The sequence below is a fragment of the Edaphobacter modestus genome, from assembly GCF_004217555.1.
Lineage (GTDB): Bacteria > Acidobacteriota > Terriglobia > Terriglobales > Acidobacteriaceae > Edaphobacter > Edaphobacter modestus.
This window is the reverse complement of sequence record NZ_SHKW01000001.1, coordinates 4,087,816-4,549,188: the sequence shown is the minus strand read 5'-3', so window position 1 is coordinate 4,549,188 and position 461,373 is coordinate 4,087,816. Positions and strand designations below refer to the sequence as shown.

Annotated in this window: 367 protein-coding genes, 4 tRNA genes, 1 other RNA gene and 13 pseudogenes (2 of these 385 cut by a window edge); 166 read left to right on the top strand and 219 right to left on the bottom strand. The window is 55.9% G+C overall.

Annotated elements, in window-relative coordinates; translation table 11 throughout:
- Both BDD14_RS19210 and BDD14_RS19205 read right to left on the bottom strand, forming a co-directional pair.
- Positions 1 to 921: the 5' portion of a glycosyltransferase gene (locus tag BDD14_RS19210; protein ID WP_242618063.1), read on the bottom strand. 366 nt of this gene lie to the left of the window's left edge; 921 of the gene's 1,287 nt are visible here — the first part of the coding sequence; it begins with the start codon at positions 919 to 921; the stop codon falls past the left edge of the window.
- Between the two features lie 53 nt (positions 922 to 974).
- On the bottom strand, positions 975 to 2,081 hold the full coding sequence (locus BDD14_RS19205) for a hypothetical protein (RefSeq protein ID WP_207231779.1): 1,107 nt from the start codon (positions 2,079 to 2,081) through the stop codon (positions 975 to 977).
- A 208-nt stretch (positions 2,082 to 2,289) separates the two neighbouring features.
- Between BDD14_RS19205 and BDD14_RS19200 the strand changes: the two genes are divergently transcribed.
- Positions 2,290 to 3,681 (top strand): O-antigen ligase family protein, encoded by a 1,392-nt coding sequence (locus tag BDD14_RS19200; RefSeq protein WP_165420162.1) that lies wholly within the window; start codon positions 2,290 to 2,292, stop codon positions 3,679 to 3,681.
- Positions 3,682 to 3,684: 3 nt separating this feature from the next.
- Here the strand turns inward: BDD14_RS19200 and BDD14_RS19195 are convergent, their stop codons facing one another.
- Genes BDD14_RS19195 through BDD14_RS19180 form a run of 5 tightly spaced genes read right to left on the bottom strand, consistent with a single transcriptional unit; the run spans position 3,685 to position 8,339 of the window.
- A complete protein-coding gene (locus BDD14_RS19195) occupies positions 3,685 to 4,971 on the bottom strand; it encodes an MBOAT family O-acyltransferase (protein WP_130420295.1) in 1,287 nt (428 codons plus the stop codon).
- An 18-nt stretch (positions 4,972 to 4,989) separates the two neighbouring features.
- Positions 4,990 to 5,127 (bottom strand): hypothetical protein, encoded by a 138-nt coding sequence (locus BDD14_RS31950; RefSeq protein WP_165420161.1) that lies wholly within the window; start codon positions 5,125 to 5,127, stop codon positions 4,990 to 4,992.
- Positions 5,108 to 6,184 carry a hypothetical protein gene (locus BDD14_RS19190; RefSeq protein WP_130420293.1) on the bottom strand — a complete coding sequence of 359 codons (1,077 nt, stop codon included), beginning with the start codon at positions 6,182 to 6,184 and terminating at the stop codon, positions 5,108 to 5,110. The genes BDD14_RS31950 and BDD14_RS19190 overlap by 20 nt, the downstream gene beginning before the upstream one ends.
- Positions 6,185 to 6,439, bottom strand: a complete 255-nt coding sequence (locus BDD14_RS19185) for an acyl carrier protein (protein WP_130420291.1) — start codon at positions 6,437 to 6,439, stop codon at positions 6,185 to 6,187.
- Positions 6,426 to 8,339 carry an HAD-IIIC family phosphatase gene (locus BDD14_RS19180; RefSeq protein ID WP_130420289.1) on the bottom strand — a complete coding sequence of 638 codons (1,914 nt, stop codon included), beginning with the start codon at positions 8,337 to 8,339 and terminating at the stop codon, positions 6,426 to 6,428. Before BDD14_RS19180 ends, BDD14_RS19185 begins: the two co-directional genes overlap by 14 nt.
- Before the next feature lie 219 nt (positions 8,340 to 8,558).
- On the opposite strand from BDD14_RS19180, the gene BDD14_RS19175 reads away from it, so the two are divergent.
- Positions 8,559 to 9,629: a glycosyltransferase gene (locus BDD14_RS19175; protein WP_130420287.1), complete on the top strand. Its 1,071-nt coding sequence runs from the start codon at positions 8,559 to 8,561 to the stop codon at positions 9,627 to 9,629.
- Between the two features lie 155 nt (positions 9,630 to 9,784).
- Here BDD14_RS19175 and BDD14_RS19170 read toward each other — a convergent pair whose 3' ends face one another.
- The 7 genes from BDD14_RS19170 to BDD14_RS19140 are packed head-to-tail and all read right to left on the bottom strand — an operon-like array spanning position 9,785 to position 17,786.
- Complete coding sequence (locus tag BDD14_RS19170) at positions 9,785 to 10,969, bottom strand: glycosyltransferase family 2 protein (protein ID WP_130420285.1); 1,185 nt, start codon at positions 10,967 to 10,969, stop codon at positions 9,785 to 9,787.
- Positions 10,966 to 12,342: a TIGR03013 family XrtA/PEP-CTERM system glycosyltransferase gene (locus BDD14_RS19165; protein WP_130420283.1), complete on the bottom strand. Its 1,377-nt coding sequence runs from the start codon at positions 12,340 to 12,342 to the stop codon at positions 10,966 to 10,968. Before BDD14_RS19165 ends, BDD14_RS19170 begins: the two co-directional genes overlap by 4 nt.
- A gap of 18 nt (positions 12,343 to 12,360) precedes the next feature.
- Positions 12,361 to 13,293, bottom strand: coding sequence for a CpsD/CapB family tyrosine-protein kinase (locus BDD14_RS19160; RefSeq protein ID WP_130420281.1), 933 nt, complete (start codon positions 13,291 to 13,293; stop codon positions 12,361 to 12,363).
- Positions 13,290 to 14,210 (bottom strand): ExeA family protein, encoded by a 921-nt coding sequence (locus BDD14_RS19155; protein ID WP_130420279.1) that lies wholly within the window; start codon positions 14,208 to 14,210, stop codon positions 13,290 to 13,292. Before BDD14_RS19155 ends, BDD14_RS19160 begins: the two co-directional genes overlap by 4 nt.
- Positions 14,211 to 14,213: 3 nt before the next feature.
- Positions 14,214 to 15,761: a GumC family protein gene (locus tag BDD14_RS19150; protein ID WP_130420277.1), complete on the bottom strand. Its 1,548-nt coding sequence runs from the start codon at positions 15,759 to 15,761 to the stop codon at positions 14,214 to 14,216.
- Positions 15,762 to 15,771: 10 nt separating this feature from the next.
- Positions 15,772 to 17,109, bottom strand: a complete 1,338-nt coding sequence (locus BDD14_RS19145) for a hypothetical protein (RefSeq protein WP_130420275.1) — start codon at positions 17,107 to 17,109, stop codon at positions 15,772 to 15,774.
- Positions 17,110 to 17,117: 8 nt separating this feature from the next.
- Positions 17,118 to 17,786 (bottom strand): polysaccharide biosynthesis/export family protein, encoded by a 669-nt coding sequence (locus tag BDD14_RS19140; protein WP_242618062.1) that lies wholly within the window; start codon positions 17,784 to 17,786, stop codon positions 17,118 to 17,120.
- Between the two features lie 595 nt (positions 17,787 to 18,381).
- On the opposite strand from BDD14_RS19140, the gene BDD14_RS19135 reads away from it, so the two are divergent.
- The 4 genes from BDD14_RS19135 to BDD14_RS19120 all read left to right on the top strand — a co-directional run bounded on the left by BDD14_RS19135 (position 18,382) and on the right by BDD14_RS19120 (position 23,976).
- Complete coding sequence (locus BDD14_RS19135) at positions 18,382 to 19,299, top strand: exosortase/archaeosortase family protein (RefSeq protein WP_242618061.1); 918 nt, start codon at positions 18,382 to 18,384, stop codon at positions 19,297 to 19,299.
- On the top strand, positions 19,296 to 19,964 hold the full coding sequence (locus tag BDD14_RS19130; RefSeq protein WP_130420273.1) for an exosortase C-terminal domain/associated protein EpsI: 669 nt from the start codon (positions 19,296 to 19,298) through the stop codon (positions 19,962 to 19,964). The genes BDD14_RS19135 and BDD14_RS19130 overlap by 4 nt, the downstream gene beginning before the upstream one ends.
- Before the next feature lie 94 nt (positions 19,965 to 20,058).
- Positions 20,059 to 22,359, top strand: coding sequence for a tetratricopeptide repeat protein (locus BDD14_RS19125; protein WP_130420271.1), 2,301 nt, complete (start codon positions 20,059 to 20,061; stop codon positions 22,357 to 22,359).
- A 72-nt stretch (positions 22,360 to 22,431) separates the two neighbouring features.
- Positions 22,432 to 23,976 carry an oligosaccharide flippase family protein gene (locus BDD14_RS19120; RefSeq protein ID WP_165420160.1) on the top strand — a complete coding sequence of 515 codons (1,545 nt, stop codon included), beginning with the start codon at positions 22,432 to 22,434 and terminating at the stop codon, positions 23,974 to 23,976.
- Between the two features lie 161 nt (positions 23,977 to 24,137).
- On the opposite strand, the gene BDD14_RS19115 is transcribed toward BDD14_RS19120, so the two are convergent.
- Positions 24,138 to 24,815, bottom strand: a complete 678-nt coding sequence (locus BDD14_RS19115) for a PEP-CTERM sorting domain-containing protein (RefSeq protein WP_165420159.1) — start codon at positions 24,813 to 24,815, stop codon at positions 24,138 to 24,140.
- 465 nt (positions 24,816 to 25,280) lie between these two features.
- Between BDD14_RS19115 and BDD14_RS19110 the strand changes: the two genes are divergently transcribed.
- The gene (locus BDD14_RS19110) at positions 25,281 to 26,153 is read left to right on the top strand and encodes a hypothetical protein (RefSeq protein ID WP_130420265.1); all 873 of its coding nucleotides are present in this window, start codon (positions 25,281 to 25,283) and stop codon (positions 26,151 to 26,153) included.
- Between the two features lie 128 nt (positions 26,154 to 26,281).
- Positions 26,282 to 27,343, top strand: coding sequence for a type III polyketide synthase (locus tag BDD14_RS19105; RefSeq protein WP_130420263.1), 1,062 nt, complete (start codon positions 26,282 to 26,284; stop codon positions 27,341 to 27,343).
- 115 nt (positions 27,344 to 27,458) lie between these two features.
- Here the strand turns inward: BDD14_RS19105 and BDD14_RS19100 are convergent, their stop codons facing one another.
- Both BDD14_RS19100 and BDD14_RS19095 read right to left on the bottom strand, forming a co-directional pair.
- Positions 27,459 to 31,094, bottom strand: a complete 3,636-nt coding sequence (locus BDD14_RS19100; RefSeq protein WP_130420261.1) for a TonB-dependent receptor — start codon at positions 31,092 to 31,094, stop codon at positions 27,459 to 27,461.
- Between the two features lie 141 nt (positions 31,095 to 31,235).
- On the bottom strand, positions 31,236 to 33,167 hold the full coding sequence (locus BDD14_RS19095; protein WP_165420158.1) for an FG-GAP-like repeat-containing protein: 1,932 nt from the start codon (positions 33,165 to 33,167) through the stop codon (positions 31,236 to 31,238).
- A 214-nt stretch (positions 33,168 to 33,381) separates the two neighbouring features.
- On the opposite strand from BDD14_RS19095, the gene BDD14_RS19090 reads away from it, so the two are divergent.
- Positions 33,382 to 34,410, top strand: coding sequence for an SMP-30/gluconolactonase/LRE family protein (locus tag BDD14_RS19090; protein ID WP_242618060.1), 1,029 nt, complete (start codon positions 33,382 to 33,384; stop codon positions 34,408 to 34,410).
- A 10-nt stretch (positions 34,411 to 34,420) separates the two neighbouring features.
- On the opposite strand, the gene manD is transcribed toward BDD14_RS19090, so the two are convergent.
- The 6 genes from manD to BDD14_RS19060 all read right to left on the bottom strand — a co-directional run bounded on the left by manD (position 34,421) and on the right by BDD14_RS19060 (position 43,162).
- Positions 34,421 to 35,629, bottom strand: coding sequence for a D-mannonate dehydratase ManD (gene manD, locus BDD14_RS19085; RefSeq protein ID WP_130420257.1), 1,209 nt, complete (start codon positions 35,627 to 35,629; stop codon positions 34,421 to 34,423).
- A gap of 31 nt (positions 35,630 to 35,660) precedes the next feature.
- Positions 35,661 to 38,354: a glycoside hydrolase family 3 C-terminal domain-containing protein gene (locus BDD14_RS19080; RefSeq protein WP_242618059.1), complete on the bottom strand. Its 2,694-nt coding sequence runs from the start codon at positions 38,352 to 38,354 to the stop codon at positions 35,661 to 35,663.
- 44 nt (positions 38,355 to 38,398) lie between these two features.
- On the bottom strand, positions 38,399 to 39,193 hold the full coding sequence (locus tag BDD14_RS19075) for an SDR family NAD(P)-dependent oxidoreductase (RefSeq protein ID WP_130420255.1): 795 nt from the start codon (positions 39,191 to 39,193) through the stop codon (positions 38,399 to 38,401).
- Positions 39,184 to 40,497 carry an enolase C-terminal domain-like protein gene (locus tag BDD14_RS19070; RefSeq protein WP_242618058.1) on the bottom strand — a complete coding sequence of 438 codons (1,314 nt, stop codon included), beginning with the start codon at positions 40,495 to 40,497 and terminating at the stop codon, positions 39,184 to 39,186. Before BDD14_RS19070 ends, BDD14_RS19075 begins: the two co-directional genes overlap by 10 nt.
- A 116-nt stretch (positions 40,498 to 40,613) precedes the next feature.
- A complete protein-coding gene (locus BDD14_RS19065) occupies positions 40,614 to 41,003 on the bottom strand; it encodes a cupin domain-containing protein (RefSeq protein ID WP_130420253.1) in 390 nt (129 codons plus the stop codon).
- A 14-nt stretch (positions 41,004 to 41,017) separates the two neighbouring features.
- Positions 41,018 to 43,162, bottom strand: a complete 2,145-nt coding sequence (locus BDD14_RS19060; RefSeq protein ID WP_130420251.1) for a transketolase C-terminal domain-containing protein — start codon at positions 43,160 to 43,162, stop codon at positions 41,018 to 41,020.
- A 158-nt stretch (positions 43,163 to 43,320) separates the two neighbouring features.
- Here BDD14_RS19060 and BDD14_RS19055 point away from each other — a divergent pair, with 158 nt between their 5' ends.
- Positions 43,321 to 44,277: an NAD-dependent epimerase/dehydratase family protein gene (locus tag BDD14_RS19055; protein WP_130420249.1), complete on the top strand. Its 957-nt coding sequence runs from the start codon at positions 43,321 to 43,323 to the stop codon at positions 44,275 to 44,277.
- A 20-nt stretch (positions 44,278 to 44,297) separates the two neighbouring features.
- Here the strand turns inward: BDD14_RS19055 and BDD14_RS19050 are convergent, their stop codons facing one another.
- The 3 genes from BDD14_RS19050 to BDD14_RS19040 all read right to left on the bottom strand — a co-directional run bounded on the left by BDD14_RS19050 (position 44,298) and on the right by BDD14_RS19040 (position 47,216).
- Positions 44,298 to 45,326 (bottom strand): SMP-30/gluconolactonase/LRE family protein, encoded by a 1,029-nt coding sequence (locus tag BDD14_RS19050; protein ID WP_130420247.1) that lies wholly within the window; start codon positions 45,324 to 45,326, stop codon positions 44,298 to 44,300.
- Between the two features lie 165 nt (positions 45,327 to 45,491).
- Positions 45,492 to 46,292 (bottom strand): IclR family transcriptional regulator, encoded by an 801-nt coding sequence (locus BDD14_RS19045; protein ID WP_130420245.1) that lies wholly within the window; start codon positions 46,290 to 46,292, stop codon positions 45,492 to 45,494.
- Between the two features lie 12 nt (positions 46,293 to 46,304).
- Positions 46,305 to 47,216 (bottom strand): sugar phosphate isomerase/epimerase family protein, encoded by a 912-nt coding sequence (locus tag BDD14_RS19040; RefSeq protein ID WP_207231778.1) that lies wholly within the window; start codon positions 47,214 to 47,216, stop codon positions 46,305 to 46,307.
- A 313-nt stretch (positions 47,217 to 47,529) separates the two neighbouring features.
- Between BDD14_RS19040 and BDD14_RS19035 the strand changes: the two genes are divergently transcribed.
- A complete protein-coding gene (locus BDD14_RS19035) occupies positions 47,530 to 48,309 on the top strand; it encodes an SDR family NAD(P)-dependent oxidoreductase (RefSeq protein ID WP_165420157.1) in 780 nt (259 codons plus the stop codon).
- Between the two features lie 76 nt (positions 48,310 to 48,385).
- Entirely contained in the window at positions 48,386 to 49,141 is a 756-nt protein-coding gene (locus tag BDD14_RS19030) for an SDR family NAD(P)-dependent oxidoreductase (RefSeq protein WP_130420241.1), read from the top strand.
- A 69-nt stretch (positions 49,142 to 49,210) separates the two neighbouring features.
- Here BDD14_RS19030 and BDD14_RS19025 read toward each other — a convergent pair whose 3' ends face one another.
- The 3 genes from BDD14_RS19025 to BDD14_RS19015 form a co-directional block, all read right to left on the bottom strand.
- The gene (locus tag BDD14_RS19025; RefSeq protein ID WP_165420156.1) at positions 49,211 to 51,472 is read right to left on the bottom strand and encodes an outer membrane protein assembly factor BamB family protein; all 2,262 of its coding nucleotides are present in this window, start codon (positions 51,470 to 51,472) and stop codon (positions 49,211 to 49,213) included.
- Between the two features lie 59 nt (positions 51,473 to 51,531).
- The gene (locus BDD14_RS19020; protein ID WP_130420237.1) at positions 51,532 to 52,947 is read right to left on the bottom strand and encodes a Gfo/Idh/MocA family protein; all 1,416 of its coding nucleotides are present in this window, start codon (positions 52,945 to 52,947) and stop codon (positions 51,532 to 51,534) included.
- Between the two features lie 144 nt (positions 52,948 to 53,091).
- Positions 53,092 to 55,401: a tetratricopeptide repeat protein gene (locus tag BDD14_RS19015; protein ID WP_130420235.1), complete on the bottom strand. Its 2,310-nt coding sequence runs from the start codon at positions 55,399 to 55,401 to the stop codon at positions 53,092 to 53,094.
- Positions 55,402 to 55,597: 196 nt separating this feature from the next.
- On the opposite strand from BDD14_RS19015, the gene BDD14_RS19010 reads away from it, so the two are divergent.
- The 4 genes from BDD14_RS19010 (at position 55,598) to BDD14_RS18995 (ending at position 60,556) form a co-directional block, all read left to right on the top strand.
- Positions 55,598 to 56,341 (top strand): 3-oxoacyl-ACP reductase family protein, encoded by a 744-nt coding sequence (locus BDD14_RS19010; protein WP_130420233.1) that lies wholly within the window; start codon positions 55,598 to 55,600, stop codon positions 56,339 to 56,341.
- A gap of 129 nt (positions 56,342 to 56,470) precedes the next feature.
- Positions 56,471 to 57,721 carry an MFS transporter gene (locus tag BDD14_RS19005; protein ID WP_242618057.1) on the top strand — a complete coding sequence of 417 codons (1,251 nt, stop codon included), beginning with the start codon at positions 56,471 to 56,473 and terminating at the stop codon, positions 57,719 to 57,721.
- Between the two features lies 1 nt (position 57,722).
- Positions 57,723 to 59,735 (top strand): YjhG/YagF family D-xylonate dehydratase, encoded by a 2,013-nt coding sequence (locus BDD14_RS19000; protein ID WP_130420231.1) that lies wholly within the window; start codon positions 57,723 to 57,725, stop codon positions 59,733 to 59,735.
- Positions 59,732 to 60,556: a fumarylacetoacetate hydrolase family protein gene (locus BDD14_RS18995; protein ID WP_130420229.1), complete on the top strand. Its 825-nt coding sequence runs from the start codon at positions 59,732 to 59,734 to the stop codon at positions 60,554 to 60,556. Before BDD14_RS19000 ends, BDD14_RS18995 begins: the two co-directional genes overlap by 4 nt.
- 43 nt (positions 60,557 to 60,599) lie before the next feature.
- Here BDD14_RS18995 and BDD14_RS18990 read toward each other — a convergent pair whose 3' ends face one another.
- Positions 60,600 to 62,198, bottom strand: coding sequence for an aldehyde dehydrogenase (NADP(+)) (locus BDD14_RS18990; protein WP_242618056.1), 1,599 nt, complete (start codon positions 62,196 to 62,198; stop codon positions 60,600 to 60,602).
- Positions 62,199 to 63,043: 845 nt separating this feature from the next.
- Here BDD14_RS18990 and BDD14_RS18980 point away from each other — a divergent pair.
- From BDD14_RS18980 to BDD14_RS18970, 3 genes are all read left to right on the top strand, one after another.
- Positions 63,044 to 63,133: transfer RNA gene (locus tag BDD14_RS18980), tRNA-Ser, on the top strand.
- Positions 63,134 to 63,638: 505 nt separating this feature from the next.
- Positions 63,639 to 64,463, top strand: coding sequence for an FRG domain-containing protein (locus BDD14_RS18975; protein ID WP_278045492.1), 825 nt, complete (start codon positions 63,639 to 63,641; stop codon positions 64,461 to 64,463).
- Positions 64,456 to 65,547: a beta family protein gene (locus BDD14_RS18970; RefSeq protein WP_130420225.1), complete on the top strand. Its 1,092-nt coding sequence runs from the start codon at positions 64,456 to 64,458 to the stop codon at positions 65,545 to 65,547. Before BDD14_RS18975 ends, BDD14_RS18970 begins: the two co-directional genes overlap by 8 nt.
- On the opposite strand, the gene BDD14_RS34575 is transcribed toward BDD14_RS18970, so the two are convergent.
- From BDD14_RS34575 to BDD14_RS18955, 3 genes are all read right to left on the bottom strand, one after another.
- Complete coding sequence (locus tag BDD14_RS34575; protein ID WP_423201806.1) at positions 65,501 to 66,043, bottom strand: sce7726 family protein; 543 nt, start codon at positions 66,041 to 66,043, stop codon at positions 65,501 to 65,503. The two genes, BDD14_RS18970 and BDD14_RS34575, sit on opposite strands and share 47 nt — an antisense overlap.
- A 228-nt stretch (positions 66,044 to 66,271) precedes the next feature.
- Positions 66,272 to 66,988, bottom strand: a complete 717-nt coding sequence (locus BDD14_RS18960; protein ID WP_130420221.1) for a PHD finger domain-containing protein — start codon at positions 66,986 to 66,988, stop codon at positions 66,272 to 66,274.
- Complete coding sequence (locus tag BDD14_RS18955) at positions 66,988 to 71,823, bottom strand: RHS repeat domain-containing protein (protein ID WP_130420219.1); 4,836 nt, start codon at positions 71,821 to 71,823, stop codon at positions 66,988 to 66,990. The genes BDD14_RS18960 and BDD14_RS18955 overlap by 1 nt, the downstream gene beginning before the upstream one ends.
- A 482-nt stretch (positions 71,824 to 72,305) precedes the next feature.
- On the opposite strand from BDD14_RS18955, the gene BDD14_RS18950 reads away from it, so the two are divergent.
- On the top strand, positions 72,306 to 72,548 hold the full coding sequence (locus BDD14_RS18950; protein ID WP_165420154.1) for an SRPBCC family protein: 243 nt from the start codon (positions 72,306 to 72,308) through the stop codon (positions 72,546 to 72,548).
- 54 nt (positions 72,549 to 72,602) lie between these two features.
- Here the strand turns inward: BDD14_RS18950 and BDD14_RS31945 are convergent, their stop codons facing one another.
- The 4 genes from BDD14_RS31945 to BDD14_RS18930 form a co-directional block, all read right to left on the bottom strand.
- The gene (locus BDD14_RS31945; RefSeq protein ID WP_165420153.1) at positions 72,603 to 72,860 is read right to left on the bottom strand and encodes a hypothetical protein; all 258 of its coding nucleotides are present in this window, start codon (positions 72,858 to 72,860) and stop codon (positions 72,603 to 72,605) included.
- Between the two features lie 432 nt (positions 72,861 to 73,292).
- Complete coding sequence (locus BDD14_RS18940; RefSeq protein ID WP_130420215.1) at positions 73,293 to 73,541, bottom strand: hypothetical protein; 249 nt, start codon at positions 73,539 to 73,541, stop codon at positions 73,293 to 73,295.
- 62 nt (positions 73,542 to 73,603) lie between these two features.
- Positions 73,604 to 74,335, bottom strand: coding sequence for a hypothetical protein (locus BDD14_RS18935; RefSeq protein WP_130420212.1), 732 nt, complete (start codon positions 74,333 to 74,335; stop codon positions 73,604 to 73,606).
- A gap of 84 nt (positions 74,336 to 74,419) precedes the next feature.
- Complete coding sequence (locus tag BDD14_RS18930; protein ID WP_165420152.1) at positions 74,420 to 75,643, bottom strand: hypothetical protein; 1,224 nt, start codon at positions 75,641 to 75,643, stop codon at positions 74,420 to 74,422.
- A 575-nt stretch (positions 75,644 to 76,218) separates the two neighbouring features.
- Between BDD14_RS18930 and BDD14_RS18925 the strand changes: the two genes are divergently transcribed.
- The 3 genes from BDD14_RS18925 to BDD14_RS18915 all read left to right on the top strand — a co-directional run bounded on the left by BDD14_RS18925 (position 76,219) and on the right by BDD14_RS18915 (position 77,681).
- Positions 76,219 to 76,656, top strand: a complete 438-nt coding sequence (locus BDD14_RS18925) for a hypothetical protein (RefSeq protein ID WP_130420208.1) — start codon at positions 76,219 to 76,221, stop codon at positions 76,654 to 76,656.
- Positions 76,656 to 76,964: a hypothetical protein gene (locus tag BDD14_RS18920; RefSeq protein ID WP_130420206.1), complete on the top strand. Its 309-nt coding sequence runs from the start codon at positions 76,656 to 76,658 to the stop codon at positions 76,962 to 76,964. The genes BDD14_RS18925 and BDD14_RS18920 overlap by 1 nt, the downstream gene beginning before the upstream one ends.
- Before the next feature lie 198 nt (positions 76,965 to 77,162).
- A complete protein-coding gene (locus tag BDD14_RS18915; protein ID WP_130420204.1) occupies positions 77,163 to 77,681 on the top strand; it encodes a hypothetical protein in 519 nt (172 codons plus the stop codon).
- Between the two features lie 562 nt (positions 77,682 to 78,243).
- On the opposite strand, the gene BDD14_RS18905 is transcribed toward BDD14_RS18915, so the two are convergent.
- The 10 genes from BDD14_RS18905 to BDD14_RS31940 all read right to left on the bottom strand — a co-directional run bounded on the left by BDD14_RS18905 (position 78,244) and on the right by BDD14_RS31940 (position 88,259).
- A complete protein-coding gene (locus tag BDD14_RS18905; protein WP_130420202.1) occupies positions 78,244 to 79,287 on the bottom strand; it encodes an ATPase domain-containing protein in 1,044 nt (347 codons plus the stop codon).
- 139 nt (positions 79,288 to 79,426) lie between these two features.
- Positions 79,427 to 79,606: a hypothetical protein gene (locus BDD14_RS32485; protein WP_207231777.1), complete on the bottom strand. Its 180-nt coding sequence runs from the start codon at positions 79,604 to 79,606 to the stop codon at positions 79,427 to 79,429.
- Positions 79,540 to 79,815, bottom strand: a complete 276-nt coding sequence (locus BDD14_RS34010; protein ID WP_341273314.1) for a uracil-DNA glycosylase family protein — start codon at positions 79,813 to 79,815, stop codon at positions 79,540 to 79,542. Before BDD14_RS34010 ends, BDD14_RS32485 begins: the two co-directional genes overlap by 67 nt.
- Complete coding sequence (locus tag BDD14_RS18895) at positions 79,793 to 80,230, bottom strand: DUF5681 domain-containing protein (RefSeq protein ID WP_130420200.1); 438 nt, start codon at positions 80,228 to 80,230, stop codon at positions 79,793 to 79,795. The genes BDD14_RS34010 and BDD14_RS18895 overlap by 23 nt, the downstream gene beginning before the upstream one ends.
- Before the next feature lie 3 nt (positions 80,231 to 80,233).
- Positions 80,234 to 81,553: a site-specific DNA-methyltransferase gene (locus BDD14_RS18890; protein WP_130420198.1), complete on the bottom strand. Its 1,320-nt coding sequence runs from the start codon at positions 81,551 to 81,553 to the stop codon at positions 80,234 to 80,236.
- A 559-nt stretch (positions 81,554 to 82,112) separates the two neighbouring features.
- The gene (locus BDD14_RS18885; RefSeq protein WP_130420196.1) at positions 82,113 to 83,468 is read right to left on the bottom strand and encodes a recombinase family protein; all 1,356 of its coding nucleotides are present in this window, start codon (positions 83,466 to 83,468) and stop codon (positions 82,113 to 82,115) included.
- Positions 83,468 to 83,899 (bottom strand): DUF2924 domain-containing protein, encoded by a 432-nt coding sequence (locus BDD14_RS18880; RefSeq protein ID WP_130420194.1) that lies wholly within the window; start codon positions 83,897 to 83,899, stop codon positions 83,468 to 83,470. Before BDD14_RS18880 ends, BDD14_RS18885 begins: the two co-directional genes overlap by 1 nt.
- A gap of 844 nt (positions 83,900 to 84,743) precedes the next feature.
- Positions 84,744 to 85,583 (bottom strand): S8 family peptidase, encoded by an 840-nt coding sequence (locus BDD14_RS18875; RefSeq protein ID WP_207231776.1) that lies wholly within the window; start codon positions 85,581 to 85,583, stop codon positions 84,744 to 84,746.
- Positions 85,584 to 86,543: 960 nt separating this feature from the next.
- On the bottom strand, positions 86,544 to 87,491 hold the full coding sequence (locus BDD14_RS18870; protein WP_130420190.1) for a cyanobactin maturation protease PatG family protein: 948 nt from the start codon (positions 87,489 to 87,491) through the stop codon (positions 86,544 to 86,546).
- Between the two features lie 357 nt (positions 87,492 to 87,848).
- On the bottom strand, positions 87,849 to 88,259 hold the full coding sequence (locus BDD14_RS31940) for a hypothetical protein (protein ID WP_165419824.1): 411 nt from the start codon (positions 88,257 to 88,259) through the stop codon (positions 87,849 to 87,851).
- Here BDD14_RS31940 and BDD14_RS18865 point away from each other — a divergent pair.
- Both BDD14_RS18865 and BDD14_RS18860 read left to right on the top strand, forming a co-directional pair.
- Positions 88,210 to 90,075, top strand: coding sequence for an alpha-amylase family glycosyl hydrolase (locus BDD14_RS18865; RefSeq protein WP_130420188.1), 1,866 nt, complete (start codon positions 88,210 to 88,212; stop codon positions 90,073 to 90,075). The two genes, BDD14_RS31940 and BDD14_RS18865, sit on opposite strands and share 50 nt — an antisense overlap.
- Before the next feature lie 266 nt (positions 90,076 to 90,341).
- Positions 90,342 to 90,602, top strand: a complete 261-nt coding sequence (locus tag BDD14_RS18860) for a hypothetical protein (protein WP_130420186.1) — start codon at positions 90,342 to 90,344, stop codon at positions 90,600 to 90,602.
- A gap of 353 nt (positions 90,603 to 90,955) precedes the next feature.
- On the opposite strand, the gene BDD14_RS32480 is transcribed toward BDD14_RS18860, so the two are convergent.
- The 5 genes from BDD14_RS32480 to BDD14_RS31935 form a co-directional block, all read right to left on the bottom strand.
- Positions 90,956 to 91,147 carry a hypothetical protein gene (locus BDD14_RS32480; protein WP_207231774.1) on the bottom strand — a complete coding sequence of 64 codons (192 nt, stop codon included), beginning with the start codon at positions 91,145 to 91,147 and terminating at the stop codon, positions 90,956 to 90,958.
- Positions 91,144 to 91,593 carry a zinc-binding dehydrogenase gene (locus BDD14_RS34570; protein WP_423201805.1) on the bottom strand — a complete coding sequence of 150 codons (450 nt, stop codon included), beginning with the start codon at positions 91,591 to 91,593 and terminating at the stop codon, positions 91,144 to 91,146. The genes BDD14_RS32480 and BDD14_RS34570 overlap by 4 nt, the downstream gene beginning before the upstream one ends.
- A gap of 42 nt (positions 91,594 to 91,635) precedes the next feature.
- A complete protein-coding gene (locus tag BDD14_RS32470; RefSeq protein WP_207231772.1) occupies positions 91,636 to 91,986 on the bottom strand; it encodes an alcohol dehydrogenase catalytic domain-containing protein in 351 nt (116 codons plus the stop codon).
- Between the two features lie 525 nt (positions 91,987 to 92,511).
- Positions 92,512 to 92,910: a hypothetical protein gene (locus BDD14_RS18850; protein ID WP_130420184.1), complete on the bottom strand. Its 399-nt coding sequence runs from the start codon at positions 92,908 to 92,910 to the stop codon at positions 92,512 to 92,514.
- Between the two features lie 195 nt (positions 92,911 to 93,105).
- Positions 93,106 to 93,276, bottom strand: coding sequence for a hypothetical protein (locus BDD14_RS31935; RefSeq protein ID WP_165420151.1), 171 nt, complete (start codon positions 93,274 to 93,276; stop codon positions 93,106 to 93,108).
- A gap of 246 nt (positions 93,277 to 93,522) precedes the next feature.
- On the opposite strand from BDD14_RS31935, the gene BDD14_RS18845 reads away from it, so the two are divergent.
- The 10 genes and pseudogenes from BDD14_RS18845 (at position 93,523) to BDD14_RS18805 (ending at position 111,186) form a co-directional block, all read left to right on the top strand.
- Positions 93,523 to 95,433 carry an FG-GAP-like repeat-containing protein gene (locus BDD14_RS18845; RefSeq protein WP_130420182.1) on the top strand — a complete coding sequence of 637 codons (1,911 nt, stop codon included), beginning with the start codon at positions 93,523 to 93,525 and terminating at the stop codon, positions 95,431 to 95,433.
- Positions 95,434 to 95,469: 36 nt separating this feature from the next.
- Complete coding sequence (locus BDD14_RS18840) at positions 95,470 to 97,176, top strand: carboxylesterase/lipase family protein (RefSeq protein WP_130420180.1); 1,707 nt, start codon at positions 95,470 to 95,472, stop codon at positions 97,174 to 97,176.
- A gap of 32 nt (positions 97,177 to 97,208) precedes the next feature.
- On the top strand, positions 97,209 to 98,282 hold the full coding sequence (locus BDD14_RS18835; protein ID WP_130420178.1) for an alpha/beta hydrolase fold domain-containing protein: 1,074 nt from the start codon (positions 97,209 to 97,211) through the stop codon (positions 98,280 to 98,282).
- Between the two features lie 216 nt (positions 98,283 to 98,498).
- A complete protein-coding gene (locus BDD14_RS18830; protein ID WP_130420176.1) occupies positions 98,499 to 102,260 on the top strand; it encodes a TonB-dependent receptor in 3,762 nt (1,253 codons plus the stop codon).
- 99 nt (positions 102,261 to 102,359) lie between these two features.
- Positions 102,360 to 104,585, top strand: a complete 2,226-nt coding sequence (locus BDD14_RS18825) for an outer membrane protein assembly factor BamB family protein (RefSeq protein WP_130420174.1) — start codon at positions 102,360 to 102,362, stop codon at positions 104,583 to 104,585.
- 915 nt (positions 104,586 to 105,500) lie between these two features.
- Positions 105,501 to 106,238 (top strand): carboxypeptidase-like regulatory domain-containing protein, encoded by a 738-nt coding sequence (locus tag BDD14_RS18820; RefSeq protein WP_130420172.1) that lies wholly within the window; start codon positions 105,501 to 105,503, stop codon positions 106,236 to 106,238.
- Positions 106,204 to 107,865 (top strand): outer membrane beta-barrel protein, encoded by a 1,662-nt coding sequence (locus tag BDD14_RS18815; protein WP_130420170.1) that lies wholly within the window; start codon positions 106,204 to 106,206, stop codon positions 107,863 to 107,865. The genes BDD14_RS18820 and BDD14_RS18815 overlap by 35 nt, the downstream gene beginning before the upstream one ends.
- Positions 107,762 to 108,034 (top strand): outer membrane beta-barrel protein, encoded by a 273-nt coding sequence (locus BDD14_RS35050; protein WP_479724013.1) that lies wholly within the window; start codon positions 107,762 to 107,764, stop codon positions 108,032 to 108,034. The genes BDD14_RS18815 and BDD14_RS35050 overlap by 104 nt, the downstream gene beginning before the upstream one ends.
- A pseudogene (locus BDD14_RS35045) lies at positions 107,982 to 109,014 on the top strand (outer membrane beta-barrel protein). Before BDD14_RS35050 ends, BDD14_RS35045 begins: the two are co-directional and overlap by 53 nt.
- A gap of 96 nt (positions 109,015 to 109,110) precedes the next feature.
- Positions 109,111 to 111,186, top strand: coding sequence for a CehA/McbA family metallohydrolase domain-containing protein (locus BDD14_RS18805; protein ID WP_130420166.1), 2,076 nt, complete (start codon positions 109,111 to 109,113; stop codon positions 111,184 to 111,186).
- Between the two features lie 362 nt (positions 111,187 to 111,548).
- Here BDD14_RS18805 and BDD14_RS18800 read toward each other — a convergent pair whose 3' ends face one another.
- Positions 111,549 to 112,673 carry a TonB-dependent receptor gene (locus BDD14_RS18800; RefSeq protein WP_130420164.1) on the bottom strand — a complete coding sequence of 375 codons (1,125 nt, stop codon included), beginning with the start codon at positions 112,671 to 112,673 and terminating at the stop codon, positions 111,549 to 111,551.
- 914 nt (positions 112,674 to 113,587) lie between these two features.
- On the opposite strand from BDD14_RS18800, the gene BDD14_RS18795 reads away from it, so the two are divergent.
- Together BDD14_RS18795 and pdxA are read left to right on the top strand one after the other, a co-directional pair.
- Positions 113,588 to 113,767, top strand: a complete 180-nt coding sequence (locus BDD14_RS18795; protein WP_130420162.1) for a hypothetical protein — start codon at positions 113,588 to 113,590, stop codon at positions 113,765 to 113,767.
- A 78-nt stretch (positions 113,768 to 113,845) separates the two neighbouring features.
- Entirely contained in the window at positions 113,846 to 114,754 is a 909-nt protein-coding gene (gene pdxA / locus BDD14_RS18790) for a 4-hydroxythreonine-4-phosphate dehydrogenase PdxA (RefSeq protein WP_207231771.1), read from the top strand.
- 36 nt (positions 114,755 to 114,790) lie between these two features.
- Here the strand turns inward: pdxA and BDD14_RS18785 are convergent, their stop codons facing one another.
- The 6 genes from BDD14_RS18785 to BDD14_RS18760 form a co-directional block, all read right to left on the bottom strand.
- Positions 114,791 to 116,140 (bottom strand): (Fe-S)-binding protein, encoded by a 1,350-nt coding sequence (locus tag BDD14_RS18785; RefSeq protein WP_130420159.1) that lies wholly within the window; start codon positions 116,138 to 116,140, stop codon positions 114,791 to 114,793.
- 8 nt (positions 116,141 to 116,148) lie between these two features.
- A complete protein-coding gene (locus BDD14_RS18780) occupies positions 116,149 to 117,369 on the bottom strand; it encodes an FAD-binding oxidoreductase (RefSeq protein ID WP_130420157.1) in 1,221 nt (406 codons plus the stop codon).
- Positions 117,369 to 118,832 (bottom strand): FAD-linked oxidase C-terminal domain-containing protein, encoded by a 1,464-nt coding sequence (locus BDD14_RS18775; RefSeq protein WP_130420155.1) that lies wholly within the window; start codon positions 118,830 to 118,832, stop codon positions 117,369 to 117,371. Before BDD14_RS18775 ends, BDD14_RS18780 begins: the two co-directional genes overlap by 1 nt.
- Positions 118,833 to 118,855: 23 nt before the next feature.
- Positions 118,856 to 120,460, bottom strand: coding sequence for a malate synthase A (aceB, locus tag BDD14_RS18770; RefSeq protein WP_130420153.1), 1,605 nt, complete (start codon positions 120,458 to 120,460; stop codon positions 118,856 to 118,858).
- 183 nt (positions 120,461 to 120,643) lie between these two features.
- Positions 120,644 to 122,023, bottom strand: coding sequence for a CehA/McbA family metallohydrolase domain-containing protein (locus tag BDD14_RS18765; RefSeq protein WP_130420151.1), 1,380 nt, complete (start codon positions 122,021 to 122,023; stop codon positions 120,644 to 120,646).
- Positions 122,024 to 122,129: 106 nt separating this feature from the next.
- Complete coding sequence (locus tag BDD14_RS18760; RefSeq protein ID WP_130420149.1) at positions 122,130 to 125,372, bottom strand: TonB-dependent receptor; 3,243 nt, start codon at positions 125,370 to 125,372, stop codon at positions 122,130 to 122,132.
- 344 nt (positions 125,373 to 125,716) lie between these two features.
- Between BDD14_RS18760 and BDD14_RS18755 the strand changes: the two genes are divergently transcribed.
- Complete coding sequence (locus BDD14_RS18755; protein ID WP_130420147.1) at positions 125,717 to 127,918, top strand: winged helix-turn-helix domain-containing protein; 2,202 nt, start codon at positions 125,717 to 125,719, stop codon at positions 127,916 to 127,918.
- A 78-nt stretch (positions 127,919 to 127,996) separates the two neighbouring features.
- On the opposite strand, the gene BDD14_RS18750 is transcribed toward BDD14_RS18755, so the two are convergent.
- Both BDD14_RS18750 and BDD14_RS34565 read right to left on the bottom strand, forming a co-directional pair.
- Positions 127,997 to 129,457, bottom strand: coding sequence for a metallophosphoesterase family protein (locus BDD14_RS18750; protein WP_130420145.1), 1,461 nt, complete (start codon positions 129,455 to 129,457; stop codon positions 127,997 to 127,999).
- Positions 129,458 to 130,624: 1,167 nt separating this feature from the next.
- Entirely contained in the window at positions 130,625 to 130,702 is a 78-nt protein-coding gene (locus BDD14_RS34565; protein WP_423201804.1) for a VOC family protein, read from the bottom strand.
- Positions 130,703 to 130,874: 172 nt separating this feature from the next.
- On the opposite strand from BDD14_RS34565, the gene BDD14_RS18740 reads away from it, so the two are divergent.
- The 9 genes from BDD14_RS18740 to BDD14_RS18705 all read left to right on the top strand — a co-directional run bounded on the left by BDD14_RS18740 (position 130,875) and on the right by BDD14_RS18705 (position 140,791).
- Positions 130,875 to 131,012 (top strand): FmdB family zinc ribbon protein, encoded by a 138-nt coding sequence (locus tag BDD14_RS18740; RefSeq protein ID WP_130420143.1) that lies wholly within the window; start codon positions 130,875 to 130,877, stop codon positions 131,010 to 131,012.
- A gap of 160 nt (positions 131,013 to 131,172) precedes the next feature.
- Complete coding sequence (locus tag BDD14_RS18735) at positions 131,173 to 131,682, top strand: DinB family protein (RefSeq protein WP_130420141.1); 510 nt, start codon at positions 131,173 to 131,175, stop codon at positions 131,680 to 131,682.
- A gap of 1,268 nt (positions 131,683 to 132,950) precedes the next feature.
- Entirely contained in the window at positions 132,951 to 135,374 is a 2,424-nt protein-coding gene (locus tag BDD14_RS18730) for a TonB-dependent receptor (RefSeq protein ID WP_165420149.1), read from the top strand.
- Between the two features lie 72 nt (positions 135,375 to 135,446).
- Complete coding sequence (locus BDD14_RS18725; protein ID WP_130420137.1) at positions 135,447 to 136,844, top strand: PepSY-associated TM helix domain-containing protein; 1,398 nt, start codon at positions 135,447 to 135,449, stop codon at positions 136,842 to 136,844.
- Positions 136,845 to 136,886: 42 nt separating this feature from the next.
- Entirely contained in the window at positions 136,887 to 137,021 is a 135-nt protein-coding gene (locus tag BDD14_RS33775; protein WP_278045491.1) for a hypothetical protein, read from the top strand.
- 418 nt (positions 137,022 to 137,439) lie between these two features.
- On the top strand, positions 137,440 to 138,351 hold the full coding sequence (locus tag BDD14_RS18720; RefSeq protein WP_207231770.1) for a ferritin-like domain-containing protein: 912 nt from the start codon (positions 137,440 to 137,442) through the stop codon (positions 138,349 to 138,351).
- 9 nt (positions 138,352 to 138,360) lie between these two features.
- Complete coding sequence (locus tag BDD14_RS18715; RefSeq protein ID WP_165420148.1) at positions 138,361 to 139,266, top strand: ferritin-like domain-containing protein; 906 nt, start codon at positions 138,361 to 138,363, stop codon at positions 139,264 to 139,266.
- A 98-nt stretch (positions 139,267 to 139,364) separates the two neighbouring features.
- Positions 139,365 to 139,985 carry a sigma-70 family RNA polymerase sigma factor gene (locus tag BDD14_RS18710; protein ID WP_130420133.1) on the top strand — a complete coding sequence of 207 codons (621 nt, stop codon included), beginning with the start codon at positions 139,365 to 139,367 and terminating at the stop codon, positions 139,983 to 139,985.
- Positions 139,982 to 140,791, top strand: coding sequence for an anti-sigma factor (locus BDD14_RS18705; RefSeq protein ID WP_130420131.1), 810 nt, complete (start codon positions 139,982 to 139,984; stop codon positions 140,789 to 140,791). The genes BDD14_RS18710 and BDD14_RS18705 overlap by 4 nt, the downstream gene beginning before the upstream one ends.
- A 777-nt stretch (positions 140,792 to 141,568) precedes the next feature.
- Here the strand turns inward: BDD14_RS18705 and BDD14_RS18700 are convergent.
- Both BDD14_RS18700 and BDD14_RS18695 read right to left on the bottom strand, forming a co-directional pair.
- Entirely contained in the window at positions 141,569 to 142,891 is a 1,323-nt protein-coding gene (locus BDD14_RS18700) for a histidine-type phosphatase (RefSeq protein ID WP_165420147.1), read from the bottom strand.
- A 76-nt stretch (positions 142,892 to 142,967) separates the two neighbouring features.
- Positions 142,968 to 145,952, bottom strand: coding sequence for a TonB-dependent receptor (locus BDD14_RS18695; protein ID WP_130420127.1), 2,985 nt, complete (start codon positions 145,950 to 145,952; stop codon positions 142,968 to 142,970).
- Between the two features lie 144 nt (positions 145,953 to 146,096).
- On the opposite strand from BDD14_RS18695, the gene BDD14_RS18690 reads away from it, so the two are divergent.
- Together BDD14_RS18690 and BDD14_RS18685 are read left to right on the top strand one after the other, a co-directional pair.
- Positions 146,097 to 146,774: a response regulator transcription factor gene (locus BDD14_RS18690; protein ID WP_130420126.1), complete on the top strand. Its 678-nt coding sequence runs from the start codon at positions 146,097 to 146,099 to the stop codon at positions 146,772 to 146,774.
- Positions 146,768 to 148,171: a sensor histidine kinase gene (locus tag BDD14_RS18685; RefSeq protein WP_130420125.1), complete on the top strand. Its 1,404-nt coding sequence runs from the start codon at positions 146,768 to 146,770 to the stop codon at positions 148,169 to 148,171. The genes BDD14_RS18690 and BDD14_RS18685 overlap by 7 nt, the downstream gene beginning before the upstream one ends.
- Positions 148,172 to 148,379: 208 nt before the next feature.
- Here BDD14_RS18685 and BDD14_RS31930 read toward each other — a convergent pair whose 3' ends face one another.
- Positions 148,380 to 148,559, bottom strand: coding sequence for an outer membrane beta-barrel protein (locus tag BDD14_RS31930; RefSeq protein ID WP_479724022.1), 180 nt, complete (start codon positions 148,557 to 148,559; stop codon positions 148,380 to 148,382).
- Between the two features lie 60 nt (positions 148,560 to 148,619).
- Positions 148,620 to 148,952 carry an outer membrane beta-barrel protein gene (locus BDD14_RS18680; RefSeq protein WP_479724021.1) on the bottom strand — a complete coding sequence of 111 codons (333 nt, stop codon included), beginning with the start codon at positions 148,950 to 148,952 and terminating at the stop codon, positions 148,620 to 148,622.
- Between the two features lie 648 nt (positions 148,953 to 149,600).
- Here BDD14_RS18680 and ampH point away from each other — a divergent pair.
- Entirely contained in the window at positions 149,601 to 150,800 is a 1,200-nt protein-coding gene (gene ampH, locus BDD14_RS18675; protein ID WP_130420123.1) for a D-alanyl-D-alanine-carboxypeptidase/endopeptidase AmpH, read from the top strand.
- A gap of 84 nt (positions 150,801 to 150,884) precedes the next feature.
- Complete coding sequence (locus tag BDD14_RS18670; RefSeq protein ID WP_242618054.1) at positions 150,885 to 151,871, top strand: 2-hydroxyacid dehydrogenase; 987 nt, start codon at positions 150,885 to 150,887, stop codon at positions 151,869 to 151,871.
- Positions 151,872 to 152,118: 247 nt separating this feature from the next.
- On the opposite strand, the gene BDD14_RS32465 is transcribed toward BDD14_RS18670, so the two are convergent.
- Entirely contained in the window at positions 152,119 to 152,484 is a 366-nt protein-coding gene (locus BDD14_RS32465; protein WP_207231769.1) for a hypothetical protein, read from the bottom strand.
- Positions 152,485 to 152,837: 353 nt separating this feature from the next.
- Here BDD14_RS32465 and BDD14_RS18660 point away from each other — a divergent pair, with 353 nt between their 5' ends.
- The 4 genes from BDD14_RS18660 to BDD14_RS18645 all read left to right on the top strand — a co-directional run bounded on the left by BDD14_RS18660 (position 152,838) and on the right by BDD14_RS18645 (position 156,129).
- Complete coding sequence (locus BDD14_RS18660) at positions 152,838 to 153,203, top strand: hypothetical protein (protein ID WP_130420122.1); 366 nt, start codon at positions 152,838 to 152,840, stop codon at positions 153,201 to 153,203.
- Positions 153,203 to 153,463: a hypothetical protein gene (locus tag BDD14_RS18655; RefSeq protein WP_130420121.1), complete on the top strand. Its 261-nt coding sequence runs from the start codon at positions 153,203 to 153,205 to the stop codon at positions 153,461 to 153,463. Before BDD14_RS18660 ends, BDD14_RS18655 begins: the two co-directional genes overlap by 1 nt.
- 226 nt (positions 153,464 to 153,689) lie before the next feature.
- Positions 153,690 to 154,634: a hypothetical protein gene (locus BDD14_RS18650; RefSeq protein WP_130420120.1), complete on the top strand. Its 945-nt coding sequence runs from the start codon at positions 153,690 to 153,692 to the stop codon at positions 154,632 to 154,634.
- A 103-nt stretch (positions 154,635 to 154,737) separates the two neighbouring features.
- Positions 154,738 to 156,129: an NAD(P)/FAD-dependent oxidoreductase gene (locus BDD14_RS18645; protein WP_130420119.1), complete on the top strand. Its 1,392-nt coding sequence runs from the start codon at positions 154,738 to 154,740 to the stop codon at positions 156,127 to 156,129.
- Positions 156,130 to 157,218: 1,089 nt separating this feature from the next.
- On the opposite strand, the gene BDD14_RS18640 is transcribed toward BDD14_RS18645, so the two are convergent.
- The 5 genes from BDD14_RS18640 to BDD14_RS18620 form a co-directional block, all read right to left on the bottom strand.
- Positions 157,219 to 157,716, bottom strand: a complete 498-nt coding sequence (locus BDD14_RS18640; RefSeq protein WP_130420118.1) for a HesB/IscA family protein — start codon at positions 157,714 to 157,716, stop codon at positions 157,219 to 157,221.
- Positions 157,717 to 157,875: 159 nt separating this feature from the next.
- A complete protein-coding gene (iscU, locus tag BDD14_RS18635; protein ID WP_130420117.1) occupies positions 157,876 to 158,298 on the bottom strand; it encodes a Fe-S cluster assembly scaffold IscU in 423 nt (140 codons plus the stop codon).
- Between the two features lie 160 nt (positions 158,299 to 158,458).
- Positions 158,459 to 159,910, bottom strand: a complete 1,452-nt coding sequence (locus BDD14_RS18630) for a zinc dependent phospholipase C family protein (RefSeq protein WP_130420116.1) — start codon at positions 159,908 to 159,910, stop codon at positions 158,459 to 158,461.
- A gap of 137 nt (positions 159,911 to 160,047) precedes the next feature.
- A complete protein-coding gene (locus BDD14_RS18625; RefSeq protein ID WP_130420115.1) occupies positions 160,048 to 161,322 on the bottom strand; it encodes an IscS subfamily cysteine desulfurase in 1,275 nt (424 codons plus the stop codon).
- A 58-nt stretch (positions 161,323 to 161,380) separates the two neighbouring features.
- Entirely contained in the window at positions 161,381 to 161,845 is a 465-nt protein-coding gene (locus BDD14_RS18620; protein WP_130420114.1) for an RrF2 family transcriptional regulator, read from the bottom strand.
- 289 nt (positions 161,846 to 162,134) lie between these two features.
- Between BDD14_RS18620 and BDD14_RS31925 the strand changes: the two genes are divergently transcribed.
- Positions 162,135 to 162,299 (top strand): hypothetical protein, encoded by a 165-nt coding sequence (locus tag BDD14_RS31925; RefSeq protein ID WP_165420145.1) that lies wholly within the window; start codon positions 162,135 to 162,137, stop codon positions 162,297 to 162,299.
- Here BDD14_RS31925 and BDD14_RS18610 read toward each other — a convergent pair.
- The gene (locus BDD14_RS18610) at positions 162,296 to 162,865 is read right to left on the bottom strand and encodes a CDP-alcohol phosphatidyltransferase family protein (RefSeq protein WP_130420112.1); all 570 of its coding nucleotides are present in this window, start codon (positions 162,863 to 162,865) and stop codon (positions 162,296 to 162,298) included. The two genes, BDD14_RS31925 and BDD14_RS18610, sit on opposite strands and share 4 nt — an antisense overlap.
- A gap of 110 nt (positions 162,866 to 162,975) precedes the next feature.
- Here BDD14_RS18610 and BDD14_RS18605 point away from each other — a divergent pair.
- The 8 genes from BDD14_RS18605 (at position 162,976) to BDD14_RS18570 (ending at position 172,465) form a co-directional block, all read left to right on the top strand.
- A tRNA-Val gene (locus BDD14_RS18605) sits at positions 162,976 to 163,052 on the top strand.
- A gap of 303 nt (positions 163,053 to 163,355) precedes the next feature.
- Complete coding sequence (locus BDD14_RS18600; protein WP_242618053.1) at positions 163,356 to 164,906, top strand: GMC family oxidoreductase; 1,551 nt, start codon at positions 163,356 to 163,358, stop codon at positions 164,904 to 164,906.
- 42 nt (positions 164,907 to 164,948) lie between these two features.
- A complete protein-coding gene (locus BDD14_RS18595) occupies positions 164,949 to 165,911 on the top strand; it encodes an aldo/keto reductase (protein ID WP_130420111.1) in 963 nt (320 codons plus the stop codon).
- 372 nt (positions 165,912 to 166,283) lie between these two features.
- Positions 166,284 to 166,967, top strand: a complete 684-nt coding sequence (locus BDD14_RS18590) for a response regulator transcription factor (RefSeq protein WP_423201803.1) — start codon at positions 166,284 to 166,286, stop codon at positions 166,965 to 166,967.
- A gap of 10 nt (positions 166,968 to 166,977) precedes the next feature.
- Positions 166,978 to 168,759: an ATP-binding protein gene (locus BDD14_RS18585; protein ID WP_242618052.1), complete on the top strand. Its 1,782-nt coding sequence runs from the start codon at positions 166,978 to 166,980 to the stop codon at positions 168,757 to 168,759.
- A 95-nt stretch (positions 168,760 to 168,854) separates the two neighbouring features.
- Positions 168,855 to 170,333: a hypothetical protein gene (locus BDD14_RS18580; RefSeq protein ID WP_242618051.1), complete on the top strand. Its 1,479-nt coding sequence runs from the start codon at positions 168,855 to 168,857 to the stop codon at positions 170,331 to 170,333.
- The gene (locus BDD14_RS18575; RefSeq protein WP_130420108.1) at positions 170,333 to 171,028 is read left to right on the top strand and encodes a hypothetical protein; all 696 of its coding nucleotides are present in this window, start codon (positions 170,333 to 170,335) and stop codon (positions 171,026 to 171,028) included. Before BDD14_RS18580 ends, BDD14_RS18575 begins: the two co-directional genes overlap by 1 nt.
- 144 nt (positions 171,029 to 171,172) lie before the next feature.
- Complete coding sequence (locus tag BDD14_RS18570; protein ID WP_130420107.1) at positions 171,173 to 172,465, top strand: DUF2029 domain-containing protein; 1,293 nt, start codon at positions 171,173 to 171,175, stop codon at positions 172,463 to 172,465.
- 7 nt (positions 172,466 to 172,472) lie between these two features.
- On the opposite strand, the gene BDD14_RS18565 is transcribed toward BDD14_RS18570, so the two are convergent.
- Together BDD14_RS18565 and BDD14_RS18560 are read right to left on the bottom strand one after the other, a co-directional pair.
- Positions 172,473 to 172,799 (bottom strand): DUF2934 domain-containing protein, encoded by a 327-nt coding sequence (locus BDD14_RS18565; protein ID WP_130420106.1) that lies wholly within the window; start codon positions 172,797 to 172,799, stop codon positions 172,473 to 172,475.
- A gap of 99 nt (positions 172,800 to 172,898) precedes the next feature.
- Positions 172,899 to 173,189, bottom strand: a complete 291-nt coding sequence (locus BDD14_RS18560; protein ID WP_242618050.1) for a hypothetical protein — start codon at positions 173,187 to 173,189, stop codon at positions 172,899 to 172,901.
- A 113-nt stretch (positions 173,190 to 173,302) separates the two neighbouring features.
- On the opposite strand from BDD14_RS18560, the gene BDD14_RS18555 reads away from it, so the two are divergent.
- The 4 genes from BDD14_RS18555 (at position 173,303) to BDD14_RS18540 (ending at position 176,164) form a co-directional block, all read left to right on the top strand.
- Entirely contained in the window at positions 173,303 to 174,217 is a 915-nt protein-coding gene (locus BDD14_RS18555; protein WP_130420105.1) for a hypothetical protein, read from the top strand.
- Positions 174,218 to 174,228: 11 nt separating this feature from the next.
- Positions 174,229 to 174,669: a hypothetical protein gene (locus BDD14_RS18550; protein ID WP_130420104.1), complete on the top strand. Its 441-nt coding sequence runs from the start codon at positions 174,229 to 174,231 to the stop codon at positions 174,667 to 174,669.
- A 109-nt stretch (positions 174,670 to 174,778) separates the two neighbouring features.
- Entirely contained in the window at positions 174,779 to 175,420 is a 642-nt protein-coding gene (locus BDD14_RS18545) for an O-methyltransferase (RefSeq protein WP_242618049.1), read from the top strand.
- A 75-nt stretch (positions 175,421 to 175,495) separates the two neighbouring features.
- Positions 175,496 to 176,164, top strand: coding sequence for a BON domain-containing protein (locus BDD14_RS18540; RefSeq protein ID WP_130420103.1), 669 nt, complete (start codon positions 175,496 to 175,498; stop codon positions 176,162 to 176,164).
- A 6-nt stretch (positions 176,165 to 176,170) separates the two neighbouring features.
- On the opposite strand, the gene BDD14_RS18535 is transcribed toward BDD14_RS18540, so the two are convergent.
- From BDD14_RS18535 to BDD14_RS18510, 6 genes are all read right to left on the bottom strand, one after another.
- Positions 176,171 to 178,834, bottom strand: a complete 2,664-nt coding sequence (locus tag BDD14_RS18535) for an ABC transporter permease (protein ID WP_130420102.1) — start codon at positions 178,832 to 178,834, stop codon at positions 176,171 to 176,173.
- An 18-nt stretch (positions 178,835 to 178,852) separates the two neighbouring features.
- Positions 178,853 to 179,179 carry a PadR family transcriptional regulator gene (locus BDD14_RS18530; RefSeq protein WP_130420101.1) on the bottom strand — a complete coding sequence of 109 codons (327 nt, stop codon included), beginning with the start codon at positions 179,177 to 179,179 and terminating at the stop codon, positions 178,853 to 178,855.
- An 89-nt stretch (positions 179,180 to 179,268) separates the two neighbouring features.
- Positions 179,269 to 180,081 carry a LytR/AlgR family response regulator transcription factor gene (locus BDD14_RS18525; protein WP_130420100.1) on the bottom strand — a complete coding sequence of 271 codons (813 nt, stop codon included), beginning with the start codon at positions 180,079 to 180,081 and terminating at the stop codon, positions 179,269 to 179,271.
- Positions 180,082 to 180,121: 40 nt separating this feature from the next.
- Positions 180,122 to 180,670, bottom strand: coding sequence for a zinc ribbon domain-containing protein (locus tag BDD14_RS18520; protein WP_130420099.1), 549 nt, complete (start codon positions 180,668 to 180,670; stop codon positions 180,122 to 180,124).
- The gene (locus BDD14_RS18515; protein ID WP_130420098.1) at positions 180,670 to 181,056 is read right to left on the bottom strand and encodes a hypothetical protein; all 387 of its coding nucleotides are present in this window, start codon (positions 181,054 to 181,056) and stop codon (positions 180,670 to 180,672) included. Before BDD14_RS18515 ends, BDD14_RS18520 begins: the two co-directional genes overlap by 1 nt.
- A complete protein-coding gene (locus tag BDD14_RS18510; protein WP_130420097.1) occupies positions 181,053 to 181,778 on the bottom strand; it encodes an RNA polymerase sigma factor in 726 nt (241 codons plus the stop codon). Before BDD14_RS18510 ends, BDD14_RS18515 begins: the two co-directional genes overlap by 4 nt.
- A gap of 142 nt (positions 181,779 to 181,920) precedes the next feature.
- On the opposite strand from BDD14_RS18510, the gene rlmB reads away from it, so the two are divergent.
- The 7 genes from rlmB (at position 181,921) to BDD14_RS18475 (ending at position 191,444) form a co-directional block, all read left to right on the top strand.
- Positions 181,921 to 182,733, top strand: coding sequence for a 23S rRNA (guanosine(2251)-2'-O)-methyltransferase RlmB (gene rlmB / locus BDD14_RS18505; protein ID WP_130420096.1), 813 nt, complete (start codon positions 181,921 to 181,923; stop codon positions 182,731 to 182,733).
- Entirely contained in the window at positions 182,733 to 184,745 is a 2,013-nt protein-coding gene (locus tag BDD14_RS18500) for a gluzincin family metallopeptidase (RefSeq protein WP_130420095.1), read from the top strand. Before rlmB ends, BDD14_RS18500 begins: the two co-directional genes overlap by 1 nt.
- A gap of 361 nt (positions 184,746 to 185,106) precedes the next feature.
- A complete protein-coding gene (locus BDD14_RS18495) occupies positions 185,107 to 186,903 on the top strand; it encodes a tetratricopeptide repeat protein (protein ID WP_130420094.1) in 1,797 nt (598 codons plus the stop codon).
- A 59-nt stretch (positions 186,904 to 186,962) separates the two neighbouring features.
- Positions 186,963 to 187,811 carry a ribonuclease III gene (gene rnc, locus BDD14_RS18490; RefSeq protein ID WP_130420093.1) on the top strand — a complete coding sequence of 283 codons (849 nt, stop codon included), beginning with the start codon at positions 186,963 to 186,965 and terminating at the stop codon, positions 187,809 to 187,811.
- Positions 187,808 to 188,662 (top strand): signal peptidase I, encoded by an 855-nt coding sequence (gene lepB, locus BDD14_RS18485; RefSeq protein ID WP_130420092.1) that lies wholly within the window; start codon positions 187,808 to 187,810, stop codon positions 188,660 to 188,662. The genes rnc and lepB (BDD14_RS18485) overlap by 4 nt, the downstream gene beginning before the upstream one ends.
- Before the next feature lie 68 nt (positions 188,663 to 188,730).
- The gene (lepB, locus tag BDD14_RS18480; RefSeq protein ID WP_423201760.1) at positions 188,731 to 189,531 is read left to right on the top strand and encodes a signal peptidase I; all 801 of its coding nucleotides are present in this window, start codon (positions 188,731 to 188,733) and stop codon (positions 189,529 to 189,531) included.
- 29 nt (positions 189,532 to 189,560) lie between these two features.
- Complete coding sequence (locus BDD14_RS18475; RefSeq protein ID WP_130420091.1) at positions 189,561 to 191,444, top strand: AsmA family protein; 1,884 nt, start codon at positions 189,561 to 189,563, stop codon at positions 191,442 to 191,444.
- 501 nt (positions 191,445 to 191,945) lie between these two features.
- Here BDD14_RS18475 and BDD14_RS18470 read toward each other — a convergent pair.
- Together BDD14_RS18470 and BDD14_RS18465 are read right to left on the bottom strand one after the other, a co-directional pair.
- Positions 191,946 to 192,629 carry an anti-sigma factor family protein gene (locus tag BDD14_RS18470; RefSeq protein ID WP_130420090.1) on the bottom strand — a complete coding sequence of 228 codons (684 nt, stop codon included), beginning with the start codon at positions 192,627 to 192,629 and terminating at the stop codon, positions 191,946 to 191,948.
- On the bottom strand, positions 192,626 to 193,342 hold the full coding sequence (locus tag BDD14_RS18465) for an RNA polymerase sigma factor (protein WP_130420089.1): 717 nt from the start codon (positions 193,340 to 193,342) through the stop codon (positions 192,626 to 192,628). Before BDD14_RS18465 ends, BDD14_RS18470 begins: the two co-directional genes overlap by 4 nt.
- A gap of 205 nt (positions 193,343 to 193,547) precedes the next feature.
- On the opposite strand from BDD14_RS18465, the gene BDD14_RS18460 reads away from it, so the two are divergent.
- Positions 193,548 to 193,623, top strand: a tRNA-Ala gene (locus tag BDD14_RS18460).
- 151 nt (positions 193,624 to 193,774) lie between these two features.
- Here BDD14_RS18460 and BDD14_RS31920 read toward each other — a convergent pair.
- From BDD14_RS31920 to BDD14_RS18450, 3 genes are read right to left on the bottom strand one after another with little or no spacing between them, the layout of a single operon-like run.
- Positions 193,775 to 194,086: a tyrosine-type recombinase/integrase gene (locus tag BDD14_RS31920; RefSeq protein WP_165420144.1), complete on the bottom strand. Its 312-nt coding sequence runs from the start codon at positions 194,084 to 194,086 to the stop codon at positions 193,775 to 193,777.
- Positions 194,083 to 194,304, bottom strand: coding sequence for a site-specific integrase (locus tag BDD14_RS31915; protein WP_165420143.1), 222 nt, complete (start codon positions 194,302 to 194,304; stop codon positions 194,083 to 194,085). Before BDD14_RS31915 ends, BDD14_RS31920 begins: the two co-directional genes overlap by 4 nt.
- A complete protein-coding gene (locus BDD14_RS18450) occupies positions 194,301 to 194,615 on the bottom strand; it encodes a hypothetical protein (RefSeq protein WP_130420087.1) in 315 nt (104 codons plus the stop codon). The genes BDD14_RS31915 and BDD14_RS18450 overlap by 4 nt, the downstream gene beginning before the upstream one ends.
- A 370-nt stretch (positions 194,616 to 194,985) precedes the next feature.
- Here BDD14_RS18450 and BDD14_RS34560 point away from each other — a divergent pair.
- From BDD14_RS34560 to BDD14_RS18440, 3 genes and pseudogenes are all read left to right on the top strand, one after another.
- Positions 194,986 to 195,108: pseudogene (locus tag BDD14_RS34560) on the top strand (DNA cytosine methyltransferase); the annotation flags it as partial.
- A gap of 35 nt (positions 195,109 to 195,143) precedes the next feature.
- Positions 195,144 to 195,386: pseudogene (locus BDD14_RS34555) on the top strand (DNA cytosine methyltransferase); the annotation flags it as partial.
- Between the two features lie 31 nt (positions 195,387 to 195,417).
- Positions 195,418 to 201,309, top strand: coding sequence for an ATP-binding sensor histidine kinase (locus BDD14_RS18440; RefSeq protein WP_130420086.1), 5,892 nt, complete (start codon positions 195,418 to 195,420; stop codon positions 201,307 to 201,309).
- Between the two features lie 602 nt (positions 201,310 to 201,911).
- Here BDD14_RS18440 and kdpC read toward each other — a convergent pair.
- The 6 genes from kdpC to BDD14_RS18410 all read right to left on the bottom strand — a co-directional run bounded on the left by kdpC (position 201,912) and on the right by BDD14_RS18410 (position 208,728).
- Positions 201,912 to 202,463, bottom strand: coding sequence for a potassium-transporting ATPase subunit KdpC (kdpC, locus tag BDD14_RS18435; protein WP_130420085.1), 552 nt, complete (start codon positions 202,461 to 202,463; stop codon positions 201,912 to 201,914).
- A gap of 9 nt (positions 202,464 to 202,472) precedes the next feature.
- Positions 202,473 to 204,512 carry a potassium-transporting ATPase subunit KdpB gene (gene kdpB / locus BDD14_RS18430; RefSeq protein ID WP_130420084.1) on the bottom strand — a complete coding sequence of 680 codons (2,040 nt, stop codon included), beginning with the start codon at positions 204,510 to 204,512 and terminating at the stop codon, positions 202,473 to 202,475.
- An 18-nt stretch (positions 204,513 to 204,530) separates the two neighbouring features.
- The gene (gene kdpA, locus BDD14_RS18425; protein ID WP_130420083.1) at positions 204,531 to 206,294 is read right to left on the bottom strand and encodes a potassium-transporting ATPase subunit KdpA; all 1,764 of its coding nucleotides are present in this window, start codon (positions 206,292 to 206,294) and stop codon (positions 204,531 to 204,533) included.
- Entirely contained in the window at positions 206,295 to 206,381 is an 87-nt protein-coding gene (kdpF, locus tag BDD14_RS34550) for a K(+)-transporting ATPase subunit F (protein ID WP_130423337.1), read from the bottom strand. It abuts the gene before it with no gap.
- Between the two features lie 506 nt (positions 206,382 to 206,887).
- Positions 206,888 to 207,601, bottom strand: a complete 714-nt coding sequence (locus BDD14_RS18415) for a response regulator transcription factor (RefSeq protein WP_130420082.1) — start codon at positions 207,599 to 207,601, stop codon at positions 206,888 to 206,890.
- Positions 207,598 to 208,728 (bottom strand): histidine kinase, encoded by a 1,131-nt coding sequence (locus BDD14_RS18410; protein ID WP_130420081.1) that lies wholly within the window; start codon positions 208,726 to 208,728, stop codon positions 207,598 to 207,600. The genes BDD14_RS18415 and BDD14_RS18410 overlap by 4 nt, the downstream gene beginning before the upstream one ends.
- An 8-nt stretch (positions 208,729 to 208,736) precedes the next feature.
- Between BDD14_RS18410 and BDD14_RS33125 the strand changes: the two are divergent.
- The 6 genes and pseudogenes from BDD14_RS33125 to BDD14_RS18390 all read left to right on the top strand — a co-directional run.
- Positions 208,737 to 209,084, top strand: a pseudogene (locus tag BDD14_RS33125) (DUF4118 domain-containing protein); the annotation flags it as partial.
- 21 nt (positions 209,085 to 209,105) lie between these two features.
- On the top strand, positions 209,106 to 210,191 hold the full coding sequence (locus BDD14_RS18405) for a sensor histidine kinase (protein WP_242618261.1): 1,086 nt from the start codon (positions 209,106 to 209,108) through the stop codon (positions 210,189 to 210,191).
- Between the two features lie 116 nt (positions 210,192 to 210,307).
- Complete coding sequence (locus tag BDD14_RS18400; protein ID WP_242618048.1) at positions 210,308 to 211,738, top strand: hypothetical protein; 1,431 nt, start codon at positions 210,308 to 210,310, stop codon at positions 211,736 to 211,738.
- Positions 211,666 to 212,109: pseudogene (locus tag BDD14_RS33770) on the top strand (glycosyltransferase); the annotation flags it as partial. The gene BDD14_RS18400 and the pseudogene BDD14_RS33770, both read left to right, overlap by 73 nt.
- 84 nt (positions 212,110 to 212,193) lie before the next feature.
- Positions 212,194 to 212,787 carry a glycosyltransferase gene (locus BDD14_RS33115; RefSeq protein ID WP_242618260.1) on the top strand — a complete coding sequence of 198 codons (594 nt, stop codon included), beginning with the start codon at positions 212,194 to 212,196 and terminating at the stop codon, positions 212,785 to 212,787.
- The gene (locus BDD14_RS18390; RefSeq protein WP_130420078.1) at positions 212,753 to 214,978 is read left to right on the top strand and encodes a glycogen debranching N-terminal domain-containing protein; all 2,226 of its coding nucleotides are present in this window, start codon (positions 212,753 to 212,755) and stop codon (positions 214,976 to 214,978) included. Before BDD14_RS33115 ends, BDD14_RS18390 begins: the two co-directional genes overlap by 35 nt.
- Before the next feature lie 10 nt (positions 214,979 to 214,988).
- On the opposite strand, the gene BDD14_RS34545 is transcribed toward BDD14_RS18390, so the two are convergent.
- The 8 genes and pseudogenes from BDD14_RS34545 to BDD14_RS33090 form a co-directional block, all read right to left on the bottom strand.
- The gene (locus BDD14_RS34545; RefSeq protein WP_165420141.1) at positions 214,989 to 215,525 is read right to left on the bottom strand and encodes an SOS response-associated peptidase family protein; all 537 of its coding nucleotides are present in this window, start codon (positions 215,523 to 215,525) and stop codon (positions 214,989 to 214,991) included.
- 603 nt (positions 215,526 to 216,128) lie between these two features.
- Positions 216,129 to 216,395, bottom strand: a pseudogene (locus BDD14_RS33110) (outer membrane beta-barrel protein); the annotation flags it as partial.
- A gap of 5 nt (positions 216,396 to 216,400) precedes the next feature.
- Positions 216,401 to 216,826 carry an outer membrane beta-barrel protein gene (locus tag BDD14_RS35040; RefSeq protein WP_479724012.1) on the bottom strand — a complete coding sequence of 142 codons (426 nt, stop codon included), beginning with the start codon at positions 216,824 to 216,826 and terminating at the stop codon, positions 216,401 to 216,403.
- Positions 216,796 to 217,308 carry an outer membrane beta-barrel protein gene (locus BDD14_RS33105; RefSeq protein ID WP_479724020.1) on the bottom strand — a complete coding sequence of 171 codons (513 nt, stop codon included), beginning with the start codon at positions 217,306 to 217,308 and terminating at the stop codon, positions 216,796 to 216,798. The genes BDD14_RS35040 and BDD14_RS33105 overlap by 31 nt, the downstream gene beginning before the upstream one ends.
- 21 nt (positions 217,309 to 217,329) lie before the next feature.
- Positions 217,330 to 217,962 carry an outer membrane beta-barrel protein gene (locus BDD14_RS35035; RefSeq protein WP_479724011.1) on the bottom strand — a complete coding sequence of 211 codons (633 nt, stop codon included), beginning with the start codon at positions 217,960 to 217,962 and terminating at the stop codon, positions 217,330 to 217,332.
- Positions 217,859 to 218,149, bottom strand: a complete 291-nt coding sequence (locus BDD14_RS35030; RefSeq protein WP_479724019.1) for an outer membrane beta-barrel protein — start codon at positions 218,147 to 218,149, stop codon at positions 217,859 to 217,861. The genes BDD14_RS35035 and BDD14_RS35030 overlap by 104 nt, the downstream gene beginning before the upstream one ends.
- A gap of 111 nt (positions 218,150 to 218,260) precedes the next feature.
- The gene (locus BDD14_RS33095; protein ID WP_242618287.1) at positions 218,261 to 218,497 is read right to left on the bottom strand and encodes a hypothetical protein; all 237 of its coding nucleotides are present in this window, start codon (positions 218,495 to 218,497) and stop codon (positions 218,261 to 218,263) included.
- Positions 218,469 to 218,777, bottom strand: coding sequence for a carboxypeptidase-like regulatory domain-containing protein (locus BDD14_RS33090; protein WP_242618044.1), 309 nt, complete (start codon positions 218,775 to 218,777; stop codon positions 218,469 to 218,471). Before BDD14_RS33090 ends, BDD14_RS33095 begins: the two co-directional genes overlap by 29 nt.
- A gap of 211 nt (positions 218,778 to 218,988) precedes the next feature.
- On the opposite strand from BDD14_RS33090, the gene BDD14_RS18375 reads away from it, so the two are divergent.
- The 3 genes from BDD14_RS18375 to BDD14_RS18365 all read left to right on the top strand — a co-directional run bounded on the left by BDD14_RS18375 (position 218,989) and on the right by BDD14_RS18365 (position 222,946).
- Complete coding sequence (locus BDD14_RS18375; protein ID WP_130420076.1) at positions 218,989 to 220,428, top strand: sensor histidine kinase; 1,440 nt, start codon at positions 218,989 to 218,991, stop codon at positions 220,426 to 220,428.
- Complete coding sequence (locus tag BDD14_RS18370; protein WP_130420075.1) at positions 220,425 to 221,123, top strand: response regulator transcription factor; 699 nt, start codon at positions 220,425 to 220,427, stop codon at positions 221,121 to 221,123. Before BDD14_RS18375 ends, BDD14_RS18370 begins: the two co-directional genes overlap by 4 nt.
- 365 nt (positions 221,124 to 221,488) lie before the next feature.
- A complete protein-coding gene (locus BDD14_RS18365) occupies positions 221,489 to 222,946 on the top strand; it encodes an outer membrane beta-barrel protein (RefSeq protein WP_242618043.1) in 1,458 nt (485 codons plus the stop codon).
- Positions 222,947 to 222,984: 38 nt separating this feature from the next.
- Here BDD14_RS18365 and BDD14_RS18360 read toward each other — a convergent pair whose 3' ends face one another.
- Positions 222,985 to 225,276, bottom strand: coding sequence for a TonB-dependent receptor plug domain-containing protein (locus BDD14_RS18360; protein WP_130420074.1), 2,292 nt, complete (start codon positions 225,274 to 225,276; stop codon positions 222,985 to 222,987).
- Positions 225,277 to 225,555: 279 nt separating this feature from the next.
- Between BDD14_RS18360 and BDD14_RS31910 the strand changes: the two genes are divergently transcribed.
- Positions 225,556 to 225,783 (top strand): hypothetical protein, encoded by a 228-nt coding sequence (locus BDD14_RS31910; protein ID WP_165420140.1) that lies wholly within the window; start codon positions 225,556 to 225,558, stop codon positions 225,781 to 225,783.
- Positions 225,784 to 225,968: 185 nt separating this feature from the next.
- Here BDD14_RS31910 and BDD14_RS18355 read toward each other — a convergent pair whose 3' ends face one another.
- Positions 225,969 to 226,844 carry a universal stress protein gene (locus BDD14_RS18355; RefSeq protein WP_165420139.1) on the bottom strand — a complete coding sequence of 292 codons (876 nt, stop codon included), beginning with the start codon at positions 226,842 to 226,844 and terminating at the stop codon, positions 225,969 to 225,971.
- Positions 226,845 to 226,878: 34 nt separating this feature from the next.
- Entirely contained in the window at positions 226,879 to 227,832 is a 954-nt protein-coding gene (locus BDD14_RS18350; protein WP_130420072.1) for a bestrophin family protein, read from the bottom strand.
- A 152-nt stretch (positions 227,833 to 227,984) separates the two neighbouring features.
- Here BDD14_RS18350 and BDD14_RS18345 point away from each other — a divergent pair, with 152 nt between their 5' ends.
- On the top strand, positions 227,985 to 229,436 hold the full coding sequence (locus BDD14_RS18345) for a sensor histidine kinase (protein WP_130420071.1): 1,452 nt from the start codon (positions 227,985 to 227,987) through the stop codon (positions 229,434 to 229,436).
- Complete coding sequence (locus tag BDD14_RS18340; protein ID WP_130420070.1) at positions 229,433 to 230,077, top strand: response regulator; 645 nt, start codon at positions 229,433 to 229,435, stop codon at positions 230,075 to 230,077. The genes BDD14_RS18345 and BDD14_RS18340 overlap by 4 nt, the downstream gene beginning before the upstream one ends.
- 6 nt (positions 230,078 to 230,083) lie before the next feature.
- On the opposite strand, the gene BDD14_RS18335 is transcribed toward BDD14_RS18340, so the two are convergent.
- The 9 genes and pseudogenes from BDD14_RS18335 to pheT form a co-directional block, all read right to left on the bottom strand.
- Positions 230,084 to 231,178 carry a VWA domain-containing protein gene (locus tag BDD14_RS18335; protein WP_242618042.1) on the bottom strand — a complete coding sequence of 365 codons (1,095 nt, stop codon included), beginning with the start codon at positions 231,176 to 231,178 and terminating at the stop codon, positions 230,084 to 230,086.
- A gap of 46 nt (positions 231,179 to 231,224) precedes the next feature.
- Complete coding sequence (locus tag BDD14_RS18330; RefSeq protein WP_130420069.1) at positions 231,225 to 232,349, bottom strand: RluA family pseudouridine synthase; 1,125 nt, start codon at positions 232,347 to 232,349, stop codon at positions 231,225 to 231,227.
- Positions 232,339 to 233,085 carry a prolipoprotein diacylglyceryl transferase gene (locus BDD14_RS18325; RefSeq protein ID WP_130420068.1) on the bottom strand — a complete coding sequence of 249 codons (747 nt, stop codon included), beginning with the start codon at positions 233,083 to 233,085 and terminating at the stop codon, positions 232,339 to 232,341. The genes BDD14_RS18330 and BDD14_RS18325 overlap by 11 nt, the downstream gene beginning before the upstream one ends.
- Positions 233,086 to 233,126: 41 nt before the next feature.
- Positions 233,127 to 233,314, bottom strand: a non-coding RNA gene (gene ssrS / locus BDD14_RS34540) — 6S RNA.
- Between the two features lie 80 nt (positions 233,315 to 233,394).
- Positions 233,395 to 233,975: pseudogene (locus BDD14_RS18320) on the bottom strand (FMN-binding negative transcriptional regulator).
- A gap of 629 nt (positions 233,976 to 234,604) precedes the next feature.
- The gene (locus tag BDD14_RS18315; RefSeq protein ID WP_130420067.1) at positions 234,605 to 234,973 is read right to left on the bottom strand and encodes a cell division protein ZapA; all 369 of its coding nucleotides are present in this window, start codon (positions 234,971 to 234,973) and stop codon (positions 234,605 to 234,607) included.
- A 14-nt stretch (positions 234,974 to 234,987) separates the two neighbouring features.
- Positions 234,988 to 235,245 carry a hypothetical protein gene (locus BDD14_RS18310; RefSeq protein WP_130420066.1) on the bottom strand — a complete coding sequence of 86 codons (258 nt, stop codon included), beginning with the start codon at positions 235,243 to 235,245 and terminating at the stop codon, positions 234,988 to 234,990.
- 405 nt (positions 235,246 to 235,650) lie between these two features.
- Positions 235,651 to 236,244 carry a DUF502 domain-containing protein gene (locus BDD14_RS18305; protein WP_242618041.1) on the bottom strand — a complete coding sequence of 198 codons (594 nt, stop codon included), beginning with the start codon at positions 236,242 to 236,244 and terminating at the stop codon, positions 235,651 to 235,653.
- Between the two features lie 470 nt (positions 236,245 to 236,714).
- Positions 236,715 to 238,886, bottom strand: coding sequence for a phenylalanine--tRNA ligase subunit beta (gene pheT, locus BDD14_RS18300; RefSeq protein WP_130420065.1), 2,172 nt, complete (start codon positions 238,884 to 238,886; stop codon positions 236,715 to 236,717).
- A gap of 108 nt (positions 238,887 to 238,994) precedes the next feature.
- On the opposite strand from pheT, the gene BDD14_RS18295 reads away from it, so the two are divergent.
- Together BDD14_RS18295 and BDD14_RS18290 are read left to right on the top strand one after the other, a co-directional pair.
- Complete coding sequence (locus BDD14_RS18295; protein ID WP_242618040.1) at positions 238,995 to 240,647, top strand: amidase; 1,653 nt, start codon at positions 238,995 to 238,997, stop codon at positions 240,645 to 240,647.
- 88 nt (positions 240,648 to 240,735) lie between these two features.
- On the top strand, positions 240,736 to 241,230 hold the full coding sequence (locus tag BDD14_RS18290; RefSeq protein WP_130420064.1) for a nuclear transport factor 2 family protein: 495 nt from the start codon (positions 240,736 to 240,738) through the stop codon (positions 241,228 to 241,230).
- Positions 241,231 to 241,236: 6 nt separating this feature from the next.
- Here BDD14_RS18290 and BDD14_RS18285 read toward each other — a convergent pair whose 3' ends face one another.
- A complete protein-coding gene (locus BDD14_RS18285; RefSeq protein ID WP_130420063.1) occupies positions 241,237 to 241,785 on the bottom strand; it encodes a pyridoxamine 5'-phosphate oxidase family protein in 549 nt (182 codons plus the stop codon).
- A gap of 120 nt (positions 241,786 to 241,905) precedes the next feature.
- Between BDD14_RS18285 and BDD14_RS18280 the strand changes: the two genes are divergently transcribed.
- The gene (locus BDD14_RS18280; protein WP_130420062.1) at positions 241,906 to 242,256 is read left to right on the top strand and encodes a phage holin family protein; all 351 of its coding nucleotides are present in this window, start codon (positions 241,906 to 241,908) and stop codon (positions 242,254 to 242,256) included.
- A 61-nt stretch (positions 242,257 to 242,317) separates the two neighbouring features.
- The gene (locus tag BDD14_RS18275; RefSeq protein WP_130420061.1) at positions 242,318 to 243,070 is read left to right on the top strand and encodes a bestrophin-like domain; all 753 of its coding nucleotides are present in this window, start codon (positions 242,318 to 242,320) and stop codon (positions 243,068 to 243,070) included.
- Positions 243,071 to 243,360: 290 nt separating this feature from the next.
- Here the strand turns inward: BDD14_RS18275 and pheS are convergent, their stop codons facing one another.
- Positions 243,361 to 244,476, bottom strand: a complete 1,116-nt coding sequence (pheS, locus tag BDD14_RS18270) for a phenylalanine--tRNA ligase subunit alpha (RefSeq protein ID WP_130420060.1) — start codon at positions 244,474 to 244,476, stop codon at positions 243,361 to 243,363.
- A 169-nt stretch (positions 244,477 to 244,645) separates the two neighbouring features.
- Complete coding sequence (locus tag BDD14_RS18265) at positions 244,646 to 246,130, bottom strand: UbiA family prenyltransferase (protein WP_130420059.1); 1,485 nt, start codon at positions 246,128 to 246,130, stop codon at positions 244,646 to 244,648.
- Positions 246,131 to 246,363: 233 nt separating this feature from the next.
- On the opposite strand from BDD14_RS18265, the gene BDD14_RS18260 reads away from it, so the two are divergent.
- The 3 genes from BDD14_RS18260 to BDD14_RS18250 are packed head-to-tail and all read left to right on the top strand — an operon-like array spanning position 246,364 to position 254,350.
- Positions 246,364 to 247,815: an efflux RND transporter periplasmic adaptor subunit gene (locus BDD14_RS18260; RefSeq protein ID WP_130420058.1), complete on the top strand. Its 1,452-nt coding sequence runs from the start codon at positions 246,364 to 246,366 to the stop codon at positions 247,813 to 247,815.
- Positions 247,812 to 250,997 carry a multidrug efflux RND transporter permease subunit gene (locus tag BDD14_RS18255; RefSeq protein ID WP_130420057.1) on the top strand — a complete coding sequence of 1,062 codons (3,186 nt, stop codon included), beginning with the start codon at positions 247,812 to 247,814 and terminating at the stop codon, positions 250,995 to 250,997. The genes BDD14_RS18260 and BDD14_RS18255 overlap by 4 nt, the downstream gene beginning before the upstream one ends.
- A 56-nt stretch (positions 250,998 to 251,053) precedes the next feature.
- Complete coding sequence (locus BDD14_RS18250) at positions 251,054 to 254,350, top strand: efflux RND transporter permease subunit (protein ID WP_130423324.1); 3,297 nt, start codon at positions 251,054 to 251,056, stop codon at positions 254,348 to 254,350.
- An 82-nt stretch (positions 254,351 to 254,432) separates the two neighbouring features.
- On the opposite strand, the gene glgP is transcribed toward BDD14_RS18250, so the two are convergent.
- The 6 genes from glgP to BDD14_RS18220 all read right to left on the bottom strand — a co-directional run bounded on the left by glgP (position 254,433) and on the right by BDD14_RS18220 (position 261,860).
- On the bottom strand, positions 254,433 to 256,232 hold the full coding sequence (gene glgP, locus BDD14_RS18245) for an alpha-glucan family phosphorylase (protein WP_130420056.1): 1,800 nt from the start codon (positions 256,230 to 256,232) through the stop codon (positions 254,433 to 254,435).
- Between the two features lie 323 nt (positions 256,233 to 256,555).
- Positions 256,556 to 257,932 carry a pyridoxal phosphate-dependent decarboxylase family protein gene (locus BDD14_RS18240; RefSeq protein ID WP_130420055.1) on the bottom strand — a complete coding sequence of 459 codons (1,377 nt, stop codon included), beginning with the start codon at positions 257,930 to 257,932 and terminating at the stop codon, positions 256,556 to 256,558.
- Positions 257,933 to 257,948: 16 nt separating this feature from the next.
- Positions 257,949 to 258,245 carry a hypothetical protein gene (locus BDD14_RS18235; protein ID WP_130420054.1) on the bottom strand — a complete coding sequence of 99 codons (297 nt, stop codon included), beginning with the start codon at positions 258,243 to 258,245 and terminating at the stop codon, positions 257,949 to 257,951.
- On the bottom strand, positions 258,242 to 259,198 hold the full coding sequence (locus tag BDD14_RS18230) for an alpha/beta hydrolase (RefSeq protein ID WP_242618039.1): 957 nt from the start codon (positions 259,196 to 259,198) through the stop codon (positions 258,242 to 258,244). Before BDD14_RS18230 ends, BDD14_RS18235 begins: the two co-directional genes overlap by 4 nt.
- Before the next feature lie 180 nt (positions 259,199 to 259,378).
- Entirely contained in the window at positions 259,379 to 259,690 is a 312-nt protein-coding gene (locus tag BDD14_RS18225) for a hypothetical protein (protein WP_130420053.1), read from the bottom strand.
- 502 nt (positions 259,691 to 260,192) lie between these two features.
- The gene (locus BDD14_RS18220) at positions 260,193 to 261,860 is read right to left on the bottom strand and encodes an adenosine deaminase family protein (RefSeq protein ID WP_130420052.1); all 1,668 of its coding nucleotides are present in this window, start codon (positions 261,858 to 261,860) and stop codon (positions 260,193 to 260,195) included.
- Between the two features lie 220 nt (positions 261,861 to 262,080).
- Between BDD14_RS18220 and BDD14_RS18215 the strand changes: the two genes are divergently transcribed.
- Together BDD14_RS18215 and BDD14_RS18210 are read left to right on the top strand one after the other, a co-directional pair.
- A tRNA-Phe gene (locus BDD14_RS18215) sits at positions 262,081 to 262,155 on the top strand.
- A 325-nt stretch (positions 262,156 to 262,480) separates the two neighbouring features.
- Complete coding sequence (locus tag BDD14_RS18210; RefSeq protein WP_130420051.1) at positions 262,481 to 263,245, top strand: site-specific integrase; 765 nt, start codon at positions 262,481 to 262,483, stop codon at positions 263,243 to 263,245.
- Between the two features lie 781 nt (positions 263,246 to 264,026).
- Here BDD14_RS18210 and BDD14_RS18205 read toward each other — a convergent pair.
- The 3 genes from BDD14_RS18205 to BDD14_RS18195 all read right to left on the bottom strand — a co-directional run bounded on the left by BDD14_RS18205 (position 264,027) and on the right by BDD14_RS18195 (position 266,660).
- Positions 264,027 to 264,830 carry a class I SAM-dependent methyltransferase gene (locus BDD14_RS18205; protein WP_130420050.1) on the bottom strand — a complete coding sequence of 268 codons (804 nt, stop codon included), beginning with the start codon at positions 264,828 to 264,830 and terminating at the stop codon, positions 264,027 to 264,029.
- 127 nt (positions 264,831 to 264,957) lie between these two features.
- Positions 264,958 to 265,584: a DUF2306 domain-containing protein gene (locus BDD14_RS18200; RefSeq protein ID WP_165420138.1), complete on the bottom strand. Its 627-nt coding sequence runs from the start codon at positions 265,582 to 265,584 to the stop codon at positions 264,958 to 264,960.
- A gap of 122 nt (positions 265,585 to 265,706) precedes the next feature.
- Positions 265,707 to 266,660 carry a phytanoyl-CoA dioxygenase family protein gene (locus tag BDD14_RS18195; RefSeq protein ID WP_130420048.1) on the bottom strand — a complete coding sequence of 318 codons (954 nt, stop codon included), beginning with the start codon at positions 266,658 to 266,660 and terminating at the stop codon, positions 265,707 to 265,709.
- Between the two features lie 435 nt (positions 266,661 to 267,095).
- On the opposite strand from BDD14_RS18195, the gene BDD14_RS18190 reads away from it, so the two are divergent.
- Together BDD14_RS18190 and BDD14_RS18185 are read left to right on the top strand one after the other, a co-directional pair.
- On the top strand, positions 267,096 to 268,151 hold the full coding sequence (locus BDD14_RS18190; RefSeq protein ID WP_130420047.1) for a cytochrome P450: 1,056 nt from the start codon (positions 267,096 to 267,098) through the stop codon (positions 268,149 to 268,151).
- A gap of 189 nt (positions 268,152 to 268,340) precedes the next feature.
- Positions 268,341 to 269,373 (top strand): annotated as a pseudogene (locus tag BDD14_RS18185) (IS110 family RNA-guided transposase).
- 469 nt (positions 269,374 to 269,842) lie between these two features.
- Here the strand turns inward: BDD14_RS18185 and BDD14_RS18180 are convergent.
- Positions 269,843 to 270,058 carry a hypothetical protein gene (locus BDD14_RS18180; RefSeq protein WP_130420046.1) on the bottom strand — a complete coding sequence of 72 codons (216 nt, stop codon included), beginning with the start codon at positions 270,056 to 270,058 and terminating at the stop codon, positions 269,843 to 269,845.
- Positions 270,059 to 270,670: 612 nt separating this feature from the next.
- Positions 270,671 to 271,834 (bottom strand): hypothetical protein, encoded by a 1,164-nt coding sequence (locus tag BDD14_RS18175; RefSeq protein ID WP_130420045.1) that lies wholly within the window; start codon positions 271,832 to 271,834, stop codon positions 270,671 to 270,673.
- A gap of 367 nt (positions 271,835 to 272,201) precedes the next feature.
- On the opposite strand from BDD14_RS18175, the gene BDD14_RS18170 reads away from it, so the two are divergent.
- Positions 272,202 to 273,313, top strand: a protein-coding gene (locus BDD14_RS18170; RefSeq protein WP_423201759.1) for an IS3 family transposase whose coding sequence is annotated in 2 segments (ribosomal slippage) — positions 272,202 to 272,463 and positions 272,463 to 273,313 — 1,113 coding nt in all. Because the reading frame shifts where the segments join, the coding sequence is not laid out codon by codon here.
- A 319-nt stretch (positions 273,314 to 273,632) separates the two neighbouring features.
- Here BDD14_RS18170 and BDD14_RS18165 read toward each other — a convergent pair.
- From BDD14_RS18165 to BDD14_RS18140, 7 genes are all read right to left on the bottom strand, one after another.
- Positions 273,633 to 275,288, bottom strand: a complete 1,656-nt coding sequence (locus BDD14_RS18165) for a TIGR03118 family protein (RefSeq protein ID WP_130420043.1) — start codon at positions 275,286 to 275,288, stop codon at positions 273,633 to 273,635.
- Positions 275,289 to 275,482: 194 nt separating this feature from the next.
- Positions 275,483 to 275,647, bottom strand: coding sequence for a hypothetical protein (locus tag BDD14_RS31905; RefSeq protein ID WP_165420137.1), 165 nt, complete (start codon positions 275,645 to 275,647; stop codon positions 275,483 to 275,485).
- Between the two features lie 972 nt (positions 275,648 to 276,619).
- Positions 276,620 to 276,883, bottom strand: coding sequence for a hypothetical protein (locus BDD14_RS18160; RefSeq protein ID WP_130420042.1), 264 nt, complete (start codon positions 276,881 to 276,883; stop codon positions 276,620 to 276,622).
- Between the two features lie 405 nt (positions 276,884 to 277,288).
- Positions 277,289 to 277,900, bottom strand: coding sequence for a DUF3455 domain-containing protein (locus BDD14_RS18155; protein ID WP_130420041.1), 612 nt, complete (start codon positions 277,898 to 277,900; stop codon positions 277,289 to 277,291).
- Positions 277,901 to 278,443: 543 nt separating this feature from the next.
- Positions 278,444 to 279,247 carry a PP2C family protein-serine/threonine phosphatase gene (locus BDD14_RS18150; RefSeq protein WP_130420040.1) on the bottom strand — a complete coding sequence of 268 codons (804 nt, stop codon included), beginning with the start codon at positions 279,245 to 279,247 and terminating at the stop codon, positions 278,444 to 278,446.
- The gene (locus tag BDD14_RS18145) at positions 279,244 to 280,512 is read right to left on the bottom strand and encodes a hypothetical protein (RefSeq protein ID WP_130420039.1); all 1,269 of its coding nucleotides are present in this window, start codon (positions 280,510 to 280,512) and stop codon (positions 279,244 to 279,246) included. The genes BDD14_RS18150 and BDD14_RS18145 overlap by 4 nt, the downstream gene beginning before the upstream one ends.
- Positions 280,509 to 283,280, bottom strand: a complete 2,772-nt coding sequence (locus tag BDD14_RS18140) for a serine/threonine protein kinase (RefSeq protein WP_130420038.1) — start codon at positions 283,278 to 283,280, stop codon at positions 280,509 to 280,511. Before BDD14_RS18140 ends, BDD14_RS18145 begins: the two co-directional genes overlap by 4 nt.
- 221 nt (positions 283,281 to 283,501) lie before the next feature.
- Between BDD14_RS18140 and BDD14_RS18135 the strand changes: the two genes are divergently transcribed.
- Complete coding sequence (locus BDD14_RS18135; RefSeq protein WP_423201802.1) at positions 283,502 to 284,260, top strand: IS5 family transposase; 759 nt, start codon at positions 283,502 to 283,504, stop codon at positions 284,258 to 284,260.
- 799 nt (positions 284,261 to 285,059) lie between these two features.
- On the opposite strand, the gene BDD14_RS18130 is transcribed toward BDD14_RS18135, so the two are convergent.
- Both BDD14_RS18130 and BDD14_RS18125 read right to left on the bottom strand, forming a co-directional pair.
- Positions 285,060 to 286,022 carry a zf-HC2 domain-containing protein gene (locus BDD14_RS18130; RefSeq protein ID WP_130420037.1) on the bottom strand — a complete coding sequence of 321 codons (963 nt, stop codon included), beginning with the start codon at positions 286,020 to 286,022 and terminating at the stop codon, positions 285,060 to 285,062.
- Complete coding sequence (locus BDD14_RS18125) at positions 286,019 to 286,507, bottom strand: sigma-70 family RNA polymerase sigma factor (RefSeq protein WP_242618038.1); 489 nt, start codon at positions 286,505 to 286,507, stop codon at positions 286,019 to 286,021. The genes BDD14_RS18130 and BDD14_RS18125 overlap by 4 nt, the downstream gene beginning before the upstream one ends.
- 132 nt (positions 286,508 to 286,639) lie before the next feature.
- On the opposite strand from BDD14_RS18125, the gene BDD14_RS18120 reads away from it, so the two are divergent.
- Complete coding sequence (locus BDD14_RS18120; RefSeq protein WP_130420036.1) at positions 286,640 to 286,861, top strand: hypothetical protein; 222 nt, start codon at positions 286,640 to 286,642, stop codon at positions 286,859 to 286,861.
- Between the two features lie 138 nt (positions 286,862 to 286,999).
- Here BDD14_RS18120 and BDD14_RS18115 read toward each other — a convergent pair whose 3' ends face one another.
- From BDD14_RS18115 to BDD14_RS17965, 31 genes and pseudogenes are all read right to left on the bottom strand, one after another.
- Positions 287,000 to 287,455, bottom strand: a complete 456-nt coding sequence (locus BDD14_RS18115) for an FHA domain-containing protein (RefSeq protein WP_130420035.1) — start codon at positions 287,453 to 287,455, stop codon at positions 287,000 to 287,002.
- Between the two features lie 47 nt (positions 287,456 to 287,502).
- Complete coding sequence (locus tag BDD14_RS18110; protein ID WP_130420034.1) at positions 287,503 to 287,922, bottom strand: tetratricopeptide repeat protein; 420 nt, start codon at positions 287,920 to 287,922, stop codon at positions 287,503 to 287,505.
- 23 nt (positions 287,923 to 287,945) lie between these two features.
- On the bottom strand, positions 287,946 to 288,545 hold the full coding sequence (locus tag BDD14_RS18105) for a hypothetical protein (RefSeq protein ID WP_130420033.1): 600 nt from the start codon (positions 288,543 to 288,545) through the stop codon (positions 287,946 to 287,948).
- 11 nt (positions 288,546 to 288,556) lie between these two features.
- A complete protein-coding gene (locus BDD14_RS18100) occupies positions 288,557 to 288,862 on the bottom strand; it encodes a hypothetical protein (RefSeq protein WP_130420032.1) in 306 nt (101 codons plus the stop codon).
- An 11-nt stretch (positions 288,863 to 288,873) separates the two neighbouring features.
- Positions 288,874 to 291,051, bottom strand: coding sequence for a type III secretion system export apparatus subunit SctV (sctV, locus tag BDD14_RS18095; RefSeq protein WP_130420031.1), 2,178 nt, complete (start codon positions 291,049 to 291,051; stop codon positions 288,874 to 288,876).
- 105 nt (positions 291,052 to 291,156) lie between these two features.
- Positions 291,157 to 291,456: a hypothetical protein gene (locus BDD14_RS18090; RefSeq protein ID WP_130420030.1), complete on the bottom strand. Its 300-nt coding sequence runs from the start codon at positions 291,454 to 291,456 to the stop codon at positions 291,157 to 291,159.
- 32 nt (positions 291,457 to 291,488) lie between these two features.
- A complete protein-coding gene (locus BDD14_RS18085; RefSeq protein WP_130420029.1) occupies positions 291,489 to 291,890 on the bottom strand; it encodes a tetratricopeptide repeat protein in 402 nt (133 codons plus the stop codon).
- A complete protein-coding gene (locus tag BDD14_RS18080; protein ID WP_130420028.1) occupies positions 291,887 to 292,285 on the bottom strand; it encodes a hypothetical protein in 399 nt (132 codons plus the stop codon). Before BDD14_RS18080 ends, BDD14_RS18085 begins: the two co-directional genes overlap by 4 nt.
- Entirely contained in the window at positions 292,272 to 293,336 is a 1,065-nt protein-coding gene (locus tag BDD14_RS18075) for an EscU/YscU/HrcU family type III secretion system export apparatus switch protein (RefSeq protein WP_130420027.1), read from the bottom strand. Before BDD14_RS18075 ends, BDD14_RS18080 begins: the two co-directional genes overlap by 14 nt.
- A gap of 41 nt (positions 293,337 to 293,377) precedes the next feature.
- Positions 293,378 to 294,202: a flagellar biosynthetic protein FliR gene (locus tag BDD14_RS18070; RefSeq protein ID WP_165420135.1), complete on the bottom strand. Its 825-nt coding sequence runs from the start codon at positions 294,200 to 294,202 to the stop codon at positions 293,378 to 293,380.
- A gap of 5 nt (positions 294,203 to 294,207) precedes the next feature.
- On the bottom strand, positions 294,208 to 294,474 hold the full coding sequence (fliQ, locus tag BDD14_RS18065) for a flagellar biosynthesis protein FliQ (protein WP_130420025.1): 267 nt from the start codon (positions 294,472 to 294,474) through the stop codon (positions 294,208 to 294,210).
- A 22-nt stretch (positions 294,475 to 294,496) separates the two neighbouring features.
- Positions 294,497 to 295,387 carry a flagellar type III secretion system pore protein FliP gene (locus BDD14_RS33765; protein WP_130420024.1) on the bottom strand — a complete coding sequence of 297 codons (891 nt, stop codon included), beginning with the start codon at positions 295,385 to 295,387 and terminating at the stop codon, positions 294,497 to 294,499.
- 11 nt (positions 295,388 to 295,398) lie between these two features.
- Entirely contained in the window at positions 295,399 to 295,713 is a 315-nt protein-coding gene (locus BDD14_RS18055) for a flagellar biosynthetic protein FliO (RefSeq protein WP_242618259.1), read from the bottom strand.
- Between the two features lie 69 nt (positions 295,714 to 295,782).
- Complete coding sequence (locus tag BDD14_RS18050; RefSeq protein WP_165420133.1) at positions 295,783 to 297,105, bottom strand: FHA domain-containing protein; 1,323 nt, start codon at positions 297,103 to 297,105, stop codon at positions 295,783 to 295,785.
- Positions 297,106 to 297,223: 118 nt separating this feature from the next.
- Positions 297,224 to 297,844 carry a flagellar hook-length control protein FliK gene (locus BDD14_RS18045; protein ID WP_130420021.1) on the bottom strand — a complete coding sequence of 207 codons (621 nt, stop codon included), beginning with the start codon at positions 297,842 to 297,844 and terminating at the stop codon, positions 297,224 to 297,226.
- Positions 297,841 to 298,326, bottom strand: coding sequence for a hypothetical protein (locus tag BDD14_RS18040; protein WP_130420020.1), 486 nt, complete (start codon positions 298,324 to 298,326; stop codon positions 297,841 to 297,843). Before BDD14_RS18040 ends, BDD14_RS18045 begins: the two co-directional genes overlap by 4 nt.
- 2 nt (positions 298,327 to 298,328) lie before the next feature.
- Positions 298,329 to 299,660, bottom strand: a complete 1,332-nt coding sequence (sctN, locus tag BDD14_RS18035) for a type III secretion system ATPase SctN (RefSeq protein ID WP_130420019.1) — start codon at positions 299,658 to 299,660, stop codon at positions 298,329 to 298,331.
- Entirely contained in the window at positions 299,638 to 300,273 is a 636-nt protein-coding gene (locus tag BDD14_RS18030; protein WP_165420131.1) for a FliH/SctL family protein, read from the bottom strand. The genes sctN and BDD14_RS18030 overlap by 23 nt, the downstream gene beginning before the upstream one ends.
- Positions 300,274 to 300,565: 292 nt before the next feature.
- Positions 300,566 to 301,387 carry a hypothetical protein gene (locus BDD14_RS18025; protein ID WP_130420017.1) on the bottom strand — a complete coding sequence of 274 codons (822 nt, stop codon included), beginning with the start codon at positions 301,385 to 301,387 and terminating at the stop codon, positions 300,566 to 300,568.
- Between the two features lie 12 nt (positions 301,388 to 301,399).
- A complete protein-coding gene (locus BDD14_RS18020; RefSeq protein WP_130420016.1) occupies positions 301,400 to 302,002 on the bottom strand; it encodes a hypothetical protein in 603 nt (200 codons plus the stop codon).
- A gap of 67 nt (positions 302,003 to 302,069) precedes the next feature.
- The gene (locus BDD14_RS18015) at positions 302,070 to 302,969 is read right to left on the bottom strand and encodes a serine/threonine-protein kinase (RefSeq protein WP_130420015.1); all 900 of its coding nucleotides are present in this window, start codon (positions 302,967 to 302,969) and stop codon (positions 302,070 to 302,072) included.
- 181 nt (positions 302,970 to 303,150) lie between these two features.
- Positions 303,151 to 303,341: pseudogene (locus tag BDD14_RS18010) on the bottom strand (transposase); the annotation flags it as partial.
- A gap of 302 nt (positions 303,342 to 303,643) precedes the next feature.
- The gene (locus BDD14_RS18005) at positions 303,644 to 304,372 is read right to left on the bottom strand and encodes a hypothetical protein (protein WP_130420014.1); all 729 of its coding nucleotides are present in this window, start codon (positions 304,370 to 304,372) and stop codon (positions 303,644 to 303,646) included.
- A gap of 712 nt (positions 304,373 to 305,084) precedes the next feature.
- Complete coding sequence (locus BDD14_RS18000; protein WP_130420013.1) at positions 305,085 to 306,107, bottom strand: hypothetical protein; 1,023 nt, start codon at positions 306,105 to 306,107, stop codon at positions 305,085 to 305,087.
- A 382-nt stretch (positions 306,108 to 306,489) separates the two neighbouring features.
- Entirely contained in the window at positions 306,490 to 307,491 is a 1,002-nt protein-coding gene (locus tag BDD14_RS17995; protein ID WP_341273312.1) for a glycosyltransferase, read from the bottom strand.
- Positions 307,492 to 307,918: 427 nt separating this feature from the next.
- Positions 307,919 to 309,118 carry a condensation domain-containing protein gene (locus tag BDD14_RS17990; protein WP_165420130.1) on the bottom strand — a complete coding sequence of 400 codons (1,200 nt, stop codon included), beginning with the start codon at positions 309,116 to 309,118 and terminating at the stop codon, positions 307,919 to 307,921.
- A 517-nt stretch (positions 309,119 to 309,635) separates the two neighbouring features.
- On the bottom strand, positions 309,636 to 310,532 hold the full coding sequence (locus BDD14_RS17985) for an AraC family transcriptional regulator (protein WP_165420129.1): 897 nt from the start codon (positions 310,530 to 310,532) through the stop codon (positions 309,636 to 309,638).
- Between the two features lie 287 nt (positions 310,533 to 310,819).
- Positions 310,820 to 311,464 (bottom strand): hypothetical protein, encoded by a 645-nt coding sequence (locus BDD14_RS17980; RefSeq protein WP_130420009.1) that lies wholly within the window; start codon positions 311,462 to 311,464, stop codon positions 310,820 to 310,822.
- A gap of 1,444 nt (positions 311,465 to 312,908) precedes the next feature.
- The gene (locus BDD14_RS17975; RefSeq protein WP_130420008.1) at positions 312,909 to 313,793 is read right to left on the bottom strand and encodes an NmrA family NAD(P)-binding protein; all 885 of its coding nucleotides are present in this window, start codon (positions 313,791 to 313,793) and stop codon (positions 312,909 to 312,911) included.
- A gap of 89 nt (positions 313,794 to 313,882) precedes the next feature.
- The gene (locus tag BDD14_RS17970) at positions 313,883 to 314,656 is read right to left on the bottom strand and encodes an SDR family NAD(P)-dependent oxidoreductase (protein ID WP_130420007.1); all 774 of its coding nucleotides are present in this window, start codon (positions 314,654 to 314,656) and stop codon (positions 313,883 to 313,885) included.
- A gap of 41 nt (positions 314,657 to 314,697) precedes the next feature.
- On the bottom strand, positions 314,698 to 315,285 hold the full coding sequence (locus BDD14_RS17965) for an SRPBCC family protein (RefSeq protein ID WP_130420006.1): 588 nt from the start codon (positions 315,283 to 315,285) through the stop codon (positions 314,698 to 314,700).
- Between the two features lie 104 nt (positions 315,286 to 315,389).
- Between BDD14_RS17965 and BDD14_RS17960 the strand changes: the two genes are divergently transcribed.
- Positions 315,390 to 316,325: a LysR family transcriptional regulator gene (locus BDD14_RS17960; RefSeq protein ID WP_130420005.1), complete on the top strand. Its 936-nt coding sequence runs from the start codon at positions 315,390 to 315,392 to the stop codon at positions 316,323 to 316,325.
- 189 nt (positions 316,326 to 316,514) lie between these two features.
- Positions 316,515 to 316,946 (top strand): annotated as a pseudogene (locus BDD14_RS17955) (transposase); the annotation flags it as partial.
- 370 nt (positions 316,947 to 317,316) lie between these two features.
- Here the strand turns inward: BDD14_RS17955 and BDD14_RS17950 are convergent.
- From BDD14_RS17950 to BDD14_RS17935, 4 genes are all read right to left on the bottom strand, one after another.
- Positions 317,317 to 317,955 carry an FMN-dependent NADH-azoreductase gene (locus BDD14_RS17950; RefSeq protein ID WP_130420004.1) on the bottom strand — a complete coding sequence of 213 codons (639 nt, stop codon included), beginning with the start codon at positions 317,953 to 317,955 and terminating at the stop codon, positions 317,317 to 317,319.
- A gap of 40 nt (positions 317,956 to 317,995) precedes the next feature.
- Entirely contained in the window at positions 317,996 to 318,772 is a 777-nt protein-coding gene (locus BDD14_RS17945; RefSeq protein WP_130420003.1) for an alpha/beta hydrolase, read from the bottom strand.
- A gap of 281 nt (positions 318,773 to 319,053) precedes the next feature.
- Positions 319,054 to 319,440: a tautomerase family protein gene (locus tag BDD14_RS17940; protein WP_165420128.1), complete on the bottom strand. Its 387-nt coding sequence runs from the start codon at positions 319,438 to 319,440 to the stop codon at positions 319,054 to 319,056.
- Between the two features lie 427 nt (positions 319,441 to 319,867).
- Positions 319,868 to 320,755 (bottom strand): LysR family transcriptional regulator, encoded by an 888-nt coding sequence (locus BDD14_RS17935; protein ID WP_130420001.1) that lies wholly within the window; start codon positions 320,753 to 320,755, stop codon positions 319,868 to 319,870.
- A 109-nt stretch (positions 320,756 to 320,864) separates the two neighbouring features.
- On the opposite strand from BDD14_RS17935, the gene mdcA reads away from it, so the two are divergent.
- From mdcA to mdcH, 8 genes are read left to right on the top strand one after another with little or no spacing between them, the layout of a single operon-like run.
- Positions 320,865 to 322,520, top strand: coding sequence for a malonate decarboxylase subunit alpha (gene mdcA, locus BDD14_RS17930; RefSeq protein ID WP_130420000.1), 1,656 nt, complete (start codon positions 320,865 to 320,867; stop codon positions 322,518 to 322,520).
- The gene (locus BDD14_RS17925; protein ID WP_130419999.1) at positions 322,520 to 323,434 is read left to right on the top strand and encodes a triphosphoribosyl-dephospho-CoA synthase; all 915 of its coding nucleotides are present in this window, start codon (positions 322,520 to 322,522) and stop codon (positions 323,432 to 323,434) included. Before mdcA ends, BDD14_RS17925 begins: the two co-directional genes overlap by 1 nt.
- A complete protein-coding gene (locus tag BDD14_RS17920) occupies positions 323,421 to 323,717 on the top strand; it encodes a malonate decarboxylase subunit delta (protein WP_130419998.1) in 297 nt (98 codons plus the stop codon). The genes BDD14_RS17925 and BDD14_RS17920 overlap by 14 nt, the downstream gene beginning before the upstream one ends.
- The gene (locus tag BDD14_RS17915; RefSeq protein ID WP_130419997.1) at positions 323,714 to 324,589 is read left to right on the top strand and encodes a biotin-independent malonate decarboxylase subunit beta; all 876 of its coding nucleotides are present in this window, start codon (positions 323,714 to 323,716) and stop codon (positions 324,587 to 324,589) included. The genes BDD14_RS17920 and BDD14_RS17915 overlap by 4 nt, the downstream gene beginning before the upstream one ends.
- Positions 324,586 to 325,419 (top strand): biotin-independent malonate decarboxylase subunit gamma, encoded by an 834-nt coding sequence (gene mdcE, locus BDD14_RS17910; RefSeq protein ID WP_130419996.1) that lies wholly within the window; start codon positions 324,586 to 324,588, stop codon positions 325,417 to 325,419. Before BDD14_RS17915 ends, mdcE begins: the two co-directional genes overlap by 4 nt.
- 9 nt (positions 325,420 to 325,428) lie before the next feature.
- Positions 325,429 to 326,373: an AEC family transporter gene (locus BDD14_RS17905; protein WP_130419995.1), complete on the top strand. Its 945-nt coding sequence runs from the start codon at positions 325,429 to 325,431 to the stop codon at positions 326,371 to 326,373.
- 6 nt (positions 326,374 to 326,379) lie between these two features.
- A complete protein-coding gene (locus BDD14_RS17900; RefSeq protein ID WP_130419994.1) occupies positions 326,380 to 327,036 on the top strand; it encodes a malonate decarboxylase holo-ACP synthase in 657 nt (218 codons plus the stop codon).
- Complete coding sequence (mdcH, locus tag BDD14_RS17895) at positions 327,000 to 327,944, top strand: malonate decarboxylase subunit epsilon (RefSeq protein WP_130419993.1); 945 nt, start codon at positions 327,000 to 327,002, stop codon at positions 327,942 to 327,944. The genes BDD14_RS17900 and mdcH overlap by 37 nt, the downstream gene beginning before the upstream one ends.
- 929 nt (positions 327,945 to 328,873) lie before the next feature.
- On the opposite strand, the gene BDD14_RS17890 is transcribed toward mdcH, so the two are convergent.
- Together BDD14_RS17890 and BDD14_RS17885 are read right to left on the bottom strand one after the other, a co-directional pair.
- A complete protein-coding gene (locus tag BDD14_RS17890) occupies positions 328,874 to 330,046 on the bottom strand; it encodes a phosphatidylinositol-specific phospholipase C1-like protein (RefSeq protein WP_130419992.1) in 1,173 nt (390 codons plus the stop codon).
- 75 nt (positions 330,047 to 330,121) lie between these two features.
- Positions 330,122 to 333,541 carry a TonB-dependent receptor gene (locus tag BDD14_RS17885; protein WP_130419991.1) on the bottom strand — a complete coding sequence of 1,140 codons (3,420 nt, stop codon included), beginning with the start codon at positions 333,539 to 333,541 and terminating at the stop codon, positions 330,122 to 330,124.
- A 186-nt stretch (positions 333,542 to 333,727) separates the two neighbouring features.
- On the opposite strand from BDD14_RS17885, the gene BDD14_RS17880 reads away from it, so the two are divergent.
- The gene (locus BDD14_RS17880; protein ID WP_130419990.1) at positions 333,728 to 335,050 is read left to right on the top strand and encodes a hypothetical protein; all 1,323 of its coding nucleotides are present in this window, start codon (positions 333,728 to 333,730) and stop codon (positions 335,048 to 335,050) included.
- Positions 335,051 to 335,336: 286 nt separating this feature from the next.
- A pseudogene (locus BDD14_RS17875) lies at positions 335,337 to 336,436 on the top strand (IS3 family transposase); the annotation flags it as partial.
- Between the two features lie 131 nt (positions 336,437 to 336,567).
- Here the strand turns inward: BDD14_RS17875 and BDD14_RS17870 are convergent.
- The 4 genes and pseudogenes from BDD14_RS17870 to BDD14_RS17850 all read right to left on the bottom strand — a co-directional run bounded on the left by BDD14_RS17870 (position 336,568) and on the right by BDD14_RS17850 (position 341,200).
- The gene (locus tag BDD14_RS17870; RefSeq protein ID WP_207231765.1) at positions 336,568 to 337,482 is read right to left on the bottom strand and encodes a metallophosphoesterase; all 915 of its coding nucleotides are present in this window, start codon (positions 337,480 to 337,482) and stop codon (positions 336,568 to 336,570) included.
- A 117-nt stretch (positions 337,483 to 337,599) separates the two neighbouring features.
- Positions 337,600 to 339,605, bottom strand: a pseudogene (locus BDD14_RS17865) (TonB-dependent receptor domain-containing protein).
- A complete protein-coding gene (locus BDD14_RS17855) occupies positions 339,602 to 340,009 on the bottom strand; it encodes a carboxypeptidase-like regulatory domain-containing protein (protein WP_130419987.1) in 408 nt (135 codons plus the stop codon). The pseudogene BDD14_RS17865 and the gene BDD14_RS17855 overlap by 4 nt, the downstream one beginning before the upstream one ends.
- A gap of 84 nt (positions 340,010 to 340,093) precedes the next feature.
- Positions 340,094 to 341,200 (bottom strand): glycoside hydrolase family 99 protein, encoded by a 1,107-nt coding sequence (locus tag BDD14_RS17850; RefSeq protein WP_130419986.1) that lies wholly within the window; start codon positions 341,198 to 341,200, stop codon positions 340,094 to 340,096.
- A 650-nt stretch (positions 341,201 to 341,850) separates the two neighbouring features.
- On the opposite strand from BDD14_RS17850, the gene BDD14_RS17845 reads away from it, so the two are divergent.
- On the top strand, positions 341,851 to 342,591 hold the full coding sequence (locus tag BDD14_RS17845) for a hypothetical protein (RefSeq protein ID WP_130419985.1): 741 nt from the start codon (positions 341,851 to 341,853) through the stop codon (positions 342,589 to 342,591).
- On the top strand, positions 342,588 to 343,112 hold the full coding sequence (locus BDD14_RS17840; protein WP_130419984.1) for a hypothetical protein: 525 nt from the start codon (positions 342,588 to 342,590) through the stop codon (positions 343,110 to 343,112). Before BDD14_RS17845 ends, BDD14_RS17840 begins: the two co-directional genes overlap by 4 nt.
- A gap of 396 nt (positions 343,113 to 343,508) precedes the next feature.
- On the opposite strand, the gene BDD14_RS17835 is transcribed toward BDD14_RS17840, so the two are convergent.
- On the bottom strand, positions 343,509 to 344,174 hold the full coding sequence (locus tag BDD14_RS17835) for an HD domain-containing protein (RefSeq protein WP_130419983.1): 666 nt from the start codon (positions 344,172 to 344,174) through the stop codon (positions 343,509 to 343,511).
- Between the two features lie 332 nt (positions 344,175 to 344,506).
- Here BDD14_RS17835 and BDD14_RS17830 point away from each other — a divergent pair, with 332 nt between their 5' ends.
- The 3 genes and pseudogenes from BDD14_RS17830 to BDD14_RS17820 form a co-directional block, all read left to right on the top strand.
- Positions 344,507 to 345,454, top strand: a complete 948-nt coding sequence (locus BDD14_RS17830) for a GlxA family transcriptional regulator (RefSeq protein ID WP_130419982.1) — start codon at positions 344,507 to 344,509, stop codon at positions 345,452 to 345,454.
- A 104-nt stretch (positions 345,455 to 345,558) separates the two neighbouring features.
- Positions 345,559 to 346,353 carry a twin-arginine translocation signal domain-containing protein gene (locus tag BDD14_RS17825; RefSeq protein WP_130419981.1) on the top strand — a complete coding sequence of 265 codons (795 nt, stop codon included), beginning with the start codon at positions 345,559 to 345,561 and terminating at the stop codon, positions 346,351 to 346,353.
- 126 nt (positions 346,354 to 346,479) lie between these two features.
- A pseudogene (locus tag BDD14_RS17820) lies at positions 346,480 to 346,691 on the top strand (uroporphyrinogen decarboxylase family protein); the annotation flags it as partial.
- Positions 346,692 to 346,901: 210 nt separating this feature from the next.
- On the opposite strand, the gene hemH reads toward BDD14_RS17820, so the two are convergent.
- From hemH to BDD14_RS31900, 7 genes are all read right to left on the bottom strand, one after another.
- Complete coding sequence (gene hemH / locus BDD14_RS17815; RefSeq protein ID WP_130419980.1) at positions 346,902 to 347,921, bottom strand: ferrochelatase; 1,020 nt, start codon at positions 347,919 to 347,921, stop codon at positions 346,902 to 346,904.
- Between the two features lie 53 nt (positions 347,922 to 347,974).
- On the bottom strand, positions 347,975 to 348,517 hold the full coding sequence (locus BDD14_RS17810) for an ankyrin repeat domain-containing protein (protein ID WP_130419979.1): 543 nt from the start codon (positions 348,515 to 348,517) through the stop codon (positions 347,975 to 347,977).
- Positions 348,518 to 348,543: 26 nt separating this feature from the next.
- Positions 348,544 to 349,017, bottom strand: coding sequence for an ankyrin repeat domain-containing protein (locus BDD14_RS17805; protein ID WP_130419978.1), 474 nt, complete (start codon positions 349,015 to 349,017; stop codon positions 348,544 to 348,546).
- Positions 349,018 to 349,085: 68 nt separating this feature from the next.
- Entirely contained in the window at positions 349,086 to 350,615 is a 1,530-nt protein-coding gene (locus BDD14_RS17800) for a catalase (protein ID WP_130419977.1), read from the bottom strand.
- A gap of 161 nt (positions 350,616 to 350,776) precedes the next feature.
- The gene (locus BDD14_RS17795) at positions 350,777 to 351,667 is read right to left on the bottom strand and encodes a LysR family transcriptional regulator (RefSeq protein ID WP_130419976.1); all 891 of its coding nucleotides are present in this window, start codon (positions 351,665 to 351,667) and stop codon (positions 350,777 to 350,779) included.
- A gap of 182 nt (positions 351,668 to 351,849) precedes the next feature.
- Positions 351,850 to 353,298 (bottom strand): catalase, encoded by a 1,449-nt coding sequence (locus BDD14_RS17790; protein ID WP_130419975.1) that lies wholly within the window; start codon positions 353,296 to 353,298, stop codon positions 351,850 to 351,852.
- 164 nt (positions 353,299 to 353,462) lie between these two features.
- Positions 353,463 to 353,648, bottom strand: a complete 186-nt coding sequence (locus BDD14_RS31900) for a hypothetical protein (protein ID WP_165420126.1) — start codon at positions 353,646 to 353,648, stop codon at positions 353,463 to 353,465.
- Positions 353,649 to 353,975: 327 nt separating this feature from the next.
- Here BDD14_RS31900 and BDD14_RS17785 point away from each other — a divergent pair, with 327 nt between their 5' ends.
- Positions 353,976 to 354,305 carry a hypothetical protein gene (locus BDD14_RS17785; protein WP_130419974.1) on the top strand — a complete coding sequence of 110 codons (330 nt, stop codon included), beginning with the start codon at positions 353,976 to 353,978 and terminating at the stop codon, positions 354,303 to 354,305.
- Between the two features lie 125 nt (positions 354,306 to 354,430).
- Positions 354,431 to 355,267: a hydrogen peroxide-dependent heme synthase gene (gene hemQ / locus BDD14_RS17780; RefSeq protein ID WP_242618035.1), complete on the top strand. Its 837-nt coding sequence runs from the start codon at positions 354,431 to 354,433 to the stop codon at positions 355,265 to 355,267.
- A 533-nt stretch (positions 355,268 to 355,800) separates the two neighbouring features.
- On the opposite strand, the gene BDD14_RS17775 is transcribed toward hemQ, so the two are convergent.
- From BDD14_RS17775 to BDD14_RS17765, 3 genes are all read right to left on the bottom strand, one after another.
- Positions 355,801 to 359,292, bottom strand: coding sequence for a TonB-dependent receptor (locus tag BDD14_RS17775; protein ID WP_130419973.1), 3,492 nt, complete (start codon positions 359,290 to 359,292; stop codon positions 355,801 to 355,803).
- Between the two features lie 837 nt (positions 359,293 to 360,129).
- A complete protein-coding gene (locus BDD14_RS17770; RefSeq protein ID WP_130419972.1) occupies positions 360,130 to 361,794 on the bottom strand; it encodes an arylsulfatase in 1,665 nt (554 codons plus the stop codon).
- Positions 361,795 to 361,805: 11 nt separating this feature from the next.
- On the bottom strand, positions 361,806 to 365,474 hold the full coding sequence (locus tag BDD14_RS17765; protein ID WP_242618034.1) for a TonB-dependent receptor: 3,669 nt from the start codon (positions 365,472 to 365,474) through the stop codon (positions 361,806 to 361,808).
- A 313-nt stretch (positions 365,475 to 365,787) separates the two neighbouring features.
- Between BDD14_RS17765 and BDD14_RS17760 the strand changes: the two genes are divergently transcribed.
- Together BDD14_RS17760 and BDD14_RS17755 are read left to right on the top strand one after the other, a co-directional pair.
- The gene (locus BDD14_RS17760) at positions 365,788 to 367,218 is read left to right on the top strand and encodes a sulfatase family protein (RefSeq protein WP_130419970.1); all 1,431 of its coding nucleotides are present in this window, start codon (positions 365,788 to 365,790) and stop codon (positions 367,216 to 367,218) included.
- Between the two features lie 549 nt (positions 367,219 to 367,767).
- A complete protein-coding gene (locus BDD14_RS17755) occupies positions 367,768 to 368,187 on the top strand; it encodes a hypothetical protein (RefSeq protein WP_130419969.1) in 420 nt (139 codons plus the stop codon).
- A 247-nt stretch (positions 368,188 to 368,434) separates the two neighbouring features.
- Here BDD14_RS17755 and BDD14_RS33760 read toward each other — a convergent pair whose 3' ends face one another.
- Positions 368,435 to 368,569, bottom strand: coding sequence for a hypothetical protein (locus tag BDD14_RS33760; RefSeq protein ID WP_278045490.1), 135 nt, complete (start codon positions 368,567 to 368,569; stop codon positions 368,435 to 368,437).
- A 1,430-nt stretch (positions 368,570 to 369,999) separates the two neighbouring features.
- Between BDD14_RS33760 and BDD14_RS17745 the strand changes: the two genes are divergently transcribed.
- The 7 genes from BDD14_RS17745 to BDD14_RS17715 all read left to right on the top strand — a co-directional run bounded on the left by BDD14_RS17745 (position 370,000) and on the right by BDD14_RS17715 (position 379,575).
- A complete protein-coding gene (locus tag BDD14_RS17745) occupies positions 370,000 to 370,560 on the top strand; it encodes a hypothetical protein (protein WP_130419967.1) in 561 nt (186 codons plus the stop codon).
- Positions 370,561 to 370,884: 324 nt separating this feature from the next.
- Complete coding sequence (locus BDD14_RS17740; RefSeq protein ID WP_130419966.1) at positions 370,885 to 374,289, top strand: PAS domain S-box protein; 3,405 nt, start codon at positions 370,885 to 370,887, stop codon at positions 374,287 to 374,289.
- The gene (locus tag BDD14_RS17735; protein ID WP_130419965.1) at positions 374,286 to 374,921 is read left to right on the top strand and encodes a response regulator transcription factor; all 636 of its coding nucleotides are present in this window, start codon (positions 374,286 to 374,288) and stop codon (positions 374,919 to 374,921) included. Before BDD14_RS17740 ends, BDD14_RS17735 begins: the two co-directional genes overlap by 4 nt.
- 309 nt (positions 374,922 to 375,230) lie before the next feature.
- Positions 375,231 to 375,623, top strand: coding sequence for a response regulator transcription factor (locus BDD14_RS17730; protein ID WP_130419964.1), 393 nt, complete (start codon positions 375,231 to 375,233; stop codon positions 375,621 to 375,623).
- 28 nt (positions 375,624 to 375,651) lie between these two features.
- A complete protein-coding gene (locus BDD14_RS17725) occupies positions 375,652 to 376,734 on the top strand; it encodes a sigma-54 interaction domain-containing protein (protein ID WP_242618033.1) in 1,083 nt (360 codons plus the stop codon).
- A 1,693-nt stretch (positions 376,735 to 378,427) separates the two neighbouring features.
- Positions 378,428 to 378,763: a PEGA domain-containing protein gene (locus BDD14_RS17720; protein ID WP_165420125.1), complete on the top strand. Its 336-nt coding sequence runs from the start codon at positions 378,428 to 378,430 to the stop codon at positions 378,761 to 378,763.
- Between the two features lie 248 nt (positions 378,764 to 379,011).
- On the top strand, positions 379,012 to 379,575 hold the full coding sequence (locus BDD14_RS17715; RefSeq protein WP_130419961.1) for a hypothetical protein: 564 nt from the start codon (positions 379,012 to 379,014) through the stop codon (positions 379,573 to 379,575).
- A gap of 145 nt (positions 379,576 to 379,720) precedes the next feature.
- Here the strand turns inward: BDD14_RS17715 and BDD14_RS17710 are convergent, their stop codons facing one another.
- Together BDD14_RS17710 and BDD14_RS17705 are read right to left on the bottom strand one after the other, a co-directional pair.
- Positions 379,721 to 380,365 carry a response regulator gene (locus BDD14_RS17710; protein ID WP_130419960.1) on the bottom strand — a complete coding sequence of 215 codons (645 nt, stop codon included), beginning with the start codon at positions 380,363 to 380,365 and terminating at the stop codon, positions 379,721 to 379,723.
- A complete protein-coding gene (locus BDD14_RS17705) occupies positions 380,362 to 381,795 on the bottom strand; it encodes a sensor histidine kinase (protein WP_130419959.1) in 1,434 nt (477 codons plus the stop codon). Before BDD14_RS17705 ends, BDD14_RS17710 begins: the two co-directional genes overlap by 4 nt.
- 218 nt (positions 381,796 to 382,013) lie before the next feature.
- Here BDD14_RS17705 and BDD14_RS17700 point away from each other — a divergent pair, with 218 nt between their 5' ends.
- The 3 genes from BDD14_RS17700 to BDD14_RS17690 all read left to right on the top strand — a co-directional run bounded on the left by BDD14_RS17700 (position 382,014) and on the right by BDD14_RS17690 (position 385,132).
- Positions 382,014 to 382,469, top strand: coding sequence for a hypothetical protein (locus tag BDD14_RS17700; protein WP_130419958.1), 456 nt, complete (start codon positions 382,014 to 382,016; stop codon positions 382,467 to 382,469).
- A gap of 285 nt (positions 382,470 to 382,754) precedes the next feature.
- Positions 382,755 to 384,257 carry an AlkA N-terminal domain-containing protein gene (locus BDD14_RS17695; protein WP_130419957.1) on the top strand — a complete coding sequence of 501 codons (1,503 nt, stop codon included), beginning with the start codon at positions 382,755 to 382,757 and terminating at the stop codon, positions 384,255 to 384,257.
- A gap of 314 nt (positions 384,258 to 384,571) precedes the next feature.
- Positions 384,572 to 385,132: a methylated-DNA--[protein]-cysteine S-methyltransferase gene (locus BDD14_RS17690; RefSeq protein ID WP_207231764.1), complete on the top strand. Its 561-nt coding sequence runs from the start codon at positions 384,572 to 384,574 to the stop codon at positions 385,130 to 385,132.
- 558 nt (positions 385,133 to 385,690) lie between these two features.
- Here the strand turns inward: BDD14_RS17690 and fdhA are convergent.
- The 3 genes from fdhA to BDD14_RS17675 all read right to left on the bottom strand — a co-directional run bounded on the left by fdhA (position 385,691) and on the right by BDD14_RS17675 (position 393,155).
- Positions 385,691 to 386,890 carry a formaldehyde dehydrogenase, glutathione-independent gene (gene fdhA, locus BDD14_RS17685; RefSeq protein ID WP_130419956.1) on the bottom strand — a complete coding sequence of 400 codons (1,200 nt, stop codon included), beginning with the start codon at positions 386,888 to 386,890 and terminating at the stop codon, positions 385,691 to 385,693.
- Positions 386,891 to 387,027: 137 nt separating this feature from the next.
- Positions 387,028 to 389,544 carry an amylo-alpha-1,6-glucosidase gene (locus BDD14_RS17680; protein WP_130419955.1) on the bottom strand — a complete coding sequence of 839 codons (2,517 nt, stop codon included), beginning with the start codon at positions 389,542 to 389,544 and terminating at the stop codon, positions 387,028 to 387,030.
- A 101-nt stretch (positions 389,545 to 389,645) separates the two neighbouring features.
- Positions 389,646 to 393,155: a TonB-dependent receptor gene (locus BDD14_RS17675; protein ID WP_130419954.1), complete on the bottom strand. Its 3,510-nt coding sequence runs from the start codon at positions 393,153 to 393,155 to the stop codon at positions 389,646 to 389,648.
- A gap of 218 nt (positions 393,156 to 393,373) precedes the next feature.
- Here BDD14_RS17675 and BDD14_RS17670 point away from each other — a divergent pair, with 218 nt between their 5' ends.
- The 3 genes from BDD14_RS17670 (at position 393,374) to BDD14_RS17660 (ending at position 396,271) form a co-directional block, all read left to right on the top strand.
- The gene (locus BDD14_RS17670) at positions 393,374 to 394,624 is read left to right on the top strand and encodes a hypothetical protein (protein WP_130419953.1); all 1,251 of its coding nucleotides are present in this window, start codon (positions 393,374 to 393,376) and stop codon (positions 394,622 to 394,624) included.
- 122 nt (positions 394,625 to 394,746) lie between these two features.
- A complete protein-coding gene (locus BDD14_RS17665) occupies positions 394,747 to 395,028 on the top strand; it encodes an acyl carrier protein (protein ID WP_130419952.1) in 282 nt (93 codons plus the stop codon).
- Between the two features lie 22 nt (positions 395,029 to 395,050).
- Positions 395,051 to 396,271: a beta-ketoacyl-[acyl-carrier-protein] synthase family protein gene (locus BDD14_RS17660; RefSeq protein WP_130419951.1), complete on the top strand. Its 1,221-nt coding sequence runs from the start codon at positions 395,051 to 395,053 to the stop codon at positions 396,269 to 396,271.
- Between the two features lie 20 nt (positions 396,272 to 396,291).
- Here BDD14_RS17660 and BDD14_RS17655 read toward each other — a convergent pair whose 3' ends face one another.
- From BDD14_RS17655 to BDD14_RS17645, 3 genes are all read right to left on the bottom strand, one after another.
- Positions 396,292 to 396,711: a hypothetical protein gene (locus BDD14_RS17655; protein ID WP_130419950.1), complete on the bottom strand. Its 420-nt coding sequence runs from the start codon at positions 396,709 to 396,711 to the stop codon at positions 396,292 to 396,294.
- A gap of 71 nt (positions 396,712 to 396,782) precedes the next feature.
- Positions 396,783 to 397,277: an SRPBCC family protein gene (locus BDD14_RS17650; protein ID WP_130419949.1), complete on the bottom strand. Its 495-nt coding sequence runs from the start codon at positions 397,275 to 397,277 to the stop codon at positions 396,783 to 396,785.
- Positions 397,278 to 397,303: 26 nt separating this feature from the next.
- Positions 397,304 to 397,861, bottom strand: coding sequence for an ArsR/SmtB family transcription factor (locus BDD14_RS17645; protein WP_242618032.1), 558 nt, complete (start codon positions 397,859 to 397,861; stop codon positions 397,304 to 397,306).
- Here BDD14_RS17645 and BDD14_RS17640 point away from each other — a divergent pair.
- The 3 genes from BDD14_RS17640 to BDD14_RS17630 all read left to right on the top strand — a co-directional run bounded on the left by BDD14_RS17640 (position 397,836) and on the right by BDD14_RS17630 (position 403,338).
- Positions 397,836 to 399,629: a mechanosensitive ion channel family protein gene (locus BDD14_RS17640; RefSeq protein WP_130419947.1), complete on the top strand. Its 1,794-nt coding sequence runs from the start codon at positions 397,836 to 397,838 to the stop codon at positions 399,627 to 399,629. The genes BDD14_RS17645 and BDD14_RS17640 overlap by 26 nt on opposite strands.
- Before the next feature lie 23 nt (positions 399,630 to 399,652).
- Positions 399,653 to 400,861, top strand: coding sequence for an acetate/propionate family kinase (locus tag BDD14_RS17635; RefSeq protein ID WP_130419946.1), 1,209 nt, complete (start codon positions 399,653 to 399,655; stop codon positions 400,859 to 400,861).
- Between the two features lie 68 nt (positions 400,862 to 400,929).
- A complete protein-coding gene (locus BDD14_RS17630) occupies positions 400,930 to 403,338 on the top strand; it encodes a phosphoketolase family protein (RefSeq protein ID WP_130419945.1) in 2,409 nt (802 codons plus the stop codon).
- A gap of 140 nt (positions 403,339 to 403,478) precedes the next feature.
- On the opposite strand, the gene BDD14_RS17625 is transcribed toward BDD14_RS17630, so the two are convergent.
- Together BDD14_RS17625 and BDD14_RS17620 are read right to left on the bottom strand one after the other, a co-directional pair.
- The gene (locus BDD14_RS17625) at positions 403,479 to 405,992 is read right to left on the bottom strand and encodes an arylsulfatase (protein ID WP_207231763.1); all 2,514 of its coding nucleotides are present in this window, start codon (positions 405,990 to 405,992) and stop codon (positions 403,479 to 403,481) included.
- A gap of 348 nt (positions 405,993 to 406,340) precedes the next feature.
- Positions 406,341 to 407,168: a glycosyltransferase family 2 protein gene (locus BDD14_RS17620; RefSeq protein ID WP_242618031.1), complete on the bottom strand. Its 828-nt coding sequence runs from the start codon at positions 407,166 to 407,168 to the stop codon at positions 406,341 to 406,343.
- A 99-nt stretch (positions 407,169 to 407,267) separates the two neighbouring features.
- On the opposite strand from BDD14_RS17620, the gene glmS reads away from it, so the two are divergent.
- Positions 407,268 to 409,310: a glutamine--fructose-6-phosphate transaminase (isomerizing) gene (gene glmS / locus BDD14_RS17615; protein ID WP_242618257.1), complete on the top strand. Its 2,043-nt coding sequence runs from the start codon at positions 407,268 to 407,270 to the stop codon at positions 409,308 to 409,310.
- 13 nt (positions 409,311 to 409,323) lie between these two features.
- On the opposite strand, the gene BDD14_RS17605 is transcribed toward glmS, so the two are convergent.
- Complete coding sequence (locus BDD14_RS17605) at positions 409,324 to 411,132, bottom strand: YecA family protein (RefSeq protein ID WP_165420124.1); 1,809 nt, start codon at positions 411,130 to 411,132, stop codon at positions 409,324 to 409,326.
- A 461-nt stretch (positions 411,133 to 411,593) separates the two neighbouring features.
- Here BDD14_RS17605 and BDD14_RS17600 point away from each other — a divergent pair, with 461 nt between their 5' ends.
- On the top strand, positions 411,594 to 412,460 hold the full coding sequence (locus tag BDD14_RS17600; protein WP_130419943.1) for a CPBP family intramembrane glutamic endopeptidase: 867 nt from the start codon (positions 411,594 to 411,596) through the stop codon (positions 412,458 to 412,460).
- A gap of 23 nt (positions 412,461 to 412,483) precedes the next feature.
- Here BDD14_RS17600 and BDD14_RS17595 read toward each other — a convergent pair whose 3' ends face one another.
- Complete coding sequence (locus tag BDD14_RS17595) at positions 412,484 to 413,041, bottom strand: sugar O-acetyltransferase (RefSeq protein WP_130419942.1); 558 nt, start codon at positions 413,039 to 413,041, stop codon at positions 412,484 to 412,486.
- Positions 413,042 to 413,487: 446 nt separating this feature from the next.
- Positions 413,488 to 414,735 carry a hypothetical protein gene (locus BDD14_RS17590; protein WP_130419941.1) on the bottom strand — a complete coding sequence of 416 codons (1,248 nt, stop codon included), beginning with the start codon at positions 414,733 to 414,735 and terminating at the stop codon, positions 413,488 to 413,490.
- 461 nt (positions 414,736 to 415,196) lie between these two features.
- On the opposite strand from BDD14_RS17590, the gene BDD14_RS17585 reads away from it, so the two are divergent.
- The 4 genes from BDD14_RS17585 (at position 415,197) to BDD14_RS17570 (ending at position 421,765) form a co-directional block, all read left to right on the top strand.
- Complete coding sequence (locus tag BDD14_RS17585; RefSeq protein WP_130419940.1) at positions 415,197 to 418,424, top strand: TonB-dependent receptor; 3,228 nt, start codon at positions 415,197 to 415,199, stop codon at positions 418,422 to 418,424.
- Positions 418,425 to 418,511: 87 nt separating this feature from the next.
- On the top strand, positions 418,512 to 419,582 hold the full coding sequence (locus BDD14_RS17580; RefSeq protein WP_130419939.1) for a hypothetical protein: 1,071 nt from the start codon (positions 418,512 to 418,514) through the stop codon (positions 419,580 to 419,582).
- Positions 419,583 to 419,650: 68 nt separating this feature from the next.
- Positions 419,651 to 421,003 carry a histidine-type phosphatase gene (locus BDD14_RS17575; RefSeq protein WP_130419938.1) on the top strand — a complete coding sequence of 451 codons (1,353 nt, stop codon included), beginning with the start codon at positions 419,651 to 419,653 and terminating at the stop codon, positions 421,001 to 421,003.
- Positions 421,004 to 421,297: 294 nt separating this feature from the next.
- Positions 421,298 to 421,765 carry a hypothetical protein gene (locus BDD14_RS17570; protein WP_130419937.1) on the top strand — a complete coding sequence of 156 codons (468 nt, stop codon included), beginning with the start codon at positions 421,298 to 421,300 and terminating at the stop codon, positions 421,763 to 421,765.
- A 40-nt stretch (positions 421,766 to 421,805) separates the two neighbouring features.
- On the opposite strand, the gene BDD14_RS17565 is transcribed toward BDD14_RS17570, so the two are convergent.
- The 3 genes from BDD14_RS17565 to BDD14_RS17555 form a co-directional block, all read right to left on the bottom strand.
- The gene (locus tag BDD14_RS17565) at positions 421,806 to 422,036 is read right to left on the bottom strand and encodes a hypothetical protein (protein WP_130419936.1); all 231 of its coding nucleotides are present in this window, start codon (positions 422,034 to 422,036) and stop codon (positions 421,806 to 421,808) included.
- A gap of 40 nt (positions 422,037 to 422,076) precedes the next feature.
- A complete protein-coding gene (locus tag BDD14_RS17560) occupies positions 422,077 to 422,382 on the bottom strand; it encodes a DUF3303 family protein (protein WP_130419935.1) in 306 nt (101 codons plus the stop codon).
- A gap of 200 nt (positions 422,383 to 422,582) precedes the next feature.
- A complete protein-coding gene (locus BDD14_RS17555; protein WP_130419934.1) occupies positions 422,583 to 423,011 on the bottom strand; it encodes a hypothetical protein in 429 nt (142 codons plus the stop codon).
- A 222-nt stretch (positions 423,012 to 423,233) separates the two neighbouring features.
- Here BDD14_RS17555 and BDD14_RS17550 point away from each other — a divergent pair, with 222 nt between their 5' ends.
- The 3 genes from BDD14_RS17550 (at position 423,234) to BDD14_RS17540 (ending at position 425,553) form a co-directional block, all read left to right on the top strand.
- Positions 423,234 to 423,566 (top strand): hypothetical protein, encoded by a 333-nt coding sequence (locus BDD14_RS17550; protein ID WP_130419933.1) that lies wholly within the window; start codon positions 423,234 to 423,236, stop codon positions 423,564 to 423,566.
- A 102-nt stretch (positions 423,567 to 423,668) separates the two neighbouring features.
- On the top strand, positions 423,669 to 424,073 hold the full coding sequence (locus tag BDD14_RS17545; protein ID WP_242618030.1) for a CRISPR-associated protein Cas5: 405 nt from the start codon (positions 423,669 to 423,671) through the stop codon (positions 424,071 to 424,073).
- Positions 424,074 to 424,398: 325 nt separating this feature from the next.
- Complete coding sequence (locus tag BDD14_RS17540) at positions 424,399 to 425,553, top strand: lactonase family protein (RefSeq protein ID WP_242618029.1); 1,155 nt, start codon at positions 424,399 to 424,401, stop codon at positions 425,551 to 425,553.
- Between the two features lie 151 nt (positions 425,554 to 425,704).
- On the opposite strand, the gene BDD14_RS17535 is transcribed toward BDD14_RS17540, so the two are convergent.
- Positions 425,705 to 426,142 carry a DMT family transporter gene (locus BDD14_RS17535; RefSeq protein WP_165420123.1) on the bottom strand — a complete coding sequence of 146 codons (438 nt, stop codon included), beginning with the start codon at positions 426,140 to 426,142 and terminating at the stop codon, positions 425,705 to 425,707.
- 252 nt (positions 426,143 to 426,394) lie between these two features.
- On the opposite strand from BDD14_RS17535, the gene BDD14_RS17530 reads away from it, so the two are divergent.
- From BDD14_RS17530 to BDD14_RS17510, 5 genes are all read left to right on the top strand, one after another.
- A complete protein-coding gene (locus BDD14_RS17530) occupies positions 426,395 to 427,714 on the top strand; it encodes a glycosyltransferase (protein ID WP_130419931.1) in 1,320 nt (439 codons plus the stop codon).
- A 190-nt stretch (positions 427,715 to 427,904) separates the two neighbouring features.
- Complete coding sequence (locus tag BDD14_RS17525) at positions 427,905 to 428,540, top strand: hypothetical protein (protein WP_130419930.1); 636 nt, start codon at positions 427,905 to 427,907, stop codon at positions 428,538 to 428,540.
- 257 nt (positions 428,541 to 428,797) lie between these two features.
- A complete protein-coding gene (locus BDD14_RS17520; RefSeq protein WP_130419929.1) occupies positions 428,798 to 429,523 on the top strand; it encodes a hypothetical protein in 726 nt (241 codons plus the stop codon).
- Positions 429,524 to 429,850: 327 nt separating this feature from the next.
- Complete coding sequence (locus BDD14_RS17515) at positions 429,851 to 430,030, top strand: hypothetical protein (RefSeq protein ID WP_130419928.1); 180 nt, start codon at positions 429,851 to 429,853, stop codon at positions 430,028 to 430,030.
- A 218-nt stretch (positions 430,031 to 430,248) separates the two neighbouring features.
- The gene (locus BDD14_RS17510) at positions 430,249 to 430,785 is read left to right on the top strand and encodes a hypothetical protein (protein ID WP_130419927.1); all 537 of its coding nucleotides are present in this window, start codon (positions 430,249 to 430,251) and stop codon (positions 430,783 to 430,785) included.
- A 137-nt stretch (positions 430,786 to 430,922) separates the two neighbouring features.
- Here BDD14_RS17510 and BDD14_RS17505 read toward each other — a convergent pair whose 3' ends face one another.
- On the bottom strand, positions 430,923 to 431,309 hold the full coding sequence (locus BDD14_RS17505; RefSeq protein WP_165420122.1) for an MliC family protein: 387 nt from the start codon (positions 431,307 to 431,309) through the stop codon (positions 430,923 to 430,925).
- A 222-nt stretch (positions 431,310 to 431,531) separates the two neighbouring features.
- Here BDD14_RS17505 and BDD14_RS17500 point away from each other — a divergent pair, with 222 nt between their 5' ends.
- Complete coding sequence (locus tag BDD14_RS17500; RefSeq protein WP_130419925.1) at positions 431,532 to 432,086, top strand: DinB family protein; 555 nt, start codon at positions 431,532 to 431,534, stop codon at positions 432,084 to 432,086.
- Between the two features lie 80 nt (positions 432,087 to 432,166).
- On the opposite strand, the gene BDD14_RS17495 is transcribed toward BDD14_RS17500, so the two are convergent.
- The gene (locus tag BDD14_RS17495) at positions 432,167 to 432,811 is read right to left on the bottom strand and encodes a hypothetical protein (protein ID WP_130419924.1); all 645 of its coding nucleotides are present in this window, start codon (positions 432,809 to 432,811) and stop codon (positions 432,167 to 432,169) included.
- A 367-nt stretch (positions 432,812 to 433,178) separates the two neighbouring features.
- Here BDD14_RS17495 and BDD14_RS17490 point away from each other — a divergent pair, with 367 nt between their 5' ends.
- Positions 433,179 to 434,012 carry a CHAD domain-containing protein gene (locus tag BDD14_RS17490; protein WP_130419923.1) on the top strand — a complete coding sequence of 278 codons (834 nt, stop codon included), beginning with the start codon at positions 433,179 to 433,181 and terminating at the stop codon, positions 434,010 to 434,012.
- On the opposite strand, the gene BDD14_RS34535 is transcribed toward BDD14_RS17490, so the two are convergent.
- Both BDD14_RS34535 and BDD14_RS17480 read right to left on the bottom strand, forming a co-directional pair.
- Positions 434,009 to 434,290 (bottom strand): PGPGW domain-containing protein, encoded by a 282-nt coding sequence (locus BDD14_RS34535; protein ID WP_423201801.1) that lies wholly within the window; start codon positions 434,288 to 434,290, stop codon positions 434,009 to 434,011. The genes BDD14_RS17490 and BDD14_RS34535 overlap by 4 nt on opposite strands.
- Positions 434,291 to 434,346: 56 nt before the next feature.
- Positions 434,347 to 434,766, bottom strand: a complete 420-nt coding sequence (locus BDD14_RS17480; RefSeq protein WP_130419921.1) for a c-type cytochrome domain-containing protein — start codon at positions 434,764 to 434,766, stop codon at positions 434,347 to 434,349.
- A 116-nt stretch (positions 434,767 to 434,882) separates the two neighbouring features.
- Here BDD14_RS17480 and BDD14_RS17475 point away from each other — a divergent pair, with 116 nt between their 5' ends.
- Entirely contained in the window at positions 434,883 to 436,037 is a 1,155-nt protein-coding gene (locus BDD14_RS17475) for a DUF5715 family protein (protein WP_130419920.1), read from the top strand.
- 13 nt (positions 436,038 to 436,050) lie between these two features.
- Here the strand turns inward: BDD14_RS17475 and BDD14_RS17470 are convergent, their stop codons facing one another.
- From BDD14_RS17470 to BDD14_RS17455, 4 genes are all read right to left on the bottom strand, one after another.
- The gene (locus BDD14_RS17470) at positions 436,051 to 437,052 is read right to left on the bottom strand and encodes a Gfo/Idh/MocA family protein (protein WP_130419919.1); all 1,002 of its coding nucleotides are present in this window, start codon (positions 437,050 to 437,052) and stop codon (positions 436,051 to 436,053) included.
- Positions 437,053 to 437,130: 78 nt separating this feature from the next.
- A complete protein-coding gene (locus BDD14_RS17465) occupies positions 437,131 to 438,222 on the bottom strand; it encodes a SurA N-terminal domain-containing protein (RefSeq protein WP_242618028.1) in 1,092 nt (363 codons plus the stop codon).
- Between the two features lie 32 nt (positions 438,223 to 438,254).
- Positions 438,255 to 439,259, bottom strand: coding sequence for a DsbA family protein (locus BDD14_RS17460; protein WP_242618027.1), 1,005 nt, complete (start codon positions 439,257 to 439,259; stop codon positions 438,255 to 438,257).
- Between the two features lie 53 nt (positions 439,260 to 439,312).
- The gene (locus BDD14_RS17455; RefSeq protein ID WP_130419918.1) at positions 439,313 to 441,811 is read right to left on the bottom strand and encodes an LPS-assembly protein LptD; all 2,499 of its coding nucleotides are present in this window, start codon (positions 441,809 to 441,811) and stop codon (positions 439,313 to 439,315) included.
- Positions 441,812 to 442,024: 213 nt separating this feature from the next.
- Here BDD14_RS17455 and BDD14_RS17450 point away from each other — a divergent pair, with 213 nt between their 5' ends.
- Complete coding sequence (locus tag BDD14_RS17450) at positions 442,025 to 443,527, top strand: RDD family protein (RefSeq protein ID WP_130419917.1); 1,503 nt, start codon at positions 442,025 to 442,027, stop codon at positions 443,525 to 443,527.
- 314 nt (positions 443,528 to 443,841) lie between these two features.
- Positions 443,842 to 445,098, top strand: coding sequence for a nucleotide disphospho-sugar-binding domain-containing protein (locus tag BDD14_RS17445; protein ID WP_242618026.1), 1,257 nt, complete (start codon positions 443,842 to 443,844; stop codon positions 445,096 to 445,098).
- Between the two features lie 126 nt (positions 445,099 to 445,224).
- Here the strand turns inward: BDD14_RS17445 and bamA are convergent, their stop codons facing one another.
- The 3 genes from bamA to BDD14_RS17430 all read right to left on the bottom strand — a co-directional run bounded on the left by bamA (position 445,225) and on the right by BDD14_RS17430 (position 451,518).
- Positions 445,225 to 448,104, bottom strand: coding sequence for an outer membrane protein assembly factor BamA (gene bamA, locus BDD14_RS17440; RefSeq protein ID WP_130419915.1), 2,880 nt, complete (start codon positions 448,102 to 448,104; stop codon positions 445,225 to 445,227).
- Positions 448,105 to 448,291: 187 nt separating this feature from the next.
- Positions 448,292 to 449,299 carry a threonine dehydratase gene (locus tag BDD14_RS17435; RefSeq protein ID WP_130419914.1) on the bottom strand — a complete coding sequence of 336 codons (1,008 nt, stop codon included), beginning with the start codon at positions 449,297 to 449,299 and terminating at the stop codon, positions 448,292 to 448,294.
- Positions 449,300 to 449,373: 74 nt separating this feature from the next.
- A complete protein-coding gene (locus BDD14_RS17430; RefSeq protein WP_130419913.1) occupies positions 449,374 to 451,518 on the bottom strand; it encodes a molybdopterin-containing oxidoreductase family protein in 2,145 nt (714 codons plus the stop codon).
- A gap of 54 nt (positions 451,519 to 451,572) precedes the next feature.
- On the opposite strand from BDD14_RS17430, the gene BDD14_RS17425 reads away from it, so the two are divergent.
- Complete coding sequence (locus BDD14_RS17425; RefSeq protein WP_130419912.1) at positions 451,573 to 452,190, top strand: TMEM175 family protein; 618 nt, start codon at positions 451,573 to 451,575, stop codon at positions 452,188 to 452,190.
- A 44-nt stretch (positions 452,191 to 452,234) separates the two neighbouring features.
- The gene (locus BDD14_RS17420) at positions 452,235 to 452,699 is read left to right on the top strand and encodes a YybH family protein (RefSeq protein WP_130419911.1); all 465 of its coding nucleotides are present in this window, start codon (positions 452,235 to 452,237) and stop codon (positions 452,697 to 452,699) included.
- A 65-nt stretch (positions 452,700 to 452,764) separates the two neighbouring features.
- On the opposite strand, the gene frr is transcribed toward BDD14_RS17420, so the two are convergent.
- Positions 452,765 to 453,349, bottom strand: a complete 585-nt coding sequence (gene frr / locus BDD14_RS17415; protein ID WP_130419910.1) for a ribosome recycling factor — start codon at positions 453,347 to 453,349, stop codon at positions 452,765 to 452,767.
- Between the two features lie 150 nt (positions 453,350 to 453,499).
- On the opposite strand from frr, the gene BDD14_RS17410 reads away from it, so the two are divergent.
- Genes BDD14_RS17410 through amaB form a run of 3 tightly spaced genes read left to right on the top strand, consistent with a single transcriptional unit; the run spans position 453,500 to position 456,377 of the window.
- Complete coding sequence (locus tag BDD14_RS17410) at positions 453,500 to 454,066, top strand: TetR/AcrR family transcriptional regulator (RefSeq protein WP_165420121.1); 567 nt, start codon at positions 453,500 to 453,502, stop codon at positions 454,064 to 454,066.
- Between the two features lie 59 nt (positions 454,067 to 454,125).
- Positions 454,126 to 454,854, top strand: a complete 729-nt coding sequence (locus tag BDD14_RS17405) for an NAD-dependent epimerase/dehydratase family protein (protein ID WP_130419908.1) — start codon at positions 454,126 to 454,128, stop codon at positions 454,852 to 454,854.
- A 14-nt stretch (positions 454,855 to 454,868) separates the two neighbouring features.
- Entirely contained in the window at positions 454,869 to 456,377 is a 1,509-nt protein-coding gene (amaB, locus tag BDD14_RS17400) for an L-piperidine-6-carboxylate dehydrogenase (RefSeq protein ID WP_130419907.1), read from the top strand.
- 7 nt (positions 456,378 to 456,384) lie between these two features.
- Here amaB and BDD14_RS17395 read toward each other — a convergent pair whose 3' ends face one another.
- The 3 genes from BDD14_RS17395 to BDD14_RS17385 form a co-directional block, all read right to left on the bottom strand.
- Complete coding sequence (locus tag BDD14_RS17395) at positions 456,385 to 457,419, bottom strand: hypothetical protein (RefSeq protein WP_130419906.1); 1,035 nt, start codon at positions 457,417 to 457,419, stop codon at positions 456,385 to 456,387.
- 147 nt (positions 457,420 to 457,566) lie between these two features.
- Positions 457,567 to 459,108 (bottom strand): M20/M25/M40 family metallo-hydrolase, encoded by a 1,542-nt coding sequence (locus tag BDD14_RS17390; RefSeq protein WP_130419905.1) that lies wholly within the window; start codon positions 459,106 to 459,108, stop codon positions 457,567 to 457,569.
- A gap of 110 nt (positions 459,109 to 459,218) precedes the next feature.
- Positions 459,219 to 461,373: the 3' portion of a TonB-dependent receptor gene (locus tag BDD14_RS17385; RefSeq protein ID WP_130419904.1), read on the bottom strand. It continues 1,127 nt past the right edge of the window; 2,155 of the gene's 3,282 nt are visible here — the last part of the coding sequence; the start codon falls outside the window, past its right edge; the stop codon is at positions 459,219 to 459,221.

Genomic DNA, 461,373 nt, shown 5'->3' with positions numbered 1-461,373 from the left:
CTCGGCCTGGGGGACGAATCCCTTCAATTCGATCGTATCCCCGAGAGAGAGCAATTGTTCCCGGTATTCCGGAGCTTCGATGTGGCCGATAAAGCGGACATGCAGCCGCGACCGGACTGCCTCGGGCAGCGCACGAACTGCCTCGATGAAGCTGCCGGGGTCGGTCGATCCATAGACGCTACCGATGTACGTGAGCACAACTTTCTGGCGTGAAGAGGACAAACCGGGGAACCGTGCCTGCGCTTGCGGTGGAGTGGCGTCATAGCCGTTATGGATACAGACGAAGCTCTCTGGAGGTAGATCGGGATAACGGGACTGAAGCTCGCAGCGTGCGGCCTCTGTTACCAGGACAACCGTGGTTGCGGCATGAACCGCCTCGCGCTCAGTACTCTGAGCGACCAATCGAGCGCGGTCGTTGTTGTTAAAGCTGACCAGGTCGAGGGTCGTAGTGAGCCATTCGTCACGAAAGTCCAGGACGATGGGTAGATCCGGAAAGAGCCTTCTTAACCGCATGACAACCTTTACGCTCGAATACGGTGGAACCGTAATCAGTACAGCGTCGATGGAGCGCTCGCGGATGATGCGAACGGCGGCGGGAAGAGCGAACGGCAGCCAGCCAACCTGGGGATCGGGAAGGAGCAGATTACCGATCCACCGTCTCAGGGGATTTCCGCCGCTTCGACCCGCTTGTGGGGCAGGAGAGGCAGCCTTTGCTCTGCCTCCAGTTAGAGCCTTCTTCACGGATTTGCGAAGCCAGAACGGAAGATCCAGCGTCCAGGTGCGATGTATCGTGACCTCGGATGGGACCTGTTGGAGCAGAGTTAGATCCTTGCCAACTGCCGGTGCGTTACGAGCCGTCAGAACATCGACCCGCACGCCATTTCCGGGCAGATACTTCGCGAGCGAAAGAGCACGCAACACCCCCACGCCTCCTGCCGGCGGAAAAGAAAATGTGATGAGCAGAAGGTTCAAGTTCAGCGTTCTCCGGCAGGCATTCCCGCCAACTCTGACGTGAGGCGGGAGCCAGGATAGAGAGGACCGGTGAGCGCCTCAACAGCGCAGAACATATCGTAGGCGCTGGCCCATCGCAGTTCTATCCCGCGTCTCTGCGTCTCCTCGTTGAGCCAACGAAACATCTGCTCCAGGCCTCCTGGACGTCCGCCCGTGCCCAGCAGGGCATCGGCATTATCTTCACGGGCTCCATGCGTATGGAGCTTCAGAAACATCTCGTCTCCGACCTGCGGGGATAGATCGAGCCAGCGACGGACCCGGTGTTCGGTTGGAGGATCGTTGTGAGCGATCTCTCCCATCTCGACACGGGGCATCAGTCGACCTTCAAACCGAAGACCCGCAGGTCCGGTAATCATGAGGAGATCTCCCTGGGTTCCTCCCCCGACAGACGCCTCTATGCCGCGATCAAATGCCTTTGGCCGCCCGGGTATACCGGTACACCAATAGATCTGATTCACAATCCGCCCCTGGGTAGGAGATGGAATGGAGGGCATGGTGAAGTCCGCATAGCAACCCAGGTCTCGCAGAAGCTCGATCTCTCCGGTCAATCCGCAGTCGAGCCCGTCGGGGCGGGAGTTATCCAGCGCCCAGTTTCCATGAATAAAGCCGAAGACCATGCGCCCCCTGTGATCGTGCAAAAGGCCGTGATCGTTCCGAAGCCTTCGACAGAAGTCACTGATCTTTCGAATAAAGCCTTCTGCCGTCTCCTTGTGGTGGTGGATATGAACTTCGACGTCACCGATTCCCTGCCGCGTCATCTCCGCGAGTGGATCGAGCAGCTCTGCCCTGTAGTCCTCCTGCGGATAGAAGAAGCTGTAACAGGGCATGCGATCCGCGGCATCTCTGGGGGCAGCGTCGGCAATCCGCGGCCACATCTCCTGCCAGCGGGCGACACGCTGCAACGCCGTTTCGATCGTTGCCTTCTGACACAGCGGCTCATAATGATCGGTGATGCTAACCCACAACCGTTTTGGTGCAGGTCTTCCCAGCAGATGCCGGGTACGATCACGGAAATAGCCAGGAAACCATAACTCAGCGTGACGCGGAAGCTTCATGACGGTGTGACCCAAGTGGAATCGTACGATACCGGGAAAAGTGCGGGCACTCCACAGGTTGGAACTCCACCAGTTCTCGTTCTCATTTGGAATGACAGATACATTAGTATTGCACTTGGAACTTCGGCAATCCAATTTTATGGGACTTTTTCTAACGCTACTCTACATTCTGACGGCGTATCTCGGTCCCCAGACATTGTGGGGCCCGCTTTATGAGTTCCACATGGAAATCATTCTAGCCGCTCTTGCCTTTGTGGCGTCCCTCCCCAGAATCCAACGGTCGAATATCCTGACAATGCCCCAGAGTTTTGCCCTGGTTGGCATGTGCATCGCGGTCTTCTGCTCCATGGTGATGACAGGATGGCTGGGGTCCATTATGCCGGCGGTGCTTGGCTTTATTCCTAACGCCTTTACCTTTTTTCTCGTCGTTGTGAATTTCAGAACGAAGAGACACCTGCAGCTCCTGGCCTTGACTCTGTTTGTCGTGAGCGCCTACACAATTTTCAGGGGCTATAGCGCCCTAAGAGCCGAAGACTTTGCGAATCCTTATCTCATGCCCCAGGGAGGTGAAGAGGGTGGTGTCTCCTTCTATCGCCTGCGGGGCATGGCTTTCATCAATGATCCGAATGACTTTGCCCAGGTAATGGTCAGCCTGATTCCGTGCATGTTCTTTTTCTGGAAGAAAGGGAGCCTGCCCCGCAATATTCTGCTGGTCCTGATCCCGATTGCATGGCTGATCTTTGGAATGTATCTGACGCACTCCCGCGGCGGAATTATCGCCCTGCTCGCAGTCATTCTGTTTGGAGCGCGGCGCAAGATCGGCACGATCCCGGCGACAATTATTGCCGGGGGCGTTTTTGCGATCACCACCGTCGTTGGCTGGTCAGGAGGCCGCGACGTATCTGTCGAGGCTGGCTCAGGCCGCATGGAGGCCTGGGCTGTAGGGCTCGATCTCATCAAGAGTCACCCCTTCTTCGGTGTTGGATTCGGCCGATTTGGAGAGTATTTTTTCATCACAGCACACAACACGGTCATTGTCTGCGCAGCGGAGCTTGGAATGTTCGGCCTCTTCTGGTGGGTGATGTTCGTTCTTCCCACCATTCGGGATGCCGCAGCCTGCTCCATCTCGAGAACGCCAAAGCCGGAGGAAGACAGCTTTTCTTATGACCGCTCTCTCGGCGTGCGCCTTGAGCCGTCTGCACAGTTGGACTGGCAAGGAAGTGGAGCGTCGCCCGCTCGGAACGCAAATTCGACCACGCTGGTTGAAGACATAACCCCTCAAGAGGAAGAGATAAAGACCCCGCTGCACCTTGCGGTCGAAGCGGAAGAGGAACAACTTCCCGAGCCGGAAGAGATTGAACGAATCTCACGGCTCATGCTGACTTCAATTGTCGGCTACTTCGTGGCGGGGTGGTTTCTATCGCGAGCGTACATCATGACGCTCTTCATCTATGGCGGTATGGTTCAGGTGATCTACTCGATGGCGCTTGCCGGAAAGATCGCACCACCGAGAATGAAGCCATTCAAGGTGGTTCAATACTCCGCGATCGGATCGGTCGGACTTATCTTTGTGGTGTACATCATGCTGCGGCTGCAGCATTTGACGTCTCACTAGCAGCTACATCGGCTGGAAGGCAGCGAAGATCATCTTCAATCCGCGCATGGAATTGGCGACAAGGATGAGCCCAAGCGCGAAGTAGGCTAGGGTTACAGCATTCGCGATGTGATAAATAATCCTGTTCTCTCGATATTTCGCATAGCGAACCTTACCGAGCCGTTTCTTTAAAAACAAGGTGTAGTAATGAACCACGACCACGCCGACGGCGTGCCACAGACCATAGATCACAAAGTTCCAGCCAGCTCCGTGCCAGATCCCCATCAGCACAAAGACAATGACAATGGCGGCCGCAATGCAGTGCGGGGCGGAAGCCGGCCCGAAGCGGCGAACAAGAGACTTCGAAAGTGGCACAAAGACCATATCGCGCATGTAATTGGTCAGGGTCATATGCCAGTGAGCCCAGAACTCCTGCAAATTACGCTTGCTGAAGGGGCGATCGAAGTTCTCGTGTACGTGAATCCCTAGAAGGCCCGAGACACCGATGGCGATATCGCAGAAGCCCGAAAAGTTGAGATAGAGGTAAGCACAGTAGCCCGCCACCGCGATAGGGAAATCGATCCAATGGTGCGGCAGACCGTCGGCAAGCAGCCCATCGTAGGTTAGCTGATTGGCAAGATTTCCAAGAAAAACGTACTTCGTCAGACCAATCAGAATGCGCCCCCAGCTACGCCCGATGGGCGTAATTGTGCGATCGGGAGCGACCAGGGAATTGTGAAAGGCACTGTAGGGATTAATGGGACCGATGGAAAGCGTTGGGACGAAAAAAGCGAAGGACAGATACTCCGCAAAGCTGGGAAGCGGAACGATGCCGTTTCGGATCTCATGAACCATGTAGGTCAGCCGAAAGGCCATGTAAGAAAGTCCGAGAAAAAAATCTGCAAATACCTTATTTGAGAAAGGAGCCGGAACGAAGCCCTGCGTCCAGCTGCCAGGGACATACTTGATCAGGGCAAGTATCAAGAGAGGGAAAACGAGCGGGAACCATGAGCCCAGTTTCTTTTCCAGCAGAACGTATTGCACCGAGACCAGCAGAATGTAAACGACAAACATTATGCTCGAGAAAAGGAAGTACTGTTTCACATCGTGAAGACGGACTCCATACGTCCCTCTCGACAGACACACCGCGAGCGCAAAGACGAGGTTGACGGCGGCAAAAGCCGGCATGCGTAACCGGGCCGGCGACCAGCGCAGGACAACCCAGGCGGCGAGCGGGAAAAAGAGAAACGGCACCGTAAGGGTTACTAACAGAAGCGAGTTCGACAGAAAATGAGTCAGGCCGGCCGGCATCGTAAGACAGTTCTCCAGTTAAAAAGCCTGATAGACAAGATTGACGGACAGTGACTCCGGAGTAATGAACAGGGTCAGGGTAATTGCGGCAATACAGAGCGCGAAGAGGACGCCGACGAGAAGGGGATTTGCCTTGCTACTGGATGGTGCGGCCATGGGTCTCCTTCATATAAAGATCGAGCACCGCCGGCGTGATCGCGCGCGTGAAGAACTCCTTGCCGTTATCGTTGAAATGCTGATCGTAGTAGTAGTTGTTGATCTCCGAGGCCGGTGTCGCCTGGAAAAGCGTCGCCGATGGAATCCCCAGCACGGGAGCGGCAGGGAGACCGACGATCTCCGGCCAGTACATCCGCTCCGGAATTTGACTCATTCCCCGTTCCGTATCTTCGGGAACGTGGATCATGGCGAAAGGAACGTTATATTGTTTTGCCAGGTTGCCGATCTCACGTGCCCAATGCCTGTGATAAGGGCCAAGAGCGAGACCCTGGAAGTCGAAGTTGTTGTCCGCCACGCCGTGGGAAGACATGCTGTCGACAGGAATCTGCGGGGGTGTCCGGGGTTCGGTCACAAAAGGGCCACCGAAGTATCCAACGGAGCCGTATTCCGACTGCGATCCCAACTTGGCGACCAGCCGCGGACTTTGGACGAGGCGATTGGGGCGCAGGTAGTTGACCATCTGCCTGGGAGCTCCGAGAACCTGCGCACCATAGATCGCCATCCTTTGGCGAAAGGAGAGGCCGGAGGTCGACTCCGGGAATTCTCCCCATCGCATCCACCGGTAAGCCTGGATATGTGGAGCGTCGCCGATCAACGCCAGGGTGGGCATGTCCATAATGACGAGGTTGGCTTTGCGATGCTCGAGGAAGTCACGCATCAGCATGTACTGCATATCGAGCCCTTGCCATTTCAACGAAAGGCGAGCAACCTTCGCTGGCCTGCCGAGGCTGGCGCTCAGCTGCTGCTGAACGTAATTCATGTCGACGCCACGCACGATGAGCGAGCTGCCGACAAAGAGAATGTCAACGGGTCCCTTCTCTTCAAAGATATTCTGCTCATCGAGCGGGCCCGTGCCGGTCTCGACTCGAATACCGCTATAAACGCGGTCGCGCGGAGGCAGGCCCGCAACCGACATCAGCATCGGCAGCGTAAGCAGAATGCCAATCACGAGAATCAGGGCTACCGCATGACGGTTCGACCAGATCGCGGGAAACATTTAAGCCTTCGCACCTTCATTCATACGTCGCTGAATAAGGTCGGCAAACTCGCCAAGATTCTTCGTCGCTTCTACCTCACCGACCCGGAAGCGAACGTTAAAGGCCTTCTCGACTCCCAGAACAAGCGAGATCTGCAGCAACGAGTCCCACTCCTCCACGTCGTTGGCACTTAGTTCGGGGGCGACCTTTACGTCGTCCAAAAACACGTCGTCGAAGACAGTCTGCATCTTGCCAAGGATTTCAGTTTGCGTCATAAGCTCTCCGGTCTATCTGAATATGAGTTTTTCCAGGTTCAAAGTTTTCAGTGATCAACTGATAGGTGGCGCGCTCCGGCGTCTCTTCTACCAGCGAGAACCCCATGCGGGGAAAGAGATCACGCACCATGCCGTTTTTCTCCGTAGGCAGGTAGTGTCCCACGACCGATGTGCAACCACGCTGCAGCGCCACACGAACGATCTCGTTGACGACCTCGTCCTCCATCTGGCGCTTGAGGACACGACAGCTCATTAACCATGTATCGACTATGGCTGTCGCACCTTCTACCCTGACAACGACTACCGAGATGAGACCGTTGTCTCCAAACTTATCGGCGAGCCGCACGCTGAATCCGTAGTGCTCCTGATCAGCCAGCAGGGCTTCGACCTCGGCTTCGCTGCGTCGGCGGGTGGTTACGTTGAATTGATTGCTCTTGTTGATCAGCTGCGAGATACGAGGGACATCGACCTGCGTGAACTCGCTGATGACGCTGTGCATCTCAAGCGAGGCCAGATAGGCATCCATATCCGTTCCCGCGTTCATCGCCTGGGATCGCGCGGCCTGCTGTTGATATTGTTCGCCACGCTTCAGGTCATCGCCTGTGATCGAACGAGACTCGAAGAATCTTGAGTTAAGAAGCTGGGATGCGTATTCAGCCGGATCAGGGCCAAGCCAGATCGTCTCGATCTCGGGAACAAACTGTTTCACGATCTCGATCTCCGCCGGATTGTCATCGACAAAGACGATCGAATCGAGGCCCAGGTTCAGCTCCTGCGCAATCCGGCGCAGATTCTCGGATTTTGGCTCCCAATTCGCCTGGAAGCAGGCGATATCCTTCAAGCGCAGAACCATCTCGGGATGCTTCTCAAAGGGCTCGGCGGCATTCTTGTAATCGTTCTTGCTACAAACCGCGAGCACAACGCCACGCTTTGCCAGCGATGCGATGGCGAGCTGAAATTGCTTGAACGCCTCTCCGCGAGGATGCGTCCCGCCGATCTCGATGCCGGTCATGCCATCGTCGCCGATTACGCCTCCCCAGAGCGTGTTGTCGAGGTCAAGGGCAAGAACTTTCTTCGAGGATCGATGCAGAGAGGCGACGATGGCGGCAACCTCCTTTGCAATATCCACGGCGAAGTCAGAAGAATAGAGCTGTTTGGTCTCGAACCAGGCCCGTGGATCATGGGCGTCTGCGGCCCCGCGCCGCGTGGCAAGAAACTCCGCATCGCAGATGTGAACATAGGACGGCGCACCAAGGCCGAGCTCAAGATTGACTAGCTTGCGAAAGCTCCAGTTCGACCCGAGTGTCCTTACCCGGAACGGGCCAGGGTCGAATTCGGCTGCAGGCAGAAAATTCGCAAGGATCACCTCGGCTCCAGATCGCTCATGTGCCATCCGGCAAAGACTCAGCAGATCCTCTGCAATCTTCGTCGCCTCGGCCCGTTGGAGGGGATGAGGATCGGTCATCGCCCCGTGATACGTGCAGCGCTGATTTGATGGAACCAGGAAAATTACATCCGGCTGAGATGCGTAAAGCTCACTTTCAGGATCGAGAATCTCCGAGATGTAATTATCGTAATCGCCCTTCCAGAGCTCCGTTTCCCACCATCCTGTCGCCGCTGCAGCTCCAATCATCTGCTGCACCAGTTCATGCAAGGGATAGAGGCTTGAGCCTCCGACCATGGCCACGCGGATCGTCTTCTCAGGCGCATGTACGATGCCTGCTTTCAGCGCCTTCTTGCGCAGCGTAGCAAGTGAGAGTACCTCGGAAAAATCCGTTGCGTCTCGAGTGGCCGCTCGAAGCGCCGGCCAGAACTCTGCAGACCTTTGCCCCAGCAGCTCACGCGCATCCTCGACTCCAACCTTCAATTTTTGCGGCAGAACTACTGCTTCGCTACCCATACCACAACTCCTCTACTAAATCGCCCCTCAATCGCACTCGAGGCACTTGCACTTCATCGCATCCTTCCTTTTGCAGGAAGATGAGCTTTTCTACGTGGGGGACCTGGTAAGAATAACGCTGCAGTGCATCTGGAAGTTCGCGCTGCAGCTAGTATTATGTAAATTCGACTTCAGTTCTTTGTCTTTCCTTCGCACAATGGGACCGGCGCAGCGCCTCGCATGAAGATTATTCACGTTGTCTATAGCCTTGAGATGGGTGGGGCGGAGATTCTCGTAGCTCAGCTTTGCCGACTGCAGCGGGAGCATGGGCATGACGTCTCGGTGATCGCATACAGCAATCTTGGCACTCTGGGAGAGCAGCTTCTTGCTGAAGGCATCCCTGTACTCGTCCTTGGGGAGGCTTCCCTGCCCAGAACCTTTATTCGCTTCATCGGCGAGTTTCGGCGCCTCCGTCCCGACGTCGTGCATTGTCACAATCCGGCGCCCACGCTCCAGGCTGCGATTCCTGCAAGACTCGCCGGCGCGCGGTCTGTTCTGGCGACGCGTCACAGCCTCGTCGCGCCACCCTACGAAAAAGGCGCGGAGATAAGCTTCAATCTCGTGGCCCGCTTCTGCGACTGGGTGGTTGGCATCTGCGACGCCACCTGCGAGAATCTGCGACACACGTCCGGAGCTCCCCGCAATCGGATTGTGCGTGTTTATAACGGCGTGGATCCGGTGATACCTGTTGCTGCAGCCGAACAGCCTGCCAAAACCGGTCTGACGCTGCTGTTCGTTGGCCGACTCGCGCCCGTCAAGAGTCTTCCTACTCTGATTCGAGCCGTGGCGATTGCAGTCTCTCGAGTTCCCGATCTTCACCTCTGGCTGGTAGGTCATGGCGCCGAGCGGCCGCAACTTGATGAGCTGGTGAGCGAACTTGAAATCGAAGATCACATAACTTTCTGGGGAGAGCGCCTCAATGTAGCCGGCTTTTTCTCCGCCGCTGACATCTATTGCATGTCTTCCACCTCCGAGGGGGTCCCGATGTCGCTTCTGCAGGCAATGTCGGTTGGCCTGCCGTCGGTTGTCACGGATGTCGGTGGCATGGCAGAGGTGGTTAAGAACTCCAACGCCGGGCTGACGACTCCCGTCGGGGACGCCGCGGCCATGGCGGAAGCGATTGTTCAGCTCGCGTCCGATCCAGAGAGAAGAGCCTTCCATGCCGAAAACGCCAGAGCGGCTTATTGGAAGCACTTCACGCTCGAATGCGTGGATGCGTCCTACATGGAGCTCTACCAGCGCCGGCGTTGAAGTCGACAAAGTCATAATCCTCATACTTGAGCAATCGATAAGAAATACGGATCGTCAAACACACGAGAGAGCCGCATAGAACGCCCTTCGCAGAAGGAAGACGGGTTGAGGCTCGTTGATCGATCTAGCCTCCGAGTTCCGTTGACGTGTGAATCTCATACGCTCTCCCGTCCCCTCTCTAAGGGAATGGCAGTTGTGGGTACCTGTCCGCCCGGTGACCATATCTTCCATAGCGGACCGGAAGTAAAAATAAACTTGTAAAAACCGGCGACGGCCGCGATGTTCAGAACCAGCAACGCGCTCGCGGCCGAGGCCAGCCTGTGGATCAGAGGAAGCTTTGTCTTAAGACTGACCGCAGCCGCCAGCCAGAATGCCCACTGCGCAACCGCAACGACTCGCCATTCAAGCGAATGGATTCCAAGGACTGTGGCAGTCAGCAACATACACAGGAAAAGATACGGAACCACCAGCCTCATCAACTTATGCGAGATCAGTTGAAAGAGCACTCGATTGTGCGAACTCAGTGTCCAGGGAGCGAGAGAGAATAGCTGGTAGTTTCCCGCCAGGGTTCTCACCTTACGTTGAAATTCGCCGGAGACTTTGCCAGGCCAGGTGTCGATAACGATTGCGGAGCGGTCAAGGACGCTGCGATAGCCCTTACGCAGGATCGACAGGGGTTGAAACATGTCGTCCAGAATGATGCCCTCCGGAAATGGCTGCACCAGGCTACGGCGTGCAGCGTAGAAACCGCCATAGACACCCACTGGGGAATCCCACGCGGCCTCGCAGTTGCGTATCCACTGCTCATACTTCCAGTAGACGCCGCTGACTGCAGATGCTGCCGCGTCGTGGCCGTCGGTATTCAAAATCAATTCGCCTGCGACGCAGCCTACCGACGGGTCCGCGAAATTGCTCAACAACTTTTGGAGAGCCCCCGGAACGACCTTCGGGCGAATGTCGATAAACAGCAAAATCTCGCCCGTCGCGTGTGCAATGGCATGGTTAAGTGCCGCGGCCTTCCCTACCTGTTCGGGCAGAATGATCGTCTGCAGGCGAGACCGCTGCAGATCATTTAGCATCTCCGCCGTGCCATCGTTCGACCCATCCGAGACAATGATGACCTCGCGAACCAGCTCTGGCTCCAACCAGAGAAGATGTTCGACCTGAGCCTGAATCCTCTGGGCGCCGTTATGCACCGCCATAACGATGCTGACGGAGGCAGCAGTATCCGCTCTCTTCCACGGCCGCGAAAAAAATCGCGCCAGCAGAAACATTACCAACGGATATCCAACGTAGGTATAGACGATCCCCGCCAACGAGATCCAGAAGAGCGCCTTCATTGCGCACCTCGTCTGCGCAAAATGGTCTTGATGGTCTCGAACATGATCAGCAGATCGAGCCCAAGCGTCATGTGCTTGATGTAGTAGAGGTCGTACTCCAGCTTTTCTCGTGCCTCTTCGAGCGTCGAGCCGTAGCCGTACCGCACCTGCGCCCATCCCGTAAGACCAGGGCGGATCATGTGGCGTAGATCGAAGTAGGGGATATTCTCCGAGAGCCACGGCACGAACTCCGGTCGCTCCGGCCGCGGTCCGACGAATCCCATGTCGCCACGAAGCACATTCCACAGCTGAGGAACTTCATCGAGACGAGTCTTGCGCATGAACCCGCCGACCTTGGTTGCACGCGGATCATCCTTGCTGGCCCACTTTGCTCCCGCGATCTCGGCGTCCGTTCGCATCGTACGAAACTTGTAGACGGTAAAGTTTCGACCGCCCATCCCAACCCTGACCTGCCTGAAAAAGATTGGTCCAGATGAAGAGAGCCGTACTGCCAACACCACGAAAGGCAAGAGGGGCAGAAACAGGAGAAGACCCGCCGCAGCGGTCAGGGTCGAGACGATGCGGCGTGCAAACTGCTGGGAAGGCTTCACACGAAAACCTTCACTGTAGATAAAATTGCTGGGCCGTAGACCATCAAGATAGAGCTTGCCGGTCAGACGCTCCAACAGAGCTCCCGCCTCTTCGATGACCACTCCATCGAAGCGTAGCTTAAGCAGCTCGCGCAGAGGGAGTTCTCCACGGCGGTCTTCAAGCGCAATGACGACACGATCGATTCCTGGATTCCTTCCCCGAAAGGATTCAAGCGCCATACTGAAGGCCTCTCGGCGCTCACCTTTGTCGACCGGCATCGGCTCAAAGCCCACCACTTCCATGCCTGCATCTTTACGCAAGCGCAGGGTGTCGGCAATCATGCGTGCGCGATCGCCACCGCCTAAAACATAGACACGCTCACGAAATACCTCTCTACCGATGATCCATTCATAGGCACCGCGCCATAAGACGAGGCCCAGCGTGAGGAACATAAGGCCAAGCAGAAGTACGTAATGCGCGATATCAACCTGCGGAAAGAAATAGATCACCGCAGAGAGCAGGAACGAGAGAAAGCCAAGGACAAGCAAGAGCCGGAAATAGATCTCCCACCGCTCGGAGATGCGCTGAGGCTCATAGAGGTCAAAGTAATAGGAGAGTAACAACGTCAGAATCGTGAGAGCTGCGATCTTGATCACGCCGTACTCGTAGTTCAGACAGATGTATGTATCTGGCCCGAGGATCAGCACCGTCGACAGCAAAAACGATCCGCTGACGATCAGAGCCTCGCACATCAGAAGAATGATAGTGCGGGTCGAATAATACACATTGAAGAGTCGAATCATGTACGACGATGCTCCCGCTTACTCCTTATTTGAGTTATATCCGTAATAGCTGCCGGTTTGAGGATTCTCGTGCACTGCATTCAGAACAAACCCGAGGACATTGGCGGCACGCAACTCGGCTACAGCCCGCTGGGCCACGGTGTACCGTGTGATCCCGGCACGCGCAACCAGAAGAACGCCATCGCAGGAGCGCGCAAGATTCACTCCATCCGAGACCGGTACGACCGGCGACGAGTCCACGATAATCCAGTCAAAGTGAGGAGCAGCCATTCGCAGAAGCTCGCCAAACCTGGCATTTCCAGAGAGATCGGCAGCCTTGTCGCCACCGTTGCCGCCGGGGATGAACGTAAGGTTTGAAAGAGCATTATGCACCGCAGCTTGCGCACCCCCTGTCTCTTCCTGGCGCTGCATGATCTGTTCGGCGGATGCCTTTCCCGCCAGGTACTCAGCAAGCCCCGGATGTGATTCGGTGCCTAACAGTTCATGAAGCGTGTACCGCCGCATGTCGCCATCGATTAACAAAACCTTGCTGTTTTTATGCCGTGCCAGGCTGACCGCAAGGTTCGCCGAGATAAAGCTTTTGCCTTCCTGAGGCAGGCCGCTACTCACCATGATGGATTTGATGGGCCGAATATCACGTGCTTCATAGACTCGCGAACGCAGACTGCGAAACTGCTCGATCGCCGGACCTCTCTCGAGGAGAGATGGCAGACGAACGATGGAAGGATTCCACTGACGCCGCGGAATTGCTTCGAGGTTCAGGCCGCCGCTTCCTCGCGATACCTCAACCTCCATCGATGCCTCTGCGAAAGGTGAAGGAATGTCATACTCCGCTGTCGCCGCGGCCGATCTGCTATTCAGGCTTCCCAAGGGAGCGGGTGGCTCGGCCTCCGGGCGTTCCTGCCTTCTTTCCAACTCTGCTTTTTGAAGTGCTTCGTATATGCGACTCATCGATCTCGCCTTCCCTTCGGTTCGTCATCCAGTGACGTCATCAGTCCAGCACCTTCACCGCTATTGCTGCCGTGCCCGCCGAATGCGACTGGCGAGACTAGAAACGGTTGTGTCTCCAGCTCCAGCTCCGATGCGACTCCATCCACGATCGCGGGGGAGACCTCTTGCACCTGCTCGACGTAGGCCACGATCAAGCAGTGTTCGCATAAAAGGTTGATGATGCGCGGAATTCCGTGGCTATACCGAAAGATCCGGTTGAGAGCGTCCGCAGTAAAGATCGGACGAACAGCCCCGGCAAGTCGCAGGCGTTCCGCAACGTAGGAGTGGGTCTGGTTCTCCGTCAGCGATTGGGTGCGGCACCACAAAGCAATTCGCTGACGCAGCTGGCGCACGCTGGGGTGTCGAAGCTTCTCCTCGAGCTCAGGCTGACCGGAGAGGATGATCTGAAGAAGCTTCTCGGAGGAGGTCTCGAGATTCGTCAGCAGGCGGATCTCTTCCAGCAGCTCCCAGGAAAGATTCTGCGCTTCATCGATAACGACCACGCACGTCTCTTCCAAGCGAAAACGTTCAATCAACCAGCGATTCAACTGCAGCAGCATGCCGGACTTGGTTCTGTTGGCCGGGATAATCCCAAAATCCGCCAGAACGAATTCCAGGAAATCCAGCACCTCCAGGCGAGGATTGAAGACAAACGCCGTCGAGATGCGCCGGTTGCTGAAGGAGGCGAGAGCTCGCTTGAGCAGGGTTGTCTTGCCGGTCCCGACCTCTCCGGTAAGAACCGTAAATCCCTTGCGTGCAGAGATGCCATATTCCAGACATGCCAGCGCCTCGCGTGTATGCGGCATCATGTACATAAACCGCGGATCAGGACTGGTGCCAAAGGGATTGCTATGGAGTTTGAAGAAGCTGTTATACATTCGTCATCCGCCCGCGTTCATCAGAGGCTTGCCAGCCTGGAGTTCTGTCTTCTTATTACGGCGTGCCCTTGGCCAGCGGCTGGCACTGGCAGCCGGTCCTTCAGGATTGTTGACGGAGAACGAGATAACACCAAGAGTCGGAAGTTTCGTAAAGGCCCAGACATCCCGCTCCGATCGGACCGCCGTATCGCGATACTCTCTCCAGGCAACCAGCATCGTTCCCAGAATCAAGCCGGCCATGAACCCGGCGCCTACGAAGACACCGCGCTTGGGAAACATCGGGCTGTCAGGCAGGTTTGGCTGATCCATGACACTGAACTGTTCTCCCTGCTGCCGGTGTTCAAGATCGGTTGCCATCTTCGACTGATTCATCTTCTTCAACAGGTCGTCATAGAAGCCCTGTGCAGTTTCATAGTCCCGGGTGATGTTCTTATACTCTTCAAGCACTCCCGGGCTGGCGGAGATCCGATCCTGATACGTCCGAACCTGGCTCGAAATAAGCGCCTGGTCATGCCGTTTGGCCTGAATTCCTTGCTCCAACGAGCGAAGCTGAGCGCGCAACTGTTGCACAGCAGGAGAATCGTTGCGATTTGGTGTTGTGCTGGTCGGTGCAGGCGTGGAAGAGGCTGCAGGCGCCTCGGCGATCTGCGCACGCACCTCCTTGATCCTTCTTCGCACAGCGACAACGTCCGGATAGTCGTCCGTATAGCGCCGCGTCAACTCCGATTCCTCGTTCAGCAGGGTCTGTAACTGTGCCTGCTGGGCTCCCGGAGCCGCTGCTCCATGCTCTCCCGATGGCGCAAAGCTCTGTTGCTGCACGATCATGGATTCGGTGTAACTCTTGTCCTGCTCCATTCGGTTGAGAGCCTGCGTCGTCGCATCCAGCTGCGTATTGAGGCTGGTCAGCATGTTCATATTGGGAGTCTCCTCGCCGGGGAGCCGTCCCATGTACTTCGATTGGAAGACGGCCAGCTTTGCGTCCTGCTCATCCAGGTTTCGCTTCGCATCTGCCAGTTGGCCTTTCAGGAACTCCGTCGTGCCCTCTACCGATTGCGCGCGCGCATTCAGATTGGCTGTCACGAACAGCGATGCGATCTCTCCGCAAACCTGCTGGGCGTTATGCGGGTCGGAGTCTTTGAACGAGATGAAGAACCCCGGCAACCCTCCCGTTCGCGCCATCTCGGAGTGAATGGGCTTGATATCGATGTTTTTTCTCGTCTGATCGATCCGGTCATCCATCGACATCTTCTTGGTGCCGTAAAGATTGAATCGCTCGATGATCGGCTCCAGGCGGGAGCGACTGAGGATCTGCTCCTTCATCGAAGCCAGGCGCGCAGTGATGTCTTCGACGACAACCGGCCGGACATAGTCGTCCGGTACCTTCTGCTGTTCGACGAGGATGAGAGTCTGAGAGAGATACTGCGGCGAAACCACAAACGTCAGCGCAAACCCCACGAGCGCCAGAAGCACCGCGGGCACCGCGATCATCCAGCCTCTACGTTTCAGAATTCCAATGTAATCGTCCACATTGAGCGTACGATGTCCCAGCATAATTAACTCCTTAGAAGTCTCCGAGACGGGTCGACTGCGGTGTCCAGGAGATCCCGAGTCCGAAGATGTGCGATAAGCCATTCACGGCATTCGGCGTTAGAAAGCCCTGACTGATCGATTGATTCTGTGCTGTATAGCTGGCGAAACCGGAGATGGTGCGCGTAAACCCATGAGTGACCTGCAAGGTTCCATACTCCGTGTTCGTTGCACCGTTGACAGATCCAGCATTCTGCGAAAACACAAGCAATCCTGTCGTCCGCGTGTACACCAGGGAAGCGGAAGCAGCCCACCGCTGGCTAAGCGTTCGCCCTGCGGTTCCGGTTACGGTATCCGACAAAGCTCCAGGCTGAACTCCCGAGCCGCCGTTGACCCCATGCATGTAGCGCAGACCATAGTTGGCCAGCCTGCGGTTATATCCCAGACCGGCATTCAGATAATAGTTGAGTCTATTGGGGATCAGAGGTGCCGCCGAGGTCTGAATCCACATTGGACCGGCGGAGACATCGGTTGAGAGCGACCGCGTCCAGAGGCGGGAATATGACAGATTGATTCCCTTGGTTTCATAAGTAACGCTATTGGCCGGAAATCCAGGCGGATAGATTGCGAGAAGATTGTTGGTATTGAAGGTCGAATATACCGCACTCAGACTAACGGAGTTTCGCAGGTCGATGCGGTGATTGAGCGCAACCTGGCCGCTCACCATCGAGGTATCGAGACCGGCGTTTTTGTCCAGAAAGTGCAACACCGACCAGGAACCGCTGCCGCTTATCGAGGTTCTCCCCGTCAGCCTCCGCTCGATCGTTCCACTCATCATGTTGCTCAGGCGATTTCCTGAGTAGGTTAGAATTCCGCCGGCGGGTCCCTGCGAGGGACCATCGATTGGGATGGTTCCCGGATTGTTGATGCCCGGAACTCCGGCGACGCCCGTCACTGGCGACTGGGGAAGAAAGCTGAACGAGTCGCTGATATTAAGAATCCATCGACCTTTAATGAGCGATTGACTGAGAGCCACGTTCTGGTACGTTGAAGTCCCCTGCCCTCCCTGACCAATCACCACTCCACCCGCGAACAGAACCGAGGTGGGATGAACCATGCTGAGAGAGGAATATCCGACAACGCCGGAAAACGCCGTCGAGCTGGTTGCGTTCCCCGCTCCGTAGTAACCATATTGAACAATCTCTGATGCGCTGAGGGAATAGTGAACGGTGCCGTCGACCCATGACAAGCGAGGTGCAGTGGTGCCGGCGGGCGTCTGCGTTTGTACCGGAACCGCCGTAGGCACAGCCTGACCCGACAATCGTCCCGCGAGGACGAACAAAAATACGGAAATTGGAATCCAGATCTTCATTGGTTGGCTCATGGAACGACGATCGTGTCTCCCGGCTTCAGGGTTATATCCTGCGACCCTTCCCCTTTGAGGGCCTGCTTATAGTTGAAGGGGATCTTCAGCTGTTTTCCGCCTTCGTTCCGCAGAATGTAGATTTTCTTGGAGTTAGCGAAGGCCGAAAGCCCCCCTCCCGCCGCAATCGCCTGCAAGGGAGTCATTCCGGGCGTAATCGGGATCGGTCCTACATGTCCGACCTCTCCAATGAGGAAAATTCGCTGACTGGTGTCCGCCATCACCACCACGGAGACATTGGGATCCTGGATATATTTCTTCAGCTTTACGGTAATGTCATCAGCCAGTTGCATCGGCGTGCGCCCAGCCGCGCGCAGGTCGCCGACCAGAGCGATCGAGATCATGCCATCGGGTCGAACCGGAATCGTTCCTGAAAGCGATGGTTCCTTCCAAACCGTGATGGCGAGGGAATCGTCTGGACCGATAACGTACCGGGCATTATCGACGGCCGGGGCTCCCGTTAGGGTCGCAGGTCCAGTCGGTGCCGTAGCCTGTGGAGAAGCGGAACTCTGGGCCGTGCCACTTCCTTGCCCCCCAGCAGGGGTTTCCGGTTTTTTTACAGAATCCTGACCTCGGCCAGAGGCCGACAGCATAGCAACGAGAACTCCGACGTAGAACCATTTCATGGGCCCACTCCCGATCCGCCGGGAAAACTCCATCCGACTCTTTCGATTCTCACTCATCCGGTTCAGCTCCGCTCCTTCATTTATCAACTATTCAATTGATTCCAATCGACTTCCCTCCAGAAGGGGAAAGACGGGCTACTGGGGGAGGCCCCTTTCTTTTTGAACCGTCCCTTCTCTGAAATCCTGGTTCTCTTCAGAGCGGCTTGCGTGAGTGCAAGATTACATGCGCCCGTCAAACATAAGCCGAAGAAGTCGATATACTCCCAGCAAGCACAAGGAATGCCAAATCGCGCTGTGAACGAGTTTTTTTTGCAAGGCCACGTTCTGGTCCATATATAGACCCGTCACCGGTGTCTACAGCGACCGATCTCAAGAAAAAGTGGCCGATGACTTCACAAAAGCACCCTTATGGTATGCAGAATGGCAGCCAGAGTGGGAAAACTTTTTCCCTTTTCCCTACAACTATGGTCGAGTATCTTCCTACGCAGTTCAGTTTCAGGTCAGAATTGCGCTTATCTTCGGATCTATTCGCGGCAAGGAAATTGCTTACAGATGATTTGTGAAGTATAACGCCCTAGAAACGGTGACCGGCAGCTTGCAAAACGAACAGCTCTCTCCAGAGATTCTTCCCGGCCTCGATCAGGTTCCCTTGAGCACTGTCGGGATTCGGATTCCATCGCGGATCTGGGTACCGGCGACAATCATCGGTGCGCTTCTACTCGCACTCTACTACCGCATAGGGGTCAAGCTTGTAGTCGACTGGTATAACATCGCCGACTACTCTCATGGCTTCCTGGTTCCGCTGTTTTCTATCTTTCTTCTCTGGGATCGCCGGAAACAGATTGCCGGGACACCCGTCCGCCCAAGCTGGGCTGGTCTTCCCCTGGTCTGCCTGGGACTTCTCATCCTGATCTTCGGCGTCTACGGCGTTGACCTGTTTACGTCGAGAATCTCCTTTGTCATGCTCCTGGCGGGTCTCATCTGGACCTTTCTGGGAAGCGCAATGCTCCGTCAGCTTCGGTTTCCGGTCCTGATCCTGCTCCTGGCGATTCCGTTCCCCGCAATCATCTTCAACCAGATCACCTTCCCCCTTCAGCTGCTGGCCTCGAAGTTAGCGAGCATGTCGCTCCCCCTGCTCGGTGTTCCAGTACTGCAGGAAGGGAACGTCATCCAACTGCCCGTGATGAAGCTTGAAGTCGCAGAGGCATGCAGCGGGATCCGTTCCTTAATGAGCCTGTTCACCCTGGCTGTGTTTTATGGATATTTTCTTGAGCGCACAACAGCACGTCGCGTTCTTCTCGCCGTTGCCAGCATCCCGATTGCGGTAGCCGCCAATGCCATTCGTATCGTCGGCACCGGGCTTTGTGTGCAGTACTGGGATCCGGTCAAGGCACTTGGATTCTTTCACGAGTTTTCCGGTTGGGTTATGTTCGTCATCTCCTTGGGTTGCCTTTATCTGATCCATCGCCTCATGCGGCTGATTCTCAAGCCCAGAGAGGAGGTAGGCGCATGAAATCTTCGCGTTTCTGGACCGTCACCCTGTTTATGGCCGTCACTCTCGCGCTGCTGATGCATCGTGGAGATGCGGATAACGTCCCCGCCAGTGAGCCACTCAGCCTGATGCCCAACGTCATCGACGGTATGGTCGCTCAGGATATGCCTCTCGAGGATGAGGTGCTCGCCGTACTTGGAAAGGGTGACTTCCTCAATCGGATCTACAGCATGCCCACGGCTCGTGCGGTCTCGATGAAGCCCTCTGCAGCTTATCCTGTAAGCCTGTTTATCGGCTACTTCGCGACGCAGCGCACCGGCCAGTCTATTCATTCCCCGCAGCACTGCCTGCCGGGTGCGGGCTGGATCTTTGAGAACTCCAGCTACACCAGCCTTGACGATACTCGTGGCAAGCGCTTCAACGTTGGGGAGTATGTCATCAACAACGGAGAATCCAGGCAGTTCGTAATCTACTGGTACCAGGCGCACGGTCGCAGCATCGCAAATGAGTACAAGGCAAAAGCCTATATGCTGGCCGATGCCATCCGTTTCAACCGGACGGACGGAGCCCTCGTTCGAGTGATCACTCCTATCTCCAGCTCCGAACAGGTCGCGGATGCGCGCGAGCGTGCGATCCGGTTCACAACGCACATGACTCCATATCTGTCTCAGTTTATTCCCAACTGAGACGGCACTTTAACACGCTGCGGGACGAAATCCGAGCGTAAAGATCCATCTCAGCAGATATGCCTGAATGGACGATTGATGAAGGAAAGGTACCATGAGAATTTCGCGGGCTCTCGCTCCAGTTCGTCTCTCTGCCGCCATTTTGACAGCTTCACTCGCTCTGGGTTTCGCCACCGGATGCTCGCGCGATCCCAACAAACAAAAACATAAATATCTTGAGAGCGGAAAACGCTACGCCCGTGATGGCAAGCTCAAGGAAGCGACCATTCAATTTTCGAATGCGCTCAAGGTCGACCGCAACTTTGCCGACGCTCACTATGAGCTGGCAAAGGTCTACATTAAGCAGGGATCTCCGATGACGGCCTATGCGGAGCTCGCCCGTACCGTGGACCTAACTCCTAACAACCAGGAGGCACGCATTGAGCTGGGAAACCTGCTCCTGGCCGGAAATGCCTTGGACAAGGCCACCGAGCAGGCGAACGCGGTTTTAGCCCTGAACAGCAACAACGCGGATGCCTATGCTCTTCTGTCAGGTATAGCAACCCGCAAGAGGGACCTCAACACAGCACTGACTCAGATCCAGAAGGCGTTATCGATCGATCCAAATCGTGCTGCCTTCCACACTACCCTCGGTATGCTCCAAGCCGCCAATCCGGCCACATCAGGACAAGCAGAAGAACAACTGCGTAAAGCGGTTGCACTCGACAACAAGAACGTCGCCTCACATATTGTTCTGGGCAGCATGCTTCAGAAGAAAGGAGATGTGTCCGGCGCTCTCGCAGAGATGAATGCGGCCGTCGCGGCCGATCCGCACAACATCATCGCCCGGTCCAGTCTGGCTGATCTCTATATGCGTCAGAACGATCTGCCCAAGGCTGAAGAGATTCTTCGCAAGGCAGCCGACGATCTTCCCGATGACGGCAGTGCATCCGACATGCTGGCAACTTTCTACATTCGGACCAAGCAGCTGGATCGAGGAACTCAGACGTACGCCGATCTGGTTCAGAAACATTCGAAGAGTCCTTCGCTCAAGCTCTCCTATGCACGCCTTCTGATCGCCAAGAAAGATCTGGCTAAGGCCCGCACCCTCGGACAGGAACTGGCCAAAACGGACAGCGAACTTCCCCAGGTGGCCCTGCTGAATGGAATGCTGATGCTGAATGACGGTAAGGCAGCCGGGGCCTTCGATATTCTTCAGAAGGCCGCGAAGGCTAACCCGGAAAACCTGCAGGTAAAGATCTGGCTGGGTCGAGCCGCTGTGGCCAAGGGCGACGTTCCTGCTGCCCAGCAGGCATTCCGCGACGCCGTCCGCATCAATCCTCGAAACAATGACGCACAGCAAGGGCTGGCCCAGATTTCCATCGACCGGCGCGACTTCACGACTCTCGCGCAACTGGGTGATGCGACGATCGCCTCCACTCCGCAGTCTGCCAACGGCTATATATGGCGCGGCATGGCAGAAGGCAGCCAGTCTCTTAACGACAAGGCCGAGGCCGACTTCAAAGAGGCCATCAAACTGGACCCAGATAACGCGACAGGCTATCTTGAGTTGGCACAACTGCGCCTCGCCCAGAAGAATATGAGTGAAGCGCGCAAACTACTCGAGCAGTCGCTCTCTCACAATCCCAGCTCTTCGCGCGCGCTGCGACTGCTCGCCGCTACGTATGTGGTGGAAAAGCAGGGCGCCAAGGCTATCAGCAGGGTCCAGGAGCAGATTGCGAAAGCACCGCAAAATGGAGACATGTACAGTCTGCTCGCACAGCTGCAGGGCGGTACCGGAGATACGGCAGGCGCCCTCGCCTCGGCCGAAAAGGCCATGCAGATGAATCCTAACGATCCGGTTGCGGCAGTCGTCTACACCCGCGCCGTCATTACCAGCGGCGATCCCGGAAAAGCAGTCGCGAAGTGGCAGCAATGGACAACCGACCATCCCAGCGATGCTCAGGGCTTTACCGTTCTCGGCACCCTTCAGGAAGCGCAGGGCAGCCGTGATCAGGCTGTCGCTTCGTACAAGAAGGCACTTCAGATTCAGCCGGACCAGCCGGTCGCAGCCAACAACCTGTCTTATCTGATGATCGAGACAGGCCAGAATATCGACGTGGCGCTGTCCCTCGCGCAGGTCGCCCGCCGCGCCATGCCAAACTCACCCAGCACGGCTGATACTCTCGCCTGGGCTTATTACCATAAGGGAAATTACACCTCGGCGCGGGATCTTCTGGAAGATGCCGTGAAGTCCAGTCCGAACGATGCCGCCTTCCACTATCACCTCGGATTGACTTACAGCAAACTCGCAAAGACATCCGACGCCACGCAGCATCTGAAGAAGGCCGTCAGTCTCGCTCCGAACAGCCAAACTGCGAAGGACGCCGAGAAGGCGCTGGGCCAGCTCAGCTGATCCTCGTTTCCGTTCGCTGCCGGACCTGTGGCCATCGCTCAGGTCCGGCTCAATCTACTTTTAGGGAAACGTGTGAATAGCAAAACCATTGCTCGCAACACAGCCTGGTATGGGCTGGAAAATCTTATCGGCTTTGCGACGTCGCTGATTACCTCGATCGCCATCGCCCGGACTCTCGGGCCGACGAAGATGGGATACATCATCTACGTCACGTGGTTGACTGGCATTGTCAGCCAGCTCGGCTCGGTCGGGATCCCCATTACAACCCGTAAATACATGGCCGAATATCTCGGCGGCGGCGACTATACGACCGCGCGTTTTATCTACTTCCGTACTCTGCTGATTCAGACCCTTCTCGCTGCCGTCGCTACATTCGGAGCCGTCATCTGGGTCTTCTACAACGCTCCCGCCGAATATCGTATCGCCGCGCTTCTACTGGTCCTTGGCATGCTTCCGGCGATGAGCAACTTTATCTCTGCGCAAGCCAATGTCGCCTCCGAAACCCTCTCAGCCAATCTGCCTGGCTCACTCGCATCGACCGCCACATACTTTATCCTCACCTTGCTGGCAGTCGTACTGGATTGGGGAGTCAACGGGATCGCCTTCGCAATGTTTGCGATGAAATGGGTCGATTGCCTTGTGCGGCTCGTGCCCACCATGCGGCGCATCCTCACCTGGAAAAGTGGGCATGCTCATCCCCCCGCAGATCTGCGAGCCCGCATGATGAGTTTTGCTTCCCAGAGCGTAATGGGAATGCTGCTTACGTTGGTCGTATGGGATCGCTCTGAGCTCTTCCTCCTGAAGCACCTCACTCCTGATATTCGCCAACTCTCCTTCTACTCCGTCGCCTTCAGTCTTGCAGAGCGTCTTCTCATCTTCCCTTCCATCTTCGCCGCCGCCAGCGGTGCAAGCATGTATGCGCAGTATGGCCGGGACCGTTCCAGGCTTCCCTCGATGACAGCCGCCTCAGCTCGCTACATCGCATTGATCTCACTTCCCATCCATATCATCGCGGTTCCGCTAGCAGCGCCGGTTGTCCTCGTACTCTATGGCAAACAATATGTAGGAGCACTGGTCGTCGCAACTGTTGCGCCGCTGCTCTGCCTTCCCAAGGCATTTTCCGGTCCTATTCAGAGCCTGTTTGAGAGCGTAGATGAGCAGAAGTACTTCATTGTCACGACCGTCATCGCCTCGTTCATCGATATCGCCGTTGCGTGGCTTCTGATTCCTTCTTACGGCGCACTTGGAGCCTGCCTTGGAAGCGGTGCCGCACAATTTACTGCCGTGGTTCTCATGTGGGCAATCGGGATTCGACGCTACGACATCCGGCTTCCCTGGGGATTCATATTCAAGATCAGTGCAATTAGTGCCTTTGCAGCCTGTTCTGCTTACCTCGTAACTTCTAAACTGGCGGCTCTTCCTGCCCTCCTGGCTGGTTGCGCCATCGCAACCGGCGTCTTCATCCTGCTGGGTTATATCTTCAAAATTCTCGAGCCGGAAGATCGTGATCGGTTCAAAGTAATTTCGGACGCGTGTCCGCCGCCGGTCGCCGCCCCAATCAACTATCTCCTCGATCGCTTTACCCGCGGTCTGGCTCCGAATTCAACCGCCATTTAGCCGTCTCGACTCCTATCGCGTCTTCCAAGCGGCAACGGGCTGCTTCACCCCACAAAAAAATGAGTGAGGAGATTTCTCCTCACTCGCAATTGGATCTGCTCTAACTGTTCCTTCACGGCAGGGCTCCCGGCACCTGCCGCAAAGGAACAGTTTCGACAGACTTACTTCAAAGCGGATACCTTCATCCGACGCAGAAGAGCGCCGGCCGAACCGATCAGCCCCGTGCCGAACAGCAGGAGCGATCCAGGCTCAGGAACCGGGCTGCCATTGGTAAGGCTGCCGGAGAAGTCAAGCCCTTGATGAACCAGAGCCGTCTGCTGCACGTTGAAAGTCAGGATGTTCGTTCCCGCCAGAAGCGTGATCGACGTCAGGTCGAAGCTGAACATCGAGGTGCAGTTCGGGGCAATGTCCGCGCAATGCGAATTGGTTCCGAGCGCGCCGGCAGAGATGATTTCGACACCATTCAAAAGAACGTTTGCGGTGTCATCGGCCATGATGATCATGGAACCGGAGTAAACGCCACCCTCAGCGTCGAAGCTCGTCGTATAGGTATACGTTGCGTTTGGGTCAACATTACCGCCTGTTGGACCCGAGTTGGGATCGTAGGATACCCAGCTTGAGTTCCCTGCAGGACCGGACCACGCGCCACCCGGAGAAATGTTATATGTCTGCTGCGCACCAAACATCACCGCAGTGTTGTCGAATGGACCGGCCGGTGTAGAACCACCATTTCCATTGGAAGCGCCATAGCTACCAACAGAGATCGTTTCTGCTGCTGCAAACGCGGTCGAGAGAACCAGAACCGCCGCCAGAGCAGAGAATTTCGAGAAGAGCTTCATTGAACCTTCCTCCTGGAAAAATGCCGTCGAAATTGACGGCTGGAATTGAATTGAACCTTCGAGCAAATTCGGGAATCCCATGACACTGCTGCGGAAACAATTGAAACTAAGGGCCGAAAATCGATTTAGGTTTCTTGAATCTCTTACGTGCAGATCACCGGCCAAAATAGATCCCATATAAATCAATAACTTGCAAGTAGAATCTTAATCGGAAGCTGCAAATATCTGCCTATCGAAATAGGAAATTTGGCCCTATCTCCCCTAAAGAAAGCTGTTTACAATCACTGTCGCTCCGCAGTCTCAAGATTAGAATCCTCCCTCGAACTCGGAGAGGATGCCACGGAGAGGGCCAAGAACGGGCGCGCAGATTTATCTCGTACATCTGCAAGTGCCACGGATCACAAAGATTTAGGCTCGTTCCTTTCGTCAAACCGAATGAGGGCATAAGCTTCAGACAGGACCCTGATGACCGTAAACACGTTGTTCCGCATCGCCAAAGTCCGGCCTGCTGGCCGCCAGTATGTAGCTGGGATCTTTCTTCTGTTGTTCGGGATCGCATCGTGGACGTTCGCCAGTCAACCTTTGACTGGAACGCCCCTCGATGAGGGCTATCGCGACATGTATAATTTGCGCTTCTCCGACGCCCATCTTAAGTTCCAGCAGTGGATGTCCGCACATCCTCAAGATCCTATGGGCCCTGTCTCGGATGCGGCGGCTTCGTTGTTCAGCGAATTCGAGCGGCTCAAGATAATCGACGTTCAGTTATTTGCGAATCAGAGCCGATTTGACAGCCGAAGTCGCCTCGCTCCGGATGAGAACATCCGCAAATCCTTCGAAGAACGGCTCAACCAGGCGTCAAACCTCGCCGACACGGCACTTAAGCAGAATCCACAGGATGCTCGCGCTCTTTACGTCAAAACGCTGGTAAGCGGGATGCGTTCAGACTATGCTCTTATGATCGATAAGAAAGATCTTGCCGCTCTCAATTACAGCAAGGAGGCCAGTGCATATTCGAAGCAGGCATTGGCAGCTAATCCGCACATGTACGATGCTTATCTGGCTTCCGGTGTCGAAAACTACATGCTCAGCCTGAAATTCGCCCCTGTCCGCTGGCTTCTCAATCTCACCGGGGCCTCGACCAGCCGTGAAGAAGGAATTCGATTACTGAAGCTAACGGCCACTCAGGGGCATTATCTCGCCCCCTTCGCCCGCATGATGCTTGCCGTGGCGGCTCTTCGCGAAAACCGTCCTCAAGAAGCGCGCTCCATCCTGATCGATCTGAAGCGCGAGTTTCCTTTGAATTCTCTCTACGACCGACAACTCGCCCTCATTCACTAAACCTAATCGGCTCAATCATAAGACAAAACTATTGCATAGGATTCCAGCCAAAGCATGTACGCTGAAGGGGACTCTATAACCCAAATGATTTACATCACTTCAACCGGATCACAAAGGCCTTTATAAGCATGCGCATCTCTTCTGTCGGAACAGCCTATCCTCCCAATCGCTATCATCAGAGTGTCATCGCCGAAGCACTTCGCGACCGATGGCAGCACAAGATGGAGGAGCCGCGCCTTCTCACCCGTCTCCACGCCAACTGCGGCGTCGAGTATCGTCATACTGTCTTTCCGCTCGAGCAATATCCCGCTCTCGACACATTTCGCAAGACCAATGATGCCTGGATCAAGGCCGCTGTCGATCTGGGGCAGCAGGCCATCTGCCGTTCACTCGATCATGCCGGAATATCCCCCGAGGATATCTCCGCAATCTTCTTCGCGTCTGTGACAGGAATCTCCAGTCCCACCGTCGATGCCCGCCTCATAAACCGCCTTCCCTTCCCAGTCAATATCAAGCGGACGCCAATCTTCGGTCTGGGCTGTGTCGCCGGAGCTGCCGGTATCGCTCGCGCCTCCGATTACGTCCGTGCGTTTCCTACCCACTATGCTCTTCTTCTCTCTGTCGAGCTCTGCTCCCTCACCTGGCAGGATGATGATCAATCGATCGCGAACCTCATCTCCTCCGGTCTCTTCGGAGACGGCGCCGCAGCTGTCGTCATCGCTGGGGCCGAGACGGAGTTGGGACGCCAGAATCGTGGTCCCCGCGTGCTTTCCACTCGGTCAACCTTCTATCGGAACACGGAACGGGTTATGGGTTGGGACATCGTTGAATCCGGCTTCAAGATCGTTCTCTCCCCCGACGTTCCCCGCGTCGTGGAAGAGAACCTTCTTCAGAATGTTGAGGGCTTCCTCGCCGATAACAACCTCACCCGCGACGACATCTCAACCTACATCTTCCACTCCGGCGGCCCCAAGGTTCTTGAGGCAATGCAGACTTCGCTCGGTCTCCCGCCCGATGCTCTCGCCCCATCCTGGAAGAGCCTTCGTGAAGTCGGAAATCTCTCGGCTGCTTCCGTGCTGGCCGTCATGGAAGATTACCTCAAAGTCCACCCAGGCAAACCTGGCTCTTATAGCATCCTCGCGGCTATGGGCCCGGCCTTCTGTTCCGAACTCGTCCTTCTTCAGTGGTGACGCGAGCGAACTTTTATCTTTAACCACCCAGACGAGGAAAGATAGAGCTGCTAAAAAGGTCCGCCGACCAATCATCTGGTCGGCGGACCTTCTTTTTTACATATTCACTCGCTTACTAGAAGTTGATACGTCCTGCCAACTGCAGTAATCGAGGATCGTTGACCTGAGTGGTTATCTGTCCCATCTGGGCCGATCCGATCGAAGTATTTGGAGCGCCGAATTGGACCCTGTTGAACAGGTTGAACGATTCGACACGGAGTTGTAATACCAGTCGTTCTGTGAGGTGAGTGTCCTTGAACAACGCCAGGTCGTAGTTTGCAATTCCTGGCGCCCGAAGCTGATTATCCGTTCTCGATTCGTTGCCGAATCGGAAGTTCCCGGGAGCCTGGAAACAAGCAGGATCATACATTCTCTTGAAGTTGGAGGAGCTATCTCCAAGTCGTGACTGTATTGATCCTGACGTCGCCTTCGCGCAACCCTGAACGATGTTTGGACGAGTCGTACCCGCCAGAGCATACGTGCTTACCGTATTCTGCGCCATCGAGAAGCCCAGCGGGAAGCCCTTCTGGAAGGTAGTGACCCCGTTGACGCCGTAGCCGGAGATCAGGCCGCCGAGGAAGCCTGAAACTCCTGAACCCCAATGTTGATTCTTACCAAAGGGAAGGAAGTAGACATAGCTGACCGTCAGGCGCTGACGTGAGTCATAACCCGACAGTGAGTATTCCTGGCTAAGATCGTTCATGTTCTGGTATCCCGGAGCACCGGTCGCCTCCAGCCAGGAGGTCAACGATTCCACGTTCGCCATCAATTTGGAGAACGTATAGGAACCGAGTAGAACGCCTCCTGAAGAGAAGCGCTTTTCGACCTTCATCTGGAGAGAGCTGTAGTTGCTTACGCCAACGTAGTTTCCAGTATTTGAGATGGCGCCATACTGTGGATAGGGACGATAGAGCTGAGTTGCCTGTACGGTCGCATATTGCTGGTTACCCTGGGAAAACAAGGAGCGGTTGAAAGGATTCGCTACTCGTCTCGTCAGGAAGCAATTGCTATTGAGATTCGCCGTCGGCCCCACGCAGTTGGAATCCGTAAGAGCTTGGTTCAGATACTGCTGAGAGACCTGATTGATAGAACGGCTGAGAGGAAGATGGGATCCATGCAGTCCGGAGTATGCTGCCTCGAGAGCGATGCCCAGAGGAAGCTGCCGCTGAATCGCGAAATTCCATTGATATGTGGCGCCATTATCTTCGCTCGCTTGCAGAGCGTTGGCAGAGCCTCCCAGAAGAAGCTGTTGATACTTCGGATCGCGGCCAGGGGCTGGCGTAATTCCGCTGGGAAGCGGGTTATCCAGAGTAGCGTTAGGGGTTAAACCAGAATCCAGAGTCGATACAGGATTGTTGGTTATATAGGAAAGAGGCGACTGCACCGGCGATTCCGGGAACTGCAAATAAGCTGGAATTACAAATTTACCCCACCCCGCACGAATGACCGTTTTATCGTCCGGTCGGAATGCAAGGCCAAGACGCGGCGAGAAGTTGGAAAAATTCTCACCACGCAAACCTTTATCAGGGTGCTGCGGGGAGTTGACCAAGTCATAAGCGCCGGTGATAGCGCGACCATTAATGGAAACATTTCCAAGAACAGGATTAACCTCCGTTGGGTTGAAGGTCGCCATCAGTTGATTACGTTCTCTCCACACACCCGGAATCTCGTACCGAAGGCCGATGTTCAGAGTAAGTTTTGAATTAACCATCCAGTTATCCTGTACGAAGTAGCCCTGGTAATACATGGTGCTGTATGTAGGTGGAGCAATCTGAACGACGCTGGCAGTCGATGCCTGATCGACCATGTAGCCCATCAGGAACGATGCGAACGGGTGACCGCCCGCTGCGTTATTGCCAAACGAAGACATAAACGGATTGAACTGGAATGAGCCACCAGGACTGTTGTTTTGGAAATAACTCATCTCCAGGCGCCGAAGATCAGCGCCAGCCTTGATGGTGTGTCCTTTGAAGGTCTTGGTGACATTCGGCGCAATCACGTAGTTGTTATTAATTGAGAAGATATAGCCGGTACCAATTCCGTTGACCGTAGGATTCGACAAGGCGATGCCTGGAACCGTTGTTGAGTTCGGAACGCGATTCAGGTCAGAGATTGTCCCCATGTAGGAGGGAAATCCGAGCTGAGTTTCGTCGTAGCCCAGAGTTCCTGGAGTACGCACGTAGTTCCATCGGGTGAAGGAGAGACGAAGGTCGCCGATCAAAGTAGGGTTGAAGAGATAGGTATCTCCAATGACAGTCTGATAGGTTTTGAACGCCTCTGGAGAGATCGGATCACCCGAAATCAGACCATTGTTATATGGCATGGACCCTTGATTCTTTGAGTTCCACTGTGTGTATCTTCCAAAGATGCGCTGTTTGTCGCTAAGGGTGAAGTCGACGCGACCGTTATATTGATCGTTCTTACCTCCAGAACCCGCATACCGAACAAAGTTGTTTGTTACGCCGGGACCAGTCGGAGCGGCCCAGTAAGGAAAGTTGAGAAGATTTCTGGCAACAGCGCTCCATCGCGCGGCCGGAATAACATTTCCGGCATAAGGTGTGCGTTGCCCCGTGTATCCCGGGCATCCCTGACCACCCGCCACGCTGCCTCCGCAGGGATCATAGATCTGACCAGCGGTCGCAGTGGAAGCGGGATTCCCGGTGCAAAGATTTGTCGCCGGATTGAGAGTGCAGAGCTCAGAAAAATCGCCCTGCCTCATCTTGAGGGTAGGCACCGTGTAGTTATACAGACGCTGCTGAGACTGACGGTATCCCTGATAGTCAAAAAAGCCAAAGAGGCGGTCTTTGATGATCGGGAAGCCGACGTTCGCTCCAAACTGGTTCTGGTGATAAGGATTCTTACCTAGAACCTGGTTCGGATTATGTTTGGCGAAGTATGGAGTGGTATTGAAGATCGTGTTACGAACAAACTCATATACGGTGCCATGAATTGCATTGGAACCAGACTTACTCGCGATGTTAATGACGCCACCAGTATAGTTTCCAAATTCGGCCGTATTGTTGTTGGTCTGCACACGAAATTCCTGCACTGTGTCCTGCGATGGAACGAGTGCCGTAATGTTTCCATACGAGATGTTGACCGGGGCTCCGTCGTAGAGTGTAGCGCTCTGGTTCGCGCTACCACCGCCAATCTGATAGTTGCCCGCGGCAAATACATTTTGGCCGGTTAGATTCCCTGATGAGCTTCCCTGCGGAACAACGCCTGGAACCAGTCCCACAAGAGCGAGGACGTTGCGGCCATTCAGTGGTATATCGGTGACCGCCTTGCCCGACACTACCTGTCCAAGGGCAGCGTTTTCTGTCTGAATAATGGGCGCCTGGGACGTTACAGTGATCTGTTCGGTCGCGCTACCTACCGTCATCTCCACATTCTCGCGTGTGGCGAGGTCGACCTGGACTTCGACCGGGTCATGAGAATAGCGGCGGAATCCTTGAGCTTCAACCGTGAGGGTGTATCTCCCTGGCAGAATCGAAAGAAGCTGGTAGTCGCCTGAATCGGTGGTGATGACCGTTCGTTTTTCACCTGTAGCATTATTGGTCAAGGTGATCGTTGCGTTTGGGATGACAGATCCAGTGGAATCAGAGATTGAGCCCACGACAGAACCGGTTGTACTCTGAGCCCATAGACACCGGCCAAGGGCCGCAAAGCACAGAGCAAGTGAGCATAGGATTACGAGCCTGAGAACTCGCATGTTCTTACCTCCTAAAAAGGACAGGCATACCTGTCACGGTTGATGTTTGGAAGCTATATTTTGACGACGGTGGAAATTGGCGCGGTTTCGCGAAGAACAACGATACGTCCTGATGCTGGCTCCAAGATCTTGAGTAAAACGTCATTTTGAGCCGCCTTTTCTGGTCTTTCCTGTCCCCCAGAAGATGTAAGTTCCACTGCGGGTCGAGGTCACAAGATCCATAACCCCGTCTCCGTTCAGATCACGGGCCAGAACATCTGACCCTCCGCCGGAGTAGTTATGGACCAATTCCGGTACAAATCGAGCTCCTCCTGGAGCCGTCTTGTCACGTACGGTCCGGTACACATACAAAACGGGAGCACCGTATGGATCCGGGTCGTAGAAGTCGTCGAGATGCGACCAATAACGCTTCGCGACGATGAAGTCCGGAATCCCATCTCCGTCCACATCAGCAATCGTCGACGCGTGTGGCTCCGTGAAGACCACTCCGCCTGCGCTGTCCTTTGCGGTGCGGTCCATCACGACATGAGGGACAAAACTGATCTCCCCATCGGAAGATCTCTTCTGTTCAAACCAGCTGATTCCCCACCCGTGCGCCTGCATGGAAGTCACGACATCCGGCAGACCATCGCCATTGATGTCATAGACGCCAATCTTTGCTCCCCCCGCCGAGGTTCGCCCCCACCGCCCGAAAGGTGCAGCATGATATTTCCACTTGGCCTCAGCAACTCCCTGGGCAGGCTGCTCCCACCATCCGTAAGCGCCAACAATATCCATACGGCCATCGCCGTTTACATCGCCGGCACCGATACCGTGCGCCGGCCACGGTCCATGCTCGCTGACCTTGTGAACAACCCAGCGATCCGTGGGGTGTGCGGGATCGGGCTTGGCATAGCACATGTACCCGCCTCCCATATACACCAGCTCTTGCTTTCCATCTCCATCGATGTCGGCAAGCACGGTCTCTTCGCTGTCGATGGGGGCGACGACGGTAAATTTCGCCCAGCGACGCGATTCACCTTTCGGATTCACGTAGAGGACGGCGCCGTCCTTGCCTCCACCCGCGTGACTCGTCGTCAGAACATCGGCCCACCCATCGCCGGTAAAGTCCGAGGCGTGCTCCACCCAGTCTTCCATCGAATAATTCGTCGATGCATTCACGATCTGGGCCGGGTAGATCTCGCGGGACTCCGTATAGTCCGGACCAAAATAGACGAATGGTCCCGAGACGATATCCAATTTGCCATCGTGATTGAAATCGGCCGCGGCAGCAGACCACCCGTAATAAAACTCATTCACCCGCTGCATCTTGAAGCCGGAGCCCACTTCCTCCTTACCCCAGGTTTTTCTGCCAAGGTCTTTGTAGGCGACAGCACGAAAATGAACGGTCGATCCCCCGGAATACAAGGCAAACGGTCCGAAGCCGTCCATCCCTTCGGTTGCGACACTGACGGCGTCTCCGCCGTCATTGAAGAAAGCCCGAAGGATATCTGCATCCAGCAACACCTCAACATCGTTCCAGCCTTCCTTGTGCAGGCCCTTCGCAGGACGATCGAGCGGCGCGGCCATCCCGTCAGGCATCGGAGGCAGCTCGGGCCGGCTGAACGGTCTTGCCGCCGGCGAGCCAGGTGGCGGAGCAGGAGGAGCAAACCGAATCTGCCCCCCCGCATTGCGCAGCTTGGTCCGCTCTGTCTCTTTCCCCGTAGCGTCCAGCGTCACGCGATACGCCGCCAGCTCCTCTTGTTGCATCGAGAGGAGCACACCGCACATTCCGTCGCCTTTTTTTTCGAGACGTAGAAAAATTCCGGCATTGCAGTCGCTCTCGCAACGAAACTGAAGATAGACACCGGTATCCTGCGTCGGCTTATCGAAGATAAGCAGGCCGTCGCCGGTACCCGTAATTTCGCCGTTAGAGGCTGTCCATTTTGCATTGCCGAAATGCTTCCACCCTGCAAGAGAGGATCCTTGGAAGATGCCATCCGGCGTAAAACTTGGTGTCTGAGCCCGCATTGTCGTCATAAAGGGCATCAACATAAGAATTCCGGCACCGGCTAATCGCAGAGACATCAACATCGAAGGGTCCTCAACTCTGTTCGCCCAAGGCGTTCTTCGCAATCTATTTTGCATACTATGCAATGACTGATTTTGAAACGGAGCCATAATAGCACCGGGTACAGCACGATTGTCGAGTGCCTTTTTCACAAAAATTGATAAAACTACACATGAATCCCTGGAGGCTGGCGAGATGCTGCGAATGATAAGTACCCCGATTGGATTTTTTTTGTTATTGGCAACCTTGAGGACCGGCAACCCCTCCCCGACGGACAAATCGAAAGATAGTCCTTCCGACTATCCTGCCCGGATTGAGAGGCTCGATCCCGCTGCGGAGGCTATCCTTCCGCAGCATCCAACCTGGCACCGGGTTGCGGCCGGGTTTACCTGGGTCGAGGGACCGGTCTGGATCCACTCGGGTTACCTCATGTTCGCGGACATCCCAAGCAACAGCATTCGAAAGATCGACCACGACGAGAAAGTTTCCATATGGTTGCAGCCCAGTGGCTATCGCGGACAGGAGCCCTATGGAGGGAAAGAACCGGGGAGCAATGGAATGACTCTCGATCGGCTGGGGAGGTTGACTGTAGCCGGACACGCGGCACGAAATATCATGCGCTTCGAATCGATGAACCCTGACGAGAAAGTAACAATTCTTGCCGATAGCTATCAAGGCAAGAAACTCAACAGCCCAAATGATTTAGTCTACGGCCCCGATGGGTCCCTTTACTTCACAGACCCTCCCTACGGCCTGAGAACGCAAAGCGATGAGGATCCCCAGAAAGAGCTCGGCTTCAACGGGGTCTATCGAGTTCCAAATGCAGTGCAGCAAAAGGCTGGAGCCGAACCGAAACGGGAGAGCCTGCAGCTTCTTATACGCGATCTTCCCCGTCCCAATGGCATCGCCCTGTCTCCCGATAGCAATTGGCTCTACGTCAGTAACTCCGAACCGAAGAAGTGGATGCGGTATCCGGTAAACCCAGATGGCAGTCTCGGCTCCGGCAAAGTCTTTGTGGATGCAACGGACGATCAGCGACGCGGCTCGCCGGACGGAATGAAGGTCGACACCCAGGGAAACCTCTATGCGAGTGGCCCCGGAGGAATCTGGATCATCTCATCCGAGGGCAAGCACTTGGCCACAATCCTCACAGAGAAGTCCACGTCCAATGTTGCCTGGGGAGGCAAAGACGGATCGGTGCTCTACGCCACCACAACCGATTCCGTTCTTAGCATCCAGCTGAACGTAAAGGGAGTTCGACCATAGACCTTCAGCCTCACCAGTCGGTCACCGTCCCGTCAAGCTTGCGTGCGATAGGAAGGTACGCCCGCGCATAGGGAAACTGAGCCGCAAGCTTCTCGTCAATCTCCACGCCCAGGCCGGGAGCCTCTCCCGGATGCATATAACCGGCCTCGAAGGTATAGGAATGCGGAAAAACCTGATCCGTAAGCGGAGTATGCGGCATATGTTCCTGGATGCCGAAGTTATGGATGGCAAGTCCAAAATGCAGGGCCGCAGCCATCGTAACCGGCGACAGATCCGTAGCGCCATGAAAGCCGGTCCTGACCTGGTAGATCGCGGCAAAATCGGCTGTCTTTTTTAGCGCTGTGATTCCGCCGCCGTGCACGATTGTCATGCGGATATAGTCGATCCACTGATTGCGGATGAGATCATGCGCATCCCAGAATGAGTTGAACACCTCGCCGGTAGCAATAGGAGTAACGGTGTGCTCTCGAATCAGGCGAAAAGCATCCTGGTTCTCGGCAGGCGTAGGATCCTCCATCCAGAAGAGGTGATACGGTTCAAGCGAACGCCCCAGACGGGCGGCTTCAATAGGAGTAAGCCGATGATGAACATCGTGAAGCAGATGAATATCTTCGCCAACTTCTTTTCGCACTGCCTCAAATAAATGCGGAACGAAGTTCAGATATTTTTCGGTAGACCACAAAGATTCGGCGGGTAGGCCTCTCTCCGCCGGTTCGTATGGCTTATCTCCCTTCGGTACGCCATAACTCGAAAGCGTTCCTGGGACCCCGCATTGAACTCGAATGGCCAGGTAGCCCTCATCGATATGCTTCTTCACGCTTTCGATCGCACTGGGGAGATCTGCACCGTTTGCATGGGCATAAACAAGCGCTCCTTGCCTGCTCTTGCCCCCCAGGAGGTTGTACACAGGCGTCCCCAACGCTTTGCCCTTGATATCCCATAGGGCCACATCCACGGCAGAAATGGCTGTCATGGTGACAGGGCCACGCCTCCAATAGGCGCCACGATAGAGATACTGCCAGATATCTTCAATGGCAAATGGATCGCGTCCTATAAGGCATGGAAGGACGTGTTCCTCAAGATAGGCGGCAACAGCAAGCTCCCTGCCGTTGAGCGTGGCATCTCCAAGACCATAGATACCCTCGTCCGTTTCGACCCTGAGCGTGACAAAGTTACGATCCGGCGAACAGAGGATCAGTCTGGCGGCTGTAATCTTCATATCTCCACCTGGTACGCCATAAACAAATTCATTAGTGTGGTAACTCTTTCTCTCCCGTAATCGCGAAAGAACCTGTCGCGCCCTCCCCCTCACCCGGTTGCGAACCGCCAAGAGAGATCGAATAGTTCCCTGAGCGGACGGCGCGTACTCCCTGCTTGTCAACATAGGAAAGTTGCCGAGGATCCAAGGTGAATTGGATGTGACGCGTCTCGCCCGGAGAAAGATGAACTCGCTGAAACCCCTCAAGAGAATACTTAGGCAGTAGACCATTCTGCGGTGGAACAAGATAAAGCTGCGCCACCTCATCCCCAGGTACTTTGCCGGTATTCTTCACCTCTGCATCGACCTTAAGCATCTCTCCAGCGGTCAAACTGCTCGTGCTCAATCTCAGGTTGGAGTACGCAAAACTCGCATAACTCAAGCCGTACCCAAACCCATACAGAGGCTTGCCCTTGTAATAACGGTAGGTGCGGTTGGACATGGAATAATCCGTAAACGAAGGAAGATCATCCACGCTTTGATAGAAGGTCACCGGAAGGCGGCCCGCTGGATTGTTCTTTCCGCTCAGGGTCTCTGCAATGGCTTGTGCTCCAGCCTGCCCCGGGTACCAGGCTTCCAGAATGGCGTCGGCATTTTGCTGGGCCCATGTAACGGCAAGCGCGGACCCATTAAGCAACACGACGATCAGCGGTTTTCCAGTTTCTTTTATGCTTTCCAGAAGCTTCTGTTGAGCAGCGGGAAGCGTGATGTCTGTGCGATCTCCTCCTGCAAAGCCCGGAATCTGCACCTTCATCTCCTCGCCTTCAAGATCAGGAGAAAGGCCGACAAACGCCACGACCACATCTGCATCTCTTACCACTTCCATGGCCTGCTTCAAGAGAGGCTCAACCGGAGCGACCCACTTCAACGTGAGACCCGCTCCAAATAACCGTGCCCGATGCGAATAGGCAACCTCAAACGAATGCGGCTTCGTGTCATCGAAGTGCAGTTTCACCGAAGGAGTGGCGGATTCATGGTGATCCCGTTCCTCTCCGACATGAAACGTCGTCAATTCCTTCTTGTCGAAATGGATCGTAAAGCTTTCCGCGTCGTTGCAGGGATAGCAATGCGCCAGGTCCGCAGTAATCTCATAATCTCCGGGCGCGGGCGCCTGCAGGGTGCCGGTCCAGCGAACCGAGAATGCCTTTGGATCAAGGGCCGGGGCAGGGGAGGCAGAGTTCCAGTCGAAGTTGATTTGTTTATCGACTCGAACCAGCGCAGGCTTCCCTTCAAACTTATCGTTGGCGAAATACTCTGCCTTCAGACCTTCGACCCTCGATCCCGATGCCGTTCGGTATTGCGTTCTGGGGATAACGATCGGGGCGTTTTCGGCGTAAGGGGAGCCCTGGGCATAAAGAACCTTTGCCGTACGAAACTCGCTCGCAATACCATCCACCGGCAAAAACGGATTCTTAGGAACCGCGTTGTAATTGCCCTCGATAGCGGAGAGTTCCGCGGCATTCGGACCAACCACCGCGATGGTACGCGCTTTGCCGGTTAGGGGCAGCACATGATCGTTGTTCTTCAGCAGCACCATCGCCTCGCGCGACGCCCGCAGGGCAAGAGCCGTGTGAGCCGGAGACATATTCTCGCTAAACGGCAACGAGGCATACTTCACCCGCGCTGGAGGATCAAAAAGTCCCAACCTGAACCGTGCAAGGAAGAGACGTCGGAGCGAAACATCCAACTCTTCCTCACGAATCAATCCGTGACGAACAGCACTCGCGAGATCTTTATAGGTTGCTCCGCAATTTGTGTCAGTTCCCATGCGGATACCCGCGACAGATGCGTGTTCGCCATCTTTTGAAAATTGATGTCCATTCTGATGAAAAAAATCATCGATCGCACCGCAATCGGAGGTAACAAAACCCTGGAAATGCCAGTCTCCTCTCAAGATTTTTTGTAGCAGCAGATCGCTCGCGCATGCCGGCTTCCCATCAACCGCGTTGTAGGCGCACATAATGCTGTAGGCCTGACCATCGACGATCGTTGAACGAAAGGCGGGAAGATAGGTGTCCCACAGGTCGTATGCACTCGGTTCAACATTGAAACGGTGACGATCGCTCTCCGGACCGCTATGCACTGCAAAATGCTTTGGAGTAGCGATGGCTCTGAAGTAATCAGGATCCGATCCCTGCAATCCCTTCACGAATGCAGTGCCCAACTGGGCCGTAAGAAACGGATCCTCACCATAGGTTTCCTGCCCACGGCCCCATCGGGGATCGCGAAAGATGTTGATATTCGGCGACCAGATCGTCAATCCGTAATAAATAGAGTGGATATCGTGCCGCACAGCTTCGTTGTACTTGGCACGCGCCTCAACGGATACCGTCTCGCCGATCTTCCCCATCAATGGCTCGTCAAAGGTAGCCGCCATCCCGATCGCTTGCGGAAACAGCGTTGCATATCCCGAACGAGCTACCCCGTGCAACCCCTCGCTCCAGAAATCGTAAGCAGGAATCCCGAGACGCGGAATCGCCGGGGCTGTATTCACAAGCTGTTGCGCCTTTTCGTCCAGCGTCATCCGGCCGACCAGGTCTTCAACGCGCCGCTCCATCGGTAGAGATGAATCCTGATAAGGCTGCTTCGGAGCCGCCTTTTGCGCGTAGCCGGGAACACATGCTGTGAGCTCGAGGAAGAGAACGAAGGCTGCAAATCTCATCAGACGTGCGGAAACTGTAGACATGATCGTACCCCGATCTTTCGTTTCAACTCATTGACTCTCGGCAATCACTGGTTAACACCACTCGCCAGAATGCCGCCATCGACAACAACAACTTGCCCAGTCGTAAAGCTGCTATCTGGCCCGACCAGATAAATCAGCGCCGGGACCAGTTCCTCCGGCGCGCCGAATCGATGCATCGGCGTCCGTTGAATAAGCTCCTGTCCTCTCGGGCTGTCGATAATCTTACGATTCAGCTCCGTGGGAAACACCCCGGGAGCGATTGCATTCACGGTAACGCCGAAGGGAGCCCATTCGACCGCAAGAGATCGAGTAAGCGCCCCCACCGCCGCCTTGCTGGCCCCATACGCCGCGACCTCATGGAACGCCACAAACGTTGCCAGAGAGGCGATATTAACGATCCTTCCAAATCGCCTCTCGAGCATCACCTCTCCGAAGACCTGGCATCCACGCAGCGTACCGGTAAGATTCACATCCAGAATGCGTCGCCACGTGCCTTCGTCCATCTCGAGGGTCGGAATACGCTTCGTCATGCCCGCGCTGTTGACGAGAATCTGAACGCCGCCAAATTCGGAGAGGACCGCATCGCGAAGACGTATCAGGGAGCTACGGTCTGCGACATCGCTACACATTCGCAACGTGCGCACTCCAAGCGCCTCAATCTCGGCGCTTACCTCCGCTACAGATTCTTCGTTCCGCGAGGATGCAACGACGGAGACTCCCTGACGCGCCAGGCCCAGGGCCAGCGAGCGGCCAATTCCCGATGTTCCCCCAAGCACCACGGCGCACTGTCCCCGAAGCTGCGAAGGAACTGCGCCTGAGGCTTTTTCGTCTAAGACCAACTCAACACCTTTTGTGAATCAATCTTTGCTGCGTCCAGCTCAATCCCGAATCCGGCCTCAGTCGGCAACGCCAGGTGAGCGCGCTGAGGCATCGGCGGTTTCTTCTCAAAATGATAGTAATGGCGCATCTTGTTGATCAGGTACTCCCCAAGAGGAAATGTCATCGGCGATTGGCTGGCGATCACGTGCATCGCGGCATGAATGCTATGACCATGCGGAATAACCGGAACATCATAAAGCGATGCCACGGTGCCAATCTTCAGCAATTCTGAGATCCCGCCACACCATTCAGGGTCCGCCTGTACGACGGAGAGCGCATTCGCCTCGAGATATCGCTGCACCTCCCACCGGCCATAGAAGTGCTCACCTGACGCGATAGGTATTGTCGTGCCGCGATGAAGGTTGACGAACGACTCTATCTTCTCCGGATGTGCGATCTCCTCCATCCAGCGCGGATGATATCGCTCGACCTGGTGTGCCCACTCCAGCGCATAAGTCTGATCCCATCCGCTAAAGGCGTCGAACATTAACTCCGTATCGTCGCCCAGCGTCTCGCGGAGAATCCGAACGAGCGTCACATTCTTCTCCATGCCCTCAGCGCCGGAGCCTGGGCCATAGCCGATAAACCACTTCTGGTATCGATATCCTTCCTGTTTCAGGGCGAGACATCGCTTGCGCACCGCTTCAGGCTCCAGAGAAAACCCAAGACAACTCGCATAGACCTCTACGGATTCCCGCGTGGGGCCGCCCAGTAAACGATACACAGGGACACCAAAGAAGCGTCCCTTCAGATCCCAGAGAGTATTATCAACGGCGCTGATGGCCATCAAAAAAAAGCCGTCCCGTGAATGCCGATTGGACCTATACATCTGATCCCATAACAGCTCCGTTGCGAGCGCATCTTTTCCAATCAGGAACGGCCGGAGATCTTCATAAACGACCATGGCCGGATCCCGTTCGATCGGACCGTACAGCCCTTCCAATCCGCCTGCGGTTTTTATCCGCAGATAGATTGCGGTCGTCTTGACGTTCTTCGTTCCCGCGGGACTGTCTTTGTAGGGCGCAGGCCTTTGTTCCTCATAAATATCCAGAGGACTTACCTGCCGCTGGCTGTTCACACCTGCCTCGGACTCATAATGTCCATGCAGTTCCATCAGTTCTACCGATGCGATCTTTTGCGGTGCAAGACCGGCCAGATCAGCGCTGACGACATGTGGCGTTTGTGCGCACCATGCTTTCCTCGATGGAGCCATGCTTGTAACAGCTCCAGCCATCGCTCTCAACAGCACGTTTCGTCGATTCATCCGCCGATGATCCTTCTCTCCCACGATGCCAACCACGGCTTTCCATCGGCGGAATCCCCTTGTCGTTCCAGCGGGAAACTCCATCGCGAAGCTGCGGCTACGGCAACGCGATTCTATTAGTTTTCGGGAAGATCAATGTCTTCAAAAAATTGATAGTTCTCAAGACTTGCCGGTGGCGCGAAGAAACAAGCCACCTTCATCTCCACATCCGAAAGATTCTGCAGCATGTGAACCTTTCCTTTGGGAAACAAGACTGCGCATCCGGACCGCACAGGCTCAACCTCGCCATCGACGAGCACCCTTCCGTGACCGCTCAGGATGTAAATCACCTCTTCCCCGTTCGGGTGAGAATGAGCCGGCCGGACCCTCTGGCCTGGGGCAACACGAATGATGGCCATCGTGCAGTATTGGGAACCGGTGTTCTCATTCGTGACAACCCAGCGCAGCTTTCGTCCGGGCAGATCCAGCTCTTCAACGGCGTTCTCATCTATGATCGGGATCGACATGAGTCTCTCGCTTTCTATGCTTCCACCACTCGCTGAATTGCGTCCGAGATGGCCGCTGGGGTAAGACCGAAGACTTCTACCAGCTCCTCATAGGTCGCGGAGTGAATAAATTGCTTATTCCCATCGGCGTCCAGAGTATTGATCGTCGATATGTGACTCAGCCCTTTCGAGTCCGCATCGGCACGATGACGATACAACACCTTCAGGAAGTTCTGCCACAGATAGCCATTGTTCTGTTCCGCAAAGATCATCGGCCGGCCGGTTCGATATAGCTTCATCAGTAACTCTTCATCCACCGAAGGCATGTCCACCACCGTCACCCCGATACCCTTTCCTGCGCAGATCTCCGCGGCTCCAATCGCCTCGTGAACGCCACGGCCGCTGCTGATAAGAATCGCACGATCGGAATCCCCACTGCGGAGCCTATAGCCTCTGCCATAGTCAAATTCGTAGTCGGCGCCGTAAAGAACCGCAGAGCCAGTCCGCATCACCCTCAGATAAACCAGACCGCGATTCCCTTCCATCGTCCACTTCATGATTGAGAGCATCTGTTGCGGGCACGAGACATCGATGATCTTCAGGTGCGCTACGCCGTCGAACGTCGTGGCGTCGTCGTTCCCCATGTGAGTAGCGCCATTGGTCCGTGTTTCAAAGTTGGCCGCGGTTGCCAGGTAAGTAATGTCCAGGCCGTGACCTTCGCTGAGCCATCCATTCTTGTCCGCAATCGCCTCCAGGCGCTCCTGATGTCCAACCGCTGTACGCCTCAGGACCTGCCAGTTGAAAAAGGGACAAAACGTACTGCACCACGTGTTGTATCCCAGTGCAGCGAAGGCTTCGGAGATCAGCATCATGTTTGCCTCCGCCACGCCTACGTTCAGAGCGCGAGACTGGTCGGCTCCCCCCACCCCCGACTCCAATCCGCTCGTCGACGCCAGATCCGAATCGATAGAGACGACTCGTTTGTCGCGCGCGAAGATCTTCATCGCCGCCGTCACCATCTCGGCCGCGCTATAGCTCTTACCTTTGTCCAGCTTAGGCAACGCCGAAGCGTCATAATGGATCTTCTTATCGCGTTTTGGCACCCGCTTCGTCGCGACTGGACCAATCACGGCGTCCAGCAGATTTCCGTCTGACGATCTTCCCGCAGTCAGGTGCATCCTCTCGGCCTCACTCAGCAACCACTCGCGCATGGACTCGCTCTCGGCGCCACCCGGAAGGTCATCGAGGAAAGCAAGGAACTCCTCCACGCGAGTGGCCCTGCGCTGCTGCTGCAGCAGCAGCTCCTGCGCAAGCACCGCTTCCGGTACCGTCACCTTATGCTTATTGAAGAAATCCGAAAAGGCTCCAAAGCCCTTCTTCGTGTTGCATAGAATTACCGTTGGCTTGCCATTTCTCGTTCCGTAGCGGAAATTCCGAAGCGCCGAAACGACACCATCGTACTGAGTCGCGTCAACGTTATAAGCGTTCCATCCATAAGAGCGAAACACTTCTTCCAGAGGCGGCATCGGAAAGAGCATCCGATCGTGAATATCCAGCTGACCGTTGTTCCGGTCGACCAGCACACAGAAATTATCCAGTCCATGCTGGGCCGCATACATAATGGCCTCCCAGCAGGAGCCTTCCTGAAGCTCGCCGTCCCCCACCATGCAGTAAGAATCGAATCGCGGATTGCGTTTTCCGACAATCGCGAAGCCCTGTGCAACTCCGATGCCCTGTCCCATCGGCCCCGTCGCAATCTGAATGCCGGGCAATACAGGACCTGGATGACCATTGAGGATACTGTGGTGCGAGCGCGAGCCCCGCAAAACCACCTCGTCGAAATAACCAAGTTCCGCATAGATCGAGGCGAGCGCAGCGACCGCATGTCCCTTGCTCAACGTAAACAGATCCTGCCCAGTCCGGGTCGGATCCGTAAGATCAAGCCGAAGGAAGCCACCGTAAAAAAGGGCCACCAGCGGAATAGTCGCCGAAAGGGCTCCGCCCGCGTGAAGCCCCTTGTCGATCGCATCGCGGCTCTGTCCGAGCGTGAGAATGCGAATGTCTGAATCCTTAATAGCAAGAAGCTTCAGGAGCCCGCTCTGGAAGATCTCATCCCGATGCATCATCAACTCACGATTGGAAACTTTGGGTTCACCGACAGCGAAGCCTGAGGGGCTCATCTCTCATCCTTCTATTCTAAATTTTGCGTAATACGCAATATTGCTTGCATAATTTGAGCGAAAGTATATGAGGCCAGGAAAGCGGTAGTCAAGAGAGAAGCCCCCCACACACAGGCGGGACGCATCCACAATAAACTGAAAGCCTGAGGAGATTGAGCATGCGGGTTGCCGTAATCGGTGGAACAGGCCACATTGGAAGCTATCTGACTCCAGCGCTCGTGGAGGCTGGCCATACCGTCCTCTGTATCAGTCGCGGGCTAAAGACTCCCTACCGGCCGCATGCTGCCTTCAATTCCATTCGCAATATCACGCTGGATCGCGACGTGGAAGAAGCCGCTGGCAACTTTGGCGAGAAGATAGCCTCCCTCGACCCTCAGGTCGTCATTGACCTGACATGCTATCGGGTCGAGAGCGCGGAGCAGCTGGTCCTCTCCCTGCAAGGCCGAATCGAACATCTGCTGCATTGCGGAACCATCTGGGTCCATGGCCCTAGCTGCGAAGTCCCTACGACCGAAGAGGCAACACGGTCTCCCTTTGGCGACTACGGCCTGCATAAGCTCGCCATCGAGCAGTTTCTCCTATCCAAAGCGCGGCGGGAGGCTTTCCCTGCAACCGTCCTCCATCCAGGGCATCTGGTCGGAATCGGATGGAACCCCCTCAATCCCCAGGGCAACTTCAATCCTTCTGTCTTCTCCGACCTGGCCCACGGAAAGAATTTGGCATTGCCCAATCTAGGCATGGAGACGGTTCACCATGTTCACGCTGACGATGTCGCGCAGGCATTCATGCGTGCCATGGCCCGCAGAAGCGTGGCATTGGGAGAGAGCTTTCACGTCGTGTCGCCGGCAGCAATGACCCTCCGCGGCTTTGCGGAACGCATGGCCGCCTGGTTCGACCGTCCCGCAAACCTTACCTTCGTAGCGTGGGAACAGTGGAAGATCTCCGTCAGCGAAAAAGATGCCCGCTCCACCTGGGATCACATCGCGCATTCCCCAAACTGCAGCATCGCAAAAGCACGTACGTTGCTCGGCTATGCTCCGCGATACACCTCTCTCGAGGCTGTCCAGGAGGCTGTTACCGCTATGCAGGAACGTGGGGTTGTCACCACTGCATAGCGGTCCGCCGACCGATGTCCTTAGTGAGCCTCGTTCCAATGCACCATAGGCAGACCCGGTGCAGGAGCCCGAAAGTAGGGAATGTTGGACGCTCGAAGCGACCCTATATATGCCGTCTGCAGATCCGGGCCTCCAAAGGTAACGCTGGCCATCCAGGGCGCGACACCACGACCGGTTGCGAACAACACATCCTGCGTCACTGCGCCCGCGAAGAACTGCTTCTCAAGCGCGTCTACCTTCAGAGGATCGCCCTCGTCCAGAAGAACTCGAAGATCGCCTTCGGGAGTAAGTACGAACAATTTGTCCGAATAGACACAGGTTCCCCAAAGGTTCCCAAGACTATCGAATGCAATGCCGTCCGGCCAGGCGCCTTTACCCAGGCTGGTCGGGCCAAAGATCTCCTTCTCCCCGAGCGATCCGTCCTCATGGACGCGCAACCGGCTTATGCACCCGCCGGTCGTCTCAACCACGTACATATACTCTTCCTTCGCATCCATTCGAATCTCGTTCGTAAAATGGAAGCCGTCGGCGACGATATGAAATTTGCCGTCGATGTAGCGTGCAATGTAGCCATCGGCGAGATCGGGCTTCAAGGCGTGCATCCAGTTCTTGATCCTGGTTGACACCGTGATCCAGATACGTCCCTTCGAATCCCGCAATACGAAATTCACCTTACCGATGGCTTCCCCATCGATGCTGTCCGCAAGTACCTTTGATTCTCCAGAGCGCGTCATCACTTCAAGACGGTCAGTTCCGAAGTTCGAGATCAGGATGTCACCGTTCGAAGAAAAGGCGAGACCGTTTGGAAGCGTCCCCGTCAAATAGCGAGTCGCTTCACTGTCGGCAGCGGAAAAGTGCGACGAGATCCTTTGCGTAACGATCTCCTGCGTTCCATCGTGACGCAGTCGAACTACCCCGCCTCTTGAATCCGCCGACCACAACGTGCCATCTCGTTCCGCAAGGATGCATTCGGGGCGTTGCAATCCCTGGCCGATGTACTGCAGCTTCGCCTTGTCGATCTCAAAATCCAAAATGGGATTCCGCATCATCTATTCGCTCTCCACTTTGCCTTATTGAATTGCATAATATGCAAGTTAGCTTGCAAGATTAGCACAAAATAGAGAGGCCCAAAGAAAGATGACGGTCAATCAGACGCCATCTCTGAGCGAAGAATGGATCGAACCGTCCCATTCTTTGGAACTGATCACGAAGATCTACGCGCTTTGTGCCGCCACTTCATCCGCTACACTCAGAAGCTCGCCAATCTTCCTGGCGCACTGAATCACGGATTTCGAATGCGAGGGGTAATGCTCCTTGAGGAACCGGGAAGCAGGAGCCGATACGCCGATCGACCCTACAATCATGCCGTTGTTCAGACGTATAGGCGCCGCGACACAACGCGTACCTTCCATGTACTCGGCTTCGTCAAGAGCGTAGCCGCGTTCACGAATCCCCACACATTCCTTCGCCAGGGCCGGAACAGTCTTGATCGTCGTCTTTGTGAATCGCTGCAGCGGATCGGAGCCGAAGATCGTTCGCAGATCCTTCTCGTCCAAATCGGCAAGGAGGGCCTTTCCGTGCGCGGTCGAGTAGAGCGGAACAAGCTCCCCAGTCTGCCCCGCAACAACGATCACGTGGCGAGCATGGACAGAGTCGATAAACAGCGCACTCCTGCCTTCTCGAATCGCAAGGTGGGCCGTTTCGTTCAAATTGAGAGCGAGTGCCTTCAGTTCCTGGTGAGCCACCCGGACCAGCATATTGCTCCAGTCATACTGACGCGAAAGCGTCCACATAGACGATCCGAGAATATAGTCCTTGCGTCCGGCAGGCGTTGAGAGAAATCCGCGCCGCCGAAGCGTCTGGGCAAGGCGAAACGCACTGCTTCGATCGACTCCGAGTAGCTCCGATAACTCGCCGAGAGTAACTGGCTGCTTCGAGGTCGCGACGGCCTGAAGAATGGTAAGGCCGCGGTCAAGGCTCTGAATGAAAGGCACCTGGGCTACTTTCTTTGGCATCGGTCCTGCTGCTCACGATCGAAATCGCACCCCAATCGACCGCAGATAATCCCGGCTCTCTTTTGCCAGGGTCGCTGAGGGAACTGGAGACGGATCTTTGAAATCATTGTCTAGCTCGACCATTACCATACCACTAATCTTTCTTCCCTCCATCAGGTCCAGGATTCCCGGAACATCTACCTTTCCCTGGCCCAGAGGGCAATATCCAAGAAGATGGTCGTCTTTACCATTGAAATCCTTCAGATGCATATGCTGCACCAGCGGCAGAAAATCCTTCACCACCTTAAGAGCATCCTGGCCACCCTTGGTCAACTGCCCCACATCCGGCCCGAACTTCAAATACTTCGTATCCACGGCATTCATCACCGCGTAGGTCTCGTCGCGCGACTCAATGCAGGTGCCTGTATGTTGATGCAGTACGGGTGTCAGTCCCTGGTCCGTCACCGTCTTGGCCAGATCGTTCAGCGTACTGATGATATTGGCTTTGTTCGACGAAAAATCGTACGATTGCCGCGGCACCTGGTTGGGACCAACCACAAAAATGCGCCCCTTCGACTTCTTGATCAATCCACACCAGGTCACTGCCTTGGCAAGCTCCTCCTTCTTCCGCGAAGAATCCGTCAGGTTGATCGAGCAGTACGCGGAGATCAGCGGAATGTGATTCTGCTCAAGAACCGCTTCGAGACCACCGCGGTCCTCAGCCTTCGCAAGCACATCCCCAAAGGTCTCAAAGCCATAAAACCCCAAAGACGCAACCGACTGGATCGCCTGATCGACCTCCGTGTTTCTCCACGTAATGCCTGTGTATCCGATGTGAAGGTTCCTCTTTTTTACCGGATCAGACAGGACAGATTTGCTTGCCAGGGCGACGGAGGCCAGTGCGGCCTGGGATAGAAACTTTCGGCGGCTCAGAGCGAAGTTCAAGGATTCCCTCCAACAGATACCAGGCCTCTCGGATCGAAAGCTCTGGTGCATAAATCGCAACATGCTTTGCACACCACGCAATAAATCTGCAACGGCGCTGTCACGGTTGTCAAGGATCTCGTGAATTCCCTGTCGCTATTTTCCGCCAGGCCACAACCGCTTCGGCAAAATCTTGACGCATACCGGGATGGGAGATAAGATTTCCGCGTGCTTGCATTATGCGCAATACAGCTCTCGCTTTGTGCAACAATGAATCTCGCGGAAGCGGAGCGTTTTACTCCCCGGACCCAGACTTCATGCAGAGGAGAATCTCTTGGCGGACTATTCCAGCTTTGGCCTCAAAGACAAAATCGCAGTGGTTACCGGTGCCTCTCAGGGCATCGGACGAGCCATCGCTGTAGGACTCGCGCAGGCGGGCGCTCATCTGGTCCTGGCGAAATACCCTGGCCCCCGTATGGAGGAGATTCGCGAGCTGCAGCATGAGATCGAAGCATTGGGCAGGCAGGCCCTGATCGTTCCCACCGACGTAAACAAAGTCGAAGACTGTCGCTCCCTGATGGAGCAGACAGTCGCGAAGTTCGGCCGTATCGATATCCTCGTCAACAACGCGAGCTGGACCGGAACTGGAGATGCCCTTGATGTAACCGAAGAGGAATACGACAAGACCTTCGATGCATCGGTAAAAAGTGTCTTCTTCGCATCGCAGGCTGCCGCCCGCGCAATGTTGCCTCAGGGCGGAGGCCGGATCATCCATATCGGATCAAACTTCGGAGAGGTCGCCTTCAAAAAGCGAGCCGTCTATGCCGCCGCGAAGGCAGCTGTTCATCATCTCGCGAAGGCCCTCTCTTTGGAATGGGCTCATCAAGGAGTTCTCGTAAACACCGTCGCACCCTGCATCACCGAGACCGAATCGCGCAAAAACATTCTCGAGCGTCCTGGCTATAAGGAATGGGCCACCCAGGAGATGATTCCGCGCGGGAGATGGAACCAGCCTGAAGATCTGGTTGGAGCAGTCCTGTTTTTGTCCAGCAACTTCGCAGATATGATCGTCGGTCACACTCTCATGGTCGACGGCGGCTGGACGATCCACTAAGCGTCAGGTTCATCCCTAGAAACATTGCTTTATACAACGAACATCTCGCTGACGCGGTAAAGCTAAAGGAAAAAAGATGAAGTTAAAGGGCAAAATCGCCGTTGTAACCGGAGCAGGCCAGGGCATCGGACGAGGCATCGCCGAAGCCTTCGCGCACGAAGGAGCGGATGTCGTAATCAACGACCTTACAGCGGATGATCGAACGGAGCTGGTCCGGAAAAACATAGAGAGCAAGGGACGCCGGGCTCTGGTCGTCGCGGGGGATGTCTCTTTGCGCGCTGATGTCGAGCGAATCTTCGACACCGCCTGGAAAGAACTCGGGCCGGTCGACATATTGGTCAACAATGCGGGAATCGAGACCATTGTTCCCTTCACAGAGCTCACCGATGAGCAGTGGGACGATGTCACCCGCACAAACCTTAAGAGCGAATGGATGTGTTCCCAGGCGCTCTGCAAACGTCTCATCGCCGAAGGCCGAAAGGGCGCCATCATCAATATCGGGTCCATTCAGGCCGCCCGCGTGCTGCCCGGCCGTACCCACTATGCTCCCAGCAAGCTGGCGATCGAGGCCCTTACTCGCAACATCTCTGCCGAAGTTGGAGCTCACGGGATTCGCGTCAACTGCATCCATCCCGGCCTCATCGACACTCCCATGATCCGATGGGTCCTTGAGAGCCCCGATATCCTGCCCCACGTCGTCGCACAGATCTCCCTTGGCCGACCCGGCCTTCCCTGTGAAGTCGGCGCCGTAGCAGCCTTTCTCGCCTCCGACGAAGCCGCATACGTAACGGGTCAGTCCCTCTACGTAGATGGTGGATGGGTCGGCAAGTAGCAGGCATCAAAAAGGGCAAGCGAGAAGATTTCAGCATCTCTCGCTTGCCTTTTTTATTGGGTCCAGAACTTACTTCTTGGCCCGAGAGGATTCAGGAAGCGCGTAGGCATAGTAGCCCTGAGTCTGCTCCGTCGGCTCAGTCGTACTTTGACTCGGTTTAGGCTGATCCCCAACGACCTTATCGGAGTTCAGTCGCGCACTGAGGGCGATATATTCCCTTCCATTTACCTCATAGATCGTTGGGATACCTTCAGGACCTCCCGGCATCTGTATCTCCGAGATCTGCTTGCCCGTGTCCTTATCGTAGATATGCAGCTTCGCATCAGACCTAGTTCCAATAACGATGAGGCCTCCGGCCGTGACGACTGCACCGCCGCGCGGCCAATAGCTCCCAGTATTCCGGATACCTTTTTCCACCAGTTCCGTAACCTCGCCCAGGGGAATCTGCCATTTCATGTCGCCCTTGTTCATGTCATAGGCGGTGAGGGTCGACCATGGAGGACCGATAGCGGCAAGACCCTCGCTCGAATTCATATACCCGTAGCCGGTCCAGTACCGTCTCCCGCCCGGTCCCAGCTTCGCGGTCGTAGCCGGAGGAGCCATAATCCGCGCAAGCATATCGGGCGCCAGATTCGCTTTCTCCGGCGACTTCAAATATGCAATCAGATGATCGATGTCTGCAGTGTCCAGATCAGGAAACGCCGGCATCGGAGTCAAACCACTGTGCACGGCCTCACGAACGCGACCCTCTCCTGCCCGCTCCACAACACCCTCGAGCGAAGGAATCGCCGGCGGCTGTCCCTTCCGATTGGCCACGTGGCAGGACTGGCAGTTCTGCATATAAACCACCTGCCCCTGCGTCTCTGGAGATCCTGGGATCTGACGTTTCGGTGGCTTCGCCTCCAGATGAAGCAGCGAGGGAGCGTCCTTTGAAACGACGTAGAAGGTATTGGTCGCCGGGTCGATTGCGCCGGAGCCCCAGTTCCCTCCGCCATTATTTCCCGGCGTCTCCATCGTCGTTCCAAGGGTTGGAGGCGTAAAGATGCCCTCCTGTCTGGCGCCTTCAACCTGCTTCTTGATCGCCTCTCGTTCCTTCGGATCGGCGATGTACGGATTCACCATATCCGCCGTGAACTTCTGCCGGGCAAATGGAGGAATGTGCGTCGGGAATGGTTGCGTCGGCCAGCTCTCCTCGCCAGGCACATCGGACTTGGGAACAGGTCGCTCCTCGATCGGCCAGATCGGCTTTCCATTCGTCCGATCGAAGACATACACGAAGCCGTTCTTGCCGGCTTGCACAACCACATCGACCATCTTTCCGTCATGATCGATGGTCATCAACTTGGGACCGGTCTCGAGATCGTAATCCCAAAGATCATGGTGCGTCGTCTGAAAATGCCAGATGTACTTGCCCGTCCTGGCATCGAGCGCCAACAGGCAGTCGGAGAAGAGGTTGGCGCCAGGACGGTCAGCCCCATAAAAGTCATAGGTCGGCGAACCGAGCGGGAAATAAACGATCCCTCTCTTTTCATCGATCGAGAACTCGCCCCAGTTGTTGGTTCCGCCAACGTACTTGTAGGCATCCTTCGGCCACGTGTCGTATCCCATCTCCCCGGGATGCGGAACCGTGTGAAACTGCCAGACCAGTTTTCCGGTGACCACATCAAACGCCCGAACATCTCCCGGAGGCGACTCATACTCCTCGCCGGTCGCTGAACCGGTAATGTACAAATTCTCAAAAACTCTTCCCGGAGTGTTGGACTGAACCTGGCGAATCGTCGAAGGAACGCGCCCAAGCCCTTCCCTCAGATCCACCGCTCCATTCTTGCCAAAGGAAGCAACATCCTTGCCCGTACGAGCATCGACCGCATGAAGTTCGTTATTCATCGAAAACAGCAGACGGCGATCGGAACGATCCTTGCTCTCCCAATACGTCATGCCGCGATGCGAGATCAAACGGGGATGATGCGTGTCATAGACCCATATCTCTTTTCCGGTCGTGGCATCCAGGGCAACAACCGTATTGTCTTTGCCGTAGACAAACATCACCCCGTCAACCACCAACGGGTTCGATCCATAGCGGAAACCATTATTTCCGGAGGCATAAAACCACACCTGCTGCAGTTGTCCTGCGTTCGAGCGATCAATCTGCTTCAACGCGGAGTACTGCGCATCGCTATTGGAACCTCCATAGCTGGTCCACGAAACGTAAGACGTCTTTTGTGTGGCAGTCGCCGCGTCAACCGTCCCAGACCGAAGAGACAGTGCGGTAACAGCTCCTGTAGCGAGAATCCCCATTCCCGCATATGCCTTCCATGAAACTCGTAGCATCGTTCTGCCTCTTGCCCAGTCAATTGATACTGAAAACATTCATTCGGCGTAGATCGCTCTCACGCCGGCAGTTCCCATCCCTTGCGATACTTGCGCCCAAACATCGCGTTCGCGCTCTCGGAGTTCAGAAATCTCTGCTTCTTGCCATCGAAGCGCAGCGTCGTGCCCCCGTGAGCGATCGCAATATTCCCCAGCAGGCACAGCTCGGTAATATGTCCGCCATACTCCCAGTTGCAGGATGGTTGCTTGCCCTGCTTCGCCGCGTCGATCCACTCCACCCAATGACTCGACGGTCTGGGAATGGTTCGCGATGGCCTCTGAAACTGACGATCCACCTCTTCAGGCAGAAGCCACACCTGTTTTTTCTCCCCGACAACACTGCTGTAGACAGGTCCGTATACCAGCACCCCCTTGGTGCCATACACAATCCCGCCGCCCGTTGGAAGCGGTTCCTCTTTTTTCCATCCTGGCGGAACCGGAGGAGTGTCGTATCCCCACCACTTCACGGCCACCGCAGGGCGGTTCCCGCGCGCAGGGAATCGGAAGTTCACATGCGAGACCCGAGCGAACATCTCTTTCGCAGCCTTCCCTGAATAGTCCGCGTCCGCGTCTCCTTCAATCGTCTCCGGGTAATCAAGCTCCAGCGCCCACACGACAGGATCGAAGAAGTGCGGTCCATGATCGCCAAGGATGCCGGTGCCAAAGTCCTGCCAGTTGCGCCACCGCAAAGGCAAATACATGGGGTTATAGTTCCGCGAAGGTGCGGGACCCACAAACAGATCCCACTTCACCTCTTCCGGAACAGGAACGCTATCCCCGATATGCTCGCAATCCTGGTAAGCATTGATATAGCGCTTCCCCGAGCTCCAGTCCGACTGGAACACGTCGATCCGCTCGACCGCTCCGATCGCTCCGGCACGAATCCATTCCACGATCAATCGAACATCTTCCGAGGCATGCCCGACAATGCCGGTCTGCGTAGCCTGTTTCGGATAGCGGCGAGCCGCGGCCACCATCGCACGAACCTCATCCACCGTCGAGGCCAGAGGCTTCTCGCAGTACACATGCTTGCCCATCTTCATCGCGGTCAGCGCCGCGTGCGCATGCACGTGATCCGCCGTGCAAACCACGACGGCGTCGATATTCTTGTCCATCTGCTCCAGCATCACGCGCCAATCGTCAAAGCGTTTCGCACCCGGATGCTTCGCCGCTACCTCGATAGCCGGAGTAAACTTGCCCGAAAGCTGCGATCGGTCGCGCCAATCCACATCGCAAACCGCAACGATGTTTTCGCCCGCAAGCTCCCTCAGGTTGGCCGCGCCATAATTGCCAATGCCGATAAACGCAATATTCGCCTTGTCGGAAGCAGAGAGCACCCGGGGAACCCCCAGGGCACGCATGGCGCCAAGTCCGCCAAGCGCCGCAGCGCCTGCCAGCACTCGACGGCGAGAAAGCGTGCGAGTTCCATTCAACAAAGGGCCCTCCTCCGAGAGCAACGCTCTCGCATTTTTACTTGTTGCACAATTCGCAATATCACTTGCACATTGCGGAGCAAAATACTAGCAATCGAGAAAGAGAATCGTCAACGCCATTCTTTCTCAACGTGCTCTGCAGCGATCTCAGCGCAAAACCTGTCCCAGAATCCCTTGTGCGTGCTGGCTGACCTCTGCATCCGAGCTGTGTGCCGCGATCTGAATGTATCGAAACGCCTCCTCGCGCTGCCCCTGCCGCAGCAGCGCGAGGCCAAGTCCCAGATTCGCGTCCGGCCGGCCGCTCTGCAGCGCCAGGGCACGGCGGTACTCCGCTGCCGCGTCGGCAAACCTGCCCTGCGCGCTCAGCAGGTCGGCCAGGTCTGTATGAACCTCCGGATCAGTCGGCGCCGTGCGAGCTGCCTCCTGCAGTTCATGCGTAGCTTCTGCATTGTTTCGTTCCAGAATCATAAGCAGTCCCAGGCCATGGTGCGCGTCCCCATAATCGGGCTTCAGCTCGAGCGCTCTCCTGAAATAGGCTTCGGCCTCCGGGTACCGGTGTTCCCCTACCAATAAATTGGCCAGATTGTTCTGTGGCGCCGCGAGGTTCGGCTTCAGCTGGATCGCTTCGCGAAAACTCTGCTCGGCAGCAGCCCCGTCCTGCCTCTTGATAGCGACCAATCCCGCGAGATCGTGCACCTCGGCGCGATCGGGGTTGATCGCAAGCGTGCGCGAGATCGCGTCCTGAGCCTCTGAAAGCTTTCCCTGACGCAGATACGCGTTGGCGAGATTCGCAAGCATTCCGTCATCTTCAGGATAAATTCCGGTCGCCCGCTCAAGTATCTCGACCGCACGCTCCACCTGTCCTCCGCTTAGCAGAGCTGCGGACAACTCACGCAGTGCCGCTCTGTCATCGGGATGGAACTTCAATGCCTGGTTGAAACTTCGAACCGCGTCCTCTGTCTTGCCGGCCCGAGCATACCCCGTGCCTAACGCAACGTAAGGCTCAGGCCATTGCGGATGCTGACGATCGAGTTGCGCCCGTAACTGGCCAATTCCATCGATTCCCGCATCATTCACCTTCGCTACCGCCAGAAGAAGCTGTTCCCTCGCCGTTGGCTGCGTGGACCTCGGATAGTAGATCTGCACCGGCGTCAGATCCTCAGGAAGCAGCGACTCCGGAAAGGGAGCCGTCAGGTCGCGCGCCGGACACACGCGTTGAATATAGTGATCCGTAAGGACAATGTGAACAGACCCTTCTGTCCGCCGCTTTGGCATATGACAGCTCAGGCAGTCGTTCCCCGCCGTCATTGCCACACCCTTATGGGAAACCTGCTTATGACAGGTCTCACAGACCGCAATGTATTGCTTCTTCGCTGCTTCGCCGCGAGGAATATCGTGAGGATTGTGACACGTCAGACACGTCATCTGCGTGTTCCGAAAGCAGGCTGATCTCACTAGCTGGTAACCGGCGTGCGCCACCTCGTAGTCATCGCTCTTGGGATCCTTGGGGCGCTCGAAGTAGGTCCTGTAATCCCCGAGTGGCTCTCCCGGCCGAAAAGAATAGAGTTCTCGCCCGTAAGCGCGAATCGCGCTCGGAACATGACGTGCGCTCGTCTCCATGTGGCATTCCATGCACACTTCCATCTGCCGATCTCGAGGCAGCTTCGCCGGGTTCACGATCTTGCTGCGAATCTCCGGAAGAGTCGCCTTTCCTCCGCTTGCTGCCGCAACATGCGCCGCGCCAGGTCCATGACATCTCTGGCAATCAATTCCCTCCGGAAGCTTTTCCGGGAAGATGGATTCTTCAAGCGCAGCCTGCGACGAATCGGTCAGCTGTGGATAGCCATTATGACAAAACATGCACTCCGGGCCGATGGCTCCATGCATGTCCGGGTGGTCGGCCCGGTCGAATCCAGGACTCATATTCCAGTACCCGGATCTTTCCGTATACCAGCTGACAGGCAGTTCCACCAGCTTCCCCTGGCTCGTCCTGTGCATATACGTTCGGGCCTGGTTCCCCGAACCCATCACATAATCGATTCGCTCCTCGAGAACATTCTCTTCCTTTCCGTCCTTACCCAGAGTGAAACGGCGCTCGTAAAACTTCCCGTCGCGCTCGATCATCCTGTATCGCAGACCCGAAGCTTTGTGAACAAAGGTATTCGCCTTCTCGTAGTCCTCGATCACATTCTCAGTCGTCGGCCTGTAAAACGACCGCCCCATCCCGGTCTTCTTAAAGGTCTTCGCGATCGTTCCATGACAGGTCGCGCACGCCTGCGCGTCGACATAACCAGTATTAAGCTGAGTTACAGTTGAGCCCTTGGTCTCTACGGTGTGCGGCTTTTCTCCAACCAGATGCCAGGCGAGAACCGCGGCCGCAACAACAGCACACAACATCGCCAACAATCCCCACGCCCGGCGCGGGTTCAGCTTTATCCTTCGAATCAAGCTCGGCATGGAGACAACGCTTTGACCCTCTCACTCAACGACTGGTCACCAAAAATAACACGGAATGCATTGCTCTATATGCAATTCCTATTGCGTAATGGTGCATCATCATAGCACTATGTTCCAGACGCTTGTCGAGCAGTTTTAACCGCGTTAGCCTTGATACGCTGAGGCAAAGACCAGACCGTTGCCTCCGGATCTGGAGATGGAATCTTCGTTGAAATCGCTCACCGGAAAGACGGCCCTCATTACAGGCGGATCGCGCGGTATAGGCCGTGCGGCAGCACTCTCTCTCGCGGCCCAGGGCTGTGACGTCGCCGTCAACTACCTGAACTCGGAGGAGGATGCCACTTCCATCGTTCGCGCCATCGAAGAACTCGGAAGACGCGCCTATGCCTTCCGCGCCGACGTATCCCGTCAGCAGGAAGTCGAGTCCATGGTGAAGAAGGTCCAGGCCGAGCTGGGCACCATCGACATCCTCGTCAACAATGCCGGGATCAATCCCTCCCGGCCCTTCCTTGAACTCGATGCAAGCGACTGGAGTCGAACCATCGAAACCAACCTCACCTCGGCCTTCCTTCTCTCGCAGGCCGTAATTCCAGCCATGCGGCAACAACAATGGGGACGCCTCGTCTTCATCTCCTCGGTGGCCGCCCAGACCGGGGGAGTCGTCGGACCGCATTACGCCGCCAGCAAAGCCGGAATGCTTGGACTCATGCACAGTTACGCTAACCTGCTCGCAAAGGAAGGCATCACCTCCAACGCCATCGCGCCGGCGCTCATCGAAACCGAGATGATTCGCAAAAACAAAAATATCCGTCCCGACCTCATTCCGGTTGGGCGCTTCGGCCACGCTGAAGAAGTGGCGGATGCGATAGCCTTCATCGCATCGAACGGCTATATCACCGGCCAGACCCTCAACCTGAACGGCGGCTGGTACATGAGCTGATCCAGTTTCCGCGCTTCATTTGAACCTCAAGGCATCTCCCAGGAAAAAGTGACTCCATCTTCTCCCAAGCCGAAATCGATCTCAGACAAAGCATCACCACTCGCCGCTGACATGAAGATTCAGGCAGCGTTGAGAAAGCGATGGACCTTCGTCCTTCCTGCGGCTTTTATTACCTACAGCCTGGCCTATCTCGATCGCGCCAACTATGGATTCGGAGCCGCCGCTGGACTCGCCGAAACGCTCCACATCACCGGCTCGCAAAGCTCCCTGCTCGGTGCCCTCTTCTTTCTCGGCTACTTCATCTTTCAAATCCCGGGAGCCCAATTCGCGAGAACCCACAGCTCGCGCTGGCTCATCTTCACGGCTCTGATCACATGGGGCTCCCTCGCCGCCCTCACCGGAGTCATCCGGACCTTCTGGCTGCTCGCGCTCGATCGCTTTCTTCTCGGAATCGCGGAAAGCGTCATCCTCCCCGCAATGCTGCTCCTGCTTACCCGCTGGTTTACCCGTGAGGAGCGTTCTCGCGCCAACTCCATTCTCATCCTCGGAAATCCCATCACCGTCCTCTGGATGTCAGCCATCACCGGATACCTGATCCAGTCCTTCGGCTGGCAGAAGACCTTCATCTTCGAAGGTATCCCCTCCGTAGCCTGGGCTCTTGCATGGATCCTCCTCGTCCGCGACCGCCCCGCCGACGCAGGCTGGCTCGATGCCGACGCCGCCCTGGCACTGGAAGAGCGACTGGCAGAGGAACAAAGATCGCTAGAGCCCGTGAAGTCCCTCAAACAGGCGCTCCTTCGCCGCGATGTTCTCCTGCTCTCTGTCCAATACTTCTGCTGGAGCCTCGGTGTCTACGGCTTCGTCCTCTGGCTTCCCACCATCGTGCGCCAGGGCAGTTCCATGTCGATGGGCGAGACTGGTCTGCTCTCCGCCATTCCCTATCTCGCGTCCATCATTCTCATGATCGTCGTCTCCTATCTCTCCGACAAGACTCTCCGCCGCGAAGCTCTTGTCTGGCCCTTTCTGCTCCTGTCCGGAATTGCACTCCTCGGTTCCTTCCTCCTTGCCAACCGAAGCTTTCCAGCAGCATTCGCCTGCCTTGTCCTCGCGGGGGGCTGCATGTATGCCCCCTATGGCCCCTTCTTCGCCATCGTTCCCGAGCGACTGCCAAAGAACGTAGCCGCCGAGGTCTTAGCCTTAATCAATAGCAGCGGAGCCCTCGGGGCATTTGCCGGAAGCTATCTCGTGGGCCTCCTGCAGGCCCTCACCGGAAGCTCGCGCCCCGGCTTCCTTCTCATGGCCCTTGCGCTGATATGCTCTTCTTTCCTCATCCTCGCTCTGCCAAAGACACCGCAACGCAACCGCGCACCACAAAACTGACATGAAGCATCCTCAAAGCACCATCTCAATCTCCAGCGTTCTCGAAAACGACTCTTCCCTCTTTGAGAGCATCAAGACCCACGCACGAGGTCCCGAGGGTGCGCTTCCCATCACGCCCGAGATGCTTCTCACCCAGCCCTCCGGAAACCTCTTCGGCCTTACCCAGGACGCCGGCATGGGATGGGAGCCCTCCCGTCTCCTCGACCCCGAGTTCCTCATCCTCAGCACCCACGGCGGTCTCCGCGCCCAGGACGGCACTCCCATCGCGCTAGGCTTCCACACCGGCCATTGGGAGGTCGGCCTGCTCGTCGCCGAGGCCGCACGCGAGTTCCGTAACCTGCACGCCATTCCCTTCGCAGGAGCCTGCACCGATCCCTGCGACGGGCGCACCCAGGGCACCGCAGGCATGATGGACTCTCTCCCCTACCGCAACGACGCCGCGATCGTCCTCTCCCGCCTCATCCGTTCCCTTCCCACGCGCAAAGGCGTCGTCGGAATCGCCACCTGCGACAAGGGACTTCCCGCCATGATGATGGCTCTCGCGTCCTGTGGTCCCTACCCCAGCATCCTCGTTCCCGGCGGAGTCACCCTGCTCGCGGACGAAGGCGAGGACGCCGGAAAAGTTCAAACCATCGGCGCCCGCTATGCCACCAATCAGATCACTCTCGAATATGCCGCCGAAGTAGGCTGTCGCGCATGTGCCACTCCCGGCGGAGGTTGCCAGTTCCTCGGAACCGCCGCCACCTCGCAGGTCGTAGGAGAAGCACTCGGTCTGGCTCTCCCTCACTCCGCGCTCGCACCCTCCGGCCAGCCCATCTGGCTCGACCACGGCGCGCGCTCCGCACGTGCCATGCTTCGCATGAAACACCTCGGCATCGGAACAAGCGATGTCCTCTCCGACGCCGCCATCCGCAACGCCATGGTCGTCCACGCAGCGTTCGGTGGCTCGACGAATCTCCTTCTACACATTCCCGCGATTGCACATGCCGCAGGACTCCACCGCCCAACCGTAGACGACTGGGTCAACGTCAATCGCCATATCCCCCGTCTCGTCGATGCTCTCCCCAACGGCCCCAACAACTTCGCCACCGTCCAGGTCTTTCTCGCGGGAGCCGTACCCGAGGTCATGCTTCACCTCCGCCGCGCCGGCTTGCTCGACACCTCCGTCCGCACCGTCACCGGCGAAACCCTCGACGAGAATCTCAACTGGTGGCAGCAGAGCGAGAGACGCAAAGCTCTCAAAGAGAGGCTGCGTGCACTCGATGGCGTCGATCCCGAAGACGTCATTCTCTCCCCCGACGAGGCCCGCAGTCGTGGACTCACCCCGACTGTCTGCTTCCCCATCGGCAACCTCGCCCCCGAAGGCTCCGTCATCAAGAGCACCTCCATCGATCCCTCTCTCATCGATGAAAGACATCGCTATCAGCACATCGGCCCCGCGCGGGTCTTCATCACCGAAGAAGCCGCCATCGCCGCCATCAAGCAGGGCTCCATCGGCAAAGGGGACGTCATCGTCCTCATCTGCGGAGGACCGGCAGGCGCGGGCATGCAGGAGATCTATCAGATCACCTCGGCGCTCAAGAATCTGCCCGATTGCAAACACGTAGCCGTACTCACGGACGCACGTTTCAGCGGCGTCTCCACCGGGGCCTGCATCGGACACATCTCTCCCGAAGCACTCGCCGGAGGTCCCATCGGGCGCGTGCTCGACGGCGACATCATCGAGATCGTCGTCGATCGCGACGTCCTTCACGGAAGCGTCAACCTCGTCGGCGAAGGCAGCGAGCGGTTCTCCGCAGAAGAAGGTCGTCGTCGCCTCCAAGCGCGAAGCCCTCGCGAAGATCTCGCTCCCCATCCCATGCTGCCATCCCAAACCAGGCTCTGGGCCGCGCTCGTCCAGGCCAGCGGAGGCATCTGGGGCGGCTGTGTCTACGACACCGACGCAATCGTCGCCCGGCTGCAAGCGCCCCAAACCAACTCACCCAATCCAATCCTCGGGAAGGAAACAAGATGAAGCTCTATCGCACGACGACAGGTTTCTACGCAGAGCAAAACGGCAGCTTTTATTCCGTCGAAGCCTCCGACTGGGATCAATTGATTGCAAGCCCCGACGTGTACGAGCGAGTCAAGACCGCACTGTCCGGCAAACCGCTCTCATCTCTCGACGAAAGCCAGATCCTCGCTCCGGTAGGCAACCAGGAGGTCTGGGCAGCCGGCGTCACCTACTTCCGCAGTCGCGATGCGCGCATCGAAGAGTCCAAAGACGCCGGCGGTGGAACCTTCTACGATCGCGTCTATAACGCCGAACGCCCCGAGCTCTTCTTCAAGGCAACCGGCCGCCGCGTCGTAGGACCCTATCATCCAGTTCGCATCCGCACCGACGCCACCTGGTCCGTGCCCGAACCCGAGCTCACTCTTCTCATCAGCTCCACCGGAGTCATCACCGGCTACACCATCGGCAACGACATGAGCTCCCGCGATATCGAAGGAGAAAACCCTCTCTACCTTCCCCAGGCCAAGGTCTATGACGGAAGCTGCGCTCTCGGCCCCGCGCTCCTGCTCACTCCCGATCCCCTGCCGCGCATCACATCCATCCAGCTTCATGTCGATCGCAACGGCTCCACGATCTTCTCCGGTGCAACCACTCTCGCTGAGCTCAAGCGCGACCCCAAGCTGCTCGCCGCCTATCTCTTCCGAGACAACACCTTCCCCCACGGCGCTTTTCTTATGACCGGCACAGGAATCGTCCCCGGCGACGACTTCACTCTCTCCAGCGGAGACGTCGTCCGCATCACCATCGACACCATCGGAACTTTAGAAAATCCCGTCGCCTAGCAAACCGAAGCTCTCACGCGTCTACGAACACACTAGAGCACATCTACGAGCGCGTGAGAGTTCCATTCATCAGCCGCATAATTCCCAGCGTATTTGCCCGCCGCAGCTCCACCGGCAGCGATCCGTCCGGACAATCCTGGTAGCACACCGGCCTCACAAACCGCGCAATCGCCTTCGTTCCCACGGAGGTCGTTCTGCTGTCCGAAGTAGCCGGATACGGTCCACCGTGCACCATCGCATGGCAAACCTCCACACCCGTCGGATATCCGTTGAACAGAACCCGCCCGACCTTCGTCTCCAGCACGCGAATCAGCTCCCCGGCATTCGCAATATCTTCTTCCGTGCCATGGATCGTCGCCGTAAGGTGGCCATGCAACTTCTCCGCCGCTGCCACCAGCTCATCCTTCTCGCCATATTGAATCAGCAAGGTCGTCGGCCCGAAGATCTCTTCCTCAAGCGAAGAATGTCCCAGAAACTCCTTCAGCGAAACACGAAACAACGTAGCCGCACCTGCCGCGACTCCATCGCTCACTACCGTATCGGCACCTGCGATCAGTTCAGCGTCGCCTTCCTTCGCGCGCTCCTTTACCGCCTCGGTGTACTTTGTCGCGATCCCCGGCGTCAGCATTCCCTGCTGCCCCAATGCGGCCACCCCTGTTCGCAACTGATCCGCGAACGACTCCATCGCCTCCGCTGGCCCAAACACCAACCCCGGCTTGGTGCAGAACTGCCCCGAGCCCAGCGTGAACGAAGCCTGCAACCCCTGCGCCAGAGTCTCTCTGCGCTCCTTCATCGCTCCCGGCAAAATAAACAGCGGATTCGTGCTTCCCATCTCCGCATAGCACGGAATCGGTTCCGCGCGCTCCGCAGCCAGGCGCATCAAGGCTTTTCCGCCATTTTGCGAACCGGTAAACGCAACCGCCTTGATCCCCGGATGCTTCACCAGCGACACACCCACTTCGACACCAGCATCGAACAGCAGCGAAAAAACACCCGCCGGCAAACCGCTCTCTTTCACTGCCTTCTGGATCACCCGGCCGACAAGCTCACTCGTTCCCGGATGCGCTGGATGCGCCTTCACCACCACGGGACATCCCGCCGCCAGGGCCGAAGCGGTATCGCCTCCCGCAACCGAAAATGCCAACGGAAAGTTGCTCGCCCCAAACACCGCCACCGGCCCCAGCGCTCTCGACATCGAGCGTACATCCGGTTTGGGCAGCGGCTTCCGCGCCGCATCCGCCTCATCGATCCTCGCGTCCACCCACGAGCCCTCTTCCACCACCTCCGCAAACAGCGCCAGTTGATTCGTCGTTCGAGCAAGCTCTCCCTGCAGGCGAGGCAGAGGCAGTCCCGTCTCCAGGTTCGCTCGCTCCACAATCGCAGCGCCCTGCTCTGTCAGCCCCGCCGCAATCCTCCGCAGAAACGCGCCACGCTCTCTGCCCGTGGTCCCGGAGAATGCGAAGAACGAAGCGCGTGCCAGCTCGACAGCTTCATCGATCTGCTCTTCCGTAGCCGAATAAAACACCGGCTCCATCTTCTGTCCCGTTGCAGGATTCACACCATGAAACGTCGCCTTGCCCGCCGACGCCACTCTGTCCCCAACCAGGGAAACTCCCGACAGGGAGATCTCAACTGCTGACATACATAGGCTCCTTCGCTCTCAGCTCCGACGGAACTTGCAATCTCCATTGCACGCTAAGAAATCCAGCGCACCCTCTGGCCAAAAGCCAGATCAGTGTAAATCACTTGGAAAACAGCGCGTGTAAAGCGAAGAAAACCGACTCGCTCTGGTCTGTGTTGAATGAGTAATTTGAGTTGGACTGGTTGCCTGATATTCGGAAGAAATCAGGCAGTTGGCGTTAACTGTGCAACCAAAGCCGCCGCTCGGCTCATGTCGTCATTCGGATCTGAATGGGTATGCCAATCTGAACCATCCGGTTCAAGCAACGACTACCCAGGTCAGGTAGTTTCTTTGCAAAGCAAGGGTAGGTGCTCAGAAGTGGCGCTGTATCACTTTGTCATATAAAGACCCTCACTCCCAAGGGTGGTCTGCAAGGCATTTTCCGTTCCCCAAGACACGAGGAAGAACCTATTCCAACTATTTCTGTTCATAATCTAAAGTCCCATCGATCTCTCGGAGCCCGCCTACGGGAAGGCCAGCAGTTCAAATATTTGAAATCTGAAAGAGAAATATCATGACATCAAGAATTCTTCGCCTGCAATCCGTAATCGATTTCACAGGGCTATCGCGCAGTCGATCTATCTGAGAATGTCAAAGGCGCCTTACCAAGACGAGTTCGCTCGGTGTCAGGGCTATCGGATGGCGTGAGACCGACATCCAGACTTGGCTCGACAATTTACGAGTGAAGAAGGCGACAACGCGGCTGCGCCATGTGTTATCGGGGGGAAGCATCCAACTCCGGCAACGGAATAAAAGATTAACGACTATTTTTGCGATACTGTCTGCTGCGTACTAAACTTTAGGTAGGAAGAGTGGCCGAGTGGTTGATGGCTCCAGTCTTGAAAACTGGCGTACCCGGAAGGGTATCGGGGGTTCGAATCCCTCCTCTTCCGCCATCCCATTTATTATCAATAACATAGAAGAGAATGTAACAACGGAAGTGGCGTTTCCGCGGCAATTTCGCGAAGTCGAACCTGGAAAGGCTCCTAGAGAAAATGCGTGAGGTCAGTGAGAGCTTGTCACTCTCCTTCCTTCTCCGACATCGATCTTTTTCTCCAAAAGGGTAACTTCGGTTCGAAAGACTGTTCGACCGCCAGAAATATTCTCAAGTAGCTGATTCTAAATCTAATTCCTTTACAATTCAATTGGTTAGGTGAGACCGTAGATTTCTCTACAGTCTCCACAATACCCTGTTTTCCCCCCATTTCCGTCCGCAAATCGTACCACCAGCGAAGAATCGTACCACGCACTTTCCAGAGTAGTTGCGGTTCGGTGCGGACCCTTCGGCAATCCCCTCTCATGAATTCGGCAATCCCCTCTCATGAATTAAGATGTCAACGCTTTGCCTTCCATCTACACTCAAAGTGCTGATTGGAATCCACATAAGGGGCAGAATTGGGCGTGAGTGGATGGCAACACGTTGGAGAATCGGATGGCACGAGCACATTCCAACTTGAATCTTGGTCTCGATTCTTCGATTTCCTCGAAGCGGAAATATTCAGCTACAGCGGTCCCCAAAGGAGATCATTCATTTGGCGCGGGCAGCGCAGAGCAAACTGGAGTTTGAGTACGACTCTTGATCGGTTATTAGAAGTTGTTGGTATTTCCGATGGACCTCAGGACGCACTGGAGGATGTCTCAAAGCAGCATCTCGAGAGATTCAAGTACGCTTCTCGCGGTCGACGAGGCTTATCGCCTGCGGCTCTCTCCGAGAATGAATGGTGGTCTCTGGGCCAGCATTTCGGCCTCGCTACACCTCTTCTGGACTGGACCCGAGCTCCTTTTGCCGCCCTTTACTTTGCGTTCGAGGACGCTTCTGTAGGGAATGTACCCAGGGCGATCTATGCGCTTAATGAAAATGCCGTGTTCGCAAAAGAACTGGAAATCCAGAATGGTCCGAGCATTGAGAAGGGAAGAGTGCCAATAGTTGAAATCGTCGATCCAATGTCCGATGAGAATCAACGTCTGGTAAGTCAGGGCGGCTGCTTCACTAGAGCACCCATCGGAACCCCGATTGAGCAGTGGGTTCAACGAGCATTTGAGGGATCGAGCGATCCAATACTTATTCGCATTGAGATCCCGGACACTGATCGTCTCGGTTGTCTTCAGGCATTAAACCGCATGAACATCAACCATCTTTCTTTATTCCCAGATTTGAGCGGTGCTTCGCGCTCGACGAACCTGAGGTTGGAATTTGAACACTGTACTGTGAGGAAGAATGCCTGAACCTATCTACGTACCAATCTTGAAGGGAAAGGAGGGCGAGTATGCCGCATTGGAGGCCCTTGCCACAGAGATAAAGGATCAGATCCTTCCACTAATCGAGATCCCGTCGATCCCGTGGGATTTCGCCAGTGAATGCCCAGCAAAGAGCCTTGACGATCACATCTCTGGCATTCCGGATAAATTGAAGCGTGCCTGCGGTACTACGCCTTTTTATCTCGATCTTCCATGGTTCGATGGAGATGAAACGCTTGCCAATGGCATGACGGCTTTAGAAGCCATCCTAACTAAAGGGCGCGAACTCGGTCTCGAGGCCATACCAGTTATCTATAGGGCCAGCTCCGAGGCTTATCTATCAGCCGCTAAAGCCCACTCGTCTGAAACCGGAAGTGGCATCTGTGTCCGACTGCTCGTTGAAGACTTCGATGAAGACGTTCCTATCGAAAAGGAAGTCGACCGACTGTTAACCGCAGCGTCTCCCGAGGGAGACGACGTCGATTTGATCGTCGACCTCGAAGATCTTGGCGTCAACACGGGAACTAAGGCTCTTGTAGCCAGATCAATATTTACGATGATCCCTCGCGAAGTGTCCTGGCGCAGAATGACTTTGGCTGCCGCGTCATTTCCAGAAGATCTGAGCGATGTGAGTGCGGCAACCATCGTTAAGCTCCCTCGCCACGAGTGGGATCTTTGGAAAACTCTTCAAAAACGACCAGGAGCGCTGCCTCGACCAGACCTAATTTTCGGTGACTATGCAATGGCACACCCTGTGGCCAAGACAAATATAGATCCTCGCACCATGAGGATGAGCGCAAATATACGCTACACCGCGGTTGACGACTGGCTCGTGATCAAAGGACGCAACGTCAGAAAGTATGGGTTCGATCAGTACTTTGAGCTCTGCCGTCTTCTCGTGAGCCGTCCAGAGTATAGCGGTCGCAACTTCAGTTGGGGAGACAGTTACATCGCCGCCTGTGCGGAGGCGACCCTAGGCCCCGGGAATGCGACGACCTGGAGGAAAGTGGGTGTAAACCATCACATCACGCTTGTGACGACTGGCCTCGCCAGCTTGAGGGCCTCTGTTTAAGACTGGTCCGGACAAGATCGCCGAGCTCTTCAACGCTAAAACTGGCGCATAAGCGATCCCAGATGTGTTGACGACTCTTACTCGCCACTCCGCGGGCCAATTTGTGTTCAAGAAGAATCTGGAGCGCTTCTTCTCTCCATAGCAGTTGAACAAGAGCTTCGGGAGCGAGGCTGGGATTGCGCTTCGCCTTTCGCGATTCTTTCAAACGGACCTCTTGTCCGATTTGGATAGCGCTCCAGATACCCCACCAAGGTGGCACTGTATTTTCTATTCCGGGAATATGAGAGGACGCCGCAACGATTGTGACGAATTCCAGAGTTTTGCTATAGATCTCCGCTTGAGATTTGAGTCGAACAAGCGTGTCGAGTTCACTCTTAATTTCGTACCCATGAATGGTTCCGTTTACGACAGCTAGATCGACTCGTGCTATCCCCTGACACAGCCCTAACTCTTCGACTACGAGAGTGTCGGTCTTATCGGGATGAAGCCTATCCATCTCGGTAAGAAGGGCTTGACGAACATCAATGTCTCTCATCTTCCCTCCTTCTCGACAGCGTGCCTCCACTTGCTGAACCACACACTACTATTCTAATCTCGCAGTTCAATTTACACCCCTTCAAGGCAATTCGATGAAAGCAGCGTACTTTTCCTCCGGGCGGCATACGGGCCAGAGGCCACAGACGCAGCAAGGCCGTCCCCGAAGAGACGGCCTTGATTGATCATTTCAACGAATCACAATTCTTGCATTCATAAGCTTGTTGGGTGACAGAGTCTCACCGGCCCCAGGTTGCAGCTTGCACTCTATGCTTTGCTGCTCGACATGGCAGTTTTGCACTGAGTAGTGTTTCTTACAGGCATCGCATTCGGTGCTATCGGCATTTGCCGACCATAGTTCAACCTCATTAGGCGCAGCCCTCTTGATAACAATTCGTCCCTGATTGGCCATGGGGAAGGCTTGAACATCGACCGTTGTTGTGGAGTATCGGACCACGACGAAGCCTTCAGACGCACCACTTGATCCTGCTTCGAAGGCTAAAAAAAACAGCCCTTGGTCGGATGATGTACACAGTGAAGCAACCTCGACTAGCCGGAGAACCGATCCATATTTGATCAACCTCTCGACCGGGTAACTCTTCTGTTCCTGACCGCGCTGGACGATGATAGTGGAGTTGTAGCTGTCCAGGTCTTTTCCAGAGCGAGGATACTCGACGATCTTTACGGTCGCGCCCTCACTGAGGGTAAGACTTTCTTGGACGATTGCCTGTCCAGGGATGATGCTCCCATCTGCGGCCATGCGCGGGTTTTTGGGTGCAAGAGTTCTATGGATTTCCTTGCACGCAAAAGCAGGAGAAGATATTGGAGTTTGAGCAAATGCAAGCTGCTGGGTCGCTAACAGCATTGGCGCAAAAGCAAGCAGTCCTTTGATCCCAAGTATTCTCATTATTGAAGTCCCGCAGGGATAGGGGCCGACGGCATCGACGGGGACCAAATTCCCGATGTTTGCCTCATCCCATTGTAAATGTTCATGAAGTTTCTAACGTTCGTAGCCCGCTGACCTGGATCAGGAACACCGTTATATCTGCTGTAGGTGCTCGCCGGATCGTAGTCGGAACGTTTCCCTAAGTTTTGCAATACGCTCAAAGCCCCTTGTATGTTGTGATCCCTGTCTCCGTTCGAACAGGTACCTGAGCTACAGGAGAGTTGCAATGGGTTGACCGGCGCTGCGATCCCCAAAGTGCTCTCTTTCGCGGTAATTGCTGTTAGTAGCTGAGTTGGATTTGCTCCTAAGGCCATTGAAGCGCCCGCTTGCTGTACACCGGCAATGGTTGAACCGATCGTGGATAGCTGGGAGTTGCTGAAGGCCTGACCACGGACATTCGTTGCGGTTCCCGATGCAGTGGTAGAAACGACTGCTCCTGAGACAGAATTGGAGACAGTCGTTAGATTGGTGGTGACATTTACAGTCGAAGTGAGATTCCCCTTGCCATCATAAAAGCTCACATTCTGACTGATCGTTGTCACCGTGACATTGCAGGTAGAGTTGTCGTTGCCTCCACAGGTCGCCGCGTGCCCATCCGAATCCGCATAACGAAGCGGATTGTTCAGCGCGTAGGAGTACAGATTTAGACTTTGAGGATTGTCGAGCTTTGCGTAGGGAACAGGCTCCGCCTGCGCTGCCCAGTCTGGGCTCATGAATCGTTCCATATTGGAGCTGTAGTATCTGGCTCCAAAGTAGTCATTCCCTGATTCGGTATCCCGTTCTTTGCCGGTAAATTTATAGTGGTTTGAATTTGTTTCGGAGCTTTGTTCTTGTCCAAAGGGTAGAAACCGCCCTGATTCCACGAGAGCGCCACTACCGTTCGTCAAAGCAACAGTTGAACCAAGCCGGTCGACGTGATAGTAAGTCGTGCTAGCTTGACCATTCAAAGGGGCCGTTGAGGTGTCAGATCGTGCGATTCTCTCTCCATTAGCGAAGATGTAATCACTCCAACTACCGCCGCTGTTCCGCTCTGCAATCGGCTGACCGTTAAAGTTGATGTACTCCGTTGAGCTTCCGTCCGCACCAGTCTTGCTGATTCGGTTGTCATTGGCATCGTAAAAATAGTTTTCAAAAGGAGTAGTGGTTCCGAACATCGTGACCTGAGTGATCCGATTAGCGGCATCAAAACCATACTTCCGGAAGGCTCCATTTTGATCGGTATCACAGAGCTGATTGCCTCCTGCGTCATACGGCGCGAATGCGCTCGCGCAAGGCAGGTTACTGATACGGTTGGTAGTCGGATCGAACGAGTATATGGCCGAGCCATTCGCCATCATGCTCATATTGCCGAAGGAATCGATCGCATATTGCTGAGAGTACGTTGAGGATGAGGCACTTATAATCCGGTTCAGTGCATCGTAGCTGAATGACTGGTTATTGGCCGGATTTAGTACGTCCTTGATTTGCAGGGTATTTCCATTGTTGCCATTTGTGAGTTGGTCACAGGACGGGAAGCCTGACGCGAGAGGTTGGGTGGCGACACCAAAACAATAGACTAGCGAGGAATATACGGTATTTGAAGGAAGATATACGAGATCAAACGTGTCAATCTGTTGGCGATTGTTCATGTGATATCCAGTCGCCGTATTGTTCCCATAGAATATGGCCTGGGCTGCATCATTCGGCCAATAGCTTGCCGAAGAAATATATGGATATCCTACATGTTGACCATTCCAATTATCATAGGTGACCGTTTGCAGATGACCTGCGCTGTCCCAGCTCTGTGTATCGTTACGTCCATCTGGATAGGTCAGCGATGTCATATTGCCAGCCAAATTATAAGAAGCACTCACCACGTCAGCTGCTCCCGTCTGATTGCTAGGCCGGAGATACCACTGCTGAGCAATTCTTCCCATCGGATCATAGCTGTATGAAGTCATGCTTTGGCAAGAGTTAGGTAATAGAGTGCAACTCCAACTAAGGCGACCCACTCCATTTGTTGGAGTGGTGTGAGTCGATCCAATAAGGATGCTTTTCGCGTCATAGCCATAAAGAATAGGTAAAGTTACACCATCGTTATAGCTCCTTTGCGTCAAACGGTTTAGAGCATCGTAGGTATAGCTAGTCGTTATGCCACGCGCGTCCGTCTTGCTGATCAAATTACCGTCGGCATCGTAGCTGTTGTAGTTGATTGTTCCAGTCTCAGGATTCGTGGCGGACCGAAGGCGTGACAGCGAGTCATAACTAAACCTATGAGAACGCCCTGTGTCACCGGATGCACCGATCTGTGTCGCGCTAGTAAGGTTCCCCGCAGCGTCATAAACGTAACTGGTGGAGGCACCGTTAGGTTCAGTGACATTACCGAGACGCCCCAGTGCGTCGTAATTGCGCGACCAAGTATGGCCTGCCTCATCGGTTAAATTTGTCTGGCTGCCGCTATAAGCCCATCTTTGAACTGAACCGTCTGGCTGTGTCTGAATAGTGATTCGATTAAGCGCATCGTAAGCATATGTTGTAGTCCCATCGGTCGATGAAGAGGCAATATGCGGATTAGATAGCGTCTGAAGATTGCCAAGACCATCATAGGTTTTATCGATCACAGCGCCGTTTGGGTTAGTCTGCTGAATCACTCGACGAAGACCATCAAATGTTGTGCTACTTTTCAGCAGGCCATCGCCCTTTGTATTTTCATCCTGTGCCACATTGATTTGCCTCAGACTAGGATACTGATATGTTATCCAGTTTTCCGAAGACGCGCCCACCGCATTTCTTACTTGAGAGATGCGTCCTAAAGGATCATTGTAAAAATAGTTGGATACCACTCCGTTTTCGTCCGTTGTTGAAATAACGGCTCCAGTATTACGATCGAATCCATAACCTACGGTATGGTTAACTCCATTTGTCGTTGGATGTTGTATCCCGCTGAGGAATAGACCGGTACTATCATAGCTATATGTTGTAGGATTTCCATTTGGATCTACAGATTGAGTAGGCATACCAAAACCGTTGTAGACCGTCGAAATTTTGGTCTGCTCTGAGCCGCTTCCTCGCAAAATGGAGGTCTGGTTTCCGAATATACCTTGCGGGCTTCCATTGTTGTCGTCATAGCTAAATGTTGAAGTGGCTACGGTTTTTCCTGTCGCCGCATCGATGGTTTGACTATTTTGCATTAGATCAATCAAATTACTCGACAAATAGTCACGATTTCCTGAGATCTCCCAGTAATATTGGTTATTTGTAGTTGCCAAGAGATTTCCGGGAGCGCAATGTCCATAATCTGTAACTTGCTGCGATTTCTTAACTCCGTAGCTGAACGAGTGCATTAGTGGTGAAGGGGATACTGACGCAACTACCGCACTTTGGTCATACCAAGTCCCGCTCATATCATAACTGTTGGTGATGGTGCTCATTTCGCCGTTAGGCCACATTGTAGTGATCGTTTTTGGGAGCTCTCCGCCACTGCCGCCTACAAAGAGCGGAGAACCACTGCTATCGCTGGCGCCCACGTAGGTTGTAAATTTTGCGCTGATTAGATTCGGGGCGCTAGGAAGCTGACTACAGCTTCCAGAATATGAGGGAACTGAATAAGAGCCCGTAAAAACATCGGTCTCATATTCATTGTTGCCACACGACCCAAAAGAACTTCCAAGGGGAGCGAATATATGCAACGTATCATTCAATTGGGGGTCAGTTACTAACGTGGCGTGGCGAGATATACCTTGAGGGCTGTAGTTATATTTCCATACTTTACTTGACTGTCCATCATTAATGGTTCTCTGAGAAACAGCTCTATTCATAGGTGTGCTATTAGCGCAACCATCCGGTATGGTAATCCATTCGTAGGCTATACTGCCGCCGGTCGGCAAACCAACTCCACTAAGATCTCCCCAGCTGTTATAGCTGAATGTCCATTTATCGCCTGAGGGTAAAGTAATTGTGTCTAATAACGAGAAAGTAATATTTTCTTCTTTAATACCAGAAATATTGAAGGCGGAGATGATCTGGTGGGGGGAATAGCAAAAAACTACAGGGGAAATTCCACCTTGCGGTCCAGGAAAGTTAACGGTGGTACATCCGGGAGATGGTGGCTGTGAGGGAAGGGCCGCATAGGGCGGGGCTGGAATTGACCGACCTATCGAATCTATCCATCCAGATACTCTAGTGTTATTTTGAATTATGGGAGTTATCTTATTTCCCAGGGGATCATTTTGAGCCACCCCGAATTGATTGAAATCTTCATCAGCTACCAAATCAGTGTTGACTATCCCATCCCGATCGATAACTTGCGAAAATTTGAACTGTAATGCCGTTCCGTCGATGGTCTCACCATCAAAAACGTTTGTTGGGGTGCTCCAACCGACTGAATGGGTAGCGCCGCTAGAATCATAGATAAGATTCGTGTTTTGCGCATTACCGTCGGGTGCAGTGAGAGTTGCGAGGCCTACAGAATATGCTCCTCCTCGAGCAATTTCAATGCCTTCACCACTAAATACCCATTCCTGCCCCAGAAGCCCGCCGCTATTAGTGAATGTGGTGTCCCAGCTTTTTCCGTTATAGCGAATGTTGAGTGTAAAGTCTGGAAGGCTACCTCTTTGCTTGTAAGATATAAGCGGAATATTGAGAATTAGATTCCCATTTGCAAGCCCTACGGAGTCTATCGACGTCACGTCGAAGGAGGCACCGGGAATGAAACCCTGCTCCAATTGTTGCGGCGTTTGAGAGTGGATGTTGGCTAGAGAGCCAAAACAAAGGAGGGCAATGCAGGTAACCTTAAGCAGAAATACAATAGTTTTCATTAAAATCTAACCCGTGTTAAAAAACGATTATTGTCAATAAATGTAGTAGGTGTTTTCGGTTATGTATCGCCCTATGTTCTTTCATGCTGCAAGGGGATGTTGTCGTAATCTTATCTTCCTTCTATTAATTTTGAACTAATCGACTGCGCTCACATGTAGGTGAGTCTCAACTGAAAAGTTAGACGCGCGGTGCCTCGGGCACCCAGTCTCACAGCCGACCTAGGTCCTCTCGGATAACCTGAAAAAGCAATGGGCCACAAGTCCCAGATAGAACCATGGTTGGCACATGACCAACGGTCTGCTTGCCGGTTTCACAAGTCACTGGCTTCGTCGTGTATCGAGTCATGAAAACCGCAGCGAGAAGACCCACAAACGCTACACGGTTGTCCGCAGCGTCCCGAGCCTTTGGAGCGGAAAGCGAGAACAAATCCTGCTTGATTACAAGGGGGGCTGGAAATCCACAACAATCCGGCCGAAGGGGAATGTTTTTTGTTGACTTCCCTTCTTATAGAACGTTTCAGACCCTGCCCGGCGGAACCGAGATGAAGGATACCGTCGATTACGCTCTGCCCTTCGGCCTCTTCGGCGCAATCGCTCACTGGCTCTTCGTCCGCCGCACCCTCGAGCGGATCTTCGACTATCGCGCTGCTGCGATCCAACGCACTTCGCAGGGGGCGATACTGGGTCTGTCGTCTCAACGAGTTCTGCGAGCTGAAGACGTGTGAAAGAAGAGAAGAGGTCACCGCGTCGAGGCTAAGGTCGCATTGGCCTGTCCTTCTTCATTTTTCTGAAGCCACGCGGCGTCGCGCCGCCTCAAAAGAAGAGTTGTCCTGCTCCCAATGAATCATCGCCTGAAGCCATCTCAATACGCCATTCTTCTCACTGTCATGTTGAGCGCATCTGTAGGCGATACACTGCTCTCGGACGGTACGGTTTCGGCTGCCGAGATATTCGAAGCGTGCGCCGTAGTACATCATGCCGTCGCCGTGGCGTACACGGTACACGGTCACCTTCACAGAGCATTCAGGGTTCGTCATATCAAGTCCTCACAGTACGTCTACGGTGCTTACTCATTATCAGCTCACCGATGGCGTGGAGTTTCGCGTGAGCTAGCCTCTGCAATTCCTTCGTCGATGCTTCATCTACCCGCACACAGCCATCTTTTGTGCAGAGCACCATCTCGAAACCGCCAACGATGGCGCTGTTCCGCTTCCCTCCGGCTATCACCATGCAAGCCGCTAAGCGTTTCAGTTGTTCAACGGGGAGTTGCTTGTAGTGACTCATTCCCCAAAAGACTGCCGGATTCTGAGTATCGCCTGACGGTACACAGCCGATGATTCGCTGGCAGTCATTGTGCTGTGAATCGCCCACCCTGGCATATGTGTAGAGAAAAATGCACGGCAATGGGTCTGCAAAAACCACAATGCACTGAACGTTCCTGCCTTGTGCGGTCGCAGCGCCAAGCTCTTCTATTTCGCGCTCGCATCCTGGATAGTCACCGGCGTCATCTTGGCAAAGATAGCTTCGGAAACGTGACTTCCGCTTTGAAGGTCATGAGCGCAACTGACCGCGATGCGACCACTCTTGCTTATGTGTATCTTCTGCCCTTCATAGCTCATCCACGGGGCATCCGCGTCCGGAATCGGCTTCGCGTTGATTCTCGCGTCACCAGCTAGGATTATTCCATCCTGTCCCAGCATTCCAATCTGTAAGGTCATCGGCGGTTCTCCGCTTTCAAGGCTAGCCGATCCCGTTAGTAACAAACACCGAATACTTCAACTCAGCCACCGGACAGGTTCTTAAGTTCAATCCGCGTACCAGATTTAAGGAAGCGCTGTGCCAGCTCTTCCATAACCAAATCTTGTTGCCAAGGGAACCGCAATCCGATCGCCACATCTATCGCCTTCGCACTGTCTCGATGCCAGCCCAGTCCAAACCACTCGTCGTATCTTTCCGAATATTTCTTCAGCATGGCAAAGCTCGCAGCCTGCTCATAGATTGCTTCCACGGCATTTTCCCCGATAGCGGTGATGAAGGAAAACCCTCTGGACTGCTCTGGAGAGCCCATTGAGACAGAGTGACCCTTCCCGTCGTTACGTGTAGCCGTTTTGGATTTTTCGACCATTTCGACAACCTTCGCGCGGCTTGAACCACTCATGTCCAACAGCGCAATGGCGCAATCGGTTCGGTACATGTTGGTAAGGGATTCGATGGCGGAAAGCATGTCGTTGAATCCAACGGGGGTCGGTGAGGTCGGGGGCTCTACCGCTTCCCTCAGGTCGTATGTACGGTGCACGTATTCGTCGATTTCGTCGGAGTACCCATTCAAATAGACTTCAGTCATCTTTTCGAAATCGGCAACCTGAAAATACATCCCCTGGGAGAGATAAAACCCCAACAGGTCCAATTCATCGGCATGAATGCCGAATGACGTCTTCTCCAGTGCGAGGCGTCGATTGATGTAGTGGAGGAATGTGGCGGGCGTGCGCAACAGTTGAGTCAGAATGTCCAAATCACCAAGAGCGACGGAGAAGGGGTATTCCTTCTCCGGAAACAGTCCCAGCGCCTCTTCAATGTTTTCAAACCGTGAAGAAAATTACAGCAGGGGCATCATTGTGACATTTATCAGATAAATGTCGGTAATCATTTCGCCATCGATCTTCAATGTTAGGCCGCCTACGCTCAACGCAGGTCTATCTGTGCTGCGGATATAGGTTCTGGCGCGCACGGCCTGGTCAAACGCGTTTCTAATAGCGGCTTGCATATCGGACCTTAGCTTGCTGAAGTCTGCGCCTACTCGGGCGTCCCGCGTCAGCCCTTTGGCCTTGCACTGAAAGATCAAAATCTTCCCGTCATGCAGGACAGCGACATCTGAGAACTCTTCTCCGTTTGGATAATTTGGATTCCCAAGAACCATTTGGTTCGGAAAGATTCTCATCATGTACTGCCGAACTTTGCGCTCTACGAAATCTCCCCTCGACTTCTCGAATGTAGGACGGTACGTCTTATCCGCCATCAGATCGAAGTAGAACGTATGAAACAAGACGGATGCGATCATCGGATTGGTAAAGAACCAATAGAAGCCTCCGTCTTCGAGGAAAGGCCTCTCGTCAATGGTGTTGTAATCCCACGGTGCCTTTGCCGAATCGGTAAACGTATCGGGGAAGGCAGGATTGTGATAACCGAATGGTTGGCTCATGCGCCGCAAAAACGCTTCGCAAACATTTTTCTCGCGTCCGGATATATCGATAAGCTCGTCTAAGGAAAATCGGAGGAGAGCTTCCGCCGCCCCATAATGAAGATGAATGGCGACTCTGGTTTCCAGTTCCTTGCGGCTGATTTGCCGAGCCTCCGCTTCTTCCAGGTATTCCTCCGCCTTGATGGGAGCGGTTTTTCGCGCATCGTCCGCAGATGCATTTACTCGTCTGTTCAACTCTTCATCGACCGAGTGAATTATGCCGATGGCGTCCGCAATCGTGAACCCGAGATGAGTGGTGAACCATGTGTCATGTTGACCGTATAGTTCTTGCGCATATGTAAAGAATTGATGCGGGTAGGCATCGCCACGGACCCACAGAGAGTAGATTTGGGCCGATCGTAAGAGATCGTCAGAGGACTTTCGTTCCTGGGTTTCCGGTTGAGCGGACAAGAAATGCCCCATGAAGGAGTCGAAGTAGCGCTTCACCAACGATTCAAACTCTTCTATGCGCGAACCGTCGAACGTCTGCAGAGGTTTTTGCGGTCTTTGGAGACTAACGAGATAGCCCGCGGTAAACTCAATGAACCGAGCCCATCGCCGCTCGTCGCTGGCTTCACCCAAAAAATCTTTCTGGGCGAAGAGACACGTTAGTGTCAACTGACTTAGCAGCTCTATTAGATCAAATTGAGAAACGAAGCTTCTGAACGCGGAATACGCTTCTTCGGGAGTCGGAAGCCCAATGTCTGGAAGATCGGTAGAAGCAGCCATTCCTGAATCTCCACGTTTAAGCTGCTATTCGCATGCGCCTAGCCTCTCGCATCATGATTCTACGGCCAAATCTATTTGGCTCTCCGAATTCCATTATATGGAAGTTTGGCAGCGCTCGTCTTTCTCATCTTTCGAGATACACCACTCGGGGTACCACCTCCGTTTGGATTGCATCTGGAGATGGTGACCTACTCGCGCAGCGCTCTTTCCTGGATCCCCTAGAGAACCGCCTGCAAGCTGTTGAGACTGTCGTGCGGGAGATGCTGGTATCGGGGACTTCTCCTTTACAGTCCGCCGTCGTTGAAAGATTCGGCGGGATCGAACACCTGTAGTACACCGATGCTGAGAAGAAGCTGGTCGAATCGACCTTTGAGAACCCGCATTGGTACCACGACACAAACGCGCACTATCCCTTGATCATTACGGCGATGAACAAGATCGAGAGCGGTCAGCTCGACGGTCCATACAACCAGCCCGACGAGAACTATGTAGCCACTCAGAGGGTGTCAAAACGATCGACTTGTCCGCTGTATTTGGCGATCAAGACCGAGGTTCTGGCAATCGGCGCAGGGATTGATGAGGGCGTAGAGAAAGACTTCTATATCTCCGATCTGTGGCAGATTCTCATGAAGATCTATAGCCACTCGAAATACGATTCATCCTTCGCAAGGGGTGCGGGCGGAGTATTCGCGCCTCATACGCCGTACACATACTTGTTGAATGAGATTGCCTCGGACTTCGAAGACCTGACGGAAAAGGCGGTTCGAATGTCGGTTGGGAGAAATCAGGGGACACTTGAGGACTCGAGTCCAAGCCTGACGGCACAACCTTGGTCAGGATGTGGTGCTTTTCGATCTGGGAGTTGATGAGCGAGCTTGGACGAATTGAGGACGCGCATCTAGATCAGATTGTCGAGCGCTACTTCAGGTTCATGTTCGCACTAGGCTGGCAGACGACGGAGATTCTGTATGCGGTGGGACAGTCCGTGCCGACTCTGAATGCCTGGAGAGACCTGATGTTCAAGGAGTTCGAAGACTGCACAAAGAGCCCTAAACAAGAGCACTTCACGGTACTTCATCGGGTCTTTGGAAGTCTGGATTGGGGAAAGCCATTCATCTCCGAAGGCTACGACTGGTTGGAGACCAAGTTGCACTCTAACTTCTTCCCAAAATGAGGCGTCTGGGCCAACTCTGGATGGAATAAGTGCGCCTTCAAAGTCAATTTGTGAACGCATTTATTGGGCGGGCCGAATCGTCTACCTGGCGACGTTATAGGCATCGAACCAATTTGCCGGGGAGGAACTCTCTCAACTTGAGACAAGCCCTATTAGGACGTGAGATGCTTATTCCCATACTCTTACAAGGCAAACGAAATGAGCGGATTGTGGTGTTGGCTTGGCAATAACTCCTCCCAGCTACAGGCACTCGGCAGCATAGGCGCAGTTTTCGTGGCGGTAGCGCTCGGTTTCGTCGCGATTCGGCAGGCTCGTGCGGCAGATGCACAGGCTAATGCTGCACGAGCACAAGTAGACGCAGCAAATCGCCAAACGGAATCAAGTATTATCGTCGCCGACAAACAAACGTCGCCACACATTTCGATTACAGCTGCTAGTAACCGCGAGGGTGTCCTCCTAAAGGACACATTTACAATCCTCAACAATGGACAAGGAAGGGCAAGAAGTCTCCAATTACGCTATCGTGATCAATCGGTTGGGTTCGAGCTTCCCCTAGGCAATAGCGTGCTTGTCGTGCGGGACAGTCTGTCTGTTCGCTTTGACGGCGGTCGGGGTGCACTGTCAGGATTCAGGCTCACCTACTCCACGGATTTTGGTGCCGAGTACGCACTCGAATTTCAGTGGAACGGCATCATCTCGCGAATTGTTAATGAGTAACTAATCGTTGTTTCCGGACCACTTCTTGGCAACGCGAACAATCGGAGAGACGACAGGAACTCTCCGTAGCAACATTGAGCGCCGTTCCGCACTCCTGGAAGAGACAACTTTGTCGTTGACGCTTCCTCAGTCAGGCGCCGAAATTATGCTCATACCACGTTCGAGATACTAATGAACGGCGGATGTGGCTTCAATGCAATATCTCAAACTAATCTGATTTTGGCCAAGCGCCATTATGGCTATCGGTGAAGTTACGAAGAAACTCTCAATGGAAGTCATGTGAGGTAACTTCTAACGCGAAATTGGAGAGGGCAACAATGCGCGTCGCCTTTATGTGAATTACCTTGTCCTGATTCTGGAGCAGCCCCTCAACCAGGAGGAACTTGCTGCGTGTGACCACCAAGCGGTCTCGGTCATAAAGATCAGGTGTGACGATCACGTTGGCAAGGTGCGCCCTCCATGACTACGCATGGCTTGTCTCGCAGTTCTAATCTCAACCGCAGCAATGCCTGCGCAGGAAATTCCTTCGCATAGAGACAGGCGTACAGTTCGGCAATTTTGCTCATCTCGGACCCGCCCATGTGGTTCGACTCTTCCAGGTCGTTGTGGTCGCACGTTGCGGCGGTTTCCGTATCGGGATGACGTTTGTAGGAGCCTGCGCGAAGCGACGGCGTACAACTTCAATCTCATGCTCGATGCCGGTGAATACTGTGGCTTCATCACGGCGTGCATTCCCAGGCTGTAACCGCAACAACAGCTCGACACTGCTTTTCGCGCAAGAGTGTTGCGTGAGAAGCAGAATACTGGCCTGTGTCTGCTCGGCCGCAGCTCGATATCGGGACCATGTCGCCAAGGGCACCCGCGATGCGTGCTCAGGTGCGATGCTGCCTATGTCAAAAATGATCGCGCTGAATCCGCCTCCCTGGAGAAGCAGATCGGTTGTACGGAGTGCCTGCTCAATCCGTGCCCAAGGCTTGTTGGGAAAAGCTGTTGTTCTGCGGCGCTCCACTGCGATCTTTTGTGTGCTCGGCTCGAAGCTCTCTTTTTCCGGTCGCTCTTTTCGCTTCGGCTCGGCACAGCGCGGAGCAAATACTTCCGGTTTCAACAGGCCGCTCACAGCATCAGAAAGTCCTTTGACCTCGTTGCGCGGATGCGACCCGAACCCTCCCCCATGCAGTCCCTTCTTGGTTGGTGGTGGAACCATGTATTTCGCTGGAAGAGAGAACGTTCGTTGCGCTGGTGGTCTTGCCTGGGGCATAGTTTGTAGTCCGCAGCGCACCCAGAGAAGCCGGGACAAATCCACGCCCACTGCTGCCGCCGACTCTGGATCGAGAGTGTCAGATACATCGATCCAGGCGCACACCTTTTCTGCTCGCGTCATTTGAGCGAGAAAGGAGAGCGCAAAAGAAGTTTTCCCGGAGCATTCAGGACCGACGATCTCGGTAATGGCTCCCAGCGGGAGGCCTCCTTCCAGCAGGTCATCGATAGTCTGAATTCCAGTGGCTGCAACCGGTCGTATGGTTCGCGGCGCAGGCGTGAGCGCCGAAGGTATCCGGTTTGCGAGGTCGGCATCGATCTGGCGGCGAAGTATGGCAGCGGAGGACATATAACTATATTCGCCTTATGTTCGCCATGCAGGTGAAGGCTGTCAATCAGGCTCTGCCTCAATCGCAGTGCAACAATCGACTTTTTCATTGAAAATAGGAGGCTTATTTATTCAAAAAAAATCTATGCACTGTCGGAGGTTATCCAGGAAAATTTTGCTGTCCGGCTCCCGTCTTCGTCTGCCCTGACGCGAAGAATGGCAGACGGATGCAGGGGGCGATGATCAGAGGAAAGCCGTTAGCCTGTTGGACCTTTACATGCAACTGCGTGATCTGAAGCCCGCGCCAAGCAACGATTGAGCTGCCGTCGCTCCGAGGCATACAATCAGTTCCGGTTGGACGGCTTCCAGTTCTGCTTCCAGCCATGGCGTCTCCGTTCTCAAAGAAAGGAAACGCACATCAAACTTAAATTGCTGAGGCCGACGCCGCAATCGAGTGAAACCCTGCTTGCATCGGCAGCCCAGGAGCGAGCCGTTGCAGAACAGCAGCCCGATATCATTCCCTACTTTATTGCGTGTCTCTTTTAGCATTCCGCTTCTGTCTCTCTATTTCCTCCCATAGAAACCTCTCCAATTCTTCCTCGGGAATCTTCCTGACGTCGTCGTACTCTTCCAGGCTTTTGAATTGCTGTGTTGCCGACAGAGCAGCCCTCTCGAGTGCTGGTTGCCAAATAGTAAGAAACATCCGTAAGGCAGAGATGTTTCCGGTCAATGCCTTATTTGTCAGTTGTTTCGCTATGCCTTGGAGCTTCGAGATACGTATTCGTTGTCCATTGTCGTTGATAGTGATGAGTGCTTTGGACTCTCTCAGCAATTCAGTATCGAAGTCCGGAACCTTCTTGGGGCGGCCTTTGGGGTTCCCAGAGATACCCCTTTGGAACTGAGTGGCCTTAGGAGGTTTCCCGTAACCGACTTCGTAGTGACCTGGCGTATCCTCGTTGCTCATAATTTATTGGCTCCCTCGCGCTTCTCTGCTGTCGAATAATTCCCCGGTCTCCACATGCACGGCGTCAAGTTTTGTCTGCCGTTGCCACCGACGAATGATGATATCTACGTACAGTGGATCAAGCTCTAGGCCATAGCATCGGCGCCCTGCACGCTCGGCCGCGATAACTGCAGTGCCCGAGCCTAGAAATGGATCGAGGACAACATCTCCTCTTGCCGTGCAGTCCTTGATAGCATCTTCGATCAATGCAACAGGTTTTGGCGTGGGGTGAAGAGCAAGGAGGTTCCCTTCAGAATCTGAGCGAGAGAAGGCATTCGCTCCTGGGTAATTCCAGACGTTAGTTCGATATCGCCCGAACTTGCCCAGCTGAATGTTATTCCGATGCGATCCGGTTCCGTTCTTGAAAAGAAAGACCAACTCGTGAGCGCTCCGATAGAAGCTGCCCATGCCGCCGTTACTCTTTGCCCAGACGCATAGGTTCAGAAGCTCCGTATAAACTTGCCTTCCAGCAGACAGAATCTCCGTCATGTGCCGCCAGTCCATGAAGTAGTAAGCAAGAGAACCGGCAACGCTATGATCTCGGGCTGCGAGCATTGCCTTGCGAAGGAACTCGGTAAACTCGGTCGAACTCATCTCTCCTGATGCCATCGCAAACTCGCGATGATGGACCGAGCCGTTGCCGGTGGCGTGGCCGTCGATGACGACGTTGTATGGAGGATCGGCGATCACAAGATCAGCTTTTGCCCCCTCCATAAGTCGCTCGTAGCTGGCAGTGCTCAGTGAGTCGCCACAAAATACACGGTGCTTGCCTAGCTGCCATAGATCGCCGGAGACGGTGACCGCCGTTTCCGAGACCTCTGGCAAACGATCATCGGGATCGGCCTCGGGCACCGTGTTGAGGCCATCGATGAGGAGGTCGATCTCAGGAACCTCGAAGCCAATCGTCTCCAGATCGAAGTCAAGTTCTAGTTCGGAGAGGATTTTGAGTTGCTCGCCGAGCATCCGCTCATCCCACGAGGAGTTCTCGGTCAAGCGGTTGTCGGCGATCAGGAAGGCCATGCGTTGTGACTCGGTAAGATGACTCAGCCGAATAGCCGGCACAGTGGCCCACCCTAGCTTGCGCGCAGCCAGGAGACGCCCGTGGCCCGCGATGACCCTCTGCTCGTCATCGATCAGGAGCGGAACGTTGAACCCAAACGACTCGATGCTCTGAGCGATCTGGCGAACCTGTTTGTCGCTATGGACTCGAGGGTTTCGTGGATCGGGTTTCAGGGATGTCGTATGGAGGTAAGTAATCTCCAACTGTGTTGTCGACGATTGCATTCTTCGCTCTCCTTGCTAAGAAGCAACGTAGCATAGCGCACTTTCTGAACCCTCCTTTTCGGCGCCCACTTACCTTTTGCTTTTGGCGCCCAGCTACTGAATGCGGATAACTCGATTCCGAGGATTGACGCTAAAACACCGATGAATATTGGACAAATCTCAGATGCAAGTAAATGTAAGGTCTTATTCATTTCAAACAAATCCTGGCGCCGAGTCCGGGAGCCTCGCTTAAAAGAAGGAGGTGAGAATCTGATTGAAGAAGTTGCTGTAAGGACCTCTACGAGCCTCTAAGCGCCTAAAAGTGAAGTCGGCTATCCGGCAAAATTCTGCTTCTCCCAGGACAGCGGTAGATTGCGGGTCAACTTGTCGAAGGTGAGATCGACTGGTTGACGGCCCTCCAGGATCTGTTCAGTCCGTGCTGGTGACAAAGCAGCGCACCGAAGCATCCGCCGCGCATGGATTTTGCTTACTCCGGCTGATTTCGCAAGATCTTCCATCGTGACGAGCTTTCCGCTAACGATCTGATCAGCCCAATGGCGTGACCAAGCCACAGCTTTCGTCAGAGACGGAATAACTTGCGCTTGATTGTAAGCGGTACCGAGAGACGAATACCCTCAGGGACCGCGCCTGTATCAGACTTTTGTCCCAACAAATCGCATTGGACCAAATCACCTCTGATCTCGACATGAACTTCCGTCTCGCGGACAGTCACGCGAGATACGATCTTACGAATCAGTTTGGCGGTTTCCTCACCGGTAATTTCGGACAATAGCTCCGCCCGATGCTGTCCCGCAGCTACGAGTAATCTCGTCTCTTTGACCGACAGTGACTTGAATTGCGCCGCTAGATCAACTTGATTTGAGAGTAAGTCCCGAATGCGTCCGACAACTAGTTGCTCGAATCCAATAGCGGGCAAGCGTTGAACCGTTGCACTGGACTTGTTCGCCGCCTTCAAAGTGTAGTAAGCATAACGACGGCTGCGTTTCGATGAGTGCGTGGGAGTAAACCGATTCCCTTGCTCATCGAATAGGATGCCGAGTAGAAGGCGTCCAGACGCAATATTGTGAGAGGTCCTTCGTCTTACGCGGTTGGAAGCAAGAAGTTCGGCCGCCTGCTCCCACGTCTTTGAATCAATAACGGCCTCATGCCGACCTTCATAGAGCGTATCCCCATGCCGGGTTTTGCCGATATAAGCCGGGTTGCTGAGCAGATGATAGAGAGTGCCTCTCGATAGCACCGCGCCGCCTATATTACGACCGGCGGTGGTCGTTCTACGCTTACTGCGGTATCCATTGTCTTTCAGATAGTCGTGAAGATCGAATACGGATCCTAGTCGGATGTATTGCTTGAAGATGTGACGTACCTGTTCTGCTTCTACCTCGTTTACGTGAAGTTGACGGTCTTTATGGTCGTAGCCCAGCGGCACGATGCCACCCATCCACATTCCCTTCTTCTTTGAGGCAGCCACCTTGTCACGTATGCGCTCTCCTGTCACTTCCCTTTCAAACTGGGCAAACGAAAGAAGGACATTAAGTGTAAGCCGTCCCATGGAGGTCGTTGTATTGAACTGCTGGGTGACGGAGACGAAGCTGACGCCTTTGCCGTCGAACGTCTCTACGATCTTGGCGAAGTCTGCTAGGGAGCGGGTCAGGCGATCTACTTTATAGACCACAACGGTATCGATTTTGCCTGTTGCTATATCTTCCAGTAGCTTCTTGAGCCCGGGTCGCTCCATGTTCCCGCCCGAGAATCCGCCGTCATCGTACTTGGCAGACAGAGCATGCCAGCCTTCGTGTTTTTGGCTCAAGATGTAGGCTTCGCACGCCTCCCTCTGAGCGTGCAGTGAATTGAAAGACTGATCGAGACCCTCTTCGGAGGACTTCCGAGTATAGATGGCGCAGCGACTAGCCTTCATCAAGACTTCTTCCCTTTGGTTCCAAAGAAGGCGGGCCCAGACCAATGCGTTCCAGTGATTCGACAAGCTATCGGAGACAGGCTCTTGAATGCCTGGCCCTCATACTCGAATCCCTCATCCGTGATCATGACTTCGTGGACCTTACCTTTCCACTCCCGCACGATGCGGGTGCCTGCTCTTAGCTTTCGTGGGGCGGCGTGTCCCTTAAGCGGAAGCGAACTGATGGCTTGTTTGAGGCTCGTCTGGGCTTCTTCCTTTAGACCGCCATGCGAAATCTCCTGAAGCCGGAACGCCAGGATCGGCAACATTAGTTCGCGGCGAAGACGTGGCGATGGTGGGCGACTGAAGCTCTTTTGCCATAGCTCTTTCAACTGAGCCTTACCAAGTGAGGGCAATTTTTCGAGTAACTGATCTGGCGACTCAGTGAACATACAGATACAGTGACGCTCCGCTCGGGCAAGGAGTCAAGTCAAAATGTCCCGATGTCCCAAGCGAACGAACTGCCTTTATTCCCGCTCGCAGCACGGAAGGAGATATGAGTCCGGGCAAATACTTATGGGGTTAACAATTTCACTTTATGCGGTCACAATTTCAACTTATTGTGCAAACCACAACCATGTGAGTAGCACCATAAGCTGAGTTCCGCGTTACAGCATTTTCAGGGGCTTGTCAGCTCAGACACACCATAAGTTGACACTTCGAGCATCCAAAAGGCGATCTCGTCCTCCAGCAAGCACCCATAAAGTGACTTTTCCTTCGGAGACGCCCAATGTAAGCAAAAGTGTCAGTCGATGTGAATAGGTCCGATTTGGCATCAACTGACTTGACGAGAGGGGGTGTACTGTCACACCAACCCGGCGTTCTTACCGCAAACCCCGTTTGAACTAAGCCGCTGGCGTGGCGGATGCTATGCGTGCGATACTCTGGACATTATGGGCTGCCGGAAGGGTGTCAATCGACTTTCGCCTCTTTTTACTAACTCGCTATCCATCAATCTGTTGCAGGCGAAAGTCAATTGAATTCCCATAGCCCGATCGCATCCGCCGCAAACGCCAGCGGCTCCCTTCAAACGGCTCTATCCTAACTGCCCGACTAGCTATTCGTGCGACCGCGCGGATCTGTGTCTGGGCAGTCACGATAGAGTCCTAACGTTTCGCAGTCCTTTCGATAACACTGGCGACTAGGCAGGAACCAGCTTGTGAGAACACTGTTCACGGCGGTCGGACAGACCAGCGAATCTTTCGTGGGATTTTGGCCCGGATTTACCGGGCTCATTTACCCCTTTCCAATTGCTGTCAACAGAATTTGGTACGCTGCTTCCGCATTAAGCAACGGCGGAACTACCGAGGCGCGCCGCCGTGTGGATCCCTGTGTAATGGCGAGCTTGATTTGGGCGGCGGTCGCAGAGGGAAATTCCGACCACAGCAGCGCAACCGTACCTGTCACAAATGGCACGGAAACGCTGGTACCCCCGAGCGTGAGAGTTTGTCCTTCAGCCCCGAGGCTGGTAATACCATCGCCGGGTGCGCTTAAGCCCCACCTGCCGATCGAACTTCCCAGATTTGACTCGTTCATCGGTCTACCTGCAAGGTTACAAGCCATGACGGAGATGACCCACTGATGGCGTGTGATGGCGGAGCTGCCGAGGGTGCCCTGATTGCCCGCCGCTGCGACCACGATCGCACCTCGCTTAAGGGCATGGTTGAGTGCCTCTTGCAGTGCCTGGTCCCCCTTGACAGAAGGTTTTGCCAAGGCAAGGCTCAGGTTGATCACCCGTGCGCCTGCGTCAACACATTCGATGATCGCCGCTGCAAGCTCTTGGGGTGTAGCGCTCGGCATCTGTTCGCGCCCGGAGGTTGCTTCCGCGAAAATAGGGCGGATCAGGAGCGTACAGGCTGGGCAAATCGAGGGCGCAGGGGAACTCCGCTTTGCAGATAAGATTCCGGCAACGAAGGTTCCGTGCAAACATGCCGCACTGTTGGCCTGAGTACAGGTACCGCTGTTGTTTCCTGTAATCTCGCGGAGATGTTCACTCGCCAGATCGGGATGTCCACTAACGACAGGCCCATCAATGAGCCCAATCTTAACGTCAAGCCTACCGCTTGTACGTTCCATCAACGGTGTGAGCTTGACTAACTCCAAAGGAACCATAAGGTTTTGTCATGATTGCTCTGCCCATCCTAAATACCTGGGCGAGTTTCTCTGAAGCGCAAACGCCGCCCAGTGGGTAGTGCCAATGAAGATGCCGCGATTCCCGGGGACGCATGAAGACGCTAGCAATGTGTATAGCCCGTGTCGCGCTTAGCAAAACGGAAAATTCTATTTTGCGATTCAGCAGCGTTGCATATTATTTGCGCAGCTTCTGATCCTTAACTCGGATAACAATCAATCACGCGGGCCACTTTTCGGCAAGGTCATATTCATTCACAACGATGGGTGACAGAGTTCCAAAAACCTAATGTTCGGAAGCAGTATGGACCCTGGTTCGGAAAATCGATACACTGCCACCTCAAGCAAGGGATCGGGCGAGGCGTATACACGGGGCCGAAGAAAGGAAATGACGTATCCAAGTTAGCGTAATCAGAGAAGGGGCCAGCCGGTTGGACAAGCCCACAGTGGACAGTCGCTTCAGGAGTGGCTTGGTAGCGAGTGCTAACGTTGTAAAGCGACGCCTCAGCAGCAAAGCCTGGGGGGGTGTTCATTCCAGGTCTCCTTTCAGCTTTTTTGGCTTAGTGGTCGTAGTATGGTGACATCTCGGTAACGGCAACACCATCCAGTTAGGATCCTTCAACACTCTGCAAGGCAGGCTGCCAACTCCGGCCCACTAAATCTGCGGCGGCATTCAAAACGGCATTTATGTTCAGGCCCAGGCTTAGGAACAGGAAATCTAGGCAGATCACACCAAAACTGTCCATCTATCAAATAGCAACCCTGCGGGACTATTTCTACAGCAGATGCATACAGAGCATCAGATGCACGCGCGTAAGCCTGCCCGTTGCTTCCATACAGTGACTGTTCTGCCGTAAATCCTGGCATGCTAATAGCTTTCATTCAAGATCTCCCTTCACTTAGGTCTTAACGGTCGTAGTACGGTGACAACTTGGTCACCAGAAACGGAAACTCCTCGGTCATGTCGCAACGTACAGAGAACTTCTCCGTGAAATCAGTATTGCGATTGGTGTAGGAGAAGATGACGTCGACGATGTTGCGCGTGCCGCTCAGAGGCGAGAGACGCACTTCCACTCCGGTCAGCGAAGACGCCTGCCCAAACTCTTCGGCGGCCTTGGCATAAATGGCCGGATAACGCATCGCAAGATAATTCAAGGCGCGATGCTCATCGGTCGCGCCGGCATTGTCCGTCATTTGAATGATCCTGTTGAACAGTTCCTCGGCCGCGGGGGCGAACTGCGCGGCCGTCGTCTTCTCCGGCCTGGGGATGGCCTTGACGAGCGCGTCGCGATCGAAGGAATAGATTTGGTCGAATGCGACAATGGGAACCATGAGCCCATTGCACATTTCCGGCGAGGCGATCGGTCCCCGCAGGCCGATGACGACATCGATGTCATTGGGGGTGGGGGCAGGGCGGATGGCTTCCACCAGCAGATCGACGTCCGCGGGATCGCGCGCCGTCAACAGGTAGGTGTCCATCCCCTGGATGGTCAGTACCCAGCAGAGTTGGCGCACCAGGTAGCGGTTCTCGCGCTTGGACAATACGGCGTGGAAGGTTTGTTGGTCGGTTTTCCCGGCGGTCTCTGTCCGTCCCGTTGCCTGGGCAAACTCCTTTTCCGCGGAGAGGTTCGGGAAGCGAGCTTCGACCCGGCCGATGGCATAGACATAAGAAACCGTGCTTGTACCATTGGAAGGCGAACTGGCAGCGCATCCACAACCACATGTTCCGCCTCCCGACTGTGGAGCGATTGACGCAGTCGTTCGGGCCTCGGGCAAGGGCGCAGTGGACCTCAGGTCATTTGCCTTAGTCGATTGCTCCATCGGCCGTTCTATCGTTTCATTTTGTTCGTTCATATCCTCCCCTTCGCTAGTACGCGAGATTGTACGATTTAAGCACCGTAGGAAACGAAGGTCGACTGAGCAGTTGCGCAGCAGCGGAGAGCATCTTCATCGGACATAAAACTCCATTTTTGTGTTCCTGCAACTAACAATTGATTCGCCGGTATCTCGGCGAACAATAACCATGGAGGGGGCCGGACAAGCCTGGCCGATTCGGAAAACCAAACCGGAACGAACGTTAGACCGAATGAGTCGCCTAGTCAATGGAATTCTGCATCTGCCCAGATTTTCGCGCCAGCCAAAGAGAGTTCTAAGCGCGATGGCGTGGAATCGGCAGCCAAGGCAGGAGTCGTCGCAAGGCGTCTGAAATCTCTACTCGTCCAGCGTCGCCATCTGTGATGGTTCGACAATAGTTCCCGGGTTACGGTCTATTCGGAAGTTGTCCGTCACGAATGGATCACTTCCTGTTTGCCGACCAACCGCCCGGAGTCGGCACATTCGTTGCGGACCAAAACTTTGCAGAACCGCGTTTCTGGAGACAGATCCTGCCGTTCCGAAGTTACCGGAAGGTAATGCACCCTTTAGTTGCTTGTGGACAGCAGCACCGGGTTTTTCATGAAATGGGGTTTCGCGCCAAACGGAGCCGATCAGCACGGAATGCAATGCAGTGAGCGCGCAAAAATCAGGATGCTCGTGCACGGATGGAAGTTTTTGAAGTATCTTTATAGCCACTATGGCCGAGAAATCTCTCAGCAACTTGAATCTCGGTGGGATGGTGGCCAATCAGGATTTCTTTCCTTCACCAACCCATTGGGAAGACGAAGTAGTCTACTTTCTTATGTTGGACCGCTTCTCCAACGCGAAGGAGAGCGGCTTCCGCGATAACAATGGTAACCCGGTCAGCGCGGGCACAACACCTCCCTTTGTTCCCGGCGATAACGGGAATGCGATCCGGACGCCCTCCGACGCTGCAGCCTGGCGGGACGCTGGAACTAACTTCGTCGGAGGAAACCTCGCCGGGGTGGAATCCAAGTTAGGCTATTTGAAACGCCTCGGAGTGACAGTGCTGTGGATCAGCCCTGTGTTTAAGCAGGTCAATGCAGACAACAGCTACCATGGGTATGGTATTCAGCACTTCCTCGATGTGGATCCCCACTTCGGCACTCGAGATGACCTTCGACGGTTGGTGAACACCGCGCATTCGATGGGGATGCGCATCATTCTCGATATCATCTTGAATCATTCCGGCGATGTGTTCCGTTACGAACAGGACAATCCTTCCTGGAACGGGCAGCAGTTCCGCGTTCGTGGATTTCGCGATTCCGCAGGCAATCCTACGCTTCCATTTGCGCCGATCGACCTCGGCATCCATCCCGAGGCCTTCCCCGACGCTGGCATTTGGCCGTCGGAGCTCCAGACGGCGGACACGTTTACCCGCGAGGGACATATTAAGAATTTTGATTTCTTTCCCGAATTTGCGGACGGGGACTTCTTCGGGCTGAAGGACTTGCATCATGGCGAACGAAAACTCTTGAACGGCGTGGACCAGATTGACGACTATTCGGTATCACCAACATTAGGCCACTTATGCGAGGTCTATAAGTTTTGGATTGCCTTTGCTGACCTGGATGGCTTTCGTCTCGATACGGTAAAGCACATGGATCCAGGGGCGGCGCGCTTTTTCTCATCGGCAATCCACGAATTTGCGGAGGCCATTGGCAAAGAGAACTTTTATGTCATCGGGGAAATCACTGGCGGCCGTGAATTCGCATTCGATCGGTTGGAGGTTACAGGTCTGGATGCCGCGCTCGGCATCTCCGACGAGCGCGCGAAAATGATCGGTTTGGTGAAAGGCGAGACTAATCCAACCGAATATTTTGATCTTTTTAGAAATTCGCTGCTGCTACGAAAGGATTCCCACGTCTGGTTTCGTGACAAAGTTGTTACTTCCGTAGACGACCACGACCACGTGGATCAGGGTGAGCAAAAGCATCGTTTTTGCGCCGGCGGCTTCGGGAAGCTTGTCTTGGCAGTAATGGCACTGAATGCCACTACCCTTGGTATCCCATGCATCTACTATGGAACCGAGCAGCTGTTCGATGGTGAAGGCGGTGGAAACGCGTCGGACCGCTATATCCGTGAGTCGATGTTCGGCGGCAGGTTCGGCGCTTTCCGTTCCCACGACCGCCACTTCTTTATAGATGACCAACCTGTGTATCAGGAACTAAGCAAGATCCACAAGCTGCGTCGAGAGCGCTTACCATTGCGACGCGGACGGCAATTCCTGCGACAGATTTCGGGAGACGGTCAGCACTTCGGATTTCCCGAACGAATCGGCGCGGGCAGGATGCGCTCCATCGTATCGTGGTCGCGCATTTTTGATGAGAACGAGTTGCTCTGTGCAATCAACACAGACCCCGACAACGAAACAAGTGCGTTCGTAACGATCGACAACGATCTTCACGCGCCTGGCAGTGTTTTGACTTGCGTTTATTCAACCAAGGCGCCAGAAATCGGCCAGAAGTTAACCGTAGAATCGATGAACGGGAAGGCCATATTTCTAACCGTCCCTCCTGCGGGGTTCGTTGTGTACGGCTGAACTTCGCGCCGGGCGAATATGATCGAGTAACGAATTGATTGATGATGATAACCGCCTTCCCGTCCAACAATCCGGATCGGTCTGGGAAATGCCGGTCATTTAAGGGTTCTGGTGCAAACTTCGCTAGAGTGTGTGAACCGGGAGCCATTGGAGAATTTCTTGATGGGGTCAAGTAGCGAGAACAGCTGCCCAAACATCAGGATCAGCTACGGGTTTCCCAGCAAGTTTCGAGTCTTGAACTCTTGTTTCTGGACTGACTCGTACAATTGGTCGAGATCGCTAAGGTTCGCAACATCGCCCTGTACTGCTGTGACATTTTTGCCAATTTCAGCAACGGCGGCATCGAACGCGTCTTTACGGCGGCCCGTAATAAGGTGATCTATACCTTCTTGGACAAAGCGTTTTTAATTTCCTCTTCACAGAATATCGACCGGATCGTTTCCACTTTCCGGGCATGCAAGCGCACGGGAAAGGTGCTGGTGATCGACATCTATACGGCGTGGGTGCTCGAGTTGATGCGGCCGTGACCATATCGCCATCGCCGTAAATCGCTCGAACTTTAGGGATGAACCTCTGCTGCATTCGGGCGTTGAATGGCTTGATCACAGCGTCAAGAAACTCCTGACGACTCTTATAGGTCCTGGAAACCGGCGCATTTCCGACGATGGTCCATTTTGCCTCAGGAGCCAGTAGATCGAAAGGGCTAGCGGTTCCCTCACTCCACATTTCGAATGCATGCCGGACGTGCTCTTTGTTCCTCGCCTCGAGGTTCGTGTCTGTGGCCATTGTGTTCCCTCCCATACAACTGTGAAGGAGGCAGATGACGACCGTAAGCATGAGGCTAGAAATCGCGCGCATCATCTGTCTCCTTCGACCATTTTTATCGGGCGGCTGCCATTGCAACCTGTTCTTGATTGGATTGCCTGGTACCTTCCCCATAGACAACCACCGCTCGCCCGACGATATCTCCGTCGCCCATCAACTCAAGATTCTCGTTGATGTCTTGAAGCCGTATGCGTTTGATGGCATGCTTGATTCTTCCCTCTTGAGCAAGAGCGATCACTTCGCTCAAGTCTGTGTAGTTTCCCCAGAACGATCCGTGATATGAGTACTCACGCGCAACGAATGGGAATAAAGGTATGTCGATTCGGTTACCCACAAGACCCACGAGACGAACGCCCCGGCCGTCGCTAGCAATCCAAGGCCCGTCTGAATCGTCTCTTCAGCGCCAACGCAGTCGATGGCTCCATAGATCTCGCTTTGGCCTGTCATTCGTGTGAGATCGCTACGAATATCGGCGAGAGACTTACCCCTGGTGTTTATCACGAAGTCTGCGCCGTGCTCCTTAGCGATCAATAGCTTTTCGTCGCTCCGAGCGAAAACTACGACCGATGCCCCCGAACTGAGCAGCTTTGCATATTGCACCGCGTAGGTCCCGAGTCCGCCCGCGCCAAAAAAGCGACCAGCCGATCCGGGCCGACTACACCTGCGGCACGTAACTTCTTCAGACCGGGGTATGGCGTGAGGCCTGCGTCCGTTAGCGGCGCCAATTTTCCGATTTCAACCCGAGGTTCTTGTCAATACGGATGAGGTATTTGTAGGGGATGGGGACAAATTCACCGTATCCTCCGTATCGGCCAAAGCCTGGCCATGCTCCATGCCCGCAGATCTGCTCGTTGCCCGAGCGACACTGCCGACAGGTGCATCTCCCCATCCCCCCACGACGACGACTTGATCACCTATAGCAAGATTCGCAGTGGCAGGCACAGCTCCGCCGATCTCGGCTATTGAACCGGCGATCTCATGGCCAGGGATTGCAGGGAAAGACAAATTAAGTGCTTCCTTGAAGTAGCCGTTGATGAGTTGGAAGTCGGTCCGGCACATGCCGGCCGCTTCAACCCTGACGAGCACCTCAGGCGCCTAACGCTTTCGAAATATCGTTGATGACGAAAAGCGTATGGCGCGCGTTTTTCAGTCCTTTATCTATAACTTTCTGAAGGCTGAAAGATCAGATCTAGTGATCGGGAGGGAGAGATTTCATTGGAGAGCAGAGAGCGATTCGAAAGCGACTCTCGAGAGCTCTTGCCTGTAATGGAGACTGATGTGTCGATCTACAAAGGAGATCGACACATTATTTTGGACACAAAGTTCTATCACGAGACTGCTTCGGAGTTAAGAAACTCCACGTGGAGCATATGTATCAGTTGTTCTCCTACCTATCGAACAGCAATCCTCAAAAAGGAAGGTGCGAGGGAATTCTGCTATATCCAAGGGTCGAGACAGATCTCAACGCGTAGTTTTCCATTCTTGGCTTTCCGATCACAGTGCGAACTCTCAATCTTGCGCAGCCATGACACGGCATACATTCGGATCTCCTCAGTCTGATTCCAACCTGATTCAGGTCTCCCTAGACCTTATTCAACATCAAGCGAACGATCATCCTCCTATATCCTCCTCATCCTGCGCTGCGACCAAGAATGTCCCACCTATGGCCGGATCGATCCGATCAGCCTGCGCCAAAGCCCCTTGGCTCCATCGTTCGAATTCCTCGGCTGAATCGGCTTTGTCGCGCGACTGCAGTGCTCGAATGGCTTCCACGTATTTCCTTATCTCGTTAGCCTGCTGAAATGCTGCCGAGTCCTTAAGCAGACGATCGATTCGAGCTTGCTCGATCCGCTTCTGCCGCTTTCTCGGCTCGCTCGGCTGCGAGCTTTCGCTGACGTTCCTCCTCTTCGAGTTCAGCCTTCCGTTCAACACGCCACTGATATTGACGGAGGCCCTTTCGCGATATCTGATCTCAGCAGTCAGAACAGTATCTACTGCAACTTCTGTCATTTGCGTTTCAAGCTAGTCGCCATCGCTACACTCACGCACCAGAAAAGGAGTACGGCAAGGAGAGCTCGCGTCTTCATCTAAACGATCTTAGCCTCGCGCAGTGCGTCGCCTACGGCCGCCAGGTTGGACAGCCATGCCTTGATACCCGGAGGAACCGCATGGCTGTACTCGTCGGGCTTGTTTGAGATATCGACATCAAGGGCCGGGCCATATCTGAGTCTTCGTGCCTTCGACGCCCGCGACACAACTCTTGGTTTCTTCCAGCACATAGGTGGAGTCAAGACCGACAAATGGCAGCTCTTCATAGCTACGACCGCGATAGCCCATGATGCGGTATTCGAACTCGAGTGCTTCCTTGATCGCCATATCTCCGTACATCGTACGGTGCGCGCGTTTGAAAGGCGGAGTTCCCCTAGAAGGTGACAGATTTGAATTCGCACCATCAAGGCCAAACAGTTGACGAAGCTCTAATCTCGTCTTGTATAGTGGTGTTCGCTTAATAAGCAATACTGTTTGCGTATGTTGCAACAAACATTGCTTCTCCATCGTTGCTTGGGCTTGCCCGTATGGGAACAAGGTTGAAGGTCGCACATTTACAAAGTAGGAGAAGCGATGAAGAAGATTCTTTGCTCCGTGTTGCTCGCAGGGTCGCTCGTCAGCGGCGTAGCCGCATCAGGTCCATCCTTCCGTCCAGACGTCCTATTTACAGGATCCTCGACGAAGGGTTGGCACAGCTTTGGTGGCGCGACGTGGGCGGCGTCCGAAGGCACAATCACCGGCACACCAGGCTCCGAGGCCGGTGGGTGGCTCGTCGTCGACGACTCCTATCAGGACCTCAGCTTCTTCACCGAGTTTCGCTGCGACGAAGGTTGCGAGACCGGCATTCTGCTGCGTGCGGAGAAGACACACGATGGAGGCATGAAAGGAGTCTACGTCTCGCTCAACGACTCCACTCTAGACACCTCTTTCGTCACCGTCGATGCCAAGGGAGCGATCGTCAAGCGCGACAAGCTACCGCGAGGAGGCCTGTTGGCGCGCGTTACACCACCACCCTCACCTCAGTCGCAGAACGGGAACGGAGCGCGTCCGCAGCGGCCAAGCATCGATCTTCCGCTTAAGGCGCCGGACACCTCATTGCGGCCTCATGACTGGAACTCGATCGAGATCTTCTTCGACGCCAACACCGTCCGCTCCTTTCTCAACAATGGACATCAGCAAGGATCCGTGACCGAAGACGGCGGCTACGGTCCCATCGCTCTTTACGTGGGAGGGAAAGGCGCAGCGCACTTTCGTGGGACCGCTTACCTGGATATGTCCCTGAAGGTCCGCGATGAGGAGAGAGTTGGCGCCGGCTTCCGCAAGCAGCGTCTGAGTAACTTCTACTACTCCTGGGGGACTGCGGCGGCGGACTTTAACCACGACGGAGTGCTTGACGTCCTCTCCGGACCTTACATCTACTATGGTCCCGACTATCGCAAGTCCCGCGAGATCTACTATGCCATCAGCTCCAACCCAACCACCGAGTTCGCGACCGACGCGACGATGGAATTCGCCACCGACGTCAACGGAGATGGCTGGCCGGACGTCATCACCGTCATGTTCGGTGGTGGACCCGGGGTACAGCTCTACATCAATCCCAAAGGAGAGAAGCGCCGCTGGGAGAAGTTCGCGGTGGGGAGCGGAGTGCAAAGCGAGATCGCCATACTCAACGATATCGATCATGACGGGAAGCCCGAACTCGTCTACTCCGGTGACGGCCATGTGCGTTATGCGAAGCCCGATGCCTCTGACCCAACCAGCAAGTGGAAGGTCCATGACGTCTCCGAGGCAGGGTATGGCGCAAGCCACGGAATTGGCGCTGGCGATATCAATGGAGATGGGCTCATCGACATTGTGAATCCCTACGGATGGTGGGAGCAGCCCGCAGCCGGCGCCGACTCCGGAAAGTGGAAATACCATCCATCCGGTTTCGGACAATTCGGACGCGGAATGATGGGTGGCAGCGTCATGGCCGTTTACGACGTGAATGGCGACGGTCTCAACGATATCGTGACCTCACTCAATGCGCATGGCTGGGGACTCGCATGGTACGAACAGAAACGCAGCCCTTCCGGAGAGATCACCTTCACCGAGCACATGGTGATGAACGACCGGTCGACGAAGAACGCAGGCGATGTCACCTTCTCGGAGCTTCACGGCACCGGTGTCGCCGATATGGACGGAGATGGGATTCCCGACTTCGTCGTGGGCAAGCGCTATTTCTCGCACCTCGACACCAACCTCGACCCCGACCCCCGTGGAGCCCCCGTCCTGTATTGGTATAAGACCGTGCGGAATCGAAAGGCGCCCGGAGGTGCGGAGCTCGTGCCTCACCTTATCGACACGCACAGCGGAGTGGGATCGGATGTGCTGGCCATCGATCTCAACCACGATGGAGCCATGGACGTCGTGACCTCAACACGCTTTGGAACCTTCATCTACTGGAATAGTGCGGGCCATCCCGCGGCCTCTTCAAAGAAATAACAGCTACTCACCCTATGAATTCTTTGGGAGCGGCTTATGAACTCGGACAAACTCAACCGGCGAGAGTTTCTGGGAGGCCTCGCCGGAGTAGCGGCGATCCCCGGAACTCGCGTCCAGCAAGGCTCAACCGCGACGACCGTCACAGAGTCCAACGCCTCAACGATCGCCGAGACCAGCTCTGGCAAGATCCGCGGCTACCGTCACGATGGCGTCTTCATCTTCAAGGGCATCCCTTACGGAGCTTCGACCTCCGGAAGGAATCGCTTTATGGCACCCCAGGCGCCCGAGCCGTGGAGTGGAGTACGCAACGCGTTACAGTACGGTCCGGTCTGCTACATGCAGGACCTTCTCTTCCTCGAGTCCGATCATAAGAACCTTGCCAGGACGGATGAAGATGCGTTTCTTCTCCATCGAGGGTCGGCCGTGGTCGTACCGGGAGAAGATTGTCTGCGATTGAACGTCTGGACGCCTGAGATCAATGGGTCCCACAAGCGACCCGTAATGGTCTACATGCATGGCGGCGGCTTTCAGAACGGCTGTGGGCATGACCTTCTCTCGTATGAAGGGGAGAGTCTCGCCCGAAATCACGACGCCGTCGTCGTCAATCACAACCATCGGCTCAATGCCTTCGGCTATCTCAATCTTGCGGGGTTCGGCAGGAATGAGTTTGCAGACTCCGCCAACTGCGGCCTGTTGGATCTCGTTGCCGTGCTCCACTGGGTAAGGGACAACATCCTCACCTTCGGTGGCGACCCTGAAAATGTAACCATCTTCGGTCAATCTGGAGGCGGCGGCAAAGTCATCGCTCTGATGGCGATGCCTGCCGCGAAGGGACTCTTTCATCGCGCCATTGTGCAGAGCGGTCCCTACCTGAGCATGCTGTCGCCGAACTACTCTCATGAGATTGCCGAGAAGGTCCTTCAAGAGCTGGCCATCTCCAGCGAAAACCTGCGTGAGCTTCAGGATGTCGAGCCCAGGCGCCTCTCTGTGGCGGCGGCAGAGGTGATGCGGAGGATGCCTAAATCTCCGGCCTCTCTGCACGACAACTTCGGCGGCACCGGATGGGCTCCAACGGTCGGCGGCCGCATCCTGCCCACACATCCCTTCGATCCTTCTGCGCCATCCGTCTCCGCCGATGTTCCTCTCATGACCGGGACCAACCTGAATGAGTTCATCAGTGGCCTCGATCATTCTGACGCCTACGCAATGACCTCTGACCAGGTGGAGGCCGAACTCCGCACCAGCTTCGGGCATGACAGCGCGGCCATCCTCGCCGCCTATCGCAAGGAATATCCCTCGGCGAAACCCTTCGCTCTCTACGCCACCATCGCCGCCTCGCGATTCCGTATTCCCTCGGTCGAGCAGGCGCGACGAAAGGCGGCTCTTCGAAGCGCTCCGGCCTACTCTTATCTCTACAGCTGGCGAACTCCTGTCCTCGAAGACCGCGTAGGAACCTTCCACGCCGCCGAGATATCCTTCGTCTTCGATAACGCCCAGATCTGTAATCACTACAGCGCAGACCGGCAGGATGCGCTCACGCTCTCTCGCCAGATGGGCGCCGCCTGGGTCGCCTTCGCGCGTACCGGAGATCCCAACCATAAGGATCTGCCCCACTGGCCTGCGTACGACGACGCTAAGCGAGCGACCATGATCTTCGACTCTCCGTGCCGCATAAAGAACGATCCGGAGGGCGAGGGACTTCGGTTGATCGCAGCCTCCAGGCCCTCTCCAGCAAAATCCTGAGACCACTCGGCCTCCCTCGCAAAGGAGCTTCCATGTTTCGCCCTCTCTCCCTCTGCCTCGTCAGTCTTCTCTCCCTCGGTGGCCTGCGCGCCGAAGCGCAATCGTCGGACGCCAACGTGGTTGAAGATCGGAGCGTCATGGATCCCGATGGCACTGCGCACCTCACGCGAGTGGTCCCTGTGCCGTACACCATCAGCCCCGAGGCACGAAGATCGCTCGCGAAGCACGTGACCGATCCTCCCCCTGGAGAGACACTTGAAGCCAAACGCCACAGGACCGACGCCTATCACCGTTCCGACTCAGACGTGTATCGTGCACTCTATCCCTCGAATATCACACAGGCGACAATAGCTGGTGTGCCGGTGCGTGTAATTACTCCCACGTCCGGCGTCCCTGTGGATCGTGCCGATCGCATCCTCATTAATCTCCATGGAGGAGGTTTTACCACCGACTCCGGCTCCCTCACCGAGTCGATCCCAATTGCTGGGCTCACGCGTATAAAAGTCATCGCCGTGCTCTATCGCCTCGCTCCTGAGCATCCTTTCCCAGACGCAGTTAACGATGCCGTCGCCGTCTATCGTGAGGTGCTGAAGTCTTATCGTCCTGAACACATTGCCATCTACGGCGCCTCGGCAGGGGCCATCCTTACTGGAGAGTTAGCGATCAAGCTCAAGACACTCGGACTTCCTCTCCCCGCGGGCCTCGGCCTTTTCTCGACGACAGGAGATCTCTCTTCCTATGGCGACACTCAGGCCGTTTACACCGTGACGGGGGTTGCGGGACGCCTGACTGTTCCCGACCGCCAGAGACAGTTTCTTTCCGAATACGTTGGAAGCGCCAACCCTCGTGATCCCATCCTGTCGCCGCTCTATGCCGATCTCAAAGGCTTGCCTCCGACCCTGTTTCTAAGCAGCACCCGCGACATGATGTTGAGCTCGACCACCGTGCTGCATCGCGCCTTCCTGCGTTCAGGTGTGGATGCACAGCTCATCGTCTTCGAAGCACTCAATCACGGCTTCTGGTACGAAGCAAGTCTTCCTGAAACAAAAGAGGCCAACCAAAGCATCGCGAGCTTTTTCCTCAAATGTCTCGGCCTGCATTCATGAGAATTGGTCGAAACGTCCGCAGTCACTCCGGATGACAGGTCGAACCACGCAAGCCGCTCAAGGCCTCCTAAAAAAATCGTCAACATTTTGTTGACGACAATCTAAATCGATTGCTAGGATGCGTTTGCTAATCTCGCACAACATATTGCACATTACGCAATAAACCTTTGGAACAGCGATGGTGGCAGGGCTTCTTGGTGTTGAGGAGGAATAAAAATGAAATTCAACCGGCAAAATTTGCTCGCGATCCTACTTCTCCTGCTGGCTTCGTCTGTCCCCCTGCTGCGGGCGCAGGTACGATCAGCGACCATCACCGGCACTGTCACCGACTCTACCGGAGCCGTCGTCGTTGACGCCGATGTCGTGGCTCGGGACGAGTCGACCAACGTACAGTCCAACTCAAAGACGACCCAAACCGGCCAGTTCACCATCCCCTACCTCGCGGCCGGTACTTACACCGTCACTATCGTCAAGGACGGATTTCAGAAGTATTCGGCCTCAAGCGTACGCGTGAATGCGTCAGAGATCGCGAAGGTCGACAGCATCCTCTCGGTTGGCACCGCCACCCAGCAGGTGGATGTCCAGTCTTCCGCGCAGCAGCTGCAGACCGAGAGCAGCACCATTACAGCGGCCGTCAGCGCCCAGGTGATCGACGCCATTCCCAACATCACACAAAACCCCCTTTACTACACGACACTCCAGAACGGCGTTCAGCCACGCAACCAGACCTCGAGCTCTCAATCATTGAACTCCTTCGGTATTGGAGTTGCGGGCCGTGCACAGTACTCTTCCATCGGCGTCAATGGAGGTCGCGCCTTTGAGAATGACATCCAGCTCGACGGTCTTCCCATTACCGGCAACGGCTTCAACGAGGCTGCCATCATCCCCAACCAGGAGGGCATCCAGGAGGTCCGCGTCATCAGCAATAACTTCACAGCGGACTACGGACGCGGCATGTCTGTCATGGCCATCAACACCAAGTCGGGTGGAAACCAATTTCACGGCCAGGCCTCCTACATGATCCGCAATGAAGCGTTTAATGCGAACTCCCCAGGTAACAAGGCTCAAGGCATTCGGCGTCCGGCCTTCAAGGTCAACGACTATGGCGGGGCTCTCTCGGGTCCCATCGTTCGCGATAAGCTTTTCTTCTCCACCAGCTATCACTACCTCAGCTTCAACCAGGGTCAGACCTACCTGCAGACTGTTCCCACCGCACTCGAGCGCGTCGGAAACTTCAGCCAGACTTACATCCAGGGGGCCAATGGGCAGCCCGTGGCGGCGCAGATCTTTGATCCTTACAACGTCACACAGGTTGGACCGAACCTGTATCAGCGCGCTCTGATTCCGAACGCTATCATTCCCAACCCAAACCCGGCGGCATTGTTGATGTACAGCTTCTATCCGCTTCCCAACCGCACCCCTGACGACGTCTACAACACCAACAACTACACCTCCAACGTCAGCAACACCGTTCGCCGTCAGACCCTCAGTTCGCGCATCGACTACAAGCTGGGTTCGCACTCTTTCTACAGCAGCGGAGGATACGACTTCGGCAAGATCACTCAGCCTCGTCCCTTCGGTACGGCGCCGTTCAACAACGCGGCCACCGCCACGCAGGACAACAACTACTACGCGCAGATCGGCGATACCATCACCGTGCGGCCGACACTCTTCGTCGACGTGCGTTACGGCGTCACCCGCATCAGCACCTACAACCTGGCCGGCAACCAGTCCGGCTTCACCCAGTACAACGAGTTCGGCATTGCCCCGGCTACGCAGGCTCTCTTCGCAGTCCCGGGCTCAGCGCCCGTCGTCAATCCCAACGGTTTCTCCGGAGGAACAGGCGGAGGAAGCAACTGGTCGGCGCTTTCAAGCGGACAGTTCGCCAACAAGCGCGAGAGCCAGATCGCGCACGCGATTAATGGCAGCATCACTAAGGTTTCCGGAAACTGGACCTACAAAGCAGGCTCTGAGTATCGCGTTATGCTCGCCAACTACACCGACTTCGAAGAAGGCTCGGCCAACATCGGCGGATGCTGCGCAGCCGATCCCGGCGGCAACTACTCCTTCCAATTCGTCACAGCGTCTGGAGGCTCGGCCCCCAACAACACCTCGCCCACGCAGAGCGGCGTCAACGCCGCTACCCTGCTGCTCGGACAAGGCGTCTGGTTCGTCCGTCCCGGCGCCAACCTGAAACCCGCGTACGCGGCGAAGTACTTCGCGGTCTACACCCAGAACGACTGGAAGGCACGGCAGAACCTCACCATCAACCTCGGCCTCCGCTGGGACGTGCAGCCCGGACTCACCGAGCGCTACAACCGCATGACCGCGATCGATCTGACCAAGAACAACCCCTTCGGATCAAAGGGCGTATTCGCCTTCCCCGGCGTAAACGGATACAGCCGCGGCCTCTGGGACACCGAGTGGCACGACTTTCAGCCTCGTGTCGGTTTCGCCTTCCAGCCCTACCAGGGAACTGTCGTGCGCGGAGGCTTCGGCATCACCTATCTCCCGAGCAACAGCGGATATTTCTCCAGCTCGAACGATTACGGTGGAGCACCTTTTGCGGCCGGCAACCAGGCGCTCCCCTACGGGTCAAATCCTAGCGGCGTGCCCGTAACTCGGTTCACCGATCCGGCACCTCTGGTCGCCGCCGTCGGGGCCAACCAGGCCGCGCCGCAGATATACGGGACCGCAACTACTTATTTTGACCGCAATCTGAAAAACCAGGTCGCCAAGCAGGCCAATCTGTTCGTTGAGCAGTCCTTCGGCAAGAACTCGCAGTGGATCATGTCGATCGGGTGGAGTGCCTCCTTCTCGAACAACCTGACCACCCGCAGCCAGCCTTTCCAGAACCTGCAGACCATCGATCAGGGCCTACTGGCAAACTGGCACGCGCAATACGTCGCGAGCAACGGTAAGAACGACCCATCCACGCTTCAGGTCCCCAATCCCTACCAGACGGGAGCTCAGCTGGTTCCTTTTCAGGGAGCCCTCTCCGCACGCACGATCCAGCAGCAAATTCCCAAGATGCCCTATCCTCTGCTTTGGGGAGCGAGTATCGACGGCTCCAAGGGTTACGCCGATTATCACTCGCTTCAGGCACGTCTCTCACACGCCTTCGCCTCCGGCTTCAACATTCAGGCCAACTACACCTGGAGCAAAGAACTGGACTACGTTACGACCCCCATCGAGGACGGTCAGGGAGTCAACTCCGGGGGTACCGTTGGAACCCCGGACCTCATCCACAATGGCCTGAACCGGAACTACGGTCTGGCGGACACACCGAATCGTTTCGTCGCGACCATCGTCTATAACTCGCAATTCGGTAAGAACGGCAAGTACGCCCTCAACAACCTGGTGGCCCGTGTCCTTCTTGGCGGCTGGAGCGTAGGCTCGGTCATCAGCTTACAGAGCGGCATGCCGATCGTGGTGCTGTTGAACAACAACGGTGGTGCGCTTACCTCGCGCCTCGACCGCGTTCCCGATCAGAATATCCAGGTGCCGAGTGCTCTTCAGAAGCGTTACGACGGTAAGACGACCGTCACCTTGCCCTGCGGAAAGACCGTCACCCCTGGCAAGTATCAACTATTGAAATACAATGCCTGCGCCTTCGCCGGGCGCACCATTACCAATCCAGATGGTAGCTTCGCTCCGGATATCTACTGGATCGGCAATCACGCCCAGACCAGCGGAGACCTGCGCGGACCGGGTCGCGCAAATATGGATCTGAGCCTTCGCCGTGCCTTCCCGGTCCGTGAGCGTTATCGGATTGAGATCTCAGGTGAGGCGACTAACCTTCTAAACAACGCTCAATTCAACGGAGCTTATGTTGGCAACCTGGGATCAACCAATCTTACGAATAACCCCTCCGGCGGCCTGATCCCCGGTCTTGGAACCAGTAGCACTTTTGGAACCCTAAACCTGAACAGTTTCGATCCGCGTCAGATCCAGCTGCATGGTCGCTTCATCTTCTAATGGGCCTTGCTCTTGGCGTAGCATTGGCCTCGCTTTTACGGCCAATGCTACGCGGGGACGGACGCGAACCAAAACCTTCTTCTCGATTCAGGTGGATGAATGATGAACGTACGCATCGTAAGCAAGCAAGGTCTTCGTGTCAGGCTGCCTCTGGCAGCTCTGGCCCTGTTTGCGGCAGCCGGTCTCTTCTTGGTCCGAGCCGCTGTCAGCAAAGAGTCCGACAAGACCTCTACCAACGTTGACTGGGCCACTTACGAAGCGACCCAAGGCGCGACCCATTACACTCCGCTCACGCAGATCAATAAGAACAACGTTAAAGAGCTCAAGGTCGCCTGGACCTACGACATTGGCGACTCGGTCTCGATCGACAACCCTCTCATCCTTAGTGGCGTGATGTACCTGAGCGGAAGGAACGGCTCTATCGTCGCTCTCGATGCTGCGACCGGGCGAGAGATCTGGGTCTCCGAGCCCAAAATGGTTACCGCACGTCAACGCGGTCTGACCTTTTGGGAGAGTACCGATCACACAAAGCGCCGCATCGTCTTCTATCGCGCCAACCATATTCGCCAGATCGATGTAGCGACTGGCAAGCTCGATCCCGAGTACGACGTCGATCTTAAGGTCGGCCTCGAACGCGACCCTGAGGTCGTCTTCAACGTGCAGACTGTCTCTCCTCCGCGGGTCTGGCACGATATTCTTCTGGTTGGCTCGGCACCGGGAGAAGAGTATGGATCGGCCGTTGGCGATCTGCGCGCCTTCGACCTGAACACCGGAAAGCTGGTCTGGCAGTTCCACACCATTCCAACGCCCGATGAGTCGGCGGCCAAGACCTGGGGTCCTAATCCGCGTACCTTCCATGGAGGCGCCAACTCCTGGACCGGGACCTCGGTCGATGAGAGCCGAGGCATCTTCTACGCCGGAACGGGAGCCTCCACCTATGATTTTTGGGGTGTCGATCGACCCGGCGATAACCTCTATGGTGACTGCCTCCTCGCCATCGACATCCGCACCGGCAAGATGCTCTGGCACTTCCAGGATGTTCATCATGATGTTTGGGACTACGACCTGGCTTCGACGCCGGTTCTGTTCACAGCGAAAAGCAAAGGCAAGAGCGTCGATGCCGTGGCCATCGCCGGTAAGACCGGATTCCTCTTTGCATTCGATCGCGTCACGGGCAAGCCCCTGTTCCCTATCGAAGAACGAACGGTCCCTCAGGGCGAGCACATGGAGGGGGAGCAGCTCTCGCCCACACAACCCTTTCCCACTGTACTGAAGCCGTTCGTGCGCCAAACCTTTACGCTCGAAGACATCGACCCGGCCATCCCCGAGCCCGAGCGCTCCGAGATCCAGGCGCGCTTCCGCACGCTGCGCTGGGAGGGCATATTCACGCCGCCTTCGACCGTGCCTACGCTTGAGGCTCCAGGCTCGAACGGAGGAGCCAACTTTGGGACCACGGCTGCCGACCCATTGCGCGGGCGTATCTATGTAGCCGGTGTCGACATTCCCGCCGTAATCCAGTTGGCCAAATCCACACCGCAGTTTGGGGCAGGAAACAATCCCATGGAGCGAGGTCGTTCGCTCTACCAGAAAAACTGCTCCTCCTGTCATGGCGTCGATCGAGCCGGGCACCCTCCTACCTTTCCCTCCCTGATCGGGGTCAGTGGCCGTCTGACCAACGAAGATCTGGTCGACTTCATTCACGCGGGTAAAGCTCCGATGCCTGGCTTCCCCAACATCACCGGGCAGTCCATGACCGATCTCCTAACCTATGTAAATAACGGCTTCACCCCGAGTGATGCTCCTCCACGCAAGGCGATGAAAGGTTTGGCCGATGGAGAGCCGCGCTGGCGTACCGACTACGGCTATTGGTACGACAAAAAAGGCAACGGCGTGATGCGGCCACCGTGGTCTGTGCTTACTGCGTATGACATGAACACCGGAGCGCAGATGTGGCAGATCCCTGTGGACAGCGATCCGAGCTATCCCGTTTCTGGCGTTAAGACAGGCACAGGCGACACCAACAAGGTCGGGATCGTCGTCACCGGTAGCGGCCTCCTCTTCGCTCCCGAGGCACGGATGAAGAAGCTGATGGCCATCGACGCCGATACCGGCAGAGTTTTGTGGGAGGGGGACCTTCCGGAGACAGCCGTAGGTGTGCCAGCCGCCTATGCGGTCAATGGACGAGAGTATGTGGTGGTTCCCGCAGCAAGCGGAACGTCTCGTGCTAAGCCCAAGCCGGGGAGGCAAACTGGGGGTGACTTGAAAGACCTGCCTGCCGTTCATAACCAGTTCGTTGTATTTGCGCTTCCGGAGACGAAACGTTGATACGCAGGCTTGCGTCAAGGGTGTTATTTTCAGAATTATCTGGGGTAATGTTTCAGAATTATTTTGGGTAGCGCGGGGTTTCGTTAAAACACTTCTCTTTGTGGCTCAGCGGGCTCTGATTTGGAGAAGCGGCTCCGTTCAAAGGGAGTACGCGCACCCGGATAGTTTTGGCATCTCACGCTGCCCTACTCGAGCTGTCGCTGCGTTGAGGAGGCTTTCATCCACATTTTTTATCCTTGATACCCCAAAACACCATCAATCACACACCATAGATTTAAGGGCATTCGTTAAGCGATTCCGAGAACTTACAGTCACATACACCGCAAATCTTCAATTGATCATGGCGGCCACAGAGCTTGAATTTTGGATAGAAGTTCGGACACAGGAACCTGGCATCCGCCGTTTAGGGAGGGTTCCAAACCGAAATTCTTTGGCCATTTCCTTCCAACCTTTCCGAAGATTATGAGCCAACCTCCGAATAACTACTCATAAACGCTCTTCGTTTTATTGAAGTCAAACTCAATGAAATAAGAAATCCCTGAGTCACTCACTGCGGACTGCCTTGAGCTTCATGATTCGGCTCATGCGAGGCTATCGACGACTCTTTGCCAATGATCGATCCCTAATAAGATTCGAATTGTTAAATAAATTCCGTGATGGGGTCTCCGCAATTCCCTGTTACGTATGCTCTAGGAGTTCATCAATGATGCTGAACTCGTCATCAATTCGTAAAGAATCTCGCTCTTAGTGTTCGGAACAGTGGGAAAATTCCCTGTACTTGTCCCTGTTAACGGGAATTCGCACGGAGACGGGTTCGTAGGGGACTGCGTCCACCGCCATCTAGTATAAGTTATTGAAAATAGACTACTTGTAATCGTATAAAACCTGCGGATTTCGGGCAGATTACGAGTCTCTATGCTTGATAGTACGGGCGCCGCTGTCCCCCATGCCACCATCGTAGCCAAGAATCGTGAGACGGGGTTTACATCGACCGCGGAATCTTCGGGCGCCGGATCCTATCGGTTTCCCACCGTTCCGCTCGGTTCCTATGATATATCCGTAAAAATGCAGGGCTTCAAGGCGGCGAATTATTCGGGAGTATCGGTTCAGGTCAATACCGTGTCGACTCTGGACATTACATTAGAGATAGGTAGTTCTTCTGAACAGGTTACTGTCGAAGCATCGGCGCCATCTGTGCAGTCAGAATCGTCGGAGTTAGGTGGCGTTGTGACAACAAAACAGGTCATTGAGTTGCCCCTGGCACTGGGAGGCGTAGGCGCGCTTCGGTCACCCGCGGCGTTCGTTTTCCTTCAGCCGGGAACGATTGGACCTGGAACACAGAACACCTCGAACGGCATCCGCCAGATAAAGATCGGCGGGGCTCAAAACCAAGGAATGTCAATCCTGGTGGATGGTGTCGATCAGCTTCGCTCTGAAAACGCGTCGTTTTTCGACGAGGAATCTCCCTCAGTTGAGGCTATTCAAGAATTCAAGCTTACAATCTCGAACCCCTCTGCCGAATTTGGACGCACAACAGGAGCAGTCGAGAGCTTCGCTACAAAGTCGGGTACAAATGCGTTTTCACGGATCTGTATACGATATATTTCGCAACGAAGCTTTGGACGCAAATACTTACTTCAACAATGGCCGTAAGTCTCTTTGTCTTGCGACCGCCACAAACACTTCTGCAATCGCGAACTGCAACAATCTCTATCGAAGGCCCCCCAATAAGCAGAACGACTACGGCGTAAGTCTAGGCGGCCCGGTATCCATCCCTCGTCTGTATAACGGCCATGAACGAACCTTCTTCTTTTTCTCATGGGAGCAGTTCAGGCAGAGCACAGGAGGACCGGTCACATCAACTGTTCCAACAAATGCGATGCGGAACGGTGATTTTTCCGCCCTTCTTACGACATCCGTCATTACCACAAATCCGTGTGACGGCACGCCTGTGTATAACGGTCAAATCTTTGATCCGGCCACGACGAGAACGGTTAATGGCGTCCAGTGCCGAACAGCGTTTCCGGGTAATATCATTCCGGCTGGACGGATTACATCGATTGCGAAGAACTACCTCAACTACTATCCGCTGCCTCAGGTTGCGGGCACATTCAACAATTACACCATCAATCAGCCGTATCCGATTACCAATACGACCTACACGGTTCGCATCGATAACGACCTTACCGCCCGCAATAAGATATTTGGCTCCTGGACGGCACGCCAGAACACGAGCCAGAAGAACCCCCGAACTCTTCCCGATCCGGTTGACCCGAACCAATGGAATCAGAACTTCGTAACTCACCTCTTCCGGTTTGGACTGACGACATCTGTGAATGCGCATGTCGTGAATCAGTTACTGGTGGGGTTTAACCGGACAAACGCTAAGAACTTCAGCGTCTCGGCTCAAGGCAACATTAACTACGCAAAGCAACTCGGCATCAGCAATATCGATGCAGTCGCCTTCCCATTAACCACGGTAGGGGAATCGATCCCAGTGTTAAACAGTGGTAATAATGGCGATCCCGTCGATAATGGATTGCGCTTCGCCGACACCGTTTCCATCGAACATGGGCATCACTATTTCAAAATAGGCGGAGACTATCGCCATCAACAATTCTTAACTTTCAATGGGCCTATCCCACGGCTTACATTTGCTCGGGCCCAGACCGCCGGAACCGCAGCAACCATTGCGACGACAAACAGTGGAAACGGATTTGCGAGCTTCCTCCTTGGCCTGCCAAATTCTGGATCTATTAACGTGTATTCCAGCCAGCCGCGTTGGCTTTCTGCTTATTGGGCGGTCTTTTTGCAAGATGATTACAAGGTCCTGCCAAACCTGACGTTAAATCTGGGGCTGCGTTACGACGTCGATCTTCCGCGTAGCGAATCACGCAACCGAACGTCTAACTTCAGCGCGACGGCGATTGATCCTGCCTCGGGCAAGCCTGGCGCCTTGATCTTTGGGACGACTTGCAATTGCAATGCGAAATGGATTGACGCCTACTACAAGGACATTTCGCCTCGCCTCGGTTTCGCCTATTCTCCTGGTGCAGGCAATGGCAAGTCAGTCATACGTGGCAGCTACTCCATTCTGTATGCGCCAATGTTCTACGCAGATGGCGGAAGCCAGATGAACACCGGGTACAAAGCAAACGCTGCATTCAATAGTGTGAATGCGTTTTTCACCTGCCTTCGATCTCGCGGGAGGCTTTCCAGCGTATACGGCTCCTCCGCTTCTAAATCCCAGCTATTTCGAAGGTCAGATCGTAGCCTCTAACTACATCAGGCCAAATATGAACAAGCCTGCCATGACGCAGCAATGGAACCTGGAGGTCCAACAGGAGTTTGCACCTGATCTTATCTTTACATTAGGTTACCTGGGCCAGCGAGGCAATCGGCTGCGTTCCAACCTGGAAAACCAAAAGTGCGTTTCAGCTCGGAGATAACTTAGCTCGCACCCTTGCTTCAAATACCGCAGGCGTCACAACTCCATTTGCTTCGTTCTATTCGCTGTATGGAAATAACGTTCAAACGTCCCAGGCGTTGCGTCCGTTTCCGCAGTACCAGCAGATTCAGGCAATTGCTGCCTGCAGAACGACGGTCAAATCAACGTATCACGTGCTGCGGGCATCTCTGCAGCGACGTTTCCGGAGTGGTACCAACCTCCAGGTCTCATACACGTGGTCCAAAAACATCACGAATTCGGACACGATCGTACTAAACACAAATAACCTAAGCTCGATTCAAGACCCGACCAATCTCAAGGGTGAGAAGTCCCTTAGCACGCAGGATCTGCCAAACGTTTTCGTTACGAGCTTTATTCAAGAGCTTCCGTTTGGTAGGAAACCGCCGTTATTTCAATCATGGAATTACGAGCTACCTCGCAGGTGGTTGGCAGGTTGGAGCAGTTTTGCGCTACCAATCAGGGACGCCAATCTCGTTTGGATGTGCATCATCTATACCCGGATGGGATAACTGCGTGCGCTTCAACCAGCGTCCTGGCAGCTCCTTCCGTAGTGCGGCTTCGCGTAACAATTCAGTGAATCCTTTTGTCGTTACGAGCAAGGGAGCCGATCCCGCTGTAAACAGTCTCTTCAATCTGAACGTTGCCCGTGATGCGACGAATGGAGCGTTTGTAGATCCAAATGCATCCCGCAATGGCGGAGCGTATCAGCTTGGCGGTATTGCCCGTGTCACATCGGCGTTCCGAATGAATGGATTTAAGAACGAGGACATCAGCATTATCAAGAACACGCGAATCACTGAAAAGATAGATCTTCAGCTAAAGTTTGAGATGCTCAATGCATTCAACCGTCATGCCTTCGGAGTTCCTTCGGTGATCCCAACCGACAATCTCTTCGGAGTTCCAACCACAACGCTCACTACGGCACGGAACTCGCAACTCACCGCGCGCATCCGTTTCTAGTTGCACGCAAGATCAGGGATAGCCGTCATGAGCGGTTCTCCTTGACCTATTTAGAAAGTTCCAACAGCATATTATTCAACTTCTAGGAGCTAATTAATGCGAACCTGCCGCCGCGCATCCACAGCGCTTGCAAGTCTGTTTTTTATCTTTACTTGCGCTTCCGCTACGGCGCTCCATGCAGACCCCATAGCGGCTGACATTTCCGCTGTTAAGCAAGGCCCAATTGAAGTTTCCGCTACAAAATCGGCTCTGACGATTCGATGGACCGATGCGTCCAGCCAGCAGTGGTCAGCTGTCTTTGCATTAGATAAAAAGCTTCCTCTTATCACGTCGATCGGTGTTAACGGGCACAACGTTGTGGAGAAGGCGACACCGGTTTATCGCTGCAGCACAGGAACACGTACAGGCGGCTGGGACGCGTTCTTCGACTTCCCACCTGCCAGACCACAGGGAACACGAAACTTCATTCAGAGTTTTCATCCGACGGCTGCTACAGTACGCACGGTAGGCGACCGGGTGGAGGTGTCTTTCAACGGAATGGAGATGGGGATCTTCTCTGGAACGATGCGCTACATTTTCTATCCCGGCAGCGCACTGATCCAGCAGGTTGCCGTCCTTGAAACGAACGAGCCCAGCATTGCATACACCTATGATGCAGGGCTGCAAATGGCGTCTGAAGCAGACCGAAGGCCGGGTATCAACATGGCGTCCACTATCGTCTACTACGATGCTGAAGGTAAGCTGCAATCGATCACGTCACCGTACGGTTCAGAGCGACATACGCTCCAGGTGCACTACAGGGCTGTGGCGGCGAAGATGGGAGTTGGAAGCATCGTTGCACTACCCTCACCTCACCGATACCTGTTCGCTCGCGACTACAGCACGAACATGGGTTACGCATGGTATAGCTCATGGCGCGGAAAGGTGGGGCTCGGCATCCAGCAACCTCTTGATGACAACACAAGCATTTACCCATGGATGAACGCTCCTCCCGGCACCAAACAGGAGATGGGAATATTCTTCCTGCTCGGAAGCGGGTCCGCCAATCAAACACTCGATAAAGCGCTCTCCTACACGAATAAAGATTTCTTCCCACATGTTGACGGCTACGTCACCTTTGCTCCGCACTGGCATTTCGCTTTCACGGAGCAAGCTGTAGGTACCGGTACAACATGGGTACCGCCGTTCAAGCCGGGGTTGGAGAGCATCGGCGTCGATTCTGCAATGATCATGGACTTCCATATTGACGGTCACCCCGCAGACCTGACGGGCCTGCGGATGCGAGAACTCGATGACTATTACAAAGCATGTCGACAACAGTCTGACAATAAATTCCTGCTTATCCCAGCAGAGGAAGCGGATGTAATTCTCGGAGGACATTGGTCGCTTACTTTTCCTAAACCCGTCTATTGGTTGATGGATAGGAAAGCCAATGAATCTTTCGCGACGCCAGATCCAAAGTACGGGACGGTGTACCGTGTTCACACCGCGGAAGACATGTGGAAATTGGTACAGGTCGAACATGGTTACGCTTACCAAACGCACCCGCGCACGAAGGGTTCAACAGGGTATCCCGACAAGATTCTAAACACGGCATACTTTCGTGACCCACACTACTTCGGGACTGGATGGAAGGCGATGCCATCGGATTTATCTTCGCCGCGGTTAGGCGAGAGAGGTTTTAAAACCGTGGATGACGTCAACAATCTTGGTCTTCATAAGGTCATGCTCGGAGAGGTTGATATGTTCCAGATCTCAAATACCGACGAACTTTACGGCCACATGAACGTGAACTATGTTCGGATCAGCAAACTACCGGATTTCGACCACTACAAGGTTCTTCTTGACGCGGTTGCACGCGGAGATAGTTTTATTTCGACGGGAGAGGTCTTAATGCCGCAATCAAAAATCTCTTCAGCAGGCGGTGACTCTATACATGTAGAGATTGAAACCACCTCAACTTTTCCTCTCCGAATAGCTGAGGTGGTTTGGGGGGACGGCAAAAGCACTCACACAGAACAGTTTGAACTCGACACGACGCATGAATTCGAAAAACGTGCATTTCAGTGGAATGTAAACGCCCCTGCATGGAGGTGGGCTCGTGTCGCGGTTTGGGACATAGCAGGAGGCGGGGCGTTTTCTAATCCCGTGTGGCGAGAAGAACAAAAGTGAATGCTAAACTGCGCTCGTAGAGTACGGTACCGATCAAAGAGCAGCGATATTGATTAATAGCCTGTTCGACCATCCCATCGCCCTACCTCAAAAGTTGTTGTTCCGCCGAAAGAATTCCACGCTTCGCTTAGTCACGATTAGGAACCCGCTGATCTTCGTGGCGTGTGAAGGTGCCGTTGCCGACAGGCTTCGTGCTGATGACGCCCATGCGTTCCTTGCGTGCCTGCTTGGTCTAAAGCACAGACCCTCTGCAAGTTCATCGAAGGCCTTGGAGAGGAAGTCCAAGTCGGATAGTATGGGTCCACTTATATCCCCTCAGGCAAATTTCTGTTCAACACAAGGTCGTTTAACGGGATCCCCAATTATGATTGAGCAAAACGCTGTCGATCCACTATAGAATGTGGATCAATGCATCGCTGCTGAATTACATTGCCGACGATGCAGGTCGGATCGACCGGATCAGACAGATGAGTCGACAGAGCGCTGAAGTCACCCCTTCGCTCAGCAGATGTAAGTACAGTGAAGAGCTGAGAGGTCGACGAGGTCTGACGGCGCACTTGGTAGTCGAACATGAAAAAGCTCTTATCCCTGCCATCGTAAACGTGGGGCAACACAATCGGACCGTCGATCTCCGCGCCGTACTGATTCTGACGCAGAGGAGTTTTCTTGGATCCGGGAGCATCAAACCTCCCATGCGTATTGAAGGCATCATTGCGGATGCTCTCGCTGACCACACCGTGAAGTTGATTGCCGCCACTCTTTGAGATCGCGTTGATGTGGACGCCCAGATAGGTGCCGTACTGGGCGGAATACGTTCCTGTCTGAACACGGACTTCCTGGATTGCATCAGGGGATGGAGGAAAATTGACAGTCCTGTGGATCGTGTTCAACATGGTCACGCCATCGAAGGAGACATCATTCTGTTCGCCACGCTGTCCGGGTCCTGCAAAAGATTCTCCAGGGGGATCGCCGACCGTGACATCGCCAGATTGGATGACTCCGGCGGTAGTAAGCGCGAGCTTCAAGGTGTCATGGCCGGCAACCGGAAGAGAAGAGATTGCTTCCGTTTCGAGAGTCTGAACGATTGCAGCGTCATCTGTCGCGATAGGAGGCGTAGCGCTTGATACAGTGACCTCCTCCGTTACCGAACCCAAGACCAGGTTGAAGTCAGTTCGAACCGTTTGGTTGATCTGGACCTCGATCTCTGTCCGCGTAAACTTCTGAAAACCCGGCGCTTCAACCGTGATGGTGTAGGTACCGATATCAACGTAAGGCAGAGAGTATGCGCCGGTTGCCGTCGTCTGTCCCTTGTAGGTGACCTTTGTGGCATTTTGGACCGCAACGACATTTGCGTTCGAAACGGCAGCGCCTGAGTTATCAGTGATCGTTCCCACAAGAGTGGTCGCAGATGCGGCCTGACCAAACGCTTCGCGCGCTGGCAGCACAAGCAAACATGCAAGAAGACAAAAAAGGAGTGCGTGCTTCATTTGTGGATCCTCCTGAGGGACTTCTTGAAATGGAACAGAAACGGATCGAACAGTCTCCGGATTCTTTCCTGGCGGCGTGGCCAGGAGTCAGAAAGGGTCCGATGACAACAGCGCAATACGCACTAAGAGCGCACCTTCTTGGGAGGCTCTACTCTGAACTTGGGGTGCTACTGTGAAAGTGAGTTTGATGGAAGCTCAGACCGCCCGCTAGGTTCCGTACGGATAGGAACAGGCGTTACACGAAGACCTAACCTCTTCGTAACGCATTGGATCTTTTACAAAAATGGGGGGAGAGCTACTTGTCGCCGCAAATCTTATCGCGTAGCTTTATTGTTAAGATGACAGGGAATCATTCGCGCGCTCCTCAGATGCTCAATGCCTCAGGCCGGAAGGGATTCACATCAAAGCAGAGATTGGTCCAGCGAACTGGTTTCTGAATCACAGCACAGATCTCCGATCCTCTTACTACCTAGAGGATGGCAAGTGAGTTTGCGGTCCAAGGTTTCCTCAAGCGCATTGACCAATGCGCGCTAAGGAGGCGAAGGGCTCGATCTTGGAATTCCTTGCTGACTCACATATCCAGCGGTATCGGAGGTTCCGGCCGGACTTCCGTGACAGGAACTCCTTCGTTGCGGCAACGAGATGGTGGAGAGGTCGCGCACTATCTGCAGAGATGTGGTGACTCAAAATCTCGCTGCTTCTTAACTTCATCCGGCAGTTTCCGGCAACGACCCACTCGTCGTCCTCGATGCCAATGAGTGGGTCGATCTTCAGGAGCGTCGGCGCCTCACTGACGCCCTCGGCCTCATGCTCGCTCCTCATGCCGCCCTTCTCGCCCTTGTCGGTGCCCTTGTCGCCACCGGTGGCGAGACTGCCCGCGCCATCCTCACGGCTGGAGCATCGGCTCGCTCTTCATGCTCGGTGAGCTCGAACGCGGCCTGCCCATCTTTTTTGCCCGCATCGACGGCCGCCCCCTTCCACTGATCACCAAGGCTGGAGCCTTCGGTAGTCAGGAGACGCTGGTATCGTGCTGGCGCTTCTTCACCAGCCCGCTGCGTGAGCAGGATTACGCCACCGTAAGGAAGCTGCTATGACTCCAATCATCGCCATTACCATGGGCGACGCCGCCGGCATCGGGCCAGAGGTCATCGTCAAGGCCCTCACCCGGCCCGATGTCTACGAAGAATGCTGCCCTGTCGTCATGCCAGTCGTCTCCGCCAGGCTCAGGCCATCACATCATCTTCCGTTCAGATTCACCGCATCGCTCTCGAAGCCTCGCCCAGGTCGGGCTTCAGCCGGGCACCCTCGACTGCATCGATCTCGCCCTGATTCCCTACGATCTCCCCTGGGGAAAGATATCTTTTCTCGCCGGCGACGCCGCCTTCCGTTATCTAGAGCTCGCTGCTCAGCTCGCAATGCAGGGCTCCGTGCAGGCAATCTGCACCACTCCGCCTAACAAAGAAGCACTCCACGCCGGCGGTCACCCCTTTCCCGGCCACACCGAGCTGCTCGCCTCGCTCACCAACGCCGGTGAGGTTTCGATGATGCTTTCCACTCCTCGTCTGCGCGTCGTTCACGTCACCACTCACATCGATCTTCTCGATGCCATCGAGAAGATCGAGCCTGGGTTGGTCGAGCGCACCATTGACCGTGCCCGCACCGCGATTGTGCGCAGTGGTATAGCCAATCCCCGCATCGGCGTTTGCGGCATCAATCCTCATGCTGGAGAAAACGGCCTTTTTGGCCGCGGTGAAGAGGCCTACAAGATCGCCCCAGCGGTCGAAGCGTGTGAGAGACGCGGATGGAACGTCGTTGGCCCCCTTCCCGCCGATACGCTCTTCTTTCTTGCTCAGCGCGGCGACTTCGATGTCGTCATCGCCATGTACCACGATCAGGGCCACGGCCCCATCAAGGTCCTCGGCCTCGAGTTCGGCGTCAACATCACCCTCGGCCTCCCCGTCATCCGCACCTCCGTTGACCACGGCACCGCATTCGACATCGCCGGGACCGGCAACGCCGACGAGCACAGCCTCGTCGAGGCAATTCATCAGGCACCCCATCTCGCCGAACGCATCTCCTGATATCTCTTCGGAACTCAGTTAAAGGGGCGAACTATCTTATTGTCGGCAACTTAGCAGTTCCTCGGCGCTGACGCCACGGATGCTGGCGTCAATCAGCTCAATCATGTGGAACATCGGAATCGGTTCAACGCCGCGGCGCCGAAGGCTTGCCTGAAGTTGAAGCAGGCATCCTGGATTTGCGCTGATCAGAGCCTGAGCCTTTACAACTAACAGATTTTCAACTTTGCGATCGCCAAGCTGGTTCGCCGGCTCAGGATGCAGCAGGTTATAGACTCCTGCCGAGCCACAACACAGGTTGGCTTCTCCTATTTCAGCAACATCAAGTTGCGGAATATTCTTCAGCAGAGATCGCGGCTCAGCGTGAATAGCCTGAGCATGACGAAGATGGCAAGCATCCTGATATGCGACGCGAAGCGAAATCGGGTTTCTCGGAGTCTGCGATTCACGCATAAGCAGTATCTCGGAGATATCGCGACATTTTGCGGAGAATGCCTTCGCTCGCTCTGACCACGCTGGATCATCGCGAAGGAGATGACTGTACTCTTTCATCGTCGATCCGCATCCAGCGGCATTGATCGCGATGTAATCGACGTTCTCCCTTTCAAATAAGGCAATCATCTTTCGTGCCAAAGAGCGCGCTTCTTCTTCGACTCCGCTGTGCACCATCAGTGCACCGCAGCAAGACTGATGCGACGGGGTAACAACTTCGTAACCTTCTGCAGACAAAACGCGCATAGTAGCCTCATTGACGTGCTGAAAGAAGACCTGCTGCACGCAACCCGCGAGCATTCCCACGCGCTGCCCTCTAGATGCCGAAGGTAACAGAGGAGGCAGTTTACGAAAAAGGCTGTTGGGCACAATAGGCAGGAGCGCTTCCATCGCAGCGAAACGCTTCGGAATCAGTTTGAGCAGACCACACGCGCGTATCAGTTTTTGAAGCCCTGTGCGCTGATAGACAAACGTGGGAAGCGCTATTAGTCGAAGTCTGCCTGCAAACGGAAACGTTGCGAATAGAAATTTGCGAAACGCTGAGTCAGCAAAAGAGCGCGGGATGTGGCGCTCAACTTGAGGACGCGTATCTTCAATGAGCTTGTCGTATTGGACCCCTGAAGGGCACGCGGTCATGCAGGCCATGCAGCCGAGGCAGTTGTCCATATGTTGGCGGAAGTTCTGGTCCAGCGGAGCTTCGCCCTGGCCGGCCTTCGCCATCATATAGATTCGTCCCCGTGGAGAGTCCATCTCCTCACCCCATAAAACATATGTGGGACAAGCGGGTAGACAGAAGCCGCAGTGGACACAATCAGACAGCAGCTCTTTAGACGGAGGGTTGTGCACATCGAAACTGCTTGGCTTTCGCACTTCTTCGATGTTGGTCAAGTGATCCATGGTCCTGTCTATGCGTTCACGAAAAACTTGCCGGGACCGAGGACGCCCTTCGGGTCAAAGTTGCGCTTAATTGCCTGCATCACTGACATCACTGGAGTAGGAATCGTGAAGGACCGTGCGTCGACGTCTGGCCCAGATTGCAGAACCGCCGCTGCAACTTCCTGGTTAGCACGTATTCGGCTTATAGCGATCGTGATTTCATCAGGCGAGCCGCGAAGCGAAATGTCATGCAGTCCAATTCCTTGCGAGACAGAAACCACGTCGATCTTCGGGGCTATACGTTGAAGTTCATCTGTAAATACACAGGCATTGGTTGGGAGTGTTGAGGCACGAATAAAGGTCGATCCGTCAGCAAACAGAGCCTCCCGTTCGAAACAAGAAGCCTCGTTCGCTTCCTTTAGTGCAAGTCCTTCGCCCCGCACCATTCCTTCCAGCAATATGTCCTGGTGGGCCGCAGTATGGGAACTGAGGCAAATATCGAGACGCGCTTCTGTTTTGTTACGTCGTAGCTGCAAAGACTGTACTAATAGATGGCTTCCGCGGATCGCAGCAAGCAAGGATGCAAGGCCGGCACTATGGGAAGCGGCGACGGTAAAAGTTCGCGAATATTGCGGAAGAGGATGCAGACGAAAATTTGCCTCAGTGATAATGGCAAGCGTGCCCATGCTTCCGGTCAGCAATTTGCACAGATCGTAGCCCGCAACATTTTTGACAACCTTCCCACCGGTTCGGGCGATGGTTCCATCTGAGAGGACCAGCGTCATCCCAATTACTAGATCGCGAAGACTGCCGTATCGATGACGTAGAGCGCCGGAATCGTTCGTTGCCAAAATGCCGCCTACGGTGGCGCGCTCGCCGAATAGCGGATCGAGCGCGACAAACTGACCATGCTTTGCAAGGTTTTGCTGCAGCAAAAACCATATACAACCTGCCTGCACGGTACAGGTGAGATCCTGCCAAGGGTGGTCAAGGACTTTGTCGAGACGGGAGAGATATAGCCGAATGTGCGGCGCTGTACCTTTCCCCCAATGTTGCTTTGTTCCTCCGCCACGCGGATCAACCGTTAAGCCATTCTTAGTTGCGTATTCGAGAATTGTAGAGACCTGTTGCGTGTTGCTCGGCAGAACGTGGATAACACCATCTACAGCTGAACTGACAAATTCCCCACCGACTACTCGAGCGAGATGCTCAGCTGCTGCATGTAACGCGGCATTCGAAGCTGAGGTCATCAGAAGACCTCCGCAATACCGCTTGTTTCTAGGGAATGCGGTGCGTAGGCTCCACGGGAACGCTCTCCACAAATGCGCGGCGTGGGAAAGAGTTTGTCAGGATTAGAGAGATTCAGAGGATCGAAGGAACGACGCAGACGTTGCATTGTTTCAAGATCAGGATCGGCGAACATATAGCTCATGCTGCACTGTTTCTCGCGGCCCACGCCATGTTCTCCCGTGATCGATCCGCCGGCTTCAACACAGACGTCCAGGATGCGAAGCGACAGATCGATAGCGCGCTCTTCTTCGCCAGGATTATTGCGGTCATAAAGAATAATGGGATGAAGGTTGCCATCACCAGCGTGGAAGACGTTCGTTACACGAAGATTCTCGCCCGCAGCCATCGCATTCAGCTTCTCGAGCACGACCGGAAGAGCGGTACGAGGAATCACGCCGTCCTGAACGATGTAGTTGGGTGAGAGGCGGCCTGCGGCTGCAAATGCAGCTTTGCGCCCCTTCCACACGAGGAAGCGGGCATTTTCATCGACGGCGAGCCTTGTCTCCCATGCACCGTTTCTTTTGCAGATGTCGATGACGACGGCCATCTGCAAATCGACTTCGCCCTGCGGGCCATCCAACTCGATCAACAAGAGCGCCTCGCATGCCGGATAGTTTGGATGGACAGAGAGTTCCGCGGCTTCGATGGAGAGACGATCCATAATCTCCATCGCAGCGGGAAGCTGGCAACTGGCGATAACATCAGAGACAGACTGCGCAGCTGCAGAGATCGTATTGAAGGCGGCTAAGATTACCTGCACAGTCTCCGGTTTGCGCATAATGCGAAGCGTCATCTCAGTCGCAACACCTAGTGTCCCTTCGCTGCCGATAAAAACTCCGGCCAGGTCATAGCCTGGCGCATTCGGTAGTTTGCTTCCAAGAGTAACTATGTCACCATCGGGCAATACCACAGTCATCTCCAGAACATGCGTGACCGTAAAGCCGTATTTGAGACAGTGCGCGCCACCTGCGTTCTCGGCAATGTTCCCCCCGATGGAACAGACAGTCTGAGAGCTTGGGTCAGGGGCGTAAAAATATCCTTGCGGCGAAACGGCTGCGGTCACGTTTGAATTGATGACCCCGGGTTGCACGGTAATCTGCTGATTCGGGATATCAATACTAAGAATGCGGTTCATCCTGGAAAGCCCGATGACGATGGAGCCCTCTGTCGGCAAGGCTCCTCCAGAGAGACCCGTTCCGGAACCACGCGCCACGAACGGGATACGCTCACGATGACAGACACGAAGGATCTTCTGAACCTGTTCAGTGGATTCTGGTAAAACGACCGCAGCGGGAGGCACGCGAAACGCCGTCAGACCATCGCATTCGTAGGTTTGTAATTGATTCGCGGCAATGATAAGGCCGCGCTCGCCTAAGATGTGGCGCAGTTCAGATAGAACGGCTGGAGTAAGCTGCGAATCCATATGCCTGATAAGCCCCGCGACATCTAAGCGAAGACTTCCTCCCGAAGAACCTGCTCGTAAGCCGGAAGCGTAAGGAAGTCCGTGAACTTTTCATCGCGAATCAGATCGCGCATCAGCGAGGCTGCTTTCTCGTAGGCGTCGTAGCGGTCATCGTTGAGTCCGGGTTTAACCTTGGCCAACTCTTCGTCGATGACCTGTTCGCAGAGTTCCACGGTAATCTTGCGTCCGTCGTTCAATACGGCATCATGATGAACCCATTGCCATAACTGGGCGCGGCTGATCTCTGCCGTTGCAGCATCTTCCATCAGATTGAACAGAGGGACACAGCCGATGCCGCGAAGCCAGGCTTCAACGTAACCGAGGCCGACCGCAACGTTCTGGCGCAAGCCGGCTTCGGTAATCTCTCCTATTGGGACCTGCAGGAGATCCGCAGCGGTCACGGCGAAGTCCGACAACTTTTTGTTGATCTGATTCGCTTGCGGCATTATCCGGTTGAATACTTCAAGTGCGATAGGCACTAGTCCCGGATGAGCGACCCAAGTGCCATCATGACCGTCCGTCGCCTCTCGCTCTTTGTCGGCCCGAACCTGCGTGAGTGCCTTTTCGTTGGCGACGGGATCGGACTTGATAGGAATAAACGCCGACATGCCGCCCATGGCGTGAATCTCCCGGTTGTGGCAGGTCTTGATGCACAGCTTCGAGTAACTCCGCATGAAGTGCGTACTCATGGTTACTTGAGAACGGTCCGGCAGTATGACGGAATGATCGGCAGACAGCTTTTTGATGAAGGAAAAGATGTAATCCCAGCGCCCACAGTTAAGGCCGGCTGAATGATTACGAAGCTCGTACAGGAATTCGTCCATCTCGAAGGTGGCGAGGATGGTTTCGATCAAGCAGGTAGCTCGAATGCTGCCCTGCGGTATACCGAGCTTCTCCTGCGCATGCACGAAAACCTCATTCCAGAGACGCGCTTCCAGGTGTGACTCCATCTTGGGGAGGTAAAAATAAGGCCCGCTTCCGCGCGCGAGAAGCTCCGTCGCATTGTGAAAGAAGTAAAGGCCGAAGTCGAAGATGGAAGCCGACATAGGCTCGCCATCGACCAGCACATGTCGCTCGACCATATGCCAGCCTCGAGCGCGGACAAAAAGAACTGCGGTCTTCTCGTTCAAAGTATAAGACTTGCCGGTTTTTGGGTCTTCAAAAGAGATGGTTCGGCGAATCGCATCGCGCAGGTTGATCTGACCATCGATCAGGTTGTTCCAGAGCGGGGTGGAAGAGTCTTCAAAGTCCGCCATGAACACATGAGCGCCCGAGTTGAGCGCGTTAATGATCATCTTGCGATCGACAGGTCCCGTGATTTCGACCCGGCGGTCCTGTATATCGGTCGGAATTGCGGCGCAACGCCACTTACTTTCCCGAATAAGCCTTGTTTCAGGAAGAAAATCGGGCTTTACGCCCGCATCCAGCAGAGCTTGGCGAGTCACACGGGCAGCGAGCAACTCTTTACGGCGCACCCTGAAAGTACGCTGCAGATCGGCCAGGAATGCGATTGCTGCAGGAGACAGAATCTCTGCATATTTAGATGAAATTGGAGCGGTGATCTCAATCTCGGCGGGCACCTTAGACACAATTCAACTCCTCACGCCTACTATTCCGGCGTAAGGCTTGCCCTCGCCGAAAATAAAATACACACCATAGAATCACAAAACTATGAGCATTTGCCAATATTACTTATTTTCTTCTCCGTTCCAAGGAGGACGTATAAGAGGTTCCGCATTCTCATGCACCATGACTGTATGATCTCTATCGCTTTAACGGCCAGTCCACACGGGTGCAAGCCAAGCGATCGGTTTGTCGGGGGATCCACCTGGAGCATCACCGCCGCCTGCGTTCCATACACGGATATAAAAGTACGTGCTGGTCGAGTCTGTGATGGTGGGTGACCAGCTTACTCTGTAGTCAGGGGTATCAGGGACATAGCTCTGCACTACTTCGCCATGGTCCTTCACGATCTCGATTTTCGTGATCTTGTCCTTGGGCTGGTTCGTGTCAGGATCGCTGATTTGGATATCGAACTTGAAGGTGTTTTGACGCGCGAGCGTTGCGCCCATGATGGCACCATTTATGGAGTAACGGCACTGGATGTTGTTATCGAGCGACGCATAGGTCCGTCGATGTTTCATCGCCTCGAGAATGGCAACCTTGGTGCGGCTGGTGGCGAGGACAAATGTGCGGGAGGTGTTGCGTGCGATCCCCGTGGTGCCATGGTTGTCATTCCCGTCGACTGGAGAGACCTTCCATCCTTTGTCGAGAGCCGCGATAAATCCCTTCTCGTGAATCTTGTTATTGGAATTGATCACCTCGAGCATCGTGATGATGTCAGTAATCTGGGCATCGCGATACGCCCAGTCATTGTATTGTTTAGCGTCAGGGTGGTTGAAACTGGCAACTATAGGACCCGCGCCATTCGGCTTGGCTGTTTTGAGCCAGCTATAGAGACGGGGAAGGTCTACGCCGGGATCAAGCGCATTGAGGTAACCGGCGCTATTGAATACATTGATATGTCCTACACCATTCGGACCATCGTTCTCGGAGTGCTCATAGCCTGCAATCGCGACAAACTCCGCATTTGTCGCCTCTGCGGCTTCGCGCTTTGTGTTCATCCAAGTAGTGTTGGCGGGGCTAGGAGGCTGAAAGCCAGCGTCCTGCGAGTGATCAGTGACAGCATAAAAGTCATAGCCGTTCTCCTTTGCCAAAGCGAAGTGCTCAGATGGTGGCCCCTGATGCTTCTTCCAATCGGGCCTCAACTCGTTGTAGGGGCCGGGGTACTGGGCTGATCCGATGATGATCATTGAGGGGCACTTGCCGCTGGGTGGCTGATTGCCCTCTGGCGCCCAGCTGTGAACCTCAGGGTAATTGCGATCGGAGCCGTACAGCGGCACACCCTTACACTCATTCTTGGCCCACTGCTCGCCGTGTGACCAGGTGGAGCTGGTGTGCGCGTGCGTGCTCCCTCTATAGATGTGATATTCGGGCGCAGTTGCGTTGGAATACTGGCTGGACTTCGTTGTGGTGGAGCTTGCGGGCTTGGTTTGCTGCGCCCAGGCATAAGCTCCTGTAGCCGCTATGGCAGGTATGACAGCAGTTGCTACGGTAAGAGTCCGAAGAATTGAAGCAGCGGTACGTGACATGAGATTGTCCTTTGCAAAGGCAGGTAGCTGGGCGGTCGCCAGAGGAGATGGATGTGCACTGGGGAGAAGCAGAGATGCATTCTGCTTCTCCCCATGAATTAAGCGGCTAAAACTCGAACTTCAAGGCAAGCTGCACGATCCTTGGGGTACCAGCCCCAGTGATCTTGCCGAACTGTGAACTGCCGAGGGTTCCATTTGGGTTGTTTAGGTTCACATTGTTGAAAGCGTTGAAGACCTCACCACGGAAGAGCAGGTCGCTCTTTTCATAGATCGCGAATCGCTTGAAAGCGGAGATATCGGTGTTGACATAGCCAGGACCGATCAGCGGATTACGCGGCGAGTTCCCGTAGGGTGTATTCGCATGGGGAGCTGCAAAGGCTGCAGTATTGAAGTACTGACCAATCTTTTGCGCGCGGCTGCGTCCCCCGTCGAGGGATGGATCTCCTGTGCGGTCGGGCCGGTCTGTAGCAATGCCGTCCAGATTGCTATCCACCCCAGAGAGAATGTTGAATGGACTGCCAGTGGACAGTGTTGTGATGCCGTTGATCTGCCATCCATTGAGTACCTCCTTGCCGAAGAAGCCCCACAAGTGGGTTTCAGGCAGGGCGTATAGATAGGAAGCCACGAACCGATGCGGAACCTCGAGTGAGGAGAGACCGCGGTCGCAGGCAACGCAATTCTGATTGGAGATTTGAAACGCAGTTGTGCTGGTCGGGTCGCCAGAGGTGTTGTCAAACGCCTTCTCCCACACATAGCTTGCATTTAGAGAGAAGCCACGAGAGAAGCGGTGGGTGATGGTTGCCTGGAATGAATTGAACGAGGAGTCACTCGACGTATCCCAGAGGCTGATTCCGGCGTAGGGTTTGATCGGCCGTCGTGCATTGAGGCCGGCCGTGCTGGTCGACGCACCAGGAACGTAGACGGGGGAGTTCTCGTCGCGGAGTAGGTAGAAATGATGGCCCCTGCTACCAACGTACGCGACGTGCGCACTCCAGTTATTTCCCAACTGCCGTTCGACGGTCAAATTATATTGTTCTAGGTACGGAATAGTGCTGTTGTTGGATGCCATGCCGGCCATCGTGGCGCCCGGAACAAAGGTCGGATTCTTCAGGTTGACCGTATAAGGAAATGGATCGGCAGCCGGTGCATACGGTGTGTTGAGATTGGGAGTCTGATTTAACGTGATGACCAGCGAGAAGGGTTGCTGCTGAAGATTGCCGACGATGTCTTCCTGGGTGGCCGAATAGAAGATGCCATAGCCGCCCCGAAGCGAGGTCCGTCCGTTGCCGAATACGTCATAAGCGAAACCTGCTCGCGGCGCGAACTTTGTGTAGGAGGTATGCAGGATACCGTCGGGAACGCCGGGATCCCCCGACACAAGCACACCCAGCGGGGCCGTCGGGAAACGTGTGGACTGGACTCCCTGCTGGAACGTAGTAAGGTTGTTCTGCCCGGCGAAGGGATAATAGACCTCCCAGCGAAGACCAAGGTTCAGAGTAATGCGAGGGTTGACACGCCAATCGTCCTGAATGAAAAGTGAGGGATCCGCCGAGTGCAAGCGGGAGTTTGTGCCGTTGTTCTGCTGAAAGGTGTTAGCGTGTCCTTCAAGAAAGTCGGCAAGTGCGTTGCCCGTGCTGCTCCCAGTGAATCCTAACTTGCCGGCAACCAGAAACTGACCATCTGACCGCGATGTGTCCATGATAAAGGAGCCGCCAAACTTCAGCGTGTGATTCCCCTTTGTATAGTTGAAGGTATCCAAAACCCCGTAGGATCCCTGTGAATTATTTGCCTGGCCGCTTCCTGCGGTCCCCATAATCCAATACCCTGTGATATTGATAAACGGCTGGGCGTTGGAGGGTGCGTTCTGTCCGATTGAGCTGCCGAAATCTTTCCAGGTGTTGCCGGTGACGGAATTCCCGATGATCGACTTGTTCAGGGTGTCAAAGATGCGCAGGCTGTTGACGGCCCGGGGCGAGACGATCCAGGTATCGCCAAGCACATAGTTGTATTGGCCGCTATAGGTCGTATCCCCGCTATAATCAAGAATGCCATTCCCTTGGGCAGTGAGGTTGTAGCCCGTGCCCTGAGAGTTGAAGTAGGTGAACTGCAGTTTGTGAGCCGCATTCAACTGGTAATCGAGCCGGGCTGAACCTTCATCTCGCTTGGTAGGGCTTCCCATCATCTGCTGTGGCGGCGCACCAGGCGTCGAGGACGTGGCCGGCGCACCGACCGGAACCAGGGCCAGCATCTTCTGTACCGCAGGATCCAGCGCTGTGGGGCAGATGACGTAGGGGGTGCCGCACGTAGATAGGTTCTTCAGGGATGCCTTGATCTTGGCAGAGTCCTCTGAAAAATCTCCCTTCCGTTCCGCTTCTGTCGGGACCACCAGCGAGGAAGATGTGACGGTTGTAGGAGAGCTGATTCGCGTACCCTCATAGGTCACATAGAAGAATGCCTTATTGCGAAGCACTGGTCCGCCGACCGCACCTCCGAAGACGTTATACACAAGGGGGGAGACACCGGAAGTAAAGTAGTTATGTGCGTTGAGAATAGTATTCCGCAGGTAATCGTACGCAACGCCGTGGAACTGGTTAGTGCCGGAACGCGTAATGACGTTGACTACGCCGCCGGGATAGCGTCCGAACTCCGCATCGAAGTTGGTAGTGATCAAGCGGAACTCCTGCAGCGCATCGGGATTGGGCATCAGGTTGCCGCCCCCACGGGCAAACACATTATCGTAGGACCCGTCCAGGTAGTAGGAGTTGAGGTTGGATCGAAGACCGTTTACGCTGAACTGGGTACCGACATTGTCACCGATCGGCGCACTGGGCGAGTAGTTCGTGACACCCGTAACGGTTTGGACAAGGTCGTACGCGCTGCGACCAACCAACGGCAGATCCTGAATACGGCGCTGGTCGATGGTTTCGCCTAGCTGCGATTCGCGCGTGTCGACCAGGGTAGTGCCTGCATCCACGACGACCTCCGTCTCGACCGATCCTGCGTGGAGTGTGAAACTGGCATTCACATTCTGGTTCGCGGAGAGGCGAAGGTCCCGCTGCGTTACGCTTTGAAAACCCGCGACAGATGCGGAGATTTTGTAGTTGCCGGGATCAAGAACGGGAAATACAAACGCACCCGAAGCGTTGCTAAGGGTGGACAACGACTGGCCCGTGTCAGTGTTCGTAATAGTCACGTTCGCTTCCGGGATGATTGCCCCCGAAGTGTCGCTGATTGTGCCATAGATAGAACCGGTAACGGTCTGTCCGAATGCTGACGGCATGACCGCCGTCAACCCGAACCCTATTGCCACCACCGCTAGCCAATTTAAGAATGTGCATCTGATCTTCATCAACTCTCTCCCTGGGGAACAACGTGCAATTCTTCTTCGTGGAATTCGCAACCACGGGCCTTCGTAGCAATGTCGGATTGCAGACAACTGGTGTTACAGCGCAGTGAATGACAGGAGCGCCACTGGCGCCTTTCCATTCACGCGTCGTTAACGCTATGTGGATTAATATTTTGTTGACAGAAGTTGTGTGTCACCGTCTCCGGTCTCAGTCTTGAGCCGAAAATCAACGACAATTACAGGGTCACCCACGGAACGCAACGAGGTCCTAAAATCCTGCTCAAAATGCGAATTTGAGAATCTAAAAACGGGGTTCTACGCTGTATTTTGACCAGATAGTAACAATCATGATCTTCCGCTTTGACCGCTACACTCTTGACTCCGATACGCGCACTCTCCGTTGTCGCGACACGGTCGTCGCTTTAACTCCCAAAGTGTTCCAGACCCTGCTTGTACTGGTCGAGAACCACGGTCGGGTTATGAGTAAAGCGGAGTTGTTCGATCAACTCTGGCCTCACCAGGCAGTAGAAGAAGCGAACCTAACTCAAAACATCTCGATACTGCGCAAAGCACTTGAAGAAGCGACAAACGGCAAGAGATATATCGCTACGTTTCATGGACATGGTTATCGATTTGTAGAACCGGTCGCAGTCGACAGCAATTCATACAACCTCAACGAGGTGCCTGCCGAACAAGATCCCTCTCCACGTGCGGACGTGATAGAGAGCAAGTCGGCCTCGGCGCCTTATCTGCACCCGGCAGTGAACCGCAAAGAAGCAGCCAGTATTCCTCGCGATAGACGCGGCCTATCCTTGCTGGTTTCAATCAGCGTGGTCCTGTGTATAACTGTTGCTGTCCTCCTCTGTCTGCGAGGGCAGGATAACTTTAGACACGGCATCGTTCAGCCGCTCGAAACCACCACGCTCGTCAGGATGGAAGGAACACAAGATCAACCATCCTGGTCACTGGATGGAAAAAAGCTGGCGTTTGTCGATTCATCCTCGATTGATGGAAATTCATCCATCTATATGCAGGAAGCAGAAGCAGTAAGGCCACGTCAGCTGATCTCTGGAACTGGCCTGGTCAGCAGCCCCGTATGGTCGCCTGACGGAAGATCGATTGCCTTTATTCGCACGACACAAGATACGGCTGAGATCTTCATCTTCTCTCTCCGCGACTCGGTTTCGCGCAAGCTGACCACGTTATTTCCGCATCGCTATGGGCTGAACTACCGCCGCCTCGATTGGGCTCCCGACGGTGCCTTCCTGGTAGTTGACGACAAAATCAATGAGACCGATCCTTTGAGTCTGTATCTGGTTCACGTTAGCGATGGGAAAATGATCCGCCTGACATACCCGAATATGGACATTATTGGAGACGTCGCGCCACGGTTTTCGCCAGATGGAACGCGAGTCGCGTTCATCCGCGTGAAATATCAATTTCAAAATGGCGTATTTGTCTTGCCAGTTACAGGTGGTGAGGTTCGTCAACTTACAGATCAATCTCATCTGCTCAGTGATGTGGACTGGCAAACGAATGACAGCGTGATATTCAGCGGAAGGCTCGACAATGAATTTCGTTTCTGGCGTCGCGACGTTCGAATTCCGAATGGCAGTGCGACGCTGGTTTCTGCCGTTGGAACAGACCTGCCTTCCCAATTCTCTATATCCCGGCGATCGGGCCAAATTGCTTTTTCCGCCCATGGCCCCGACCTGAATATCTGGTCATTTGACCTGACAAAAAAATCTGCAGCGTCGACGGTCTGGACTTCGATCGTAAGTACGCCCGGCCAAGACCTTGAGCCATCGCTTTCTCCCGACGGCTCAAAGATGGCGTTCCGCTCGGATCATGCCGGACACATTCAGCTGTGGGTGAGCAAACGCGATGGCACAGGAACCTCTCTTGTTGATACGAACGGAATGAGCCCCTCGGTTTATTGTTGGGAGCGAGATGGTCGCGGACTGATCTTCTCCTCGAAGCTGGATCCCGGCCTGTTCGAGGTGTCTTTATCATCACCCCATAAGCTGCGACGTATTTCCGATCAGCCCTTGAGTCACCCGGCATGCTCAGTGGATGGAAAGTCGGTGTTCGCCATTAATAGGAATTTTGTCTACCGGATATCCATTTTCGACGGCTCCTCAGAGAAGATCACCGATGATGGAGGCGCTCCAATCGTTCAGTCTGCAGACGGGCAATATCTCTACTTTGCGCACGGTCGAATGGACTCGATAATCTCTCGTCTTGACCTGCTAAGTGGGAAGCAGACCGTTGTGGTGAACTCACTTGCTCAAGGCTATTCTGAATCCTGGGCTCTAACCTCTAAAGGCGTCGTCTTTCTCAAGATGAACTCTGATGGACCGATCATAGAACTGCATGAGTTTGCTACAGGAAAGGAGACAGCTGTTACTAAATTCAATGGAAATCTACCGCCGGTGGGCCTGTCGCAGTTCTCTATCTCACCTGACGAACAAACTCTCTTTGTGGTCCGCGCAGACCCTGTGTCAGCAAATATCCAATCGGCAGATCTCGCTGCCGTCGCGAAGCATTAAAGCGCGAATAGATTGAGTGCCAGATATTCGATCCGTCAAGCTAAACCCCAGTAGGAACCCTTGCTTAGTAAAAGTGTTTCATTGTGTCCCTGGTCCCAGCAGACTGCTTAATGACCCTCGGCACACGCACGATTTGTAATCCTCCGCATGCGAATGGTTCATTCCACACACATATCCTGGCCAGATCGGCTGCAATTGCTGCCGCTGTGCACCTACAGACCAGTTGAGGATGTAGTCCTGGCTCAACTTCGTTGTGCCGCTCGAATCGGCCGCCAGTTCTGCAATCACTTTCTGCAGAGTTACTGGCGTAAATCCAATACCTCCAGACCTCTCTGAGAATGTGTACTCCTTAGTCCAATGTGAGCCCTCTGGATCGGGCGAGCTGATCACCGTAAAGTCCACGAGCTCCGCTGTCAGCGGATCCAGCTTCGCAATGGTAAAGGATGGGTAATTCCCTCCGATCGACGTAAGCGATGGCACATTCTTCACCGGCACGTCTCCTGCCTCACCGGTTAGCAGTTTCAACTCATCCACATGCGTGTGTCCGAAGATCCCCAGCTTCACGACATCCGCATTCCTTATGATCGTGTCACCCAGCAGATCCGTCGGCATAAACGATGCCGGCTTACCCTCGGCCGTACACAGGTTCATCGTCTTTTTCTGCTGTTGAAAGGTCGCATATGGACTCACGCCCGGCGGAATATGCCCCATTACCCACACTCGTTCGTGGTGCGCCCGCGCGTCGTTAAGCTGCGTCTGCAGCCAAGCCATCTGCTTTTCGCCAGGCTCCGGATTCCTCTCACCTTTGCACGACTTATAGCCGCCGGCCAGGAATGTATCGTCCACTACAATCATGCGTGTCTTTTTCATCGGCGGGGCCATCTCCACGCTGTAGTATCCGCCCTGCTCGAAACTCTCTGTTGCAGACTTGCCCCACGTGCGGCCCACGCCAGCCTCGGCTACGTGTGCCAGTATCTTGAACCACTCCATTCCCGTATCCAGGCGATAGTCTCCGCAGGCTGAATCGTTATTCCCCAGCGCAAGGTAGAAAGCAGCGCCAGGAATCGCATGTCTTAGCTGCAACACTTCATATTCGATGGTCTTTGCCGTGAACACGGTGTATTGTTCCGGCGTGGCCCCCGGCAGCGTCTTCGCGAACATGCAATCAAAGCGATGCGCCAGCAGGTCGCCGCTAATGGTGATGAAACTTGCCCCTGCTGCGTCGCGATGGATCGCACTTATCGCGGATGCAAATAGCGAGTACGGGGTGTCAATGCCGCGCAGCTTGCATGCCGTACGTAATTCCTCGAAATCTTGACCTTGGGTAGGAGAATCACCGCTCGCGAAAATAGTCTCCCATCCACTCGCCGGAGTCGCTTCCAATTGCTTTACCTTCGCCGGATCGTGAAATGGATTAAAGTGCGCATCACTAACCATTAGTGCTGACGGTGTGATGTTTCCTTTAGCGGCCGATGCCGAAACCGCTACCGTCCATAGGAGACCAAGCAGCATCAACGCACTCATAGCGAACGTTCTCATATTTACCCTCTACAACTGTTTTTTTGCGATGTCTCGCTGAGACTTCTGTACATGGAAATCTCTCATATTAAAAAGCACTTACGTTGATACAACGTTAGCAGTCCAATTTTTTTTGAAGAGGTTTCAATATAACTGCGAATTTCCCGCCTGCGTACCCAGCATCTTAAGAAGGCAGTTAACTTCCCAGATGGGCGTTTCCCAGTGCTAATTGAAACCGGGATAAGTTTATCTGTTTCCAAAGACGCTCAAAAACTACACCGTTCCACCATTTCTATCGGAAACCGGTGCCGACGATGTTGACGATGCCTGTGGAACTCATGATCACTAATCGCGTTTTCCGCAGCTTGCCATCGCATTGACTGTGTGCTCATGCGGAGCGGCTCTGAATTCTAGGTGTATCGAGCACGGCTCTTACCTCGCGCATGAGTGCATCGGGTGAGAATGGCCTTTCCAGGCACGCAAATTCTGAGGAGACTCCATCCATCTGTTCTAGCGACCGGTCCGCATAGCCGAAGATATATAGGATCTTCATAGACGGTCGGGTAGCACTCAGCTCGCGAGCCAGCACGTGCTCGCTCATCTGCGGCATTACAATGTCGGATAGCAGCAAGGCCTCACGACCATCGCGCGCAGGTAAGGCGGTGTAGCCCTTCCTCTCAAGAATCTGGGTAAGCAGACTCCTGATGCCATCCTGGTCCTTCTACTATCAGAATTGTCTCCGAACCTGCCACTGACCTTGTATCACCAGGACTGGAGCCGGTAATCCCATCGATTCTTCTGTTTGCGGCATGTAGACGTGAAAGCTGGTGCCAAACGCCGGTTCACTCTCACCTGCAATCATCCCCAGCCTGTTCCAAGGTTCCATATACGGTGGGCCGAGCCCAGACCGGTTCCCTTCCCCTACTTCTTGGTCGTAAAAAATGGTTCAAAGATACGCGCCTGCGTCGCGGCATCCATTCCGCAGTCCGTATCGCTCACCGATAAGCGAACATATGCGCCCGGCTTTATCTGCTTTGTGCGTTCTGATCCGGGACAAATCGACCAGGCCATTTTGAATTTTGTCATCAATCAGCCGCCCTAACGCGACACGCTGTCACCTTGTTCGAGGTTGAGGATCGCAGATTCTAAATCGTTTGCTCGCAGCGAAGAGAAACTTGCCCATTCTCCTCAATAAAGCAGCTTCATTCCGAGCACATTTCGGTAGAACTGCACCGAAGCCTTCATGTTCACAACCCGAAAAGTAATTGCAGAAATCTTTCAATCCTTGGCGCCATACGCCAGCAGTGTACGTTGAATTTCCTTTCCGTAGGGCATGCGGTGAAAGATCACAGGCGTGACGAGATCGATCCGTGTTGAACCTGTTCCAGTCGCGGGACTAGAATCTAGCCTGATTATTCAGAGACCGGGGGAGGTGTGTATGCCGCACTATGAGTTCGTCTGCAACACCATCGCAGAGCATGATGCGGAAAAGACCACCTGCCCGCATTGTGGTAGCCGCGAGGTAGAACAATGCTGGTCTGCCTTCTCTGCCGTCACTTCGAAGAAGAGCGCCTGAACACAACAGCACGAGGAGGTGCGCAAGCAATTCGATAAATTTTCCTTCGGTACCCTCCGAATCGACGGCAGCAACTACGAGCAGGATGTGGTGATAGACCGCGAAGAAATCCGCAAACCTCGTCGCCGGCGTCACGCACGGGCTTTCAAAGGAGTTACTAATGGCGCGTCCATCCGGGTTCGATTCATTTGAAAAAGTAAAGGTTTTGCTTGAAGTCCTCGATCGCGCATACAACCGGCAGTCATGGCATGGAACGAATTTGCGCGGATCCATCCGCGGTGTAACAGCATCGGTTGCTGCAAAGCGCCCCGCCCCAGGTCGCCATAACATTTGGGAGCTCGTCGTACACGCTGCTTACTGGAAGTACACGGTATTGAGGCGCATCACGGCCGAGCCTCGAGGCTCATTCGAGCTGAAGGGCTCGAACTGGTTCACGCGGCCTGATAATGATGCAGATGAGCGTTTGTGGAATGATGACCGCGCACTGTTGGAACGAATGCACGCGAATCTACGAACTGCCGTTGAGGGGCTCGCCAATCGTGACCTTTGTTCGGTGTCCCCTAAATCCAAAGTGAATCTGTTTGAGCTTATTGCTGGGATTGCAGCGCACGATCTATATCATGCAGGACAAATTCAACTCATCAAGCGCCTGACGACGTCGAAACAGTAGGCAAAGTAGAGCAACGTCTAGATCGTCTTGTGCCACATTTCCGAGAAAGAACGTCGCCGTGATCGGATTCGATCACCGTCCGTCCTTGCAATCGAAGGCCGTTCGGTGCTTAAATCGGAGCATTGCGGAAGATTCTGTCCATTTTGTTGCTGACCGTTTTCGGCTTGCCGTTGGCCTCTCCGCTCTTCGCGATGTCGGCGAAGAGTGAGGCGAACCTGCCCGCCTGTTGCCGCAGGAACGGAAAGCATCACTGCGTACTGAGTATGAGTGAGCACGTTAAGCTTGCCAATCATGCATCGCGATTCAGTGCACCAGCCGAGAAGTGCCCATACTTTCCGGCAGCAGTCGCTTCCGCTCACTTCGATAAATTTGCTGCGCCACCTGATCAGGCAATCTTCGCTGGTTTGATCAGTCACCCGGCAGTAGCCGCTCAAACGCAATCTCTCTGGAGAATTGCGCGCGACCGGTCGGGCCAAAAACGCGGGCCGCCGACTTTCTCCATCTCGATATAAGACCGCTTTTGCTGCGAATAGAACATGCTTAGTTCGGCACATTTGTGTCCAGGCTCTAGGTCCATCCATTAAGCAGCGCACCAGTTGCATCAGGCTTAATCTCCTGGTCGAGTTCTTATAACTTCGTTCCCCGTGTGCGAAAGCAGATAGTCCGTCTTATGCGCCGACTGTTCTCCATCCTCCTGGTAGCCATGTTCGGCTTGCCTCTCTTAACTCCGCTGCTCGCGAGGAGCACGCCGAGGGATGCGGGGTTGCCTGCTTGCTGCCGTCGGAATGGAAAACATCATTGCATGCTGAACACGGCGGAACGAGGCTGGTTCGCAAGCCACGATCCTCAGTTCCGCGCACCAGCGGACAAGTGCCCTTACTGTCCGGACTCTGTGGTCCCTTCTCATTATCCGAATCTTTATACCGCTTCTCTAAGTAACGCCATCTTCGCTCCTCTAGTGAGCCACCCGGCGGGGATTTCTCAGACGCAATCCAAATGGCGTATCTCACGGGAACGTGCGCGTCAAAAACGCGGCCCTCCAACGCTCTTCCCCTAGCTACGTGTCCATCTGTCCTGTTGTCGTGGGCAGCGTTCTATCCGGCTTACTGTGAGTTTGCCTGTCGCTCGTGACGTCTCAAGCGACCTTCTCTATAAGCCCAGACTTGGATTGAGAGGAAACTGTGTATTCGCATAGTAAACTTGCGGCTGTTGCTTTCGTGACGACAGCCATCGCTATATCTGCCACTGCACAGAGTGGAAGAGACGGAGTGCTGACAGGCCAGGTCGTTGATCCCGGACATGCGGCGATCGTTGGAGCGCGAATTGAGATCCATCCCACAAGCGGAGGATCTACGCTCCGTTCTATCTCGGACCAGCAGGGTCGATTTACGGTCACCGGTTTACCTGCGGGAACGTATGACATTCGCGCCGTGCAGGACGGCTTTCAGCTTACTGAACAGACAGCAACCATCTCAGCAGGTGGGAGTGTGCCGGTCAGTCTGTCACTTCCTGTTTCGACCTTGACACAGAATGTGAATGTCGAGGCGGAGCCCTCTCTGATCACCGAGACGCCCACGAGCCAGACACAGGCTCAGGTCAGTCAGGCCGACTTCAGAAACTCACCTGCGACGACGATTGCAGATGTACTGAATCTAGTTCCCGGCGTCACAGTTCTTCAGGGCAATGGTCCTCGCGATATCTCCATCTCCGTGCGCGGATCGAGCAATCGCCAGACATACGGTGTGCGCAATGTGCAGGTCTTTGAGGACGGTTTTCCTGTGACACAGCCTGATGGCCTGGCTCGCACGGATCTTACTGACCCTCATGCGTACAGCAGCATCGATGTTGTGGAAGGACCGTCGTCGGCCTTGTATGGAAACTACGCATCCGGCGGCGCGATCAATTTTCACACGCGGAGCGGTAGCGAGATCCAAGGGCTGGAGGTTGGAGCCGACTTCGGTAGTTTCGGTTATTACAACGACTATGTCACCTATGGTGCAGGCAATGATCGATATCAACTCTCTGCCTTTGTCAGCAATGTACGTGCAGATCAGGCGACGGTGAACAACCAGTACAACACCGTAACCACGAATATCCTCGCGACCTTTGTAGCGACTCCGCGGGATCGCATGACATTCAAGTTCATCAACAATGATTTGAACACGAACCTATCGCTCCGGCTTTCGCGCACGCAGTACCAGATGAATCCGTACCAACATGGATGTGAGGTGTACAGCGCCGCCTTTGCAACGAACGGATGTGCGAGCATCAGCGTGTATGCAAATGGCTATAACGGCACGCGTCAGTCGCTTGGCGCGGCAGAGGCGGGCCTGAATCGCCATGACCGGCGGACGATCGTCGGTGGCCGGTATGAACACGATCTGACACAGGCAACTACATGGCAGACGCAGTTTGTGTGGGACAACCGCGATGCCGACCAGCCGACGAGCGCCACTACCTATCGCGGCACTTTGCCGTCGTTCAATGTTATGAGTAATGTGCTGCGGCGTGGACTCTTCTCCAATAAGCAATCCACTAGTTACGTTGGCGGTTTCTTCAACTACGAGAACATCAACTCGCAAAGCTCGAATCTGATGCCCGGCGGCAATGCAACGCTTGGCGGTCAGGTGCAAACGGTCGTCGGCAACCACCTCAACTCAGGTTTTCGTGTGCGCGAGGAAATTGCACTCGCCGAACGCTGGACGCTTGTGGCTGGTTTAGGCGGCGAATACACAGGTCTCAACGCAATCGCAAACAACTTCACCTATCCCACAGGTGGAACACCGACGATTTCCCCAGTCCGTGCGAACCGCACCTTCTTCAATGTCGCTCCCGAGGTGGGGCTGCAGTTTCGCCCCGATCATGCATGGCGTCTCCACGCACGGCTCGGAACCGGCTACGGAACGCCACAGGCTACGCAACTCTTCACCAATGCACAAGGCCAGTTTGGCAACAATACAACGCTTAAGACACAGCGCAATCTCGGCGTCGATGGCGGAGCCGACTGGTCACTCGGCGCCACGCTTCAAATCTCGGCAGCAGTCTTTTACGAGTGGTTCCATGACGAACAGGTGACACAATCGCCGGGCGTCAACCTGCAGAGCTATACCTTCAACGCGCCCGCCTCAGCCCATCGTGGCGTCCAGGCTAGTTTGGACTGGCACCCGCTTCCGCAGAAGCTGGCTGGCGCACGCGTGCGTGCTTCCTACCTCTACGACAATCAGATCTATACCGATTACACAGAACAACTCACCACGGGCAGCGTCACCAACAGTTTTTCGCGGAACAACAACCGAATTCCGGGCGTTCAGCCGCATTTCCTCAACGCTCGGATTGTCTACGACCAACCAACGGGAGTTCTGCGGGGATTCGGCGGATATGTTGAAACAAACTGGCGCGACAATTACGTTCTCGACAATGCAAATTTTCTCAGCTCGCCAGGCTACACGCTGCTCAATTTGAGTACGCACTATGATCCGCCCCTAGGTCATGGAGCTCTCTCACGTCTGCGATTCTTCTTCGATATTCAGAATCTGGCAAACAAGACTTACGTAGCCTCCGCCGGAAACATCACCAACACTCTCAATGCTCTTGGACAACAAAACGGAGCGAGTGTCTTGATGGGCTCGACTGGATCGATCTATGCCGGGACTCCTCGTGCTTCTTACGGAGGAGTGCGTGTCAGATTCTAGGCCTGCACAAATCAGCTCAACCAAAAAGAAGGACGGCGGCCAACTGCCGCATTCTCCAGAGAGGACTCAAATATGAGCAATACGATTACGAAGAATGTCGAGGAAGAGCAGTCGAGGCGCGTCTATCGCGCCATCTGGCGATGGCACTTTTATGCAGGAATCTTTTGCATACCGCTTGTGATCTGGCTTGCATGCACAGGTTCCATCTATCTATTCAAACCACAGATCGAGCGCTGGCTTGATCGGCCATACGACCACCTGGCGTTACATGGTCAACGGGCGACACCCGAAGCGATTGCTAACGTGGCGATGGATGCTGTGCCGGGATCGAGTCTTCACTACTATGAGTTGCCCCCGAACGGCGATGCTGCGGCTCGCGTGATCGTCGGGGTGGGCAAAGAAGAGTATCGCATTTACGTCCATCCTCAGACCTTGCAGATATTGAAGGTCATCAGCGAAGACAAACGCCCCATGCGGATCATCTTCCGCCTGCATGGTGAGTTGCTTGCCGGAGACTGGGGATCGCGAGTCGTCGAACTTGCCGCTTCGTGGGCCATCGTTCTTATCGTGAGTGGACTCTACCTTTGGTGGCCCCGGCAGAGCGAAAAACTTGCTGGTGTGCTATGGATTCGGATGCGAAAGGGAAAGCGCATCTTCTGGCGCGATCTTCACGCCGTAACCGGAGTGTGGGTCTCTGCATTCGCTCTTTTCTTACTGCTCACCGGTCTGCCGTGGGCGAAGAGCTGGGGAGCTTACTTTAAGAAGATTCGAGAGGTCACCGGGACAGCAACCGTGCGGCAGGACTGGACAACCGGCCGATCTTCCGAACTTGCCGAACGAGAAGCCCTGAACCGCAACGGCATGGCAGGAGCAGTCGTCGAACATGCGGAGCATATGGGCCACGTCATGCATCGGATGACTTCGGCGAACGCGTATGAACCACTCAATCGACTTGTCCCGGCCGCGGCGGAACTTCATCTGGCTTACCCGGTTCTGATTATGCCCGCGATGAGCAGCAACAGCCCTTGGACTGTGAAGTCCGACTCGCAGAACAGGCCACTACGCACTGTAGTCACGATGGACCCGGCAACCGCCTCCATCGTCAGCCGCGAAGACTTCAGCCAGCGGCACATCATCGATCGCATCATGGGGGTTGGCATCGCAGCTCATGAAGGGCAGCTCTTCGGGCTCATGAATCAGCTCATCAGTCTGGCCACCGCTATGGGCCTGGTGTTGCTCAGCATGAGTGCGACCGTGCTATGGTGGCGTCGGCGAAGCGTTGGCGTGCTGGGAGCACCGCTGCCTACACAACGTCCCAAATGGACGTTCGCGTTGATTGCCGTGATCGTCGCACTGGCGCTCTATCTGCCAGCAATGGCGGTTTCGCTGGCCGCCGTGATTCTGATGGAGAAACTTATCCTGTCCCGCATTCCGTCTGTGAGCCGCTGGCTGGGCCTTGAGCCTGCCTAGCAGCTATGCCATCCTGCAGTTCAAGTTCGCAGGAGCCGATATATGAAGAACCGACGTGACTTTCTCAAAGAGGCTGCTTCATCGCTTGTCACCACCAAAGTTGATGGGAGCCCAAACAGACTTGGCGACTGGATCTACAGAAGAAACAACCTGATGCCTTTCTTCAAAGGGACGTGAAGGATTGAGCCACTCCAGAATGCGACGACTTCGAAGAAGTCGGGTTCCACGATTTGCGTAACAACCGCGAACTCTAAGTAGAACAGTATGCAACGAATGTTCCGAGGATTCGCTCCTGTATCTCTCCTCATTACCCTGGCCCCTTCTGGCAGGCACAGCTTGCCAGAAGTCCAACACTCCTCCCCCAACAACCGCCGCCGCACCCGCTCAGCAGTTCGCAGTTGCCACTGAGCCGCCCGCCTGCGTCGACTGCCGGCGCGATAAAGTCGGTGGAACAGTTCGGGGCGAGCGGAAGGTCAGCTACAACTGACCTTCTTGCTGGTTGGCGAAAACTATTTTCTCGTTTAGAAATCCGATACCGGTGTCTCCGCGTACTGAAACTGTAAGCGAAGGTTTCAAATACCAAAAGGAGCTCATCGTGAGCAATCTTGAAGAACTCTTCCGAAGAAGAAGTGTGTCCCGCCGCAGATTTCTAAATATGGCGGGAACGAGTGCGGGCGCAGCTGCCGTGATGACGCTTGCGGAGGGGTGCAGCGGCAGCAATTCGTCGATGCCGACTACTCCAACCACACCACCCACGACGACTCTTACCGATGCAGATATTTTGAACTTTGCGCTGAATCTTGAGTATTTGGAAGCAGAATTTTATCTGCGGGCTGTCACTGGTTCGGGACTTTCAAGCACGGATGCCGGCTCCTCTGCGGGAGCGGTGACGGGCGGAACACAGGTTGCCTTCAAGACTCCGGCAATCCAGCAATATGCAACAGAGATCGCCAACGACGAGCTAGCCCATGTGCGCTTTCTTCGTAAGGCGCTTGGTTCAGCGGCCGTGGATCGACCCGTCATCGATCTGACGAACAGCTTCAATGCGGCGGCAATGGCTGCAGGGATAGGGCCGATGTTCAACCCGTTTGCGGATGAGAACAGCTTTATCGTCGGTGCGTTTGTCTTTGAAGATGTTGGCGTGACGGCATATCACGGTGCGGCCGGACTGTTGACGGATAAGAAGAATCTAGCAGCAGCAGCAGGCATTCTGGCGACGGAAGCGTATCACGCGGGTGAGATCCGAACGCTGCTGACGCAACTGGACGTGCCCTATATCACGTATGCGAATCAGATTTCGGCCCTGCGCGGGAAGGCCGGTGGAGGTGCTGAGACAACCTTGACGGCGAGCACGATAGTGGCGGCGGATACGAACTCGATCTCATACAGCCGAACAACCGACCAGGTCTTGCACATCGTTTATTTGAATGCGACGGCGGGAGTGGTGAAGACGGGTGGGTTTTTCCCCAACGGCTTGAATGGAAAGATCACAGCATCAGCAACCTAGGAGATGACGATGAGCTACCAAGACAGAAATCAGGACAGTGTGTCGATGGAGGAGAGTCGATCGTCGCGTCGATCTGCCATTCTGATGGGGGGTGCTGCGCTGGCCGGACTTGCTCTGGGTAAAGCGGCTTTCGCTCAGTCAGCCACTGTGACGGATGCGGACATTTTGAACTTCGCGCTGAATCTGGAGTTTCTCGAAGCGCAGTTTTACACGATTGCCACGACGGGGATGACGCTGGATCAGGCGGGAATTCCGACCAAGGGCGGCAACGGGACGGCCGGCGGCGCCGTGACGGTGAAGCAAAACGCAAAGGTGACGTTTACGACTCCCCTGCTGCAGAAGTTTGCCGCCGAGGTTGCGATGGATGAACAAAACCACGTGAAGTTTTTGCAGGCTCAGTTGGGAGCGTCGGCAGTTGCTCAGCCGCCGATCGACCTGATGAACAGCTTCAATGCGCTCGCGCAAGCGGCTGGGCTTGGAGCGACCTTCGATCCATTTGCAAGCGAGACAAACTTCCTGCTTGGGGCGTTCATCTTTGAAGACGTGGGTGTAACGGCATACCAAGGAGCGGCAGGTCTTATTTCAGACAAGACGTACCTCGACAAGGCAGTCGGAATCCATAATGTTGAGGCGTACCACGCAGCGTCAATCCGGACCCGTATCTTTCAGGCAGGGGAGGCGGCGCAGTCGGCATCCCAGGCCATCGCGGCTACGCGCGCTAGGCTCGATGGGACGGGAACGGGTGACGTTGGCGTGGGCGTCATGAGTGGAGCGTCAACCATCGTGGATAACGATGACAACGCGCTGACGTTTTCCCGGACGACTTCGCAGGTGTTGAACATCGTGTATGGCGGCGGTCCGGCTGGTACAGGAGGCGCTTTTTATCCGAAAGCAATGACTGGCAACATTAAGTAAGGACCTGTTTTTGAACGTAGAGAGGGCCGGATGATCCGGCCCTCTCTACGCGTGGTCATGATATTGCATCCTATGTTGAACTACTTGATGTTTTGCCGATGACGGATGATTCCCACAATCCGATGGATCTTCCCCAGCGTTCTATCAATAACGCGCCTCAATCGCTTCGACCGCTGCACAGTGAAGCCGGCTCGCCCGAGAGTGACGAGTCCCTGCTGAGGCTCGTTAGCGAGAAGGATGAGAAGGCAATGACAAGCCTCTTCGATCGATACGGGGGATTGGTGTACTCCGTAGCGTTGCGCGTTCTTAGGGATTCGGGCCGAGCCGAGGACTTGTTGCAGGATGTATTTTTCCAGCTATGGAGAAATCCGGGAGCGTTCCTTCCAAGCCGGGGCTCCTTGGGTGCGTGGCTGCTGGTGGTTACACGGAACCGAGCCATTGATATTCTGAGACGTAAGCGGCCCATGGATTCCATCGATGACCATCCGATTTCTTCGGGACAGAACCTGGCCACAGAGGTGGAGCGAAGTACGATGATGCAAAAGGTCAGGACGGTGCTGACCACGCTTCCGCCGGAACAACGAAATACCCTGGAGCTCGCTTATTTTGAAGGATTGACCCAGACAGAGATTTCAGAGCGCACTGGAGATCCTCTGGGCACAGTAAAGACCCGGATTCGACTGGCGTTGATGAGTTTACGAAAGGCATTGCAGGCATGAACGGCGGCACACATATCGTGCAGGAAGATCTCGCACTGTATGCGATGGCATCTCTTCGCGGTGAAGATCTGACCGCGGTCAGTGCCCACCTGCAAAGTTGTGCGGAATGCCGCGAGGAGTTGAAAGCAGTTGCGAGCGATTTGACCGCACTTGGGATGAGCGTGGATCAGCAACCGGTTCCTGAGGGAGCACGGCAGCACTTCATGGACAGCATCCGAGCTGACGTTCGCCCAGACAGTACTGCCCGGACCGTGCCCGCGATAATCTCCTTTGCAAAGAGGCCAGCCAAGACGGCATGGGTCCCATGGGCTATTGCGGCAGCGCTAGCTGTCGGTGCGGCAGGGCTGAGCGTAAAGGTAAACACATTGCGGGAACAGTTGCGGGAACAATCTCTTCTGGCAGTGCGGTCAACCGAAGAGAATGTTCATTCGCAACGCGTGCTGAACCTGCTGATGGCGCCTTCGGCACAACGGGCTACGCTGACGGCAACAAAGACCGCGGTTGTGCCTACCGGACATGCGATCTACCTTGCAGATCGTGGAGAGTTGATTTTCCAGGGAAGCAATCTAAAGAGCCTGCCTGCGGATAAGGCCTATGAACTCTGGGTGATTCCCGCCAATGGCAGCGCACCCATTCCGGCGGGAGTCTTCCGTCCCGATAAAGGCGGCGACGCCAGTGTGGTGATGCCGCCGCTTCCTCCCGGTATTCCCGCGAAGGCCTTTGCAGTCACGATCGAAAGAGCGGAGGGATCGAGCATGCCGATGGGCCCAGCCGTTTTGTCCGGCGCTCCAACTTCTGGAGAGTGACAAACAGACCACGCTGTAATGCGGACCCGGGCCAAGACGATCCGGTGGACAATAAGACTGCCGAGCGAACTGCTCGACCGTGCGGATGTAAGCGCGAATGGTGGACTGAGAGTAGTTGCGACGCTCCAGCTGTTCCAACATGATCTGACGTAGATGAGGCACAGAGAATCCTCCTTCTCTGCGACACAACCTAAATCAGCGCCACTATCGGACGGTCAGCCACACGTGAACGCGTCCGCCGCGCAGCGGCTTCGTTCAAGTCAGCTTGCGGGAGGTTACGGTCGCTGCCGAGTGGTCAAACCGGAAGTTGAGCGAATCGATCCTCCGGATTCCAGTAATTGCTTGGCCTCGATGAGGGTCAGGATTACGTAGCGCTTCGCTTACAGGTTGGCGGCGATAGAAGCGTCAAGGCTTCGCAGGAAGTATTTTCGTACTGCAGATTCAGTGGGGCGAAAATGCCGGTCTGATGGAAAGCGTAGGAGACAGGACGATGAAGCCATCCTGTCTCCCCCTCTTCCCACAGACCTTGGAAATCGCCAAACAACGGCGATTTCACACATTTCCACCGCACGACGGCTACGGCGCTATACTGACATTTTTCGATCCGCCGCGGATAGAGACATTTCTATCGGGCGCCAACACAATGAATACCCAACCAGAGGGTTCCCATGATCGCGACCCCGTTACCTTGATCGGTTGACTTCACGTTCACCCTCCGGCCACATTCACCATTACTACTGCTTGACCTTATGGCAGTGATGCGTGCATGTGATGAAGTCATCTTGGGTCAAGCTCGGCGGTCCCGGCCTTGCCAGCCGTAGAAATCCCCCCGGTTAGTTGGAGGAGTGTTCTTGAGAAATCATCCCAGTCACATGAAAAATCGTTCTTACTGCAATCAGGAATAAATATTGGGATCCGCGGCGGTGGTGCAGCCAAAGATAACTCGGTCGCATTCCTCATCTGTTCTAAGGTCTGTGCTGTGTAGTACGTGCGAACCGAATACTTATTTCCATCCGTCTTCCAAAGCTCGAAAATCAGACTTCCACCTGGTGGCGTATCGTCGCGTCGCCCATCAATAATCCAGTTTATTCGCAGCAACCCGGCGATGTTGGTCAGATTGGTGTCGTGCCCGATGAGGAAAAGAACCTTATCCATGGGCTTGCCGAGGGCCCCGGCGATGGGTTTGCCTATGATCGCCTGATTGAGAGAGAGATGAACCTGACCGAGAAGATTGCTTGCCTGTCTTTTGGCGATTGCGGGAGTTCGTTGTGCGAAATCAACTGATGCAGTATGAAGATCAATCAAAGTGCGAACGGCCGCTCCATCGACGCAGCCCCATCCGACACTCGAAGTATCCATTCCCTCCGTATACTCCAGCAAGAAGTTCTCTGTGAAAGTACCTGCTGTGCTAAGTGGGCCCTTTATATCGACAAGGTGATCGCCTTGCCCCATTGACAGCGTGGAGGGAATTTCAAACAACGAGACGCGTTTTTGATCCTGTCTTGTGGTTCCACAGGTTTCAAGCAACTTGTCGAGTACGGACAGCTGTGCTCGGTGGGCCTCGGTAAGGTTTTGAGGATCATTGCCAATGCGCCCCGCTAGGGCAGAGAACGCCAGGCGTGAATCGCTAGAGTCCACCTTCGTTTTAACTGGGTGAAAGAGCGGATCGTTTGCTTGCTCCTCCAATGCCCGCACAGGGACACTGCATCCCGGAAACATTCCTGCTGCGAGAGCTTTGCCAGTCTCTCGCGTACGTTGATCAGAGTCAGCGTAGAAGGTGACGTTAACGGCGTCAGCGCATCCGCTGGAGGCCACAAGACCCTGCTGTGCCAGTGCCAATCTGTCATAGGCGCCGAAGAGCTCCATCAGGTGATAACCGTGCTTTGTCAGGTATCCCGGGGGTACGTCCCAGATTGGCCACGAACCCTTTGAATAAACACTATATTGTGCGGCTTTTCCAGTAGGTGAACGGACTCCATGACGACTGAGATAGATAACAAACTGCAGCTGGCCTTTGTTCGGTTCGCGAGAAGCTTGTCCTAGTAGCGGGGAACAAATTACGTACATAACCCAGCAAAGGGTAACGATCTGTCGAATCATTTGACTCCTTAAATAAGGGAGATGGCGGAGTGCACCGACTGTCAATGTCCCTCCGCTCATCTAAGGCCTGCGATGTTTATCGAGAGGCCTGGAAGGTGTAGCGAACGCCACCACTGATTGTTGGTTTGTAGTACTCACGCTGATTTACGAATTGTGTGCTACCTGTGTAATAACCGAACACCTCGTTATTGAGGTTCAGCCCTGACACCACTGCGCTCCAGCCACGGAAAACGCGGTAGCTGGCCTGTGTATCAACCTGGAAGTGCGTGAGTGTGTATACGTCACCGGAGGGTCCATTCGGTCCGAGGTTGCTCGGATCAGCGCCTTTCACCAAGCCAGGGGAAATCCAGTTATAAGAGAAGAGGCTAGCTCCGTTGTAGGCAAGACCGACTCGTAACGATAGGCGCCTGGTGTCGTAGGTTGAACTGATATTGAAGTTATGAGGTGCCTGATCGATTAGCGTTGGCCGATCGGTTCGGAGCGGAAGACCCTTTTCCTTCGATTTTGTATAGCTGTAGTTAGCGGAGATCCCCAGACCACGCAGCAGGCCCGGAAGATAGCTAAGGTGCTGCTGAAAGCTGATCTCGAAGCCGTAGAGCCAGGCATTCTGACCGTTGACATATTGGGTGACGGCGTCACCGGGGTATTGTTCGATGACGCTTTGCAGTGAAGACGGGAAATATCCAGGCGGAAAGTTCGACAGGTTCAGGCCGCCAGGAATGGATGTAAGAAGCTGCGGCGAGTTAAGTTGCTTGAAGAACACCCCCGCTTGAATCATTCCCAATGGGTTCAGATACTTCTCATAAAGCACGTCGTAGTTATTCGCACGAGTTGGTTTGAGAGCAGGATTGCCGATCGTTACAGCTGTCGGGCTCGCGGTGCTGTCCTCAGTGACGTAAGGAACGAGTTGGTAAGCGTCAGGTCGTGCGATGCCACGAGCGTAGACTGCACGGAGGGCAGAGTTCGGAGTAAGTGCGTAACGCAGCTGCACACTTGGTAGCACATCCAGGTACGATGGATTGTTGGAGACCCCATTGACCGTCCAACAATTCTTGTATGGCTGCGATCCGCAAAGCTGAGTAGCGGTGCTTGGGCCATAAAACGTGAGGTTGTAGCCGAACGTATCCATATGGGTGGCTTCGAACCGAATACCAGTTTGTGCTCGCAGTTTCCCGAACGTGATCGTGTTCATCGCGTAGCCGGCCGTGAGGCGTTCGATAGTATGAAAGAAATTCGGATAAGTGGCGGCGGCCGTCTTCTGCGGATCGACATAACCCGAAAAGTTCTTGAGCGTGTAGTCCTGGACGAGATTGAAATCGGAAACTGGGCCGTACTTACCGCCGTAATAAGAATTATCGTAGAAGTTTGTACCCGCGAAGTTGCTCTGAAGCTGCGCCATGGTTGGCGTTGATGATCCCGCCTTCGTGGACCAACCGTCGTATACCGTCTCCGTCGCGTTTTGGTTCTTGTGGGCGTTCGTGAGCTTGAAGCCAGCTTCGAAGGTTCCGAAGTGCGAAGCAACTTCGTAGTTCCTGGCGTGAGAGACGGCGCCAGTAAGATTGAGCTGCGCTGTAAGGCCGCGCGAGGTCGTGATGTCCTTGAAGATCCAGTTTGAAGAATTCAAAAGGGGCGAATTGGGGCCGTCGCATACGCCGAAATGAGGACGGTTCAGATTCGTTTGAGCCGAAGGATCGTAGTTACATGCCACGTTGGGTCCGATCCAGGAGAAATCGGCCTTCGGATTTCCTGCCGAACTGATCTCGTAGGAACGCGCCGCGGATATTTCGAAGCTCGTTAGCGTGTTTGCTGTTGCGTCCCGACCGCCTACGATGAGTGCACCTACTGAAGCGTTAGGCCGTTTGCTGGATGTATAGAACTTGGGGCTTGGCGATGATGCGGTTGGGCTTGGCAGTGTGCCATTGGAGCTGATAGCTGTCGAAATTGGGGAGTAGTACCACTTGTCGCCCCAGTCTTTGAAATCCGAAAACAATCCGTGAGCATAGATGCTGGCATCATCGTTGATTCGATAGTCAGCGCTGCCTGCAAAGCCGTAACGATACCGGTAGTAGCGATACTCGCGAATCGTGTCGTTATCGTAAAAAGGGCGAGCAAAGGACGATAATGGATCGAGGCTGGGTTGAATGTTATCGATGCCGCGACCGTTATAGTCATAGGCTCCATTGCCTAGCAGGCCGAACTTCTTCGTGGTACCAAAACGCTTACCAACGGTTCCGCCGAGGCCGTATGAGCCGCGGCCATTTTCGATCTTGTTATAGCCTCCATTGCCCCAGAAGTTCATCGTCGGCTGCTCACCGGCCTCTTTGGTGCGCAGGTTGACAGAGCCTCCGATACCGCTGGCGTCCTGATTCGCAGAGAGCGTCTTGTTCAGTTCGACCGCTTCAACCAGATCGGATGGCAGCACATCAAGACGAACCTGGCGTACAGTTGGCTCTGGTGAAGGGATGGTGATTCCGTCGACGGTGACATTCGTCAAGCGCGGCTCGGTACCACGAACCTGAATGTAGACACCTTCTCCTTCGATTCGGTAAAGAGAAACAGATGGCAATCTGCCTATGGCATCGGCCACATTAGCATTTGGCAGACTCATAATAACTTCGTTGGGCAGGACCTGCACGATGTTATCGGCGGTCCGTGTTTGATTGATGGCTTCAGCCTCTCCGTGCGGGCGCTCTGCAGTAACGATAATTTCTTCACTGACAGACGTCACCGTGAGCGTCAGAGAGACATTGAGTGTTTGACCGGCAGTTAGTTCCACATCCTTTTGCATTGGTTTGAAGCCAACATAAGAAACCGCAAGTGTGTATTTTCCTGCAGGAATCTCAGGGAAGGCGAACGTCCCCTGGTTGTTAGTCACACTGATGAGACCTAGAGGAAGCAATTGGACCTGGGCACCGCTGAGCGTTGCATTTGAATCATCGACAACCGAGCCAGTGATGAGGCCTTTGCCGGACTGAGCCGATAACCCGTGGGATGATAGCAAGAGAACCAAAAGCACATATACCGCGACGATGTTTATCCAACCCTCTCTGACAATAGACATAGAGCCTCTTTCTTTTACGGGTACTGCCTGGGCTGCAGGGATTGGAAGTACTATGTCAGTTCAACCTAAGCTCAACCTAAGGAACTGCCCGACTGAGCGGGTTTTCATGGGAAATTTACAATTCGCCGTTAGCCTCGCAGAAGGATGAAAATTCTCGTTGTAGAAGACAAAAAGAAGCTTGCAGCCCATCTCGGATCTGCTCTCGAAAACGAGGGACATGTTGTGACGCTGGCTTACGACGGTGAAGAAGGTCTTCGACTAGGGAAGACGAATAACTTCGATCTACTAATCCTGGATGTAATGGTTCCCAAGAAAGATGGATTCTCTGTTATCAAAAAGTTGCGCGAAGAGAGGCTTGCAACACAGACAATCATTGTCTCAGCCCGCGACACAATGCAGGACATCATCTATGGTCTCGATGCTGGAGCGGACGACTATCTCACGAAACCATTTGCATTGGATGTTTTGTTGGCCAAGGTGAGGGCCTCTGAACGTCGCCTCCCGCCTCCAACTGCCAAAGAGGTGAACTTTGCGGATTTAATTTTCCGCCCCCATCTCTACGAATTGCAACGCGGACTCCGGACCGTCTCTCTGACACGGACGGAGTGTGCGTTACTCGAAGTCCTGATGCGACGGGCCAAGGCCGTCGTTCCGCATGCAACGCTTATCGACGAGGGATGGGGCAGGGATGCAGACGTGAGTTTTGAGAGTTTGTATGTCCTCATTGGAGCATTACGCGCAAAGATTACTCGACCCGGCGAGACTGAGATGCTGCATACAATCCGGGGCGTTGGCTACTCATTACGAATCGAGCCATGTTGAAGAGACAGATTTCGATTTCGTTGCGTCTGACCATTTGGTTTGGGCTGATGTTCTTTTCTGGTTGGGTGCTGTTCGGCACGGCGATGTGGTTCAATTTGAAGCGAACATTGACGGCGGAACGCCGCCAAACACTGGCACGAAGAATCGATCGTCTGCAAGATCTCCTTCATAAAAATCAACAAGCTACAGACGATGATCGTTTTGACGACTTTCGCGACTTCGCCCGCGCCACAGGTAACGGTCTTTCTGAAGTCTTTCGGGCCGATGGCAGTAGAGCTTACCCCTCGCCTTCGTCCGCGGCCGAGAGATTTGCGTGGCCTTTGGTGAAGGTGGGTGACGAGGAGCAATTTGTTCATGTCGAATCGCAAGGACAGCCATACTGGACCCTGATCCGACCGTTTTCCATTGATCGGGAAAGATTGTTTCTGGCGGCAGCCGCTCCGGAGGCGGCAAACCGAGTGCTCTTACATCAATTTCTGCGAGGACTTCTCGAGTCAGTTCCGATTTTTATCGTTTTGTCATCGGTCGGAGGGTACTGGATCAGCAGGCGTGCTCTCTCTCCGGTCGATGAGATAACCGCCACAGCACGGTCGATCAGTATTCACAATCTTTCCGATCGTCTACCTGTAAGCAACACAGGTGACGAATTACAGCGTCTTGCCGAGACATGTAACGGAATGCTGGAGCGTCTGGAATCAGCCGTCGGGCAGATTAAGCAATTTACGGCTGATGCATCTCATGAGCTACGAGGCCCGTTGTCCTTCACTCGCGTCGTAGCTGAAGTCGCGCTAAAGCGTCCAACCACAGATCCGATAAGTTATAGAGCTTTTGACGACATTCTGGAGGAAGTGGCAAAAGCCTCGGTTCTAATCGAAGACATGCTTACTCTCGCTCGCGCAGATTTTGAATCACAAGAGAGGGCTTTCGAGGAGATCGATCTTGGAATGATCGTTCGTGACGCCTGTGAGATGGCGTCGCCTCACGCCGAAGCTAAAGGTATTTCATTTAACTTCTCAATCCGCACGGATCAAGTCATCACTGTGCTTGGTGATTCCCTCTGTCTACGCAGATTGGTTTGGATCCTTATTGATAACGCGTTCAAATATACGGATCGGGCAGGTGCAGTCGAAGTGTGCTTGGTTCAGCAGCCAGATTGTCTGGAGCTGACGGTCTCCGATACGGGGATCGGAATTGCCGAAAAGGATCTACCGTACATTTTTAATCGCTTTTTCCGCGCCGATGTCTCCAGAAGCGAAACTGAGGGCACGGGACTTGGGCTCGCGATTGCGAAGTGGATCTCGGACGTCCACCACGGAATCCTTTCTGTCGAGAGCCAGGTAGCACAGGGAACAATCTTTACGTTCACCATGCCGTTCTTGGACGAAACTAGGGAATAGCGTTAGACCGGACCGAGATCATAAGGACAGGCCGGCGCTCCACCTGCTGCGCACCGGCAGCGGGAGGCATGGCCAGTAATGCGGCAAGAGAAGCAGAGCAGAGAGAAGCAAGGCATTTGGAACGAAACATCATTCAACTCCTGAAGCGAAGAAATAGCCCCGGATGGAGATTGCTCTCCACCCGGGAAGTTGTGTTGGCCACTTGTTGTTAGAAGAGGAACTTGCCCGCGATCTGGATGACACGCGGCAGGTTGAACTGGTCAGAGACACCGGCAATGCGGCCGAAGTTACTGCTGGTGGAGTCCGTAACCGGACCGTTGTACCACTGCGGCGTATTGGTCGCGTTCAGGAAGTCGGCGCGCAACGTGAAAGTGAGTCCCTCACGGATCGGCGTCTCCTTTCATCAGGCTGGCATCCAGGTTGCGGATGGGCGGGTTACGCGCGTAGCTCAGGCTCGTGTCCAGGTCTGCAGCGTGTCGGCAGGACGAGTCCTCCAGACAGGCGACTCTCCGGACTTGCAGTTCTGCCGAGCGCCACTGGTGAGCTCGGTGCAGGTGTTGAACCAACGGTCAAGCGTCGGGTTATCGAGCTTCGCGCTGGCGCCGGTCGGAATCACTCCCGTTGGTGTGGTTAACGGCATGCCGGACTGAACACGGGCCAGCGCGCTGATGCTCCATCCGCCGATCAGCGTACGGACCACCGCGGGCGAATCACTGCCCCAGCGCTGACCGCGGCCAAAAGGCAGGTTGTAGACGCCGTTGATCTGAATGCTGTGCGTGATGTCCCACGCTGCGACAACCTACTGCGGGTTGGCGTCCTGCGCGTTGGCAAAGGTGCTTCTGCCCCAGCGTCTTCGAGCAGGTGTAGGACAGACTGGCGCTGGCGCCGCCGCGCATGCGCTTCTGCAGCAGGGCCTGCATGCGGTTGTAGGTGGACGCGCAAGGCTAAATACAATGATAAACACACTCTATTCAACACTGTTGCACTCTATTCGTGGCTATGGCGATCTTTGGACTGGGTAAAGGCATGGATGACGGGAATACGATGCCTCTTCTCGCGAAGGAATTCCAACACACCTCGGCGCCACCGCCTTCGGCTTCCTCAACTTTGCGGGGACTCTTTCAGGAGGGATCATCGCGGCAGCTGCCGGGGCGCTTAAGTCGATTCTCGGATTGGGGCACCTTCGGCGTTTGCGGCCTCTTTATTTTCTTCGCCAGTCTGCTCATGGCGAGAGTTCAAATGAAGCAACAGATGCACTCCGTTGAGTAGCTATGGGGAGTTTCGCCCGAATACGCTTACATGTAATTTCAGATCGAACCGATTATGGGCGAGTGCCACCGCGAGTGGCAATCTATCTACATTTCTCCGAAGCACTATATTTCTGTCTTGCGGAAATCCCTCGGTTTTGTACTCTGCGAATGAAGACAAAATGAGAATCACTAAACTTTGCACACTGTTTTCATTCCTGTTCGTGCTGCTCCTAATGTCGGCTTTCGCGCAGGCACAGAATGCGCCATCGCTCCCTGGCGTGCAATCTGCCGACGCACTTGCCGCAAATCTCTTCCTTCAATCCGGCGCCACCGGCATGGTTCTTGTCGTCGTTCGCGAAAATCAGGTTTTTTATGGAGGATACGGCGAGACTGCGCCAAATTCGCATCAGCTTCCCACGCAGGACTCCGTGCTGCGGCTCTGCTCGCTGACAAAGATCTTTACGACCGATGTCCTCATGAAACTGGCTCTTGATAAAACGGTGCGCCTCGCAGATCCTCTTCAGCGCTTCGCTCCGCCCCACACGGTTGTGCCTAAGCGCACCCGGCCCATCACGCTCGCCGATCTCGCTACACACACATCGGGCCTCCCACGTGAACTCGGCAATGCTCCTCGCTATTCTCCGCACTTCACTTTCCCCGACTACCGCATGCGCTGGCGCTGGCTGCCAACTCAGCGACTCCACAGCACTCCCGGCACCGCCGCCCTCTACTCGAATATTGCGTTCGACTTCCTGAGCGACGCGCTGCAGTCCGCCACCCACAAACAGTATGCAGCCCTTCTCGCTGAACGAACTCTCAACCCGCTCCATATGCGCAACACAACGTTCTTTCCCAGCCCCGCCCAGTGCAACCATCTGCTGATGGGCGTTAGCGACGAAGGACCTTGTGCCACCACCGAAGCCACGGCCGGAAGCTCCGGACTTTACTCCACCGCGACCGACATGGCGATCTGGCTTCAGTATCTGCTTCGAACTGGTGGTCCTGGTACCCCGGCACAAAGCCCGGTCGCCCAGGACGTCTACATCCTTCCCTCCAAGCTGGCCAATCAAAAGGGACTCGACCACGCCGGCGAGCCAACCGGCATCGGTCTCGGCTGGATTCACATCCTACCGGCGGACAATCCATCGCACATCGTCGAAAAGACGGGTGGCGGGGCCGGCTACGAAACCTATATCGCCATCAACCACTCGCGCCGCACGGCCATATTCCTCGCCGCCACCAACGGTTCCGTCGACACCCACTTGAACCTCTTCAATGCGGCGAACAAACTACTGCTCGCCGTGGCCGGTCTGCCTCCTCTGCCAACCCCGCCCCCCAAACTTGCGGTCAGACGCCAGCACCGGCATCACCATCGTTAGACTGGCCGCTTCGTCTTCTCTTGAAGATAGGTTAAGCAGATTTCCGAAAGCCGCTCCGGCAAAGTTTTCTTTTGCATCGGTTTCATGCAAACTCGATGCATGGTGCGTGTTGGTGTCGACGAAAACCTCTCCCCGGATCTGCTCGTAGACTTTCCCTCCGAAGCCGAAATCATTCGTATCCCTCGCAACGCCGCGCAGGAGTTTGCGATCGACTTCTGGATTCTTCCCTTCGCCCGCAAGGACGCAGCAGCGGCCTTCTCCCGCCTGACAGGCGTTAAGGTCGTGCAGTCCATGATGGCCGGCGTGGACTGGATCCTACCCTGGCTCCCGAAGGACATCACCCTCTGCGACGGCCGCGGAATCCACGACATCTCCACCTCGGAGTGGGTCGTCACCGCCATTCTCTCTTCCCTCAAACGCTTCCCCCTTTACCGCGACCTGCAGAACCGGCAGGAGTGGGGAGGCCAGGCCGCCGTTCGCGATGGCTACATGAACGAGACCGGACCCCAGCTCGGTCAATACCGCATCCTCAGTGAAGACCTCTCCGGCAAGTCCGTGCTGATCGTCGGCTACGGGTCCATCGGAGCTGCCATCGAATCCCGCCTCGCTCCCTTCGGAATCAACGCCATTCGCGTGGCGCGAAGCGCACGATCCACTCCGGAGGTCTTCCCCGTCTCGGAGCTGCATCGGCTCCTGCCCCACGCCGACATCGTCATCACCATCGTCCCCTTCACTCCGGAGACAGACAAATTATTCGGCGCGCGAGAGTTGCAGCTCATGAAGCCCGGTGCCCTCCTCGTAAACGCCGCTCGCGGTCCCGTCGTCGATACCGATGCCATGCTCGAAGCCCTCAACGCCGGGAAGATTCGCGCAGCTCTCGACGTCACCGACCCCGAGCCTCTTCCCCCGGGCCATCCGCTCTGGTCCGCTCCCGGCTGCCTCATTACCCCACACATCGCCGGCTCCACTCCGGAGTTCATCCATCGCGCCTTTCGCTTCGGAGCCGCACAGGTCCGCCGCTATCTCGCTGGCGAGCCACTCGAGAACATCGTCACCGACGCGGGCTACTGACCCCAGCTTCAGCCGCGCCTAAAAACGGGTGCCCCATCTTCGCCGCTGCCTCATCGCGGCTAAGGTGGGCCATTCGAGCGCAACCTCGAACCGCTCTGTCCCAAACGAACCACCCAAAGCCAGAGCAAACGCTTCGCTAAAGATCAGAGCAGAAGAGGACCATAGCAAAGCCGCACCGGAGATCTCACGGCGCGGCTTGTACTTGATCGCGTGACGGGACGATTACCCCACCCGGCGTCCCGAAAGACTACATACGGCGAACACGGGGTACGCGGGGAAGATCCTCATCGTACTCGTTCTCGTCATCTTCTTCTTCCTCCCCATCGTCGTCTTCGTCGTAATATCCCTCGTCCTCCTCTTCTTCCTCTTCCTCGTCGTCGTCCTCCTCGTCGTCTTCCTCGTCTTCTTCTTCTTCTTCTTCGTCGTCTACATCTTCCTCGTCGTCATCCTCATCCTCGTCTTCATCCTCCTCGTCCTCGTAGTCGTCATCGTCAACGCTGCGAGTTGCGGTGAGAACTTCGTCAAAGGGGAACGAATCAAATGCAGCAAACGTGCTCGATTCAATGGGGCGAAGTGGTTCGATCATTTCAGTCGTGGTGGGCTCGATGGCCATGAACATATCTCCTGTTCGCACTATTGTATTGGGGTAGGATGCACGGAATTGCAAAAGGTGAATGTGAAAATTAAGGATTTCTAATCATGTCCGGCGAAGAAAGTTAGAAAATTTCCCGCAATAGCCCCACTCCCCATCCCTACTCCAAAACTGTTACTTCAGGCCTGCTTTCAGCCTGCTTGTAGATAGATCGATTCTATTCATGATCCGTTAGCCACCGGCCTCCCGAGCCGCACGCCTTCTGCGCTCCGAAACTGATTCCATCCATCCGCAATGCCCCTGTGCCGAAACAGCTCACATGCCTCAATTCCGGTCATTTCTGACGAAGAAGTAAGGGTACTCGGAGGCTCGGAATGATTCACCGGACTTGCAGATTCAAATCCATCGGTCTGCTTGCCTTGTTCCTCGCTCTCCCCTGCCTCCTCTCGGCTCAGGCCCCTGCGCCCGTTCCACTTACCCTTCAGGATGCCCTTCACCAGATGTCCGACCTCGCCGGAATCATCTTCGTCGGCGAAGTCCTCGCCATCCGGCATCGTGCCAGAGAACAAGGCGCTTCCGGCGTCGTCGAAATAGACTTCCGCATCGATCAGGCGGTTCGAGGCTGCACTGCTGGCAGCACCTATACCCTGCGCGAGTGGGCGGGTCTGTGGGAGGGAGGCGACGAGCGCTATCGCCCCGGCCAGCGGCTTCGTCTCATGCCGCCTCGTCCTCGCCGCTGATGGTCTCGAGCGCCAGCGTCGATCCTGTGGCTCCTGTCGCTCCCGTAGCCGACCCCGCAACGCTCATGGTCGACCTGCGCTGGATCGAAACTCACCTCTCCCGTCCGATTCCCTATCTAACAACCTCTTCTCTCACCACAGGCACGAACCCTGTTTCAACTGCCGATCTCTCTGCAGCCGACGCTTCGTCCGTTCCCCAGCAGGCCCCCGTATCGTCGGTCGTCGGGATGCTCAGCTCCTGGCGGCAGGCTGCTCCATGACCATCGCCTCAGCGAGAACTCTCCTCATCGCCGCCCTCTGTCTTCTATCGGTCACAGGTCACACCAGCGGTCCCAGGTGGGTCACCGGCCTGCCTTACTACTATCCCGAGGGCCGCCCCATCGTCTGGTACACCGCAAGTCCCCGCTACTATACCGACGCCGAAGACCTCAGCCCTTATGTCGATCACGCCGCTGCCAACGCCCTCGTCCTCGCCGCCCCCAGCGTTTGGATCGTCCCTACCGCAAACTTCAACCTCCTCTACGGTGGAGACCTCGCCGAGCACGCCAGCCTCTCTCCAATGTCTATCCCACAACCATCGGCATCGTCTTCCCCACCGACGTCCAGAGCACCAGCTATCTCATCAACCAGATCGCGGTCCTCTACGACTCCGACAGTGCCATCACCGACCTCCTGCTCGGCAATGGAGCCAGTTCCCCCTCCAGCTGCCGTCAGAACGCCGTAACCGAAAGCTTCGATTCCATAGCTCGATCCGGAAAGATCCAGCACGCCCTCCTCGTCCTCAACGGGCGCTGCACAGGTCCCGCTCCCGAGCAGCAGCTTCAGCTCCAATATCAGCTCATGCGCGCCTTCGGACGGGTCATCGGCCTTGGATGGTCGCAGACCAACGACAACGTCTTCACCGGAACTCCCCAACCCACCATTCAGCAGGCCCTGCACTGGCCCGTCATGCACCCCATCGACGTCATCTGTGGACCCTACACCTATCAGTGCATGCCGCAACCCTTCACCCTGCGCGACGACGATGTCTCCGGACTCTGCCTGCTGTATCCCGTAGGCTCTATCGTTCCCTCCGTGCCCGGAAAAACCGACACCCTCGCGCGCGCCAATCGTGTCCTCGGTAACGTTACCTCCCCCAACGGTCAAGGCATGCAAGGCGTCAACGTCGTCATTCATCGCCTCGAGCCCTCCCCTGGGACTATCCCGAGGCCTGGGAGTCCATCTCCGCCGTCTCCGGTGCTCTCTTTCGTCGTTTGCCGATGGCGAAGCGACGACCTCCTCGGCTACCACGCTCATCTCAGACCTCGACGGCGCGATTACCCTGACCGCCCTCGAAGCCCCCCCCCCACCGCACCCGAGATCACCCGCATCGCCGCCGCCGCCACAGGCACCGAGGGCTTCCTCGCCTTCGATCTCCAGAAACACCCCTGAAACCCTCGCCTCCGCGTCCTTCCATCCCCTTCACGCATCACATCAATAGCGCAAACGAGAGCATTCGCAGGGCCCGAACACAAGTCAAAAGGAGCCAGAGGACATGCCTGCAGGCAACCCCATACGCAAGCGCATCGTGATCATCGGAGGAGGCTTCGCCGGAATCAACGCCGCGATGGGTCTCGCAAAGCTTCCCGTCGACATCACCCTCATCGATCGCAAGAATCATCACACCTTCCAGCCTCTTCTCTATCAGGTCGCCCTGGCCGTGCTCTCTCCCGCCGAGATCGCGCAGCCCATCCGCTCCATCGTCCGCAAATATCAGAACATCGAAGTCCTCATGGATCAGGCCGTCGGCTTCGATCTCGACCGGCGGCGCGTAGAGCTCGAGACCGGCGCGCTGCTCGAGTACGATTTCCTCATTCTCGCCACCGGCTCCACTCACTCCTACTTCGGCCGTGACGACTGGGCCAAACTCGCCCCTGGACTCAAGAGCATCGAGGACGCCACCGAGATTCGCCGCCGTGTCCTTCTCGCCTTCGAGTTCGCCGAGCGCCAGATGCAGGAGGCCGGAACCCACCCGCCACTCAAGTTCGTCATCATCGGCGGAGGTCCAACCGGCGTCGAGCTCGCCGGTGCCATCAGCGATATCGCACGTCTCTATATGGCGAGCGACTTCCGTCACATCAACCCCGCCGACGCCGAAGTTCTCATCCTCGAAGGTTCCCCCAACATCCTGGCTGCTTATCCCCCCGACCTGCGGCAAAAAGCCGCCCAGCAGCTTGCCGGCCTCGGAGTCACCATCCGCACCAACGCCCACGTCTCCGATATACAGCCCGGCTACGTCATGATCGGAGACGAGCGGATCGACTCCACCGTCACCCTCTGGGCCGCCGGGGTTCAGGCCTCCCCGCTCGGCAAGCTGCTCGGGGTTCCTCTCGATCGACGCGGATGCGTCATCGTCGATCAGTTCCTCAATCCTCCCGGCCATCCGGAGGTCTATGTCTGCGGCGACCTCGCCCACGTCGAAGAGAATGGAATCCAGATCCCCGGCGTCGCCCAGCCAGCCATGCAGATGGGAACCTACGCAGCGAAACGGATCAGCCGTCTCGTCGCGCGAGACTTCGGAAGCGAGGGAACCGGAGTCAACCAGCCCTTCCACTACTTCGATAAGGGCGATATGGCCACCATCGGACGCAAGGCCGCCGTCGCCAACATCAAGTGGCCCTTCCACGGCCGATGGAGCGGATTTCCCGCATGGATCGTGTGGCTTTTCATCCACGTCTTCTTCCTCATCGGCTTCCGTAGCCGTCTCGCCGTCTTCCGCCAGTGGGCCTGGACCTATCTCACCTTTCAGGACGGAGCCCGCCTCATCACCGGCTCCCAGGAGCTCCCCGGCTGGGACGCCAGATACGGCATGCAGGACGGCTCCCCAATCGTCCATCCGGCGCCGCCCATCGAACAGACAGCCGGCACCGCCGTCACCGGAACCTAACCTCATCCGTCCAAAAATCGGGTGCTCCAGCTTCATCGCGGCTTCATCGCGGCTAAGGTGGGCCATTCGGGCGCAAGCTCGAACCCCTCGGCCCTCCCGTAACGAACCCACCCAAATCACCCATCCATCAGCGTCGCGCCGCAAGCGCACCCGCCCGCTCAAGGGCACGACTTGAAGCCGTGGCAGGTGGCCCATACATTCCAACCCACCGACCATCGCGTGACATTCGCGCAAAGCGCGAAGCTGCCCGATACCCGAAAACATGTCATCCTGAGCGAAGTGGTTCGCGCATTTTGCGAACCACGCAGTCGAAGGACCTGCGGTTGCTTTTCCAGTCCTCAAACCTCACCAAACATCTTTATCGGCTGGCCCCACTCTTCGCTCAAATCCACCCATCGGGTGCCCCATTCATGCAGTCTCATCGCATGAGTGGGCCATTCGAGCGCAGCTCGAACCCGGCCCGCCCCGCAGACCCGCAGCCGGGTGCCGTGTGCCGTGTGCCCAACTTTGCTCAGGATGACAAATCTTAGTCAGGCAGGTGGCCCATACAATTCCAACCCACCGACCATCGCGTGACATTCGCGCAAAAGCGCGAAGCTGCCCGATACCCGAAAACATGTCATCCTGAGCGAAGTGGTTCGCGCATTTTGCGAACCACGCAGTCGAAGGACCTGCGGTTGCTTTTCCAGTCCTCAAACCTCACCAAACATCTTTATCGGCTGGCCCCTACTCTTCGCTCAAATCCACCCATCGGGTGCCCCATTCATGCAGTCTCATCACATGAGTGGGCCATTCGAGCACAGCTCGAACCCGGCCCGCCCCGCAGACCCGCACGCAAACCTGTCAAGCCCCAAACCAGCCTAACCCCAACAAACAAAATGACATCCAAGTGCCGATTAGTTCCCTTCCTCCAGCTACAATTAAAACCAGAAGAGAAAAAGCCCCAGACCAAAATCCGGGGCTTTCCAATAAAGCCTGTCAATCCAATATTTTAGTACTTAACCCCTTTGTTTCGAATATTTTGCAGGTCTAATTTCAACTAAACTAAACAAACAAAACGATTTACCATCCACTCGAGGAGGGGGTACCTCAGGCCGTAAAACTCGAGCCACATCCACAGCTCTTCGTCGAATTCGGATTGATGAAGTTGAACCCCTGGCGCATCAGCGTCTCTTCAAAGTCCAGAACCATTCCGGCCAGGTAGAGAAAGCTCTTCGGATCGACGAAGACCCGGACCGGAGCCGAACCCGTGGTATCGCCAGGCGTCTCGATCCCCGCGCCAAAGATAAAGACCCGGTCGCGTTCCCGCGGCTGAGAATCGAATCGGATCGAGTAGCTCAGGCCGGAGCAGCCGCCTCCCATTACGCCGAGGCGCAGCCCGCCCTGCTCGGGAGAGACTCCCTCCTTTGACATGGCCACGCGGATGCGCTTCAGAGCGTTCTTCGTGATCTCGACAGCGGCCTTCGCACGAGGTTGCTGTCCCTCGGCGTTCAGCAGAGTCATCCCCGCAAGCGGATCCCGGGACTGCTCGGCTTCAGCCACCGAAGCGCTCTGCGAAGTCGTTGGTTGGATAGAAACCATGGACATAGAAGAACCTCACCGTGACTTGCGTCCCACGGAAGACGTCTACAGATGCGGGAGGAAGCACCGCGGGAATCTCATAACTTTCTGATGATGCAAAAGCACCCCGCGACTCGCGAAATCCATCGCCAGGCGCGGGGGCGCGATGTAACGGAAACAAAAGCCTTAGTGGGCTACGGCGACAGCAACCGCTTCGGTCTCGTCGACGCTGTTCTTCTTCTTCCAGTCGCCGATCGCGGCACGGATGGCGTCTTCCGCCAGAACTGAGCAATGAATCTTGACAGGAGGAAGCGCAAGCTCCTTGACGATATCGGTGTTCGAGATGGCCATAGCTTCGGCTACAGTCTTACCCTTGACCCACTCGGTCGCCAGAGAACTCGAAGCAATCGCTGAGCCGCAACCGAAGGTCTTGAACTTCGCTTCCTCAATCACCTGCGTCTCAGGATTTACCTTGATCTGCAGGCGCATCACATCGCCGCACTCCGGTGCGCCAACAAGGCCCGTTCCGACCTCCTGTGCACTCTTGTCGAGCGTGCCGACGTTCCTCGGATTGTTGTAATGGTCTACGACCTTGTCGCTATATGCCATGGGAAAGTCCTCGCTTGTTTAGATGATAACTCTTATTGTTTGGGTGCGCCATGATGATCATGGTTTTATCTAACTCCGATAAATGCTGCACTCTCCCTGGAAAAGAGGTTTATTATCTTACGCTTCAGCAGTAAAACAGCCAATCGACACCCTGAGATTCTCAGTATGTCGCATCTCCGCTCGGATCGCCCTCATCGGAGCCATAGGTCGGATAAGGCAGCGGCTCATTGTTGGTTGGGATCGTCTGCAAGGTAGCCAGATCGGCCTGCAAGGTCTTCCACGCCGCGGGATGAGTCTTCGTTGCGAAGTTCACATCACGATCCGCGTAGTAAGCCAGAATATCCGCCTTGATACCAGGGGGAACCGGCTGCGCCGGGTTCGCCGCAAGACGGTGCACGAGACGGCAGTAGGTTGCGTCGGTCAGCGGATATCCGCCTGGACGAACGACGCTGCCCGTGTCCAGATCACGATTTCTCAACGGGTGTCGGGGATCGGAAGACCCGCGTGGAACCGTTTGGCCAGCCCCGAGTTTTGCAGGCAAAGGGTCGGTGGGCGGTGGTTGCGAGTTCACATCTTTCGCGGCCGCCTTGGCTGCGCTGAGACGTGTTGCAGGAGGGGGAGTAAAGCGCCGAACCGTGAAGTTCAACGCATCGGTCGAACGCAAAACCGAGTGTATGTAATCCCGATCGGTATCGGCATGCGGACCTTTGACCGCAGCCAGCTTGAGCGGCCCGATCCTTGGAAGAACATAGAGAACGCCCGCGAGACTGTAGGTTCCGATGCCGGCTCGCCTGCGATAGAGATCCCAATGGTTCTTCGACGCGACCGTAGAAAGCTCCGAGGCGAGCCGCTGAAGATCGGGAGAATCGACAACAGGCGGCTCTGAATGACGATGCAGCAGGGTCACCGCATAGGCGATTCGAGGAATGAAGTTGCGTACTGCAAAGCGATACCCACGCACATTGACTCTGCGGCCCTTCCCGGCCGAGAAATCCTCGGCAAGTCCATAGGTCTGGTAAAAGGCCAGTTCAAGCTGGCGTTGCGGAACCTCGAGGCCAACGTGTCGGAGATAGTGGACCGGCGCGAAGCGGCCACGGGAGATCTCGTTGATGTCGAACGCAAACTCGGTTCGGATGTGCTGCGATTTCCCTTCCGCATAGTTCACGGAGCGGCCATATCGTTGCCCCAGCTTTGGGAACTCCACTGGAACTGCCAGATTCGTCGAGTCGGCGTGACCGACGCTGTCGCCGATGTAATGAGACAAGGCTCCAACAGCAAACGCCAGTTCGTCTGCGTTTCCTGCATTGCGGAAGAGATTGACGACGAAATCTCCCGAACGAACGTAGTGGGTGAGATCGGAGAAGAAGGAATCGCCGAACGGATAATACCCGATGTCCTGAATGACGCAACCGCCGTAGGCATAGGCTCGAGCATGCTCCAACTGAGCGTCGGTCAAAGTAGGGTAACGGCTCTTGAGCAGAGGAACGATCGAGGCTTCCCATGTGAGGTCGATGAGTTGCTCATGGGTGAGCAGGGAGTATCCACCGGCATAGCGGGCCGGCAACAGGAACAGAAAAAGCAACGAGGTAAAGAGACGAACGAGCTTTGACATTCGAGTGTGCCGCAAGAGTATCGCAGAAGCTGCGGCATGAATTTAGACGGCAGAACGGGTTAGGAACGATGGCTCACAGCACGAAACAGGCGCGGCATCGAGCCGCGCCTGTCTGAGGAACTGTGATCTGTGTCGGTTTAGTGCGCCGCCCACTCGATCTTCGTGAGGTCGATGCCTTCCTTGACCATTTCGTAAAGCGGGCTCAACTCGCGAAGCTTCTGCACGACGTCGATGATCTTGTCGGAGACGTAATCCACTTCAGCCTTGGTGTTGAAGCGTCCCAGACCGAACCGGATGGAGCTGTGCGCGACATCATCGCCGAGACCGAGCGCCTTGAGGACATAGCTCGGTTCCAGTGTGGCTGAAGTGCAGGCCGAACCCGACGAGACGGCAATGTCGTTGATCCCCATCAGCAGGCTCTCGCCCTCTACATAGACGAAGCTCATGTTGAGGTTGCCGGGAAGATGATGGTCCATGTTTCCGTTGACGTGAACATAGTCGAGCGCGTTCTCGAGCTTCTTCTTGAGATAATCGCGCAGCTCCTGCTCGCGCTTGGCCTCGGCCTCCATCTCGTTCATGGCGATCTCGCAGGCGGCTCCGAGACCGACAATTCCGGGAACATTCAGCGTGCCTGAGCGCATGCCGCGCTCGTGACCACCGCCGTTGATCTGCTCGGAGATCTGCACACGGGGGTTACGGCGGCGAACGTAAAGCGCCCCCACACCCTTGGGTCCGTAGATCTTGTGACCGCTCAGGCTGAGGACATCGATGTTGTCCTTCTGCACATCGACGGGAATCTTGCCGACTGCCTGCACTCCGTCGGTATGGAACAGAATTCCCTTCTCGTGGCAGAGTGCGCCAATCTCGCGAATGGGCTGGATGACGCCAATCTCGTTATTGGCATACATGAGCGAGACAAGAATGGTTTTGTCGTCCATCGCGCGCTTGAGGTCTTCAATGTCGACCAGACCATCTGCCTGGACCGGAAGATAGGTAACCCGATAGCCCTGTTTCTCAAGCTTCTTACACGTATCCAGAACGGCCTTGTGCTCGGTGACCTGGGTGATGATGTGATTGCCACGCTCGCGATACATCTCGGCGATGCCCTTGAGTGCGAGGTTGTTCGATTCGGTGGCGCCTGAGGTAAAGATGATCTCTTTTGCGGTGGCGCCAATCAACTTGGCCACTTGTTCGCGGGCCTTCTCAACGGCCTTCTCCGCCTCCCAGCCGAAGCTGTGATTGCGGCTGGCAGCGTTGCCGAAGATGCCGGTCAAATAGGGCATCATCGCTTCGAGAACCCTCGGATCGAGCGGCGTCGTGGCGTGGTTGTCCATGTAAATCGGAAGGCGCACTCCTTCCGGCAGCTGCGTTGCCGACTCTGCGATAACGACTCCGGTTCCATTGGTGCTCATAAGGTTCCCACTCCTGACTTTCTGTTGCTTCAATCTTTGTTGTTGTAGGGTCTATCGCCTAAAGGGCGATTGAGACCAGACCGCCGCCGACGGCGTTGGCCGACGGATGTTCGCCATCTCCAGTTTCAGCGAGGTCTCCAATGTAGATGCCGCTCAACAGCTCCTTGATGCTGTCGTTTACCTTCCGCAGCGGTTCCTTGATGGTGCAGGTACTGGTTAGATCGCAGGCGCCGTGGATGGTAATGCAACTGGTGATGAACAAGGGGCCATCGATGGCGCGAATGACCTCGAAGGCGGAGATCTCTTTCGCCGGCCGGGCCAGCGCGTAACCGCCGTTGGTTCCCGCATGCGAGACCAGCAAGCCACCCTTGGCCAATGTTTGTAGAATCTTGGCCAGAAGCTGCGGGGGAATGTGATATGCCTCGGCGATATCCTTGGCGCTGTGCGCGGAGCCGCTCGTCTGCTCGGCCAGATACTTCAGGGCCATCAGTCCGTAATCCGCTTTTTTCGTCAGCCGAAGCATGTGTGCTCGATGAACCTGCTGCCGGAGATAATCCCCTTAGATAACAATGGGATGCGCTTAACCCTGCATTCTACGTTCTCACGGTCGCAGACCTTCATTCCATAGTGTACGTCCGGAGGAAGGCGGCCGCAAGCTGGATTCAACCTCCGTCCGCCGGGGAACAGGATCGCCAGGGATCGCTGCAGTGACGATCCAAGAGGAATCGCATCGAATCTCGCCTCAGGTTGACAACCTGAACGGACACGGGCAGAATCCAACCAACTTATTCCTAAATTCTAATTTTCGATCCATGACCACCCACTGCAAACACCCCATCGTCAAGATTGTCTCCCGGACCGAGGAGGCCGAATTCGTCGAGTGCCAAAGCTGCGGCGAAATTTTTGATTCAACTGAATTTAGTGATATTGCAATCGAAGAGGAGGTCGAGGCCGAAGCCGCGGAAGAGGAGAACTAAGCGGCAGCCGGGTCGGAGTTGACCCTTCTAATGACGATCCACGCATACTGAGCTGCGGAGACGGGCGCGAGAAGAGCGATCACTTTCAGCAGTCCTCCTGTAAGCGCGTTGAGCCATGCCATTGGCCATAGCCTATCCAGAAGGACGGAGGCTACTCCCAGGATTTGCACCAGCGTGTTAAGTTTCCCCAACAGGCTGGGGCGGAAGTCCCGCAGGGTGCCTGTGGCAAACAGGAGGGTGGAGATCAAAAGGATTCCCAGATCCCTGCTGAAGACCAAAACCGTCACATAGCGGGGAATCAGTCCGGCGTAGGTAAGCACAATAAAGAGTGTGCTGAGGAGAAGCTTGTCCGCGATGGGATCCATGTAGAGGCCGAGGGTCGTTCGTTGACTCAGCCAGCGCGCGAGAAGACCATCGAGAGCATCCGTAATTCCCGCAAGAACAAAGAGAGCGAAGGCGGCCGGGTAATTGTTGTCGAGAATCGTGATCACCAGAAACGGCAAGATGAACAGCCGCATCAGGGTGAGGAGATTCGGTGTTGCTCGAACTTGAGAGAGGAACGGCACGGTCGCTAACGTTCATCGTAAATGAAAGCCGAGGCGCGTTCCGAAGATACGTTTTCGGAGGTGAGGTTGCTCTCAGCCCTCGTTCCCATTAGACTAGACAAACGGAACACAGGCGCGTAGCTCAGTTGGTTAGAGCGCTACCTTGACACGGTAGAGGTCAGCGGTTCGAATCCGCTCGTGCCTACCACATCTCATCAAAAACCTTCAGAACGGCGTGGGCTTCGATCCTTACTGGATCGATACGCAGAGGTCCGGCCGAAACATCCTCCTTGGAATGGCCTGTTCCTATGCGGCTCGCTCGAGGTCGAAGAGCTCTTCTGGTGAAGGCGGGTTCTGAAATTCTTCTCTCATCGATATAATCCCGGTTAAATGCCTCCTCCCCATCGACATCTATAACGAAGCACACGTTTACTCCTTCCCTACTCAACTCCTCTGCAGCCGAAGCCTTTGGCCTGCACGAATATCGTTCGCATTCCGGGAGATTCCAGATTTGATTCACGACCTGATGCAGGGCCTGCCCGAATCCACCATGCAACCCGCCGATGTCTGCATTGTCGGCGCAGGGGCTGCTGGAATTGTCCTGGCCGTAGAGTTGGTTCGGCAGGGGAAACGAGTTCTTATGCTTGAGGGAGGAGGTCCGGGAATAGAAGATGCCTCTCAGGAGCCTTATCGGAGCGAGATTACCGGTCTGCCGCATAACGGCGTCCACATTGGGCGTTTTCGCGCCAAAGGCGGAACGACCACCCGATGGGGAGGGCAGATTCTCGAGCTCGACGACGCCGACTTCACAGCGCGCGAGTGGGTTCCCGGCAGCGGCTGGCCCTTCCCGAAGCAGGAGCTTGCACCCTACTATGCCCGCGCCATCGCCCTCGAAGGGCTCGCGCGCGCTACGCTTTCCGACGAGGCCGTCTGGCGCGAGCTCAACCTGCAGTCTCCGTTCTTCACCGAGCTTGAACCGTTCTTCTCTCGCTGGTGCCCTGAACCAGACTTCAGCCGCCTCCATCGCAACCTGCTCGAAAATTCTTCGCAGGTCGACCTGTGGCTTCATGCCAACGCCATCGCCCTTGTGCGCGAGGGTCCAAAGATTCTCGGCGTAAAAACGAGAACTCTCTCCGGCATCGAGACGATCTTCAGGGCTGATCGGTTTGTCTTCGCGCTCGGAGGCATCGAATCCTGCCGCTTCTTCCTTCAGCCTGAGGAAGCGGAGAAGCCGTGGAACCGGTCGGGGCTGCTTGGTCGCCACTTCCAGGATCACATCATCGCGCCAGCTGCTACTCTTGAACCTCTCAATGCGGCGACGTTTCACAACATCTTCGACAACATCTTCCATCGCGGCTTCAAATACCAGCCTAAGCTCCGTCTCTCACCGAGCGTCCAGGCCCAGCAGCGCACGCTCAATGTCGCTGCGATGATTCTCTACAAGGGCGATACCGAAGCGATCGCCGGACAGCTGAAGATTACGGCGCGCAAGCTTCTGGGAGGAAAATGGCGTCAGGCCAGTTCGTCTGAGCTGTTCGCGCTGCTGCGCCATTCGCCTCTGCTCGCGCGTCAGATCTATCGTTACTCGGTCAAGCACCGCGCCTACGTTGCTCCGCGCAGCCGTATCGAGCTTGGCGTTCACACCGAACAGGATCCGTTGTCGAGGAGCAGTATCACTCTTTCCGAAACCCGCGATTCGCTCGGCATGCTGCGAACACGGCTGGACTGGCATGTCTCCAACAATGAGATCGACTCCATCCGCGCGTTTGTGAAGGTGGCACAGAGGTCTCTCTCTTCCATTGCCCGCGTGGTTCCCGATCCCGATCTTGATTCTTATGATCGTTTCCGGCTCAAATGCGGCGACAACTATCACCATATGGGGGGCATGCGCGTTTCGTCTTCGCCGTCGGACGGTGTCGTCGATCTCAATCTGCGTCTTCACGGCATGGAGAACGGCTATGTCTGCAGCGCGGCTGTGTATCCCAACTCTGGCTTCTCCAACCCCACCCATACCCTGCTCGCTCTTGCCGTTCGCCTAGCCGATCACCTAAGCCCCATCTGAGCCTAGAGCGAATTATCACCCTTCGACGGAGAAAACCTTCCTATGCAGACCATTCCACTGGGCGTCACCGGACGAACCACCTCTCGTCTCGGGTTCGGCTGTTCCACCTTGATGGGCTCTCTCGGCCGACGCGGATCGCTGGCAGTTCTTGAAGCTGCCTATAACGCGGGGATCCGTCACTTCGACGTGGCCCCGATGTATGGGTACGGTGAGGCCGAAGGCTGCCTTGGCGAGTTCCTTGCACGGCATCGCTCCGATGTCACAGTCACAACCAAGTACGGCATCGCCCCACCCAAGGGTCGATCCTTCTTTCGTGTCGCCCGCTCGATCGCAGGCCCCATCATTCGTCAGTTTCCCGCAGCCAAAAAACATCTCGCTTCGGCGGCGAAGGTTGCGGTGCAGGCCTCAGCTCAACCCTCCGAGCGAAAATCATTCACAGCCGACAAGGCGCGAACCTCTCTGGAATCCAGCCTATCCGCGCTCAAAACCGATCACATCGACATCTGGCTGCTCCACGAAGCCACGGCCGAGGATCTCACTGACGATTCCCTGCTCCGCTTCCTTGAAGACAGCGTTGCACAGGGCAAGATCGGCAGTTTCGGAGTCGGCAGCGATCATTTACAGATCGACGATCTCTTCGCCCGGAGGCCAGAGTACTGTGCCGTGCTGCAGTATGAATGGTCGATCTTTGACCCTGTCGTTACAATTGCATCGCCCTTCCGAATCCATCACAGGGCGCTCAGTGCGCGGCTTCAGACTCTGCATGAGGCTCTCGTCGCAGAACCCGAGCGGCTCCGGAGCTGGTCGCGGGAGACAAACTCCGATCTCTCCAATATCGCCGTTCTCTCGAGGCTCATGCTCAAGGCGGCTCTCCTGATGAATCCGGAGAGCGTGATCCTTTTTTCCTCGAAACAGGCAGGCCGCATTCAAGCCAATGCCGCTGTGAGCGACGACAGCACACTCGATCAGCCCGCCAAGCGTCTGTACGAACTTTATCCACGCTGAGACAGCACAGACCTCCTGAAACCAGGGGACTGTGGGCTCGGAGCCAAGAGCAGCAATTTTATCGAGAGACTGCAGCAGTCACGAGGTCGAAAACATCGGCGACGATACGCGTTGGCGGATCCTACGCCACAATATAACTGTCATAGTCATACTGATATCTCTGCCGGTTATGCTCGGACCCAGAGGCTATTCCTGGCTCTGCGGCAAGCAAACTGCACAAACTGCCGCATTTGCATTTGTCTATGAATTGTCAGAAGATTGTCATTCCAAGGCCCCACAATGTAAACGGCAGCGTAAAAGAGTAACAATACTGCCATGTTGCAGAATGACAAGAACGTGACCGACGTGAAAACTCCTGACCTACCGCCTGCGATGGCCAGCACGCAGATTCTGGTCATTGAAGACGATCCGCGGATGCAGAAAGTGCTTCACCGTATGTTCCGCGATCAAGGCTACGCCGTAACCATCTGCAGCGATGGACAATCAGGCCTCGACACTTTTCGAGCCATGAAGCCTTCTGCCGTGGTGCTGGATCTTCTGCTTCCGAACATCTTTGGTCGCGACGTGTGTAAGACCATCAAAGTCGAGCAGCCTGAAACTCCGGTCATCGTGGTGAGTGCAGTCAGTGAGGTTGCCGACAAGGTTCTTCTGCTCGAGCTGGGAGCCGACGATTACGTTACCAAGCCATTCAGCCCTCGGGAGCTGATGGCTCGCGTCCAGGCTGCGCTGCGGCGGCGGCATCGGCCTACCGCGATTGTCACTTACTCCTTCGGCGACTGCGAGATCGACTTCGCCAGAATGAGCGCCCGACGCTCTGATAAGGCTGTAGCGCTTACCGCGCATGAGTTCAAACTTCTGAAGTACTTCGTAGAACATGCTGAACGCGTGCTAAGCCGCGAAGAGCTTCTGAATGAGGTGTGGGGATACCAGTCCTATCCCACAACCAGAACTGTCGATAACCATATTCTGAAGTTGCGGCAGAAGCTGGAGCCCGATTCTGCCGAGCCTCGCTACTTTCAAACGGTCTATGGCGCCGGATACAAGTTCGTCCCGTAAGAGAGGTCCCGTGCTAAGCGACCGTCATGGACCTGGGATCAGGACTCGGGTCCTTCTATTAGCCTCGCTGATTCTCATTGTCGCAGCCACTACCTGCTCCAGCCTGTTTATCATCCGCAACAAGCTACGGCAGCGCGCTCGCGAGATTCTTGCCCAGGAGCTTCAAAACTCGGTGGCCACCTTTCAGGATCTGGAGGCCCGCAGGCTCACCACCCTGGAACGTGAGAATGCCCTGCTGGCCAGCCTTCCCAGCCTGAAGGCACTGATGACGACCAGTGATGCCCGCACCATTGCCGATGGAGCCCTCGATTTCTGGAAGACCAGTGGAAACGACCTCTTTGCACTTGCCGACGCCGATGGCACGATTCTCGCAGCGAATACAGTAGAGGTCGAGGGAGATGTTTTGAAACGGGATCTGCAGAACCAGATTGAAGATCCCGCAAAGCACTACCTGATCAGCGGCGGACACATGTACGAGTACTCCGTCCGGCCGCTCTATTTCGGCAGCGAAAAGACTGGGACGCTGCTGGGCCATGTCATCAGCGGCTACGCAATCGATCAACTATTTCTTGTGGAGATTGGACGCGGTGCGGGCGCCGAGGCCGCGTTCGTTACCGGCAACACCCTCGCGGTCACCACGTTGCCAGGAGAAAAACAGGGCGCCTTGCAGCATAGCATTCCTTCTCTGAGCCACAGCAGCGAGCTGATCATACGAGCCGGACGGGAACGCTTCCTGACCATCAGTCGCGATCTTACTGCTGAGGCAGGCTTTCCACTGCGCCTTGTGATCATGAAGTCGTTCGATGCGACTGATCGGGCAGAACGCGAGATCAACAGGCTTGTGTTCGCTACGGGCATGTTGGCGATGCTGGCGGGAGCCGTTCTCATGCTCCTGCTGGCCCGGATGGTGACGCGTCCGCTGGAGCAGCTCGCCACGGGGGTGCGGGCGTTTGGCGAAGGAAATCCACGATACTCGCTTCCCCGGGACGGGACTCAGGAGGTTCGCTATTTGAGTCATGTCTTTGCACAGATGCGAGACGAGATTCAGAAGACCAATCGCGCGCTGCTGGAATCGGAACGGCTGGCGACCATTGGACGCATGGCGAGCTCTGTCTCCCATGATCTCAGGCACTATCTCGCCGCGGTGTACGCGAACGCTGAGTTTCTTGCCTCACCATTATTGCCTTCGAATGAGCGCGCGGAACTATTCGAAGAGATACGACTTGCAGTGAACGGAACAACCGACATGCTGGATACACTTCTTATCTTCGGTCGCACCGGTGCGGGCATGCAGCGGCTTCCGATGACGATGGAATCTCTTCTCGATCGCGCTGTCGCACTCGTTCGCACGCATCCCGATACCGAGGGTGTGACCCTGCGCGTGGAAAAATCCTCCGACGATACAACGGCCGCTCTCGATGCAAAACAAATGGAACGGGCACTGTATAACCTTCTGCTGAACGCCTGCCAATCCGCGCGGCAGAGCACGGGAGGCCGCGAGGTGGTTGCCTCGGTCAGTTCCGACCAGACAACGGTGAGCGTCTCGATAACTGACAGTGGACCAGGAGTTGCGGAAGGAATACGCGAAAGCTTGTTCGATCCTTTTGTGAGTCAGGGCAAACAAAAAGGCACGGGCCTCGGTCTAACTCTTGCCTGGAGCGTAGCGCGAGAGCATGGCGGCGATGTAAAACTGGTAAGCAGCCGGTCGGGAAGGACCATATTTCGCTTGATGGTCTCGCGTCAGATGTCCCCGGCCCCAACCACCCCTCGGAGTACTTTGCTTACACCATGAACCGCGACGCGGAACACGGGAATGCTTCTTCAAGCTCTTCGGCTACGGGAGTCTCAAAGGTGTTTCGCCTGTTCTGTGTGACCTTGTTGGGAGCCATGACCTGCACTATATACACTCCGGCCTACGCTCAGTCCGCCTCCATCGCTCAGCCCGCCTCCACCGAGAGCACTGAAGACAAACTGCAGAAGCTGACCGCAGCGGTCGCGCAGGCGCAGGCGCAGATGAATGCATATCAGAATCAGATGCAGGAGCTTCAAAAGCAGCTTAGTGCGCTGCGGCAACAGCTTGCCGCAGAACGATCCGTAGCACCCGCCTCTCCGTCTCCACCGCCGCCGATCACCGGAGAGTCCTCGTCGCAGGAGGGATCGGCCTCACTCGAGGAGATTCGCGAACGCCAGGCAATGGAGGACACTCAGATTGCGACCCATGAACAGACCAAGGTGGAGACCGAGTCGAAGTATCCGCTCAAGGTGACTGGCCTTCTATTGTTCAATACATCTGTCAACACGCGTCAGGTCGATATACCGGAGGATCCCACCTATGCGATTCCGGGTGGAGGTAGCACAGCACTTTCACTTCGCCAGACAATCCTCGGTTTGGATGCTCGTGGACCGGAGTTGATGGGCGCAGCCAGCGATGCGGATGTTCGCGTTGATTTCTTCGCTATCGGCTCGCAGTCCAACTACGCTGCCAATGGCCTGCTTCGGTTGCGTACGGCTCACGCAGGCCTGAATTGGAATCACACCCGCGCATTTGTTGCGCTTGATCGCAGTTTGGTGGCTCCTTACACTCCGACCTCACTGGTTGCGGTGGGCGAGCCACCTCTGGCCTGGAGCGGAAATCTGTGGGCCTGGGTTCCACAGATCGGCGTTTCACACTCGGTCCCTCTGCACCACTCGGTGCTGAAGCTGGCAGCGGGCCTGGTGCAGGTTCCCAATCCACCAAGCCTCGGCCAAACCACCACCAATCCACCGGCTGTATGGCAGACAGAGCGCAGCCGGTGGCCTGGTACGAATGCACGTATTGCCTTTGCAAAGGGAGACAACGGAGAAGGTCCGGAGATCGGCTTGGGGGGGTATTTCAGCCCACACATGACGGCCAGCAATGTACGCTTCAACGCATGGGCAGGAACACTGGATCTGCGGCTTCCGGTTGGACGGCACATCGAATTCCTCTCCAACGTCTACAGGGGACAGGCTTTGGGAGGTCTGGGAGCAGGAGGATACGTTGATTATGTCTTTGAGTACACGACGACGACGCGGGTTCTCCATCCACTGGACGATATTGGAGGCTGGGCGCAGCTGAAATTCAAACCGAAGGCGCGTTTGGAATTCAACGGGGCATACGGCATCGATAATCCATTTGCGAACGACATCCGCAGGAGTATTGCGAGTTCATCGACGGAGACCTACTCTGGTCTCTCCCGCAATCGAACTGCCTTCGGAAATGTGATTTACAGCCCGAGCGCCTACCTGCTCTTCTCTGTTGAATACCGGAAATTGTGGACGAATTATGCCGGTGGATCGACGAATACCAGTGACGTAATCGGTCTGGGCGCAGGGTACCGATTCTGATGACACGATCGATCAGAGTTCTGTTGCTCGCTCTCCTGACTGTGGCATCTTTTCTTGGTGTAGATAGCTCTCTCCGCGCCGCAGACATCTCTGTTCGTCTAGCGCCGAAGTCCGTCGGCCCGGAGAAAGCGTCCGCAGCAGTCATCTGGCTGAAGCCGCTGCACGATGATCCTTCCCGAGCTGTCGCTCCTGGACGATTCACCCTCGTGCAGAAGAACAAGACCTTCACACCGCACCTTCTCGTCGTCCCAATGGGAAGCAGTGTTGCATTTCCGAACACAGATCCGTTTTTTCACAATGTCTTCTCGCTTTTCGACGGCAAGCGTTTCGACCTGGGACTCTACGAAGCTGGTTCCACCCGGAGCGTTCTCTTCTCTCGTGAAGGCATTTCCTACATCTTCTGCAATATCCATTCTGAGATGAGCGCGGTTGTCATATCCCTGAACACCCCATACTTCAGCATCGCCGATTCCAAAGGTGAGTTTCGGATTGCGGGCGTGCCAAGCGGTGATTATGACCTATATGTCTGGATTGAGGGACAACGCCAAAACTCCCTGGACAAACAGACGCGACGCATCCATGTCGGAAGCGAGAGCGCCGACCTGGGAGAGATTCGCCCGGATGAGCCTGAACGCGAACCGCACCGCAACAAATTTGGCCGCAGCTACGACGTGGATGCGCACCCGATTTACTGAGTCCTGAGTACCTTGTGGGCATGCAACGGATCCGCAGGGCCTTCCATCCAAGGCTTTATAGGAAAACTTCCAGACAACGGTGCCCTCGACTTGCCACCTGCAACACTTCGCTGCCTGCACCCTCGCGAGGAGCCTGCTTTATCCATGCAGAACTTTGCATTTTCTCTACGCCTGAAGATGCCTGTCCTATCAGCCGTCGCGGTTGTCGCCCTCCTGTTGTGTGCAGGAGTTCTTGTGCGGGGGAATCTGCATGCTGCCTGGAATATGATTCACATTCCAGCAAACACGCCTTCCTTCTCAGACACGCGGGGATTCACCCATGCAATTGATTGCGTCAAGAGTGGTCAGGATCCGTACAGGGTAAGTTCTTTCGATCCCTGGCATCGCCTCTACAACTATCCGCCGGTGTGGCTCCTTCCACGTCACGTGGGGCTTACGTCCCGCTTCTCCAATCTTGTTGGCGCTCTCTTTGCCATCGCAGCGATCAGCGCATACCTCTTCCTCTTCAACACGCGCACGCTACTGAGCGGGCTAATTGTCTTTCTTGCCATCACATCACGATGCGTCCTGTTCTCTGTTGAGCGCGGCAATACCGACCAAGTGGTTTTCTTCCTTCTTGTCTTCGGCCTGTTTTTCATCAATCGTCAACGCCCAACACTGCGATCACGTCTGACTGGCGGCCTGTTGATTCTGCTGACGATCCTGAAGGTCTATCCGATTGCCGCCCTGACAATCTTTCTGCAACGTCGCCGCGGATGGAGGCCGGCGATAATCACGGCAGCAGCTGCGGCGGTCGCTCTCTTCCTCAGTAGTGGGCGGAGGCTGGCCTACGTCATCGCCAATACTCCACGCGACTCTGAGATGTCCTTCGGCGCCTTCCCGTTCTTCTACGCAATCAGCCGTCACGTATCGCATTCTTTGACGCCCCTCGTCGTGGATCATCATGCCGCGGCTCCTCTGGCAGCGATGTTGGTCGGCTGCGTCTGCATGATCGCCGGGGTATTCTCGGGCCGCAACCTCAATCGCATTCTCCCTCCGCTCGATGCGGGACAGACACGCGGTGCAATTGCTATCGCCTGTCTTTCAATCTTCTGTTTCGCGTTTATAGCCGGCTCAAGCTATGACTACCGCCTGATCTATCTCACTGGCGTTCTTGCCTGGCTGGTTGAGGACATGGATCAAGGACATGTGCGACGATCCTTACCGGCATCGCTTCTCCTACTAATCCTGCTATGGAAACCTTTCTGGCTTTCGATTACCGGAGAGCTGTTTGACGGCCTCGTGTTCATCATGAGCAGTGTGTGGCTAGGGAACGCGTTACTCTCTCGTGAGGGAGCTCGCGACGAGGATTTTTTAGCCTCATACGCGATCGGCGGAACGAAGGATAGATCCATTCGCACCGCCAATTCGCTGCATCGACGAAGCCTCTGGGATTAAGAGTTGGCTAGGAGCCAGACCTTAGCTCACGCTCGGCACGGAGCCAATCCTGCTCGTGAAAGCCATGCTGCCGGCCACGTTCCACAAAATAATGATGCGCCCGCTCCGCTATCTGCATTTGTGTCGGCTGAACATCCCGTCTTGTTGCGTCCACTGGGGGTTGCACGGTCGGCGCTTCCGCCACGATCCTGGCCGCCGGTTTCTTCTTCGGAGCCGCGGGTTTGGGGGCCGCAGCTTTCACTTTTTTCGCGGCAGTCACATCGGCGGACGGCGCGGGCACCGCCTTCTTAACCGCGGCTTTCCGTGGCTTCTTCTTTTCATCTTCGACACTCATCGCAAACTCTCCTCACCTGGGAAAATCTTCGCCACAACGTGCCGGGCATTGCTTTTAGTTTAGAGGACCAAAGCACTGCTGCGTCGCTCTCGCATACCTTTATCGATCGAAATACACAGGATTCCTCTCAACCCACCAGCAGGGTTTGCCTCCAGCCTGCGGCAGCCCCTCGGGCAACAGCGATCGCGTGCACCGCACCTCGACCCTTCCGTCCGGGTAATACTCTTCCTTGTTCCCTTTCAACGAAGCCACCACGAACCGGTCGACAGACACTACGCCATAGCCTCCGCCCGCTATGACTCTGCCTTGCCAGATGAGCCAGTCCGATGCCCATACCGCTCCTGCTACAAGAAGGAGCCACATCGCCGCTCGTGCAAGAATCCGCGCCACCGACTTCCCTCACATAAGGCGGGCGGTTCAGTCCAGCCCCGCTCCTTGCCTTCCTTTGAAAATAAATGATGCTTCATCTTGACAAATTGAAGGTGCACGAATTTCCTTGCACCATGCGCAAACGAAACCTTCTGCTCGGCCTGCTCTGCGCTTGTCTGGTTCCGCTCGCCGGCTGCTCGATTTCTCCGCTGGCACGCAACACGGCTGCATTTTCCAGCGCCACTGACCTTGTGGTCGACAACACGCAGAACGCCTACCGTGCTGCCGTCCGGCTGAACGAAGATGCCCAGGCATCCCTGCTGGTCGCGCGATTCGACACGGATCATCCGATGGATCCGCACTCCATCCGCCCTCTCATCGACGAGAAGGGTCTCAAGGCTCGTACCGACGTTCTCGACGGACTCCGCGTCTATGCGCAAACCCTTGCAGACATCTCCAGCGGTATCTCCTCCCCTAAACTTGACGAAGCGGCTGCAGCCTGCGGCGCGAATCTTAAATCGCTGGGCGATGCTATCGCGGCTTCCACCCCTATCGGCATCAGTATCAGCTCCACCGAAGCCAACGCAACGAGCACGGCCCTCAAGGCTCTCGGCGACCTTCTCGTAAACCGCCAGGTCAAGTCTTCCGTGCCCAAGGTCATTCGCGAGATGGACCCTGACGTTGACGCCCTCTCGAAGCTACTATCCAGCGATATCGAGATTCTTCGCGATCAGGCCGGCCGCGATTACGAACAGATCCTCGCCCAGCAGGACGGCTTCATTCGCCACGCGGGCTCCTCGCTCGCGCCAGGTGAGCGTCGCGCAGAGATTCAGCGTCTCCCTCGGATCCTGGCCAGTAAGAACGCCACGGACGATATGCTCACCGGGCTTCAGGCGTCGGTTCTCAAACTAGCAGTAACCCACCATGCCCTCGCCGCAGCCGTGGCCAGCAAGGACAGTTCATCGCTTCAGGCCCGTATTGCCGACCTTCGCGCTTCGGCGCAGGGATTGGCGACCTTTTACGAATCGATCTCCACCAGCTCGAAATAAAGGACGAGTTCATGCCGCCTGCAAAGTCATCGACAAAAAAGAAGCCTGCCGGGGGCCCGGCCCCGCGGCGGGCAGCAGAAGCCGCTGTTCCCCAATCCTCTTTGGCGCCGAGCCTTCCGCCAGCGTTGACGAACCCCGACGCTGTTACCACCTACAAGTCCCTTTACGATGTCCTTGGCCGTGCCTACTGGGAATCTTCAGACCTTACCGCCAAAGACACGATCCAGGGTGCTCGGGATTCTATTTATGAGATCCTCACAGATCTCAATGCCGCCAAACTCGAGGCAAACACCGCTCTCTTCCTCTCTCTGACGATAAAGATCCGGGACAGCAATAAAGCCCTTGATGAGATCAAAGAGAAGATCAACAGCATCACCAAAAATATCTCCACCGCTTCGAGCGTGATCGCGGCGATCACCAAGGTGGTGAGCATTGCACCTACTTTGCTGTAGGAGATATCGCAAGCGACTTCGCAAAAAGACGCAGTGGTCGTGATGGTCGCATGACGAAGCGCCTGCGATGCCGGTCTCCCTATAATGGAAACCGGAAGGAAGTCGCAGAATGGGTCTGTTTAAAAAGAAGATGAAGCAGGAGCATAAGGTCATGCTCCAGGCGGAGCGGGCCGCCGGAGTTCTCCTGCCCGAGTATCACCGTCCCACTGCCGAATGTCCTCACCCGGAGCGCTGGCACATGTACGACTCGATGACCGCCGAGGCTGAGGTCCTCGAGTTTCTTTACAGCCTTGTAACGACCCTCAAGCCGATGCTGATCGTCGAAACCGGTTCGTTTCTCGGTGCCTCTACCATCTGGATCGCGAAGGCGCTCAAGGCGAATGGCTTCGGCAGAATTATCTCCTGCGAGTTCGATCCCATCGTCTTCGCAAAGGCGAAGGAGAAGATCGCCGCCTCTGGACTGGCCGAATGGATCGAACTCCGGAACGAATCGTCGCTCGAGATGCAGGTCGACGGAACCATTGATATTTTCTTTTCTGACTCGGATATGCCTATCCGAGAGTCTGAGGTCAAACGCTTCCTTCCCCAGATTCGTCCGACAGGCGTCATCCTTATGCACGATGCCAGTTCGCATCTCAAGGTCGTTCGGGACGCCGCCCTCAAGATGGAATCTGAAGGTCTTCTATCCTGCATTCTACTTCCTACCCCACGAGGACTTGTCCTCGCGCAACGACGAGAGGGCCGCACCTAGCATCTGGACCGAGCCTATCCTCTCGGCTATCGTCATCTTGCGACATATGTTCTGATCTTTCAAGGAGATCTCCCCATGTCCCGATTTACTGCAGTTCCCTGCCTCGCAGCGGCACTTCTCTCGCTTACCTTGTCGGCACCAGGGCCGGCGCTGGCCCAAAATGTACAGCAGGCCGCTCCAATGTCCCAGGAAGACGGCATGCGCATCATCAACGAGGTTCGCAAGCGCCTCGCCGGCCTCAACAACTATTCCGTTTTCGACTGGATTACCTTCGGCTTTCGTGGCAAGACCCTTGTCTTGAACGGCTATGCCTCCAGACCCACCCTTAAAGACGATGCGGGACGCGCCGTCAAAGACATTCCGGGAATCGACGGCGTGGATAATCAGATCAAGGTCCTTCCCCTGTCGCCCAACGACGACCGTATCCGTGCTGAAGTCTACAACCGCATCTACACTCAGGCTGCCCTACGCAAGTACAATGCCAACCAGGGAACACTCGGCCAAGCCATTGGACCCGCAGGAGGCATCGGAATGATGGCCGGCGGCATCACCAACAATCCTCCACGTGGGTATCATGCCATTCACATCGTCGTGAATAACGGGCACGTAACGCTGTACGGTGTCGTTCTCAACAAGAGCGATGCCTCGATCGCCCTGATGCAGGCTAACTCTGCCCCGGGAGCCTTCAGTGTCGATAACGAACTCGTCGTGCAGGGAGCCGCACCCGGCAAAGAGCCGAGGTAAGTTCCTCTACTCCGTACGTAGCGCCTGCATCGGGTCGACGCTTGAAGCCCGCCATGCAGGCGCTGCACACGCAATAGCAGCTACAAGCAACAACGTAGCCACCATTGCTGCCAGCACCACGGGGTCCATCGGACGCGTACCATACAGCAGCGACCGGATCACATATCCGACCGCCGCGCCGCCGCATACACCAATCACGAGCCCCATTGCCACGGGACGCAGTCCGTCCCGCAGCACGAGACCCAGCACCTGCGCGCGTTGCGCTCCCAGCGCGATTCGAATTCCAATTTCGGTCACCCGCTGGGTTACGAGATAGGACAACACACCATAGAGCCCGACCCCTGCCAGCAATAGCGAGAGCGCAGCGAACGCCAGCACAAGAGATGCTGTCAGGCTCTGGTTCACCGTCGATTCGCCGACGATCTGAGGGATCGTCAGCACATCGACTACCGGTAGTTGCGGATCGAGTGCGGCGAACGCCTTCTGCATAGCAACTGCAAAACTTAGGGGATCGCCACTGGTTCGCACCACCAGCGTGAGTCTGCGCTCCTGATCTCCTGAGAACGCAGGAAAATATGCTGTAGCCTTCGGCTTCTCTCCAACCCGCCAGAGCGCATCCCCCACGATGCCTACAATCTCAAAGGTCCTCTTCTTATCGGTCACATCGGTTCCCATTACGATGTTCCTTCCGAGAGGGTTCTCGCCGGGATAGTATCGTTTCGCAAGTTCCTTAGTGATGATCACCTTCTTCGACTGGTCCAATCGGTCGTGCGCATCGAAGACTCTTCCCGCAATCAACGGTATCTTGAGCACATCAAAGTACTTCGGATCCGCTACCCGATATGCGGCGTCCGGCTGTTTTCCCGGTTCATAGTTCGGGCGCTCCGGAACGATGAAGACCTGGTCCCCACCCCATCCGGCACCCGGAACCACAGAACCTAGTCCCGCAGCCTGAACGCCCGGTATCCTCCGCATGCGTTCGAGCAGAGCCTCTGCAAATGCGACTCTTTGTTCAGGCTTGCTGTACTGATCTACCGGAAGACCATAGCCCATCGTCAGCACGTGATCACCGTCGATTCCAAGGTCCGTCGTACGAAGCTGGACAAAGCTCTTCAGTAGAAGCCCGGCAGCGATCAGGAGCACAACCGTAAGAGCGATCTCAGCGCTCAGCAGCACCTTGCGTAAACGTGCACGCGACACACCTGCACCCGCCGCGCGTGATGAATCCTTCAGGGCGCCGAGGATCCCTTTCTGGGTGGACGAAAGCGCCGGTAGAAGCCCCGCGAGAATGGCCGTCAGGCCCACGACTCCGGCAGCAAACAACACGATCATGCCATCGACATGAATCGAGTCCGCCCGTGGAAGCCCGTGCCAGTGCCCCTTTAGCCACTCTGTTCCAACCAGTGCGAGTAATAACCCGAGAACACCACCGCCTGCGCAGAGGATGATCGTCTCGGTCATCTGCTCGCGTAACAGTGCAATGCGCCCAGCTCCGAGGGCGCCGCGAATCGCCATCTCCTTCTGACGCGCGGCCCCTCTCGCAACCAACAGGTTCGACACATTCAGACAGCCAATCATCAACATGCAGCCAACCGCCGCCATCATCATCTCGAGCGGCGTCTTCACGTCTTCAACAACATCGTCGATCATCGGGCGCGCCAGTGCGTCCTCGGCCACCGGCTTGCCCGGACGGTCCATGTGCATTCTGTACTGCAATGCACTTACCTCGCCGATCGCCGTCTTCAGGCTTACGTCGGGCCGCAGACGCGCGATGGCGTAGGCCCGGTGGTCGTCGTGGCGATCCAGCCATTCCGCTGTTTTGCCATCAGCGTACGGCACCCATAGCTGCGTTCGTGCTTCGGGATAGGTAAACCACTTAGGCAGGACGCCAACGATGGTGTAAGGCTTCGAGTCCAGACGAACCTGCTTGCCGATAATGGAGCGATCTCCACCGAACCTGCGCTGAAAGAAGGACCACGTGAGCACAGCTACCGGGGCCTGCCCCAGCCGGTCTTCCGATTCGGTAAAGGTGCGGCCCAGCGCAGGCTCGACCCCTAAGAGATGAAACAGGTTCCACGAGCCCTGCGCCGCCTGCGCAACCTCCGGCAACTCGCCATGATCTCCGCTTACGTTGAAGCTCCACGAATAGAACGAAGCAATGTCTTCGAACCCGTGCGTCTGCTTGCGCCAGTCATAAAAGTCTCCCGTGGCAACCGGGTTATACGGGGAGCCGCTAGTATTGGCACGGAAATGCTCGTACACCATCACCAGTTTGTCTGAATCGCGAAACGGAAGCGGCTCCAGCAGCACCGCGCGCACAATCGTGAACAAGCAGGTAGTCGCGCCGATACACAGAGCCATCACGGCCACCGCAGTTACCGTGAATCCCGGAGAACGCATCAGAGCCCGCACGGCAAAGCGCAGGTCGCGCGCAATCGTCTCCATCCATGCCCAACTCCAGCCCCGCCGCACCTCGTCCCGCAACAGCGCCGGATTACCAAACTCTCGCCGCGCAGACCTGCGAGCCTCGTCCGGACTTACCCCTCGCCGAATCCGCTCGGCTTCTTCCTGCTCCAGGTGGAAGCGCATCTCTTCGTCCAACCTCGCGGTCTCACTCTCTCGCCGGAGCAGCGTCCCCGCCGACCTCCGCACTTGATCCAACCAGCGCATAGAGCCTCCCTTTGTACCTCAGCTCTCGACCACAAGATCAATTGCCGCCGACAGCCTCGACCATATCTCTCGTTCTTTTTCGAGCTGCGCCCGGCCCGCCGTCGTCAGCGAATAAAACCTGGCCTGCCGGCCCGTTTCCGTCTCCGCCCACTTCGAACGGATCCACCCCTGCTGCTCCAGCCGCTGCAAGGCCGGATACAGCGAGCCCTGCTGTACCTGCAGCACCTCGTTTGAGATCTGCTGAATCCTCTTCGCGATCGCCCACCCGTGTTTCGGCTCGAGCGAAAGCGTCTTCAGAATCAGCAGACTCAGCGTTCCTTGCACAAGATCATTCGGTTTTCCCATACTATGTTTATCTACACCATACAAATGTAGATCGTCTAGGCATCGTTACGCAGATCGATCCCCCATGGTTCCCACACACTCAAAAATATTTAAAGATTGAACAGTTCTTTGAGCCGCTTCGTCTGGGCCCGGCTGACAGGAATCTCCGTCTTCTTCGGGTCATCCATCCTGAGCTGATAGCTCGACTTGAACCATGGCACCACTTCGCGGATATGTTGAATATTCACAAGGAACGACCGGTGAACGCGCCAGAATGCCTCGGGGTCCAGTTGCTCCTGCAACTCCTCGATGGTTCTGCAGTTCGCGTGTCCCTCGACCGTCGGGGTCACAACCGTAATCGTTCCCTCATCAATTGTGGCGAAACAGATCTCCTTCTGGTCCACCAGTAACAGGCGGCTCTGCGCCCGAACGATCACCTTACCGGTATTTGCCCTCGCTACTGGAGCCTGCGTCTGCTCCCCTATCAGTCTCAAGAGCGCATCCAGCTTGGATTCCGTATCGGCCGAGGAGCTTCCGTCAGCGCGCTCACCTTGAGTCAGGCGGCTCTGAGCTTTTTCGATGGTTTGCAGGACACGCTTACGGTCGAAGGGCTTCAGCAGATAATCCACCGCATTCACCTCGAACGCTCGCACCGCATACTGGTTGTAGGCCGTGGCAAAGACTACCTGCGGCAGAGGCACCCTTCGGTCCAGCAGTTTTTTCAGCACTCCGAATCCGTCGAGTCCCGGCATCTGCACATCGAGAAAGACCACATCGGGCCTGTGGGTCCGGATCAGTTCAACCGCCTCGATTCCGTTGGTTCCCTGCGCCAGGACGTCTACCCCACCCGCGCGCTCCAGCAGATACTGCAACTCCTGCCGTGCCAGCGGTTCATCATCGATAATCAGAGCTGTAAGAGCCATTTCGACGGGTCGAGTGCATTACAACCCTACGGATGCACCCCTAGTCACTATACGCCCGGAGCCTCGCCGGGGCGTGGTCCTGAGCGAGATCGTGCCCGCATTGCGTGCAATAGACATCGGTAATCTGAACTCCACGGAAGCATCGGCCACAGACCGGCGCCATCTGGAACTGGCACTGGGGACAAAAGTGGCAGCTCGAAGCAATCTCGGTTCTGCAATGGGGGCAGGGACGCAGCAAGGGCTGCCGCAGAAGGAAGTACACGACCGCGCCGATTCCGCCGGGCATTAGCACAACGATCAGCATCCAGATGCCCGGGGACATCCTGCGACGCTTTACGTCACGGCTCACATACCCCACCAGCAGAACATAGCTCGCGAAGGCAGTGCCCCACGAATAACTCATCAGCACCCGCATCGGCAGCATCTCGTGCTTCTGGTGGGGCATGACCACATGAAACAGATACTGAACGGCAGCGAAGACGAGAACGGCCAGAACGACCGACCAGCCTGGGATCAGGCTCAGTTCGTCCTCCTGTCCGGCCTGTACCTCCTGCGATCTGCTTTCGTTCGATGCCGAGAACATCGTCATCACGCCGTCTCTCCTCTGGACCGTCTTCCATGCATACGACGAAACCAGACCATCGCCAACAGCGCGGCCGTCGCCGGAAGAAACCAGAACAGGAGTACCACATACTGACCGCTTGCGTCCGGAATTCCTGTCGGGACCAGCTCATACTCGTCCAACAGCGTCCACACCGCCGTTACCAGAATCACCACCATTGAAGCGCATACTCCCAAGGGAGCCCAAAGGCTGCGAATGCGGTTTCGCCGTGCCGACATTTGTCTTGCCCGCTCGCGCACCACCCGATGCGTTCGGTTCACAAGCGAGGTCCGGGCTCCTATCTCGAGCGACCCGATCGCCTGCCGCGCCAGCTCCACCTCGCCCTGCGCTTTACCCTCGGTCCATTCGTTCATCTGCCCGCCTCCGCCACCACAGGACGATAGCTCCGCAACTTTTCCAGCTCAGGCTTCAACGAGGCCAGGCCCCTGTACAACCGAGACTTCACCGTCGAAAGCGGCGAACGCGTTACCGCGGCAATCTCCTCCAGAGAGAGTTCCTCATAAAACCGAAGCACCAGGACCTCTCTATAAGAAGTATCCAAGGTTAACAAGACCTCACCAACTTCGGCCGAATCTTCCGACGAAGCGAACTGCTCCAGCGGCGAGGGTCCCGTCGTCGCCACTTCGAACGGACGGTCGTCCTCATCGCTCTCACTCATCTCATCCAGGCTTGCCATCGTACGCTTTCGCGATAGATCGATCACCAGGTTACGCGCAATCGTAAATAGCCATGTATCGAATCTTGCCTTACCGTTGTACTGCGCGCCCCGAACCAGCACACGCATCCATGTCTCCTGAAAAAGGTCCTCCGCCACCTCGCGACGACCGGTCAGGAACAGGAGATAGCGCAACAAACGATGCTGATACTGTTCAATGAGCCGGTCGAGCAACTCAGCGTCCTGGCGCTTCAGGCCGCGCGCAATCGCTGCGTTCTCTTCCTGGGTCAGCGCAATCTGCGCCGCCGTTATCGATAGGGATCCGCTATTCACTGAGGTACTGACGCGAGTTCCACCCAAAAAGTCTCGGTCGTCGGACTCGCGGCTTGAAAAACCTCGTTTTGTCTCCAAACGACCCATCCGATCATCCTTCAAAGGGCTCAATTGTCTCTATCTTGTAATTCTACGGCGTCCCCAGAGCCCGGGAACACCGTTTTCTTTCCCGACCCCAAAAGCCTCCTGCGAGGTGAAATATCGCCCTCCGCCTGCGATACTTGAAGTCATGGAAGTTCTCTATGGCCTCCACCCCGTCGAAGAGGCCATCCGGGCCGGTTCCGGTCGCCTCGACCGCATCTCCGTCGCTCGCGAGCGTCGCGATGCAAAGCTCGATCGCCTCTCTTCCCTGGCTCGTTCCGCTGGCGTCCGCGTCTCGGTAGAACCCCGCGATCAGCTCACGCGCGTTGCCAAGACCGAGGCGCATCAAGGCGTCGTCGCCTATCTTCGCGAACGGGCATTCCTCACCATTGAGGACCTTCTCGTCCCCGCCGCTGACGGCCACCATCGCTTCTTCCTCGCCCTCGACGGCCTGGAAGACCCCCACAATCTCGGTGCCCTGCTCCGCACCGCCGACGGGGTCGGGGTCGACGGCGTTATTCTTCCGGAGCGTCGCAGCGCCCCCATCACCGCTACAGTCGCCAAAACGTCTGCAGGGGCCTCCGAACACATCCGCGTCGCCCGCGTAACCAACCTCGTCCGCTCCCTCGAGCAGATGAAGAAGGCCAACATCTGGGTCATCGGTCTCGACGAGCGCGGAACCCCCGATTACACCGACTTCGACTTCGCCACCGACTGTGTCCTCGTCCTGGGACGCGAAGGCGCCGGTCTCCACGACCTGGTCAAGAAGACCTGCGATCATCTATTGCGAATCCCCATGGCTGGGCAGGTCTCCTCGCTCAACGTCTCCGTCGCCGGCGCCGTCGTCATGTACGAGGCCATGCGCCAACGCCAAGCCTCAAAGCTGAATCCAGTCGTCCAACCAAAGCTGGCCGCTCTCGCAAAACCTGCGAAAAAGCCGAAGGGCCTCGGCAGTATCTAATGATTCGTTCCACCATACTCACCGTTCTCCTCAGTGCCGCCGCAGCCGGGATGGCGCAACAGCCTGCTCCATCGGAACCTCAGGGCCAGGTCCTCTTTCACCGCAACGAAGATCCCTCGGCCCAACCCCGTTCCGGTAAGCCCTCCCGAACGCCGGAAAAAGCCATCGCCGCCATCACGGACGCCGAACGCTCCGCCATTGCCTTCACGGCCTGGGATCTCGACCTGCACCTCGCCCCCGCTACCTCGCACCTTGCCGCTCGAGCCCGCTTTACCGTCCGCAATATTTCGTCCGCCCCGGTCTCGCAACTCGCACTCCAGGTCTCCTCTACCCTCCACTGGGAGAGCCTAAGCGCACCCATACCCCTTACCCTCACCGAACACGTCCTTGCTACCGATGCCGATCACACCGGTCAGGCAACCGAGGCCCTTGTCGTCCTCTCACGCCCCATTCCACCGGGCTCCAGCCTTACGCTGACCGGCTTCTATTCAGGCCCTATCACCGCCTCCGGCGAGCGACTCACGCGCATCGGCGCTCCTCCCGATCAGGCCGTAAACGCCGATTGGGACCAGATATCCCCAGACATCATCGCCCTCCGAGGCTTCGGCAATGTCCTCTGGTATCCCGTCTCCTCTCCTCCACTTTTCCTCGGGGACGGCGCAAGGCTCTTTCAGGCCATCGGCCTCTCGCGCCTCCAGCAGGCCTCCTCGACTGTTCATCTCCGGCTCTCGATCGAGTACGTCGGCGAGCCTCCTGTGGACGCGTTCTTAAATGGTCAACGTCAGCCCCTCGATCACGTCACAGAGGAGCCCAACGCTCCAGTCGAGGAATCCCATGGCGTCGCGACCACGGACTTTCCGGCCGCCTCCCTCGGATTTCGCACCCCCAGCCTCTTCGTCACCGCCCAGGCTTCCCATCCTTCCGAAAATCAGCTGCTCCAGGTGACGACAACTCGTCCAGAGGCCATCGCTCCCTTTACCACTGCATCCACCAATGTTGCGCCTCTGCTCCGCGACTGGCTGGGCCCGGCCCCACTTACTCCTCTCACCCTCATCGATCACTCCGGACAGCCCTTCGAAGAGGACGCCTTCCTGCTTGTTCCCCTCACCGCTACGGACGCCCGCCAGATTACCCCTGCAATGGTCCATTCGTTGGCGCATGCCTGGTTTCGGTCGTCACTGCCATGGCTCAACGAAGGCGTCCCCCAGTTCATCTCACTGCTCTACACGGAATCCACCGATGGCCGCGACAAGGCGCTTGCCGAGCTCCGCCAGCTCATCAACCCGCTTACCCTAGTCGAACCGGAAAAGCCAGCTGAGGAAGCTTCTACCCCTCCGGCTGATTTCAGCAGAGGCTACTCCAGCTCCTCCAGCAGCTCCAGCTCCCCCGAGCCTCTACCGGCGGGCCCACCTGACCCTCTGCCATCTACACTGCCTCCACCTCCGGGCCAGCCCGGCCAGAGCTTGATTGCAGCGCATGACGAGGTGTACTACCGGGCCAAAGCCGCGGCGGTCCTGTGGTTGCTGCACTCCATAGTCGGTGATGTTCCCCTCAAGCGGGGCCTGCAGACCTACCGCGACGAAGTACGCCACGCAGCCCCCAATACTCCGGAAGACCCTCACGCCTTTCAGCGTGTTCTTGAAGCCGCCTCACACAAGGACCTCTCCGCCATCTTCGATGACTGGGTTTACCATGACCGCGGCCTCGCCGATCTCTCCATCGTCAACGTCACGCCCCGTGATCTTCCCGCCCGCAACGGCAAAGGCGTGAGCTGGTTGGTGGCTGTTGAAATTCACAATGCCGGCTACGTCACGGTCGATGTACCGGTCACGGTCCGTTCCGGAACTCTCACATCGACCGAAAAAGTCCATATCCCGCCCCGCTCCAGCGTCTCCACTCGTATCGTCTTCGAGGGTGTTCCGCAGGAGATCCAGGTCAACGACGGCACGATCCCGGAGACCACCAGCCCCATCCATGTACGCGAAATCCATGTCGCGCCAGCCCCAATATAGGTGTCGTGTCGATTTACCGATTCCAGACTTAGCCAATTCCTCTTCCGTCGAGATGCCGGTCTATGAACTTTGCACTTCGAAACAGAATCGTCCGCTTGGCGTCGCTGCCGCCGCATGCGAAGGCTGTGGTTACCGGCCTTAACCTGTTACATCCCAACCTTTTAGAAAAAGTACTTTTCGCCCGAGGCTGCGTCCGCTCCTGCCACAATGCCGGCATCAAAATCATAGGGAAGTGAGAAGGCTCACTGGGCCACCTTCTCTGAAAAGATGGTAATCGGAACGGCGGCATCAGCTAAACCAACTTGAACCTTGCACCGCCTTCACCGCTTCCCCTAAACTCCTCTGAAAGAGTCAAAATAACGTGCTTTTCCCACACAAAACCGCGGCATCCCTTCTGCTTGCAACCTCTTTGCTGAGTTACAACGCCGGGGCCCAGTCGTCAAGCTCGTCGAATTCGCAGTCTTCGTCCACTCTCGACAACGACCGCCAACGCACTCCCGCGCGTCCGCGCGTTGCTCAGCCTGAAGCCGGAGGAGCCGCCGTTACCCTCGAGACCAGCGAACCGCTCTTCTACGTCGCTGCCGCGCTCAATACCTGCGGATACGATGCCGATCTCGAAGCCTCTGCCCCCGTCCGCAAGCAGATTCGCGATGAGATCAACCAGGCGCTCGCCTCCGCCACACCCGATGCGCGCGACCACCGCGATGCGCTCTGCGGCTATATCCGCCAGCACAGCTTGGCGGATTCCGGCCTTAATCTCGCGCAGTATGTCTCCCTCTCCCTTTATCTCAACCCGCCGCCCCAACTTAATCCTGCGGCCGAGGAGACTGAACTTCCTCCTGACTCCACCCAGGTCGTCAACATTCTTCCCCTGCTCCGCACCTTCGCTGAAGACATCAATCTGCACGGCATCTGGGTAACACACCACACGGAATACGAAGCGCTGGTCGACAAAGTCCACGATCCCCTGACAAAGACGATTCTCGATACGAATATCTATCTCCGGTTGCCTGTCTCAAGCTATGATGGGCGCCGTTTTCTGGTTCTGCTGGAGCCCATGCTCGCGCCATCCACCACCAATGCGCGTATCTACGGCAACGATTACATCGTCGTCGTCTCGCCCTCCGGCAATCCACTCGGCCAGGTTCATATGGACGAGATCCGGCACACCTATCTCCACTATGAGATTGAGCCTCTGGTCTACGCCCGCGCCAGCGCCATGGATCGCCTCCTTCCGCTGCTCAAGGCGGTTCAGGACGCTCCCCTCGAGTTCACCTATAAGTCCGATATTTCGGCATTCATCACGGAAAATCTCATCAAAGCCGTCGAAGCTCATACCATGGATACCGGCTCCCCCAAGCCAAAACGGCCCGGCCAGGTAAAGCAGCGCTCCGATATGACGAATTACGAGGCCGAACTTACGGCGTGGGAGCGTCAATCCGAGGCCGTTCGCCGCAAGCAGGTCGATCTCGACATGCGGCAGGGCTGGGTTCTGGCGAGCTATTTCTATGACAAGCTCGGACAGATGGAAAAGGACGGAGCCAGCCTGAAAGAGGACATCGCAGAGATGGTATACGGCATGGATGTCGATCGTGAGCGTCACGCCGCCGAGCAGGTTGCGTTTCTGCCGGAGGGCAGCCACGACTTCGTCAAGCGTGCTCCCCGGCAGCTCAAAGGCCTGGACCTCGCCGAGATGAGGTTGATGAAGGGCGATACTGCCGGTGCCGGGATGATGGCTGAAGAGGCTCTCAGGACCAACCCGAACGACCCCCAGGCCAACTATCTGGCTGGCCGTGTCGAACTGGTACAGGGCGACCCTGAATCCGCCCTTACTCACCTGAACAAGACGCTCACACTCACCAAAGACCCGCGTACGCTGGCCTGGACTCACATCTATCTTGGTCGTCTGTATGATATTGCGCGTGACCCGGAGCGTCCTGAGAGCGAACACCCCGAACGCACGAAGGCCGTCGCTGAGTACAAAGCCGCTCTGGCAGTACGTGATTCCCAGCCCGACACCAAAGCTGCTGCAGAGAAGGGTCTTAAGGAGCCTTTCCTTCTCCCGCAGCGGTCCAACAGCAACAATGAAGATAACGAACCTTTAGACCCCACCGGCAAAGCTGAGAAGGACGCCTATCGACCACCTTCGCCCCAATGAGCGACTCTGCTCGTTGGAGCGTCCAACATTTCAGTACAGTTAATTCCTAGCGAGGGAGCATGCCGACGCGCCGCAGAAAGTCCGCACGAGTTTCATCGAGCGAGACGCTCGCCCCTCCCTGGGATCACCGATTCAAGCGCCCCGACCTGCTTACCCTGGCGCTTACGCACCGATCTCTTGCCTACGAGACCAGCCCCGACAGCCTCTTCAACCCGGCCACCGACAACGAGCAGCTCGAGTTCGTGGGCGACGCCATCCTCGGCCTCGCTGTCGCCGAGAGTCTTTACCGCCGCTTTCCCGACTCTCGCGAGGGAGAGCTTACTCGTCTCCGGGCCTCCCTTGTCAGCCGCCGCCATCTCGGTGCCGTCGCCCAGCGCATAGGCCTTGGAGCCATGCTTCGCCTCGGCCGCGGCGAGGAGCAAAGCGGAGGCCGGCAGAAGCCGGCGCTGCTCGCAAATGCCCTCGAAGCCGTCATCGCTGCCCTCTATTTTGACGGAGGGCTCGAGGTCGTTCGCCCCTTCATCGAGCGCCATATCATCGAGCCATCCATGCCTGATCTCCACGGAGCTCTCAGCGCGCGAGACACCTTTAGCGGAGCCATCGGCGATCATAAGTCCGCCCTCCAGGAACACCTGCAGGCAACGGGCGCCGGTCAGCCCCAGTACGTCCTCACATCGCAGAGCGGACCTGACCACCAGAAGCTCTTCCGTGTTGAGGTCCGCGTCTCCGACGGTCTTGGAGGGTCACGAGCCCTGGCGGAATCCGAGGGCACCACAAAAAAACAGGCCCAGCAGGAGGCGGCCCGCATCGCCTTCGAACGTCTCCAGACCGAGCGAAACCTTACCTCTCTCGCTGCGGAACCTGGAATTGTCGAACGTGGTCGCGCAGGTACAGGGGCGGCACGATGAGCGGCCCCAGCCTCACCTCTGCTTCTCCCCCTGAGGTCCACCCCTCCATGGGGTTTGTTGCGGCTCCCCGCCGGATTCCCCCTTCAGAGCCTCGCGGCCCGCATCAGCCTCAGGGTCACTCTCACATCCCCAAACCTGGCATCCTTCCGGCGGTGCAGTCCCTGATCGTCATCATTGTGGTGGCGGTCTTCATCGTTACCTTTACGGTCCAGCCGTTCCGCATCCCGTCCGGCTCGATGGAGCCGACTCTTCTCATAGGCGACTTCCTCTTCGTAGACAAGCAGGTCACCGCAGACTCAATCGGCTCACTTTTTCTACCTCCTCCCTCTATCCATCGGGGCGATGTCATTGTTTTTCACTTTCCCCTCCATCCGGACGTTCATCTCGTAAAACGCGTGGTCGGAATCCCCGGTGACCACCTCCGTCTTCGCAATGGCCATGTCCTGGTCAACGGTCTCCGCCTCGACGAGCCCTATGCGTTTTACCGTCCTTCCGGTCCTGACAATTTTCGCGATAATTTTCCCCGGCTTCAGAACGCCGACCCTGCCATTGACTCGCGCTGGTGGATTCGCATGCGCAAGCTCATCGATGACGGAGGGCTGATCGTCCCCGCAGGAAATTACTTTGTCCTCGGCGACAACCGCAACAACAGTGAAGACAGCCGTTACTGGGGCTTCGTCCCCAGCGAAAACATCGTAGGACGTCCGCTGATGATCTATTTTTCCCTGCGCCAGGGCGACGGCTCCGGGTATATATCGGCTCGGCCTGCCGGAGTCGCGCTCCAGCCGTCCAACCAGGCCGGTCCGCTTCGCTTCGCCCGGTGGGAGAGAATCTTCCGGATCGTACGGTAACCTTCGACTTCCCGGTTTTTCGCCCATCGGCGATACACTGGAAAGACACACGTGGAGAGAGCTGGTCGATGAAGACGATGGAATCCATTGAGAACGAAGAAGCTGCGCCCCGGGCCGAGCATCAGACTGAGACCCCCCTCGAATCGCTGGCATCGATCGCCAGCGTGCTTGCCGTAGGCCTCTTTGTGATGACCTTCGTCTTTCAGAACTTCGAAATACCTTCCGCCTCCATGGTCAAAACGCTCCTGATCGGCGACCACGTGCTGGTGGACCGGATCTCGCTGGCGCCACCGGCGAAATGGGCCCCCTTTACCTTCTACCGCGACATTCATCGCGGCGATGTCATTGTCTTCCTCAAGCCTGGCGAACCCGATCTCTTCCTCGTTAAGCGGGCGATCGGAATTCCCGGCGACCATATCCATCTTCGTAACGGGGTCGTTTATCTCAATGGGGTAGCTCAGAAAGAACCTTATGCTGCGATGCCGACCTCGGATGGCGATCCGCAGCACGAGTACAATCCCTACCGCGACGACTTTCCGAGCATCCCGCCCGACCCTATGTACCAAGTCACGGCATCCTGGCAGTACGAACTGCCTCAGCACATCGAGAACGGTGACCTCGTCGTTCCACCCGGAAAAATCTTCGCCATGGGCGACAACCGCCCGGACTCCCTCGATGGCCGCTACTGGGGCTTCGTCCCTCGCGAGAATATCGTGGGCAGACCTATGTTCGTTTACTGGTCCTTTGAAACGCCCGCCGATCAGATCGAAAAGCAGAGCATTAGCGAACGGCTTGCCTTCATGGGCCACATTCTCGTCCACATCGTCGATCAGACGCGTTGGAAGCGCACATTCCATCTCATTCGTTAGCGGGGCTTCAAGGTTAGCCCATATTCTTCATGCGGCAGATCTATCCATCCCAGCACGTCGCGCCGGTTCCCCTGGACGCCTCTCTTCAACCTGGCAATATGGTTGAACAGGAAATCCTGCTCCCTTTGCCTGTTCCCCCTCGCAGCGAAGCGGAACAAAGGAGCATCCCCCCCTTCCGCGCCCATTTTCGCCGTTTCCGGCTGTTTTATCTCGGCATTCTCATCGTTCTTCTGCTCATTTTTGTTCCTCCCCTGGTGAATATCGGGCGCTACCAGCGCCGCATCGCAACCAGCATCGGAGACAGTCTCGGCCGCCCCGTCCACCTGGACCGCATCTCGCTGACTTTGTTTCCCCTGCCCGGCTTCACCATCGAGAATCTCGTTGTAGGCGAGAACCCGGCCTTTGGCGTGGAGCCCATCATCCGTGCCAACTCCGTTCGCGCCACGCTTCGCATCCCCTCTCTTTGGCGTCGTCAGGTAGAGTTTTCTACCATAAGCTTCACCGACCCCAGCGTTAACCTCGTCCATACAGCCGACGGTAAATGGAATATTGAGGGCATCCTCCTCCAGGCATCGCACATTGAAACCGCCCCCACGGCCCAGCGGCATGCCGGCTCCGCTCCGCGTTTTCCCTACATCGAGGCTACCGGTGCCCGCCTCAACTTCAAGCAGGAACAGGAAAAGCTGCCCTTCTCCCTCGTCGATGCAGACTTCGCGCTCTGGCTTCCCGATCCTCACCAATGGCATCTTCGCCTTCGTGCACACCCCACCCGCACCGACTCGAACGTCTCCGATACCGGGACGATCGAGCTTGAATCTACCCTGGGCGCTGCGCCTTCTCTCAGTCAGGTTCCACTCAATCTTCAGGGCCAGTGGCGAGATGCTCCACTTGGAGAAGCCACCCGTGTCCTCTTTGGCCGCGATGCCGGCTGGCGGGGGGAGATGAATCTTTCTGTCAATATTCGGGGGACCTTTGGCGAAAGTGCCGTCACCACTCGCCTCCACCTTGAAGATGCGCGGCCCTCCGACTTTGTTCCTGAGACGCCTCTTTCCGCGCAGGTTGAGTGCTATGCAACCGCCTCAGGACTTTTTCACGCCTTTGAGGATGTTCGCTGCAGCTGGCCTCCAGCAGCTTCGTCCCACGCCCAGGCTGTCGCATTGACTGGAACCATTCCCAATGTCCATCGGCTCAGCGACTCCTCCCTGCAGCTGGGAACATCCGGAATTTCCGCCTCAACGCTGCTGTCCTGGCTTCGCGCCACCAGCCCTCATGTCTCCCCCGATATCGAAGCAACCGGGCTTCTTACCGGAAGCATGACCTACGAAGGCCCAGCTATAGACCGGAAAGACGGCTCTTTAAACGGAAGTGCACATCGCTGGCAGGGGCAGTTCACGCTGAGCGACGCAACCCTCAAAGTTCCGTCCGAGGGAAAGGTAGAGGCGGCCGCCACAACATCGACGGGAAGCGAAACATCCGCAGACGGATCCGTGGTAACCCTGCTCTCTCAGGATGTTCAGGTCTACGCCGCCAGCAGGACCGCCACGCACCATCACGCTGCCGCTCCGGCTCGCGCGCCTGCTCATGGCTTGTTGCTCGCTCCCACTCTGCTGCAGCTTGGCGGCCATGATCCGGCCACTCTCGAAGGACGTTTTGACGCGACTGGCTACACGTTGCATCTCACAGGAACTGCAACTGTTCCCCGCCTTCAAGCTCTCATTCACGCTCTTCCTCCTCTGGGCGATGGCCTTCTGAAAGCTCTCCCGCCGAATCATCCGGCAACGGCTCCATTTCACATCGACCTTACCGCCATTCGTACCTGGCGAGGGCCCCAGACGTGGAGTGACGCTAAACGTCCATCTACCCTTGCATCATGTTGTCAGTCGCAGCGGGCTCAAACGGCCCTGGCCCCATAAGCCCCAGCAACCCTGATGCAATCTCTTGCATCACAGTCCGCAGTAGAATTTACTCTCTCTTTTCCGGTTTTCCGGCTTCTCTCATGCAGGTATGTAGGGCTAAAAAGTGCGCAAGCAGAGACTTCTGCCGGGGGGTTGTCATGGATGAACTACGCTGCCCGAAGATGGATTTGTTAGGTATCCGCCTGATAAAGGCATATCGCCGAATTGACGACACCCAGATCTTAGCGGATTCCGTGTCGGATCAGGTCGAGGCGGAGATTGAAATTACCGTTGTCCAGCAGGAGATGGGGAGACACTCTGAGGAGTGCTCTGTGTGCCAGGCAATCCGGGGTCGCAAGGAGATCCTCCGAGCATTCTCCGAGGGAGATCCTGCCTGGCGGGGCACGATGGCAAGCTGATTCATCGGAGATAACTGCAATCGCCGCACGGCTCTACTGAATTGTCTGCGCATTACGGGCGTCGACAAGGAAAATTGTCTCCCAATCAAGTGAAGTGTATTTACCCTTGCACGGAGATTCCGGAGAAAGTCATCACGACGCGGCTCCGCACCGGAGCGCCGAAGACTCGAGCAGGCTCGAAGACACTAAGCATCAACTGATCAACAACCTGATTTCGAACCGAGATATCCTCCGGTCCGGAGACGATGTTGTAGTCGTATACCCTACCTTGATCGTTTACGAAAGCCTCTACAATGATCGCCGAATCGTGGTTCGTAACGATCGGTCTCGGCATCACCGCGGAGTAGAGATAGTGCGGTGATGTCATCGCTCCCAACGGCTCATCATTTGCCATGACTGGCTGCGGGGCGGCGAAGAGACCCAGCAGAACCATGATTGTGCCGACCAGCATAATCGAGCAGGCTGCACCCGCCGAGACCTGCACAGCCCAAGGCCGAATCGTGTTTTCCCATTTCAGCGCCAGAACGTCGCTCCACGTCCGTTTGCCGGAGGCGATCTCGTGCGAGATTGCAACACGCAGGCGGGTTCCCATATCCGCAGGAGCTCTTGCGGGACCAAGAGAAGCCAATGAGCTCTGCATGGCTCGTAACTCTTCAAACTCCCGATGACATTCCGTGCATTCGTCCAGATGTAGTGCAATCACCTGCATCTGGCGACCGTCCACCGCACCATCCAGATAGCTTGAGAAGGAAGACCGTATCTTGCCGCACTGTGGGGAGTTCATCTCGTCACCGTCCCCGGGCTGGAAACGGCCCCGGTATGAAGGTTGGATGGAACGGAAGTTGTGGAAGTAGCGGAATTCTTTGCGTCGGCGACTAGAAGAGCACGGAGCGCGGAACGTCCACGGGTCAGCCGCGATTTAACCGTGCCGATATTCACATTCAGAATTTCGGCGATTTCTTCATAGGCGAAACCCTCGATCTCGCGCAACACAACAACGGTGCGGAAGACCTCAGGGATCTGGCGGAGCGCCTCTTCGACACGATACTTCAATTCCGATTGCGCAGCATGATCGAAGGGTGACCCCCCCCTGTCCGCCAAGGTTGCGGCGAGCGATATGCCATCCTCCCCGGAATCTCCTGAGTCGATTGCCGAGTCAATCGTGAGCTCCTGCTTTTTGTGCCGCGACCACCAGCGGCGCTGGTTCGAGGCTTCATGCAGGGCAATTCGGTAGAGCCATGTCCTGAGACTTGAGTCACCATGAAAGCCGCGAATGCTGCGAAAGACCTTAATGAAGACTTCCTGCGTGATATCGGCCGCATCGGCGGAGTCGGTCAGGCTGCGTGCGATGAGAGAGTAAAGTGGCTGATGGTATTGCGCAATGAGGATGCCAAAAGCCTCCTCGCTGCCGGCCTTCAGATCGGCGACGAGCGCCGCTTCTTCCGTCGTAATGCCTATCGCGCTGGTCAGATTTCCCAAGAACGTGCCCGCCTGCATATCGGGTGACCTCTACACTAAAACTTTTGTGTAACGCATGGCAAATGCACTGTTTCTGATGCATAGAATGAAGAAACTGCGCCGCCGGCGGCAGAGTGCTCGCTCACTCTAGAGACTTAGACACCAGTCAATTGCGTGAAGTTCCCATGAGGTTTGACGAATCTTTAAAGGTAGCGGAAAATAGAAAGAGTCCTTCCAAGAGAGTGGGCCTGTGGCGCAGCTGGGAGCGCGCTTCCATGGCATGGAAGAGGTCATCGGTTCGATCCCGATCAGGTCCACCAATAATCCCAACAACGTAGCGGTTTCGCAGAAAAACGCGATGCGCTTTCGATACGTTGGTTCTCATGCTGCATCCTCCGCAGCACTTTCTACGACACTCCTTGAGCGGTCCATAAGAACATCGACCACCCGGCTTTGTACGTATCGCTTGGCTCATGTCAGAGTCTTGGTATAAATGCTCTCGTCGTGGACGATGTTGGCGTGGCGCATCAATTCCTGGACCACTTTAATATCTTCCCCGTTAGCTTTGAGCAGCATGGAATGGGTGTGCCGGAAGGTATGGCTGCCGACCCACTTCGTGATTCCGGCCCGCTTTGCGGCGGGCTGCAAGAAGCGATTCAGAAGCGTATCGGCCCAGGGCGGCATTTTGCCCTGAACTCGTTCGCTCGCGAAGACCCAGTCCTCCGGATCGGCATAGCAAGTTTCCCGCCTCCAGGCCCAGCAACTCGGCAGTAGTGAACTCATCGATGGGAACCGGCCTGCGGGAGGTCTCCGTCTTGCACTTCCCGACAATACCGTCCACGACCGACCGGGGTAACGTCCATCTGCAACGTCTTCCAGTCGATGCCCATCCACCACAAACCCAGGATTTCGCTGATGCGTAGCCCTGTCGTTGCCGCCACGATGCCAATGACGCGCATCTTCTGTGGCAACTCCAGCATGAGCGCACGAAATTCCGTCACTTCCAACGGTTCCGTAACCCGCTTCCGCTTGGTGCTCTGGCGGACGGCAAAGGTGGGGTCTCTCCATGGTTGAGCCAGCCGTAGCGGATCGCGTGTTGAAAGACTTCGCTCATGATGCCCTTGATCTTCGCTTTCGTGCCATTCGATAAATCATCGATGGAGCCAAGCCACCGCCCTACTGCGACTGCTTTGATCTCCCGAAGACGGTAACCGCTCCAATGCGGAACGATTCTCGCCTTCAGATAAACAGCGTAGGTCTGCTTCGTCTGTCGGACCTTCCGCTCGGATTCTTTTTCCAGATCCTCGATCAACCGATAGTGTTCTACTAATTGCTCGAATGTTTCTGGCAGGCCTTCTGGACGTGAGGTGTGATGGTTAACATCGAGGAAGCAAGATCGCCATCTCCTTTAGAACATCTAAAGTAGCTGCCGGGAGGATCGCACGTCGGTTTGAGTATTCTTGCGATAGTCCAGGAATCGGTTCAAGAGCCGAGGAGTGTGCGCGCAGCTTGTTAGCGTTGCCTGTCGTTGTCCCTCCTGGGGGATAATCCAGAAGGTATTCGCCAGCACCCGCGCTAGCCAAGGGCGTGTCGATAAAGACGTGAGTCTTATGGTGAAATGTTTTTCTCCCGACCGCTGAAACTTTGTTCAAGAGGACCGTCTCAGTTCTGATCCGCTTAAGATCGTTGGAGCAATCGACCTGGCCGGAACACCTTACCAGTCTTTCTCCGTCGCCGGTAAGCGAGCAGGACTGGATGGCCCGCGTGGCAACCTCACCGTCGAGTTTGCTCGGCTTGCTGGCAGGCTCAGGCCCCGTATGGCTGGAGGGAGAACGTCCCCGGCGTCCTGTCGATCGACGACGGACGAACGTTTGGAGCCGTCCTCGGGATGCTGGTTCAACTCGGGTATGGGATCGCCTGCCGAGTTCTTGACTCTCAATTTACTGGAGTATCCCAACGACGGCGTCGCGTCTTCGTTGTCGAGACTGGAGAGCTGCCGCGGCGATATTCCTTGAGCGCCACAGCTTGTCGGGGGAATCCTCCGCCGCGTCGAGAGACGCGGCAAGCCAAGCACAGACTATAATCCTCTAACCGCAACGACAGGGATTGTCTCCATGACGGAGTCTTCTGAATACGTGCTGGAGACCCTTGGGGAAAGCGGGGAGCGCACTCTTTACCGCGGCCGGCAGCGTGGCAACCCATTTCCGGTCTTGCTGGCGGCACTCGCCGCAGAACGTCCGTCACCTCAGGGGCTTCGGCGGATCGAACACGAATACTCGCTCAGGACCGAACTCGACCCTACGTGGGCAGCCCGTCCTCTGGAGGTGACTCGTCACGACGGCCGGACGATGCTGGTCCTCATGGATCCTGGCGGCGAGCCACTGGATCGGGTCCTTGAAAGGGTCGAGGGGCAACCGCTCGAGCTGACTCGCTTTCTGCGCATCGCCATCGGCTTGGCGACAGCAGTCGGCCAAGTCCATCGGCACGGTCTCATTCATAAGGACATCAAGCCTGCAAACGTGCTGGTCGACGACGCCGGCAACGTCCGACTGACCGGATTCGGGATAGCATCCCGGCTGCCACAGGAGTGCCAGGCGCCCGCGCCGCCGGAGGTCATTGCCGGAACCCTTGCCTACATGGCACCCGAACAGACCGGTCGCATGAACCGCTCGATCGATGCCCGGAGCGATCTTTACTCTCTGGGCGTCACCCTGTACCAGATGCTGACGGGCACTCTGCCGTTTGTTGCCGCCGATCCGCTGGAGTGGATCCACTGCCACATTGCGCGCCAGCCGACGCCGCCGCGCGAACGCGGCACTGTCCCCGAGCCGCTCTCGAGTCTCGTCATGAAGCTCCTCGCCAAAAACGCTGAGGAGCGCTACCAGACTGCCTCCGGCCTGGAGACCGATCTTCGGATGTGCCTGGCGGAATGGGAGTCGCATGGCCGCATCGATGCGTTCCCGCTGGGCGCGCGCGACACGTCGGACCGATTGCTGATCCCCGAGAGACTGTACGGGCGAGAATGCGAGGTCAACGCTTTGCTGGCGGCCCTCGACCGGGTCGTGGTCGAGGGCACACCGGAACTGGTGCTCGTCTCCGGTTACTCCGGTGTCGGCAAATCCTCCGTGGTAAATGAATTGCACAAGGTGCTCGTTCCGCCGCGCGGGCTTTTCGCTTCCGGAAAGTTCGATCAGTACAAGCGCGACATCCCGTATGCGACCCTGGCACAAGCGTTCCAGGCCCTCGTCCGTCAGATCCTCGTAAAGAGCGAAGGGGAGATGGGCCAGTGGCGCGGCGCACTGCGGGAAGCGGTGGGCCCAAACGGGCAGCTTATCGTCAACCTGATCCCGGAGGTCGAGTTCATCCTCGGGAAACAGCCGCCCGTTCCAGAGCTGCCGCCGCGAGATGCGCAGAACCGCTTCCAGTTGGTGTTCCGGCGGTTCCTTGGGGCGTTTGCCCAGCCGGAGCACCCGCTTGCATTGTTCCTCGACGATCTGCAATGGCTGGACGCGGCGACCCTTGAACTGCTGGAGCACCTGATTAGCGATCCGGATGTGCGGTGCCTGATGCTGGTCGGGGCCTACCGCGACAACGAGGTCAGTTCGTCTCACCCGCTCATGCGGACCCTGGGGACGATCCGCAAGGCCGGTGCGAGGGTGCAGGAGATCACGCTAGCGCCTCTTCGGCTCGAGGATGTAGAGCAACTCGTCGCCGATGCCCTGCACTGCGATCGGGATGCCGCCCACCCTCTGGCGCAGCTGGTGCACGAGAAAACCGGCGGCAATCCGTTCTTCGCTATCCAGTTCCTCACGGCGCTCGCCGAGGAAGGGCTGCTCGTGTTCGATCCGGAGCCGGGGTTCTGGACATGGGACTTGGCGCGCATCCGCGCCAAAGGCTACACCGATAACGTCGTGGATCTCATGGTCGGGAAGCTGAAGCGGTTGCCCGACACGACCCAGGAAGCACTCAAGCAACTCGCCTGTCTCGGGAACGTGGTCGAGATCGCCACCCTGACTCTGGTTCACGGCAAATCAAAAGAGGAGATCCACAAGGCACTCTGGGAGGCCGCTCGGACGGGGCTGATCTTCTGTCTGGAGAGCTCCTACACGTTCCTCCACGACCGCGTTCAGGAGGCTGCCTATGCGCTCATCCCCGCAGACGAGCGGGCGGCGGCACACCTTCGGATTGGCCGAGTGCTTGCGGCACGGACGGCGCCGGACGAGATCGAGGAGAATATTTTCGAGATTGTGAACCAGCTGAATCGCGGCGCCGCACTGATCGATGTGCGGGAGGAATGCGAGCGTGTCGCCGAGCTTAATCTTCTTGCCGGCAAGCGCGCCAAGACTTCAATGGCCTACGCCGCGGCGCTGAAATATCTCGCTGCCGGCCGCAAGCTGCTAGCGGAGGACAGTTGGGAGCGGCGCTACGAACTCACCTTTGCGCTTGAGTACCACCGCGCCGAGTGCGAGCTGCTGACTGCAGACCTGGCTGCGGCGGAAGAGCGGCTCACGATGCTTTCCCGAGGCGCTATGAACCTCCTAGACACCGCCATCGTAGCCTGCCTGCGCATGACGCTTTACACCACCCTGGATCGGAGCGACCGTGGTGTCGAGGTGTGCCTCGATTTCCAACGGCACAGAGGCGCCCACTGGTTGCCGCATCCCACAAATGACGAAGTCAGGCAGGAATACGAGCAGATAGGGCGCCAGCTCGGCGGCCGATCGATCGAGGAACTGATTGACTTGCCGTTAATGAATGATCCGGAGATTCGCGCGACGCTCAATGTTCTGACGGAGGTCGTGACGCCAGCATTGTTCACCGACAAGAATTTGCTCTCACTGGTGATTTGCCGGATGGTCAATCTCAGCCTCGAACATGGCAACAGCGACGGATCGTGCTTTGCTTATGTCTGGCTCGGTATGATTCTCGGACCGCACTTTGGCGACTACCAGGCCGGATTCCGATTCGGCAGGCTCGGGTACGATCTAGTGGAGAAGCGGGGACTGCATCGCTACCAGGCGCGGGCGTACATGTCCTTCGGGAATCTTGTCATGCCCTGGACGAGGCACATCCAGACGGGCCGGGCGTTGGTGCGTCGCGCCTTCGATGCCGCGAACAAGACCGGCGACCTGACCTTTGCGGCCTATAGCTGCAACAATCTGAACACGAATCTGCTGGCGAGCGGCGATCCTCTGGGCGAGGTGCAGCGAGAGGCCGAGAACGGGCTCGAATTCGCGCGGAAGGCGCGATTTGGGCTGGTGATCGACATTATCACCGGGCAGCTCGGTCTGATCCGGACGCTGCGTGGCCTGACGCCGGAGTTCGGCTGCTTCAATGAGGAAGGGTTCGACGAGAGCAGCTTCGAACAACATTTTGAGAGTGATCCGCGTCTGGCGCTTCCCGAGTGCTGGTATTGGATCCGCAAGCTTCAGGCGCGCGTCTACGCGAACGATTGGGCTTCCGCCGTCGAGGCAGGATCGAGGGCCCGACAGCTTCTCTGGACGTCGCCGTCATTCTTTGAAGTGGCCGAATACCACTTCTATGACGCGCTCGCGCGAGCAGCACAGTACGATGCGGCATCGACCGACGAACGGTCTCAGCATCTGGAGGCCCTCGCCTCACACCACAAGCAGTTCGAGGCGTGGGCGGAGAGCTGCCCCGAGAATTTCGCCAACCGTGCCGCGCTGCTCGCCGCCGAGATCGCTCGCATCGAGGACCGCGCCCTCGATGCGATGTACTTGTACGAGCAGGCGATTCAGTCTGGCCGGGAGCACGGCTTCGTGCAGAACGAGGGTCTGGCTAATGAGTTCGCCGCGCGGTTTTATCTGGCGCGGGGCTTCGAGACGGTCGCCCACGCCTATCTGCGCAACGCGCGGAACTGCTACGACCGCTGGGGCGCGGTGGGGAAGCTGAAGCAGCTCGAGGCACTCTACCCGCACCTTAGCGAGGAACAGAGTCCCACATCTCCCGCCGCCACGATCGGCACGTTCGTGGGGCAATTGGACGTCCAGACGGTGGTCAAGTCCTCACAGGCACTCTCGAGCGAGATGGTTCTCTCCCACTTGATTGAGAAGCTCATGCGAATCGCGGTGGAGCATGCAGGAGCCGAGCGGGGCCTGCTTATCCTTCTCCGGGGCGACGAGCCCCAGGTCGAGGCGGAGGCCACCACCGCCCACGGCAGTATCGACGTCACCGTTCGACAAACCGCCCTCACGCCATCTGATCTCCCCCAATCTGCGCTTCATTATGTGATCCGGACGCAGAAGCAAGTTGTCCTTGATGATGCGTCGGTCAGGAATGTGTATTCCGAGGACGAGTATGTCCAGCAGAAGCGCCCCAGATCTGTTTTATGTCTTCCCATCGTCCAACAATCGAAGCTTGTCGGCGCACTCTACCTGGAGAATAATTTGACTCCGTGCGCCTTTACGTCGGACCGGGTCGCAGTGCTGGAGTTGTTGGCTTCGCAAGCCGCGATTTCGCTGGAGAACGCCAACCTCTATTCTGATCTGCAACGCAGCGAAGCCCTCCTGGCTCAAGGGCAGAGCATAAGCCACACAGGCAGCTTCTGCTGGAATACCGTCAGCGGCGAGATCTTCTGGTCGGAGGAAACCTACAAAGTTTTTGAATATGATCGATCCGCGAAGCCAACGATGGAGTGGGTATTTGATCGGATTCATCCCGACGATAGAGAGTTCGTGCGTCAAAGCATCGATCAAGCGATCAACGAGAAGACAGGATTTGATATTCAACATCGCTTGCTGATGCCGGAGGGGAGAGTCAAGCACGTTCGCGCATCGTCTCGCGTGTCGGAGTCTTCTCGGAGCAGCCTCGAATTTGTGGGCACCCTCATGGACATCACCACGGCAAAGCAGTCTGAAATGAAGCTTCGGGAGAGCGAGGCATATTTAGCAGAAGCACAGAGGCTCAGCCATACTGGCAGTTGGGCATGGACCCCAGCGACGGGCGAAAACAGGTACTGGTCCGATGAGTGCTTCCGTCTGCTAGGTTTTGACCCAGCAGACGGCATGCCACCATTCGAAACATTCGTTCAACGCATTCATCCGGACGATCGACCCGTCGTTGCGGAAGAGTTAGAGCGAGCAACGCGCGAACGGGGAGAGTATAAGGTTGATTATCGAATCGTTCATCCCGGCGGCGAGATCAGAAACATCCACGCAATAGGGCACCCGGTTCTCGACCCATCCGGCGATCTCGTTGAGTTCGTGGGCACCGGAATCGACGTCACCGCGGGTAAGCAGGCGGAGGAAGAGCGTGAGAGATTGCGTCAGGCGTACGCAGATCTCGCACATGTCAGCCGGGTAAACACCATGGGAGAGCTGACTGCGTCTCTGGCGCACGAAGTGAAGCAACCGATTGCCGCAACCGTCACAGACGCCAATACCTGCAAACGATGGCTTAACCGCGATCCCCCCAATCTGGATGAGGCGCGCGAAGCTGCCACCCGAATCGTGAAAGACGCAATGCGTGCGGCGGAGATCATCAGCCGGCTCCGCCTGCTCTTCAACAAGGGGACTCCAGTACGGGAGCCCGTTGATGTAAACGCAGTCATCGGAGAGATGATCCTTCTCCTGCGCAGCGAGGCCATGCGATACAAAATTGCTGTCCGGACGGAGCTGGCCACGGATCTTCCCCCGGTCATGGGAGACCGTGTGCAACTGCAGCAGGTGGTGATGAACCTGATGATCAATGGCATCGATGCGATGAACAACGTGGAGGGGGCGCGCGAGCTCGCCATCACGTCGCAGCGAGGGGAAGACGGGCAGCTTGTTGTGTCCGTCAGCGATACCGGCGTGGGGCTTCCCGCGAAGCAGGCGGACGAGATCTTCAATGCGTTTTTTACCACTAAACCCCACGGCACCGGCATGGGACTTCGGATCAGCCGTTCCATCGTTGAATCGCATGGTGGCCGCTTGTGGGCTACCGACAACTCTCCGCGGGGCGCAAGCTTTTACCTCACCCTCCCCCATCAGAATCGAGGGACGTGAATGACGCCCGCAGGCGCTCCCAAGGGGTTCGTCATTGATGATGTACCTCGCTTTTGTTGCTGCCTTTTGCTGCTGAATCTCCCAACCAGTTAGGACCTATCGACATTGTGACTTGCACGACCGCTCAGAGGCGCGCCGGCGCCCTCACTGTTGCGCGAGTCGAAGACAACGGTCGCTTTCCTGCTTCTGAGTGCTCAAGACGTATCGCGTTCAAGAGTTTTGCCTGCCCAATCCGCGAAAATACCAAGCGGCGATCGGGGCGACAGAGAGACGAGGTTGTAAGAAGTATTTAGCTATCACTGCTTACATCGCACGGGATTAAATTCGAAGCGGCCCTTGATGGTTATCATTCGTCGACCACAACGATCTCCAACGTAATCAGGGTGATGTCGGAGTATTGTCCGGCTGTCGCATCGGAGATGACCACATTCAGCAAGGCCATTGCCTCATGTGCAGACGATGGAGGTAACTCTTCAGAAGGCGGTTCATGAACTCTCAGCGCAGGGATGACTCGGAGTCTGTATCTAAGGCTTAGAAGACCACCCGCAACATAAGGAAGGCGGGAGGGACGAAGCGGACGATGCCCAGTCCCTTTCCACCGGCTATTTAAACTCGCTAAGTGCAAGGTTGATATCGAGCACATTGACGCGCGGCTCGCCCAGTAGCCCCAATTGTCGCTGCGTTGTGTGATCGTTGACGAGTTTACGCACCTGCGCTTCGTTGACGTGGCGCTCTGCCGCCACACGTGGCACCTGGTAGAGTGCCGCAGCTGGTGAGATATCCGGGTCAAGCCCGGAACCTGAGGCGGTTACGAGATCGACGGGCACATTCGGTGCTTTCTCGGCCCTTACGCTCGCGGAGACACGGTCCTCCAAGATCTTGTTTGTGGGGCCAAGATTCGAGCCGCTGGAGGCAGAAGCATCGTATCCAGATCCTGCAGCAGAAGGACGGCTATGGAAATAGCCCGGCCCCGTAAAAGGCTGTCCGATGATCTTCGAGCCGATGATCTGATTATCTTTCACGATGAGCTGTCCGTTTGCTTTGTCGTGGAACAGACCCTGTGAGATGCCTGTGACGATTAAAGGATAGATGATTCCCAGTAGAACGGCCGTCACGAGCGTATAGAGGCAGGCTGTAATGAGATGTTTCTTCATAAGGTCTCCTTAGGCCAAGTGGATCGCGACAATGATCATGTCGATGAGCTTAATTCCGATAAACGGAACGATGATGCCGCCAAGACCATACACCAGCAGGTTTCTCTGTAGAAGAGCGGCTGCGGACATCGGACGGTACTTCACACCGCGGAGGGCGAGCGGAATCAGTGCAACAATGATCAGTGCGTTGAAGATGACAGCGGATAGCACTGCCGACTCAGCATTATGCAGATGCATGATGTTCAATGCATTGAGGACGGGAAAGACACCTGCAAACATCGCTGGGATGATAGCAAAGTATTTCGCGACGTCGTTCGAAATTGAGAACGTCGTCAGCGCCCCGCGAGTCATCAGAAGTTGCTTGCCAATCGCGACGATCTCGATGAGTTTCGTTGGATTGCTGTCCAGATCGACCATATTGCCGGCTTCCTTTGCCGCCTGGGTGCCGCTGTTCATTGCAACTCCTACGTCTGCCTGAGCCAAGGCCGGCGCATCATTTGTGCCGTCGCCTGTCATAGCGACAAGCTTGCCCTCCCCCTGCTCGCGCTTGATGAGGTCCATTTTGTCCTTGGGTTTAGCCTCGGCTAAGAAGTCGTCAACGCCGGCTTCACGCGCGATTGCCGCAGCCGTCAAGGGGTTATCGCCTGTGATCATAATGGTGCGGATCCCCATGGCGCGGAGCTGCTCGAAACGTTCGCGCATGCCGCCCTTGACGACATCCTTCAGATGAATCACGCCAAGCGCCTGGTCATTCTCTGCGACAACCAGCGGCGTTCCGCCGCTTCGTGCAATCTCCTCGACGGCGGAGCGAACTGCAGCCGGTAGCTGTGATCCATGCTCTTGGAGATAGCGGGAAATCGCATCAACAGCACCTTTACGAATGCTTCGGCCATCGACTTCGATACCACTCATGCGTGTCGTTGCTGAGAAAGGTACGAACTCAGCGTTCATCTGGCCAAGCTCGCGGCCGCGCAAGCCGTATTTCTCCTTCGCGAGCACGACAATCGATCGTCCCTCTGGAGTTTCGTCAGGAAGCGAGGAGAGTTGTGCCGCATCCGCCAGTTTTTCTGGCGACACATTGGGCGCTGGAACGAACTCAGAGGCCTGGCGGTTTCCAATGGTGATCGTTCCGGTTTTGTCGAGAAGCAGGGTGTTAACGTCTCCCGCAGCTTCAACGGCGCGTCCCGACGTGGCGAGCACGTTGTGTTGAACCAGGCGATCCATTCCAGCGATACCGATGGCGGATAGCAAGCCGCCAATCGTTGTTGGAATAAGGCACACCAGCAAAGAGACAAGGACGAAAACTGTCTGCGGTGCGCCGGAGTACAACGCGAAGGGCTGGAGGGTTACGACCGCTAAGAGGAAGATGATCGTAAGTCCGGCTAACAGAATGTTGAGCGCGATCTCGTTCGGTGTTTTCTGACGTTCCGCTCCTTCCACCAGAGCGATCATGCGATCAAGGAAGGTTTCACCCGGATTTGAGGTAATGCGCACCGTGATCACGTCACTAAGGACGCGCGTGCCGCCCGTGACTGCGGAGCGATCGCCGCCAGCCTCGCGAATGACAGGCGCCGACTCTCCTGTAATAGCGGATTCATCCACTGACGCGACGCCTTCGATCACCTCTCCATCGCCCGGAATCATCTGTCCTGCGGTCACACGGACGACATCACCTGCGCGAAGTTGTGAGCTAGGAATTTCCTCTACGCCGTTCTTACCGACAAGATACGCCGTCGTCTCGGATTTCGCGAGCCGGAGTGCATCTGCCTGAGCTTTGCCTCGCCCTTCCGCCATAGCTTCGGCGAAGTTGGCGAAGAGAACGGTAAACCAAAGCCATAGCGTGATCTGGATATCGAAGCGGAAATGTCCGCGATGCGTTGCGAGATTCACTATGAGAAGAACCGTTGTAAGAACGCTGCCAATTTCGACAACGAACATGACGGGATTCCGCATCATGACTTTGGGGCTGAGCTTCGCGAGAGCATCTGTGCTCGCGCGACGAACAATCTGAGGATCGAATATGGAGCGACGTTTTGCTGTATGTGCCATTGGTTTCTCGTAGCTCCTTTAGAAGGTCTGGCCCGCTTGCAGGAGCAGGTGTTCGAGGATCGGACCGAGGGAGAGGACTGGGAAGAACGTAAGCGCTCCGACGATGAGGATGACGCCAGTGAGCAGAAACGTGAACAACGGTGTAGTAACAGGAAATGTTCCCGATGACGCTGGCACGATCTTTTTGCCCGCCAGGTTGCCTGCGATTGCCAGCATAGGAATGATCATCATGAAGCGACCGAAGAACATCGCAAGGCCAAGGGTGTAGTTGTACCAGTGTGTGTTGGCGTTGAGCCCGGCAAAAGCCGAGCCATTGTTACCTGTTGCGGAGGTGTATGCGTACAAAATTTCAGACAAGCCATGCGGGCCGTGATTGGTGAGACTGCTCAGTCCGATGTTCGGCATCAACACAGAAACGGCCGAGAAACCCAAGATGATCAAGGGAAAGATGAGGAGGTACAGCATGGCAAGCTGCACGTCGTATGCTTCGATCTTCTTTCCAAGGTATTCCGGTGTTCTCCCGACCATCAGACCGGCAATAAAGACAGCCATGACGACGAAGATCAGCATGCCGTAGAGCCCCGCGCCAACTCCGCCAAAAACAACTTCACCCAGAAGGATGTTGATCATTGGCACCATGCCGCCAAGAGGAGTGAAGCTATCGTGCATACCATTGACCGCACCGCAGCTTGCGTCGGTTGTAACCGTAGCAAAGAGCGCGGAACTTGCAATTCCGAACCGCACCTCTTTGCCTTCCATGTTGCCGCCAGATTGGAGATCCGATACATGTTGATCAGTTCCATGAAGCAACGGGTTGCCGTGAGCCTCCGCCCAATAACAGGTAAACGTCCCTGCAAACCACAAGATTGCCATTGCCGCAAGAACCGCCCATCCATGTCGAGGTGAGCCAACCATCTGGCCGAGTGTGACGGTGAGTCCTGCCGGAATGAGAAAGATGGCAAGCATCTGGAGGAAGTTAGAAAACGGCGTGGGATTTTCAAAGGGATGGGCGCTGTTGGCGTTGAAGAAGCCGCCCCCATTCGTTCCCAACATCTTGATCGCTTCCTGCGAAGCAACAGGGCCTTGGGCGATCGTTTGGGTTGTTACGGTCGCAGTCTTGCCATCGGAACCTGTTACATTTTGTGCTTCTACCAGCTTTACGGTGTCGTAGGAGCGGAAATTCTGAATTACCCCCTGCGATACGAGCCCCACCGCAAGGATCGTGGAAATCGGCAGTAGGACCCAAAATGTTCCTCGGGTCAGGTCCACCCAGAAGTTGCCGAGGGTTTTCATCTCACGTCGTGCAATCCCTCGAATGAAGGCTACCGCAAGCGCCAAGCCGACAGCAGCAGACCAGAAATTGTGCGTTGCGAGTCCAAGCATCTGGGTTAGATAGCTCATCGTCGACTCGGGAACATACGACTGCCAATTGGTGTTGGTGGTGAAAGAGATGGCTGTGTTCAGCGCGAGATCTGGTGCTACTGCTCCAAGATGTTGCGGATTCAATGGAAGAAGATGCTGCAGGCGTTGCACGACGTATGTGAGCACGAGGGTTGCCGCACTGAAGACAAGCATCGAGATTGCGTACTCTCCCCAGGTCATCTCTTCATCAGCTTTCACACCGGTAAGGCGATAAAGCAAGCGCTCGCAGGGAACGAGGATCACATCGAGAAATGTCTTCCGACGTTCGAACACACTCGTCATGTAGCTTCCCATCGGCTTGGCAAGGAGAAGAACTGTGGCGAGAAAAATCGCTATTTGAAGCCAACCGTTGAGTGACATTTAGAACTTCTCCGGACGTAACAGTGCGTAAACGAGATAAACCATCAACAGAGCGGAGATGGCGAGCAGGATGATATTAAGAATCATTTGCGCTTTCCTTTCAGGCGCTCACAGCCGTGGACATAAAGCAAGCTGAGCGGAAACAAGATGACGAATAGGATGAGTGCAACTACGTCGAGCATGGAAACCTCCGGGCGCTGCTAGCAGCTTCCCTGTTTGGGAACCCCACAGATCAGGCCCAGTGTTTTCGGTATTGCCAACGGCTGGGAACTCCTGAGATATCGGTGAGAAAAATTGGACGAGAGGAAAACCCACGGCGATATTCCGCCGCGCGAGGAAACTTGACCTGAACTGATGATCCGCAACCAATGTCAGTTTGTTGAGAGCTTGGAAAGCTTCACTAAAAAGGGCATGGGGACCATCGGGGTATTCGGAGCCGGCTCCGAGGCTCCAGTCCTGACGGGTTTCTGCAGTCCACGCATTTTGCAGTTCCAGACTGCCGCCGAGCACTTCCGTCGTGAACCCGAGTAGTTTCATATGAGCCCAGAAAGTATTTAACTCTCCGAGTCCGTATGAATTCAGTAGAATAAAAGTTAAAAAGTTGTAAGTTCGTCGTTGCCGGTTGGATGAAAGCGGTAGCCCACCCAAGGCTCGCTCTGTACGTAGGGTGCATTCGAGATTGGCTCGATCTTCTTTCTCAGTTGGGCGATCAGCACACGTAGATACTCCGGTTGGGAGGCACCGACAGATCCCCAAATAGATTTGAGCAGCGTCTTATGCGTAAGCACACGTAACGGGTTATTGGCGAACAACAGAAGAAGTTCAAACTCCTTAGGCGAGAGGTGAATACTCTCTCCTTTTACTTTCACCAGCCGAGAGTCTGAATCGATCTCAAAATCACCGACTTGAACAATGCGGGGTGGCGTGTCTTGTGATGCGACAGCACTCTTTCGTCGAAGATGCGCACGCACGCGAGCAAGAAGCTCTGGCGTTCGAAATGGCTTAGTTATGTAGTCGTCCGCACCTTCATCCAGGGCGCTCACCTTGGAGTCATCCGTATCTCTTACGCTCAGCACGATGATCGGAACAAGAGAGGTTCGTCGCACTTCCTTGGTCAATTCGATGCCGTTCATTCGGGGCATTGAAATGTCGGTAATGACGAGGTCTGGCATCTCGGCCTGAATCTGTTCGAGCGCCGCGACCCCGTCATGGGAAGTCCGGACTCGATATCCGCTCGCCTGAAGTGACGTTCTGAGCATCCGAGTGATCTGCGGATCGTCATCGACAACTAGGATTGTGCTACTCATCGTGTCTCCTGTGTAATGATATGCAAATCCACGTGCGGCGCCTCTGACATGAACTTCTGTATGGCCAAAAAGTAGAGATATTTCTTAAGCCCGTGCAAAGCAGATCGCCCGAAGATCGCCTGCGTGATCCTGTGCTCCGTCACAAACGCTGCTGTAACGGACGCTACATTGCCACCTGTCAAGTGAACGACACTCGCGCCCAGGTTGTTGGCGAATTGAATATGGGACTCAAGGGTCTTCTTCCGAGTTGGGTCCTCGTCACGATCATTTGTCACATGAAGAATATAAAGCTCACCGTCGAGCGCTTCTGCAAAGCGCGCACCGCGAGCAATCAGGTCACGAGCTTCAGGGTTTGAGCTGATGCAAACGGCGACCTTCTCGGCCACCGACCAGTGCGCTCCCAGCCGCTTACGTCGCACATAATCGTCTAGCGTTTTATCAACCGCGCGAGTGACTCGTTGAAGGGCCATTTCCCTTAGAGCTATAAGGTTCCCGCGGCGAAAAAAATTTGAAAGGGCCCGCTCCACCCTTTCCGCCGGATAGATATCGCCCCGTCGCATACGTGTCGAGAGCGCCTCTGGCGTTAGATCGCTGATCACAATTTCATCGGCTTCATCCAACACCCAATCCGGGACTTGCTCCTGCACCTTAATGCCGGTCAAGGCCTGTACCCGAACGGTCAGACTTTCGACATGCTGAATATTGATTGTGCTCAGGACATCAATATTGCTCTCGAGCAAGAGTAGTACATCTTCATATCGCTTCTTGGCGCGGCTACCCTCGATATTAGTGTGTGCCAGTTCGTCGATAAGGACGACTTGAGGCATACGCGCCAGAATCGCGTCAACATCCATCTCGGTAAACAAGGTCCCTCGGTACTCCACCTCGCGACGTGGAACCTGTTCGAGCTTTGCGGCCAGTTCAGCCGTACTGGCGCGACCATGTGTTTCGACGATTCCAATGACGACATCTTCGCCTCGGCTGCGGCGGCGAATGCCCTCGCTAAGCATGCTGTATGTCTTTCCGACCCCCGGTGCATAGCCGAGGAATATCTTAAAGCGCCCTCGAGTCTTTTCAGCTTCGCTCGAATTAAGCCAATCCTCTGGAGATTTTTTATTGTCACTCACGGCTTAGAATGCTCCTCATGAACTCTCGACGCCTCCTGACGCTTATTCGTTGGACAGCTTCCATTCTCGCACTGGCCGGAATTGTACTCATATATCGTCGGTTTCTACATGTCAACCCAACCACTGTCGCCCTAACCCTATTACTGTTCATATTGATCCTCGCAGCGCAATGGAGCCTCCGCTATGCAGTGGTCACATCTCTGTTGGCCACGTTCTGCTACAACTATTATTTCCTTCCGCCTGTAGGAACGCTCACTGTCTCTGACCCACAAAACTGGCTTGCACTTCTTACATTTCTCTCCACAGCGGTCATTGGGAGCAGGCTTTCCCAGCGCGCACGCGATGAGGCCGAGGAGGCCCGCTCCCGCCAACGTGAGTTGGAAACCCTTTTCTCCTTAAGCCGTGAAATGCTTGCGACCGATAATGTTGCCGAGCTGGTTGCCGCGGTTCCGCGAGCTATTATCGGTGCGACGCATGCGCGAGCCGCTGTTATTTATCTCATTGAAGATGACAGGATCTATCAGGCAGGTACAGAACAGGTCGCTGATGTGGAACGACCGCACCTCCGGCAGCAGGCGTCTCAGATCAATGCAGTTGAGAAGACCGGAGATGAGTTCAGGGTTCCTCTCAAAGTAGGAGTGAAGCCTCGCGGGTTACTCCTGGTGCGTGGGTTGACCTTATCGAGCGACGCGATGGAGGCAATTGGTGGATTGATCTCAGTTTCCCTGGATCGTGCGAGCGCACTGGAAAACGTAGCACATGCTGAGGCTACAAAAGAGAGTGAACGGCTACGCAGCTTGATGATCGACTCGATTACGCACGAACTGCGAACCCCCTTGACCTCAATCAAGGGTGCAGCAAGCATCTTGCTCTCGACGCAGATAGAGAAAGAGGAAGATCGAAGAGAACTCCTTACCATCATCGATGAAGAGAGTGATCGAATCAACAAGCTTGTTTCGCAGGCGGTAGAGATGTCGCAACTCGACGCAATGCAGGTCCATATGAATTTCGAGCGGGTCGATATCGAGGAAGTAATTAAAAGCGCGCAAGAGGATTGCACATGGGTCGGGGAACATCATCCGGTGGAGGTGCGGCTGCAGCAGAAAAGAGATATCGTGGCTGATCAGGAGTTTTTGAAAAAAGTCGTCTCCAATCTTTTGGAGAATGCCGCGAAGTATTCTGAAGATCAAAGCCCTATTGTGGTCACCACAACGGTCGAATCTGGTTTTCTTGTAACAAGCGTTGCAGACAAAGGGATCGGCATCGATTCCCACGAGCAAGGGCTTATCTTTGATCGCTTTTATCGCGCTCCCATGCACAATCAACGCATATCGGGCACGGGAATGGGACTGTCCATCAGCAAAGCGATCGTCGAAGCGCACGGAGGAACCATGCAGGTAATCAGCCGCCTCGGAGAGGGATCGGTCTTTAGTTTCTCGATCCCCCTTAAGCCGAATTCCTGACGCTGAAGTTGGTCGCCAAGATCGTGTTCAAGATTGTCGAAACCTTTATGCCTTCCTGATGCCTCAGGCGATGGAATAGAGAAGCCAGCACATTCCTTTCGATGGAATGAATGTTTATGGCTTGGAGGCGAAAGGTCGTCATGCAGGAGCCCGACAGTTACTTTGTAATTCCCACTCACCGCTTGCGAGATGTTGGTCAAACCATTCGTGAATACGATGAGCACTTTTGGCGCAACGGACACTCTCCCCAGATCATCGTGTTCGACGATTCGACGCCGTCGAATGTCGATAAGTATTTCCCCCAGCTGAAAGACATCAAGACAAAGTCGGATCTCTTTTATGTTGGTCCCCAACAGAAGCAGGAATTTCTTTCCTATGTGAACTCTCGCCTGCGCAACAAACAGCTCGAACCACTGGTAAAGAATCTTTTCCGGCCTAGCTACGGCGGCAATCGAAATTACACGCTCATGTACACACTCGGAGGACTCATGGTGAGTTCCGACGATGACATGCGGCCTTACTCGTTGATGGAGGATAGCCCCGAATCACTGGAGAGCGACGAAATCAGTAGAGGAAGACTTCACCGCGTCGGGCAGAACGGCTATGCAAGAAAATCCTTTGACATCATGTCCGCATTTCTCGATGTTCTAGGCAAGAAGAGCAGCGAGGTTCCGGAGAACTACGAACGCGGTGAACTGCTCATCGATACAGCGATGGAACTTGAGACAAACGCGACCAAAGGCTTTGCGGAAGAAAACACGATGAGGCTACAGCGTGGCGCCATGCGCGACGACGCTATTGTAAAAATGGCCCAGACCTTTCGTTCTGGCACGAACGATATTGACGCGATTGATTTTGTAGACATGTTTCTTGGAAATGATCAGCAATTGAGCCCCGATGATCTAAACGATCTCTATGTCCTAGAGAATTTCAGGCCGGTTCTGACCAATAAAAACTGGCGGATGGATTGTGGCGTCGCGGGTTATGACAATACATTTGGGCTTCCGCCGTTCTTTCCGACACGCCTCCGATTCGAAGACTACATCTATCGCATATGGATTCAGCAGGAAGGAATCGTTGCAGCGCATGTAGATGCAGCGCAACATCATACAAAAAGCAATTACATGAGGAACCCGCCCGCTTCTGAGGTCTTGAATGAGGAGATCGCCAACCTCCTGAAACGGAAGATACGGGAGTCTGTCACGTGTATCGATGAGCTTAGTGTGAGCTTCGATTACAAGGGAGACCTTACAGCACAGGATGCCGAGGAGATTTTGGCCAAGATCACAGCGCTCCATAGCCGAGCTCTTGCTGCTACGGAAACGGCACCCACTGCAGAGCGCGCCGAGTCTCTTCGGCTGTTTGCAGCGAATCTCCGGAAGGCCTTTTATGGGTTCGAGCCCGATTTTTTCCAGCACAATCTCGTGAGAATTGTGGATGACGCTGTTGCGTCAATTCGATCTTCGCTTGAATTATGGCCAACCTTAGTCGAAATCTGCTACTTCCAGAAGATCCGACAGGGATTACCGATGCTCCAACTCAGCTAGGGGTAAGGATGCGAATTGCACAGATTGCTCCTTTATTTGAGAGCGTTCCGCCCACTCTTTACGGTGGCTCTGAGCGTGTTGTGTCCTGGCTGACCGAAGAACTTGTGCGGATGGGTCACGACGTGACCTTATTTGCAAGCGGAGATTCGCGAACGAGCGCTACACTCGTTCCCGGCTGCCCGAAGGCGCTGTGGAGAGACCTTTCGTGCAGAGAAACGCTTCCACATCACGTCGCTCTCGTCGAAGAAGTGTTTCGGCGTGCTTCTGAATTCGATGTACTGCATTTTCACTGTGACTACGTTCACTTTCCACTGGTGCGACGCTATCGGACACCCACTTTGACGACAATGCATGGACTTCTCCATCCACCTGATCTCCAGCACTTTCTCAAGACATACTCAGACATCCCTCTGGTTTCGATCTCACACAATCAGCGAGTTCCCATTCCGGATGCAATGTGGGCTGGCACGGTGTATCACGGCCTTCCGGAAGGACTTCACACCTTCTGCAGTCAGCCAGAAGAGTACCTGGCATTTTTGGGTAGGATATCGCCAGACAAGGGGATTGAACGTGCGATAGAGATTGCAAAGCAAGCGGGCATGAAACTGAAGATTGCGGCGAAGATCTATGAAGAGGACCGCGCCTACTTTGAACGTCAGATTGAGCCAATTCTGGCAAACAATAGATTCATAGAATTCGTGGGCGAGGTGGGTGGCCGGCAGAAGGACGAGTTCCTTGGCAAGGCGAAAGCTCTTCTGTTTCCGGTCGAGTGGGCGGAACCCTTTGGCCTCGTGATGATTGAAGCCCTTGCCTGCGGCACACCTGTCATTGGCTGGCAACGTGGTGCCGTCCCCGAAGTTATCGAGGATGGTGTCAACGGCTATACAGTCAAAGATATTTCTCAAGCGGTCGAGAGACTCTCTCATATCGCATCAATTGACCGCAGTACCTGCCGAAACAGCTACGAAAGGCGTTTTCGCGTGGACCAGATGGCCTCTTCATACGTAACGCTGTATGAAGAACAGATCACTAGAAATGCGAGGAGATGATATGAGAGCTGAAATTGATGAGAGAAAACAGCCGGCATCTCCCGAAGGTTGTTGTCCCGCACCCGATTCATCTTCAGAACTTTCTTTGGAGGTTGCTAATACATCAAGGCACCTGCTGAAGCATAAAGATGCTTTTTTCCTCTGCAACGCCCGTGGTGATGTGTTCCCGAACGAAACGAACGAGGAAGGGTATTATTTCGACGGCACTCGGTTCCTTTCCAAACTCTGCCTGCGAATCGATGGTGCTCTTCCTACACGCTTGGGATCACACGTGAGAGATAAAAACGATGCTCTGATCGTGACTCTGACAAATCCGCACGATGGCCCCGGTTTTCACGCAAACGTCATACGGATTGACCGCCATGTCTTTCTGCTTGAGAGCCACTGCTACATTACAGTCAATCTTGAGAACTACGGGATATCACAAGCGGACTTCTCGATTTCCATCGATTTTTCAGCTGACTATGCTGATATCTACGAGATTCGTGGCATGTCGAGAGCACGCCGCGGTGTGCTGGAAATTCCAAGGGTCGCAGTCGATTCGGTAGAGCTTGGGTATCAGGGATTAGACAAAGAGCAGCGGACCACGCGCATGGAGTTCTCACCTACACCGAAGGTGCTAACTGCGTCGTATGCGACATATCCAGTATCTCTCAACAGAGGCGAGAAGCAACAGCTCGTCCTTACGGTCAGATGCGAACGGACCCGACGTCCAGATACGGAGAAGATTGCGTTCGAAGTTGCAAAGGAGCGCATCTCTGCACAACAGGAGCGACATCGTTGTTCCTCGGCATTGGTTCGTTCTTCAAATGGGCAATTTACAGAATGGTTCGAACGTTCGTTCGCCGATTTGAATATGATGACAAGCGATCTACCGACCGGGCCTTATCCGTACGCCGGTATCCCATGGTTCAACACGCCCTTTGGTAGAGACGGGATAGTGACCGCGCTCGAGTGCCTCTGGATGAAACCCGAGTTGGCCCGGGGAGTGCTCGCATATCTGGCTGAGACCCAGGCGACTGAAGTCATTCCTGAGGAGGATGCCGAGCCTGGAAAGATTCTCCATGAGATACGCCCCGGGGAGATGGCGACGCTGAAGGAGATGCCATTTGGCCGCTATTACGGAAGTGTCGACGCAACACCACTCTTCGTTCTGCTCGCGGGCGCTTACTATGAGCGAACCGGAGACATAAATTTCATGCGCAGCCTCTGGCCTTCCATTCACGCGGCCCTCGCATGGATGGAGAAGTACGGCGACTCCGATGGCGATGGATTTATCGAATACAAGCGACAGTCGCCAAACGGACTGATTCATCAAGGCTGGAAAGATTCTGATGACGCCATCTTTCACGCCGACGGCTCGCCAGCTCAGGGTGCATTAGCGGTGTGCGAGGTACAAGGATACGCTTACGGAGCTCTGCGGGCGGGCGCAATCCTTGCCGAGCACCTGGGACACTTTTCAGACTGTGAGATTCTGACGGGGCGAGCGGAGACGCTCTACCAACAGTTTAACGAAAGTTTTTGGTGTGAGGAACTCAATACTTACGGGCTTGCGCTCGATGGGAACAAGCGCGTCTGTCGCGTAAAATCGTCCAACGCGGGGCAGTGCCTATTTAGCGGAATTGCAACTCCGGATAGGGCCCGCCGAGTCGCTGATACCCTCTTGGCTCCTGACAGCTACTCGGGTTGGGGCGTGCGAACCATCGCTTCCACCTCCGCTCGCTTCAACCCAATGTCGTATCACAACGGAAGTGTCTGGCCCCATGACAATGGACTCATCGCCTTTGGAATGGCTCGATATGGGCTAACTCAGCACGTAAGCCGTTTGTTTGAGGATATCTTCGCCTCCGTCACCTATTTCGACAGGTATCGTCTGCCCGAACTGTTTTGCGGATTTGAGAGAGAAGCCGGGGTGGCGCCTGCACTGTATCCAGTCGCATGCGCGCCACAATCCTGGTCTGCCGCTTCAATATTCCTGCTGATTCAAGCGTGTCTCGGGCTCAAGGTCGATGGCATTTCAAAGCAGATCACCCTGACCCATCCAATGCTGCCAGCCTCGCTCGTCGATCTCCAGATTGAAAACCTGATTCTTGGGACAACTTCAGTCAGTTTCGAAATTCGGGGACACGGGAGCGACGTCCACGTCCGTCCGACAGCCGACCTCAAAGGGTGCTCGATCCTTCGTTACTGAAATCCAGCGTCTACCGCAAATCCAGAGCTGGCGCGCTTTGATCGTATGGCATCATCTTCCACGTCTTCAGCTCAGGAGCCGAGAGAGGCCTAAGCAGGTCCAGAGGCTCCGGGTCATGTGTTGATGAATGTAACCATCTATCCCGTTCCTGAAGCGAAATGACGATTGGTAAGCGGTCAAAGAGAGAACGCAAAACGGGAGCAACGAGGGACGTGATGACCGCAAAAGTTTCTACCTCGCAACCGGCATCGTTGATCCACGTCTCCCATACCGCTGCAACCGAAAGAATTTGACCTGAAGTCGGCGCGAAAGAACAGTCCTGGATTGTGCCCTTTGCGGAATGACCATGCTCGCTTAGTTGAGTGGCAGGAACAAGGCACCTCCGCCGTCGAAATGTCGTACGGAACCCGGACGAGCAAGTGATAGCTTCCGCGGAAGCCTCTGTGCGTAGCTCAGCGCCCCGTTCGTCATGTGCATAAGAAGGAACAAGACCAACCTGCATCCATACGAGTTCCCTTTCGCCAGTCTGTGGGCGGAGGCGAAGCACCGGATAACGTGGTCTTTCTATTGGTGGTCGTTCTTCGTTCTCCTGGCACAGAACGCAAATATCAACGCCCGCCCAATCTGCGAGTTCTTCAGTCGATGCACGGAGTTGGAGCCTGTTGAACACGGATAATCTCAATGACAAAAATGCGTTGCTATTTGAGGGAGCAGGAAGACAATCGGAACTGCCGAAAGCATTGCATTATGCAGACCCGCTCTGTGAGATCAGAACTTGTAGATCAGATCTGCACCGACGAAGAACTGTTTCTCGCCGTTCCATTGTCGTAGCCCGGACGATCCCACGAATGATCGAATCGAATCTGCGTTGATGCGGGGCCCTGTGCACTGAGTGTCAAACTGCAGCCGAGAAGAAGAAGTGCTGCATGACCCACCCGAACTACAGCTTTAGTGGTGCCTGTGGTTCTCATAGTATCCATCCTGCGCACACTATGTTACACAGGCGCGCCATTAGAGATACTACGGTCTGCCCCATAAGGGTTTCATAAGGAAATCGATGAAAGTCTGTAAGTGGCTGGCGCACACGTCGCAGACTGCAAAAGCAATTACCCTGGCGAACACGATGGCTCGCCAGGGAAAGAGATATTCGCTAGAAGTCCAGGCGCAACGCCACCTGTCCAGTACGATTTCCTGCATTCTCGGCAGTCTGTGGCGCGCTTAGAACGCCGAAAGTGGAAACGTTATCGATCTGTGTTGCCGGTGGCGCAAAGTTTGTATGGTTAAGTACGTTGGTGAAGGTGGACTCGAACCGCAATTTGGCGCGCTCGTGCAGATCGAAAGTCTTCGCCATGCCCAGACTTACTGCAGATGTTGCTGGGCCCTGGAGAATTCCAGCTCCAGCATTGCCGAATCGTCCAGCCCCTACAGGAGTCGGAGCGAAGGCTGAGCGTTGAAGTAGTGCGACCGAGACTGTCCCTGGTACAAGTTTTTGGAGATCATATCAGGTCGTAATGTAGCGCCGCGATTTGTCACATTGGTATTCGATTGATCGTTGATACCAGGAACTCCTGAAGGTGTGCTTGGGCACGAGCCATCCGGGTTAGGTTGGAGCTGGCAGCCTCCCGGGCTGACGCTCGGAGTGAGCCACGGTCCAGATTCGAGCAACGTCACTGTATTCAATTCCCATCCACCCACAACATGGCTGATCCAGCCACTTGTCAGACGCCCACGACCAGGTCCAGAGGGCAACTGGTTCAAATTGCAGGCGTTAAACGACTGCTGAAAGGCCAAATTGGAACTCTGGAGGTTGTTCTGACTCAGGTAGGAAGAGAGTTGATCCGGAACCACAATTGAGTTGGTGTTCTGGTGAAAATTCGCAAAGTTTCCACCGTCGCTTTGAATGCAGGTAGAACTGTCCAACGCAGACCATAGCTGAGGGTGAACCTCGAGTTCACTTGAAACTCATCTTGAGCAAAGAGACTATATTGCCAAGCTGTTCCTGCGACGTCGGGACTGGATACCGCGAAAAACAGCGTTGCTGGAGCGCCGATGAGAAGATCGCCAAAGGAATTGCCAGTGAACGTCGGCTGGAAGGTGAATTGACCGAAGTCATCGGATGCAAGGAACGTCTCAATGTCGTAGTAACGAACACGGCGCGTATCGACTCCGCCTTTGAAGGTGTGTTTGCCGTATGTATACGTGACGTTGTCGGTCAGCTGGAGTGTCTTGGACTGAGTCACGCCAGTCTTATCACGGCCAATAGGTGTAAACCCTGTTCCGTTGCTGAAATTGAAAGTCGGGAAGGCATTAGTATTCGGATGCTGGCTGATGTCGACACCCTGAAGATCGAGTTACTGCAATGCATCCGCCCCGCGGATGCCAAAGTTTACATTCGTGATCACATTCGTGAACCCAAAACGAAATTCATTCAGTAAGCGCGGGGTGATCGTGTACGTGTGAGAGATGAGCAAGCTGCGATTGTGAATGCTATCGATGTCATTCGGAAGCAATGGATGCGCAAAGTTCGAAGTAATGTTCTTTCTGCTGAAGCGTGCATACATGGATTGCTTGGAATTGATCGTCTGGTCGAGACGTACATCCGCGCCGTCGGTGGAAGCAGGAGTACTTTGGAAGTGCTCGTAGTTGTAGTGTGACTGTCCGTCGACATTGAGCAGGGGATAATATTGCAAAAGCGCTTTTGCCGTCGATGATATCGAAGCTGGTGCAATTACCGGTCCGGGCACGCAGTGGCCGCTGCTATCGCATGTTGGTATACCAGAGAGATCACCATTGCGCTCCGCAACAGTTGGAACAAGAAATTGTTGGTTGACCGAGGTTCTACGGCAATTGCCCTCATAGGTAAAGAAGAAGAATGTCCGATTATGCCCATTGTAGAAATGCGGGATAATAACCGGACCTCCAAGCGATCGCCGAACGTATTGAAACGTTTCGGAGCCTTCCCGCTGAATCCATAAGGGAAGCATCCAACGCATCATTCTGAAGATATTCGAAAAGACTGCCATGCATCTGGTTGGAACCGCTCTTCGTAACAAAGGTTACGTCGCCGACCTGCGAAAACTCTGCACTGTTGTTGAAAGCCGTTACTTTGACAGATGAGATGCCTTCTTGGGATGGGTAAGCATCTTGGATGCGGCCCGTTCTGTCGAACATTGGCCGTGGAAATGCCATCGACAGAGAAGTTCACCATGGAGGAACTGGCTCCTCTAACTGTCATATTCCCCTGATTATCCTGTTGAACATTCGAGGAGAGCGTGAGAGCCCCTAAAGACTTGTTGTCGTGGCGCAATTGTTGAGAGGAAGTTGAGTAATCTGAATATTACTCTTCTCGTCCGAGATGATGGCATTCTCGGTATTGACGCCGGCGGCATCCGCTTGAACATCTACCACTGTGTTCTCTGAAGCTACACTGAGTGTGAAAGGTATCCGAAGCTCTTGACGGGCTGCGAGCGAGGTCGACGTGACGACAGTATCATTGAAGCCGTGACGGTGAACCGTCACGGTAGGCTCCAGGTTTCACATTTTCGAAGTTGAATTCTCCAACTGCATCGGTCGAGCTATTGCAATCTGTATTCTCAGCTGTCGAGTGAACTACGACGGTCGTATCGGGAAGGACAGATCCGCTGCCATCCTGTACCGTGCCTCGAATGGTCCCGAAGGTTGACTGACCGAAGCAAACACATGAGAACAGTAGAAGGATTGCAGCCGGTAGAAGCAGGTCTAGAAGCCCGAAGCGGCGTTTCTGGAATTCAACTCCATCGTGCCCCAACTTCGTACGCACTCTCTTCCTTAACCGGAAAGTGAGCTTCTCCTGGTCGTCCAGTTCATAAGCATCACCAAAATGCGTCCCTCCGAATCCACTGTGCACGATGGTTCTATCTCCTCGCCGATCAACGTCTGCTAGAGATATTCCAAGACATTCTGTATCAGGAAGGCATAAAGACAGCCAACCTTTTACGCCTTTCTTATGAATTTCTGCCTAATCTTGAGGAATGAAGACGGTCCCAGTCCGGTCAGTAGTCTGGGGATGCGGCGGCTCAGTCCTCATCTTCGCGGCTAGTGCCTTGAGCTATCGGTACAAACATGGGACCGCTGCCGCTTCGATACCGCTGTATATGCTCGTTACCCTTCTGGTTGCGTGGAGGGGAGGATTTCGAGCATCCATCCCCGTGGCGATGTCGTCGACGATCGGCCTCGACTACTTCTTCACGGAACCCAGATTTACCCTGCGCGTCGCTTCACCGCAGGATGTCTTCGCGCTCGCCTCCTTCGCTGGTGTATCGCTATTGGTAAGTCACCTGTCGAATCGAATTCGAAGTCACGCTGATCGCCTTGAAGAAGCGGAAGGGCAGCAGAGAGCCCTCTACGAACTTTCCAGGAGCGCACTCTTGATTGACTGGAATACGTCAGTTGGTGGTCAGTTCTGTGCGCTATGCTGTGACAAACTTCACCTTAGAGGAGTTGCGCTCTGGCTGGAACGCGATGCGGAGTTTGCGTATGCGGGCGAGGCTGGGAACACTCTGGAAGTTTTGCAGGCATCCTTCAGGGCGAAAAAAATCTCTGATCTACCTGCAAAGTCTGAACGCATTCGACTTCTACGGTTCGGAATCCGCCCCATGGGTGCAATGTACTTTAGCGGCTCGATCGAACCTTTGATGGCTGACGCAATCGCAACCCTCATTGCAACCCATGTTGAGAGGGTGAGAGCGCTCAGAGCCGAGGTCGTGGCTGCATCTCAAGCGGTATCCGAACAATTGAGGACTGCAGTACTGGACGGCTTGGCACACGCAGTGAAGACTCCGCTCACAACGATTCTCGTCTCCAGCTCTGGCCTCAAGGAAATTGGCGAGTTGACCCCGCTACAAAGCGAGTTGGCACAGGTCATACAAAATCAGGCTTCCCACCTGGCGACTCTCACCGACAAACTGCTCCGCACATCCAAGCTTGATGCGAGCGACTTCGTGTTGCAGAAGAAAAAGGTCGACCTTGTCCCCGTGGTGGAATCGGTGCTCGAAGATCTGAGAGTCGAATACGACGTCAGTCGCGTGGTCGCAAAATATTCAGATATCACAGCAGTGGCCGAGGTTGATGTCGACCTCATTCGCATGGCGCTCGTGCAGTTGCTCGAGAATGCGCTGAAGTACAGTCCCGGATCTTCAAGGGTCCGCCTCGACATCGCCGTGCTTCCGGAATCGCTTGCTATTTCGATTCACAATGAAGGTTCTTACATCCCTTCCGCCGAACGCGAGCTCGTCTTCGAGCGCTACTACCGTAGTCCGTCCGTGGAGCACGGCGCTTCGGGAACCGGGATCGGTCTCTCGGTGACACGAAAAGCCGTGGAGGCTCACGCGGGTCGAATCTGGATTGAAAGTGATCGAGAAAAGGGCACTACCTTTCATATTTCCATTCCCATCCAAGGAGATCACCTTTGAATCAAGGAATTGTTTTGATTGTCGAAGACGACAGTGCGCTGAGGCACAGCCTGACGAGTACCTTACAGGCATTGGGCTTCGAGGTGATGCAGGCGGCCAACGGGGAAATGGCGTTGGCTGAACTCAGAAACCACAAGTTTGAAATCGTTTTGCTCGATCTGAACATGCCTGGAATGGGTGGCATCTCAGCTTGCGAGAAGATCCGTAATACATATCCCAAGCTACCAATCATCGTGCTTACTGTACGAGACCGTGACGAAGACAAGATTGCAGCACTGGACGCAGGTGCAGACGACTATGTGACGAAACCCTTTGGCCTGCCGGAGCTTGCCGCTCGCATACGCGCAGGGGTGCGGCGAATGCGTCAGCCGGATGAGAAAGAAGATCAGGCGATCGAGGTCGGCGATCTACGGATCGATCCGACGGCCCATCGCATAACGAAAAAAGGAGTCGAGATTCATATGACTCCTAAAGAATTTGAGTTGATGCATATCTTAATGCGCCATGCCGGAAATCCAATCGCTCACCATAAACTTCTCACCGAAGTCTGGGGGCAGGAGTACGGGAATGAAAGAGAATACCTCCGCACATACATAAGCCAGCTGCGCCGCAAGATTGAAGATGATCCCGCAACGCCGCAGTACCTATTAACTGAGAACTATGTCGGTTATAGATTTCAGCAGCCAGCTTCATGACCTTATGTCTTCCCCTTGCCTCTGAGCGCAAGATCAGAGAGGTAGGATTGCTCTTAGCGGCATCGTTCTCTTCTTCTTGCTGGAATCACCGTGATGCCGCTTTGACGTTCTGAATGCGGAATTATTCATGCCCGCGGAAACAGTTGCGGGAACGTGTTCGGAAAGCACACAGCGTAGCGGAATATCGACCGCTGGAACCTACTTCGCTGAGTAGCGCAAGCCCTGCAGTCATCTGCCGCGGTTAGAACAGCAGGTGTGGACCAGAAATCGAGCACCGGACGACAGAACAAAATCATTCTTAACAGATTTCATCTGCGGCATCCCATACAGCAGGGCCTTTAGAGGCGTATTTTCGGGAAGTAGTCTTGAACGAAGTCTCGTATGGCGTAGGGAATGTTGGAGGATTCTTGAGGAGATTGGCGGTAATAGGAATTGTCGGTATTTCGGTCATTGGTGTATCTTGCGCCAAGGCACAGCAGGTTCCGAACGCGCCATCGACTAGCACCTCGGCAACGGCGAATGGCACACAGAATTTTTTGGAGCGGTGGGTAGAGTTTTATAGTAAGGATTGGAAGGGCGCCGCGGCAGTTGGGCCGGCGGCGGCGCGGCGGGGGCTGCCTTCGCCGTTGAGTTCTCCGCCGTTTCCCAACTCGGACTGGTCCTACGGTGGATCGCCGACGATCGGCGAGTCAGACGGAAACGTATATCCGCTGCAGACCGCAATCGATGGAGCTACGCGGCGGACAAAAGTCTATGGGTGGATTGAGCCGACCGCGAACGTAACGACGTCGCGCGACAGGAACTATCCGGAGACGAACGATATTTATTCGAACCGCGTAGAACTGGGCCAAGCGGTGCTATATGTCGAGCGGTTGCCAGATTCGGTGCAGCGTGACCATATCGACTGGGGATTTCATTTGACAGGGTTCTTCGGGACCGATTATCGGTCGACGACAAACAAGGGCTACTTCAGTAGCCAGTTGCTGGATCACGATAGGCAGTACGGGTTCGACCCGGTGCTGGAGTATGTGGACGTGTACTTTCCGCATGTGGCGAAGGGAATGAACGTGCGAGCGGGGCGGTTTATCTCCATTCCTGGAATCGAAGCGCAGTTGACGCCGAACAACTACATCTTCAGCCACTCACTGCTGTATGCCGTGGACCCGTTTACCGACACGGGCGTGCTGGCGACGATCCAGGCGAACGATCGGTGGGTGGTGCAGGTCGGGATTTCGGGGAGTCATGATGTAGCGCTATGGACCGAGGACGCCAAGCCGTCGTTCATGGGATGTATGAGCTATACGACGACGAGTGTGAACGACAACTTCTATTTGTGTGCAAACGGAATCAATGACGGCAAGTATGCGTTCAATAATCTGCAGATGTATGACAGCACCTGGTATCACAAGTTTGGAAGCACCTGGCATATGGCGACGGAGATGTATGCGATGTACCAGAGAGATGTGCCGAGTGTGACCGGGTCAATCGCGCCCGAGAAAGGAACAAACGGTGCGAATTGCAGACCTGGCCTGCAGACCTGCCTTGCGCCAGAGTGGGCGATGGTGAACTACATCAACAAGCAGCTCTCACCACACGATTTCGCATCATTCCGTAGCGATTTTTTGAATGACAAAAAGGGCCAGCGGACGGGATATGCAACGAAGTACAGCGAGGCCACGCTCATGCTGAGCCACTGGGTTGGATCGACGGTACAGATAAGACCGGAGCTACGGTTCGATCATGCCTGGGACCGCAAGGCCTATGACAAGGGAACACGGACGAATCAGTTAACGTTCGCGACGGACATAATCTTTCATTTCTAAGGCTTCCCTGTCCTCACTTTATGAGGACAGGAGCCAATTCAGAAGGCATATTTGAATCCGCCGTCTGGGAATCTCGGCATCTGTTCCTGAGCAAGGACGCCGGCTCCGTTCGCCCGTGGCCGCCATTCATAGGAGTAGAAGTTGCTTGTTCCCAAAGCATTCTGGAGGCCAACATGCCAGGTGAACGTTCCCCGCCTCAAGGAATGACTTTGCTCCAGCCGAAAGTCTAGTCGGCTATATGCTGCCGCCCGCGACGCGTTGATTTTTGAAAGATCATAGACATCTCGGTTTTGCATTGTGCTCAGGAGAAGATTATCCGGCGTGTAGGGCTTGCCCGAAGCCACGCTGTAACGGGATGACATAATCATGTTTCCCCTCAATCGAATATTTCCTGCAATATTGGCCACGAAGGGAAGATCGAAGCTGCCTCGACGAAGCACACCATCCAATCCTGAATACCAGTTTCTTGAATAGGTGACGGCACTGGTGAGGGTCAATCTGGAAGATAGTCTGTAATCCAATCCCAGTTCGACACCTCGGGCTAAACCTAGGCCCTTGCTGGTCATAGGAAACATGAGAAAAGCCTGCCCGAAGGTGTTCGTGATATTCGCCAACGAGAGCTGTGGAAAGTTGACGGCAACTGGATAGTCCGAATAGCGCTTTTGATACGCCTCTACTGAAATTCGTGTGCGTTGAAAGTTCACAATTTCAAATCCGCCAGTGATATGTCGTGATCGAATCGGCTGCAACGAAGCCTGGTTGTTGAATGCGAGAATGTAGAGCGAAGGAGGAAGCTGTGCATACTCGGCATAGCCGATATGCGCAACTCTGCCGAAGATCGGCATCATCAACAGAGCCTTTGGGGTCCAGGCCTTGCTTCCCAAAATTGCCCACTGTGAAAGCCTCTGGCCAACTACCACTTTCATCCCGCGTGGAAGTAAGAATGCAGCCTGACTATATTCCGCAGAGGAAAATGTAGAAAAATTACGATTGAGCGACATCGCATTTACCGGTGCTGCACTCTCGCTATAAGGATTCTGAAGTCCTAGTGGTTGATCCACCCGATAGTTCGTTCGGTTTACTGCCGTCCGAACGCCAGCTGTAATAGTCAGCCAGGACTTTGCCTGAATCGTGCCATCAAATTTTGCTCTCGTAATTCCATCTCTTGTGTCTTCTGCATAGACTGTTGCGTCCGCCAGCAACTGCGCATTTTCACGTAACGATTGTGATTGTTCTGAATTAGCAAGGCTCAGGACTCCGAACGATCCTTTGGAAAAGACATGCTGCCAGTTGAGCCCAGTGGTATTCCTCCAGCCTTTATAGGCAATGTCATAAGGATTGGTCTGCCATCTATTCATTGGGTTCGGATGGATACTAATCGAGTCGACTCCTGTTACCGAGAGTCCCCACAACTTATTTCTATCGTCGATGCGCTTGTCCGCCCGAAACAAACTGTTGTTATAGATCGGGACGCCATTCATGCCGATATCATTGGTCAACAGATGAAGGATGCTTTGGCGGCCAGAGAGAAACATAGATCCGTCCGTCCCCCAAGGCCGCCCGATGGAACCTCCAACTCCAGCCATCCCTAGCTCCACTTCGGCATGTGGGACAGTTCTCTCATCTTTGGTTGTCGATATCTCGACTACCGCCGACAGTCGCTGATCGTATTTGCTGTCATAAGTATCGGTGTGTAAAGTCATCTGCTGAATCGCCTTGTTATCGATCATCGAGACAAAACCGCCGGTCGTATTGGAGAGAGCAAGCTGATTAATCGATGGCATCTCAATGTTGTCGACGATAAAGAGGGTCTCCTGCGAGTTCCCGCCCCGAACGATAAAGTCATTGAACTTATCGTTGTCCGAAACAATCCCGGGCAGCATCTGCATGAATCGCGATGGGTCGCCAAAGGTTCCAGCAGATGTCTCGATCTCTTTTGGGGTGATTCTCCTTTCGAACCCCTCGCTGCTCTCAGATTGCGTTGCAACTACTTTGATTTCGGTTTTCACTACACCGACGCCATCTTTCGGACGAGCCTCGGTCTCTGCGGACGTGGAGGTGTTCACGATGGAGGGTATCTCAGGAGGTAGCATTGCAGACGGCTTAGGGGAGTAAGTATTCAGCACAACACTCTCCTCTTCACAACCTGCAACGATATCGGCCATGCCTACAAAACACGGTTTGCTCGTTCGCAATTCACTTGATATCGTGATTTGTTCAAAACTCGATGCGCCTGAATCTGCCTGAGGAAATGCACTAGGGGAAGCGAATAGGAGAGTTGCAACTGCACACAGACTGCGAGGGAATGGAGAAAAATTGTAGCTCAGCATGAGAAGAGACCCGGCTTTCTGTTTGAATTCGTGCGTTGATTGCTCCTTTGGGCAAAATTCCCACTGGCGCTCTTCGCAACCTACGCATGTGCACTGGCAGAAAGCACGTTTATCGCCAAAGCGCAAGGATGATAGAAAACCCTATGAATTCATACACATCGCAAGTGATTCGGGGCTAATTGAAAGAAAGGAGAGTGCCGTTGAAAATATTTCGCTAGGGAATAGGAAAATATTTTTCCTCGCGGAAGCAACCTAATTTACGTCTTCGGAGACAGTCCGGTGCTATCACTCACGCGAGATTCAGGGCCGGTCAGCTCCGCCAGCGCGGCCATTCTAAGTGACAGCCTGACAGGCGAAAATCTCAAGACAGCAATTCAGATACGCGTGGAAAACGCGGCTCTGCTGCTCGTCGTCAACAGCGGCGAGATCTTCCAATTCACGCTGCCACCGCTCGCATGGCGGAGACGAGCAGGCGCTGATGATGGACACCAAGCTATTAGAGAATGATGCTTTCAGCATTCATAAAACAGGCGAGCGGATGCTGTAACCGGCCGCTTCGTCCTCTTCGTCACCTGAATCGCAGAATGCTCAAAGCGGTGACTACTAAAAATATCGAGATATCGACCCCTTGCGGAAAGGAACCGTCACGTTCCTCTCCGCATTTCATCGCTTGAGTGCATCCGACAGAGAGCCTAAGCCGCAGATTCCGCCAGTTGCTTGTGAAGTTCCTCAAATCTCGAGTAATACGGAACGCAGACAAGACTGATCGTGCACCGTTTGAAGACCGGGTTGATTTCAGGTCCCAGCCAGCTGCGATTCACCGCGCTATGCTGGCTTAGAACCAGCATGTCGGCTCCGCTGCGACGGAGAAGCTGCGGAAGCTCACGAGAAACTCTTCCCTGCGCAACATGCACCTCTACATTGCAATCCAGGTCAAGCGTGCCGGCAATGTCTCGAAGCCAGGCATCGGCAGTCTCTTCTCCCATGGGTGCCGTCGAGAGAAGAGGCTTGAGCATCGAGCCCTCATTGATCTCATCTACAACGTGCAGCAGGTGCAGCGTACCACCAGTTCCCGAGACGTATTGCGCCGCCTGCTGCAGATGCGACAGACCTTCTTCGGGATCCCCGAGCCAGACGCCGATGTGGCGATCAGCCGAGGGCGAGCTGTCGCCAACGTTGATTCTTCCCAGAGTCCAGATGGGCACCGAAAGACGCTTGATCAGCCGTGCACGCAAGGAGCGATGCCAGGGGCGCGGCAGTCCGGTCAGATCGCTGGGAGGAAGCATCAGCAGAATGTTCGGGCGGCGTTCGCAGTAGGCGGCGATCCCCTCGCAAGGGTCGCCGCTCATCAGGACCCGGTCGCAATGCTGATAGTTATCCGCCTCCGCGAAGAACGACCGCAGCAGTATCTCTGCTTCTCGATACAGCGTCTTCTTCGGATCGTAGATATGAAGCAGCGTCAGCTTAGCGTCCAGCGTGTCCACCCACTGTGCCACGGTCGGAATCACCGCGTGGCTTGAATCGGAAAAATCCGTGGCGAATACAATCTCCGTTTCTCTCTGAAGCATGGCGTTTCCTTCCTTTGGGGCCAGAAGCCCCTTCCTAAAACACAAATCCATCAACCGGCATGACATCCGAGACAGCCCGCGACCGAATGTGTCTCGCACCTTCTTTCCACCCACGTTGCCGGTCCGTCTCTTTCATCTGTTCGCGCAGATTGAGCTCGATGGTTCGCGAAAGAGAGGTCATCGGGGTGTCGTGAATGGTGTTGTCGAATGGGTTCGAAATCTCGCGGCTCATCAGATCTGCCGCTATAAACGTGAAGCTGATCAGCACGCTGGCAATGGGCGTCATCAGTCCCAGGTCTTCCACAATTGCCAGGGGCAGTAGCCAGCAAAAGGCATCCAGCAAAACGCTGGGAAGATAGTCGAACTGGCGAGGAAGTGGCGTGTTCTTGATGCGCTCACAGGCTCCCTGAATGTTCGTCAGTGCCGTAAGATTTTCGTCGATCGCTGTCCAGCGGAAGCTGTCGAGCATGCCCTCGTTGCGAGCCTGCCGCAGCAAGCTTCCCATGCGCAGCACAAGCGCCGCTGGTATATTTTTGTAGACACTCAGCTCCTCGGCGGCGGCATCCCCCAGGAGCGTCCGCACCTCCGGCAGCGCAGTCTGCTTTCGAAGGTGGCAACGAAGCGCATGGGCGAACATAATCTGGTGCAGAACAAGAGTGTTCCTTAGAGGAGTTCGACCTGAATCTTCCGTCTCATCATCCAGCATGGTCAGAAACTGCTTGGCCAGAGCACGCGATGAATTGACCAGCTGCCCCCAGAGCTGCCGCGCCTCCCACCAGCGTCCATAGGCCGCGTTCGTGCGAAAAGCCAGAAAGATCGTAAGGGCCGAGGCCAGCGGAGCGACCGGAAGCCCGTTCAGCGAAATCCATTTGTGATGAAGGACCGAGTACACCACCGCGACTGTGCAGTCAAAGACCAGCAAAATAAGTAGCCGCTTCCATGCCTGTGGCCAGATGCGGTTCAACGGCAATCGGTCTCGAACAATCATTCGGCAAACTCCATATGCCGATTAGACTGCGAGGAGCCTTCATGTTCGCCCTATCTTCCAGCCGCTCTTTAGGTTCTGTCGCAAGATGAAAAAAGGCTATCTTTTGGCCAGGGCTGGACCATCCTTCCGCCATCCGGCGTCTAATAGAGGACGTGAATACCTTCTATAGGCGTTTCGTTCGAATGCGGGTTGCCGATGGCGGCCGTGGTCAGATTCTCCTGATCGCGGCCGGCCTGGTATCCATTCTCGTTTTACTGGAATGGTACTTTGACTTCGACTTTTCATTAGGTATTCTCTACATCGTCCCAGTCATGATCGCCGCGACCATTCTTACCCGATGGCAGATCGTGGCAGCAGCAGCTTTTTGCGCATACACCCGTGGACTCTTCACGGCGGATGAGACTCACCTGGAACACATCCTGCGTTTCTGCATGGCTACGATCGCTTACGCCGCCTGCGGTCTGTGGATCTACCAGATAGCAGAGTCGCGACTCGTGGTCTTGAAGCACTACTCGCGCCTGCGTTACGAACAGCATATGCGGCGGCGCGCCCAGGAACAGTTGCGCCTGTTGGCCGAAAGCAGTCCGGCCGCCATCCTGACGATGGACTCCAATGGACTCATCCTCGCGGCGAATCGGGCCGCCGAGACCATGCTGCAATCCGAGGGCCCCTTACTCGGGCAACAGATCCGCAGATATATGGGGTTGTTCTATGACGCGCTGCGGCTTCCTGCTGGGATTGGAGACATCAGCACGTCCGCCAACGCATGGGCTCGTCGTGGCGATGGGACACTGGTTCCAACCACAACATGGTTCTCGATCTACGGAGCAGGGGTTTCCCGGCATCTCGCCGCCATCGTTGTGGATATGTCCAATGAGGTGCGCGAGCGCGAACACGCCCAGTTCGAGCAGATCGTCAGCCACGATCGCATCCTCGCAAGCGCCGTCTCGCATGAAATACGGAATCTATGCTCCGCCATCTTTGTCGTGGCCTCGAACATGGAAAGAAGCAGCACCATTGCCCGAGATCCAGACTTTGTGGCGCTCAAGAATCTCGCCATGGGACTGCGGGATCTTGCTTCGGTCGACCTGCGCCGCAAAACCCGAATGAGGCTGTCCGCAGTTCGCTTGCAGGAGCTGGCGGAAGAAGTGCGCGTCATCATCGGGCAGGATTGGGCCGACATCCCGGGAGAGTTCGAGTGGCGTGTTCCCGACGACCTGCCCGCTGTTCAGGCCAATCGGCAGGGCCTCATCCAGACTCTTCTCAATCTTTCTCAAAACTCTCTGCGCGCAATTCAGGATCTTCCGCAGCCACGCTTCACGATCGAAACTTTCGTCCATGCCGAACGCATCTCGCTTCGCGTCTCCGACACTGGCCCTGGTCTGAACTCAACCGAGCACCTCTTCCAGCCGTTCCGACCGGAATCAGACGGTTCCGGCTTGGGGCTGTATGTCTCCCGCGCACTGATTGAAAGCTTTGGCGGCGAGCTGCGATTCGAGCCCACCGCTGCCGGCTGCTGTTTTGTGATCACCCTGCTGGCCGCGCATAATGAAGATCAATCTCTGCCGATCGAGGCAGCGGAGGCGGAGCGGGAACACGCATGAATTCGACGACGAACAGTGTCATCCGGATCTATCTACTCGATGACCATAGATTGTTTCGCGAAGGTTTGAGGAGGCTACTCGACTCTGACGAACGTTTCGTTATTGCAGGTCAAAGCGGGGACTCCGCGCAGACCCTGACAGACCTGCAGAATACAACCGTAGACGTCCTGGTGTTGGACTACGATCTCGGCAACGAAAATGCCATCGCGCTGCTGGAGCCTTTACGATCCATGAACTTCGCGGGCAAAATCCTGATCGTTACCGCAGGGCTTCCCGACAAGGATGCGCTTGCGCTCATCAGGGCTGGCATCTCGGGAATCTTTCACAAGCAGGAATCACCCGAAGATCTGCAGCGGGCTATCGTTGAGGTATCCCAGGGACGCGTCCTGATCGATCAGCAGTACCTTCAGGCTGTAGTAGCTGCCGTACAACCGCAGGAGTCGACCCGCTTCACCGAGCGGGAGAGGGTTACGCTGCGATATCTGTTGCAGGGCCTGGCAAACAAGGAGATCGCGGGAAGTCTTAATATCTCGGAAAGCGCGGTCAAGGCCACACTCCAACAGCTGTTCTCGAAGACTGGTGTGCGTACGCGGTCGCAACTTGTACTGCTGGCAATTGAGAAGTATCGCGACCAGCTTTAGTCCGGTTTACTGCGCCGGTGGGGCGAAGTAACCTTTGCTTGCGCGGACCTTGTAACGCGGATCGAGAGCCTGAAGATAGATGGTTCGGAAGGAACCATCCTGCTTGAAGTCTGTCGGGCGGTACACAAGAGAGTACTGGCTGCGCAGCTCTTCCTGAATGTTGCGGAAGCCAGTAGCGACATCCTCGATTTTGATCGGAAAGAAGGCCATCCCTCCCGTCGATTCCGAGATGGTGCGGAGAACATCGTCGCCCTTGTCTTTGCTCGGGCTGACATTGGTGCTGATGGTGTAGACGATCGTCTCTGCGCGCTGGCACATCTTGATGGCATCGGATTGCTGGGCGCGGCTGTAGTTATCGTCGCCGTCAGAGACAACGATCAATGCGCGGCGCACTGCACCCTCTTCCTGCAAGGTAAGCATCTGGTCGCGGCAGGTCTTGTAAAGCGCGTCGTAAAGTGCGGTGCCACCGCCCGGACGCAGCCTGCGGATGCCCTGGTTGAGCAGATCGATATTGTTGGTGAAGCCTTGCGCCATGTCGCTTCCAATGTCGAAGCCCTGGACGAAGGCTCGGTCATTGCGATGCAGAATCTGCAGGAGAAATTCAATCGCGGAGTCCTGCTCGAACTGGAACCGCTGACGAATCGAGCTCGAGGTATCGAGCATGATGCCGACGCGCAGAGGGAGATTGGTCTGCTGCGTGAAGCGGAGGACAGCGACCGGAGGGCGGCCATCGTCCAGCAGGCCGAAGTTTTCGCGTCGCAAGCCGGTGATGAATCGGCCTTTCTTATCCGTGACGGTGAAGATGAGGTTAACTTCGTTGACCTGCACCTTGATGGTCGTGATGGGCTCGTTGCTCCCAGGCGGCTGCGTGGCCGGGGGCTGTTGCGTAGCCGGGGGCGGCTGTTGAACCGGTGCCGGAGTGGACTGCGCTGGAGCCGGAGTCGGCTGAGCCGGTGCCGGAGCTTGGGGAGCCGTAGCACTGGGAGCGGACGGAAGGTTCATCGTCGCGGACGAAGGAGCCGAGGTCTGCGCGCACAGTGGCGCTGCAATCGACGCGGACAAAAGGGAAACAACAGTCAAAAGCCGGGAGGCTGGGTTCATGAGTGTCAGTAGGGTCACTTCGTTCTATTTTACCCAAATTGGTCCGCTAATCGGCGCGTAGAGCGGCCAAGAGATTAACCAGCTCCGATGGTAGGGGAGATTCCATCGTCATCGTCTTTCGAGTACGAGGGTGCTGGAAGACGAGGCGAGCGGCGTGCAGGAAGTTCCTGTCGAGCGAGAGTGTCTCCTGCGGCCGGCCGAATTGGTGAGGGGCGCCATAGAGCGTATCCCCGACGACAGGATGACCGAGTGCCTGCAGATGTACGCGAATCTGGTGCGTGCGGCCAGTTTCGATGCGCACTTCGACCAGCGTGAACTGCCCATAGCGCGCAGAGCGGATGCGCTCCAGCACCTGCATGTGAGAAAGAGCGGAACGAACTCCCTCGCTCTCCAGCGAGCGCCGTGTCGTCATGCGGGTGCGGCGAACGAGGTCGCGGCCGATGGGAAGGTTCACAATGAACGTGTCGCGGGCGATCGTGCCATGAACCAGAGCGAGATACGTCTTCTCCAACTCTCGGCTGGCGAACATTTCGCTCAGCTTCCGGTGGGTGCTGTCTTCTTTGGCAACCACGATAATGCCACTCGTCTGCTTGTCGAGGCGATGGACGATGCCTGGGCGAAGATCGCCTCCTACGTGCGAGAGCTTGTTGAAGTGGTGCAGTAGAGCGTTGACCAGGGTTCCGTGGTTGCGTTCGTCCGGCTCCTCGCCTGGTGCAGCGACTCCGGCCCCGGCGTGGACCATCATGCCTGCGGGCTTGTCGATTACGGCAAGATGATCGTCTTCGTAGAGAATGTCGAGCGGAATGTCCTCGGGAAAGGCATGCAGCGGTGGCGGATGCGGCGCGCCATCGATCTCGATGGGCTCGCCCCCCTGGAGCTTGAGCTTCGCCTTGGCTACCTGACCGCTGACGCGAACCTGACCGTGCTCAATCAGCAACTGAACACGAGCACGACTGATATCCGGAATCGCCTGAGAGAGGTATTGGTCCAGGCGCAGGCCAGCGGCCTCGGACGGCGCGGTGAAGGCGCGAACGCGCTCTCCGGCGTCGTCCTCGATCTCGAGGACGGGAATGACAGGCGGAGCCGTAGGCTCGACTCCGCGGGTAGCGCGGTACTCGGGCTTTACCGTTCGACGGCGCTGCCCCTTGGGAAGCATGTTCTTAGACGGCATGGGGAATCAACTTTCGCGGCTGCTGCCAGAGCAGGGCGGCAAGGACGATCATACCGAGCGCGACCCATTGGATGGGATCGAGCATGCGTCCGAGCGCGTTGTCGTAGAGAGCCGGTTCGCGGAAGAAGCTGAGTAGGAACTGCGCCAGACCGCTCCCGGCGAGTCCCAGAGCAGCGATATCTCCCACGCGGCGCCGCCGTGGAAGAAAAACCAGCAGCAGGAGGGTGAGGATCGCTGCCGCGAGTGCGGAATAGATCGCAACCGGATGGAGGCGCAGGGCTCCCGGAGGAACCGGCTTCGCCCAGGACAAGTTGCTGGGGAGGCCGGGGTCGCTGCCCTCGGCGAAGTGTCCAAGCGCGAGGAAGGCCCATGCGAGCGTAGCGCAGGGAGCCCACGCGTCGATCGCGGAGAGCATATGCAGCTCGTGCGTGCGAAGGTACATCGCGGTTGCCACCGCCGTCAGCAGAAGTCCCAGCGGAGTGAGGGATGGAACCATCAGCAAAAGGATGGGATAGGCAAAGAAGCTGTGCAGGTTGGTGAGGACCAGAAGCAATCGCGAGAGGACAAACGCCGCGATCACCGCGAACAGCCCCGCGTTCCACAGGCGATCGGGATTGAGACCGACGATCGCAGCCGTCCGGAGACTGAGGCCGAGCGCCAGCATCAGGCCGATGGCTGCGAGCAGACCGAAGGTCGGGATGGTAAGAAAGCCGAAGTGAAAGAGACTGGGATGCACAGAACTGAGTTACAAGAAAACCGAGGCTGGAGTTACAAGAGAACCGACCCGCGGGGCCGTGCGCCGATGCGCTGGTGAACCCGTCCTAAGACGGCGGGACCCTGCCGTGGTTCTTTAGGCATTCCGGACTGGCGGACTTTGCACACCGAACCATGTATACGAGCCAGGCCCCTGTTCAATGAATGTTGGTTCAACCAGCGTGGATCGCGCACCTGCTTTGCAGGCCGGTCTCTTGAGTTGTGATGCTACCTGTGGCGCGATGGCTTTGCAAGTTTGACGAGCAGCAGGGAATGTGCGCTAACCCGTTGTTCAGGGCCTTTCGCCGTTGACCAGATCGCGCATGGCGAGGCTGGCTTCGGTGTCGAGCGCCTGGAGGCCCCGGGCCACCGAGGCGCGCGTCGGCTCGTTCTGGTTCTGGCTGACCTTCCACTTCCCTTCCAGCCGCTCGATGGGGAGCTCGATACCGACGATTCCCTTCACGAGCGTGGCAATGAAGTCCGCCGGCGCATCGTTCACGCTCCATGGGCTGTCCCGCGAGGTCTCGTGGGTATCCGTGAGCGAGCGGAGGTGCGTGAGCAGCCAGGCCGGGTCCTCGATAACGCGGAGCGGGCCGTAGGCGTGAACCACCGCGTAGTTCCAGGTGGGAACGACCTTTCCGCTCGCCGCCTTCTCCGGGTACCAGGCCGGCGTGATGTAGTGCTCGGGACCGGAGAAGATGGCCAGCGCCTGAACCGAGGGCGAGAACTCGCTCCACTGGCGGTTGGCGCGGGAGAGATGACCGCGCAGCACCGCACGCTCCGCATCTTCGCGGTGAAGGACATGGGAAGGTGCGAGGCGAAGAGTCCGGAGTCTCCCATGGTGACGAGAGAGGCCAGCGGATGCGAACGCATCAGGCCATCGAGCACATCGATGCGGGTTTCCGCGTTGGCTTTGGGGATGTACATTGGCTCCTGTCCCCTCCCCTCTATCTCGAATGCAAGACATTTATTATGTGTACGTTATGAAATTTTACCATCGTAAAATATTCTAAATAAAGGGTTAAAGTACTAAAATATTGAATGATAAGGACTTAACTGAAAGACCCCGGGAATGAATCCGGGGTCTTTTGCTTCTGGTTTTATTTTATCAAAGCGGGGGAAACTGATCGGCAACTTAGATCTTGTTTACTTTATTGGGTTTAGGGGGATTTTAGGCTTGACAGGAGTTTGTGCCTTCGAGAACGGCGGTTCAAGCTTCGCTTGAATGGCCCACCTTAGCCGCGATAAAGCCGCAGCGTAGGTGGGCACCCCGGCGTCCTGCAAAGAAATACTGGGATTCTTCGCTTCGCTCAGAATGACGGGTAGATAGGCAGAATGATCGGGGTGAGTGGTAGGCAGGCAAAGGATCGGGGTGAGTTGGCCGATCAGGGTGATGGGTGAGTTTCGGGATAATGTTTGGAGATGGCGAAGCAGCCACTGCTTCGCTGCCGAACGTCGTCAGCCGAGCATCTTCAGCCGACCTTAGCTGACCTTAGCTGACCTTAGCCGACCTTGCGGTCTTCGAGGATCTCATCGAGCATGCCGACGAGGGAGCCGGCGCGGGAGCGGAGGGTGACCTGGGAGAGCGAGAGGCTTCCGGCGAGGGCGTCGTAACGCTGGCGCAGGGATTCGAGCTCGTCGGAGATGTTGAGGGCGGCGAGCACGGCGACGCGGAGCGAATCGACTGTGTTGCCATGAGCCGAGACGGCGCGCATCTTGGCATCGACGACACGGGCGAGTTGCTCGATATAGGCCGGGTCGGTTCCGCGGAGGTGGTAGACCTGGTCGTAGATTTCGACAGCGACGGCCTTGCTCTCGGCCGGGCTGGGTGGCTGAGGGGGTGGCGCGGTGAGGGTGGAGTTATAGTCCATCGGTTCTCCTCGAGCTAAACCAGCTCGTCCATCTGCTGCAGCATCTTCTCTACGCGCTGGCGAACGTTTTCGCGGTCCTTGCTGAGGGTGTTGACAGCGGCCTGGGACTCCTGCGCGACCAGCGTCTGAAACTCAAGCTGCTCACGGAGATTTCCAATCTCGGTCTCGGCCTTGGCGCGGGCTTCGCGCTCCTGCTTGATGATCTCGACGGCGCGAAGCACCTTCTGTTCGAGTGCCTGGAACTCGTCGACGCTGACCGTTGCTGTGCTCATGGACATTGACTCCTGCTTCGAAGATTCTTCTTGTGAGTATAGATGCCAAAAACGTGGATTTTCACAGGGGGAATCCAGGTGGGTGCACCTGATTTAGCACCTCAGCGGCTAAATCCGCATGGATGACGCAACCTTCTGTGCAGGGCTTTTGCATAGCTCTGTATAGCGACGCACAGAGTTCCCGAAGAAGGTTTTGAGGAACTTGGCTGTCGAAGTTGCCGGAAAGGAGACTTCGTAGGAACTCTGTCCAGTCGGAGAACATGGGGCTGCCATCCCCAATCCTCATATCCCAATGGGGCGCCTATAGCGTCAGCGAAACCCGAAGCGTTCGGGAGGAACTCTCACGATCAGTCCTACACTGCATGGGCCGATTTTCGGATTTGGCATTTTCTTCTGACCCTTGAGTCAGACACTTTCTTTCTGCTTCATTGCAGCCACCAGATTTTTGCAACCCGAACCCCATTTGGTGATTGTCGCGATGGCCTGTGTAAACGGAACATCCAGACGATGCACGCGATCCGGAGTAAGAACGTAGACCGCTCCAGCCATCGGCGTAGGCACCGAAGGGACAAAGACTGTGAAACGTCCGTCGACAAGCTCTTCAATGATGAACCCGGGAACAAGCGCATCCTCAATCTCGATCAACGCCGCATCCCAGGCTTGGTCCTGCGTCTCTCCCGCCAGTCGTTGCGTAAGACTTCGCAAGAGCGAGTAACCAGGAATCTTCTGAAAAACCGACCTATCCAGGCGATTTTTGATCCCCCGTCCCATTCGTGTGCGAACCGCGAGCCCAACAAAAAAGCAAATGACCAACAGGAGGATGAGCGCAACAAGATTTTCAGCGGAGACTGATTTCGGAAGCACCTTTGTCACAGGCGCCATCAGGCCCATGATTGACTTCATTGCTTTGAGCAGAAGCAGACAGGCGAGGTAGACCGGTGCGAGGACAAGAAAGCCGGCGACTATCCGACCCATGGAAAATGTAAGGAGATTTTTCACGCGACGACTCCAGTGGGGGATTCGAGAGACGGTTTCCGCTCATTGCCGGAGAGTGGAACATCAATGCAGCGTCCCGCGTGCATCCTAGAGGCCGTGATAGGCGTGGTCATTGTACCACGGTCTTACCTTGAAACGGGATATACTCCATTCGGATTTGTTGCTTTGGCGGATCTTTCCTGTTCCTGGCATTAGTTTCAATGCCCGCGTTCCAGCGATTGTGGTTATTTCAGTGACAGCGGAAGTTTTCGGACATGGGGGTACGCCCGCCATGTTACGGCAGGGTCAACACGCGAAGACATCTATTCCGAGTTGCTTTTTAGTGTGCGTAAACGGGGATATCGGCAATTTCGATCCTGGCGATTGAATGCAGGTTTATGGGTTCAAATTTAATCTGACGTCCAACCAGAAATACTGAGATTCTTCGCCGATGGATCAGAATGACGGCTCTTTGGGGAATGGAGAATTTGCGCTCAGGCGCGGAGGGTTCCTCCGAGTGCGGTGAGCGCGTCGATGATGCGGCTGGACCATGTGGTGAGCTCTTCGTCGCGCAGGGTGCGGTCGTGCGACTGGAAGACGGTGCGCAGCAGGAGTGAGTAGACGCCGGGGTACTTCTTCGCGTCACGCCAGATCTCGACGGGCTTGCGGCTCTGCAGCTCGGAGATGGCGAGAGCATCGACGGTGGCGGCGATGGTGTGGAACTGGACGGCGTCGGGAAGCACGAAGGAGAAGTCGCGCTCGACGGCCTGGAAACGGGAGAGCTCGTGCGCCGTGACTCGTCTGAGCGGGAGGGCGTGGAGCTGTGCGAGATCGAGTTGCGCGAGGTAGACGGGCTGACGCAGCTTGCGGGCTTCGCGCTCGGTTGTGGAGAGCTCTCCGAAGCTGGCCAGGGGCTGGTTGTCGAGCAACGCAACGGCAGAGCGGCCGGGCTCAAGCCATGCGGGAGCGCCAGTCGCGGTAAAGGTGAGGGCGGAGGCTCCTCCGGGCGGGGTGAAGCGCGAGACGAGCGATTCGATGACGCCCTTGAGCTCGAAGATGGGAGCGTCGGCTGCGGGATAGAGGCGGCTCTCGGAGGGCGAGGCCGTGGTGATGCCGAGGGAGAGCTGCGGGGTCTCGTGGACCTCCGCGATGTAGGCGGCGTCGGGTGCGGCGGTGCCGGTGAAGACCTGTCCCTGCTCGAAGAGGCGAACCTCGCGGACATCGCGGTTGAGGTTGTGCGAGAGCATGGTGAGCATGCCGGGCACGAGCGAGGGGCGGAGGAGCGAGGCCTCTTCGGAGAGAGGGTTCTCCATGGGGACGGTTCTATTCTCTGCGGGCCTTGCGGGGTTCGATTCGTAGAAGAGCGCGGCGTCGGCGTTGCCGGCGAAGGTGCTGGAGACGGCCTCGCTGAAGCCGAGCTCTAGCAGGCGCTGGCGGACGGTCCGCTCTGCGGCTGCCGAGGGAGATTCTGTGACGGGAAGCGCGGTGGGCAGGGTGTTGGCGAAGCGGTTGTAGCCGTAGACGCGGGCGACCTCTTCGATGAGATCGATCTCGCGCTCGAGATCGAGACGCCAGGAGGGCAGCTTGACGGAGTAGACGTCGATGCCGTGAAGGAGAAGCTCGCAGCCGAGGGAGGTGAGGAAACGGGAGACGATCTCGCCGGTGAGGCCATCGGCATCGATTGTGGTGCCGAGGTGGCGTTGGACCTGGCGGGCGGAGAGCTCGATTGGTGGACGAGTGGATGTACGCGCGGCGACTTCGGGATCGACGAGGTCGATGAGCTCGCCTTCGATGGAGCCTCCGCTCTGAAGGATGAGCTGGGAGACGAGGGCGTTGGCGAGGGGTGCGGCGTTGAAGTCGGCGCCGCGCTCGAAGCGATGGCTGGCGTCGGTGTGCAGCAGATGGCGGCGCGAGCTGCGGCGGACGCTGGCGGGATCGAACCATGCGGCCTCGACGAGGATGTTCTTCGTCTCGGGGGTGATCATGGAGTCCCAGCCACCCATGACTCCGGCGAGGCCGAGAGCCTTCTTTTCGTCGGCGATGACGAGGTCGTCGGCCTCGAGGGTGCGCTCGGTTCCGTCGAGCAGACGGAGCTTTTCGCCCTTGCGGGCGAGGCGGACGACGATGCCGCCCTCGATCTTGTCGAGGTCGAAGGCGTGGGTGGGATGTCCCATGCCGAGGAGGACGAAGTTGGAGGCGTCGACGGCGTTGGAGATCTGCTTCTGGCCGAGGAGGGTGAAGTAGTCGGCGACTAGGCCGGAGCTGGGCGCGACGGTGATGTTGCGCAGGACCTGCGCGGTGAAGCGTCCGCAGAGGCCACGGGCGGAGGGGTCGATGCGAACGGAAAAGGGCTCATCGACGAGTGTGCCGATGGGGAGCTTCGGGTGCAGCGGCTCGAGGGAGAGATTGTAGATGGTCGCGGCTTCGCGGACGATGCCGTAGTGGTTCATCGCGTCGACGCGGTTGGTGGTGATGTCCATCTCGAAGAGGTGGCCGTTTGTCTCACTGCCGTGACCGTTTGTCTCACCGCTGTGGCCGTTGCCTTCGCCCAGCGGGTGCACGCCTTCGACGGCGATGCCGCGCAGGGTGAGGTCGTCGGCGAGCTGCCGGTCGGTGACGGTGAGGGTAGGAAGGTAGTGGCGCAGCCAGCTTGTGAGAACTTTCATGATGAACAGCTTCCAGTCTAAATGCTGCGGTAGTGCCTCGCGGGGGAGACAGCCCTCTGATAGGGTGATGCTCAAAGATACGAAAGATACGGTCCTGTGGAGGAATGGATGAGGCGAGGCAACTGGATACGCGTGGTGTGTGCGATAGCGGTTCTGGCGGGTTCGACCACCCTGACGGCTCGGGCTGCTGCTGGAACCCCGGGCGCCACGATGGATCGCGATCTCATGGAGATCGAGGTGCCGAAGCTGGAGGCTTTCTATGCTGCCCGCAAGTACACCGTGACCCAGGTGACCGAGTGGTATCTGGACCGGATCGGACGCTATGACGGAACGTATCGGGCCATGCTGCATGTGGATCGGGAGGGAGCGCTGCGCCGGGCCGCGGAGGAGGATGCGGAGCCCAGGGGGACGAAGCACGGCAGGCTGTGGGGCGTGCCGGTACTGATCAAGGCGAACACGAGCGTGAAGGGCCTGGTGACAAGCGCGGGGTGGGAGGGTTATCTGAAGTCTGGCGAGGAGTTGGTGGCACCGCGCGATGCCGCGGTGGTGACGCAGCTGAGGCAGGCAGGCGCCGTGATTCTGGGCCAGACGAATATGCCGGACTTCGCGGCGAGCGACACGAATCTCAGCACGGCCGGGGGCAGGACCGGCGATGCGTACGACGTGCGGTACTCGCCCGGGGGATCGTCGGGAGGGACGGCGACGGGGCTGGCGGCGAACTTCGCTGTCTTGGGTACAGGGACGGATACGGCGAACTCGATCCGGCAGCCGGCAGCGAACAACAGCCTGGTGGGATTTCTGCCGACGCGCGGGCTGACCAGCATTGCGGGGATTCAACCGCTGGACTGGCTGCGGGACAACACCGGGCCGCTGGCGCGGGATGTGACCAGTGCGGCCATTGCGCTCGAGGTGATGCAGGCCGAAGATCCGCTGGACAAATGGACGGAAGGCGCGACGAAGAAGGCTGAGGCGAGGCCCTATACGGGATATCTGAAGAAGAACGCCCTGAAGGGCAAGCGGTTTGGGGTGCCGTGGTTTGTGCTGGAAGGTTCGCCGAGTGTTTATGGCAAAGAGCCGGATGCTCCTGCGAATCATGGAGCAGTGTCGCCGGAGACGCGTGCGGCGTTTATGAAGGCGGTAGAGCAACTGAAGGCCGCAGGGGCGACCGTCGTCATCGACAAGGAGATTCTGCCGGAGAGCTTCTTCGTGGCGGTGCGGTCGGTGAACACGCGACCCTATCGGAGGGAGGGAGTGGATAACTTTCTGCGCGACTTCGGACCTCCGCAGTACCACTCGGTGGCCGAGTATGAGAAGGCGACAGGGGACAAGTTCCCTGCTTATATGATCGGCGGCACGAAGACGGGCAAGGACGTGATGCCGCAGCGGCTGCTTGAGAGCGATCCAGAGGCCGAGGCGAATTATTACGGGCCTCAGCGCAAGGCGCTCGATCAGTATGAAGAAGCCCGAAAGCGCTGGAAGCTGGACGGCTTCGTGTATCCGGCCCTGCAGATTCCCACTTATGACGAGACGGTGCCCGGGGCCTCGAAGGCTGGTCCCTACAGCGAGACAGGATGGGTGAACCGGATTGGAGTGCCGGCGGTCTCGGTGCCGGGTGGCTTCTATGCCAATGGACTTCCGTTTGGGCTGGAGATCTCGGGTGTCCGCTGGAGGGATGGGGACCTGCTGGGGTATGCCTACGCCTATGAACAGGCGACCCACAACCGGAGGCTTCCGAAGCTGGTCGAGGGAGCAAGGAACTAGACGACACGGCGCGGGATCGCTCGCCGCAGCAGGAACCTTTTGCGCGAGACTCGCGTATCAGGGGATGTTCTTCAAGGAGATTGTCCCCATGGGTAGATTCTCTGCCGCAGCAACCCTTGTCTTGGCAGCTGGCTTATCTGTTCCGCTGAACGCGCAGGCGGTCCCTTCCCTGGATTCCATCAAGACAGAAGCCGAGCTCACGCGTGCGATCACGGTGCTCGATAAGCAACTGTTCGATGCGTACAACACCTGCGACCTTGAGAAGTTCCAGTCGTTCTTTACAGAGGACGTGGAGTTTTACCACGATCAGGGAGGGGTGACTCTCGGGAGCAAAGCCCTGACGGAGAGTATCAAAAACAATATCTGCGGGACGACGCAGCGGGTGCTAGTGGCGAAGACCCTCGAGGTACACCCGATGAAGGGCTACGGCGCGGTGGAGATGGGGACGCACCAATTTACGCATCCTTGGAAGCAGGACCACGGTGTGGTTGGCGAGGGCAAGTTCATTCATCTCTGGCAGTACAAAGATGGGACGTGGAAGATCACGAGGGCGATCAGCTACGACCATCATCTTGCCAAGTAGTAACGTCTAGACGAGTCCTGTAGGGAGACCATCGATACTGCAGGTGTTCTTCTGGCGGCGGTAGTCTTCAAGCGCAGCTTCGCCCTTGGCCTTGGCCCAGCGATGCAGCTGCTCGCGCTCACCGACGTGGTCGTAGAGGGGCACGTTCATGCCGCAGGAGGTCTGGACGGATTCGACGGTGAGGTGGATCATCTGTCGGGCACCGGGCGGTTCCGCGTTGTCGTAGTGCGAGGCGAGGAGCGCGGCGTACTCGGGGCCGCGGCGCGGAAGAACGCGGCCGTGTCCATAGATGCGGAGAATGAGCGGGGCACCTTCGAAGGCGCAGAACATCAGCGTCAGGCGGCCGTCGGCGAGCAGGTGCGCGGCGGTCTCGTTGCCGCTGCCGGTGAGGTCGAGATACACGACGGTGTTCGGATCGAGGATGCGAAGCGAGGCGCAATCGCGAGGAGAGAGGTTGACTCTGCCTCCGGAGGCGGCGGAGGCGTTGAAGAAGATGTGCTGCCGTTCGATGAACTCGCGGTGAACGGGCTCGATGGAGACGAACTGTTTGCCCATGGAGACAGTTTAGGCCCGCTGGCGCGCCTGCAAAGTTTAAATGGTGACCGGCAATGGCGTCGGGTATGCTTCTCTGACGGAAAAGAAAAAGACGAACTCGTTGAAGAGTAAGGGGGAAACATGCGCTGGTTGTTGCACTGGATTCTGAATGCCGTGGCTCTGCTGGTTGTCTCTCACTTCGTACAGGGATTCGAGATCAGTGGATTCCTCTCGGCACTGATTGCGGTGGTGGTGATCGGGCTCTTCAACGCGACGCTGGGGTTGCTGCTGAAGTTCATCACGTTGCCCCTGGGGATCATCACGTTCGGGTTGTTCTTCCTGGTGATCAACGCGATCGTCTTGTGGTTCTCGAGCAAGTTTGTTCCGGGGTTTGCGGTGACGAGCTTCAAGGCAGCGTTTCTGGGCGCGCTGGCGCTGGCGCTGATCCAGATGCTGATTGGATTTCTGGGCGTGAACCGGGACAGGGGCTGAGGCGATCGCCGCAGAACAGCGATGGGTTTGGGCCAGGTGAAAGTGTCAGCGAAAGGAATTCATGATGTTGCTGTTCAGGTATCCGCGACTGGTCTTCCTGTTCTCCTTTCTCCTGCTCTGGCTGGCGGCCTGGATCGGTGGCCGGATGGGCCGGAAGGCGAAGCTGGAAGAAGAAAGCCGGGCGGACTTCGGGGTGGTGCAGGGGGCTACGCTCACCCTGCTGGGGCTGATCATCGGGTTCAGCTTCTCGATGGCGATCGGCCGATACGACCAGCGCAAGATCTACGAAGAGGCGGAGGCCAACGCGATTGGGACCGAGTATGTTCGCGCAGATCTGCTTCCGGCGCCGGAGGCAGTACGGGTTCGCGAGCTGCTGCGGAGATACACGGACCTGCGCATCGCGTTCTATGAGACACGCGATCGGGATGAGCTCAAAAAGATCGACACGGATACCGCAGCGGTGCAGGGAGAACTTTGGGCAGCCGTCGCGCATTCCGCGGTTGCGCAGCCTACACCGGTTCTAGCGCTTGCCGCCGGCGGCATGAATGACGTTCTCAACTCCCAGGGGTACACACAGGCTGCCTGGTGGAACCGGATTCCGGAGGGGGCGTGGGGATTGATGTTCCTGATCGCCCTCTTTGCCAACTGGATGCTCGGTTATGGAGCGAGGCAGATGCAGACGAAGCTGCTGATCGTGCTGCCGTTGGTGGTGTCGATCTCGTTCTTCCTGATTTCGGATATCGACAGCCCGCGCAGGGGCATGATCCGCGTGCATCCGCAGAATCTCGAGAGCCTGCGCGATAGCTTGCGCTAATTGGTGACCCGCTGTGAAACGTGTCACGTCTTCTTCCGTTCTTCGGCTTCAGGAAGACTGGAGGCGGTTCGAGAGAACCGCAGGTCCTTCGACTCGCTTCGCTCGCTCAGGATGACACGTTTTCATTGCTACTGATGGCTCGTTTGTCATTGTTGTGGGTGGCTCGTTTGCCTTACTCGTGGCCTATGTGTCCTCTTTGCCGGTGGCGACACGCTTCGGTCTCCTCTGAGACCTCATCTGTTTCGAAGGCTCAAGATCCTGAGAGATCGACACAGCGCGGGACGGAGAGGTCAGGCGAACTGTTCGAGGAAGCGCATGTCTCCTGAGTAGAACTGGCCGATGTCGGAGACGCCGTGCAGCATCATGGCGATACGCTCGACGCCCATGCCGAAGGCGAAACCGGAGATCTTTTCCGGGTTGTAGGCATCGTCGGCGGGGTCGAGCTTGCGGCGCTCCTCGGTGACGGAGGCGAAGACCGCTGGATCGACCATGCCGCAACCAAGCAGCTCGATCCAGCCGGAGTGCTTGCACTTGCGACAGCCTGAGCCTCCGCAGAAGATGCAGCTGATCTGCACATCGGCCGAGGGCTCGGTGAAGGGGAAGAAGCTGGGGAAGAATCGCGTCTTGACCGCTGAGCCGAAGAGCGCCTTCATGGCGTGATCGAGCGTGCCCTTGAGGTCGGAGAAGGTGATGTTGGTGTCGACGCAGAGGCCTTCGATCTGATGGAAGATGGGCGAGTGCGTGGCGTCGGCGGCGTCGTTGCGATGGACCTTGCCGGGGATGACGATGCGGACCGGCGGAGCCTGCGCGATCATGGTGCGGATCTGCACGGGCGAGGTGTGGGTGCGCATGAGAAGGCGGTCGCGGGAGGGACGGGCCTGCTGGCCTGCGATCTGGAGGGTGTCCTGGGTATCGCGCGCGGGGTGGTTCTGCGGAAAGTTGAGTGCCTCGAAGTTGTAGAAATCGCTTTCCACCTGGGGACCAAGGTTGGTGGAGTAGCCGAGATGGTGGAAGACCCGCACGACTTCGTGCATGGTGTTCAGTAGCGGGTGCGGGATTCCGGGCCGTCGAACGAGGCCGGGGAGGGAGATGTCGATGCCCTCGACCGCAACAGCTGAGGCCGATGCGGTAGGAGTCTCGAGAGCCTGTTCGATCTGCTGCTTGAGCTGGTTGAAACGGATACCGAGGGGTTTGCGCGCCTCGGCGGGCGCGGACTTGAGCCAGGCATCGGAGATCAGCTTGAGGCGTCCCTGCTTGCGGCCGAGCCAGTGAAGCCGGAAGGCCTCCTGCGCCTCGGAGTTTGTGAAGGAGGCTGTCTGCTCCCGGACCTCATCGGCGAGGGTCGCGAAGGCGGCATCGAGGGAGGACGGGTCGTAGCTGGTCAGCTGGGGGATGTTCTCGGTCATGGCTCGAGCTACAGGATAAATGTTTCTCCCGGTCCGGGTTGTCGTTTCTATCTCCGTTGGTTGCAATGAGAGTGCATGGAGGGATGGGGACATCCGATCCTGCTGCAAAGAGATACTGAGATTCTTCGCTCCGCTCAGGATGACGACGGTTGTGTGCGGATACTGCCGGCTAGAGAGCCGACAGCACGATCGCCAGAACGAGTACACCGAGCAGCAGGCTGCGGCTGTCGGTGATGGCATAGACGACGGGATCCTCATCCAATTCGCCCCGGGAGGCCTTGAGCCAGAGGCGGCTGATCCAGAGCAAAAGGACGGGAATGAGCAGCCATAGGCGCTTGGTATGGGTATAGAGCTGGGCCGCGTCGAGATTGGAGATGTAGAGCGTGAGCACGGCTACCGAGACGTAGCCGGAGGCAGAGCCAAAGCTGCGAAGCTGCTCCAGATCGCTGATGTGATAGCCGCGGCCCTTGGCGACCTCTCCTCCCCGCTCGCGCAGGTTTTCGAGTTCGGCGAAGCGCTTGACGAAAGCCAGGGAGAGAAAGAAGAAGATGCTGAAGCTGCCAAGCCAGGTGGAGGCCTCGATGCCGGTAGCAGCGGAGCCGGCGAGAATCCGGATGGTATAGAGGCCGGAGAGAACGATGACATCGACCAGGACCGCCCGTTTCAAGCGCAGCGAATAGGCCAGCGTAGTGACGGCGTAGATTCCCAACCAGACAAGGAAGCGATAAGGCCGCCTGAGGGCAAGTGCAGGCTGGACGTGTTCGAGCACCTGAGGGAGCGCGATGGCGATCGCCACGGAGGCGATGAGAAAGGCGATGAGGACGCCGACGCCGGTTATCGCGGAGAGGTCGCCCGAGGCAAAGGGACGACGACGCTTGCGGGGATGCTGCCGGTCGGCCTCGATGTCCAGCAGATCGTTGACGATGTAAGTTGCGGATGCGCAGAGGCCGAAGGAGAGAAACGCCAGCAGGGAGGCTAGCACGAGTGCGGGCTTCAAGGCGTGGCCGAGCAACATGGGCAGAAAGAGCAGAACGTTTTTCGCCCATTGATGGATCCGGATGGCCTTCAACCACGCCCTGGCAGGCGAGACCTTTTCGGTGAAGGTGCGAGCGGGGGTAATGCGGGCTTTGCGGAGCGCGGCGCTGAGTCCACGGGTAGGATTCGCGACCATGGGGTGCTGGCAGTTTTCGAGTAGCGGAAGGTCGGCGAGGGCGTTTCCGATATAGCAGAAGTTATCGCCGAAGGTCTGGCGGAAGGCAGCGAGCTTGTTTGGTCCTGCGAGGTTGAGGATTCCGTCGGAGGCGAGAACGCCGTCGAAGAGGCCGAGATGTTCGGCAACCCTTTTGGCTAGAGCGGAATCGGCTGCGGTGGCCAGGTAGATTGGCCGTCCCTCGGCGTGCTGCTGCTCAAGAAATTGCAGAAGCTCACGGTTATAAGGCAGGTGAGCGACGTCTAAGGAGACAGCAGAGGTGATATGGCGCTTGAGTGCCGCCTTACCCTGGAGGAGCCAGCGCGGGATTTTGAGGAGCATGGCTGGCCGGTACCGCGCGAGGGCAAGGGCCGAATCGACAAGCGTATCGGACTTAACCAGTGTGCCATCAAGGTCGACGCACAGTGCGGGCAGGACAGCGGAGTCGAGGCTGAGATTGGGCAAAGTCGAGTCCTTCCTTCAGCTAGGCCGATTACCGGCCTAAAAAGGCGATAACGAAGAGGTTCGATTGTTAATGCGCGAAGGAGTCGAAACATTCGGTTCCCCTTCTACGTCATTATTATTTAATCTGAACGCTATTAATTATTCTGAAGGCTCTGCAGCATCCCGCAGGGCTCCGTTTTGAATATTTCTTCACAATCTGCATAAGCATTTTTGAGAGCACGGTGAGCGCGCCAATGTCATCAGCCCCGATCAGCGAACACGAGACCAAGCCGGCTTTGTCTGCCCATAAGCCGCATCCCCCGCTTCCCGAACCAGAGCCGCCACAGCGCTCGGGCTTCAGGAAGTGGATCATCATGCTGGCAATCGTCCTGGTCGTAGGAGCCGCGATCTGGAAGATACGCAAGAACACCGAAGAGCAGACGGCTCAGGGACAAAAGATGGCGGCGATGCTGGATCGGCCCACTCCGGTCCAGACGGTTAAAGTTCAGCAGAAGACCATGCCGATTTACCTGACGGCGCTTGGCACGGTGACGGGTTACAACACGGTGACGCTCAAGTCGCGGGTAGACGGGCAGCTGAACCGGGTGAACGTGCGCGAGGGGCAACGGGTAAGACAGGGGGACTTGCTGGCGGAGATCGATCCGGCGCCCTACCAGGCGACGCTGGCCCAGGCGCAGGGGCAACTGGCCCGGGACCAAGCGCAGCATGCCAACGACCAGGCACAATCCAACCGCTACCGTGCGCTGTTTGAAGCAGGCGTCGTCTCCCACGAGGCGGCACAGGCCCAGGAGGCCCTGGCCGGCCAGTCCGCGGGAGCGATCCTGCAGGATCAGGCCGCGATCCAGGCGGCGAAGGTCAACGTGAACTACACGAAGATCACCTCTCCTATTAATGGTGTGGTGGGACTGCGGCAGGTGGATCCCGGCAACATCGTTCACGCCTCGGACACGAACGGGCTTCTTGTGGTTACGCAGCTGGAACCGATCGCCGTCATCTTCACGCTTCCGGAGGATCATCTTCCCGAGGTTCTTGACCTTATCCGCAAGGGCAAGAAGCTGGCGGTAGAGGCCTATGACCGCTCGGGAGCGACCCATCTTGCGACGGGAAGCGTGCTCACGGTCGATAACCAGATCGACACCACCACCGGAACGGTGAAGGTGAAGGCTGTCTTTGATAACAAGGACGGCGCATTGTTTCCAAATCAGTTCGTCAACGTTCGGCTGGTGCTCCAGCAGAGGCCAAACGCGATTGTGATTCCGTCGGCGGCGCTGCTCAGCGGTTCGCAGGGTAATTATGTGTACCTGGTGAAACCAGGCGATCCCCCGGCAGAGCTACAGCCGGCGCCTCCAGCCGCGGGCCAGCGGCAGGGCAAGGCAGGCCGCGTCGCCAGTGGAGCCGGACCGGCGCAGAATCAGCCGACCTTCTACGTGGTGGCTCAGCCCGTGAAGGTCGACCTGACGGAAGGCGCGCAGGTGATCCTTTCCAGCGGTGTGAATCCGGGCGATCCAATCGTCGTGGACGGGCAGGAGAAGCTTCGCAACGGCAGCCGGGTGATTCCGCGTCAGTCCAGCAACCCGAACGGGCCGCGCGCGGTGAATCCGAACCGCGCCGCTACGGGCGTTGGATCTGATGATAAAGGCAGCACGCAACAGCCGCAGGGACGCTCGGGAGGTCAGCAGCCATGAGCCCGTCACGGCCATTTATTCTCCGGCCGGTGGCCACCTCGCTTTTGATGGTGGCCATTTTGCTTGCCGGGTGGGTTGCTTACCTTCAGCTTCCGGTTTCGGCGCTGCCGCAGGTGGATTACCCGACGATCCAGGTGATGACGTTCTATCCGGGCGCAAGTCCGGAGGTGATGGCATCGTCGGTGACGGCTCCACTGGAGCGCCAGTTCGGGCAGATTCCGGGGCTGACCCAGATGACCTCGACAAGCTCGGGTGGCGGCAGCGTGATTACGTTGCAGTTCGATCTTTCGGAGTCCATCGACATTGCGCAGCAGGACGTCCAGGCTGCCATCAACGCGGCTTTCAGCTATCTGCCGGAGGACCTTCCGAATCCGCCGGTTTACAGCAAGGTCAATCCGGCGGACGCGCCCATCCTGACTCTCGCTTTGTCGAGTGAAACGCTTCCCCTGGTGAAGGTGGAAGACCTGGCCGATACGGTGCTGGCGCAGAAGATCTCGCAGCTGACGGGCGTCGGTCTCGTTTCGATCAACGGCGGACAGAAGCCGGCGGTCCGGATCCAGGCGAACCCGATGGCGATGGCCAACTACGGGCTGAGCCTTGAAGATCTGCGAACGGCGCTGGGAACGGCAAACGTCGATCAGGCCAAGGGAAACCTGAACGGTACGCACCAGGCCTACACGATCGGGGCAAACGATCAGCTGCTTTCGAGCGCAGATTACGCCAAGGTGATCATTGCTTATCGCAACGGGTCGCCGGTGCGGCTGTCGGATGTGGCGAACGCCGTCGACAGCGCGGAGAATCTGTACCAGGCGGCATGGATGGGAACCTCCGCCCGGCCCGCGGGCAAGGATGCGAACGGGAAGGAGATTCCCGCCCGAGAGCTTGAGCTGAAGCCCGCCGTCATCGTCAATATTCAGCGTCAGCCGGGAGCCAATATTATTGGCGTCGTCGACGAGGTGCAGAAGCTTCTGCCGCAGCTGCGGGCGACGCTTCCGGCCAGTGTGACGCTGGAGGTGTTGACCGATCGAACCAACACGATCCGGGCGTCGGTCAAGGACGTACAGTTCGAGCTGATGCTGACCATCGCGCTGGTCGTGATGGTGATCTTCCTCTTCCTTCGGTCCGTGGCGGCAACGATCATCCCGTCGATCGCGGTTCCGTTGTCGATCATCGGTACGTTCGGGGTGATGTACCTGCTGGGGTACAGCCTTAACAACCTGAGCCTGATGGCGCTGACGATCTCGACCGGATTCGTGGTGGACGATGCCATCGTCATGATCGAGAACATCTCCCGCTACCTGGAGGAGGGCGACGATCCTCTGGAGGCGGCGCTCAAGGGTTCCGAGCAGATCGGCTTCACGATTCTTTCGCTGACCATCTCGCTGATTGCCGTGCTGATTCCGCTGCTGTTTATGGGCGATATTGTCGGCAGACTCTTCCGCGAGTTCGCCGTGACGCTATCGGTTACGATTCTTGTCTCCGCAGTCGTCTCTCTGACCCTGACACCGATGATGTGCGCCAAACTGCTCCGCCACAAGCCGGCGAGCGAGCAGAGCGCCTTCTACCACAAGAGCGATCAGTTCTTTGAGTACGTGATTGCGAAGTACGGGGTCGGTGTGCGCTGGGTGCTTCGTCACCAGACACTGACGCTGCTGGTGACGCTGGCAACCTTCCTGCTGACGATCTACCTTTACATCATCGTGCCGAAGGGATTCTTCCCAGTGCAGGATACCGGGGTTCTGCTGGGAATTACCGAAGCGCCGCAGACGATCAGCTTTCAGGCGATGAGCATACGACAGCAGCACCTGGCGAAGGTGATCCTTGAGGATCCCGATGTGGAGAGTGTCTCTTCGTTCATCGGCATCGACGGCACCAACTCGACGATGAACAGCGGACGCATCCAGATCAATCTTCGCGACCGCGAGCAACGATCGGACTCTGCGACCGAGGTCATTCAGCGGCTGGGTCCCAAGCTGAGACAGGTGGAAGGGATCGAGTGCTTCCTGCAACCGCTGCAGGACCTGACCGTGGAAGACCGCGTGAGCCGCACGCAGTACCAGTACACGCTGGAGGATGCGAACGCAGACGAGCTAGCGGTGATTACAGACCGTATGGTGGAGAAGCTCAAGCAGCTTCCCGAGCTGACCGACGTTGCAGACGACCAGCAGCTGGAAGGGCTTGAGGCTCACCTTGTTATCGATCGCGACACCGCGTCGAGGCTTGGGATCACGCCACAGAATATCGATGACACCCTGGACGATGCGTTCGCTCAGCGGCAGGTCTCGACGATCTTTACGCAGCTGAATCAGTATCACGTGGTGCTCGAAGTCGCTCCGCACTTCCAGCTCAATCCACGGTCTCTGGACAATATTTACGTCAAAAGCTCGAATGGCACCCAGGTGCCGCTCTCGACCTTCACCCATTTTGAGGAGCGTGCCACAACGTTGGCGATCAATCACCAGGGTCAGTTCCCTGCCGTGACGATCTCGTTCAACCTCGCTCCCGGGAAGTCGATTGGCGACGCGGTTGAGGCGGTCAATAAAGCGAAGGCGGAGATGAATCTGCCTCCGAGTGTGAAGGCGGAGTTCCAGGGAACGGCCCGCGCCTTTGTAGCGTCTCTTAGCAACGAGCCTATTCTGATCCTGGCGGCGCTGATCGTCGTCTATATCGTGCTGGGCGTGTTGTATGAGAGCTACATTCACCCGATCACGATTCTCTCCACTCTACCGTCTGCGGGTGTCGGGGCGATCCTGGCTCTGCTGCTGTTTCATGTGAATCTGAGCGTGATTGCGCTGATCGGCATCATTCTTCTGATCGGCATTGTGAAGAAGAACGCGATCATGATGATCGACTTCGCTCTTGAAGCCGAGCGGGAGCACCACATGGAGCCTGAAGAAGCGATCTATCAGGCGTGCCTGCTGCGTTTTCGCCCGATCATGATGACGACTATGGCGGCGCTGCTGGGCGGCGTTCCGCTGGCGATGGGCACTGGAACCGGCAGCGAGCTGCGGCGTCCGCTTGGCATCGCAATCGTCGGTGGCCTGATCGTCTCCCAGATTCTGACGTTGTATACGACCCCGGTCGTATACCTGTTCTTTGACCGGATCGGGCGGAAGTATCTGCATACCGCTGAGGCCGATGCGGAGTTTCGCGAGCACGAACACGCGGTGAGTGCGGACTGATGGAAAACCGCAACGAAGATCGAGACCTGGAGAAGGCCCGCAAAGATGCGGCGAAGATGCCGGCGGCGGGCGGAGTCCATTTCTCCGCGCCCTTCATCAAGCGGCCGGTGGCGACGACGCTGCTGTCGATCGCGATCATCCTTGCGGGCATCGTAGCCTACAAGATGCTTCCGGTGGCGAGCCTGCCCCAGGTTGAGTTCCCCACCATCTCGATTGGTGCGGGGCTTCCGGGCGCGGATCCGGAGACGGTCGCCTCGGCCATCGTCACTCCGCTGGAACGGCAGTTTGCCAGGATTGCCGGCATCAACGAGATGACCTCCAGCTCCGGGCTGGGAAATGGCTCGATCGTGCTGCAGTTCGATTTAAGCCGCGACATCAACGGGGCAGCGCGCGATGTGCAGGCGGCGATCAATGCCGCGCGCAGCCAATTGCCCTCGAATCTTCCGCAGAACCCTTCGTACCGAAAGATCAACCCTGCAGATTCTCCTATCCTGATCCTGGCGTTGACGTCGGATACGCTCTCGGTCCCGCAGATCTACGATGCCTGTGACAGCATCCTGGCCCAGAAGATCGCCCAGGTGGAAGGCGTGGGACAGACCTTCTGCGGCGGCAGCGCGAAGCCTGCGGTCCGGATCGAGGCCAATCCCACGCAACTCGCGAACTATGGCCTGGGTCTGGAGGCCTTGCGCGCGGCGATTGGAACTATCAACGTCAACCAGCCGAAGGGCTATCTGCAGAATGAGACGCGGCGATGGAGCATCAGCACGACCGACCAGCTGTTTGGGGCCGCGGCCTATGCTCCCCTGATCGTCGCAACGGACCGCGGCCCGGTGAGTTCAGCCGCAGCCACAAACGGGCTTCCCGTTTCGCTGCAGGATGCCGTCAATAACTCGCCGTCGTCCACCGTCACGTCCACCTCCACAACCCAGCCTGCGACCTCGAGCGCGAGCCCTGCCGCGGCAGCACATGGAATTGTGCGTATTCAGGATGTCGCGCAGGTGGTGGATTCGGTCGAGGATATCCGTACAGGTGGCTTCTTCAACGGCAAACCAGCGATTCTTGTGATCGTCTTCAAGACGTCGACGGCGAATGTCATTGAAACGGTGGACAATGTTCTAAAGCTGCTGCCTTCGCTGCGGGCCGACATTCCTCCCGCGGTGCAGCTCAATGTAGCTTTGGACCGGACGACGACGATCCGCGCCTCTATTAAAGATGTGACGCGGACGCTCATTATCTCGGTCCTGCTGGTCATTCTGGTCGTCTTCGTTTTCCTGCGGGAGATTCCCGCGACGCTGATTCCCAGCGTTTCGGTTCCACTGAGCCTGCTGGGTACCTGCGGAATCATGTACCTGCTGGGCTACACGCTGGATAACCTGAGCCTGATGGCGCTGACGATCTCGACCGGATTCGTAGTGGATGACGCGATCGTTGTGATCGAAAACATCTCTCGCCATCTGGAGAGCGGCAAGTCGCCTTTCCAGGCAGCGATGGACGGCTCGCGCGAGATCGGCTTTACGGTGATCTCGATGAGCACGTCGCTGATCGCGGTGTTCATTCCCATCCTGTTGATGGGCGGGATCGTTGGCAGATTGTTCCGCGAGTTCGCGGTGACCTTGTCGGCCGCGATTATGGTTTCGCTGGTGGTTTCGCTGTCGACGACTCCGATGCTGAGCGCGAAGTTTCTGGTATCGCACGGGAAGCGCAAGCACGGACGTTTCTACCGCTGGGGAGAGCAGGCCCTGACATGGCTTACCGGAGAGTACGAACGCGGCCTGCAGTGGGTGCTTCAGCATCAGGGACTCGTGCTCGCGATCACGATCGTGACCTTCCTCCTCAATATCTATCTCTATATTCTGATTCCGAAGGGATTTTTCCCGCAGCAGGATACGGGACGAATCGGCGGCATGATCCGAGGACAGCAGGATGTCTCGTTCGATGCAATGAAGCCAAAGGTTGCTCAACTGGCGGCGATTGTTCAGCAGGATCCCGGGGTCGAGAACGTGATGTCCTTCGTGGGTGGCGGAGGACCGGGTGGCGGAGGATCGAACAATGGCAACATGTTCGTCTCCCTGAAGTCAGACGATGAGCGGATTGCGCGAGGAGACACGGCGGATGTGATCATCAACCGCCTTCGATCGAAGGCGGCGGGAATTCCCGGCGCGACTCTCTACCTGCAATCGAATCAGGAGCTCCGTATCGGGGGACGAGGAACGGCGACGCAGTATCAGTACTCGCTGACGGCAGACAACCTGAAGGATCTGGACGAGTGGTCTCCAAAGCTGATGGAGGCCATGCAGAAGCTGCCTGAACTGAAGGACGTTGCCACGGACCAGCAGGATCAGGGTCTTCGGGCACAGCTTGTGATCGATCGCGATACGGCTTCGCGCCTTGGCGTGTCGCCGCTGACGATTGATGCAACGCTCTCGGATGCGTTCGGGCAGAGGCAGGTTTCGACGACCTATCGTCCTCTGAATCAATATCACGTGGTGATGGAGGTTGCGCCGGAGTATCAGCGCAATCCGGATTCCCTGAAGAATATTTATGTAAAGAGCACGACCGGCGCGATGATTCCGCTGTCGGCGATTACTCACTTTGAGGCACAGCGGATTCCGTTGACGGTGAACCACCAGTCGCAGTCTCCGGCGACTACGCTGAGCTTCAATCTGACTCCCGGGATCTCCCTGAGCCAGGCTACTGTCGCGATAGAACAGGCGCGCGTGAATATCGGCATGCCTTCGATGATCCGTGGTGGCTTCCAAGGCACGGCACAGGCCTTCCAGGATTCGCTGTCGAGCGAACCGGTACTGATACTGCTGGCCCTGGTAGCCGTCTATATTGTGCTTGGAATGCTGTATGAGAGCTTCATCCATCCGCTCACGATTCTTTCGACCCTTCCCTCAGCCGGGGTAGGAGCGATTGTTGCCCTGCTGCTGTTCAAGGTGGAGCTGAGCGTGATTGCGATGATCGGCATCATTCTTCTGATCGGTATTGTGAAGAAGAACGCCATCATGATGATCGACTTCGCGCTGGCAGCCGAGAGGCTGGAGGGGAAGACACCGAAGGAGGCGATCTACCAGGCCTGCCTGCTGCGCTTCCGTCCGATCATGATGACGACGATGGCGGCACTGCTTGGCGGACTGCCACTTGCCCTGGGACAAGGAACGGGCAGCGAACTGCGGAGACCTCTCGGCATCACCATTGTGGGCGGACTTATCGTCTCCCAGTGCCTGACGTTGTTCACAACTCCAGTCGTCTACCTGTTCTTCGATCGGCTTCGGATGCGGTTCCAAAAGATGATTCCGGCGAACAAGAGAAAGCCAATCGGAAGAGCACAGACTGTTGCCGGAGACTAGCCGTAGTTGCTGGCAGTGCGGCGAAAACGGAGCCTCTGTCTGGCAGGAGACTCCGTTCGAAACGCCGCTTTTGTAAGATCCCCTACGCCTTATTCACCGGCACAAAGGCCGTCTCGCTCAAACCGAATTCCTCCTCCGAGTCTGCCAAACGTTCCTGTTGGAACCTGCTGGGGCCGGAGGGGAAGTAGGCGTTCGAGAAGTACTGGCCGAGCATCCGCTGCGTATTGAAGAAGGTTCCGTTGATTCCGATGCAGTGCTGCTGGAGCCTAGCCCAGGCGTTTGGATTGGCCCAGAACGGGGCGATCACTTTTTCAAGTTTGTTGTAGAGGTTGTTGGCTTCCGTCTCCTCGGTTTCGCCGTTCTCGATGGCCCAGCCGGTGGTGTTCTCGGCGTGGCCCTCGATCCACCATCCGTCGAGGATAGAGAGCGAAGGGACACCATTCAATGCGGCCTTCATGCCTGAGGTGCCGGATGCTTCATAGGGCCGTCGCGGAGTGTTCACCCAGACATCGACGCCCTGGGTAAGAAGAGCTCCCAGCTCCCAGTCGTAATTTTCGATGTAATAGATCTTCAGAAACTCAGAGTTGAGCTTGACGGCTGCGGCGAATACATCACGGATGAGAGCCTTCGCGGCATTGTCGGCGGGGTGAGCCTTGCCCGCGTACAGAATCTGAAGACCGCCGATCTTTTCAGCCAGGGAGCAGAGTCGTTCGGGATCCTGAAGGAGGAGCCCGGCACGTTTGTAAGTGGCGACGCGGCGCGCAAAACCGAGCGTAAGGACCGAGGGGTTGAAGTAATGACCGGTACGACGGGCGAGCCAGGCGAAGAGGCGCTGCTTGCTTTTGACGTGACAGGCAGAGATGCGGGCCGGATCGATGCCATAGATGGAGCGGAAGTAGCGATTGTCGGTTCGCCAGTCCGGGATCTCGGAGTCGAAGAGTTCCTGAAAGGCGGGGGACATCCACGTAGCGGCATGAACGCCGTTGGTAATGGAGTGGACCTTGTACTCCGGAAACATGTATTGGGAGACCTTGCCGTGCTGCATGGCCACGCCGTTGACGTAACGGGAGAGGCAGAGGGCCAGATAGGTCATATTGAGCAGGCCGTTATGAAGACCGCCCGCGGCCTCGATTGCGGCGCCGCGATTAGGGCCGAGGACCTGGTTCATCTGGTCCACGCCGAACTGGTCGTGCCCTGCAGGGACAGGAGTATGGGTGGTAAAGACGCACTGCCGGCGGATGGCCTCGCGATCGGCATCGGTGGCTTCGCTGAGAGGCCGGCTGCCGAGGTGCTCTTCGAGCAGCCCAAGGGTGAGCAGCGATGCGTGGCCCTCGTTCATGTGATACACCTCGGGTCGAACCCTGAGGGCCTGAAGGAGCGCGATGCCGCCAAGTCCGAGAATTGCCTCCTGGCAGAGACGATAGTAGGTGTCTCCACCATAAAGGTGATCGGTGAGCTTGCGATCCCACGGATCGTTGCCCTCAATGTCGCTGTCGAGGAGAAAGACAGGGACGATGTGGCCGGTGGTTCCGGTAACGTCGTAGCGCCACGCTCGGAGCTGGACCTGGCGATCCTGCAAGACGAGGGTAACGGTGGGACCGGCAGAGGGGAGGTCCTCGGGAGACCATGGAACATCCGCCTCGGTCTGCTGGCCGACGTCGTTGAGCTGCTGCCGAAAATAGCCACGACGGTAGACCAGGGAGATGGCGATCATGGGAGCCGATGTATCTGCTGCGGAACGCAGTGTGTCACCGGCGAGCATGCCGAGTCCCCCACTATAGGTTGGAATCTGGGGGGAAAGGGCGATCTCCATGGAGAAGTACGCGATGGTGCGGTTGGAGAGATCGAAGTCGGCGAGAGGGGAAGTCTTGGGAATGCTCATTGCGGCGTTAGTCCTCATTTAACCGGAGGCATGATACCGGATCGTCCGAAAATCCGGTTCGCGTCGCAATAGCGCCGAAACGGCGATTTCAGACGGGTTTGGTCGAAGTTTATCAAACCGGTATACCTAACCTGTGCAAGACAGGGTCATTCAGTCTGATTCCTCCGGGGGATTGACAGGTTTCCCAAGATGGAACAGTTTCGAGGGACGCCTCTTGTATTTCGGCGGAAGTGCAGTCTTTTCAGTATCCACCTTTGCTTTCCCTTTATGCGACCGTTCGACGAGGTGAAGATGTCGAGGCGCAGGAGAATCTGGAAAATACTCTAAAAACTGCTCGCGACCGGGGATGACGCCTGATCGAGACGCTGCCAGATCTCGTCGAGCCATGCGAGATGTTCGGGCTTCATCATGACCGAACGCAGACAGGTGACATGACCCTCGGTGTGGCCGGGAAACGCCTCCGAGGGGAAAAACCGGAGCGGCAGGCTGGCAAGCGCGAGATGCAGATTGAGGCGCGCGGCCTCGTCAAAGACCCGTTTCGCGAGAGCGGAGGAGGCTTCGGGGGTCTGTTCGGGGCTGCGGACGGCGTAGAAGACGATGTCGAGCTGGGGCAGGACATTGGGGGCGAGGAAGCGGGGTTCTGCGGCGATACGCCGATTGAACTCGAGAGCAGCTTCGCGGCCGGTGCTGATATTTCTGGCGAACTCCCCGTCTCGGGTGTACGGAAGCAGGCGCTGGGTGGCCCAGAGAGCTACGGCGGAGGCCCCGGCACGCGAGCATTCGAGGGAGATCTCGCCGAGGTGGAGCTCCTTCGAAGAGAAGTAGGTGAAGGGAGAGTCATGCTTGTAGAACCGGCCGACGGTCGGGTCGCGGAAGAGAACGGCGCCGCAGCCGTAGGGCTGGAGGCCGTGCTTGTGCGGATCGACGACGATCGAGTCGGCCTGGGGGATAAGGTCGAAGGCGGCTCGGGCCTCGGGGCCGAGGTTGCCGGCGAGTGTGAAGTAACCGCCATATGCGGAGTCGATGTGGATGCGGAAGTTGTACTTTTTCTGGAGCTCGAGAATCTGCGGGAGCGGATCGACGGCTCCAACCGCAGTGGTGCCCAGGGTGGCGACGACCGTGCCGATATCGCTGGAGCGGAGAGCCTGTTCGAGCGCGGCCATGTCCATCCGGCCGGTGCGATCGGAAGGAATTTCGACGAAAGGAAGGCCGAGAACTCCGCTGATGCGAGTGTGCGTGTAGTGGGCCTGGTCGGAGGCAGCGATACCGCGGCCCGGTAGAGTTTGCCCGGAGACCCACAGGGCCTCGAGATTGGCGAAGGTTCCGCTGGAGGAGAGGTGGCCAAGATGCTGGGGAAAGCCGAACATCTTCGCGAGCTCGGCTACGGTTTCGAGCTCCATGGCAGAGCTGGCGCGCCCGCCGTCGAGAGCATGATTGTTGGGATTGACCGACATCGTGAGAGCGTAGGCCGCGCGGGCAATGGGGTGTGGCGGCTTGAGCATCTGCCCGGCGTAGAGCGGATGCGCGTAAGGATAGTTGTCGTGAAGGCGCGTGGCCGCCTCTTTGAGAATGGCGGCCGCCTCTTTACCGAGAGCGGGAGATGGTGCAGGCGGAAGATCGGAGAAGCCTGCATCGAGCTGATGCTGGGCTTCGCTGAGAAGAGCGAAGAGTTCGTCGGTCGGGTGAGTAACGGAAGACATAAGGTTTGATGACGTTCTAGAAGTCCTGAGTGATGAAGCCTAGCTTGAGGGCGTAGCCGGTTGCGATCGCGAGGAGAAAGGCCAGGACGGTCCAAGTGGTGTCGCACATGCGGCGGCGAAGGGCTTGAACGACGATGATGGCGAGAAAGACTCCGACAGCGACGAGGAGGCCATCGGGGATGAAGTAACGCGTGGCCCCGGGAGCCAGAGTTGTGGTGGCCCAGTGCAGATTGAACGGATGCAGGAAGCTGCCGACCGCAAAGATAACCAGAAAGAGCAGAAACTGGGCGAGAGTGCGGAGAGTCTTTTTCATTGCCGGTTCAGGATGGCCTTTTCATTTATCTTACCGGCCGGCCCGAGTATATGAATTGTGTTCAGCCAGGTTTCGACGAGCGAGGGCCAGTGGGAGATCGGAAGCGGCGAGGGACGAAGGCCGTAGCCGTGGCCTCCTTCGGAGTAGACGTGAAGCTCGGCAGGAACCTTGAGCTGCTTGAGGGCCTGGAAGTAGACCAGGACATTCTCTTCGTGGACCGGATCGTCTTCGGCCTGAAGCAGAAAGGTGGGAGGGGTGTTTTCGCCCGGATCGATGCCGCGCGAAAGCTGAGTGTGCGCGGGAGGTTCGACGAGATAGCCGGGATAGATGGCGACGACGAAGTCGGGACGTGCGCTGACGGAAGCCTCGCCGGTAGGCTCATTGGCGCGCTTGAAATCAGGATGGTTGCCGAGGACGACCACAAGGTGGGCTCCGGCAGAAAATCCCAGGACGCCGACGCGATTGGGTTCGAGATGCCACTCAGCCGCGTGGGCACGGGTGATGCGCATGGCCTGCTGGGCGTCTTCGAGGTCAGAGGGATCGTCAGGGTAACGCTTCTCCATGGGAACGCGGTATTGGGCGAGAGCACAGTTGACTCCGATGGAGTTGAGCCAGGTGCAGACTTCGGTGCCTTCGAGATCGTAGGCCAGGATGCGGTATCCTCCGCCGGGAAAGACGACGACGGTGGCACCGGTGTTGTGGGCAGCGGGCGCGGGATAAAAGTCCAGCGTCGGCTTGCTGATATTCGTGAGATGCGCGAGGGGCCTGCCGTCGACAAGCCGATCTGCCGGTTTGGTGATATCGGTTTCGGGAGCACCCTGGTAAGGTTCAGGCGCACCCTTGGGCCAAAGAGGCAAGGTGACTTGTTGGGCAGACGCCAGAGATGTAAGAAGAGCAAGAGTGAGGGATAAGTGGATTCGCACGGCAACCATGGTATACGGATAGGACCTCAACTCGGGCTCGTGGAAACGAGTTTCTTTTAAGCAAGAATGCTTAAATCAGGGTCCACCAATTGAATCCTCGAGTATCCCTCTGTAGCTGGACTAAGAGCCTGACATCGGGTCTATGACGCTTCGATGGAGTTCGGTGGCGAGCAGAAGTGGACCGTCGCCACCGAGCTTCAAGAGAGATGCTTATGCCGTTCCCATCTGTTGGCCGAGAAATTGCTTCGCCTTCCCGACCTCGGTATCCCACTTTTTAAGTTGGTCTGGATTGAGGAAGTTCACCACACGCTGGCGAATCTGCTCCCTATGGCTTGTCACTTCTTTGACGATCTCGGCCCTCGTGACATTTGGATGTTCTTGCATGTAATCGCCCAACTTTCCTCTGGCATTTTGGAAAGCAGTTTGCAATTTCTCCTGCTGATCAGAGGTGAGTTTCAGATCCGATGCGAATCTCTTCACTTCGTCAGCGATTTGATCACGTTGTTCTGTTGTCAGGTTCATAACATACTCCTATTTCCTGGCCCATATCGCAATTCCGGAGCCGGACTTGAATGGCGCTACAGGTTTCAAGTCCGTCGATAATGGCGAATTGGATGGACCGAGAAACGTTCTCATTCGAGCGACTCTACCCAGGACGGTTGCGTCCTGGATGAGAGATGCTGAATGAAAACGAGTTATGAAACGGTTCACGTTTCGAGGATACGAGGAGGGCCGTTGCCATCGAACCGTTTCGTGACTACTTATGGCGTGTCGAATATAGGCCTCATATCCTGTGGTTGGCAATGGGGGCCACGTCCGCCGATCCAAGGCCTAAAGGAGACCCTTTTCTTGCAACAACCTAAATCCTGCAAGCTCGTCTCACAAGAGACCTTTAGCTTCGAGCAGGTTCGCCCCATGTCCAGAGCGGTGGCACAAAATCATTTTCCGCGGAATCGAAATTCATGGGGATTCCTAAGTTTTTCCCTCACGTCTGAACGAATAGGGACAGAAAAGACACGTGCCCCTATGGTTGGCTGCCTTCAAAAAGCTGATAGCGGTGCTCGAGCTGCCACTGCTCTGCGGCTTTTTCGTTGGCCTGCAGAAAGGCTGTGCACTTTGGCGAGGGATCGTCTGCTCCCAAGTTCTGGGAGGCACAGGCCGGGTTGACTGCGGTGAAGCTGTCTGGCTGCGCCCACAGGCTGGAGCCGGAGAGGAAGCTGTGCTCGAGCGAGGTGCGGGCCATGCGCTTGAGGTCGCTATAGGAGAGGTGGAAGTCGAGCACAGCGCGAGCGTACTCGTGGGTGATATTGATGCGCGAGACGCCCTCGTCATCGGTGGCGAGCGCAACGGGAACTCCAGCAGACCGATAGACGGGCAGAGGATGCCATTGCTTTTCGACGCCAAGGATGAGGTCGTTTGAGGAGAGATTAATCTCGGTCATGATGTGACGGGAGGCTATTTCCTTAAGAAGCGCCTGAGGGAGATCTTCATACATGATGTCGACGCCGTGACCGATGCGCTCGGCGTGTCCGAGCTCCACTGCCTCCCGGATATGGAAGCGCAGCCCTGCCGGAGTGACGAGGCCGGGAGCGAGCTCGCCGGCGTGAAGCGTGATGTGAACACGCGGGTAGACACTGTGGAGGTAGTCGAGCATGAGCATCTGACGGTGATATTCGGACATGGAGAGATACCCGTCTTCGGGCATCACGAAGTTGATGCCGATGACATTGGGATGGCCCGAATCGAGCTCGGCCTGAACGGTCTCAAAGCCGAGAAGGGTTTGCGCGAAGACCTGCTGCGGCGGAAAGCCACGAAGAATCTGGTAGAGAAAGCGAATTTTAACCGCACAGGCGCGCGTGGCTGCAGGCGTACCGCATTGCTCGATGCGGTTCCGGGCATCGAGAGCACCGGCGAACTCCTGGCGATCGGGGGCCACCATATCGCGGAGGCCGCCGGCGAGAAGCTGATCGCGGAGTTTCGCGAGATCGGCATGGGTGGTTCCCGTGGCGTCGCCGGTGCGGTTGAACGCGGGATCGGCCGGCGTGGACGGCCATGGGATGGAGTAGCCGAGCTTCGCCGCGGCGAGGAAATCGGGGGTGTGCATGACCTCGAGATACTGCTCATTCTGTGCCGCGGCTCGGCCAGCGATTTCATCGAGCCATTCACCGATGTGACTTTGGTTGACAGCAGAGAAACGAGCGAAGGTGGCGAAGAACTGATCGTGACCGCTCACGCCTGCGCTGGGAACAAAGCTGCGCATGGAAAAGTCGTTGACGAGGGTATCGTAGAGCGCCTGATCTTTCAGCGCGTCCTCGGCGCGGCGATTCCCTTCTCCGCACACGGGTTGAGGCGGAAGACTGCGCGTGGTGGCGGAGGGCTTGAAGAGGCGCCGCGTTGCAGGGCTGTAACAAAGCCCGTCTGAGACCGCTTGCTCGATGAACCTCTCCGCATAGATGGCTCCCGTCAGATGCATGTGCAGATCGCCGCCTTTGGGCATGTCCGTGAGAAACGCAGTGAGCTGCAGCGGATTCTGGGCAGCGACATTGAATGCACGAATGGCCTTCTGCTCCGATAACGTTGGTGAGGATGTAAGGCGTGGTTTTGCGGAGGCGCTGGATCGAGTCTGCGCATTTGTGGCAAAAGGAAGACAGAGAGACAAAGCTATGGCCAGGCGCGAGAGAGAGCGGAACATGGATTGTCCTTGATATTGCGATTACGGCAAGGATATCGCGGAAGCCGACGCGAAAAGGCCGGCAAGGGGTTTGGAGAGAATGGCTCTGGGTTGCTATACTTGCAATGCGTTTGAGTTGCTGGCTTTGCCCGCAATAAAGCTCCCTTGAAAAGGCCGATGCGACAGACGTACGCCCGGGGTCCTTGGCGATTCCCGAACGAGGCGTTTGCTCCAATGCCAAGGCCAGATAGCTCAGTGGTAGAGCGCGGCCCTGAAAAGGCCGGCGTCGGCGGTTCGATCCCGTCTCTGGCCACCACTTTAGAATCAATTAGTTAAGGCTGGCTTCTGGATACCGCAATAGATCTGCAAGAGGGCAATGCTACTCTGCAGATATGCCCGCGCTTAATGTCCGCTCCCTACAAGCCAAAACCCAGACCGTATCGGTATACACCGCCACACCTCGGACTGCTCGAAGAAGGATGACCCTCACTGAAGCGTTGCGAGTGCGTGAAGTACATCTACTTACTAAGGGACGGGAAGAACAAGACGATCTCGGCAAAGACACTTTCCTGGACTAAGGCAGAGGAACAGGCACGGGAATCAGGGATAGTTGGGACCCGGTCAAGCAAAAGCTCAGAGAGTTGGAAGAGCTTCAGCAGGCTCAAGAGTTGGGCGAAGTCACCATCACTTACGCGCTTGAGCGTTGGCTCACCACCGTCAGGAGTGAGAGCGACTCCGAAAACGAGCATACCCACAGCAAATACCAGACTGCAGGGAAGCAGATCGGAGCGTGGGCTCACCGGAACCAACTCGTCCGCCTCAGCCAGATCACTCCTGATGCATTGGATCAGTGGAAGAGCGAGTGGAAGCCAAAAGCGAAGCACCCCGATGATCGTATCGGAAAGACAACCGCCGGGAGGCGACTTGAAAAGGTCAAGGGGGTCCTTTCCTACTGCGTGAAGATGGGTTGGATCGTCAGGAGTCCAGCTCTCGATCTCAAAGCGATCAAACCCGATGAGAGCGTCACTCTTCCCTTACTGAGTGGGCGCTACGATGAGGTGATCGCCGCCACCTATGCTTACGACGAGAATGCGCGGCGTCCGTCTGACACGTTTGGCGAAGACCTGCGAGCAATCATCGAATTGATGCGGTGGACAGGTTTACGAATCGGTGACGCGCTCCTTTGCTCCAGATCCCGAATCGTCGGTAATAAGTTCACGCTTCGTACCCGAAAGGTTGCGATGAGCTGCATAGAAGCCGTGGATCATGTGAAACTCTTGTCCAGACATATTTATTGTTTCTCGTACCGTTTTAGCCAAGAAGAAATTGTGGCTTCCAAGAGGAAGGACCTCAAGGACTTGCAATTCCCTAATCCGGATCGCAAATTCCGGAAATGGTATGTCTAACCCACCAGACTGTTGTAGTGCGAAGGGTACCTCCTCCAAAGGAATCAAATCCAAGTAATGATTCTTACCGAGCTCTCGAACAATCAACGATTTACTTAGGGGGACCGTGCTGAGGGTGAGTCGTCCGAGGCGCTCAACTAGGGAAGCCGCTTGCCTCTCACTATTGAGCGCAAATGCAAAATAATTGCCTCCGAGATCCCCTAGTAGATTCATTGGAAATACGTTGCCGCGAGGCCCATCAACGACACATACGAGAACGACGGGCCTAGGACAGATAAATGTGACGGCATTGCATTGAGCGTCTAGCGTTGATACTTGTAACTCACCTGCCCGCCTTCCCTTGCACTGGTTATATCTGAGAAGAAGCCGGTGCGCGTGAAGGCGATATTTCGGGATGCAGTAGTTCTGACATTTAACCGCTCTAAACAAGCCAATCCAATGACATTCGACCGGCAGGATCGCCTGAAGCTTCAACTTAATTATGCCAAGTACGTTACCTCGACCTCGATTTTCGCGAAACTCGAGTGTGAAGTATCTTCCGGTAACCAGTTCATTTATTTCGGAACGTTCAAGTCCGATGCAAAACATGAATGGCACAGCGCAAGCCACTGAATGTGAATTGGTTACATCGCGAGTTAATCCCATGCCAAGCAGACGCACGCTGATTTCGATCTGCGGATGATCTAGCGAGATATCACAAGCCTGCGGAAGGTCGGTTCCCCCCAGAATAAGCTTGCGCAGAGTCCGACTGATCTCTCGTTTGACATCCATTTTCGCAATCCTAAATTTTCTCAAACTCTAAAATCACGCAGTCAGCCATCGACCTTATAAGAGGCAGGTGGCCTACTCGTTGATCCAAAACCGCAAGGATGGCCATTATCCTAGGAATGCGGATAGCCATTTTTTCCGCGTACGACGGAGGAACCGTGATTCCTGCTCCTCGCCACTGAACCAGTCGAAAATGTGTTCGCATCTGGAGAGCAATATGATGCACTGTAGGTCGCTGTATAACAAGAGGGCCATCTCCACTCAATCGTCGAGGCAGCATTCGCGAGAAGGCGCGTCTCGGTTTGCCATGTAGGAGGAACCAAATGATTTCCACTGGTACAAATCTCCCCATCATGCAAATTAGAAATCTGCCTTGGGGTCTAAGGAGCCGTGCGACATCTCGAGAAACATCCCCAAGGTTGTCCACACAGTTCAGGCCAGAGAAATTGGAAAATGCCCCGTCGAACGGACCTACCTCCAGCGTGTCAAGATTCTCTGTTGCTAACACCTCAAAACGAGGATGACTTATAGGATTTATGGCTTTTGCATGGTCGCGTGCCAAAGCAATCATTTTCGGCGACAGGTCAAAAGCGGTGACACTGATATTTCTTGTGCCGAGGTACACAGCATCAATGCCCGTCCCGCAATTCAGCTCTAAGACAGACTCGCCGGGTTTAAAGGCACGTTCAAGCTCTCTCCACGTCACTCTTCGCCTAATTTGCCCAACAATCGTTCCCGAAAACTTTTGCTCATAGGTGTCTGCAGCCACATTCCAGAACGTCTCTGCAGATTTTAATGCTTCCAAATCTGGGGTCATTCTAGCCTGCCTTTCGAAAAGGATAACCAAAGCCTCAAGTTCTGGAACCTTTTCTGCTCTTCAATTCAGTGGTCCAGAAAGCAAATAAAGCTTACGGGCTGGAATGAAATAAATTGTCATCGTCCTGTCATTCGTATGTCGCGGTTTCGGAAGGATCAATTTCAGCACTCGATGGGTTGTGTGTGCTAGGCGTGCAATAGGCTAAACGACGCAGAAATTGGGCGACCTGCGGAATCAAAAGCGCCAAAAAAGTAATACAGACGATCGCTGTGGCAAAACCCGCCCGACCCAGGTGATTCCACGCCGGTATTGGTTGCAGAACACGGGTCGCAATAAAAGTAAAAGTGACCGCATAAGATCGAATCATCCACTCGCGATGAAGAGCGAAATGTCTGCCGAATGCCGCGACCACTGCGACAACAGTGGTGATGATCCATGCCGTGCCCTGGATGCCAATCGCAATCTTGAAATAAGTCAATTTCGGGTAACGGCCATAAGCTGTAGACAAGATAGCCAAGGGAGCCGCAACAAGAACAGCTCCCACATATAGACGCCCGAGGAGACGATGAATGTCACGACGTCGTCGGCGCAAGCGATTGGAGAACTGAAATGGTCCGCTTAGTAATGCAAGGAGTCCTGCGAAGGCATGCGGTATCAGTATCCAGCGAAGTGCATGTAGCTGCGCGCGTTCTTGGGTTTGACTGAGAAGTGGTATCTCACTGTAAAAAGTGACGGAGATTGTTGCTAAGCCCATCACGCTCCACAGAGCATACTTGAGCCAATGCCAGCTAGCGTTGGGTTGCGGTCGATTTGGGGCTGACTCCACGGGAGACATACTCGGAAATACATGAATGACAACAGACATTTCACAACGAGCTATGTTGTTCTGACGGACAGTTGTTCCTCGATCCGTTCCAGAATACGAGCGTAACGAGCACGCATTCTAGGAGATTCAGCGGTTTCCGCAAGCTTCGCCAACTCGCATCTCGAGGGTTTGAGTGCTAGAGGAACCTTCTTCCAGTAGTACTTCAACTCATCCGATGTCCAAGTGATGTAAACATCTTCCCATGAGCGTTTGCTTTTGCCGGTGAAGACAAGGGTGGCCGGATCGACCGGCCGCTGATAGTTTTGAAATCTGCAATCCAATGAAATCCTGAGGCAATTCGACCGATTCGGTATGGCTTCATGAACAGTTAGACTGTGAAAAAAGAGCACATCACCAGCATTGATGTTGCCCCCAACCCATTCATTTCCGCGCTCCATTCCCTGCACGATATAGCCGGTCTCAACCGTGGTCGGCTGAAGGCCGAACCGATGCGAGCCTTCCATGACCCGAAGAGGACCTTGTTCCACAGGGCAATCATGAAGCGGTATCCAGGCGGTAAAACTCTCTTCGTCTCCGCCAACCGCCGTGTGATCTTGATGGGCGTGAATCACTCCGTGTTCGAAATTCGGAAATATAAGTCTTGCTGTGGTTTTCGGGTGGACGAAAAGCTCAGGGCCTACAAGGAGCTTCATCGTTTCTTGCAGGAGCGCATGGTGAGGAAACGAATGGAATGATTGAAGATTATAGATGCTGTCATAGACGGTTTTGTAAAGTGCGTCGCCCTCCGCACACGCGGCGGAAATATTGGCGATCCTTTCGAGAGGGTCGCTTTCAGAATTGAGCCAACCCATGTCTTCGAGAAGACAGATGATATCGCCGAAAAGACGAGTCAGATGATCCGGGCATAATAAGCCTCGGATCATCACATATCCATACTCATTCATCTCACGGCTCAGATTGATGGTCTTGAGATCTCTCGCTTCAATCTCTCGAAATCGCTTCATGTATTCAACCTAGATGTTGCCTTTGAATCCTACAGATAATCAGCAAGATATCGGTCACGATCGTCGCGGATGTCACAATCTTGTCACCGGTTTGTCTATTTTCAGTCCCAAACCTAAACGATCGAACTGTTGCTCGAGACTCGCTACTAAGCGAGCGGCTATCCGAGATGAACGTAACGTTTTCAAGATTCGCTAAACGCCCCTCGCAAATGCGGCATCCTCCCAGGCAAGCATGTACCGCTGATAACGAACAATCCTGAAATCGGCCACCTCAACTGTTTGATAACGGGGCTTGGCACCCATTGAAAAATGGTTCCTGGCGGCTAAGTTAATACAAAACTCTCTTGTGGCGGATGAATGTAGCGAAAATAAGATTCTTTGATAAGCTCTCTCGTGTCGATAGAAATAGTACGTTTCCTGGTTGAGGAGTGTTGAATGACGCAGCTAAATGGAGGCCCTTCAATACCGGCGTGGCCCGATGATGAACTTGATTTCAGCACGCCCTCGAAGCCCCAACCACCCTATTTTGACAAAGATCTCGATGCCTGGATATTCAGTAGACATGCCGATATCCATTCCGCCCTCCGCAGTTTCGATCTCTGGCCGAGCAGCGTAAAAAAGGGAAAGCAACCAAGGCTGATTGACAAAGCGAGTCATCACAAGATGCGTGCCGATACCACGCAGTCGCTCTCTCCGGAGAGACTTAGAGGTTGGAGGTTGCTTCTAGCTGAGAGAGCAACGGATGCCGTCAAAGCTTTGCCAATCAACACGCCAATTGATCTCCTAGCATCCTATGCAGACCCACTTTGTATGTTTCTTGCCGAGACGGTGACCTCGATCTCTCATGAGGAGGCACTCCTCCTGTACGCATCAGCACGCATCGTCTCCGCGAGTGCAGCCGAGCCATATGATTCAGAGCTAAGTAAGAGCGCCAAACCAGCAGATGAGTTACTAAGGAATCATTTTCAGTCTCGTCCGGAAGGGCTTCGCGATTCAACATTTGTAGCCTTGTCACAGACAATTCCTTGCATGCTTGGCAATGCTTGGTTCTCTCTTACACAGTTTCCATCGCAGTGGAGCATCCTCCATCAGCACCCGGATCTTTTAGAAGCTGGAGTCGAAGAACTCATGCGCTACGCAGGGTTGGTACGTACCCTAGGTCGTTATGCGACAGCGGATATTCAGATTGGAGATGTACTGATCCGCAGAGGAGAAAAGATCATCCTCCGGATGATCGCAGCCCATCGTGACCCCGAACGCTATTCCAATCCGAACGAGCTTATCGTTGAGCGGCAGTCAAGAGGAAATTTCGCGTTAGGTATGGGAGAACATTCTTGCGTGGGTGCTGTTTTGATTAGAATGGCTACCACTACAACTACTGCGCCATTGCTGACGCGTTTCTCCTCGATTGAACTAGTGGATCCGGTTGCGTGGAAGGGGGGATCAGCATTCCGCTCACCCGGCTCTCTATGGGTTCGCCTTGGAGATTAGAAGGTCGAACCTTCCCGCGATACTTTTCGCCAAATTCAACTTTGAACTGTCACGAAACCCCGGCGAGTAAACTTCAAGCCAGTGTTGCATCGACCGGTTGAGACCGCCCGGGTTACTGAGATGGTCCGCCGCTTAAACCTCAATCTGGCGATGAGGATCTTATAGGCAGATTGAAGGAGGATCATCGACATGGAGATTCGTTCCGTAGGCATTGACCTTGGCAAGACGACCTTTCACCCGGTGGCTCTTGGCGATAACTGCAAGGTGCTGCTGAAGAAGAAGTTTACCCAGAAGCAGTTGATTGCCTTCACCGCGAACCTGCAGACCTCTTTGATTGGGATGGAGGCCTGTTCCGGGGCGCACTTCCTGGGCCGTACTTTTACGGGAACAAGGCCACGATGTGAAGCTGATCCCGGCCCAGTTCGTGAAGCCATTCGTGAAGTCGAACAAGAACGACTTCCTGGATGCGGAAGCGATTGCTGAGGCTGTGGATCGGGAGAACATGCGATTTGTTCCGATCAAGACGGACGACCAGCTGGATCTGCAGGCATTGCATCGTGTGCGCGATCGTTTGATCGCGCGAAGAACCTCAGTCATCAACCAGCTGCGGGCCTTCCTGCTGGAGCGGGGTCTGGTATTTGCAAAGAGCCCGGCCAGGCTGCGCGAGCGCATGCCCGAGATCCTCGAGAACGCCGAGGAAGATCTCACTCCGCGTATGCGGAACCTGCTGGCTCAACTTTGGAACGAGTGGAAGGATCTTGAACAGCGGGTGGTCGATCTGAACCAGGAAGTGGAGCTGATTGCCTCAAGTGATGCGGCATGCACGCGGCTCAGGCAGATCCCCGGCGTTGGCCCGCTGGTCGCAACCGCGATCGTAGCCGCGATCGGTAACGGCGCAGCCTTCCATAAGGGGCGTGAGTTTTCTTCCTGGCTTGGGCTTGTGCCACGACAGCACTCGACCGGTGGTAAGGCCCGCCTCTTCGGTATCAGCAAGCGCGGTAACAACTACCTGCGCAAGATCTTCATCCATGGAGCCCGCGCAGTCGTATTGCGATCGAAGCGAGACCGCGTCGCCATGGGCGCGTGGATGACCGCTCTTGAAGCCAGAGCGCCACGCAACGTGCTCATCGTCGCCACGGCAAACAAACTGGCAAGGATCGCTTGGGCCGTGCTGTCAAGCGGCCAGGACTATCGGGCAGTTCAAGAGCCAGTCGCGGCCTAGCTAAGCGTAGCTATCAAGATCAAGTTCTCCCACCGAGGTCTGCACCGGATAAGTAAAGATGAAAGAACAGTCAAACGGCGTACCTGAAACCTGATTGCTCAATAGGCTCTTCCACAGCCGAGGGGTTTTGTAGGACAGGTACGCGGCGTATCTCATCATGGCCAGGAGACTGATCTCCACCAAAAGGCCGGATACATTGACGCAGACATTCCTTCATCCATAAACTTTTCCCTTGCATTCAGACGGCGGACCATACATTTGAGCAACTTCGACGCCCGAACCTTCTGGCCAGGTGTACTTGCTCAAAACCCGACTTTTGGGGAGAAGTGACATTCCTAGAATATGTTCATCACCGTCGCGATCGCTGCGATCTTGCTTCTTCTCGCCTTCATTGGAAGCAAGCCCTTCTGTTTCCGGCTGGCCAGGTTTATTTGGGGCGATAGTGGCCCCCTGATGACGTCTTTCTACCTCAAGACAACACTTTCACCGCAAAGTAGCTGGCGGCCATAATCGTAAGAATGACGCCGCACCGCAACGCACTCAGGCGCGGTGGAATGATGGCAAACACGATCAAACCAACAGCCACACTTCCAAACCAGGCTTCCATTTTATGAGTGTTTACGATGGCAGGCACAAATGTCCCAGGTATAACCAATACAGCCGTTTTCAAGATTGAATTCTTCACCGGAGTCTCCTCATCGCAAAATGCCTAATTCGTCATCATGACAGGTAGTCCCTGCGCTGTCTGACATCCATATTGTTGCGCTTGGGCATTGGTCCCATCGATTCCGTTTTTCAACAAGAACAGTCCTCCTTGTATCGCCACGAATGGTCTTACTACTGAATGTCCCCGAGACGTTGCAATAGTAAATAGTGCTCTACTGAGCCTAACTAAACGTCCGATTTCCGTTCCTCGAAAACGGGGTTTTCGGAAACTTCAAATCGAACTTGCCGGAAACTCGACTTCACGGGCGCTTCAGGAGATTCACTACGGCCCCGCTGCTGTTGCATCCGCAGTAAAGCTCATTGGCTCCCACATAGTGACAGCAGGCAATGGCTTCTGTTAGAAAGAACCGCCGGTCCAAAATGAAGTACGGGAGCATTGAATGCGTCATGTTCTGTTGCTGCTTCTGACTACAGCTTCCTGCGCCAGTGCGCAAACGCCACAGGAGCTGTTTCCAATGACAATCTAAGTAACCTTGGCCCGACACAGTAGAACTAAGGAGCCCTGTCACTCGGATCAGGTTTTTTGAATGATTTAGTCGATTTAGGGCTTGACAGAATTCTGTGGGAAACGCTACCGGGCAGGGATGGTCACCACAGGTTGATTCGCTTTAGGACCCGACTCTGCCATCGTGAACAGCTCCATCAGTTGCGCAAACGCCCGCTTGGAAAAAAAGTCGTCATCGTTAATGAAGAACCAGGTGTGGCGGTAATTGACGGCGACAAAGGCATCGCCTGGTTTCGTCTTTGCACTGTGGACGCGGATCATTGGAACCACGCCCGGAAAATCATGTCCTGTCTCGAAGCCGGGGACCGCCCGGTGCCGGGCAATGTCCTCTGAAGGCACCTCAACCTGCGCTGCCGCATTCTGCAGCAGTTCGACGATAGAGCGGGTCTGCACGGCAACCTCAGTGTCGCTTGAGGCAAACGGGGCCGAAACCAGTCTGAGTTCGGTGGCTTCGGGGTTCACGTGCAGCAAGCCCCGCAATTCCCTGATAGCAGCCAAAACTTCGGGTGAAATATCTCTTGTGCGAAGCGTAAGAAGGTTTGCCTCTTGCTTGTCGGGATTTACGTTGACCGCCAGTCTCAATGCCCCGGATGCCTGAATCTCTTGCATCAGTTCCCTGACTCGATGAAACTCCAGATCAGCAGGGGTAATTCCCTGCAGGCTCACGCGTTGGTTTCTCAAACCGTTGATCGACATGATGAGTGACAGCAAGATCGAATCGGCGGGAATTCCATTCTGGATGGCCGCGAAAACCACGGAGACCGGCAATGGGGCCCTTAAGGCCTTGATATAGTCATTGCCTGTCAGCGGCGCGTAGGCAATGGTGGGGCTATTGGAGAGCCCCAGCGAGCCAGCCACGTTGGCGCTGCCTCCTCCACTCGTCGGAATAGTGCCGCCCGCAGTTGCGTTTTGCGTCAGCGTATAGCTGGCGACGATACTGCCCACGTCGACAAAGACTGGCGGATCGACATATCGGATCTTGACGATGTTTAACAGCGCCTGTTCTTTCCAGGAATCGGAAAGCGAGGCACTGTATGCAGCACGATCGATTGGAAGCGACTGGGGACCAATCTTCGGATGGAGGCATCCGGTAGTGCTGCACATCGCAAGTGCTGCGCACGACTTCAAAAGCGCTACGGGCCGGGTCAGCGCATGGAAAATCCGTGCTGCTCGATTCCTGATGCTCGCTGACGGCGCGATCCTGTCGTCGCATACGGTAATGGGACTCATGGTTTCTCCTCCATGTATGCTCAACTGAGCGTTGGTGTGTCACAACGGCCTTCATTGCAACTGTGCAACAACGTTCATTGCGCAGGAAACCGACACAGGGTTTGTGCCGCCTCCTACAGCACTGGTCGCCCTAAGCGGCACGGGAATCGGCAGCCATGTCGGTCAATTCTCACTGACCTATGACCTTACCGTAAACCTCGCGAACGTGCCCTCGTTGGGTATGACTTTAGTTCAAACGCGCTTGTATGGACTAACTTTTGTGGTGCACGTAAAACGGGGCGGTCTCAAATGATGGGCCCCGGTAATTCTGAGCCAAAGCAGATGTTAGTTTCCGCTAAATTTAGCCTGAGAAGGCGGAGGGATTTGGATGCGGAAGAAGCGATTCAGTGTGGAGCAGATGATCGGAGTATTGAAGCAGGCGGAGGTTGGAGTGCCTGTAGCGGAGGTGATCCGCAAGGCAGGGATCAGCGAGCAGACGTTCTACCGCTGGAAGGCGAAGTATGCCGGTCTGGAAGTGGACCAGGTCCGTCAAATGGCTCAGCTGCAGGAAGAGAACCTGCGGCTGAAGCAGCTGGTGGCGGAACTGACGCTGGATAAGACGATGCTGCAGGATGTTCTCTCAAAAAAATGGTGAAGCCTTCGCGGCGTGGACCGATGGTGGAGCGTCTGGTGGAAAGCTATCTGGTGAGCGAGCGGCATGCCTACCGTGTTCTGTGCGTTCCAAGAGCGACCTACCGCTATCGAAGCTGCCTCGATCCACGAACTGAGCTGCGGATGCGTATCCGCGAGATCGCTCAGGCAAGAGTGCGCTATGGATACCGTAAGATCCGCGTACTGTTGAACCGCGAAGGCTGGGAAGTGGGTAAGTATGTGGTGTATCGGTTGTACGTGGAAGAAGGCCTGACTCTGAAGCGGATGAAGCCAGCCGGCAAGCGCAAAGCAGCGCGACATCGCGAAGAACGGTTGAAGGCAACCGGCCCGGATCAGGCCTGGAGTATGGACTTCGTAGCCGACCAGCTGCAGGATGGCACAAAGTTCCGCTCGTTGACCATCGTCGATGTCTATACCAGAGAGGCGGTGGCAATCGAAGCTGGACAAAGCTTGAAAGGAGACGATGTGGTACGAGTGTTGAATCGAGTGAAGCTCGAACGCGCCGTTCCAAAGGTGCTGTTCTGTGACAACGGCAGTGAGTTCACCAGCCAGGCGATGGACCTATGGGCCTATCGGAATGGTGTGAAGATTGACTTCTCCCGACCGGGCAAACCGACTGACAACGCGTTCGTGGAGAGCTTCAATGGGACCTTCCGCTCAGAGTGCCTCGACACCCACTGGTTCCTGGATCTGAAAGAGGCAAGGAAGCTCATCGAAGCCTGGAGGCGGGAATATAATGAGAGCCGTCCTCACGCATCTCTCGATGACAGGACACCAAGCGAGTTCGCCAGCCAGATCGCGGCTAGCCGCGATCTGGCTGCAACCTAAACCGGCCGGGACTAACTCTAGGCTTGGTACAGGAAAACTAGGCCCTTCAATAAACGCGCTACACTAACTCCTCACCGGTACAAAACATCGGGCAGGCCAGTAAGATGGACGCTTATGGAAATGAAGGAGCTTGAACCAGCGGAACTTCGGAGCGAAGTATAAAACAGTGACGAAACGATGACTGAGGCAGGGTCGAACATTCCATCATTGATCCGACTCTTTCAGAGCATCGTCACGCAGGACTCACCAAGACAGGAATAAGTGCCACCATCTTTGGACCGGATAATGTCATCCGTCCAAAGATCGTGGTGTTGCGACTCTAGTCGACTGTGAGTGCAACTGGGATGCTATGCGTGGTGGTTCCAGCCGCGGCATTGATCATGATATTGGTGGTGACTGGGGCACTTGGGTCGGTTTGTCCCTGGTCTTTGTTCGACGAGGCTGAGGAACTGCATCCAATTACTGCAGTTGAGACCAGTGCGAGGGTTAAAGCGAGGGTCGCTCCGCGAAGAACTGTAGAACGACGGCTTAGCCCGTAGAGGGCGAGCATACCAATCGGGCCAGCCAGGGCCATCGTTATTCCTGTTCCGGGAAAGAATGGATGCGCCGCTGCTGATGTAGTCGCGGTCGCGATGGAGACCGTGACGTTTGTGGCCGCGGTGCCTGAGAGATTGATCGTAGAAGGGCTAAAGGTGCAGCTATCTCCAGTGGGCAGGCCGGAGCAGGATAGGGTTACCGGCCCACTAAAGCCGTTTTTTCCGGTGAGAGAGATACTTAGTGTTCCCGCTTGCCCGTTCTGGACGGTCAGGGCCGCCGTGGCGGATTGGAGCGCAAAATCAGGGTTGCCGGCAGGAGGGGCAGCGACGGTAATCGATCCAAACAAGCCTCCTTTGGTTGCGTTGATGCCTGCGGAGAAGAACAGGGTGTTGGGATCGCCAACATTATTGGCCCCGAAAATAATCTCCCACAATCCGCTATTGGTGATGACGTTGCCCTTAGCGTCCTGCAACTGTCCCTTGAGTGCAAAATTGTTTGGATCAAAGACGTTGATGACACCATCGCCGAAGTTGCCCACCAAGAGATCACCGCCAAAGCTGCCAAAGCCCGCAGGGGCAATGGCTACTCCCCACGGTGCGTTCAGGTTGCCTTGACTGATCGCTCGCTTAAGCAGATTGCCATTCGTATCAAAAATGTCAAGGAAGCCCAGACCCGCTCCTAGAATCCTTTTGCCTGTTGCGGGGTCAATTTGGGTGTAAGCGACGTAGACATTCTCAGAGATCACATGCACGGAGAAGGGGGAGAATCCACTCGGAAGGGATGGGTCGGCGAAGCTTCCCTGAAGTTTTGCCGGGCCGAAGTTGCTATCAAAGACATCGATTCCGCCGCCTGTGATCTGATTGGCTGCGAGAAGGAACGTCCCCTTTGCGTTGGTTTCGATCGCGATGCCGGTGTAGACGGCCTTCGCGGAGGAATTATTCACGACCGTGACAGCTTGGGGTGTGGTTGAGTTCCATGCTGCAATGGTTCCATCCAGCGTGGCAAAGATGAATTGGGAGGCGGTGCTTTTGGGTATCGGGAATACCGTTGTGTTTGTATTAAAGACCACACCGGTCGGCATGCCGTGCGCGGAGCTCGAGATTGCCGGGGGGACAGCCACGGTAAATTGCTGATTGCCCTGTGCATCATCGATCAACGAAAAACCACTGCCCGGAGAGTCAATCCAAAACGCTTTTCCGATCGCAATACCCCACGGGTTGACCAAGTTGGGGTCCGTCTTACTTGCCTGGGCAGAGCCGTCCGAGACGATGTTCGTCTGGGTGTAAGAGCTTATCTGTGCGACGGCAGGGAGAGAAGCAAGCGCAGCGACTGCAGCGAAGAAGAGGCGTTTCGCCGTATGCTTGCGAGACCCAGTCGCGAGATGATAGTGCTGGACTGTGTTTCCTTGTAGTTTCAGCTTGATGAGACGGTGTGTCATAGTCGCTCCTAAATGATATTTCGTACTACATTTGTGAGAACGCATAGCAGCGTATTACAAAACGCTCTGGCGTACAGAAGGTGGAAACGAGAGATTTATTCCAAAAAAAGCCAAAAGGACGAAAGTTTTTTATCTGGAGGGCGGGGCAGAAAGTTTGGGGAGTTATAGAGAGAAGTAAGGTCGATCTGAACTACCTAGTCGACTGCGATTGTGGTTCCACTGAGCGAGTCCGAGATCATCGTCATCATCTTGCCAGCTTGATGAGCCCCCTCGGTAGCTGCAGACGTCACCCCGGAGCCCAAGGGCAGTGCTAGATTCACTAACTCATGCGGCGCAATCTGGATAAGACGATTCTCCATAATCAGGTGAAGTACCTGTTGGCCATCATTACGAATGGAAAAATTAATCCGCTTAATCTTTCTTGCAGGGGAGATCGCTTGTGAGGCCATATTTAGGTTTGTGCTCGCAGTATTATGGGGATCAAAAACACAAAAAGTGCGAGCGTTGTAGTAATTGGAAGTAACTTATTCATTTTCTTGTTACCCTATTTATCCTTGTTCTGTAACGGTTGCCTTCTATGTGTAAGAACGCTACCCCTCGGAATTTATTCCTCTCAGGAAGATACGAAATTAAGTTCGATATTTATTATTTAACAGTGGAGCAGTGAGATGGTCGCCTTCATACTGCCCGCAGAACTTAAATCTATTCGGGCTACCATTGTTTCAATGGGTGAATCGGAGCAATTTAAGATAGAGCGCCACCTGCATCGTGAGGGCTAACTCTATCCGTTCGCTGAACAGATGTACTTTGTGAAAAGTGATCCGCCGCTGAGGCTGCGGCGTTGAATTTTCCCGATAACACGATCGGCATCATAGAGGCATCTCAGTGGCATGTCACCCGAAACTGGTAGCACAGTATCTGGTTGTTCTTATTGCCTTACTGGATTTGCCGTTGCTACTCATAGGTAAGCTAGCCAATGCTTCTCGTATTGCACCACTTCCCAAGGTTGTGCATGCTCTTATTCTCGTTCCTGACGCCGCTGTAGTAATAAGCGAACTTTCTGCCCCGTTGATGGCCAGCTCATGTTAAGGGACTCCTTCCTTGAAATTTTCTATGAAAGTTGGCTCGAATCTGCTCCCAATGCCAAATTTGGAAATTGGGTTAGATCGCGCAGGCTTTGCTGAGTTCTTCTTTTATACCCGCGAGCAGCCCGGGAATTGGTGCGGGGCTGGTGTGCGTGAGGTGCAGCGAGCCGTTGACGGAAACTGCTCCGAGGGTCTCCTCTCCTTCGATGCCACGGAGTGCAACTGGTGCCCAGAGGGTCTCGAGCTTTAAGGGACCGAAGTGCTGTCGAATGGGATTCGTCCGAGATTGGAGAACATGACCTGTGCGTTGAACGCGCTTCGCTTGAGTTGAGACGCCTGTTCAACGGTGAAGTCCGAGGAGACGGCTGCGGATTGGAGATCGATCATCCTCGAGATATTCTCTGTGCTCTTGACGGCAGAGAGGCCATATTTCGCGAACCGCGCGAGATCCCAGAATGCCATCGAGCCCCGCGGCGCGATCGAAATCTCACCGCCGGCGAAGGAGACCATGCATTGATCATTCAGACCGAGAATGTCACGGATCTCAGCGGGCGACATGATGCGGAGCGGATTTGGGCCGCAAGTGCACCATTAGTGGGAAAGTCCTGGTCGAGGCAGAAGAGCTCTTCAAAGGTGCCAAAGGGACGGAGTAGATCGCCGGGCAGGAGTTCGAGAGACTGAAGTTCATAGGAGGTCGAAGACATGACGGTTTCCTTTTCTAGGTTCAAGCGAGAGATGCAGACTCGTCGCTCTATGGGGAGGTGTGCAGCGACCAGGCACTTATGGCGTGGAATGGTGATGGTCAAGGACTGTTTCGTTCCCGTCGTTTGCTTTGACGTATTCTCGAAATCTGACTCAGGATAGAGGCCGTTGCCGATGCCTTGGGCCCCTCTAGCTATGTGCGCAATTATTTGATCATTGCCCCGCTTCAAAGAAAGAATATGTCGCCGTGTAAGGAACTCTGCGCACCGCGCTCTGGCTACAACTACCGTCAGGTGCATTCCCACCTTGCGTCCCGGTACGTTGGATAAATCGCACCGTCCCTAGTCTTCCGGCACCACCGACCGACTCAAGCAACAACCACGGCACTGCGGTCGCATCGGGAGCAACCTGTTGGGCAACGGCCTTTCCTTTTACCCAGCTACCGTCATTAAGTTGCCACGTAGGACCTGCAAAGTGTCGCCCAATCACAGCTCCCTCCTGATTGAGGAGCTTGGCATCCGGGGTCTTCAATGTCCAATGGCCATTGACGCAGCCATAGACTTGATCTCCACTTCCAACGGCCTGCAGTAGCAGTCTGGAGTGAGGAGGCACATCGATCGACTCTTTCGCTGTTTGGCCGATAGAGGCTTGCGCCATACACGCAACGACGATGACCAACGCAGTCATCCCCAATCGTTTGACATAAGGAGACAAAGCTTTATCAGATGTTTTTCGATCCCTCTCGATGTCTCGAGAAGGGTCGATATTTCCTAGAGGCTGCGGAGCTGGCGTGAGAAGTATATCGAGTGATACATCAAGAAACATAGTTACACCTTCCGTGACGACCGGCCAGCAAGCATTTAAGTGGAGAACGGGCTGGCCTCTTGAAACTAGAACACCGTCACGACTGATTTATTCCGCGATGTACCGGAATATTCCTAAATCGTCGCGCCTCGCTCTTGTGAGCGTGGCTAGTCGTCCAATACCTCGCTTCCCAAGATGCTGCTCGAATAGCGCTCACCAATGTATGGTGCACTGTGATTAGAAAATCGCATCGAACAGTTGTAACGTGCGGAATGAGCTTTTCCCTGTTGATCCGGTGCAGATGGACTTCGGGTGTTGTGTTTGAAAATGCCTGCGGTATGAGGTCGCCAGAAGGGCTTAACGGAAGCAGCTACTCTGACCTGAACAGTCAATATCGATCTAGCTGCCAAGCAACTTAGAATAGCCGATGACTTCTCAAACACGTAAAAAGTCACATAAGATGACAAAATTTTTCGCGAAAAGCGGCGATTACAAAGACAGCATTTCTCAATCGGCAAGGCCCACACAAATTGGGTGGGCCTTGCGCTTCCCCGCCTACTCACCTCAAGAGAAACGCAAAAGCATACAGGTTATGTTGTCTTCCGCACCGCCCTCGTGAGCTATAGCGATCAGTCCTCGACAAATGTCTTCTATGTTGGAATGCATATATATATGGTGCGCAAGCTTGTTCGCATCGGCATAACGTGTCAGACCATCAGTTGTTAGCAGGATCATATCGGCCGGTTTCAGGTCGAGGGCGAAGAAGTCGGGCTCTACGTTCGGATGCACCCCCACCGCTCTGGTGATGAATTGTCTTAGTCGCTGAGATGCTTCATCACTAATAATGGGTCCTCCACGACGCAGCTGTTCTGCTATGTATGAGTGATCTTCCGTGATCTGTACACAATCACCATCTCTGAGGAAGTAGGCTCGGCTATCACCAACATTGCCAATAATCACCTTATTTTCGAGCATGGCTGCCGCGACGAGGGTAGTTCCCATACCTCGGAGCTTGTAGTCTTGCTGGGCCATGTTCCACACCGTCTCGTTGGCGCTGTCTATAGCGGAACGAAGTCGTTGTTCCGTATTTATTTCCTGACTGGTTAAGTCATTGTAGGTTTTTAGTGTAAGGTCGACCGCCTTATCACTTGCAATTTCGCCGGCTGCCAGCCCTCCCATTCCATCACAAACAACAAAGATATTCGTTTCTGAGTCGTATCCAAAGCTATCTTCATTATTCGACCGCCGATAGCCCACGTCTGAGAGTGCCGCAACCTCCATTCGCAATGTCGTTTTGGTTGCTGCTAAATGATTCAACTCGAGGCCTTGCTCTTGCATATCTCCCTTTTTATCCCGCTGATCCATCATTGCTGATTACCTATCTGTGTCCACTCACCCAACACCTTTGGCGATACAGCCGACTCCACGGGCTTGTAGTGCAGTAGTTTAGCGGTAGCAAACTCCGCCCGCGCCTGTTCACGAAGTGATTCGGTGCGGGGGCCATCTTTCGGAGAAGTCAGGAGAGCCTGCATGAGAAGCGATGCTCCCAGATAGAAATGAGCTGCACCAGCATATTGGGCTCCACCGCCTTGTAGGTACACTTCGATTGCGTCATCGGCGTGCGAAAAATGCGATGCGTAAAAATCCGTTACTCCCTGTGTTAGGCTCTTCGTCATCTCTTCGGGATCTTGCTTTATATATACTGGCGAGGTTTTGTCGCCGGAGTCATCTTCAACTTTTCGTGCCGTTACCTGTGAGGATTTCAGTAGTCGTTGCTCATCTTTCCCAAGAACTTGCTTTTGTTCATGCGAAGCAGAATTTGGCGACATCTTGCCCTTCCCTTGATCGTTGCTCGTCTTTGGAGATGGCGTTGCTTTGCTTAGGGTTTGCGGCTGAACGGGAATGGGCTGCGGCGCCGGTGGAACAGGCTTCGCGTTTGCGGCTTGTGCTTCCGCCGCTTGCGCTTCGCGTAAGCGATCCTGTGGCTGGCCTGGGCCATCTTGCTTAATGAGTATTGCAAACTGATACTTTTGCTCTGCGCCCTTCCAGTCGCCGCTACGAGCCAAGGCCTCTGCCTGCTTCACCATATCGCGGTAAATGCTAATGTTTGTCAACAGCTTGTTGGTAGCATTCTGGAGAGGGGGAGACTGAATGAGTTTTGCTTCGGATTGCGCCGCGTCGAAGTCATTACGAAAATAGGCTGCGCGAGCAAGCTTGAAAGCTTCATAGCTGACAAGATCAACTGGAGCACCTCCATTGCTTGCAATCCGGGCGAGTTGGATCAGCTCCTTAGCTTCAGCCTTGTTGGGCCCGAAAGTGATCTTCTCGAGATCGCGCAGTGCTCCGCCATAGTTTCTTTGCTGTATTTCCATACGAGCAGTGTCGAGGTCTGCCTTAAATTGTCCGAGCGTTTTGTTGACATCTTCTTTTGCTCTGGCGCACTTCTTGTCGTACTTCTTGTTATCGAGAGCAGCCGCCTGGCAAAGATAGTTGGCCTCGGCCAGCAGGTCACCGGAATTCTTCGCACTCGTGGCAATATCCCGAAGTTGGTCGGCGCTCTTGTCCGGATTCGGGGTCTGCGCCATTATCGCTGTTGTGGTCAGAAGTAGTATTCCGCTCCATCGAAGTTTCATGATTTTTCTCCCGTCAGAGCGTGCTTTAAACTTGGCGATCCGATATCAACTGAACATAGGTGCTCGTTTGGGGACACTCTGCATTCCACAGTATGTTGTTTGTTGTCAGGACCGGCAAATGTAACCTCGTAAATACCACTAGCGACTGCCTCTAATCGCAGAGGCGTAGTTGTGTCTCCCTCAGGCAGGACGATGTTCTTACCAGATTTATCTTGAACGCTCACCACCTTTGCCCAAGGGGAAACGTTGATCTCCATATCTGTCGAACTTGCAACAGGCGCAGTAGGTGCTGTAGGTGCTGTAGGTGTAGATGCTGATTCACTAACGGCCACCGGATCAGGCTGAGCAGGCGTTTCATATCGCCGATATGAAATTGCACCGACTACAATTAGCGCCGAGGCCATAGCAAATACCATGGCATACAATCTGACCTTGCCTCCCTTCACAGGAACGTTGCTGACCGGAGCTGGAGACTTCGCGCGCAAGGAGGTCTCGCACTTAACGTTCAGCCGCTTCCAGTCATTACGGACGTCCAGAGTAACGTACGGCAAGGCGCCCTCCACCTCTCTCAACGTTTCTTCAGCTCGTTTGGCGGAATTCTGCGCCAGTTGCTGCTGCGCCATCTGAATGGCTTCTTGAAGTAATTGCTTTACCTTCTGTCCACGTTTCGATTCGCATGTCATTCTCGCAGCGGCGACCAGACTGTTACCGGGGTATTGTTTTTCCAAATCGTCCAGCAAATGCAAACAGTGGTCAAAGTTTCTTGCGGCCATTGCTTCGTCGCAAGCAGTGACGGCTACGTTGATGGCTGTCTGGATCTCTTCCATTGCGTTAGCGACAGGTTTATCCTGCTCCGCGCGAAGCTCCTGACGAACACTTGGAGCCTCGCCCAGCTGTGCCTTTAGCAGTGCCTCCGAAAACTGGAGGGTTAGGTCGCTTTCGCCTTGTGCTTGATCGTGCGGTTGCTGCGGTATCTTCAACAGCTTCGTTGGATCGGCGCCATCGTTAGCATTTTGGACCAGCCCAAGATTGCTGACCAACGCGGTAACTTCTTGCTCGATATCGACCCTTCGCTTCTTGTCTTCGACCTCGGACGTAAGCTGATGTGGTAATCCGTCCGCGGGCAATGTCTCTAATAGTCGGGTCTCGTGATTTCCCGCTGAATCTGAGTCTTTCGAGCCGAGCGGATTCTGGCTGTTTGAGTCGGTGGTATCCAACCCCTTCTGTCGCGTTCCCTCCGTCTGTCGGGCCGTCGCAGAAATGAGTAGGTCCTGGACTTCAGGGTGCACTGGATCGATCTCGGCTGCCTCGCGCAGAAGCGAGATCGCCTCTGTGCAACGCTGTCTTCCGTTCTCTTCTCGAGCAGTCTGCAGCAGTTCGTCAAAGCGTCGCTGTTGCTGGTGTCTCTTCAGCTCGCGCTGTAAATCCGAATATGCATTCTGGAGCTCGGTATTGCGGCCATCAATTTGTAAAGCCTGACCCAAGTAATCCCGCGCCCCCGTCAGGTCGCCGAAATGGCGCGCGTCATCAGCCTGTTTCCATAGCTCCAATACCCTCTGCTGCTGGCTCCTCTCGTCTTTTGCAATTTGCAGTCGTTCGTCCAGATTGAATGTGTTTTCCGTATCCAATTTCTGAGCCTGCAGAAGCAATACGACCGCGTCGCTCCAACGCCGGCCGCTTTCAGCATCCTGCACCTGCTCGATGTGCTGGCGTAGTTGTTCGCCTCGGTGCAAGTGACTGAGTCGATCTTGCACATCACTCAAGAGTGACTTGGTATCGCCATTGACCGGGTCGATCCGTTGCGCCTGTAACAATACCGTTCGCGCACTGGCGAATTGGCTTTGTTCCGTCAGCCGTCGAGCTGTTTCGAGCAACGATCCAACTCGATCGTGCTTCAGACCTTGTGCAAGCACATGGAGATCGAAGGCCATCTCCTCTGCGGTTGCATACCGTGCGTCAAGCTGTTTCGCCAATGCCTTATCGAGAACGCGGCTGAGATCGTCTGGCATGTCCTGTATATGTTCCGCAAGCGGCACATACGGCTCGTGGATCACACGATACAACGCGGAAACATCTCTACCTTTAAACGGCAACTCGCCGGTAAGCATCTCGTAAAGCATCACACCTAACGACCAAATATCGGCCTTTCCATCGCTGGCTTCGCCTTTCAGGCGTTCCGGCGCAATGTAGTGGAAAGTTCCGAGCAGCGTATCGGTCTTTGTGAGTTGCTTAGTTTGATCGGCCAGACGTGCAATTCCAAAATCGACGATCGTCACTCGCCCATCGGGGCGCACGAGGATGTTTGCTGGCTTCACATCACGATGGACTACGCCATGCCCGTGCGCATAGCCTAGCCCGGCGCAAATCTGCTCTACAATGGAAAGCGCCTCCAACAACGATAGGCGCTTCTGCGCACGTAAGAGCTTCTCAAGAGAATCGCCCTCAATGAACTCCATTGCGATGAACGGGCTTTCTTCGTGCTCACCCAACTCATACACGGTGACGATGTTTGGATGACTTAGAATCCCCGATTTAGCTTCAAGGTAAAAGCGTTCGCGCAATTCCGGCGTGACTTCCGTCAGGGTCTTGATGGCAACGCGCCGACCGATCAATCGGTCTTCGCCTTGGTAAACAATGCCCATGCCGCCCCGCCCGAGTTCGCCAGTGATGCGGTATCTTCCGATTTTCGTTATCGGGTTGTTGGATATCTCTGCAGTCATAAAGGCTTCCGTCCTGCTAAACGTCGAACTGTGCATTAGCAAGTTCAAGTAGTCTCGTTACGAGACTCTAAGGGATAACGCATCCCGCGTGAAGTTATTCCATTGCGCCTTCAGAAAAACGATTCATGGGTCGTTGTTGCTCAAATGAACAAGGAGGGAGGCTTGCATGTTGCCCGCTAGCCGCTACTCGTATCAATGAATTGGCTATTTACGGGAAAATTGCGCAAGATGCTCACTCTGATCGCTCTTACAAAGCAGCCAGCCTATCGTTGGAGCGTTTCAACTGCACTGGCGCGCCTATGTGCCGGGAGGACGCTCGGGAGCGGTCGCACCGTTTGCGGGCGGTGTTCAACGCTCTGCGCTGGCTGGTGAAGACTGGGGCGCACTGGCGGATGATGCCGAACGATCTTCCGCCGTGGCCGGTGGTGTACCAGCAGACGTGGCGCTGGATCGGTGCCGGATGCTTCGAGATCATGGTGGAGGACCTGCGCTCTCTATTGCGCGAGTTTGCCGAGCGCAAGCCGCAGCCCACGGCGATGGTGGTGGACAGCCGGACGCTGCAGTCCACGCCGGAGTCGGGGGCGCGGGCCGGATACGATGGTGCCAAGCGGCGCAAAGGAGCAAAGGTGCACGCTGCGGTGGACACCCTGGGCAACCTGCTCGCCTCGCATGTCGCCGCCGCCAACGAGCAGGACCGCGCCCAGGTGGACAAGCTCGCCGAAGCGGTGCAGCAGATCACCGGAGACCACGTGGAACTTGCCTACGTCGACCAGGGCTACACCGGAGAAACCGCGGACAGCGCGGCCGCCCGGCACGGCATTCAACTGGAGGTGGTCAAGCACACGGAGGCCAAACGGGGCTTCGTCCTGCTGCCCCGCCGATGGGTCGTCGAGAGAAGCTTCGCCTGGGCCCCGCGATTCCGCCGCCTGGCTAGAGACTACGAACGCCTCTCCCAAACCCTCGCCGCCTTCCACTACTTCGCCTTCGCCTGCCTCATGCTCAGCAGAATCTTCAAAATACTCAACTGAAGTCATTAACAGCCTCTAGAGGCAATATCGTTGAGCTCGAAATCCGTTTAGCATAAGGCTGCTCTTCTCCTAATTTATGTAGGGCAGATAATCGCGGTCACACAGTATCCTTTTGCGCGTCAGATGCAAAACGGCTATAGCTTACTGATGATGTGCACTGCAAAGGTCCGCGATGACCGTTCCGATCCTAAACATCTGATCGGCCTAAACGACCAAGTGCATCTGTTATAGAAAACAGCGCAATGAGAAGTTTATTCCCGTCTGCTTGAGCCGTTGATCGCTTCTGCTTTTGCCGAAAAGATAGTGCCGCAACGCAGCATGATCTAGGAGCTGAGTTCAACGCGGCGCGCCATATGGTGCCGACTGGTGGGCTGCGGTGTTTCTACCTCACGATCGTCCTCGGCAGTTTGTAATCTACCAACAGATGCAGCGCTGGCTGCAGGGGGGGTGTTTAACTCGCTGATTGAGGATGTCCGCTCATTACTGAGTGAATCCGGGTGGCAGGGCAAAGGGTTGAACAGGTCTGGCCAAGCGAAGTTTAAGCCACACGCTTCTAGCTTCGCCCATGAGACTACGAGGGGTTTGACATGACACTCAAAACTCTACCTTCTCACCTTCGCTGCACTCATGTTTCGAAGCTTCGGACAAATTCCCACATGAAGTTCGTAACACCACATAGGAATTGCGCGTGAGATCTGCACCCGATCTCATGCTCGCGGCCACTCATCTTCCTGATTCAAAGCATTTCTGAACAGGGCTAATTGAAACGAGTGCGTTGACGGACGCCTATAAATTTCGCTCAGTATGGTTCGAAGTCATTTGAGTGGCTGGAACTACCTTTAGAAGCGTAAATTTGTTGTCCCTCTGGCAGTGGTCGCGCCTTCCGCATCCACTGGGTGAACTGGGAAGTATCTACTTTAGAAGAAGCGCCCTCGTGGCAAGTCGAACAAGCGCGTGCTGCGCTTCCCTTAAGATTTGAGGTCAATGCATAGGTGAGGCTCTGGTTTTCCCACGTCACGACATGCATCCGGTCCCGATCCATGGCATGGAATTTAATTCCGTCCGAGTATGTGATATGTCCGCCAATCGCTCGGGCTTGTCGGTCCGGCGCAATCAGTACAGTGACCAAATCCTGCGACAACCGAAAAACGAGCACAGCCGCTCGCTCCCCGCCGAAGGTCACCAAACGGCCACCACGGAGTTTATATTTGGCCAAATCGTTAGCGGCAATACCTGCATTTGGCATACGAAATGGAAACGAAACTCTTTGGGAGAACCACGCAGAAACGACACTTGGCGATTCTGATTGCACGTCGAGTTGCAGGGCGGCGTCCGAGAGCGCTCGATGAGAATCGATGGCAGTTGAAATGAAGCTATTTGCATTCGATTCGACCCGCAAGCGCGGAGTAAAGAAAAAGCCGCTTGCAACAAGAAAGAGCATCGCCGCAACCGCCAGAGCATACTGTATTGTCTTTTTGCGGGGCCTCATAACCATGATTTTGGTCTCGTGGATCAAAGCCTCTGGCTTGAGTGCATCCCGAGTCGCTACCAAGGTCGCAATACGCTCGTGTAGCGCAACCGGTGCACCTGCAAATGGGCGCGCTTGCCTCAATCTTCGAGAGAACGCTTCAGCCCCTTCCATCTCTCGACGGCAAGATTCGCAATGATCCAAGTGAGCAAGAAGCGATTCCGCGTCGCTCCCGTTCAGTTCGTCGTCAAGATAAAGTTGTATCTGCGAGCTGTAATCGGCACAATCGCTCATGATAAATTCCTCTTTTCGAAGCCATTAGGGGCGCTCCCCATGTCGGTAAGTGCCGTACGAAGCTTGGCACGCGCCCTCGCTAACCGTGACATAACAGTACCGGCCGGACAGCCAAGCACATTCGCGATTTCCTGATAGGAAAGTTCTTCAAACTCCCGTAGCAGAATGACTTCTCTAAATTCTACGGGCAAACTATTAATGGCAGATCTTACGATGATAGAGTCTTCATTGCTCACAAGAATCGCATGTGCATCTCTCGCATTTCCAACAAGGCTGTCCGCGGTATAGTCATCCCCATCCATCTCCATAATCGTCGGGGAGTTTCGACGTTTTCGCAGTTGGTTGAACCAGAGATTCCGCAAGATTGTGAACAACCACCCCTTGATGTTGCTATTCTCACGAAGCCGCTCGACGGCCTCCAACGCATGAACATATGTCTCTTGGACCAAATCCTCTGCGTCCGCACGATTGCGGGTGATAACCATCGCATACCTATACAGGCCATCCACGTATTCACTGCCTAGTACGTTCGTAGCGCAGGTTTCCTGTTGACTTCCAGCCATGCTTGCATTGTACGAAATCTCATGGGATCTCACCATCCAAGGATCCATCACGCAATGTACGAAATTGAAACTGCGCCATGGCCCTTCATCCAAAAAGAGCCTAGCTCGATATACAGCCTGTTCGTCCCCATGACAACAACTGGTGCAAATCTATGCCCACGAACAACCGCCGTTGCCGGACCAAAGCAACATGGAGAAGCCCCCTTCTCTATTCGTATGGCGGATCTGGCTGCGACAGCTTTTATCTTTCAAAAGACATGGGCGCAACTGGAGTAAGGCATCCTTTCCGTTATGGCAATATCGAACCAAAAGAAAGCGCACCTGTGCGTACCGGCGGCTACAGAGTGGATGCCGTATCGCTGAGAATGTGAGATATACATACGAATAAAAACAACGGGATGAGCCGCGTTCTGCCTAGGTCGCGACGTAATACGTGAAGAGGCAGATACATGCGATAACGCAGAGTAGCAACGCGACCTCAAGCGGATTGAAGAAATTAAGAGCCATTTTGCCATAAGTTTGCCAGACTGGAACCTTTGTTCCCTCCGCCTCTTCGTTCTGTAAAGCTTCCTGTAGTTCCACACGAATCTGATAGCCGGGCACCTCCACTACATCTCCGGATTGCACGGACGAGGGGCTTTTTATAGTCAGTGCCTCCCCGTTGAGGCTGGTGCCATTGCCACTCAGATTTTCGATCATAAGTCGCTCCTCGGCAATGAAGAGCGCGAAGTGTTGCCGTGAAAGGGCCTCCCCTTGAAGTGTCAAGGGACTACCAAGCTGTCGTCCAAAAAACACTCGGTCTTCGATCTCGATCTGAGCTTTGGTTGCTTCCTGTGTGGAAGTATCGAGGCGTATCAGCGTTACTTGCATAATCTAGTCCCATATTGGTTGAACTTGAGAGGGAGCCGCAAAAGCGATCAGCGAGTCGCAGCTCTTTGCTTGTTAGAGTGTTCAAGCTTGAGCAGCAATTCCGTAAGCCGCTGCAGAGAAGTCACGAGCGAAGCAACGGGTTCCGATGGTCGCAGGTCCCGGGCTGCTTTCAGGACGTTGAGGGCGTCCGCTGTTTCGTTGCGACTGATGTGTAGCTCCGCCAGTTGCGTGTATGCCGACACATTTCGCCTATCACTGTTGAGCACTCGCCGACAGAGCGTCTCTACATCATTAAACTTCTGTTCATCGAAAGCTACGGCAGCAAGCGCAAGGTCTGCAGCATCACGTTCGCGCAAAAGAGCGCCAACACCCTGGAAGATCTCCCGGGCTTCCCGGAAGCGTCGCGCATACCGACAGAGGTGCCCTACCTCCATCATCAGCGCTATTTCTTTTGCGGGAATCTTCACGGTCTATCCTTTCAGTCAGGCCCTTAGTCCTTGATGTTTTGAATCGCAGCCATAGCAGCTTCGTGCTTTGCTTTCGCAATTGCAGTTGTGGCCTGGAAGATTTCGGATTCAGTGTTTGTCTTTTCAGCGAGGGCGAGGAAGGATACAGGGTCGGGCCCTTTTGGCAGGCCCGCAATCTCGCCGAGTTCCTGCTGAATCGCATTTAGATGGTCAGTGTTTGCTTGCTGCAATGCCGCGTTACTTTTGTTCGCTGCGCTTAAGGCATTAATGTTGGCCGAACCTGTAGATCCAGCAAGGCTTGCAGCCAATCCGGTGTTGGCTGCGAACGTGTTCATTGCGTTCAGAGTCACAAGGTTATTTACTGAGTTCGATTGACTGTTTCCGATCACCATCGTACCGACGGCGCCCCCCAGGCCTGGAGCGAAGGCACCCGCCGCTGCGCCCGCGATGACGCCCATGATCTTCCGGAAGTTTCCTGGCCCCTTACTCTGTTTCAACATCTGGGCCTGCATTTGCGAATAGATCTTTGCTTGCTGCATCCGAACCTGCTGAAGTTCCTGTTGCAGGCCCTGATCGTTATCGATGGGGGCGGAAGATCCAGTAGAAAGTGGGAGTGTATCCATGCTTGTAACTCCTAGGTCGCTTTGCGTTCGGCATAAGCCGTTTTTTTGTAAGTTGCGTTTAGCTCTTGCAACACAGCGTAAACCTGGACATAGCTCTGAGCAATCAGCCGTGCTCGTACCCGCTCTGCCGGAGCCGCAGAGGTGCCAAGTCCCTGAAAGGTCATAATACGCTCTGCCATAAGTTTGATGGTGCCGTCCGGAGATTGAATCCATGCTGCGTTAAGAGCTGAAAATATCATCCAATCGGGCGGGAGCTTGTTCTCGTCGGCGGCGCTGGCCGTCTCATCAGGCATTGTTTTTCTCTGTGGAGTGTTCATATGGCACCTGTTTACTGCAATGACAATTGCTGTTCATCGACGGCCACCGTAGGCGCAAATGTAATGGTGCCAATCGGCTCTACTTCGACCTCCGGAGCGATTTCGTTATAACTGATGGCGCGCAATTCAGGAAAATCCTCACCAACCGCAACCTTGATGTATCTGCGGACGGAAGAGTCGACCAGCAGGACAGGGCTTTGGGTGCGCGTGGAGACATCGGCAATCTGTTCACGTAGCGTTTGAATCAATTTTGTACGCTGGTCATACTCAATGGCGAGGAATGGTCCGGCTGGTCCCTGGCGAATAGCATCGCGCAGCATGTCTTCAATGCCAGGGTCGAGTTGATAGACCAGAAGGCGCGCCTTACCGCCGCTGAGACCAAAGCAAATCCGACGACGCATTGCCGCACGAACATGTTCTACGAGTTCAACCGTGTTGCCGCCGTCGATGCGATACCATTCTCCGATCGCCTGGAGGATGACTTTGAGATCGCGGATGCTGACTTCTTCGCTGAGTAGACGCTTGAGCACATCTGTAAGCTGTTGCATGCCAATAGTCTTTGGTATGATCTCATCCACCAGAGCAGGATAGAGCTTCCGTGTCTCGTTGATCATCCACTGCACTTCCTGCACCGAGATGAAATCCATCGCATGTGCTCGAAGAAAACGAGAAGTCTGCAAGAGAAGTACGTCGTCTGTTTCCCAGATCTTGACTTGCAAAGAGGCTACACGTGCTTTATCGGCACGCGAAATCCAGGCAGCCGGTTTGAAATCCGCCGGATTCATCGTGGCTTCTGCCTGAACTCCATATTGAGATAGTTGTTGAGCGGAGGCATTGACCAAAAGCCGATCGCTGATGATACGCCCGTTGGCAATAGGCGACTCCTGCAACCAAAAGCGATAGTTGTTGTTCCCTTCGAAGGCGAGCATTTCGAGATTGACTCGCAGAGCAGGGTAGACAACGCCAAGCTGACGGTACAGAGTGTCTCGCAGCTCGACCAGTTTGCGGAAGTACTCCTTACCCGCCGCTGTCTCATACGAAACATAAGGCACAAGCTCCTTGCCGAGTTCCATGATGAGTGGGACAGTGCGCGTAATTGAAGGATCCGACGAAGGCGGAGGAACAATCTGCTTGAGCTTTTCTGTCTCCTGATCTTTGGCCTGCTTTTTAAGTCCTGTTGCTTGATAGAGCCCGTAGGAGATGCTGCCGGTTACAGACGCAAGCAAAAGAAAGGCGAGCTTTGGCATGCCGGGAACAAGACCGAGGATCAAGAGGATGACAGACGCGATCCCTATCGCTTTCGGCTGCGCGAGAATTTGCCCGGCAATGTCGCTGCCCAGGTTTGTATCCTCGTCCTCTGAGGCGACGCGCGTCACAACCAGGCCGGCAGAAATGGAGATAAGCAACGCGGGAATCTGTGAGACGAGTCCGTCACCTATGGTAAGGATAGAGTAGGTCTGCACCGCCTCGGATGCGCGCATACCGTTCATGGCTACGCCGATGATGAGGCCGCCGACAATGTTGATGACGGTGATGATAATGCCGGCGATGGCATCGCCTTTGACGAACTTCATGGCGCCATCCATGGCACCGTAGAACTGCGATTCTTTGGCAAGCGCCTGGCGACGTTTACGCGCTACCTTGAAGTCAATGCTGCCAGATCTCAGGTCGGCATCAATACTCATCTGCTTGCCCGGCATCGCGTCGAGGGTGAAGCGTGCGGCAACTTCAGCGACTCGCTCCGACCCCTTGGTGATAACGAGGAATTGCACGAGAGTAATGATGAGGAAGATCACCGCGCCGACGACGAAGTTTCCACCTACCACGAACTCTCCAAATGCTTTGATGACATCGCCAGCATCTGCCTGCAAAAGAATGAGACGAGTCGAGGAGATCTCCAATGCCAGACGATATAGCGTCGTAAGCAGCAGGATGGTAGGGTACGAAGCAAGTTGCGCGCCATTGGAAACATACAGCGCAACCATTAGGATCGTGATGGCGATCGTGATGTTTGCAGTGATGAAGACGTCCAGAAGGAACGTTGGCAGTGGAACGATCATGAGGCCAACGATAAGAACGATACAGACCACCAGGAGCAGGTCGCTGAATCGGGTCACGACGCTGCTGAAGTTGCCGCCCCGGACTTCTGTCTTAACGTCTTCGAATTGTGCGAGGATGCCTTTTAGCATGAGAGAAAGCCTGTATCGAAAACATTGCTTGCCAAGAGATATGGTGCGGCTTCAACGAGTCAACGCCGCACCATATTCGGTAATCAGAGAAAAACGTGGAACAGGCTAAATGATTGCCTGAATCGCCGACTTGTCGTTCTGGGCGCGATCCTGCTCTTCTTTGCTGGCCTGCTGGAACGCGAGATCTTCGTTGTCCTCGGCCTGCTGCTGCTGAAGAGACTGCGAGTCGGAACTCTGCAAGTTCGAGAGATTCTGACTGTTATCCGGGACTGAACCTGTGGTCTGATCGTTCCCACCGCCGCTATTCAAAATGCTGCCTAAGCCGCTTAATATTCCGCCGATACCCATTGCTTCCTCCTGGTAGGTGAGCTTTTTACTCTGTTTGTAATAACGCGTTTGCGCCAAAGTAATTCCCGAAAATTAGGCAATTTTAGAAATTACAGCGAGAAATCCGCTCCACGGGAGGCCAAAAGCCGCATTGCCATTCGGCTCGCGTGATCTCGGGCACCCAATCTCCGAATCTGTTGAATGTCCGCTTCGGCCTCCTGCGACATGCGCAGCGTAATATACGCTTCACTACGACGTACAAGCGCTTGCAGATGGGACGGATTGTCAAGAAGCAGATCTGTCGCTATTCGGGCTGCCTCCTCAGGACGGTCCAAGGCCAAATAGAGTGCCGCGATGGCGTCCATGTAGTAAGGATTGCCGGGGTAGAGATCGAGCAATCCCTCGAAGAGAGCAAGCGATTCTTTATAGCGGCCTTCCGAGTGCAAAAGATAAGCGCGCTCGCTTGAATCGAAAGCTACGTCATCGTTCCAACCGACGGGAATTGAGCTCATTGACTAACCTCTGCAGCACGGATTCGAATCTTGGCGACGACTTCCTGGCGGCTCGCCAGCAGTGCCATCATCCTGCTGACTCTCGGCGAGAGTACTGGCAATTGTGAGTTGCCGGGATCTGCCTGAATACCCACAACTGAATAGGAAGCTGTATCGCCAGAACGTGACCGGCCGGTCACTTGGCGGGTCGGAGGATCAATCCTCGTCGGCGTGGGGGGAGGTTCCATCAAGCCGAGAAGCCGTTGCCATCCACCCGCGGGCGGAGGGGATGTGATACCGGGATCACGACTATACGGCGCGCCTTCGAAATCATTGTCCTCTCCCGGTTCTAACGCCTGGGGTGCGATATCAAAGCCCGGAATCTCATATTGCGTGTTGACATTATTGATCTTCATTGGTGTTCTCCAGCTTTGCGACAAAGTTCAGAATCTCGGCTACCGCCTCATAGAGGTCTTCAGGCACTTCCTGATCGAGCTCTAATGTATAAAGACTTCTGGCTAGCGGAATATTCCGAATAACCGGAATTTGATGTTTTTTTGCGATCTCAACGATCCGCTTCGCCATCTGCAACTGACCTTTTGCTGCTAGTCGTGGCGCATTCATGACCTGCTCGTCATATTCAATCGCCACTGCAATGTGCGTAGGGTTGACGATCACCGCTTTGGCGTCAGGCACACGTTTCGTCGCAGCCTGTTGTAGAAGTTGTCGCTGGAGGTGCTTGCGTTCACCCTTAAGGTGAGGATCACCCTCTTGCTCTTTGAACTCTTGCTTGATCTCTTCCTTCGACATCATCAACTCGTTCGCATAGAGCTTTTTCTGAATCGCAAAGTCCGCAGCGCCGAAGACAATGAATACGCCTCCCACTTTAAACAGCAAGTTGAAAAGAAGCATGGGCGCAAACGATGCGACCTCGGACAGACCAATTCTGCTCGAGAGTATGAGATCTCTCACCTCGGGCATCAGCGTGGAGTAAGCGAGCCACAAGATGATGACAAACTTCAGTAGAGTTTTGACAAGTTCGATGTAAGTCTTCGGCTTAAGAAACATCCCTTGAAGAGCCGCGATGGGGTTAAGCTTCGAGAACTTGGGTGAAAGGGCGGCAGGGGAGAAGATCAAGCCCTGGGTCTGCGCGAAGTTGACGGCAATTGCCGCCACCATAAGAGCGGCCAAAAACGGCATGATCAGCAGCAGGAACTTGAGCCCTGCGTTGCTGACTCTCTGAGCAAAGAGCAAACCGTCGAGCTGGCCCGAAAGCAGCTTTGTATCGAACGAATCGATCATGAACTTCTTAAGCTGTTCGACAAGGCTCGGTCCCCACCCCGAAAGCATGGTACCGGCAACCAGAAACAATACCGCCTGAGTCAGGTCATTGCTTTTCGGGATCTGCCCCTTCTCTCGGGCTTCCTTGAGCTTTTTGGGTGTTGGTTGTTCTGTTTTATCGGCCATCTTACGAACTCTCTAGCTATTACGACTCTTTGAACGGGAGCCTAAGCGAGGCTCTTTATGAAGTGATCAATCATCGGGATCATGGAAGCAAGGTAGTGGAGGAGTTGTTGAAAGAAGAAAGGCGCCGAAAGGCAGAACACGGCAAGACCAATCCATGACTTTGCAGTATTTGTGTCGTTGCTGATTTTGAGCGAAGAAGCCACTTTTTGAATGCTGCCGAATGAGACATCGACGAGGAAGATGGTGAGCACAACAGGAGCGCACAACTGTACGCCAATACGGATAGCAGAGGCAGATATTCTCGTGAACTCTTCTGCCAAGGCCTCCCAGCCGGGAGTCATGTGCGGAAGTTGAATTGGCGGAATGACCAGAAAGCTGAGCCCCAGGCTACGAATAAAAAATAGATGGCCACCAAGCAAGAGAAATAGGGCGATCGATGCCTGAATCTGCAGATTGCCGGTGGCTGAGACGTTTCCGGGGAGTTCAGGCGCAAGATATGTGATCTGGTTCAGCCCTCTTTGTGTATCGATGATGGTGCCTGCGATCTGCACTCCGAAGAACACCATCTGCGAAATGAAACCAATCATCATGCCGACGATGAACTCTTTCCCCAGAAGCGCACAGTAGAACAAGAAGTTATCCGGCATTGGGCCGGAAGTCCTGTTCAGTGCAGGGAATAAAATTGCCGCGATCATCACCGAAAGACCCACCTTGATCTGAGCCGGCAAAGCCTTTCCGCCAAGAAACGGCGTGAGGGTTAACGCTGAAGCCAGGCGAGTAAAGATCAAGAAGAACAACATCGAAAAGTCTTGGATGTTCGTATGAACACCTAAACTTGTGAGGATGCTTTGCAGAGCACGCAACATACCCATCAATGCACCGAAGGGATGGAGTTGAGGATCATTTGCGTAAACTGCACGACTTCTTTAAGCATCCAGGGACCAAGGATAGCCAGTGCTGCCGAGACAGCAACGATCTTTGGCACATAGCTCAGCGTCTGCTCCTGTACCTGCGTGGTTGCCTGCAGAACGCTTATGAAAAGGCCAACCACCAGTGCCGCCGCCATCGGGCCAGCGGACACCATCAGTACGAGGTAGAGTCCCTGCCGCAGAATGGAAACTACAGTCTCTGTATCCATTTGTGATTCGCTCCATTCCGACCTACACATAACTGAGGACAAGTCCTCGCACAATGAGGAACCAGCCGTCGACAAGAACAAAGAGCAGGAGCTTGAATGGCAGCGAGACAACACTCGGTGAAAGCATGCTCATACCCATGGCAAGCAGGATGTTTGCTACAACCATGTCGATGATGATGAATGGCAGAAAGATAAGAAAGCCAATCTGAAATGCCTCTTTCAACTGGCTTGTGACAAACGCAGGAATAATGACTTGAAAGTCATCCTTTGAAAGCGGTGAGTCTTGTGAAATAGAGATCGGAGGCGCTGCCTGCGATGCAACCACGTTCTGCGTTTGTCCAGGAGGAAGTTGCACTGTTGCATTACCAGAAGCAGGCGCGGTGCTCGTGACGTTCGCCGTACCAGCAGGTGTAACGGTCAAAGTTGTTGAGCTGATAGGAGCGATAGCAGGAGTTGATGGCGGGGATACTGCAGGAGCAACGCTCGGTTGCGGATGTGGTGTTTGTGACGATTCATCCATGCGTCGCGCAAGCTCCACGAAGAGAAGACGATCCTCATTATGAGCATGCTTGATGAGGAAACGTCTCAAAGGTTCTTTGCCGCGCCCAATGGCGTCGAAGACACTTTTGACACTCGCCTCGGATATCATGTCCTTCGAGCCTGAAATTGACCCGGCATCTTTGTACATTTGCTTTACAACCGGAGTCATCACGAAGAATGTCAAGACGAATGCCAGCCCCGTGATGACTTGATTCGGCGGAACATTCTGTGTTCCCAGCGCGTTCCGCAGAATGGAGAGAACGACCGACATCTTGACGAAGGAGGTTAACATCACCAGCACAAATGGCGCAAGGGCCAATGAGCCGAGAATGATAACCATTACAACTGGATTGGGTAACGAGTCCGGTGTCATGTCTATTCGACCTAACGACCTTTCAAAAATTGGTTGAATCCCCGAAACCTCGGTGCAGTTTTCGGCACGCCAGCTTCGGTTGTCTGCTCTTCGGGGAAGTCCGATGGCTCAAGCTGCGTCATAAAGTGCACGGACTCGCCACTTGTCGCAATCAACATGGTGGTTTTACCGGCGCGCACGACATACAGATTTTTCCGGGGTTCCAATGACTGACGCGAGAGCACGCGAATGCCTTCTGAGAAAGAACCTACGTTCGCCCATAGTCGAGGTCTTATAAACTTGAGGGCACCGAAGGCGAACAAACAGATGCCAATCAGTATGACCATAGTCTTCACGTAATCTCCCCAAAGGGAGCCGAGAGAGACGGTCTGCTGTATTAGAAGCAAAGCGGTCATCTACTGTTCCCGCCAGTGTGTGATCTTCACACCCATTCGTCCGCCGTCAATGTTTACGAGTTCACCGGAGCCAATCAAGGTATTCCCACTCACCAGCTGGACCGCGCTGTTCGTTTGCTCATCCAGCTGAATGATGCTCCCTGCAGAGAGTGCCTGGAGTTCCTGAAGGCTCATCTCAACGCGTGTCAGCACAACATGGATGTTGACTGGGAGTCCCGATAGATCGACCTTCCCCGTTGCAGTCTTCTGTTCTTGCAACTTCTCTTCTTGCGGCATTTCTGAACCCCATTCGCAAAATGTTCGAACTACAAAATGGAGCGGTTTCTCTTCGCTCCTGCTTACCTGCCAGCCCCTCCGGGCATCTGCGGACTTTGGTGCGGGAGGCAAGATAAGACGAGATGCCGGCGTGTAGATCAGTGTGTCGCCAGGCTCGACTTCTTCTATCTCGCTTGCGGCCAAAAGCACGAGCCCCTCCGACAGCAAGAGTTCCCAAGACAGAAGAGACTTGGTTAAAGCTGGAAGATTACTCCGCTCGTGCGCGAGTTTTTCCAACACGCTCCCCGGAAAGAACAGACGAATGTGCCCGTGCTCGCTGCTCAATTCGATCGCTGTTTCGAGCATGAGTCCCGACTGTTTCTTCGCTGTGAGTCCAGATAATGGCCGAAGCGAAAACTCAAAAGGAAACTGCACCGTGCGGTTGATTCGCTCGACGATACAGATAGCCACGAACTCCATCAACGTCCCATCGGACTCGACTATTCCTCCATCTTTGGTAGTACGCACCAGACGTGCAAGCGCCGTTGTCAGCAACGAGCGACTGATCGCCAAAATGGCATTGCCAGTATCGGATTGGATGCCGACTTCAAACAGGCAGGCATCCGGGCCGAAGTTAGAAACGAACATCTCCGAGTCTAGGTAATCAGGCAGAGATGAAGCCTTAATTCGTACCGCATCGTCATATGTCCATAGAGCCTTCGGCTCGACACGCAGGACATAAGGGTACATGCGAACTTCATCCCCCGCGCTGAGCAAGCATGAATGGGCAACATCGAGTTTGCGCCCGTTAACAAAGGTACCGCTCGCACTATGCAGATCTTCAATGTAGAACGACCCATCGCGTTCAATAATGCGTGCTTGATGACGGCTGATGGATTGCAGGGGCAACGGAATATCGCTTGTCTTCGCTCTGCCAATAGATATCTCCTTTTGTTTGAAAACAAGGGTTTGTTTCTGCCCATTGTTCATCTCATTCGTGAGCGTGATCTGAAGCTCGTTTCCTCCGGATACCGGTAACAGCTCGCGCAGAACATCCTCTACCCACAACGCACAGCCGGGGAGAGTCGCAAGGAACTTGCGATAGAGATTGTTCTCTACTACCTGTACCGACGAATATCGTTTGAGTTCGTCGAACAGCTTCGGTTTCTCCGATTTATGCATTGCTTCAGACTGTGGCACTGAGACTTCCTGGAATGTTCATGGGGTACCGACTGCCGGTAAGAGTAATACTTGCGATGTTGAGACCTTTGCTTTCGAGTGTTTCCTGTAGGCTGGCCGTGTGCTTTGCGAGAAGCTGCGTGGTGCTGACTGATTGAGACAGAAAGCGAATTGCCAACTGGCCCTTCGACCGACGAATTTGTACTTTGAGTCCCGGAAGCGTTTTTGAATGAAACGTAATGTCCACCATCTGCGAGTTATTACCCAACTGGTGAAGTTGGATCTGATGACCGAATTCTTCGGCTAGTTTTTGGATATCGGGTGGAACGTTGGGGGTCTCGGGGCCATTACCTCCTGCGACCTGACGGGCCGACGAAGAAGCAACTCCGCCGGGTGCATCTTTGGAGCCAATCGAAGACGCAACCTCAGCTTTATTATTCCGTGCCTTCGACGCCTGCTCTTTGTTTGCTTTGTCCGCAACCTTATCGAATTGTTGCTGCTGTTTCTTTTGACTATCCAGCATGCTTGCAAACCGGTCCGAGGACCTCTGAACGTCCTTCTTCTCCTGCCGTTGCTGTTGGGTTTCCACTTCCTGAGGGTTTATCGAATTTTGATTCGTAATAATCATGTCCGCGCTCGCTTGCCCAGGTAAATGACGCTGCCAATCTCGTCCTGTTCGCGTTCTTCCTTGTAGCTTTCTTCTTGTTCAAATTGTGTTTTAACTTTCTGCCGGTACTTTTCCAAAACCTCTTCTTCGAGCCTACGAGAGGCCAAAACTGCTTTTGCTTCATCAACTAGTTCCACTGCCTGATCCACCAAGATTTGCTGGGAAAGAACGGCTGAACGAGCCTCCTGCACATCCATCTCGAGCCCGATCAATGAGTCGTTCTGAATGAGAATCGGTACGCCTAGACTCATTCCAGATCTCGAACGCTCCGCCCGTCTGCGACGGTAAAGCGCTGCTGCTGTCTCTACCGCCTCTTCAAGTTCTCGCAACGTTCTCTTTTCGGCTGCAAGTTCATGCTCCTTTGACTTCAACAAGTCTTCAGCTTGTTTTCGCAGGTCAATGCGCTGATCGAGAATCGCTTGCAATCTAAATACAAACGGCATCACTAATTGGCGAACATCGCGCAGAGTTTTTCAACGGATTCACTTTGCGGAATGGACTCGTCTGTTGCCTGCTTCAAGTAGTCATTGATGGTGTCAATTCTCTGGACTGCGTCATCGATCCTGGGGTCGCTTCCCGCTTGATAGGCGCCTAGCGCAATGATGTCCTTGTTTTTGTTGTAGGTTGCGAGCACGCCTCGCATTGCAGATGCAGCCGCACGGTGCTGTTTCGAGCTAACTGCGCTCATAACGCGGCTTACGCTACTTAAAACATCGATTGCAGGAAAGTGGCCGGCTCCAGCAAGATCCCGAGACATGACGATATGTCCGTCGAGGATCGATCGCACTTCATCGGCGACCGGCTCGTTCATGTCGTCACCGGCTACAAGCACTGTGTAAAAGGCAGTGATGGAGCCGCGATCGGAATTCCCGGCTCGCTCCAATAGACGTGGAAGTTCGGCGAAGACGGAAGGAGTATAGCCAGCTCGTGCGGGAGGCTCCCCGCAGGCAAGGCCAACTTCACGTTGAGCGCGCGCAAATCGAGTGACAGAATCCATCATCAGCATTACCTTCTTTCCCTTGTTACGAAAATATTCCGCGATCGCCGTACCGACGTATGCCGCCTTCAGGCGGACGAGCGACGATTCGTTGGAAGTAGCACAAACGATCACGGAGCGTTTCAATCCTTCAGGGCCGAGATCGTGTTCCAGAAAGTCTCGTACTTCGCGTCCACGTTCGCCCACTAAGGTAATAACGTTGACGTCGGCCTCTGTATTCCTTGCAATCATGCCGAGGAGGGTACTTTTTCCTACGCCTGCTGCGGCAAAGAGACCGATACGCTGCCCTTCCCCGCATGCCAACAATCCATCTATGGCGCGTACGCCGACCGAAATAGGATTGAGCACACGATTCCGGTGCATGGGATCAGGGGCTTCCTGGTAGACGGCATACTCTTCGTTTGCGAGGAGCGGCCCATTAAATTCTGCATCCATCGGCTCTCCGAGTCCGTTCAGCACGCGACCTAGCAATTCGTCTCCGACCTTGACCGTTAGATAGTTTCCGGTAGGAACAACTTCACTCTGGGGGCCGATGTCCACGAGAGGTCCGAGCGGCATCAACAGCACGTCACCATCTTCGAAACCAACAACCTCGGCCTTGAGAGGCGTTGCCGATCGGTGATTGTGAATCATACATAGCTCGCCGATCCAGGCGTCAGGCACCGTCGCGCGAATGAGCAGTCCGACAAGCCCTTTGACGCGCCCCTTCACAACAAATGGGGTGCACTTATCGATGGCCACCAGATACGGAGCGACGCTAAGCTCTGAGATTTCCAGCATGGGTACCTCGTAAAATAGCGCGCTCCAATGATTGGAGTTGTGTGCTGAATTGAGCGTCGATAGTTCCCAGAGGGCTTTCGACGATGCAGCCACCCAACGTAATTGACTCATCGGAGACAACTTGAATCTCACCAATTTCGGAGTTGGAGCGTTTCAGCTCGATCATCTGTTGAAGCATGATCGATTCGTCTTCCGGGCGGACTCGCACCCTGAGTTTCTGCTCACCGCGCGCGGAGCGGATTGCCTCGCGAGCGCTTTGCAGGACCGTGGCGGGATCAATATTTGCTGTCTCACCCACAATTTTGCGTGCTACCGCCATTGCCAGCTGCACAACAACGGTTTCATTTGTGGCAAGGTAACGGTTACGAGCGTCCCAGGCTCCGACGAGAGCATCGTTCCACTTGTCCAGACCATCTGCATAGCCTTTCTCCTTACTCTCATTGATCACCGTTTCTCGCTCGAGACGCGCAGCACGAATAATTTCTTCAGCTTCATCGTGTGCTTTTGCGATAGTTTCCTTCGCTTGCTCGGAAGCGTCAGTCAGGGCTTTGGGAATGCGGGAAGCGAGCGGCAGTCCTGTACCTGGCTTGGCTTTGATAATGTTTACGGACACGACGTTTCCTCCTTCCCTAAAATGGTCGAGCCAACCACGAGATAAGGCGTGGCGAGGCATGCTTGAGAGACAGGCCTAGTTTCTCTTCAGCTTTTGCGCGTCCTCGAACAGCTTGTGCCTCCCGAAGCGAACGGAGACTTTCCTGCACTTGTTCCGAGGTGAAGTTCGCCATTCGTACCAGTTCTGTCTCGACTGCGCCCCGACTTTTTGCAGGCAGCAATGCAAGAATGTCCGCGCGTGAATCGGCTTTGTGAATAAGTATTGCGTGGGCGAAAACCGACGGATCCATCGCTTATGATGCCTTCGCGGGAGCTATCTGCTTTTGTTTTGCAGCGCCGCCTATCAGCTCTTCAAGTTGTTTCTCGAGGCTCTGAATCTTCCGCTGGCGCACCTTGCTGACGGAGATGACCAGCAGAGATATGATCGCAGCCACAAATGCGAGGGCAACGGCTGCAATTTCCATCCACTTGCTGAAAGAAAGCGGGCCAAGCACTTCAGTTGGGATGGGCTGCACCGTAATCCTCTTGAAGATAACGACAACGTTGTTCGGTGTGAGCCCTTCGACACTCTTGGCAACGAGGTTCTGGATCTCCAACTCACTCAGCGGAGGAGCGGCACTGCGATACTGAACCAGTACGGAAGCTGTAGGTTGCACCTGCTGCGATTTGTCTAGCAGAGGAGTATTTTCAGGCAAAACGACTTGCACACGAGCGTCCGCGACATCAGGGAGGGAATCCAAAGTTCTTGTGATCTCTCCATTGAGACCCGAGAGAAAGCGAGCTTTTTCCTGGGATGCCGTTGGAATCATTCCCGCATCTTGAAACACGCTGTCGAGCCCTTTTATTTTCTCGCGTGGAAGTCCATTTTCTTCAAGCAGTTTCCATGCGCGAATGAGTGTATCGTCGCGGCCTCGTACGCTCACGATCCAGGTCGCCGCGTCCTTCTTAGCGGCGGGATCCAATTGCAGCGAGGCATTGATGTTATTTTCGCGAAGCAGAACGACAATTTTCTGCGCGTCATCCTCGCTGAGACCAGAATCAAGTTGCTTGGAGCACCCCGTGACCAACAGAGCGCTACCGAGCAAGAGCGATAAAGAAAGTAGATGTTTTTTCATACTCACGTCCGATCAAATCTGAGTTTGCAGAATTGTTTTGACTCCGCTGGAGGCCGAGTCGACCAGCTTGGAAAGCACGCTGATGTTTTCGTTCATGCTGTTGGCCATTTGCTGCAACCGCAGCCAATCCTGCGGCGACGCGTTCGGTGAAATCTTCTGCAGCGTCCCATCGAGCTGGTTGTACTGCGCCTCGATGCTGGTCAGCTTGCCCTTCACCTTATCCATGGTGCTGTTCGGGGAGTTGGCTTTCACTGTCGACTGGATACGATCCAGGTGATAGCGTCCCACCGCCACGGTTTGCTGTACTTTTTCTGGTCCAGGAGGAAGGCTCTGAATGCTTTGCGATCGTGCGGTCCCCATGGCAGGCTTCAGCCCGCCGTCCGCAGGTTGTACTGCAGCAGATGATGGCTGTACGAATGCAGCTGACGCTGGCGGCGTGGGTGCAGCAGTCGAGACGGCGTTCTGCGCAAAGGAGGCCACGCTGTCGGTTGTGTCCTGCAGCTGCGCTTTTATTTTGTCGAATTGCGAGACGCCGTCTTTGGGAAGCTGTGCTGCTCCCGTCCCGTTGGAATCGCCCGTCGTGGGAGTTATTGCTTTAGTAAGAATCGGATCCATTATTCAATTCCTGTGTTTACGCGCTTTGTTCAGCGACCGACATACGTGTCGCAAGGGATGAAAGTGGCTAGCCACGGGCCTTTCGTTTTGCCGTCTGGCTGAAGCTGAAAATTGATCCGAACTTTCTGAATCTAGTCTCGGCATCTTGGAAGATGTGCTCCAGTTCCTCGATACTGCGTTGGCAGAGATGAGGCTCCTTTGGGGCGACACGTTTCCAAAGCAACGTCCAGATCTTTTGTCGCCCAAGATTGGCGAGCCATGGTCGTGGCCCGTCGCCGTGGGCAGCCACAACCGCGCCCGAAGCAACTGCAGACGAAGGATCACGAACTATCTTGTAAACCATCGTGGCATTCGACACATTGCCGAACGCGCGCGCGATGCCATTTATGTCGGTCAGGCGATTCGTTGGATTCTTCTCGATCATCCGATCGAGAACCCTGCAGATGAATACTGGATATCGATTCATCTCATTCAAGGACGCCGCGCGTTTCGTCATGTCCGCATGCCACGTGAGCCAGCCCAAATTGCCGTTTTTCTCTACATCTTTGAACTGCGCGTCAAACAGCTTGCGGCCCAGCAGAAGCTCGTAAAAAATAAAACCGGCGATGTAGGCATTTGCTTCAGCCGGTGCTCCTGGCGCTGTCTCTCCAAAAAACTCAGGGCAGGTGTACTTCGCGGAACCCAAGTCGAATGTCTTGCCCAGCTCGAAGGGCTTGTGCGTTGCGATCTGAACGCTCTGGTCCTCGCGAACAAGTATCTTGCCAGGATTCAGGTTGCAGAACCTTGGCTCTGTCTCGTTGGCCTTCGCTATGGCCTCCAGAACGCTTACCATAAGAGGCAGAAGTTCCCCAATCGGCTCGGGGTCGTCTGCTATCCATTTGGAGAGAGGACGCGCTCGACGCCGCTTTTCGATCGCGTGGTTTCCTGCCTGACTCGCGCCCCCACCTGATTGTTTGCCAGTCACCATATCGCGATCTCCTCGAAGTTACCTCAGATGCTGTGGGCAGAATCTGCTTGCACTAGATACAACACAAGCGAAAAACAAATATTCCGCATTTCCGAAATCGGTTGAATTCGTGAGACCTAGAGTCTGTTATCCCGTAGGCTTTGCATCTACCGGTGAAAGAGACTAGAGGCTGTTAATGACTTTAGTAAAGCATTTTGAAGATTCTGCTGAGCATGAGGCACGCGAAGGCGAAGTAGTGGAAGGCGGCGAGGGTTTGGGAGAGACGTTCGTAGTCTCTAACCAGACGGCGGAATCGCGCGGCCCAGGCGAAGCTTCTCTCGACGACCATCGGCGCGGCAGCAGGACGAAGCCACGTTTGGCCTCCGTGTGCTTGAACGCGCCCATACCAATTCATGAATTTCCAGCCCTGGGCGACAGGATAAGCTCGTCTTCTAAAACGAGTGCGTGCACAACTTCGTCGTCGATCAGGGTCTTATTCCGATCCAGCAACATTTCATCCTATAGCTGCAAATCAGGAGCGATCGCGTTGTACGAGCTACGTTCCATTTCGCCAGCCGCACGACCGGACTCGAGAGCAGATGACCATGCTCTTTGAGACGCCTGACACCGTGTAAGTTGTTCGATGTAACTAGCGGATGAGACTTCGGAAAGTCTCATCCGCTAAGGTTATTTCTTTAGTAAGCTCCCGCATTCGGATTAAATATCGAAGGTGTATTGGCTTTCATGGAATCCAGACCACCAGTCGATCCAGCAGTGCCGCTTAGATCCTGCTCGACTGCCTTAACATTTCCACTACCGATGTCCTCCAAAGCCTTGGACCCGGCCTGCATACTGATGCTGCCATCCTTCATCTGATCTTGCACTTCCCCACGAAGACGATCGAGATCGCCGCCTACGTGCGATGGGCGAGAACTCGGTGCGTTCCCTGCCGAATCAACCTCAAGGTTCATAAGATCGGGCAACTCAGAAGCCTCATTCCCAGAGATGCCTGCAGGCTGCCCACTGCCACCCTGAACCTGCCCGCGACCTCCTTGTCCACCACTTCCCTGGACCTGCCCACCGCTTCCTTGTCCACCACTTCCCTGGACCTGCCCACCGCTTCCCTGTCCACCTTCCTGCCCGCCAGTCAGCTGCTGCAATTCCTGAGAAAGCTGTTGCAATGCTTGGGAAAGCTCTTGCTCAAGCCCTTGAGGACCGCTTTGACCTTCGGGGCCACCTGCGCCGCTCGACTGGTCTGAGCCCTGAGTTCCGCCCATCATGCCGGCCACTGCCTGCTCAATTCCGCCAGCGGCCTGCTCCAGTGCTCCAGCAGCCTGCTCCAAGCCGCTGGCGGCCTTTTCCAGTCCACCCATTTCTCCCATGCTTGACATAGCACCCATACCCAATGCGCCTATCGCACCCATTTGAAGCTCCTTATAGAGGCCTTATCTGTTCTAGATTCAGCCTTTGAAGATCATCTTTCTACTAGTAACAACGAACGATCAGTCCTTTTATTCCTCTCTATAAAACTATTCCGAAAAAATAAAAATTCTCTACCCCGATCAGCGCAGATATATATTCTTCCCCCTGGAATACATACTGAATGTCTGGGCGGAGAGAGGTTTACTCCGCTCTTAGCTCATTTGTGGAGGGGCCATCGAGGAGATAAAAGCACATACGTTCAGGATGGGCGATCTGTAGGGGATTTACGTTCTTCCTAAAAAGTTTTTACGATATATGAAAGAACGATAGAAGGAATCGTTGCGGCTTGTTCAGCAAAACGGCCTGAGCAGTAGCAACGATGATCCATGGCCGACGTTGTCCACTCCCTTCGAGCGAAAGAAGATCGACGGCGACGTGATGGGATACAAATCACAATAGACGGAGTTTATGTCAGGTCTTTGTGGAGTTGATTGTTCTTTTATATGAGTTACAAATACTGGTCACTCTCGTCCTGTGTATCTCAACGGGGTGATGGCGCTATAAGACAGCCTTAAACGCCGAAGGGGTGGTCTGAACGGCCCTTCACCCAAAGCTTGATGAGCTACAGCGTCTGCCCATCCGCCGTCGCCAACGCCGTATCTGCCATAGGACGGCTCAGCACCACACACATGACAGAGTTAACAGAAGATCAGATCAACTCGTAATGCCAAAGTTTTTTGGATTCTCACCAATTTTATTCAAATAGTCCCCTATCTCTGTGGTGCTGCTGCCGTTCTGTTTAAGATGATCGACTTCTTTCTGCATATAGCTATTGAATTGATCTTGTGTAATTGGATGTCCATGGTCAGTGCCATCGAGCCGGATGTAGGGAGTCATCTCTCCTTCAGACGCGCCGATAGTTTCACCGAATTTATGGATGGTTGAGAAACCATTGTCATGGCTCAGAGAAAGTCCGTTCTCGTAAGCACTCCCCTCAAGCTTGTGGACCTCTGAGGCGACACTCGTGTTGTACTTAGCCGCTCCGCCCTTGGAAGACTCTTGCTCGATTTTCTTCTTAATTAACGATTCGCTTGCATTCGTGGTATTGAGGCCAGGCTTGTGTTTCCCTTTATGAGGGTAGACAGCGTCTGATTTTTCCGGCCATTTTCGAACCTCCGTCGAACTTTGACCCGCTTGACGTTGGGTTTGTTCCAATGAGCCTTTCGCGTAACCGAAGTGTTCCTTTGCAAGTCCTAAATTGCCCTCTTGCAGTGCAGATTTCGCATTCTCGAGGTGCCCTTCTACTTCTTTCCGAGAGTCATTTGGCAGCTTCTTCGCCTCACCGCCAACGCTGTCTAGCCCCTCCGACAATTCTTGATGCGTCTGCTTGACCTTCTCTTTCCCTGCATCATCTAATTTGTCATAGCGCTTCTGCAGCTTTGGATTGGAATCCAGCCAATTCTTAAAATCTGACTCGGGAGTCTTCTGCGATGGTTCTTCAGCCGCCGTCTTCGGAGAACGCGTCGACGTCGATGCTTCTGGTTCATGGAATTCGGGTGCATTGTCTCCTGCATAGGACCTCAGAAAATCGGAGCTCTCCGTCGTACCACCTTGCTCTGCCGCTGGCGCATTTTCAGAATCAGATGAACGTGGAGCCGCTGCTCCTGCAGATGTTCCCTCATTCGTAGAAACATGCGTGATGGGGGGAGCGTAAACTGCGGAATGAATCGAACTCATGGAATCTCCTCTTGAGCGCCAGTAGATGGCCGCTCACTATGACTTAACTAACGCGGCACTCGCAAAAATATTCCCCACCTAAACGCCGCATAAAGAAGCGTATCAAGTCACTCTCACCCACCGCGCCGTGCCGCTGCCACTCTTTGTCGAGTGTCACGAGCTGGTGCTGACAGCATTCACACAGCCCGCTCAGTAATGCCTTAAGCGGCAAGAATCCCACATCGAATGCATAGCATGCAAGGATGTGGGGGATCCTGTCTTTTATGAGATTATGTTCAGTGCGACTAGGTGGCCTGTTTACATTGATCGTGCCTCATAACAGCAACCTTCCCTCGAAGTCTATTCAATTGTTGCTCCTTCTGGCCCACGAGTTACTTGTCTCCTAGACTGCCAACCCCGACTCGTCGACGAATTGAAATGCTTGCTCGAGCATATCGACCGCCAGATCCAGCCCATGGGTCTGGGCAATCGTTCTCTGGAACCGGCGCGCTGTGTCTTTGTAGCTCGGGTTTCCTAAAACTTCTTGGATTGCAACAAACAGATCTTCCGTGTTCATCGAGGCGACCGGTACCGATTTACCCAAACCGTGGTAGACAATTCTGGCAGCAATGCCCGGCTGGTCGAAGCCGACAGGAATCGCCACCATCGGCACACCAAGCGCGAGCGACTCGAGCGTTGTGTTGATGCCGGCATGGGTAATGCACAGCTCAGCTCGTTTGAGCAGTTCTAACTGGGGAGCCTTGGAGACCACAATGGTCCCTGCCGGGATCGGGCCAATGTCATCCATCTGAATATTGCTACCTACAGAAAGGACCAGCTGTCGTCCCGGAATAGCGCTCGCCGCCTTCAGAATGATGCGGAAAACATCTGTTAGACCATTCACCAGTGTGCCCATAGAGGCATAGATCAGGGGTTCGCCGGTAAGCCTCTCCCAGGGAAAGGTCACACGCTCTCTCCCATGATCGTCATGAAAGGGACCAGCATAGTGAAATGCCGGAGCCCGGGGAACGTCTGGGAAGTCGAACTCTTTCGGTGTCTGGGTAATAACCGCCAGTTTCGAAATAGTTGCATTTGGAGTGTCCCAATCAATTTGCAACCCATGGTTTTCAGCCCAGGACCATGCCACCTGCTGAATCGGTTGAAACACAGAACTCATCTTCTTGACGGCTTCCATGTTCCTGGCCCTCGCCACGGGCGTGTCTTCGTAGTCCCAGCCAAACAAACAGGGCGGCGTTGCTCCGGAGCTGTCGATATGCAGCACATTCCAGATATGCGCAAAGGGAATACCCATGTTCATCGGAACAAGCTCGGCAAAGAAATGAATCGTATCAAGGACGAGAGCCTCTACGCCGCTGTGAACAAGCTTTTCCGGGAGTTGCTCCAACGTTATCCTAGTTCGCTGCGGATGCATCTCCTGGAAGGAGTAGCGGACAACATCCTCTCCCTTGAGCGTTGCCAGATGGGCATACATTGCAGGCGTGGTCCCGACGGGGTACTCCTCTTCCCCGAACGGGACAAAGTCCAGACCGGCGCTATGGACGATGCGCGCAGCATCCGGAAGGCCGAAAAATATTACCTCGTGCCCGCGCGCCTGCATCTTGCGGCCTAAAGCCGTCATTGGATGTAAGTGCCCGGTTAGCGGCATGCTGAGAAAGCCAATCTTCATTATTTACAACTCCCGCAAGACCGTTGTGACATCTGGTGTTTTGCCCCTCACTGATACATCAACACTTCGTCTCCAGTTTTATTTCACTCTCGACGAAGGCAGCAGGCCCGGAACAGGCAACGCATAGCAGGAAAGCATCTTGCGATCAGTCGCGGGTGTCCTCACAGGCCGCCCTGAATATCAATTCAGTATTTTCTAGAAGGTAAGGTATGAGGGAGTAGCTCGCGTGCAGCAATCTGATTGCCCCGTTTGTGGTTGCGATTCCGACGTTCTGTTCACCCTCGAGTCCTTGAAGAGCGGTTGGCCCCCAGACGGCCTCTAGCTTGAGCTCGCCGAATTCGGATTCATATGGTATTTGCCCGAGATTTGAAACCATGAGATCTCTAGCGAACGCCACAGCGGCAATCTGGGCCGCTGTCTCAACGTCCATATCTTTGAACATGATTGCTTCCAGGCCATGCAACGATGTAGAGAGTGATTGAAAGGTCTGAGATGGAGAGAGCTCCTTCTTTGCAATGCGCGCCAGCTCCCAAAAAGCCCTTGAATCACCAGGCTGAAAAGGAACCATACCTCCGACCAGGTAAAGGCCGCATGCCTCTCCCGCTCCCAGAGATGCCCGCACATTGATCGGCGATATCACGCGGACTGACTGTTTACGCCATGTATTTGAAGTCTTTCGACCTGCAAGAACTAACGCGGCGCAGAGCGCCCCTTGGACTGTAGTCCCTTCGCGTCGCGCCCGCTCCTTGAGGGCCGCAGTAAGATCTTCGTCTAACTTTCGCGCGGTGACCCTCGGTGCCAAACCATTGCCTTCTCGGTACAGTGCAGGTTCCGCTTGAGGAGCACCGGCTTGCGATGCCTCTGCTTGGACAGTCTCCTCTCCTTTTGCCAGTTTGCTTAGCAACTCTTCGGCTGTGCTACTGAATGAGAGAGCCTCAATCTGTCCACCAGAGAGCACCTGAAGAAGATCGCGGATCAGAAAGACGAGCGCCATTCCGTCAGCGATAGCATGATGAGCGATCATGATGAGAACAGCAGACTGCGGCTTATGGATTAGCACGCTCCTGATAAGAGGTGCTTGCTCCGGAGTAAACGGAACCGCCATCTCGCGGTCCAACTCCAACTCCCAGCATCCCTGGACACTTCCATCGACGACTCGAAGTGGTATTGGCGCTGCATCGACCTGATACAGAGCCGGTTGACCCTCCTCGTTTCTATTGATTGAGGTAGAGAGGACAGGATGACGTCTCTGCACTGCATCAAGCGCATCTCTCCAACTCTGCACCGTTGTAAAGCCTTTGACCTCGGCAGTCACCGTAAGGTGGGCCGGATGTTTCTGATCCATGAGCCAGAACAAACGCTCCATGGCACCCAACGTTCGGACTTCCTTTTTCAATTTGGTAGCCGGCATTACCGATGCATCCCGCAACATAGTCTTCCTCCTCATCTAACTTGAACTTCATCAGCATTCAACAAATCTTGCTGATACTTCATCGCGATTGCGCTGACCAATCGTCCTAAAAACATCACAATCCCTCTGGCAGTATCCCGCGTTCGCTTTTATCTGTTCCGTTTCAATTCCTCTGGAAATTTTGCGACGGTGATGCGATCTGCTCCAAAGGAAAGTTGATGCAAGCGATGAATAGTGGAAGTTAGAAGCGTGAGAAGCAGCGTCGCAAGGCCACACTCGTCAACAACGAGGGGTCTATTCTCACCGACGCGCTGCCTGTTCAGATGCGGTTGATGAATGCGACCCGCTCTTCGTAGCTAAACGTCTGGCGTTCTTGTCGGACGAAAACCGTCTTACCTAATTCTGTCGCGATAAGGAGGTTGGGGCGAAGAGAGATCTGATGTGATGGGAACTATAGTTGAGTGCGATACACGGAAGGTGGGACGCCTACAGAGTTTCTGAAGACTGTTGCGAAATGCTGTTGATTGCGGAACCCCACTTCCAATCCGACGTCAAGAACGGAGAGGCGGGAATCTGTAAGCAGTTCCTTACTTCGCTCGATGCGGAGCCGAAGCATGTATTGGTGGGGGCTCTGGTTTGTGCTTGCACGAAACTGAAAAGAGAAATGGGATAAACTCAGGCCCGCACAGTCAGCGAGGTCCTTCAAGCCGATTTGTTTGTCGATGTTTGCGTCCATGAACTCAACAACGCGTCGAAGGACGTGTGGAGCCATGCCCCCTTTGCCCGTAATCGATCTCGGAGTAAAGGTGTTGAAAGAGGTTAAGAGTATGTTGGCTAAGGCAGATTCAATGCAATCAACAAACAGTTTTCCTGCCGCATAGCCTCTGGCTCGCTCCGCATCCAGGGCAAACAACAAATGGGTTAGCCGGTCGTCTGTAACCACATGTCTCGGGACGATTTCGAGTGATCTCTCCGTGAGACGTTCACGTGCCGCTTCCACTAATGCGGAGTCCGGTATTCTGATCGAAAGTACACTGATCCCCTCGTCCCACTTGATGTTGTGCCATTCTTTTCGAGGACAAAACACGGCTTGGCCAGGAGCTACGGGAATCTTGGCAATGGTTGCGTCTTTCATCGAAAAGCCAATCACGGCGGGCTTCATAAAAAAATGGAGCAGCTGGTCTTCAAGAAGATGCGATTGCCAGCTTGTCGGCTCGAGTTCGCGGCGCTCTATAAGCAGGGATAATGAGGGAGATAACGGCCCAATGGGGGCCGCCTCGAACATCGGCTGCACGCTACCCTCTCGATGAGAGAGGATGCGGAATGCGCTTTCTTTCTCGGTATTCATTGTTTGTTCCGTAGCTATTCGATGGTCACCCCTTAGTAAGGATTCGCTTGAATTGTCACACAGCCGATCTGGACAGCGCGAGGAACGAACTTCGGTGTGCAATCTCGTTGGCCGCCTCGTCCGATATCCTCCTTGGCATGTGTAATTTCTACCGGGAACAAAGCTGCTTCTGCGACCCCAGAAACAGCTTTATCGCCTATCGTCTGCTCGCAATGACCCTGCAAGATCTTCCATTAATCTCTGTCACTCATTCTGAGAAAGTTTGCACCAGAACCCATCAAACCACCTTAGACCAAGTCATGAGCATTCGGATTGTATTGACCCAGCACTGGCTCGGGATCGCTCTTGGGACGGGAGCTCTGGAGAAATCCAACAAAACTGTTGTAGTAATGATTCGCGGTTGAAGAAACGTCATAGCCTTTATTGTGAAGATTCAACGCGCCGGAGGCGATGCTAAATCCTGTCCCAACTGTCTGCACAATGGTAGGCGCATTCCCAGAGACACCCGCCGCTGACGCAACACTCCCGACAGTCTTCAGGCTACTCCCGATTACCTGTCCCAAACGAACCATTTGCTCAGGAGAAAGCGACTTCCCTGCGGCGATAGCCTCATAGCCCTGCGTCAACGCATTCGTTCCTTCTGAGAGGGCCCAGGTCGCCGAAGATATCTTGCCAGCCAGAGGACTTCCGTTGAGCCCCTGCACACCGGTAATTCCGGAAACAGTGTTGGATAACCCCTTCATGAGATCGAGCCCTGCAAGTAAGAGCTGCTTCTTCTGTTCTGGAGAAGAGGCAGAACCTAAAAGGCTGCTGAATTTGCTTGCAGCCGCCCCGGTCTGCCAGACACCTCCTGCTGCAAACAGGCCCTCACCGACTTTCCCTACCGTCGCATTGCCTGCAAGGCCTCCTGCTTCAGAAAGAACGTTACTCACTTCTCCCGTAACCTTTCCGGCGAACGTGTTGAATCTCGCTGCCTCTGAATGTCCACCGCTTTCCTCCTCAGGAGTCTCCGCAGCCGGCGAGGGAACTCGGCGTAGAGGCTGGAGCGGCCCAAGCAACGCCGGCGTAGAGGCTTCTGTGTGGGGTTTTACCGTTCCGGAATTTGAAGGACCTGCCTGCACCAGAGGTCGTGGAAGAAGCTGAGGTCTCCGTACTTCTTGCGGTTGACGAGCTGTGCTTGCCTCATGGGATATGGCTGCAGAACCCTCTTGCTTCTTGTTCTCCGAAGAAAAAACGCCTGAGCTCTGGGGTTTCACTCCTCCAGAAGTTGAACTTCCTTCCTGTTTAGGATTCGGCGGACGCATACTCGCTTTCTCTTCTTGATTCAGGCCACCATCAGGAGCCGAGGCCGAACTTCCAGATGGGTCGGCTTGCGCCTTGCTTGTTGGAGGATACGTGTGCAAGCTCTGCGGATTGACTTCTCCAGAATCCCGAGTGCTCTCTTGTTCCGGGAGAGGATGGATTTCCTGCTCCGCTAGCTTTGCAGAGGAGCCTGCACCCTCTGGAGAACTATCCGGAAACATGAAATCCGCTAGCACATGGGCGATCTCGGCGAGGGAAGGTTGTTCAAGATGCGTAGAGAATGAAAGAGGTGTGGTCTGGTGTGGAGTTGCCTCTATCTGCGGCTGAGCTGAATTTCCCTGTACCTTTTGACTTTCCGGCAACACTTCTTCTGTAATAGCCGTGCTCTGCTCGTTCCCAACTAAACTATTCAACGGCGACATGAATCTCAACCCTCCAGCCTTTTCTCTCTCCAGCAACAAATGAACGTAAGAGAGAGACGTAGACATACTCTAGAAGACCTACCCTAAGAAAGGCGTAAAGAGGGATGTGATGATTCTGAAGAATCGTGACCTTACTAGCCTTCCGTTGTCGGAGCGAAGAGAAATTCTTCAATCCCATCATCAAGACTACGGTAGCGGTCCCGGCAATCCAGAAGTGACACTGAGTCGCTCATTGTGAGTTGTTGCTAAATCGCCGATGCGCATAGCGGCCTGAGTCCGATTGTGGAAAGAGATCCCAACTTGCGCTTGGTCGAGGCGCCGAAGGAACTGCAGGGATTTCATTTCCTGATGACTTGGCACCCGAGACTCAATACCGATCCGCGACGCACGTGGCTTCGCGAGGCAATCCGAGTGGCGACTGCGCCTTCATTATAAAGGGCCCCTAAAAATTCCTGACCTCTCTTTCGGGCAGAGATGACTAGCAACGCAGATCTGGTGACCTCTGGCATAGCTTTGGTTGAATGCCCTGACGCACACGCATCGCAGTGCGCAGCTCTGACTCACCGGTCTGGGTCAGGCCCTCAGCTAGATACTTCAGCAACTATCGATCAGGTCCTCCGGAAAGGAAGAGGCGGCCTCGACAGCCCGCCCCTTAGCTCACGTCCTTACTGCGAGTTACGAGCTGAGTGATCACCTCACAAAGTGGCGTCGCTCCATCCACATGCTCTGTTCCGGGTACGCCAAAGTGAATCCAACCGGAGTTGAATCCATCGACCATCTCCGCCCGAGGCGCCGTCCGCCCCTCCGGCATTCCTTGTGAGACCCATAGCATCTCCCATTCCGCCCTGGGAACGGCGATCGCCTCGACAGGGCGCCCAACAGCATCCGCAAAAGCATCTGCTATGTCGAGTGGACTGTAGCCCTCCGGGCCCGCAACTTCGATATGGCGGATACCGGTCCAGTTCTGGGTGAGCGTCTCTGCACCGACCTTGCCGATGTCCGCAGTCGCAACCAGAGGAAACTTCTGGTCAAGCGGATGGAGCTGAAACCGGATCTTGCCTTCATTCCGCGCGCTCGCTACGTCACCGGCTGAGTTCTCAAAGAACCAGCCGGCGCGAAGAAACGCATGGGAGAACGGAAGATCGCCCAGCGTCTCTTCAAGGAGGTGAGAGCTCGTGATCAAACCCAATCCGCTGGCCTGTTCCGCCCCTATGGATGACAGATAGACCGCCTTCGACGGCAGAGCTCTTGATAGTGCCTCATGCAGGACCTGCAACGTCGACTTGGTCTCGGCGAAGCCCGGTGCCGGCGCGAAGTTTGGAGGAACCATTACGAACACGCCAGCGACACCGGTGAACGCAGCCGTAAGCGCATCCACGTTGTCGTAGTCGGCTTTGAAGAGCTCCGCACCTTGCTCCTGCCACTCTGCCGCTTTCTCGGGATTCCTTACGATTCCTCGAACCTTCTCGCCCTTTGCAAGAAGCGTGCGCGCAACGGCACCGCCTACATTCCCTGTGATTCCCATGACTGCATACATATTGATGGCTCCTAGTTTCTATCGTGGTTATGGGGTGACGTCGGCCAACCGAAGTGGCGTTTGTCACCAAAAGATTCGTATCAAGCTTGCTACTCGGGCAGAGCGATACCACTGAGGCGCTCGCAGATCGCGAGGAGTCGATCTTGCTTGGCAAGGTCGTGGGCAGCTGGAAGAGCGCCCTTTTTCCTTAGGTGATAGAAGTACTCTTCAGTGACGAGTGCCTCAGGTTGATCGCTTGCAGCAAGCCAAACCTGGGTGCGATGCGCCTCGTCCAGAGCATCCGTTGCCTCGGAGCCACCCATCTTCGTCGGGACCCAGCCCGGCTCGAGTGCATTCGAGAGAACTCCTGGCCAACGTCGTGCGATACCAAAGGCGAGGAGCACGTCGTGGAGCTTCGTGTCGGAGTAGGCTTGTTCTCCGTCCCATGCGCGAGCCTTCCATGTCAGGTCCGCAAGGGTCGGATCCCCGTTCTGATGAAGCATGGAGCTGAGATAGACAAGTCGCTTCGGCTTCGCGATCAGGGCTGTCAGAATGTAGGGAGCAATCGTGTTGACCGCGAAGACATGAGAGAGACCATCTTCCGTCTCGATTCGCTTCGGCTCCTTGTAGCCGACGGCAGCATTATGGATGACGGCATCGAATGCGCCGAGCGCATTGACCTGCTCTGCGACCTTTCGAGTTTGAGTAATTGTGCTGAGGTCGCCGACTACGACTGCCTCCGCCTCCGGGACGTTCCTCTTTGTCTCGTCGGCGCGGGTCTGGCTTCGGGCGTGCAAGACGACCCTGTGACCCTGCTCGATGAGTAGTTCCGCCGCCATCCTGCCGAGTCCATCAGCAGATCCGGTGATGAATATGCGTGCCATAGTCTTGCTCCTTCCTATCTGGAAATGATTTGTTGCGAGTGTCAGTGCTTCTCCGACCGGTCCCTCAAGGTCGTCAGCCAAAGCTGATGCCCCTCGTGCATGGCGTTCGGTTGCTGCTCACGGAACTGAATGGCACCAGGACCCTTCACAACCTCTTCTGTGACGACGTGGCACCCCTCAGGGGCCTTGGTAAGAAGGAACGTGTGATAAGCATGGAGGTCCTTACCATCTCCGAACCATCCGAGGCGGCTACTCGACTCAAACTCCCACACGCGGCTTTCGATGTGAAATCCGAAGGTCTCCCACGAGATTCGTGCCTTCTTCCGGAGCCGATGATCTGGAGTGTTCAGAACCTTGACGTCCTTCGAGTTCGAGTACCAGGAGGGCCAAGCCTCTGCATCAACGAGATTCGAGAAGGCGGTCTCGCATCCGGCTCGGATGTCGATCTCATTGTGTGCAAAGAGGTCCGCCTGCTCGGGCTCGAAGCCCTTGGGCCAATGAATCTGATTGTTACGCAATGCGCCGTCCCCGTTGAACGTTAGTCCCTGATGTGTCGGCACCTGCGCATGACCGTTCATGCCGAATATTGCAGCAGCGAGTAGCACTGCACATGTTCTACGAATCACCATGCTCCTTACCTTTCCCTCTCAGTGCTTCCAACTATCTGACTCACGGGGATTGATTTGGAACTAATCTTCGCGGCATTTCACTTATAACCAATTAGCATAAGTACATGAGCTTCGATGACCGCCTTCTAAATGGCGTGAGCGCCCTTGCTGCCGTGGTGAGATCGGGCGGCTTCGCGGCCGCGGCGAGATCCTTGAACGTCTCCCAACCGGGCATCAGCCGTGCGGTAGCTCGGCTCGAGGCGCAGGTTGGAATCCGACTCCTGGAGAGGACGACACGCTCCGTCTCCCTCACAGACGAAGGCAGGCGGTTCTACGAGACCATTGGCCCGATTGTGTCGGCGCTCGAAGACGCCACCTCCGCCCTGGCCGAAGGTAAAGTGATCGTCCGGGGGAGACTTCGCGTCAACATGGACCCTTACTTCTCGCAGCTCATTCTCGGACCGCAACTCAGTGGATTTCTCAAAACATATCCGGAGCTTAAGGTGGACCTGATCACGCGGGAGGGCCTCGGAGATCTAATCTCGGATGGGTACGATCTGGGAATTCGCTTCGGCGAGCCGCGCCCATCCACTCTTGTCGCCCGAAGATTGCTGGACACGAGAGTTCTTACCGTAGCCTCGCCCGGCTACTTAAAGAAACACGGCCACCCTACCGACCCGCAGCAACTGGTAGCGGAACGACATCTGATGATCGATTTTCGAGACCCGGAGACGGGCCGTCCCTTCGAGTGGGCATTCCGTAAAGGTCGAAAGGAGATCAAGGTTGAGACGCAAAGCCAGCTCATGCTGAGTGACGTCGCAACAATGCACGCGGTGTGCCTGGCAGGATATGGGATCGCCCAAGTCCTCGAACTCGGCGTCGATGCCCATCTCTCGAGTGGACGACTGGTGACCCTCTTTCCGGATTGGGAGGAGGAACGCTTCCCCCTGTATGCCTACTATCCCTCGCGCCAATACCTCGCACCGAAGACGCGCGCGTTTCTCGAGTTCCTATCTACGACGGTCCAGGCCTCGCACTCGCGCAAAACAATCCCAGGCTGATTCCGAACCCGCGAACGGGATTCCCGACATCTTGGTCATTGCTTCTCTAGAGGCTGTTAATAACTTTAGTTCTCATGTGTAGGAAGGCAGTGATTGTGTTGTTGTCATCGCGCAGCATAGTTGGATGGGGAATAAGGGTCAGGTTGGTTATCCGAGCGATGTGAGCGATGAGGAGTGGTCGTTTGTGGCGATGGCGCCAAGCGGCGCAAAGGAGCCAAGGTGCACGCTGCGGTGGACACCCTGGGCAACCTGCTCGCCTTGCATGTCACCGCCGCCAACGAGCAGGACCGCGCCCAGGTGGACAAGCTCGCCGAAGCGGTGCAGCAGATGACCGGAGACCACGTGGAACTTGCCTACGTCGACCAGGGCTACACCGGAGAAACCGCGGACAGCGCGGCCGCCCGGCACGGCATTCAACTGGAGGTGGTCAAGCACACGGAGGCCAAACGGGGCTTCGTCCTGCTGCCGCGCCGATGGGTCGTCGAGAGAAGCTTCGCCTGGGCCCCGCGATTCCGCCGCCTGGCTAGAGACTACGAACGCCTCTCCCAAACCCTCGCCACCTTCCACTACTTCGCCTTCGCCTGCCTCATGCTCAGCAGAATCTTCAAAATGCTCAACTGAAGTCATTAACAGCCTCTAGTGTGGATGTTCGGGAGTTCGCCGCGAGAATCAAGGCCCCGACGCTGCTGATTACTGCAAAGCACGATCAGATCGTGCCACCAGCCTACTCGGAGAATCTGGTTCCTGACGCGAAGACCATTGAACTCAATTCGTGCCACTTGATCTTTCTGGAGAAGTCAGTCGAGCTGGCTTTCGCCATACTTTCGTTCTGCCAATGGCAAGCAGGCGAACTTTCCCATGAAAGGTAGATAAACATGCCTCAATATTTGAACTTGAAGAGATGGCGGTTGCCTGTCATTGCAGTCCTCACGGCCATCACGGCCTTACCGGTACGGGCCGAACAGATTCTAGCGCAACCCTGGTTCTGCTACTAGTTAAGAAACCACTCAACCAGTCGTTCCAGAGTAGCTTTGCCCTTCGCCAGGCTCACTTCTGATTCCTGACGATCTTGATTCCACGCGTTGTCAACAATCACGCTGCGAAGATCTCGAACACCTACAAGCTGCAACCAAAAGTCCAAATAATTCGTTTGGTGATCGAATCGCGACGGCGGTATTGGAGTGCCCTCCAGGAAACGTGAACCGCGTGTATAGACGACGATTGCCTTTTCCACGTTCAAGAGCGGGCCGTACTGTTTGCCGTCGTAGGCAAACAGATAGTTTCGCTGAGCTACGAGATCAATCAATTGTTTGAGCTTGTAAGGCAGGCCAAAGTTCCACATTGGCGTTCCTAAGACGATTCGATCGGCGTTCTGAAAGCGTTGGATCAACGATTGAATACGCTCCCATACGTTGGACTCTGCCTCAGTCATCGTTTCGTGCTTCACTGCTTTGTACTTCGCTCCAATTGCCTCGTAGTCGAACTCCGGTAGCCGTTCATGCCAGACGTTCAACGTATCCACAACTATCGAGGTGTCGTCGGATTTGCACGCCTCGATGAATGATTTGGTGAGGCTGATCGAATCGGAAGATTCGCCTCTTGGTGACGACTGAATTTCGAGAAGTTTCACTTGGTCCCTCCGGGTGTGGGGACTCCTTACGGAGTCCGAGCTATTTTGAAACCGCACGTGCTGCACTCTCAATTACATCTGCGACCTCCTTGGGATGCGAGACGTAGACTGAGTGGCTGGCGCCTGCGACTTCGACCGTGTGGCTATGAGCTCGCTCGGCATAAAACCGTTCTAAGTCAGGGTTGATCGTTCTATCCGCTCCGGCGACGACCATCCAACTCGGTTTTTCTCTCCATGCAGGCGTGGTGATGACTGCCTTGAAATTGTCCGCGGCGTTGGGGACCTGCGATCGCGCCATGAAAGCGGCCTGCTCCACAGAAAGATCGGCTGCAAAGTACTCATGGAATTGGGTGGGATCGAGGTACGTGAAACCATCTGCCGTCTTCTTTATCGCACCAGACTTGCTGAGGTCACTCGGGAAGCGCTTTCCGTCGTCCGCTTCGTTCTCTCCAGCGTCTGGCATGTGCGCTGCAACATACACCAATCCGGCAACCGATGGATCCGTGCCCGCTTCTGTAATTACGGCTCCCCCATAGCTGTGCGCGACAAGGATGCTCGGTCCGTCTTGCAGTGCGAGGATACGCTTCACGGCGGTCACATCATCATGGAAGGATGTCTCCGGCTCTTGGACGATGCTGACGTTGAAGCCATCCCTGACAAGGTTGTCGTAAACGCCCCTCCAACCGGAGCCGTCTGCCCAGGCACCGTGGACGAGGACGATACTTTTCACTTCGGACTTCTGGGCGTGCAAGTTTGGGGTGCTCGACAGGACGGCCGCACACAACATTGTGGCGAATATGGCGAATCGATTGAACATAACTATCTCCAGTTCCTTTTTTGTTGAGTTCTGCGGTCGTTTCAAAAACCTAGAAGTGTCACTGCCGGTGAGGCTCTCATCTCGCGGTTGCCTCTCACGCCTTATACGTTGCGGCGCTCATTTTCCCTTGGGTCAAGCTCCTCCATTTCCATAGGCCCCCATCTCGGCTGTTGATTCTTTAAGAGCAGTTCACAGATCCATTGCTGCGGGCTTCGAAGCGGTCTCTCCTGTACATCTCCAGCTTCCTCGAAGCCATGCCGCAAGGATGCCATGGGCGGTGATCAGGCAAAGGCAACAGGTGGTGCGAACTGTCCGCCACCGAATGATCCGCTCGCGCGATCGGTCTCCAAAAAGAACACCATTATGTCGTTTGGGTCGATGCCTGCTTCGCCAAGCTTCTCGACAAGGGCGGCAACAAGACCTTTTTTCCGATTGGTGTCAGTCCCTGAAGATACCAGCACTTCAATCATCAACATCTGGTCGGTGCGCGGCTTGGGCAGTGCGGGATAGTACAGATCAACTCTGAAATCGCTTGGTCCCAACGAAAGGAACCGTTGGAAAAGGTCATCCTCTGGATATCCAGCAGCAATGCTTGCAGCATGGATGGCTCTGGAAAGACGGTCCTTCTCGTTGGTTGACCTGTTGGACTTCATCGTTACGGTAAACAAGGGCACAGAACCTCCTGATTGATGAATATCTCTGCCTCCCGGCATTTCATGAGCCCCATCTCGATTGTTGTTGCTCGCGGCAAGCTGCCTCGAAGCTAATCAGCGGTGGTGAAGACAGCCGGCGAAAGGCGTCTCCGTGCGGCTCTCCTCCAGCGGATGGATTTTTGTGACTCACGCTACGTTGGACTCTTCACAGGTGATTCGCGATTGTTGCTTATTCTTATGACCGTGATATGGACGACTAATCATGGGTCCCTATTGCGGAATACTCGTCGATGCGCCCGGCAATTCTGCTCAACTGGGGAGGCAGTCAAATTGCAAGAGAAAAGGAATTCGGTCCTAATAGTCGAATTGAGGACAGTGGACCCAAAGAGCCGTGCGAAAACGCACGCCCTGGCCAATGTAGTCGATGGAATTTATCTTCGTATCAACGATTCAGCGACGTGCGAGCGAAGTCACAAAACCGGCGAACTACCGCAGCAGTGTTCTGCCGTGCGAAGGCCAACCCAATCTCGGACTCCGGCAGTCGATCCGCAATCGAGCACACGGCCACCTTAGAGACGATTCTCTTTGCGGCAGATGCTGGGACAATCGAGACACCCACGCCGGCATCGACGAGAGAGATGAGTGTAGGCATCTCTCCCGCTGTTTGGACCACCTTAGGGATGACTCCAGCGTTGCTCAGAATTCCAGTCAATAGATCATGGAATCCAGGAGCGTGCTCCCGCGCATACATGACAAATGGATTCCCTTTGAGTTCGTGCAGTCGAATCTCCTTTTTTGCGGAAAGCGAGTGCCACGAAGGTAAGATCGCGATAAATGGTTCCCTGTGAACCGTTGTCACCTCAATCTCTTTGCGATTTTCAATGGGAAGACGAAGAAAGCCTACGTCTAACAAACCATCGTCTATCATTTCCAGTTGAGCGCCCGTCAAGATGTTTCTTATGGAGAATTCAACATCCGGATAGCTCTTCCGAAAGCGTCGCATCAAGTTCGGGACGATCTCAAAACCGGCAGTTGATATAAAGCCGATGCGAATATGGCCGAGTTTGCCTGCTGACGCCCACTGAGCTTTCCTCTTGGCAAATTCGAGTTTTTCCAGAGCGACCGCCGCGTCTTCCCGAAATGCCTGCCCAGCCTCCGTAAGCACCGTACCTTGTCGGTTCCTGCTTAGGAGTTGAATACCCAATTCGTCCTCAAGCGCTTTGACTTGAAGGCTAAGCGCAGGCTGGCTCAAGTTGAGGAGCCGAGCGCTTCGACCGAAATGAAGAGTTTCAGCGACGGACAAGAATGAACGAATGTGACGGAATTCCATGAGGTCTCCTGATTAGCTGACGCTATCACGATTATAAAAACTCTTCATCGCCGTAAATGATGTGTTGAGTATCAAATCATTTGTGTAGGCAAGAGAGGAGACAGAGACGATGAGCGAGCAAAGACTGCAACAGGCATCCTCGTGGACTAGGCGGCGTGAGGAGAAGGAGCGCCGAATGCAGGTGGTGATGCGGTGGATGAGCGGCCCCGTACTTCCTACGGACAAGACAGTTGAAGCCCTTGAAGCCCTGGTCGTGGCGGGAGATCGAATTGTCTTGGAGGGAGACAATCAGAAGCAGGCCGACTTTTTGTCGCGGTCCCTCGTAAAAGTTGATGCGAAAAAAGTACACGACCTGCATCTGATCATCTCCAGTATTAGCCGTCCCGAGCACCTCACATTGTTCGAACTCGGAATTGCAAAAAAGGTGGACTTCGCGTTTGCAGGACCTCAGAGCCTTCGTGTTGCACAGCTGCTCGAGGACGGGGTCCTTGAAATTGGGGCGGTTCACACTTACGTCGAGTTGTACGCTCGCTTGCTGGTCGATCTCATCCCAAACGTCGTCCTTGTGTGTGCAGAGCAGGCGGACCGCGAAGGCAATCTGTTTACGGGGCCGAATACAGAAGATACACCTGTTATCGTGGAGGCTGCGGCTTTCCACGACGCGATCGTGATCGTTCAGGTGAATGAGATCGTCGAAAAACTGCCCCGCGTCGATATCCCTGGGTCTTGGATCGATGTCGTTGTTCAAGCAGACAAGCCGTTTGCCGTAGAGCCTCTCTTCACACGCGATCCACGTCACATCAATGAAATCCAGATTTTGATGGGAATGATGATCATTCGAGGCATCTACGAGCGCCATCAAGTGAAATCTCTCAACCACGGGATCGGCTTTGATACTGCGGCCATCGAGCTGCTTCTTCCGACCTATGGAGAATCGCTTGGGTTGCGCGGAAAGATCTGCGAGCACTGGGCACTCAACCCTCATCCAACCCTGATTCCTGCGATCGAGAGCGGTTGGGTCAAGAGCATTCATTCCTTCGGAAGCGAAGTGGGAATGGATGACTACATCAAGGCACGGCCGGATGTCTTCTTTACCGGACGCGACGGAAGCCTGCGGTCAAATCGAGTCCTTTGCCAGCTTGCGGGTCAGTACGCAGTCGACGCTTTCATCGGGGCAACTTTGCAGTTGGACGGAGAAGCAAACTCGTCCACCGTGATGACAGGCAGACTGGCAGGCTTCGGTGGCGCGCCGAATATGGGGCATGACCCACATGGGCGACGACACACAAGTAATGCATGGCTGGATTTGAGAAAGGACTCGAACCCGCTCACCCGCGGTCGCAAGATCGTCGTACAGACGTTGGAAACATTTGCGAGTGGCGGAGTACCAGCCTTTGTCGAGACTCTGGATGCCGTTGAGGTCGCGAAGAAGGCAGGTATGCCGGTTGCCCCCATCATGATCTACGGCGACGACGTCAGTCATGTGGTGACGGAAGAGGGCATTTCCTACCTCTATAAGACCGAAGGTATTGAAGAGCGCCGACGGGCTATCGCTGCCATCGCTGGAGTCAGTCCCATCGGAATCAAAGCGAAAGCTGAGGAAACAGTAGCTCTACGGAGGAAAGGCATTGTCGCACTTCCGGAAGACTTGGGGGTCCATCGACTCGAGGCCGGTCGATCCTTGCTGGCTGCGCGCAGCATGGAAGACCTGGTTGCGTGGTCCGGGGGCCTCTATCAACCACCGGCGAAGTTCAGGAGTTGGTAATGTATCTCGCGACACGCAAAGAATCCGTTGCATCACCGTTTTGGCTTCAGCAGCCCGCGCATCTCGCATTTGTCGCGAAGCAGGCCTTGGTTGCAGAAGCGGAGCTGACACCGAAACCGGGGCTCGTCGACAGACGCGGTTCCGGAGCACATAAAGACCTTACTCTGGCTCGAATGAGGCAGTCGGCGGAGGCGATCGAACCTTTCTTCGCATTGATGGCCGAAGCTGCCAGGAAGCATTCGGTGAATCAGGTGCTCCGACAGGAGCTGGGTGCCATCGGGCGAGACGCAGAGACTGCCATGTTCGCTGTCACTGGGGGCTCAAATGCGCATAAAGGTGCAATCTGGGTGCTCGGCCTCCTCGTGGCTGCTGCTGGTCAAGGCAACGACCATAGTCCGGAGCACTTGGCTGCTCGAGCGGGTTCTATAGCGCGGATTCCGGACATTGCTCGCCCGCAACTGGTTTCTCACGGATATATTGTGCAGAACCGTTATGGGGTGATCGGGGCCAGAGGGGAAGCGACTGCTGAGTTTCCTCACGTGGTGCAGGTTGGACTCCCATCTCTTCGCGACGCACGTGCCGCCGGCAAGACAGAAACCGCAAGCAGGCTGTCCTCGCTGCTGAGCATCATGGCCATGCTTGATGACACATGCATTCTCTACCGCGGTGGTCTGGCGGGGGCAGAGAGAGTCAAGAACGGTGCTGCCACCGTGATGAAAGCTGGTGGTCCAGGAACAAGACGGGGGGACGCGGCGCTTCGGGAGTTCGATCATGAACTCCTTCAAGAGCGACTCTCTCCTGGAGGAAGTGCTGATCTGCTGGCTGCTGTCCTGTTTCTCGACTGTTTAGATTCGGCTGCGGCAAGCATCGTGGATGACAACAGTGACAAGGAGGAGAAACATGGAGCAGATTGAATTTCACTATCCAGCCGCAAGGCGCGCCGTAAAGCAAAGAGCCCACGTTGGTGTTGTGGGATCGGGAGATATGGAGGTTATCTTCGAACCTTCAGCCCAGGATGGAGCTCATGTATCCATTACCACAAGCGTGAATGGATATCGGGACACATGGAAGGCAGTCTTCGACAGGTTCTTCTCCCGATTCGATGGCGCCGTCAATATTCACATCAACGATGCTGGTGCCACGCCAGGCAGTGTTCTACTTCGCCTGGAACAGGCCGTGGAGGTAACAGAACAATGACTACAACCGGTTTTTCTCCACTCTTCGTGCAGCGCAAGAGCTTCATCGAGTTGGACGGACGCCGTCGCGCCTACGCGCTCTTTGACGAGAACACGGCAACAGAACTCGTCGGTCCATTCGATCGAGCAGAATCTCCCTGGCTCCCTATGCAGGGGGTAGCGCCACAATCCGATGATGGCTGCATTGTCGTCAAGGGAAAGATCAGCGGCAAGCCTGCGGTGGCCATCTCCCTGGAGGGCGCGTTTCAGGGCGGAAGTATTGGAGAAGTGTCGGGTGCAAAGATGGTTGCGGCGTTGGACCTCGCGACGATCGATTCAAAGGCTGGGAAGCCAACCGCCGCGATCCTTCTGCTCGAAACTGGCGGTGTGCGCCTACAGGAAGCCAATCTGGGGCTTGCGGCAATTGCCGAAGTCATCGCTTCCATTCTTGAACTTCGCCAGCATGCTCCAGTGATCACCGTGATCGCCGGCACGGTTGGCTGCTTTGGCGGAATGGCTCTGGCTGCTGGCGTTTCAAGTTACGTCGTGATGACGCGAGAGGCTCGTCTCGGTCTGAATGGTCCCGAAGTGATCGAACAGGAGTCTGGAAAGGATGAGTTCGATGCTTCCGACAGAGCTCTCATCTGGGCGATTCACGGAGGCGAGCAACGTGTAGGTATGGGGTTGGCAGATGAGCTTGTCGAAGATTCGGTCGACGCAATCGGCTCCGCTGTCCAACGCTTTGTTACGGCGGGAAAGCCCGCGCAGCACCGTAGCGAGCAAGTGGAACTTTATCGCCAACGCATTGCGGATCTTGATTCGTCCCGCCAGATTGATCCGTTGGCGCTTAGGGAGCAATGGAAGAGTCTCGACTCGAAAGGAGGAACGCGATGAACGAGCATATCGGATTACGTGGCAAGGCATGGTTTCAGGCGCTAACAGGGCGGGACAGAGCAAGGAAAGAGGATCCGGCTTCGGTTCTCGCCGCGGACGCGACGATAGGAGATGAACTGGCCCTATTTCTCTGCGTCATACCCAATCCCGAAAGCCGTTTCCCATGCGTACGAGATGGTCAAGTGGGTCTGGAAGAAGGGTATGCCCTGGCCTACCGGATTCGCGAAGTATTAAACGCAGACAAAGACAAACCAAGAAACCAGAAACGGCCGATCATCGCTATTGTTGATGTGAAAAGCCAGGCGTATGGCCGCCGTGAAGAGACCGCTGGATTGTTCCTGGCGGCAGCAGCTTCATCGGATGCATATGCCTCCGCACGAATGGCAGGCCATCCGGTGATTGCATATGTTGTCGGGCACGCATTCTCAGGAGGGTTTCTGACACACGGTTACCAGGCAAATCGAATTCTGGCGCTCGACGATGCTGGAGTAACGATCCACGCGATGCACAAGGAAGCTGCGGCGAGAATCACTCGGCGCTCTGTGGATGATCTCGAACGGCTTGGTCAACAAATTCCGCCGATGTCTTACAACGTTCAGGATTATGCCAAGCTGGGCCTTCTGCATCAGTTGCTGCATGTTGAAAACCCGCTCGAGCCAAACCAGTCAGAAGTCGATGAAGCGAAGAACGCGATCACCGCCGCTATCGCCGACGCGCGCAAGGGTTCGACGGATTTGGGCGTCCGGCGGGAATCGCCGGCAGCGCAACAATCGCGAAAGGCCGGCATCGCCGCTCGGGCATTGATGGAGCAACAGTGGAAGAACGCTTAAGAGGATACCATGGCAAAGGAACTTGTTAATGCACTTATACCGATCTTCGCGGGCCTGCTTCTTGGTTTCTGGGCAGGCCGTCGAGGGTTGATGGACAATGTCAATGTACGCAACCTGATTGCGCTGGTGATGAACATCGCGGCACCATGTGCGCTCTTCCTGATCATCATTAATACTTCTCGAGCAATCCTTCAACAGCAGATTTGGACGTCGTTGGCAATCACGCTCACGTTCGCGGCTCTATACATTGGGTGCTATTTCTGGGCGCGGCGTAATACAAATTCAGTCTCCGAAAGCGCCGTCATTGCCCTCACCTTTGCATTCCCCAACAGCGCTGCAATCGCCGTGTCTCTGCTTACAACCACCTATGGGCATGGAGCAGCTGTACCGGGAGCCCTCTCCATCGCTATGGGAGCAATCGCTATAACCCCTGTCACGTTAGCTTTGTTGGAGGCTGACAGCCAGGGGAAGGCGACAACGATTGGGGTACGAACTCTTGCCGGTGGCGTTGTCCGCTCCCTAACGCGTCCGATTATCTGGGCTCCCGCGCTAGCCTTGGTTCTTGCCAGCATCGGCATACACATTCCCGAGTATGTGGCGAGTACTTTTGGTCTGCTTGGCGGCGCGGCGACTGGTGGCGCCTTGCTCCTCACAGGCCTCATTCTCTCCGCGCAGCCCTTTACTCTAAACGGTCCGGTTCTGATCACTGCTTTCGCAAAGCTTATTCTCCAGCCGATGTTGGCTTTTGGCATCGCTTTGGCAATGCCGGTAAGCCATCAACAGATACGAGACATCACGCTAATCTCCGCGATCCCAGGAGGATTCTTCGGGATCGTATTTGGCAAATCATTTAACACGATTCCCAAAGTTGCGAGCTCTGGGCTGATCGCGACCTATGGACTGGCAATCGTTACATTACCTCTCTGGATTGTCCTCTTGTCCCGATTCATATAGGCCACTATGTTGTCATTACCTTCGCTTCCGGAAACACATGATCTGCTTCGCCTGTCCTCTCTGGAACTCGAGCAGGCCAGTGCGGTCAAACCCGAATGGGTAGACGCCGCTCTGAAGGCCAGCCCATGGGTGGTCGTGCGACGTGCATCCACCAACGGGAACCTAGTTCCAGTCGGCGTACGGGGAAAGGATCGAGCGCAACGCTGGGCGGGATTCGTAAACCCCGAACAGATTGCACAAATCGTGTCGCCAAATCAATTGCGGAAATCCTTGGCCGAAAACTCAAGGCGCTGCCTCCGGGCTTTCGACTCCCTTCGGTTTCTTGGGATGAAGGTCGCACTGAACGCTCTCGATTGGGGCCCGGGAGGAAGCACTGGATTTGAGCTCGCCAGCGGAAGTCCAACCGTCACTGAGACGAGCGACCTGGATATTGTCATCCGCTCTCCCGAGCCGTTTGATCGCGCATTTGCGCGCTCGATCTGCATTCAGCTTGAAGGTGCCCCTGCCAGAGTCGATACCCTTGTTGAGACACCCTGTTGCGGCTTCTCTCTGGACGAATATGCACATAGTCAACTGGATAAGGTTCTCGTGCGTACCGGTGCAGGTCGCATCCTTGCTGAAGACCCATGGGACGTTCGGGGCGGGAGGCAATCGTGGAGGTAGCATTTCTGTTTCCTGGTCAAGGCTCGCAAGAGCCTGGAATGTTGCATGATCTGACGCCTGGTCAGGGCACGGAGGCAGTGCTCCGAGAAATCAGCGGCACATTAGGTTTCGATGTACTTTCACTCGATACCGCTGGAGCTCTCAAGTCGACGATCGGAGTTCAACTGTCGTTGTTGGCTTCAGGAGTTGCTACGGCACGCCACCTGCTCAGCCGCAGCATTCGTCCCTCTGTGGTAGTCGGTATGTCCGTTGGCGCTTTTGCCGCAGCCGTTGTTGCAGATGCGATCTCGCTTTCGGATGCCACCAAGTTGGTGAGAAGCCGCGCCGAGCAGATGGAGGGTCTTTACCAAGCTGGGTATGGAATGGCCGCAATCATTGGTCTTTCCGAATCCCAAATCTCAAGCATTATCGAAGGTGTTACAACCGACTCTCAACCTGTTTTTGTCAGCAATCTCAACGCTCCTCGCCAAATTGTAGTTGCCGGTTTTGTTCGCGCCATCGAAGAGGTGCTGGCAAGAGCGCGCGCACTAGGTGCACGGAAGACCGAGTTGCTGCGCGTGTCTGTTCCCTCACATTGCCCCTTGATGGAGTCTGTTGCTCACTCCCTCGATCAACAATTGCAGGATATGGAAGTTCGTGATCCTAAGTGCATCTACATCTCAAACATCCACGCGCGGGCTGTTCGAACGGCTAAAGGAGTGCGGGAAGACTTGGCGAACAACATCGCGCACACTGTGCGCTGGCATGAAGCTACAGAAGTAGCCCAACAGCTTGGCACCCAGATCTATATCGAAATGCCTCCCGGCCACGTCTTGAGCGATCTGGCTCGCGACAATTTGGTGGGAGTGGCAGCGCATCCTGTCTCTTCAACAAATTTGGAGTGGTTAGTTGCACATGTCCAGCACTAAGACTATCCCGGCAATTGCGAGCAACGAGCGCGAGTTTCAATGGGGTCGTGAAGTTTTGTTTCTCTCTAACGGGTCGCAGCGGCCGACGCACGCCCAAGTTGAGCCAACAGTTCGGAAGAATAGACTCTCACTAGTTCTCGCGTTATCGCTTCGATGAGCGAGCAGCCGAACACGTCCGCCGAACTTAACGATCAAGCAAAGCTCGAAGTGAGACTAGTCGCTGATGATTTCGGGAGCAAAAGCGTGAGTGGATTTGATATCTCCTAAGCATTAGGATTTCAAGGGTCGCCGAACTGTTGCAAGACAAATGGAAAGTACGTGCTGAGATCTTCTTGAGCGGGGTTCGTATCAGAACGCCACCGACCAACAAGTAGAGCGATCTTGAAAAAGGGCTGGCGTCGCCGATTCTGCGGCATCCGCACTTTGCACATTCCAAGAGAGTTGGAAGCTTGCCTCTAATCAGCAACGCAGCGCACGACCAATACGCGACCATACCGAAAAAGTGTCATGTTATTCAAAACAGGATATTTGCTAAAAAGACGTGAAAGCCTCCCGTCTGGGAGGCTTATGTTTTATTCCTCGTAAATCATTGATTCTAAAGTGGTGGCCAGAGACGGGATCGAACCGCCGACGCCGGCCTTTTCGGGCCCCTACCAATGGACCTAAGTGGCTTAGAATCAGCTAAAGTGATTGATACGAAATACGTTAGAGCAGCGCCGATTTAGGATTGTTTGGGATGGTTTCCTCCCCAGTTGTTCCCGTATTGTTCATGCCCCAACAAATCGACCCAAAGACGTTCTCGCTACGCACAAGCAAGCGCTTTCAAATGAGACAACGAGAAGTGGGCTGGAACCAAGCGTTTCCGCCATTTAGGTTCTTCTAATTTGAAGTTAGTAGAATCACGGTGCAATGATCGACCATATCGCGGACTACTGGTGAGTTTTTGAGACTCCACTTGTTGGTCCTAGGGGCGGTTCGAGCAGCTGATCCCTGCATCCGATTGGAGCATTCACGGGATTGCATCGAGCGATTGTCTCGTCGGGAAGCGCAACGAAATACCCTGTCCACTTAGACATTTCAAAAGCCGGGTAATCCGTACTGATGAATTGCGCACCGCTCTTAAGCAATTCGTCGCGACGCCTTGTATCATTCGTTCGAGCTGCGATCGTGTTTTCGTCAGCGCGCGCGCGCACGATATATCCGCGCTCAACCAACGAGTTGATCTTATCGGCAGGCGCTTCATTCTCTTCTATGAACGCCGCGTCTGGCTGACCGGGACTGGAGTTGGTGAACAGAATGCGGCCCCTGAGTGAGGGATGTCCCGCCGTATAGATGGGCCCGGAGGGCTTCTGATCCATCAGAAAGAGCACCTTGCCTCGCGAAGCCTCAAGTTTGGGCCAGTTGCCTGCCAGCACTGCGGCCTCAAGCGTCGGATAGGCTCCGCGAACCTGGTCGGGTACGATCAACTCCGAAGGGCTGAAAACCGATCGGATCTCAGCATCCAGTTCATCGAAGTCGGCTGCGGTAAACTGCGGTGCTGTGACACTGTTGGGAATTGTGGCAACGCCGCCCGCTTTGTTCTCGATAAGCAAGAAAATTGGACCGTGCTGCGGATGCGCCTGCGACCAGGACCGTACTTGCCTCAGGCACTCAACGAAGAGCTGACAGTTGCTGCGTTCATTCAGGTCGACGATATGAATCACCTTAAGACCCGGCTTGTCCATCTCGTGTGTTGGATCGAATACCGGATCTGCAGGGAGTTTCGCCTCCCGCACTAGATCTGTAATTCGCGGATGAGAATACCGCCCGCCTTGCGGATCGGCTGCGATGTCTATTTCCATCTGGCGCACACCACCATCCAGCTGTGAGGCAAGGGATCCGTGTGCGTAATCAAGCGCCTGAAAAGCTTTCGGATTCTTCTCCTGGAGCCACTTTGCCTCACTTGGCGCGAAACCACGGTTGTAGCTGTTGTGTGTTCCGATGACTTGAATCTGATTCAAGTGGACAAGCTGGTCCTGCGAAGCGGCGGTCTGTGCCTGTGCCTGAATTCCCGATGCGGCAGCAGCAATGATTGCTGCTGCGAGAGCAATTGATTTATGCATAAGTATTTCCTCTGAAATTTCGGTCAAAACATAGGAGGGACGGCACACCTTGGAAACGGGTGTGCCGTCCTGGCTCTAGAAAGAAAGCCGAAGGGCTAGCTGCAACTGTCGCGAGGGGTAAACATTCGAGGCGGTGTACGCTCCGAAGTTACCTCCATCGCTGAGGTTCGAATCGGGACTCGCGAAGTTGGTTTTGTTCAGGACATTGAAGCCTTCAAGACGGAACTCAAGATTGCTCGAGTCCGACCAGAGGCCGAATTGCTTGTGCAGACCAAGGTCAAGTTGGTAAAAACTCGGTCCGCGCAGGGCATTTCTACCAACGTTTCCGAAGGGCTGATCGACCGCAGGAGTGCTGAGCGCGCTCGCATTCAGCGTGCTCAACAAAGCCGTATTAGTCTTTCGATAGGCGCTATGCGGGTTGGAGACGGATTGCAAGTTGCCGGTCAGATTTGGCCGATAGCTATAGACCCCGCTCGTCGTACTCACGGTCTGATTCGATGTCGGCGAATAAATGAGGTTGATAGGCAGACCACTCGTGGCGGTGCTGATCGCAGAGAGCTGCCATCCGCCGAGCACTTCACGCACTGCCCGCGGTGCATCGCTGCCGAAACGTCTTCCGGTGCCGAACGGCAGATCCCACAACGCCGAGAGCGTGTCATTCAGGGGCTGATTGTAGCCAGAAGGACCACGATCCCCACGGGTGTTTCGGATATTCACGTTTTGGGAATCACCGTTCTGCGATTCAAGATCGGCTGAAGCGTTGTTGATTGCCTGCGACCAGGTAAACGAGTTCAAGATTCGGAGACCCTGCGAGTAGCGCTTCTCCAGCTTCACCTGCAGTGCGTTGTACTGCAGGAAACCTCCGCCAAACGTCTCGAGGATGTTGGTGAAGTTGCTGATCGGTCGGCGTTGTTGCAGCGTAAGGCACGCGGCAGGGTTGTTTGCGCAGGCAGGCGATTGCGTCGCGGCCTGATTGAAGTCACCGAGCACCCGGACATGCGAGCCATGGTTGTTGAGATAGCCGATGCCCAACGAGAGTGTAGGTGTAATCTCCTGCTGCAGGTTGACATAGGTGGTCTGCACGTATGCCGTGGGGTCGTCTTTAGGGATGTAGCGGGTCTGCGCCTGCAGCGTGGAGAAGTTCGCCGCTGTTGCAAAGTTATCGACGTAGCCCTGTTGCGTGGTGCGGAAGCAGCTCAGCGGAGCAGACTGTGCTGTGCAGTTTGGCAAAGGTTTGCTCGCGGCTCCGGGACCGAATTGCGGCGTCTGGTCTACGGTAGCGTCGACGATGAAAGGACCGTTGTAAGAGAGTGTGCCTTCTCCACCGAAACGATAAAACGGAGCGTAGCTGATGGCATATCCGGCCCGGATCACCGTGGACCGCTGTACCTGATACGCAAAGCCGACACGAGGAGCGAAGTTGAGTGTCTTGGTATTGAGAAGTGCGCGTTTGTACAGCGACCCGGAGCTAGCTTGAACGAGTGTGTTGCTGGTGGGATCGAAATTCGCGAGGTGGTTATCCTTCTCCCAGTACGGCGTCACCAGTTCATAGCGCAGCCCCAGGTTCAGGGTGAGTTTATCGTTGACATGCCAATCATCCTGCACATAGGCAAAGTGCTGGCGGCGCAGGTAGGTGATCGTCGCAAGATTGTTCAACTCATAGTGTGAACGTGCACCGACCAGAAAGTCTGCAAGGTTATAAGCCTGTTGCAGAATGGCCGTGGAACTCTGTGCGCCACTGGCGCGACTGAACTGGCCGGCATAGGTGTCGGCACCGAACTGCGGATGGAAGTCCGAGATCGACTGAGCGATATATCCATACTCATAACCGAACTTCAGGCTATGCCGACCGTGGATGGTGGAGTAGTTCACCTTAGGGTTATAGAGTTTGGGGTTGGTGAACTGCGGATTCGTCGCCTGCCGTCCGAACTGGCTGAATCCAGTAACGCTCTGCGTGTTCACGCCACCAATGATCGTCGGGTCAGTGGGAATGTTCTGGAAACCGGCAACCACGTTGGTTGCACCCAGGTTGTAAGGGTTCTTACCGCTCTGCGTCCAGGTGAGACCAAGTCGCACTTCGAGAATGCTGTTGGGGCGAATGTTGTACGTCCAGCCGCCCGCGACCTGCTTGACATAGCTGTAGAGCGTTCCGTTCGAGTTACCTCCGGCGAGCCCTTGAATGTTGGGCGCGCTGAAGATCTGCTGATGAAGTTGGCTATAGCGCGCGAAGAAGGTGTTCTTCGGCCCCAGATAGTAGTCGGTACGAATATCACCCTTGTCGCTGGTCACCGTATTTGCAGGCTGCGAGGCGTAGTTGGCTTGTCCTGGAGTAGCGCCGGGGACGTTCGGCATAGGAAGCGCTGCCATCACCGCCGTCGCGAAGGCGGATTGATCACTCGCAGGTATAATCCCGTTCGCATACGAGGCGCCTGTGACAGCATTGATGAGCGGGATCGGCATTCCCATCGCGTTCGTGAAGATGCCCTGGCGCTGCTGCGCGGTGGGCACAACCGCGCTTTGGATCGCCCGATCGATGTGGCGCAGCCCTTCATAGTCTGCAAAGAAAAAGAGCCTGTCGTGCTTGATTGGGCCGCCCAGCGTTCCTCCGAACTGATTCTGGATCAGCGTTGGTTTGATGCCGTTGCCAAGGAAGGGGCCATAGGCGTTCAGAACGGTATTGCGGAGGTAGTCGTACGCAATGCCGTGGAACTGGTTGGTGCCGCTTCGGGTGGACACGTTGACGATGCTGCCGGCCGCGCGGCCGAACTCTGCGCTGTAGTTGTCGGTCTGGACCTTGAACTCCTGAACGGCGTCGGGCGAGGGCACCATGGCCTCGTTGGAGTAGCCCTGGTTCGCGGTTTGGTAGGCGTTGTTGTCCAGGCCGTCCAAGAGGAAGTTATTCGCCATCGAGTTGAGACCGTTCACGTCGAAGGCGCCTTCACGGCTGAGGATACCCGCAACGGCAATAGACGACCGCCGCACACCCGGAACCAGCAGAGCGAGGTCGGCGTAGTTCCTGCCGTTCAGGGGCAGGTTCACGATCTGCTGAGTGCCAATAACCTGTCCGTTGTCGCTGGTCGAGGTCTCCAGCAGTTCGGCGGCGCCGGTGACCGTTACGGTCTGGTTTTCGCCCCCGACCTTCAGCGTAAGGTTTACCTCCTGCCGGCTCCCAATCGAAAGATTGAAAACATCCGTTTTCGAAGGGCTGAACCCGGCTGACTCGGCGCTGACAGTGTAGGAGCCGATGCGGACGGTCGGGAAGACGTAGGTGCCATCGTCCTTGCACGCCACCGTCTGTGAGGTGCCGGTGGCAGTATTGGTCAGCGTCACCTTTGCGCCGGAGATTGGCAGGCCTCCTGTATCGCGGAGTGTGCCGAGGACCACGCCCTGGTCGAACTGGCACCAGGCTTGCGCAGAGGTCAAAAGAAGAAAAAGCGACAGCAAAAGGCTTCGCCATTTACCCGGGTGTGGCCCGGCAGATCCAGGAAAAAGCATTTGGGGACTCCACAGTGAGACGTTGTTTCAAGCCTTTCGACCATAGCGGCGAATCGCCGCCGAACCGCGGAGTTTTACGGATGCTTAGCAAGATAGAGGTATATGTCACTTCGAATGAACCATTTACAAGCAGTTAACAAGCCTCATTTAACGTGTTTAACATCCGCCGGGGAGCATTTTTCACCTATGCCTGCAAGCGTAATGACCCCAGAAAAGAAGGAGGTCCGGGCACTGTTAGCTGCTGATCCCCGATGGCAGCTCGTGCTGCGGATTACCTCCTCGTCAGGGTTTGTTCGCTCTCCCAAGCTTGTGCTGTTCTTAAAATTCGTCAGCCGCATGGCCCTGACCGACCGGGCCGACCAGATCAGCGAGCAGGAGATCGGAGCTAAGGTCTTTGACAGAGACCCGAATTACGATTCCTCTGCCGACAGCATTGTGCGAGCACACGCGGTCCGCCTGCGAACGAAGCTCGAAGATTACTTCCTGAATGAAGGCGTCGCCGAGCAGCTCCATCTTTCCATCCCCAAAGGGGGGTATGTGCCTGTGTTCGTGCCGTCCCCTTCTGCGCAAATTGCCGACAGCGTTGCCAGGCCCGTGCCGCATCAGGAAGATCCAGCGAGTGACCACGCCCCCGGGACTGCTGATAGAAATCGCCTTCTGCGGTTGAGCGTCGGTGCTCTTTCGGTGCTTGTCCTTGGACTGGCGGCTTCCTGTATCCATCTGTACCGGCTACGCGCTGAACAGTCTCCCGCCGGCCAGACCGCAGCGGACAATCCACTGCTCGACCGCATGTTTCAGCCAGATACACGAACCATTGCCGTCATTGGGGACAGCGGTCTGGTGATGTACCAGCGCGCGGTTGAAAGACAGGTCGCCTTAAGCGAGTACCTGAACGGTAATTACGTCCGCGACCGGCACCAATTTGGGAGCAATACCTTCTCGATCGACGATCTCGCGACACGACGCTATACCTCGGTCGTAGACTCGAATACAGCTACGAAGCTTTCTGCGATCGTCAAGCCAAAGTCTGCAGCCCTGGATATCAAATTCGCTCGCGACATTCGTCCCAACGATCTGAAGGATGCGAATGTCATTCTCATCGGAGCGCATGAGTCCAATCCCTGGGTCGAACTCTTCGCAGAGAACATGGACTTCTCCTTTGAGAAAGAACCCGGTGGTCGCGCCTTCGTTATTGTGAATCGTGCGCCACAGCCGGGCGAACAGGCAAGGCTGGTACGCAAAGACGGGGACCATAAGATCTACGGACTTTTTGCATCCATAGCGGGTCTGAACAGCAAGGGTGAGGTCCTCATCCTAGAGGGAACCTCTCAGGCGGGTACGGAGAGTGTCGCAGATCTACTCTTTAATAAAGATCGAATTCGGGACCTTATCCGAAGTGCAAAACGGCCAAATGGACAGATCCCACACTTCGAGATGCTTCTCGAAAGTGACAACACTGGAGGGAGCGCATCCCAGGTTCTCGTCAAGTCGGTCCACTGGCATCAGTAACCAACTAAGCAGACTTTTTCGTAACGAACCGATAAGGAGTACTTATCCCAAGCCGCCATATGAGGCACTAGCAGCTAATGATATGAATTCTTCCTTACCGTAGATGTTGGTACAACCACATCATCACCGAAACCTACTGATATGAAAATGGCGGAAGCGTATTGCCTCCGCCATTTGTTATAGGTGCGGATTGCGGTTTTAGAACGCGTAGTGAAGGTTCAGCTGCAGATTGCGCCGGCTTGGTTTGTACCAGTGACTAAGAGACACACTGGAACGAGGAGAGCCTATGTCCCGAGGCAAGAGGTATGGGGCGGAGCAGGTAGTGAACCTGCTACACAGATCGAAGTGGCTGTGGCGAACGGGAAGACGACAGCGCAGGCGTGCAAGGAAGCGGAGATTGTGGAGCAGACGTATTTCCGTTGGCGCAAGGAGTATGGCGGTCTGCAGGTGGATCAGGCGAAGCGACTGAAGGAGCTTGAGCATGAGAACGCGAAGCTGAAGCGGTTGGTTGCTGAGTTGAGCCTGGACAAGCTGGTGTTGAAGGACATCGCCTCGGGAAACTTCTAAGCCCTGAGCGACGGCGTTGTGCGGTCAGCCATACCTGCGAGCATGGAGTCAGTGAGCGGCATGCGTGCCTTCTGTTGGGGCAACCCAGGGGCACGCAGCGCTACCGGCCGACACAGCGTGAAGACGAAGATACTCTGACTCAGGCCATCGTTGCCCTTGCCAGCCAGTATGGCCGCTATGGGTATCGCCGGATCACGGCGCTGCTCCAGCGAGCCGGTTGGCAGGTAGGCAAGGACCGAGTCGAGCGCATCTCCACCCCGGATCTGGCGTCGCGAAGGGCTGAAGGTACCGAAGAAGCAGAAGCCGGGAGGGCGGTTGTGGCTCAACGATGGCTCGTGTGTCCGGCTGAGGCCGACACACCCCAACCATGTGTGGAGTTATGACTTCGTGAGTGCGCGAACGCACGACGGCCGCAGCGTGCGCATCCTGAACCTGATCGACGAATCCACGCGGGAGTGCCTGCTAATCCGTGCGGAGCGACGCTGGAGTTCGGCCAAAGTCATCGAAGCACTGGCCAGTGTAATGGTCTTGAAAGGAGTTCCGGAACATGTACGTTCAGACAATGGTCCTGAGTTCGTCGCGAAGGATCTGCGCAACTGGCTTGCGGGCTCAGGAGCGAGGACGTTGTATATCGAACCCGGCTCTCCCTGGGAGAACGGATACTGCGAATCATTCAACTCCAAACTCAGAGACGAGTTCCTCAACGGAGAGATCTTCTACTCCATCAAGGAACTGAGTGTGCTAGCTGAGCGCTGGCGCGTTCACTACAACACCGTCAGACCGCACTCCTCGCTGGGATATAAACCACCAGCTCCGGAAACGTGGCTGACTGCAACCAGCAAGGGGCATGGAGCAGTGGAAACCGCTTCGCGCCGATTGGCGCGGGTATCAGGCCAGAAAACGCGACAATACATACCATCGCAGGAAGAGATTTTCAATTGCGCTAAATCCTACGGCGTGTTTACGCCTACGTTTCCTCCTGATGAGACTGCCGTCGAGCCTGACTCACATGCTGGAAATGACTTCACGTCAATCTGATTCGGTAAATTCCCGAGGCCGAAGTATTGATTGCAGAGACCGTGCTCCCCGATTGCGATTACCCGGATGCCAGATGAGGCATTTCCAAGCGGTTTGCCTACCGGGCCCGTGGAAACCATTGTAAGAAAACCCTCTCTCCCCTCCGAGTTCTGATGAAGATGGCCGGCGAAGTTATATCGCACACCTGCACCATCGAGAATTGCTAGGTAGCAAGCACGAGCGTCATGTGGAATATTGAAGTATTGATCTGGCTCATCTGCAGTGTGTAAGAACCAAGGGATATGCTGGAACACTACAATCGACTTGACTCCGTCCGCCTTGGCTGCCCTGAGTTCTGTTTCGAGCCACTCCCGCTGTGTTTTCTCTTCATCCATCACTTTCTCGGGATGCTGAATGATGCTCGAGTCGAGCACAATCCCTTCCATGTCGCCATTCCGAAAGGAGTAGTAGTCCTTCCCGAAGAGTCTGCGATACGCCTGTAGACTCTCATGCGTCGGAATATTGCCGACATCATGATTGCCCGCAACATTGTAGACCGGTATCTGCGGGTCGATCTCGTGCGTGACGCGAAGATACTCTGCGATTTGGGACGCGTCCCCCGGCTTATTGATCAGGTCCCCTGTTATGACAATGAAGACAGGATGCAGGCGATTCGCGGTAGCAATGGCGAACTCCAGGTTTGCCGTCTCTTGCTTGAACCCCACGTTATTCGTATACATACCAAACTGCGGATCGCTCATCTGAATGAAGAAGGGTTCCTGGCCGCGGACAATCCCCGACAAGAGAACGATGGCACCACAGAGTTTTAACCATTGCGGATGAATCACGCGTTCCTCCCAACCATAAGCTTAGGGATCTCCAAAACAATCTATATGCGAAGCAGGAGACCCTGCCGTCAGTAGCCGACAGGGTCTTCCGAAACCTACTTCTACGACGTTTTCTGCTTAGTAGCTGATACGGAGCCCCAGCTGCAGTACACGATTATTGCTACCGCCTAAGACGCGCCCGAAGTTCGGGCTCCCTACAGTGCTGTTTGGGGCGTCATATAAAGGGGTGTTTGTCAGGTTGAACGCTTCTGCTCTGAACTGAACTCTCAGATTTTCACCGAATGCCTGAGAGCGATTCAATCCAAGATCATAGTCTGTCGATCCGGGAGTGCGAATATCCGGCTCATTGCGACTGGCGTTTCCTAAAGTAAAGGGCGCTGCAATCTGAAATGCCGAAGTATCAAACCACGTGTTCAACGTACGAGGAGACGTGGTGAGCTGACCGCTGTGAAGTTTATTGGCGTAAGACGTGAACCCGGAGACACCCGCTACATTTGGCGCAGAGATACTGATGGGGTATCCACTTTGAAAGCGGAAGATACCGTTGAGTTGCCATCCTCCCACGACCCAGGACGCTGGACCATGAGTGAGGTATCGTTGCTTCGCTCCAAAGGGAAGGTCCAACACATGAGCCACCGAGAAGACCTGTGGCGCATCAAAATCTCCCAAAGCACGCGCTGACCTTAGGTTATTGGGATCGGCGATGTAGGAGCGGCCCGCAAAACGCTCGGGAACGTCATCGATCAATTTGCTCCAAGTATAGGCAGCCAGAATCGAGTAGCCATGGGAAAAGCGCTTATCGGCTTTGGCCGTCAACGCGTGATAAATCGAATCGCCCTCCGGATCGCGTTTCTGGCTTACTCCCAGGTACTGCGGGTATGGCCTCAGCAACTGCACTGCTTGAACGGTCTTTGCACTGAGAGTACCTGTCGTGATCTTTCCGTAGAAAGGATTTGTGACCTGTTGCAGCAGAGCATTGCCCTGGCTGAGAACGGAGGAGCTTGGAACATCGATCTGTTGATCATTCCAAAGATGCAACCCGCGACTACCGGTGTATCCCAGCTCAACAACGAAGTCTTTTCCGCCCTGCTGTATGCTGGCGGTCCACTGATCGTTTCGAGGAGTCACGAAAGTCCGGTTGAGGAAGCTACTGATGCTGGTTCCCAGAAGGCTCGATGGGGGCTGGTTAACACCCGTGATAAAAGGATTGGACAGCGAAGCCCCTATCGGAGGCAGATAGGGATTGGAGGCGGGCTGCCCCATGAAGAGTGACGTCGTTGCCTGATAGCCACTTCCAAACTCGCTTGGCACCGCGCCGACTCCACCATTGCCCGCGCTGTAGAACATGCCATAGCCAGCGCGGACGACAGTATTGGAATGCACGGACCATGCGACTCCGATGCGGGGACTGAAGTTGAGGTTCTCGGAGATCGTTTGCCCTCTCCGGCTCGCATTTGTTGAAGTCAGCAAACCAGCCTGGTTCGTGACCGGATCAATCGCGTTCTGGTCAAAGTAGGAGAGCTGGTTGTATCGCTCCGTCCAGGGACTGGTATGTTCATAGCGGATGCCCGCATCGATCGTAAGCGTGGGCGTTAGCTGAAGGGTGTCCTCGAGAAAATAGGCCGAGTATATTTGCTGCATCGCAAGAGATGGATCAATCGTAATCGAGCCGCTCGCGGGAAGACCGAGCAACAGACTAGCCACGCCGTAGCCGGAGTTTGCCGAAGCTTGCGCAGGATTCGGCCCTTGTGTGTATCCACGAGTAAAGGAAAGTCTCCAGCCGGCGTGAAAGGCGCAGTCGTATTGTTATGGAAGATCTCGAGGTTGGCACCGGCTTTGAAGATATTGTGTCCTTTGACCCAGGTCACGCTGCCGAGGGCCTGCCGGTTCTCCTGGTGACTATGACGATCTGCAGTTGTATCTGGTCCCAGCGAGGCAGCATCCGTTGTTGTAATACGCGGGAATAACTCTGTTTTCACTGCACTAACGAAAGCTGAGTTGAAGCCGAGCGAACCCAGATCGAACCCCAGACTACTCGGATTGCTGTCGCTGTTTCCACGCGTAAAGCTGACGCGAATCTCCGCCAGCAACGAGGGCGTGAAGGCGATATCGTCTGCGATCATTCCTGTATAGCTGGTGGTAATGACGGGTTCGTAAGCTGTGGACGTTTGTCGGGGATAGCCGAGCGGACGGTTTGAGTCTTACCCGTGCCGCTCTTGATCGTAGTAACGACAGCACCAGAGACAACTGCACCGGAAGGATCGCTGACCGTCCCAATAAGGCGCGCAGCGACGCTCTGTGCCGCAGCAACACCGCTGAGACCGAAAAACGAAAAGAGTAAGAGAGCAACACACGCGATTGCAAAGGAACAGGCAGGGCGTTCGGACCGAGCAGGTTTAATCACAGAGAGAGCTTGTTCGTGATTGGCTGCTTGAAGGTCCTTGACGCTCAGTCCCATTTCACCGCGAACAGTGGGTGCAGGCTGCTCGCATTTTTTGAGACAGGATACTTGTCGATAGGTTCGCATTTCATCTCCGTTCGAATGAGTCAATGTTTGAGAGCGACAGATCGCAGTAAGTTAAAACCGATAGAATTCCATCCGGCTCTTTACTTATCTCGGAATTGTTAGAGGGAGCCTCGAACTGTTAGGAGTCGTTCCGTGAAGCACAGACGCTGCACTACCGGCCACGCGAAGATACCAATCCGATGGAAGTCGACAGCCATCAGCATCTAAAGAAAGAAAAGGTGGAGATGCGGGAAGCTCATTTTGAGCAGCTCTTGTCTTGAAGATCGCCGTTCCCTCGTCCACCTCATCGAACATGGCACTAAAGATCATCGAGTTGCCGACGTCTACTGCGTTGAAGAACTGGCGCCAGTAAAACCGGCCACAGTCGCGCGGAATTTGATTGGTAGGTCGATTGTCGTCGCCCCGAGTCGTCCATAGGTTGTGCCAACTGAATCCTGGGAAGATCACGGGCATGTAGTCCACCCCCATGCGCCTGGCTTCCAAGACGTCCGGCTCCAGGTGGTCACGGCGAAATTTATCGATCGTCTCCGCCGAGTTGTAGTGACCGACCGTCCAGGGGCTGATCACATCCACTGATCTATAAACTTTCGCCCATTCTGCGCGCTGCGCCCCTTTCTCGCTCAACGTCCTCCAGTCGGCAGGTACGCCGGCAAAAATAGTGATTCCGCCGTAAGCCAGGCTCGCCTTCCTCAGTCCATCGATGAGCACTTCAGCCAGATCGGCGCTAACGTACCTGCTGCCCGGGAAGCCCAGTCCGAAGATGCCCACCACGATATGACCGCGATGCCTCTGATAAGCGCGACTTCGACCGATCCCCTGAGCTTCGAGTGCGGACCAATCAGCAAGCGCGCGATCGATGCCACGGCAATCCTTAGTGCCGGTGAGGTCGTATTCAACAAAGAAGCTGCGATCGTGACGTTCCGCGGATGAGGCAACATTGGCCAGCACCTGATCGATCTCGACTTTTCGCTCAGGTTGTCCTAGTTCTGTCGCGAACCGCTGCAGGGCGGCGCCGTCGATTCCGTACTCCTGCATCCACGCGAAGTGCCGATCAACCGTCCTCGGATTCTGCGCTGTATAGACATCGACGGTCTGTCCGGCACGGCTTGTCCATTGCGTCGCGCAGCGCTCTGAGGCAGTCAACTCCGTCGGATCCGGCAACATATCTACCGTCGCTTCGCCATTCTTCATCCAATGAACCCATTTGCTTGGGGGCTGGTGGGAGCTATCAGGACATCCAAACCATCCTTGATATCCCACGATCAGTTTCCCCTGAAGGGTTGCATTGGAAGGCTGCAAGGTCGTCTGCTTCGGCTCTGTCCAAGCTGACTGAGGCCGAAGTGCGAGGAGTAAAACGAGCACTGCTGCAAATCTGGAACAGTCGGACCCTATTAAGGCGTTAGAGAAAGTGCACCCTTTGCGTCTCGGGGCATGATCTTCCAAGGTGTCTTCCCATCCGGAAGACATCAAGCGACCGGGCGTATATCGCCCATGCTTGAGAGACGTTGAGTGTGGATGCATGGAGGTACCATACCCACTCTCTGGATAGAGCAAATAGTCAATTCGCAGCAACTCGTACGTTAAGCGCTATAAATATCTTTAAATGAATGATTTACTCCTTATTAACACGCACCGTTAAATGAGCCTCGACCTCGTTGTCTGATTTGTTTTAGAGAGGTTAGCGGATTGAATAGTCGGGGTATGGGGCGGAAGCAGCGTTCACAACTTATTAATATGCTTCTTGTCTACTTAGGCTTCCACCTAAGTTTTCCAGGATCATGGTTAGCGCAATCGCTCAAGCCGAAACTGAGGTTCTCGCACAAGATCCTAGGTGGGGCCTTGTGGAACGGATTGTCGCGTCACCGTCCTTCGTCAAGTCTGATCGCCTGTGTAGCTTTCTGACTTATATCTGCGAACTCTCCCTGACAGGACGGGATGATGAAATCAATGAGATCAACATCGGGGCTCGCCTCTTTGGCCGCCCTGACTACGATCCATCTATTGACGGCATCGTGCGTTCGCACGCTAGTCGAATGCGCCAGAGGTTGGAACAATACTTTAGTCAGGAGGGCGCGGAAGAGCCGATTCGGCTAACCATACCGAAAGGTGCCTACATCCCCGTCTTTGAGCTGCGGCCATATACTCTGGTCGCTCCCGAAGACGTCCCGCTTGAGCGCCTCCCAATATCGCCCGAACCAGTGGCAGCTAGCCAGGAAGCACGAACTCAAGACGCTGGATCTCGCTGGACCATCCGGATACTTGCAGCTGCTCTGGGTCTGGCATGCTTGGTCATCCTCTACATGTTGCCACTCGCGCATCGTGCCGCGGCAGCATCCCCTCTTGGACCAGACTCCCATCCTTTCTGGAGATCGTTCTTTGGCCCTGGCCATCAAACAATGGTCGTATGTTCCGATACCAGCTTGGCGACGCTGCAGGATGTCACCGGCCAAAAGGTCGGTTTATCCGACTATCTCAACGCTAACTACGTATGCACATTGCCCCGCCTCAAGGGACAACCACGGAGGTTGCAAGAGATCTCGGCAGCCGACGATATACGGCCATTGCGGATGTCGGCATCTTGACCCGGTTTTATCGGCTTGCAGCGGCACATCCAGATCGCCTCCAGTATCGGTATGCGCGCGATGTACGTCCAGACGACCTTAAAGAAGGTTCCACGATCCTGATTGGTTCGGCGTATAGCGATCCTTGGGTCGGAATTTTCGACGCGCACATGAATTTTGTCTTTCAGGATGATTTACAGCACCGGATTGTCGCCATAGTCAACCGCTCACCCCAAACCGGGGAGCTAATCCAATATGAATACAACCAATCGGACGCCGCGCACAAAATATATGGCGTCGTCGCGCTACGACCGAATCTCAGGGGCTCTGGCAAGGTTCTTATTCTTGAGGGCACCTCGATGGCTGGTACGGAAGCAGCAGCCGACTTTGTATTCGACGATACACTCCTGCTACCGTTCCTCTCGAAGATCCGAAATCCCGATGGCTCGATACCGTATTTTGAGGTTCTCCTGCAGTCGAGCAATATGAATGGAAGCGCCTCTCAACTTAGGGTCATCGCTTATCGCACCTCACAAGACTAAGCGACTTACGGCCATACGGGCGTTTCCTGATCCTGCGAGAGGGTGCCTGTGCCCTCTCGCAGCAGTTGCAGGGCCGCCAGCGAAGGACTCGTCGCCTCCTCCGATGTATTGTGGCTTATCGTGATTGGCCGTTAGGAGAAGAGCAGGTAGAGACTGTCTACACACCTTGTGTGAACAACTTGCAAAAGTCCTCACTCGTCGCATACATGCTCCTCCTGCGGCTTATTACAATCCGATGCGCATCTTGACAACTCATTTCGATTGAGTCCTCATTCTTATTCGTCGGGGAAACCGGCTCGAAGGTGATTCTTACGTGCGATCGAGTCACTCCTCTGCAAAGCTCCACACAGAATGCTCCCGGTGGTGGCTATCTACCACCACCGAAAACTCGCATGATCAGCCACGCCAAGAAGAGTTACGGATCACACTGCAGAAGTTGCCACGGTGGAAGCCGGGATCTTTGTCTGCGAGTACGTCTGCTTTCACGTTTCCGAAGGTGGTCTCAGGCTTGCGTTTGATGCCGTCGTAGAAGGCCTGCAGGATATCTTCTTTGAAGTGGGGTGTACGCGGGAACGCCTGCACGACCGCATTGCGGTCAGAGTCTGTGAAGCTGGTGTAATCGATTCCGAGCACATCCATTTCGACGCCTGCCGTTACGAGGGCAACGACCGGATGCATGTACTGAGGGATGCCGGGAGTAGTGTGAAGTGCAATCGCTGTCCATACGTGATCGATGTCCTGCTCAGAGATGCTATGGCAGCGCAGGAAGTCGCGCGCGGCATTTGCCCCATCAACTTCAAAACGGTCTGCGTCGCTGCTGTAAGCTGATACGAGACCGATGTCGTGGAACATAGCCCCTGCGTAGAGAAGTTCGGCCTCGAACTTGAGACCACGGCGCTGGCCTGCGAGCGCGCCAAAGTAGTAGACGCGGCTGGAGTGATTGAACAGCAGAGTCGATTCTGTGTCGCGGATGAACTCCGTGATTTCGTTGGCAAGTTTACTGTCGGGAACTCTGATGCCCGAGATGAGTGCTGCTTGAGAAGCCTGAGTTGATATGGTCATGGATGCCTCCTTGGTGTTTGCTTCCATATCCACGCTAGAACTGGCGGCGAATAAACGCCATGACATGATTACAGCACTTTAGGACATCAACATCATGCTTCCAGGAGACGTCGGGCCATTCCTGTATTTAACAGGTATCGCCGTGCATTGAAAGAAAAGACTCAAATGTCCTTCATATCCGCGGATGCGTTTCAGAACCACAAAGAATCACATAGTGTGACATCGTCCAACTCCGACGAATATTGGCAAATTTAAAATTCTTCCGGTCCGCGAGCCATGACAGATAAACGACGAAATCCTACACGGCTTATTGGGTCTAATAAAATATGGGCATGCGAAAGGTTGTCATCAGCGGTCCGCCGCCAGTCCAGGTCCTCGATGTAACGGGTCCCCTCGAGGTCTTCTCGAATGTTGCTGACTATCAGGTGGAGGTCGTCTCCTCGGATGGCTCCAATCAGCTCATGACCAATCGCGGAATCAAGCTTGCAGGTGCTGTGCAGCGCGACGAGGTTTCAGGTCCGATCGACACACTCGTTATCGCAGGAGGGCCCGGCGCCGAAAACGGCAACCATGATTCCGACTATATTCGCTGGATCGCTGATGCTGCTGGCAGGTCGCGCCGCATCGCCTCGATCTGTACGGGCGCTTTCTTACTCGCCGCTACTGGCCTTCTCGATGGCAAGAGAGCGGTGACTCATTGGAACTTTTGCGACCGGCTGGCGCGCGAGTTTCCCAAGGTCAACGTGTTACCCAATCCGATCTTCCTTCGAGACGGCTCGATCTACACATCCGCTGGCATTACCGCGGGAATCGATCTTTCTCTTGCACTTGTCGAAGAAGATCATGGACATCAGACGGCGCTGACTGTTGCAAGGCAACTCGTCATGTTCCTCGTTCGCCCGGGTGGCCAGGCGCAGTACAGCCACATGCTCTCCCGGCAAGCCACGACGTCAGAACCCTTGCGCGAGCTACAGGTTTATATGCTCGAAAATCTGAAAGCTGATCTCTCAGTCGAGACTCTCGCCGAGAGAATCGGGATGAGCCCGAGACATTTTTCTCGCGTATGTCTGCGCGAGATGAAGATGAATCCGGGGCAATTTGTCGATCGCCTGCGAGTTGAAGCTGCTCAACAGATGATCGATAGCTCCTCTATGGGACTGAAAGAGATCGCGGACGCCTGCGGGTTCGGATCCGCGGATTCAATGCGCCGAACCTTTCAACGCGTGATTGGAATTACCGCGGGTGAATATACCGAACGGTTCAAGCGCGTAAAAGACTGAACATCGCAATCGATGTCCGAAAGTGTCGGAAGGAGGTCGTTGTTGCCTCCACCGATCGAACCTAAGCTTGTCTTGGAGCGAGACAAGCGCTTAGGAGATAGACGATGAATAGACGTTCGTTTTTGAAGACCACTTCAGCTGCCGCAGGAGCAATTGCAATCGGCAGCACATTGGCCGAGGTCGCACAGGCACAAACCGCAGAATCACGTCCTGCCTTTCGCCGCCCGAAGGTAATTCTGCCCGTACCCACCCCGCAGGCAAAGTATCAGCGCGCACAGCCTGGAGTTCCCGATACGCAGTTGACACGCGAGGCTACCGGTCTGCTGCATGAATTCAGCACGCCTCTGCTGTTTAACCACTCCCATCGCGCCTTCTTCTGGGCGAACGAACTGGGCCGTCAGAGCGGCCAGAGATATGATCAGGAACTGCTTTTTATCTGCGCAGCCTTCCACGACATGGGCCTACTGAAGAAGTTCTCGAGCGCCGACGATCGCTTCGAGGTTGACAGCGCGAACGCCGTTCGCCAGTTCCTCGAGCATCACAACGTGCCAGCGACCCGCATTCAGGTTGCCTGGGACGCCATCTCGCTTCACACGACGCCGGGCATCGCCGCTTACAAGCCCCTTGAAGTTGAGTTGCTCTACAACGGTGTCGCTTTTGATGTTCTCGGCATCGGATATGAGCACGTCACGGAAGATCTGCGGAAGAAGATCGTCGCTCAGTATCCGCGGGTGAACTTCAAGCAGGACATCGCGAAGGCGTTCCTCGGTGGCTTTGAGCACAAGACCCAGACGACTGAAGCAACCTGCAACGAAGATATCTGCTCGCACTTTATTCGTAACTACAAGCGGAGCAATTTCTACGAGCAGATCCAGAACTCTCCTTTCCAGAACTCCTAGTGCCGCAGTTCGTCACGGATAGAAGGGAGTAGCCAGCCAGCAGCTGCTCCCTTCTCACAACTCAAACCATAAGTCGGAGAGCTCAGTTCAGATGACGGAGGAAAAGAGTAATTCGGGAAGCGGGCATCCAGTCGCTTTGTACGCGCGTGCCGAAGGCGCCCGTTGACCGGACACCTGTCTGGTTTCTACACCAGGCAGGCAGATACATGCCGGAATACATGGAAGTTCTAAAGCATCCCTCCCTGCTGGACATTTGCAGGACACCGGAACTTGCGGCAGAGGTCACGATTACAGCGGTAGAACGACTTGGCGTTGATGCGGCGATCGTATACGCAGATCGCTTCGCCTTCGAGGATTATCTCCGCTAATGGCCCAGGGAGGATGACGCAGGAGGGTGATAGCGACCCTGATCACTTCTCGACAACTGCGACGTGGAAATGCTTCAAGCACGTCCGGGATCTCGTCTCTCTCAGATCTCGGACGCTGTCTGAGTGTCAGGCAGTGACCTTAGTCAAACTGGAGCTTCCGCATTCCAGAGAGGAATAGATCTACCGAGATGACGAGCCGGAGGCGTTATCCTCCTTGCCGTACAGCGCAAGATTCTCCAGCGCATCGATGAGAAGACTGGAGTCATTGAGGCTCCCAGCGCGAATTAACTTCAATCCCAGATTCATTGCTGTCTTTTGGAACGCGATGTCGATGTCGTAAAGGACTTCAACGTGATCGCAGAGAAAGCCGACGGGCTGGATTACAACTGTTTCGTAACCCTCCGCCTTCAGCTGCGACAAGCTGTCCTCGACGGTTGGACCGATCCATGGACCGCCACTCATGCCCTGGCTCTGGAACGCAAAGTACCAGTCATCGGGGCTCAGGATATCCTTCAACGCCTCAGCGACCAACCGTGCTGTTTCTTTGCAGTCATCCGCATAGCTGTCGGGACCATTCGCCAAGATCATTCCGTGGTATTCAACTGGGGCTTCGGAAGGTTGGATAGTACGGGTCGGAACTGAGTGCGCCGTGAACAAAACGGCAACGCGATCGTGAGGTTTCGATCGGGCGACGTTCAACGCTGGCTGCATTCTCTGCGCGAATGCCTTGATGAGCATGGGATGGTCCGCCCAACCTGCGACGAAGTCGACGGAGAACGATCCGGCAACCGCAATCTCGACTGCCCGCTTGAACAGACCAACGCTGGTCCGTGAGTTCTGAGGCGCCAGACAAATCGCCCTGATCTTTTCAATCCCCGCCAATCTCATGTCATCGACGACATCGTGGATGAACGGCTTCCAATTACGCATGCCGACATATACCGGGCAGTCCAGGCGCTCACGCAAACGGTCTGCTTGCCGCATAGTCCAGCGAGTCAGGTGCGGACCTGCAATTGAGGGTGTGTCACGGAGCCCGATTGCCGCATATCGCTCCTGAAGCTCGTGCACAACATGAGACGGAACACCGCGTCCACCGGTTACAAGCTTGAGGTACTCGTCCATCTCTCCGAGCACGTCCGGAGTTCCGTGCGCGAGCAACAGGACAGCTTCTTTAGAGTTAGCTTCGATTCCCTTCTTCATCTCAACTCCCTTCACCAAGAGCTCGGTGCATACCGTTTCCTGCAGTCACATCTTCAATCGGCCTTTGGGGCCTGTTTCAAAATCCCGAGTATCTCCGGATCGTCCAGTTGTTGGGCAAGATAGAAGGCGTCGAAGCCCCTCTTGTCCTTGAAGTGCGGATCGGCGTTCCTTGCGATCAACAGCTTGACAACCGGTTTGCGTCCAAACTCCACGGCATACATCAGCGCAGTCGCTCCGTTTACATCCACGCCGTTGATCTTTGCACCGTTATCGAGGAGGATGGCGACGCACTTGTCGTCACCCTGGAACGACGCACCCATCAGGGCAGTGCGGCCAGTCGGGTCTCCACTCTCTGTATCAGCGCCATGCTTCAGCAGTAGCTCGGCGACGTCAGGACTCTGGTTGTAGGTCGCAAGAATCAGCGCCGTATATCCGCGCTCATCCTTCTGGTTGACGTCGACCTTCTGGTCGATCAACGTCTGGGCGAGCTTGACGTTGTTGGTCCTCGCCGCCAGATAGAGATCCTGCGATTGCCCATGTGCAATCGAGGTCAACGCAGTCATGGCGAAGAGTACGGCAATCAACTTGGCTTTCACTGTGAGGTCTCCTCTGACTTTGACTCTTACTTGGTGTTTGAAACTTCTGTTGTTGTCGGTCTTGCGGTTTCCGCCGCGCGAAGCACCCGGATGACCGAGATCCTCCCGAACATGACGGCATACATCATGCTGTTAAGACCCTTTGCATCTTTCGCGTCTTCGTCAGCTCCATGCTGCAGCAACAGCGCGACATCTCGCTCATCTCCTTTGAAGGAAGCGCCCATTAGCGCGGTGCGCCCCGATCGATCTTTCTTTTCGGTTGACGCGCCATGTTCAAGGAGAAGCTGAGCCACTTCATAGCTACCGTTGTATGTGGCCATGATCAGTGGGGTATACCCCTTATCATCCTGCTGGTTTACGTCGGCTTTGTTTGCAAGCAGGATACGCGCGCTGTTCACATCGTTCGTTCGTGCCGCGGAGAAGAGGTTGGGGGCCTGTGCATGGGCAACCACCGCACAAGCGGTGAATGCAAGCAGGATACTGGTCAATCTAGTCTTCATAGATTCAGCCTTTGATCGCACAGGTGCAGTCCCCTGAGGACTGCACCTGTCTGTTGAGTCATTCGCAGTTAGAGTTTGGCGGCTCGTTCCACAACCTGTTGGACGTCGATGTGCAGGCCCTCGGCAACGCGGGTTCCGTACTGCTTGTCCGCTTTGTAGAAGTGGCTCACCATCTCCAGAGTGATGTCCGGGTTGGTGACCTGCGACAGGTCGTGCACCAGGTTCGCGATCAGGTCGTCCTGATCCGCCTTGCTCGCCGAGCGATACAGCTCGCCCGCCTGGCGATACTCGTCCTTGATGCGGATCGGCTGATGCACTGTCGTTGCGCCCAGCTCCACCGGCGAGTAGTCGAATGCCGGGTTCTCGCCCATCGTGTTCTGTGCGCGATTCGGCTGGTAGTTGTAGTCGCCGTGCGTCTCGCGGGTGTCCATATGACCGTTCTGGTTGTAGCTGTTCACGGGTGAAATGGGCCGGTTGATCGGCAGCTGCTGGAAGTTAGGTCCAATGCGGTATCGCTGGGTGTCCAGGTACGAGAACAGACGTCCCTGCAGCATGCGGTCGGGCGAGGGCTCGATGCCGGGAACCAGGTTGCCAGGCGCGAAGGCGGCCTGCTCGGTATCCTGGAAGTAGTTATCGGGCATCTTGTTGAGGGTCATCTTGCCAATCTTGGTCTGGGGGAAGATCGACTCGGGCCAGATCTTGGTGTCGTCAAACGGATCGAAGTCCAGCTTGGCCAACTGCTCCGGGGTCGCGATCTGCACGCTCAGCTCCCACGAGGGGAAGTTGCCCTTGCCGATCTCGCGATAGAGATCGTCGGTGGCTTCCTGGGGGTCCTTCAACAGCGCGGCAGCAAGGGTGCGCGGGTTGGTGTTGAGGTAGCCCTGCATCGAGGTCCACTTGTACTTGACGTACACCACCTTGCCCTGCGCATTGACCCAGCGGAACGCGTGCACACCCCAGCCGTCCATCTGGCGGTTGTTCAGCGGGGTGCCGCTGTCGAGGTACATGTAGGTCATCATGTTGGTGGATTCCTTCTCGAGCGAGAGGAAGTCCCACTGACGGGTCTGATCCTGGCGATTGGTCACCGGCGAGGGCTTCATCGCGTGCACGAAGTCGGGGAACTTGATGGCGTCGCGAATAAAGAAGACCGGCTGGTTGATGCCGACGATATCGTAGTTACCCTGCTGGGTGTAGAACTTCACCGCGAAGCCGCGGGGATCGCGAGTTCCCGTCTCCGCCGAACCGGTGGGGTTCATGACGGTCGAGAAGCGAACGAAGACCGGGGTCTGCTTGTCCTTGGCGTTGAGGAAGTCAGCCTTCGTGTACTGCGACTCGTCGCCGTAGGAGACGAAGAAGCCGTGCGCGCCAACGCCGCGCGCGTGCACCACGCGCTCCGGGATGCGTTCGCGATCGAATGTTTGCAGCTTGTCGATCAAATGGAGGTCCTGCAATAAGACCGGCCCATCATTACCAGTTGTGAGGGAATCCTGATTGTCCGCTACCGGAGCGCCTGCGTTTGTGGTGAGAGTCTTAGTCTGCTGCTGTCCATAAACGAGGCTTCCAGAAAAAAGAAGTACTACCGCCAATTTTGTTTTCATCGATATTCTCCACTTTCGCGTCGGCTGTGCGCCAGTTACTAAGCGAAACAATTTGAGCGTATCGCCTCAGCAGGCGTGGAGGTAGATCGGCTGGGCTATAGTTGATATTGCATTTTCCGAATAGCTACGAAGCCGCAGGATTGACGCGGCTTTGCGGGCTTCTATGCATCCGGCTTTGCGATCGATTCCGCTATGGTTCGCAACCACTTTGTAAAAGCAGTCAAGGTCTTGAACCTGGCGCCGCTCTTGAGACGCGCGTAACCAATGCGCCTCGACTGCTCCTTAGGCAGGGGCATCACAGCACAGCCATCGGCCTGGAGCGCCGCCATTCGTGGCGCGATTGTTATTCCGGACCCTGAGGCAACCAGGGGAAAGATGGATCCAAAGTGATCGGACTCGAAGGCGGGTGCCATCTCCGCGCTGCCCCGCCTGCAGGCAATAAGCATGTCGTCCCTAAAGCAATGACCTTCCTTCAAAAGGAGAAGCCGCTCACCGGAAAGATCCAGTTTGGCGGGCTGTGCCTGACAAAGTGTGTGTTCCTTTGGAGCCACTAGGACAAGGGGCTCACGCAATAATTCGCTACAGACAAGATCAGGTTGACGTAGAGGCAGGCTCACGATGATGACATCGAGATCGCCTGCACGAAGCTTATCGACGAGGTTCGTCGTGACGTCTTCCGTCAGAATCATGTCGACCTCCGGGTACAGGGTCGAGAATTCGGGCAGGTGTGGTGCGAGCAGGTACGGAAGGACCGTCGGGATCGCGCCGATGCGAAGGGGTCCACCGATGCCATCCTCCAGTTGCCGGACCTGCAACTCAGCGAGCTTGGATCGGCTTAGTATTTCCTTTGCGTGTGAGTAGAAGATCTCACCGGCGTGCGTCAAGCGTACTGACCTGGCGAGCCGCACAAAGAGGGTCGATCCAACTGATTTTTCCAATCTGCGAATCTGCAGAGATAGCGTCGGCTGGGCGATCCCTTCCTGCTCCGCAGCTTTTGTGAAACTGCCATATCGAACGACCGAACAAAAGTACCTAAGCTGTTGAAGTTCCATTGCTATCTCTATGATAGCCATGTTTGCAAATCGGTGTAGGTACGATTGGAAGCTAGGAGGCTCCTGCGAGGAGGCTTACAGTTGCGGCTGCGCTATAGATTAGATAAAAAGCGGCTCCGTAACAGATTACTTGTTACGGAGCCAGGTTAGGCAGATTACAAGGCTATGAGGTTGACGCCGGGTTACTTGCGCTCCGCCAGGAAAGCTTCGAGAGCGTTTGCAACACCTTCGCCGTAAGCCGGGTCCGCCTTTGCGCAGTTCGCAACATGGCGATCCCGGACTTCCTTGGAGGCCGGACCGAGGGCCCGAGCCGTGTTCTCAAACAGACGCTGCTTTTCCTCTGCGCTGAACATACGGAAGAGATTGCCCGGCTGCGAGTAGTAGTCGTGATCGTCCTCACGGAAATCGAACTTCTGAGCATCTCCGTTGATGGCCAATGGCGGCTCCGAGTAATCGGGTTGCTCCTGCCACTCGCCATGACGGTTCGGCTCGTAGCTGGTCGTGCCGCCATAGTTTCCGTCGACGCGCATCGCACCGTCACGATGGTAAGAATGGAACGGGCACTTGGGCGCGTTCACCGGAATCAGATAGTGATTGACGCCGAGGCGGTAGCGCTGTGCGTCGCCGTACGAGAACAGACGTCCCTGAAGCATCCGATCCGGCGAGTAGCCGATTCCCGGGATGATGTTCGTCGGGGCAAAGGCGGCCTGCTCGACATCCGCAAAGAAGTTCTCGGGATTCCTGTTCAGCTCCAGAACGCCGACTTCGATCAGAGGATAGTCCGCGTGAGGCCAGACCTTCGTGAGATCGAACGGGTGGATGTGGTAGGTGTTCGCATCCTCCTCGCTCATGATTTGCACATACAGCTTCCAGCGGGGGAAGTCGCTCTTCTCGATGGCCTCGTAGAGGTCGCGCTGGTGAGTCTCACGATCCTTACCCATAAGGGATTCCGCTTCCTGATCCGTGAGGTTCTGGATTCCCTGCTGGGTCTTGAAGGTGAACTTCACCCAGAAACGCTTGTTCTCCGAATTGATGAAGCTGTACGTGTGGCTGCCAAAGCCGTGCATATGGCGGAAGGTGCGCGGGATTCCACGATCGCTCATCACAACGGTGATCTGGTGCAGGGCCTCGGGAAGGTTCGTCCAGAAGTCCCAGTTGCTGTCTGCGCTGCGCATGCCGGTTCGCGGATCCCGCTTGATGGCGTGGTTGAGATCGGGGAACTTGAGAGGATCACGAATGAAGAAGACGGGCGTGTTGTTTCCAACGAGGTCCCAGTTCCCTTCCTCGGTATAGAACTTCAGCGCGAAGCCGCGGATGTCGCGCTCGGCGTCGGCCGCACCACGCTCACCGGCAACGGTGGAGAAGCGGGCGAACATGGGAGTCGCTTTTCCGACCTCGGAGAAGATCTTCGCCTTGGTGTACTTGGTGATGTCGTGCGTCACGGTGAAGGTTCCGAAAGCGCCTGCGCCCTTGGCATGCATACGCCGCTCTGGAATCACCTCGCGGTCGAAGTGTGCCATCTTCTCGATAAACCATACGTTCTCGAGTAAGGCGGGCCCGCGTTTGCCAGCGGTCTTAATATTCTGGTTGTCATCAACGGGAGCGCCGAACGCTGTTGTCAATTTCTTCATGATTCTCCTCTATTTCGTAGGTAGTTGTTGCTATTAGGCCGTAGCAGGAGTCCCCGGACGGTTTGCCCATAGAGAGCGAATCGTGATGCGCGCGGCGTTCTCTGCCTCTTGCGGCTGGGTTACGTTGCCCATAACAGCACCTTAAGGCTCTGCGTTTGAAACCTCTATGACGCATATCCGTCGTTTTCGGACACGTTCACGACAACCGCTCCTGTTAGGTCGGATGTATCGTCGTTTCGACCAACATGCTGGCCAACACCAGAGATGTCTTCGACGGTAAGGTAAATCGTGTTTTGCTTCCAGAAAGAAGAAGTGCTGCCGCGAATCTTGCTCTCATCGATCTTTTCCACTCTCACGTCGGCTGTGCCAGTTGCTCGCCGGAAACAATTTGAGAGTATCGCCTCAGTAAGCGTCGAGGTAGATGGGCTGGGCTATATTTGATATTGCACTTTCCGAGTAGCTGCGAAAGCGCACGATTGACATGCCTTTGCACTGCATTCTCGGCGACAGGTGGCTGTAGCAGGAAGGGCGAACCTGCTGCCGCGCGCTTCTTGGACGCACGCAATGGCCAGCCCCCATGTCCCAAAATGCTGGATTCTCGTCATGCCATCCGAGGCCCCGCTCAACTATCCTGAAGATTGAGCGGAGTACGCATATCAATCAACAGGGAGCCCACATTGCTTACGAATCTGCTCATAATCCCCACCGTCAAGGCTGCTGTTGAAGCCCTCCAGAATGTCGACAGGGATGCGTGGAATCGCCTCTTTACGCCGAAGGCAGTACTCTATGACGATGGAAGTCCACGTGACCTCAAGCGTTTCACCCAGGAGTCATTCGGCCGCGAGAGATTCATCTGTATCGACCGAGTCGCTAACAACGGTTTTTACATCGAAGGAGACTTTCGTTCAGACGAATCGGGAACCTTCCGCGCGTATTTCAACTTTGAGCTGAACGACTCTGGCCGTATCGTTCGCCTCGACATTGGAAAGGTAGAGGATGTCGCTTAAAATATCATCTTGCAGCACTGACTGTTGTCATGTTCTGCATCGTCGGATCACCCGCCGGAGCCGTTTCGTAAAAAGTGAAGTTCGCCATCGTTTGATGATGGCTCTATCGATTGGAGAAAAATACCGTGTCTGAGTTGCCAAGCGTCCCGATGACCCTTGAAGGGTCCAGCGTTCTTCATCAAATGTTTCGGTTTGACTGGGAGTCCTGGAAGAAACTCTCTGTGCAGGATCAACGCGAGATAGAAGCCGAGGCTGTCGAACTTTTTCAAACGTGGGAGAAGGGATACGGCGAGCCGGCGAGAAATCAGTCCGCGATCTACTCGCTATTGGGACACAAAGGAGATCTTCTCTTCATTCATTTCAGAGACTCGTTCGCCGAGCTCAACCGACTCGAACTCGAACTCGCTCAAACCCGCCTGAATGGCTTTCTGCAACCGCAGCACTCTTACCTCTCCGTCGTCGAACTTGGTCTCTATGAGTCCTCGGCAAAGACCTACGCCGCCCTCGCGGAGAAGGGATTTACCCAGGGCTCCGCCGAATGGAATGCGGGAGTGCAGGAGGTTGCGGCACGCCAATCAAACGCAATGGCGCAGCGGCTCTTCCCCTCGATTCCGCCTGCGAAATACCTATGCTTCTATCCGATGGACAGGAGACGCGGCGAAGCACGGAACTGGTATACCGAGGCGATGACCGACCGTCAGCGCATGATGCACCAGCATGGAATGATCGGCCGCCGCTATGCGGATTCGGTGCGCCAGATCATCACTGGATCGATCGGCTTTGACGATTGGGAATGGGGCGTCGACCTGTTCGCTGAGGACCCTATTGTCTTCAAAAAATTAATCTACGAGATGCGGTTTGACGAAGTGAGTGCCATCTACGCTCTCTTCGGGCAGTTCTTCATAGGAGTCCGGCTGCAGGCTGACAACCTTACATCGTGGCTCAACGGCAAACTTACATAGACGACGCGACTGCAGGGGTTTGACCGTCAAGGCTCAAACCCCTCATGTTGTAACCGCCGGAGTCGCTATCGCTTTCCTGTTACAGGAAGCAAACGGCCACCTCCCGGCTCGGCTTGCGCAGCAGATGTGTGGGTTCTGCCTCACCGCAGGCGGTGCCGCAAATGGGTGAGCTTATCCAATGTTGTTGAGGTGGATAAATGGGTACTCGAGAAGTCGACTGACGAGAAACTTTCACTTTTAATCGTCAACGCACAGCGGCAATGTCCGGTGGAAGATGAGGTCAACCAGCAAACACAAGTGACCAGTGATTCTGTATCAAACGCCGTCAGCGGGCGAAGTTTAGCGATGACTCTTCGACTGCAAAATTCCGGGTCTGAGCGTTGCAACGGCTCCTCCGGCATTCATAGCATTAGCTGCTAGTTCGAAGGCCGTGGCTACCGAGGGATGACCACGTTCGCGTAGTGTCTTGAGCAGGAAAGAGAAGAAAACGGGACGGCCGAAGCCGCCCCTACGAATGCTTCTGATGGAAGAGATCAGAAGTTGACTTTACCGAAGACCTGAACAACACGGCCACCGACGCCAGCTCCCTGGAAGGAGCCGTACGGGCTGGTTGGCGGAGCTGCGATCGAGCTGATCGTTCCAAGACCGTTACTTGCGATGTTCGCTGCCGGCAAGGCAAAGTTGGGATGGTTGAAGACGTTGAAGGCATTCGCACCGACCTGGAGATTTAGTGCTTCACGGTGGTACAGCTTCTTCATCAGCGCCAGATCGGTGTCTGCATAGTGCGGTCCGTTGAACTGGTTACGCGCCGCATTGCCGAAGTCCGTCTGGGCGTTATAGGCGACAAAATCGGAGGTCGTGAAGCAAGGCGTCATCACAGCACCTGCACCGCAGTGGCGGTTCATGTGCGGGTTGACGAAGTCAACCAGCACGCCGCCCAGGTCCGTGCCGCCGGTGTTTGCGGGCGCCGCCGCGCCGTTGTACACCGTGAAGGGTTGTCCGCTGCGGTAAAAGCTCTTACCGGAGATGATCCAGCCGCCCAGCACCTGGTTCTTGATGGCCTTCTGGAAGTGGAACGGCATGTCGTAGACGAAGTCCAGCATGAAGCTGTTGCGGATATCATAGTCCGACACCGAGTAGTTCAGGTGCCCCACGTTATATGGATCAATCTGGAAGTTCGAGTGAGCGTAGTAGGAGTTATAGTTGTAAGGCTCGTTGGTGATGCCGCCGTTCGAGGCATCGTCCATCGCCTTGCTGTAGGTGTAGGTTGCGTCGATCGTCAGGCCCTTCTCGTCGATGTGCTTGTAGGTAACCGAGCCGCCGTGGTAGTTCGAATGTGCGGCATTGGTGAAGCTGTTGACACCCGCAAAGTTCGGATCAGGTTGTGCCGTAGGGAGGCCACCGAATCCAGTCGAGGAGTACGCATTGACGGCACCATTGGTAATGATCTCGTTGTAGCCCGTGTTCCCGGCGTAGGCCAGAATGATGGCATCGGACTTCGAAAACTGGTGCTGTACCTGCAGGTTGAATTCGAGATAGGTCGGATTCTTGAACTCATGCGGACCGACGGTGAAGGTCGGCGGTGCGTACGAGGGGATGGTATTCGTCAATGAGCTGGAGCTGGCTCCATTATTGATGCCGGCCTCGACGCCATTGAACGAGGCGAGGGAGTTGGCCATTGCCGTTCCAGGAACCTGGGCCGAGCCGACATTCCCGGAGACAATCGTCGCGTTGTAGACGTTCGGAAGGTTATCGATAAAGCCGTCGAGGAAGCCGGCCGGATAGAGATCGGTGAACATCCCGAAGCCGCCGCGGACAACGGTGTGGCCGTCGCCGGTGACATCGTAGTTAAAGCCGAAGCGCCCCTGCGGATTGATCTTCTGAACGCTGGTGAAGGGGTGCGGCTGATAGGCATTCACCAGCATGTTGTACGGAGTCAACGTGGTGACGCCCGCCTGCGGGAACGTGCCATTGTAGAGCGAGAAGCAGTTGTTGGTGCAGAGCGGATTACCGGTGCGGTCGAAACGGATTCCAGCGGTCAACTTCAGCCTCGGTCTGACCTGCCATTCGTCCTGCGCATAGACTCCCAGATTGTAGAGGGCGAGATGGGCAGTCTTCTGGTTCGTGAGCGACTGGGTGAACTCCGAACCATCCGTCGGGTTCAGGGCTCCGTTCGCGAAATCGCTCATGTACAAGGAGTACGTTCCGGCAAAATTCTGCTGCGAGTCGTAGTCGGAGATATCGGCGCGACGGAAGTTGTATCCAAAGCGAAGGGTATGGTTGCCCTTGAGCACCGAGAGATCGTCGACAAACTGGTACTGGGTAACGTTGCGGCCATCGATATAGTTGTTGGGCAGGCCCAGGACCAGGTTACCGCCGTAGGACGCCGATCCATTGGAGCCGCCATCGAGCATCGAACTCAGATAGGTTGGGAAGGCTGCCAGAGTTGCGTTCGTGTTCGCGGGACCGAAGTAAGCGGTGTACCAGTTGGCCGCGAAGATGAATTGATTGGTGATATTAGGGCTGATGAGATAGGTGTCGTTCAACTGACCCTCATAGCCAGGCTGTTTGCTGACGGTGTTGAAGTAGGGGCTGACAAAATTGGTATAGGTCGGCTGGGAGCCGCGGTCCATCTTGTAGCGTCCGAAGAGCCTGTTCTTGTCGCTGATGGCCCAGTCGACGCGGGTGGTGAAGAGCCATTCCTGGTTCTGGTTGGAAGCCGTTCCCAGAGCCGCGGCGGTGCAGGGTGAGGTCGTTCCGAAGGTGCCGCCACTGCTATCCGAAATACCGAGTGCGGCGGCCGATCCGCAGCCCATGGTGCCGGTGCTGTCCTGCAGGAGACCGGTGCCGTTCGTGACCGGGGTCGCCTGAGCGTAGTTTGGCGAGGCATTGTAGAGACCGAAGGCCTGCTGATAGAAGGGCACGTTGGCAGCCGGAACCCGGGCCAAAAGCGCCTGCTCAAAGGCCTGCGTGGGAAAGGCGACGTAGCCGGAGGACGGCAGGACATAGTGGAGGCCTTCGTAATCGGCGAAGACGAAGAGTTTGTCCTTGATAATCGGGCCGCCGCCGTTCAGTGCCCACTGGTTGGAGACTGCCTTGGAGCGTCCGACGCCCGCCTGATTGCGGAACCAGTCATTCGCGTTGAGGATGGTGCCGTTGTACCAGTAGTCGGCCGCTCCATGGAACTGGTTGCTGCCCGACTTGGTGGTCCAGTTGATGATCACGCCTGCAGCGCGACCATACTGCACACTGTACCCGTTCTGCACGACAGCGGCTTCGGAGACTTCGCCCTGACCCAGGGTCAGGTTACTCGATCCTGAGTTGTTCAGGTTCAGGAAGGGATCTTCGTCGTCATATCCGTTCAGAACGAAGAGATTCGAGGTGCCCGGCAGACCGTCAGAGCTGAAGTTGCCGTAGGCGCCGCCGGAGTTGAGAACGACACCTGGGACGCTATAGGCGACGGTCGTAATGTCTCCACCGGGAGCCGGAAGATTCTGGATCTGAGCTTCGGTGAGGGTCGTAATCGAAGCGGGAGACTGCGTATCCGTCAACTGCGCTTGTTGAGAGCTTACGTTTACGGTGGTGTCGGCGGTAGGGCTCACAGTGAGGTCCAGATTTGGCACCTGGCCAACCAGGACGGTGACGATCGTCGGCGAGGAGGATAAACCGTTTGCCGTAACACTGACCTCATACCTGGACGGCTTGAGCAGTGGAGCGCTGTAACGCCCCGCATCATTGGTTGTGACATTGATGGTTGCGTTCGTCGCGGTATCGACGATCTTGACGTTGGCTCCAGGAACAATTGCGCCAGACGAGTCCTGAACCACACCCGTCAGTGCACCCGTCACGGCATTTTGAGCTTGCAGGACTCCGGGGAGCAAAAGGGCCGCAAACAGCAGGCCCAAAGCGAGCAAAAATCTTTGGGGGAGAGTGGAGATGAACTCCATGACTTCGTTAGCAAGCGTACTGTCGGGAACTCTGATGCCCGAGATGAGTACTGCTTGAGAAGTATGTGCCTGTTCCATGTTGCGACTTCCTTTGCTGGGTGAAGTGGGGAGGTTTCCAATGCCGTTCTCACATTTAGCAACTTGCTTGCCAAACCCAATTTGCCCCAAAGTTGACCGAAAGGACAGAACTGGAACGGACTCATGCGTCGAAATATCGACGTTGTCGATCACTTCTCGACACTCGTGGCAGCTGCTTGTACTGTCAGTAGCATTGATGTCGGCAACAACCACCTCAAGCACGCATTTTGATTGCGCGGAGATTTACGACGCCGCTCGAAAAAGTAGTAGACGCGGCTGGAGCGATTGAACAACAGAGTCGATTCTGTATCGTGGATGAAATCCGTGATTTCGTTGGCAGGTTTACTGCTGGGAACTCTGATGCCCGAGATGAGTACTGCTTGAGGAGCCTGAGTTGATATGGTCATGAACGCCTACCGTGGTGATTTGGTCAAATATCCACGCTAGAACTTGCGGTGTGCGAATGCCATGACATGATTGCAGCAATTTAGGACATCGCAATCTACGAGGCTGACGCACGCACGCGTGTGCTCTTGAAGTAACTGGCGTATTAACTGCAATAACACTGAGGACTCCAAGAAAGTTGCGGCGCATCTGCAGATTTGAAGCCGCAGGAGTCGGCTTTTTTTGAGCCCGCGAGAGGAGCGGCCTAAGGATAAAACGGAAGACAGTGGGAGATCCCCAGGCACTGTTTCGCAAGGTGAAGACCGAAAACCAGCTTAGTTTCACCTCGTGGATTAATTACGAGTCCGATGGACGACACGCGAAGGAAGTGTGTCGCACTAAACAAATTTCAGACAAGCATCTTCTTTTTAATGAGTGATGAGCTGAATAGATTCAGCCGCAAAAAGGATGGCGCAGCTCAAGACCGGCCGACTTCGACTCCGGCATCCTTTTTGCCTTGCTCGACGCAGATGTCTCCCGTTGCTGTACATAGAGATCATCCAACGATCTCCACTGTGCTGCCATAGTCTGCACCAGCTCTGGTTTCGACCGAGCCAGATCCTTCTGCTCGCAGCGGTCAATCCTCATGTCATAAAGCTCCCACGGTCCATCCAGGCCCTTTGCCACGATCTTCCAGTCGCCCTTCCGCAAAGCGCGGTTGTTGCTATGGTTGAAATAGAGAAAGTCGCGCTGGGTCTTCTGTCCACCCCGGATCGAACCGATGAGACTCACACCTGGTAGCGGCGGTCCCACAGGCTGCAGAGACTTCAAATCACCGCCGGCCAAGTCGACAAATGTTGGTAGCACATCGATGAAATGGCATGGATCGGTCCGCAATGTGCCGCCATTCTTCACGCCATTAGGCCAGCTCACGACCATCGGCGACGCGATGCCGCCCTCGTACACCCACGACTTATGCAACCGGAAGGGCGTATCCGCCGCCGTTGCCCAGGCTGGCCCGATGCTAAGGAACGACTTCGCCGAACCCGGTGCCGCCTCCCGATCATTCCCGTCTCCGCGAATGATCTCTTCGCCGCTGGCGCCATTGTCAGAGAGGAAGACAATGATTGTGTCCTCAAACACGCCCATGCCCTTCAGCTGCTTCGTCACCTTGGCGATCTCCGCATCCATGCGTGTGATCATGGCGGCATGGATCGACATCTTTACGCTCTGAAACTTCTTCTGCTCTTCAGTCAGAGTGTTCCACGGCACAGAACGCGTTACCTCGCCGGGCCCGATGCGTCGTCGAAGCTCCTCCTCCGTGAAGTTCCACGGCGGATAGACATCTGGCTCCATCGGTGCAAGGTCGCAGTTGATCAGCCCCATCTCACGGAGCCGTTTGTAACGTCGCTCGCGTAGAACGTCCCATCCTTCATCGAAGCGGCCTCGATAATGATCGATGTCAGCCTGAGGCGCCTGCACCGGGAAGTGCGGCGCATGAAATGCGAGGAAAAGAAAAAATGGGTCGTCTTTGTGGCTCTTTTGATGATCGCGCAGAAAATCTACCGCATAGTCCGCAATCGCCGTTGTGGAGTAATACCCCTCCTTCGGCCGTGGCAGTTCTACGTCATCCAGCAGATGGCTCTCCTGGGTGAAATATCGGCTCTCATCCATCATGGTGTAGGTTCGATCGAAGCCCACGCCATCGGCCCGCGGCACAAGCCGCATGTGCCATTTGCCGGAGTGATAGGAACGGTATCCTTGGCGCTTCAGGTACTCCGGTAGAAAATGCGTGTACTCCGGAATATTTCCCTTCGTCATCACATCCGCCGCGGTCTGCTGCGCGTAGCGCCCGGTGAGTAGGCAGTTCCGTGAAGGCCCGCAACGAGCCGTCGAATACATCTGGGTGAACTTCGTTCCGCCCTTCGCCAAGGCATCGATCGTAGGCGTCTCGATCTCTCCGCCGAAACAACCGGCATCAGAGAAGCCCATGTCGTCGGCAAGCACAAGGACGAAGTTCGGCTTGTGCGGTGTCGTCTTCGCCATGCCGGGTACAGTATTCAGCGCACATCCGACGCCAGCGGTCCCGGCTTTTTGCAGGAAGCTTCTTCGGTCCATTATCACTCCGATTAGAAATAGTACTTACCGCTGAGCTGAATCTGGCGCGGATCGTTTGGGTTGTCGCGGGTCGCGGAGATACGCGCAAAGGTCGACGGCGTCGTGAAGTTCAGCGAACCCGGCTGAGCGAAGTTCGCCGTGTTCGTTACGTTGAACACTTCCCCTCGAAACTCAAAGTAGCTCTCACGAAACGCGTTGAAGCGCCGGAATACTGAGAAGTCGAGACGTCGAAACGGAGGCCCGCTCACCTGGCCTCCAGGCCCTCCCAGATTTGCGATGGTGGCAGAGTTCGCCGTCGCCGCAGGCGGGTTGGCGAACGCGGCAGGATTCAGAAACTGTGTCACATTATGCGGTCCCGCATAGAGGTCCTGTCCCGGCACCTTCAGCGCGAAGCACCCCAGCCCCGCAGCCGTCGTTGTCGTGCAAGCCACGGAGAATGGCTGTCCGTCCTGCACGGTGAGTATCCAGTTGGTTGACCATCCTCCAGCTACCCAGGCTGCAGCACCGCTCGTAAGAAACCTGCGGCCCTTGCCAAATGGAAGCTCATACGTTCCGCTCGTGTGCACGATGCGGCGCACATCGATGTCGCAAAGCGTGTTGTCTGCGCCAAGCCCCATACCTTGAACGTATGGCGCACGCACGTTGCCAACACCGTTGTCCAGAAGGTCGCGCACATTGCTCATGCACTTGGAGTACGTCATGTTGGCCGTGAACGCCAGACCGTTCGAGAACCTCCGCTCCGCGCCAAACTGCAGCGAGTTGTAGTTGCTCGCGCCGTTGCGGCTGAGATAAGTGCCTCCCGTGGCGAAGTTCGGGAAAAAGGAGATCGTCCTCAGCGTTGTCGTCGCAGGCCGAATCAGGTTGGTCGTATTCGTGGGCAGACTGGTCTGGATGTGTCGCGAATTTCCACCGATGTAGCCTGCGAAGACGATCGTATTGGGAGCGACCTGATACTGCACCTGCAGACTATAGGCCTGGGTGTAACCGGTCTTCGGAAAGCGCGGCTCACCATTGAAGGCCAGCGACCCTGGCACCACCGAGGACGGCGACAGAGAGATATTGTCGAACCCCTGGGAGATCGGTCCAATCGAGCCGTCGGCCTGACCCGTCGCTGGATTCACAATGCCTGCCACGGCGCTGCCGCCTGTAAAACTGGTCGTAACCTGAAACGGAAAGTTGATGTACGGTGAAATTGACAGACCGTGATTTTCATTCGCCTGGTAGAACAGGCCATAACCGCCCCGAACAGACACCTTCTGTGCTGGTTGAAAAGCAAATCCAATGCGCGGGGCGAAATTTGTCTTCTGCGCAAGACCGATCGCGCTGTCTGCCGTCGGCGTCAACAGAATGTTGTTCGCCGCAAGAAAAGAAGTAAATGTCGTCCCAAGCTCCGACAGACGCCGCTGCGGAAAGTAGTAGCGAGAGAGACCGTCCGGAGTATCGCCCGTAGCTGCCGCGACAAAGTTGCCGACACGCCCGTCTCGTTCCGCAGGAATGCCCAGAAACTCGTAACGCAGACCGAGGTTCAGCGTAAGCGTTGGAGTAACGCGCCAGCTGTCTTGTCCATACGCAGCATAATAGTTTCGGATCGGATAAAACGCCGGCGGAAAATTGGTCGCCGTCAGCGTATTGGCGCCTCCCAGATAATTGACGCCCCCGGGCACTGTCGATGCGATCGGATTCAGAAGGAACTGGGCGCGGTCGGTTGACCCGTCCGTATTGTTGACGACCGAAGTATAAATGCCGCTATGGACAAAGTCGCCGCGCGAGGCTGTTGGCGTCGCCATGGGAAACGCCACGTTCTGAAACTCAAAGCCGGTGCGGATCTGATGATGGCTGCGATCGAAGGAAACATTTTCCGTCACCTGCAGGACGTTGCTTGCCTTGTCGCTTGGCAGAGTGCCCGCAGCTCCCAGATTGCTGAGGCCGTTCGCTCCACCAAACTCGAAGAGAGGAAGACCGCCGTTCTGCGCAATCTGCGGAATTCCAGGAATCCCATACTGCTCGGGGATACCGAGCGTGTTTGCCTGTGGCTGCAGCCGCTTATCGAAGACGCGGCTGTAACCCACGCGTGCTTCGTTCACAAGGTGCGACGTCAGGATATGCGTCCAGCCGAGTGCGCCGTTCTGCGACTCCGTATATCCGTTGCCCGGACGCGACGCTCCGCCATCCGCTATACCCGGAAACGGACCAGGCGTCACCTGGTCGTTGTACATAAAGCTGTACCGGAAGAAGACAGAATCCTTCTGGCCAATCTGCTGATCGATTCGCGCATCGAAGCTGTTGATGTTGGTTACATTGTTGGGGCTGCTTGTGTAGTTGTTAATCAGTCCCCCGCTTGTCGGCGCAGGATAGAGCTTCAACAGATTCACTGCGCCTGGATACATGCGGCTTGCTGGAATCTGATTCATCTGTGCGATGGACGCTGCATCGGTGTAGACGCTCTTTCCCGCAACCGATCCGTTGTAGAAGGGATCACGCACGTATCCGCCAGCCGTACCCGCCAGTCCTGTCACCGGGTCAATGCCGCTCGCCGGAATGGCACGTGTCGTCGCGGGGTCAAACACGGTGCCCGTTGGGAACGATCGCCCCAGCGCATCGGTCCGGCTTCCCGTCTGCAAGGTGATCAGGTCCTGCAGGTTGGTGAAGTTGCTCGCCGCCTCCGCCGCTGTGGGCACGGTCCTTGTATATGTCTTCCCCTGCACAATGCGCGAGCCCTGATAGTCAACAAAGAAGAACGTCTTGTCGTGCCCGTTATAAAGGTGAGGGATGATGACGGGGCCGCCCAGCGTCCCACCGAACTGATTCAGTCGGAACTTCGGCTTTTGCTGATTTGCAAGGACGAAGTAGTCCTTCGCGTCGAAGAGGTCGTTGCGCACATACTCCCACAGGTTGCCGTGGAAGCGATTGGAGCCGGACTTCGTCGATACATTCAGCACAGCGCCTGCGGAATGACCAAATTCTGCAGAATAGTTACTCGTCTGAACAGTAAACTCGCGCAGAGCATCCGGCGGAGGCATCACCACATACTGCGCCTGGTTGACCAGGTCGCCGATCGCGGCATTATTGTCCATACCGTCGAGCAGATAATTGTTCTGCGTGCGCTTCGCTCCATTTGCCGTAAACGATCCACTCGCCTGCAGATTGCGACCATCGTTCTGAGCAAAGGTCACGCCTGGCGAAAGCTGCGCAAGAAAAGCCGGGTTGCGGCCGTTGAGTGGAAGGGCGTTGATCGCTCGAGCGTCCACCAGCTGCTGCACAGACGAGGTCTGCGTCTCGAGAAGCGCAACCGTGGACTCCACCTGAACGCTCTCCGCAACCGATCCGACTTCCAGTTTGAACCCAAGCTCCAATCGTGACTGGATGGACACCGTAACATGGCTCTGGACGCTCTTCTTGAAGCCGGGCTTCTCCGCGGTCACCGTATATACGCCCAGCTTGACGGGACTGAACGTGAAGCTGCCGTCGTTCCCTGCCTGCACCATGTTACGGATGCCGGTATTCTCTTCAGCAATCGTGACTGTCGCTCCAGGAACAGTGGCTCCTGTGAGGTCCGTGACCTGCCCTACAATCGACCCCGTATCGACCTGCGCCCGCAGAACGCAGGGGACGATCAGCAGCATGAGAAATGCCGAAACAGAAATTGCGAGCCGACGTGCTGCCTGCACCAGGAAACGCATGAAATGCTCCTTCAACATCCAGTTAGTAGCTGGAAAATCGCAGCTTCCAATCAATTCACGAGCAAGAACGCAAGACTCGTCTCTTCGAAAAACTGCTCTGGTTGTACTTTTATTTTTGGCGAAGTCAGAAGACTCGACTAGAGCAGACAGGAACTGGAGCAACAACAAGGCACGTGACAACACGTGCGACAGGTAGAGTCCATGAAGTTCTGCGTCATAAAAGCGAGTCTAGGTGCAATCCAAACCCTGTGTCAAGACGAAACGCTGGCACACTTGGGTCAACCAAAGCATAATAGCGCTGGAGATTCACGATATGAACCGCAGAACTTTCCTGAGCACGGGTATCACTGCCGGACTCGGCATGACAGCGGCTCGTAAGACAAACGCAACCGTTGTCCGTCGCCCCAACGTCCTCGTCCTTCTTCCTGACCAATGGCGTGCTCAGTCCGTCGGCTGCTTCGGCAACGAGGAGGTCCACACGCCGCACCTCGACCAACTCGCGGCCGAAGGCGCATTGTTGCAGAACGTTATCGCCAACTCGCCGGTCTGCTGTCCTGCGCGAGCCGTCATCCTCTCCGGTACCTACGCCAGTACGAATGGCATGGTCGCCAACGATCTTCGCCTTCGGCAAAATGTGCCGAGCGTCGCGGAGTCCTTCGCCAAGGCTGGTTATCGCACGGCATACATCGGGAAGTGGCACCTCGACGGAGGTCCGCGTGATCCCGGCTTTGTTCCACCAGGTCCGCGTCGCCATGGCTTTGAGTTCTGGGCCGCTAACGAGTGCAGCCACAAGCCCTACGGCAACCCGTACTTCCACGACACACCAGACGCAATCCTCTCGGACAAGTTTGAGCCTGAGGTATGGACGGACGAGGCACTTCGCTTTCTGGACGCCGCCGGCACCGATCCCTTCTTCCTCGTCGTATCGACAGGCGCACCTCACGATCCCTACATCGCGCCAAAGCGCTACATGGACATGTACGATCCTGCGAAGCTCACGATGCGTTCCAACTGGACCTCTGTCAAGGGAGGTACGCGCGAAGATATCGCAGGTTATTACGCATGTATCACCGCCGTAGACGATCAGGTAGGACGCATCCTGGCGAAGCTTCACGAACGGAATCTGGAGAAGGACACCATCGTCCTCTTCACTTCGGACCACGGGAACATGCTCGGCTCACACGGAAAGACGCTCAAGCAGAAGCCATGGGAGGAGTCCATCCGCATTCCCGGCATCCTGCGCTACCCGGCGCGTCTGCGCTCCGGACAACAGAACGACACCGTGTTCACGCACGTGGACTTTGCGCCAACTCTGCTCTCGCTCTGCGGGCTTCCTGTGCCTGCAGCGATGCAGGGACAAAACCTTGCCAGCGAATTGCTTGGCAAACGGCATCCGTCAGACTCTGCAGCCGCGCTGCTGCAGATCTTCGGTCCCGCCGGGAACGAAGAAGGAGGCGGCTGGCGAGGCATTCGCACCCGGACTCATCTGTATGCTCGCACGCAGGATGCACCGTGGCTTCTCTACGACCTGATCAACGACCCCTACCAGCTACGTAACATGGTTGCAGAGCAAGAGCATCAGAGCCTCCGGCAATCTCTGGATCACACTCTCACGACACGGATGGCGAGCATTGGTGACCGCTGGCAGGCTGATTGGATGACACCCATCGGCAACGGTCTCGATCGCTACAAACCTTTCGAAACAGTGCAGGAGTATTTCGCGTTTCGCCAACAACTACCGTGACGCTTTACATGGACATTGCGCAGCGGGAGCCTATTTTTGCAGCTCAACCAGCCGAAGGCAGCAAAGCGGTGTGGTCGCTGCAGGTTTGATGAGAATGGGGCCGCCGGTCGCAACTGCAGAAATCACCTGATGACCGAATTGCACTCTTCTTCTGGTTTGGACTTCGATCATTGAATGACTAGGAGTGATGCGGGTTCAGTATCGAAGGCGCGTTGAAATTCAGGATCATGATGTCCAGCCATGAAATTGGGCTACGCGTGGTTCTTGGCACCCCGCAAACCGGCTGTGTATTTTTGCCACAGCGGGACGACGTCTGCCAGCTATCAGTCGAAATACGGTCGCCGCTCGTCGCTTTGCCGACACGCACGAATGCAATCGCACTGCGCACTTGAGTCCTCGGAAGCGAGTCCAACGCGTGAAAGATATGAGAGAAAACTAGTTAGGTCAAATCGTATAGCTGACTAAGAAAAGCATCAAGAGTGGCATTACAGATGCTCCTAGAGAGAAGACGCATGCGGTAAGCAATGCAAATGACGTCGAGGAGATCGTATGAAAAACGTAAGCAAACTAATTGTAAGCATGGGGTTGCTATCCCTGTTGTCCGTGATGCCTCTCGCCGCACAGATCGCTACCAGCGAGGATTTTACAACCTCATTTCCGTTTTACGCTGGCAACGCCAGGATGCCGGCGGGCTCCTACAGAATCATCCCGTCCGAAGAGGATGGAAGCATATTGCAGATCCAGAGTAGCGATGGCGTGCATGCGGTGTTCGTCGACATCATACCCACGCTTTCTGCACAACCTCACCCCCACTCTGATGTCACCTTCCACAAATATGGAGACACCGAGTACCTAAACCGGATTTGGATCGAAGGCCAGGAATATGGAATGAAGGTTGATCCTACTAAAGCCGAAACGAAAGCAGCCGCGAACGCTAACGCTGTGAAACATTTACTATCCACCAACTAACGATAGCAACAACGCTCTCCCTTAAGCCTCCAACGCGGCTTGTAGTTATACCGCATACGGAAAGCCGCCTTACATCGTAACCAGCGGACGACACCAATGCTGATGGAGGTGTGATGATGTGGAACCGCCAAGTGATTTCCACATCATCACACGTCGCGCGGTCTGTTCATGCTTGAGAGACATTTCGGATGCGCCCGCCTAGCCTAGGCGTACTCGAAATCCTCGGCCCAGCAGAATATGGGAAGCCTCAATATGAAGTAGCCGCCATCTGTTGATCGAAAGAGGCGCGGTTGAACTCGGTCCTGGGATTCGGGCGGGTTCGGCGCTGGCCCGAAATCGACGCGTTGTGCGGCGTCTTCTTGGCCTGGATGACCTCGTGCATCGGCCGACATCCTCAGCAACCTTATTAACGAGCCGTTCGACTTCGTCTCCTCTGCAGAAGGTTTCGTGCTCGTAGCGCGGCTACATATCCGACAGGCGCCAGAGGACGGAATTGCTCTGCGGATATGCCCTGCAAGCGCGTACTGCATATGCGGATATCACCTGATCCTTCTCGCCTGCGCCTTCACCATGGCCCGCAGTTTTCGCCGTGATGGCGCACAGGCTTGCGCTGATCAACCTACTCAACTTCTATCTCGCACATCACTTCCCTGCTATCGTCTGCCCGCTTCTGCTCATCTATTTCCCACCGCTGCTCGATATCTTGCCATGTACGTCCTTTATTCACGCATTTCTGCTTGCTCTTGCGTCATACCGAGGCTGAAAAGGCAACCTGCTGGCCAGCGGGTCAGTCTGGTTGTTTGCGCAGTTCGGCCTTCGAACGAGCGTTCACGATGTGGTCGTTCACGTCACTGCCCTGCTGATTCCGCTACAGGACACCGGCTCCTTTAACCTCTTCGCTTGGCGGATGGTCTAGGTATCCGGATTGTGCATCGGCGCCACCTCCGCCCGGGAAAGCTGCTCTTTCAGGTGGCCGCTCCGCTTCGTTTATCAGGTCAGCATCCTTATGCATCTCCTTCCTTGGTGGTGCGGCACGACTGGTTTGGGAACCATCTCACTCAGCAGGCGCTCGGCATGTGGCGACGTAGCAGACTGCTTTACACGGATGTCCTTTTAGAAGCCGAAGATGCAGGAGGGCGGTCGTTTGGAGATGGGGTGCTGCCCAGCTTTCTTCAAGAAAACAAACCTTGGGAACCGAACAATTCGCCGCCCTTTTGCTAAACGAAGTGCTCGAATGGTCGCGTGACCCAGTCGCGACAGGCTCGATCCCATTGGTTTTGTTACCGCTGTGCTCATTTTGATTCGGAGCCGAAGCTCTCCGCCCTGCAGCAGCCACAAGAACGCTTTCTTTTGACTGGGCGATTCATTGCCCCGCCGACAAGAAGAGCGATGTCGAAAATCAGGCCTCTGTCGGTATTTCGACGGAGACTTTGACGCTTTTCAAACACACTGAAAACCTCCACAGAACAACACTCGTGAATTCAGGTACATCGCAGATGTTCATTTGCCCAGATTCTTGGCAATGCAAATGCATTCACCACGATTGAAGAGCTGAAACGGCCCTTCAATGGAGGACACAATGCGTTCTGATCTGATTTTCAGCGCAATGACCCACGTTTCAAATCGTTTTCTACTAACTAAGCTTGCAGCGCGGGCAACCCGTAAACTTCACAGGCCAAATACTCGCATCCAGGACACGACGAACGACGTATTTATGTACTTCAGCCGGTCCAACCCAATCCCAATCGTGCGATATACCCCGTAACTGGCAGCATTCCGTTGCACCGCGCAAGCTGAAAGAAGGAGATTAATATGCAGGAGCCTATGCCCATCTGTGACGAGAGAACCACAACCCACGCAACCGGTACCGACGTCTGGAATATCCTGACCGACGAGATGAACAGTCTGTACCTGTTGTCGTTCCTGCTAACCGCTGACCTTGATAAAGCCGGACAGTGTTTTTTCAGCGGAATGGGAGAATGCGCAGAGGAAATTGGCGCTTTCATGGCGTGGGCGCAAGCACGGGCTCGACGCACGATTGTCCAGCATGCGATCTGGATGATCATGCCTGCGCCGGAGCGTACGGATGAATTTCCGTTCGTTCCTCTCAAACGATCAGCTGTCTCTGGAGAGGCTAACCTCTTTGGCTCGATTCTCAGACTCAATGCGTTCGAGCGTTTTGTCTATGTGATGTCGGTCCTCGAAAAGCAATCCGATGACACTTGCTCTACTCTCTTGCGATGCTCGCGACGGGATGTCATGATTGCGCGTGCGCTGGCAATCGAACGTCTGGCAAACACCTACAATCCCTACGATCCACCCGTTGAGGCCCTTGGGGCCTGGCAAACAAGGTTCGCGAATCATTGCGCCTGACTTCGAAGCCATCTTCCGCGCAGACAAGCGAGATTTCGTCTGACCGGCCGAGAAGCCCGGAAGAGTTGTACTCATCAGATTGCGAAATAGGGCTTGTTTCTGGCCTGTCACATAACAGCTGACTGCGATCTGTTTTGAACACTCTTCTGATGTCTCCTCGGCCAGAACCTTGTGAGGGAGGGGGTCAATGCCTAAGTCAATGCCACAAGCTAATTTCGGTGGTCGGCAAGGGACGATCTCATATTGCGCTATCATTTTCCTGCGGTTAGCTTGAAACTACGGCTGCAATGACGCGGCCGAACATATGCGGACCTCGAGGCATCTATGAGATCGTCCGGCAGTTGGCTCTCCAACACGTTGCCGGTACTCATGAACAAGCCGATTATCCGACTTGTCCTCTGCGTTGTGGCGGTGCTGGCTATAGTCGCCGCGCTCTCAATGATACCCGTGTCCGAACGGCCGTTAATCGCCGTTCTCGCCTTTCTGTTTGCCCTTTTGATTGTTTCGGCGCAGTGGGGTCTTCGTTACGCGATATTTTTCTCGCTTCTTGCCGCACTCGGGTTCACCTTGTTGGTCCCCCCGGTAGGCAGCTTAAAGATCAGTGACTGGCGTGACATTTTTGCGTTGATTGCGTTCCTCGTCATAGGAATCACCAGCAGCCATCTCTCCGACCGAGCACGTAAAGAGGCAGTAAAAGCCAACCAGCTCCATACCGAAGCGCTGGCTGTACAGCAACAGTTCGCCGATCTGGTTAATTCGATCGAGGGTATTGTTTGGGAAGCCGATGCCCAGACCTTCGCTTTCACATTCGTCAGCGAGCAGGCGGAACGCGTGCTTGGTTATCCGATGGAAAGATGGCTAAAGGAACCCACATTCTGGAAGGACCACCTTCACCCCGAAGACCGCGATCGGGCAGTGCAATTCTGCCAAGACGCGACCCTTCAGAGAACTGCCCGCGATTTTGAGTACCGCATGATTGCCGCCGATGGGCGAGTGGCATGGATGCGCGATCTGATTGCGGTGGTGGCTGAGAATGGACGCGTGGCACGGCTGCGTGGGGTCATGGTTGACATAACCCGGCGCAAACGGGACGAAGCCGCTTTGCGCGAGCAGGCAAACCTGCTCAACCTCACCCATGACACCATCTTCGTCCGCGATAGGGATGACGTTATCACCTACTGGAATCGCGGCGCTGAGGAGTTTTACGGCTGGACGGGACAAGAAGCCATTGGCAGGGTCACCCACGAGCTGATGCAGACAGTTTTTCCGGCGCCGCTTGAAAAGATCCAGGCAGAGCTGCTGCAGGAGGGACGCTGGGAAGGCGAACTTGTGCACACCAGGAAGGACGGAAGCCACGCTATAGTGGCGAGCCGGTGGTCATTGCAGCGAAACGACAACGGCACGCCCATTGCTGTCCTCGAAACCAACAACGACATCACCGAGCGGAAGCGCGCCGAACAAGCTCGCGAAGAAATCGAGGAGCAATGGAGGGCGGCTTTTGAGAGCAATCCCACGATGTATTTCGTCGTGGATTCGGCAGGAACAATCGTAGACGTGAATATCTTCGGCGCGGAACAGCTGGGCTACAAACGGGAGGAATTGATTGGACAACCTGTATTGAATTCCTTTTACGAACCCGATCGACAGGCGGTACAGAATCATGCGAATTCCTGCTTCGACCAAGCCGGCCGGACGACGAGGTGGGAAGCTAGAAAGATACGTAAAGACGGCACGATGATTTGGGTCCGGGAGACAGCCAATGCAGTGTTTCTGAAGAAGCGGCGGGTGCTGCTGGTCGTATGCGAGGACATTACGGAGCAGAAGCGCGCCAAAGAGGCTGCCCGCAGGAGTGAAAAGGAACTTCGCGACGCGATCGAAACGATTCCCGCGCTGGTGTTTATCACTTTGCCTGATGGTTCCAACGCTTCTGCGAACCGGCGTTGGCGAGAATACACCGGGTTGTCGGCCGAGGAGACCGCCGGCTCAGGCTGGCAATCTGTGATTCACCCGGCAGACGTTGAAATACATCTCGACAAGTGGCGCGCGTCCGTCGCTAACGGTCAACCGCTTGAAGACGTGACGCGGTTTCGTCGCGGAGCTGACGGAGAATATCGCTGGTTTCTGGTTCGCAGCGTGCCGCTGCGCGATGAGGGCCGCAAAATCGTGAGATGGTATGGAACCCTGACGGACATCGAGGATCGTAAGCGGGCCGAGGAAGCGTTAAGGCGAAGTGAGTATTATCTGGCACAGGCGCAGAGGCTGAGCCACACAGGCAGTTTTGGCTGGGCCCCCTTTACTCGCGAGATGAATTACTGCTCCGAGGAGATGCTACGAATTTATGGATACGATCTGCAGGAGCGTATTCCCAGCGGCGAAACATTCGTCCAACGCACCCATCCAGAGGACCGCGAGGCTTTGCTTGAGCGCATCGCGAAGGCAGCCCGAGAGAAGGCCAGTTACACCCACGAGTTCAGAGTACTGCTGCCCGACGGTACTGTGAAATACATCCAGGCCATCGGCAATCCGGTACTCGATCGGAAAGGAGAGATTCTTGAATTTGTCGGCACCGCGATGGATGTTACGGAGCACAAGCGGGTGGAAGAAGCCCTGCGGCGGAGTGAAGCTTATCTCGCCGAAGCGCAGAGGCTGACCCACACGGGCAGCTGGGCTTTCAAGGCCAGGACGAATACGGCGGCTTACTGGTCAGAGGAAAATTTTCGGATTTGGGAGTTTGATCCGCAGCAGGGCGCTCCGGACGCCGAAATGGTGGGTCAACGGATACATCCAGAGGACCGCGACTGGGTGCGCCAACATCGCGAAGAGGCCGTACGCGAGAGAGAAGACTATGCCCACGAGTTCAGGATCGTAATGCCGGATGGAAAAATTAAACACATCCATGTGTTAGGCCATCCGGTCTTTACTGCCAGCGGAGACCATGTAGAAGTCGTCGGTACGCATGTTGATGTGACGGAACAGAAACGCGTCGAACAAGAGCGCGACAGGATGCGCCAATTAGAAGCTGAGCTCGCGCATATAAACAGAGTGACCACGATGGGAGAGCTGACTGCGTCGCTTGCACACGAAGTCAATCAGCCGATCGCTGCCGCCATGACTAACGCCAATACCTGCGTACGATGGCTTGCGGGCGATCACCCCAACATCGAGGAGGCGCGCGAGGCGGCCAGGAGGATTGTCAAAGATGCAACCCGGGCAGCGGAGATCATCAGCCGCACCCGTTTGCTGTTTAAGAAAAGCGCTCAGGAACTGGAAGCCGTTGATCTCAATGAAGTGATCAACGACATCATCGTGCTGCTGAGAAACGAAGCCGCGGAACACAGCGTCTCTGTTCGAACCGAACTCGCGGAGGAGTGTCCGAGAGTCATCGGAGATCGTGTCCAGCTGCAACAAGTCCTCATGAACCTAATGATCAACAGCATTGAGGCAATGAAGCGAGTCGAGGGCAGCCGGGAGCTCACCCTCAGGTTGCAGCGCGACAAAGCCGATCAGCTTCTGGTTTCTGTGATCGACACTGGGGCCGGACTGCCACCAGAGTCCGATAAGATTTTTGATGCGTTCTTTACCACGAAGTCCCAGGGGACCGGAATGGGTCTGGCCATTAGCCGCACAATTATCGAATCCCACGCTGGACGACTGTGGGCAACGTCGAACTCCGGTCGCGGCACCATCTTTTACTTCACACTGCCAACAGAAACCGAGGCCCGGCCATGACCACCGGCGACTCTTCAGCTGTCTTCATCATCGACGACGACGAGTCCATTCGTGCTTCAATCGAAGGCCTGCTTAAATCGGTGGGATTGCGGTCAGAGTCATTTCCGAGCGCACAGGAATTCCTCGCGACTGGCGCGGCCGTCAGCCCCGGTTGCCTGGTTCTGGACGTGCGCCTTCCCGGCCTGAACGGCCTGGATTTCCAACGCAAACTAGTCGAAGCGGGCATCGAGATCCCAATCATTTTCATTACCGGGCACGGCGACATCCCGATGTCTGTGAGGGCGATGAAGTCCGGTGCCATAGAGTTTCTGACCAAACCATTCCGCGACCAGGACCTGCTGGACGCGATTCATCAGGCGCTGGAACGTGATCGCGCGATGCGACAACAACAGCGTGAAATGGCCGATTTACGAAAACGTTATGAGGGCTTGACGGACCGAGAACGTGAAGTTATGCAGTTGGTCATCTCCGGCATGCTCAACAAGCAGATCGCATCCGAAATTGGCACAAGCGAAATCACTGTGAAGATCCATCGCGGCCACGTTATGCGTAAGATGCAAGCCGACTCTCTCGCCGACTTAGTCAGAATGGCGGAGAGACTAAAGCTGCCAACAGCAAAGAATCTGACGTAGAATCACACTGGCAAGCGATCTCGACGTCATCGATGCCCGCAAACTGGCAAATCTTTGCATTGTCATGGAATATGCCACATTTCTTGGCTATCGCTCTTGAAGTCAGCGTTATTGTGGCATACATGCTCGATCGAGGAGTCCACAGGCGCTGACAATAACATTCGGTGCATGAATCTCGCGCCGCTTCGGATATCAGGATTTGGACCGAAGTGTCGGACAAAGGTCCGGAAGCGGCGTGCATTCAGGTATTAGACAACTCATACCAAAGGATAATTGCGCGCCAGTCGCCGCAGGGACTAATCTGCTGATATGGCGACCCAGACCAACGCGACCCAGACCAACGCGAAACTCGTTGCAATTGTCGATGATGACGAGTCCGTTCGGAGTGCTTTGCAAGGGCTAATGAAAGCCGTCGGCTTGCCCGCAAGCGCGTTCGCATCCGCGGAGGACTTCCTCAAGTCGGGGCAGCAGCATCAGACTGCATGCCTAATTACGGACATTCGCATGCCGGGCATGTCGGGCCTGGATTTACAGGCAACACTAAACGCGGAACGTTGCCGGATTCCGACCATCTTCATCACAGCGCATGGGGACGCAAAGATACGAATGCAGGCTCTCCGTTCCGGCGCAGTAGAGTTCCTGTCGAAACCCTTCAGCGATGATGCCCTCCTCGAAAGCGTTTGGGCAGCTCTGGAGATGTAAGCCAATCGAAAGACGCCCGGAGGTTCCAGTGGCAGCTTCGGCAGTATTCAATTCCCGTGAATTCGATCGAGGCGAACGAAGATTTGAGCAAATCGTCGGGAACAGCCGTGTTCTGGAACAGGTGCTGGAGCAAGTTGAACGAGTTGCATCCACCAACTCTACCGTCCTGATAGAAGGAGAAACAGGTACAGGCAAGGAGCTGATTGCGCGCGCAATTTACAACCTCAGCGAACGATGCGGCCGACCCTTCATTAAGCTGAACTGCGCGGCAATCCCCCTGGACCTTCTGGAGAGCGAGCTGTTTGGTCACGAAAGAGGCGCGTTCACCGGAGCTATCGCTCAGAAGATTGGCCGTTTCGAAATGGCTGATACCGGCACGCTGTTCCTGGACGAAGTGGGTGACATCCCGCCACAGCTCCAGCCTAAATTGCTACGGGTCTTGCAGGAACAGGAGTTCGAGCGCCTGGGTAGCGGGCATACCCATCATGTGGACGTGAGGCTCGTGGCAGCAACAAATCGCAACCTGTTGGAAATGGTAGCGCGCAACGAGTTCCGCAGTGACCTGTATTATCGCTTGAATGTTTTCCCCATCCTTCTACCACCGCTTCGGGCGCGCTACGAAGACATTCCGGTATTAGTGACACACTTTGTGGACATATTCAGCCGCCGTATGCGTAAGCAAATCAACCACATTCCACCAGAAACAATGGCCGCACTTACGTCCTACGCGTGGCCTGGCAACATCCGTGAGCTTCAAAACCTAATTGAGCGCGCAGTGATTCTGGCGAACGATGAAGTTCTTCCAAACCCGTTGCCATCCCCGGGGCTGCCCACGGCTACCAGCCCCACCGCATCAACCACGCTCAGCGGCTCCAAGCCTGAGCTCCCCAAAACGCTCAGAGAATCCGAACGTGCTCTCATTCTTCAAACGCTGGACGCGACCGGTTGGGTGATCGGAGGCCCGAATGGGGCAGCCACACAACTGGGACTGAAGCGGACGACACTGATTGACAGGATGAAGAAGCTTGGTATCCGACGTCCGACTCGGCGTGCTGATTCAGCTGACGCTTTCATAGTTCCTGGGCAACCTGGACCACCGGCAGGGCCGTGAGCATTTGGCCAGCCTCTCTGAATGAGAGATTTTGGTATTCGCAATTTCGCTCGAAGAAGAAGAGGAGCGATACGCAGATTTTGTCGAGGGATTGCGCGATGGCTTCCGCGTCTGCTTCGGTCTTCGACTGCGTACAGACGAGACCTGTCATCGCGAAAAACTGCTTTCGGCCTACCGCCAGAAATTTAGAGGACACTGATCCGGCGGCAGGATGTTAAGGCCTTTGTGCAACGCAAACCCGCATGACCCGTCCGCCCACTTGGATTGGATACCAGTGCGCAAGCAAGCCAGTCGCCCGGTGTTGTCGGAGCAGTAGGCTCATCATGTGCATTCGTATTTTTGCCTTTCTTCCCGCCGTCAGTGGGTAGGGATATACGGGCCGGGTGCGGTCCACCGCGACCCTAAGAGTTGCTACGGTATTCTCTGAGCGGGTTTCCCGTTGCTTACGACTGACGCGGAATCGATATGTGCCTTCGCGCGACCTGGACACACACACGTCGACGTCTTGCAGCTTGGTGCATTTCAAGTGCGGGAGCAACGACGGAGAGTACCGCCGAATTTCAGCCAAGGCAAGTATTCTCGCCCGTCTGCCCGTTACAGAAGGCGACCGCACAACCAAACAGGGGAGTGACTGCCCTGCTTGACCGCTCATCCAAATCGAATCTCCCATTCATTCGGCGCGCGCTGTCCGCTTCTTTTGAACCAAACTGAAGTCCAGGCTCCTGGCTGTGACCCAAATACCCTATCGAGGGTAGAGCCGAAGGCAATATCAGCGTGTCACTACGACCATGGATCAACTGCTTCCAACCCACGTCAGCGGCAAGGGGCACCGAATTCTGTTGATAGCTTGCGGAATGCTTCTGGCTCGCCTGGCAAACATTTACATGAGTCCCTGTCCCGTCTTGCTCATCTACAACGAAGTGCGCGGCCTAGCCAGGGAACTCTTGTTTTCCAGAGGTGGGATTACGAGCGATCAGCCATGTCCGCCGATCGAAAAAATGCCGTGAACGATCACTGGGTCAGCACCTAAATATACGTAGTGTCTGCTGCCCCAAAGTCCGGGTATGAGCCAAATGCGAATTGATACGGAGTAAACCAATGAATGCACCATCGGCAACATCGATGTCCAGATTTCGTGTTAAACGCAGGAACTATAGGACGGTGGCATTCTGGGCTGTCATCGGGGCGGTAGTGGCCCTATTCCTCCTTCTTGTCTTCGTATGTTGGGATCTCGTTGTTGCGCACTATATTCTCGTTTAGGATCTGTCTGGAAGGACAGATCCCCTTCCTAAAAACTCGGGATGGCTCGAGCTGCAGGGACAATGCTCGGCCTTGAATCTGTCTTAGTCCGCCCGTCGTGTTTGCGAGTTTGAATGTCCGCGTGAAAGCGCCTGAACCCTCTTGGGTTAGCCTCCCCCCTTTTAACTCTCAACATTTCACGCTCCGGCCGATTTTCAATCGACGATCTTCGTGATGTGAGCGAAGCCTCGTGATTGAAGCCTAGCGCTCAAATACCCTCTCGGCGGTAGAGTCACCTCCGCAGATTAAAGTGTCTCTATGGGTGTACCGAGCGAAACTCGGGATGCTTTAGGAAATGAGGCGCATTATGAAAAAGCTAATGCTTCTTGGTCTGGCTGCCCTAACCTTTTTGGTACCATCTACTGCTTTTTGCGCAGGTCGGGGCGGGGTTGTCATGGGACAAGGTTTTGGTCCCTTTGGTTTTTATGGACCCTACGGCCCTGCGGGGTTTGGTGCCTATCCGTTCGCACCCTATACCATTGCTCCAAACGCCGGCGAAGTCAGGATCGATACACACGTCAAGGATGCCTCAGTCTTCATCAACGGCAACTACGCGGGCAGGATTGGGCAACTCAAGACGATGACGATGCTAGCGGGTAATTACAACATCGAAATTCGCGAACCTGGACGTCCACCCTTTGATGCACCGATCTTTGTAGTTGCGGGCAAGTCGATCAAGCTCCGTCCCGACGTCAACCTCCAGGTGCCCACACCGTCGCCACACTCATAAGATGTGACGGCGAAATCCCAAAACAATAGGAAACTACATCGCTTCCGTGGTGCCCCTGTCTCGCTCCGGCGGAGAGGGTGCACCTCCCTGAAATCCTAACCTTCAATGAGTAGAACGCCAACTAAACGTATTGAGCTCGCACATCAATTGGCTTGGCCTAAGGGAACACCAGAAATCGAGCCCTTCAACGCTCATGCTTCGCTGAAACGAGTTCCTGAACAGACTCGGCAAAAAAAGGAGATACAACGATGAACCGCTTCTCAGTAATTGCCATTTCGACCTTTTTCATGGCTATACCAGCCAGCACCATGCGTGCGGCGACTCTAACTATCGACCAAGCCTCCGCGAAAAGAGCGCAAACAACAATTCAGCAGATCAATAGTCAGATAGAAAATATCTACGAAACTGCATCCTCGATGAGCATGCAAAGTCGAGAGCCAAACAACGTTTCAGAGCAAGGGGAGGAGCTCAATGATCTGGGTGCGGAGATCAATCTAGTTGGGCGCGAGCTGAAAGCATTGAATTCCGAGCGCGACCTGCTTCCCGCGTGGCAGATAGAAGTGATCGATACCATTTTGCCGTCGATGCATGAAATTGCAGATAAATCAACGGACGCGATCATGCTTTTTAATAAGAGCCAGGCCCAACTGTTTGCGAGCAATTACCCCGCGGAGACAGATCAGATAGGCGCTGAGGCAAAGAAGACAGCAAATTTCCTAAGTGATGATCTGAAGCTAGAGAAGACGCAAGCTAAAGAAGCGCATTTCGCTGACCTGACTGGCCGCGAAGTTCCCGAGATGCGGGGGCAATAGGTAGCGGCTCGGAAAGTACGGGAACCAGGTCTATCGCACACGGTGTCTTGTTCGCACGAAGATGAAGGTCGGAAGCGTCAATAGACGCTTCCGACCTTTGAATGTTTTCAATCATCTCGAATACTGGCATCCCGCCAAGACCCCGTTACGAGATAACGCCTTTGCGTACGGCATACAAAATCAACTCAGGAATGCTGTGAAGGTTGAGCTTCTGTAGCACGTTACCGCGATGCGTTTCTACTGTGTAAACGCTCAGATTCAGCAAATTTGCAATGTCTTTGTTGCTCTTTCCCTCTGCCACGAGTTGAAGTATTTCCTTCTCTCGCGGTGACAGCAAATCGTAGCTATCCTCAATGCTTTTATCCTGCATCTGCTGTACATAGTCTTCGACGAGCAATGCACTTACGGAAGGACTAAAGAAGGCTTTGCCGGAATTGACTGTACGAATAGAAGTTATCAGATCCGCTTCTGCAGATTCCTTCACCAAATAACCTCGCGCTCCAGCTTTTAAGGCGCGTAGGACATAGGCCTCATCAGAGTGCATGCTGAGCATGATGACCCGGACGCTCGGAAACTTGGAGGTAATTTGCTGCGTCGCGTCCGTGCCATTTAGATTAGGCATGCTGATATCCGTAACGACAATATCTGGCTTCTGCTCCTCCACGATTTTGAGCAGGTTGCGTCCGTCGCTTGCTTCTCCGACAACCTGGAACTCGCGCTGACGCTCAAGCAGCGCCTTTAGACCAGTTCTGAGCACGGTGTGATCATCTGCAAGAACAATCCGAATCATAGCGTCTTCTCCATGTCTAGCCTGGGAAGGTGTACGGTCAGCACCGTTCCTTGCCCCACCTTCGCTGTAACTTTTATTTCACCGTCAAGGCGCATGATGCGCTCTTCTATGCCAAGCAGGCCGAGGCCTTTCTCGGTCTCAGGATCAAACCCAATTCCATCGTCTTCGATTCTTAGATCCATGCCAGATGTAGCCTGCCGAAAGGAAATTCGTATTGACTTAGCCTTTGCGTGTTTCACGGCGTTATGCAAGGCTTCTTGCACAACGCGATAAATACAGGTCTTGTAGCTGTCCGGCAGTTCATCGTTCGACTCTTCCGCGTCGACCCGGATACGTAAACCAGTGCGTCGTGCAGTCTCGCGTCCCTGCCACTTAAGCGCTGGTACCAAACCAAGGTCATCCAGCATCGAAGGGCGGAGAAGGAGTGCAATATCTCGTACGGAACGAACGCTCTGTTCCGCTTGTTCGCGCAGCGCTGAAAGCCTCGAACGCGCCCCGTCATCCCCCCACGGCGCAGATTCCAACCGGCCAAGTTCGACCAGCATTGCTGCCATAGACTGGCCCACTTCATCGTGGAGTTCACGTGAGAGATTTCTACGTTCTTCCTCTTGAGCGCTCTCCAGGCGAGCTGTAAGATCCCGAAGTTCGGATCTACCCTGGAGCACCTTGCTATATTGACCTTCGACGGCTTCTTCTAGTCCTCGAATACGTGAGATGACTGCCAGTGCCAAAATGATAGCAATCAGGAATTCTACGATCAAAGACACGAGTAGCCGGAGTCGAAACTTCTGCTGCTCGCTCTCAACGAGACCTTCTTCCGCATCTAGTTGTTGATTACTGAGTGCCGTGATCTCCCATGAAAGCCGGAATACTTCGCCGCGAAGGGGGCCGATCGCCTTTTGTCGATAGGCATTGCCCTCTCTCCTGCGCGTCGTTGAGTCCCATCTAAGCATTGGAGCAAAGGAGTTCCAATAAGCCTCGACCCCGTTCCGAAGACCTAAAAACGCCTTTCTCTCTTCCGCGCTACTTATCCCCCTTCTCTTATTGGAGTAGCTATCGAGCAACTGTTCCGTTTGCTCTCTTGCAGCTTGAAGGTCCAGTCGATCGCGCTCCGCCCCTGAATCGTCATTCTCTGAGAGATAGTCCCGAATCATTGTGCCGGAACGAATCATTGTGTTTCTTAGTTCGTCGAGTACGTTGTCACGTTCCCGAAACGACTTCATTAGCTGATCGCTTTTGGAAGATGTTTTCCTAAGGGAGCGAGCAATATCAATACTGCTATAGACCATGACTAGGAGGATGGCTCCGAAGCCCAGCCAAAGAATACGCCGACCTGCCGTTAAAGGACTTTCGATTGTTGCCGAGGAGTCGACCGTCATAGCTGCACTACAAGTGTAGAACACGTAGGTGGTCAGGTATTCCTGATTCAACCTACCTATATAGATATAGACGGACTTACCAGCACAGCGAATCGCCTTACTTTGACAATTAGGGCTACGACCAAGTTTAGTTCAGCCAGGGGCGCGCTATGAGACCATTCCCCTCTGATTGCATTGCAACGAATGCAACTTGTTGTGGAGTTGCCCGTCTATTTAGTTCAGAGTCTCGGCTGGGATTACTTCGAGGCTCCTCAAGGAGGTTGCTGTCCGTGCGAAATCGACCTTTCACGTTTGCATATGGGGTTATGCTCATACTCGGAATGGCCAGCTCTGCCGTAGCTCAGGACAATGGGGGGCAGCCCTCCGCGCGTCAGCAGCTTCAGCATTTCCATACGCGACAATCGATTGACCAGGAACTTGCTCGGCTTACGAAAGATCTGGAGCTGACTTCGGAACAGCAGCAGCAGATCCGACCCCTGCTTGACGAGCACCACAATAAGATTCAGGCGTTGCTTGATAAGAATCCGGACGCTTCGCGCCAGCAACTCGGTCCGCAGATTCACGCTATCAGCGACGAAACGCACCACCAGATTCATGCTTTGCTTACTGATCACCAGAAAGAACTCGAAAAGGCGATGCAGCAACGCGAGCATAATGGTGAAGAAAACAGGCGACCCGCTCCGTCTGGGGCGGCGTCGTCAGAGCCATCTCCATCGGCCTGTTGATATATCTGGACAGGCATCACGCCCTCGGGGAATACGATTCTCTTTGGTCATTGCCGCGAGCGAAGGCCGTTGGTGTTTCGGGGGCGCCGGCACTGTAGGGGAGCGAGGCGAATCGGAGTTCCCGATCGGTTCACGTGTGGATGTTCACCGGTCCCTATGGCGTCTCCGAAGCGGCACCTACAGTGGAGTGGCTTGCCGTGAAGCTTCACGGGGTCGGGGAAAACCTAAGATGGCGATGTCCGAAAACCGCTAGTTTTGGCCCTACTTTGGTGAGACACTCAATTCATGAACCTGCCGGATAAAGCAGCGGCATACAGGGCTCTCGAAAGCCACGACGCGCGGTTCGATGGATTGATTTTTGTCGGCGTCAAATCGACCGGAATCTACTGCCGTCCGGTCTGCCCCGCACGTACTCCGAAATATGAAAACTGCACATTCTACGACTCAGCTGCGGCAGCCCAGGAGGCAGGATACCGCCCATGTTTGCGTTGTCGCCCTGAGACGGCACCTCAACTATCTCCGTGGCGCGGCACCTCAAACACCGTATCCCGCGCACTGACGTTGATCGCAGAAGGTGCCCTCGATGGAGAGAATAGCTCCGTCGATCGGTTAGCAGCACGCCTGGGCATGGGCGAGCGGCAACTCAGACGTCTGTTCCTGCAGCAACTTGGCGTATCCCCCATTTCGGTCGCTCAAACAAGACGGGTTCTTTTTGCAAAGCAACTCATTCACGACACGAATCTGCCGATGACTGAGGTTGCTTTGGCGGCAGGATTCACTAGCTTGCGGCGATTCAACGAGGTTTTTCAGAATCTCTTTCACCGTCCACCCAGTTCGCTCAGGCGCGAAGCAGGCACAGACATTCCTGATTCGGACGGGGGTACAACTCTGCGCATACGCTATCGCCCTCCATACGACTGGAACTCCATGTTGAACTTCCTTGCGGCCCGCGCGATTCCTGGCGTCGAGGTTGTAAACAACGGGCTCTACAGGCGGACAATCGAGATAGACGGTAAGGTCGGGACGATAAGTGTTAAGCATTTGCCGCAACGGCAAAGTCTATGCCTAACGATTCACTTTCCGTTAGTACAAGCTTTCCCAGGGATCGTCAATCGAGTACGTCGTCTCTTCGATTTGGGAGCGAACATCGAAACGATCAACGAACATCTTTTTTTAGACGAGAAGCTTGCGCCACTCATCGCCCGTCGTCCCGGGCTGCGTACACCGGGCGGCTGGGATGGATTTGAGTTGGCTGTTCGGGCCGTACTCGGGCAGCAGGTCAGTGTCGCTGCGGCGCGACGGCTAGCAGGTCAGCTAGTCCAGTTACACGGGAGAGGACTCCCCAACGATGTAACGAATCATGACGAGCTCACGCATTGCTTTCCCACGGCAGAATGCTTGGTAAATGTTCCTTCTCTTGGTTTGGGAATGCCGATTGCACGTTTGAACACACTCAAAGCGGTTGCTCAGGCAGCGGTTGCCAATTCAGATCTCTTCCGATCTTCACGATCGATTGACGAGGCCGTGAGCCACCTGCGCAGAATTCCGGGCATCGGGGAATGGACCGCACAATATATCGCCCTGCGGGCCTTACGCGAGGTGGACGCTTTTCCAGCATCAGACATCGGCCTTCTCCGCGGAGCGCGAAAGATTGTTGGTGAGCCGGTCACCCCACAACATTTATTGCAGTGGTCTGAACTATGGCGCCCATGGCGTGCTTATGCTGCACAGCATCTTTGGGCCGCAGATGCGGATTGCAACCAGGCGTCGCAGGACAGCTCAGCCTAAACGGATTACCCGTTTGGCAGACGCAAGCTCATGCGGGCGTGACTCTCAATCCTCTTTCAGTTACCGGAAAGCGAAGTGCATAGCGTTCCGTGGCTCGCAAAAGTAGCAAGCTGCACTTTTTCGACCACAAAATAAGCAACTTAGGCGGAGACAAAAAGACCCCCAAAGCATGTTCATGGTCGAATGGTTGGGGTCCGAAAACCGCGAGCGTTCTCCTATACAAAGGCAAGAGGATCTCTATATGGAGCTGTCGTCAAATCATCAAACCGAGATCGACGGATTGGTCCTATCAACGCATCCGAAGGAGTGATACGGTGAGCCTCTTCTACAAGTTTATGAACTCTCCTGTTGGAAACCTCAAGCTGGTGGCGAGCGATCAAGGCTTGGTGGCCATTCTCTGGGAAGATGACACCCCGCGTCGGGTCCCACTACTGGAAGATCTGATCGAGGACCCCAACAATATTATGCTCGCCAGAACCGAGCAGCAGTTGCGGGAGTACTTCGCGGGCGAACGTAAGTCGTTCTCCATGCCCCTCGATATGAGGGGGACGCCCTTCCAGAAGAGTGTGTGGCAGGCACTTCAGGCGATTCTGTTCGGCGAAACACGCACGTATGGAGATCTTGCAAGGCAACTGGGCAATCCGACGGCGACACGAGCCGTAGGTGCGGCCAATGGGCGGAATCCAGTCTCCATCGTTGTGCCGTGTCATCGCGTGATCGGGGCATCCGGTAAGTTGACAGGTTTTGCCGGAGGTCTTGCGGTGAAAGCTCATCTGCTCGGGCTTGAAGGGGGGAGCTTGCACACTCTTTCGAAAGAGTGTGCAAGCTCAGGACTTACCCCATTGCCCTTTCAACGAGCTGATCTGTTGTTCTGACGACACTCTGGTCTTTCATGTGACCGTGAATGGCTATAAAATCAAAAAAAAGCAGGACCGCTCAAAGAGCCGCAGCCATACGCCACATACAAGAAGCCAGTCCGACGGGACAAGCTCGTTAATCCTATGAGATCGGTCGTTGTGTGATGGTTCGCTCTTGAGAGAATCTCCCCTGCGTGAATGATGCCCCGACTTCTACATTCCGCCGCCACTTTCATTGCCATTTTGGCAACCGCAGAGGCGGATGAAGGCTTTGATTTTGTTAGGATCTGAACAGGAAAAGGAGAAACTTTAGATGAGTTCATTGAATGAGACTGAGTTCTGGCTGGATCGCTGGTGGCCACTGCTGGTGATACTTTTTGGATTACTCTTCGTCTCCTGCCTCGTATCGTTTTCGCCCACAATATAGAAAACAGCGAACTGCCGTGTGCCTTCTCTCGTCTGTTTTTGCGCGACCATCCGCAACCGACGCCGTAACGGCCGTGGATCCAACAGAATCGACAGAAAGGGCTGAGCGACCTTCGCTCAGCCCTCTGTATTTCGTTTCAAGAGAGACGATCAGGCCGTCTTGCCGAGGAGCCCGTGAGGATCGAGTATAAACTTCTTCGCTACTCCAGCGTCGAAGTCGTGATACCCCCGCGGAGCGTCCTGTAACGAAATCACGGTTGCATTGACGATTTTTGCGATGGGAAGCCTGTCGTAAAGAATAGCCTGCATCAGCGCGCGGCTATACTTCAGGACCGGGGTCTGGCCCGTATAAAAACGATGGGATTTTGCCCATCCCAGGCCAAACCGCATGCTCAACGCCCCCTGCTGCGCAGCCTTGTCTTTCGCGCCAGGATCTTCCGTAACGTAGAGGCCGGGAATTCCTATGCCGCCGGCCGCTCTTGTAATCGACATGAGAGAGTTCAAAACCGTCGCTGGAGCTTCGACGGCATGCTGCGCCCCGTGTCCTTTCGCCTCGAAACCGACTGCATCGATGGAGGCATCCACTTCAGGGACTCCGAGTATCGCCTCGATCAAATCTTCAAGCTTGTCACTCTTGCTCAAATCGACAGGCTGAAAGCCGACGGATTCCGCATGCTTAAGGCGTTCCACGTTCATGTCGCCGATAAGGACCACAGCGGCTCCCAGAATCTGCGCCGAAGCAGCAGCGGCCAGACCAACTGGCCCGGCGCCCGCAACATAGACCGTTGACCCGACGCCGACTCCAGCCATAACGGCTCCATGAAAGCCCGTGGGCAGTATGTCGGAGAGCATCGTCAGATCTCGAATCTTTTCAAGTGCCTGCGCCTTGTCCGGAAACTTGATCAGGTTGAAGTCTGCATAGGGAACCATGACGTATTCAGCCTGTCCGCCAACCCAGCCACCCATATCAACATAACCGAACGCACCGCCAGCCCGGCTGGGATTGACGTTCAGACATACGCCAGTCTGTTCTTCTCTGCATGTGCGGCATCGTCCACAGGCAACGTTGAAGGGAACCGTCACAAGGTCTCCGATGTCGAGATATTCGACGTCTTTTCCCTTCTCGATTACCTCGCCGGTAATCTCATGACCCAGCACCAGCCCTGCCGGCGCGGTTGTACGCCCGCGAACCATGTGCTGGTCCGATCCACAGATGTTGGTCGATACCACCTTCAGAATCACAGCGTGTTCAATTTTCTTACCTGCAGGATTCTCAAATTTGGGATCGTCAATCGCCTGTACCTCAACGTGATTTGGTCCGAGATAGACAACGCCATGATTACCAGCCATAATGCCACACTCCTTTTACTGAAGGGCCTGCCGGTCATCTCGGCTCTTCCATTTCTAAGACGACCGCTTCCCCGTTTGATTTGCCTGATTTCTGCCAAAGAAGCCAGATCAACTAACTTTTAATTAAATTTGAGACTCTACCAGCGAATCTCGATCGTTCTTCCTGAATAACCTCCTGTTCCACTGCCGGTGACGGTAAGTTCATTCTGATCGCGTTGCGCGCCGATTACATTGAGATTTCGCACGCTTCCATTGGTTCGCAGGTACATTCGCGCCGTAGTATTCTCGGCAACCTCCAGCCAGATTCGTAACGAACGTGCTCCATATTCCTGCCGGATGAACTTCACCTGCTGCGTGCTGTCCCCTGGCTGCGGACTTTGCTGCTCCAATCCCACCTCAACCGCTGGAAGCGGAATTCGCAGAGTGTGGGTCGTTGCTTCAGGCGCACGGCACGATACATCGCCGAAAAAATCCCTTGAGTTCTGAAGGCATAGTTTGATCGGCTTTGGGGAGATCGCTTCAACCTCCAGATTGGAATCAACGCGACGTATATTCAAATCGAGTCGGGTATCGCCAAAGGGAACATGCTGCAGCGAAGCCTCCGACCACTGCGCGGGCAACTGAGGATCAACGCGCAATCTTCCTGTCAACGCGTCCGCCTCAACACCGAACAATCCTCGGACCGCAGGACTCAGCACCATAGCGGACGACCAAAGCTGGTGCGAGCTGCTCCTTCCCAGTGGCTGATAGAACTGTCCTGAAAGCACCTCGGTCACCTGACCAGGATCCTGAAGCCACGTAAGCTGCGCATTCTGCTCGAGACTTGCAAATCCAGCCTGCGGGCGTCCGGCACGATATTCGGCGAGTGAAGTCCAGCCGGTATAAAGCGGCCATACCGAGCCGTGATGATAGCTGAGAGGATCGTAGGTCTCGGCTCCCTCTTCCATGGAACGCGTTCCCCAGTCCGTGGCGAAACGTGGCGCAGCCCATGCGTCGAACATCTTGTCCGCCTGCGGGAGTGCGAGAGAGCCGCTCCACCACGCGACCGCCGGAAATACCGTGTGGCGTGCATCGAAGGAATCGTCGCTGTTGTGACTGAAGCTGTAAAACCCATCGGCGCTGCGATAAGTCATTAGATATTCGCGCGTAGTCTTCGCCTGCTGTGCCGCGGCTGATGCGAGGGAGCTATCGTTCATCAACCTGGCCAGCTTCTCCATCGCCTCTGAAGACTGCTGATCGAGTGCAGCCAGGTAAATCTCCTGCTGCGGCATCTTTGGAAGCCACTCCTCCACCCACCCGGTCCCCTGGGAATTGTCATAAACCCCATGCGTCGTATGCGCGCGGGTAAACGCATAAGCCCGCTTCACGTTATCCCAATGCTCTCGCAGGTATTCGGTGTCCCCACTGGAACGGACATAATCCGCCATCTGCATCACGAAGAGAGGCGTGGAATCTGCAGCAGCATACAGGTAAGGAAGATGAATCCAATCGAGCAGCTCAGCTGTCTGGGAATACTCGTGCATCATCTTGCCATCCGCACGCTGGTGTGCGATCAGAAAGTCCATCGCTTCGCGACTTAGCCGGAAGTCTCCATAGCTATTGACGGCGTAGAGGGTCCATAGCGTGTCGCGTCCGAAAAACCATCCAAACCCCGGACGCGCCGAGTCACCTGAGGTGTACCATCCACCCGCCAGTCCGGATCCAATGGGGGAGGAGACCCGGGCTTGCTCAATTGAGATCTCTGCCCATTTCAGAGCCTCATCCAACTTCACCTCCGGAGTCCGCGCCGTAAGGCGTGTATCGAAGAAATGCTGGAAGAAATCTGCCGTCGACCGATAAAGTGCGGGTACGTTGTGCGCTGCATTCAGCAACTGATCCTGAAGTTGACCGGCAGTAAGCTCCTGCTTGCCACTCACACCCGTCACCGCCGCCAGCAACGGAAAGAATCTGCCATCATCGTGAGCCGGGTCGTAGCTGATATTGAACTCCAGAGGCAGCGTCTGAGGCCTCTCCTGATAAGGACGGAGCGGCCCGCGCTGACTCCCGGGCATCGCCACCATTCCGAAAAAGTTCGGATTGTCAGTGGCCAGCGTATAGACTCCTCCAGTTCCGACACTGCTCCAGGATGCGTTTGGCCTGCCGAAGTTCGATGCCGGCCACTGACGCTCCATCGAAGGCTCGAACTGCAGCGTAACCACAGCCGGCCGGATCGCGTGAATCTCAAACAAAATCACGGCCGTGGCGACATCTCTTTGCGCCGATCTGGGGATAAACATGTGCTGCTTCACCGTGATCGCAGCATGAGAGTAAGTAATGGTCGTGTGATCGGGCCGGACTTCAATCTGCGAGGCGTTCGCGTTGAGATCGATCACCGTCTCATAGCCTTGCAGCTTCGCCGTCAGGCGAGCGTTGTGCAACATCTTCACGGGAAGAAGCCACAACTCGAAGCTCCCATCCTGCTGGCCAAGAATCGCGCCCTGCTGACCGGTTACGCTGAAGGGCCGGTTGGCCTGGGCAGGTTGGCGAATCACGAGCGGATTGTCGTCCAACGAGAACTTCGGAGTTGGTGCGAAGGTCATCTGCGCAGCCAGAAAGACGGGAGAAAACAGAAAGCCGCAGAGCAGGTGAAGCTTCCTTTGCCTAAGTTGTCGCAACGCGTCCTCTTCTTTCGGGATTCTATGAGATGGCCTTACATCATAAGGCAGAAAGACAGGAGCTGCCGCGAAGCAGCCCCTGTAGAAGGATTCAGATTGTCTTAGAACGTAATGCGCCCAGCAAACTGCAACTGACGCATGCTGGAGTTTCCTTCCAGACTGGTTATGACGCCTCCCGTCGAGCAGTCGATGCATCGCGCATTCGAAGCCGTAGGAATATCAAGCGCCGCGTGGTTGAAGACGTTGAAAGCCTGGAACTGGAACTGGGCTTTCACACGTTCCGTAATCGGGATGTCCTTGATGAGAGCAGCATCCGCATAGTAATCGCGCGGTCCCACCAGGGAGTTGCGTCCAATATTGCCGATGGTGCCGAAGGCCGGGCGGGCAAAGGCTCCCGAGACCGCTCCATTCGTCGCCAACGCAGCAACGGGCGTAAAGTACTGCATCGAGTGTGTAACAGGATTAAGCGACCCTACCTGGGTCGTAAATCCTGCGGCACCGGCCATGTCAGGACGGCAGTCGCTGGTCACTCCCGGGCCTCCGAAGTTGTTGTCGAGATCCTGGTCGGCACCGCACTCCCCATAGGTCGGCGTGAACGGTCGTCCACTCTCCCATGTCGTGCTGCCGCTCAGAGTCCACCCGCCAATCGCATAATCCGTCACGCGATTCACGTGGCTCGCGAACATGCGATCCCTCCCGAAAGGCAGAGCATACACACCGCTCATCACGAAGACGTGCGTGCGATTCGTATCGTTCCGCCCATAGCTGAGACTCGGATAGTTCGCAAAGAGAGCGTCGTTGGCGTAGTTCATTGCCTTCGACCAGGTGTAGTTCGCATTGAACTGCAGTCCATTGCTGAAACGCTTGTCCAGCTTTGTCTGCAGCGAGTTGTAATTGGAGTTTGCCGTCGGAGCCGCGGAGGTAAGTCCGTTGGAACAGCAGATCACAGGTGCGCCCTGATACACACCGCTGAAGCGGTTGTAGTAGGGACGCCTTGCGGAACTGTTGCCAAGCTGGGAAGGCGACGTGGGAAGTACAGGCGAGTTGAAGTCGAACCCATACGTCTCGCCCGGATAGATACGCTCCGTGTGGTTCCCCACGTAGGCAATCTCAGCCGTGAGAGTGTTCGTAAACTGCTGCTGCAATGTCAGATTCCACTGGTCGACCTTGGGAAGCTGAATACGATCTCCGCGGAACGTCGGGCTCGAGTTGTTAGAGAAAGGAATAATTCCGTTCGAGGGAATTGTCGGAGCCGGCGGCTTCGCCGGCAGCGTCGTCAACGTAGCGTAATACTGCCCTGTCGTGCTCGTCGAACCTTGATTTTCATTGTTCAAAACCGGCAGATTGTGGGTAAGGACCGAACCGAAGAGGGTGCCGAAGAAGCCGACGCTGTCGTACACCTGCCCGATGCCTCCACGAAGAACCAGGTTAGGATGCACCTGGTAAGCAAAGCCGAAACGACCGGCAAGATTGAGGTAGTCCATCTTCTGGCCACCGTTCGTTCCGGTTCCACTCACGCCGGCAACGCGAATACCACCCGCATTGATATCGGCGAATCCGCCATTCCCGGGACTATTGACGGTCTCGGGATAGATCACATCCCAGCGCACGCCATAGTTGACCTGCAGCTTGTTGGTCACGCGCCACGAGTCCTGCCCATAGAACGCACCGCGTTTCTGACGGTTGGAGGCATTCTGGCTATAAACGTCGAAGCGCTGGAACTGCGCAACCTGCCCAAACAGCAACGAGCCCAGCGCATTGCCGTTCGAAGCCACCGGGTCCAGCGGACCCGCAGCCGTCGAAGCCGAAGCAAAACTCAGCACGCCGGCGCGATCGTTATCGCTGGCATTTCGCAGATTCAAAGCATAGCGAATATCACCGCCAAACTTGATCGTGTGATTGCCAAGCATCTTCGTCCAGTTATTCGCCAGTTGGAAGACCTGCTCACTCTCCAGCAAGGGACAGTTGCATCCCTGGTTGCCGAAGCTGCTGATCGTATCTGTCATCGTAAAGTTAGGCAGACCACTGCTGTCAGGCGCGGTGTTCAGGTTTGGAATTCCCGCGTTCTGCGCCGGCGTCTGCCCCGCCGTAAGCTTATTCTCCGATACGTGATAGCTGAGAAATCCGAAGCGCACATCCGTCAGCAGCGACGGGCTTACAGCCCAGTCCATGCCCAAAGCCGCGCTCTGGTTCTGCACCGTCGCCTGGCCCGTCGTTCCGCCAATCCCGAACCCGGGACCTCCTCCCGGACCGAAGGCGGCATTCCCGAACAGACGGAAAAGCGCATAGTCGTAACGGCCGAAGGCGTGAATCTTGCTGTTGACCTGGTGATCGAGTCGCACATCAGCCTGGTCGGCGTCGTTGTTGCCATTGCCGGATGCAGCGAAGTTGTTCGTGATCGCCGTGCCGTTCGTATTCGGAGCCGGCAGCAGCTTCAATACGGCGATCGCCTGCGGCGAGAGTGCCGACCGCGGAATGGCGTTGCTGGCATACTGCTGTCCCGGTACTCCGTTTCCTGCAGGATGATTGTAGATAGGCTGGCCCCCCAGATACTGGCTCAGATCGCAGGCCGTGCCTGCCGTCTGGTATATACAGGTGTTGAGCACCTGTTGGGTTGGTACCGAGAGCAGTTGACTCGCGCCCAGGCGCTGCCGCGTTCCCTGGTAATCCATGAAGAAGAAGGTGCGGTCCTTAATGATGGGACCCGAAAGCGACCCGCCAAATTGACCGAACAACTGGTTCGGAATAAGTTTCCCCGTCACGGGGTCAGGAGTGGACTGCGTAAACGGATTGCGGGCCAACTGCGCGCCGCTGTGACGGTAGAAGAAAACATCGCCGTGGAACTGATTCCCGCCAGACTTGGTCTGAGCGCTGACGATTCCACCGATCGCGCCGCCAAACTCAGCGTCATAGTTCGAAGACGTAACCTTCATCTCGCCCACGGAGTCGAGCGTCGGATTAATGACGATGATTCCCAGAACCGGCTCGCGGTTGTCAGTACCGTCCAACAGCCAGCCCTGCACACCATAGCTCGAACCATTCGTCGTCACCGACGTCGTGCCTTGTGGATTTTCAGGACCACTGATGTTAAAGGTGGAGTGCTGCACGCCCGGAGTCAAAAGCGTAAACTGGGTGAAGTTACGATTCAGGTTCGGAAGATTCTGAACCGCGCGTTCGTCCAGGATCTGGGCGACATCAGCTCGGTCCGTCTTGAGGGCCGGAACGTCGTTTGCGGAGACATTGACCGTCGTCGCCGATCCAGCTCCTAACGTCACATCTACCATCTGTGACGCGTCGGCGTGCACCACCACTCCTTTTGCTTCACTCGATGCAAAGGAAGGAGCTTCAATCTTCACATCATAGGTATCCGGAATAAGGTGCGCCACGCTCCATGCCCCGCTGTCGTTTGTCTGGGCTGTCTGCGTGATTCCCTTTCCTGCATTCGTTACTGTAACCGTAGCGCCTTTAACTACAGCCCCCGAAGTATCGGTCACGGTCCCGTACAGGGATCCGTAAACCGCTTGTGCACGCATACCTCGCGGGCTGGCTAGCAGAAAACACACGACTGCTATTCCCAGACATACGCGGGCTGCCTTTATATGATTCAACATCTAGTCCTCCTGAGTGTTGAGGCAAACAATTTGCCTCTCGAAGAGATGCAAATCCCCAACAACAGTGGCTAACATTCGGTGTTTCAAATCATAGAAGTCACCGTATTCACGGTGCGCACCTCGTTTGACGTGTGAAATTCTCGCGTGAAATACTCATGAATATTGTGAGTGGAGTCGCTGCAAGTCATTCATCCATTGGCAGCACGATTGGAGGCACGATGAATGATCCTCGTTGGGACCTCGCTCAACGTGTCGTGGCAAGTCCGCACCTCAGCTCATCGCCAAAGCTGATTGAATTCTTCCAGTATGTCGTTGACTGCTGTCTGCGCGACGCTCCAGAAGAAGCGACCGAACAACAGATCGGTATCCACGTCTTTCACCGCATACCTGGTTACAACTCCAGCGACGACAGCATCGTGCGGTCGCAGGCTCGCCTGCTTCGGTTGAAGCTTGCCGCTTACTTCGCCAATGAGGGAAGCAGCGAAGAACTCATCGTGGAGATCCCCAAGGGCCATTACCTGCCAGTCTTCCGATCTGCGAATCACGCCTCGCCTTCCACATCAACACCCGAGGTGCTACCCAGCACAGAATCCGCACTCCTCTATCCCACCCTCACCCCCACCGATGCGATTGCGGAGACCACAACGGACACACACCCTCCAGCGCCCCGCCAGATTGTATGGACGACTATCGCCGCCATCCTTTTATGCCTCTTCATGGGTGGCTTGGGTGGCTTTCTCTTCGGTCGCCATCTGTCATCGACTCCATCCGGCTCGGACGTGGATTCTTTCTGGAGGCCCTTCTTTGCCGGAGATGCCCCCTTGGTCATTTACAGCAACCCGCTGTTTAAGGGCACTCCCTATACCGGCCTCAAGCTTGTTCCCAGCGCAGATATGGCTGACTCACCCGAATATCCAGGTATTCCTGACGAGACCTATACCGGAACCGGCGAAGCGACGGCCATCTACGAGCTGACCAAGATCTTCGACACACACCATGCAGATTTCACTTTGAAACGAAGCCGGCTTGTCACCTGGGACGAAGCGAAGCTGCGCAATCTTGTCTTTGTCGGGGCAGCCAGCCAGAATGAAGCACTGGAGGAACTCCCCGCCACATCCGACTTCGCAATCGACCTCGATGGCAACAACAAAGGCTATATCGCCAACCGCAAGCCATCTTCCGGTGAGCCACAACGCTTCGCCCCGGCCTCGGCAAACGACGAGTACGCCATCATCGCCTCCATTCCCGGAATTCAAGCCAACAGACGCATCGCTGTCTTTACCGGCCTCACAACCAACGGAACGCAGGCAGCGGTCGAATTTGCGTGCAATCCCGAGAATGTCCGACAACTTACCGACCGCATTGGCCAGACCAGCGGGGTCATCAAGCCATTTGAAGCCGTTTTGCATATCAAACTCAGTGGCGGCGTACCCGTTGAGGGCGATCTCGTCGCCATTCACCCCCATTGAGAGATCTCACCCGTTAATCGCCCACGGCATCGTGAAAGATGTTCATTTCCAGCAGGTGCTTTACACTACCCTAAGCGTCCTTTTAACTTTGACCATCCAGTAAGAGAAAGGGGGGAGCCACCATGGACGACACGGCACAGCGCTGTATCGCAATCATCGCCAAGGCAAAGAACATCCCCGTTGACACCATCACCCTCGATACGACCTTCGACGAACTCAACATCGACTCCCTCGACAAGATCAACATCTCCTTCGAGGTCGAAGAGGCATTCGATATCGCAATTCCAGATGAGTCCCTCGGCTCGCTCAAGACGGTCGGCGACGTGGTCCGCGGCGTCCATCAACTGGTAGCGGCCAAAGCAGCTACCGGCTCTACACCACCGGCCACAGCCGCGACCTCTTAAGCGCAGGAGTTCTCTTTCGAACGTGAACCGTGTCGTCATCACAGGGCTAGGCTGCATCACTCCCATTGGCTCCTCCGTCTCCTCCTTTCAGGAGTCCCTCTTCTCGGGAACAACTGGGATCTCGCCCATTACCTCTGTTCCGGATGCTCCCGATGGCAACCCCGGGGTTCGTTACACCCAGGCGGCCCAGGTCCTGGACTTCGATCCTGCTCTGCACCTCGACTCCGGCGTCATCGCCGCAACCAATCGCAATACCCATTTCGCCATCGTCGCCGCACGCCAGGCCGCTCAGCAAGCCAGGCTGACAGAGCATCACAATCCGGGGGATATTGCGATCATCATGGGCTGCGCCTGCGGAGGCCGCTCCTCGGAAGAGAGCGAAGTCAAAAATCTTTATACCCGCAACGCTCGTGCACATCCGTTGACCATCGTCCGGACCATGTCCTCGGCGGGCGCCAGCAACATCTCCATTGACCTGAAGATCACCGGGCCCACGCTCGACATCTCCACCGCCTGCGCCTCTGCGACCCATGCCATCGGCCTCGCCTTTCACATGGTGCGTTCCGGCATGTCGACAGCAGCCATCGCAGGAGGTCACGAAGCGCCCCTCAGTTGGGGCTTCTACCGCGCCTGGGACTCGATGCGCGTCGTCTCCCCCACGCGATGCCGCCCCTTCGCCGCAGACCGCGATGGCATGAGCCTCGGCGAAGGAGCCGCCATGCTGGTCCTCGAAACACTTGAGTCCGCGCAAGCCCGCAACGCAACCATCTTCGGCGAAATCGTCGGCTTCGGCATGTCGGCCGACGCCAACCACATCACCCAGCCCCAGGCCGAAGGCGCGGCCTCGGCCATGCGCAAAGCCCTGGCGGATGCGAAGGCATCTCCCGAAGAAGTCGGCTACATCAACGCGCACGGCACCGGAACCCAGGCCAACGACGCCACCGAAGCCAGTGCGATCCACCAGGTCTTCGGAGCCCGCGCCGCGCAGATTCCCATCAGTTCTACGAAAGCCCTGCATGGCCACTCTATCGGGGCCAGCGGCGCGCTCGAAGCCCTCGCCACGACGCTCGCACTTCACGAAGGGCGCCTTCCTCAAACCGCCGGCGTCACCGAACCGGAAGCCTCGCTCAACGTCGACCTCATCGTAGACGAGCCACGCCCAACCGGCCCAACGCTCGCCTTATCCAACTCCCTCGCCTTTGGCGGACTCAACGCCGTGATCGCGATGCGCTCCTGGAAGTAACCTCTGCACCGCTGGCTTCTTCAAGCAGCACGCTCCTTCGTTTGCCCAATCCACAGCCGCCCGCCGAGCCACGCACAAGGCAGCGCCGTCACCGCCAGCAACACCGAATACCAGTGCGGCCCGATATCCATGTTCCACGTTGAGACTGCGCCCACAACGGACACGACCAGCCCAATCGCTCCTCCCACAAGCGCGTGCTGCATCGGATGGGCGGGCGCGAGCCTCGCAATCAGATAGCAGCCCAGTACGCTGAAGACGAGCCTGTAAGCAGTCGCCAGCGCAAACAGCCCATCGGACATCGCCCTGCCCCACGGCGGATAGACGCCGGCTAAATGCAATATCTCGTCGACGCCAAGGCTGAGCGCGGCCCCGACAACAATACCCACAACCACCGCAAAGATGCTGCGGCCCCAGTGCCGTGACGTTCTTGCTTCGCTCATCTCTTCCTCCTTGCGTCGAATGCAAGGCATGTTCCGGCATATGTCGCAGGCTCAGCCGGAACATGCCCCATCTACGCGAAAGACGTCTCGAGCAATCTCTCCAGACGGTCGTAGCTCGCCGCCACTCCCGAATCCATCGGCGACTGCAACACGCCATCGCGAGCTTCCTTCGAGTCGTACCTAACGGTCGTCTCCACCGTGGTGATGCCATCCTTCTCCACCAGCGTCGTCGTCGTGACCGCGCCTCCGGGATACCAGGACTCGTCGAACTGCTCCGTCGCAACTAACCGCTCATGAGGCACGACTTCGCGATAAACGCCTCCCATCCCCATCTGATTGCCGTTTTCGTGCGTCCATTCGTAACGGTAGGATCCGCCTTTCTTCAGGTCGATCTCGCACACCGTCATGGTCCATCCTGAGGGACCGGCCAGCCACCGCCGCATCAGCTCCGGCTTCGTCCAGGCATCGAACACCATCTTGCGCGGTGCATTGAACTCGCGAGTCATCACGATCTCGCGATCGCCGTTTGCTGCCAATTTCAGTTTTCCTGTCTCCTTCGTCAACATACGTTTCTCCTCGGATTGAAATTTTTCTACTGCCCCTTGTGGGTCCTTCGCTTCTGTACTGTCTTTACACCCCTGCCAAGGCTCTCCGCCGCCTTCATCTCTTCCAGCAGAACATCCAGACGTTCAAAGTTCTGCTCCCAGCACTCCCGGTAACGCTCCAGCCACTCATTCGCTTCGGCCAGCGGCTGGGCCTCCAGCCTGCACGGCCTTCGCTGCGCATCGCGCCCACGCGAGATCAACCCTGCCCGCTCCAGCACCTTCAAGTGCTTGGAGATCGCAGGCTGGCTCATCGCAAATGGTTCCGCCAGCTCCACCACCGTGGCCTCGCCCTGTACTAACCGCAACAAGATCGCTCTCCGCGTCGGATCGGCCAACGCCGCAAACGTCGCATCCAGATGTTCTGTAGCCCCACTCGCGAGATGTATTCCATAACCCATAAGTTTTATAACCTTACGGTTATATATAGACCCCATCAAAGGAAAGTCAAGGCCTTCGCGCAGGATTTTTGCACCGCATCGGTCTTTGAAGCCAAACGGCCAAAACATGTAGGGTGGAGACATGAAGGCGTTGCGCAGACTCTCCATTGCAGTTCCGGCCCTCCTCCTCATCGCAAGCCTGATCGGGGTTTACCTCACACGCAGCTCCATGGCGAACCTTCCCTTCCTTGGCGGAGCCAAGGGCCGCCCTGGCAGCCGCCCCTCCAGCGATCTCGTCGACCAGCGCCCCTGGCAGACCATCGAAGCTCTCGCTCCCCTCGCCGTCTCCGCCGAGGAGAAGCGCCGCGCCCGCGAAGCCCAGCGGATCGCCGACCATGAGGTCGACCAGGCCTTCGCGCAGGCGCTGCGCGAGGCCTCGCTCGCCCCCCCCACTCTCACCGGAGCAGCTCTCGCACTGCAGCAGAGAGTCACCAACCTGCAGGCCGTCGTCAAGGAAGATCAGGCCAAGGTCAACACTCTCACCGCCGCCGCGAAAGATGTCAACGCTCCCGGCACCGACGACCTCGACATCGCCAAGGCGCAGCTTCAGCTCGACGCCGACGAACTCGACGACAGCACCGAAGATCTCGCCCGCGTCAGCGGCGACAAGCGCGGCCAGATCCAGCAGGAGCTCACCGCGCGCGAAGCCGTGATGAAGAAGTTCGACGAACAGAACGACCCCGCAAACGCAGCGCCCTCAGCGGTTCAGTCTGCCAAGCGGTACGGCACGCTGGCCGGACGCATCTCCGCGCTCTTCGACCAGCGCACCCGCATGGACTCCATCGAGCAGGCACAGGCACAGGCCGACGCCGATGCTGCCTCGCTCTCCGCTCAGCACGCCGACCTCGAAAAGCGGCTCAGCTCTGCCGGAACCGCCAACGCGCAGGACACAGAAGCGAAGAGCCGCGTCGTGCGCATGGCACAGATGCACGCCCTCGCGCAGATCCACTCCATCCTCGACGACCGCGTGCAGGCCCAGAAGCAGCTCAGCACCGTCTACGGCCAGTGGTACGAGCAGGTCAAGCGCCAGCGAGGAATCGTCCTCCACCTCATCCTGCAGTCCGTCGCCTTCATCGCGTTTCTTCTCCTCTGTGCGTCACTCATCTCTGCAGCCATCCGAAAACTCCTCGACCGCCTTCCCCTCGATCGTCGCAACCTGATCACGCTGCGCACCATCGCCACGCTCGCCGTGCAGATCATCACCATCCTGTTCGTCCTTCTGGTCATCTTCGGCGCGCCCAGCCAGCTGCCAACGATCCTCGGCATCGCCACCGCCGGCATCACTGTCGTCTTCCAGGGATTCATCCTCGCCTTCTTCGGCTGGTTCATCCTCATGGGCAAGAACGGCATCCGTGTCGGCGACTGGGTCGAGATCAACGGCGTCGGCGGCGAGGTCGTCGAGATCGGCCTCTTCCGCACCGCGCTGCTCGAGACCGGCAACTGGACCGACAAGGGCCATCCTACCGGCCGCCGCGTCAGCTTCATGAACAGCTTCGCCATCAGCGGTCAGTACTTCAACTTCTCCACTCTGGGGCAGTGGCTGTGGGACGAGATTCGCGTCACTCTTCCCTCCACGCCCCACACCTACCAGGTCATCGAAGCAATTCATAAGACCCTGACGCAGGAGACAGCCGGCGACATGAAGCAGGCCGAGAGCGAATGGCAGCGCGCCACGCAACAGCAGGGGCTGAGCCAGTTCCGGGCCCAACCCACGGTCGACCTGCGGCCAGCGGCCTCAGGCGTCGAGGTCGTCGTCCGCTACGTCACCCGCGCCGGCGATCGCTTCGCCACCCGCAACCGTCTCTATCAGACCGTCCTCGACCTCTTGGAGAAGAGCGAAGAAGAAGCGCCCGCACTCAACGAAGGTAAAAAATAAGCCTGGAAAAATCGGGAGGCAACTTGCACCTGCTCGTCATCAACAGCGGATCGTCCTCCATCAAGTTCTCCGTCTTCGCCACCGGCGAACCTTCGCCGCAGTCTCTCTTTGAAGGCGAGGTCTCCGGCATCGGCTCCGGCCACGCCACCTTCGCCTTCAACGACGTAAGCAAAAACAAGCAGAAACCAGCAGGCATCAAAGCCGAAGACCCGGTAAAGGCCATCGGCAAAGTCGTCGAAGCCATCTCGTCACCCAGCGTTCCCGCCATCGATGCCGTAGGCTATCGCGTCGTGCATCCAGGCGCGAAGCTGCACAGCCACGTCCGCATCGACGACCAGGTGCTGCACGACCTTGACGAAGCTGTCCTCTTCGCGCCCCTTCACGATCCATCCGCCATCAGGATCATCCGCCAAACCATGGCGCGCTTTCCGAGCATCCCTCACTTCGCCTGCTTCGACACCATCTTTCACCAGACCATGCCCGAGGTCGCCACCGCCTATCCCATCCCATCCCGATATCGCGAACAGGGTGTCCGCCGCTACGGCGCTCACGGACTCAGCTGCGAATCCATCGTCGAGCAGATGCGGGACGCCGGCGCTGCGATTCCCCCTCGCATGGCCATCGCTCACCTCGGCAGCGGATGCAGCGTCACAGCCCTCATGGACGGTCGCTCCATCGATACCACAATGGGCCTCACTCCCACGGGAGGAGTTGTCATGGGAACACGCCCTGGCGATCTGGACCCTGGCCTCGTCCTCTACCTGCTCCGTCAGCAGACGGGCGATCGCAACCAGTCCTTCGACGCCGTCGAGCAGCTCCTCAATCACGACTCCGGCATTGCCGCGCTCTCCGGGCTTCCCAACGATATGCGCTCCACCCGGAAGGCCGCCGCGGAAGGAAATGTATCAGCGCAACTTGCCATCGCCGTCTTCACGCGCAGTGTTCGCAAGGCCATCGGAAGTTTCAGCTGGCTTATGGGCGGACTGGACGCAATTGTCTTCACCGGCGGCATCGGGGAGCATGACACCCAATCCCGTTCCGAAATCCTCGCCCACCTCCAGCCGCTTGGCATCCACATGGAGGAAAAGTTAAATGTCGCTGAAAAGAACGAGGGAGAAGGTCCCATTCAGCTGATCTCCGCATCTGAATCTAAAACCGAGATTCTCGTCATGCCAGCCAAAGAGGATTGGATGATCGCTATCCATCTCCAGCGTATGCTCGTCAACCATTGAGCATCTGTGTCGCTTCCGCCAGACGGGTTCATCGAAGTTGAGCTAACCGAGTCACCAAGGAGATTTCTATGCCGGTAGCACGCTCTCAAACAGGAAAGAAGCCAAGCACAGGGGCCCTCAGCAACGATGAGCTGCGCAAGATGGATGCCTATTGGCGAGCCTGCAACTATCTCTGCGCCGGCATGCTTTATCTGGTAAACAACCCACTTCTCCGCGAGCCTCTTAAGCCCGAGCACATCAAAAATCGTCTGCTCGGCCACTGGGGTTCCGATCCCGGACAAACCTTCACCTGGGTTCATCTCAATCGTCTCATCAAGAAGTACGACCTCGACCTCATCTATCTCTCCGGTCCCGGCCACGGTGCGCCCGCGGTTCTCTCCAACTGCTATCTCGAAGGCGTCTACTCCGAGGTCTATCCCGACAAGAGCGAAGACGAAGCCGGGATGCAGAAGTTCTTCAAGCAGTTCTCCTTCCCCGGCGGCATCGGCAGCCACTGCACGCCGGAGACTCCAGGCTCCATTCACGAAGGCGGCGAGCTAGGCTACAGCCTCTCTCACGGCTTCGGAGCTGCCTTCGACAATCCCGATCTCATCGTCACCGTCATGGTCGGCGATGGCGAAGCGGAGACTGGCCCTCTCGCCACCAGCTGGCACTCGAACAAGTTTCTCGACCCCGTACGCGACGGAGCCGTTCTTCCCATCCTGCATCTCAACGGCTACAAGATCGCCAACCCCACCATCCTCGCCCGCATCTCCCACGAAGAGCTCGAGGCGCTCTTCGTCGGCTACGGCTGGACCCCCTACTTCGTCGAAGGCGACGATCCCGCAGTCATGCATCAGATCATGGCCGACGTCACCGAGCGCTGCATCATCGAGATCCGCGCCATCCAGTCCAAGGCCCGCAGCAGCAAATCAAAATCGCCCGAGCGGCCACGCTGGCCCATGATCGTTCTGCGAACTCCCAAAGGCTGGACCGGTCCGAAGGAGGTCGACGGCCACAAGGTCGAAGGCTTCTGGCGCGCCCACCAGATTCCCATCCTCGACCCCAAGACCAGCCCTAAGCACCTCAAGCAGCTCGAAGCCTGGATGAAGAGCTACAAGCCCGACGAGCTCTTCGACGAGAGCGGCCGTCTCCTCGAAGAGCTGCGCGAGCTCGCTCCCAAAGGCACGCGGCGTATCAGCGGCAATCCCCACGCAAACGGCGGCCTCCTCCGCAAGCCCCTCGACATGCCGGACTTCCGCAAATATGCCATCGACGTCAAGCAGCCCGGACAGGTCGAGGTCTCCTCCACCTACACGCTTGGCGGCTTCCTTCGCGACATCATGCGTCAGAACATGACCAGCTTCCGTGTCTTCGGTCCCGACGAGACCGCCTCCAACCGTCTTCAGGTCGTCTACGAAGCAAGCCCCAAGACCTGGATGGCGAAGATCCTCCCCGAAGACGCCGACGGAACCGACATCGCGCCCGACGGCCGCGTCATGGAGATGCTCAGCGAGCACACCCTCGAAGGCTGGTTCGAAGGCTACGTCCTCACAGGACGCCACGGCTTCCTCTCCAGCTACGAGGCCTTCGTCCACATCATCGACTCCATGTTCAACCAGCACGCCAAGTGGCTCGAAAAGAGCAAGCTCGAGCTCCGCTGGCGCGCCCCCATCTCCTCCATCAACTTCCTCATCACTTCGCTCGTTTGGCGGCAGGACCACAACGGCTTCACCCACCAGGACCCCGGCTTCATCGACGTCGTCTCCAACAAAAGCCCGCACGTCACCCGCATCTACCTTCCGCCCGACGCCAACTGCCTGCTTAGCGTGGCCGACCACTGCCTGCGCAGCACCAACTATGTCAATGTGATCGTCGCCGACAAGGCTCCGCACCTGCAGTACCTCAGCATGGACGACGCCATCAAGCACTGCACCAAGGGCATCGGCATCTGGGACTTCGCCTCGACCGACGCCGGCTCCGAACCTGACGTCGTGATCGCCAGCGCTGGCGATATTCCCACCGCCGAAGCCCTCGCCGCGACCGCCATCCTGCGCGAGCACTGCACCGACCTTAAGATTCGTTTCATCAACGTCGTCGATCTCTTCCGCCTCATGCCCGCAAGCGAACATCCTCACGGACTCTCCGAGCGCGAGTTCGACTCACTCTTCACTCTCGACAAGCCCGTCATCTTCAACTTCCACGCGTACGCCTCGCTCATCCACAAATTCACCTACAAGCGGAAGAATCACGACAACATCCACGTCCGCGGCTACAAGGAGCAGGGCAACATCAACACCCCGCTCGAGCTCGCGATCCTTAACCAGATCGACCGCTTCGACATTGCCATCGACGTCGTCGACCGCGTCCCCAAACTGCAAGCCTCAGCCGCGCATCTCAAGGAGTGGCTCAAGGACCAGATCATCGAGAGCGTCAACTACGCCCACGAAAACGGAATCGATCGCAAGGAGATCACGGACTGGAAGTGGCCCGTCTAGCTATATAAAATCTCTCAACCTCTGCGGAATCCCATCCATCCGCAGAGGTTTTACTTTGCCCGCATATTTTCGTTCCAACGAAGTTAAGCGACACACTTCCTGGCAGCCCAAACATCTGCTTGAGGGCCAACCATCCGGCCTTAGTCAGACATCGCTTTCTTCAGAGTGGCCACACTACGGGATTTGCCCGCCTCATCTGCAACGGCTGGTGTCGTCTCCTTCAGGTCGATCGTAACCTTGTCGATCTTTCCGGTGAACTTGAACGGCACCTGGTAGGCCTCGGTGACAGGCGTGCCCTCATCCTCTCCCACGTCGGCGCCCTCGTCCGCCGAGAAGACGCAGCATTGGGTTTGATCGATCTTGCCAGTAGCAACGTTCTTGCCGTTGACAAAGATCGTCCCTGTACCGCCCTTCCCGGCGCCGCCACCTTCATAGGCAAACTCGAAGCGGACCGTCGCCTTCCCCGCGGGCAAAGCCTGCTTGGAGGCCATAGTGTACTGCTTCAAGCCCAGCCAGTTATAGGTGTACGTCGGCCTGCCATCCTTCAGGTAAAGGCTCCAGCCACCAAAGCGGCCTGCCTGCGCGAGGATCACACCGTTGGCACCGCCCTTAGGGATCTCCACGTCCGCGGTTATCGTGTGCGACCGGTTCTTCACGTTGATGAAGGCATTCTCCGATATCCCGGTCATCCCCTGATGAACCGTTAGTGAAGTGCGTCCCGCCATCAAATCAGGGCGCCCTACCAAGGCAGCGTTGAGCCGTTCAAGGGTCCGATCATCGAGCGGTAATACAGAGTACTTCACCGCTTCCGACAGGAACAGCGCCTGCATCTCCTTGAGCTTTTCCGGATTCTTCGCCGCCAGGTCATTCGTCAGGCTGAAATCGTTCTGCGCGTCGTACAACTCCCACACGTCATCCTCGAGCTTGCGCCGCGGCGTGAACTCCCAGGCTGCCCGATGGACCGTGCCGGCAAGCCACCCGTTCTGGTAGATCGCCCGGTTGCCGAAGATCTCAAAGTACTGGGTCGTATGCTTACTCGCAGCCTTGGCATCCGCGAAGGTATAGACCATGCTCACGCCTTCGATGGGTGTCTGCACCGTACCGTTTACGCTCTTCGGCTCGGGCAGACCAGCTGCTTCCAGGATGGTTGGCGCAACATCGATGACGTGGTGCCACTGCGATCGTACTTCATTCTTCGCAGTGATCCCCTTTGGCCAGTGGACCACCATGCCATTGCGCGTTCCCCCATAACTTGAAGCAACCTGCTTCGTCCACTCAAAGGGCGTGTCTCCCGCGACCGCCCAGCCTGCGGCGTAGTGCGGATAGGTCGTTGGGCCGCCTAGCTCGTCGTAATGCTTCAGAATCTCCTGAACGGTTTCATGTTGGCCGTTGAAGTAGGTCATCTCGTTGTAGAGGCCCACCATGCCGCCTTCAGCGCTGGCTCCGTTGTCACCGACGATGTAGAAGATCAGCGTGTTGTCGAGTTCGCCTGCATCTTTGATCGCCTGGACCAGACGGCCAGTCTCGGTATCGGCATACTCGCCGAAGCCGGCGAACACTTCCATCTGGCGGGCAAAGAGCTTCTTCTCATCCGCGCTCAGCGTATCCCAATCCTTGATCGCCTCGGGCTTGGGTGCAAGCTTTGTGCCCTCCGGCACAACCCCTAGTTTGATCTGACGGGCCAGTGTCTCTTCTCGCACCTTGTCCCAGCCCTGGTCAAACTTGCCCTTGTACTTCGCGATCCACTCTTTCGGTACGTGGTGCGGCGCATGAGTGGCGCCAGGCGCGAAGTAGATAAAAAACGGTTTGTCCGGGGTCAGCGATTTCTCGTACCCCATCCAGGCGATGGCCTTGTCGGTCATGTCGGTCATGAAGTTGTAATTGGGCTCGTGCGACGGTTCGACCTGCGTCATTCCGTCGTAGATCAGTGGAGCCCACTGGTTGGTCTCGCCGCCCATGAAGCCGTAAAACTTGTCGAAGCCCTGGCGTGTCGGCCAGCGATCAGTCGCTCCGGACGGACTGACCTCCCACGGCGCAGTCTCATGATTTTTGCCGAATTGGGCAGTGCTATACCCGTTCAGCCGCAACATCTCCGCGATGGTCGCCACGCTGTTGGGACGCTGGCCGGTCTGGCCGGGAAAGGACGTCGCCGTCTCCGCGATCGAACCAAAGTTGTTCATATGGTGATTGCGGCCCGACAACAGCGCCGACCGGCTCGGCGAGCAGAGTGCCGTGGTGTGAAACTCGTTATAGCGGAGGCCGTTGTTTGCGAGACCCTCCACCGTCGGCATGTGGATGGGACCGCCAAAGGCGCTCGATTGACCAAAGCCCATGTCGTCGATCAACACGATGAGGACATTGGGCGCCTTGTCTGGCGCCTTGACCTCGAACCGGGGCGGAGGTGTGGCATTCCGCGCATCGAAGACGGTGCTGTGCGGGTACTGCGGTTCCGGTATCGGCAACACCGTGCGATCGGTCGGCCCCACCACGCGCGCAGGAGCGCCATCCTGGCCTCCAGCGCTCGAAAGGGTGAGCGATGCGAACATCAACGCCCAAACCAACGAGTTGGCCCGGACTCCGATTCGCCACCAGCAGGTTGGTTTCAGATTCGTTGGTCTTCCGTTGCGACTGGAGCGTATGCCTCTCTCGCCCATCGTGATTCCTCGCTTTCGTTCCTTACACGAACGCTGCTTTCACCGGGCCCAGCCACCGCGCACAGTCTATAAGCACCGTGCCAACCACTGCACTGGTAAAACGCTTAGTGTCCACGGAAACTTTCTGCACTACCGGATTGCGCCCGAGTCAGAGGGTATGCGGAAGTTGGCTCTCAGTTGGTGATATCAGGCAATACACTCATCCAGCTCAGGTCTTCACCTTGGAATAGGGCACCGATTCGATGAGTAATGACAAACGCCCCTTGTGATCGCTCAATAAGAGCGGCCTCATCGCATGAGTGGGCATTCGCGCGAAAGCGCGAACCGCAATTCCTCTCTCCAAACAACCTAAGCCCCGCCGCGCTCCAGCTCTCTCGTCTTCAGCACGATCATGTACTCATAGAACGACTGCAGCGTCGCATAGGCCAACCCTGCCGCGCCGTCGAGAACAGCACCTCGCAGGAACATCATGTACGCCCATTTGATCAGTGGACGCGCCGGCATCCGATAAAACAACGCCTTCTGGTGCAGCCTGCGCGTATGGAAATCCGGATCTCTCAATGCGGTCGTCCACGACGGCTGTTGCAGCCCCTGCTGCCGGTAGATCAGCTCCGCCTCCATCGTCGAATACGTATTATGCTTCGCAACCCAATGCGCAATCCCTTTCGAAAACGGGTAGTGGTCCAGCGGATACCCCAGCTCCGCAACCCGCCCCTCTACCTCGATCACCTCGTTGATCGCCCGCGTATATCGCGACCTCTCCGGCCGCACCAGCCGTGTATAGAACGGAGAGATCTGCGCATGCTTCAGCCATGTCCCGAAGAAGAAATCCCTGCGCCGCAGACGGAACCCCGAGACCTCTTCACCCACGCCCAGAACGACTTCCTGCATCTCCCGCGAGAGCTCCGGCGTCGGCCTCTCGTCCGCGTCCAGCAGAAACAACCACGGATGCTTGAACTTCACCTCGGTCATCGCCGCATTCCGATGGGTTGCGTAGTTGTCGAACACTCTCTGATGCACCTGCGCCCCGGCTGCCCGCGCAATCGCCACCGTCTCATCGGTCGAATACGAATCGAAGACGTGCACATCGTCCGACCACGCCACCGACTCCAGACACTCCGGCAGGTCGCTCTGCTCATTTTTGGTAAGGATGAGGACTGAGATCATCCCCTTCATTAGACCATCCTCTTTCGCAGCAACCTATCCCCGATGGCTAACCCAAAAGTCCCAATTTCCCCACATACAAAATCCCCTGTCTCCATCTACACTCATCGCATGTGCGGAATCGTTGGTTACATCGGTCCAAAACCCGTCGTGCCTGTCATCCTCGAAGGCCTGCGCCGTCTCGAGTACCGCGGCTATGACTCCGCCGGCATCGCCGTCGCCGGTGGCCCCAGCCTCAACGGCAACGGCGTACTCGAGCTCCGCCGTGCCCCCGGCAAGCTCCGCAACCTCGAGACCGTCATCGCCGACAACCCCCTTCACGGAACCTTCGGCATCGGCCACACCCGGTGGGCCACCCACGGCCGCCCCACCGAAGAGAACGCCCACCCCCACCGCGACTGCACCGGCTCCCTCGTCGTCGTCCACAACGGCATCGTCGAAAACTACCTCGCCCTCAAAAAAGAGCTCACCGCCAAGGGCCACACCTTCGTCACCGAGACCGACACCGAGATCATCGCCCACCTCATCGAGCAGGAGCTCAAAGAGCTTGAAGAGCTGACCCAGGACACCCACGCCGAAGGCCCATCACCCGTGCGGCCAGCACTCGAAGAAGCCGTCCGCGAGGCCGTCAAACGCCTCACCGGAGCCTTCGCCATCGGCGTCCTCTCCGCCAACGACCCCGACAAGCTCGTCGCCGCCCGCATGGGTCCTCCCGCCGTCATCGGCATCGGAGAAGGCGAGTTCTTCCTCGCCTCCGACGTCCCCGGAATCCTCCACCACACCCGCAACATCCACTTCCTCGCCGACGGCGAGATCGCCGTCCTCACCCGCGAAGGCGTCACCCTCTCCGACTTCAACGGCAACCCCCTCCCCCTCAAAGTCCAGCGCATCACCTGGGACCCCATCCAGGCCGAAAAAGCCGGCTACAAGCACTTCATGCTCAAGGAGATCAACGAGCAGTCCCGCGCCGTCCGCGACACCACCCTCGGCCGCGTCTCCTTCGACACCGGCCAGGTCTTCCTCGACAACCTCGACCTCACCCCCGACGACATCCGCCAGGCCTCCCAGATCACCATCGCCGCCTGCGGCACCTCCTGGCACGCCGGCCTCGCCGGTAAGTTCATGATCGAGCGCCTCGCCCGCCTCCCCGTCGACGTCGACTACGCCTCCGAGTACCGTTACCGCGACCCCATCGCCGACCCCCACGCCATCGGCCTCCTCATCACCCAGTCCGGCGAGACCGCCGACACCATCGCCGCCCAGACCGAGCTCATCGCCAAAGGCTCCAAGACCCTCGCCATCTGCAACGTCGTCGGCGCCGCCATCACCCGCCGGGCCTCCGGAACCATCACCACCAACGCCGGCCCCGAGATCGGCGTCGCCTCCACCAAGGCCTTCACCTCCCAGCTCACCGCCCTCTTCCTCCTCGCGCTCCACCTCGCGCAGGTCCGCGGAACCATCACCCCCGAGCAGTCCCTCCACCTCGCCACCGAGCTCTCCAGGCTCCCCGGCAAGCTCGAGTCCATGCTCTCCCTCAAATCCTCCACCATCACCGGAATGTCCGAGGGCGTCGCCGGGCCTTCCCCGCTCCCCCCTCCCGACAACACCCTCCCGCCACTCTTCGTCGAGCGCCGCAAGCGCCCCCGCATCTCCCTCGACGAGCACTGCCAGCACCTCGCCAAACTCTTCCACAACGCCAACGACTTCCTCTTCCTTGGCCGAGGCATCCACTACCCCATCGCCCTCGAAGGCGCCCTCAAGCTTAAGGAGATCTCCTACATCCACGCCGAAGGCTACCCTGCCGGCGAGATGAAGCACGGCCCCAACGCCCTCATCGACGAGTCGCTGCCTGTAGTCTGCATCGCCACCAAGGACCCCAACGACCCCGCCAGCGTCCTCAAGTACGAAAAGACCCTATCTAATATTCAAGAGGTCACCGCCCGCAGCGGCCGAGTCATCGCCATCGCCATCCAGGGCGATCATGAGATCCAGAACCTGGTCGAACACACCATCTACATCCCCCAGGCCCCCGAACTACTCCTACCCATCCTGGAAGTAGTCCCGCTACAACTCCTCGCCTACCACATAGCCGTAAGAAGAGGCTGCGACGTAGACCAACCGAGGAATTTAGCGAAGAGCGTGACGGTCGAATAGCAGTTGCATACAACTAGATCTCTATGGCAAAACTTTTCTGCTTGAGGTCAGAAAGCGAATCGTTGAGGACGGAACACAGCTCTCCGAGATTGCAGACCCTCGGAACCGAACCAGTTTTTAGATAAAGGGGATCATCTTCGCTCCAGAAGAATTCGCTGAAAGCGCTGCATACTACAGGAATGATATAGCGCACATCAGAAGGAATTTTAAAGTTCGATCCTTCTTTCGCATTTGCGATTTTGCGCGCTCGCGAATCTGATTTGGCCAGCCAATCGATCATTAGCTGCCAGCGATTCCAAACAGCTTTCGGGGACCCCTTTAGATAATCCCTCGTGATCGAGTAAGCTTTGCACTCTATTAAAAATAGGGCGTTATCTACCTGCGCATAGATATCTACTTCTGCAAAAGGATTATTCTCCCCCTTGATTTTTAGTTTAAGCCCCGGTTTGATCGGAAATGAAATACCTTTTACCTCCTGGGCTATGCACTGAGCTACATATTTTTCAAACTGGACGCCCTTAATATTCTTCATATCATCGTCTAGTTCGATATCAACTAAGGCTTCGATAAAACTCAAGTGGGCAATGCTAAGATCCAGCGAGCATATTCGTCCTTTCGTAAATGAACAAAAATTCCGACGGAGGAAGACATCGTACTCTCGCGGATTCCCTTCTAAGAGCTTCAGGTACTTATCCACAACTTGCTCACAGCCGTCAGAAGAAATGCCGTGAGTGGCAGCAACTTCCGTGTAGCAACGGTTTAGATGGCGCTTAATTGTGCTTTCTTCTGCAAATCTTACCCCCCGGCAAACCAATGTGTATTCTGCATGCGGAGACCACTGATCCAAAATGTATTTCTTTTGTGCGAGAAGACAGACTCGGAGCTCAGCGAAGGTAATGCCTGCAATCTCAATGAATCGCTTCTCAAAAGGGGTCAGCAAGTCAAGCCCCTTCAAGAAAATCTCCACTAGTCGGAAGCTCGGCGCGTCTACTCTGCCCATGTTGAGGATGTTGTGAGGTGTTTCCCCATTGGTTGGCATCGACCCTATTGTTACCAAAGGATCGTCCTTGATGCTCATGGGGAATGCTAGATAGCTATAGCCAAAACCTCCCAGTCCTCCCATTGAGGTATAGGCAAGGTGGCTTCCTTGTCTTCTGCGGTCGTAGAGTTTAACCAGCCGCTCCATGTCCGGATCAAGCAACGCTGTAAAGCCTATTTTGCTTCCTGCCGTGACGACACCGCCTTTTGCAACTCTTCTATATTCATTTGGCAAAAAGGTCAGTTCCCAAAAGAAGGGCACTAAGGAACCGAAGATTTCGACTATGTCTCGATCGCTGACCTCAAAATCAAAACTGCCATCCGTTTGGGTTGAGAAAACCTCAAGCGTGGTGCTCCCGTACTTATGGAATAAAGAGGTCTTTGTAAGGTTCGTGAGATTCGACATTGCGTAGTGTCGGGTAGCGTCCGCTGGATGAAGTATGCCAGGGGGAAACCGACGGTCGAGGCACATCCAAAATATGGGAGAGTGGCGAGATAGGGAGTCTCGAATCTGTAGCTCTAGCCATTGAGCGTATTTCTCAATAGAAGCGCACCTTTCATCCACTGATCGATCGGGTTCGATATCAATATATTTTTTTGTAGATTCAGATATCTTTTCGTTGGATTCATTTTGAGCTTGAACAATTTCGTTTTGAAGCCGTTTTATCTTCGACAGAAGATTCGCTGTAAATAGATCCAAAATTGTATGCGCGCCTCGACAACAGAGTTTGTATTTCTTTCCGCTGTCACAGGTGCATATTTCATTGCGGCCAATCTTTCGCATTAAACAGCAGGATATCTGAGACATTGGGCGGGTGGCCCACATCTGAACTCGGATACCTCATGTTCGGACCGCAAGACGGGTGGCCTACACATCAAATCCAACCCATAACGGGTGCCCCATTCATGCGGCATCATCGCATGAGTGGGCATTCGAGCGAAGCTCGAACCGCCTTCCGCAACCCACCAGTTTAAAATCCCACCATGCCCCACGGCCCCGAACGCCGCCAACAAACCGGCCAACTCCACTTCATCACCTTCAGCTGCTACCGCCGTCTTCCCTTCCTCCAAAACCCCGACTCCAAAAACACCCTCGTACAAGTCATCGAGAAGACCCGCCGCTCCCACTCCCTCACCATCTACGCGGGGTTTTCGAGAAGGAACCGGGTTTCGACATCCCGCTTATATTTAAGCTGTTAGTTGTCCGCTACTCAAGGCAACAAACTTCAAAGGATTGTAGTTCCCATGTCAGAGTCCAAAGGATCTTGGCGGCAGATCATCATCTTTTTGCTGCTCCTCACCGCGCTCAGTGCGATCTTCAACTTTCTCATTCTCAGTTCTCATAAACTCCGAGGGGCCGAAGGCCTCTATGTCATGGGCATCACGTGGTGTTCAGGCTTGGCGGCAATGGCGACGCTTAAGCTCAGCGGGCGCAAGCTATGCGAATTGGGCTGGAGATGGCCACAATCAAAATATGCCTTCATGAGCTGGAGCATCCCGTTGATCTACGTGACCATCGCTTACGCCATCATCTGGTCCAGCGGTATGGGCGGATTTCCCAACCTCGACTTCATGCAACAGCTTGTTGCAACCATGGGCCTCCATGCCTCTCCCCTGATCTCTACAGTCATTTACGTTCTGCTCACCGGTAGTCTGGGCATCATTGGAATCATGTCACGTGCTTTGGGTGAGGAGATCGGCTGGCGTGGCTTCCTGCTTCCAGAGCTCTACAAGAAGATAGGTTTCACCGGTGCAGCGCTGTTCAGCGGCGTGGTATGGACCTTGATTCATTACCCCGTTCTCATCTGGGCCGACTATAACTCCGGAACGCCAACCTGGTATGCTCTGATCTGTTTTTCGGTAATGGTCATGTCGCTCTCCTTCATCTTTGCCTGGATGCGGCTCAAGTCCGGCAGCCTTTGGACGGGCGCAATCTTGCATGCGAGCCACAACCTCTATATCCAGAGGATCTTCACTCCGCTAACCCGCGATACCGGAAAAACCCCTTGGTTCATCGATGAGTTCGGCCTCGTACTGCCGCTCGTAGTAACCGTCTTCGCCATCTATTTCTGGCGGAGACGCCACGAGTTGGAAACCACGACAGCCGCATGACGAGTGGCCCCCATCTGACGCCCTCAATCGCCAATCGAACGAATCACTCTCGCCGGATTTCCTCCGACAAGGGTATTTGGGGGAACGTCCTTGGTGACGACCGAACCCGCCGCGACGACCGAGTTCTCACCTACGGTTACGCCACCGATGATGGTCGCACCCGCTGCGATCCATACGCCTCTCTCAATCACGATGGGCCTTCCGATTGTGGCGGCGCGTCGCTCTGAAGGTTCAAGGGGATGGCCCGCCGTGATGAGGCTCACGTTCGGCCCGATCATCACATCGTCCCCGATGTCGAGGCCGCCAAGGTCATAGAAAGTGCAGTTCTGATTGACGAAGACATTGCGCCCGACGCGGATCTCGTCTCCACCGGCAGTAAAAAAGGGAGGGATCAGTAAAAAGCTCTCGTCTACCTTTTTACCGATAAGTTCGCTGAACAGTGCCCGAACTTCGTCCGCATCGTTGAATGTCAAACGGTTAAGTGTGGCGGTGATCGCCATCGCTCGTTTGACGTTTGCCACCATGGCCGCTGATTCCGGCGTCCTGCTGTAAATGATCTTGGTGCGATCATCATTCGGCATTCGTTATCTTCCTCGGGCTACAGTTTAAAGTGCGTTTCGGCGCACGAGGGCGGCACCGAGATTCGGGGGGCACCCCACAAAAATCCTGTCAAGTCCAAAAACAACGCATCTCCATGATTCCAAAACAGATCCAGGTTGCCGATCAGTTACCTTCCATCAGCTACACTTGAAATAGCTCGGGAATCAACGCCACTCCCGCTGAAATCCTGAGAACAACCCCTTTGTTTTCAATATTTTTGGCATTAAACTATTTATCTTCAATACTTTAGCCTGTTGAAAACATAGAAGTTGCACATAATAGGGAGCTTGCAGGAACACGCACCCGGGGGTAGGCCATCACCCTTCACGAGAGTGGAAACCTGGCTACAAGCCGACGTTCCGTTACTGATCCACCTAACGGGATCAGGATGGTAGCCGACTGCATGGGTAAGTTTCAGCGCGCAAAGTCAGTGATAGATTCGTTTCGCTAAGATATGACAGTTCACAGCGCGTGAATCGAAGCCGATGCTTGTGGCTTCCACTAGCACTTCAAAGCTCTTTATTGCGCCGTCTGGCCCAGCGGCCTGAGCCAGGAGCACGTTCATCGACTCTGTGTCTTCAAGGAGAAGATCCACCGCCGCTTGCGTGCCAGCAGCATCCAGCCCTTGAATGAGCAGAACGTGACCGTTGTTGCTGAGGTTCGGCAGAAAGGCAATGACACCATAGGTCTGGTGCCGATAGCTTTTTGTGGGATCTCCGTAGACAGAACGCTCGCCTGGCGCCGGAGCACCATTGCTGACCCAGTAGCTGTCGCTCTCAGGGTGGTTCACAAAATGGAAGTTGAGCTGAGGGGCGAAGAGCTCCGCCCACGGATTACTGAGATTCGATCCAAGGAGTACCGCGTTGCTCTCTTGCAGATCTTCCAGGCGCAACGCTCTCGTCGCGCGGATGAGGAAGCGTTCGGAAGATGCCTCAGGAAGTCGTTGCAGCTGCGACACAAAATTGAGATTCAGTATGCTCGTGTAACTCTGATCCTTCAGGTAGGACATGGCCAGGTTATCGGGTGCATGGTTGGCCGCTTGCCATCCCAGGTACTCCGCGAGCGTGAATGTCCGGCGATTGGCTTGCTGCATAATGACGAAGCCGATGTCGCTGGGAATGACGAAAGTATCTCGCCTGTCAGAGAAGATCTGCGACCAGAGCGAGTGTAGCGGGCTCACCGTATTCGCGGTCTGTTGTTGCCGGGTGTGCAGCATGCGCCAGGTTGTGGCGAAGATCAGCAGGGAGCAGAACAGAGCCAACGGCCCGCTCCAGAGAAGCCAGGCCGATTTGTTCCCGCGATCCAGTGAGGCCGGAATGGGCGTCTCACTTGCGGTAAACTGCGTATCTTCCAGAGCCTCCAATTGCGGCGTCAGCTGCTGCGGCCAGTGCTTTTCGAAGACCGGAGTGTATCCCCCCTTGGGAAGAAGGATTCGGAGGGTCTCGCTGGAGCCGTCCGTGCTGTAATACTCCTCAAGCCGCTTTCGCAACTGGCGTGCATAGGATCGAACGATGTTGTCCTGCCGCGGATCGAAGCTCTTCGAGCGGCGGAAGACCTGCACACCAATCTCATACTCGGTGATCCGATCGCCGGGTGCGGCAAGAGAGCGTTCGCACACGTGCAATAGAAAGGATGTAAGAAGCGGCGCCTTCCTGAAGTGCCTACTCTGACTCATCCTTTGGATGGACTCATGACAATCCATGAGATCGAAAGCCACGGGAGCGCTTGGAGCTGCTTCCTCCTGTTCCATGTCGAGAGAACCCTGACTCACACCAAATGTTCCCCGACATCTCGCATGCGCCAAATATATCGATCACGTGTAACGGGACCATGAACCTGAGGTTACTGCGCTGCGTGGCGGACGTGTGAAGGACGTGGATACACGCGCCCCAAAACGTCTGATACGACACGGCAACGAGCGGTATTTACCGAAGTTTCATGTCTACCGAAGCGATCCGGAATCAAAGGGTTGTGCCCGCGCAATCCATGTGTGGCGCCCATACCGCCCGGGTAAACACTTTCATCGCGTTTACGGATACGCCTAAGGTGAGGTCACACGCAATGTTCCTTTGTGCTGCCGGTCTCATGCCGGACCTTCGGGCTGCGTCAATGCTGACTTTCCATAGGTGACACTGAATGTTCCGAGCCCGGCTTCCACTCCACATCTTGATTCTGTGCTGCCTCATCGTGCCCGTGAAAGCCATGGCTCAGGCAGGCGTCGCTTCTCTTTCGGGGTTGGTGACCGATCCCACAGGTGCGATCGTTCCTTCGCTGCAGGTGACGGAGATCAACGAGGAGACACGCGTCTCCCGTACTACGCGCACCGACGCGGCGGGCTACTACACCTTTGTTGGCCTGCCCGTGGGGAGGTACCGCATCACGGTTGCAGCTCCTGGATTCCAGAATCAATCTACAACCACAGCGCTCGACCCGTCTGAGAATGCTCGCCTCGACTTTCACCTGCTAGTGGCGGGCACGGCTGCACAGGTGGATGTGACCACGCAAACCTCAGAATTGCAGCGTGACGACGCCTCGATAGGCACCGTGATCGACAACCAGACCATTCAGGGCACGCCGCTCTTCCAGCGCAACTGGGACGACCTCATCCGCCTGGTTCCCGGCGTGCAGGCGCAGCGCTTCACCCAGCAGAGCGGCAGCAGCACCTCCGGTTCTACCGGCCTCTTCGTCATCCACGGCATCGGCAACGAGCAGAACAATTACATCCTCGACGGCATCGATAACAACACCTTCTCGGAGAACCTACAGGAACTGTCCGCCTCTGCCGCACGCCCGTCCGTCGATGTGATCGGCGAATTCAAACTCATCAGCAACGCTTACACTGCCGCCTACGGACGTAGCCCTGGTGCCGTCATCGACGTGACAACCAAGGGCGGTACCGATCAGTTCCACGGCCTGCTCTTTGAATACCTGCGAAACCGCGTCTTCGATGCCAATGACTACTTCTCCAACCAATCCGGCCTGGCGAAGCCCAAGGAGATCCAGAACCAGTTTGGCGGCAACTTCGGCGGCCCCATCATTCGTGGCAAGCTCTTCGGCTTCTTCAACTACGAGGGCACGCGCATTCGCCAGGGCATCACGCGACTCTCCACCGTGCCGCTGGCGAACGAACGCGCCGGCGACTTCAGCCCAGCGGCAGCCGCAGCTAACGGGGTTACGTATGCGACGATCAAAGATCCCGTCACGGGGATTCCCTTCCCTGACAATAAAGTGCCTTCCAATCTCATCGATCTCTATGGTCAGAAGATCCTCAACGCCTTCCCAAACGCAAACCTGCCCGGCACGGTGAATAACTATGCGCGCACGGGTTCGCTGCTGGACGACAACAAGAGTTACGACGCGCGCGTGGACTACGACCCGAACAGCAACAACCTCTTCTTCGCGCGTTACACCTCGTCCAGCCGTCAGCGCGATGTGCCCGGGTACTTCGGTGGCATCGCAGACGGCAGCAGCACATCCTCCTGGGGTAACTCCACACTGAAGGCGTGGGCCGCCGTACTGGGTTGGACCCATATCCTGAGCCCGCGCATGACGAATGACTTCCGGCTCGGATTTGTACGCAACTTCGCCGCGGACCAGCAGCAACCCTTCGGCTTGAACAATAACTCGGACTATATTCCCGGTGTGCCGGACAATCCGGCGACACAGGGTGGCATCGGCCTGACTCAGTACACCGGTCTCACGTTCATCGGGTCACCCGGCTTCCTTCCGAAGCAGCAGGTGCCACAGCAGTGGCAATACACCGATACGCTCTCCATCACGCACGGAGCCCATTTCATCCGCGCCGGCGTCGACATCCGTCTGCCTATGCGCAACCTCTATAAGGACGAGTCCGGATCGAACGGCGGTCTCACTTTCAACGGCAGCTTTACCGGAAATCCCTATGCTGACGGCCTCACTGGATATGTCTTCCAGGGCTCGTTGTCAAACGTCTACTTCGTCGACCAGCGCCTCTGGATGACATCGGGCTTCGTGCAGGACGACTGGAAGATCACGCGACGGCTGACCGCGAATCTCGGCCTGCGGTACGACTTCGCCACTCCGCCCTACTCTGCGAAGAATCAGCTCGCAAACTTCAACCCGGCCGGCAGCGGATCGCTCATCAGCGCAAAGGCCGGTTCCATTGAGGACCGCTCGGTGGTTCAAGTGAACACCACCAACTTTGCTCCTCGCGTGGGCCTCTCCTACGCTCTGGGAGATAAGACGGTCCTGCGTGGTGGCTATGGTCTCTACTACCTTCTCTTCAAGCGCGCTGGCAGTGAGGACCAGCTCGCACTGAACCCGCCGTTCCTGCTTTCTTCAACACTCAACGCCAGCGGTAACAATCCAGCCTTTCTACTGAAGAACGGCTTCCCAAATGGCCTGCTGGACCCCAATAATGTGAACTACTCGCTAACGCATATTCATGCAATGCAGTACGACTCACCTACGCCTACGACGCAGGCATGGAGCGTCGGTTTTCAGCGCGAACTGCCCGGCCAAATGGTACTGACCGCCGACTACGTCGGAACGCGGTCGAGCAGCCTGGACGTTATCAACGACCTGAACCAGTATTTGCCCAATACCAAGATCCAGCCTTACCCGAACTTCGGTTATCTGGAGTTCTCGCACGCAGTCGGCATGGGACACTACTCAGGTCTTGAGGTCGGCTTGCAGCGGCGTTCCACGCACGGATTGACGCTGCAGGTCGCGTACACGCACTCCAAGGCAACTTCGACCAGCTACACCACCACCTTCGTCGACGCGCTTAGCGGGTCCGACGTCCCCAACCACTTTGTGGCGTCCTACGTGTACGAACTGCCCTTCGGACGAGGCAAGGCGCTGATCAACAATGGCATCGGATCGGCGCTATTGGGCGGATGGCGTACGTCGGGTGTCTACAGTTATTCGACCGGTCTGCCGTTTACCGTATCGCTTGGCGGCAACTACAACACCGCGATTGACATCAACGGCAACGGCACCGCACTTCCCAATCTTGTCGGAACGCCGAAGATCGTGGGCAACGTAAAGTGCTGGTTCTATTACTCTGCCAATAAGAACTGCCAGGCACTGTCGCCAGGTACGGCGGATGCCTACGCTTTCCCGCAAGCGGGTGTAGCCTCCGGCAACAACGGTCTCAACACGCTTCGCGGACCGCACACCAGTGTCTTCGATTTCGGATTAACGCGCGACTTCGGCATCACCGAGCGTACAAAGCTGCAGTTCCGCTGGGAAGTCTTCAACCTGACAAACTCCACTCTGTTTGCGCAACCCAGCGCATCGCTTACCTCCAGCAGCGTTGGCACCATTACTTCGCTCGCTGGCGACCCCCGCATTATGCAGTTCGCCCTTCGGCTATCGTTCTAATCAAAGAAAGCCCGTTGCGCACGCCGCGACCTCACGCGGCGTGCGCAACGGCATTATCGCCAGATCGCCTGTCACCCGGAGCTTCGCATGACTCGTAAGAGTGTCCTCCACCTCGCCTCACTTCTTCTAAGCGCCACTGTTGGCATCGCGCACGCACAAAAGGCCGACCTGAACTTTCTCAACGGCAACCGTCCCCTGCTGGATGCGCACAATTGCTATCCCTATCAGGGCCATTGGAACGACCGCGTGTACCGTGCGCTATCTTCCGGCTATCCAGTGTCCATCGAGCAGGACCTGGCGTGGTATGTCGATCCCGCGACAGGCAAAGGCCGCGTCCTCGTCTCTCACACGCCACATCCCACCGGTCAGGAACCGACGCTGCGAGAATATTTTTTTGAGCAGGTGCGGCCGACTATCGAGAAGGCCATCAAGGAAAACAAGCAGAACACCTGGCCCCTTGTTGTGCTCCACTTCGACTTCAAGGACAACCAGCCTGCGCTTCTGCATGCCGTCTGGGACCTGTTGAACGAGTATCAGCCGTGGCTCTCCACTGCGATGCAGACGGACAATCCGCATAATCTCTCACCCATCGATCGCAAGCCCATCCTCGCGATCACGGAAGATTCGAACGAGCAGGCAAAGGTCTTCAACGATGCCGTGCCGGTTGGCGGCAAGCTCCTGCTCTTCGGGTCGGCCCACACCACGCATGCACCCGCAGGTCAAACAGCCACCGAGCGCATGCACTGGGAGGCGACCGCCGCACCGGAGCAGATGCTGACGGAGCCCGCAACCAACTACCGTCGCTGGTCCAATAACTCATGGGCAGCCGTGGAAGAAGGTGGTCAGCACAAGGCAGCTGACTGGGCACCTGCAGACCAGGCACGCCTGCGCGCGCTGGCCGACCACGCGCACGCACTCGGCTACTGGATTCGTTTCTATACCATCGACGGCTTCGATCCAACCGAACCAGTGGAGAAGAACGGCTGGGGACAGGGCTATAACTTCGGCTCACTCGATGCAGCGATGTTGCGCATGAAAGGCGCCATCGCCGCGGGTGTGAACTTCATCGCAACCGATCAGTACGAGGTACTGGCACCATTGCTGCAACAGAACTCGGAGTCGCTGCGACCATCGGCGACGAGCTTCTCCGCAAAATAAACAATCAAGGCAGGGCAGTCGAAGGTCTGCTGCCCTGCCTGTAGACTCCCGCGAAGGGGCTTCCAGAAATGAAGAGATCCACTGCCAAGTTCATCCGCCGCATCACGTCCATCCTGCTGGTTGCAGCTTGCGCATGCGCTTCAGAACATGCAGTTGCGCAGACTGATGCATCAACTGACGATGAACTGCGCAGCGTCATCCTTCTCGTCCGCCACGGTGTGCGAGCTCCCATCGAGAGTGAGATCCGTGCCAGCTCATACAACGCGCAGCCGTGGCCCTCGTGGCCCGTGGCAGAGGGAGTGTTGACACCACACGGCACGAAGGCACTCAACCTTTTGGGCGAGTGGTATCGGACACGCTATGCCTCCTTGCTGAAAGGAACACCGTGCGACCAGCGCGGCATCTACGTTGAGGCCAATACCACACAGCGCACCATCGCTTCTGCTAAGGCCATGCTCGACGGATTGGCGCCCGACTGCACTATCCAGGTGCATCAGGCACCGGCCGGTCGGCGCAACCGGCTCTTCTCCGGAGCCACCGGTGCAACGGTCGACAAGCAGAGGATGACAGACGCGACAGATGGCCGCATGGCGAACAATCCCGACTGGTACGTCCATGCCTTCGCCGTGCCGATGGCCATGATGTATCACGTGATGCACGACTGCACTGGTGGTGCGGACTGCGACACGAGCAAGCCAGACTTCCGCACTGTGCAGGTGAAAGACGGCAAAGCCATGCCGCGCAATGCGCGCGAAGAAAACCCCGTCACCCTGGGTGCGGACTTCGCTGAACACTTCCTTCTCGAGTACACGGAAGGCATGCCGATGGAACAGGTCGGATGGGGCCGCATCACCCGTGCCGACCTCGATCAGTTGATGGAGATGAACACGCGCTACCACGACTTCATGCTACGCACGCCGTACTCCACGCAGGTGGTCGAGTCCAACCTCGCCGACCGCATCCGCGCCACGGTGGATGCTTCAGCCTCGGATAAGTTGACGCCGGGCGACCTTGGCACTCCGACCGATCACTTCGTCCTGCTGGATGCGCACGACGGCAACCTCAGCTGGCTTGGCGGTCTGCTGCGCTTGGACTGGCTGCTCCAGGATCAGACATTTAATGCAACGCCGCCGGGAAGCGGCCTGGTGTTTGAGGTTCACAGAAGCCGCAGCACAGGCAGGAACAGTGTCCAGGTACTCTACATCAGTCAGACTCTGGATCAGATGCGCTACCTGCAACCCCTCACCGCGCAAAATGCGCCTTCGATCTCCCCCATCTTTGTACCGGGATGTAGCGGTCCGGCTCCGACCTACGCATGTTCTATCGAGGATTTTAGCCAAGCGATCACGTCCGCCATAGACAAGAACTTCATTGAACCCGGTACTGAATCGGGTCCAGATAACAAGAGGAATGCTCAATGAAGAGAAACGCAGATGCTCGTGACCCTCACGTCTACGAGCTAACCGGGATATTACTGAGCAAGACTCAGCTTTCTCACGTCCATAGAGGGTAACAAGTTTCAGAAGATGGGGATCTTCCAGCAGGTAAGACATAATCGCGGCGCTGCAGGATTCGACTATCTTTGAATCCCCCGAGGATCCTGGAGCCTGTTAGGAACTTCATTTGAGTGTATCTGTCGGTAAGGTGGGCATTCGCGCAAAGCGCGAATCCGCTCATGCTAATCTTTCCCAACTAATCCAAGAGGTGAAAGAAGCATGGCCGAGGACTTCCGTCTTTCCTCAGCGGTCCAGGTATTCCCTTGCCCCAACTGCAACGAGACCATCAACACCTCAATGCAGCAATGCACCTTCTGTTCCGCTCCCATCGATCCCGCAGCCGCTCAGCAAGCGGCAGAGAAAACCGCAAAGATCAGTCAGGCCTGCAGTGACGCCAGCTACCTGAAGATCATGGCCGGATGTGCATTGACTTTCTTCATCTCGAGATTCTTCCCGTTCCTCAGTCTTGTCGGAATCGTAGGTTTTGCGTTCCTCGAGATCGCCATCCCCGTCATGACAATTCGCTGGTGGCTGAAATACCGCTCCATCAAGACCGACGACCCGAATTTTGTTCAGGCCAAACTGTCCGCCTCCTACGTCGGAGGCGGCGCGCTGCTCTTCTTGCTCTTCGTGCTAACGGGAAGAGTAGTGATCCACGCGATGGGATTCGAGTTCCACGGCCAGTAATCGAATGACCAACCCACATCTCCCCAGCCGAACAACCTGCCTACGCAGGACAACCCGCATCCATCCACTTCTTGAAGAGCGCCACACGATCTGCCGGCCACGGTTCGCCCGGAGGCATCGAGCCATCGGCAACCGCACCGTACACACTTTGCGCGTTGGCGGGGACACACATCCACGCGGGATCATCAAGAGCAATCCCAATGGGTCCCATACATTCAACGTCCTCAAACCGGAAGAGAGGGCGGATATCTGCGGCAAAACTGAGAGCCATATAGCCTCCCGTTCGATGATTCTTCGATTTTATGCCTCTGCTATCCCCAGTCCTTGCCCAGTCCTTCCAGTCCCGCAGCCGCAAGATCCTGGGGCAGCATCACCGGATGCACCTCCACCGCGGCATGGAACGTGAGAAACCATGGCTCGGCCAGCGCCGGGATCTTCGACGCGTCCGCCAGGTCGACAATCAGCACCCCACTCCGCTGCCCATGCCGGTCCGTGAAGTACGCGGCCTCCGGCTTCAATTGATCGAGAATCTTCTTCATCTTGGCTCCAGCCGAACCGTCCCTGACCGCCTCATTGAACGGCTCGACCGGAAACGAAACGTACACAATCATGCGCATGGAAACCTCCTGCCTCCAATAGGCGGATCACACAAAGTGGCCTGTCGGGAGGACGCCAAACCTACGCCCGTAACTCAACCAGTCAACGAAATTCAAAGGGGCGGGTGGCCCATACACAAAAATCCCACCCATACTCGAGTGCCCCATCCATGCGGTCTCACCCCATGAATGGGGTCGGGTCATCTCCTCGCAACGAATCGCTAGCTCTTCGATTTCGCCGAGACCTTGTGCACCTCAGGTTTTTGATCGCCAGCAGCCTTTTGTTCTGCTTTACTCCGTTCAATCTTCATCCCGTATGTCTGTCCTCCCACCAGTACCGTGTCCAGATACTCATCCTTCCCATATCGGCGGAAGGTCACGTCGGAGCTGGTATGTGGAGTCTCTGCCTGCATCGGTGTAAACTCCACCATCGCGCTATGCTTTCCAGTTGCATCCGCGACCTTCAGGACGCCCTGCGTCTGGTCAGATTGGGTGATCGTGTAAGCGCCGGCAGGCAGTTTGGTAGCTCCCACCGAGAAGGAAAAGTCCGTTGAAAAGTCCATACCGTTGGCAAGCTGCGCAGCGCCAGGCACGGTAAGTAACAGGCATAAGAATCCACTTGCGCCCAGCATCTTCAGGAGATTTTTCATGGTTTTGTCCTCGCACAATAGGATTTTGCGGGGGCCCCGAATGAAGATACTCGCAATTCACAATGTCCGACAAATGAACATTCACTGGATGGGGTAACCCCCATCTGAAATCGGGTGCCCCATCTTCGCCGCGAAGTGCCTAAGGTGGTCATTCGAGAGAAGCTTGGACCGCCGTTCCCTTCCCCGCTCACTCCGCTTACAATCACTCACCAGAGGTGACACATGCGAAAGACTGCCCCCATTGCTGCTTTGCTTCTCATCGTCGCTTTCCCCGCCCTCGCCGCGAAGTTCAAAGGAAGCGGCACCCTCAAAGACGTCCAGACCTCCGGCGTAAAAGACAAAGAGCACAAGCACCAGGCCTACGACCTCTTCTTCGACGCCCAGGGCAAGAGCTACACCTGCCGCACCGACTCCGGCAAATCCATGAACGCCACTGACTTCGTTGTCGGTTCCGCCATCAACTACGAGATCGATAACGACAAGGTCCAGATCCATTCCGCCGAAGGCAAAAAGGTGGAGTGCAAGGTCGTTCGTGTCGAAGCCGGCTCGCCATGAAATAGTCACATCCCCCCATAAGATCTCGTAAGTCCTTCCTTATGCCTTGCTTATGCAGCTTTGGATACCATCGGCTGAGAGCAAGAAGGGAGGCATCTTCGAATGCCGAATGTGCATGGTATCGAATTCAATGCCAATCAGTCTGAACTCGTCAAAGACCTGATTCGCGAACTACTGAAGGACGGCGGCTGCGCCGTCTATGCATTACGAAACATGAAACCCAGCGGAGAGCTGCGAATGGCGCCCACGCCACCGACTCCCAGCCCCAGACAGGCCCGGGGCGTCTTTCTACGGATTCGCCCCGGAGCGAAAGAGGCGATCATCGTTCGCCCCATGAACGCAAAGGCCGGCGAGAAGTACATCAAGGTGGCAAAGCTGACTCAGACCGAAACCCTCGAGATCATCCGCATCTGGCGAAAGCAAACCGCGCCTGCAGGAGTTCCTTCTGGAAGCCGCAAAACACTTTCGGAACTCGACACCCTGGTTGGAAGCATGGCCCACGTCTAAATCGGTGCCCATCTTTGCGACTGCTTCATCCTCGCAAAGGTGGGTATGCGAGCGACCCAGCGAACAGGAATGAAGCTACTGTTCAAGCGGGCGGGATCTCTCCTATCTGAATCTGTGCTGCGGTTGGCCCATACATCGGACCAACCATGAATCGGGCACTCACACAAAGCTCGAATCTTTACTTCTTTTTGACAACTTAGCCTGTGACTCTTAACCCTTCGCCCCACTCTCATGGGTGCGTGATTTCGATCGCTGTCGAAGGATGACCCGCTCGGTCTTTAGACCGCGAAGGCGAACTTGCGTAATCTCCCCAAGGAGCATCAACATGCAACCATTCGCCCGTCCTCTGATTCTCTCTCTCTCCATCCTGGGAATCAGCGCATTCTCCCTCTCCGCGCAAACCGCGTCCTTATCCACCTTCTGGCAACAGGCCAAAGGACGGGGCGCTGTCTTCGTCATGACCAACGATGCCGGAAAAAACGAAGTCATCGCCTATGATCGTGCCACCAATGGCTCTCTCACCGAAGCCGGCCGCTACGACACCGATGGCCGCGGCAGCGGAGGCGTAACCGATCCTCTTGAAGCCCAGGGCTCTCTTACTCTCAGCCAGGACCACTCCATTCTCTTCGCTGCCAATGCCGGCAGTGGAAACATCTCCGTCTTCAGCGTGCGCAGCTCGAACCTCGTCCTCGTCAGCAAAACTCCCTCGGGAGGAAGCCAGCCTGTCGCCGTCGCTCAGCTCGGCAATCTGGTCTACGTCCTCAACTCTGGCGGCGCGGGTAACGTTGTCGGCTTCCACCTCGACCTTGGTGCGCAGCTCAAGCCCATCAAGAACGCCACCGCATTCCTCACCGCAAACGTCACCGGCGGAGCCTCCATCTCCCTCAGCCCCGACGGCCGCTTCCTGCTTGTCACCGAGCGGCTCGCAAACAACATCGACGCATTCCGCGTAAACCCCGACGGAACCCTTGGGCCCATCGTCGTCAACGCCAATCCCGCACCAGGAACCTTCTCGGTCGCCTTCGCTCCCGACGGCAAAGCCATCGTCTCTGAAACCGGAGCCGCGGGCGCCACCAACGCGTCGGCCATCTCCTCCTATACCGTCGGCCCCGACGGCAAGCTTACCGCCGTCAGTCAGAGCGTTCCTGCCTTCGGCAACGCCAACTGCTGGAACGCCATCACCCCCGACGGCAAGTATGTCTACGTATCTAACGCTGGCAGCGACTCCATCTCCGGCTTCGCCATCGGCACGGACGGCTCCCTCACTCCCATCGGCTCGACCGTCGTCGGCAACAACCCCGCGGGCAGCGGCAACCTCGACATCGCCGTAAGCGCCGACGGCCGTTACGTCTACACCCTCAACTCCGGCTCCGGAAACGTCGGAATGTTCCGCATCGAAGACAACGGATCCCTCACCAGCCTGGGCCAGGCTGGCGACCTTCCAAAAACAGCCGGCTTCAACGGAATCGCCGCAATCTAACCATCCTGAAAACTTGCCCATCTTCATGCCAATACCGTCCATGAAGATGGACCTCCCACCTTCGCGACGGCCTTATCGTCGCGAAAGGTCGGAGGTCATGCAAAGCACCAAACCAATCCAACCGGTAAAGGAAGCCTTCCCTTGAATCTCCTCACCGAGTAGCCAGAATCACGCCCGCAAACATCACCAGCGTCCCAATCACACCTCGCGCCGACACAGGCTCGCGCGGAGATCCCAGCCATCCGTAGTGAGACAGCACCAGCCCTCCCACAATCTGCCCCGCCAGCATGATCAGCGTCAGCTTGCCCGCCCCGATTCGAGGGATCAGAAAAGCGATCCCAAACACCAGGCACGCACCCAGCGCGCCCGCAATCAGCAGCGCCGGATGAATCTCGCGCAGCGGCTTCAGAGCGCCCGCCTCCCATCCCGAGAGACCGATCACCAGGGCCATCGCCGCTCCCACGCACCAGAACAGCGCATTTCCCACCCGCGGATTGTTCAGCGCGGCCCCCACCTTGCCATTCATCGCCAGATGAACCGTCAGCACAACGCCGATCACCACCGTCAGTGCATAAAAGGGTAGCTTCATCGTCCTCTTCTCCATCGGGCAAAGTCCGAAACCTCACCCGAACGCATGTTGGGTTTTATGCAATATAGATTGCGTATTACGCGAGAGAGTACACCACCTCTCGAAACGCACTGTCAACGTAAAATTTGGGCTGAGTCGCCCCTCGCAGCAGGCAGGCCGGTAGTCCACATCGATTCAAAATGGGAACTCAGCCAGAACATTAGAAACTTATAAGGCAATTCTGTGCCGTCCCCGGGTTATGGTCTGGAGCGTATGCCTCCTCAGACCGTTGAGCTCTCCATGATTGTGAAGAACGAGGCCCGAACCCTGACTCGCTGTCTTACAAGCGTCAGAGCCGCGGTAGACCGCATTGTGATTGGCGACACCGGTTCGACCGATGAGACGATCTCGATTGCCCAGTCGTACGGCGCAGAGATCGTCCCCGTGCTGTGGACGGGCGATTTCGCCGCTGCACGAAACACCGTGCTCCGGCACAGCCGGTGCGACTGGATCTTCGTGCTGGACGCCGATGAGATGCTGGATGCCGGTGGGGCCGAGAAGCTCAAGCACCTGATTCAGCAGCCTGGGCCCGCTGCGTATGACATATGGCGTTGGAACTACGTTCTCGAGACAAATAGTCGCAGTGGAGAGCAGGGCGGTCTTCAGAACCCTCAACTCTTAGCCGAGTCGCACATGTTTCCTGCTTACGTCAAAAGTCTGAACACCCGGCTCTTTCGTCGAAACCCCGAGGTTTATTTCGAAAGACCGGTACACGAGACCGTTGTCTACCGTCTGCAGACCTTGGCGCTTCCAGTCGCCACAGCTCCTTTCGTCATTCACCATCTGGGTCAGGCTGAAGACAACAAGGTGGACCGTGCGCGAAAGAACGAGCTCTATCACCAGATCGGGCTTCAGCACTTGCAGGCGAATCCGGACGACGCGAGAACCTGTTTTGAATTGGGGCTTGGAGAACTAGAGCACTTCAAGAGGCCGGAGGCAGCGTTATCGCTGTTTGTTCGAGCGTTGTCGATCAATCCTCGGGACTGCAACGCGCTCATCTTCGCAGGCGTATGCATGGTCCGAATGCAGCGATACACCGAAGCTCTCGATCTCTTATCCCGCGCAAGGGAACTCAATTCAGGCAGCATCGTTTTGGATGAGGCGATGGGAGACGCCTACTTCCATCAACAGCAACACGCGCAGGCCTTCGCCGCATACGAAAGCGCAATGCTGAAGGGAAGCGCCTCCGCTCTCGTCCTGGCAAAGTGGGGGGTATGCAAACTTTATCTCGGACAACGAGAGCCGGGCCTGCAAGATCTTCGACAGGCTCTTCAACGAGAGCCAGGCTTTCCTGAGTTGCTCGATCTTGTCGCGGTGGGCGCCGCTCTCGCGCAAGACAATCCCTTCGCCGCGGCGATCGCACGCAAACGTCTTCCCATGGAAGGAACCTCCGCGTTTCACTATGCACTTGCTTGCATCTTGCTTCGCTTATCCGGCGATTGGACCGTTCATCAAGAAGTCGTCCACGAGGGCTTGACCAGGTTTCCCCATGACCCGTCCTTGTCCGCAGAACACGCCATGATCCATCTATGACCGTAAGGAACGGTTCGGCGCGAAGATCCTAAGGTGAGCCATTCCTTTGGCCCGAATGGAGAGATTATCTGTGTGACGAGCAGCAGGTAACTCCCCCTGTTACACACCGCATCTATCAAAGTAATCCCGGTGCTTTCCGTAAATATCTCAATATCAGTATTTTACGGGAGCACAAAGAGAGGTGTGTTTAATGAAAAAATTCGTTATCTTCCTTCTCTCGCTTATTCCGACCACGGCTTTTGGTCAGGGCTCCGACGTATCCAGCTCCAGCTCATCGGCAGCTCCTTCGTCGGAAGCCTCCGAAGTCGCTCCACAGACGACCCCGATGAGCTCTCCGTCCTACGACACCTCGCACCACGAGGCGCCCGTGGCGTCGGTCGCCATGCACTACAACTATCAGTTCCAGACCAGTCCATACGGCGGCAATCGCGGTCTGATGGGATGGTCGGTCGTTCCGGAGATCAACATCACTCCCCACATCGGCCTCCAGGCCGACTTCACCAGCCTCTACATGCAGGGAATCGCCGTCGGTGAAAAGCGCCTCCTCATTGCCGCCGGTCCCAGGTACACGCTCACCCCGCGCTCGCGCTTTACTCCCTTCGTATACGGTGAAGCTGGTGAGATGCGTACCACGACCAAGGCCAACGACGTCTCCGACTGGAACCCGGTCGTCCGCGTCGGAATCGGTGCCGACTTTAAGGGCAAGCATGGCATCGGCTTCCAGTTCATACCCGCCGAGTACATCGGCGAGAAGGTGGAATGGCGCAATCAGTGGAATCACAGCTTTTCGGCCCGCGCCGGAATTGTCTTCAATCTCTATAAATAGAGACGCTTCGGCTACTTACCCTATGGCAGCAAGGAAGATGGCTTCGGACTCGAGGAGCCGGACAAACACCGTGCGCCCATGGCCGGAGTGTGCCTTTACCTGAAACTCCCATCCCAACGTTGGCTCATTCGTGCGGCGTCCAATCCCACGAGTACAGACTTTTTGCACGCGAAAGCATTAACTCTTTCGCTGCTGTTGCCCTTGAGTGATACTCTCTTCCGACAGGCCCGTTCTCACTCCAAACAACGAGGCTTCCCATGTCACTGCTGTCCACCCCCTCCGCAGGCATCTTCCTCACCCTCGCTCTCACCGCATCGTCTGCGCTGGCCTTTCAGGCCCCCGACAAGCAGGCGCTCCAGCAGCGCGTCGCCGCCCTCAAGGAATCCGTAGCCGCCAACAAGGCCAAGCTCGCCCAATACCAGTGGACCGAGACCACCACCATCCTCCTCAAGGGAGAAGTAAAAAAGACCGACCAGGACCTCTGCCGCTACGGCCCTGACGGTAAGGTTCAGAAGACTCCCGTCGCCCCCGCCGCGCCGCCCCAGCAACAAGAGAAACGGGAGGGTCGCATGAAAGCCCGAATCGTCGAAAAGAAGGTCGACGAACTGAAGGACTATGGTGCTCGCCTCAAGAGCCTCGTCGGCGAATACGTCCCCCCCGACCGCGACAAGATTCAGGCCGCCTTTCAGTCCGGCAACGCCAGCATGACCCCATCTGGCGGCGTCACCTCCCTGATCCTCAACAACTACTACAAGCCCGGCGACAAGATGACCTTCGCCTTCGACACCGCGGCTAAAAAGACCCGCAGCATAACCGTCGATAGCTACCTCGACGATCCGAAGACCGACATCGTCACACTCTCTGTAAACTTCGCCAGCCTGCCCGACGGCACCAACTACGCCGCCAACACCGACCTCAAGGCACAGGGCAAGAACATGGAGATCAAGACCGTGAACTCCGGCTACCAGAAGATCGCACCCTAAGGCGCTGAGAGGCATATCGAATCCAGCGCCTCATCGCGCGAACTCTTCGTCGCCAACGCGCTAACTGCACGGAATTCGCGAAGCCCCTTTCCGTTTGAGACCGCACCCGTAGCGCATACATCCAGACCGCGAAGTCAGCGACGATCAACGCGGCCGATCCCGCAGTTGGTGGCTTCCCCACATGTCTCCTGAGATGGATGACGAACCTTGGCATGCGCGCTGCGGGACTGACGACGAGTCGCGCACTTCCGCCCCCGCCAGGAAGCGTCCTGAAGCTGAAAGACCGAACCGGGCATGCGTCGTCTTTTGACTGATAGCATGGTGTTCATGAGCGGCCCCACGCTACAGCAACAGCTCGATCACGCGATCGCGAATCTCGCCGAGGCCGAACGGGAATACGCAGCCGGGGTGCCCTATCCGGATCCCACCGGAGGGTCATGGCCTGCCAAAATCGCCGGAATCAAGAAGCACATCGCCACGCTCCGCGAGATCATCGCGAACGAATAGGCCCGCTTCTGAATCCGCGCTTCACGGAATCGTTCGAAGGAATAGAAGTTTACGCCGGTGTACGATCGAGCTAACCTTGTCCCGTGCTCCCGTCAATCTTGCTCCTAATGCACTTCCTGCAACCTGCTGCGGTACAGTCATCTGGCCCTGGCGGTCTGACTTGCGGTGTACAAGACGCGCAGACCGCTCCGCTTCGCAGCAGCGCAGGCTTCACAGCCATGCTCAAGATGCACCGCGAAGATGACCACGGTAAAAATACCCATCTCTGCGAAGCCAATTACAGCTTGCAGATCTCCCGTCCGGACGGTTCGGCCAACCCGCCTTTCAACGGTTTGAGCAGCGATGACAATTGGGACCGGCCCATAGTATTCCGGATCGAAGGATTTTCTATGGATGGCCGCGATGTATTCATCGTCATCTTAGAGGGTGCCTACCCCGGCTCAGTCGACACGATAGATTACGACATGAGCTCAGGCTCCATATCAAGAGAGGTTTCTCTTGATCGACACTTCACGCGCCGCCTCAGCCGTGCCTGTGCCGCGACGCTGCACATCGCCGGAATATCTCCTAAAGGCCTTATGGTACTCGGATCCTCTGCAAAGGATGGGTGCCCCCGCGCGGAGCTGTGGCAGCTTCGCCCCAATAAATACAAAGGTAGCCTGACAGGCGGCTTGGTACTCCCTGAGTACCCTGAGCAACTGTCGTCCAGCACCGGGATCGCGACACTTGACCCTGGCAACCCCGTGCAGCCCTGATGAGCCAAATCCAACAACGCTGACACCAAGGGCAATTTGAAGCTAAGCGAACGGTTCAAGCAGCGAATCTCTCGGCCATATTCACAAGGTGCTTCCATTCAAAACGAGGCCGGCAGTAATGCCGACTCGAACTTGCATTACTTCACCACATGGCACGCCGATGAAGCCTTTGGCCCAGGGAAGTCCGAGGCAAACGTAGTCCCGCGTCCACCCGCATCCCACCACGTAAACTCCTCCGCCGCGTACTTCGCTCCCGAGCCCGACGGAACCGTCACAAAGATCATCGAGTTCCCCTTTACCGGAACTACAGCCAGGTGGTTTCCCGCTCCGTTCAGATACTCCACCGCAAAGGTTCCAGCCGGCAGCCCCATCGTCGCCCCCTGCGCATCGCACTGGAACTGGACCGTATTCCGTTTCACAGGATCGGTCCCCTTCAGGTGGAGCGTCAGGTCGCTCGCTCCCGCAAGAGCGCTGCACAACACCACAGCAATCCCAACCACTCCCTGCAGCCCTGTCGACCCCATAGCATCGGCCTCCTGCTTGTTCTTATACTCCCCGGCATCTCGCGGGCCCTTCGAAAAAGATGTCAAGCCCCACCCCATCTATCTCGCAGAAATCACAAGGAATCAAAATGCCGATTAGTTTCCCTCCAACCGCTAAACTGGAAGTAGCTCAGGAAAGCAGACGATGAACCGCTCGCGGTACTTTTTTCAGGACAACGACGCTTCGGCATTCGGAAAACTAAAATGGACCACGATCTTTCGCAGACCATCTCCCTTCTTACCCGCACGCCGGCCGCTCTGGACGCTTTACTGCGCGGCCTGCCTGAAGCCTGGACCCACCGAAACGAAGGGAAAGGTACGTGGACCGCGTTCGAGGTCGTCGGCCACCTTGCCTACGGCGAACGTACGGACTGGATGCTGCGCGCGAAACAAATCCTCTCCAACCGCAGCCAACCGGCTTCCGATCTCCCCGCCTTTCGCCCCTTCGACCGCCTCGGCCAGCAACGCGAGAGCCAGGGCAAGTCGCTCTCGAATCTTCTGGACGAATTCGCTCGCCTGCGCGAGCAGAATCTCGCGGAGCTTCATGCCTTCCATCTCAAACCCGCCGACCTTCAGCTCCAGGGACGCCACCCCGCCTTCGGCCTCGTCACCCTGTCGCAGCTGCTTGCCACCTGGGCCACTCACGACCTCACCCATCTCCACCAGCTCTCCCGTATCCTCGCCCACCAGTACCGCGAGACGGTAGGGCCTTGGAGCGCCTACCTCGGCGTGCTCCACTGCAACGGGCACAGCTCCTGACCGGGAGCACGGCTGGTACGAAGCTAAGTACCGTGGATTGAAGATTTTGAACAGATAGGCACGGGGGAGGGCTCCCACACCTACCGCGCCTCCTGCAAATCCCGCTGGAACATGCGAGCAAGATCCGTCGCCAGGTCCACCCCCTTCGGATCCGTATAAGTTCCCAGCTGCCCCTTCAGCTCCGCATCCGTCTTCCGCGATTCGTCGGTGCACGGCGTCGCCGTCATATAAGAAGCTGTGTAGCCAATCGTCCGCTTGCCCAGCGTCTGCTCCTGGATGACCACGTGCAGGGCCCGATCCGCCGCCGACGACGCGTCCACGATCTCGACCCCGTCGACCGCCCCGATCGCCTGGCGGATCTCGGTCGCCCTCTGTCCCGCCGGATCATCCCCAGACACTGTTATCAGAACCCGGACCTTGCCGGCCTGCGCCGGAGCGGCAGGACCGCAGGTCAACATATGCTTCCTCGGATCGCCGGTGATGTTCTCTTTCGCAGCGTTGACCAACGCATCCAGCTGCGCCTTGGACAGCCGATTCAGGCCGACCATGCCAAAGCTCCCCTGCTGAACTCCCAGGTACTGCTGCACCTCGGGCGTCCATGCAGCCATCCCGGGTTTGGTGGCGGCCGCCTGCTTCGACGATTTTTGCGTCGTCCTCTGAGCTTGCACTACCTCGCTCGAAAGAATTCCACCCACAATCAACGATAAAAAAAGCCATCTCTTCATCAACTTCGACTCCAAAGCTTGAACTTACCGAACCGGGCAGGAAGGAAAAGCAAGGATAAGCCTTAACGCGATCATCAGGCGGGATTCAAATCAGAACAGAAGCTCAAAGAATCGTCCTCATAATGGGTCGCTGGCGAGAAGCTACTGTGGCCGGCGGATAGGCCGCGAAAATGGTCCTCTCCGAAAGACTCTCTTATCACGCTCAATCGTCCACTGACTCTTGTCAAGTCCTGCAAAAGATTGCGGTGCGCGCATCCTCCTCGGCCGATCAGAAAGAGCAGCGAGTAAAATCTCGAGATCGATGTTCCACTGCCGGCCCTGTAACCCATTCTAAAGAAGGGCGCCGGTATCTTCGGCACCAGGCTCTATGACTACCTCTACCACATCGGCGCACCCGATTCGTTCTCTTCGCGAACAGGTAACCGCCCTCGAGGCAGCGATCACGATCTGCCTTGCCGATCCAAAAGCCAAACCTGTCCATCGGCTTCGCACAACGACCCGACGCATCGAAGGCCAGTTTGCCTTGCTCTCCACTTTGCCCCGTCTTCCGGACTATCACGAGCAGACGCGACAGGCGAAGCGCTTGCTCAAAAAGCTCCGCAGAGCCGCAGGCAATGTTCGGGACATCGACGTTCAGATGGACCTGATCGAGGCCGTCGCTCCTGGCGATGCATCCCTGCCTTTGAAGAAGGAGGCAGGCAGACTGCGCAGGAATCTCGAGGCAGATCGCGGGCGCTCTTCCCGAAAACTGATAAAGATGCTCGACCGACGACAGTCGGACCTGGCCCTCGTTCTCGAGTCACTTCTCGACCAACTGAATCCGGTGGAGAATCTCTCCCTCTCGTCGACCGAGCTTGTCTCGGTCTCCCAACGCTGGTTCAAAGACAATCTACCTGCTGAACCCGAAGCCGGCCCCGACGATCCCGATTACCTGCACTCCATTCGTAAGCTGGCGAAGCTGGCTCGCTACATCGCCGAGAACGGTCCAAAGAGGGCGAAGCGGCCACGCCTCCTAGCTCAATCCTTCGAAAAACTGCAGCAAAGCGGAGGAGATTGGCATGATTGGCTTGTACTTGCGGAGATCGCCAGAGATGCGCTTGGCGAAGCCTCACCTTTGACAAAGGCGCTTGATTCTCGAAGCAGGCTGGCTCTTACCACCTATCATCGACACTTGCACGAGGTGGTTGGCAAGGCCTCTTAGGAATCCCCTTCCGACTCAGCAGCAGGTCTTGCGGTCACAATGGTTGGGCTGGAACGTCTTGTCCGCGCACGCCGCCGCATCTCGACCACTTTCCGTTTCACTCTGCGCTGGAGGGATCGAGCCCACGCGTAGTCACGCCCAAGGATGATAAGTCCGGCTATCGCTAGCGGAATTCCCGGAATAATGGGGAGCACACATCCCGCGATGCCAGCCGCCAACAGAAACCAGCCGATCGCTTTCCGCACCCATCCACTTCGACCTGGGGTCGCGTGATGCATGAACATTAGACGCTCAAAGCGGGCAAGACATCTAAATATTCCAAATTCAAGACTGGCTACTGAACCGGCGCGTCCGCAGGCATCACAGCCCCGGCGCGAATCCACCGTTCGATGGTGGCGATGTCTGGGGCCGATAATTTATTGCCTTTGGCAGGCGGAGGCATGGGCTTCGCCGGTCCTTCAAAGCGAATCCCCTTCATAAGAAGACTCTTCGCAGGATCACCGGGAACAATAACGACGCCATCGCGGCCACCTTTCATCAAACCGGCACGGGTCGACATGCTCAATCCGCCGCGTCGATTCATCCCCGCGTGGCATCGAAAGCAGTTGGACTGGAAGATTGGCCTCACTTTGGTCATGTAGAAGTCAGGTCGAGCCGCTTCGTCATCTCCTCCAGCGCGAACTACGACTGCCTTCATTCCCCACACCAGAATCGCGGCCGCCGCGATGCTCAAGGTCCACGGCGCTCTGCGCATCCATCCTCCGTTAACTTAAAAGTATACGGAATCCGTGTGGTCACTTACATCTCCGACAAGCTCCCGATAGGGTAGAAAGTGCTCTGGCGTCCCGCGCCTCCCGGATATTTTTCAGGATGCGTCGAAACGCCTTCATCACGGCTCTCCTTGCTTTGGCATCTCTGTCTCCAGTGCCCACGGCGTTCGCCGCCACTGCGCGGAAGACGCATCGTGCTGCCGTCCATCCGACCTCGACCGCGAAAGCTAAAGTGGTGGCCAGCAAGAGACCGGTCAGTAAGAAAACGTCGACGCACAAAAAACCCACCACCGCAGCATCGCATTCGCCCACAGCGGAGCTCGTCCACAGTACGGACTCACCCCGGAAGCATACGACGCGAAGCCGTCAATCCGCGGCCGCGGAGTCGCCGGATGGCCACCGTAAAGCCACAAGCGACGATTTTCTAAAAGCGGCTCAAGCCTCGCCAAAGACAGTAGCTACTTCAGAGCCTAAGAGCGGGGCACGACGGCACAAAGTTCGTACGACCATCGTGGACAAGAACACGAAAACCGAGTCTGTCGTCAGCGTGACTCGAGCCCAGGCTCCGCGGAAATCCGAGGCCGAAAGCGTCGCCGACGAGGCAGCGACTCCGATCATCCTGCCGACGATCTACAACAAACGTGGACGCCTCATCGTCCCCCGCCCGCTGAAGGGCTCCCATGAGATTCTCGTACGGCAGAACGTAGTCGCAGATCGCGACGGTCTTGATCGCATTCAGGACGACAATGACCTGCTTCGCATGCGCGAGCAGCACCTGCTGGTTGCCCTGCCCGTAAGTCGTGCCCTCGAAGTGGACGACCGCCTACCCTCTGATCGCCGTTTCTCCCGTCCCTGGACCGCACAGTTTCTGGCAACTCTGGCACAGGCTCACTATGCTCGTTTCCACACACCCATCCAGGTCAATTCAGCGGTGCGCACGGTTGAGTTTCAGCAGCGCCTGTTACGCACCAATGGGAACGCAGCTCCTGCCGAAGGCGAGACCGCTTCGCCGCACCTTACAGGGCAGGCAGTCGATATCGCAAAGCACGGTCTTTCGCGAACGGAGATTGCATGGCTGCGCGGCTACCTTCTTCCCCTGATTCAACAGGGAAGAATCGACGTGGAAGAAGAGTTTCAGCAGGCATGCTTCCACATCAGTGTCTATAAGAAGTATGTGCCGTCGGAAAGGGCGCCTCGACGCGAGATCGCCGATCACCACAGCAGCACAACCGCTCTCGCCGCCGCGGTTCAATAGACGAATCTGACTTTCAGCCGATCGTTTCGCGCTGGCCGGTCTTCCAGCTGCGGAAGGCGGCATCGAGAGCCATCATGTTCCGGACGCCATCCTCTCCCGTCGCGGCAAAGGGTTCGCCCCCCTGCATAGCGTCGGCAAAGGCATCGAGCATTCTTGTATAGGCATCGGCGTTATCCGCGGTTGCAGTCTCAACGACCTCCCCGGCACGTCGCAGCACCATCTCGATGGGCCGGTCAACAGTGAGTCCGTTTTCCGCGATCAAAACCCCATCGCTGCCGGTGATCTCTACCAGGGTGCGATAAGGCGAGCGAGCGCTTACCCCAACGCTTGCCAGAACGCCGCCCGTCATCTGCATCTGGAGCATAGCAGTGGCCTCAACCTGATCCTCTGGATGGGTTTTGGTCGCCAGTGTGCTGATACTTTCCACTTCTTCGCCCAATACGTAACGAAGCGCGTCGATGCAGTGGACGCCAACGTCGCCGATGGGGCCGCCGCAGGCCAGCGTTGGATCCATGATCCATTTGCGGGGCGCATGGTTGGCAGGATAGTCGAACTCCGCACGCGCAATCTGCGGTCGGCCAATCTTACCGGCCTGAATCTGCTTCCGGACCCAGTCCAGGCTGTGGTTGTAACGGAAGTTCTGAGCGACTCCGTAGAGAGCGCCCGTCGTTTTGGAGGCGTCGACCATCTCCCGGGCTTGCGCTGCATTCATCGCCACCGGCTTCTCGCATAGCACCGCCTTGCCGTAGCGAAGGGCCATCAGCGTGTCGGCGTAATGCATCGCGTCAGGAGAGGTGATGAAGACAGCATCCACATCAGGAGAAGCGCAAAGCTCTTCGGGCGAGGTGAAGCAGTGGGCGATCTTGTGCTCGATGCAGTTCTGCTTTGCCGCGTTCTGATCGCGCCGCCACATTCCCACCAGCCTGGTCCGTTCCGAGGGGGCGAACGCCGGAAGAAGCCGCCGCACTGCATGAAGTCCAAAACCGAGAATCGCGAAACGTACTGGTGCGGCCATGCGTTGTCTCCTGATCACGGCCGCAAGATGCAGCCGCGAATCGCTTGGGTTTAGGTCTTCCAGCCGAAGGACTGAGGACTAGTGGGTCTCGTTTTTGAAGATCTGCTCGGCGTAGAAATTCTGCACCTTGGCCTGATCGCGCAGTATCTCGAGGTATGCGCTCTTGAGCAGCTGCGACCGGCCCTCTCGAAGCTGCTGCCGGATCGATTGCTGCACCGGAGGGTCGCTCAATTCACGCTGGCCCGCTGGTTCCCGAGAGATCAACTTGTAGATTGCATATCCCCCAGGCTTGCGAGTCTGGGCATCGATTAATGGCAAAATTTCGGTGATCTGACCGGGCTTCAGCTTCGTGATTGCGTTGAAGATCATCGGATCGGCCTTCATCTGCGATTCCGAGACAAAGCCGATATCTCCTCCGCTTGAAGAGGTGTCCGGCCGCTCGGAGAAGTTCATTGCCAGCGTAGCGAAATCCTCACCGCTCTCGAGACGGTTTTTCAGGGCCTGGATCTTCTTCTTCGCATCGGCGTCGTTCATCGCCTTACTGTTCTGCAGATTGCCCGGCTGATTCGAAGGAACACTCGTCACCTGAATCTGCGCCAGGTGAAACTGCGTCTCGATCAGGTTGTACTCCGACTTGTGAGCGTTGTAATAGGTCGCCACATCCGTGTCGGTTACATTGATCTTCGAGTCGATCTCCTTGGAGAGAAGTTTATTGAAAGTCAGGGACCGGCGGATGTCGTGCTTCACGTCGTCCAACGTATGATTGCTGGCCTTCAGCTTCTCATTGAACTGATCTTCGGTGTACGGCGCCTTCATTTCGGTCACCTTAGCGTCCACCTCCTCATTGGCGGCAGTCAGGTTCATCTTGGCAGCCCTCTGCTCGACGATCTCCTCGTCGATCAGTTGCCGAAGAACGTTGAGACGCAGAGAGTCGGCCTGTTCCCGGGTCGGTTTCTGCGGCTGCTGCGCATCGCCAAGCTGTACCTGGTAGGCCTTGTCGAGTTCCGTCTTCATGATGGCCTTGCCATTGACGGTCGCCATCACGTCGGCATTGTTCGTATGGTTACAGCCCGCAAGCGCGGTGATCACCACCAGCGCGACGGGGCACGATGCGCGGGACCAACGGCGTATCGAAGTTCCATTCCCTGTTGCAGTCAAAACATTCCTCAATTGCAAAATCTCCTCAAATCCTTGTCGGGGGGTTACTGGCCGGGCGCATGACCAGAGGGCTGGCCGGTTGCCGGAGCTGGAGTAGGAGCCGGCGGCGAACTCAACGACGGCAGTGTGACTGGCGGCGGCGGAGTCTGCCCTGCGGCGACAAGCGCATTGTCAATCATTCGATACACATATTCGATCGGCAACGCTCCTTCAAGCCGTTCGCCGTTGATGAACAGTGCCGGAGTCGCTTCCACGCCAAGATCGGATCCTGCCTTCATGGAAGCCCTCACCGGAGTCTCGTCCTGTTTCTCGATGCAGGCGCCGAGCGTAGCCTCATTCACCTTCTGTTTCTTTCCCTCGTCGCGGGTGATGGTGTCGAGGGTCTCATTCGCCTTGGCCAGCGTCTTCTCCGCGCCTCCCATCTCAGAGGCGTGCGCGTGAATGTAATCGACGACATTCCAGTAACCGTCCGTACTCTGGGCTCCCAGACAGTTGACGTTTATGGCTGCACGCATCGCCCACGGATGCTGATCGAGCGGGAAGTCCTTGTAGACGATCCGCACCTGATCCTTGTACCGCTGCATCAGAGCGGGAAACATCTGCGCGTGCATCTTGGCGCAGAAGGGACACTCGAGGTCGTCGAAGCCTACGATCACCACCGGAGCGTTCGCGGGGCCACCGCGCGCAGGTCTTCCATCAGCGCTGACCAGAGTTTTTGGGTCCTGGCTGATGTCAAACTTATTAAACTGCGCCAGGGTCTTTCCATCCGTCGACAACAGGAAGGTCATCGGCTTGGAGCTCTTGCCGTCGGCAGAAAAGAGCACCGTGATCTCGTCGAATCCCTGAACGTCGCTTCTGGCTCGGGGACCAACGATCATCTCGTAATTGGGAGGGAGATTCGTCTTGGATCGAATGAGGATCTCAACCCGTCGAGCAAGCTCCGGCGGAAGCTTTCCTCCCCCAGCAGAGGAACTCTGCGCGTGACAGCCGGCCGCGGCCAGCATCAGGAGGAAAAGGAAGGGGCGAAACAGACGGGCGGCATTCGACACAATGCCTCTGATTATCTCACGCAGGGCTGGATCGCCCCCCGCCCGGGCTCGGATCAGAAGAGCCGCTCGGCCCGCCTTAAATTTCCTGCTGTCCCGATGTTCGCCAGCGTGAAGTTGAAGCGATACGTGTTCTCATTGCGCACCGAACCCAGTTCGTACTTCCGGTATTCGACGCTCAGACCGCAGCAATCCCAGTTGTACTGGACCTGCAGGGCAGCATATTGCACCTGGGTGTGAATGAGGTCGAGCCCGGCATTCGCGGCAACGCCGAATCCCCCCTTCGTGGGCCCGCCATATCCCAGCAGAACCCGCAACTGGGTGAAGTCCGAGACGGCAGAAGAAAAGCCGGCTATGTTGAACCGTCCCGGGGCATTCAGCCGGGCATAGCTCAGACCGGAAAAGATCTGGCCCTCATGGAAATTAACCAGCACGTTATTGGAAGTCAACTTCTTCGCTCCGGTGTCCACGTCGAAGTCCCACTCCGCATCGAAATGATCCGAGGTCTTCCACCGCAGCCGTGAGATCAGCGGCGAAATCTCTCTCGGCTCAGTGAGAAAGGCGACGCCGGACAGATCGAGGGTCGTCTGAAAGATATTCCGGGTTCCCGTCACAACGGCGCCCCCAAACTGCGGATCGAGGAAGTACTTCTGGGTCAACCTCCAGGACAGCAGCTCACGACCTCCGCATCCCGACGAGGCCCCGACATATCCCGGGTCGGAGGCCGCTCCATTCCCCACTCCTCCCATCACGCCTCCAGCCGCGGCCCCGGTCCACGCCGCCGCGCCTGCCGCATCGTCGTTCTGTTCCGGGCATGTCTCGCTGCTCGACTTTTGCCTGAGAAACAGCCGCTGCGTAACGCCGTACACCACCTCGTTGGTATTGCTGACCACGTCGGTCTCGTCAAACCGAAGCAACTGGCCGAAGTTGTCCACACCTTTCACAAGGTGATAGGCCGCCATCGGTTCAATCGTATGCTTCACATCCGATCCGAAGAGCTTATGCACGAAAGGAGAGGTAAAGGTTCGCTCCAGGACCGGGGCTCTCGCCTCCACACCTATCTCGACGTCGCCCCGATTGACTGCTTCGCCGCTCTCCTCGGGAACGAGAGAGGTGGAGGACTGTTCTCGGCTTCTGGTGTAAATCGTGTCGCGGACTGCAACAGAGGGCCGGAACCTCCATCCCCCTGCGCTTAGAGGAAGTACGACCTCGGGATGAATGTCAAAGCGCTCCGTCAGACCGGTGGTGGCGAAGTTCGGCTGTACCCGCTTCAACCCCGCCATCGAGCTCTCTATATTCCAGAACGCCCCCGACACTCCCAGCCTGTGTTCTGTCGTGGATAGGTCCGCGGATGGTGCGTGGAAGATACGTACCTGCTCCTCAGGCTCGGTGGCAGTTGCCGCCTGCTTCAATCCCTGGTAACGGTCGGCGCGCATCGCCCAGGAATAGCCTGCGGCTTGATGGATGGCATACCCGATCGACAGAATATCGCTCGAGACCGCCTGGTTGAAGTTTTCGGTGAAGGCCTCGCGGTAGGGATAGGAGCTCAGGTATTCAAGATCGGACACGAAGCGCGTCTGGTGGCTCAGGTCGTAGCGTCCGGAGAAGACGATATCCTGTCCCCCCTGGTTCACATACTGGCCTCCAGTGACGAAGCCGCGGTCGAGCAGACCGCTGTAGTGCGCCAACGCGAAGTTGTTTCCCTGACCGCGGTAGCGGAAGGTCGCGGATTGCTCCCAGCCGCGCTTGGAATAGTACTGCGCGCCTACCGTCATATCGGAGCTGCGGCCCAATACCACGTAGATCTGTTCCCCCAGCACGAGGCCCTTTGTGGAGGACTCACCGATAACAGGAACCAGGAATCCGCTCTGCCTCTCTTCGCCGCCAACCGGGTGCGTCGCATACGGTAGATATACCAGCGGTACGTCGATGACGCGAAAGACAGTATTCTTTGCGGTCGCCTTTGTGGACGTCACGCTGAACTTTTCCGCATACAACTGCCAGTCGGGATGAGGCAGCTGGCAGGACGTTACAGATCCTCCATAGATGTCATACGATTGGGGTCCGGTCTTCACCACAATCCTGCCCTCAAACAAAAACGGCTGGCCGTTGTCATAAACCGGCTTCTGACCAGGCGGCCGGAGCCCGACGGTGCCCTTGACGTCGAAGAATCGTCCCGTCTGCGTCTTGAGATTCATGCTTCCGTGACTTGCGGTGATGCTTTCGTTATTTTGCCCGCCGCTGACCTTCACATGCCCGCTAGCATTCAGGTCGCCCGTATCGCCGTCGTAGTCGATGTGGTCGGCCTCTACCCGGCGATCGCCGTACGTAATCACCACATCGTCATCCAGCGTGTAGCGGCCTCCTGTCTTTGTCTGCGGGCCAGAGCTTTCGATGACAACCGTCGAACTATCGTCCTCTGCCGGAAGCACAATCGCATCCGGATAGCGCGACGTGCTCACGTCCGGCCCCTCCGGAAGCTGCGTCGCACTCGCGGGTTCCTGATTCGACACCTCCTGGGCCCGCAACTGTGGATGACTCCAGGCCAGCCCCATGATAGTTATCAGAAGATAAACCCCGCGCAGACGTCCGGACCATCGGTGCCTGCGAGCGCCCACTTCGGCAACGGCTTTGCTACCACGGGCTCGGCTGTACGGTCTCTGGGCCCTTACAACCGATTCGTTTGGATCGAAACGTATCAGACTTACCACCACTCTATTGAGGCTAACTGAATTTCACCCTGTGTGGGTTTGAGGTTTTCAAGGAACATGAACGCAGAGCGAAAGAGAGTGACGGAAGACGAAGGCGCTGTGGGAGCGGAAGCGCCCCAGGAACCCTTCGCGCTGCGACAGCAGGTGGCCGAGCGGCTCGCGGCGCATCGTTCCCGCCGACCCCGAAGCTCTGAGCCTGAACAGGCTACGCAGAACGCAAATCCGCGCGCAAAAGCCTCCCGCATCGCGGCCGCCGTCGCCGAACGCTACGCCCAATCGAAGAGCTACCGCGCCTTTCTCGCCGAAGAGGCCGAACGCTCCGTCCGCGAAGCAGAAGAGGCAGCAAGACAGGCCGAAGCGGCCGCCGAGATCGCTGTACGAAATGCCGAGGCTCTCGCCCAGGTACAGTACGACCTGCTCACCGAGCTCGATCAGTACAGAGACTCCTCTCCAGTCCCGGCTGCCGTTCCCTCAGCTCCCGCCCGTGCCGACAGGACCGCCCAGCTCTCCGAAGACACAACGGAACAGCTTGAATTCGAGACCGTGGCATCTGCTTCAGCCGCCGCCACGGTCTATACCGTCCGGCATGCGGAAGATCTGCGCCTGCCCGGCATCGATGCGGCTGGTCCTGCATTCCGTGCGCGCCATGCGCGAAGGGAAGACATCGAGGCCAGCCACCTCGACCAGAACGATCCATCGGAGTCGCTGTTTCTGGATGAGGAGATAGCATTTCGCCAATCTCCGGTCTTCGATCCGGTCGAGCCCCCGATAGAGATTCCCGGAAACCTTATCGAGTTCCCGCGTCAGCTCGTTGCCGCTCGCCGTGCCCGCCCGCGCCTGGCGGAGGGCCCCCTGCGTGAAGAGGCTGAACTTCACTCCGACGCGTCGCAGCTCCGCATCTTCGAGGTGGAGGTCGAACAGATCTCCGCAGAGCCAGCAGCCGAGACGGCTGCGCCGGAATGGACCTCGATTCTGCTGGATGCGCAGCCCCGCTCGCATACTGGCGCCTACGGTCCGCATTCCTCCGCCCCTGCGGCATCGTACCCTTCGGAATATTCCACGCCGGCCGCGGAACCATACGCCGCACAACACCTGCAGCTCTCTCCGGAGACCCAGCATCTCTATGCCACTCCTCTTCAGGTGGCGCCGCTCGATCTTCGTCTGATGTCTACAGCCGTCGATGCCTGCGTCGTCTTCGCGGCGTTCCTGGTATTTACCTCCGCCGCCGTCCTGACGGCCGCGCACTTCATTCCGGGCGGCTTGCATATGTCGCTTTCGACTGCCGCAATCTCCGGGATAGGCGCGATCGTTCTGCTCGGTTTTCTCTATCAGCTGCTCTTCTTCACCTTCTCAAACTCCACGCTGGGAATGCGTTACGCCAGGATTGCCCTCTGCACTTTTTCAGACGACAATCCCAGCCGCGCTGCAATGCGACGCCGCATCTTCGCTCTGGCCTTATCGTCGGCCTCCCTTGGGCTCGGCGTGCTTTGGGCGCTGCTCGATGACGAGCGGCTGGGCTGGCATGACCGCATCTCGCGCATCTATCAGCGCAGCTACTAAAAGATCGATTCGGCGCGTCCTTGGGGTTTGTTCCTGAGAACAGAGGGTTCCCTTTTCTTCTCCGTCATTTACGACCCATTTCGGCTGCGTGCAACCACTTTTTACGAACCTTTCGATTGATTTCGCCTTCTTGTGGCTGGAATAAAAGCCGGCCTGTGTTGGTTAACCTTGCGAGTCACCGCGCTGCTCATTCCTATTGGTCCTAGAATTCAGGGCTGATCCGAAGGGATGCGGTTCCCGGTGAACGAGAAGGGATCATCGACATCATGAGAATCGGCTTTATAAGCGTACCCCTGACAGGTCACCTAAACCCTATGACCGCACTTGCACGCCAACTGCAGTCGCGCGGCCATGAGATTGTGTTTTTTGGAACTCCCGATACTGAACCCGCGGTACGTGCTGCTGGTCTGAAATTTGTGTCGTATGGCGAAAAGGAATTGCCCAAAGGCACTGGCATCTATGATCCCGTGGCAAAGCTTCACGGCATGGAGGTGATGCAGTACACCTCCATGCATATATCGCCAATCCTGACCGAAGCGGCTCTCGCTTACCTCCCCCAGAAGATGCTGGAGGCTGGCATTGAAGCTGTTGTGATCGATACGATCTACTTCTACGCCGAGCTTGTTCCCTTAAGTCTGGGCCTGCCGTATGTTCACATCTGGAATGTGCTCCATATCGACTTTTCAGGAGAGACGCCTCCCTGCCTCTTCACCCTTCCGTATGAAGATTCAGAGGAAGCACGCGCTACCTATAGGGAAGCCGTAGGATCCTTCGCAAGCTTTTTTACGCCCCTTGTGTCGATTGCGACTACATATGCCACAAGGATGGGGCTTGATATCGACTGGACCAATCCGGCAGCGACTCTCTCCCCATTGGCAGTGATTACTCAGACTCCGAAAGTGTTTGACTATCCGGGCATGCCTACGGTTCCGCAGTTTCATTTTGCCGGCCCTTTCCACGATGGCTCAGGCCGGGTACCCGCTCCCTTTCCATGGGAAAAACTGGATGACAGACCGCTGATTTATGCGTCCCTGGGAACCCTCGTAAACGGCCTCGACTTTATCTACAAGGCCATTCTCGAGTCGCTCGCCAGATTCCCGAAGTTTCAGGCAGTCCTTTCGATTGGAAAGAGCGTAAATCCTGAAGACCTCGGGACCATCCCTTCCAATGTGATCGTGGTTAAGGGAGCTCCTCAACTTGAGTTATTGAAGCGCGCATCCCTCTGCATCACTCATGCAGGCATGAATACCACTCTCGAATGCCTCGCGCAGGGAGTTCCGATGGTGGCGATTCCGATCTCCTATGACCAGCCCGGAGCGGCAACACGAATCGCTTACCACGGCGTGGGAGAGTATGTGACCGTGGATGATCTCACAACGGAAAGGCTCACAGAACTGATCCAGAAGGTGCAGGACCATCCGAGCTACCGCGAGAAGGCTCATTCGATTCAAGAGGCCATTACGAAGATTCGTGGACTGGAGTTTGCGGCGGACGTCATTGAAGATGCCTTCGCAAACAGCGTTCCAGAAGAATTGGTTCTGGAAGCGAGTGGCATCCGCTCGTCTTTCTAATATCAACCTATTGTCAGCCCTCCCCAAAGCAAAGAAAAGACCCCGATTGGATCGGGGTCTTTCTTTGTTATGCCTTGCTATTGTTGCGGCGGCTTCCAGCCTTCTCCTGCAACCAGAAGAATTCGGTCAGAAGGTGGTGCTGACCGTCAGACGAAATGTCTTTCGGGGCTCGCGCAGGGTATAAGGAGAGCCGTAGAGCTGCAAGGCCTGTAGGTACGTATACTGGCCAGCTCCCGAGTCTGGGAAGAAGCTTCGGAACGTCGCACTGTCGGTCGCCAGTTGCTGGGGAACATCTTTGTACAGGCGAAGGGAGTTATACGCATAGAAGATGCGGAACGGAGCGTTCACGATCGGCAGGATCACCTGCAGCTCCGCACCGTTCGACATGCGTGGGACATAGTTCGTTCCCGGAACCACTTGGAGCGGGTTTGGGAAGGAGAGCTGCTTACCGCCGAAGCAGGCGCCGTTGATAACCGTCGGGCAACCATACATCGGACTTGAGATCGCCTGCTGTCCGGAGATGCTCTGGCGGAGTTGGTCCGGCCGGAGGTCGAAGGTCATGTTGAAGTCGGTAAAGAAGGCGAACGTGACCTGATTGACGATCGGAATCCTGTACTCCAGGTTCGCGGTCATGCTGGTGTCGCCGCCGATCGAGACCAGACGATAAAGCGGCAATGGAATCTGGACGCTACCCAGGGCAGGGTTCGATGGGTCACGCGGAACCGTGTTGCCATCCGGGTTCGTCAGGTTGAACAACACCTGGTTAGGAATGAAGGTATAGGGCGACGCCGAACGAACGTCGAAGCCGCGAACGTCGGATTCTCCACCGGAGTAGACACGGTTCGTGGGAGGAGCAACCTCGCCGGCGAAGCCCGAGATGTGGGAGACCTGAATGCGATATCCAAGGACGTTGTGGCCCTCCTTGTTCACCTTCAGGTTCTTCATGGGGAAGAACTGACGCCAGCTCATGATCGGCTGGATGTACTTCACGTTTCCGCCCGCGCCGGCGATCGAGACCGCCGCATTGAGATCCTTGCCGGAGTGCGGACCCACTGCGCGGTCGAGGCTAGAGAACGTGAAGCTGGGAGTGAGAACCGAGGAGATGATGCCGTTCAGCTGATTCTGCCCCTGCACGCCGGAGCGGAAGGCCAGGGTCTGAAAGACGTTTCGCGTGTTGTCGTTGAAGGTCGTTACCGAGGAGCGCGACAGCGCGTAGGAGAGACCCACGCGGGTGACTCCGCTTCGAGCGAACAGATGCCGCAGAGGCTGGCCCACCGAAAGCGTCATACCCGTCGAAGCCTGGTTATAGTTCGTCAGCAACGACTGCTGCGCCGAGCTCACGTTCTGGCTGAGGTTGCTCGCGATGGAGTAACCCTTGGCCGGATTGAAGTCGTATTTGGTGGTGAACACCTGGATGCCTAGAGAAATAGGCTTGTTGCGGAAGTACGGCTCGGTAAATCCGAACGTCAGGTTACGGGACAGGTCGCCGATATTTGCCTGCACCGAGAGGGTCTCGCCTAGACCCAGGAAGTTATTCGTCTCGTAGTTCAGACCAATAAAGGATCCCGAAAGTCCGCTGATACCGCCGTTGAGGCCGATGGAGTTCTTGCCCTTCTCTTTGAGCTTGAGCAAGAGGTCCACCGTCGCGTCATCCGTATTCTGGCGACTCTCGGAGTCCTGCTCGGCCTTGAGAGGCTCGAAGTAGTTCAACTGGTTCAGACGCATGATCGACAGCTCCCACAACCGGGAGTTATAGACCTGCCCTTCCTCGAGAAGGAGCTCGCGGCGGATAACCTTGTCGCGCGTGATGCTGTTGCCCTGAAACTCGATACGGGAGACATAAAACGGCTTGCCTTCGTCGATATCGATATCCAGAAAGATCTGCTTCTTGGCCTCATCGATCCGCGGCACCGGGGTTCCGACGAAGTTGATGTAGCCACCCTCGCCATAGGCCTTGCGTAACTGCTCAAGCCCCTTACCAAACAGGGTGGCGTTGAAGAACTCGCCGTCCTTCTGGGCAAACTGAGCCCGCAGCGCCTTTGTATTCGTGTAGTGCTTGTTGCCGGTGAACGTGATGCCGCCGAGGCGGTACCGGTCGCCCTCTTCCACAGGCATCAGAATGTCGATCCGCTTGCCCTTCGACGGGCGCAACGTAAGCGGATTCAGACCGCCCGCGTCGCGCACGTGGGTCGTCGGCTCGCTCGTAAGAGCCTTGAAGTAGCCGCGGTCCCGGTATGCCTGGCGCACGCGCTCGGTATCTTCATCGAGCTTGCTGGAGTCGAAGGTACGGGCGAAGAGATTCTCAAGAATAATCGAGTGCGGAATCCCGATCGGCTTGAGGTTCTTCATCGCACTGCGCAGGGTGCGGTCGGGAACGTTGTTGTTCCCGTCGAAGGCGATCTTTCCAACCTTGACCGTCGGACCTTCCTTCACCGTGAAGGTTACGGAAACGGCTGCCGGAGGGATGGTCTTGATCTCTTCCTTGACCGTTGCGAACTGATGACCGTGCGCGGAGAGAAGCTCCTTAAGGACCACCTCGGCGCGCTTGATCCTGGTAGGGTCGTACTGGCTTTCTACGGAGAGCCCAACCTTCGCCTTTTTAAGGGCATCCATAATGTCGGACTGCGAGACGGTGCTAATACCCTTGTAGTTGATCTCGCGGATCGTGGGTTTCTCTCGGACGTAGATCACCAGCTGGACGCATTTGGGAGAGTCGACCCGCTCGATGCGGACATCGTCGAAATATCCCGTATTCCACAGCGAGTTGAAGTCGCGCTCGACCACCTGAGGGTCATACAGATCGCCCTGGTGCGAAAACAGCCTGGCGAGCACGGACTCCTTGGGAATTCTGCGATTGCCGACGACCTGCGGCTGGCAGAGCGGCTGGGCTTCAGAACCGACAGCCTGTGCTCGAAGCGACGGAACCATCGCGAAGGCAAAGACAGTCAACAACACGGCATAAGCGATGCGGGAGCAGCTGGAGCGCGTGCACACAGGCCTTGACATACTCTTCAGGGAGCTTCCGCTCTCTCGATCTACGGTAAAGATACGCACACCCTCACTGCTTGGAAATCGTGCCCCGACGGGTTCCTGAAGGGGAGTCTCGATTATATGGGAGCGCAAGGCGCCTTAGCGAGTTCCGAACCAGCTTTCGAAAAAGCGAACCATCGTTTTCTCATTCACTTCGCCCGGTTCACCCGGCGGCGAGAGCAGAAATGCCGCTCTCAGCCGCTCCTTCTGCTCGATGGAGCACCTTGGCGAAGACGTCGCTGTCCACATTACCTCCGCCCAGGACGGTGCCCACCCGGGACCCGCCCCGCGGGCGATCCTGCAACAACCCTGCCAGCCCCACTGCACCTGCACCTTCGGCGAGGTTGTGGGTATCGGAAAAGTAAAATCTCATCGCTGCCTCTACCTCGTCGTCGTCAACCTGGAGTATGCGGTCCGCGCCTGCCCGAACCACTTCGATGGCCGTATCCGTTGGCTTCCTGCAGGCGACCCCGTCCGCAATACGCGTCGCCGCCGGGTGCTCAACCACAGATCCAGCCGCCAGCGACAGCGCAAAGGCCGGAGCATGCTTCGAGATGACCCCGACGATTCGGGTCTTGAGGCCGAGGGCATCCCTCACCGCAATCATGCCGCTGATCCCCGAGCCCATGCCGATAGGAACATACAGATTGTCGAGCTCAGGAACAGCAGACAGAAACTCAAGCGCCGCAGTCGCAACTCCCGTGACCAATAGAGGGTGGTAGCTCGGAACCCAGTGCCAGCCATTCTCCTGTTCGAGCTTCGTCGCGTGCTCCAGGGCCGCTTGAAAGTCGTCGCCCTCCTCGATCAACTCAGCACCCAGCTCGCGCATGGCACGATTTTTCTCAATACTATTGCCCCGGGGTACAACGATGACGGGGCGAATGCCGCTCCTGGTGGCAGCCAGCGCGATCGATTGCCCATGATTGCCGCGCGTGGCGGTCACCACGGTTGTCACTTCAGGGTGGCTGCGCTTCAGCCAATCCATATAGACCAGCCCGCCGCGAATCTTGAATGCGCCCACCGGAGAATGGTTCTCGTGCTTGACCCACACCTCCGCCCCTGCGCGCGCACTTAGCAGAGGCCATTTGTACTGCGGAGTCGGCGGCATCGTTTCGTACACCAGCTCGGCGGCCTGACGGATCTCTTCAAGTCCGGGCAATCCATGGTTCATGCGAGGTTCACTCCAAACATCGATGGGATGACGATGAGATGCGGTGGATCGAGCGGCAGCTTCGAAAGTGTAGGCTATTCGCCGGGAGCGGCGTGGACCTTGCGGACCTCGACCAGCGTGGAATAGAACGTCGCTCCCCCACCGATATCCGTGAGCCGTTCACTGGTCAGAGCATTGATGTTTGAGCCATCGCGAGTCAGCTTATTCCATTCCAGCCTCGCCGCAACCACCCCTGCACCCACATGGCCGTCTACATGCGCACGTAACTTAACGCTGCCGCGTGAGTTGAAGACCTCGACTTCATCCCCATTCGCGATGCCACGTGGAACCGCATCCGAGGCATGCATCTCAAGCAGGCCCGCGGTCTTCGCCTCCATGCGCTGATGAACGGGAATGTTCGCAAAGGTCGAGTTCATGTAGTTGTCGGCCTTGCGAGGAAGGAATTCGAGTGGATAGTCCGCGGCATTGGCGCGTGACTCTGTTGGAGCGTGAAACACCGGTACCGGCGTCAGTTCACCCCTGCCCGAGGGAGTGCGAAACCACTCCGGCACCGAAAATGGAAGGACGGCCCCATGGCGATCTACCGGCATCGTGATCCGAACGTGGCCTTCACGCTCCAGGCGTTCGCGGGTAATGCCCTCGAATCTCGGATCGTCGGTGGTGAGCGCCTGATCGATCAGCTCGTCTTCGCGGTCGTCGAAGCATGCTTCCGGAAAGCCCATCCTGCGCCCCAGCTCCCCGAAGAGTCGAACATTGTTCCGAGCTTCGCCCAGTGGGGAGATCGCCTGTTGTGAGATCTGCACGAAGTGATGCCCGTAGGCCCCCTGCACGTCCTTGGTCTCGAGAAAGGTCGGAGCCGGAAGAACGATATCCGCATAGTCAGTTGTGTCGGTAAAGAACTGCTCGTGGACCACGGTAAACAGATCGTCTCGGCGCATTCCGCGTAAGACATCGTTCTGGTTCGGCGCGACCGCCGCGGGATTCGAGTTGTAGACGAAGAGAGCCTTCACCGGAGGTCCGCCCACGCCTGCATCCGCCGCAGCGAGAGCTTCGCCCAACCGGCTCATATTGACGACACGGGCGGCCCGGGCCAGCGGGCTGGCCTGCATCAGCTCCGGCATCTGCAACGCAGCAGACTGGAACGGGAACGAGCCCGAGGTCGAAAGCTGCAGGCCGCCGCCGGTGTAGCGCCACGCGCCGGTAAGGAGTGGGAGCATCGCCACCGCGCGTGCCGCAGTGCCGCCGTTTTCGCTGCGCTGAATTCCATAGTTCAGCCGGATGGCCGCCGGTCGCCGACCGTTGCGACCAGCCTGCGCGTAATGTCGCGCCAGCCGCTCAATCGTGGCGGCGTCGATTCCTGTCGCTTTTGCAACCGCTTCGGGCGCATGCTCGAGCCGCAGCGCGTGAGCCTTCAGCTCCGCGAGGCCGTGCGTGCACCGCTCGACGTAGTCCGTGTCTTCGAGACCTTCGCGCAGAATAACGTGCATCAACCCCAGGGCCAGCGCCGTATCGGTTCCCGGATGAATTGCGAGATGTTCGTCGGCAAGCGCCGCCGTGCGGGTTTTATAGGGGTCGATAACGACCAGCCGCGCACCGTGCCGACGCGCCTCTTCGATGAAGGGCCACAGGTGGATATTGTTGCCGTGAATATTTGCGCCCCACGCGAGAATGAGTCCCGCGTGCGCGAAGTCCTCCGGCGCCGTTCCCACCCGCACACCGTAGACGCTCATCAGCGCAGCGCCCCCGGCAGAGGAGCAGATGGTCCGGTCAAGCTGCGACGCCCCCAGCCGATGGAAGAACCGGCGATCCATCGAGCCGTAGCCCAACTGGCCGATGGTCCCGGCGTAGCTGTAGGGAAGAATGCTCTCCGGTCCATGCTCGGCAGCAATTGCCTTCAGCCGTGAAGCAACCTCGTCGAGAGCCTCATCCCACGTGATTCGCTCAAAGGCCTCGGTCTCCCGCCCCTGTGGCAGGGAACCTTTGGCAACACCGGCCCGGCGGCGCATGGGATACAGCAGGCGATCAGGCGAATAGACACGATCGAGATACTTCGCCACCTTGCCGCACAGAAAGCCGCGCGTGACCGGATGCGAGGGATCGCCCTGCACTTTCGTTGCGCGTCCGGAGGCTTCGTCGACCGTCACCAGCACTCCACACGAGTCCGGACAATCGTGCGAGCAGACTGCGTGAACCACGTGGGTAGCCGGGTTATCAGGCATGAATCTATTCTATGCCTGCTACGATTCCCCTGAGAGTGCGCTTCGTCACCGCCCATGGCAGAAAAACGTTATCCAACAACCCGCCTCGAGGCCTTCTCCGACGGTGTGCTGGCCGTGGTGATCACCATCATGGTGCTGGAACTGAAGGTCCCGCACGGAGACGGCATGGCGGGACTTCTCTCGATCCCGCCCATCTTGTTCATCTATCTGCTATCTTTCACGTTTACCAGCATCTATTGGGTGAATCATCACCACATGATCCGCCGCGTGAAAGAGTGCGATCACCGCGTGCTCTACGCGAACCTGGGATTTCTCTTCTCCGCCTCGCTGCTTCCCTTCTTCACCGCCTATGTCATCGAGAAACATTCGGACTCGTTTTCGGTGGCGCTCTACGCCGCATCGATGATCTTCACCGCGCTCTGGTTCTTTTTGCTGCGCCTGGCGATAGAGCGGCTTCTGCGGCTGACTGGCGACCTGAGCCCCGAGGACACGGCAACCCAGCGCAAGCATATCGCCAGCCTCGTGCTTTATGTCGCGGCGATTCCGCTGGCTCACTTCCATCCCCACATCGCACTGGGAGTCATCACGCTGGTTACGATTATCTGGATCGTCCCGACCGCACGTTCGGACAGCTACGCCTCCGAACTCGCACGCGAAAACCATAGCCACTGAGGTTGTTTGCTAAAGTGGACTCGAGTTCTCCTTGAGGTGATCCCGTGGCGCTCCGCTTACGCCTCGCTCTAGTTCTGATTGCAGTTTTTTTTGTCGCGCCTCTCTCTGACTCCCAGCAAACTCTGACCACCGTCCCGCAGCAGCACCTCGACGTCATCAAGGTTCTGGTGGCGCAGGAGGAGGCATGGAACCGTGGCGACCTCGAGGCCTTCGCTCAGGCTTACAACGACTCGCCCGACACACTCTTCATCACAACCTCTATCAATCGTGGCTTTGCCGGGTTGCTGGAGGCTTACCGGCGCAACTATCCCAATAAAGCTGCCATGGGAACTCTTTCCTACTCCGATCTCGAGGTCCATCCCCTCGACGAACGCTTCGCTGTCGTCATCGGACGCTACACCCTCGAACGCGGGAAAAAAGACGGCGGCAACGCCGAGGGCATCTTTTCGCTGGTGCTGGAAAAGACCGCCAAGGGATGGAAGATCGTGGTCGACCACACGACAGGGTGATCCTTAAAAGAAGAAGAAGGCCGCCGGAGTCATCCCGACGGCCCAGGTATCTTCTTGACGGAAGTTCAGACCGTCATTACTTCCTTTTCCTTCGCCTTGAAGAGCTCCTCGATCCGCTTGATCTCGGCGTCGGTAAGCTGCTGAACCTCTTCGTTGGCCCGCTTCTCGTCGTCGGCTGAGATCAGTTTGTCCTTCGCGGCCTTCTTGATCTGTTCGTTGCCGTCACGGCGGATGTTGCGGATCGCTGTCTTGTGGTCCTCAAGCGTCTTGTTGAGCTGCTTGACCACCTCGCGGCGGCGCTCTTCCGTCATCGGAGGAACAGGAACGCGCACGGCAGTTCCATCGGACATCGGGTTGAGGCCGTTGCTTGAAGTGCGAATGGCCTTTTCGATGGCCGAGACCATCGCCTTTTCGTACGGCTGCACCAGGATCAGCGTCGGTTCGGGCGTGCTGATCTGGCCAAGTTGGGAGACCGGCGTGTCGGTGCCGTAATAGTCCACCTTCACCTGATCGAGCATGTGAACGTTCGCGCGACCCGTGCGGGTCGAGGCCAGATGTGCCCGGAAGTCGTCCACTGACTTCTCCATTCTGGACTTCAACTCCTGGTGGGTTCCCTTTAACGCTTCGATGCCTGCCATCGCGGATGCCATAACGCTTCTGTCCTCATGCGCTGTTGCGCCAACGAAAATTCTATCGGAAAACCCCGGCGATTGAGCATCACGTCGATCCAATAGCTCGCCGGTACAGTTCGGGAACCAATCCGCTACGCCCCGCGTGAAAGAATGGAACCCGTGCACCCCGTGAGAAAAAAGACGAACAAGCGGGACGCTATCCTCGACGCAATGCTCGATGTCGTGGTGGAGAGAGGCTTCCACGAAGCTCCCATGTCGCTCATCATAGAGCGCTCCGGGGCGAGCGCGGGGGTCATCTATCACTACTTCCAGAGCAAGGAAGAGATTATCCAGGCTCTCTACGAACGCGTCCGCGCGCTGAAGCGGACCAGCCTTCTCGAGGGCTACTCGCCTGAGATGGAGGCGAAGGAAGCCTTCCTCCAGGTGTGGACCAATGGATACCACTTTTATCGCAAGCACCTGAAAGAGATGCGCTTTCTCGATCAGTACGAGACCGCGGGCTTTGTCTGCCATCCCGACTCGGCCGCGCGGCCCGACAAGGAAAAGATCGGGTTCGAACGCCGGTTCAGGAGTCGATCGAAGGGCGGCGTACTGAACGAGCTGCCACCGGAGGTGATCCAGGAGCTGACCTTTGGCGTGGTGGCACGGCTCGCCAGGCAACCCCGAAAGCTATCACCCAAGGTGATGCGAGACGTCGCGGAGAAGGTGTGGGAAGCCATCAAGGCGTCCGACTAGAACGAACGTTCGGTTTATTCGTGTAAAATCCTTGCATGGCATCACGTGGAGCGACTTCGATGGACGCTAACGGCACAAAGATCAAAGTCATCCTTACAGGCGCCACCGGCATGGTCGGTGAGGGCGTCCTGCTGGAATGCCTGGAACATCCAGCGATCGAACAGGTTCTTGTGGTGGGGCGCAAGCCCTACCATGCGAAGCACCCCAGGCTGCGGGAGTGCATCGTGCCTGACTTTCTTCACCTGGAGCGAGTAACAGATCAACTTACCGGATACGATGCGTGCTTTTATTGCGCCGGGATCAGTTCGAGTGGAATGAGTGAGGCAGAATATACCCGCATCACGTACGACATCCCGCTCCACTTCGCCCAGACGCTGGCAGGCCTCAACCCGCAGATGATCTTCAGCCATGTATCCGGCAGTCATACCGACAGCTCCGAGAAAGGTCGCATCATGTGGGCCCGTGTGAAGGGAAAGGCCGAGAATGCGCTGATGGGATGCGGATTCGAAAAGGTGTACAACTTGCGGCCCGGTTTCATGAGGCCGACAGATGGGCAGAAGAACATCAAGGGTTATTACAGTGCGATTGGCCGGCTCTATCCGGTGCTGAGGGCGTTGTTCCCAAATCACGTGAGCACCATGCGCGAGGTGGGCCTGGCCATGATCAACAGCGTGCTTAAGGGCTATCCCAAATCGGTGCTGGAGATCCGAGATATCAAAGCCCTGGCGGGGACCTGGCCATCATCCGAAGATGCTCACCGGTTGCCAGAGAGCGCATCGACGCTCTAGGCTAGCCGAGACCCATGAAAATCCAGCAGGAAGTCCACAATCTGCTTACCGGCCTCGGCGTCTCCCCCGGAACATTTACCGGTGGTCAGCTCGCCGTCACCTCACCCATCACCGGCGAGATCATTGCGAACGTTCGCGTAACGGAGACTCCCGAGAAAAACATTGCTGCCGCGCATAAGGCATTCCTCGAGTGGCGCAGCGTGCCTGCTCCACGACGCGGAGAGCTGGTGCGACAGCTTGGCGACGAGCTGCGTATCGAACGCGAGACACTCGGACGTCTCGTAACCTTTGAGACGGGAAAGATTCTCTCCGAGGGTGTCGGCGAGGTGCAGGAGATGATCGACATCTGCACCTTCGCCGCTGGCCTCTCGCGTCAGCTCACGGGGCTTACGCTTCCCTCAGAGCGTCCCAATCACCGCATGATGGAGACCTGGCATCCTCTGGGAGTTACAGGCGTCATCTCTGCATTCAACTTCCCTGTCGCGGTTTGGAGTTGGAACGCTGCGCTCGCGCTCGTCTGTGGCAACTCGGTGGTGTGGAAGCCATCGGAGAAGACGCCACTTACGGCGCTGGCCACCCAGGCAATCTTTGAGCGCGCGGCTGCAAAAGTTGGTGGCATTCCTGCAAATCTATCGACGCTGCTTGTTGGTGATGCGGCGGTCGGTCAGGCGCTAGTGGAGTCTTCGCAGGTTCCGCTGCTCTCAGCGACAGGCTCGACCGCGATGGGTCGCGCCGTCGGTCCGCGCCTGGCGCAACGCTTCGCTCGCGCGATTCTGGAGCTGGGTGGAAACAACGCGGCAATCGTCTGCCCGTCCGCCGATCTCGACCTCACCTTGCGGGCGGTCGCGTTTGCAGCGATGGGAACAGCAGGACAGCGCTGTACCACCTTGCGCCGACTGATCGTGCAAGAATCGATCTGCGACGCGTTTGTCTCGCGCCTCCGCAAGGTCTTCGCCACCGTCACGGTCGGCGATCCACGCGAGCCCAACACGCTGGTAGGCCCGTTGATCGACCGACGTGCCTTTGAGGCCATGCAGAAGACCCTTGAAACAGCTCGTTCTGCAGGCGCCGTGATCCACGGCGGCGAACGTGTCGAGATCTCCAACTGGCCGGATGCTTTCTATGTGCGGCCTGCGCTGGTTGAAATGGCGGAGCAAAGCGAGATCGTACGGCGCGAGACCTTTGCACCGATTCTCTACGTTCTTCGGTACAAGGAGCTCAACGAGGCGATAGTCCTTCATAACGACGTGCCGCAGGGCCTGTCGTCCTCCATCTTCACCACCGATATACGCGAGGCGGAGCGCTTTCTTTCCGTCGCAGGCTCCGACTGCGGCATTGCCAACGTAAATATCGGAACCTCCGGCGCGGAGATCGGCGGCGCTTTTGGTGGAGAAAAAGAGACCGGCGGAGGGCGAGAGTCGGGCTCCGATGCATGGAAGCAGTACATGCGCCGCGCCACCAACACGATCAACTACGGAAGCGATCTGCCCCTGGCACAAGGTGTCGTGTTCGACATCGACTGAAGCGACCTTACTTCTTCGCTTCGGCTGCTGGCGCGGGAGGGTTCCCGGCAAGCCTCAGGTTCACCACCTTCCGAAGAAGGTCGAACCAGAAGGGTGCTCCCTGGGAGATCGCCAGCACGGTTGCCGCAAGTCCAACGATCTTCCAAAGCCACCAACTCCATTCGCCGATATCGACAAGGCGGGGATCGGTACCGGCAAGCGCGACCTGAGTCATCGACGAGGTGGGATGCACGAGATCGGGCCAGCAACTGGCCTTGAAACCGTCTGCCTGAATGGGAGCCTTTACCTCAGGCTTCGGTGCGGCCTTCGCATCGACAAAGCACCAACCCAGCGGAACTCCCGGCAGATGCTCGCGAAGCAGGTTCATGCGATGAAGGGACTGATCCAGTTCTGCCTTGTCGTCTCCGACCGCCTGATCCCGCGGAGTCGATTTGATGTATTCGGTAGCCTCGGCGCTGATGGCGTCACGCAGAGTCTGATCGTTCCAGAACCGCTTGCTCAGCGAGATCGAATCCGCATTGAGCAGGAGGCACAGAATCGCGCCGAAGATCCAGATCCAGGCATGCGACTTGCGCTTGTACCAGCCCGAGACGCGCTCCATCGACTCATTGAACCAGTTCTCCAGGCGCCTGCGCTGTTCGCCCGCATCCCTGCAATCGCGCAGAAGCGAACCGAGAAGTTTCTCGGTCTTCTCGAACTTGTTCGTCTGTGGCTTCGCCGGGGTTGCCCCATCGAGCTGCATACCCTGATCTTCCGCCGCCTGCAGGATAGCCAGCGCCAACGTAGTCGCGGGAATATAGGAGGGCCGCCGACTGAACTCACCCCGCGAGCCCGGGCTGCAGAGCCCCTGAATCAGCGGCTGGCTATAAACCACTTCCTTGAAGTCATTGCTCATCAACAAGCCAGCTAACCCGCGTTCGAGCGTGGTTGCTCTCCATCGAAACAGGTTGGCGACGATCTCCTGGATCGCGGAGCATGCCGCACTCAACATCAGAAAAAGAAACGCCATGCTGATGGCGAAACCTACGATGGTCGTGATCAACCTTTGCTCCCGCCCGGTGAATAGAAGACACGACCAATGTACTGCAACCTCGTTGCTTTGAAGCAACAAGGCGAGACTTTGGCCCAGGAGACGGAGAAACAAGCGGCTACCCAACCAACAGGTAGCCGCTACACAACTGCTTTATGCTTATTCGCGGGCAACGCCTTTGCGGCCGGCAAGCCTGCCGTCCATGTCCGCCAACACGTAGGCCACGACAGAAAGCATCGCGGTGTTGCGCTTGAACGAGTCGGGATCGACCTTATCGAGCGTATCGGCTTCGGTGTGATGCCAGTCGAAGTAGTGATCGCCGACGGTGTGAGGGCTGAGAGCAGGAACACCGTCGGCGACGATAGGACCGATATCGGATCCGCCGCCTCCCGGCGAAACGGTATCGGTGCCGATGGAGCCGAGCAAGCAGACAATATCGCGCATGTAGACGAAAGACTGTTTCTCCTCAGCCGAGAGTGAGCTCTCATCGAAGCCCGAAGGTGCGGGAGCGGCAGCTGCTGCACCCGGGGAAGGTGGTGCGGGACGACGCGCCCTTCCGAATCCGCCGTAGCCGATGCCGAGAGGCTTCTCGGCCCCACCATCCATCTCGATTGCGGCAACCTGATCGCCGATCTTGTCGCCGATCCACTGCCGGTAGGCGCGGCCGCCGGCTCCACCGTTCTCCTCGTTGACCCAGAAGACGATTCGAATAGTGCGCTTCGGTTTGAGGCCGAGCTTATGGATCAGAGAGACAGCCTCGAAGGTGGCCATGATGCCCGATCCATCGTCCTGCGCGCCCTGGCCTACATCCCAGGAGTCGATGTGGCCGCCGAGAACTACGACCTGCTCGGGATGCTCGGAACCGACGATCTCACCGATGACGTTGCCGGCTTTCACATCAGGCTCCATGTGCGCGTCCATCTCGAGATGAACCTGCACCGGGCCTTCTTTCGCCAGCCGCTCGATCAGCAGAGCATCTTCGACGCTGATGGCCGCGGAGGGAATCTTTGCCTGCTTCTCGTCATAGCGCAAGGTTCCAGTGTGAGGCGTCTGCATTGCGAGCCCGGTGGCCGAGCGAACCAGCACCGCTGCCGCTCCCTTTGCAGCCGAGCGTCCCTGGCTACCCGTGCGGTACATGGAGCCGACGCCGTAGCCGTGCCAGCCTGGATTGAAGACGACGATCTTGCCCTTGACCTGATCGTTCGAGAGAGCGTCGAACTCGGCGAAGTCGTGCACAAAAACAACGGGAGCGGTGATGCCTCCCTTGGGCGTCCCGACGCTCATGCCGAGGCCAAGCATATGCAGCGGCTTGGTGATGGTGCCGGTTTCGCCTTTGTACGTGATCGTCGCCGATTCGTTACCGCGCACCCAATGCGGCACCATGACCGGCTGTATCTGTACATTCTGGAGACCGGCCTTGCGCATCAGCTCTGCTCCCCACTCGACGGCGGTGTTGAGCTGCGGGCTTCCGCTGAGGCGTTTGCCGATGTGGTCGGTGAGATAGGCCAGATGCGCATAACCCTCATCGTCAGCCATGGCAGCCTGAAGAATCTTGTCGGCATCCGACTTGTACTTCGCAGCCAGCGGTCCTGGAACCGCGGACATCATTGGGGGCCGCTCTCCGGGCGCGCCCATCTGTGCAAGACCGGCCTGCGTTGCCAGAAGCGCGGCAGACGTCATAAGTGCAGCAAAACGCTTCATCGAAACTCTCCTGTTTCTTTTGCCTGGTTCAGTGACGTCCTGACAAAGACACAGGCTGAGGACGGTCGCCCTCAGCCTGCGCGTTGTTAGAAGTTGGGGTTCATTCGAGGCTAGAAGATGATCTTGCCTGCGAATTGCACGTTGAAGGGTTCACCCGGTCCAATACCCGGCGCGCCGCTGTTATTGCGCGTCGAAGTGCTGCGGCCGAAGGTGGACGAGGATAAGGTGCCTACTCCCGGATTAGCAAGGTTGGTGCGATTGAAGATGTTGAACATCTCCGCACGCAATTGCAGTGTGAGTCGCTCGTGGAGCTGGGTGTTCTTTACGAGCGAGGCGTCCACGGTCGAGAAGCCAGGTCCGCGAAGGACGTTGCGGTGGAACGTACCGAAGCTGCCTGCAGGTGCAGGGGCGAATCCGCCAGCGGTATACCACTGTACGTAGGGGGTTCCGCCACCCGCCGGAGTGACAAACTTCCTGCTGGCGCCAGCCTTGGGATCTCCAATAAGGTTCGGGCGATCCTGAAACTCGCCGGTTCCGCTGTTGTCCACGCTTCCCAGCTTCACGTTCACAGGCTGTCCGGAGAAGACAGTGAGGAAGGCATTGCCCTGCCATCCCTTGGTGAGTACCGGCAGGCTGTGTCCGATCTGCGGAGCCTCGTAGACGACGTAGCCATTGAAAGTGTGCTTTATGTCGAAGTCGGCGTTGCCATACTCGCCAGCCAGATTCGTCGAGTCCTGCGGAGCGAAGCCGCGGGTACCCGATACTACGTCAAGCGCATGACCATAAGTGTAAGAACCCTGTGCGGTGAGGCCATGGAAGTTGCTGGTACGAATCATGACCTGGGCCGAGCTGTAGTTCGACGTACCCTGGCTTGAGATCTGATTGATCGCAGCAATGGACTTCGCGTTGGCAATCGCAGTGTTGTTGTAATACGGCCGGCGTGGCTGAAGGTCATTGTTCGAGGTTCCGAGTCCTGGACGAGCCTGGTTGATGTCGATCAGGTTGAACAGCCTACGCCCAAGCGAACCAACATAGCCAGCCTGCAGGATGGTATTACGGCTAAGTTGATACTGAACGTTCAGGTTGAAGTTCTGGATGTACGCGGTACGGAAGTTCGGGTCGATCGTCGACAGACCGAAAACTGACGGAGCGTTTGCACTGCTGAACGGATTGATTCCCGTCTGCCACTGATAGAAGGGACGGCTCAGGTTGACCACGGGGGTTGCACCAGTCGGGTTGGCCTGTACACCAGCTGCGCCGCCGTTGCCAGGACGGTTGTCGAAGAAGCCGTTGAAGTTAATCGCATCGAAGAAAATGCCGTAGGTTCCACGAACGACCATCTTTGCGGTGGGCTCATAGGAGAAACCGAAGCGAGGCGCGATGTTGGACTTGTTCCCGGGATAGATGGAATCCAGCCCCGCGCCTCCTGGAACCACAAGGCCGAAGGCATCTGCGCCGGGTGCGCCAGGACGGAAATCAGAGAGGACACCGGGAGAGTTGATCGGAGCGTTGTAGTCGTAGCGCAGGCCGTAGTTCAGCGTCAGGTTCTGAAGCAGCTGGTACTGATCCTGCACAAACAGACTGAATGTGTTCTGGTAAATGTCACGGCGAAGATTGCCCTGGGTAAAGCTGGAAGATGCGACGTATCCGGCAAGATAGTCCGCCATCGCACGCACATCGGCACCCACCGAATTATCCGTCGCATACGGCGTCGCATTCGCAGGAAGAAGGCTTACGATCGCTGCGTTTGCTGTCGCCTGACCCGTGAAGGTGAAGGTTCCACGGACATTGCGCTGATACTGCAGGTCCATGTAGTTCCTGCGATACTCACCGCCGAATCGAACCTGGTGCTTGCCAAAGATGTAGTTGACCGTATCGGTGAAATGCCCTGTGTAATCCTTACGACCCAACGGCTGCGTTACACCGGTCTGATCGAAGGTCGTGCTGCTGGCGATGGTGATGGTCGGAGCACCATACAACGATGGCGTAGTGACCCCCGTATTGAGACCAAGGTCGGGAATGTTCTGGCTGTGGTTCTGATCGTTGAAGGTCTGGTTGAAGACACCGACAGCGGCCAGCGCCTGGTTGGAGAGGTGATCTGTAATCGCGTAGTTGTGGACCGCAGTGAAGTTCTGCGTAATGTCCGGAGCAACCTGGTAGTAGTCGAAGACGTTCGTTCCGACCGCTGCGAACTGACGGCCTGTGCCGATGAAGGCTCGCACAGAAAGGGTCTGGCGGGGTGTGAGAGTCCAGTCGACCTTACCG

Coding starts and splice junctions, on each gene's coding strand:
- BDD14_RS19200 (WP_165420162.1), top strand. CDS start 2,290: ATGGAAATCATTCTAGCCGCTCTTGCCTTTGTGGCGTCCCTCCCCAGA.
- BDD14_RS19195 (WP_130420295.1), bottom strand. CDS start 4,971: ATGCCGGCCGGCCTGACTCATTTTCTGTCGAACTCGCTTCTGTTAGTA.
- BDD14_RS31950 (WP_165420161.1), bottom strand. CDS start 5,127: ATGGCCGCACCATCCAGTAGCAAGGCAAATCCCCTTCTCGTCGGCGTC.
- BDD14_RS19190 (WP_130420293.1), bottom strand. CDS start 6,184: ATGTTTCCCGCGATCTGGTCGAACCGTCATGCGGTAGCCCTGATTCTC.
- BDD14_RS19185 (WP_130420291.1), bottom strand. CDS start 6,439: ATGACGCAAACTGAAATCCTTGGCAAGATGCAGACTGTCTTCGACGAC.
- BDD14_RS19180 (WP_130420289.1), bottom strand. CDS start 8,339: ATGGGTAGCGAAGCAGTAGTTCTGCCGCAAAAATTGAAGGTTGGAGTC.
- BDD14_RS19175 (WP_130420287.1), top strand. CDS start 8,559: ATGAAGATTATTCACGTTGTCTATAGCCTTGAGATGGGTGGGGCGGAG.
- BDD14_RS19170 (WP_130420285.1), bottom strand. CDS start 10,969: ATGAAGGCGCTCTTCTGGATCTCGTTGGCGGGGATCGTCTATACCTAC.
- BDD14_RS19165 (WP_130420283.1), bottom strand. CDS start 12,342: ATGATTCGACTCTTCAATGTGTATTATTCGACCCGCACTATCATTCTT.
- BDD14_RS19160 (WP_130420281.1), bottom strand. CDS start 13,293: ATGAGTCGCATATACGAAGCACTTCAAAAAGCAGAGTTGGAAAGAAGG.
- BDD14_RS19155 (WP_130420279.1), bottom strand. CDS start 14,210: ATGTATAACAGCTTCTTCAAACTCCATAGCAATCCCTTTGGCACCAGT.
- BDD14_RS19150 (WP_130420277.1), bottom strand. CDS start 15,761: ATGCTGGGACATCGTACGCTCAATGTGGACGATTACATTGGAATTCTG.
- BDD14_RS19145 (WP_130420275.1), bottom strand. CDS start 17,109: ATGAAGATCTGGATTCCAATTTCCGTATTTTTGTTCGTCCTCGCGGGA.
- BDD14_RS19140 (WP_242618062.1), bottom strand. CDS start 17,786: ATGAAATGGTTCTACGTCGGAGTTCTCGTTGCTATGCTGTCGGCCTCT.
- BDD14_RS19130 (WP_130420273.1), top strand. CDS start 19,296: ATGAAATCTTCGCGTTTCTGGACCGTCACCCTGTTTATGGCCGTCACT.
- BDD14_RS19125 (WP_130420271.1), top strand. CDS start 20,059: ATGAGAATTTCGCGGGCTCTCGCTCCAGTTCGTCTCTCTGCCGCCATT.
- BDD14_RS19115 (WP_165420159.1), bottom strand. CDS start 24,815: ATGAAGCTCTTCTCGAAATTCTCTGCTCTGGCGGCGGTTCTGGTTCTC.
- BDD14_RS19110 (WP_130420265.1), top strand. CDS start 25,281: ATGACCGTAAACACGTTGTTCCGCATCGCCAAAGTCCGGCCTGCTGGC.
- BDD14_RS19105 (WP_130420263.1), top strand. CDS start 26,282: ATGCGCATCTCTTCTGTCGGAACAGCCTATCCTCCCAATCGCTATCAT.
- BDD14_RS19100 (WP_130420261.1), bottom strand. CDS start 31,094: ATGCGAGTTCTCAGGCTCGTAATCCTATGCTCACTTGCTCTGTGCTTT.
- BDD14_RS19095 (WP_165420158.1), bottom strand. CDS start 33,167: ATGTTGATGTCTCTGCGATTAGCCGGTGCCGGAATTCTTATGTTGATG.
- manD (WP_130420257.1), bottom strand. CDS start 35,629: ATGAAGATTACAGCCGCCAGACTGATCCTCTGTTCGCCGGATCGTAAC.
- BDD14_RS19080 (WP_242618059.1), bottom strand. CDS start 38,354: ATGTCTACAGTTTCCGCACGTCTGATGAGATTTGCAGCCTTCGTTCTC.
- BDD14_RS19070 (WP_242618058.1), bottom strand. CDS start 40,497: ATGAATCGACGAAACGTGCTGTTGAGAGCGATGGCTGGAGCTGTTACA.
- BDD14_RS19065 (WP_130420253.1), bottom strand. CDS start 41,003: ATGTCGATCCCGATCATAGATGAGAACGCCGTTGAAGAGCTGGATCTG.
- BDD14_RS19060 (WP_130420251.1), bottom strand. CDS start 43,162: ATGAGCCCCTCAGGCTTCGCTGTCGGTGAACCCAAAGTTTCCAATCGT.
- BDD14_RS19055 (WP_130420249.1), top strand. CDS start 43,321: ATGCGGGTTGCCGTAATCGGTGGAACAGGCCACATTGGAAGCTATCTG.
- BDD14_RS19050 (WP_130420247.1), bottom strand. CDS start 45,326: ATGATGCGGAATCCCATTTTGGATTTTGAGATCGACAAGGCGAAGCTG.
- BDD14_RS19045 (WP_130420245.1), bottom strand. CDS start 46,292: ATGCCAAAGAAAGTAGCCCAGGTGCCTTTCATTCAGAGCCTTGACCGC.
- BDD14_RS19030 (WP_130420241.1), top strand. CDS start 48,386: ATGAAGTTAAAGGGCAAAATCGCCGTTGTAACCGGAGCAGGCCAGGGC.
- BDD14_RS19025 (WP_165420156.1), bottom strand. CDS start 51,472: ATGCTACGAGTTTCATGGAAGGCATATGCGGGAATGGGGATTCTCGCT.
- BDD14_RS19015 (WP_130420235.1), bottom strand. CDS start 55,401: ATGCCGAGCTTGATTCGAAGGATAAAGCTGAACCCGCGCCGGGCGTGG.
- BDD14_RS19010 (WP_130420233.1), top strand. CDS start 55,598: ATGGAATCTTCGTTGAAATCGCTCACCGGAAAGACGGCCCTCATTACA.
- BDD14_RS19000 (WP_130420231.1), top strand. CDS start 57,723: ATGAAGCATCCTCAAAGCACCATCTCAATCTCCAGCGTTCTCGAAAAC.
- BDD14_RS18995 (WP_130420229.1), top strand. CDS start 59,732: ATGAAGCTCTATCGCACGACGACAGGTTTCTACGCAGAGCAAAACGGC.
- BDD14_RS18990 (WP_242618056.1), bottom strand. CDS start 62,198: ATGTCAGCAGTTGAGATCTCCCTGTCGGGAGTTTCCCTGGTTGGGGAC.
- BDD14_RS18970 (WP_130420225.1), top strand. CDS start 64,456: ATGCCTGAACCTATCTACGTACCAATCTTGAAGGGAAAGGAGGGCGAG.
- BDD14_RS34575 (WP_423201806.1), bottom strand. CDS start 66,043: ATGGATAGGCTTCATCCCGATAAGACCGACACTCTCGTAGTCGAAGAG.
- BDD14_RS18960 (WP_130420221.1), bottom strand. CDS start 66,988: ATGAGAATACTTGGGATCAAAGGACTGCTTGCTTTTGCGCCAATGCTG.
- BDD14_RS18955 (WP_130420219.1), bottom strand. CDS start 71,823: ATGAAAACTATTGTATTTCTGCTTAAGGTTACCTGCATTGCCCTCCTT.
- BDD14_RS18950 (WP_165420154.1), top strand. CDS start 72,306: ATGTTTTTTGTTGACTTCCCTTCTTATAGAACGTTTCAGACCCTGCCC.
- BDD14_RS31945 (WP_165420153.1), bottom strand. CDS start 72,860: ATGACGAACCCTGAATGCTCTGTGAAGGTGACCGTGTACCGTGTACGC.
- BDD14_RS18940 (WP_130420215.1), bottom strand. CDS start 73,541: ATGACCTTACAGATTGGAATGCTGGGACAGGATGGAATAATCCTAGCT.
- BDD14_RS18925 (WP_130420208.1), top strand. CDS start 76,219: ATGAACAAGATCGAGAGCGGTCAGCTCGACGGTCCATACAACCAGCCC.
- BDD14_RS18920 (WP_130420206.1), top strand. CDS start 76,656: ATGAGCGAGCTTGGACGAATTGAGGACGCGCATCTAGATCAGATTGTC.
- BDD14_RS18915 (WP_130420204.1), top strand. CDS start 77,163: ATGAGCGGATTGTGGTGTTGGCTTGGCAATAACTCCTCCCAGCTACAG.
- BDD14_RS18905 (WP_130420202.1), bottom strand. CDS start 79,287: ATGTCCTCCGCTGCCATACTTCGCCGCCAGATCGATGCCGACCTCGCA.
- BDD14_RS32485 (WP_207231777.1), bottom strand. CDS start 79,606: ATGCCTCGGAGCGACGGCAGCTCAATCGTTGCTTGGCGCGGGCTTCAG.
- BDD14_RS34010 (WP_341273314.1), bottom strand. CDS start 79,815: ATGCTAAAAGAGACACGCAATAAAGTAGGGAATGATATCGGGCTGCTG.
- BDD14_RS18895 (WP_130420200.1), bottom strand. CDS start 80,230: ATGAGCAACGAGGATACGCCAGGTCACTACGAAGTCGGTTACGGGAAA.
- BDD14_RS18890 (WP_130420198.1), bottom strand. CDS start 81,553: ATGCAATCGTCGACAACACAGTTGGAGATTACTTACCTCCATACGACA.
- BDD14_RS18885 (WP_130420196.1), bottom strand. CDS start 83,468: ATGAAGGCTAGTCGCTGCGCCATCTATACTCGGAAGTCCTCCGAAGAG.
- BDD14_RS18880 (WP_130420194.1), bottom strand. CDS start 83,899: ATGTTCACTGAGTCGCCAGATCAGTTACTCGAAAAATTGCCCTCACTT.
- BDD14_RS18875 (WP_207231776.1), bottom strand. CDS start 85,583: ATGGAACGTACAAGCGGTAGGCTTGACGTTAAGATTGGGCTCATTGAT.
- BDD14_RS18870 (WP_130420190.1), bottom strand. CDS start 87,491: ATGAACGAACAAAATGAAACGATAGAACGGCCGATGGAGCAATCGACT.
- BDD14_RS18865 (WP_130420188.1), top strand. CDS start 88,210: ATGGCCGAGAAATCTCTCAGCAACTTGAATCTCGGTGGGATGGTGGCC.
- BDD14_RS18850 (WP_130420184.1), bottom strand. CDS start 92,910: ATGACAGAAGTTGCAGTAGATACTGTTCTGACTGCTGAGATCAGATAT.
- BDD14_RS31935 (WP_165420151.1), bottom strand. CDS start 93,276: ATGGCGATCAAGGAAGCACTCGAGTTCGAATACCGCATCATGGGCTAT.
- BDD14_RS18845 (WP_130420182.1), top strand. CDS start 93,523: ATGAAGAAGATTCTTTGCTCCGTGTTGCTCGCAGGGTCGCTCGTCAGC.
- BDD14_RS18840 (WP_130420180.1), top strand. CDS start 95,470: ATGAACTCGGACAAACTCAACCGGCGAGAGTTTCTGGGAGGCCTCGCC.
- BDD14_RS18835 (WP_130420178.1), top strand. CDS start 97,209: ATGTTTCGCCCTCTCTCCCTCTGCCTCGTCAGTCTTCTCTCCCTCGGT.
- BDD14_RS18830 (WP_130420176.1), top strand. CDS start 98,499: ATGAAATTCAACCGGCAAAATTTGCTCGCGATCCTACTTCTCCTGCTG.
- BDD14_RS18825 (WP_130420174.1), top strand. CDS start 102,360: ATGATGAACGTACGCATCGTAAGCAAGCAAGGTCTTCGTGTCAGGCTG.
- BDD14_RS18820 (WP_130420172.1), top strand. CDS start 105,501: ATGCTTGATAGTACGGGCGCCGCTGTCCCCCATGCCACCATCGTAGCC.
- BDD14_RS35050 (WP_479724013.1), top strand. CDS start 107,762: ATGCGTTTTTCACCTGCCTTCGATCTCGCGGGAGGCTTTCCAGCGTAT.
- BDD14_RS18805 (WP_130420166.1), top strand. CDS start 109,111: ATGCGAACCTGCCGCCGCGCATCCACAGCGCTTGCAAGTCTGTTTTTT.
- BDD14_RS18800 (WP_130420164.1), bottom strand. CDS start 112,673: ATGAAGCACGCACTCCTTTTTTGTCTTCTTGCATGTTTGCTTGTGCTG.
- BDD14_RS18795 (WP_130420162.1), top strand. CDS start 113,588: ATGCTCGGTGAGCTCGAACGCGGCCTGCCCATCTTTTTTGCCCGCATC.
- pdxA (WP_207231771.1), top strand. CDS start 113,846: ATGTCTACGAAGAATGCTGCCCTGTCGTCATGCCAGTCGTCTCCGCCA.
- BDD14_RS18785 (WP_130420159.1), bottom strand. CDS start 116,140: ATGGATCACTTGACCAACATCGAAGAAGTGCGAAAGCCAAGCAGTTTC.
- BDD14_RS18780 (WP_130420157.1), bottom strand. CDS start 117,369: ATGACCTCAGCTTCGAATGCCGCGTTACATGCAGCAGCTGAGCATCTC.
- BDD14_RS18775 (WP_130420155.1), bottom strand. CDS start 118,832: ATGGATTCGCAGCTTACTCCAGCCGTTCTATCTGAACTGCGCCACATC.
- BDD14_RS18765 (WP_130420151.1), bottom strand. CDS start 122,023: ATGTCACGTACCGCTGCTTCAATTCTTCGGACTCTTACCGTAGCAACT.
- BDD14_RS18760 (WP_130420149.1), bottom strand. CDS start 125,372: ATGAAGATCAGATGCACATTCTTAAATTGGCTAGCGGTGGTGGCAATA.
- BDD14_RS18755 (WP_130420147.1), top strand. CDS start 125,717: ATGATCTTCCGCTTTGACCGCTACACTCTTGACTCCGATACGCGCACT.
- BDD14_RS18750 (WP_130420145.1), bottom strand. CDS start 129,457: ATGAGAACGTTCGCTATGAGTGCGTTGATGCTGCTTGGTCTCCTATGG.
- BDD14_RS18740 (WP_130420143.1), top strand. CDS start 130,875: ATGCCGCACTATGAGTTCGTCTGCAACACCATCGCAGAGCATGATGCG.
- BDD14_RS18735 (WP_130420141.1), top strand. CDS start 131,173: ATGGCGCGTCCATCCGGGTTCGATTCATTTGAAAAAGTAAAGGTTTTG.
- BDD14_RS18725 (WP_130420137.1), top strand. CDS start 135,447: ATGAGCAATACGATTACGAAGAATGTCGAGGAAGAGCAGTCGAGGCGC.
- BDD14_RS33775 (WP_278045491.1), top strand. CDS start 136,887: ATGAAGAACCGACGTGACTTTCTCAAAGAGGCTGCTTCATCGCTTGTC.
- BDD14_RS18715 (WP_165420148.1), top strand. CDS start 138,361: ATGAGCTACCAAGACAGAAATCAGGACAGTGTGTCGATGGAGGAGAGT.
- BDD14_RS18710 (WP_130420133.1), top strand. CDS start 139,365: ATGACGGATGATTCCCACAATCCGATGGATCTTCCCCAGCGTTCTATC.
- BDD14_RS18705 (WP_130420131.1), top strand. CDS start 139,982: ATGAACGGCGGCACACATATCGTGCAGGAAGATCTCGCACTGTATGCG.
- BDD14_RS18700 (WP_165420147.1), bottom strand. CDS start 142,891: ATGATTCGACAGATCGTTACCCTTTGCTGGGTTATGTACGTAATTTGT.
- BDD14_RS18695 (WP_130420127.1), bottom strand. CDS start 145,952: ATGTCTATTGTCAGAGAGGGTTGGATAAACATCGTCGCGGTATATGTG.
- BDD14_RS18690 (WP_130420126.1), top strand. CDS start 146,097: ATGAAAATTCTCGTTGTAGAAGACAAAAAGAAGCTTGCAGCCCATCTC.
- BDD14_RS18685 (WP_130420125.1), top strand. CDS start 146,768: ATGTTGAAGAGACAGATTTCGATTTCGTTGCGTCTGACCATTTGGTTT.
- ampH (WP_130420123.1), top strand. CDS start 149,601: ATGAGAATCACTAAACTTTGCACACTGTTTTCATTCCTGTTCGTGCTG.
- BDD14_RS18670 (WP_242618054.1), top strand. CDS start 150,885: ATGCAAACTCGATGCATGGTGCGTGTTGGTGTCGACGAAAACCTCTCC.
- BDD14_RS32465 (WP_207231769.1), bottom strand. CDS start 152,484: ATGGCCATCGAGCCCACCACGACTGAAATGATCGAACCACTTCGCCCC.
- BDD14_RS18660 (WP_130420122.1), top strand. CDS start 152,838: ATGATTCACCGGACTTGCAGATTCAAATCCATCGGTCTGCTTGCCTTG.
- BDD14_RS18655 (WP_130420121.1), top strand. CDS start 153,203: ATGGTCTCGAGCGCCAGCGTCGATCCTGTGGCTCCTGTCGCTCCCGTA.
- BDD14_RS18645 (WP_130420119.1), top strand. CDS start 154,738: ATGCCTGCAGGCAACCCCATACGCAAGCGCATCGTGATCATCGGAGGA.
- BDD14_RS18640 (WP_130420118.1), bottom strand. CDS start 157,716: ATGTCCATGGTTTCTATCCAACCAACGACTTCGCAGAGCGCTTCGGTG.
- iscU (WP_130420117.1), bottom strand. CDS start 158,298: ATGGCATATAGCGACAAGGTCGTAGACCATTACAACAATCCGAGGAAC.
- BDD14_RS18630 (WP_130420116.1), bottom strand. CDS start 159,910: ATGTCAAAGCTCGTTCGTCTCTTTACCTCGTTGCTTTTTCTGTTCCTG.
- BDD14_RS18625 (WP_130420115.1), bottom strand. CDS start 161,322: ATGAGCACCAATGGAACCGGAGTCGTTATCGCAGAGTCGGCAACGCAG.
- BDD14_RS18620 (WP_130420114.1), bottom strand. CDS start 161,845: ATGCTTCGGCTGACGAAAAAAGCGGATTACGGACTGATGGCCCTGAAG.
- BDD14_RS31925 (WP_165420145.1), top strand. CDS start 162,135: ATGACCACCCACTGCAAACACCCCATCGTCAAGATTGTCTCCCGGACC.
- BDD14_RS18595 (WP_130420111.1), top strand. CDS start 164,949: ATGCAGACCATTCCACTGGGCGTCACCGGACGAACCACCTCTCGTCTC.
- BDD14_RS18590 (WP_423201803.1), top strand. CDS start 166,284: ATGGCCAGCACGCAGATTCTGGTCATTGAAGACGATCCGCGGATGCAG.
- BDD14_RS18580 (WP_242618051.1), top strand. CDS start 168,855: ATGACCTGCACTATATACACTCCGGCCTACGCTCAGTCCGCCTCCATC.
- BDD14_RS18575 (WP_130420108.1), top strand. CDS start 170,333: ATGACACGATCGATCAGAGTTCTGTTGCTCGCTCTCCTGACTGTGGCA.
- BDD14_RS18570 (WP_130420107.1), top strand. CDS start 171,173: ATGCAGAACTTTGCATTTTCTCTACGCCTGAAGATGCCTGTCCTATCA.
- BDD14_RS18565 (WP_130420106.1), bottom strand. CDS start 172,799: ATGAGTGTCGAAGATGAAAAGAAGAAGCCACGGAAAGCCGCGGTTAAG.
- BDD14_RS18555 (WP_130420105.1), top strand. CDS start 173,303: ATGCGCAAACGAAACCTTCTGCTCGGCCTGCTCTGCGCTTGTCTGGTT.
- BDD14_RS18550 (WP_130420104.1), top strand. CDS start 174,229: ATGCCGCCTGCAAAGTCATCGACAAAAAAGAAGCCTGCCGGGGGCCCG.
- BDD14_RS18545 (WP_242618049.1), top strand. CDS start 174,779: ATGGGTCTGTTTAAAAAGAAGATGAAGCAGGAGCATAAGGTCATGCTC.
- BDD14_RS18540 (WP_130420103.1), top strand. CDS start 175,496: ATGTCCCGATTTACTGCAGTTCCCTGCCTCGCAGCGGCACTTCTCTCG.
- BDD14_RS18535 (WP_130420102.1), bottom strand. CDS start 178,834: ATGCGCTGGTTGGATCAAGTGCGGAGGTCGGCGGGGACGCTGCTCCGG.
- BDD14_RS18530 (WP_130420101.1), bottom strand. CDS start 179,179: ATGGGAAAACCGAATGATCTTGTGCAAGGAACGCTGAGTCTGCTGATT.
- BDD14_RS18525 (WP_130420100.1), bottom strand. CDS start 180,081: ATGGCTCTTACAGCTCTGATTATCGATGATGAACCGCTGGCACGGCAG.
- BDD14_RS18520 (WP_130420099.1), bottom strand. CDS start 180,670: ATGACGATGTTCTCGGCATCGAACGAAAGCAGATCGCAGGAGGTACAG.
- BDD14_RS18515 (WP_130420098.1), bottom strand. CDS start 181,056: ATGAACGAATGGACCGAGGGTAAAGCGCAGGGCGAGGTGGAGCTGGCG.
- BDD14_RS18510 (WP_130420097.1), bottom strand. CDS start 181,778: ATGGGTCGTTTGGAGACAAAACGAGGTTTTTCAAGCCGCGAGTCCGAC.
- rlmB (WP_130420096.1), top strand. CDS start 181,921: ATGGAAGTTCTCTATGGCCTCCACCCCGTCGAAGAGGCCATCCGGGCC.
- BDD14_RS18500 (WP_130420095.1), top strand. CDS start 182,733: ATGATTCGTTCCACCATACTCACCGTTCTCCTCAGTGCCGCCGCAGCC.
- rnc (WP_130420093.1), top strand. CDS start 186,963: ATGCCGACGCGCCGCAGAAAGTCCGCACGAGTTTCATCGAGCGAGACG.
- lepB (WP_130420092.1), top strand. CDS start 187,808: ATGAGCGGCCCCAGCCTCACCTCTGCTTCTCCCCCTGAGGTCCACCCC.
- lepB (WP_423201760.1), top strand. CDS start 188,731: ATGAAGACGATGGAATCCATTGAGAACGAAGAAGCTGCGCCCCGGGCC.
- BDD14_RS18475 (WP_130420091.1), top strand. CDS start 189,561: ATGCGGCAGATCTATCCATCCCAGCACGTCGCGCCGGTTCCCCTGGAC.
- BDD14_RS18470 (WP_130420090.1), bottom strand. CDS start 192,629: ATGAACTCCCCACAGTGCGGCAAGATACGGTCTTCCTTCTCAAGCTAT.
- BDD14_RS18465 (WP_130420089.1), bottom strand. CDS start 193,342: ATGCAGGCGGGCACGTTCTTGGGAAATCTGACCAGCGCGATAGGCATT.
- BDD14_RS31920 (WP_165420144.1), bottom strand. CDS start 194,086: ATGAGTTCACTACTGCCGAGTTGCTGGGCCTGGAGGCGGGAAACTTGC.
- BDD14_RS18440 (WP_130420086.1), top strand. CDS start 195,418: ATGACGGAGTCTTCTGAATACGTGCTGGAGACCCTTGGGGAAAGCGGG.
- kdpC (WP_130420085.1), bottom strand. CDS start 202,463: ATGAAGAAACATCTCATTACAGCCTGCCTCTATACGCTCGTGACGGCC.
- kdpB (WP_130420084.1), bottom strand. CDS start 204,512: ATGGCACATACAGCAAAACGTCGCTCCATATTCGATCCTCAGATTGTT.
- kdpA (WP_130420083.1), bottom strand. CDS start 206,294: ATGTCACTCAACGGTTGGCTTCAAATAGCGATTTTTCTCGCCACAGTT.
- kdpF (WP_130423337.1), bottom strand. CDS start 206,381: ATGATTCTTAATATCATCCTGCTCGCCATCTCCGCTCTGTTGATGGTT.
- BDD14_RS18415 (WP_130420082.1), bottom strand. CDS start 207,601: ATGAGTAGCACAATCCTAGTTGTCGATGACGATCCGCAGATCACTCGG.
- BDD14_RS18400 (WP_242618048.1), top strand. CDS start 210,308: ATGGCTTGGAGGCGAAAGGTCGTCATGCAGGAGCCCGACAGTTACTTT.
- BDD14_RS33115 (WP_242618260.1), top strand. CDS start 212,194: ATGTGGGCTGGCACGGTGTATCACGGCCTTCCGGAAGGACTTCACACC.
- BDD14_RS18390 (WP_130420078.1), top strand. CDS start 212,753: ATGAAGAACAGATCACTAGAAATGCGAGGAGATGATATGAGAGCTGAA.
- BDD14_RS35035 (WP_479724011.1), bottom strand. CDS start 217,962: ATGCTTCCCTTATGGATTCAGCGGGAAGGCTCCGAAACGTTTCAATAC.
- BDD14_RS35030 (WP_479724019.1), bottom strand. CDS start 218,149: ATGTTCGACAGAACGGGCCGCATCCAAGATGCTTACCCATCCCAAGAA.
- BDD14_RS18375 (WP_130420076.1), top strand. CDS start 218,989: ATGAAGACGGTCCCAGTCCGGTCAGTAGTCTGGGGATGCGGCGGCTCA.
- BDD14_RS18360 (WP_130420074.1), bottom strand. CDS start 225,276: ATGCTGAGCTACAATTTTTCTCCATTCCCTCGCAGTCTGTGTGCAGTT.
- BDD14_RS18355 (WP_165420139.1), bottom strand. CDS start 226,844: ATGCTTCAGAGAGAAACGGAGATTGTATTCGCCACGGATTTTTCCGAT.
- BDD14_RS18350 (WP_130420072.1), bottom strand. CDS start 227,832: ATGATTGTTCGAGACCGATTGCCGTTGAACCGCATCTGGCCACAGGCA.
- BDD14_RS18340 (WP_130420070.1), top strand. CDS start 229,433: ATGAATTCGACGACGAACAGTGTCATCCGGATCTATCTACTCGATGAC.
- BDD14_RS18335 (WP_242618042.1), bottom strand. CDS start 231,178: ATGAACCCAGCCTCCCGGCTTTTGACTGTTGTTTCCCTTTTGTCCGCG.
- BDD14_RS18330 (WP_130420069.1), bottom strand. CDS start 232,349: ATGCCGTCTAAGAACATGCTTCCCAAGGGGCAGCGCCGTCGAACGGTA.
- BDD14_RS18315 (WP_130420067.1), bottom strand. CDS start 234,973: ATGGACTATAACTCCACCCTCACCGCGCCACCCCCTCAGCCACCCAGC.
- BDD14_RS18310 (WP_130420066.1), bottom strand. CDS start 235,245: ATGAGCACAGCAACGGTCAGCGTCGACGAGTTCCAGGCACTCGAACAG.
- pheT (WP_130420065.1), bottom strand. CDS start 238,886: ATGAAAGTTCTCACAAGCTGGCTGCGCCACTACCTTCCTACCCTCACC.
- BDD14_RS18295 (WP_242618040.1), top strand. CDS start 238,995: ATGAGGCGAGGCAACTGGATACGCGTGGTGTGTGCGATAGCGGTTCTG.
- BDD14_RS18290 (WP_130420064.1), top strand. CDS start 240,736: ATGGGTAGATTCTCTGCCGCAGCAACCCTTGTCTTGGCAGCTGGCTTA.
- BDD14_RS18285 (WP_130420063.1), bottom strand. CDS start 241,785: ATGGGCAAACAGTTCGTCTCCATCGAGCCCGTTCACCGCGAGTTCATC.
- BDD14_RS18280 (WP_130420062.1), top strand. CDS start 241,906: ATGCGCTGGTTGTTGCACTGGATTCTGAATGCCGTGGCTCTGCTGGTT.
- BDD14_RS18275 (WP_130420061.1), top strand. CDS start 242,318: ATGATGTTGCTGTTCAGGTATCCGCGACTGGTCTTCCTGTTCTCCTTT.
- pheS (WP_130420060.1), bottom strand. CDS start 244,476: ATGACCGAGAACATCCCCCAGCTGACCAGCTACGACCCGTCCTCCCTC.
- BDD14_RS18260 (WP_130420058.1), top strand. CDS start 246,364: ATGTCATCAGCCCCGATCAGCGAACACGAGACCAAGCCGGCTTTGTCT.
- BDD14_RS18255 (WP_130420057.1), top strand. CDS start 247,812: ATGAGCCCGTCACGGCCATTTATTCTCCGGCCGGTGGCCACCTCGCTT.
- BDD14_RS18250 (WP_130423324.1), top strand. CDS start 251,054: ATGCCGGCGGCGGGCGGAGTCCATTTCTCCGCGCCCTTCATCAAGCGG.
- glgP (WP_130420056.1), bottom strand. CDS start 256,232: ATGAGCATTCCCAAGACTTCCCCTCTCGCCGACTTCGATCTCTCCAAC.
- BDD14_RS18240 (WP_130420055.1), bottom strand. CDS start 257,932: ATGTCTTCCGTTACTCACCCGACCGACGAACTCTTCGCTCTTCTCAGC.
- BDD14_RS18235 (WP_130420054.1), bottom strand. CDS start 258,245: ATGAAAAAGACTCTCCGCACTCTCGCCCAGTTTCTGCTCTTTCTGGTT.
- BDD14_RS18225 (WP_130420053.1), bottom strand. CDS start 259,690: ATGAACCTGACAACAGAACAACGTGATCAAATCGCTGACGAAGTGAAG.
- BDD14_RS18220 (WP_130420052.1), bottom strand. CDS start 261,860: ATGTTCCGCTCTCTCTCGCGCCTGGCCATAGCTTTGTCTCTCTGTCTT.
- BDD14_RS18205 (WP_130420050.1), bottom strand. CDS start 264,830: ATGACCCCAGATTTGGAAGCATTAAAATCTGCAGAGACGTTCTGGAAT.
- BDD14_RS18200 (WP_165420138.1), bottom strand. CDS start 265,584: ATGGGCTTAGCAACAATCTCCGTCACTTTTTACAGTGAGATACCACTT.
- BDD14_RS18195 (WP_130420048.1), bottom strand. CDS start 266,660: ATGAAGCGATTTCGAGAGATTGAAGCGAGAGATCTCAAGACCATCAAT.
- BDD14_RS18190 (WP_130420047.1), top strand. CDS start 267,096: ATGACGCAGCTAAATGGAGGCCCTTCAATACCGGCGTGGCCCGATGAT.
- BDD14_RS18175 (WP_130420045.1), bottom strand. CDS start 271,834: ATGAGTCCCATTACCGTATGCGACGACAGGATCGCGCCGTCAGCGAGC.
- BDD14_RS18165 (WP_130420043.1), bottom strand. CDS start 275,288: ATGACACACCGTCTCATCAAGCTGAAACTACAAGGAAACACAGTCCAG.
- BDD14_RS31905 (WP_165420137.1), bottom strand. CDS start 275,647: ATGGAGAATCGTCTTATCCAGATTGCGCCGCATGAGTTAGTGAATCTA.
- BDD14_RS18160 (WP_130420042.1), bottom strand. CDS start 276,883: ATGGTCTCCTTCGCCGGCGGTGAGATTTCGATCGCGCCGCGGGGCTCG.
- BDD14_RS18155 (WP_130420041.1), bottom strand. CDS start 277,900: ATGTTTCTTGATGTATCACTCGATATACTTCTCACGCCAGCTCCGCAG.
- BDD14_RS18150 (WP_130420040.1), bottom strand. CDS start 279,247: ATGATGGATCAGCGGGATAAAAAGGGAGATATGCAAGAGCAAGGCCTC.
- BDD14_RS18145 (WP_130420039.1), bottom strand. CDS start 280,512: ATGAAACTTCGATGGAGCGGAATACTACTTCTGACCACAACAGCGATA.
- BDD14_RS18130 (WP_130420037.1), bottom strand. CDS start 286,022: ATGAGCGATTGTGCCGATTACAGCTCGCAGATACAACTTTATCTTGAC.
- BDD14_RS18125 (WP_242618038.1), bottom strand. CDS start 286,507: ATGGTTATCACCCGCAATCGTGCGGACGCAGAGGATTTGGTCCAAGAG.
- BDD14_RS18120 (WP_130420036.1), top strand. CDS start 286,640: ATGTACGAAATTGAAACTGCGCCATGGCCCTTCATCCAAAAAGAGCCT.
- BDD14_RS18115 (WP_130420035.1), bottom strand. CDS start 287,455: ATGCAAGTAACGCTGATACGCCTCGATACTTCCACACAGGAAGCAACC.
- BDD14_RS18105 (WP_130420033.1), bottom strand. CDS start 288,545: ATGGATACACTCCCACTTTCTACTGGATCTTCCGCCCCCATCGATAAC.
- BDD14_RS18100 (WP_130420032.1), bottom strand. CDS start 288,862: ATGAACACTCCACAGAGAAAAACAATGCCTGATGAGACGGCCAGCGCC.
- sctV (WP_130420031.1), bottom strand. CDS start 291,051: ATGCTAAAAGGCATCCTCGCACAATTCGAAGACGTTAAGACAGAAGTC.
- BDD14_RS18085 (WP_130420029.1), bottom strand. CDS start 291,890: ATGAGCTCAATTCCCGTCGGTTGGAACGATGACGTAGCTTTCGATTCA.
- BDD14_RS18080 (WP_130420028.1), bottom strand. CDS start 292,285: ATGAAGATCAATAATGTCAACACGCAATATGAGATTCCGGGCTTTGAT.
- BDD14_RS18075 (WP_130420027.1), bottom strand. CDS start 293,336: ATGGCCGATAAAACAGAACAACCAACACCCAAAAAGCTCAAGGAAGCC.
- BDD14_RS18070 (WP_165420135.1), bottom strand. CDS start 294,202: ATGTTGCGTGCTCTGCAAAGCATCCTCACAAGTTTAGGTGTTCATACG.
- fliQ (WP_130420025.1), bottom strand. CDS start 294,474: ATGGATACAGAGACTGTAGTTTCCATTCTGCGGCAGGGACTCTACCTC.
- BDD14_RS33765 (WP_130420024.1), bottom strand. CDS start 295,387: ATGACACCGGACTCGTTACCCAATCCAGTTGTAATGGTTATCATTCTC.
- BDD14_RS18055 (WP_242618259.1), bottom strand. CDS start 295,713: ATGGTCATACTGATTGGCATCTGTTTGTTCGCCTTCGGTGCCCTCAAG.
- BDD14_RS18045 (WP_130420021.1), bottom strand. CDS start 297,844: ATGATTATTACGAATCAAAATTCGATAAACCCTCAGGAAGTGGAAACC.
- BDD14_RS18040 (WP_130420020.1), bottom strand. CDS start 298,326: ATGCCGTTTGTATTTAGATTGCAAGCGATTCTCGATCAGCGCATTGAC.
- sctN (WP_130420019.1), bottom strand. CDS start 299,660: ATGCTGGAAATCTCAGAGCTTAGCGTCGCTCCGTATCTGGTGGCCATC.
- BDD14_RS18025 (WP_130420017.1), bottom strand. CDS start 301,387: ATGAAAAAACATCTACTTTCTTTATCGCTCTTGCTCGGTAGCGCTCTG.
- BDD14_RS18020 (WP_130420016.1), bottom strand. CDS start 302,002: ATGGATCCGATTCTTACTAAAGCAATAACTCCCACGACGGGCGATTCC.
- BDD14_RS18015 (WP_130420015.1), bottom strand. CDS start 302,969: ATGGTGACTGGCAAACAATCAGGTGGGGGCGCGAGTCAGGCAGGAAAC.
- BDD14_RS18005 (WP_130420014.1), bottom strand. CDS start 304,372: ATGGGTGCGATAGGCGCATTGGGTATGGGTGCTATGTCAAGCATGGGA.
- BDD14_RS18000 (WP_130420013.1), bottom strand. CDS start 306,107: ATGAGTTCGATTCATTCCGCAGTTTACGCTCCCCCCATCACGCATGTT.
- BDD14_RS17990 (WP_165420130.1), bottom strand. CDS start 309,118: ATGGATCAGAAACATCCGGCCCACCTTACGGTGACTGCCGAGGTCAAA.
- BDD14_RS17985 (WP_165420129.1), bottom strand. CDS start 310,532: ATGAATACCGAGAAAGAAAGCGCATTCCGCATCCTCTCTCATCGAGAG.
- BDD14_RS17975 (WP_130420008.1), bottom strand. CDS start 313,793: ATGTATGCAGTCATGGGAATCACAGGGAATGTAGGCGGTGCCGTTGCG.
- BDD14_RS17970 (WP_130420007.1), bottom strand. CDS start 314,656: ATGGCACGCATATTCATCACCGGATCTGCTGATGGACTCGGCAGGATG.
- BDD14_RS17965 (WP_130420006.1), bottom strand. CDS start 315,285: ATGGTGATTCGTAGAACATGTGCAGTGCTACTCGCTGCTGCAATATTC.
- BDD14_RS17960 (WP_130420005.1), top strand. CDS start 315,390: ATGAGCTTCGATGACCGCCTTCTAAATGGCGTGAGCGCCCTTGCTGCC.
- BDD14_RS17945 (WP_130420003.1), bottom strand. CDS start 318,772: ATGTTCAATCGATTCGCCATATTCGCCACAATGTTGTGTGCGGCCGTC.
- BDD14_RS17935 (WP_130420001.1), bottom strand. CDS start 320,755: ATGGAATTCCGTCACATTCGTTCATTCTTGTCCGTCGCTGAAACTCTT.
- mdcA (WP_130420000.1), top strand. CDS start 320,865: ATGAGCGAGCAAAGACTGCAACAGGCATCCTCGTGGACTAGGCGGCGT.
- BDD14_RS17925 (WP_130419999.1), top strand. CDS start 322,520: ATGTATCTCGCGACACGCAAAGAATCCGTTGCATCACCGTTTTGGCTT.
- BDD14_RS17920 (WP_130419998.1), top strand. CDS start 323,421: ATGGAGCAGATTGAATTTCACTATCCAGCCGCAAGGCGCGCCGTAAAG.
- BDD14_RS17915 (WP_130419997.1), top strand. CDS start 323,714: ATGACTACAACCGGTTTTTCTCCACTCTTCGTGCAGCGCAAGAGCTTC.
- mdcE (WP_130419996.1), top strand. CDS start 324,586: ATGAACGAGCATATCGGATTACGTGGCAAGGCATGGTTTCAGGCGCTA.
- BDD14_RS17905 (WP_130419995.1), top strand. CDS start 325,429: ATGGCAAAGGAACTTGTTAATGCACTTATACCGATCTTCGCGGGCCTG.
- BDD14_RS17900 (WP_130419994.1), top strand. CDS start 326,380: ATGTTGTCATTACCTTCGCTTCCGGAAACACATGATCTGCTTCGCCTG.
- mdcH (WP_130419993.1), top strand. CDS start 327,000: ATGGGACGTTCGGGGCGGGAGGCAATCGTGGAGGTAGCATTTCTGTTT.
- BDD14_RS17890 (WP_130419992.1), bottom strand. CDS start 330,046: ATGCATAAATCAATTGCTCTCGCAGCAGCAATCATTGCTGCTGCCGCA.
- BDD14_RS17885 (WP_130419991.1), bottom strand. CDS start 333,541: ATGCTTTTTCCTGGATCTGCCGGGCCACACCCGGGTAAATGGCGAAGC.
- BDD14_RS17880 (WP_130419990.1), top strand. CDS start 333,728: ATGCCTGCAAGCGTAATGACCCCAGAAAAGAAGGAGGTCCGGGCACTG.
- BDD14_RS17855 (WP_130419987.1), bottom strand. CDS start 340,009: ATGCGAACCTATCGACAAGTATCCTGTCTCAAAAAATGCGAGCAGCCT.
- BDD14_RS17850 (WP_130419986.1), bottom strand. CDS start 341,200: ATGAAGAATGGCGAAGCGACGGTAGATATGTTGCCGGATCCGACGGAG.
- BDD14_RS17835 (WP_130419983.1), bottom strand. CDS start 344,174: ATGACCATATCAACTCAGGCTTCTCAAGCAGCACTCATCTCGGGCATC.
- BDD14_RS17830 (WP_130419982.1), top strand. CDS start 344,507: ATGCGAAAGGTTGTCATCAGCGGTCCGCCGCCAGTCCAGGTCCTCGAT.
- BDD14_RS17825 (WP_130419981.1), top strand. CDS start 345,559: ATGAATAGACGTTCGTTTTTGAAGACCACTTCAGCTGCCGCAGGAGCA.
- hemH (WP_130419980.1), bottom strand. CDS start 347,921: ATGAAGAAGGGAATCGAAGCTAACTCTAAAGAAGCTGTCCTGTTGCTC.
- BDD14_RS17805 (WP_130419978.1), bottom strand. CDS start 349,017: ATGAAGACTAGATTGACCAGTATCCTGCTTGCATTCACCGCTTGTGCG.
- BDD14_RS17800 (WP_130419977.1), bottom strand. CDS start 350,615: ATGAAAACAAAATTGGCGGTAGTACTTCTTTTTTCTGGAAGCCTCGTT.
- BDD14_RS17795 (WP_130419976.1), bottom strand. CDS start 351,667: ATGGAACTTCAACAGCTTAGGTACTTTTGTTCGGTCGTTCGATATGGC.
- BDD14_RS17790 (WP_130419975.1), bottom strand. CDS start 353,298: ATGAAGAAATTGACAACAGCGTTCGGCGCTCCCGTTGATGACAACCAG.
- BDD14_RS17775 (WP_130419973.1), bottom strand. CDS start 359,292: ATGGAACAGGCACATACTTCTCAAGCAGTACTCATCTCGGGCATCAGA.
- BDD14_RS17770 (WP_130419972.1), bottom strand. CDS start 361,794: ATGGACCGAAGAAGCTTCCTGCAAAAAGCCGGGACCGCTGGCGTCGGA.
- BDD14_RS17765 (WP_242618034.1), bottom strand. CDS start 365,474: ATGCGTTTCCTGGTGCAGGCAGCACGTCGGCTCGCAATTTCTGTTTCG.
- BDD14_RS17760 (WP_130419970.1), top strand. CDS start 365,788: ATGAACCGCAGAACTTTCCTGAGCACGGGTATCACTGCCGGACTCGGC.
- BDD14_RS17755 (WP_130419969.1), top strand. CDS start 367,768: ATGAAAAACGTAAGCAAACTAATTGTAAGCATGGGGTTGCTATCCCTG.
- BDD14_RS33760 (WP_278045490.1), bottom strand. CDS start 368,569: ATGCACGAGGTCATCCAGGCCAAGAAGACGCCGCACAACGCGTCGATT.
- BDD14_RS17745 (WP_130419967.1), top strand. CDS start 370,000: ATGCAGGAGCCTATGCCCATCTGTGACGAGAGAACCACAACCCACGCA.
- BDD14_RS17740 (WP_130419966.1), top strand. CDS start 370,885: ATGAGATCGTCCGGCAGTTGGCTCTCCAACACGTTGCCGGTACTCATG.
- BDD14_RS17735 (WP_130419965.1), top strand. CDS start 374,286: ATGACCACCGGCGACTCTTCAGCTGTCTTCATCATCGACGACGACGAG.
- BDD14_RS17730 (WP_130419964.1), top strand. CDS start 375,231: ATGGCGACCCAGACCAACGCGACCCAGACCAACGCGAAACTCGTTGCA.
- BDD14_RS17720 (WP_165420125.1), top strand. CDS start 378,428: ATGGGACAAGGTTTTGGTCCCTTTGGTTTTTATGGACCCTACGGCCCT.
- BDD14_RS17715 (WP_130419961.1), top strand. CDS start 379,012: ATGAACCGCTTCTCAGTAATTGCCATTTCGACCTTTTTCATGGCTATA.
- BDD14_RS17710 (WP_130419960.1), bottom strand. CDS start 380,365: ATGATTCGGATTGTTCTTGCAGATGATCACACCGTGCTCAGAACTGGT.
- BDD14_RS17695 (WP_130419957.1), top strand. CDS start 382,755: ATGAACCTGCCGGATAAAGCAGCGGCATACAGGGCTCTCGAAAGCCAC.
- fdhA (WP_130419956.1), bottom strand. CDS start 386,890: ATGGCTGGTAATCATGGCGTTGTCTATCTCGGACCAAATCACGTTGAG.
- BDD14_RS17675 (WP_130419954.1), bottom strand. CDS start 393,155: ATGTTGAATCATATAAAGGCAGCCCGCGTATGTCTGGGAATAGCAGTC.
- BDD14_RS17670 (WP_130419953.1), top strand. CDS start 393,374: ATGAATGATCCTCGTTGGGACCTCGCTCAACGTGTCGTGGCAAGTCCG.
- BDD14_RS17665 (WP_130419952.1), top strand. CDS start 394,747: ATGGACGACACGGCACAGCGCTGTATCGCAATCATCGCCAAGGCAAAG.
- BDD14_RS17655 (WP_130419950.1), bottom strand. CDS start 396,711: ATGAGCGAAGCAAGAACGTCACGGCACTGGGGCCGCAGCATCTTTGCG.
- BDD14_RS17650 (WP_130419949.1), bottom strand. CDS start 397,277: ATGTTGACGAAGGAGACAGGAAAACTGAAATTGGCAGCAAACGGCGAT.
- BDD14_RS17640 (WP_130419947.1), top strand. CDS start 397,836: ATGAAGGCGTTGCGCAGACTCTCCATTGCAGTTCCGGCCCTCCTCCTC.
- BDD14_RS17645 (WP_242618032.1), bottom strand. CDS start 397,861: ATGGAGAGTCTGCGCAACGCCTTCATGTCTCCACCCTACATGTTTTGG.
- BDD14_RS17630 (WP_130419945.1), top strand. CDS start 400,930: ATGCCGGTAGCACGCTCTCAAACAGGAAAGAAGCCAAGCACAGGGGCC.
- BDD14_RS17625 (WP_207231763.1), bottom strand. CDS start 405,992: ATGGGCGAGAGAGGCATACGCTCCAGTCGCAACGGAAGACCAACGAAT.
- BDD14_RS17620 (WP_242618031.1), bottom strand. CDS start 407,168: ATGAAGGGGATGATCTCAGTCCTCATCCTTACCAAAAATGAGCAGAGC.
- glmS (WP_242618257.1), top strand. CDS start 407,268: ATGTGCGGAATCGTTGGTTACATCGGTCCAAAACCCGTCGTGCCTGTC.
- BDD14_RS17605 (WP_165420124.1), bottom strand. CDS start 411,132: ATGCGAAAGATTGGCCGCAATGAAATATGCACCTGTGACAGCGGAAAG.
- BDD14_RS17600 (WP_130419943.1), top strand. CDS start 411,594: ATGTCAGAGTCCAAAGGATCTTGGCGGCAGATCATCATCTTTTTGCTG.
- BDD14_RS17595 (WP_130419942.1), bottom strand. CDS start 413,041: ATGCCGAATGATGATCGCACCAAGATCATTTACAGCAGGACGCCGGAA.
- BDD14_RS17590 (WP_130419941.1), bottom strand. CDS start 414,735: ATGAGTCAGAGTAGGCACTTCAGGAAGGCGCCGCTTCTTACATCCTTT.
- BDD14_RS17585 (WP_130419940.1), top strand. CDS start 415,197: ATGTTCCGAGCCCGGCTTCCACTCCACATCTTGATTCTGTGCTGCCTC.
- BDD14_RS17580 (WP_130419939.1), top strand. CDS start 418,512: ATGACTCGTAAGAGTGTCCTCCACCTCGCCTCACTTCTTCTAAGCGCC.
- BDD14_RS17575 (WP_130419938.1), top strand. CDS start 419,651: ATGAAGAGATCCACTGCCAAGTTCATCCGCCGCATCACGTCCATCCTG.
- BDD14_RS17570 (WP_130419937.1), top strand. CDS start 421,298: ATGGCCGAGGACTTCCGTCTTTCCTCAGCGGTCCAGGTATTCCCTTGC.
- BDD14_RS17565 (WP_130419936.1), bottom strand. CDS start 422,036: ATGGCTCTCAGTTTTGCCGCAGATATCCGCCCTCTCTTCCGGTTTGAG.
- BDD14_RS17560 (WP_130419935.1), bottom strand. CDS start 422,382: ATGCGCATGATTGTGTACGTTTCGTTTCCGGTCGAGCCGTTCAATGAG.
- BDD14_RS17555 (WP_130419934.1), bottom strand. CDS start 423,011: ATGAAAAATCTCCTGAAGATGCTGGGCGCAAGTGGATTCTTATGCCTG.
- BDD14_RS17550 (WP_130419933.1), top strand. CDS start 423,234: ATGCGAAAGACTGCCCCCATTGCTGCTTTGCTTCTCATCGTCGCTTTC.
- BDD14_RS17545 (WP_242618030.1), top strand. CDS start 423,669: ATGCCGAATGTGCATGGTATCGAATTCAATGCCAATCAGTCTGAACTC.
- BDD14_RS17540 (WP_242618029.1), top strand. CDS start 424,399: ATGCAACCATTCGCCCGTCCTCTGATTCTCTCTCTCTCCATCCTGGGA.
- BDD14_RS17535 (WP_165420123.1), bottom strand. CDS start 426,142: ATGAAGCTACCCTTTTATGCACTGACGGTGGTGATCGGCGTTGTGCTG.
- BDD14_RS17530 (WP_130419931.1), top strand. CDS start 426,395: ATGCCTCCTCAGACCGTTGAGCTCTCCATGATTGTGAAGAACGAGGCC.
- BDD14_RS17525 (WP_130419930.1), top strand. CDS start 427,905: ATGAAAAAATTCGTTATCTTCCTTCTCTCGCTTATTCCGACCACGGCT.
- BDD14_RS17520 (WP_130419929.1), top strand. CDS start 428,798: ATGTCACTGCTGTCCACCCCCTCCGCAGGCATCTTCCTCACCCTCGCT.
- BDD14_RS17515 (WP_130419928.1), top strand. CDS start 429,851: ATGAGCGGCCCCACGCTACAGCAACAGCTCGATCACGCGATCGCGAAT.
- BDD14_RS17510 (WP_130419927.1), top strand. CDS start 430,249: ATGCTCAAGATGCACCGCGAAGATGACCACGGTAAAAATACCCATCTC.
- BDD14_RS17505 (WP_165420122.1), bottom strand. CDS start 431,309: ATGGGGTCGACAGGGCTGCAGGGAGTGGTTGGGATTGCTGTGGTGTTG.
- BDD14_RS17500 (WP_130419925.1), top strand. CDS start 431,532: ATGGACCACGATCTTTCGCAGACCATCTCCCTTCTTACCCGCACGCCG.
- BDD14_RS17495 (WP_130419924.1), bottom strand. CDS start 432,811: ATGAAGAGATGGCTTTTTTTATCGTTGATTGTGGGTGGAATTCTTTCG.
- BDD14_RS17490 (WP_130419923.1), top strand. CDS start 433,179: ATGACTACCTCTACCACATCGGCGCACCCGATTCGTTCTCTTCGCGAA.
- BDD14_RS34535 (WP_423201801.1), bottom strand. CDS start 434,290: ATGCATCACGCGACCCCAGGTCGAAGTGGATGGGTGCGGAAAGCGATC.
- BDD14_RS17480 (WP_130419921.1), bottom strand. CDS start 434,766: ATGCGCAGAGCGCCGTGGACCTTGAGCATCGCGGCGGCCGCGATTCTG.
- BDD14_RS17475 (WP_130419920.1), top strand. CDS start 434,883: ATGCGTCGAAACGCCTTCATCACGGCTCTCCTTGCTTTGGCATCTCTG.
- BDD14_RS17470 (WP_130419919.1), bottom strand. CDS start 437,052: ATGGCCGCACCAGTACGTTTCGCGATTCTCGGTTTTGGACTTCATGCA.
- BDD14_RS17455 (WP_130419918.1), bottom strand. CDS start 441,811: ATGGGGCTGGCCTGGAGTCATCCACAGTTGCGGGCCCAGGAGGTGTCG.
- BDD14_RS17450 (WP_130419917.1), top strand. CDS start 442,025: ATGAACGCAGAGCGAAAGAGAGTGACGGAAGACGAAGGCGCTGTGGGA.
- BDD14_RS17445 (WP_242618026.1), top strand. CDS start 443,842: ATGACCGCACTTGCACGCCAACTGCAGTCGCGCGGCCATGAGATTGTG.
- bamA (WP_130419915.1), bottom strand. CDS start 448,104: ATGTCAAGGCCTGTGTGCACGCGCTCCAGCTGCTCCCGCATCGCTTAT.
- BDD14_RS17435 (WP_130419914.1), bottom strand. CDS start 449,299: ATGAACCATGGATTGCCCGGACTTGAAGAGATCCGTCAGGCCGCCGAG.
- BDD14_RS17430 (WP_130419913.1), bottom strand. CDS start 451,518: ATGCCTGATAACCCGGCTACCCACGTGGTTCACGCAGTCTGCTCGCAC.
- BDD14_RS17425 (WP_130419912.1), top strand. CDS start 451,573: ATGGCAGAAAAACGTTATCCAACAACCCGCCTCGAGGCCTTCTCCGAC.
- frr (WP_130419910.1), bottom strand. CDS start 453,349: ATGGCATCCGCGATGGCAGGCATCGAAGCGTTAAAGGGAACCCACCAG.
- BDD14_RS17405 (WP_130419908.1), top strand. CDS start 454,126: ATGGACGCTAACGGCACAAAGATCAAAGTCATCCTTACAGGCGCCACC.
- amaB (WP_130419907.1), top strand. CDS start 454,869: ATGAAAATCCAGCAGGAAGTCCACAATCTGCTTACCGGCCTCGGCGTC.
- BDD14_RS17390 (WP_130419905.1), bottom strand. CDS start 459,108: ATGAAGCGTTTTGCTGCACTTATGACGTCTGCCGCGCTTCTGGCAACG.